At 69.3% G+C, this 330,859-nt stretch carries 326 protein-coding genes, 6 tRNA genes and 2 pseudogenes (1 of these 334 cut by a window edge); 206 read left to right on the forward strand and 128 right to left on the reverse strand.

The features are described from left to right. Positions 1–341: the 3' end of an MFS transporter gene (locus ACO2Q0_RS13090; RefSeq protein WP_423351947.1), read on the forward strand. The gene continues 1,084 nt to the left of window position 1, outside the view; only the last 341 of its 1,425 coding nucleotides appear in the window; the start codon falls outside the window, past its left edge; the stop codon is at positions 339–341. Here ACO2Q0_RS13090 and ACO2Q0_RS13095 read toward each other — a convergent pair. Further along, positions 338–1,897, reverse strand: a complete 1,560-nt coding sequence (locus tag ACO2Q0_RS13095) for a long-chain-fatty-acid--CoA ligase (RefSeq protein WP_423351948.1) — start codon at positions 1,895–1,897, stop codon at positions 338–340. The genes ACO2Q0_RS13090 and ACO2Q0_RS13095 overlap by 4 nt on opposite strands. A gap of 175 nt (positions 1,898–2,072) precedes the next feature. Between ACO2Q0_RS13095 and ACO2Q0_RS13100 the strand changes: the two genes are divergently transcribed. After that, entirely contained in the window at positions 2,073–3,800 is a 1,728-nt protein-coding gene (locus tag ACO2Q0_RS13100; protein WP_423351949.1) for a CocE/NonD family hydrolase, read from the forward strand. 19 nt (positions 3,801–3,819) lie between these two features. Here the strand turns inward: ACO2Q0_RS13100 and ACO2Q0_RS13105 are convergent, their stop codons facing one another. Beyond that, the gene (locus ACO2Q0_RS13105; RefSeq protein ID WP_423351950.1) at positions 3,820–4,278 is read right to left on the reverse strand and encodes a hypothetical protein; all 459 of its coding nucleotides are present in this window, start codon (positions 4,276–4,278) and stop codon (positions 3,820–3,822) included. A gap of 132 nt (positions 4,279–4,410) precedes the next feature. Between ACO2Q0_RS13105 and ACO2Q0_RS13110 the strand changes: the two genes are divergently transcribed. Continuing rightward, positions 4,411–4,563 (forward strand): hypothetical protein, encoded by a 153-nt coding sequence (locus tag ACO2Q0_RS13110; protein WP_423351951.1) that lies wholly within the window; start codon positions 4,411–4,413, stop codon positions 4,561–4,563. On the opposite strand, the gene ACO2Q0_RS13115 is transcribed toward ACO2Q0_RS13110, so the two are convergent. After that, positions 4,560–5,099 (reverse strand): sigma-70 family RNA polymerase sigma factor, encoded by a 540-nt coding sequence (locus ACO2Q0_RS13115; RefSeq protein ID WP_423351952.1) that lies wholly within the window; start codon positions 5,097–5,099, stop codon positions 4,560–4,562. The two genes, ACO2Q0_RS13110 and ACO2Q0_RS13115, sit on opposite strands and share 4 nt — an antisense overlap. 247 nt (positions 5,100–5,346) lie before the next feature. On the opposite strand from ACO2Q0_RS13115, the gene egtB reads away from it, so the two are divergent. Next, positions 5,347–7,554, forward strand: a complete 2,208-nt coding sequence (gene egtB / locus ACO2Q0_RS13120) for an ergothioneine biosynthesis protein EgtB (protein ID WP_423351953.1) — start codon at positions 5,347–5,349, stop codon at positions 7,552–7,554. Here the strand turns inward: egtB and ACO2Q0_RS13125 are convergent. From ACO2Q0_RS13125 to ACO2Q0_RS13145, 5 genes are all read right to left on the reverse strand, one after another. Then, the gene (locus ACO2Q0_RS13125) at positions 7,551–7,763 is read right to left on the reverse strand and encodes a general stress protein (RefSeq protein WP_257838094.1); all 213 of its coding nucleotides are present in this window, start codon (positions 7,761–7,763) and stop codon (positions 7,551–7,553) included. The two genes, egtB and ACO2Q0_RS13125, sit on opposite strands and share 4 nt — an antisense overlap. Positions 7,764–8,047: 284 nt before the next feature. Further along, positions 8,048–9,382 (reverse strand): ATP-binding protein, encoded by a 1,335-nt coding sequence (locus ACO2Q0_RS13130; protein ID WP_423351954.1) that lies wholly within the window; start codon positions 9,380–9,382, stop codon positions 8,048–8,050. Further along, positions 9,382–10,131: a response regulator gene (locus ACO2Q0_RS13135; RefSeq protein ID WP_423351955.1), complete on the reverse strand. Its 750-nt coding sequence runs from the start codon at positions 10,129–10,131 to the stop codon at positions 9,382–9,384. The genes ACO2Q0_RS13130 and ACO2Q0_RS13135 overlap by 1 nt, the downstream gene beginning before the upstream one ends. Before the next feature lie 68 nt (positions 10,132–10,199). Next, positions 10,200–10,877: an MBL fold metallo-hydrolase gene (locus tag ACO2Q0_RS13140; protein WP_423351956.1), complete on the reverse strand. Its 678-nt coding sequence runs from the start codon at positions 10,875–10,877 to the stop codon at positions 10,200–10,202. A gap of 69 nt (positions 10,878–10,946) precedes the next feature. Then, the gene (locus ACO2Q0_RS13145; protein WP_423351957.1) at positions 10,947–12,473 is read right to left on the reverse strand and encodes an amino acid permease; all 1,527 of its coding nucleotides are present in this window, start codon (positions 12,471–12,473) and stop codon (positions 10,947–10,949) included. Positions 12,474–12,600: 127 nt separating this feature from the next. On the opposite strand from ACO2Q0_RS13145, the gene hrpB reads away from it, so the two are divergent. Further along, entirely contained in the window at positions 12,601–15,045 is a 2,445-nt protein-coding gene (gene hrpB, locus ACO2Q0_RS13150; RefSeq protein ID WP_423351958.1) for an ATP-dependent helicase HrpB, read from the forward strand. 93 nt (positions 15,046–15,138) lie between these two features. Then, entirely contained in the window at positions 15,139–15,411 is a 273-nt protein-coding gene (locus ACO2Q0_RS13155) for a hypothetical protein (protein ID WP_423351959.1), read from the forward strand. 158 nt (positions 15,412–15,569) lie between these two features. On the opposite strand, the gene ACO2Q0_RS13160 is transcribed toward ACO2Q0_RS13155, so the two are convergent. After that, on the reverse strand, positions 15,570–16,358 hold the full coding sequence (locus tag ACO2Q0_RS13160; protein ID WP_423351960.1) for a TrmH family RNA methyltransferase: 789 nt from the start codon (positions 16,356–16,358) through the stop codon (positions 15,570–15,572). After that, a complete protein-coding gene (locus tag ACO2Q0_RS13165; protein WP_423351961.1) occupies positions 16,355–17,248 on the reverse strand; it encodes a class I SAM-dependent methyltransferase in 894 nt (297 codons plus the stop codon). Before ACO2Q0_RS13165 ends, ACO2Q0_RS13160 begins: the two co-directional genes overlap by 4 nt. 143 nt (positions 17,249–17,391) lie before the next feature. On the opposite strand from ACO2Q0_RS13165, the gene ACO2Q0_RS13170 reads away from it, so the two are divergent. From ACO2Q0_RS13170 to ACO2Q0_RS13185, 4 genes are read left to right on the forward strand one after another with little or no spacing between them, the layout of a single operon-like run. Then, complete coding sequence (locus ACO2Q0_RS13170; protein ID WP_423351962.1) at positions 17,392–18,027, forward strand: TetR/AcrR family transcriptional regulator; 636 nt, start codon at positions 17,392–17,394, stop codon at positions 18,025–18,027. An 11-nt stretch (positions 18,028–18,038) separates the two neighbouring features. Beyond that, complete coding sequence (locus tag ACO2Q0_RS13175) at positions 18,039–18,827, forward strand: ABC transporter substrate-binding protein (protein WP_423351963.1); 789 nt, start codon at positions 18,039–18,041, stop codon at positions 18,825–18,827. Positions 18,828–18,835: 8 nt separating this feature from the next. Continuing rightward, positions 18,836–19,810 (forward strand): FecCD family ABC transporter permease, encoded by a 975-nt coding sequence (locus ACO2Q0_RS13180; protein ID WP_423352270.1) that lies wholly within the window; start codon positions 18,836–18,838, stop codon positions 19,808–19,810. Then, complete coding sequence (locus tag ACO2Q0_RS13185; protein WP_423351964.1) at positions 19,807–20,586, forward strand: ABC transporter ATP-binding protein; 780 nt, start codon at positions 19,807–19,809, stop codon at positions 20,584–20,586. Before ACO2Q0_RS13180 ends, ACO2Q0_RS13185 begins: the two co-directional genes overlap by 4 nt. Before the next feature lie 21 nt (positions 20,587–20,607). On the opposite strand, the gene ACO2Q0_RS13190 is transcribed toward ACO2Q0_RS13185, so the two are convergent. Continuing rightward, positions 20,608–22,713 carry a lytic transglycosylase domain-containing protein gene (locus ACO2Q0_RS13190; RefSeq protein ID WP_423351965.1) on the reverse strand — a complete coding sequence of 702 codons (2,106 nt, stop codon included), beginning with the start codon at positions 22,711–22,713 and terminating at the stop codon, positions 20,608–20,610. A 136-nt stretch (positions 22,714–22,849) separates the two neighbouring features. Between ACO2Q0_RS13190 and dapA the strand changes: the two genes are divergently transcribed. The 4 genes from dapA to ACO2Q0_RS13210 all read left to right on the forward strand — a co-directional run bounded on the left by dapA (position 22,850) and on the right by ACO2Q0_RS13210 (position 26,822). After that, a complete protein-coding gene (dapA, locus tag ACO2Q0_RS13195; protein ID WP_423351966.1) occupies positions 22,850–23,737 on the forward strand; it encodes a 4-hydroxy-tetrahydrodipicolinate synthase in 888 nt (295 codons plus the stop codon). Between the two features lies 1 nt (position 23,738). Further along, on the forward strand, positions 23,739–24,197 hold the full coding sequence (gene smpB, locus ACO2Q0_RS13200) for an SsrA-binding protein SmpB (RefSeq protein WP_423351967.1): 459 nt from the start codon (positions 23,739–23,741) through the stop codon (positions 24,195–24,197). Next, entirely contained in the window at positions 24,194–24,922 is a 729-nt protein-coding gene (locus ACO2Q0_RS13205; protein ID WP_423351968.1) for a GNAT family N-acetyltransferase, read from the forward strand. The genes smpB and ACO2Q0_RS13205 overlap by 4 nt, the downstream gene beginning before the upstream one ends. A 73-nt stretch (positions 24,923–24,995) precedes the next feature. After that, positions 24,996–26,822, forward strand: a complete 1,827-nt coding sequence (locus tag ACO2Q0_RS13210; protein WP_423351969.1) for a DUF885 domain-containing protein — start codon at positions 24,996–24,998, stop codon at positions 26,820–26,822. A 137-nt stretch (positions 26,823–26,959) separates the two neighbouring features. Here the strand turns inward: ACO2Q0_RS13210 and ACO2Q0_RS13215 are convergent, their stop codons facing one another. From ACO2Q0_RS13215 to ACO2Q0_RS13225, 3 genes are read right to left on the reverse strand one after another with little or no spacing between them, the layout of a single operon-like run. After that, positions 26,960–28,342 carry a M20/M25/M40 family metallo-hydrolase gene (locus tag ACO2Q0_RS13215; protein WP_423351970.1) on the reverse strand — a complete coding sequence of 461 codons (1,383 nt, stop codon included), beginning with the start codon at positions 28,340–28,342 and terminating at the stop codon, positions 26,960–26,962. A gap of 55 nt (positions 28,343–28,397) precedes the next feature. Beyond that, positions 28,398–29,066: a uracil-DNA glycosylase gene (locus ACO2Q0_RS13220; RefSeq protein WP_423351971.1), complete on the reverse strand. Its 669-nt coding sequence runs from the start codon at positions 29,064–29,066 to the stop codon at positions 28,398–28,400. Continuing rightward, positions 29,053–29,652 (reverse strand): NYN domain-containing protein, encoded by a 600-nt coding sequence (locus ACO2Q0_RS13225; protein WP_423351972.1) that lies wholly within the window; start codon positions 29,650–29,652, stop codon positions 29,053–29,055. The genes ACO2Q0_RS13220 and ACO2Q0_RS13225 overlap by 14 nt, the downstream gene beginning before the upstream one ends. A gap of 34 nt (positions 29,653–29,686) precedes the next feature. On the opposite strand from ACO2Q0_RS13225, the gene folK reads away from it, so the two are divergent. The 7 genes from folK to ACO2Q0_RS13260 all read left to right on the forward strand — a co-directional run bounded on the left by folK (position 29,687) and on the right by ACO2Q0_RS13260 (position 35,874). Continuing rightward, positions 29,687–30,181 carry a 2-amino-4-hydroxy-6-hydroxymethyldihydropteridine diphosphokinase gene (folK, locus tag ACO2Q0_RS13230; RefSeq protein WP_423351973.1) on the forward strand — a complete coding sequence of 165 codons (495 nt, stop codon included), beginning with the start codon at positions 29,687–29,689 and terminating at the stop codon, positions 30,179–30,181. A gap of 60 nt (positions 30,182–30,241) precedes the next feature. Continuing rightward, positions 30,242–30,658 (forward strand): YciI family protein, encoded by a 417-nt coding sequence (locus ACO2Q0_RS13235; RefSeq protein ID WP_423351974.1) that lies wholly within the window; start codon positions 30,242–30,244, stop codon positions 30,656–30,658. Beyond that, the gene (locus tag ACO2Q0_RS13240) at positions 30,655–30,984 is read left to right on the forward strand and encodes a hypothetical protein (protein WP_423351975.1); all 330 of its coding nucleotides are present in this window, start codon (positions 30,655–30,657) and stop codon (positions 30,982–30,984) included. Before ACO2Q0_RS13235 ends, ACO2Q0_RS13240 begins: the two co-directional genes overlap by 4 nt. A gap of 91 nt (positions 30,985–31,075) precedes the next feature. Then, entirely contained in the window at positions 31,076–31,435 is a 360-nt protein-coding gene (rpoZ, locus tag ACO2Q0_RS13245; RefSeq protein ID WP_068876771.1) for a DNA-directed RNA polymerase subunit omega, read from the forward strand. 143 nt (positions 31,436–31,578) lie between these two features. Further along, the gene (locus ACO2Q0_RS13250) at positions 31,579–33,747 is read left to right on the forward strand and encodes a RelA/SpoT family protein (RefSeq protein ID WP_423351976.1); all 2,169 of its coding nucleotides are present in this window, start codon (positions 31,579–31,581) and stop codon (positions 33,745–33,747) included. A gap of 19 nt (positions 33,748–33,766) precedes the next feature. Further along, positions 33,767–35,470 (forward strand): tetratricopeptide repeat protein, encoded by a 1,704-nt coding sequence (locus ACO2Q0_RS13255; protein WP_423351977.1) that lies wholly within the window; start codon positions 33,767–33,769, stop codon positions 35,468–35,470. Continuing rightward, positions 35,470–35,874 carry a DUF6165 family protein gene (locus ACO2Q0_RS13260; protein WP_423351978.1) on the forward strand — a complete coding sequence of 135 codons (405 nt, stop codon included), beginning with the start codon at positions 35,470–35,472 and terminating at the stop codon, positions 35,872–35,874. The genes ACO2Q0_RS13255 and ACO2Q0_RS13260 overlap by 1 nt, the downstream gene beginning before the upstream one ends. Here ACO2Q0_RS13260 and ACO2Q0_RS13265 read toward each other — a convergent pair. Then, a complete protein-coding gene (locus tag ACO2Q0_RS13265) occupies positions 35,844–36,788 on the reverse strand; it encodes an alpha/beta fold hydrolase (protein WP_423351979.1) in 945 nt (314 codons plus the stop codon). The genes ACO2Q0_RS13260 and ACO2Q0_RS13265 overlap by 31 nt on opposite strands. An 84-nt stretch (positions 36,789–36,872) precedes the next feature. Between ACO2Q0_RS13265 and pyrE the strand changes: the two genes are divergently transcribed. The 4 genes from pyrE (at position 36,873) to ACO2Q0_RS13285 (ending at position 38,939) form a co-directional block, all read left to right on the forward strand. Further along, entirely contained in the window at positions 36,873–37,457 is a 585-nt protein-coding gene (gene pyrE, locus ACO2Q0_RS13270) for an orotate phosphoribosyltransferase (RefSeq protein WP_423351980.1), read from the forward strand. Further along, entirely contained in the window at positions 37,454–38,215 is a 762-nt protein-coding gene (locus ACO2Q0_RS13275; protein ID WP_423351981.1) for a pyridoxine 5'-phosphate synthase, read from the forward strand. The genes pyrE and ACO2Q0_RS13275 overlap by 4 nt, the downstream gene beginning before the upstream one ends. Continuing rightward, the gene (gene acpS, locus ACO2Q0_RS13280) at positions 38,212–38,610 is read left to right on the forward strand and encodes a holo-ACP synthase (RefSeq protein WP_423351982.1); all 399 of its coding nucleotides are present in this window, start codon (positions 38,212–38,214) and stop codon (positions 38,608–38,610) included. The genes ACO2Q0_RS13275 and acpS overlap by 4 nt, the downstream gene beginning before the upstream one ends. 98 nt (positions 38,611–38,708) lie before the next feature. Then, complete coding sequence (locus ACO2Q0_RS13285; RefSeq protein WP_423351983.1) at positions 38,709–38,939, forward strand: hypothetical protein; 231 nt, start codon at positions 38,709–38,711, stop codon at positions 38,937–38,939. Here ACO2Q0_RS13285 and ACO2Q0_RS13290 read toward each other — a convergent pair. After that, a complete protein-coding gene (locus ACO2Q0_RS13290) occupies positions 38,936–39,835 on the reverse strand; it encodes an EamA family transporter (RefSeq protein ID WP_423351984.1) in 900 nt (299 codons plus the stop codon). The two genes, ACO2Q0_RS13285 and ACO2Q0_RS13290, sit on opposite strands and share 4 nt — an antisense overlap. 77 nt (positions 39,836–39,912) lie before the next feature. Between ACO2Q0_RS13290 and ACO2Q0_RS13295 the strand changes: the two genes are divergently transcribed. From ACO2Q0_RS13295 to era, 4 genes are all read left to right on the forward strand, one after another. After that, the gene (locus ACO2Q0_RS13295) at positions 39,913–41,676 is read left to right on the forward strand and encodes a DUF4153 domain-containing protein (RefSeq protein ID WP_423351985.1); all 1,764 of its coding nucleotides are present in this window, start codon (positions 39,913–39,915) and stop codon (positions 41,674–41,676) included. Positions 41,677–41,771: 95 nt separating this feature from the next. Beyond that, entirely contained in the window at positions 41,772–42,551 is a 780-nt protein-coding gene (gene lepB, locus ACO2Q0_RS13300; RefSeq protein WP_423351986.1) for a signal peptidase I, read from the forward strand. Next, positions 42,548–43,264 carry a ribonuclease III gene (gene rnc / locus ACO2Q0_RS13305; RefSeq protein ID WP_423351987.1) on the forward strand — a complete coding sequence of 239 codons (717 nt, stop codon included), beginning with the start codon at positions 42,548–42,550 and terminating at the stop codon, positions 43,262–43,264. The genes lepB and rnc overlap by 4 nt, the downstream gene beginning before the upstream one ends. After that, positions 43,261–44,178, forward strand: a complete 918-nt coding sequence (gene era / locus ACO2Q0_RS13310) for a GTPase Era (protein ID WP_423351988.1) — start codon at positions 43,261–43,263, stop codon at positions 44,176–44,178. Before rnc ends, era begins: the two co-directional genes overlap by 4 nt. Here the strand turns inward: era and ACO2Q0_RS13315 are convergent. Genes ACO2Q0_RS13315 through ACO2Q0_RS13325 form a run of 3 tightly spaced genes read right to left on the reverse strand, consistent with a single transcriptional unit; the run spans position 44,166 to position 47,950 of the window. Then, positions 44,166–46,421 carry a molybdopterin cofactor-binding domain-containing protein gene (locus ACO2Q0_RS13315; protein WP_423351989.1) on the reverse strand — a complete coding sequence of 752 codons (2,256 nt, stop codon included), beginning with the start codon at positions 46,419–46,421 and terminating at the stop codon, positions 44,166–44,168. The two genes, era and ACO2Q0_RS13315, sit on opposite strands and share 13 nt — an antisense overlap. 3 nt (positions 46,422–46,424) lie before the next feature. Next, positions 46,425–47,399: an FAD binding domain-containing protein gene (locus tag ACO2Q0_RS13320; protein WP_423351990.1), complete on the reverse strand. Its 975-nt coding sequence runs from the start codon at positions 47,397–47,399 to the stop codon at positions 46,425–46,427. Then, positions 47,396–47,950, reverse strand: coding sequence for a 2Fe-2S iron-sulfur cluster-binding protein (locus ACO2Q0_RS13325; protein WP_423351991.1), 555 nt, complete (start codon positions 47,948–47,950; stop codon positions 47,396–47,398). The genes ACO2Q0_RS13320 and ACO2Q0_RS13325 overlap by 4 nt, the downstream gene beginning before the upstream one ends. 101 nt (positions 47,951–48,051) lie before the next feature. On the opposite strand from ACO2Q0_RS13325, the gene ACO2Q0_RS13330 reads away from it, so the two are divergent. The 8 genes and pseudogenes from ACO2Q0_RS13330 to ACO2Q0_RS13365 all read left to right on the forward strand — a co-directional run bounded on the left by ACO2Q0_RS13330 (position 48,052) and on the right by ACO2Q0_RS13365 (position 54,670). Then, complete coding sequence (locus ACO2Q0_RS13330; RefSeq protein ID WP_423351992.1) at positions 48,052–48,861, forward strand: arylamine N-acetyltransferase family protein; 810 nt, start codon at positions 48,052–48,054, stop codon at positions 48,859–48,861. Continuing rightward, positions 48,858–49,592, forward strand: coding sequence for a DNA repair protein RecO (gene recO / locus ACO2Q0_RS13335; RefSeq protein WP_423351993.1), 735 nt, complete (start codon positions 48,858–48,860; stop codon positions 49,590–49,592). Before ACO2Q0_RS13330 ends, recO begins: the two co-directional genes overlap by 4 nt. A 98-nt stretch (positions 49,593–49,690) precedes the next feature. Beyond that, the gene (locus tag ACO2Q0_RS13340; protein ID WP_423351994.1) at positions 49,691–50,131 is read left to right on the forward strand and encodes a hypothetical protein; all 441 of its coding nucleotides are present in this window, start codon (positions 49,691–49,693) and stop codon (positions 50,129–50,131) included. 218 nt (positions 50,132–50,349) lie between these two features. Then, a complete protein-coding gene (locus ACO2Q0_RS13345; RefSeq protein WP_423351995.1) occupies positions 50,350–50,772 on the forward strand; it encodes a hypothetical protein in 423 nt (140 codons plus the stop codon). Positions 50,773–50,931: 159 nt separating this feature from the next. Beyond that, the gene (parC, locus tag ACO2Q0_RS13350) at positions 50,932–53,187 is read left to right on the forward strand and encodes a DNA topoisomerase IV subunit A (protein ID WP_423351996.1); all 2,256 of its coding nucleotides are present in this window, start codon (positions 50,932–50,934) and stop codon (positions 53,185–53,187) included. A 264-nt stretch (positions 53,188–53,451) separates the two neighbouring features. After that, a complete protein-coding gene (locus ACO2Q0_RS13355; RefSeq protein ID WP_423351997.1) occupies positions 53,452–53,649 on the forward strand; it encodes a hypothetical protein in 198 nt (65 codons plus the stop codon). Between the two features lie 115 nt (positions 53,650–53,764). Continuing rightward, positions 53,765–53,980, forward strand: a pseudogene (infA, locus tag ACO2Q0_RS13360) (translation initiation factor IF-1); the annotation flags it as partial. A 120-nt stretch (positions 53,981–54,100) separates the two neighbouring features. Next, the gene (locus ACO2Q0_RS13365) at positions 54,101–54,670 is read left to right on the forward strand and encodes an NADPH-dependent FMN reductase (protein WP_423351998.1); all 570 of its coding nucleotides are present in this window, start codon (positions 54,101–54,103) and stop codon (positions 54,668–54,670) included. Between the two features lie 12 nt (positions 54,671–54,682). Here ACO2Q0_RS13365 and ACO2Q0_RS13370 read toward each other — a convergent pair whose 3' ends face one another. The 4 genes from ACO2Q0_RS13370 to ACO2Q0_RS13385 all read right to left on the reverse strand — a co-directional run bounded on the left by ACO2Q0_RS13370 (position 54,683) and on the right by ACO2Q0_RS13385 (position 57,756). Then, the gene (locus ACO2Q0_RS13370) at positions 54,683–55,309 is read right to left on the reverse strand and encodes a glutathione S-transferase family protein (protein ID WP_423351999.1); all 627 of its coding nucleotides are present in this window, start codon (positions 55,307–55,309) and stop codon (positions 54,683–54,685) included. A gap of 110 nt (positions 55,310–55,419) precedes the next feature. Beyond that, the gene (locus ACO2Q0_RS13375; protein WP_423352000.1) at positions 55,420–56,292 is read right to left on the reverse strand and encodes a universal stress protein; all 873 of its coding nucleotides are present in this window, start codon (positions 56,290–56,292) and stop codon (positions 55,420–55,422) included. Between the two features lie 81 nt (positions 56,293–56,373). Beyond that, on the reverse strand, positions 56,374–56,976 hold the full coding sequence (locus tag ACO2Q0_RS13380) for an NAD(P)H-dependent oxidoreductase (protein WP_423352001.1): 603 nt from the start codon (positions 56,974–56,976) through the stop codon (positions 56,374–56,376). A 12-nt stretch (positions 56,977–56,988) separates the two neighbouring features. After that, positions 56,989–57,756: an SDR family NAD(P)-dependent oxidoreductase gene (locus ACO2Q0_RS13385; protein WP_423352002.1), complete on the reverse strand. Its 768-nt coding sequence runs from the start codon at positions 57,754–57,756 to the stop codon at positions 56,989–56,991. 98 nt (positions 57,757–57,854) lie between these two features. On the opposite strand from ACO2Q0_RS13385, the gene ACO2Q0_RS13390 reads away from it, so the two are divergent. The 7 genes from ACO2Q0_RS13390 to ACO2Q0_RS13420 all read left to right on the forward strand — a co-directional run bounded on the left by ACO2Q0_RS13390 (position 57,855) and on the right by ACO2Q0_RS13420 (position 65,536). After that, a complete protein-coding gene (locus tag ACO2Q0_RS13390) occupies positions 57,855–59,438 on the forward strand; it encodes an MBL fold metallo-hydrolase (RefSeq protein WP_423352003.1) in 1,584 nt (527 codons plus the stop codon). Between the two features lie 2 nt (positions 59,439–59,440). Continuing rightward, on the forward strand, positions 59,441–60,061 hold the full coding sequence (locus ACO2Q0_RS13395) for a LysE family translocator (protein ID WP_423352004.1): 621 nt from the start codon (positions 59,441–59,443) through the stop codon (positions 60,059–60,061). Positions 60,062–60,213: 152 nt separating this feature from the next. Continuing rightward, positions 60,214–63,183, forward strand: a complete 2,970-nt coding sequence (locus ACO2Q0_RS13400) for a PAS domain S-box protein (protein WP_423352005.1) — start codon at positions 60,214–60,216, stop codon at positions 63,181–63,183. A 149-nt stretch (positions 63,184–63,332) separates the two neighbouring features. Continuing rightward, entirely contained in the window at positions 63,333–63,533 is a 201-nt protein-coding gene (locus ACO2Q0_RS13405) for a hypothetical protein (protein ID WP_423352006.1), read from the forward strand. A gap of 45 nt (positions 63,534–63,578) precedes the next feature. Continuing rightward, positions 63,579–64,070, forward strand: a complete 492-nt coding sequence (gene greA / locus ACO2Q0_RS13410) for a transcription elongation factor GreA (RefSeq protein ID WP_423352007.1) — start codon at positions 63,579–63,581, stop codon at positions 64,068–64,070. Positions 64,071–64,154: 84 nt separating this feature from the next. Next, the gene (locus ACO2Q0_RS13415; protein WP_423352008.1) at positions 64,155–64,871 is read left to right on the forward strand and encodes a glycine zipper 2TM domain-containing protein; all 717 of its coding nucleotides are present in this window, start codon (positions 64,155–64,157) and stop codon (positions 64,869–64,871) included. A 152-nt stretch (positions 64,872–65,023) separates the two neighbouring features. Next, entirely contained in the window at positions 65,024–65,536 is a 513-nt protein-coding gene (locus ACO2Q0_RS13420) for a hypothetical protein (RefSeq protein ID WP_423352009.1), read from the forward strand. Positions 65,537–65,761: 225 nt separating this feature from the next. On the opposite strand, the gene ACO2Q0_RS13425 is transcribed toward ACO2Q0_RS13420, so the two are convergent. Next, positions 65,762–67,111 (reverse strand): ATP-dependent nuclease, encoded by a 1,350-nt coding sequence (locus ACO2Q0_RS13425; protein WP_423352010.1) that lies wholly within the window; start codon positions 67,109–67,111, stop codon positions 65,762–65,764. Between the two features lie 2 nt (positions 67,112–67,113). Between ACO2Q0_RS13425 and ACO2Q0_RS13430 the strand changes: the two genes are divergently transcribed. Together ACO2Q0_RS13430 and ACO2Q0_RS13435 are read left to right on the forward strand one after the other, a co-directional pair. Further along, on the forward strand, positions 67,114–67,455 hold the full coding sequence (locus ACO2Q0_RS13430; RefSeq protein WP_423352011.1) for a hypothetical protein: 342 nt from the start codon (positions 67,114–67,116) through the stop codon (positions 67,453–67,455). Between the two features lie 140 nt (positions 67,456–67,595). Further along, a complete protein-coding gene (locus ACO2Q0_RS13435) occupies positions 67,596–68,261 on the forward strand; it encodes a hypothetical protein (RefSeq protein ID WP_423352012.1) in 666 nt (221 codons plus the stop codon). Positions 68,262–68,282: 21 nt separating this feature from the next. On the opposite strand, the gene ACO2Q0_RS13440 is transcribed toward ACO2Q0_RS13435, so the two are convergent. After that, positions 68,283–69,161, reverse strand: coding sequence for an alpha/beta fold hydrolase (locus ACO2Q0_RS13440; protein ID WP_423352013.1), 879 nt, complete (start codon positions 69,159–69,161; stop codon positions 68,283–68,285). Positions 69,162–69,279: 118 nt separating this feature from the next. Further along, on the reverse strand, positions 69,280–69,765 hold the full coding sequence (locus ACO2Q0_RS13445) for a flavodoxin family protein (RefSeq protein WP_423352014.1): 486 nt from the start codon (positions 69,763–69,765) through the stop codon (positions 69,280–69,282). 86 nt (positions 69,766–69,851) lie between these two features. Between ACO2Q0_RS13445 and ACO2Q0_RS13450 the strand changes: the two genes are divergently transcribed. Next, positions 69,852–71,189, forward strand: coding sequence for a serine hydrolase domain-containing protein (locus ACO2Q0_RS13450; RefSeq protein WP_423352015.1), 1,338 nt, complete (start codon positions 69,852–69,854; stop codon positions 71,187–71,189). A 61-nt stretch (positions 71,190–71,250) separates the two neighbouring features. Here the strand turns inward: ACO2Q0_RS13450 and ACO2Q0_RS13455 are convergent, their stop codons facing one another. Together ACO2Q0_RS13455 and ACO2Q0_RS13460 are read right to left on the reverse strand one after the other, a co-directional pair. Continuing rightward, positions 71,251–72,612 carry an amidohydrolase family protein gene (locus tag ACO2Q0_RS13455; protein WP_423352016.1) on the reverse strand — a complete coding sequence of 454 codons (1,362 nt, stop codon included), beginning with the start codon at positions 72,610–72,612 and terminating at the stop codon, positions 71,251–71,253. Continuing rightward, entirely contained in the window at positions 72,609–74,036 is a 1,428-nt protein-coding gene (locus tag ACO2Q0_RS13460) for an amidohydrolase (RefSeq protein WP_423352017.1), read from the reverse strand. The genes ACO2Q0_RS13455 and ACO2Q0_RS13460 overlap by 4 nt, the downstream gene beginning before the upstream one ends. Positions 74,037–74,182: 146 nt before the next feature. Here ACO2Q0_RS13460 and aspS point away from each other — a divergent pair, with 146 nt between their 5' ends. Further along, complete coding sequence (gene aspS, locus ACO2Q0_RS13465; RefSeq protein WP_423352018.1) at positions 74,183–75,961, forward strand: aspartate--tRNA ligase; 1,779 nt, start codon at positions 74,183–74,185, stop codon at positions 75,959–75,961. Between the two features lie 18 nt (positions 75,962–75,979). On the opposite strand, the gene ACO2Q0_RS13470 is transcribed toward aspS, so the two are convergent. Next, the gene (locus ACO2Q0_RS13470; RefSeq protein WP_423352019.1) at positions 75,980–76,975 is read right to left on the reverse strand and encodes a pentapeptide repeat-containing protein; all 996 of its coding nucleotides are present in this window, start codon (positions 76,973–76,975) and stop codon (positions 75,980–75,982) included. Positions 76,976–77,061: 86 nt separating this feature from the next. Next, positions 77,062–79,548 carry a hypothetical protein gene (locus ACO2Q0_RS13475; protein ID WP_423352020.1) on the reverse strand — a complete coding sequence of 829 codons (2,487 nt, stop codon included), beginning with the start codon at positions 79,546–79,548 and terminating at the stop codon, positions 77,062–77,064. 190 nt (positions 79,549–79,738) lie between these two features. Between ACO2Q0_RS13475 and ACO2Q0_RS13480 the strand changes: the two genes are divergently transcribed. Together ACO2Q0_RS13480 and ACO2Q0_RS13485 are read left to right on the forward strand one after the other, a co-directional pair. Then, positions 79,739–80,143, forward strand: coding sequence for an NADH:ubiquinone oxidoreductase subunit NDUFA12 (locus ACO2Q0_RS13480; RefSeq protein WP_423352021.1), 405 nt, complete (start codon positions 79,739–79,741; stop codon positions 80,141–80,143). 356 nt (positions 80,144–80,499) lie between these two features. Then, entirely contained in the window at positions 80,500–80,910 is a 411-nt protein-coding gene (locus ACO2Q0_RS13485; RefSeq protein ID WP_423352271.1) for a DUF2155 domain-containing protein, read from the forward strand. On the opposite strand, the pseudogene aat reads toward ACO2Q0_RS13485, so the two are convergent. The 4 genes and pseudogenes from aat to aroQ all read right to left on the reverse strand — a co-directional run. After that, a pseudogene (aat, locus tag ACO2Q0_RS13490) lies at positions 80,889–81,497 on the reverse strand (leucyl/phenylalanyl-tRNA--protein transferase); the annotation flags it as partial. The gene ACO2Q0_RS13485 and the pseudogene aat overlap by 22 nt on opposite strands. Before the next feature lie 7 nt (positions 81,498–81,504). Then, positions 81,505–82,860: an acetyl-CoA carboxylase biotin carboxylase subunit gene (gene accC, locus ACO2Q0_RS13495; protein WP_423352022.1), complete on the reverse strand. Its 1,356-nt coding sequence runs from the start codon at positions 82,858–82,860 to the stop codon at positions 81,505–81,507. Between the two features lie 4 nt (positions 82,861–82,864). Then, entirely contained in the window at positions 82,865–83,356 is a 492-nt protein-coding gene (gene accB, locus ACO2Q0_RS13500; RefSeq protein WP_423352023.1) for an acetyl-CoA carboxylase biotin carboxyl carrier protein, read from the reverse strand. Between the two features lie 36 nt (positions 83,357–83,392). Beyond that, on the reverse strand, positions 83,393–83,830 hold the full coding sequence (gene aroQ, locus ACO2Q0_RS13505; protein WP_423352024.1) for a type II 3-dehydroquinate dehydratase: 438 nt from the start codon (positions 83,828–83,830) through the stop codon (positions 83,393–83,395). Positions 83,831–83,922: 92 nt separating this feature from the next. Between aroQ and thiS the strand changes: the two genes are divergently transcribed. The 3 genes from thiS to ACO2Q0_RS13520 are packed head-to-tail and all read left to right on the forward strand — an operon-like array spanning position 83,923 to position 85,725. After that, a complete protein-coding gene (gene thiS, locus ACO2Q0_RS13510) occupies positions 83,923–84,123 on the forward strand; it encodes a sulfur carrier protein ThiS (RefSeq protein ID WP_423352025.1) in 201 nt (66 codons plus the stop codon). Beyond that, positions 84,104–84,913: a thiazole synthase gene (locus ACO2Q0_RS13515; RefSeq protein WP_423352272.1), complete on the forward strand. Its 810-nt coding sequence runs from the start codon at positions 84,104–84,106 to the stop codon at positions 84,911–84,913. The genes thiS and ACO2Q0_RS13515 overlap by 20 nt, the downstream gene beginning before the upstream one ends. Further along, positions 84,913–85,725: an SDR family oxidoreductase gene (locus tag ACO2Q0_RS13520; protein ID WP_423352026.1), complete on the forward strand. Its 813-nt coding sequence runs from the start codon at positions 84,913–84,915 to the stop codon at positions 85,723–85,725. Before ACO2Q0_RS13515 ends, ACO2Q0_RS13520 begins: the two co-directional genes overlap by 1 nt. Before the next feature lie 35 nt (positions 85,726–85,760). Here the strand turns inward: ACO2Q0_RS13520 and ACO2Q0_RS13525 are convergent, their stop codons facing one another. The 4 genes from ACO2Q0_RS13525 to ACO2Q0_RS13540 all read right to left on the reverse strand — a co-directional run bounded on the left by ACO2Q0_RS13525 (position 85,761) and on the right by ACO2Q0_RS13540 (position 93,457). Continuing rightward, the gene (locus tag ACO2Q0_RS13525; protein WP_423352027.1) at positions 85,761–88,451 is read right to left on the reverse strand and encodes a PAS domain S-box protein; all 2,691 of its coding nucleotides are present in this window, start codon (positions 88,449–88,451) and stop codon (positions 85,761–85,763) included. Between the two features lie 114 nt (positions 88,452–88,565). Further along, positions 88,566–89,306 (reverse strand): DsbA family protein, encoded by a 741-nt coding sequence (locus ACO2Q0_RS13530; RefSeq protein ID WP_423352028.1) that lies wholly within the window; start codon positions 89,304–89,306, stop codon positions 88,566–88,568. A gap of 19 nt (positions 89,307–89,325) precedes the next feature. Beyond that, a complete protein-coding gene (locus tag ACO2Q0_RS13535; RefSeq protein ID WP_423352029.1) occupies positions 89,326–90,741 on the reverse strand; it encodes a M48 family metalloprotease in 1,416 nt (471 codons plus the stop codon). A 55-nt stretch (positions 90,742–90,796) separates the two neighbouring features. After that, complete coding sequence (locus ACO2Q0_RS13540) at positions 90,797–93,457, reverse strand: Rne/Rng family ribonuclease (protein WP_423352030.1); 2,661 nt, start codon at positions 93,455–93,457, stop codon at positions 90,797–90,799. 457 nt (positions 93,458–93,914) lie between these two features. On the opposite strand from ACO2Q0_RS13540, the gene ACO2Q0_RS13545 reads away from it, so the two are divergent. Beyond that, on the forward strand, positions 93,915–95,099 hold the full coding sequence (locus ACO2Q0_RS13545) for an N-acetylmuramoyl-L-alanine amidase family protein (protein ID WP_423352031.1): 1,185 nt from the start codon (positions 93,915–93,917) through the stop codon (positions 95,097–95,099). 2 nt (positions 95,100–95,101) lie between these two features. On the opposite strand, the gene ACO2Q0_RS13550 is transcribed toward ACO2Q0_RS13545, so the two are convergent. Further along, positions 95,102–95,773, reverse strand: a complete 672-nt coding sequence (locus ACO2Q0_RS13550) for a response regulator transcription factor (RefSeq protein ID WP_423352032.1) — start codon at positions 95,771–95,773, stop codon at positions 95,102–95,104. Next, entirely contained in the window at positions 95,770–97,227 is a 1,458-nt protein-coding gene (locus ACO2Q0_RS13555; protein WP_423352033.1) for a sensor histidine kinase, read from the reverse strand. The genes ACO2Q0_RS13550 and ACO2Q0_RS13555 overlap by 4 nt, the downstream gene beginning before the upstream one ends. Before the next feature lie 124 nt (positions 97,228–97,351). Here ACO2Q0_RS13555 and ACO2Q0_RS13560 point away from each other — a divergent pair, with 124 nt between their 5' ends. The 4 genes from ACO2Q0_RS13560 (at position 97,352) to prfB (ending at position 103,633) form a co-directional block, all read left to right on the forward strand. Then, a complete protein-coding gene (locus ACO2Q0_RS13560) occupies positions 97,352–99,259 on the forward strand; it encodes a potassium transporter Kup (RefSeq protein ID WP_423352034.1) in 1,908 nt (635 codons plus the stop codon). Positions 99,260–99,317: 58 nt separating this feature from the next. Continuing rightward, positions 99,318–99,866, forward strand: coding sequence for a hypothetical protein (locus ACO2Q0_RS13565; protein WP_423352035.1), 549 nt, complete (start codon positions 99,318–99,320; stop codon positions 99,864–99,866). Between the two features lie 149 nt (positions 99,867–100,015). Then, positions 100,016–102,454: a penicillin-binding protein 1A gene (locus ACO2Q0_RS13570; protein ID WP_423352036.1), complete on the forward strand. Its 2,439-nt coding sequence runs from the start codon at positions 100,016–100,018 to the stop codon at positions 102,452–102,454. Between the two features lie 59 nt (positions 102,455–102,513). Then, a protein-coding gene (gene prfB, locus ACO2Q0_RS13575; protein WP_423352037.1) for a peptide chain release factor 2 occupies positions 102,514–103,633 on the forward strand; the annotation gives its coding sequence in 2 pieces (ribosomal slippage) (positions 102,514–102,582 and positions 102,584–103,633; 1,119 coding nt in all). Between the two features lie 2 nt (positions 103,634–103,635). Here the strand turns inward: prfB and ACO2Q0_RS13580 are convergent. From ACO2Q0_RS13580 to tyrS, 3 genes are all read right to left on the reverse strand, one after another. Then, a complete protein-coding gene (locus tag ACO2Q0_RS13580; RefSeq protein WP_423352038.1) occupies positions 103,636–104,790 on the reverse strand; it encodes a M23 family metallopeptidase in 1,155 nt (384 codons plus the stop codon). A 176-nt stretch (positions 104,791–104,966) separates the two neighbouring features. Further along, complete coding sequence (locus ACO2Q0_RS13585; protein ID WP_423352039.1) at positions 104,967–105,428, reverse strand: peroxiredoxin; 462 nt, start codon at positions 105,426–105,428, stop codon at positions 104,967–104,969. 11 nt (positions 105,429–105,439) lie between these two features. Beyond that, entirely contained in the window at positions 105,440–106,696 is a 1,257-nt protein-coding gene (gene tyrS, locus ACO2Q0_RS13590; RefSeq protein WP_423352273.1) for a tyrosine--tRNA ligase, read from the reverse strand. Between the two features lie 251 nt (positions 106,697–106,947). Here tyrS and ACO2Q0_RS13595 point away from each other — a divergent pair, with 251 nt between their 5' ends. The 8 genes from ACO2Q0_RS13595 (at position 106,948) to ACO2Q0_RS13630 (ending at position 116,586) form a co-directional block, all read left to right on the forward strand. Continuing rightward, positions 106,948–108,054, forward strand: a complete 1,107-nt coding sequence (locus ACO2Q0_RS13595; RefSeq protein ID WP_423352040.1) for an anhydro-N-acetylmuramic acid kinase — start codon at positions 106,948–106,950, stop codon at positions 108,052–108,054. 17 nt (positions 108,055–108,071) lie between these two features. Continuing rightward, on the forward strand, positions 108,072–109,382 hold the full coding sequence (locus tag ACO2Q0_RS13600) for an amidohydrolase (protein WP_423352041.1): 1,311 nt from the start codon (positions 108,072–108,074) through the stop codon (positions 109,380–109,382). 86 nt (positions 109,383–109,468) lie between these two features. Then, positions 109,469–111,277, forward strand: a complete 1,809-nt coding sequence (locus ACO2Q0_RS13605; RefSeq protein ID WP_423352042.1) for a flavin-containing monooxygenase — start codon at positions 109,469–109,471, stop codon at positions 111,275–111,277. Between the two features lie 109 nt (positions 111,278–111,386). Beyond that, entirely contained in the window at positions 111,387–112,889 is a 1,503-nt protein-coding gene (locus ACO2Q0_RS13610; RefSeq protein WP_423352043.1) for a DUF4173 domain-containing protein, read from the forward strand. Next, positions 112,886–113,599: a response regulator transcription factor gene (locus ACO2Q0_RS13615; protein WP_423352044.1), complete on the forward strand. Its 714-nt coding sequence runs from the start codon at positions 112,886–112,888 to the stop codon at positions 113,597–113,599. The genes ACO2Q0_RS13610 and ACO2Q0_RS13615 overlap by 4 nt, the downstream gene beginning before the upstream one ends. Continuing rightward, positions 113,596–115,179: a HAMP domain-containing sensor histidine kinase gene (locus ACO2Q0_RS13620; RefSeq protein ID WP_423352045.1), complete on the forward strand. Its 1,584-nt coding sequence runs from the start codon at positions 113,596–113,598 to the stop codon at positions 115,177–115,179. Before ACO2Q0_RS13615 ends, ACO2Q0_RS13620 begins: the two co-directional genes overlap by 4 nt. A 65-nt stretch (positions 115,180–115,244) precedes the next feature. Beyond that, positions 115,245–115,448: a hypothetical protein gene (locus ACO2Q0_RS13625; RefSeq protein ID WP_423352046.1), complete on the forward strand. Its 204-nt coding sequence runs from the start codon at positions 115,245–115,247 to the stop codon at positions 115,446–115,448. 82 nt (positions 115,449–115,530) lie between these two features. After that, a complete protein-coding gene (locus ACO2Q0_RS13630) occupies positions 115,531–116,586 on the forward strand; it encodes a M23 family metallopeptidase (protein ID WP_423352047.1) in 1,056 nt (351 codons plus the stop codon). On the opposite strand, the gene ACO2Q0_RS13635 is transcribed toward ACO2Q0_RS13630, so the two are convergent. Both ACO2Q0_RS13635 and ACO2Q0_RS13640 read right to left on the reverse strand, forming a co-directional pair. Continuing rightward, complete coding sequence (locus tag ACO2Q0_RS13635) at positions 116,583–116,966, reverse strand: YybH family protein (protein WP_423352048.1); 384 nt, start codon at positions 116,964–116,966, stop codon at positions 116,583–116,585. The genes ACO2Q0_RS13630 and ACO2Q0_RS13635 overlap by 4 nt on opposite strands. Beyond that, on the reverse strand, positions 116,966–117,616 hold the full coding sequence (locus ACO2Q0_RS13640; protein ID WP_423352049.1) for an alpha/beta hydrolase: 651 nt from the start codon (positions 117,614–117,616) through the stop codon (positions 116,966–116,968). Before ACO2Q0_RS13640 ends, ACO2Q0_RS13635 begins: the two co-directional genes overlap by 1 nt. 157 nt (positions 117,617–117,773) lie before the next feature. Between ACO2Q0_RS13640 and ACO2Q0_RS13645 the strand changes: the two genes are divergently transcribed. Genes ACO2Q0_RS13645 through ACO2Q0_RS13685 form a run of 9 tightly spaced genes read left to right on the forward strand, consistent with a single transcriptional unit; the run spans position 117,774 to position 124,980 of the window. After that, entirely contained in the window at positions 117,774–118,211 is a 438-nt protein-coding gene (locus ACO2Q0_RS13645) for an Rrf2 family transcriptional regulator (RefSeq protein ID WP_423352050.1), read from the forward strand. Further along, positions 118,208–119,350 carry a cysteine desulfurase family protein gene (locus ACO2Q0_RS13650; protein WP_423352051.1) on the forward strand — a complete coding sequence of 381 codons (1,143 nt, stop codon included), beginning with the start codon at positions 118,208–118,210 and terminating at the stop codon, positions 119,348–119,350. The genes ACO2Q0_RS13645 and ACO2Q0_RS13650 overlap by 4 nt, the downstream gene beginning before the upstream one ends. Next, positions 119,350–120,819, forward strand: a complete 1,470-nt coding sequence (gene sufB / locus ACO2Q0_RS13655; RefSeq protein WP_423352052.1) for a Fe-S cluster assembly protein SufB — start codon at positions 119,350–119,352, stop codon at positions 120,817–120,819. The genes ACO2Q0_RS13650 and sufB overlap by 1 nt, the downstream gene beginning before the upstream one ends. Beyond that, entirely contained in the window at positions 120,819–121,226 is a 408-nt protein-coding gene (locus ACO2Q0_RS13660) for a hypothetical protein (RefSeq protein ID WP_423352053.1), read from the forward strand. The genes sufB and ACO2Q0_RS13660 overlap by 1 nt, the downstream gene beginning before the upstream one ends. A 3-nt stretch (positions 121,227–121,229) precedes the next feature. Continuing rightward, complete coding sequence (sufC, locus tag ACO2Q0_RS13665; protein WP_423352054.1) at positions 121,230–121,976, forward strand: Fe-S cluster assembly ATPase SufC; 747 nt, start codon at positions 121,230–121,232, stop codon at positions 121,974–121,976. Continuing rightward, positions 121,973–122,998, forward strand: a complete 1,026-nt coding sequence (gene sufD / locus ACO2Q0_RS13670; protein ID WP_423352055.1) for a Fe-S cluster assembly protein SufD — start codon at positions 121,973–121,975, stop codon at positions 122,996–122,998. The genes sufC and sufD overlap by 4 nt, the downstream gene beginning before the upstream one ends. Continuing rightward, positions 122,998–124,212 (forward strand): cysteine desulfurase, encoded by a 1,215-nt coding sequence (locus ACO2Q0_RS13675; protein WP_423352056.1) that lies wholly within the window; start codon positions 122,998–123,000, stop codon positions 124,210–124,212. Before sufD ends, ACO2Q0_RS13675 begins: the two co-directional genes overlap by 1 nt. A 10-nt stretch (positions 124,213–124,222) precedes the next feature. Continuing rightward, positions 124,223–124,585 (forward strand): SUF system Fe-S cluster assembly protein, encoded by a 363-nt coding sequence (locus ACO2Q0_RS13680; RefSeq protein ID WP_423352057.1) that lies wholly within the window; start codon positions 124,223–124,225, stop codon positions 124,583–124,585. After that, positions 124,585–124,980, forward strand: coding sequence for a HesB/IscA family protein (locus ACO2Q0_RS13685; RefSeq protein WP_423352058.1), 396 nt, complete (start codon positions 124,585–124,587; stop codon positions 124,978–124,980). The genes ACO2Q0_RS13680 and ACO2Q0_RS13685 overlap by 1 nt, the downstream gene beginning before the upstream one ends. A gap of 21 nt (positions 124,981–125,001) precedes the next feature. On the opposite strand, the gene ACO2Q0_RS13690 is transcribed toward ACO2Q0_RS13685, so the two are convergent. The 7 genes from ACO2Q0_RS13690 to ACO2Q0_RS13720 all read right to left on the reverse strand — a co-directional run bounded on the left by ACO2Q0_RS13690 (position 125,002) and on the right by ACO2Q0_RS13720 (position 133,566). Next, positions 125,002–125,802: an enoyl-CoA hydratase/isomerase gene (locus tag ACO2Q0_RS13690; protein WP_423352059.1), complete on the reverse strand. Its 801-nt coding sequence runs from the start codon at positions 125,800–125,802 to the stop codon at positions 125,002–125,004. Between the two features lie 75 nt (positions 125,803–125,877). Continuing rightward, complete coding sequence (locus tag ACO2Q0_RS13695; protein ID WP_423352060.1) at positions 125,878–126,918, reverse strand: diguanylate cyclase; 1,041 nt, start codon at positions 126,916–126,918, stop codon at positions 125,878–125,880. 95 nt (positions 126,919–127,013) lie between these two features. Beyond that, entirely contained in the window at positions 127,014–128,582 is a 1,569-nt protein-coding gene (locus ACO2Q0_RS13700; protein ID WP_423352061.1) for a DEAD/DEAH box helicase, read from the reverse strand. A gap of 146 nt (positions 128,583–128,728) precedes the next feature. Then, complete coding sequence (locus ACO2Q0_RS13705) at positions 128,729–128,902, reverse strand: hypothetical protein (RefSeq protein WP_423352062.1); 174 nt, start codon at positions 128,900–128,902, stop codon at positions 128,729–128,731. Positions 128,903–128,940: 38 nt separating this feature from the next. Beyond that, positions 128,941–129,426: a hypothetical protein gene (locus ACO2Q0_RS13710; protein WP_423352063.1), complete on the reverse strand. Its 486-nt coding sequence runs from the start codon at positions 129,424–129,426 to the stop codon at positions 128,941–128,943. 50 nt (positions 129,427–129,476) lie between these two features. Next, positions 129,477–131,531: a DNA topoisomerase IV subunit B gene (gene parE / locus ACO2Q0_RS13715; RefSeq protein WP_423352064.1), complete on the reverse strand. Its 2,055-nt coding sequence runs from the start codon at positions 131,529–131,531 to the stop codon at positions 129,477–129,479. A 103-nt stretch (positions 131,532–131,634) separates the two neighbouring features. After that, positions 131,635–133,566 carry a M61 family metallopeptidase gene (locus ACO2Q0_RS13720; protein ID WP_423352065.1) on the reverse strand — a complete coding sequence of 644 codons (1,932 nt, stop codon included), beginning with the start codon at positions 133,564–133,566 and terminating at the stop codon, positions 131,635–131,637. Positions 133,567–133,654: 88 nt separating this feature from the next. On the opposite strand from ACO2Q0_RS13720, the gene ACO2Q0_RS13725 reads away from it, so the two are divergent. Beyond that, positions 133,655–134,020, forward strand: coding sequence for a Kazal-type serine protease inhibitor family protein (locus ACO2Q0_RS13725; protein ID WP_423352066.1), 366 nt, complete (start codon positions 133,655–133,657; stop codon positions 134,018–134,020). A 66-nt stretch (positions 134,021–134,086) separates the two neighbouring features. Here ACO2Q0_RS13725 and glnA read toward each other — a convergent pair whose 3' ends face one another. Both glnA and ACO2Q0_RS13735 read right to left on the reverse strand, forming a co-directional pair. Then, positions 134,087–135,496 (reverse strand): type I glutamate--ammonia ligase, encoded by a 1,410-nt coding sequence (gene glnA / locus ACO2Q0_RS13730; protein WP_423352067.1) that lies wholly within the window; start codon positions 135,494–135,496, stop codon positions 134,087–134,089. Positions 135,497–135,543: 47 nt separating this feature from the next. Beyond that, the gene (locus ACO2Q0_RS13735) at positions 135,544–135,882 is read right to left on the reverse strand and encodes a P-II family nitrogen regulator (RefSeq protein ID WP_423352068.1); all 339 of its coding nucleotides are present in this window, start codon (positions 135,880–135,882) and stop codon (positions 135,544–135,546) included. Positions 135,883–136,120: 238 nt separating this feature from the next. On the opposite strand from ACO2Q0_RS13735, the gene ACO2Q0_RS13740 reads away from it, so the two are divergent. The 3 genes from ACO2Q0_RS13740 to ACO2Q0_RS13750 are packed head-to-tail and all read left to right on the forward strand — an operon-like array spanning position 136,121 to position 139,677. After that, on the forward strand, positions 136,121–137,662 hold the full coding sequence (locus ACO2Q0_RS13740; protein ID WP_423352069.1) for an acetyl-CoA acetyltransferase: 1,542 nt from the start codon (positions 136,121–136,123) through the stop codon (positions 137,660–137,662). A gap of 6 nt (positions 137,663–137,668) precedes the next feature. Beyond that, complete coding sequence (locus ACO2Q0_RS13745) at positions 137,669–138,238, forward strand: histidine phosphatase family protein (RefSeq protein ID WP_423352070.1); 570 nt, start codon at positions 137,669–137,671, stop codon at positions 138,236–138,238. 29 nt (positions 138,239–138,267) lie between these two features. Continuing rightward, positions 138,268–139,677 (forward strand): NAD(P)H-hydrate dehydratase, encoded by a 1,410-nt coding sequence (locus tag ACO2Q0_RS13750; protein WP_423352274.1) that lies wholly within the window; start codon positions 138,268–138,270, stop codon positions 139,675–139,677. Here the strand turns inward: ACO2Q0_RS13750 and ACO2Q0_RS13755 are convergent. Beyond that, positions 139,674–140,513 carry an HAD family hydrolase gene (locus ACO2Q0_RS13755; RefSeq protein ID WP_423352071.1) on the reverse strand — a complete coding sequence of 280 codons (840 nt, stop codon included), beginning with the start codon at positions 140,511–140,513 and terminating at the stop codon, positions 139,674–139,676. The genes ACO2Q0_RS13750 and ACO2Q0_RS13755 overlap by 4 nt on opposite strands. Before the next feature lie 107 nt (positions 140,514–140,620). Here ACO2Q0_RS13755 and ACO2Q0_RS13760 point away from each other — a divergent pair, with 107 nt between their 5' ends. Then, positions 140,621–140,764 carry a hypothetical protein gene (locus ACO2Q0_RS13760; protein ID WP_423352072.1) on the forward strand — a complete coding sequence of 48 codons (144 nt, stop codon included), beginning with the start codon at positions 140,621–140,623 and terminating at the stop codon, positions 140,762–140,764. Here ACO2Q0_RS13760 and ACO2Q0_RS13765 read toward each other — a convergent pair. Further along, positions 140,739–141,761, reverse strand: coding sequence for a lysylphosphatidylglycerol synthase domain-containing protein (locus ACO2Q0_RS13765; RefSeq protein WP_423352073.1), 1,023 nt, complete (start codon positions 141,759–141,761; stop codon positions 140,739–140,741). The two genes, ACO2Q0_RS13760 and ACO2Q0_RS13765, sit on opposite strands and share 26 nt — an antisense overlap. An 85-nt stretch (positions 141,762–141,846) precedes the next feature. On the opposite strand from ACO2Q0_RS13765, the gene ACO2Q0_RS13770 reads away from it, so the two are divergent. Further along, complete coding sequence (locus ACO2Q0_RS13770) at positions 141,847–142,500, forward strand: BON domain-containing protein (protein ID WP_423352074.1); 654 nt, start codon at positions 141,847–141,849, stop codon at positions 142,498–142,500. A gap of 7 nt (positions 142,501–142,507) precedes the next feature. Here ACO2Q0_RS13770 and ACO2Q0_RS13775 read toward each other — a convergent pair whose 3' ends face one another. Continuing rightward, on the reverse strand, positions 142,508–142,921 hold the full coding sequence (locus ACO2Q0_RS13775) for a hypothetical protein (RefSeq protein WP_423352075.1): 414 nt from the start codon (positions 142,919–142,921) through the stop codon (positions 142,508–142,510). A gap of 93 nt (positions 142,922–143,014) precedes the next feature. Here ACO2Q0_RS13775 and ACO2Q0_RS13780 point away from each other — a divergent pair, with 93 nt between their 5' ends. Next, a complete protein-coding gene (locus ACO2Q0_RS13780) occupies positions 143,015–143,332 on the forward strand; it encodes a polyhydroxyalkanoic acid system family protein (protein WP_423352076.1) in 318 nt (105 codons plus the stop codon). Between the two features lie 65 nt (positions 143,333–143,397). Further along, a complete protein-coding gene (locus ACO2Q0_RS13785) occupies positions 143,398–143,682 on the forward strand; it encodes a hypothetical protein (RefSeq protein ID WP_423352077.1) in 285 nt (94 codons plus the stop codon). 54 nt (positions 143,683–143,736) lie between these two features. On the opposite strand, the gene ACO2Q0_RS13790 is transcribed toward ACO2Q0_RS13785, so the two are convergent. Both ACO2Q0_RS13790 and ACO2Q0_RS13795 read right to left on the reverse strand, forming a co-directional pair. Further along, complete coding sequence (locus tag ACO2Q0_RS13790; RefSeq protein WP_423352078.1) at positions 143,737–144,858, reverse strand: YihY/virulence factor BrkB family protein; 1,122 nt, start codon at positions 144,856–144,858, stop codon at positions 143,737–143,739. Positions 144,859–144,919: 61 nt separating this feature from the next. Next, positions 144,920–146,797, reverse strand: coding sequence for an ABC-F family ATP-binding cassette domain-containing protein (locus ACO2Q0_RS13795; RefSeq protein WP_423352079.1), 1,878 nt, complete (start codon positions 146,795–146,797; stop codon positions 144,920–144,922). A 241-nt stretch (positions 146,798–147,038) separates the two neighbouring features. Between ACO2Q0_RS13795 and ndk the strand changes: the two genes are divergently transcribed. Continuing rightward, positions 147,039–147,458, forward strand: a complete 420-nt coding sequence (gene ndk, locus ACO2Q0_RS13800) for a nucleoside-diphosphate kinase (RefSeq protein WP_423352080.1) — start codon at positions 147,039–147,041, stop codon at positions 147,456–147,458. Between the two features lie 74 nt (positions 147,459–147,532). After that, positions 147,533–147,895 (forward strand): DUF6481 family protein, encoded by a 363-nt coding sequence (locus ACO2Q0_RS13805; RefSeq protein WP_423352081.1) that lies wholly within the window; start codon positions 147,533–147,535, stop codon positions 147,893–147,895. Between the two features lie 7 nt (positions 147,896–147,902). Here the strand turns inward: ACO2Q0_RS13805 and ACO2Q0_RS13810 are convergent, their stop codons facing one another. Continuing rightward, positions 147,903–148,112, reverse strand: coding sequence for a hypothetical protein (locus ACO2Q0_RS13810; protein WP_423352082.1), 210 nt, complete (start codon positions 148,110–148,112; stop codon positions 147,903–147,905). 218 nt (positions 148,113–148,330) lie between these two features. Here ACO2Q0_RS13810 and ACO2Q0_RS13815 point away from each other — a divergent pair, with 218 nt between their 5' ends. Further along, positions 148,331–148,969, forward strand: a complete 639-nt coding sequence (locus ACO2Q0_RS13815) for a DsbA family protein (protein WP_423352083.1) — start codon at positions 148,331–148,333, stop codon at positions 148,967–148,969. A 96-nt stretch (positions 148,970–149,065) separates the two neighbouring features. Further along, positions 149,066–149,683, forward strand: a complete 618-nt coding sequence (locus ACO2Q0_RS13820; protein ID WP_423352084.1) for an ATP-dependent Clp protease proteolytic subunit — start codon at positions 149,066–149,068, stop codon at positions 149,681–149,683. A 98-nt stretch (positions 149,684–149,781) separates the two neighbouring features. Here the strand turns inward: ACO2Q0_RS13820 and ACO2Q0_RS13825 are convergent, their stop codons facing one another. Continuing rightward, the gene (locus ACO2Q0_RS13825) at positions 149,782–150,408 is read right to left on the reverse strand and encodes an HAD family hydrolase (RefSeq protein WP_423352085.1); all 627 of its coding nucleotides are present in this window, start codon (positions 150,406–150,408) and stop codon (positions 149,782–149,784) included. Between the two features lie 237 nt (positions 150,409–150,645). Here ACO2Q0_RS13825 and clpX point away from each other — a divergent pair, with 237 nt between their 5' ends. The 9 genes from clpX to ACO2Q0_RS13870 all read left to right on the forward strand — a co-directional run bounded on the left by clpX (position 150,646) and on the right by ACO2Q0_RS13870 (position 161,250). After that, positions 150,646–151,908, forward strand: coding sequence for an ATP-dependent Clp protease ATP-binding subunit ClpX (gene clpX, locus ACO2Q0_RS13830; RefSeq protein ID WP_423352086.1), 1,263 nt, complete (start codon positions 150,646–150,648; stop codon positions 151,906–151,908). Positions 151,909–152,265: 357 nt separating this feature from the next. Then, complete coding sequence (gene lon / locus ACO2Q0_RS13835) at positions 152,266–154,668, forward strand: endopeptidase La (RefSeq protein ID WP_423352087.1); 2,403 nt, start codon at positions 152,266–152,268, stop codon at positions 154,666–154,668. A 176-nt stretch (positions 154,669–154,844) separates the two neighbouring features. After that, positions 154,845–155,120: an HU family DNA-binding protein gene (locus tag ACO2Q0_RS13840; RefSeq protein ID WP_423352088.1), complete on the forward strand. Its 276-nt coding sequence runs from the start codon at positions 154,845–154,847 to the stop codon at positions 155,118–155,120. A 287-nt stretch (positions 155,121–155,407) separates the two neighbouring features. Further along, entirely contained in the window at positions 155,408–155,980 is a 573-nt protein-coding gene (locus tag ACO2Q0_RS13845; protein WP_423352089.1) for a TMEM165/GDT1 family protein, read from the forward strand. Between the two features lie 28 nt (positions 155,981–156,008). Beyond that, the gene (locus ACO2Q0_RS13850; RefSeq protein ID WP_423352090.1) at positions 156,009–157,412 is read left to right on the forward strand and encodes a peptide MFS transporter; all 1,404 of its coding nucleotides are present in this window, start codon (positions 156,009–156,011) and stop codon (positions 157,410–157,412) included. A 14-nt stretch (positions 157,413–157,426) separates the two neighbouring features. Beyond that, a tRNA-Val gene (locus ACO2Q0_RS13855) sits at positions 157,427–157,503 on the forward strand. 24 nt (positions 157,504–157,527) lie between these two features. After that, on the forward strand, positions 157,528–158,445 hold the full coding sequence (locus ACO2Q0_RS13860) for an aldo/keto reductase (protein ID WP_423352091.1): 918 nt from the start codon (positions 157,528–157,530) through the stop codon (positions 158,443–158,445). A gap of 80 nt (positions 158,446–158,525) precedes the next feature. After that, a complete protein-coding gene (locus ACO2Q0_RS13865) occupies positions 158,526–160,448 on the forward strand; it encodes an NAD(P)-binding domain-containing protein (protein WP_423352092.1) in 1,923 nt (640 codons plus the stop codon). Between the two features lie 19 nt (positions 160,449–160,467). Beyond that, positions 160,468–161,250: an MliC family protein gene (locus ACO2Q0_RS13870; RefSeq protein WP_423352093.1), complete on the forward strand. Its 783-nt coding sequence runs from the start codon at positions 160,468–160,470 to the stop codon at positions 161,248–161,250. 35 nt (positions 161,251–161,285) lie between these two features. Here the strand turns inward: ACO2Q0_RS13870 and ACO2Q0_RS13875 are convergent. Beyond that, positions 161,286–161,362 (reverse strand) — tRNA-Asp (locus tag ACO2Q0_RS13875). Between the two features lie 191 nt (positions 161,363–161,553). Here ACO2Q0_RS13875 and ACO2Q0_RS13880 point away from each other — a divergent pair. The 24 genes from ACO2Q0_RS13880 (at position 161,554) to ACO2Q0_RS13995 (ending at position 184,021) form a co-directional block, all read left to right on the forward strand. Then, positions 161,554–161,931 carry an NADH-quinone oxidoreductase subunit A gene (locus ACO2Q0_RS13880; RefSeq protein WP_423352094.1) on the forward strand — a complete coding sequence of 126 codons (378 nt, stop codon included), beginning with the start codon at positions 161,554–161,556 and terminating at the stop codon, positions 161,929–161,931. Continuing rightward, positions 161,901–162,482, forward strand: a complete 582-nt coding sequence (locus ACO2Q0_RS13885; protein WP_409637205.1) for a NuoB/complex I 20 kDa subunit family protein — start codon at positions 161,901–161,903, stop codon at positions 162,480–162,482. The genes ACO2Q0_RS13880 and ACO2Q0_RS13885 overlap by 31 nt, the downstream gene beginning before the upstream one ends. Further along, complete coding sequence (locus ACO2Q0_RS13890) at positions 162,479–163,111, forward strand: NADH-quinone oxidoreductase subunit C (RefSeq protein WP_423352095.1); 633 nt, start codon at positions 162,479–162,481, stop codon at positions 163,109–163,111. The genes ACO2Q0_RS13885 and ACO2Q0_RS13890 overlap by 4 nt, the downstream gene beginning before the upstream one ends. After that, on the forward strand, positions 163,108–164,343 hold the full coding sequence (locus tag ACO2Q0_RS13895) for an NADH-quinone oxidoreductase subunit D (RefSeq protein ID WP_423352096.1): 1,236 nt from the start codon (positions 163,108–163,110) through the stop codon (positions 164,341–164,343). Before ACO2Q0_RS13890 ends, ACO2Q0_RS13895 begins: the two co-directional genes overlap by 4 nt. Next, positions 164,340–164,687 carry a nuclear transport factor 2 family protein gene (locus ACO2Q0_RS13900; protein ID WP_423352097.1) on the forward strand — a complete coding sequence of 116 codons (348 nt, stop codon included), beginning with the start codon at positions 164,340–164,342 and terminating at the stop codon, positions 164,685–164,687. The genes ACO2Q0_RS13895 and ACO2Q0_RS13900 overlap by 4 nt, the downstream gene beginning before the upstream one ends. Before the next feature lie 10 nt (positions 164,688–164,697). Further along, the gene (gene nuoE / locus ACO2Q0_RS13905; protein WP_423352098.1) at positions 164,698–165,360 is read left to right on the forward strand and encodes an NADH-quinone oxidoreductase subunit NuoE; all 663 of its coding nucleotides are present in this window, start codon (positions 164,698–164,700) and stop codon (positions 165,358–165,360) included. After that, positions 165,360–166,673, forward strand: a complete 1,314-nt coding sequence (gene nuoF / locus ACO2Q0_RS13910) for an NADH-quinone oxidoreductase subunit NuoF (RefSeq protein WP_423352099.1) — start codon at positions 165,360–165,362, stop codon at positions 166,671–166,673. Before nuoE ends, nuoF begins: the two co-directional genes overlap by 1 nt. A gap of 6 nt (positions 166,674–166,679) precedes the next feature. Beyond that, on the forward strand, positions 166,680–168,719 hold the full coding sequence (gene nuoG, locus ACO2Q0_RS13915; protein WP_423352100.1) for an NADH-quinone oxidoreductase subunit NuoG: 2,040 nt from the start codon (positions 166,680–166,682) through the stop codon (positions 168,717–168,719). Between the two features lie 3 nt (positions 168,720–168,722). Beyond that, positions 168,723–169,811, forward strand: a complete 1,089-nt coding sequence (gene nuoH, locus ACO2Q0_RS13920; protein ID WP_423352101.1) for an NADH-quinone oxidoreductase subunit NuoH — start codon at positions 168,723–168,725, stop codon at positions 169,809–169,811. Continuing rightward, positions 169,808–170,008, forward strand: a complete 201-nt coding sequence (locus tag ACO2Q0_RS13925) for a hypothetical protein (protein ID WP_423352102.1) — start codon at positions 169,808–169,810, stop codon at positions 170,006–170,008. The genes nuoH and ACO2Q0_RS13925 overlap by 4 nt, the downstream gene beginning before the upstream one ends. An 8-nt stretch (positions 170,009–170,016) precedes the next feature. After that, on the forward strand, positions 170,017–170,508 hold the full coding sequence (gene nuoI / locus ACO2Q0_RS13930) for an NADH-quinone oxidoreductase subunit NuoI (protein WP_309093106.1): 492 nt from the start codon (positions 170,017–170,019) through the stop codon (positions 170,506–170,508). Positions 170,509–170,572: 64 nt separating this feature from the next. Further along, positions 170,573–171,199 (forward strand): NADH-quinone oxidoreductase subunit J, encoded by a 627-nt coding sequence (locus tag ACO2Q0_RS13935; protein ID WP_423352103.1) that lies wholly within the window; start codon positions 170,573–170,575, stop codon positions 171,197–171,199. Beyond that, positions 171,196–171,501, forward strand: coding sequence for an NADH-quinone oxidoreductase subunit NuoK (nuoK, locus tag ACO2Q0_RS13940; protein WP_423352104.1), 306 nt, complete (start codon positions 171,196–171,198; stop codon positions 171,499–171,501). Before ACO2Q0_RS13935 ends, nuoK begins: the two co-directional genes overlap by 4 nt. Positions 171,502–171,512: 11 nt before the next feature. Beyond that, positions 171,513–173,729 carry an NADH-quinone oxidoreductase subunit L gene (gene nuoL, locus ACO2Q0_RS13945; protein ID WP_423352105.1) on the forward strand — a complete coding sequence of 739 codons (2,217 nt, stop codon included), beginning with the start codon at positions 171,513–171,515 and terminating at the stop codon, positions 173,727–173,729. 15 nt (positions 173,730–173,744) lie between these two features. Then, entirely contained in the window at positions 173,745–175,229 is a 1,485-nt protein-coding gene (locus ACO2Q0_RS13950; protein WP_423352106.1) for an NADH-quinone oxidoreductase subunit M, read from the forward strand. A gap of 11 nt (positions 175,230–175,240) precedes the next feature. Continuing rightward, positions 175,241–176,671: an NADH-quinone oxidoreductase subunit NuoN gene (gene nuoN / locus ACO2Q0_RS13955; RefSeq protein WP_423352107.1), complete on the forward strand. Its 1,431-nt coding sequence runs from the start codon at positions 175,241–175,243 to the stop codon at positions 176,669–176,671. Between the two features lie 4 nt (positions 176,672–176,675). After that, positions 176,676–177,416, forward strand: coding sequence for a biotin--[acetyl-CoA-carboxylase] ligase (locus ACO2Q0_RS13960; RefSeq protein WP_423352108.1), 741 nt, complete (start codon positions 176,676–176,678; stop codon positions 177,414–177,416). Between the two features lie 8 nt (positions 177,417–177,424). Beyond that, a complete protein-coding gene (locus ACO2Q0_RS13965) occupies positions 177,425–178,198 on the forward strand; it encodes a type III pantothenate kinase (RefSeq protein WP_423352109.1) in 774 nt (257 codons plus the stop codon). Further along, on the forward strand, positions 178,198–179,877 hold the full coding sequence (locus tag ACO2Q0_RS13970) for a ribonuclease J (RefSeq protein ID WP_423352110.1): 1,680 nt from the start codon (positions 178,198–178,200) through the stop codon (positions 179,875–179,877). Before ACO2Q0_RS13965 ends, ACO2Q0_RS13970 begins: the two co-directional genes overlap by 1 nt. Positions 179,878–179,928: 51 nt before the next feature. After that, complete coding sequence (gene mce, locus ACO2Q0_RS13975; protein WP_423352111.1) at positions 179,929–180,351, forward strand: methylmalonyl-CoA epimerase; 423 nt, start codon at positions 179,929–179,931, stop codon at positions 180,349–180,351. Then, positions 180,351–180,611, forward strand: coding sequence for a DUF1467 family protein (locus ACO2Q0_RS13980; protein ID WP_423352112.1), 261 nt, complete (start codon positions 180,351–180,353; stop codon positions 180,609–180,611). The genes mce and ACO2Q0_RS13980 overlap by 1 nt, the downstream gene beginning before the upstream one ends. 116 nt (positions 180,612–180,727) lie before the next feature. Continuing rightward, positions 180,728–182,047 carry a proline--tRNA ligase gene (gene proS / locus ACO2Q0_RS13985; RefSeq protein WP_423352113.1) on the forward strand — a complete coding sequence of 440 codons (1,320 nt, stop codon included), beginning with the start codon at positions 180,728–180,730 and terminating at the stop codon, positions 182,045–182,047. Between the two features lie 56 nt (positions 182,048–182,103). Continuing rightward, the gene (locus tag ACO2Q0_RS13990) at positions 182,104–183,339 is read left to right on the forward strand and encodes a lipoprotein-releasing ABC transporter permease subunit (protein ID WP_423352275.1); all 1,236 of its coding nucleotides are present in this window, start codon (positions 182,104–182,106) and stop codon (positions 183,337–183,339) included. Continuing rightward, positions 183,332–184,021: an ABC transporter ATP-binding protein gene (locus ACO2Q0_RS13995; RefSeq protein ID WP_423352114.1), complete on the forward strand. Its 690-nt coding sequence runs from the start codon at positions 183,332–183,334 to the stop codon at positions 184,019–184,021. The genes ACO2Q0_RS13990 and ACO2Q0_RS13995 overlap by 8 nt, the downstream gene beginning before the upstream one ends. Before the next feature lie 10 nt (positions 184,022–184,031). Here ACO2Q0_RS13995 and ACO2Q0_RS14000 read toward each other — a convergent pair whose 3' ends face one another. Continuing rightward, a complete protein-coding gene (locus ACO2Q0_RS14000) occupies positions 184,032–185,072 on the reverse strand; it encodes a hypothetical protein (RefSeq protein ID WP_423352115.1) in 1,041 nt (346 codons plus the stop codon). 308 nt (positions 185,073–185,380) lie between these two features. On the opposite strand from ACO2Q0_RS14000, the gene sidA reads away from it, so the two are divergent. From sidA to lpxB, 19 genes are all read left to right on the forward strand, one after another. After that, positions 185,381–185,470, forward strand: a complete 90-nt coding sequence (sidA, locus tag ACO2Q0_RS14005) for a cell division inhibitor SidA (RefSeq protein WP_423352116.1) — start codon at positions 185,381–185,383, stop codon at positions 185,468–185,470. A 31-nt stretch (positions 185,471–185,501) separates the two neighbouring features. After that, positions 185,502–188,939, forward strand: coding sequence for a DNA polymerase III subunit alpha (dnaE, locus tag ACO2Q0_RS14010; RefSeq protein ID WP_423352117.1), 3,438 nt, complete (start codon positions 185,502–185,504; stop codon positions 188,937–188,939). Positions 188,940–188,944: 5 nt separating this feature from the next. Continuing rightward, on the forward strand, positions 188,945–189,226 hold the full coding sequence (locus ACO2Q0_RS14015; protein WP_423352118.1) for a hypothetical protein: 282 nt from the start codon (positions 188,945–188,947) through the stop codon (positions 189,224–189,226). Between the two features lie 74 nt (positions 189,227–189,300). Continuing rightward, positions 189,301–189,984: a GNAT family N-acetyltransferase gene (locus ACO2Q0_RS14020; RefSeq protein WP_423352119.1), complete on the forward strand. Its 684-nt coding sequence runs from the start codon at positions 189,301–189,303 to the stop codon at positions 189,982–189,984. A gap of 177 nt (positions 189,985–190,161) precedes the next feature. Beyond that, positions 190,162–191,040 (forward strand): 30S ribosomal protein S2, encoded by an 879-nt coding sequence (gene rpsB / locus ACO2Q0_RS14025; protein WP_423352120.1) that lies wholly within the window; start codon positions 190,162–190,164, stop codon positions 191,038–191,040. A gap of 87 nt (positions 191,041–191,127) precedes the next feature. Further along, positions 191,128–192,063 (forward strand): translation elongation factor Ts, encoded by a 936-nt coding sequence (tsf, locus tag ACO2Q0_RS14030; protein WP_423352121.1) that lies wholly within the window; start codon positions 191,128–191,130, stop codon positions 192,061–192,063. 108 nt (positions 192,064–192,171) lie between these two features. Further along, the gene (gene pyrH / locus ACO2Q0_RS14035; RefSeq protein WP_423352122.1) at positions 192,172–192,891 is read left to right on the forward strand and encodes a UMP kinase; all 720 of its coding nucleotides are present in this window, start codon (positions 192,172–192,174) and stop codon (positions 192,889–192,891) included. A gap of 49 nt (positions 192,892–192,940) precedes the next feature. Then, a complete protein-coding gene (gene frr, locus ACO2Q0_RS14040; RefSeq protein ID WP_423352123.1) occupies positions 192,941–193,507 on the forward strand; it encodes a ribosome recycling factor in 567 nt (188 codons plus the stop codon). A 44-nt stretch (positions 193,508–193,551) separates the two neighbouring features. Further along, positions 193,552–194,328, forward strand: a complete 777-nt coding sequence (gene uppS / locus ACO2Q0_RS14045) for a polyprenyl diphosphate synthase (protein WP_423352124.1) — start codon at positions 193,552–193,554, stop codon at positions 194,326–194,328. Continuing rightward, positions 194,288–195,145, forward strand: a complete 858-nt coding sequence (locus ACO2Q0_RS14050; RefSeq protein ID WP_423352125.1) for a phosphatidate cytidylyltransferase — start codon at positions 194,288–194,290, stop codon at positions 195,143–195,145. Before uppS ends, ACO2Q0_RS14050 begins: the two co-directional genes overlap by 41 nt. Next, positions 195,136–196,326: a 1-deoxy-D-xylulose-5-phosphate reductoisomerase gene (gene dxr, locus ACO2Q0_RS14055; protein WP_423352126.1), complete on the forward strand. Its 1,191-nt coding sequence runs from the start codon at positions 195,136–195,138 to the stop codon at positions 196,324–196,326. The genes ACO2Q0_RS14050 and dxr overlap by 10 nt, the downstream gene beginning before the upstream one ends. A gap of 17 nt (positions 196,327–196,343) precedes the next feature. After that, complete coding sequence (locus ACO2Q0_RS14060) at positions 196,344–197,558, forward strand: M50 family metallopeptidase (RefSeq protein ID WP_423352127.1); 1,215 nt, start codon at positions 196,344–196,346, stop codon at positions 197,556–197,558. A gap of 28 nt (positions 197,559–197,586) precedes the next feature. Beyond that, on the forward strand, positions 197,587–199,965 hold the full coding sequence (gene bamA, locus ACO2Q0_RS14065) for an outer membrane protein assembly factor BamA (RefSeq protein WP_423352128.1): 2,379 nt from the start codon (positions 197,587–197,589) through the stop codon (positions 199,963–199,965). Positions 199,966–199,972: 7 nt separating this feature from the next. Beyond that, on the forward strand, positions 199,973–200,632 hold the full coding sequence (locus ACO2Q0_RS14070; protein WP_423352129.1) for an OmpH family outer membrane protein: 660 nt from the start codon (positions 199,973–199,975) through the stop codon (positions 200,630–200,632). A gap of 40 nt (positions 200,633–200,672) precedes the next feature. Next, a complete protein-coding gene (gene lpxD, locus ACO2Q0_RS14075; RefSeq protein ID WP_423352130.1) occupies positions 200,673–201,698 on the forward strand; it encodes a UDP-3-O-(3-hydroxymyristoyl)glucosamine N-acyltransferase in 1,026 nt (341 codons plus the stop codon). After that, positions 201,695–202,165 carry a 3-hydroxyacyl-ACP dehydratase FabZ gene (gene fabZ / locus ACO2Q0_RS14080; RefSeq protein WP_423352131.1) on the forward strand — a complete coding sequence of 157 codons (471 nt, stop codon included), beginning with the start codon at positions 201,695–201,697 and terminating at the stop codon, positions 202,163–202,165. Before lpxD ends, fabZ begins: the two co-directional genes overlap by 4 nt. Positions 202,166–202,169: 4 nt before the next feature. Further along, positions 202,170–202,967: an acyl-ACP--UDP-N-acetylglucosamine O-acyltransferase gene (gene lpxA, locus ACO2Q0_RS14085; protein ID WP_423352132.1), complete on the forward strand. Its 798-nt coding sequence runs from the start codon at positions 202,170–202,172 to the stop codon at positions 202,965–202,967. Next, positions 202,967–203,797, forward strand: coding sequence for a UDP-2,3-diacylglucosamine diphosphatase (lpxI, locus tag ACO2Q0_RS14090; RefSeq protein WP_423352133.1), 831 nt, complete (start codon positions 202,967–202,969; stop codon positions 203,795–203,797). Before lpxA ends, lpxI begins: the two co-directional genes overlap by 1 nt. A gap of 5 nt (positions 203,798–203,802) precedes the next feature. Next, positions 203,803–204,972 carry a lipid-A-disaccharide synthase gene (gene lpxB, locus ACO2Q0_RS14095; protein WP_423352134.1) on the forward strand — a complete coding sequence of 390 codons (1,170 nt, stop codon included), beginning with the start codon at positions 203,803–203,805 and terminating at the stop codon, positions 204,970–204,972. Here lpxB and gltA read toward each other — a convergent pair. Both gltA and gltX read right to left on the reverse strand, forming a co-directional pair. Next, the gene (gene gltA, locus ACO2Q0_RS14100) at positions 204,969–206,249 is read right to left on the reverse strand and encodes a citrate synthase (protein WP_423352135.1); all 1,281 of its coding nucleotides are present in this window, start codon (positions 206,247–206,249) and stop codon (positions 204,969–204,971) included. The two genes, lpxB and gltA, sit on opposite strands and share 4 nt — an antisense overlap. 57 nt (positions 206,250–206,306) lie before the next feature. After that, positions 206,307–207,713 carry a glutamate--tRNA ligase gene (gene gltX / locus ACO2Q0_RS14105; RefSeq protein WP_423352136.1) on the reverse strand — a complete coding sequence of 469 codons (1,407 nt, stop codon included), beginning with the start codon at positions 207,711–207,713 and terminating at the stop codon, positions 206,307–206,309. Between gltX and ACO2Q0_RS14110 the strand changes: the two genes are divergently transcribed. Then, the gene (locus tag ACO2Q0_RS14110; RefSeq protein ID WP_423352137.1) at positions 207,664–209,904 is read left to right on the forward strand and encodes a ComEC/Rec2 family competence protein; all 2,241 of its coding nucleotides are present in this window, start codon (positions 207,664–207,666) and stop codon (positions 209,902–209,904) included. The genes gltX and ACO2Q0_RS14110 overlap by 50 nt on opposite strands. Next, positions 209,904–210,182 carry a hypothetical protein gene (locus ACO2Q0_RS14115; protein ID WP_423352138.1) on the forward strand — a complete coding sequence of 93 codons (279 nt, stop codon included), beginning with the start codon at positions 209,904–209,906 and terminating at the stop codon, positions 210,180–210,182. The genes ACO2Q0_RS14110 and ACO2Q0_RS14115 overlap by 1 nt, the downstream gene beginning before the upstream one ends. Here the strand turns inward: ACO2Q0_RS14115 and lexA are convergent. The 4 genes from lexA to ACO2Q0_RS14135 form a co-directional block, all read right to left on the reverse strand. After that, positions 210,179–210,868: a transcriptional repressor LexA gene (lexA, locus tag ACO2Q0_RS14120; protein ID WP_423352139.1), complete on the reverse strand. Its 690-nt coding sequence runs from the start codon at positions 210,866–210,868 to the stop codon at positions 210,179–210,181. The genes ACO2Q0_RS14115 and lexA overlap by 4 nt on opposite strands. 131 nt (positions 210,869–210,999) lie before the next feature. Continuing rightward, positions 211,000–211,773: an indole-3-glycerol phosphate synthase TrpC gene (gene trpC, locus ACO2Q0_RS14125; protein ID WP_423352140.1), complete on the reverse strand. Its 774-nt coding sequence runs from the start codon at positions 211,771–211,773 to the stop codon at positions 211,000–211,002. Beyond that, complete coding sequence (gene trpD / locus ACO2Q0_RS14130; protein ID WP_423352141.1) at positions 211,770–212,783, reverse strand: anthranilate phosphoribosyltransferase; 1,014 nt, start codon at positions 212,781–212,783, stop codon at positions 211,770–211,772. The genes trpC and trpD overlap by 4 nt, the downstream gene beginning before the upstream one ends. Positions 212,784–212,794: 11 nt before the next feature. Further along, positions 212,795–213,385 (reverse strand): anthranilate synthase component II, encoded by a 591-nt coding sequence (locus tag ACO2Q0_RS14135; protein WP_423352142.1) that lies wholly within the window; start codon positions 213,383–213,385, stop codon positions 212,795–212,797. A gap of 51 nt (positions 213,386–213,436) precedes the next feature. Here ACO2Q0_RS14135 and ACO2Q0_RS14140 point away from each other — a divergent pair, with 51 nt between their 5' ends. Continuing rightward, the gene (locus ACO2Q0_RS14140; RefSeq protein ID WP_423352143.1) at positions 213,437–213,640 is read left to right on the forward strand and encodes a hypothetical protein; all 204 of its coding nucleotides are present in this window, start codon (positions 213,437–213,439) and stop codon (positions 213,638–213,640) included. Here ACO2Q0_RS14140 and ACO2Q0_RS14145 read toward each other — a convergent pair. From ACO2Q0_RS14145 to ACO2Q0_RS14155, 3 genes are all read right to left on the reverse strand, one after another. Next, positions 213,606–214,556: a winged helix-turn-helix transcriptional regulator gene (locus ACO2Q0_RS14145; protein ID WP_423352144.1), complete on the reverse strand. Its 951-nt coding sequence runs from the start codon at positions 214,554–214,556 to the stop codon at positions 213,606–213,608. The genes ACO2Q0_RS14140 and ACO2Q0_RS14145 overlap by 35 nt on opposite strands. Positions 214,557–214,658: 102 nt before the next feature. After that, on the reverse strand, positions 214,659–216,191 hold the full coding sequence (gene trpE / locus ACO2Q0_RS14150) for an anthranilate synthase component I (RefSeq protein WP_423352145.1): 1,533 nt from the start codon (positions 216,189–216,191) through the stop codon (positions 214,659–214,661). After that, positions 216,188–218,104, reverse strand: coding sequence for a SurA N-terminal domain-containing protein (locus ACO2Q0_RS14155; RefSeq protein ID WP_423352146.1), 1,917 nt, complete (start codon positions 218,102–218,104; stop codon positions 216,188–216,190). The genes trpE and ACO2Q0_RS14155 overlap by 4 nt, the downstream gene beginning before the upstream one ends. Before the next feature lie 132 nt (positions 218,105–218,236). Here ACO2Q0_RS14155 and tpiA point away from each other — a divergent pair, with 132 nt between their 5' ends. After that, positions 218,237–218,980 (forward strand): triose-phosphate isomerase, encoded by a 744-nt coding sequence (gene tpiA, locus ACO2Q0_RS14160; RefSeq protein ID WP_423352147.1) that lies wholly within the window; start codon positions 218,237–218,239, stop codon positions 218,978–218,980. Here the strand turns inward: tpiA and ACO2Q0_RS14165 are convergent. Together ACO2Q0_RS14165 and ACO2Q0_RS14170 are read right to left on the reverse strand one after the other, a co-directional pair. Next, positions 218,977–219,390, reverse strand: a complete 414-nt coding sequence (locus tag ACO2Q0_RS14165) for a VOC family protein (RefSeq protein ID WP_423352148.1) — start codon at positions 219,388–219,390, stop codon at positions 218,977–218,979. The genes tpiA and ACO2Q0_RS14165 overlap by 4 nt on opposite strands. A 9-nt stretch (positions 219,391–219,399) precedes the next feature. Beyond that, positions 219,400–219,939, reverse strand: coding sequence for a GNAT family N-acetyltransferase (locus ACO2Q0_RS14170; protein ID WP_423352149.1), 540 nt, complete (start codon positions 219,937–219,939; stop codon positions 219,400–219,402). Positions 219,940–220,050: 111 nt separating this feature from the next. Between ACO2Q0_RS14170 and secG the strand changes: the two genes are divergently transcribed. The 4 genes from secG to rpmF all read left to right on the forward strand — a co-directional run bounded on the left by secG (position 220,051) and on the right by rpmF (position 222,817). Beyond that, positions 220,051–220,488, forward strand: a complete 438-nt coding sequence (gene secG / locus ACO2Q0_RS14175; protein WP_423352150.1) for a preprotein translocase subunit SecG — start codon at positions 220,051–220,053, stop codon at positions 220,486–220,488. A gap of 63 nt (positions 220,489–220,551) precedes the next feature. Further along, positions 220,552–222,192: a CTP synthase gene (locus ACO2Q0_RS14180; RefSeq protein WP_423352151.1), complete on the forward strand. Its 1,641-nt coding sequence runs from the start codon at positions 220,552–220,554 to the stop codon at positions 222,190–222,192. 28 nt (positions 222,193–222,220) lie between these two features. Further along, positions 222,221–222,553 (forward strand): MmcQ/YjbR family DNA-binding protein, encoded by a 333-nt coding sequence (locus ACO2Q0_RS14185; RefSeq protein ID WP_423352152.1) that lies wholly within the window; start codon positions 222,221–222,223, stop codon positions 222,551–222,553. Between the two features lie 81 nt (positions 222,554–222,634). Next, positions 222,635–222,817, forward strand: a complete 183-nt coding sequence (gene rpmF / locus ACO2Q0_RS14190; RefSeq protein WP_257838264.1) for a 50S ribosomal protein L32 — start codon at positions 222,635–222,637, stop codon at positions 222,815–222,817. 63 nt (positions 222,818–222,880) lie between these two features. On the opposite strand, the gene ACO2Q0_RS14195 is transcribed toward rpmF, so the two are convergent. Then, complete coding sequence (locus ACO2Q0_RS14195) at positions 222,881–223,654, reverse strand: enoyl-CoA hydratase (protein WP_423352153.1); 774 nt, start codon at positions 223,652–223,654, stop codon at positions 222,881–222,883. A 111-nt stretch (positions 223,655–223,765) separates the two neighbouring features. Between ACO2Q0_RS14195 and eno the strand changes: the two genes are divergently transcribed. From eno to lpdA, 8 genes are all read left to right on the forward strand, one after another. Beyond that, positions 223,766–225,046, forward strand: coding sequence for a phosphopyruvate hydratase (gene eno / locus ACO2Q0_RS14200; RefSeq protein ID WP_423352154.1), 1,281 nt, complete (start codon positions 223,766–223,768; stop codon positions 225,044–225,046). A gap of 69 nt (positions 225,047–225,115) precedes the next feature. Continuing rightward, positions 225,116–225,412, forward strand: a complete 297-nt coding sequence (locus tag ACO2Q0_RS14205) for an FtsB family cell division protein (protein ID WP_423352155.1) — start codon at positions 225,116–225,118, stop codon at positions 225,410–225,412. A gap of 51 nt (positions 225,413–225,463) precedes the next feature. Next, positions 225,464–226,498 (forward strand): pyruvate dehydrogenase (acetyl-transferring) E1 component subunit alpha, encoded by a 1,035-nt coding sequence (gene pdhA / locus ACO2Q0_RS14210; protein WP_423352156.1) that lies wholly within the window; start codon positions 225,464–225,466, stop codon positions 226,496–226,498. Continuing rightward, positions 226,495–227,901: a pyruvate dehydrogenase complex E1 component subunit beta gene (locus ACO2Q0_RS14215; protein WP_423352157.1), complete on the forward strand. Its 1,407-nt coding sequence runs from the start codon at positions 226,495–226,497 to the stop codon at positions 227,899–227,901. The genes pdhA and ACO2Q0_RS14215 overlap by 4 nt, the downstream gene beginning before the upstream one ends. Beyond that, on the forward strand, positions 227,898–228,302 hold the full coding sequence (locus ACO2Q0_RS14220) for a GFA family protein (RefSeq protein WP_423352158.1): 405 nt from the start codon (positions 227,898–227,900) through the stop codon (positions 228,300–228,302). Before ACO2Q0_RS14215 ends, ACO2Q0_RS14220 begins: the two co-directional genes overlap by 4 nt. Further along, positions 228,299–229,627 (forward strand): pyruvate dehydrogenase complex dihydrolipoamide acetyltransferase, encoded by a 1,329-nt coding sequence (locus ACO2Q0_RS14225; protein WP_423352159.1) that lies wholly within the window; start codon positions 228,299–228,301, stop codon positions 229,625–229,627. Before ACO2Q0_RS14220 ends, ACO2Q0_RS14225 begins: the two co-directional genes overlap by 4 nt. A gap of 7 nt (positions 229,628–229,634) precedes the next feature. Then, positions 229,635–230,114: a glutathione peroxidase gene (locus ACO2Q0_RS14230; protein WP_423352160.1), complete on the forward strand. Its 480-nt coding sequence runs from the start codon at positions 229,635–229,637 to the stop codon at positions 230,112–230,114. Then, complete coding sequence (gene lpdA, locus ACO2Q0_RS14235; protein ID WP_423352161.1) at positions 230,114–231,505, forward strand: dihydrolipoyl dehydrogenase; 1,392 nt, start codon at positions 230,114–230,116, stop codon at positions 231,503–231,505. Before ACO2Q0_RS14230 ends, lpdA begins: the two co-directional genes overlap by 1 nt. 27 nt (positions 231,506–231,532) lie before the next feature. On the opposite strand, the gene ACO2Q0_RS14240 is transcribed toward lpdA, so the two are convergent. Next, complete coding sequence (locus tag ACO2Q0_RS14240) at positions 231,533–233,086, reverse strand: AMP-binding protein (protein WP_423352162.1); 1,554 nt, start codon at positions 233,084–233,086, stop codon at positions 231,533–231,535. An 88-nt stretch (positions 233,087–233,174) separates the two neighbouring features. After that, positions 233,175–234,047, reverse strand: a complete 873-nt coding sequence (locus ACO2Q0_RS14245) for an SIMPL domain-containing protein (RefSeq protein ID WP_423352163.1) — start codon at positions 234,045–234,047, stop codon at positions 233,175–233,177. Positions 234,048–234,173: 126 nt separating this feature from the next. Between ACO2Q0_RS14245 and lipA the strand changes: the two genes are divergently transcribed. Together lipA and ACO2Q0_RS14255 are read left to right on the forward strand one after the other, a co-directional pair. Then, positions 234,174–235,133: a lipoyl synthase gene (lipA, locus tag ACO2Q0_RS14250; RefSeq protein ID WP_423352164.1), complete on the forward strand. Its 960-nt coding sequence runs from the start codon at positions 234,174–234,176 to the stop codon at positions 235,131–235,133. Between the two features lie 4 nt (positions 235,134–235,137). Continuing rightward, on the forward strand, positions 235,138–235,611 hold the full coding sequence (locus ACO2Q0_RS14255) for a type II toxin-antitoxin system RatA family toxin (protein ID WP_423352165.1): 474 nt from the start codon (positions 235,138–235,140) through the stop codon (positions 235,609–235,611). Here the strand turns inward: ACO2Q0_RS14255 and ACO2Q0_RS14260 are convergent. Then, positions 235,608–236,099, reverse strand: coding sequence for a CinA family protein (locus ACO2Q0_RS14260; protein ID WP_423352166.1), 492 nt, complete (start codon positions 236,097–236,099; stop codon positions 235,608–235,610). The genes ACO2Q0_RS14255 and ACO2Q0_RS14260 overlap by 4 nt on opposite strands. 95 nt (positions 236,100–236,194) lie before the next feature. Here ACO2Q0_RS14260 and ACO2Q0_RS14265 point away from each other — a divergent pair, with 95 nt between their 5' ends. Then, a complete protein-coding gene (locus tag ACO2Q0_RS14265) occupies positions 236,195–238,480 on the forward strand; it encodes a spermidine synthase (protein WP_423352167.1) in 2,286 nt (761 codons plus the stop codon). Position 238,481: 1 nt separating this feature from the next. Here the strand turns inward: ACO2Q0_RS14265 and ACO2Q0_RS14270 are convergent, their stop codons facing one another. After that, on the reverse strand, positions 238,482–239,627 hold the full coding sequence (locus ACO2Q0_RS14270; protein ID WP_423352168.1) for a bifunctional 2-C-methyl-D-erythritol 4-phosphate cytidylyltransferase/2-C-methyl-D-erythritol 2,4-cyclodiphosphate synthase: 1,146 nt from the start codon (positions 239,625–239,627) through the stop codon (positions 238,482–238,484). A gap of 90 nt (positions 239,628–239,717) precedes the next feature. On the opposite strand from ACO2Q0_RS14270, the gene dusB reads away from it, so the two are divergent. The 8 genes from dusB (at position 239,718) to hflX (ending at position 249,483) form a co-directional block, all read left to right on the forward strand. Continuing rightward, the gene (gene dusB, locus ACO2Q0_RS14275) at positions 239,718–240,725 is read left to right on the forward strand and encodes a tRNA dihydrouridine synthase DusB (RefSeq protein WP_423352169.1); all 1,008 of its coding nucleotides are present in this window, start codon (positions 239,718–239,720) and stop codon (positions 240,723–240,725) included. Continuing rightward, positions 240,722–241,840: a two-component system sensor histidine kinase NtrB gene (locus tag ACO2Q0_RS14280; RefSeq protein WP_423352170.1), complete on the forward strand. Its 1,119-nt coding sequence runs from the start codon at positions 240,722–240,724 to the stop codon at positions 241,838–241,840. The genes dusB and ACO2Q0_RS14280 overlap by 4 nt, the downstream gene beginning before the upstream one ends. Beyond that, positions 241,837–243,258, forward strand: a complete 1,422-nt coding sequence (gene ntrC, locus ACO2Q0_RS14285; protein WP_423352171.1) for a nitrogen regulation protein NR(I) — start codon at positions 241,837–241,839, stop codon at positions 243,256–243,258. Before ACO2Q0_RS14280 ends, ntrC begins: the two co-directional genes overlap by 4 nt. Before the next feature lie 70 nt (positions 243,259–243,328). Next, positions 243,329–245,551: an ATP-binding protein gene (locus tag ACO2Q0_RS14290; RefSeq protein ID WP_423352172.1), complete on the forward strand. Its 2,223-nt coding sequence runs from the start codon at positions 243,329–243,331 to the stop codon at positions 245,549–245,551. A 13-nt stretch (positions 245,552–245,564) separates the two neighbouring features. After that, entirely contained in the window at positions 245,565–246,956 is a 1,392-nt protein-coding gene (locus ACO2Q0_RS14295; protein ID WP_423352173.1) for a sigma-54-dependent transcriptional regulator, read from the forward strand. Further along, entirely contained in the window at positions 246,957–247,820 is an 864-nt protein-coding gene (locus ACO2Q0_RS14300; RefSeq protein ID WP_423352174.1) for a D-amino-acid transaminase, read from the forward strand. 101 nt (positions 247,821–247,921) lie between these two features. After that, positions 247,922–248,167: an RNA chaperone Hfq gene (hfq, locus tag ACO2Q0_RS14305; RefSeq protein ID WP_111274395.1), complete on the forward strand. Its 246-nt coding sequence runs from the start codon at positions 247,922–247,924 to the stop codon at positions 248,165–248,167. Next, positions 248,164–249,483, forward strand: coding sequence for a GTPase HflX (gene hflX, locus ACO2Q0_RS14310; protein WP_423352175.1), 1,320 nt, complete (start codon positions 248,164–248,166; stop codon positions 249,481–249,483). Before hfq ends, hflX begins: the two co-directional genes overlap by 4 nt. Here hflX and mazG read toward each other — a convergent pair. Both mazG and ACO2Q0_RS14320 read right to left on the reverse strand, forming a co-directional pair. After that, positions 249,480–250,292, reverse strand: coding sequence for a nucleoside triphosphate pyrophosphohydrolase (gene mazG, locus ACO2Q0_RS14315; protein ID WP_423352176.1), 813 nt, complete (start codon positions 250,290–250,292; stop codon positions 249,480–249,482). The genes hflX and mazG overlap by 4 nt on opposite strands. Positions 250,293–250,371: 79 nt before the next feature. Beyond that, a complete protein-coding gene (locus ACO2Q0_RS14320) occupies positions 250,372–250,863 on the reverse strand; it encodes a hypothetical protein (protein ID WP_423352177.1) in 492 nt (163 codons plus the stop codon). 205 nt (positions 250,864–251,068) lie between these two features. On the opposite strand from ACO2Q0_RS14320, the gene ACO2Q0_RS14325 reads away from it, so the two are divergent. Genes ACO2Q0_RS14325 through ACO2Q0_RS14360 form a run of 8 tightly spaced genes read left to right on the forward strand, consistent with a single transcriptional unit; the run spans position 251,069 to position 258,628 of the window. Next, complete coding sequence (locus ACO2Q0_RS14325; protein WP_423352178.1) at positions 251,069–252,913, forward strand: PQQ-dependent dehydrogenase, methanol/ethanol family; 1,845 nt, start codon at positions 251,069–251,071, stop codon at positions 252,911–252,913. Then, entirely contained in the window at positions 252,888–253,463 is a 576-nt protein-coding gene (locus ACO2Q0_RS14330) for a c-type cytochrome (protein WP_423352179.1), read from the forward strand. The genes ACO2Q0_RS14325 and ACO2Q0_RS14330 overlap by 26 nt, the downstream gene beginning before the upstream one ends. Positions 253,464–253,516: 53 nt before the next feature. Then, positions 253,517–254,473: a cytochrome c oxidase subunit II gene (coxB, locus tag ACO2Q0_RS14335; protein ID WP_423352180.1), complete on the forward strand. Its 957-nt coding sequence runs from the start codon at positions 253,517–253,519 to the stop codon at positions 254,471–254,473. Beyond that, the gene (ctaD, locus tag ACO2Q0_RS14340) at positions 254,470–256,383 is read left to right on the forward strand and encodes a cytochrome c oxidase subunit I (RefSeq protein WP_423352181.1); all 1,914 of its coding nucleotides are present in this window, start codon (positions 254,470–254,472) and stop codon (positions 256,381–256,383) included. The genes coxB and ctaD overlap by 4 nt, the downstream gene beginning before the upstream one ends. After that, positions 256,380–256,988 (forward strand): cytochrome c oxidase subunit 3, encoded by a 609-nt coding sequence (locus tag ACO2Q0_RS14345; RefSeq protein ID WP_423352182.1) that lies wholly within the window; start codon positions 256,380–256,382, stop codon positions 256,986–256,988. The genes ctaD and ACO2Q0_RS14345 overlap by 4 nt, the downstream gene beginning before the upstream one ends. Further along, positions 256,985–257,335 (forward strand): hypothetical protein, encoded by a 351-nt coding sequence (locus tag ACO2Q0_RS14350; RefSeq protein WP_423352183.1) that lies wholly within the window; start codon positions 256,985–256,987, stop codon positions 257,333–257,335. The genes ACO2Q0_RS14345 and ACO2Q0_RS14350 overlap by 4 nt, the downstream gene beginning before the upstream one ends. Continuing rightward, a complete protein-coding gene (locus tag ACO2Q0_RS14355; RefSeq protein ID WP_423352184.1) occupies positions 257,332–258,234 on the forward strand; it encodes a cytochrome c oxidase assembly protein in 903 nt (300 codons plus the stop codon). The genes ACO2Q0_RS14350 and ACO2Q0_RS14355 overlap by 4 nt, the downstream gene beginning before the upstream one ends. Then, on the forward strand, positions 258,218–258,628 hold the full coding sequence (locus ACO2Q0_RS14360) for a c-type cytochrome (protein ID WP_423352185.1): 411 nt from the start codon (positions 258,218–258,220) through the stop codon (positions 258,626–258,628). Before ACO2Q0_RS14355 ends, ACO2Q0_RS14360 begins: the two co-directional genes overlap by 17 nt. Before the next feature lie 46 nt (positions 258,629–258,674). Here the strand turns inward: ACO2Q0_RS14360 and ACO2Q0_RS14365 are convergent, their stop codons facing one another. Further along, positions 258,675–259,151, reverse strand: coding sequence for a DUF411 domain-containing protein (locus ACO2Q0_RS14365; RefSeq protein WP_423352186.1), 477 nt, complete (start codon positions 259,149–259,151; stop codon positions 258,675–258,677). 114 nt (positions 259,152–259,265) lie between these two features. Here ACO2Q0_RS14365 and ACO2Q0_RS14370 point away from each other — a divergent pair, with 114 nt between their 5' ends. The 9 genes from ACO2Q0_RS14370 to ACO2Q0_RS14410 all read left to right on the forward strand — a co-directional run bounded on the left by ACO2Q0_RS14370 (position 259,266) and on the right by ACO2Q0_RS14410 (position 268,575). Beyond that, entirely contained in the window at positions 259,266–259,553 is a 288-nt protein-coding gene (locus ACO2Q0_RS14370) for a hypothetical protein (RefSeq protein WP_423352187.1), read from the forward strand. Further along, positions 259,550–259,990 carry a periplasmic heavy metal sensor gene (locus tag ACO2Q0_RS14375; protein ID WP_423352188.1) on the forward strand — a complete coding sequence of 147 codons (441 nt, stop codon included), beginning with the start codon at positions 259,550–259,552 and terminating at the stop codon, positions 259,988–259,990. The genes ACO2Q0_RS14370 and ACO2Q0_RS14375 overlap by 4 nt, the downstream gene beginning before the upstream one ends. After that, on the forward strand, positions 259,987–260,559 hold the full coding sequence (locus ACO2Q0_RS14380; RefSeq protein WP_423352189.1) for an RNA polymerase sigma factor: 573 nt from the start codon (positions 259,987–259,989) through the stop codon (positions 260,557–260,559). Before ACO2Q0_RS14375 ends, ACO2Q0_RS14380 begins: the two co-directional genes overlap by 4 nt. Positions 260,560–260,658: 99 nt before the next feature. Then, complete coding sequence (locus ACO2Q0_RS14385; protein WP_423352190.1) at positions 260,659–262,428, forward strand: copper resistance system multicopper oxidase; 1,770 nt, start codon at positions 260,659–260,661, stop codon at positions 262,426–262,428. After that, positions 262,425–263,501: a copper resistance protein B gene (locus tag ACO2Q0_RS14390; RefSeq protein WP_423352191.1), complete on the forward strand. Its 1,077-nt coding sequence runs from the start codon at positions 262,425–262,427 to the stop codon at positions 263,499–263,501. The genes ACO2Q0_RS14385 and ACO2Q0_RS14390 overlap by 4 nt, the downstream gene beginning before the upstream one ends. A gap of 23 nt (positions 263,502–263,524) precedes the next feature. Further along, complete coding sequence (locus ACO2Q0_RS14395) at positions 263,525–263,830, forward strand: copper-binding protein (RefSeq protein WP_423352192.1); 306 nt, start codon at positions 263,525–263,527, stop codon at positions 263,828–263,830. Between the two features lie 599 nt (positions 263,831–264,429). Beyond that, positions 264,430–267,096 carry a TonB-dependent receptor plug domain-containing protein gene (locus tag ACO2Q0_RS14400; protein WP_423352193.1) on the forward strand — a complete coding sequence of 889 codons (2,667 nt, stop codon included), beginning with the start codon at positions 264,430–264,432 and terminating at the stop codon, positions 267,094–267,096. A 19-nt stretch (positions 267,097–267,115) separates the two neighbouring features. Next, positions 267,116–267,847: a PepSY domain-containing protein gene (locus ACO2Q0_RS14405; protein WP_423352194.1), complete on the forward strand. Its 732-nt coding sequence runs from the start codon at positions 267,116–267,118 to the stop codon at positions 267,845–267,847. Between the two features lie 5 nt (positions 267,848–267,852). Continuing rightward, positions 267,853–268,575, forward strand: coding sequence for a PepSY domain-containing protein (locus tag ACO2Q0_RS14410; RefSeq protein WP_423352195.1), 723 nt, complete (start codon positions 267,853–267,855; stop codon positions 268,573–268,575). Positions 268,576–268,676: 101 nt separating this feature from the next. On the opposite strand, the gene ACO2Q0_RS14415 is transcribed toward ACO2Q0_RS14410, so the two are convergent. The 7 genes from ACO2Q0_RS14415 to ACO2Q0_RS14445 form a co-directional block, all read right to left on the reverse strand. Then, positions 268,677–268,973 (reverse strand): putative quinol monooxygenase, encoded by a 297-nt coding sequence (locus tag ACO2Q0_RS14415; protein ID WP_423352196.1) that lies wholly within the window; start codon positions 268,971–268,973, stop codon positions 268,677–268,679. A 67-nt stretch (positions 268,974–269,040) separates the two neighbouring features. Then, the gene (locus tag ACO2Q0_RS14420; RefSeq protein WP_423352197.1) at positions 269,041–269,658 is read right to left on the reverse strand and encodes a phosphoribosylglycinamide formyltransferase; all 618 of its coding nucleotides are present in this window, start codon (positions 269,656–269,658) and stop codon (positions 269,041–269,043) included. Continuing rightward, positions 269,655–270,473: an MBL fold metallo-hydrolase gene (locus tag ACO2Q0_RS14425; protein WP_423352198.1), complete on the reverse strand. Its 819-nt coding sequence runs from the start codon at positions 270,471–270,473 to the stop codon at positions 269,655–269,657. Before ACO2Q0_RS14425 ends, ACO2Q0_RS14420 begins: the two co-directional genes overlap by 4 nt. Then, on the reverse strand, positions 270,470–271,246 hold the full coding sequence (locus ACO2Q0_RS14430; protein WP_423352199.1) for a TatD family hydrolase: 777 nt from the start codon (positions 271,244–271,246) through the stop codon (positions 270,470–270,472). The genes ACO2Q0_RS14425 and ACO2Q0_RS14430 overlap by 4 nt, the downstream gene beginning before the upstream one ends. A gap of 6 nt (positions 271,247–271,252) precedes the next feature. Next, a complete protein-coding gene (locus ACO2Q0_RS14435; protein ID WP_423352200.1) occupies positions 271,253–272,254 on the reverse strand; it encodes a DNA polymerase III subunit delta' in 1,002 nt (333 codons plus the stop codon). Continuing rightward, entirely contained in the window at positions 272,247–272,882 is a 636-nt protein-coding gene (tmk, locus tag ACO2Q0_RS14440) for a dTMP kinase (RefSeq protein WP_423352201.1), read from the reverse strand. The genes ACO2Q0_RS14435 and tmk overlap by 8 nt, the downstream gene beginning before the upstream one ends. A gap of 37 nt (positions 272,883–272,919) precedes the next feature. Then, entirely contained in the window at positions 272,920–273,816 is an 897-nt protein-coding gene (locus ACO2Q0_RS14445) for a septal ring lytic transglycosylase RlpA family protein (protein ID WP_423352202.1), read from the reverse strand. A 127-nt stretch (positions 273,817–273,943) separates the two neighbouring features. Between ACO2Q0_RS14445 and ACO2Q0_RS14450 the strand changes: the two genes are divergently transcribed. The 3 genes from ACO2Q0_RS14450 (at position 273,944) to ACO2Q0_RS14460 (ending at position 276,161) form a co-directional block, all read left to right on the forward strand. Next, positions 273,944–274,033: transfer RNA gene (locus ACO2Q0_RS14450), tRNA-Ser, on the forward strand. A 49-nt stretch (positions 274,034–274,082) separates the two neighbouring features. After that, positions 274,083–275,615, forward strand: coding sequence for a cation:proton antiporter (locus tag ACO2Q0_RS14455; RefSeq protein WP_423352203.1), 1,533 nt, complete (start codon positions 274,083–274,085; stop codon positions 275,613–275,615). Between the two features lie 108 nt (positions 275,616–275,723). Continuing rightward, complete coding sequence (locus tag ACO2Q0_RS14460; RefSeq protein ID WP_423352204.1) at positions 275,724–276,161, forward strand: DUF2147 domain-containing protein; 438 nt, start codon at positions 275,724–275,726, stop codon at positions 276,159–276,161. Here ACO2Q0_RS14460 and ACO2Q0_RS14465 read toward each other — a convergent pair. Then, a complete protein-coding gene (locus ACO2Q0_RS14465) occupies positions 276,158–276,673 on the reverse strand; it encodes a TadE/TadG family type IV pilus assembly protein (RefSeq protein WP_423352205.1) in 516 nt (171 codons plus the stop codon). The two genes, ACO2Q0_RS14460 and ACO2Q0_RS14465, sit on opposite strands and share 4 nt — an antisense overlap. Then, on the reverse strand, positions 276,670–277,164 hold the full coding sequence (locus ACO2Q0_RS14470) for a TadE/TadG family type IV pilus assembly protein (RefSeq protein ID WP_423352206.1): 495 nt from the start codon (positions 277,162–277,164) through the stop codon (positions 276,670–276,672). Before ACO2Q0_RS14470 ends, ACO2Q0_RS14465 begins: the two co-directional genes overlap by 4 nt. A gap of 140 nt (positions 277,165–277,304) precedes the next feature. Here ACO2Q0_RS14470 and ACO2Q0_RS14475 point away from each other — a divergent pair, with 140 nt between their 5' ends. Further along, complete coding sequence (locus tag ACO2Q0_RS14475; RefSeq protein ID WP_423352207.1) at positions 277,305–278,879, forward strand: pilus assembly protein TadG-related protein; 1,575 nt, start codon at positions 277,305–277,307, stop codon at positions 278,877–278,879. Here the strand turns inward: ACO2Q0_RS14475 and ACO2Q0_RS14480 are convergent. Beyond that, entirely contained in the window at positions 278,876–279,430 is a 555-nt protein-coding gene (locus tag ACO2Q0_RS14480) for an MOSC domain-containing protein (RefSeq protein WP_423352208.1), read from the reverse strand. The two genes, ACO2Q0_RS14475 and ACO2Q0_RS14480, sit on opposite strands and share 4 nt — an antisense overlap. A gap of 72 nt (positions 279,431–279,502) precedes the next feature. Between ACO2Q0_RS14480 and ACO2Q0_RS14485 the strand changes: the two genes are divergently transcribed. After that, positions 279,503–279,760, forward strand: a complete 258-nt coding sequence (locus ACO2Q0_RS14485; protein ID WP_423352209.1) for a hypothetical protein — start codon at positions 279,503–279,505, stop codon at positions 279,758–279,760. On the opposite strand, the gene ACO2Q0_RS14490 is transcribed toward ACO2Q0_RS14485, so the two are convergent. Continuing rightward, positions 279,757–281,208, reverse strand: a complete 1,452-nt coding sequence (locus ACO2Q0_RS14490) for an MFS transporter (RefSeq protein WP_423352210.1) — start codon at positions 281,206–281,208, stop codon at positions 279,757–279,759. The genes ACO2Q0_RS14485 and ACO2Q0_RS14490 overlap by 4 nt on opposite strands. A gap of 89 nt (positions 281,209–281,297) precedes the next feature. Here ACO2Q0_RS14490 and ACO2Q0_RS14495 point away from each other — a divergent pair, with 89 nt between their 5' ends. Continuing rightward, on the forward strand, positions 281,298–281,528 hold the full coding sequence (locus ACO2Q0_RS14495; RefSeq protein ID WP_423352211.1) for a sulfurtransferase TusA family protein: 231 nt from the start codon (positions 281,298–281,300) through the stop codon (positions 281,526–281,528). Here ACO2Q0_RS14495 and ACO2Q0_RS14500 read toward each other — a convergent pair. The 3 genes from ACO2Q0_RS14500 to ACO2Q0_RS14510 all read right to left on the reverse strand — a co-directional run bounded on the left by ACO2Q0_RS14500 (position 281,518) and on the right by ACO2Q0_RS14510 (position 284,557). Further along, complete coding sequence (locus ACO2Q0_RS14500) at positions 281,518–282,411, reverse strand: YihY/virulence factor BrkB family protein (protein WP_423352212.1); 894 nt, start codon at positions 282,409–282,411, stop codon at positions 281,518–281,520. The two genes, ACO2Q0_RS14495 and ACO2Q0_RS14500, sit on opposite strands and share 11 nt — an antisense overlap. Before the next feature lie 211 nt (positions 282,412–282,622). After that, positions 282,623–283,732 (reverse strand): CaiB/BaiF CoA transferase family protein, encoded by a 1,110-nt coding sequence (locus ACO2Q0_RS14505; RefSeq protein ID WP_423352213.1) that lies wholly within the window; start codon positions 283,730–283,732, stop codon positions 282,623–282,625. 60 nt (positions 283,733–283,792) lie between these two features. Next, the gene (locus ACO2Q0_RS14510) at positions 283,793–284,557 is read right to left on the reverse strand and encodes an SDR family NAD(P)-dependent oxidoreductase (RefSeq protein WP_423352214.1); all 765 of its coding nucleotides are present in this window, start codon (positions 284,555–284,557) and stop codon (positions 283,793–283,795) included. A gap of 109 nt (positions 284,558–284,666) precedes the next feature. Between ACO2Q0_RS14510 and ACO2Q0_RS14515 the strand changes: the two genes are divergently transcribed. Together ACO2Q0_RS14515 and ACO2Q0_RS14520 are read left to right on the forward strand one after the other, a co-directional pair. After that, positions 284,667–285,998 (forward strand): diguanylate cyclase domain-containing protein, encoded by a 1,332-nt coding sequence (locus ACO2Q0_RS14515; RefSeq protein WP_423352215.1) that lies wholly within the window; start codon positions 284,667–284,669, stop codon positions 285,996–285,998. Next, on the forward strand, positions 285,998–286,498 hold the full coding sequence (locus ACO2Q0_RS14520; RefSeq protein WP_423352216.1) for a hypothetical protein: 501 nt from the start codon (positions 285,998–286,000) through the stop codon (positions 286,496–286,498). The genes ACO2Q0_RS14515 and ACO2Q0_RS14520 overlap by 1 nt, the downstream gene beginning before the upstream one ends. Here the strand turns inward: ACO2Q0_RS14520 and mfd are convergent. After that, on the reverse strand, positions 286,495–289,938 hold the full coding sequence (mfd, locus tag ACO2Q0_RS14525; RefSeq protein WP_423352276.1) for a transcription-repair coupling factor: 3,444 nt from the start codon (positions 289,936–289,938) through the stop codon (positions 286,495–286,497). The two genes, ACO2Q0_RS14520 and mfd, sit on opposite strands and share 4 nt — an antisense overlap. A gap of 37 nt (positions 289,939–289,975) precedes the next feature. Next, positions 289,976–290,263: a succinate dehydrogenase assembly factor 2 gene (locus ACO2Q0_RS14530; RefSeq protein ID WP_423352217.1), complete on the reverse strand. Its 288-nt coding sequence runs from the start codon at positions 290,261–290,263 to the stop codon at positions 289,976–289,978. A gap of 59 nt (positions 290,264–290,322) precedes the next feature. Between ACO2Q0_RS14530 and recG the strand changes: the two genes are divergently transcribed. Further along, complete coding sequence (gene recG, locus ACO2Q0_RS14535; protein ID WP_423352218.1) at positions 290,323–292,395, forward strand: ATP-dependent DNA helicase RecG; 2,073 nt, start codon at positions 290,323–290,325, stop codon at positions 292,393–292,395. Position 292,396: 1 nt separating this feature from the next. Here the strand turns inward: recG and ACO2Q0_RS14540 are convergent, their stop codons facing one another. Genes ACO2Q0_RS14540 through kdsA form a run of 5 tightly spaced genes read right to left on the reverse strand, consistent with a single transcriptional unit; the run spans position 292,397 to position 297,889 of the window. After that, positions 292,397–293,395 carry an NADP-dependent oxidoreductase gene (locus ACO2Q0_RS14540; protein WP_423352219.1) on the reverse strand — a complete coding sequence of 333 codons (999 nt, stop codon included), beginning with the start codon at positions 293,393–293,395 and terminating at the stop codon, positions 292,397–292,399. Between the two features lie 10 nt (positions 293,396–293,405). After that, positions 293,406–294,515 carry a DUF3089 domain-containing protein gene (locus ACO2Q0_RS14545; RefSeq protein ID WP_423352220.1) on the reverse strand — a complete coding sequence of 370 codons (1,110 nt, stop codon included), beginning with the start codon at positions 294,513–294,515 and terminating at the stop codon, positions 293,406–293,408. A 2-nt stretch (positions 294,516–294,517) separates the two neighbouring features. Continuing rightward, entirely contained in the window at positions 294,518–295,519 is a 1,002-nt protein-coding gene (gene rfaD / locus ACO2Q0_RS14550; RefSeq protein ID WP_423352221.1) for an ADP-glyceromanno-heptose 6-epimerase, read from the reverse strand. Then, a complete protein-coding gene (rfaE2, locus tag ACO2Q0_RS14555; RefSeq protein WP_423352222.1) occupies positions 295,516–296,985 on the reverse strand; it encodes a D-glycero-beta-D-manno-heptose 1-phosphate adenylyltransferase in 1,470 nt (489 codons plus the stop codon). Before rfaE2 ends, rfaD begins: the two co-directional genes overlap by 4 nt. 46 nt (positions 296,986–297,031) lie before the next feature. After that, on the reverse strand, positions 297,032–297,889 hold the full coding sequence (kdsA, locus tag ACO2Q0_RS14560; protein WP_423352223.1) for a 3-deoxy-8-phosphooctulonate synthase: 858 nt from the start codon (positions 297,887–297,889) through the stop codon (positions 297,032–297,034). Positions 297,890–298,036: 147 nt separating this feature from the next. Between kdsA and ACO2Q0_RS14565 the strand changes: the two genes are divergently transcribed. From ACO2Q0_RS14565 to ACO2Q0_RS14580, 4 genes are read left to right on the forward strand one after another with little or no spacing between them, the layout of a single operon-like run. Next, positions 298,037–299,260, forward strand: a complete 1,224-nt coding sequence (locus ACO2Q0_RS14565; protein WP_423352224.1) for a class I SAM-dependent methyltransferase — start codon at positions 298,037–298,039, stop codon at positions 299,258–299,260. Between the two features lie 47 nt (positions 299,261–299,307). Beyond that, positions 299,308–300,309 carry a cysteine synthase A gene (locus ACO2Q0_RS14570; RefSeq protein ID WP_423352225.1) on the forward strand — a complete coding sequence of 334 codons (1,002 nt, stop codon included), beginning with the start codon at positions 299,308–299,310 and terminating at the stop codon, positions 300,307–300,309. Positions 300,310–300,314: 5 nt separating this feature from the next. Further along, entirely contained in the window at positions 300,315–301,157 is an 843-nt protein-coding gene (sseA, locus tag ACO2Q0_RS14575; RefSeq protein WP_423352226.1) for a 3-mercaptopyruvate sulfurtransferase, read from the forward strand. Positions 301,158–301,172: 15 nt separating this feature from the next. Then, the gene (locus tag ACO2Q0_RS14580) at positions 301,173–301,649 is read left to right on the forward strand and encodes a GNAT family N-acetyltransferase (protein ID WP_423352227.1); all 477 of its coding nucleotides are present in this window, start codon (positions 301,173–301,175) and stop codon (positions 301,647–301,649) included. Here ACO2Q0_RS14580 and ACO2Q0_RS14585 read toward each other — a convergent pair. Beyond that, positions 301,646–302,743, reverse strand: a complete 1,098-nt coding sequence (locus tag ACO2Q0_RS14585) for an amino acid ABC transporter substrate-binding protein (RefSeq protein WP_423352228.1) — start codon at positions 302,741–302,743, stop codon at positions 301,646–301,648. The two genes, ACO2Q0_RS14580 and ACO2Q0_RS14585, sit on opposite strands and share 4 nt — an antisense overlap. 83 nt (positions 302,744–302,826) lie before the next feature. Between ACO2Q0_RS14585 and metC the strand changes: the two genes are divergently transcribed. The 4 genes from metC to ACO2Q0_RS14605 all read left to right on the forward strand — a co-directional run bounded on the left by metC (position 302,827) and on the right by ACO2Q0_RS14605 (position 307,358). Further along, the gene (gene metC / locus ACO2Q0_RS14590; protein WP_423352229.1) at positions 302,827–304,014 is read left to right on the forward strand and encodes a cystathionine beta-lyase; all 1,188 of its coding nucleotides are present in this window, start codon (positions 302,827–302,829) and stop codon (positions 304,012–304,014) included. Between the two features lie 65 nt (positions 304,015–304,079). Further along, on the forward strand, positions 304,080–305,069 hold the full coding sequence (locus ACO2Q0_RS14595; RefSeq protein WP_423352230.1) for an SDR family oxidoreductase: 990 nt from the start codon (positions 304,080–304,082) through the stop codon (positions 305,067–305,069). A 76-nt stretch (positions 305,070–305,145) separates the two neighbouring features. Further along, positions 305,146–305,952 (forward strand): kinase, encoded by an 807-nt coding sequence (locus ACO2Q0_RS14600; RefSeq protein ID WP_423352231.1) that lies wholly within the window; start codon positions 305,146–305,148, stop codon positions 305,950–305,952. Then, a complete protein-coding gene (locus tag ACO2Q0_RS14605) occupies positions 305,949–307,358 on the forward strand; it encodes an NAD-dependent succinate-semialdehyde dehydrogenase (RefSeq protein ID WP_423352232.1) in 1,410 nt (469 codons plus the stop codon). The genes ACO2Q0_RS14600 and ACO2Q0_RS14605 overlap by 4 nt, the downstream gene beginning before the upstream one ends. On the opposite strand, the gene ACO2Q0_RS14610 is transcribed toward ACO2Q0_RS14605, so the two are convergent. The 15 genes from ACO2Q0_RS14610 to ACO2Q0_RS14680 all read right to left on the reverse strand — a co-directional run bounded on the left by ACO2Q0_RS14610 (position 307,309) and on the right by ACO2Q0_RS14680 (position 317,534). Continuing rightward, positions 307,309–308,112 (reverse strand): pseudouridine synthase, encoded by an 804-nt coding sequence (locus tag ACO2Q0_RS14610; RefSeq protein WP_423352233.1) that lies wholly within the window; start codon positions 308,110–308,112, stop codon positions 307,309–307,311. The two genes, ACO2Q0_RS14605 and ACO2Q0_RS14610, sit on opposite strands and share 50 nt — an antisense overlap. Before the next feature lie 49 nt (positions 308,113–308,161). Beyond that, positions 308,162–308,362: a hypothetical protein gene (locus tag ACO2Q0_RS14615; protein ID WP_257838335.1), complete on the reverse strand. Its 201-nt coding sequence runs from the start codon at positions 308,360–308,362 to the stop codon at positions 308,162–308,164. A 99-nt stretch (positions 308,363–308,461) separates the two neighbouring features. Then, positions 308,462–308,950 (reverse strand): OsmC family protein, encoded by a 489-nt coding sequence (locus tag ACO2Q0_RS14620; RefSeq protein WP_423352234.1) that lies wholly within the window; start codon positions 308,948–308,950, stop codon positions 308,462–308,464. 236 nt (positions 308,951–309,186) lie between these two features. Next, a tRNA-Arg gene (locus ACO2Q0_RS14625) sits at positions 309,187–309,263 on the reverse strand. A 16-nt stretch (positions 309,264–309,279) separates the two neighbouring features. Further along, positions 309,280–309,588, reverse strand: a complete 309-nt coding sequence (locus ACO2Q0_RS14630) for an ETC complex I subunit (protein WP_423352235.1) — start codon at positions 309,586–309,588, stop codon at positions 309,280–309,282. A 37-nt stretch (positions 309,589–309,625) separates the two neighbouring features. Further along, positions 309,626–309,702: transfer RNA gene (locus ACO2Q0_RS14635), tRNA-Pro, on the reverse strand. A 60-nt stretch (positions 309,703–309,762) separates the two neighbouring features. Next, entirely contained in the window at positions 309,763–310,188 is a 426-nt protein-coding gene (locus tag ACO2Q0_RS14640) for a PaaI family thioesterase (protein WP_423352236.1), read from the reverse strand. Then, complete coding sequence (locus ACO2Q0_RS14645) at positions 310,181–310,690, reverse strand: DUF192 domain-containing protein (RefSeq protein WP_423352237.1); 510 nt, start codon at positions 310,688–310,690, stop codon at positions 310,181–310,183. The genes ACO2Q0_RS14640 and ACO2Q0_RS14645 overlap by 8 nt, the downstream gene beginning before the upstream one ends. 22 nt (positions 310,691–310,712) lie before the next feature. Further along, entirely contained in the window at positions 310,713–311,300 is a 588-nt protein-coding gene (locus ACO2Q0_RS14650) for a cold-shock protein (protein ID WP_423352238.1), read from the reverse strand. 141 nt (positions 311,301–311,441) lie between these two features. Continuing rightward, positions 311,442–311,516: transfer RNA gene (locus tag ACO2Q0_RS14655), tRNA-Glu, on the reverse strand. Positions 311,517–311,578: 62 nt separating this feature from the next. Next, positions 311,579–313,369, reverse strand: coding sequence for a single-stranded-DNA-specific exonuclease RecJ (gene recJ / locus ACO2Q0_RS14660; protein WP_423352239.1), 1,791 nt, complete (start codon positions 313,367–313,369; stop codon positions 311,579–311,581). Between the two features lie 77 nt (positions 313,370–313,446). After that, positions 313,447–314,400, reverse strand: coding sequence for a class II fructose-bisphosphatase (glpX, locus tag ACO2Q0_RS14665; RefSeq protein ID WP_423352240.1), 954 nt, complete (start codon positions 314,398–314,400; stop codon positions 313,447–313,449). Between the two features lie 61 nt (positions 314,401–314,461). Continuing rightward, positions 314,462–315,748 (reverse strand): homoserine dehydrogenase, encoded by a 1,287-nt coding sequence (locus ACO2Q0_RS14670; RefSeq protein ID WP_423352241.1) that lies wholly within the window; start codon positions 315,746–315,748, stop codon positions 314,462–314,464. Continuing rightward, positions 315,749–316,969, reverse strand: coding sequence for an LL-diaminopimelate aminotransferase (locus tag ACO2Q0_RS14675; protein WP_423352242.1), 1,221 nt, complete (start codon positions 316,967–316,969; stop codon positions 315,749–315,751). A gap of 121 nt (positions 316,970–317,090) precedes the next feature. Next, the gene (locus ACO2Q0_RS14680) at positions 317,091–317,534 is read right to left on the reverse strand and encodes a hypothetical protein (RefSeq protein WP_423352243.1); all 444 of its coding nucleotides are present in this window, start codon (positions 317,532–317,534) and stop codon (positions 317,091–317,093) included. Between the two features lie 78 nt (positions 317,535–317,612). On the opposite strand from ACO2Q0_RS14680, the gene phaC reads away from it, so the two are divergent. Beyond that, positions 317,613–319,523 carry a class I poly(R)-hydroxyalkanoic acid synthase gene (gene phaC / locus ACO2Q0_RS14685; protein ID WP_423352244.1) on the forward strand — a complete coding sequence of 637 codons (1,911 nt, stop codon included), beginning with the start codon at positions 317,613–317,615 and terminating at the stop codon, positions 319,521–319,523. Here phaC and ACO2Q0_RS14690 read toward each other — a convergent pair. Further along, positions 319,520–320,716 carry a tetratricopeptide repeat protein gene (locus ACO2Q0_RS14690; protein ID WP_423352245.1) on the reverse strand — a complete coding sequence of 399 codons (1,197 nt, stop codon included), beginning with the start codon at positions 320,714–320,716 and terminating at the stop codon, positions 319,520–319,522. The genes phaC and ACO2Q0_RS14690 overlap by 4 nt on opposite strands. Positions 320,717–320,875: 159 nt before the next feature. On the opposite strand from ACO2Q0_RS14690, the gene ACO2Q0_RS14695 reads away from it, so the two are divergent. Genes ACO2Q0_RS14695 through ACO2Q0_RS14705 form a run of 3 tightly spaced genes read left to right on the forward strand, consistent with a single transcriptional unit; the run spans position 320,876 to position 322,577 of the window. Continuing rightward, the gene (locus ACO2Q0_RS14695) at positions 320,876–321,205 is read left to right on the forward strand and encodes a PadR family transcriptional regulator (RefSeq protein ID WP_423352246.1); all 330 of its coding nucleotides are present in this window, start codon (positions 320,876–320,878) and stop codon (positions 321,203–321,205) included. Continuing rightward, a complete protein-coding gene (locus tag ACO2Q0_RS14700; RefSeq protein ID WP_423352247.1) occupies positions 321,202–321,768 on the forward strand; it encodes a DUF1700 domain-containing protein in 567 nt (188 codons plus the stop codon). The genes ACO2Q0_RS14695 and ACO2Q0_RS14700 overlap by 4 nt, the downstream gene beginning before the upstream one ends. A gap of 14 nt (positions 321,769–321,782) precedes the next feature. Then, positions 321,783–322,577 carry a GIN domain-containing protein gene (locus ACO2Q0_RS14705; protein ID WP_423352248.1) on the forward strand — a complete coding sequence of 265 codons (795 nt, stop codon included), beginning with the start codon at positions 321,783–321,785 and terminating at the stop codon, positions 322,575–322,577. 98 nt (positions 322,578–322,675) lie between these two features. Here the strand turns inward: ACO2Q0_RS14705 and msrB are convergent, their stop codons facing one another. The 7 genes from msrB to traA form a co-directional block, all read right to left on the reverse strand. Further along, positions 322,676–323,167 (reverse strand): peptide-methionine (R)-S-oxide reductase MsrB, encoded by a 492-nt coding sequence (gene msrB, locus ACO2Q0_RS14710; protein WP_423352249.1) that lies wholly within the window; start codon positions 323,165–323,167, stop codon positions 322,676–322,678. Between the two features lie 44 nt (positions 323,168–323,211). Next, entirely contained in the window at positions 323,212–323,607 is a 396-nt protein-coding gene (locus ACO2Q0_RS14715) for a hypothetical protein (RefSeq protein WP_423352250.1), read from the reverse strand. A 75-nt stretch (positions 323,608–323,682) separates the two neighbouring features. Next, a complete protein-coding gene (gene argC / locus ACO2Q0_RS14720) occupies positions 323,683–324,651 on the reverse strand; it encodes an N-acetyl-gamma-glutamyl-phosphate reductase (RefSeq protein WP_423352251.1) in 969 nt (322 codons plus the stop codon). 188 nt (positions 324,652–324,839) lie between these two features. Beyond that, a complete protein-coding gene (locus ACO2Q0_RS14725; protein ID WP_423352252.1) occupies positions 324,840–325,184 on the reverse strand; it encodes a transcriptional regulator in 345 nt (114 codons plus the stop codon). Beyond that, positions 325,181–325,468 (reverse strand): toxin-antitoxin system TumE family protein, encoded by a 288-nt coding sequence (locus tag ACO2Q0_RS14730; protein ID WP_423352253.1) that lies wholly within the window; start codon positions 325,466–325,468, stop codon positions 325,181–325,183. The genes ACO2Q0_RS14725 and ACO2Q0_RS14730 overlap by 4 nt, the downstream gene beginning before the upstream one ends. 144 nt (positions 325,469–325,612) lie before the next feature. Then, positions 325,613–326,302, reverse strand: a complete 690-nt coding sequence (locus tag ACO2Q0_RS14735) for a DUF6118 family protein (RefSeq protein ID WP_423352254.1) — start codon at positions 326,300–326,302, stop codon at positions 325,613–325,615. Between the two features lie 18 nt (positions 326,303–326,320). Then, the gene (gene traA / locus ACO2Q0_RS14740; protein ID WP_423352255.1) at positions 326,321–329,350 is read right to left on the reverse strand and encodes a Ti-type conjugative transfer relaxase TraA; all 3,030 of its coding nucleotides are present in this window, start codon (positions 329,348–329,350) and stop codon (positions 326,321–326,323) included. A gap of 395 nt (positions 329,351–329,745) precedes the next feature. Here traA and ACO2Q0_RS14745 point away from each other — a divergent pair, with 395 nt between their 5' ends. Together ACO2Q0_RS14745 and ACO2Q0_RS14750 are read left to right on the forward strand one after the other, a co-directional pair. Continuing rightward, complete coding sequence (locus ACO2Q0_RS14745) at positions 329,746–330,069, forward strand: mobilization protein (RefSeq protein WP_423352256.1); 324 nt, start codon at positions 329,746–329,748, stop codon at positions 330,067–330,069. 235 nt (positions 330,070–330,304) lie between these two features. After that, positions 330,305–330,667, forward strand: coding sequence for a hypothetical protein (locus tag ACO2Q0_RS14750; protein WP_423352277.1), 363 nt, complete (start codon positions 330,305–330,307; stop codon positions 330,665–330,667). Here the strand turns inward: ACO2Q0_RS14750 and ACO2Q0_RS14755 are convergent. Continuing rightward, on the reverse strand, positions 330,597–330,806 hold the full coding sequence (locus ACO2Q0_RS14755; RefSeq protein WP_423352278.1) for an Rrf2 family transcriptional regulator: 210 nt from the start codon (positions 330,804–330,806) through the stop codon (positions 330,597–330,599). The two genes, ACO2Q0_RS14750 and ACO2Q0_RS14755, sit on opposite strands and share 71 nt — an antisense overlap. Positions 330,807–330,859: the final 53 nt, after the last annotated feature.

The following is a 330,859-nucleotide window of genomic DNA, read 5'->3' on the forward strand; positions in this document are numbered from 1 at the left end:
AGCCGGACGCCTCGAACCTGGACATCGCGTGGCGAATGGCGGTCTGCGGCCTGGGCTTCGGCTGCTTCCAGTCGCCCAACAACCGGACCCTCGTCAGCGCCGCGCCGGTGCACCGCAGCGGAGCAGCGGGCGGCATGCTGGCCACGGCGCGCCTCCTCGGCCAGACGACGGGGGCGGTCACGACCGCGGTGTTCTTCCACGCGGCCGGCGCCCAATCGGCCACGGCGGCGCTCGGGGCGGCCTCGGCCGTGGCGCTGGCGGCGGCGGCGGTCAGCCTGACGCGGCGGCGGATCGAACGCCGGCCGCCGGAGGAAGGTGTCGCGGAGACGACGGGCTTCTAGCCGACGTTGCGATCCAGGCCTTCCCAGTAGGGCTTGCGCAGTTCGCGCCGGAGGACCTTGCCCGAGGGATTGCGGGGCAGGGCGTCGATGAAATCCACGCTCTTCGGCGCCTTGTAGCCGGCGATCCGCTGGCGCGCCCAGGCGATGATGTCGGCGGGGTCCGGCTCCTCGCCGGGCTTCTTCACGCAGACCGCCTTCACGGCCTCGCCCCATTTGTCGTCGGGGACGCCGATGACCGCGGCGTCCGCCACGCCCGGACATCCCAGGATCGCGTTCTCCACCTCGGCCGGATAGACGTTCTCGCCGCCCGACACGATCATGTCCTTCAACCGGTCGTGGACGAAGAAGAAGCCGTCGTCGTTCATGAAGCCGGCGTCGCCGGTGCGCAGCCAGCCGTCTGGCCGGATGGTCTCGGCTGTGGCCTCGGGCCGGTTCCAGTAGCCGGCCATGATGATGGGCCCGCGGATCTCGATCTCGCCGATCTCGCCGGCCGGCAGTTCCTCGCCGGCCTCGTTGGCGACGCGCACGCCCAGTTGCGGCCAGGAGTGGCCACAGCTTCGGAAGAGTTCGCCCCGGTGATCGGCCGGGGAAAGCGTCGTACCCGCGCCGCAGGTCTCGGTCATGCCGTAGAACTGGATGAAGCCGCAGCCGAAGCGGTCGGTGGCGGCCTTCAGCACCGCCTCGGATATCGGCGAAGCGCCATAGGAAACGGTCTTCATCGCGCTGAAGTCGGTGGCTTCGATCCCTGGCGTCTGCAGCAGGACGTTGATCATCACCGGGGCCAGGAAGGTGTGGTTCACCCGTGCGCGCTCGATCGTCTCCAGGACCCGCGGCGGATCGAAGTCGGCCATCAGGACGATGCGGCCGCCGGACGCGAGACCTGAGAAGCTGATGTTGGTCCCGGCCACATGGAACAGGGGCATCAGGATCAGCACCGTGTCGTCCGCGTCGTAGGCAAAGCCCGGAACCTCGTAGCGGAGCTGCAGGAACGCGGCGTAGTTGCCGTGCGTCAGCCGCACGCCCTTGGGCAGGCCGGTGGTGCCCGAGGTGTAGAGCTGAAGGATATCGTCTTCGTGCGTGGGGCGGACGAGATCGGGAGCGGGCGCGGCGTCGCGCAAGGTTTCGAAGCTGTCGAAGCCCGGGTGGACGCCGCCAACCGCGATGACGCGGATCGGCCGGTCGATCTGGGCGACGACCGCTTCGGCGCAGGCGAAGAATTCGGGGCTCACGAAGAAGACGTCTGCGCCGGAGTCGTCCAGGATGAACGCGATTTCGGGCGGCGCGAGACGGGAGTTGATGGGGGCCAGGCACGCGCGCGCCTTGGCTGCGCCGAAGAAGATCTCGTACCACGCCTCGGAGGCGCGCCCCAGCCAGCCGACGCGATCGCCGGGCTTCACGCGGGCGGCCTGCAGCAGGCCCGCGACCTGATCCGATCGCCGGTCCAACTCGGCGTAGGTGAGCGTGCGGCCTTCGAACTCCACGGCGACGTGGTCGCCGCGGTTGGCGGCATGGACCGGCGGGATGTCGGTCAGAAGCTTGATGGATTCCTGGCTCATGCCGCTCGCGTCTCTCCCCGAAGGCGTGCCGGCGCACGGCCGCCTGTTCTTGGTTCGAAGGCTAATAGACGCTGCCGGTCTCGCCAACGTGTCGCTGCGGAAACGACGTGCGGGAACAGCCATGCTTAGATGCGCGGCAGCGGGCGCGAAGACTCGCCGGAGGGACGAGACGATCATGAAGCGGATGAACAGACTGGCCGTGGCCTCGGCGGCCCTGCTCCTCGCGGCGGGCGGCTTCGGCCCGGCCGCTTCCCAGGTTCGTGCGCCGGCGCAGGCTCAAGCCGAGACCGCCTGGCCCGGACTGCCGCCCGGCGCGGTCGAGGAGATGATGACGTTGCGCGACGGCGTCCGGCTGGCCGCCAATGTTTACAAGCCGCAAGGCAAGGGGCCCTGGCCGGTGGTTCTCAGCCGCACGCCCTATCTGAAGGACGGCCGCGTCACCGAGCAGACGCCGAACCCCGGCGCGGCGCTCGCCAAGGCCGCCAAGCGCTACACGGACGCGGGCTACGTCTATGTGCTGCAGGACGTGCGTGGGAAGGGGCGGTCGGAGGGCTTCTATTCCGCCTTCGAGAACGACATCGAGGACGGCTACGACGCGGTGGAATGGGCGGCCGCCCAACCGTGGAGCAACGGCAAGGTCGGGATGACCGGCGGCTCGGCGCTCGGCATCACCGCCAACTCCGCCGCCATGGCCGCGCCGCCGCACCTGAAGGCGGCCTACGTGGTGGTCGCCCCAGCCGACCGCCTCTCGTACAGCTATCCGGGCGGCGTGCTGAAGGAGAAGGACACCCTCGGCTGGATGAAGCAACAGGGCGTCTCGGACGAGGTGCTGGACAAGATGCGCGCCCGCTCCGTGGACGACGTGAGCTGGAACCGCGTCGCGATGACGACAAACCGCAAGTACATCCAGATCCCAATCTACAACGTCGGGGGCTGGTACGACATCTTCAACGGCGGCAGCGTCGACAACTTCCAATGGCTGCAGAACCACGGCGCCCAGGGCGCACGCGGCAACCAGAAGCTGACCATGGGGCCCTTCGGCCACGGCCAGCTTTCCGGCGATCTGGAATACCCCGGCAGTGACCGGCTGGCCCTGGGCGGCGACCAGGAGATCCGCTGGTTCGACTATTGGCTGAAGGGGATCGACAACGGCGTCATGGACGAGCCGCCGGTCCAGTACTTCATGATGGCGAGCGCGAAGAAGGGCGCCTATTCCCCCAAGAACCGGATGCTCGCCTCGGCCAACTGGCCGCCGGCCAATCGCGAGGTCCGCTACTACCTGACGCCGGACAAGGGCCTGACGACCCGGGCGCCTGCGGTCGAGGAGGCGAAGGCGGCCTACAAGTTCGACCCGAACAGGCCCGTCCCCACCTTCGGCGGCGCCAACCTGACCTTCGAGCGCGGGCCCATGGACCAGCGCGCCGTGGGCCAGCGGCAGGACTACCTGCGCTTCCAGACGCCGCCGCTCGACAAGGACGTGGCCATCGCCGGCCCGGTCTCGATGGAGCTGTGGGCCGCCACCGACGGCCCCGACACCGATTTCATGGTCAAGCTGGTGGACGTCTACCCCGACGGCTACGAGGCCCTGGTGCTGGATGCGCCGATCCGCGCCCGCTACCGCAACGGGCGCATGCCGGACGACATCCGCATGATGACGCCCGGCGCGCCCGAGAAGCTGGTGGTGGACCTTTGGCCGACGGCCCTGACCTTCGAGAAAGGGCATCGCATCGCGGTCCACGTGACCTCGTCGAATTCGCCCCGCTTCGAGGTCAATCCCAACAACGGCGAACTGCCGGGCCTGGGCAGGAAGAAGCCCCGGGTGGCGACCAACACCATCTACATGGACGCCACGCGGCCCTCGGCCGTCGTGCTGCCGGTGATCTATCCCGCCGACCTGAAGTAGCTGTGGCGCGGCCGGCGCATCACCGTCGGCCGCGTGACCGCCGATAGTCCTCGTCGTACTGCCGGCTGCGCCCGCGGCGCCATTCCTCGTACTCCCGGTCGTGCCGGCGCAGCTGTTCGTCGCGCCAGCTCAGGTACTCGGCGTCGACGTGGGGATGGTAGGCGTAGTCGTGCGGCGCGCCGAAGTCCTCGTAGCCGGAGATGTCGCGGTTCAGCTCGAGATCGCCATAGGGGCCGCCCTCTGCGCGCCAGCGCTCCCGGCCTTCGTCGCGAGGCCCTCGGCGGTCGTCTTCTCCCCGACCGTACTCGCCGCGATCGGCGTCGTAGCCGGACCCGTAGTTCGTCCGGTCCTGGTCGTAGAGCGAACCGTAGCGGTCGCGCCGCCAGGGCTCGTGCTCGCCTTCACCGTGACCACCCCGAAACGCGCGCGGTTCGCCGCCGCCGCTCCAGGCGTTGCGATGGTCATTGCGGTCCGCCATTTCGGGTCTCCTTCGGCTTGGGCTCGTGGCGCTAACCGGCGGCGCCGCGGCGCTGTTCCGCATTGTCGCACCCGGCTTGCGCGCACCTCGCCGTTCCGCCACTTCGCGCCGGACGACTGGCGGAAAGACATCATGCGCAAGCCCGAGAAGGCCGCAGCCCTCGACAAGGACCTGAAGGCGATGTTCCGCGCGCTGCACGGTCGCGCTCTGCCGGACCGCATCCGCTGCGTGGTGGATCAGGTGTTCTCCGAGGAACAGGCGGAGCCGGCGAAGAAGAGCGCCTAGGCGCTGCCCGCCGCGGTCATGGTCTCGAGCGCCATGACGTCGGTCGCGTCCTCGGCATCCATGATCTTCAGCAGCCGGGCCCTGGCGCGGTTCACGCGGCTCTTGATGGTGCCGAGCGCACAGCCGCAGATCTCGGCGGCCTCCTCGTAGGAGAGGCCCGCCGCGCCGACCAGGATCAGCGCCTCGCGGTGTTCGTCGGGAAGCTGTTGCAGCGCCGCCTGCAGCGTGCGCATCGCCACGCTCCAATCCTGGGTCGGCGGCGACTTCAGCGTGCTCGCGTACTCGCCCTGCTCGTCGCGGACCTCGCGCCGGCGGCGCAGCACGTTCGTGTAGTAGGTGTTGCGCAGGATCGTGAACAGCCAGGCCCGCAGGTTCGTCCCGGGCTCGAACTTGTCGCGGTTCGTCCAGGCCTTGATGAGGGTGTCCTGCACGAGGTCATCGGCGTCGGAGCCGTTGTGGCTCAGCGACCACGCGAACGCCCGCAGCGCAGGGATCAGGCCCACGACCTCGTCGCGCCAACTGGACGTCGAATCCATTGCTGTCCTCTTGGGGCCGGCGGCCGAGGCCGGTCTGTGCGCTAGCTTCGGGTTGGCCGGTTCAACGCGTCCCCTATGCATCTGTTCCGGGAACCCGAAGCCCGGAAAAGCCGACAGATTCCCGGAACTTCGCACCAATGCCGACGTTGCTGGCGGACGCCCAAGCTTCACAAAAGCTAGCGGCCTGCGTTGCCGCGGCGCGGCGTCGCACCCACATCACCGCCGTAGCGGCGTCTTGGGAGGGACAATGCAACCCATCGACCGGACGACGGACGCCTCCACGCCCGCCGCGACCTCCGAAGCGCTGGCGCGATACCGGACCGTGCGTCGGGCGACAGAGGCGCTGATCCGGGCCCTGACGCCCGAGGACATGCAGGCGCAGTCCATGCCTGACGCCAGCCCCACCAAGTGGCACCTGGCGCACACCAGCTGGTTCTTCGAGACCTTCCTGCTGCAGCCGGGCCTTGCCGGTTACAAGCCCTTCGACCCGCGCTTCGCCTACCTGTTCAATTCGTACTACGAGGCCGTGGGCCCCCGTCACCCGCGCCCCGAACGGGGCCTGATCACGCGCCCATCGCTCGACGACGTGCTGGCCTATCGCAGCCATGTCGACGCGGGAATGGAGCGGCTGCTGAGCGGCGATCTCGGTGAACGCGCCGCCCTTCTGGATCTAGGCCTGGCGCACGAGCAGCAGCATCAGGAGCTGATCCTGATGGACATACTGCATCTCTTCTCCGCCTCGCCCTTGAAGCCGGCCTACGCGCCGCCGCGCTCGGCGGCGTCGGGCGCCTCGGCGAGCCTGGCCTGGTCCGCCTTCGAGGGCGGGCTGGTGGAGATCGGCCACGATCCCGCCGCAGGCTTCGCGTTCGACAATGAGACCCCGCGCCACAAGGTCTGGCTGGAGCCGTTCCGCCTGGCCGACCGCCTGGTCACGAACGGTGAGTGGCTGGCCTTCATGGCCGACGGGGGCTACGCGCGGCCGGAGCTCTGGCTGTCGGAGGGCTGGGCGACCGTCCAGGCTGAAGGATGGCGGGCGCCGCTCTACTGGCAGGAAGGCGCGTCCGGCTGGGAAGCCATGACCCTTCGCGGCCTGCGGCCCCTCGATGCGGCCGCCCCGGTGAGCCACGTGAGCTACTACGAGGCCGACGCCTACGCCACCTGGGCGGGCGCGCGCCTTCCTACCGAGGCGGAGTGGGAGCATGCCTCGCACGAGGCCTGGCACGACGGCAACATGCTCACCTCGGGCCATCTGCTCGCGCAGGCTGCGCCGGCAGGCCAGGGGCTGCGCCAGATGTTCGGCGACCTGTGGGAGTGGACGCGCAGCGCCTACAGTCCCTATCCGGGCTTCAAGCCCGCCGCCGGCGCCGTCGGCGAGTACAACGGCAAGTTCATGGCCGGGCAGTTCGTGCTGCGGGGCGGCGCGTGCGTGACGCCCGGCGGGCACATCCGTGCGACCTACCGCAATTTCTTCCAGCCTCAGCAGCGATGGATGTTCTCAGGCCTGCGCCTGGCGATGGACGGGGCCGGCGAGGGCGCGTCCGACTTCGAGGTGGACGTGCTGGCCGGGCTGCGGAAGCCGCAGAAGAGCCTCGCGCCGAAGTACTTCTACGACGCCGAGGGCTCGCACCTCTTCGAGGCGATCACCGAACTCGCCGAGTACTATCCCACCCGCACCGAGGTCGCGCTGCTGCGCGGCGCTGCCGCCGAGATCGCCCGGGAGATCCCTGAAGACGCGGCGCTGGTGGAGTTCGGAAGCGGCGCCAGCGTGAAGACCCGCGTCCTGCTGGACGCCGCTCCGCAGCTCGCCGTCTATGCGCCGATCGACATCAGCGGGACGGCGCTCTCAGAGGCCGCCGCGGCGATCCGCGCGGACTATCCCGCCATAACTGTCGCCCCCCTGCAGGAAGACTTCACCCGCGCGCTCGAGCTCCCACGGGAGACGAAGGGCCGTCCGGTCGTGGGCTTCTTCCCGGGTTCGACGATCGGCAACTTCACGCCGGCCGAAGCTCAGGCGTTCCTGAAAAGCGCGCGCCGGCTGCTGGGCGAGGGCTCCGCCTTCCTGGTGGGCATCGACCTGAAGAAGGACCGCGCGACCCTAGAGGCCGCCTACGACGATGCGCTGGGCGTCACCGCGGCGTTCAACAAGAACCTGCTGGTCCGGATCAATCGTGAGCTTGGGGGTGATTTCGATCTCGACGCCTTCGCGCACCGCGCCGTCTGGAACGAGGCCGAAGGGCGGATCGAGATGCATCTGATGAGCCTGAAGGATCAGGCGGTCGTCGTGGCGGGGGAGCGTTTCCACTTCCGCGCCGGGGAAACCCTTCACACGGAGAACTCCTACAAGTTCACCGTGGAGGGCTTCGGCGAGCTGGCGGCGGGCGCCGGCTGGCGGCTCGAGCGGTGGTGGGCCAGCGCCCACCCCGCCTTCGCCATGACGCTGCTCAGAGCGTCCTAGCTTTCGCGACCGCGGGAACGGCCGCCGCCGCGCGAGGCTTCGCCGCCCTTACGGCCGGCGGAGGCGGCCAGGTCGCGGTCCTTGGCGAAGCTGCGCTTCTCGCCGGGCACGCTGGCGCCGCCCTTGCGGGCGATCTCGCGCCGCCGCTCGGGGTTCATGGCCGCGAAGCCTCGGCGGGCTCGCGGCTTTCCGGTGTCAACGCTGGGCATGTCTCAACTCTCCTAATCGGGCGACGAGAGGGGGAGGTCTGGCGAGGCGCCTCCGACCGGCCGCTCGCCTTCACGCGGCCGTTCGGATCGTTGAGCAGGGGCGGGGTCGTCGCCGCTGCTCACCGGGGCTTGCTTGTCTTGTGGGTCTGCCGGCTCGGACATGACGTCTCGCAGAGGGTTTGCGGTCTGGCTAACCAACAAGCCCCGGCAGAGGTTGCGTGAACGGACGCTTCTTATTCCCGCCTCAATTGAGTCGGGGCGCGCGCAGGTAGGTGAAACCGCCTCTACAGCGGCAGCAGCACACGGGCGGTCAGCCCGCCTTCGGCCCGGTTCACAAGGTCGACATCGCCGCCGTGTCCGCGGGCGATGGATCGCACGACAGCCAGGCCCAGGCCGATGCCGCCGGTCTTGCGGTTGCGGGACGGTTCGCGGCGGTAGAACGGTTCGAACACCTTCTCCGCGTCCTGCAGCGGGATGCCCGGGCCGTCGTCCTCGATCTCGACGATGGCGTTGCGCTCGTCGCGGAACACCCGCGCCCGCGCGCGTCCGCCGAACTTGACGGCGTTCTCAAGCAGATTGGCGAACAGGCGCCGCAGCGCCATCGGATCGCCTTCCAGCACCACCTTCTCGCCGGGCTCCATCTCGGCCGGCGCGCCCGTCTCCGCCATCTCGTCGCAGAGGCTCTCCAGCAGCGACGACAGCTCGAGCGGCGTGCGTTCGCCCGCCCGGCTCGTGTCGCGCACAAAAGCCAGGGTGGCGGCGATCATCTCCTCCATCTGGTCGAGGTCGGAGGCGAACTTCGCCCGCTGTTCTTCAGGCAGGCCCTCGATCCGGAAGCGCAGACGGGTGAGCGGCGTACGCAGGTCGTGGGCGATGGCCCCGACCATGGCCGTGCGGTCTTCGACGTAGCGGCGCAGGCGGGTCTGCATCTCGTTGAAGGCGCCGGTGGCGACTGCGATCTCGGTGGGTCCCTTCAGCGCCAGAGGCGGTGCGGTCGGGTCTCGGCCCAGGCGCTCGGCGGCGCTGGCGAAGCCCTTGATCGGAGCCGACAGGCGGCGGGCGAAGATCCAGGCCACCGGCGCCATCGCCAGCGCCGAGAGCACGAACCACAGCGCCAGCCGCTGCTGCCAGTCGGACAGGCCGAGCGCATCGCGGGGCCTGACCACCAGCCAGCGGCCGTCCGGCTGGCGGATGCCCACCTCGAACGGCGCGACCAGGAAGTGCTCCTCGCGGACGCCTTCCCGCGCCGCGCGGTCGCGCAGGACCCGTCCGACGCGGCGGTCGGCCAGCGGTCCGCGCTCGCCCGCGATCACCACGTGATCGGTGGGCACGCCCAGGTCGGCCGCGATCCGCGCCCGGATGTTGGGGATGAAGCGTCCCTCCAGCTCCGGGCCCGGCATGTGGTCAACGTAGCGGCGGCCGAGCGGCGGTCGCTCGGTGAAGGGCGGCGGATTGCCGAGCGCCGTCCGCTCGATCTCGCCGACCTGATAGACGTCCGGCGCCGGCGGCGGCAGGCTGAAGAGCAGCAGGATGCTGATGGCCCAGGCCGCCACCAGGGTCAGGCCCGTCAGCGTCAGAAGCTGGACGAAGAACGAGGGCGCGGGGCGCCCCGCCGACATCATGTCCGCTTCACCTTGGCGCTGAACATATAGCCTTCGTTGCGGATGGTGCGGATCAGATCATGGCTGTCGCCGCCGTCGTCCAGCTTGCGCCGCAGCCGGCTGATCTGCACGTCGATCGCGCGGTCGAACGCCTCGCTGTCGGGGCCGCGGGCGTATTCCAGGAGCTGGTCGCGGGTCAGTACCCGCTGCGGCCGCTCGACGAAGGCGCGCAACAGGCTGAACTCGCCCGACGACAGGTTCACCACCACGCCGGCCGGGGAACGCAGTTCGCGGCGTACCAGATCGAGCCGCCAGCCGGCGAACTCGCAGCCGGCCCCCAGCGCGCCCGGGGCGCCGCGCTGCTCCGCCCGCCGCAGCACCGCGCGAACCCGCGCCAGCAGCTCGCGCGGATTGCAGGGCTTGGCCAGGTAGTCGTCGGCGCCGAGCTCCAGGCCGACGATGCGGTCGGTATCCTCGCCCATGGCCGAAAGCATGATGATCGGCGGCCCGTTCTCATTGCCGGTCAGCCGACGGCAGATGGCCAGGCCGTCCTCGCCAGGCAGCATGACGTCCAGGACGATGAGGTCCACGGGACCGCGTTCCAGCACGCGCTCCATTTCGGGCGCGTCTGCGGCGGTCTCAACCTTGTATCCGTGACGGCCGAGGAAATCGGAAACGACGTCGCGGATGCCCGGATCGTCGTCCACCATCAGGATGCGCGCGCCGGCGCCGGCCATGTCAGCAGCAAGCTCCATGCGCGCCACCATGTCGGGGCGCGGTAACCTTCGAATGTCTGGCATGAAACGCGCGTGTCACGGCGGCTTTGTTTCCGGACCTATTCGCCGGCCAGCACGGCGTCGGCGACGAAGGGATTTGTCCGCCGCTCCTGGCCGAAGGTGGACATCGGGCCGTGGCCGGGGACGAAGCGGACGTCGTCGCCGAGCGGCCACAGCTTCTGAGTGATCGAGTGGATCAGGTCGGCGTGGTTGCCGCGCGGGAAGTCGGTCCGGCCGATGGAGCCCTGGAACAGCACGTCGCCGACCTGGGCGAAGCGCGCCTCCCGCTGAAAGAACACCACGTGGCCGGGCGTGTGGCCGGGGCAGTGGATCACCTCAAACTCGGTCTCGCCCAGGGTCACCTTGTCGCCATCGCCCAGCCATCGGTCGGGCGTGAAGCTGCGGGCGTCCGGCATGCCCCACTTGGCGCCGGACGCGCCGATGTCGTCGATCCAGAACTGGTCGTCCGGGTGCGGGCCCTCGACGGGGACGCCGGTGGCCTCCTTCAGCGCGGCCGTGCCGCCCGCGTGGTCCAGGTGGCCGTGGGTGATCCAGATCTTCTCCAGCGTCAGGCCCTGATCCTTCAGCGCCTGAAGCAGGCGCGGGACCTCGCCGCCGGGGTCGATGACCGCGGCCTTCATCGTCTTCACGCACCAGACGATGGTGCAGTTCTGCTGGAGGGGGGTGACCGGCGCGACGACGGCGCGGATCGGCAGGGGATTCTGGGGGGCGTTCATGTCGCCCTATGATCGGGTGTCGGACGCCTAAAGAAAAGGCCCGGGGATACCCCGGGCCTTGCCTTGTCCTTAGTGCTCGTCGGCGGGCCGCACCACATTGGGCGGCGGCGCGTCGCCTTCGAGTTCCGGCACGTCCACGATCCCGCGGCCGACGTGGCTGCGCGAGCGGCTGTAGCCGAAGTAGACCAGCAGGCCGATCACCGCCCAGATGACGAACAGGTACTTGCTCTTCTCGTCGAGGCTGAAGAACAGGTAGATGCAGCCGATCGTCGACAGCGTGCCGGTCAGATAGATCAGCGGCGTCTTGAACGGCCGGCGGCGGCTCGGATCCGTGCGACGCAGCACCATCACCGCGATCGAGACCGCGGCGAAGGCGAACAGCGTGCCCGAGTTCGAGATGTTCGCCAGCTGGCCCACCGGGAAGAACGCGGCGAACAGGGCCACAGCGATGCCGGTGATGATCGTGATCACGTGCGGCGTCTTGAACTTCGGGTGAATCTTCGAGAACGCGGCGGGCAGCAGGCCGTCGCGGCTCATGACGAAGAAGATGCGCGTCTGGCCGAACATCATCATCAGGATGACCGAAGGCAGCGCCAGGCCGGCGGCGAGGCCGAGCAGGTTGCCGATCTGCGGCCAGCCGATGTTGCGCAGCGTCCAGGCCAGGGCTTCCTTCGAGCAGACCACGGCGCCGTCGTTGATGGCGCTGCAGGCTGCGGCGAGTTCACGGCTGCCCGGATCGAGGTGTGCGCCGCCCGGGCCCATCACCGGTTGGGCGCCCACGGTGCCGATCACGCCCGCCGCGACCAGCAGGTAGAAGACGGTGCAGATCCCCAGCGAGCCGATCAGGCCGATGGGCATGTTGCGCTGCGGATTCTTGGTTTCCTCGGCCGCGGTCGAGACGGCGTCGAAGCCGACGTAGGCGAAGAAGATCGACGCCGCGGCGGCGGACACACCGGCAAAGCCCAGAGGCATGAACGGCGTGAACTGCTCCATCCTGATCACGGGCAGGGCCAGCACGACGAACAGCGCCAGGGCCGTGACCTTGATGGCCACCAGGATCGCGTTGACCGTGGCGCTCTCCTTGGTGCCGATGACCAGCAGCCAGGTGACAAGGCCCGCGACGAACATCGCCGGCAGGTTGATCAGGCCGCCGTCGAACGGGCCGAGGGTGAGCTGGGCGGGGATGTCGATCCCGAACGCGGCCTCGATGAGGCCCACGACGTAGCCGGACCAGCCGACCGACACCGCGCCGGCGGCGACGGCGTACTCGAGGATCAGCGCCCAGCCGACCATCCACGCGACGAGCTCGCCCATCACGGCGTAGCTGTAGGTGTAGGCCGATCCCGAGACCGGGACCATCGAGGCCATCTCGGCGTAGCAGAGCGCGGCGATCGCGCAGACGACGCCGGCGATCACGAAGGAGAGCATCATGCCAGGGCCCGCCTTCTGGGCGGCCTCGGCGGTCAGGACGAAGATGCCGGTGCCGATGACGGCGCCGATGCCCAGCATGGTGAGCTGGAAGGCGCCTAGCGACCGGTGCAGTGATTTCTTTTCCGCGGTCGCCAGGATCGCGTCGAGCGGCTTAACGCGCCACATATTCCCTCCGAGCAGCGGCCCCCCTGGCCGCCGTTGAAAAAGTTTGGCCGGACCGTGGCTTGCTTGGCGCCCCCGGGTCAAGCGGCAACGCTGGCGGCAAGGCTGCGCTTTCGCTAGAGCCCGCCGGATGCTTCCCGTCCATGAGGCCCTGCCTGCGTTGAAGGCGGCGCTCGCCGCCGGCAACGGCGCCGTGCTGGTCGCCCCGCCCGGCGCCGGCAAGACCACCGTCGTGCCGCTGGAACTGCTCGGCGAATCCTGGATGGGCGGCGGCAAGATCGTGGTGCTGGAGCCCCGCCGGCTCGCCGCCCGCGCCGCGGCCCACCGCATGGCCCAGACGCTGGGCGAACCGGTCGGCGAGACGGTGGGCTTCCGGGTGCGCATGCAGAGCAGGGTGTCGGCCCACACGCGCATCGAGGTGGTGACCGAAGGGGTCTTCACGCGCATGATCCTGGCTGATCCCGAATTGGCGGGCGTCTCGTGCGTGGTCTTCGACGAGTTCCACGAGCGCAGCCTCGACGCCGACCTCGGCTTGGCGCTCGCCCGCGACGCGCAGAAGGTCCTGCGCGAGGATCTGCGGCTGCTGGTCATGTCGGCGACCCTCGACGGCGCCGCCGTGGCCCGGCTCCTGGACGACGCGCCTGTGGTGGAGAGCCAGGGGCGCATGTTCCCCGTCGAGACCCGCTACCTCGGCCGCGACGAGACCCAGCGCCTGGAGGATCGGATCGTCCGGGCCGTCGAACGCGCCTTGGCGGAGGAGACCGGCTCCATCCTCGTCTTCCTGCCGGGGCAGGGCGAGATCCTGCGCACGGCCGAGCGCCTCGCCGAGCGCCTGCGACGGCCCGCCCGGGACCTTGGGGTGGACCTGGCTCCGCTTTATGGGGCGCTCGATCCCCGCGAGCAGGACCGCGCCATCGAACCTGCGCCACCCGGCCGCCGCAAGGTGGTGCTGGCCACCTCCATCGCCGAGACCAGCCTTACCATCCAGGGCGTGCGCGTGGTGATCGACTGCGGCCTGGCGCGCGTGCCCAGGTACGACCCGGCGAGCGGTCTCACGCGGCTGGCCACCGTCCGGGTCTCCCGCGCCGCGGCCGACCAGCGCCGGGGGCGGGCGGGCCGCACCGAGCCCGGCGTCTGCTATCGCCTGTGGGACGAAGCCGAGACCCGCGCCCTGCTGGCCTTCGGCGACCCGGAGATCCTCGACGCCGATCTTTCGGGCCTGGCGCTGGACCTCGCCCGCTGGGGCGCGAAGGACGCCGCCGAGCTGGCTTTCCTCGATCCGCCGCCGGCTGCCGCCTTCGCCGAGGCCCGGGCGCTGCTCCGCCGTCTGGAGGCCTTGGACGACGAGGGCGTGCTCACCGCCCACGGCCGCGCCCTGGCGGACTTCCCGCTGGCGCCGCGGCTGGCGCACATGGTGCTCAAGGCCGCCGAGACCGGGCAGGCGGGCCGGGCCGCACGCATTGCGGCCCTGACCACGGAACGCAACCTCGGCGGGCGCGACGCCGACCTGCGCCATCGGCTCGAACAGCTGGAGCGGGATCGCGGCCCGCGCGCCCGCGACGCCAAGACCCTGGCCGACCGCTGGGCCTCGCTTGCGCCGAAGGCCGGAAAAGGCGAGCCGCTGTCCGACGGCCTGCTGCTGGCCTTCGCCTATCCCGAGCGCATCGCCAAGGCGCGGGGCGGACAGGGCGAGTTCCAGCTCGTCACCGGTCGCGGGGCATTCCTGGAGCCGACCGATGCGCTCGCCCGCGAGAAGTGGCTGGCGGTCGCCGAACTCGGCGGCGGCGACCGCCGCGACCGCATCCTGCTGGCCGCGCCTCTGGAGGAGGCCGAACTCGCCGCCTTCGCGGACCAGTTCGAAACCGACGAGCGGCTGGAAGAGAGCGGCGGCGGCCGCCTGCGCGCAAAGCGGCTCACGCGCCTCGGTCGGCTGACGATCCGGGAGGAGGTCGACGAGAGCCCGGATCCGGCGCTGATCGCCCGCGCCCTGGCCGATCGGGTCCGCCGCGACGGCCTGGGCGTGCTGCCTTGGGGCGAGGCGGCCAGGTCGCTCCGCGAACGCGCCGCCTTCCTGCACGCTCGCGACCCGTCCTGGCCCGACCTGTCGGACGAGGCGTTGCTGGTCCGGCTCGACGAGTGGCTGACCCCGGTGCTGCAAGGGCTGCGCGGCCTCAACGCGCTCAAGCCCGACGTGCTGGACGGCGCCCTGCGCGCGCTCGTCCCGTGGGATCAGCAGCGCCGCCTCGACGCCGAGGCGCCGGCCCGCTGGACCGCGCCCACCGGCAACAGCTTCGCCATCCACTACGCCGCCGAGGCGGGGCCGCGGGTGGACGTCCGTGTGCAGGAAGTGTTCGGCCTCGGACAGCATCCGACGGTCGGAGGCGTGCCGCTGACGCTTTCGCTGCTCTCGCCGGCGCATCGGCCAATTCAGACGACCAAGGACCTGCCGGGTTTCTGGAAGGGGTCCTGGAAGGACGTCCGCGCCGATATGCGCGGCCGCTATCCCAAGCATGTCTGGCCCGAAGACCCGGCCGCCGCCCAGCCGACCACACGCGCAAAGCCTCGCGGTTCCTGACCGCAACCGAGGCGTGAAACCTTTTTGATTTGAATCGTTTACTGCTCAGGTGGGTCTTCAGAACCCGCCGGGAGGAAGGTGGCTGCCGTGGACATGAGTTCGGCGCCGAAGATGACGCGCCCGCTGGACCGGGAGGACGTGACCGACCGGTTGTCCGAGATGATCGCTCTACTGGAAGCGCTGGAGCAATCCGAGTTCCTAAGCGATGTGCCGCAGCATGACGGAGCCCGAGCCCGTCATCAGCTCGGCTCCAGTCTTCTCACCCTGCTCAATCGACAGCTCAGGGAGCTGCGCGCCGTGGTGGCGGATCCGGCCCTCGGCGTCCCGGCCGACGAATTGCCGCCCGGTCCGGCCGACACCATCTAGGCCGCCGCCTTCCAGGCCCGCGGGTGCTGGCTGCGGAAGCCCACCGTCGGCCGGTTCCAGCCGTTGATCGTCACGATCGTCATCGTCGCCAGACGATCTCCTGCTCGCTGAAGTGCGCCTTGAGCGGCGCATCGTCGGCGTCCAGGACGTGACACGCCTCAGCTGGTGGCGGCGTAGATCATGATGCCCGTGGCCACCGACAGGTTCAGGCTGTCGGCCCGGCCCCGCATGGGGATCTTCACGTTGAGATCGGGCAGGGCGGCCATCTCGGGCGTCAGGCCCTGCTGCTCGTTGCCCATCAGGATCAGGGCCGGCTTGCGGTAGTCGGCGGTCGCGTGGCTGTGGGTGGCGGTCAGCAGGGTGCCCACCACGGAGCCGGGCCAACTCGGCCGCCAGGCGGCGAACTCCGCCTCGGTGGCGCGCGACAGCGGGACGGCGAAGATCGAGCCCATGGTCGCCCGCACGGCCTCTACCGAATAGGGATCGCAGCACTCGCCGACTAGGATCACGCCGCCGCAGCCGGCGGCGTCGGCGGTGCGCACGATGGTCCCAAGGTTGCCCGGATCGCGAACCCGGTGCAGCGCGACGAAGCAGTCCGACGCCTTTGGGTCGATCTCGGCGAGCGGCCGATAGACCTGCGGGAAGACGCCGACGACCGCCTGCGGATTGTCGCGCTTAGAGACCTTGGCGAGGATGTCGTGGTTGACCTCGATGACCTCGCCGCCGGCGGCGCGGGTCGCCTGAGCGGCCTTCTTCAGCAGCGGATGGTCCGCCGCCTCCGGCCCATGCATCAGGATCTTCGGCGCATGGCCCAGCTCGACCCCCTCGGTGACGTGCTTCAGCCCCTCGGCCAGGAACAGGCCGGTCTCGTCCCGGTCCTTGCGCAGATGCAGAGCACGGACGGCCTTCACCGTCGGATTGGAGAGCGAGGTGACGGTCCGGCTCATCTGGACCACCGGCCATAGAAGCTCATGCCGATGGCGCGCTCGGCGCCGTCCTCAACGAGGGCCAGTTCGCCCCAATCGATGCGCCCGCCACGCCCGTCCAACACCTCGGCCAGCAAGCCGGAGAGCGCCGCGCCGGAGATCCGCTCGGCATAGGCGTTGAGGATCAGGAACGAGGCGTTTTCAGAAAGAAGTTCGCTACATAGCTGCGCAAGCTCAGGCAGGTCCTCGAACAACCGCCAGACCTGGCCGTCCGGCCCCCGGCCATACTTCGGCGGATCCAGGATGATGCCGTCGTACTTCGAACCCCGGCGCACCTCGCGCTGCACGTAGCGGCGCGCGTCCTCGACGATCCAGCGGATGGGCCGGTCGGCCAGCTTCGACAGCTCGGCGTTCTCCCGGGCCATGGCGACGGCCTTCTTGGACGCGTCGACATGGGTCACCTGTGCGCCGGCCGCCGCCATGGCGAGCGACGCCACGCCGGTATAGCCGAACAGGTTCAGCACCTTGGGTTGGCCCGCCTTGCGCACGGCCTCGTCCAGGAAGGCCCAGTTCGCCGCCTGCTCGGGGAAGAAGGCGAGGTGGCGGAAGGCCGTGAACCGCCCCAGGAACCTCACGTCGCGCCAAGCCAGCGGCCAGGCGTCCTTCGGCCTGTCCCGGAAACGCCAGCGCCCTGCGTCCTCGTCGTCCGCCGTCGGATCGAACACCGCGTCCGCCTGGGCCCACAGGTGCGGCTTCCTCGGCGCCCACAGGCACTGCGGCTCGGGCCGCACGACCGTGTAGGGGCCGTAGCGCTCCAGCTTCTTGCCGTCGCCGGAGTCGAGCAGGGCGTAGTCCGCCCAGCCTTCGGTGCGCATCACGCCGGGCGCGTCGGCGACGGTGGGGCGGCTCATGGCGGCCTTGAAGCGCAAGCCGGCCGCGCCGTCCAGTCCGCCGGGCTCCCGCGCCACCGTCTGCACCCTGCCGTTGCGTGGGGTTGCCACCGGTTGCGATTTGGGGTCCGCTGACCGCAAGAGACCTGGGGATTGCGAGCACAGTGACTGCTGCGGGGACGACGGCGCGGAAATCCGCGCGCAAGGCCAAGGGCGACGGACACCTCCGCCGCGCCGAAATCCTGGAGGCCGCCGAACGCATCTTCGTCGCCGAGGGCTACGAGGGCGCCACGATCCGCAAGATCGCCGACGAGGTGGGCGTCTCGTCGACGGCGCTCTACATGCACTTCCAGGACAAGGGCTGCATCCTCCTCGAGATCTGCGAGCGGACGCTGCGCAACCTGTACGAAACCAACCGTGAGCTGGCCGCCAAGCCGGTCGACCCGGTCGTGCGGGTGCGCATGATGCTCGAGGCCTACATGCGCTGGGGGCTCGCCCATCCGAACGCCTACCAGCTTGTCTATTCCACGCCGCGTCCGGTATCCGCCGAGCCCTGGCCTGAAGGTACGGCGGACCTGAGCCGACAATGTTACGAGATCTTCTCCGGCGTGGTGCGCGAGATCGCGGCGCTCGGCCGTCTGCGGACGGGCGGGGCGGATGCGGCCGCCCAGGCGCTCTGGATGGGCGCCCATGGCGTCGTGGCGCTGCTGACCACGCGCCCGGCGTTTGGCTGGGCCGATCCGGAGGAGCTGATGACGGTCAGTCTCGAAGGCATGCTGCACGGGTTGGTCATCGACTGAGCCTCGCGCTCGTGCTGGCGCTCGCCGCCGGCGCCGCCCAGGCCGCGTCTCCGCGAGTGCTCTCGCTGGACTCCTGCGCCGACCAGTACGTCATGGGCCTCGCACCGCGCGAGAGCATCGTCGGCGTCTCCACCCGGGCCGACGACGCCGACTCCCGCCTGCGCCATGTCGCCAGAGGCCTGCCGAAACGTCGCCTCGACCTCGAATCGGTCCTCGCCGCGCGACCGGATGTGGCCGTCCGCTACTGGGGCGGCGAGCCGAGGTTGCTGGCCGCGCTGGAGCGGCGCGGGGTGCGTATCGTCACCGTCAGGGATGCCGCGAGCTTCGGGGACGTGCGGGCCAATGTCCGCGCCGTCGCCGCCGCGCTGGGCCGTGGCCCCCAAGGTGACGCCGTGATCGCCGGCATGGACGCCCGGCTGAGCCGCGCCGCCGGCGCCTGGGGGGGCGCAAGCGCACTCTACATGACGCCCGGCGGAGTGACGGCCGGGCAGGGCACCCTGATCGACGCAATGCTGCGCGCCGCCGGTATGACCAACGCCGAGGCCCGTCCGGGCTTCCAGACCATCTCCCTGGAGCAGATGGCGCTGTCGCCCCCCAAGACGGTGGTGCTGGGCTTCTTCGACACCTTCCAGCTGTCGGGCGACAGTTGGGGGATCGGCCGTCACCGGGTGCTGCAGCGGGTGGCCTCCGACCGCGCGGTAGCCAGCCTGCCCGGGGCGCTGCTGGGCTGTCCCGACTGGGGCGCGGCCGAGGCCGTCTCGCTGCTGGCGGCCAAGGCCCCCGGAAGGGCGAAGCCGTGAGGCCCTGGATGCTGAACCTGTTGCTGGCCCTCGGCGCCGTGGCCTTCGCCGCCGCAGGCCTGTTGCTGGGCGAAACCCAGCTCAGCGGGGGCCAGTTCGCCCAGGCCTTCGCCGACCCCGCCTCGGGACCCGGCGTGGTGCTGTGGGAGATCCGCCTGCCGCGCACGGCCGCCGCCCTGGTCGTCGGGGCCGCCCTCGGCCTCGCCGGCGCGGTGATGCAGGGCCTCCTGCGCAATCCACTCGCAGATCCGGGCGTGCTCGGCGTCTCGGGTGGCGCGGGCCTGGGCGCCGCGCTCGCCATCTCGCTGGGGCTCGCCGCCACGCCCGGCGCCATCGAGGGCGCGGCGCTGGCCGCCGCCCTGCTGGTCGGCCTGCTGCTGACGGGCCTCGCGGCCCGTTTCCGAGAGCCCGAGACCCTGATCCTCTTCGGCGTCGCGCTCTCGGCCTTCCTCGGCGCCATGACCTCGCTGGTCTTCAACTTCTCGCCGTCGCCGGTGACCCTGGCCGAGGTGTTCGCCTGGCTGCTGGGCTCGGTCGCCAATCGCGACTGGATGGACATCGCCCGCCAGCTCCCGGCGCTCGCCGTCGGTGTGGGCCTCTCGATCTACGCCGCCCGGGGCCTTGTCATGCTGACGCTCGGCGAGGAGGCCGCGGCGCTCTCCGGCCTGCCGATGACCCGCCTGCGGGCCGCCGCCGTGGCCGGCGCCTCCTTGCTGACCGGCGCTTCGGTGGCCATGGCCGGCATCGTCGGCTTCGTGGGCCTGGCCGCGCCCCACCTCGTCCGCGCCGGTTCCGGTGGCGATCCTGGACGGGTGCTGCTGCCCTCGGCCCTGGCCGGCGCCCTGCTGCTCGCCGCCGCCGACCTCGCGGCCCGCCTGATCCCCACCGACCTGGAGCTGAAGCTCGGCGTCGTCACGGCCCTGTTCGGCGCGCCGCTGTTCGCCCTGATCGCCTGGCGCGCCGCGCGGAGCTGGCGCGGATGAGCCCGGCGCTCGCCCTCCACGACGCCGCCGTCCGTCGCGGTCCGGCCACGGTGCTGGACGGCGTCAGCCTCGAGGCTCGCCCGGGCGAGATCGTGGGCGTGGTGGGCGCCAACGGCTCGGGCAAGACGACCTTGCTGCGCGCCGCCCTCGGTCTCGTGCGGTTGTCCGCCGGACGCGCGGAGCTCGCTGGGCGCGACGTGCGCGCGCTCTCTGAACCGGACCGCGCCCGTCTCGCCGGCTACTTGCCGCAGGACCGCCACGTCGGCTGGAACATGACCGCCGCCCGCGTCGCCAGCCTCGGCGCCTTCCACGCCCGCCCGGCCGAGGCGCGCGCCCGCGCCGAGGCTGCGCTCGGCCGCGTGGGGCTCGGCCGTCTCGCGGACCGCGGCGTCCTGGAGATGTCCGGCGGCGAACGCGCCCGGGTACTGCTTGCCCGGCTGCTGGTCACCCAGGCGCCGCTGCTCGTCGCGGACGAGCCCATCGCCGGCCTCGACCCAGACGCCCAGCTCCTGGCGCTCGATCTGCTGCGGGAGGAGGCGGCCGGCGGCGCCGCCGTGGTGCTCACCCTGCACGACCTCGCGCTCGCCGCCCGCTACTGCGACCGACTGGCCGTCCTCGCCGACGGCCGCCTCATTGCCGAAGGTGCGCCCGCCGCCGCGCTGACGCCGCAGGTCCTGGCGCAGGCCTTCGCCCTCGACGGCCATCTGGCGTTCACGCCGGACGGGACGATCCTGGCGGCGCGGCGGAAGAGGCCAGGCGACGGCTCGTCGGCCTGACCCGCACGTCGTCGCCCGGGGCTAGGGGCTGGCGGTCTGCACGGCGATGTTGGACGGGTACCCGTAGCCGCCGCGCTTCAGGTCGCTGGAGAGCGTGATCGGCGCCGAGCCGCCGTTCAGCTTGGCCCGGTACACCTGCATGTTCTCCATCACGCGCATGATGTAGTTGCGGGTCTCGGAGAACGGCACGCACTCGATGAAGTCGAGGGGATCGGTCGAGGCTGTGCGCGGGTCGCCGCACAGGCCGATCCACTGCGCCGGCCGCCCGGGTCCCGCGTTGTAGCCCGCGGCGGCCATGATGTACGAGCCCGAGAACCGGTCGATGATCTGGCCCAGATAGGCCGAACCCAGCTGCATGTTGTGGTCCGGGTCGTTCAGCTTGTCGGCCGTGTGCGACACCCCGATCCGCCGCGCCACCAGGCTGGCCGTCGACGGCAGCAGCTGCATCATGCCGCGGGCGTCGGCCGACGAGCGGGCGTAGGGATCGAAGCCGCTCTCCTGCCGCGTGATGCCCAGCACCAGCGCCGGCTCGGGCGCGCCGATCACGGTCGGCGGCGTGCGGTAAGGATAGCCCCGGTCGCCCAGGATCAGCCCGCGCTGCGCGGCGGCGCGCACCGCCTTCATCGAGGTGTCCTGGTCGCCGTAGCCGCGGGCCAGGTCGACCAGCAGGGCGGCTTCCTGGGTGGTCGGCACCACGTCGTCGATGAACAGGGCGAACACGCGAAAGAGGTCGCGCTGGCCCTGCTCGGCCAGCAGGCGGGCAGCCTGCACCGGCTCGCGCGCTTCGAAGCGGGCGCGGTCCGTCGCGGTGATCTCGGGATCGCGCGGCACGTTCAGGCGCAGGCCCAGCTTCTCGGCCGAGAGCTGGCCGTAGAAGGTGGTCACGTGCTGCGCGCCCTGGGCGTAGAAGCCCTCGGCCGCCGTGTTCTCGCGGCGCGCCTCGGCGGCGCGACCCTGCCAGTAGAAGGCCCGGCCCTTGGTGATCGGCGAGGATCCGATCTTCTCCAGGTTGGCGAAGTGCCGCGCGGCGGCGGCCGGATCGTTCAGCTTCGACAGCGCGATCCAGCCCGCGTAGAACTCGGCGTCCGCGGCGTCCGAGCCCTGTGTGAGACCCGAATTGGCGGCGGCCTGATAGGCGCCGCGCCAGTCCCCGTTCTTGATCGCCGCGAGCGTCAGCCGGTGACGCTCGTACCAGATGCGGTCGGCCTGTTCGTCGGTGACGACGCTCTTCGGGAAGTTCGCGACTTGGCCCAGCGCCAGGGTGTCCAGGCCCTTGCGGCGCAGGTAGCCCGCACGTTCGAAGGCCACGCCCGGCGAGGCCTGCTGGTCCGGCGTCAGAGCGCCGTAAAGCTCGTTGGCGTTGCCGGCGTCGGCGCGCAGCGCGATGCGCGCCAGGGCCGCCGGCTGCCGGTCGATCGGCAGCAGCGCGACCATCTCGCGAGCCGCGGGTCCCTGGGCGCCGTACAGCAGGATGTCCGCGCGCCGCGCATGATCTTCGGCCGTCAGGGCGTCGGAGAAGCGGGCGAGGATGGAACGCTGGGCGTCGGCCTCGAAGCTCTTGGTGGTCCACCAGCGGCGGATCAGCTCGTTCGCCTGCGCCGCCTGCCCCTGCATCCGGTAGGCCGAGGCCAGCGCCAGCGCCCCATAGGCGGTCTGCGGTTCCTGGCCGGCGAACCAGGCGACGACCTCAGCGGGCGGCTTGCCCGAGGTTTCCAGGAACTTCTCGGCGGCGGTCTGCCGCCGCGCGGCGCGCGGCCAGCCGGCGAGCTCGCGCCGGGCGCTGTCCACTTCGAAGAACCCGAGCGATTCGGAGTTGACGTCGACGAGCGCCCAAAGCGCCGTCTTCCGGGCGATAGGGTCGCTGATCCCGGCGATCGCGTTTCGCGCGCCGGAGATGTCGGCCCGACGGGCCGCGCTGAGCGCGCTGGCGAACAGCGCCTGGTCCGAGACGCTGAGCATCCGGCTGCCCGCCGCGCGCGGCGCGGCAGGCGCAGTTGGTGACGCCGCGGGCGGTGTGCGGTTGATCAGGTCGCCGATGGGATCGGCGGCGGGCTGCGCCCTGGCGACGGCGGCGGCCAGCGCCACGAGGCTCGCGGCGAGGAACGCTTTGCGGGTCTTGGAGTCCAACCTCTCCCCCCGACGGAAACTGGAGACGATGACGAAGCTAGGAATCGACGTTGCGGGCTTGGCCTACGCCAACATATTGTCGCGCGAAATCTGAACGTCGCCCCAACAAGCGGCCCTTCACGGCAATTTGCACACCATGTCCGAACCCATGTTCCGGGGCGTCCTTCCGGCGCTCGTCACCCCGTTCCGCAACGGTGAAGTCGACGAAGACGCCTTCGTGGCCCTCGTCGAGCGCCAGATCGCCGGCGGCGTCCACGGCCTCGTGCCCGTCGGCACGACCGGCGAGACCGCGACCCTCAGCCACGAGGAGCACCGCCGCGTCGTGGAGCTCTGCGTCCAGACCGCCCGAGGCCGCGTGCCGGTGGTGGCCGGCGCCGGCTCGAATTCGACGGCCGAGGCCATCGAGCTGGTCCGCCACGCCAAGACGGTCGGCGCCGACGCCGCCCTCGTCGTGACGCCCTACTACAATCGTCCGAACCAGGAGGGCCTCTACGCCCACTACAAGACGATCAACGACGCGGTGCAGCTGCCGATCCTGGTCTACAACGTGCCGGGCCGGACCAGCGTCGACATCTCCAACGCCACCCTTGAGCGGCTCGCCAGGCTGCCGAACATCGTCGGCATCAAGGACGCCACCGGAGACCTGCCGCGCGCCAGCTTCCAGCGCCTGGAGTGCGGCGAGGATTGGGTGATGCTGTCGGGCAACGACGACGGCGGCCTGGGCTACATGGCCCACGGCGGCCATGGCTGCATCTCGGTCACCTGCAACGTCGCGCCGGAGCAGTGCGCCGACTTCTACAACGCCTGCATGGCCGGCGATTTCGCCGCCGCCCTGACCGCCCAGGACCGCCTGATCCGCCTGCACAAGGCGCTGTTCGCCGACGCCTCGCCGTCGCCCACCAAGTTCGCGCTCGCCCACCTCGGTCTCTGCACCGAGGAGACGCGCCTGCCGATCACGCCGTGCTCGGAAGCCGCCCGCGTGGAGGTCCTGGCCGGCCTGCGCGAGGCCGGTCTCGTGAACTGAGATGACAGGCAAGCTGATCGCGGAGAACCGGCGCGCCCGGTTCGACTACTTCCTCGAACAGACCTTCGAGGCGGGCATCGCCCTGACCGGGTCCGAGGTGAAGAGCCTGCGCAACGGCCGCGCCAACATCGCCGAGAGCTATGCGGCGGTGGAGGGCGACGAGATCGTGCTCGTCAACGCCGATATCCCGCCCTACGCCCAGGCCGGGCCGCACTTTAACCACGAGCCGCGGCGGCACCGGAAGCTGCTCATGAAGCGGCGCGAGATCGACCGCCTGATCGGCGCCGTCCAGCGGGAAGGCCGCACGATCATCCCGACCCGGCTCTACTGGAACGACAAGGGCCTGGCGAAGCTGGAGATCGCGCTCGCCAAGGGCAAGCAGAACCACGACAAGCGCCAGGCCACCGCCGAGCGCGACTGGCAGCGGGACAAGGCGCGCCTCATGCGCGACAAGGGGTGAGCGACCCCTCGCTCGTCGAGGGGATCGAGCGCGCCACGGTCGAGGCGGTCGCGCCGACCGAGGTCCTGGAGATCGGCGGCTGGCTGGTCCCGCTGGATACGGGCGCCGTCGGCCGGGCCAAGTCCGCCGCGCCGCTGTCCCATGCCGTCGGTCCGGACGCGCTGGACGACATCATCGCCGCCTATCGCGACCGTGGCCTGCCGCCCGCCTTCCGCATCGCCGACGTCGACGGACTGGCCGAGGTCCGCGCGGCCCTGGAGGCGAGGGACCTTGCGCCCGCCAGGCCGACCTGGGTCAAAACCGCCAGCGCGCTGACGCTGTCCGGCTTCTGCGCGCCGGACGCAGACCTGATGGAGCGACCCGACGAGGCCTGGGGCCAGGTGTTCCTCGGCGAGGGCTTCGATCCGACGGACGGCGCGAGCCGGGTGGCGACCCTCAGCCGCTCGCCGGACGCGCTGTACGGCGCCGTTCGTGAGGGTGACCGCACCCTGGCCGTTGGGGCCGTCAGCTTCGGTCACGGCTGGGCCGGCGTCCATGGCATGCGTACGGCCCGGCATGCCCGCGGCCGCGGCTATGCGGGGCGCATCCTGGCGGCCTTCGGCGGCGCCGCGCTGGCCCGCGACATCCGCCGCGTGGTGCTGCAGGTGGAGGAGCCCAACCCCGCCCGCAGCCTCTACCGCAAGGCGGGGTTCGAGGCCGCCTGGCGCTACCGTTACTGGGGCTGACCCTGTCCAAGAATTCACTTCCGGCGCGAAGCGCCGGCGCCTAGACGTCCAGGCGCAACCCCTGGGGGATTCCATGATCCGCACCGCCTGTTCGGCCCTGGCGCTGAGCGCCGCCCTGATCGCCGCGCCCGCCTACGCGCAAGCGCCCACGAAAGCTCCGCCCGTGGCGGCCGCCCAATCCGAGGATGCGCGCCTCGCCGCCTTCTTTCAGGAGTCCTTCCTGGAGAGCGCCCGGCTCAGCCCCGAGACCTTGAGCCAACTCGGCATGAAGGAGCGCTACGGCGAACTCGGCGACTACACCAAGGCCGGCCAGGACAAGGCGCTCGCCGTCGCCGAGGCCCAGCTCGCGCGGATGAAGCGCGACTTCGACCGCGCGAAGCTCTCCGACAGCTCCAAGGTCAGCTACGACCTCTTCGAGAAGAGCGTCGCCACCCAGCGCCTGTTCGACAGGTGGTATTGGCAGAGCTACGCCGTCACCTCCACCGGCAGCGCCCTGGACGGTCTCCCGGTCATGTTGATCAACGTCCACCGCGTCGACAGCGTCGCCGACGCCGACGCTTACGTCTCGCGCCTGAAGGCCGTCGAGCGGGTGGCGAGCGAGGTGTGCGCCGATATCGATCAACGCACCGCCAAGGGCTTCCTGCCGCCGGCCTTCGTCTTCGGCCGGGTGATCCCCGACGCCCAGAACCAGCTCAAGGGCGCACCCTTCGACACCGGCCCGGATCATGCCGTCTGGGCCGATTTCAAGAAGAAGGTTGCGGCCCTCAAGACCGACGACGCGACGAAGGCCCGCCTGCTGAAGGATGGCGAGGCGGCGCTGAAGGCGGGCTGGGCGAACGGCTACAAGGGCTACATCGCGGCTCTGCAGCGCATGCAGGCCAAGGCGACGACAGTGAACGGCGTCTGGGCTCTGCCGCAGGGCGAGGCCTTCTACGCCGACCTGCTGTCGTTCTTCACCACCACCCCGCTCACCGCCGACCAGATCCACCAGACGGGCCTCTCGGAGGTCGCCCGCATCCGTGGCGAGATGGAGGCCATCCAGCAGAAGGTCGGCTTCAAGGGGACGCTCAACGAGTTCTTCGCCTATCTGAAGACCGACGCGAAGTTCCGCTACCCGAACACCGACGCCGGCAAGCAGCAGTATCTCGCCGACGCCAAGGCGATCATCGGGACCTACATGGCGACGGCCGCCAACAAGCAGTTCTCGGTGCTGCCAAAGGGCGCGCTCGAGGTTCGCGCCGTCGAGCCCTTCCGCGAGAAGACCGCCTCGGTGGCCTTCTACAACACCGGCACGCCCGACGGCTCTCGGCCCGGCATCTTCTACGTGAACCTCTCGGACATGACCCAGGTGTTCAAGCCGCAGCTGGAGGCCATCGCCTACCACGAGGGCGCGCCGGGCCATCACTTCCAGATCGCGCGGTCGCTTGAGCAGACCGACCTGCCGATGTTCCGCCGCTATGCCTACCAGGGCGCCTATCAGGAAGGCTGGGGGCTCTACGCCGAGAAGCTCGGCAAGGAGGCCGGCTTCTACCAGGACCCGTACAACGACTTCGGCCGGCTCAGCCTTGAGATCTGGCGGGCCGCCCGCCTGGTGTTGGACACCGGCATCCATTCCAAGCGCTGGAGCCGGGACCAGGCTGTCCAGTACATGCGGGACAACACGCTGAACTCCGAGCGCGACATCCAGAGCGAGATCGACCGCTACTTCACGACGCCCGGCCAGGCGACGAGCTACAAGATCGGCCAGCTCCGCATCAGCGAACTGCGCGCGAAGGCCGAGACGGCGCTGGGGCCGAAGTTCGACATCCGCGCCTTCCACGAGGCGGTGCTGGCGGCCGGCGCGATCCCCCTGGACGTGCTGGAGCAGCGGGTCGAGGCCTATATCGCTGGCGCGAGGTAGCACTCACCTAAGCTCGTCATCCCGGCCGAAGGGAAGCGGAGAGCCGGGACCCAGGAGGTTCTGCCCTGCGGTGGCCCTGGGTCCCGGATAGCCGCTGCGCGGCTTCCGGGATGACGTGCAGGGGGAACGGGCAGCGCTTACTTCGCCAGGTCCTTCAGGATCGAGCGCCAGTGGTCCAGCGCGCCGTCGATCGAGGCGACCGGCGCCCGCTCATTCAGGCCGTGGGCGAAGCTGTCCTCGTTGCGGCTGAAGAGGCCGGCGACGCCGTAGCTCGGCACGCCCACGGCGCGGAAGTGCATGCTGTCCGTGGCCCCGCTCGACATCGACGGGGTGACGGCCAGACCCGGGTAGCGGGCGTTCACCGCCTTCTTCACCGCCGCCATCACATCGGGCCGCAGCGGCGAGGCGGGGCTGTCCACCGAGCCGTCGTCGGCCACGCGCACGACCGAGAGGCCGGGCTCGGCCATCACCTGCTCAAGGGTCTTGCGGACCTCTTCGGCCGGCGTGCCGGGGAAGATGCGGCAATTCACGTTGGCCTCGGCGCGCTGGGGCAGGGCGTTGGTCGCATGCCCGCCCGAGATCATGGTCGCCACGCAGGTGGTGCGCAGCTGAGGCGCGATGTCCTTGTCGGCCGACAGGGTCGTGATCGCCTGAGCGTCCTCGGGATTGGCCGCGAACCGCTTCAGCGCATCGCCGATCGGGCCGGGCCGCTTCGGCGCCATGGCCGCGGCGGTGGCGCGGGTGATCTCGTTGGACATGACCGGGAAGCGGTAGTCAGACAGCTTCTCCAGAGCCTTGCTCATCCGGTAGATCGGGTTGCCGGGCGTCGGCGCGCTGGAGTGACCGCCTGGATCGGTGATTGTCAGCGTGAAGTCGGCGTAGGTCTTTTCCGCCGCCTGCAGCCCGTAAGCCACCGGCTTGCCGGCGGTATCGAGCGTGCCCCCGCCGCCGTCGGCGTTCAGCACCAGCTCGGCGCCCTTCAGCTCCTGCGCCAGCCACTGGGTAGTGGCCATCTTGGTCTCCTCGTCGCCCGAGAGCGCCAGGATCACGTCGCGGCCGGGCTTCCAGCCTTCGCGGCGGAGCTGAGCCAGGGTGGCCACCGCCATCGACACGTCGAACTTGTTGTCCTCCGAGCCGCGGCCGAAGACGTAGCCGTTCTCCACGACCGCCTTGAACGGGTCGCGCTCCCAGTCCTCGCGCTTGGCCTCCACCACGTCCATGTGGCCCAGCACGACGATGGGCTTCTTGGTGCGGTCGGTCCCCGGATAGCGGGCGATCAGCGCCGCGGTGCCGGCCATCGGATGGATGGTGATCTCTTCCGGCTTGTAGCCGGCCTTCACCAGCACGCCCTTCAGGTACTCGGCATAGGGGACCATCTGGTCGCCCGGGTTCACCGTCCGGTAGCCCACGCTGGTGGTCAGGATCTCCAGCGCCTGGTCGTGCAGGCCCGGCGGCGGCGCGGCGAAGGCGGGGAGGGCGACGGCGGCGGCGCAGGCCGATACGAGCAGGGTGCGGATCACGCGAACAGACTCCAGGACAAGCTTGGCCGCGACGCTATAGGCGGCGGGGCGTCCGTCAACCGGCGGCGTCGATCAGGGACCGCGCCCGCCGGAAGACGGCCTCGAACATCTCGGGCGTCAGGCGCCCCGTGTTCGTATTGAGGCGCGAGCAGTGATAGCTGTTCAGCACCGTGTAGGGGCCGGCCTGGAACTCGGTCCCGTGGCCGGCGATGCCCGCCGAGGCCTTCAGTCCCAGCGCCCGCAGGACGTTCCGACGCGACACGTCGCCCAGGGTGACGATCACCTTCAGGTTCGGCAGGTGCTCCAACCGCGACGTCAGGAACGGCCGGCAGGTGGCCTCCTCGATCGTCTCCGGCTTGTTGCCGGGCGGGGCGCAGCGGACCGCATTGGTGATCATGCAGTCGACCAGCTCCACGGAATCGTCCGGCCGCGCCTCGTAGCGGCCGCGCGCGAAGCCCGTCTTGATCAGGGTCTCGTAGAGGATGGTCCCGGCGCCGTCCCCGGTGAACGGCCGCCCCGTGCGGTTCGCGCCCATTCGCCCCGGCGCCAGCCCCACCACCGCCAGCCGAGCCGCCGGGTCGCCGAACGAGGCCACCGCCCCGTTGAACCCGCCGGGCACGGAAATCTTGTTGGCCTCGCGATAGGCGACGAGCCTGGGGCACAGCGGGCAGTCGGCCGGCGCCTCCGGCCCCACGATCACGGCGTCGGCCTCAAGCGTCGGCATCGGCGCCGTCACGCTCCACGCGGGGGCTGTTGGTCTCCTGGATGAACTTCGGCAGCCGGGCGGGGCGGCCGATCAGGTCCGCGAGGTCGGCCAGGTCCACGAACGTGTCCGCCTGCCGGCGAAGTTCGTCCGAAACCATCGGCGGCTGCGATTTCACGGTCGACACCACTGTCACCCGGCACCCCTTGCGCTGCACCGCCTCGACAAGCGCCCGGAAGTCGCCGTCGCCCGAGAACAGCACCACGTGGTCGGCGTGGCCGGCCATCTCCAGCATGTCGACGGCGATCTCGACGTCCATGTCGCCGCGCCAGCGCCTGCGCCCCTGGCTGTCGGTGTATTCGCGGGCCGCCTTCGTCACCAGCCGGTAGCCGTTGTAGTCCAGCCAGTCGACCAGCGGCCGGATCGGCGAGTACTCCTCGTTTTCAACGAGGGCGGTGTAGTAGTAGGCCCGCACCAGCACGCTGCGCTTGCGGAACTCCTCCAGCAGCTTGCGGTAGTCGATGTCGAAGCCCAGGCTCTTGGCCGCCGAGTAGAGGTTGGCGCCGTCGATGAACAGCGCCAGGCGGTCCGTGGGGTAGAAGGTCATAGCGACGAAAATCCCGAGCTCACTGGCGTCCGACTTGGATGGGGCGGTCGTCATCGCGCTGGGCAGCAACCTGGCGGGCGGCTTCGGCTCGTCCGAGGCGTTGCTGGAGGCGGTTCTGGCGCGGTTCCCGGCGGTCGGCTTGAAGGTCCTTCAGCGGTCGTCCTGGTGGCGCTCCGCCGCCTGGCCCGACCCGACCGGTCCTGAGTACCGCAACGGCGTCGCGCTTGTCGAGGCGGACCGCCCCCCGGCCGAGGTCCTGCAGGCCCTGCTGTCGCTGGAGGCGCAGTTCGGCCGCGAACGGGGCGAACGCAACGCCGCCCGCACGCTCGATCTCGACCTCATCGCCCACGGCCGCACGGTCCTGGAAACCCCCGACCTGACCCTGCCGCACCCGCGCGCCCACGAGCGCCTGTTCGTCATGGGCCCTTTGGCCGAGATCGCGCCGGCGTGGCGTCATCCGAGCCTCGGCCGCACCGCCGCCGAGCTTGCGGAAAGCGCCGCCGTCGGCCTGGATGCGCAACCGGCCTGACGATTTTGTCGGCTCCGGTCGGCCCGGCCCGTCCTGGGGGCGCATCAGAGGAGATACCGAATGCGCTTCATGCTGATCCGCCACGCCGACGAGGCCACCGAGGCCGGCGTCATGCCCAGCCGCGAACTGGCCCAGGCGATGATCGACTATCACGAGGAGATGGGCCGCCACCTGAAGATCCTGGGCGGCGACGGCCTGCACCCCAGCCGCCGCGGCAAGCGGATTTCGTTCCCCGACGGCAAGCCGCTGATCGTCGACGGTCCCTTTGCCGAAACCAAGGAGCTGATCGCCGGGTACACCCTCGTCGAGGCCGGGGACTGGGACGAGGTCATGGCCTGGGCGGTCCGTTGGCCCTGCATCCTGGAGGAGGCGAACGTCACTCTGGAGGTCCGCCAGGTCTATGAGCTGGAGGACTTCGGCGAGGTCTTCACGGGCGAGCTGAAGGAACAGGCCGAGCGCGTGATGAAGAGCGAATGAGCCTGCTGACGGCTCCGCTGTGGGTCCAGATCGCCCTCGTCGCCGAGGCTCTGGCGCTGGCCTGGCTCGCCTGGCGGTTCGGCTGGCGCGGGGTCCTCTGGGGCGTCGCTGCCAGCGTCGGCTTCTGGTTCCTGCTGGGACTTGTGGCGTCTTACCTCGTGGGGCGGCTGGAGGGCGGCCGGGCGGCCCTGCTGCCCGACATCCTCTCCGGCGCGGTGCTGGGCGCCGTCCGGCTGGCGCTGGTCGCCGCGCCGCTGGTGCTGGCCGGCGCGGCCCTCGGCGGCGTCGCGCGCCGCTTCATCAAGCCGAAGCGGGGCGTAATCTAGCCTGCTGCGACGCCGGACCTCGGGATGCGGCGTTGCACAATGAGGGCTGAACCTCTATTTTCGCCGGTTCTATCTCCGCTCCGAGGACTCCATGGCCCGCGTCACCGTCGAAGACTGCATCGAAAAGGTCCCGAACCGCTTCTCGCTGGTTCTCCTGAGCGCGCACCGCGCCCGGGCGATCTCGGCCGGTTCGCAGATCATGGTCGACCGTGACAACGACAAGAACCCCGTCGTCGCCCTCCGCGAGATCGCCGACGACGTCGTGGACGCCGAAGAGCTGAAGGAAACCCTGATCGGCACGCTGCAGCGCGTCGACGAGCGGTCGGAAGCCGAGGAAGAGGCCGAAACCCTCGCCCTGCTGGCCGACCCGACCCACATGCAGATGAGCGAACTGGAACTGGTCCGCGCCCTGCAGAGCGACCGCGATGGCGGTCAGGAGGAGCGGTACTGAGCCCGGAAGGCGCAGAACCACTCACTAGAGAGGCGGCGACCGAAACCGCCGCCCTCCCGGAAGCTCGCGCCTCGAAGGCTTCCAGCGACGCTTCCACATCCAGCGCGATCTCAGCTCCGACGGCCGTGCCCAAACGGCCGCGGATGCTTCGCCAGTTCGAACTGATCGAGAAGGTCCGGTCCTACGACCCCAGCGCCGACGAGGCGCTGCTCAACCGCGCCTACGTCTATGCGATGCGTCAGCACGGCTCGCAGAAGCGTGCGTCCGGCGATCCCTACTTCGCCCACCCGATCGAGGTGGCCGGCATCCTCACCGACTACCGGCTGGACACCGAGACGATCGTCACGGCCCTGCTGCACGACGTCATCGAGGACACCGACGCCACCCGCGAGGACATCACCAAGCTGTTCGGCGCCGAAGTCGCCGAGCTCGTGGAGGGCGTGACCAAGCTCTCGAAGCTTGAGCTCTCGTCCGAACACCTGCGCCAGGCCGAGAACCTCCGGAAGTTCATCCTGGCGATCTCCAAGGACGTGCGCGTCCTGCTCGTGAAGCTGGCCGACCGGCTCCACAACATGCGCACGCTGCACTTCATCAAGCAGGCGGCCAAGCGCGAGCGGATCGCCCGCGAAACCCTCGACATCTACGCGCCGCTCGCCCGCTCGATCGGCGTGCACCGCATCTGCGCCGAGCTCGAGGAACTGGCCTTCGCCCACCTCAATCCGGTGGCGCGCGACGCGATCATCCGCCGGCTCGAGGTGCTCCGCCACGAACAGGGCGGGGCGGTCGCCCTGGTCAGCCAGGAGATCACCAGCCGCCTCGACACCGCCGGCATCCCCAGCCGCGTGTTCGGCCGCGAGAAGCATCCGTTCTCGATCTGGCGGAAGCTGCAGCGCAAATCCATCGGCTTCTCCCAGCTCTCCGACATCTACGCCTTCCGGGTGATCGTCGACAGCGAGGACGACTGCTATCGGGCTCTGGGCGTCATCCACCGCTCGTGGCCTTCGGTGCCCGAGCGGTTCAAGGACTTCATCTCCACGCCCAAGCGGAACAACTACCGCTCCCTGCACACCACGGTGGTCGGCCCTCGCGGCATGCGCATCGAGATGCAGATCCGCACCGAGGCCATGGACCTCGTCGCCGAGGAAGGCGTGGCCGCCCATTGGCGCTACAAGAACGAGAGCTACGGCTTCGACCCCGAGGCCCAGAAGGCCGCCGGCGGTCGCGATCCGCTGGTCAACCTGCGCCACCTCGTCCAGGTGCTGGAGCACGGCGGCGACGCGGAAGAACTGGTCGAGCACGCCAAGCTGGAGATGTACCTCGACCAGGTGTTCGTCTTCACGCCGAAGGGCCGCCTGGTAAGCCTGCCGCGCGGGGCCATGCCGCTGGACTTCGCCTACGCCCTGCACACCGACATTGGCGACACGACCATCGGGGTGAAGATCAACGGCGAGCTGAAGCCGCTGCGCACCACGCTGTCGAACGGCGACGTGGTCGAGGTGATCCGGGGCGGCAAGCCGGTGGTGCCGCCGGACTGGCGCTCGCTCACCGTCACCGGCCGGGCGCGGTCGGCTATCCGCCGCCATATCCGCCAGACCGAGCGCGAGGAATTCGTCCGCCTCGGCCGCGCCACCATCGACCAGGCGTTCGAATCCGCCGGCAAGAACCGCAAGGAAGTCTCGCTCCGGCCGGCCATGGACCGCTTCGCCGTCGCCACCGAGGACGACCTCTTCGACGCGGTCGGCCGCGGCCGCGCGCCGCCGGCCCAGGTGCTGGAGGCGGTGTTCCCCGGCCTCAAGGCCGCCGAACGCGAGGCGGCCGCCGCGCGCCGCCACATCGAGGACGGCAAGACTGCGCGCCTCTACGTCCGCGGCGGAGGCCTGACGCCGGGCGTCTCCATCCACTTCGGCGAGTGCTGCTCGCCGGTGCCGGGCGACCGCATCGTCGGCATCCTGGAAAGCGACGGCCGGGGGCTCACCGTCCACACGATCGACTGCGAGCGTCTGGAAGCCTTCGAAGACCGCGAGGAGCTCTGGCGCGACCTGCAGTGGACGCCCGAGGCCGAGCGCAACGCCATCGCCCGGGCGCGGATCACCGCGACCATCCGCAACGCGCCGGGCGTGCTGGGCCAGGTGTGCGGCATCATCGGCGAGGCGGGCGGCAACATCGTCAACCTGCGCATGCACCACCGCCAGCAGGACTTCTTCGACGTCGACGTCGATGTCGACGTGAACGACGCCAAGCACCTCACCCACATCACCGCCGCGCTGCGCGCCAGTCCCAGCGTCGAAACGGTCGAGCGGACCAAGAGCTAGCCCGTCCGTGCGAGGTCCGTTGTTTCCGCCGCAGCCGCCGGCCGCGCCCGGGCTTGATCTGTTCGGCATGGCCGTGGGGCTGATGCAGCAGGGGCGCCTTGGCGAGGCCGAGCGCCTGTTCCGGACGGTCATCGCCCAGGAGCCGCAGCATGCCGAAGCCCTGCACGCCCTGGGCCTCATCGCCTACCGCGCCGGCCGCCCGCCCGAGGCGCTGGAACTGCTCACCCGGGCGCTGAAGGCCGCGCCAAAGTCGCCGCAGGTTCTCGGCAACCGCGGCCTCGTCCATGCCGCCCTGGAGCGGTTCAAGGAAGCGCTGGCCGACTACGACCGGGCGCTCGCGCTCAACCCCCTGTTCGCCGAGGCCGCCTTCAACCGGGCCAACGCGCTCACGCGCATGGGTCGCTTGCCGATCGCCCTCCAGGGCTACGACAAGGCCATCGCCCTCGCGCCCCAGAACGCCGCCTGGCGCGCCGCCCGCGCCGAGCTGCTGCGTCGGATGGAGCGTGAGGATGAGGCTGTCGAGGGCTATCGCGAGGCCGTCAGCCTCGACCCGACGCTGGGCTCGGCCCAGGCCGCGCTTGGCGACCTGCTGCTGCGCAGGGGCGAGCTTGACGCCGCCGCCGAGGCCCTGGCCCGGGCCGCCGAGCTTGACCCGACAGACGCCGTGACCGCCTTCAACCTCGGCAACGTCAAGCGCCGCCAGGGCCGTGTCGCCGAGGCGGTGGAGAGCTACGGCCGCGCCGTCGACATCGATCCGGACTTCGCGATGGCCCACCAGAACCGCGCCGTCTGCCGAATGCTTCTGGGCGACTGGGCCAATGACGCGGGGATGGGGGGCTTCGACGAATACGCCTGGCGTCACCGCTGTCCCGGGCCTGAGTTGCGCGACTACCCCGAGCCAGCCTTCGACGGCTCGCAGGACCTGGCCGGCAAGACCCTGCTGATCTATCCCGAGCTGTTCCTTGGCGACCTCGTCCACTTCGGCCGCTATGCGAAGCTCGCGGAGGACCGCGGCGCGAGCGTGATCCTCGCCGCCCCGCGGATCCTGCACGCGCTGCTCTCGACCCTCAGCCCCACGATCCGCCTGATCGGCAAGGACGACGCCCCGCCGGCCTTCGACCTCCATTGCGCCCTGATGGACCTGCCGCGCGCCTTCGGCGTCACGCCTGACGACGTCAAGGCCGCCGCGCCCTATCTGCAGGCCGAGGCTGAACGGGTCGACCGCTGGCGGTCGCGGATGGGCGAGGGCGGCTTCCGCATCGGCGTCTGTTGGCAGGGCAGCACCCGCGCCGGCGCCGACCTGATGGGGCGCTCGTTCCGCCTCGCCGAACTCGCGTCGGTCGCCGCGCTGCCCGGCGTGCGGCTGATCAGCCTCCAGAAGCACGACGGGCTGGACCAGCTCGCGGCGCTGCCGTCCGGCATGCACGTGGAAACGCTGGGCGATGACTTCGACGAGGGCCCCGACGCCTTCCTGGACACCGCCGCCGCGGTCCAGGCCTGCGATCTCGTCATCACCGCCGACACCGCGGTAGCCCACGTGGCGGGCGCGGTCGGCGCGCGCACCTGGATCCCGCTTCCCGCCGTCCCGGACTGGCGCTGGCTGCTGGGCCGGGAGGACACGCCCTGGTATCCCGACACGCGCCTCTTCAGGCAGTCGGCCGCGCGCGACTGGACGCCGGTCTTCGCGCGCATGACGCAAGAACTTTCGAAGGAACTCGCCTGATGCCTGACGCGCCGGTCTCCTGGGGCGAACTGATCGACAAGATCACCATCCTGGAAATCAAGACCGAACGCCTGACGGCGCCGGCCGCGCTCGCCAACGTCCAGCGCGAGTTGGCCGCTCTGCGCGCCGTCGAGGCGCAACTTGCCCCTGATCCCGAGCTCGCGCGACTGAAGGCTGAACTCGTGCGGGTGAACGGCGCGCTTTGGGACATCGAGGATCACATCCGGGAACGCGAGGCGGCCCAGGACTTCGGCGGCGAGTTCGTGAAGCTCGCCCGTTCGGTCTACATCACCAATGACAGGCGCGCCGCGCTCAAGCGCGAGATCAACCGCGTCACCGAATCCGAACTGGTCGAGGAGAAGGGCTACGCCGACTACGGCGCGCCGGCGTCCGATCCTGGCTGAACCGCCTTGAGCACGTGCTCGACGCCGCGCACCACGGCGTCGCCATAGGCGAGCCCAAGCACGCTCGTGTGCGTCGCCTGAGGCACGTTCTCGAAATACCCGCGCTCCGAGGCCTTCGCCGGGCCGGCGCGCGGGCTGTCATCGCCGCGGCCGCCGGCGGTGATCACCGCCACCGGCATGGCCTTCGGCAGCGGTCCCGCCGCCATCGCCTGACGCGCCGCGCGCTCCCACTGGACGCCCTCGGCCGCCGCCCCGCGCGCATGGCGGCCGGAGACCCAGATCCGCCGCTTCTCGGCGATGCGGTCCTCGGGCAGGCCGATCCGCTCGGCCCAGTAGTAGAACGGCTTCGTCAGGCCGAGGCTGCCCGCCACCGCGCCGGTGCGCACCACCGTCTTGAACACGCCGATGAATTTCCGCATCCGCGGGTTCTCGATGGCCTCCGGCGTCGTGGCGTCCACCAGCACGATGCCCAACGTCTTATCCGGGTGGGCCGTGGCGAACCGGCGGATGTGCAGGCCGGCCATGGAATGCCCCACCAGCACGTAGGGTCCGGCGTCGCCCTTGGCCTTCATGAGCGCTTCCAGGTCGGCGAGGGCGGCGTCGCCGTCGCGCGGCGCCGGGCCCGGGTCCGAATAGCCCAGGCCCGCCCGGTCGTAGGCGCAGCTTCGCAGCCCCTTGGCGGAGAGCTTTTGCTGGACGGCGGCGAAGTCGGTGGCCGCGCCGAACGCGCCATGTTCGAGCCAGACGGCCGGTTGCGCCCCCGCGGGCCCCTCACACACGAGGCGCAGCTTGCGCCCTCCGACGTCCACCAACTCGCCGTGCGGCCTGGCGTGCGCCGCCGTCGCCACCATCACCAGACCCGCCGCGATCCACGCGCCCACGACGAGGACGACGCCCACCAGGAACTTCAACATTCGCTCAAGGTAGGGTGTCCAGCGGCCACGCTGCAACGGCTGGCATCTTCCGCAGGCTCCGAAACGCGACTATCTCGGGACCTCATGAACACCGAAGACGTCCTCGAAGAGTTCCGCGGCGCCGGCGCCCTGCGCGAAGGCCACTTCATCCTCGCCTCGGGCCGGCACAGCCCGATGTTCCTGCAGAAGAACCTGGTCTTCCAGTACGCCGACCGCACCGAGCGGCTGTGCAAGGCGCTGGCCGAGAAGATCGTGGAGCAGTTCGGCAGGCCCGACGTGATCGTGGCGCCCGCCGTCGGCGCCATCATTCCCGGCTACGAGGTCGCCCGGGCGCTGGGCGTGCCGTCCATCTACGTCGAGCGCGAGGACGGCAAGTTCCGCCTGCGCCGCGCCTTCAAGATCGCCCCGGGCGCCAAGGTGGTCGTCGTCGAGGACGTGATCACCACCGGCGGCTCTTTCCGCGAGGCCGTCGAGCCCGTGCAGGAAGCCGGCGGCGAGGTCGTCTGCTGTGCCTGCATCGTCGATCGCTCGGGCGGCAAGGCTCAGGTCGGCTGGCCGCTCGTGGCGCTCGCCACCGTCGACGTCCCGTCCTACGCCTCGGACGAGATCCCGCCGGAACTCGCCGCCATTCCGGCCGAGGAGCCGGGCTCGAAGAGGCTGCGGGGATGAGCAAGCTCAGGCTGGGCGTGAACATCGACCATGTGGCGACGGTCCGGAACGCGCGTGGCGAGAGCTATCCCGACCCGGTCCGGGCCGCCGAGGTGGCGCTAGCGGCTGGCGCCGACGGCATCACCGCCCACCTGCGCGAAGACCGCCGCCACATCTCGGACGGCGACATCGACCAGCTCGCCGTCATCTGCCGCCGCCGCGGCCGGCCGCTGAACTTCGAATGCGCCGTGACGCCCGAGATGGAGGCCATCGCGCTCGCCCACCGGCCGCACGCCGCCTGCCTGGTGCCCGAGCGGCGCGAGGAGGTGACCACCGAAGGCGGGCTGGACGTCGTCCGCGGCCACAACGCCATCGCCCCCGTCGTCCAGCGCATGGTCGACGCCGGAATCCGCGTCTCCTGCTTCATCGACGCCGATGCCGCCCAGGTCGCCGCCGCCAGGTCGGTCGGGGCCCAGGTGGTGGAGCTGCACACCGGCGCCTACTGCGAGGCTGTCCGGCAGGGCCGCCGCGAGGATGCCGCCCGCCTGTTGGAAGGCCTCGCCGCCGCCGCCGCCGAGGCCGGCCGCTTGGGTCTGGAGGTGCACGCCGGCCACGGCATCGACTACGAAACGGTGAAGGCGGTTGCGGCCATCCCGCAGGTGATGGAGCTCAACATCGGCCACTTCCTGATCGGCGAAGCCATCTTCATCGGCCTGGGTCCCGCCATCCAGCGCATGCGCGCGCTGATGGACGAAGCGCGCGCGCAGGCCGCCGCATGATCATCGGCATCGGGTCGGACCTCTCCGACATCCGCCGCATCCAGGCGAGCCTCGACCGCTTCGGCGACCGCTTCCGGCATCGGGTCTTCACCGAGATCGAGCGCACCCGCTCCGACCGCAAGGCCGACGCCGCCGCCAGCTACGCCAAGCGCTTCGCCGCCAAGGAGGCCTGCGCCAAGGCGCTGGGCACCGGCATGCGCCGCGGGGTCTTCTGGCGCGACATGGGCGTCGTCAACATGCGCTCGGGGCAGCCGACCATGGCGCTGACCGGCGGGGCGCTGAAGCGGCTGGAGGAGATGACGCCGCCAGGAATGAAGGCGGTGATCCATCTGTCGCTCACCGACGATCATCCCTACGCCCAAGCCTTTGTGATCATTGAAGCTCTGCCGGCCTGACGAGCCAAGATGCCGCAGGTCGACGCACGCCGGTATGTCGATGCTCGACATATCTTTGTCTCCGGCGGTGGTAACTTGGTCTCGGACGGGAGAGGGACATGTCCGAACCTGTGAAGTGCGCGACGAGCGAGCCTCGCGCCGGCGAGGCCGAACTGCCGTATCGCCTGGATCTCTGGGATGAGGCCGGCCAGGAGGTCGTGCAAGTGCTGGCGTTCAGCAGCACGTCCGGCATCGGCTACGCCGCCTACTACGCCGCGATGCGCGAACATCTGGGCCGCCACATCACCCTCAGCCGGGACGACAGGGTGATCGCCACGTCCGGGCGCTAGGAGGCCGCCGCCGCGCGGCGGCGCTCCCAGGCGGGGTAGAGGGTGTTGAGGGCCAGGCCGCCCAGCACCAGCACCGCCGCCGTCAGCTTCCACGACGTCAGCGGCTCGTTCAGCAGCACGGCCGAGGCGCCCATACCGAAGACCGGCACCAGCAGCGACAGCGGCGCGATCGTGGCGGCGGGATGCCTGGCCAGGAGCCAGGCCCAGCTCGCATAGCCGAAGATCGTGTTGCCCACCGATTGCCACAGCACGCAGGCCCAGGTCCCCGCGTCGGCGGCCGCGAAGCCGCCCTGGATCGCCGGCCACCCCTCGAACACGAAGGCGAGGACGAAGAGCGGCGGCGCCGCGAAGAGGCTCGACCAGACCACATAGGCCAGCATGTTCACCGGCCCGGCCGTGCGCGCCACTGTGTTGCCGCCGGCCCAGCTCAGCGCCGCGCCCACCACTAGGGCCAGGCCCAGCATGGTCACCTCGGCGCTGGTGTGGGCCATCAGCCAGATGAGGCCCGAGGCGGCGAGGCCCAGGGCGACGAGCTGGAACGGCCGGATCTTCTCGCCCGCCAGCACCATGGCGAAGCCGACCGTGAAGAACGCCTGGATCTGCACGACCAGCGAGGCCAGCCCCGGCGAGATCCACTGCGTCATGGCGATGTAGAGCAGGCCGAACTGGCCCACCCCGATCAGCACGCCATAGGCCGCCAGGTTGCGCCACGGCACGTTCGGCTTCTTCAGGAAGAACACCGCCGGCAGGAGCGCGAAGGTGAAGCGCAGCGCCGCGAACAGCAGCGGCGGCAGGTCGTCCAGCGCCCAGCGGATCACCACGAAGTTCGTGCCCCAGACGGCCACCACGGCCAGCGCCAGGAGGGCGTGCAGCGGGGGCAGGGAGGGGCGACTCATGCCAGCTAGATAGCCAGCCTGTCGTCTTCACGCACAGTCCAGTTCGGATCGCGTGGCCCACCCGTAGGAGACGCCCGATGACCGACACCTCGCCTGTCAAAGGGTTTGACCGCCTTCTGGCGATCCGCGTGGGCATCGGCCTCGCTCAGGGCGTGGCGCTCTATCTGCTCGACAAGCTCGGCGAGCACCTGCCGGCGACGCTGTTGGGTGCGCTGGTGCTGTTCGTGACGCTTGCGCCGATCGCCGCTCTCGGCGCCATCGGCGCCTGTCGCGCGCGCACGGCGGCGATCTGGCTGGGTGTGGCGAGCGCCGCGCTGCTTGCGCTCGGAGGCTATGAGGGCTGGGTTTTCGCGCTGGAGAAGGCGGGCGAATGGCCGCGCTTCCGGGTCGTCGCGTTCCTCGGTGCGGCGCTTTTCGTCGCCCACCACCTGATCCTGCCCGCCGACGCCGAGCGACGTCGGACCGCCAGCTACAGCCGCTACTTCGACGAGGGCTGGAAGGACGGGGTGCGGCTTGTGCTCGGGCTCGCCTTCGTCGGCGCGCTGTGGATCCTGCTCTTCCTCGGGGCGGCCCTGTTCGACCTGATCGGGCTCAAGTTTCTGTCGGACCTGATCCGCGAGGAATGGTTCGCCTTCCCGGCTACGACCACCTTCTTCGCCCTGGCCATACACGTCACCGCCACACGCGGCAGCCTCGTGCTCGGCGCGCGCACGCTCGCCCTGAACCTGATGAGCTGGCTGCTGCCGCTGATGACCCTGATCGTCGGCGGCTTCCTGGCGGGCCTGGCGTTCACGGGCTTCTCGCCGCTCTGGGAGACGGGCCACGCCGGCGGCATCCTGTTGGCGGCGACCGGGGCGCTCATTGTCCTGATCAACGCCGCGTACCAGGACGGCGAGCGTGGCGACCATCCGCCGCGACCACTCCGGTGGGCGGTGCGCGTTGCGGCCGTGCTCCTGGCGCCCCTGGCGCTCGTTACAGCCTATGGCCTGTGGCTACGGATCGCCCAGCATGGCCTGACGCCCGGCCGCATCTACGCCCTGGCCTGCCTGCTGATGGCGGGGATCTATGCCAGCGGGTACCTGTGGGCGGCGGTGGACCGCAGGGGCTGGATGCGGCGGCTGGAGGTCGTCAACATCGCCGCCGCGCACGTGGTCGTCCTGGTGCTTCTCGCCGTCTTTTCGCCGCTCGCCGATCCGGCGCGCCTTTCGGTGTCGGACCAGGTCTCGCGTCTGAGGACGGGCGAGGCCGAGGCCGCTGCCTTCGACTACCGTTTCCTGCGGTTCGGCGGCGGCCGCTGGGGCCGTGAGGCGCTGGCGCGCCTTTCGTCCTCGGCCAATCCAATGATCCGCGAACGCGCCCGCGAAGCCGCGCGGCTGAAGAGCCGTCACGAACCGATCGGCTCGCGGACGCCTGAGGTCCGCCGGCAGGCGTTCGAAGTGCTGGGCGACGCGATCCCGCAGGACTTCCTGACCCAGAGCTGGGGCGAGTACGACGAACCGACGATCGGGTGCGTCGGGAGCTGTCCCGTGCTGGTTCGCGACATGGACGGCGATGGCGCTCAGGAGGTGGTCGTCCTTCGGCCTTACAACAGCGTCGTCTACCAGCGAACCGAGGGCCGCGGATGGCAGCGGGCGGGCGAGCTGCGGGGCGCCTGGTGTTCCGGCGACCTGGACGCCGTGCGCGCGCGTCGCTTCACGGTTCGGCCGCCCCGAAGCCTGGCCCTGGAGATCGAGGGGCGGGAATTCGTCTTCACGCCGGACCAGAAGTGCGACTCACGGCGGCGCGCCGCGGCGCTCGAGGACGAACAGGTCGATGTCGCCATTGTGAAGCCCGGGCAGTGACGCCAGTTCGCGCAGGCGCGCCCTTGCCCGCAGGCTAAGCAGCGTCTAACCCACACTCCGCTTCGGTGCGCCGGGGCGTCCTCCAGGGACGGTTTATGAGCGAGAACGTGCAGACGGCCGATAGCCCCGAAAAGTCCGGCGCCGCGAACGAGTTCTTCGAGATCATCAAGACGGTGGTCTACGCGCTGCTGATCGCGCTGTTCCTTCGCGTGATCTTCTTCCAGCCGTTCACGATCCCCTCGGCCTCGATGGAGCCGAACCTCTACGAGGGCGACTACATCATCGTGTCGAAGTTCAGCTACGGCTACTCGAAGCACTCGATCCCGTTCAGCCCGCCGCTGTTCGACGGCCGGGTCATGGGGTCTTCCCCCAAGCGCGGCGACATCGTCGTCTTCAAGCTGCCGAGCGACAACCGCACCGACTACATCAAGCGCGTGATCGGCCTGCCGGGCGATCGCATACAGATGAAGAACGGGCTGCTGTACCTCAACGACCAGCCGGTGCCGCGCGAGCAGCTTCCCACCGGCAAGACCGACCTCGGGGGCTTCGTCCGCGAGGTGGCCGAGTACCGCGAGACGATCGGCGGCAAGAGCTTCGCCACCCAGGACTTCGGAACCGACGGCGATCTCGACAACATTCCCGAGACCTATGTCGTGCCCGAGGGCTACTACTTCATGATGGGCGACAACCGCGACAACTCGCTGGACAGCCGCGTCCCGCCCGGCGCCGGCGGCGTGGGCTACGTCCCGGCCGAAAACCTGGTCGGCAAGGCCCAGATCATTCTGCTCTCGTGGGACCCGGAGGCCTCGATCTTCAAGCCCTGGACGTGGGTGCTCGACGCCCGGCCCAGCCGCTTCTTCAAGGTCCTGCATTGAGCCAGCGGGCTGCGGCCGTCGCCGACCTCGAGCGGCGCATCGGCTACGTCTTCGCGGACCGCGACCTCCTGGAGCGGGCGCTGACCCACGCCAGCGTCGGCGACGGCGCGCGCGAGGTCCGCCACAACGAGCGTCTGGAGTTCCTGGGCGACCGCGTGTTGAACCTGTGCGCCGCCGAGCGGCTGATGGCGCTGGACCCTGACGCCCGCGAGGGCGAGATGAGCCGCCTGCTGGCCGCCCTCGTGAACTACCACGCCTGCGCCAGGGCCGCGAAGCGGGCCGGCCTGCCCGAGGCGCTGCGCATGTCGGCCTCCGCCACCAAGGTGGGCGCGCGCAAGTCCGACGCCGTACTCGGCGACGCCTGCGAGGCGCTGATCGCCGCCATCTACATCGACGGGGGCCTTGAGACCGCTCGCGCGTTCTTCCTGAAGTTCTGGGCCGAGGAGTTCGCCAGGCTCGACGAGCCGCGCGCGAAGGATCCCAAGACCCAGCTCCAGGAGTGGGTGCAGGGCATGGGCTTGCCGTTGCCGAGCTATGAGATCGTCTCCCAGGAAGGTCCCAGCCACGCGCCGTGCTTCACGGTCGAGGTCAGGGTCGAGGGCTTCAGCGCCGAGCGCGGCGAGGGCCGCTCCCGCCAGGCGGCCGAGAAGGCCGCCGCGCAATCCATGCTGCTGAAACGCGAAGGGCCTGAGCCCGGAAAGGGCGCCGAATGAGCCGCGCCGGCTTCTGCGCCATCATCGGCGCGCCCAATGCGGGCAAGTCCACCCTGACGAACCGCCTCGTCGGCGCGAAGGTCACCATCGTGACCCAGAAGGTCCAGACCACGCGCTTCCCGGTGCGCGGCGTGGCCATCGCGGGCGATGTCCAGATCGTGCTGGTCGACACCCCCGGCATCTTCCAGCCGCGCCGCCGGCTGGACCGCGCCATGGTCCGCTCCGCCTGGGGCGGGGCCGAGGACGCCGACGCCGTGGTGCATCTGGTCGACGCCGCCGCCGAGCTCGGCGATAAGCCGGCCGACAAGAAGGCCAAGGCTGACGTCGAGACCATCGTCGAAGGCCTGAAGACCGCCGGCCGCAAGGCGATCCTGGCGCTCAACAAGATCGACGCCGTGAAACGCGACGAGCTGCTGGCGATCTCGCAAAGACTCTTTGAAACAGGTGTCTACGACGAAGTCTTCATGATCTCGGCGACGTCGGGCTCTGGCGTCGAGGACCTCAAGGCGCGGATCGCCGCCCTGATGCCCGAGAACCCCTGGTTCTATCCCGAGGACCAGACCGCCGATCTGCCGGCCCGCCTTCTGGCCGCCGAGATCACCCGCGAGAAGCTCTACCTGCGGCTCCACGAGGAGCTGCCCTATGCGGCGACCGTCGAGACCACCAAGTTCGAGGAGAAGGACGACGGCTCGGCCCGCATCGAACAGACCATCTACGTCGAGCGCGAGAGCCAGCGGCCAATCGTGCTGGGCAAGGGCGGCCAGACGGTGAAGTGGATCGGGCAGAAGGCCCGCGAGGAGCTGACCGCCATCCTCGACCGGCCCGTCCACCTGTTCCTTCACGTCCAGGTCGACGAGAAGTGGGCGGACAAGCGGGAGTTCTACGGCCCGCTCGGCCTCGACTACGACGCCTGAAGCCTCGCCAGGCCCGCCAGGACCTTGTCCAGGGTGAGCGGATAGTCCCGGATCCGGACGCCGCAGGCGTTGTAGACGGCGTTGGCCACCGCGGCGCCAACGCCGCAGATGCCCAGTTCGCCCAGGCCCTTCGCCTTCAGCGGGCTCGCCTTGTCGTCCAGCTCGGGCAGGAACACCACCTCCATCTCCGGAATGTCGGCGTGCGCCGGCACATGGTACTCGGCCAGGTCGTGGTTCACGTAGGAGCCGAAGCGAGGGTCCAGCACGACCTCCTCGGTCAGGGCCGCGCCGATCCCCATCGTCACACCGCCCAGGCACTGTGACCGGGCCGTCTTCTCGTTGAGGATGCGGCCCGCGGCATGCACGCTCAGGAACCGCCGCACCCGCACTTCGCCCGTGTCCATGTCCACCGCCACTTCGCAGAAATGAGCGCCGTAGGACTGCTGGGAGTAGCGATCGGTCAGGTCACCGGGCTTGAAGTCGCCAATCACCTCGATCGGCCCGCCTGAGGCCAGCTCTTCGAAGCTCCGCGAGACGTTGCCGGCCACCAGCGCGCCGCCCTCCAGCCTGGCCTGTTCGGGATCGACGCCGGCCCGCTTGGCCAGCTCCAGTCGCAGCGCCTCGGTCGCCGCATAGAGGGCCGATCCCGAGCTGTTGGCTCCGAACGAGCCTCCCGAGCCGGCGGCCTCCGGGTAGTCCGTGTCGCCCAGGCGCACCGTCACCTTCTCGGGCGGCAGGCCGAGCAGGTCGGCTCCGACCTGGGTCAGGATCGTGTAGGTCCCGGTGCCGATGTCGGTCATCGCGAGGTCCGCCGCCGCGTGCCCGTCGGGATGCAGCGTCAGGCGGCACTTCGAAGGTTGCAGGACCACGCTGCGGCTCGCGGCCGCCATGCCGATGCCGATCAGCTGGCGGCCCTCGCGCACCTGGCCGGGCTTCGGGTTGCGGCGCGCCCAGCCGAACCGCCGGGCGCCTTCCTCCAGGCAGGGGATCAGGCTGCGGGTGGAGAAGGGGACGTGCTTCTCCGGATCCTCCGCGGGCTCGTTCCGCTTGCGCAGCTCGACGGGGTCCAGGCCCAGCCGTTCGGCCAGCTCGTCCATGGCGCACTCCAGCGCCATCATGCCCACCGCTTCGCCCGGCGCGCGCATGGAGCAGCCGATCGGCACGTCCAGGGTGACCAGCTGGTGCGTCGTCCGCCGGTCCGTAGCGTCGTAGAGGTTTCGCGTCTGCTGGGCCGCCGGCTCGTTGAACGTCTCGTCGGGATTGTTCTCGGACCAGACGTCGTGGGCGATCGCCTGCAGCCGCCCGGTCTCGTCTGCGCCCAGCCGGATCCGCTGGATGGTCGAGGGCCGGTGGCCGGTCATCTCGAACATGTGGGTGCGCGGCAGCACCACCTTCACCGGCCGCCCCTTCAGCTTGTGCGAAGCCAGCGCGGCCAGGATCGCGTCGGCCCAGACGTCCAGCTTTCCGCCGAAGCCGCCGCCGATGTAGGGGCTGATCATCCGCACCTTGTCCTTCGGCAGGCGGAAGGTGGCCGCGACGCTGCCCGCCCCGGGGGCCACCATCTGGTGCGAGGTCTTCAGCGTCAGCCGCGCGTCCGTCCATTCGGCGATGGTGGCGTGCGGCTCCATCATCGCGTGGCTCTGGATGGGCGTGGCGTACTCCAGGTCGAGCTGCACCGGGGCCTTGGCGAACGCGCCTTCGAAGTCGCCCACGAGGCTGTCGGCTTCCGGATCGTCGGGCGGCGCCACGCCCTTCGACATGTTCGGCCGCAACTCGGTCTCGTGCAGCTCGCGGTCGTAGGTCACCCGCACCAGCCGCGCCGCGGAGCGCGCCTGCTCGAAGCTCTCGGCCACCACTAGCGCCACGGCTTGGCCATAGTGATCGACCCGGGCGTCGTTCAGCTCCGGCACGGCCTTCTTGCCGGAGGTGGGCCCGTCCGGCGTCCGCGGCGCCTGGCCGTTGGGCGGGTCGACGTTGCGCCACGTCAGCACCGTCAGGACCCCCGGCTGCCGCTCGGCGTCGTTCGTGTCGATGTCGGCGACGCGGCCCTTGGCGATGGTCGCGGGCACAGGATAGCCGTAGGCAACCTCGCCGAAGCCGGCATGCTCGGCGGCGTAGGGCGCCCGTCCGGTGACCTTCAGCGCCCCTTCCACCCGGTCCAGGGGCTTGCCCACGGATCCGTCGGGCCGGCGGTCGATCGCCGTGTCGCCGATGGGCTCCTTGAACTCCATCTTGAATTCCATGGCCTAGCCCTCGCCGCCGGCGATCACGGCGGCCAGCGTCTGCCGGGCCAGCGGGATCTTGAAGTCGTTGGAACCGTGGCCGCGCGCGCCCTGGAGCAGGGCGTCGGCCGCGGCGTCGGCCGCGGCGCGAGGCTCCATGTCCGCCATGGCCTTTTCCGCCTCGTCCGCGCGCCACGGCTTGTGCGCCACCCCGCCCAGGGCGATCCGCGCCGCCCGCACCCGTCCGTCCGCCTCCTCCAGCACCGCCGCCACCGACACCAGGGCGAAGGCGTACGAGGCCCGGTCGCGCACCTTGCGATAGACCTGCCGGCCCGGCGGGGGCGGAGGCAGGGTGACGTGGGTGATCAGTTCGCCGGGCTCCAGCACCGTGTCCACGTCGGGCCGCTCGCCCGGCAGGCGGTGGAACTCGGCGATCGGGATCGAGCGTCCGCCCTCGGCGGAGACGACCTCCACCGTGGCGTCCAGCGCCCGCATGGCGACGGCCATGTCCGAGGGGTGGGTGGCGATGCAGTGCTCGCTCTGGCCGACGATGGCATGGATGCGGTTGAAGCCCTCCAGCGCCGAGCAGCCCGAGCCGGGCTCGCGCTTGTTGCAGGGCTTGGCGGGGTCGTAGAAGTAGTAGCACCGCGTCCGCTGCAGCAGGTTGCCGGCGGTGGTCGCGCGGTTCCGGAGCTGTCCCGATGCGCCGGCCAGCAGGGCCCGGGCCAGCACCGCGTATCGGCTGCGCACCCGCCGGTCCGCCGCCAGGTCGCTGTTGCGCACCAGCGCCCCGATCCGCAGCCCGCCCTCGGCGGTGTCCTCGACCTCGTCCAGGCCCAGCCGGTTCACGTCGACGAGGTGCGTCGGCGCCTCGATCTCGTGCTTCATCAGGTCGAGCAGGTTGGTGCCGCCGGCGACGAACCGGGCCTGCGGATGGCCCCGGACGGCGCTGACGGCGTCCTCGACGGTCTCGGCGCGCTCGTAGGTGAAGCTCTTCACGCCGCGCCTCCCACCTCTTTGATCGCCGCGAGGATGTTGGGATAGGCCGCGCAGCGGCAGAGGTTTCCGCTCATCCGCTCGCGGATCTCCGCGTCGCTCAGTTCCGGCGCCGCCTCCAGGTCCTTGGTCACATGGCTGGGCATGCCGCCGGCGACCTCGTCCAGCATCGCCACCGCCGAACAGATCTGCCCTGGCGTGCAGTAGCCGCACTGGAAGCCGTCGTGGTGCAGGAAGGCCGCCTGCATCGGGTGCAGCCGGTCCGGCTCGCCCAGGCCCTCGATGGTCGTCACCTCAGAGCCCTCGGCCATCACCGCCAGCGTCAGGCAACTGTTCACGCGCCGGCCGTCCAGCAGAACCGTACACGCGCCGCACTGACCGTGATCGCAGCCCTTCTTCGACCCGGTGAGGCTGAGATGCTCCCGCAGCGCGTCCAGCAGGCTGGTCCGCAGGTCCAGCGTCAGCGTCCGGTCCTGGCCGTTGATACTCAGGCGCACGGTCGCGACCTGCGGCGGCCGCGCCTCGGGCGCGCCCCGGACTTCGGCGTGCAGCATGGCTTTGCTCTCCCTGGATCTCGCAGTCCCGCAACGCGGGAAGGCCCGCTGCCGATCCGGCGACGCTCGCCGCTCTTCGCTTCCGTCAGCGAAGGCCCTAGATGAGAGCCATGGTCGACCTCGACGCCTATTTCGCCCGCATCGGATACAGCGGCCCCCGCGAGGCCACCCTGGACGTGCTCAAGGCGCTGCACGCCCGGCATCCGGCTGCGATCCCCTTCGAGGCCATCGATTGTCTGCTGGACCGCGGCGTCGACATCAGTCCGGGCGCCGTCGACGCCAAGCTGATCCACGCCCGCCGCGGCGGCTACTGCTTCGAGCACAACAGCCTGTTCCGGCGCGTGCTGGAGGCCCTCGGCTTCGAGGTGAAGGGTCTGGCCGCCCGCGTCCGCTGGAACATGGCGCCGGACGTCCCGGCCCAGCCGCGCACCCACATGGTCCTGAGGGTGGTCGCGGAGGGCCAGACCTACATCGTCGACGTGGGCTTCGGCGGCTGCGTGCTGACCGCGCCGCTGCGCCTGGAGGCGGAAGTCGAGCAGGCCACGGCCCACGACCGCTACCGCCTCACGCCCGTGGGCGAGGACCTGCGGCTGGAGGTGCTGCGCGAACCGGGCTGGGTCCCGGCCTACGACATCTCGCTCAGCCCCTGCGTGCCGCGCGACTATGAGATGGCCAACTGGTTCACCTCGACCCACCCGACCAGCCACTTCCGCCACAACCTGCTGGCCGCCCGCACCACGCCCGAGGCCCGCTACGGCCTGCTGTTCAACCAGCTCACCGTCCGGCCGCTGAACGGTCCGGTGGAGAAGACCACCCTCGACGCCGACGGCGTGGAGGCGGCGCTGCGGGACGTCTTCGGCCTTCCCGTCGAGCCTGACTGGCGTCCGATGATCGAGGCCGCGGTCCGTTGACCGAGTTCGAGGACGACGCCTATGTCCTCGCCGCCCGCGCCCACGGCGAGAGCGGGGCCATCGTCGAGCTGCTGACCGAGCGGCACGGCAAGTACGCCGCCCACGTGGCGGGCGGCAATTCGCGCAAGGTGCGGCCGTTCCTGCAGCCCGGCGCGCGGGTCATCGCCCGCTATCGCGCTCGGGTCTCCGACCAGCTGGGCTCGGCGACGCTGGAGCCGGTGGGCGAGGGGCCCGCGGCCCTGTTCGACGACCCCCTGGCGCTGTCGGGCCTGTCGGCCGCCGCCGCCGTCGCCGCCGGCGCGCTGCCCGAGCGCGAGCCGCATCCGGGCGCCTTCCTGGCCTTCGAGGCCCTGGTCGGCGCTCTGACCCACCCGGACATCTGGCCCGCCGTCTTCGTGCGCTTCGAGGCAGGCCTGCTGCAGGAGCTGGGCTTCGGCCTCGACCTGTCGAAGTGCGCCGCTACGGGCTCGGTCGACGACCTCGTCTACGTCAGTCCCCGCACGGGCCGGGCCGTCAGCCGCGCCGCCGGCGAGCCCTACAAGGACCGCCTGCTGACCCTGCCGCCGTTCCTACTGGCCGCGCAGTACGGCCTTGGCGCCGGCGACGTCTCGGCCGGCCTGGCGCTCACCGGCCATTTCCTGGAAGCCTTCATCTTCGGCCCGCTCAACCGCCCCCTGCCGCCTGCGCGGCTGTGGCTGCTGGATCGGCTCAGCGAGGCGGGGCGACTTTAGATCTCGAAGACGGCGCGGCCACGGCTCGGGCCATTGTCACGCCCGCTTCGTTCGTGGCACGAAACGTGAAACAACGTTCGCCGAACCGGGGACAAACTATGCGCAAGGGTATTCTGCTGGCCGCGGTCGTCGCCGCCATGACTTCAATGGCAGGCCCGGCTGCAGCCTTGGACGTCAACGTGCAGAACGCCTCACCAGACGTGATTCATGTCACCGTCGTCGGCAGCCAGTGTGTCTGGCCGACCTCGGTTGAACCCCAAACGTTGCCGCCCGGCGCTGGCGCGCAGCTCGTATTCTACGCGGAGTCGGGCGACGGCTGCGCCCAGGTCAAACCCAACGCGGTCGCGCTACGGCTCGATCTGGCCGCCTCCGGCGCGTTGGTCGATACGGTGAAGGTGGGGATCCATAGGCTCTTCACGAGCGACGTTTACGAAGTCCCCGCCCGGACCGTCGGCGCTCACGGCCTGAGCGTGGAGGCTGTACCCAACCGCGACGGTGTGACGCTGACCGTCAGCTGCCCGACTTGCAAGTCGAACTGACGGGGCGGCGCCTGTACGCATCGCGTTGCGAATGGAACTGAGCTATACGCCCGCCATGCTCCGGACGCTCAATCAGCGCATGACCCAACAACGCCGCCCCGCGGCGGAGTTTGCGCGCGCCTGATCCGGATCACCTGAGCCGACCGCCCCGCAAACCCCGCTCCGGCGGGGCTTTTGCTGCCAGCAACCCGGCCGGGGCTCACCACAGGAGCCTCACAATGTTCACCGACACCGATATCGCCCGCATCGGCGAGGGCGTGATCGCCCGTACCTTGCCCAAGCCGGAGTGGACCCACGCGGCCCACTTCGCCGCCGCGGTCTGGTTGCTGACGCGCCCGCACCTCGACGCGTTCCGCGACATGCCGGGCCTGATCCGCGCCTACAACGAGGCCACCGGCGTCCCGAACACCGACACCGGCGGCTATCACGAGACCATCACGCTCGCCTCGCTGCGGGCCGCGGACGCCCAACTGGCCGCCCGCCCGAACGCGACGCTGTCCTCCGCGCTCGCCGAACTCCTGGCGGGTCCCTTCGGCCGCTCGGACTGGCTGCTGGCCCACTGGTCGAAGGATCGCCTGTTCAGCGTCGAAGCCCGCCGTCGCTGGGTCGACCCCGACCTCATGCCGCTGCCGTTCAACTAGCCATGTCATCCCGGACGCCGCAGGCGATCCGGGCTCCAGGGGCGGTGCGCACGGCCCCTGGGTCCCGGCTCTCCGCTGCGCTTCGGCCGGGATGACGAACCTGGGGAGTGCGGCGCTCCGGCGGATGCGGCGAATCCTCCGCCTTGCTAAGAGACGCCCATGACCGTGATGACTGCCCCGCCCGGATCGGGCGAACCCGACCGGATCATCGACGAGCCGCTCTCCGAAGCGCTCAGCCGCCGCTATCTCGCCTACGCCCTTTCGGTGATCACCGACCGGGCGCTGCCCGACGTGCGCGACGGCCTGAAGCCCGTGCAGCGGCGCGTGCTGTATGCGATGCGCGAGATGCGGCTGAACCCCGATGCGGCCGCCCGCAAGTGCGCCAAGGTCGTCGGCGAGGTGATGGGCGGCTATCACCCGCACGGCGACCAGTCGATCTACGACACCCTGGTCCGCATGGCCCAGTCGTTCGCCCAGCGCTATCCGCTGGTCGACGGGCAGGGCAACTTCGGCAACATCGACGGCGATAACGCCGCGGCCATGCGTTACACCGAAGCCAAGCTGACGGTGGCCGCGACCCTCCTGCTGGACGGCATCGAAGAGGACGCCGTCGACTTCAAGCCCACCTACGACGGCTCGGACGACGAGCCCGTGGTGCTGCCGGCCGGCTTCCCGAACCTTCTGGCCAACGGCTCGACCGGCATCGCCGTCGGCATGGCCACCTCGATCCCGCCGCACAACGCCGGCGAGCTGATCGACGCCTGCCTGCTGCTGCTGGACCAGCCCGAGGCCTCCACCGAGGCCCTGATGCAGCACGTCCAGGGCCCCGACTTCCCGACCGGCGGCGTCATCGTCGAGCCGCGCGGCAATCTGGCCGAGGTCTATGCCACCGGCCGGGGCGGCGTCCGCGTCCGCGCCCGCTGGGAGCGTGAGGACCTGGGCAAGGGCACGTACCAGATCGTCGTCACCGAGATTCCGTATCAGGTGAAGAAGGCCGACCTGGTCGAGCAGCTCGCCGAGCTGATCGAGAACAAGAAGGCCCCGCTGCTGGGCGACGTGCGTGACGAGTCCGCCGAGGACGTGCGCCTGGTGCTGGAGCCCAAGAGCCGCAACGTCGAGGCCGAGGTGCTGATGGAGAGCCTGTTCAAGCTCTCCGACCTCGAGACCCGCTTCAGCGTCAATCTCAACGTGCTCGACGCCCGCGGCACGCCGGGCGTGATGAACCTGCGCCAGGCCCTGCAGGCCTTCCTGGACCACCGCCGCGAGGTGCTGGTCCGGCGCGCGCGTCACCGGCTGGAGAAGATCGAGGCCCGTCTCCACATCCTCGACGGCCTGATGATCGCCTACCTCAACCTGGACGAGGTGATCCGCATCGTCCGGTTCGAGGACAAGCCCAAGGAGAAGCTGATCGAGACCTTCGGGCTCTCGGACATCCAGGCCGACGCCATCCTCAACACCCGCCTGCGCCAGCTGGCCCGGCTGGAGGAGATGGAGATCCGCCGCGAGCACGCCGAGCTGTCGGAAGAGCGCGACGGCATCGTCAAGATGCTCGCCTCCGACAAGGCCCAGTGGAAGCTGGTGGGCGAGGGGCTGCGCCACGTGAAGGCCCGGCTCGGCGACCTGAACGTCCGGCGCTCCGCCTTCGCCGAGGCGCCGCAGATCGACACCGAGGCGGCGCTGGAGGCCATGATCGTGCGCGAGCCGATCACCATCATCCTGTCCGAGCGCGGCTGGATCCGCGCCGCCAAGGGCCGGGTGGAGGACCCTTCCGAGCTGAAGTTCAAGGAAGGCGACAAGCTGCAGTTCCTGGTCCCGGCCGAGACCACGGACAAGCTGCTGATCTTCGCCTCGGACGGCCGCTTCTTCACCCTGGGCTGTGACAAGCTCCCGGGCGCCCGGGGCCACGGCGAGCCGCTGCGCCTGATGATCGACCTGGACGACAAGGTCGGCATCATCGACGTCTTCCCGCACAAGCCGGGCACGAAGCGCCTTCTGGCCTCGAAACAGGGCTACGGCTTCATCCTGCCCGAGGAGGAGGCCATCGCCTTCCGCAGGGCCGGCAAGCAGGTGCTGAACGCGGGCGATCCGGCGAAGAAGGGCGAGGGCGCCGCCTTCTGCCTGCCCGTCTCCGGCGACCAGGTCGCGGTGATCGGCGACAACGGCAAGCTGCTGATCTTCCCGACCGCCGAGCTGCCCGAGATGCCGCGCGGCAAGGGCGTGAAGCTGCAGGCCTATCGCGAGGGCGGCCTGCGGGACGCCATGGTCTTCAAGGCGGAGGAGGGCGCGACCTGGATCGACGCCGCCGGCCGCACGCGGACCTGGGAGGAGTGGCGCGAGTGGATCGGCCGCCGGGCCGGCGCCGGCAAGCTCGCGCCCAAGGGCTTCCCGGCCACGAAGCGGTTCCGCCCGCGTTGATGGCCGACGTCGCTCTCAGCCGTCCGGGGCGCGCCTCGGCCGCGTCCCTGTCAATTTGCGCCAGGATCGCCTATATGTATGCGGCGCGCCGTCGGGTCTGTGCCGCTACCGAAGCGGTCGATCATTGTCCGATGCGGCGTCCTTTTGGCGCATCCTGATGTCCATGCTTTTCTTCGTTTCCGTGCTCGGCGCGGCGACGGCCTTCGCGGTTCGGCCGCTTGTGCGGCTGGTCGCGCCCGGGTTCGCCCGGCGCCGGACACCGTCATGAGCGCGTCCGTCGAGCGCGGCGCCGCGGAGCTCGCGCGGGAAAACGCCTACCTCAAACTGCGCGTCGCCCAGCTCGAAGGCGACGTCCAGGATCTGAACGCCGAGAACCTGCGCTTGCGGGAAGAACGCGAGCGCCTGCATGGGCGGCGCGCCGCCCAGGCCTCCGCACCGAACCCGCTCGGATCCGGCCAATGATGCAGATCGTTGGCATGGTGCTATTGGTGATGCCGATGACCATCGCGGTCGCCGCTCTCCTGTTCCTGCGCCGCCGCGCCTGAACCTTACGTCCACCACCTGAAAGGAACGCCGCTTGGCGAAAGAAGAACTTGTCGAATTCGAAGGCCTGATCACCGAACTGCTGCCGGAAGGCCGCTTCCGCGTGAAGCTTGAGAACGAGCACGAAATCCTGGCCTACACGGCCGGCAAGATGAAGAAGCACCGCATCCGCGCCATGGTCGGCGATCGCGTCACCGTCGAGATGACGCCGTACGACATGGATCGCGGCCGGATCACCTATCGCCACCGGGACAACGCGCCCCGCGTCGGCGCCAGCAATCCGCGCCCGCAGTACCGCGGCGGTCGCTAGGCATTCCCATCCGGCGCCTCGGGCGGCAGTCTGCGCTGTCGCCTGAGGCCGGAGATCTTCATGTCTGCCGATCCTGTCACGCCGCTTCGCATCCTCGCCTTCGCGGGAAGCCTGCGCGCGGCGTCCTACAACCGCGCCCTGCTGCGCGCGGCCGTCGAGGTCGCGCCCCAGACCCTGGCGATCGAGGTCTTCGATCTCCTCGAGACGCCGCTCTACAACGGCGACGTGGAAGCCCAGGGCGATCCGCCGGCGGTCGCCGCCCTGAAGGCCGCCGTCGCTGCGGCGGACGGGGTGCTGATCGCCACGCCCGAATACAATCACGGCGTGCCGGCCGTGACCAAGAACGCCGTCGACTGGTGCTCGCGTCCGCCGCGCGGCGCCGTGCTGGACCGCAAGCCGGTGGGGATCATCGGCGCCTCGCCCGGCATGACCGGCTCCGCCCGTGGCCAGAGCCAGCTCCGCCAGGCCTTCGAGTTCACCAATTCCTACTGCATGCCCCAGCCCGAGCTGCTGGTCTTCCGCGCGCACGAGAAGTTTGACGAGGCCGGCCGGCTCATCGACGAGCCCACGCGGACCTACCTCGGCAAATATCTCGCGGCCTTCGAGGCTTGGGTGAGACGCTTCGCCTAAGTCTCTGCCCGATCAGGGGATGTCAGGGTCTATGACCGCTTGCGTCGACGGCCTGTCCTGCAGCCGCGCCCGGTAGTCCAGCAGCGCCGGAGTGGTCGGCCGCTCGATCGGCGTCAGCAGCCAGCGCTGCAGCGAAAGCCCCAGGACGATGTCGGCGAGGGTGAAGACGCTCCCCGCCGCATAGGCTCCCGTCTCGGCGATCCGCGCCTCCAGCAGCAGCATCCGCGCGTTCCAGGCCTCCGTGCTGCGCGCGATTGCGGCTGCGTCGGCCATGGCCTCGGGCCGTTTGCGCACCAGCGCCAGGAAGGCGCCGCCCCAGGCGCCGTTCACCTCGGTCGCCTGCCAGTCCATCCACATCTCCACCTGCGCACGGGCATACGGATCGGCCTGAAGCAGGTCCTCGCGACCGGCCTTGGCGGCCATGTAGCGGCAGATGGTGTTGCTCTCCCACAGCACGCGGTCGCCGTCGATCAGCACGGGAACCAGGCCGTTGGGGTTCAGCGCCAGGAACTCGGGGCTCCTGACGCTGCGCTCCGCCGCCCACTCCGGCTCTTGCGCGTAGGGCAGGCCGCACTCGGCCGCCGTCCAGAGGACCTTGCGGACATTGATCGAGGTCGTGCGGCCAAGAATGCGCAGCACAGGATTCTCCCGCGGTGGGAGCCGCAATCTGGTCCAGTTGCGCGGCGGCGGGAAGACCCCGCCGCCCAGCCTGCCATTCCCAGGAACGGCGAACCGGGCGGCGACGCGGGCTAGTGGCTCGCCAGGACGAACCGGCGCGGATGGCGCAGCAGGGTCTGGGTGACGCCGCCGAACACCCATTCGGTCAGCCGGTTGTGGCCGTAGGCGCCCATGACGATCAGGTCCGCCTCGTTCACGTCGGCGATCCGCTCGAGTTCGGACACCACGCCCTCGTCGGGAGCGGTGACCACCTCCGTCCGCACCGTGGCGCCCTGACGCCTCAGCATGCCGGCCACGTCCTCGGCCTGGAATGCACGGGCCTCGACGTCGGCCTCATGGCTGACGGCCGCGACGATCACCTCGTCCGCGGCGATCAGGAACGGCATGGCGTCGGCGATCGCGCGTCGGGCCTCGCGGGTATCCTTCCAGGCGACGACCACCTGCCGCGCGCGCAGGCGACGCGCGTCGGTCGGCACGATCAGCACGGGACGGCCGCTGCGCATCACCACCTCGGCGGGGCTGGCGCCGCGATAGGGCGAGGTTTCCTCCCGCACCGGGCTCATCACGATCAGGTCGGCTGCCCGCGAGGTGTCCACCAGCGCCCGGTCGGGGAAGGTGGCCATCGAACGCCATTCGACCCGAACGCCGGCGGCGTCGCGACGGAAGGCCGCCTCGGCGGTCATCAGGTTCTGGTCGATCTGGTGCTGCGCGGCGGTCAGCCATTCGGTCAGCACCGTGCCGCCGAACGGATCCATGGCGAACGCGGCGTCGAGCGCCTCGGCGCCGACCCCGATCAGCAGGGCGTCGCCTTCCCGCGCGAGGTGGGCGGCGGCCTCGACGCGGTTGGATGCCGAAAGTTCGGGTTCGGCGTGCACGAGCAGGGTGGCGAAACTCCGGGCCGCCGCCTGCTTGGTCGAGGCGGGGCGTTCCTTGGTGATGGGCATGGCGACCTCCTTCCGGTTGCCAGGACAGTCTGCGCTCTTGGTTGCGGCGAACATTGATCTGCCGCAACCGGCGGCTGAGCGTCAGGCGGGTTCTGCCGCCGGGATCTGGTCGCGGACGGTCTGAGCCACCCGCATCAGCACTTCGTCGATCACGTCCGGACGCACGTCCGAGACCATGCCGCCGAAGTGGACGTGATCCACCACCGTCAGTCCGCACGTGCCGGCCAGGTGATGATCGAACAGCCGCTCCAGGTCGTGCAGCACGTGCGTGTCGCGCAGCCACCGTTCCGGAGCGCCCGAGGTGGTGAAGCTGAGCAGCCGACGCCCGTTCAGCTGCGGCTCGGTCCCGCCGAACCCCGGCTCGAAGCCGAACCCCATGCCGAACACCCGGTCGACATAGCCCTTCAGGATGGCCGGCGGCCCGTTGAACCACATCGGATAGATGAAGACGAAGAGGTCCACGTCCGACAGCCGCTCGCGCTCGGCCATGACGTCGGCGCCGAAGGTCGGAGCCTTCGGTCCGGGGATCTCCTCGGCGCGCAGGCAGGGATCAAAGCCCATGGCGTAGAGGTCGCGCACCAGCACCTCATGGCCCTCCGCCTGGAGGGCCCGGGCGCAGGCTTCGGCGATGGCGGCGTTCAGGCTGTTGCGGGCAGGGTGGGCGCGGACGATAGCGGTTTTCATGGCGGTCATCCTTCAGCGGGCGGTGTAGCCGCCGTCGATCACGAGTTCGGTTCCGGTGACGAACTTGGCCTCGTCCGAGGCCAGGTAGACGCAGCCCCACGCGATGTCGTCGGGCTCCCCCAGGTGGCCCAGGGGGTGCAGCGCCGCCACGGCCTCGCGGCCCGCGGCGATCTCGCCCTGGTCCTTCAGGAAGCCTTCGACCATCGGCGTCCAGATGAAGCCGGGGTGCACCGAGTTCACCCGGATCCTGTCCGGCGCGTAGAGCAGGGCGTCGGTCTTCGACATCAGCCGCACCGCGCCCTTCGAAGCGTGATAGGGCGGCACGTCCGGCGCCGAGACCAGGCCGTAGATCGACGACAGGTTGATGATCGAGCCGCCGCCGGCCCGGCGCAGGTGCGGGACAGCGTGCTTGGTGCAGAAGAACACGCCCTTGACGTTGATCGCCTGCACGAAGTCCCACTCGGCCTCGGTGATCTGGTCGGTCGCCTTGTTGGCGCCCGCGACCCCGGCGTTGTTCACCAGGATGTCCAGCCGTCCGAAGCGTTCGGCCACCTCGCCGAGGACGCGTTTGACTTCACCCTCGCGGGCGACGTCCAGGGGCCAGAAGTCGGCCTGCAGTCCGCGGGCCGACAGCTCGTTGGTCAGGGTCTCGCCCTCCAGCGTCTGCAGATCGAGGATCGCCACGGCGGCGCCTTCCTCGGCCATGCGCCGCGCGATCGCCGCGCCGATGCCGACGCTGGCGCCGGTTATCGCGGCCACCTTGCCCTTTAGCCGGTCCATGCGTGCTCCCAGGTTTCAACCTAAGGTGAAGGACGGGGCCTGCGGGCGCCTTGCGTTAGATCAAAGGGACGGCGGCCTAGGCGGCTTAGGTAGGGACCATGAGCGTTCATCTCAGCTTCCACGGCGCCGCCGGGTGCGTCACCGGTTCATGCGCGAGGCTGGAGACGCCCCGCGCCCGGGTGCTGGTGGACTGCGGCATGTTCCAGGGATCCAAGTCCCTGAAGGCGCTCAACTATGAGCGCTTCCCCTTCGACGTGCGCGAGCTCGACGCCGTCCTCCTCACGCACGCGCACATCGACCATTCCGGCCTGCTGCCCAAGCTCAAGCGCGAAGGCTTCCGCGGCCGCATCCTCGCCACCGCCGGCACGCGCGAGCTCTGCGAGGTAATGCTGGCCGACGCGGCGCATATCCAGGAAAGCGAGGTGCGCCAGCTCAACCGCCGCAACGAGCGCCGGGGGCGCCCGGCGGTGGAACCGATCTACCGCCTGCGCGACGCGGCCGAGACGCTGGAGCTGTTCGACCCGGTCTCCCTGAACGAGACGGTGGACGTCGCACCGGGCGTGAAGGCGCGGTTCTGGGAAGCCGGCCACATCCTCGGCTCGGCCTCGGTCGCCGTGGAGGCGCAGGGGGAAGACGGCCGGGTCGAAATCTTGTTCTCGGGCGATCTGGGACCCGGCGGCCGCGACTTCATGCCCGATCCCGAGGGGCCGGCCGGCGTCGGCCATCTCGTCCTGGAGTCCACCTATGGCGCGCGCGAGCGGGCGATCCTCGACCCGGCCGGCCGCCGCCGCGAACTGGCTCAGGCCCTGCGCGACGCGCACCGCCTTGGCGGGCCGGCCCTGATACCGGCCTTCGCCGTCGAGCGCTCTCAGGAGCTGCTCGCCGACATCCAGATCCTGGCAGCGTCGGGCGAAATCCCGCCCACCGACATCTTCCTGGACTCGCCGCTGGCCATCGAGGCGACCGAGGTCTTCGTCCGCCACGGATGGAACGCGCAGCTCGGCCGCAATCCGTTCGAGGACCTCCGCGCCAGCGGTCGGCTCCAGTTCCTGCGCGAGCCGTGGGAGTCCGACCGTCTCGAGAAGCTGGCGGGCTGGCACATCATCATGGCCGCCAGCGGCATGTGCGAAGCCGGCCGGGTGCGCAAGCACCTCAAGCGCCTGCTCTGGCGGCGCGACGCCACGGTCCTGCTCGCCGGCTTCCAGGCGGGCGGCACGCTGGGCCGCATCCTCGCCGAAGGCGCCAAGCGGGTGACGATCCAGGGCGAGGAGGTGCTTGTCCGCGCGCAGGTGCGCTCGCTCGACATCTATTCGGGCCATGCCGACGCCAAGGGGCTCGTCGGCTGGGCCAGCGCCCGTCGGCCCGTGGCCGGCGAGGTCTTCCTCAACCACGGCGAGCCCGACGGGCTGGCGGCCTTGCGCGAGCGGCTGGTCGCCGCCGGCTTCGATCCCGGCCGCATCGTCATCCCCACCGTGGACGCCCGCTACCGTTTGACGCCCGTCGCCGCCGAGCAGGTGGGCGAGGGGACGCGCATCTTGCCCGGCGCGCCGGCCCGGCCCGACTGGCACAACCGGCGGGTCGAGATGCTCATGCGCCTGGACGAGCGGCTCGCGGCGCTCGGCTCCGACGCCGAGCGTGAGGCGCTGCTGGCCAGGCTGTCGGACGCCCTGAACGGCCGCTGAGCATGCTCGCGTGGGCTCAGCTCCTGCCGTTCATCGCGGCCGCGCTCATCGTCGAGCTCACGCCGGGTCCGAACATGGGCTACCTGGCCGTTGTCGCCGCAAGGCAGGGCCGTCGTGCCGGGCTGGTCACCGTCGCGGGCGTCACCGCCGGCTTGGCGCTCTGCCTGCTCGCCTCAATCGGCGGCCTGGTGGAACTGCTCGCGGCCCGGCCGTCGCTGCTGGCGGGCCTGCGCTGGGTCGGCGTCGCCTATTTCCTGTGGCTCGCCGTCGACGCCTGGCGGGCCTCGACGGCGGCGGCGGCCGGCGAACCCGTGACGGACGGACGGCTCTTCACCCGCGGCCTCATCGTCAACCTGCTGAACCCCAAGGCGCTGCTGCTCTACGTGGCGCTGTTGCCCGGCTTCCTGGAGGCGGGACGAGGACGGGTCGAGGTCCAGGCCCTGCTGCTCGGCCTCATCCACATCGCCATCGCCGTGGCGGTCCATCTCGGGATCGTATTGGGCGCCGTCCGGGTCCGGGACGGGCTGACGGGCGCCGGTGCGGGCGCGCCGGCCTGGCTGCAGCCCGCGGCGGCGGTGCTGCTCGTCGGCGTGGCCGCCTGGCTGGCGCTCTCGGCGCTCTAAGGGGGCGGCTCGGCGCTGCCGGATCAGACCCTCGTCCCGTCCTCCGCCATGCCGCGGTACGCCTCCACGAGGACCTTCGGTGACGGGAACCTTCACCGCAGCCAAGCTTTAAAGCTCCGCGCCGCGGTTCCCGCTGCGGCGCGGGGGAAAGCATGTCCGGGGCTCCGATCCAGTCCGTCGCCGAAATCATTCCGACGCTCGACACGGCGAACTCGCCGCTGGGCGCCGTCAAGTCCTGGCCGGCGGAGCTGCGCACCGTCGTGGACCTGCTGCTGCCGGCCAAGGCCGAGATCGTGCTCTTCTGGGGTCCGGAGTACGTGGCCCTCTACAACGACGCCTACGCGCCCACGATCGGCGACAAGCATCCCGGCGCCTTCGGCCGGCCGGCAATCGAGAACTGGCGCGAGCTCTGGGACGATCTCGAGCCGCTGCTGGCGGGCGTGCGCCGCACGGGCGAGACCTTCCATGCCAGGGACCGCCCGTTCTACATCGAGCGCCACGGCGGCCAGGGCGAGACCGTCTACTTCGACGTCTCCTATTCGCCGGTCCGGCAGGCAGACGGCCACGTGGGCGGCGTGCTGTGCATCGTCAGCGAGACGACCGCCCGGGTCCGTGCGCTTGAGCGCGCCGCCCATTCGGAGGCCCAGTTCCAGGCCATCGCCGACAGCGTCGACCAGATGATCTGGGCCACCACGCCGGACGGCTATCACGACTACTACAACAAGCGCTGGTACGAGTTCACCGGCGTGCCGGAGGGCTCCACCGACGGGGAAGCGTGGAACGGCATGTTCCACCCGGACGACCGGGGACGCGCCTGGGCGACGTGGCAGCTGTGCCTGGAGACGGGTGCGCCCTATCACATCGAGTACCGCCTGCGGCATCGCTCCGGCCAGTACCGCTGGGTGCTCGGCCGTGCCCAGCCGGTGCGGGACGACGCCGGCCGCATAGCCCGCTGGTACGGCACCTGCACCGACATCCATGACCTCAAGCTCGCCCGCGACGCCCTGCAGGACGAGCGCGAGGCGCTCGAGATCCTGAACGCCGTCGCCACCCGGGTCGCCGCCGAGTACGACCTCGACAAGCTCGTGCAGACCGTCGTCGACGCCGGCGTCGAACTCTCGGGCGCCGAGTTCGGCGCGTTCTTCTACAACGTCCTCGACGCCGAGGGCGAAAGCTACATGCTCTACGCGCTCTCGGGCGCTGACCGGGCCCACTTCGACAAGTTCCCGATGCCCCGCAACACGGCCGTGTTCGCCCCGACATTCGAAGGCCAGGGCATGGTCCGCTCGGCCGATATCACCAAGGATCCCCGCTACGGCCGGAACGCGCCGCGCAGCGGCATGCCCGAGGGCCATCTTCCGGTGCGCAGCTACCTGGCCGCGCCGGTCACCCTCCGCTCGGGCGAGGTGGTGGGCGGGCTGTTCTTCGGCCACGCGACGACCGGCGTGTTCGACGAGCGCGCCGAACGCCTGCTGGAGGGTCTGGCCGCCCAGGCGGCCATCGGCATCGAGACCTCGCGCCTCGTCCAGCGCCTGCAGAGCCTCAACGAGGGCCTGGAGAGCGAGGTCGCCGCGCGCACCGCCGAGCGCGACCAGATCTGGCAGACCAGCCAGGACCTGCTGCTCGTCGCCGACCTGGAGGGCGTCTTCCGCTCCGTCAGCCCGGCCTGGGAGCGGCTGCTCGGCTGGAGGGCCGACGAGCTCGTCAACCGCACGGGCGACTGGCTCGTGCACCCGGAGGACCTGGCGCCGACGCGCGACGAGATCGCCCGGCTGGGCGGCGGCGAGACCAGCGACGGCTTCGAGAACCGCTTCCGCCACCGCGACGGCAGCTACCGCACCCTGTCGTGGACGGCCACGCGCTCGGGCGATCTGCTCTACGCCGCCGCGCGCGACGTCACCGCCGAGCGCCAGCGGCAGCAGGAGCTGGCCGACACCCAGGAACGCCTGCGGCAGGCGCAGAAGATGGAGACGGTCGGCCAGCTCACCGGCGGGGTGGCGCACGACTTCAACAACCTGCTCCAGGTCGTCACCGGCAACCTCGAGACCCTCCAGCGCAACCTGGACCCGGAACAGACGCGTCTGCGCCGCGCCGCCGACAACGCCATGACCGGCGCCCGGCGCGCCGCCACCCTGACCCAGCGCCTGCTGGCCTTCGCCCGCCGCCAGCCGCTCAACCCGCGCCCGCTCGATCCCGACAAGGTGGTCCAGGGCATGTCCGAGCTGCTGCACCGCACCTTGGGCGAGACCATCGCGGTCGAGACCGTGCTGTCGCCGGGTGTCTGGCGCATCGAGGCCGACGCCAACGGGCTGGAGAACGCCATCCTCAATCTCGCGGTCAACGCCCGCGACGCCATGCTAGGCGGTGGCAAGCTCACCATCGAGACCGCCAACGCTCACATCGACGTGGGCTACGCGCGCCGCAACGTCGAGGTGACGCCCGGCCAGTACGTGATGTTCTCGGTGTCCGACACCGGTCAGGGCATGCCGCCGGAGGTGGCCGAGAAGGCGTTCGAGCCGTTCTTCACCACCAAGGAGGTCGGGCGAGGCACCGGCCTGGGCCTGTCCATGGTCTATGGCTTCGTCAAGCAGTCCGGCGGCCACGTGAAGATCTATTCCGAGGTGGGGCAGGGGACGACGGTGCGCCTCTACTTCCCGCGCCTGGTCAGGGAGGCCGAGGTTCCCGAGGAAGAGCCGGCGCCCTTCGCGCCCGAGGCCGAGAACTGCGAGACCATCCTGGTCTGCGAGGACGACGACGATGTCCGCGCCTATTCGGTCGAGACGCTGCGCGAGCTGGGCTATCGCGTGCTGGAGGCCCACGACGGCCCCTCGGCCCTGCGCCTGCTGGAGCGGCAGGAGGGCCGCGTCGACCTGCTGTTCACCGACGTCGTCCTGCCCAGCGGCATGACCGGCGCCGAGGTCGCCCGCGCGGCTCGCGAGATCCAGCCGAACCTGCCGATCCTGTTCACCACCGGCTACGCCCGCAACGCCATCGTCCACCAGGGCCGCCTGGATCCGGGCGTCGAGCTGATCACCAAGCCGTTCAGCTACGCCGAGCTGGCCGCCCGCATTCGCGACAGCCTCGACGCCGCCAGGGCGGGCCAGACGCAAGAAAAGATTTAGTTCCACGCGCTACGTCGATTTCCGACAGACGGTGGTCCTCAACCATGGGATGATCGGCACATCGTCGGCCGACTTCCTGGGCGCCGGCGGCTGAGAGAGGGACTTGGCCAGAGGTCCCGTGCTCCCGCCTGACGTGCCGGAGCGTCGCTATGCCTCTTTACACCTTTCATCCCTGTCGCGCGGACGGCACGTCGGACACCTTCGTCACCGTCGACCTGCGCGGCGATCACGAGATCGAAGCCTACGCCCGCGGTCTGCTGGCGCAGCATTCGAGCTGCGCCTGCGTCGAAGTCTGGCAGGAAGAACGCGAGATCGCCGAGTTCCGCCGCAGCGAGTTCGCGGTCGGATAGATCCGACCGCTTCCCCAAACCGCCGCCAGCGCCTACCTCTTCCCGATGGCCGTCGCATTCACCCGGGAAGAAGATTACGAGGCGCAGGCCGCCGATCTCCCTGACCGTCCGATATCGCCGCACCCCAACCTGGTGACGGCCCGTGGCCTGGCCGCCATCGAGGCCGAGCTCGCCGCGGCGCGGGCCGCCTACAGCGCCGCCCAGGCGGCCGGAAAGGACGGGGCCGGCGTCTCGGCCGACCGCACCGCGATGGCCAGGGCGACCCGCGACCTTCGCTACTGGTCCGCCCGCCGCGCCAACGCCCAGCTCACCGAGCTGGATGGCGACCCCGACAAGGTCCTGTTCGGCCGCGCCGTCGAGATCGAGCGCGAGGACGGCCGGCGCCAAACCTTCCGCATCGTCGGCGAGGATGAGGCCGACCCCGCGGCCGGCAGCGTCTCCTACGTCAGCCCGCTGGCCAAGGCGCTGCTGGGCAAACGTGTCGAGGACGTCGTGATGGTCAACGGCGCCGAGGTCGAGATCGTGGCTGTACGGTAGCGATGAACCCTCCGCGGCCGCCGGGCCAAGGAGGGAACCTTCGCCATAGGCAGGTGTTTGGCCCGCAAGCAAAAGGGAACCCTCATGCGCAAGACCATGATCGCCAGCGGCATCGCCGCCCTGGCCCTGATCCCCAGCCTCGCCCACGCCCAGCAGACCTGCGAGGAGCGGCGCAACAACCGCATCGCCGGCACGGTGGTCGGGGGCGCGCTGGGCGCCATCGCGGGCAGCGCGGTGGCCGGCCGCGGCGACCGTAACGAAGGCGCGGTGATCGGCGGCCTCGCCGGCGCCGTCATCGGCAACCAGGTGTCCAAGGGCAACGGCGACTGCCGCCGCGCCTACGGCTGGTACGACAACAACGGCGTCTGGCACTCCAACGCCGTGGAGCGCAGCTACGCCCAGGGCTACTACGATCGCAACGGCAACTGGATCGAGGGCAGCCCGCCCTCCGGCTCCTGGGACCGCAACGGCCGCTGGGCCATGTCGGCCGGCAGCTACGGCTCCCCCGCCAACAGCTACGGCGCGCCCAGCTACACCTACCGCTACCGCTCGGAATGGCGCGACGCCCCGGAAGACATCCGCCAGCGCACCGACTGGCTGGAGCGCCGCATCGTCCGCAGCCGCAACAACGGCGCCATTTCGCGCCGCGAGGCCCAGCGGGCCATGGGCACGCTGCAGGACATCCGCCGCCAGGAGAGCGCCTACTATCGTGACGGCCGTCTCGACGGCCGCGAGGCCGACACCCTCATGGCCCGCCTCGACGACCTGAACGCCCAGATCCGCTACGACCGCCGCGACTAGGCGGCCTGAGTTCTACCTCCCCCGCGCGAGCGGGGGAGGGGGACCGTCGGTCGAGGCGCCGCGCAGAACGCCTCTGCGGAAATACAGCTTGGCCGTGGCGCTCCGGGGCGGCATATCGCCGGTCCCCATAGCCAAGCCACGAGACCTCCGCCTTGCGCCTGCTGCCGCTCGCCCTTGCCCTCAGCCTGTTCGCCGCGCCCGCGCTGGCCCAGGACACCTCCAGACAGATGCTCGACATGGCGCGGCAGATCCGCGCCCAGGCCGCGCAGATGAAGGACATGCTGTCGCCGCAGGACTACGCCGACATGCTGGCCCAGGCGGCGCAGATCGAACAGGACGTCCGCGAAGGCGGCTTCGCGGTCCCTGTCGCCCAGGAGCCCGTCACCGCGGCCAAGCGGATCGCCGACGCCCATAACGGCCGTCTCGATTGGCTCGACGGCGAAGCTGCTTGCGTCGGCTACGGCTGGGAGAACCATCGGACGTTCGTGTCGAACTACGGCGATCCCGAGCGCGACCGCCTCTGCCGCACCGCCTTCGCCCACTACGAGAAGTACTTCCTCGCGATCCGCAGCGGCGCCGGCTCGGCCGCCGCCGAGCCCGACCTGATCGCCTATGACCGCGCCGCCCAGGCGGCGGTGGAGTACTACGCAAGCACCCACCGCTAGCGCGCGAGCAACCTACCGCCCCCGCAACGCGGGGGCGGGCAGCCTCTTGGACTTTGGTGCCTCAACCTTTCGCGATGGCGCCTGTAACGCCGGGATCGGCCGCAACTGAGCTGACCGATAGATGCTGGCCGGCATCGCGCCTCCGGTACTTACCTTCGGTATCTTCGTGTTGCAAAGCGGTTGCGCGGTTCGAGCAACACTAAAGCCGCCGTCGGCGCAACCGATCTAGCTTAGAGTTCCGGGGCGCCCTCGTCGATCGGACAGCGCCCGGAAGCGGCCTTCGATTCTCTCAGCAATCGCTGTCATCGTCGCTCCACGCTTCGGATCCAGGAGTGGGCGAGAAGGGTCGTCAGTAAGAGCGTCCAATACTTCATAAGCAAACGGCACCTTGGGAATTTCTTGGCCTGTGATGCTTATATATCTCTTCTCCAGCGCGTCCATTTTTCGGCTGGTCTTGAAATCTACCTTGGTCAATCTTGCTCCGTTGGGGAAATACTTGTCCAGTAATGAATTGGCTGCGTGCAGCAGGAGTTCGGTATGGAGGAAATCTTCAAACTCCAGACCTCCTGTGGTGGACGTGCCGAGTGAGAAGACGTTCTCCTTGGGAATTCCTTTTTCAATCAGTCTTTTACGTATGCTTTCGCCGCCGCCGTCCCCATCCACGAGATATAAGACGCCAGTAGCCTTGCCTATCGCCGGGGCATGGAGGGGGCCGTCCGCATACGATAGGCCGGGAACAAATTGAAAGCCGAGGATGTCCTTCTGCAAGGCAGCGCGCATGATGCTCGGCAACAGCAACATGTCTGATGGCCCTTCGACCATCACGGCATTCCGCGTGGGGAAGAACGCAAGTGTACCGGCCCCCATACCGTAGAGTAGGGGGGTGAACCCTGGATCGCTCTCAGCCCAGAACTCGTTCCGGACTTCGCTGCGCGTCTCGTCTCGGGCGGAAGGCCGCGCAAATCTCACCCCGTTGCCCAAGTCTTCCGGCAGGCATCCGGCAGAGTGGGTAGTGTAGATTACCTTGGATGCGAACTGCTGTCGCGCTAGCATTTGCACAAGATCCGCCTGAGCATCGTAGTGCAGTCGTTGTTCAGCTTCGTCAATTAGAAGTATTGTTCCTTCTTTCCAGCTACCTCCAGCAAATGCTAGCAAAGCGACGAATTGTCGAAGGCCGTCACTTCGTTCAGCAAGCGATGTGAATTCCTCTTGTTCATTGACAACTTGAATAACTATGCTCTCGTCCCTAACGCGTAGGGTCACATGGACTCCCGATTGTCTCCATTCCGTCGTGAACCGCCGCTCCAAGCTCTTGTTCGCCCTGCGTTCAATGGTGCTTACAAGGGCAGTGTCATCAGCCTTATGGGCGGCGATCAGCTCATGGATGTCTAGTTCGGCTATGTCGCACAGGTTCTCAAGTGCGGCCGGTATGCCGTTATCGAGCTCTGCTATCGTGTACTCAGGCTCTAGATTGCGCGAGTCCTCACCTGAACGGCCGCCCCCGGCGCCGTTCAGGCTCGCCGGCCTAGCGTCACCCTCAACGGCCTTTCCCTTCAAGGCCCCGAGGAGATGCACGCATGAAGACGCTCATCCTGGCCGGCGCGGTCGCGGTTGCGACGCTCACCGCCGGCGCCGCCATGGCCCAGCCTTACGGCTACTACGGCTACGACAACGGTTATCGATACGGCGGCTACGACCGCGACTATCGCTACGCCCGCCAGCGCGACAGCGACCGCGACGGCATCCCGGACCGCCGCGAGTGGAACCGCGACCGCGACCGTGACGGCCGTCCCGACCAGTACGACCGCTATGACAACCGCCGCGGCCATCGCTACGGCCACGCCTATGGCCATCGCTACAACCGCTACGATCGGTATGACCGCTACGACGACCGCGGCTATTACGGCCACCGCTGGTAGTCCGCGCCGCAGTCGAGGATAGGAAGCCCCGGCCCGCGACGCCGGGGCTTCTCCGTTGTGTTCCCGGCTGGCGCCGGAAGTCATGCGGGCGGCGCCAGCGGTCATGGCCGTGCGAGCCCGGCGGCGTCTAGCCTTGCGCCATGACGCTCTATCCGCTCCCAGTGCTCATCCACGTGGCCGCCGGCGCGGCGGCGATCGTCGCGGGCTTCGTGGCCCTGGCCGCCGGGAAGGGCGGCGGCCTGCACCGACGCGCCGGGCAAACCTTCTTCGCCGCCATGCTGGTGATGGCCGCCACCGCCGGCGTGCTCTCGCTCATTGCGTTTCAACGCACCAATATCAGCGCCTCGGCATTCGCCCTCTGCCTGACGCTCAGCGCCTGGTCGGCGGCGCGCCAGCCCGCCGGCGCCCTGGGGCCCATCGAGCGGTTCGGACCGGCGGCGGCGTTCGGCGTGGCGGGACTTTCCCTCCTGATGGGCGCGCTGCCCGGCGACCCGGGCGATGCGCCGGGCGTTCCCTTCGTCATCATGGCGCTGGCGGGACTGGCCGCAGTCCTGGACCTGCACGTGGTGCGCAAGGGCGGGCTTGCCGGCTATCCGCGGCTGCGCCGCCACGTCTGGCGCGTCTGCCTGGCGCTGTTCATCGCCGCGGGCTCGTTCTTCCTGGGCCAGCAGGACGAGATGCCGGCCGCCGCGCGGGGCTCACCGCTGCTGACGGTCCCGCCGCTGACCGCGCTGGGCGCCTTGGCCTATTGGATGGCGAAGTCGCGGCCCCGCCGCAGGGTTCGTCCGGCCGCAATCGGACGCTGAGGGGGCCGCTCCTTCGTCAGCTCACTCGGCGGGTTCCAGCCGTTCGCCTGGGACGGCGTCGCCCACCAGCGTGCCGTCCAGCCAGGCCAGGATGTCGTTGTTGATGATCTCGGCGTGCGTCGAGGCCATGCCGTGCGGCAGGCCGGGATAGACCTTCAGCGTCCCGTCCTTCACCAGCTTGATCGCCTTCAGCGCGGAGTCGTGGATCGGCACGATCTGGTCGTCGTCGCCGTGCATGATGAAGACGGGCACGTCGATCGTCTTGAGGTCCTCGGTGAAGTCGGTTTCCGAGAACGCCTTGATGCAGTCGTAGTGGGCCTTCACGCCGCCCATCATCCCCTGTAGCCACCACTTGTCGATCAGCCCCTGGCTGACCTTCGCGCCAGGCCGGTTGAAGCCGTAGAACGGCCCCGCCGGGACGTCCTTGAAGAACTGCGCCCGGTCGGCCAGCGTGGCGGCCCGGAAACCGTCGAAGACCTCCAGCGGCAGGCCCTCGGGGTTGCTGTCCTTCTTCACCATCACAGGCGGCACGGCGCCGATCAGGACGGCGCGGGCGGCCCGGTCCGTTCCGTGGCGGCCGAGGTAGTGGGCGACTTCGCCGCCGCCGGTCGAGTGGCCGACGTGGATGGCGTCCTTCAGGTCCAGCGCCTCGACCAGCGCGCGCAGGTCGTCGGCGTAGGTGTCCATCTCGTTGCCGTCCCAGGTCTGGGTCGAGCGGCCGTGGCCCCGGCGGTCGTGCGCGATGGCGCGATAGCCGTGGTCGGCGAAGAACATCATCTGCGCATCCCAGTCGTCGGCGGTGAGCGGCCAGCCGTGGCTGAACACGATCGGCTGTCCGTCCTTGGGACCCCAGTCCTTGTAGAAGATCTGGGCGCCGTCCTTGGCGGTGACGTAGGGCATCGCATGCCTCCTTGGGATTGGAGAGGGCAGGGCGGTTCCTGCCGCACCCACCATAGCGCCGCCATAAGTCGGTTGGACGACCAAACGCCGGCGCTGACGAAAGCGTGAGCGCGACGCCTCAGAACACGCCCATCGCAAGCCCAGCCGCCAGGGCGGCGCCCAGATCGCGGGCGACGGCCAGGTCGGCCTCGCCGATCACCTTCTCCGCCGCGATGGCCTCCGGCGTCTGGGCGTGGGTGCAGACGATCAGCGGCTCGGCGACGGGCTTCAGCCGCCAGCCGACAGCGATCCGGGCGAGCTGGCGGGCGGCGTTCTCGCCGTCGGAGCCCGCGGCGATCACGCAGGCGTATGGCCGGCCGTTCAGCCGATCGAGCACGGCGTAGTAGGTCCGGTCGAAGAACTCCTTCATCTCCCCGGACAGCGCCGCCAGGTTCTCAGGGCAGGCGAAGAGGAAGCCGTCGGCGGCCAGCAGGTCCTCCGCGGTCGCCTCGGCGGCCCGGCGGACGACGACCTCGGCCTCGCCGGCGGCGCCGGCCGCCGCCGCCTCGGCCAGGGCGCGGCTCGCGCCGGTCCGCGAATGCCAGACGATGAGGAGTCGCTTCATGGGCCGAACCTACCGTCGCCCTTGCCAGCGGCAAACGGACGCCTAAGCTCGGCGGAAACAAACCGAAAGTTCGAGGGGGGCTTACAATGATCATCAACCGCCGCTACGCCGCGGCCCTGACCGCTGTCGCGCTGGTGCTGGCGCCGCAGACGGGCTTCGCCCAGGCGGCCAAGAAGGCGCCGGCGCTGGAGCTTTCCCAGACGGTCGCGCCCGAGGCCGTGGGCTTCGACAGCCAGCGCCTGGCCCGGCTGGACGCCTACATGGCCAAGGTGGTCGCCGACGGCCGCGTGCCCGGCATGACGACCCTGCTGGCTCGTCACGGCAAGGTGGTGTCGTTCAAGACCTACGGCGCCAAGTCCTACGGCGGCGCGCCGATGACGCCGGACACCATCTTCCGCATCTACTCGATGACCAAGCCGGTCACGGGCGTGGCGATGATGATCCTGTTCGAGGAGGGCAAGTGGCGCCTCGACGACCCGGTCACCCGCTACGTGCCCGAGTTCAAGAACCTCCGGGTGATGAAGGGCGTGGACGGCAACGGCAAGCCGATCCTCGAGGACATCAAGCGCCCGCCGACCATGCGCGAGATCATGAGCCACACGGCGGGCTTCGGCTACGGCCTCCAGGACGAGCACCCGGTCGACAAGCTCTATCGCGAGAAGGGCGTCCTCTCGGCGCCCTCGACCCAGGCGATGATCGAACGCACCGCCGAGATCCCGCTGGTGTTCCAGCCGGGCACGGACTGGCGCTACTCCAGCTCGGTCGATATCCAGGGCTACATCGTCGAGAAGCTCACCGGCATGACGCTCGGCCAGTTCATGGATCAGCGCATCTTCAAGCCGCTGCGTATGAACGACACGGCCTTCTACGTGCCTGCCGCCAAGGCCGGGCGGCTGGCGCCGGTCTATTACTACAACCGCGACAGCAAGAAGGTGGAGGAGGCCAAGGTCCTCTTCGGCGGCGAGATGCCGACCTACCTGACTCCGCCCGCGTGGGAGAGCGGCGGCGGCGGCCTGGTGTCGACGACCATGGATTACGCCCGCTTCGCCCAGATGGTCGCCAACAAGGGCGAGCTGGACGGCGTCCGCATCCTCTCGCCGGCGTCCGTGGAGATGATGGGCACGAACGTGATCCCGAAGGACGTGCTGGTGTCGTCGAACGGCACCACCGGCTCGCGCTTCAACGAGGCCGTGGGCTTCGGCCTCGACTTCATGGTGGTGAACGACCCGCGCGCCGCCGGCACGCTGGAAGGCAAGGGCAGCATGAGCTGGGGCGGCGCGGCCGGCACCTGGTTCTGGGTCGATCCCACCAACGACGTGATCTTCGTGGGCATGATCCAGCGCCTGGGCGGCACGGGCGGCGACGACCTCGGCTCCGCCGCCCGCACGCTCACCTACCAGGCGCTGACGCACCCGGAGAAGTGACCGCGAAGCGAGTCATCCCGGAAGCCGCGCAGCGGCTATCCGGGATCCAGCTCGCGACAACCTACTTCGAATAGGCGGCCGGATAGGCGGTGTTCAGGTCCTTGTACCGGTCGCGCAGCTCGATCTGGCGCGAGGTGAGGGGCTGGGACTCGCCACGGACCAGGATGAGCTGGGGGCGCGACAGAGGCTCGAAGGGGTCGCCGGACCAGACCACCAGGTCGGCGTCCTTGCCGGGCTCCAGCGAGCCGACGCGGTTCGCCACGCCGAAGGCCCTGGCCGGGTTGATGGTCACCGCCTTCAGCGCCGCCTCGTAGGGCAATCCATAGGCCACCGCGTTACCGGCGTTGTAGCGGGTCTCGTGGGCCCGGTGGGCCCCGCCCTGGCCCTCGATGATCACCGCCACGCCGGCGGCGTTCAGCCGGGCGGCGTTCTCCAGGGTCGCGCCCAGGCTATCGAAGCCGGCGGGCCGGTCCTGGATCGGGTTGATGATCACGGGCACGCCCGCCGCGGCGATCTCGTCGGCCACCCGCCAGCCCTCGGTCGCCCCGGAGAGGATGATCTTGAGCTTCTCCTCCTTGGCCAGCTTGAGGATAGCCCGGATGTCGGACGCGCGGTTCGCCACCGCGATCAGCGGCATCCGCCCTTCGACCACCGGGATCAGCGCCTCGAGGTCGGCCTTGGAGAGCGCCAGGTCCCGGAATCCCGCACGCTCGTAGGCGGCGCGGTTGCGGGCATAGGCGCGGACGTCCTGCAGGATGGTCTTCAGCAGCACGATCTGCGCGCCGCGGGCTCCGCCCGAGAGCGCCGCCCCCCGCTCGCCGAACGGCGCCACCATGGCCACCTTGGCGCGCACCAGCGGATCGCCGGCCTCGGCCAGCTGGATCACCGCCGCCTGGCCCGAGAACAGGCCGTGCGTGTGCTCCGAGGCCCCGCCGCCGGCGGTGAGATCCTCGGCGCCGTCGTGGCTGTGGCCGTCGTCGCCGTCGCCGCCACGACTGGCCGGCCTCGGCGTCACGACGGCGCTGGTGATGCCGCCCAGCCGCGCCACCGGGATGACGAAGCTGTCCGGGTTCAGGGCGTACTGGACGTCGAAGGCGGCGCTGAGCTCGGGGTTGTCGACAGTGGCGTCCGTGCCAAGGGCGCCGATCTCCACCGCGCCCAGCAGGCTGTTGGCGGCCACGAAGCCCGGCGCGACCACGCCGCCCTTGGCGTCGACGATCTGGGCGCCCGCCGGAACAGACACGTTCGCCCCAACGGCGACGATCTTGCCGTCGCGGACCAGCACCGTGCCCTGGGCGATCTCGCCCGCCGGGCCGGCGGTCAGCACGCGACCGTTGGTGATGGCGAAAGTGGCCGCTTGGGTCTGGGCGGCGAAGGCGAGCGCCGCGACGGCCGCGCCCACCGAGAGGAAGGAACGTCTCATCGCAGGCCTCCCAGGCCGATCTCGAAGTCCGACTTGGCCTGGAACGCCGGATCGCGGCGGTCGTAGGCCACGGCGCCGTCGATCCAGACCCGCTCGGCGCGGGCGTAGACCGAGAAGGGGTTCTTGTCCCACAGGACGACGTCGGCCCGCTTGCCGGGCTCCAGGGTGCCGGTCTCCTTCAGGATGCCGATCGCCTTGGCCGGATTGGCGGTGATCCACTTGATGGCTTCGGCTTCCGAGATCTGCAGGCCCGCCGCCCGGCCGGCGGACAGCGCCTCGGCGGCCTCCTGGTTCAGCCGCTGGATCAGGTCGGGGTCGTCCGAGTGGATGATGGCGCAGGCGCCGGCGGCGTGGATCAGGGCGGCGTTCGCCTCGATGCCGTCGAACTGCTCCAGCTTTCCGCCCCACCAGTTGGCCCAGGTGGCGGCGCAGATGTCGTTCTGCGCCAGCAGGTCGGCGATCTTGTAGCCTTCGGTGGTGTGGTGGAACGACGTGATCTTGTAGCCGAACTCCCGGGCCACATCGATCATCTGGGCCATCTCGTCGGCGCGGTAGCAGTGGTTCTGGACCAGGATCTCGCCGCGCAGCACGCCGGCCAGGGTGTCGAGCTGCAGGTCACGCTTGGGCGGATCGACCTTCTCGCCGTCCTGCGACTTGCTGCGGTAGGCGTCCCACTTGCGGGCGTACTCGGCGGCGTTGATCCACGCGGCGCGGTAGCCGGCGACATTGCCCATCCGTGTCGAGGGCGAGCGGTTCCGGCCGCCGTAGACGCGCTTGGGGTTCTCGCCGCAGGCCATCTTCAGGCTGTGCGGCGCGCCGGGGAATTTCATGCCCTGGGTGGTCCGCGACGGCACGTTGCGCAGGGTGACGCCGCGCCCGCCGAACAGGTTGGCCGAACCGGGCAGGACGTGGACGGTCGTCACGCCGCCGGCGCGCGCCAGGTTGAAGCCAGGGTCCTGCGGCCACACCGAGTGCTCGGCCCAGACCTGGGCGGTATTGGGGTCGGTGATCTCGTTGCCGTCGGAGTGGGCGGGAACGGAGGGCGACGGATAAACGCCCAGATGCGAGTGGGCGTCGATCACGCCCGGCGTCACCCAGCGCCCGCGTGCGTCGACGACGTCATAGCCGGCGGGCGCGGCGGCGGCCTGTCCGACCGACTCGATCTTCCCGTCCCGCAGCAAGACGACGCCGCCTTCGATCTGCGCGCCCGTGCCCGTCAGGATGGTCGCGCCGACCAGCGCCGTCGGCCGGCCGGGCAGGGGGCGATAGGTGCTGGCGAACGCGTCCGCGGAGGCTTCCAGCCCCGGCGGCAGCGGTTTGCCCGCCGCCGCAGCAGGCTTCGTCGGCTCTTCCGACGTCGTCGCGCAGGCGGCGAGGCCCGCCGCCAGACTGGCGGCCAACGCCGCCCTCAGGATCTTTGACACTCGGTCCCCCGAACTTTCCGGGCGCGAGTTGAGGGCGCGCCGCGGGCTCAAGTCAAGGTGGCGACGCTCCGCTGCTGCGCTTGACAAGCCCCGGCGCGCATGCGCCCTTCCGCGCCTCTCAAAACAGCCGATTTTTGCCTCTTTTCATGCACGCCTACCGCACCCACACCTGCGGCCAACTCCGCGCTTCCGACACCGGCTCCCAGGTCCGCCTTTCCGGCTGGGTGCACCGCAAGCGGGACCACGGCGGCCTGATCTTCATCGACCTGCGCGACCACTATGGCCTGACGCAGCTTGTGGTGAGCCCGTCGACGCCGGGCTTCGACGTCGTCGAGCACCTGCGCGCCGAAAGCGTGATCCGCGTGGACGGCGAGGTGGTGGCGCGCTCCGGCGACACGGTGAACGCCAACCTGCCCACCGGCGAGATCGAGGTGGTCGTCCGCAAGGTGGATGTGCTGTCGGAAGCCGCCGAGCTGCCGTTGCCGGTGTTCGGCGAGCCGGACTATCCGGAAGAGATCCGGCTCAAGAACCGCTTCCTCGACCTGCGCCGCGAGACCCTGCACAGGAACATCGTCCTGCGCTCGAAGGTCATCCAGTCGATCCGCAACCGGATGATCGCGCAGGGCTTCCTCGAGTACCAGACGCCCATCCTGACCGCGTCGTCGCCCGAAGGCGCGCGCGACTTCCTGGTGCCGTCGCGCCTGCACCCCTCGAAGTGCTACGCCCTGCCGCAGGCGCCGCAGCAGTTCAAGCAGCTGCTGATGGTCGCCGGCTTCGACCGCTATTTCCAGATCGCGCCGTGCTTCCGCGACGAGGATCTGCGGGCCGACCGCAGCCTCGAGTTCTACCAGCTCGACGTCGAGATGAGCTTCGTCACCCAGGAAGACGTCTTCGCGGCCATCGAGCCCGTCATGCACGGGGTTTTCGAGGAGTTCGCCGAGGGCAAGCCGGTGACGCCTTACCCGTTCCCGCGCATCCCCTACCGCGAGGCCATCGCCAAGTACGGCAGCGACAAGCCGGACATGCGCAACCCGCTGGTCATGCAGGACGTCTCGGATCACTTCCGCGGCGGCGGCTTCGGCCTCTTCGCCCGCATCCTGGAAGACGCCAAGAACGCGGTCTGGGCGATCCCCGGCCCGAAGGGCGGCAGCCGCGCGTTCTGCGACCGCATGAACTCGTGGGCCCAGGGCGAAGGCCAGCCCGGCCTCGGCTACATCTTCTGGTCCGAGGACCAGGGCGGCTGGGGCGGACCGATCGCCAAGAACCTCGGCGCGGAGAAGACCGACGCCGTCATGAGCCAGCTCGGCCTCGGCAAGGGCGACGCGGCGTTCTTCGTCGCGGGCGACCCGAAGGTCTTCTACAAGTTCGCCGGCTCGGCTCGAACCAAGGTCGGTACGGACCTGAACCTCATCGACGAGAACCGCTTCGAGTTCGTCTGGATCGTCGACTTCCCGATGTTCGAGTGGAACGAGGAAGAGAAGCGCGTCGACTTCTCGCACAACCCGTTCTCGATGCCGCAGGGCGAGCTGGAAGCGCTGAACACCAAGGATCCGCTGGATATCCTGGCGTACCAGTACGACATCGTCTGCAACGGCTACGAGCTGTGCTCGGGCGCGATCCGGAACCATCTGCCCGAGATCATGATCAAGGCCTTCGCGACCGCGGGCTATGGCCCCGAAGTCGTCGAGGAGCAGTTCGGCGGCATGCTCAACGCGTTCCGCCACGGCGCGCCGCCGCACGGGGGCCTGGCGCCCGGCATCGACCGGATCGTGATGCTGCTGGCGGGTCAGACCGCCATCCGCGAAGTCATCGCCTTCCCGCTGAACCAGCAGGGCGAAGACCTGTTGATGAAGGCCCCGTCGGAAGTCAGCGAGAAGCAGCTCAAGGAGCTGCACATCCGGCTCGCGCCGCCGATCAAGGCCTGAGGCGCCGTCCGGCGGCGGTCAGTCCGCCGGACCGATCGCGATCAGGTAACGCGGGGTCTCGGGCGGAGCCGGCGGCGCAGGCGGCTTCGGCGGCCGCACGATCACGCGCACGCCGTGGCAGCCACGGGCGGAGAGGCCCGGCGGCAGCTTGGTGCGCGAGTCGCCGCAGGCGTCGTCCAGCTGATCCTGCGTAAGCCCTCGGGCGCTGGACAGATCGGCGCCGGCCAGCATGGCGCGGTTCAGATCGGCGTCGCGGAAGTCGGCGCCCTCGAAGCTGCCGCCGCTCAGCATGGCCGAGCGCAGGTCGGCCGATCGGAACGAAGCCTTGTCGAAACGCCCGTGGGAGAGGTTCGCGGCCATCAGGTCGGCGTCCTGAAAGCCGGCGCCTGCGGCGTCCGCCTTGGAGAAATTAGCCGCCTTCAGCGAGGCCGATCGTAAGCTCGCCCCGCGCAGGTTGGCGCGGCTGAAGTTCGCGCCCGCGCCTTGGATATCGTTGAGGACCGCCCGGGTCAGGTCCGCGCTGGCGAACATCCCGCCCTTCACCTCGGCGGAACGCAGGACCACGCCCACCATCACCGCGTTCTGGAAGAGGGCGCCGGTCGCGTCGGCGTCCGAGAAGTCGGCCTTGGTCAGGTTCGCGGAGCTGAACTGCACGCCGTGGGCTTCGGCGGCTCGCAGCCGGGCGTTCGACAGGTTGGCGTTCGAGAAGTTCGCACCGCTCATGCCGGAGTCCGACAGGTCGGCCCGCGACAGGTCCGCGCCGACAAAGCTGGAAGCCTGGAACCGGGCCTCGCGCAGGTTGGCGCCGACCAGGGCCGCGCCCGAGAAGTTCGCGCCGATGATGTGCGCTCCGGCGAGGTTGCGGCCGGACAGCTCGCACTTGACGCAGGAGCCGCCGAACGAGGTGCGGCGCGCCACTTCCTTGTCGCCGAATGCAAGGGCCTGACCCGCCAGGGCGGCGGTCGCCACGAACACGGCGGCGGCGGTCGCGAGGCGGGCGATACGCTGGGTCACTTCGGAGCAATCCTCATGGACTTGAGCCACACCTGTGCTCTGAGCGGCCTGCGAACACCACTTAAATCGCGGTAACTTTGAGGAACTTAGCCGGCCTGGTCCTCGCCGAGACGACCGGCGCGGGCGCCGCAGGTCTCGCAGATCATGGCCTGGCCCTTGCGCACCACGGCGATGTCCCCGCAGGCCGCGCAGACCTCGGCGGCCTCGAGCACGGCGGGCCCCGGGTTGCGATTTGCCGTGGGCAGGAAGACCAGGTTGTCGGGCGTCGAGCCGCGCGAGAACCCGCGGGAGATGAAGCGCGAGGCGGGCTGCGGCGCAGGCTCGGCGTCGCCGGCGGCGTCGGCCTTGCCGTTCCCCAGGCCGTCGGCGTTCAGCGCGCCGGGGTCTTCGCTCGCGAGGTCCGAGCGGCCCAGGTAGCTGATGCCGAGTTCGCGGAAGATGTAGTCGAGGATCGACGTGGCCGACTTGACGGTGTCGTTCCCGGTCACCGGGCCCGCCGGCTCGAAGCGGGTGAAGACGAAGGCGTCGACGAACTCGTCCAGCGGCACGCCGTATTGCAGCCCGATCGAGATCGCGATGGCGAAGTTGTTCATCAGGCTGCGGAAGGCGGCGCCCTCCTTGTGCATGTCGATGAAGATCTCGCCCAGCTCGCCGTCGTCGTACTCGCCGGTGTGGATATAGACCTTGTGGCCGCCCACCGAGGCCTTCTGGATGTAGCCCTTGCGGCGGTCCGGCAGCTTCCGGCGCGTGCGGTCGCGCTCCACGATCCGCTCGACGATCCGCTCTTCCGGCTCGATCTCGGGCGCGGCTTCGCGCCGCTCGGGCAGATCGGCGACGGCGGGCAGGGTCAGGATGGCGTCTGCCGGCGGATCCTCCCGGCGGATGCGGATCGGCAGCGGGGCCTGGGCGAGGGTGTCCGCCACGTCGGCGGGCGTGGCGGCCCAGGGGAGGGTGACGGTCAGAACGGGCGGAGCGTCGAGCGCCGGGCGCAGGGCGATCAGCATCGCCTCGACGGCGGTTCGCGCGATCTCGCAGGCGGGGCGCAGCCTGCGCTGCTGGTCCGCGTCGCCCGCGTCACGTCCCGTCAGGCTGTCGCCGCCCAGCACGTGCAGCGTGGCGGCGGCCACGTCGCTGCTGGCGAAGCCCGCCAGGGCAAGGACGTCCAGGCCGGGATCCTGAAGCTGCTCGGCGCTGGCGCCCAGCACGTCGCGGAGGAAGCCGTGGCCCAGGACGGCGGGCGAGAAGGCTTCGGCGAGCCCGGAGACGAAGGGCAGCTCCGCCTCGACGGCCGCGATCTCGTGCTCGGAGAAGCCGCGTTGGGCCAGCGCCTGCGCGCTGACGCCCGGCGCATCGGCGAGGCTTCGACGGCCCAGCAGCACTGCCTCGGCGGCCGCCCGATCGACGCCGAGGGCGTGGAGTCCTCGGATGGCGGCGTCGGACAGGACGCGGAGAACCTCGCCCTCGGCGGTCTCCGCGACCGTGACCGGGCCGGCCCACGGCCCCGCATCCAGGCGGCCGCCCAGGCGGAGGGCGAGTTCGGGATCGTCGAACGCCCCGAGCCGGCATTCCACGCCGGTTTCGCCGATCACGCGCCGCGCCGTGGCGTAGAGGTCCCGCGCCGCGCGCCGTCCCTCGTCGCTGTCGTAGTCGTGGCCGTGGGCGACCAGCCAGTCGCCCAGGTTGGCGAGGCCGAGCTGGGCCGGCTCCTCCGTCGCGGCGAGCGCGATCGCGGCCAGCTGGACCGCGCCTTCGAAGGCGTCCCAGTCGAAACCCTCGTCCCCGAAGAGCGCCATCAGGTCGACGCCGCCGCGCGGCCAGGCGGCCAGGCCGGCCAGCGCCTCCGCATCGGCCAGATCGCGCGCGGCGATCACGGCGCCAGTCGTCCAGGCGGCGCGCGCGGTCGCGCGGCCCTGAGCGCTCTCCAGTTGGTCGACCCGAGCGACCAGCTCCGGGCCGCCGCCCTCCGACAGCGGCGGCATGGCCGGCCACACGGTCTCGCCGGCGCGCGCCAGCGCGATGGCGTCCAGGATCGCGGCGTCGGGAGCCCCGGCCCCGCGAGCGGCTTCGGCGGCGCGGGCGAGGCTGCTGTTGCGGCCCGGATCGGCGCAGGCCTCGGCGTCGCCCTCGCACCGCAGGATCGCGTCCATCACGCCCTGCAGCCGCGACGCCAGGCGCTCGGCCGCCGCCTGCGCCGCCTGGCGTCCGCGGTGTGCCGATTCCAGGGCCTGGAGACGCGCTTCGAAGTCTGGGGCGCCGGCGTCCGCCACCGGCAGGGGCGCGCCGCCGCCGGCCGAGAACGCCACCGCGCCGAGCAGCAGGGCTTCGGTCAGGTCCTCCCGGAAACGCCGGCGGGCGCGCAGGTCCTTCAGCAGGCCTTTGGCCTGGGCCCGACCCGTCAGGTCTTCCACATACGCGACGATGGCGGGGGCGAGGTCCTCGCGGCCGCCGGCCCAGTCCAGCCAGGCTTCGACGCGCGCGTCGCTCCAGTGGGCGGGCGCTTCCACCTCCACCAGGCCGCCGGGCCGCTCCAGGATGCGGCCCTCGATTCCCACGCGCGACGCGTCACTGCCCATGAGCGACTCCCCTCCGGGGAGCCTAGGATGTCGGATGGCGCGTCGCCAATAGATGTTGGGGCCATGCGACCACTCATCCCCAACATATTGCTTCGGAGATGAGGCGGCGCGAGCGCTGGACGCTCTTGGGGCGCCCGCCTATAGTCCGCGCGCGTTTCGAGCCCCATGAGCCCCGTCAGAGCCCCGTAAAGTGTCCGTCCTCAAGACCATCTTCACCTGGTGGAACGGCGCCACCGCCGGCGTCCGCTTCACCGTCGCCCGCCGCGGCGTGTTCGTCGGTCAGGACGAGTACGGCAACAAGTACTACGAGGCGCGCGACACCAGCGACAGCTACGACGCCAAGCGCAAGCGCCGCTGGGTGATCTTCAACGGCTATGCCGAGGCCTCCAAGGTGCCGCCGGACTGGCACGGCTGGCTGCACCACACCTTCGAGGAGCCGCCGACCACGGCGCCGCTGCCCCGCAAGGGATGGGAGAAGGAGCACCGCCCGAACCTGTCCGGCACCATCTACGCCTATCGTCCGAAGGGTTCGCTGGCCCGAGGCGGCGAGCGCCAGCGGGCGACGGGCGATTACGAGGCGTGGAAGCCGGAATAGCCGTGGACCGCCGTCCCGCCGCGTCCCTGCCTATCAAGCGCGTGGTCTGCGCGGCCGCCCTGGCCGGGGGCCTCGTCTCGACGCTGGTCGCCGCGCAGCCCATTCCCCCGCCGGCCTCGCTGCCGCAGGAAGCGGCGCCGGCCACGGGGGAAGAGGCGCCTCCGATCGCCGTCCCGACCCCCGAGCCGCTGGTCGCGCCGCCCGTCGACGCCCAGGAGGTGAAGCCCGCGCCGGCCCCTAAGGCGCAGGTGGTCGAGAAGCCTGTGGAGGCGCCGATCCGCCGCGCTCGATACGACGTGGCCGTCCTCCAGGCCCTCGACAAGGTCACCGCCGAAACCCTGAAGTTCGAGGCCCCCGTGGGCCGCCCGGTGCGCTGGAAGGGCCTGATCTTCACGGTCCGCGCCTGCGAGCGTTCCGCCCCGGACGAGCCTGTCGAGGACTCGATCGTCTACCTGACCATCGATTCCCAGCCGCGGCCTCAGCCGGGCCGGCCCACGCCGCCGCCGCGCCAGGCGTTCAAGGGATGGATGTACGCGTCCTCGCCGGCGCTCCACCCGCTCGAGCACGCCACCTACGACGCCTGGGTGATCAGCTGCAGGGCGACCCGGCCCGTGACCGCCGCCGCCCCGGCGCGTCCGGCGCCCAAGGCCGCGGCCCCGGCGCCCAAGGCTGCGCCCGAGCCCAAAGCCGAGGCGCCGCCGGTGATCACGCCGCCGGCCGCGGCGCCTGACGCGGAGCCGGTGCCCGCCGCCTTGCCCAAGGCGTAGAAGTCGCCCGAGGCCGCGAGCGCGCGGCCCAGACGGCGGTGGTACTCCAGCCGCCCGATCTCCTCCGCGCCGAACTGCGCGAGATGCTCGGTCATGAACTGGGCGTCCAGCAGCGTGTAGCCGCCCGCGATCAGCCGCGCGACGAGGTGGACCAGCGCCACCTTCGAGGCGTCGCGGGCCCGCGAGAACATGCTCTCGCCGAAGAACGCGCCCTGCAGCGAGACGCCGTAGAGCCCGCCCACGAGCTGGCCCTCCCGCCAGCATTCTACGCTGTGGGCGAAGCCGTGGCGGTGCAGCTCGACGTAAAGCTGCTCGATCGGCCGGTTGATCCAGGTCTCCGTGCGGCCGGGGCCGGCGGCGGCGCAGGCCAGCACCACGTCGTGGAAGGCGCTGTCGACCCGGATCTCGAACGGATCGCCGCGCACCGTGCGGGCGAGGCGGCCGGGCACGTGGAAACGATCCAGCGGGATGACGCCGCGCCGCTCCGGATCGATCAGGAAGACACGGCTGTCCTCCCGCGCGTCCGCCATGGGGAAGACGCCGCGGGCGTAGCAGTCGAGCAGGTCTCGGGCGTCGAACTCGGCCATCGGCCCTTTAGGCTTGGGCCTCCGCCTGCGCCTTCATCCAGCGCTCCAGCCAGTGGATGTTGTAGTCGCCGCGGATGATGTCCGGCTGGACCAGCAGCTCCTGGAAGAGCGGGATGTTGGTGTCGATCCCGCCGACCACCACCTCGCCCAGGCAGCGGCACAGGCGGGCGATGCACTCCTCGCGGTCGCGGCCATGCACGATCAGCTTGCCGACCAGGCTGTCGTAGTACGGCGGGATCGAATAGCCGGCGTAGAGCGCGCTATCCATCCGCACGCCCAGGCCGCCCGGCGCATGGTAGTCGGTGACCAGGCCTGGAGACGGGGCGAAGGTCTTCGGGTTCTCGGCGTTCACGCGGCACTCGATGGCGTGGCCCTCGAAGACGACGTCCTCCTGGCGGAACGACAGCGGCAGCCCGGCGGCGATGCGGATCTGCTCGCGCACCAGATCGATGCCGGTGATCGCCTCGGTGACCGGGTGTTCCACCTGCAGGCGGGTGTTCATCTCGATGAAGAAGAAATCGCCGTTCTCGTACAGGAACTCGATGGTGCCCACGCCCAGGTAGCCGATGGCCCGCACGGCGTCGACGACCACCTTGCCGATCTTGGCGCGCGCCGCGGCGTCGATGACGGGCGAGGGGGCTTCTTCCAGCACCTTCTGGTGGCGGCGCTGCAGCGAACAGTCGCGCTCGCCCAGGTGCACCACGTTGCCGTGGCTGTCGGCGACCACCTGCAGTTCGATGTGGCGGGGCGTCTGGAGGTAGCGCTCCATGTAGACCGCGTCGTCGCCGAACGCGGCCTTGGCCTCGGCGCGGGCGGTCTGCACCGCCTCGACCAGGTCGTCCTCGGTCTGGGCCACCTTCATGCCGCGCCCGCCGCCGCCGGCCGCCGCCTTGATCAGCACCGGGAAGCCGATGGCCTTCGCCGCGGCGATGGCCTCTTCCTCGGTGGTGACCGCGCCGTCCGAGCCCGGCACCACGGGGATGCCGGCTTCCTTCACCGCCTGCTTGGCGGTGATCTTATCGCCCATCAGCTTGATGTGCTCGGGCTTCGGCCCGATGAAGGTGAAGCCGTGGGCCTCGACGATCTCGGCGAAGCGGGCGTTCTCGGACAGGAAGCCGTACCCCGGATGGATCGCCTGGGCGCCGGTGATCTCGGCCGCCGCGATGATCGAGGGGATGTTCAGGTAGCTCTTGGCGGCCGGCGGCGGGCCGATGCACACGCTCTCATCGGCCAGCCGCACCCACATGGCGCCGGCGTCGGCTTCGGAGTGCACCGCAACCGTGGCGATGCCCATCTCCTTGCACGCCCGATGGACGCGGAGCGCGATCTCGCCGCGATTGGCGATGAGGATCTTGTCGAACATCGCGCTACTCGATGATCGCGAGCGGTTCGCCGAACTCCACCGGCTGCGCATCCTCGACCAGGATCTGCACCACCTTGCCGCCCTTCGGCGCCGGGATCGGATTCATCGTCTTCATCGCCTCGACGATGAACAGGGTCTGGCCGGCCTGGACGGTGTCGCCGACCTTCACGAACGGATCCGAGCCCGGATTGGGCTGCAGATAAACGGTGCCCACCATCGGCGACTTCACCTCGTCGCCCGTGGCGCGGGCAGGGGCGGCCGGCGCGGCCTCGGCCGCCGGAGCGGCTGCGGGCGCGACCGCCGGGGCGGCGTGGGCCACGGGGGGCGGGGCCGCCACGTGGACGGTCGCCGCCGTCAGCGTCTTGGCGACGCGGATCTTCAGCTCGCCCTGCTCGACCTCGATCTCCGAGAGACCGGTCTCCGTCAGGATGTCGGCCAGTTTGCGCACCAGGCGCGCGTCGAACGGATCGGCGGGCGCCTTCGGACTGCTAGCCATGGAACGACCCTTTTTCTTCTCTGAACTTGTCGGAAATCAGCGGGCCAGGCCCGCGGCGGCCTCGACGGCCAACTCATAGCTCGCCGCTCCGAAGCCGGAGACGACCCCGGTGGCGGCGAGCGAAACATAGGTCTCACGGCGGAACGCCTCGCGGGCGGCCGGGTTCGACAGATGGCATTCCACCACGGGGATGCTCAGCATCTTCAGCGCATCGAGGATGGCGATGGAGGTGTGGCCGTAGGCGGCGGGGTTCAGCACCAGGGCGCAGGCGGCTTCGCGCGCTTCCTGGATCCAGTCGACCAGCTCGCCCTCGTGATTGGACTGACGGAACACGACTTCACGCCCCAGGGACTTCGCGCGCGCCTCGCAGAGGCGGCGGACGTCTTCCAGGGTGTGGTGACCGTAAATCTCCGGCTCGCGGGTGCCCAGGAGGTTGAGGTTGGGGCCGCTCAGCACATAGATCGGTTTCGACATTCGGCTCCGCCGTCGATTCCGCGCCCTTGTAACGGTCAGCGGCGGAGGCCACAAGCAAGCCGACCTCAGGCCCCGGAGTTCCAGAGCGTTTCATGCAGCTGACCGTGAACGGAGAGATGCGGAGCTTCCCGGGCGTGCCGGACGTGGCGGCGCTCGTGGCGGCGCTCGGCCTCGACGCGCGGAAGGTGGCCGTGGAGCGGAACCTGGAGATCGTGCCGAAGTCCGCCTATGCGGCGACGGCGCTCTCCGACGGCGACCGGATCGAGATCGTGCATTTTATCGGAGGCGGCTGACGTGGACGGCTCGACCCATTCGGAAGACACCTGGACCGTCGCGGGGCGTACGTTCCGCTCGCGCCTGATCGTCGGCACCGGCAAGTACAAGGACTACGCCCAGAACGCCGCCGCCGCCGAGGCGGCCGGCGCCGAGATCGTCACCGTGGCCGTGCGCCGGGTGAACCTGACCGACCCGAACCAGCCGATGCTGGTCGACTATGTGAAGCCCGACCGCTTCACCTTCCTGCCGAACACCGCGGGCTGCTTCACCGGCGAGGACGCCATCCGCACCCTGCGGCTCGCACGCGAGGCGGGCGGCTGGGATCTCGTGAAGCTCGAGGTGCTGTCCCAGACCAAGCACCTCCTGCCCGACATGGAAGAGACCCTGCGGGCCCTGAAGCTGCTCGTCGCCGACGGTTTCCAGGTGATGGTCTACTGCTCGGACGACCCGGTGTACGCCAGGAAGCTGGAGGACGCCGGCGCCGCCGCCATCATGCCCGCCGCCGCTCCGATCGGCTCGGGCCGGGGCATCCAGAATTTCCTGAACCTCGGCCTTATCATTGAGCAAGCCACCGTGCCGGTCCTTGTGGACGCGGGCGTCGGAACGGCGTCGGATGCGGTGCTGGCCATGGAGATCGGCTGCGACGCCGTGCTGATGAACACCGCCATCGCCGAGGCCAAGGACCCGATCCGAATGGCGCGGGCGATGAAGCACGCCGTCCTGGCCGGCCGCGACGCCTTCCTGGCCGGCCGCATGGCCAGGCGCAGCTATGCCGATCCGTCCTCGCCGCTCTCAGGGCTGATCTGATGCCCAAACCGGCAGGCGAGCCGCGCAAGTCGATCTTCATCACCGGCGCCACCTCGGGCATGGGCCGCGAGACCGCTCGCCTTTTCGCCGGAAAAGGATGGTTCGTCGGCGCCTACGACGTCAACGAACTGGGCCTGCGCGACCTTCAGGAGGAGCTCGGCGCCGAGAACTGCCTGATCCGGCGGCTGGACGTGACCGACCGGGCCGACTTCCGCGACGCTCTCGACGACTTCGTTCCGGCTGCGGGCGGGCGGCTCGACATCCTGTTCAACAACGCCGGCATCGGCCGCGGCGGTCCCTTCGACCAGCAGCCGTTCGAGGACATCCTGGCGGTCGTTCAGGTGAACCTGATCGGCGTGCTGAACGGCATCTACGAGGCCGTGCCGTTGCTGAAGGCGACGCCGAACTCGCTGTGCTTCACCACGTCGTCCTCGTCGGCGACCTTCGGCATTCCAGGGATCGCGGTCTATTCCGCCACCAAGCACGCGGTGAAGGGCCTCACCGAGGCGTTGTCGATCGAGTTCAGGGCCTACGGCATCCGCGTCGCCGACGTGCTGCCGGGCCTGATCGACACCCCGATCCTCCCGCCCGGCGCCGTGGAGGCCGCGCCGAAGGAAGGCATGTTCCGCGCCATCCCTCCGATCGAGGTCGCGAAGGTGGTCTGGGAAGCCTACCACTCGGACAAGCTCCACTGGTTTGTGCCCGAAGAGATCGCCGAACTCGACAAGGCGTCGGCGCTGACGCCGGAGGTCGTGCGGGACCAGATCGCGGCCGACGGGCTGTTCTTCAAGCCGGACGCAGGCGAGGCGTAACCGAACGGCTACGCGGCGCGGGGGGAGGGCGGCCGTCAGCGAGGCTCGGCGGCGCGGTCGCCTGCGCTGGCGAGCGTGATCCGAACCCCGTCCGGGTTCCAGTCGACGGCGACCGTCGCACCCAGCTGCTCGGCGAGGCGGCTGATCAGGCGTGAGCCGAAGCCGACCCGGCTCGGCGGGACGACAGGCGCTCCGCCGTGCTCCGTCCAGGCGAGCGTCCAGCCGGCGCCCGTCCGGCTCCACGACACGTCGACCTGGCCCGCGGCCACGGAGAGCGCCCCGTACTTGGTGGCGTTGGTGGCGAGCTCGTGGACGATCATGCTGAGCGGCTGGACCTGGTCCGCGGCGAGCATGACCAGGGGGCCCCGCAGGCGCACCCGTTCCAGCGGGGCGACGGAGGCCAGCTCGGCCTCAACGATCGTCCGAAGCGCGCCGCCCTGCCACTGGCTCTGCGACAGGGCGCTCTGGGCGCGCGCCATGGCGTCGACGCGGCCGATCACCGCTCGCCGAAAGACCTCGGGGTCGTCCGATCGGGTCAGCCGAACGACCGACTGGATGATGGCCAGCGCGTTCCGCGATCGGTGGTCGACCTCGCGCATCAGCAGGTCGCGGGCCTCCTCGATCCGCTTGCGGGCCGTGATGTCCACGGCCGTGCCGATCACCCGTATGCAGTAGCCCTCGGGCGCGAAGACGCCGCGGCCTTTGGCCGCCACCCATCGGACGACGCCGTCTTCCTTGCCGACCGTCCGGTACTCGACGTCGTAGAGTGCGCGCCGCGCCGGGTCGGCGGCGGCGGCGTAGGCGGCGGCCACCCGATCCCGGTCCTCCGGATGCACGCCGTCGTAGAAGTCCTGCATCGAGACCTCCACCTCGGGGGAGATGCCGAACATCGCCTTCACCCGCGGGGGCCAGAACAGGGTCTGATGGAGCTCGTCGACGTCCCAAAGGCCGACGTCCGCGAACTCCGTCGCGAGGCGGAGCCGGGTCTCGCTCTCCAGCACCGCAGCCTCGGCCTGAAGCAGGAACGTGAGGTCCTGGGCCAGGCCGATGCGGACCGGGCGGCCCTCCCACATGCCGTTCAGCCCGACGCACTCCGCTTCGAAGGTGGAGCCGTCCTTGCGCAGGAGGGTCATGCGATAGGGCTGGGCGTCGCCCGTCTCGTACCGGCGAGCCAGCGCGGCCGCCTCGGTGGCCGGCACGAAATCTGCGGGCGTCCGGCCGATCACCTCGGCGGGATCGCTGTACCCGAGGAGGCGGGCGAAGGCGTCGTTGCAGTCGAGGATGGTGTCGGTGTCGTGGATCACGACCCCTTCGCGGGTGGCCTCCGAGAACCTCCGGAACCGCTCCTCGCTCTGGCGGAGCGCGCGCTCGGCGGCCGCTCGGGCGGTGAGGTCCAGCACCACGGCGTAAAGCCCCAGCACCTCGCCGTCGGCGCCGACGCGCGGAACGTAGTCGACCAGGACGTCTCGCGGGCCGATCCGCAGGTAGTCCATCTGGCTCTCGAACGTCACCCGCTCACCGGCGAGCGCGCGTTGCAGGCGAGGCGCGGCGACGGCGAAGGCGGCGGCTCCGAGGACGTCTGCGACGTGCTGTCCGGCCAGCGCGTGGCGATCCTCCCCGAACCATTCCTCGTAGGCGCGATTGACGAACCGATAGCGGAGATCCCGGTCGATGTAGGAGATCAGCACCGGCACGGCGTCGGTGATCGCCCCGAGTTCGGCGGCGGTGGCGACGAGTTCGGCCTGAACGCCGACCCGCTCCACATGGGCCCAAGAGCGGTCCGTCACCTCGCGGATCACCGCCAGCTCGTCGGCGGTCCAGACGTGCGGGGTCTTGTGATGCACGGCCATCAGGGCCAGCAGCCGTCCGTCTCGAACCAGGGGCATGCAGACCGTCGCCGTGATGCCGATCGCCTGGAAGGTGGCGGCCTCTTCCGGATCGATCTGCTCGAGGTTGTTGTCGATGACCAGGGGCTCGCCTGCGGTGAGCTGGGCGACGGCCATCTTGCCGAAGGAGGCGAGACTGTAGCGGCCGACGATCGTCGGCGATCCCGGCGCGCTCCAGTCGCCGCGGATGGTGAAGCCGTCCTCGTCGTCGTCCATGTCGGCATAGGCGCAGATGGAGGCGCCCAGGTGCTCTCCGGTCAGCCGCGCTGTGACCGCCAGAATGTCGTCGGCGCCGGAGAGCTGCGAGGTCTCACGGCCGAGCTGGTCAAGGAAGCGCAGCCGCGCGTCGCTCTGCGCTCGGGCGATCCTCTCGAGATGCGCGGCGGTGGTTTCCATGCAGACGCAGAGCACGCCGGGCGTGTCGCCTTCCGCGGTCGTCACGGGGCTGTAGGAGAAGGTGAACCAGGCCGGCTCCGGTCGTCCTCCCCGGTGCAGGCTGACCTCGAGGTCCTCGAAAAAGCTGGGACGCCCCGCGAAGGCGGCTTCGATGACCGGCTCGATCGTTTCGCGCACCTCCGGCCAGACCGACCAGAACGGGCGGCCGAGCGCCTCGCGGCGCCGCTCCCCGAGGATCGGCGCATAGGCGTCGTTGTAGATCAGGATGCGCGCCGGTCCCCAGATGAGGAACATCGGGAAGCCGGATTGCAGGATCAGGCCCAAGGCGTTCCGCAGCACGGGCGGCCACCGTTCGGGCGGCCCCAATTCCGGCAATGCTCCGAACTCGGCGAACCGGGCGCCAAGCGGCCTGGGCTCGGGGGCAGATGGATCGACGAGGCTCATCGCGCAGACCCCCTCAGCCCATTGTCCGTATCGCGCCGCATGGGCCTTGTCATCCACGCGCCTCGCGTCTTGTGGAGTCGGCAGGCCTCCGGCCCGCCGCCTTTGCCGTCGGGCTTACGCCGGGTTGCCCGTCGGACGCTTCAGGCCCGTGGCCTTGGCGTCGGTGATCGCCGCCTTCAGCGCGTCGATGTCGGCGCCCGGGATCACCTTGTCGCCCACCACGAAGGCCGGCGTGCCGTCGATATGCAACGCCTGCGCCAGGGCGCGGATATCCAGCAGCTGCCGCTGGATGGCCGGGTCGCCGGCTTGCTGGCGGGCGACCTGCGGATCGACGCCGTGCTGCGTGAAGATCCGGTCGATGGCGGCCCGGTTCAGCGGCTTGGCCGCCATCAGGTCGGCGTACAGTTCCAGCGACTTCGGCTTGGCGACCGGCGTCAGCACCATGTGCCCGGCAAGGATCGAGTCCTCGGTCTGGAACGCGAATTCCTTGAACACGAACCGGACGTCCGGGTTGTCGCGGATTAGCTTCACCACGTCGGGGGCGGCGATTTTGCAGTAGGCGCAGTTGTAGTCGAAGAACTCGACGACCGTCACCGACCCGTTCGGATTGGCCACGAAGTCGCGCGGATCGCGTTCGAGCTGCGCGCGATGCTTGCCGATGGCGGTCGAGGCGGCCTTGGCGAGTTCCGCCTGCTGCTTCTGCTGATAGGCCACCGAGACTTCCTGCAGCACCTCGGGATGCGACAGCAGATAGGCGCGCACGCGTTCGCCGAAGGCTTCGTCGTCCTGCTTCTGGCACCCGGCAAGGGCGAGGGCGGCGCTCAGGGCCGCGGCGATCTTTACGGTCAGGGTCATGGAACTCGGGTGATGGGGTTCAGTTCGAGCGGCGGGTGGTGGAGCCTTCGCGGGCCAGCTCACGCATGTCCTCGCGGGTCGGCTCCGAGGCCAGGACGATGTCGGTGGCGCGCCGCCACTCCGGGCGACCCTTGTCCAGCATCTCGCGGGCGCGCATCGCGAAGACCCGGGCCTGGCGGCGGTCGCCGATCCAGAAGTTGTATTCGGCGGTCGCCAGCCTCGCCATGCCGTCCTGGCCCAGCTTGTCGTAGGCCTCGGCAAGCAGACGCCAGGCGACGGCGTTGTCCTCTTCCTGGGTCAGCGCCTTGCGGATTTCGCCGACCCCCTCCTGGACCTTCGCCTTGTCGTCGAGCGCGATCAGGGTCTGTCCGAGGTTCACCCGCAGCAGCGGCGCGTCAGGCTTCAGCGCGACGGACCTGCGCTGCGGGGCCTCCGCCTCCTCGGTGCGGGCGTATTCGAACAGGATCTGGCCCTTCAGCTCCCAAAGGTAGGGATTGTCGGGCTGCTCCTGGAGCAGGGCGTCGATCAGCTTCAGCGCCCGGTCGGGCTCCTTCAGCTGGTAGTAGGCGATCGCGCGGGCGTAGCGGGCGGGATACGAGGTGTCCGTCTCGCCGTACTTGGTGATCGCCACCTGCGGATTGATGAAGCCGTCCAGCTTGGCCTTCATGATGGCGTGCTCGGCCATGGCCTCGGGGCTGTCGGTCTTGTTGTAGTTGGGCTGCGACTCGACGCGGCGGCGAAGCGCCTCGATCCGGTCGGAGGAGATCGGGTGGCTGCGGAAGTAGGCGAAGCGCCGCGCCTCGTCGAAGACCTCCTGATAGCGGAAGTTGTCGAAGAACTCGGCCAGCCCCTTTCCAGAGAGGCCGGCCTTGTCGAGGAGGGTCGCGCCCGCTTGGTCGGCGCGGGCTTCCTGTTCGCGGCTGAACCCCATCGCGCCCAGCGTGCCGAAGTAGCTGGCGCTGCCGGCCAGGCCGGCGGCGGCCTCGGGCGACCCAGCAAGGGCGGCGAGCACGCCCAGACCCATCGTGAGGAGGAAGGGCCGCATGCCGGCCTTGTTCATCTCGTCGCGACGGGCGCTGTGGCCTCCGGTCAGGTGGCCCACCTCGTGGGCGATGACGCCCTGCAGCTCGTTCGGCGTATCCGACTCGAGGATGAGGCCTGTGTTGAAGCCCATCACCCGCGGCGCGGCGAAGGCGTTCAGTTCCTTGCTCCCGACGAGCAGGATCTCGACGTTGCTGGCGTCGATCCCCGCGGCCTGGAGGATCGGCTCGGAGTCCTTCAGCAGGATCTCTTCGATCTCGGTGTCGCGGATCAGCGACATGCCTTCCTCGGCCGCCGCCGCGCCAGGCCTGGCGACCACGGAGGCCGCCAGGATCAGGCTCAGGGCAAGACGGGAGACCGAGCGGGCCGAAATCGAGGGGAAGAGGGAGGTCATTCTCTACGCTTCTCCAGACCGCCCCTCGATCGCTCTCGCTTTGGAATGTAGTTCGTCAGCCTCGACGCCACCAGCCTTTGCGCGGAGCCGGCGGAGGACCCGAGATCTCGTTCGGATCGGGCTCGCGCGACACCGGCTCGGGAGCCGGTTCGGGTTCGGGCGCGGCCGGAACGGGGGCCGCCTCTGCGGCGACCGGTTGGACCTCGGCCTCGACCGGCGCTGCGGCCTTGCGGCTGCGGCTGCGGGTCTTCTTCGGCGCGGGCGCCTCGGCGGGCTCAGGCTCGGGCGCGGCTTCGGGAGCCGGAGCCTCGATCGCAACCTCGGCCGGCGGCGTCTCGGCCGTGGCGTCGACCGGGGCGGTCTCGACCTCGGCTTCGGCCTTGCCGCGGCCGCGACCGCGGGTGCGGCGCGCCCGCTTCGGCTTCTCGTCCTCGGCCGGCAGTTCGACCCAGATGTCCTCCTCGACGCCCGAAGCGGCGGGCGCCGGGGCGGCGAGGGCCGGAGCGGGCGCGGCAGCTTCGGCGGCGACCGGCGTCGGGCGCGGGGCGCCGGCGTCGTTGGCCGGGGCGGCGGGCTTCAGGTCCTCGGCCGGATCGTACCAGACGAAGGGATCGTCGCCGTACGGCACCCAGGGGCGGACCCAGCTGAACGGATCGTGCGGGCGGAAGTCGTCGCGCATGCGGCGCCCGCCGCGCCGGCCCCGGCGGCGACGGCGGCCTTCACGGCTGTCGTCGTCTTCGCCGTGAGCCGGGGCGGGGGCCTCGGCGCGGCCTTCGCGCTGACCTTCCGGCCGGGGTTCACGCCCTTCGCCGCGCGGCTCGTCGCCGCGACGGCCCCGGCGGCGGCGGCGGCGGCCACGGCGGCCGCCGTCGTCCTCGCGGTCGCCGCGGGGTTCGCGGTCCTCGCGGGCGCGGGCCTGGGGCCGTTCCTCATCGTCCTCGTCCTCGAAGACGTCCTCGTCGTCCTCTTCCTCGTCCTCGTCCTCGAGGTCCTCGTCCTCGAAGGTGTCCTCGAGATCGGCGGCCTCGGCCGGGGTGTAGGCGACCTGCGCCGGCGCCAGGACGGCCGCGTGCTCGGCGCGGGTTTCGCTGGCGGTGCGCTCGATGCCGTGCTCGGCGTGCGCCATCTCGTCGTCGATCACCACCGTGACGAACAGGCCGAACGCGTGGTGCAGGCGGGCCAGGTGGCCGCGCTTTTCGTTCAGGATGTAGAGGCCGACGGCGCGCGGCACGGTGAGCGTCGCCTCGCCGCCGCCCTTCAGCGCCTCGATCTCCAGCGCGCGCAGGGCGGCGAGGGCGCTCGATTCGACCGAACGGACGCGGCCGGTCCCGGCGCAGTGCTCGCAGACGTGGGTCGTGCCCTCCAGCACGCCGGTGCGCCGGCGCTGGCGGCTGATCTCCATCAGGCCGAAGGGGCTGATCTTGCCCATCTGGACCCGCGCGCGGTCGTCCTTCAGGCAATCCTTCAGCTTCTTCTCGACCGCCCGGTTGTTCTTCGCCTCATCCATGTCGATGAAGTCGATGACGATCAGGCCGGCGAGGTCGCGCAGGCGCAGCTGGCGGGCGGCTTCCTCGGCCGCTTCCATGTTGGTCTTGAGCGCCGTGGCCTCGATGTTGCGCTCACGCGTGGCGCGGCCCGAGTTCACGTCGACGGCGACCAGCGCCTCGGTCTGGTTGATCACCAGGTACCCGCCCGATCGCAGCGGCACGACCGGCGAATAGATCTGCGACAGGTGGTCTTCCACCTTGTGCTTCACGAAGAGCGGCGTCGGTTCGCGGTAGAACTGCACCTTCTTCGCCTGGCTGGGCATCAGCATGCGCATGAAGTCGCGCGCTTCCTTGAAGCTGGCCTCGCCCTCGACGAACACGTCGTCGATGTCCTTGTCGTAGAGGTCGCGGATCGCCCGCTTCACGAGGTCTTCTTCCTCGTAGATCAGCGCCGGCGCGATCGAGTGCAGCGTCTTCTCGCGGATGTTCTCCCACAGGCGCAGCAGGTAGTCGTAGTCGCGCTTGATCTCGGCCTTGGTGCGCTTGGCGCCGGCGGTGCGGACGATCAGGCCCATGCCGTTCGGCACTTCCAGGCTCTGGACGACGCTCTTCAGGCGCTTGCGGTCGGTGGCCGTCGTGATCTTGCGGCTGATGCCGCCGCCGCGCGCCGTGTTCGGCATCAGCACGCCGTAGCGGCCGGCGAGCGACAGGTAGGTGGTGAGCGCCGCGCCCTTGTTGCCGCGCTCTTCCTTGACGACCTGGACCAGCATGATCTGCCGGCGGCGGATCACTTCCTGGATCTTGTAGCGGCGCATCAGCCGGCGGCGGCGACGGGCCAGCTCCTCCTCGACGACGTCGTCCTCGTCGTCCGAGGCGGCGAGGTCGACCTCGTCCTCGTCTTCGGCGTTGCGGGCGCGAGGCTCGTGGCGATCCTCGTCCTCTTCCTCGGCCTCCTCGCGCAGCAGGGCTTCGCGGTCGGCGACCGGGATCTGGTAGTAGTCGGGGTGGATTTCGTTGAAGGCCAGGAAGCCGTGGCGGTTGCCGCCGTACTCGACGAAGGCCGCCTGCAGGGACGGCTCAACGCGCGTCACCTTGGCGAGATAGATGTTCCCTCGAAGCTGCTTTCGGTTCTGGCTTTCGAAATCGAACTCTTCAACGCGATTCCCGTCGACGACCACCACACGCGTCTCTTCCGCGTGGGCTGCGTCGATCAACATGGTCTTGGACATTCAGATCGTCTCCACGGCGCGCGGCGTGGGCTGGGCCCTGGCGCTGCCGGTGATGGGGATAGGCGCGCGCGCCGACCCGGAGGGCGCCGGAAGCGGCGTCTCGGGGGGCAAGGCCAGGATTGGCTTGAGCTGCGCAGCCCATCAGGTGTGTTCCTAGGCGCGCCTGAAGCGGCGCGATCGGAGGAGGCGTGGTCGCCGAAGGTCTCGAGCGAGGCCGACGCCGGTTTGCGTGACGCGCGGTCCGACGGGCCCGGAACGGGCTCGACGTCGTCGCGCGGGGCGGACTTTGCAACACGGCGTCCGAAAAGGAAAGCGCGCGCTGCGTCGGTCCTGCGGCATGAAAGACCTCGTTAACCGATTGTCTACGGCCGCGGCGTGTATATGGCTGTTGAAGTCGCGATGCGCGACTCCGCATGGGCGGACAGGTGGCGTGATGCTGGGGCGAGTGGGACAGGCGATGGCCAGGAACCGGGGGCGGGCGCTGCTCGCCGCGGTGGTCGGCGGCCTGGGCCTCGTCGCCGTGGCCGCCTCCCACGCCGCGCCCGACACCGTCTCGCTGCTGAAGGTCCGCCTGGGCGGCGACGGCGCCGAGACCCGCGTCGTGATCGATCTCGACAAGTCGGCCAGCGTGAAGGTGGTCTCCGACGGCGCCGCCGACCGCCGGGTCGTCGTCATGATGCCGGGCGTCGACGCCCCCGACGGCCTGCAGGGCGCCGGGCGCGGAGTCGTCAAGGCCTGGGTGGTCGACGAGGTCCAGGGCCAGGCCCGCCTGCAGATGGACCTGACGGCCGACGCCAAGGTGAAGCGCCGCTTCCTGCTGCCGCCCGCCGACGGGGTCGAGCACTACCGCTATGTCATCGACGTCGCCGCCGCTCCCGGCGCCAGCCTGACGAAGGCCCAGGCGACCGCGGCCGCGCCCGCGCTGCGCACCAAGTTCCTCCCCGCCAAGACCGCGCCGCTGCCGCTGAAGAAGGTGGTGGTGATCGACGCCGGCCACGGCGGCAAGGACGTCGGCGCTTCGGGCGCCCACGGCTACGAGAAGGACATCAATCTGGGCGCGGCCCTGGCGCTGAAGGCGCGGCTCGAGAAGACGGGCCGCTACAAGGTTGTGATGACCCGCAACTCCGACGTCTACGTCCCGCTGGAGACCCGCGTGCGCATCGCCCAGCGCGCCGACGCCGACCTGTTCATCTCGCTGCACTCGGATTCCGGCCCCACCACGAACTTGAAGGGCGCCAGCGTCTACACGCTCTCCGACAAGGCCTCGCGGCGCTCGACCCAGTTCGTCAGCAAGGACGACTGGTTCATGAAGGCCAGCCTCGCCGGCGACCAGGGCGTCCGCGACATCCTCTTCGACCTGACCCAGCGGGCCACGCGCAACCGCTCGGCCGTGTTCGCCCAGACCCTGCTGTCCAACATCGAGGGCGAGGCGCCGCTGCTGCGCCGCAGCCACCGCGACGCGGGCCTCGTGGTGCTGCTCGCGCCCGACGTGCCGGCGGTGCTGCTGGAGATGGGCTTCGTCAACAATCCCGAGGACGAGGCCCGCCTGCGCGACCCCGCCAGCCGCGCCCGGTTCATGGACGCCGTCGGCGACGCCATCGACGACCACTTCGGCAACGCCCTCAAGGTCGCCGCCCGCTGATCCTATCCGGGCTTCAGCCGATAGCCGACGCCCGGGACCGCTTCGATCCGCTCGCTTCCGAGCTTCTGTCTTAGCTGGCCGATATAGACCCGCAGGTACTGGACGTCGGCCGTCTCGCTGCCCCACACCGCACGCAGCAGATCCGCGTGGCGAACCGGCCGATCGAGTTGCAGGGCGAGTTCGCTGAGCAGGTCGTATTCCTTGGGCGACAGCGCGATCTCCGCGCCGCCCCGCGTCACCATGCGCCGGGCCATGTCGACGACCACATCGCCGGCCGTCACCACGGGCTGCGATCCCCGCGTCTGGACGCCGTGCCGCAGCGCCGCCCGCAGGCGGGCCAGCAACTCGTCGACGCCGAACGGCTTGGCCACATAATCGTCCGCGCCGAGGTCCAGCGCCTCGACCTTCACCGCTTCGCCGTCGCGCGCCGACAGCACCACGATGGGCGTCGCCCCCTTGGTCCGCAGCTCGCGGATCACGGCCAGCCCGTCGCGGTCCGGCAATCCCAGGTCCAGCAGCACGAGGTCGGGCGAATAGTGGTTGAACCAGCGCAGCCCCTCCGCGCCGGTCCGCGCCGACACGGGTCGATATCCGGCCGCCTTCAGGGTCGCCGCCAGGGCGCCGTTCAGGTGGGCGTCGTCCTCAATCACCAGGATGGTCGCGGGATCGCTCATGCGAGCCGCGCCGTCAGCCGGACGACCGCGCCGCCGCCCTCGCGGTCGTGGGCCGTCACATCGCCGTCCATGGCGCGCAGGAAGGCGCGTGCGAGGGCGAGGCCCAGCCCCGTTCCCGGGGGCCTGCCGTCGCCGGTCCGCCCCCGCGCGAACTTCTCGAAGAACGGTTCGGCGTCGCCGCCGAAGCCCGGTCCGCGGTCAGCCACCTCGACCCAGCCCACGCCCTCCTCGGCGCCGACCGCCACCCCGATCTCGCCGCCGCCCCCGTACTTCGCGGCATTGCCCAGCACGTTGGATAGCGCGGTCTCGAACAGCGTCGGGTCGACGCGCAGCACCACGCCCGGCGCGGCGTCGTTCGCGGCCGCCACACCGCTCCGCAGCAGCGCGGCCTGGACCAGGTCGGCGGCGTCGCACGCCTCGGGGCGCACGCTCACCGCGCCGGCCTCGATCCGGTTCATGTCCAGCAGGTTGTCGACCATGCCGGACAGGCGCGACGCCTCCGCCGCGGCGCCGGCGAGCAGGTCGGCCCGGGCCTGCCTGTCATGTTCGAACCGGCCGAGGCTTTGCAGCGTGAAGAGGATGGTCGACAGCGGCGTCTTCAGATCGTGGCTGACCGCCGCCAGAAGGTCGGTCTTCAGCTTCTCGCCCGCCACCGCCAGCTCGCCTGCCACCGCCTGCGCGGCATAGGCCTCGCGGTCCAGGGCGACGGCGAGGTAGCCCAGCACCGTCTCCACCAGCTTCTCGGGCTCCGAGGGCCTGCCGTCCTCGCTGCCCGAGATTGCAACGCCCACCACCGCATGTCGCCGCAGCGCGGTTCTCAGCGGCCAGAAATCGAAGCTCGCCTCGCCGACCGGGTAGGCGCCCCCGCGCGTCGCAAGGCCCGAAGCCACGGCCAGCCGGGCCGCCTCCAGGTCGGCCTCGCCCAGCGGCGACCCGTCCGAGGCGCACCCCTGCAACGCGTCGCCTTCGGCCAGCAGGACGCACGCTCGCGCCCTGAACATCTTCGCCAGCGCCTCGGCGGCGCGGCGGGCGAGGGCCTGGGGATCGCGCTCGGCCATCAGGTCGCGAGCCAGCTCCCGCACCGCGGCGGCCCGCTGGGCGGCCTCAAGCGCCTCGATCGTCCGGCGCCGGGCCTGCGTCGCGACCGCGCTCACCGTCAGGGCCACGATCAGCAGGAGCGCCAGGCCCAGCACGTTCGCCGCATCCGCCACCCGCAGCGTGTACCGAGGCTCGATCAGGAAGAAGTTGCAGGTCAGCACCCCCAGCACCGCCGCGCTCAAGGCCGGCGCCGCGCCGTAGCGGATCGCGCACACCACCACGGGCAGCACGAACAGCAGCGAGAGGTTCGGCGCCGGGGCGGCCTGCTCGATCGCCAGAGCCGTCAGGGTCGCGAGCGCCACCAGGGCGACGGCGACGGCATGGCTGAGCAACGGGGCGGGCCGGGGGGACAGCATGCCGCCTAAGATCGTCCGCCAAGGCTGCGCCGCAAGCGCCAAGCGGCGCCGCACCCTCTCAACCACATGGGATCTTTATGTCGCCCGGCGCGACAAGGCGGCCCTGTTCAGACTGAGGGCTTGCATGTCCGCCATCACCCACGACGAGGCGCCGGCCCAGGCGCCCAGCTTCAAGACCTTCCTCGCGCTCGCCCTGGGCTCCGCCGGCGTCGTCTACGGCGACATCGGCACCAGCCCGCTCTACGCGTTCAAGGAATCCGTCTCGCATCTTCGCGGGCCGGCCGGGGCTCTCGCCGTGGCTGATGTGATCGGCGTCATTTCGCTGATGTTCTGGGCGCTGATGATCATCGTCACGCTGAAGTACGTCTTCATCCTCATGCGCTTCGACAACCGGGGCGAGGGCGGCACGCTTTCGCTCATGGCCCTCGTTCAGCGCGCCGGCGGCCGTGGCGCGGGCCTGGTTCTGCTCACCGGCATGCTCGGCGCCGGCCTCTTCCTGGGCGACGCGATGCTGACGCCGGCCATCTCGGTGTTGTCGGCGGTGGAGGGCTTGCGGGTGATCGACGGCCTCGAAGGGCGCATCGACCCGTTCATCGTCCCGATCTCGCTCGCCGTCATCGTCGGGCTCTTCGCCGTCCAGCGTCGCGGCACGGGGGGCGTCGGGCGCTGGTTCGGGCCCATCTGCGTCGTCTGGTTCGTGGTTCTGGCCGTTCTCGGCGTGCGCGCCATCGCGCTTGCGCCCCAGGTGCTTGCGGCCCTCGACCCCCTCTACGGGTTGGGCGTCCTCCAGCGGCATCCTGGGCTCGCCGCCGTCATCCTGGGCTCGGTGTTCCTGACCGTCACCGGCGCCGAGGCGCTTTACGCCGACATGGGCCACTTCGGTCGCAAGCCGATCAGCGCCGTCTGGCTGGGCCTCGTCTTCCCGTGCCTCACCCTCAACTACCTCGGCCAGGGGGCCCTGGTGCTCGAGAACCCCCAGGCCGCAGAGAGCCCGTTCTTCCTGCTGGCCCCCGAGTGGTTCCAGCTTCCCCTGGTCGCTCTCGCCACCGCCGCCACCGTCATCGCCAGCCAGGCCGTGATATCGGGCGCGTTCTCCCTGACTCAGCAGGCCGTCCAGCTGGGCCTCCTGCCGCGCCTGACGCTCAAGCCCACGTCCGAGCACCACGCCGGCCAGATCTATGCGCCCCAGGTCAACTGGATCCTCCTGTTCGGCGTCACGGCCCTGGTGCTCGGCTTCGGCTCGTCCAGCGCCCTGGCCAGCGCCTACGGCGTCTCGGTGGTCGGCGCGATGATCACCTCGTCGATCCTGGCGGTCGTGGCCATCCACCGGCTGAAGAAGCGCTCGATCCTCGTCTCGCTGCTCGTCTTCTCGCCGTTCCTCCTGGTCGAAGCCGGCTTCCTTGCGGCCAACCTGATGAAGGTCGCCCACGGCGGCTACGTGCCCCTGCTGCTGGCCGCCGCCCTGATCTTCGTGATGTGGACCTGGACCCGGGGCCGCGCCCGGCTTGCGAAGGCCGAACAGAGCGACCTCGACCTGGCCGACGTCGCGCGCATGTTGAAGGATCGGCCGCCGATGCGCGCCAGGGGCACGGCCATCTTCCTCGCCGCCGAGCCCGGCAAGGTTCCGAGCTCCCTGCTGCACAACCTCAAACACAACCAGGTCCTGCACGAACGCGTCGTACTGCTGACCGTGAAGACCCTGCGTCGGCCCCGCGTCGCCGACGCCGAGCGGGTGGAGGTCGCCGAACTGGCGCCGGGTTTCACGGGCCTGACGCTCACCTTCGGCTATATGGAGACGCCCGACATCATGGAGGGGCTGGCGCTCGCCCGCGCCAAGGGCCTGACGTTCGACATCATGAAGACGTCGTTCTTCGTCAGTCGGCGCAGCCTGGTCCTGCGGCCTCGGTCCGGCCTCGCCCAGGTCCAGGACCGCCTCTTCGCCTATCTGCTGCGCAATGCCGAACGCGCCGCGGACTACTTCCGCGTGCCGCCGTCCAGGGTCGTGGAACTCGGCGCCCAGGTCTCCATCTAGGGGTCATCCCGGGCATTTTCGCTTGCGTTTCGCCAGCTTTCATGTTCTCGTTATGTTCATGTTCAGCCCGGCTGAGATGATGGAGCGCCATGCGGCCGTCCTTGCGGAGCTTTCCGAGCTCGGCATGGCGTTCGCCCGAGACGCCCGACGCGACGCCGAGGCGGCCGAGACGCCCGAGGAGCGGGCGCGGCAGGCGCTGGTGTTCCAGCGCGTCTCACGATCGATCCGCCAGAGCCTGGCGCTGGAAGCCCGTCTGGTGCGCGAGCTGAAGCGTGACGTCCGCGACGACGCCGATCGAGCGGCCAAGCTGGAACGTCAGAAGGTCGACGCCCGGCGCAACCGCATCCGCACCGGCGTCGAGGCGCTGATCTGGCGCGAAACCGAGGATATGGACGAGGACGAGGAGGCGGTGTTCGACGAGCAGATCGACGACGCCGTCCATGTCGAGGTCATGTCCGACACCTTCTTCTCCGACGACCTGGGCGACCAGGTCGGCCGGGTCCTGGAGCGCCTCGGCTTCCAGGTGGGGACCGACGGCGTCGTGCGGCGCGTCCCGCCCCCCGAGCCGGAAGTCGATCGGGAGGGCGCCTGGCGAGGCTCGGGCTAGGTTCGCCCTTCGAAGGCCAAGGTTCGCGTCCAGGTCCTTCGCCCGCGTCGCGCTGACGCGGGCCGCCGCCGATCCCGTTGGCGCCCGGCCCGACACAGGCTAGACCCGAGCCACTTGGCGGCGCACCGGCGCCTCGGAGCGAGTCTGACTTGAATCCCCCCGCAGGACAGCCAGGACCCGAGACGGCGCCGCCGCCGCGCGCGCTGGCGCTCGCGGGCGTCGTGGTCCTGAGCTTCATCGCAGTGACGGCGTTCGCCGCTGCGATCTATGCGGCGTGGCTGTTCCACGACATGCCCGACGCCGGCGACTTGGTGGACTACCATCCGCCGACCGCGACGCGGGCCTACGCCTGGGACGGCACGCTGATCGGCGAGTTCTCGCGCGAGCGGCGGATCTTCGTGCCCTACGAGGCGATACCCAAGCAGACGGCGCAGGCCTTCCTCGCCGCCGAGGACCACAGCTTCTTCCACCACCGCGGCGTGGACGTGGGCGGCCTGGGCCGCGCCATGGCCAAGAACGTGCTCAACCTGGCGCAGGGGAGGCGGCTGGAAGGCGGCTCCACCATCACCCAGCAGGTGGCCAAGAACATCCTGCTGACCAGCGACGCCACCATCGGCCGCAAGCTGAAGGAGGCGATCCTCGCCTCGCAGCTCGAGGGCACGCTTACCAAAGAGCGGATCCTGGAGCTGTACCTCAACGAAATCTGGCTGGGTTACCGCTCCTATGGGGTCGGCGCGGCGGCCTACAACTACTTCGGCAAGTCGGTCAGCGAACTCACCCTGGCCGAGAGCGCCTACCTGGCCTCTCTGCCCAAGGGCCCCGACAACTACCATCCGATCCGCCGCAAGCGGCAGGCCATGGCCCGGCGCAACTGGGTGCTGGACCAGATGGCCGATCTCGGGATGGTCACCCGCGCCCAGGCCCGCGCGGCCCAGGCCGAGGACCTTAAGGTCCAGCCCGCTCCCAGCCGCGCCCAGTATCGCGACGCGGACTATTTCGTGGAGGAGGTGCGCCGGCGCGCCCTCGGCATGGAGCAGCTCGGCGACGAGCGCCTGAACGCCGGCGGCTACTATGTGCGCACGACCCTGGACCCCCGGCTGCAGAGCGCGGCGCGCCTGGCGCTGATGAACGGGCTGGAAGAATACGACCGCCGCCACGGCTGGCGCGGCGCCTGGGGGCAGGTGACCACGCTCGCCGGCTGGGAAGCCGAGGCCAAGAAGAAGGCCAGGCCCGCCGAGCGGCGCAGCTGGCGCCAGGCCGTCGTCACGAGCGTGGCGGGCGGCTCGGTCCAGGTCCGCACCATCGACGGCGAAAGCGGCGCGCTGGCCGGCGAGGACGTCGCCTGGGCGCGCCGCGGCAAGGGTATCGGGACCGGCGACCTCGTCTTCGTCGCGCCGAACGAGAAGGGCGCGGGCTTCCGCCTGAAGCAGGTCCCGGCGGTCAATGGCGCGATGGTCGTCATGGAGCCGAACTCGGGCCGGGTCCTGGCGATGGTCGGCGGCTATTCGTTCTCGCTGTCCAGCTTCAACCGGGCGACCCAGGCCTATCGCCAGCCGGGTTCGGCCTTCAAGCCGATCGTCTACGCGGCGGCGCTGGAGAGCGGCTACACGCCCGCCAGCACCGTGCTGGACGCCCCGATCACCCTGCGCGGCGCCAACGGCCAGGCCTGGACGCCCGAGAACTACAACCGCGACTACTTCGGCGCGCTGACCCTGCGCCGGGGCCTGGAGCTCTCGCGCAACACCATGACCGTGCGCCTCGCCCAGGGGGTCGGCATGACCAAGATCAGCGATCTCGCGGTGCGCATGGGCGTGACCGACAAGATGGACAAGGTCCTCGCCATGGCCCTGGGCTCGGGCGAGACCACGGTCTTCCGGATGGCCGGCGCCTATTCCTCGTTCCTGAACGGCGGCCGCAAGGTCGAGCCGCACCTGATCGAGCTGGTCGAGGACCGCAACGGCAAGGTGATCTGGCGCGCCGACCGCCGCGAATGCCCGCGCTGCGACGCCGGCTTCTCCGGCGCCGAGAGCCCACGCATCCCCCGCACTGGCGCCCAGGTCATGGACCCGATCACCGCCTATCAGATCACGTCCATGCTGGAGGGGGTCGTCCAGCGGGGCACCGCCACCTACGCCTCCCGCATCGGCAAGCCGCTGGGCGGCAAGACGGGCACGACGAACGACTACCGCTCGGCCTGGTTCATGGGCTTCTCGCCCCAGATGGTGGTCGGCGTCTTCATCGGCTTCGACGACAACCGCAGCCTCGGCGACGGCGAGACTGGGAGCCGCTCGGCGGTGCCGATCTTCACCGAGTTCATGGAAGAGGCGCTCAAGGACACGCCCGCCATCCCGTTCAAGGCGCCCAGCAACGCCAAGTACGTCACCGTCCGCGGCATCCGCGAGGCGTTCCGGCCGGGCACCGAGCCCCAGGTCGCCCAGGCGCCGGTCGGCGCGGCTGGCGGCCTCCCGCGCGGACCGCAGCCTTACAACAAGGTCTGGCAGGACGGGCTGACCGGCGCGCCCAACGCCGGCGCCGCCGTCGCCCCGCCGCCGCCCAAGAAGCAGGACGATCTCTCGGATCTCTTCTAGCCCGCTTGTTCTGAGGCCCGGCGCGGACTATCTCCGCCGGCCTGATATTGGAGTGTCCCATGAGATTGGATGTCGAGGCCGCCAAGGCCGACATCGAGCAGTCGATCGAACTGCTCAGGAGGCGTCTTTGACTGGGAGCCTGCGCTCCGGAAGCTCGATGAGCTGAACGCCCGGGTCGAGGACCCGACCCTGTGGAACAATCCTGACGAGGCCCAGGCCGTCTCCCGCGAACGCTCGCGGCTGTCCGCTCAGGTGGAAGCCGTCCAGGCGCTGGAGCGCGACCTGGCCGATGCGCTGGGCTACGCCGAAATGGCGGACGAGGAGGGCGACGAGGCCTCTCTCGAAGAAGCGCGCGCCCAGCTCCGCGAGATCAAGGAGCGCGCCAGCCGCGCCGAACTGGAGGCCCTGCTGTCGGGCGAGGCGGACGGCAACGACGCCTTCGTCGAGATCAACTCCGGCGCCGGCGGCACCGAGTCCAACGACTGGGCGGGCATGCTGCTGCGCATGTACACCCGCTGGGCCAACGCCCACGGCATGACCGTCGACTTCCTGGAAGAGACGCCCGGCGAACAGGCCGGCATCAAGTCGGTGACCCTGCAGGTGAAGGGGACGAACGCCTACGGCTGGCTGAAGACCGAGGCGGGCGTCCACCGCCTGGTGCGCATCTCGCCCTTCGACAGCGCCGCCAAGCGGCACACGAGCTTCGCCTCGGTCTGGGTCTATCCGGTTGTCGACGACACCATCGAGATCGAGATCAACCCGGCGGACGTCCGCACCGACACCTACCGGGCCTCGGGCGCCGGCGGTCAGCACGTCAACAAGACCGACTCGGCCGTGCGTCTGACCCACATCCCGACCGGGATCGTCGTGGCCTGCCAGAACCAGCGCTCGCAGCACCAGAACCGCGACCAGGCCTGGAAGATGCTGAAGGCCCGCCTCTATGAGGCCGAGCTGGAGAAGCGGGAAGCGGCCCAGCAGGCGCTGGAAGACCAGAAGACCGATATCGGCTGGGGCCACCAGATCCGCAGCTACGTCCTGCAGCCGTACCAGATGGTGAAGGACCTGCGCACCGAGGTGGAAACCTCCGACACCGGCGGCGTGCTGGATGGCGATCTCGACCAGTTCATGGGCGCGGCCCTGGCCCAGCGCGTGGGCGCGACCCGCGACGCGGCCGCCTAGCCTCAGTCGCCCTGCTGGACGTACTGGCCGGCTTTGAGGAAACGGTTCGGGTTCTGGGCGCGTCCGTTGACCCAGACCTCGTAGTGCAGGTGGGTGCCGGTCGAACGGCCCGTGGAGCCCATGGCGCCGATCCGCTGGCCGAGACCGACCCGCTCGCCCGGCCGGACCGCGATGCCGGACAGGTGGGCGTAGCGGGTCTTGAGACCGCGGCCGTGGTCGATCTCGATGGTCTTGCCGTAGCCCGGCCGGACCCCCGTGAACGACACGACGCCGGGGCCGGTGGACTGGATCGGGGTCGCGTAGCCGCCCGCGAAGTCCAGGCCCGAGTGGAAGGCCGGGCGGCGGGTGAACGGATCGAAGCGGACGCCGAAGCTGCTGGTCTGGGCCGCGCCGCCGGTCGGGCGCGCGAACGGCAGGTCCTGGGCCGCGTCGGTCAGCGCGCGGGCTTCCGACACATCGCGGGCGGTGCGCTGGATGCGGACGGCGAAGTCCTCGTCCACGTCGAGGACGGCGGCCAGCGCGCGGGGATCGCGGGATTCAATCAGCGGTCCGCCAAGGGCGCCGCCCTTGGGCACGAAGGCCGACGGCGTTAGGCCCGCCATGCGGAACGCCAGCCGCAACCGGTCGGCCCGGCTCTTGGCGAAGCTGTCGGCGGCGTCCAGCAGCTGTTCCTGGCCGGCGCGCACCATCTCAACGCGGCGGGCCGGATTGGCGCCGTCGCTGGCCAGCGCCTTGTTGATCGCCGGCGTCAGGGTCTCGGCGGCGCCAGGCGCGCCCTTGAGGTCCGTGAGCAGCAGGGCCAGCGCTGCGTGGCGCTTCTCGATGTTGGCCGCAAGGTCGGCGTTGGAGCCCGAGGCGGCGTTGAGCTGCGCGAGCGCGCTGTCCAGCCGCGCCTGGCGGTCGGCGACGTAGCGCTCGGACTGCGCCTTCAGCTGGGCGATCTCGCGGTCGGTCGCAGACGTGGACAGGAGGTTGACCAGCATGGCGGCGGTGCAGACGCCCATCCACAAGGCGCCGCCGGCGACGACGCCCGCGATCATCATCTGCTTGGAGGAGGTGAGGATGAAGGCCTTCATGGCCCCGCCGGAGCGCACGTAGAGGTGCCGCTCCGGGAAGAGTTCCTCGATGGAACGACGAAGTCGCGCCAGACGTGTCATGCAGCCCCCGCCCCAGAGACGTGGGGCATATGCAGCTAGAACTTCTAGGCAGGCAAGGCGAATTGACGCTTTCTTAACCAAAAGCGGCGCGTAGCCGCAGGCTGAGCCTGTCGGCGCCGGAAGTCCATCCTTTCGCGAACAGATGTCCGCACCGCGGCGCCCGCGCCACAGTCGCGCTAAAGCGCCTGCACGGCTTCCAGCACCTGCTGAGCATGGTTGGGCACGCGCACCTTGCGCCAGATGCGCGCGATGCGTCCGTCGCGGATCAGGAAGGTGGACCGGTCGATGCCCATGTAGTTGCGGCCGTAGAGCGTCTTCTCCACCCACGAGCCGTAGCGCTCAATGACCGCGCCTTCGGGATCGGAGCCCAGGATCACGCCCAGACCGTATTTCGCGGCGAACTTCGCGTGCGACTTCACGCTGTCCTTCGAGACGCCGACGATCGCCGCGCCGGCTTTAGCGAATTCAGTGGCCAACGCCGTGAAATCCTGCGCCTCGCGGGTGCAGCCGGTCGTGTCGTCTTTGGGGTAGAAGTAGAGCACCAGGGTCTTGCCGGCGAAGTCGGCGAGACGGACGGGACCGTCCGCGGTCTCCAGCTCGAAGTCGGGCGCGGGAGCGCCTTCGGTCACGTCCGTCATCGTCCTGCTCCTTAGACTGGCTTCACCAGCACGATCTTCTTCTTGCCTGCCGCCAGCTTCACGACGCCATCCAGCAGGTCGGCCGTGGTGACCACGCGATTGCCGTCGGTGACCTGTTGGTCATTCACGCGCAGGCCGCCGCCTTGCGCCAGGCGGCGAGCCTCGCCGCGCGACGAGGCGAGACCCGCGTCCGCCGTCAGGGCAGCGAGCGCGATGCCGGCGTCCAGTTCAGCCTTCGCGACTTCGTGGGTGGGCAGGTCGCTTGAGAGCCGACCTTCCTCGAAGGCGGCGCGGGCGGCGGCTTCGGAGCTCCGGGCGGCGTCTTCGCCGTGCAGCATCCGCGTGGCTTCGTTGGCCAGCACCTTCTTGGCCTCGTTGATCTCGGCGCCCTCGAGCGCCTCGAGGCGGGCGATCTCGTCGAGCGGCAGATCGGTGAACAGCCGCAGGAAACGGCCAACGTCGGCGTCTTCCGTGTTCCGCCAGAACTGCCAGTAGTCGTAGGGGCTAAGCAGGTCGGCGTTGAGCCACACGGCGCCCTGAGCGGTCTTGCCCATCTTCGCGCCGGACGACGTGGTCAGCAGGGGCGTGGTCAGGCCGAACGCCGCCTTCTGGTCCATACGCCGGACCAGTTCCACGCCGTTGATGATGTTCCCCCACTGGTCCGAGCCGCCCATCTGGAGCTGCACGCCCATGGCGCGGTTCAGGTGGCGGAAGTCCACGGCCTGCATCAGCATGTAGTTGAATTCCAGGAACGTCAGCGGCTGCTCGCGCTCCAGTCGCAAGCGGACGCTGTCGAAGGTCAGCATGCGGTTGACGGTGAAGTGCGGGCCGAACTCGCGCAGGAACTCGATGTAGCCGAGCTTCGACAGCCACTCGTCGTTGTTGACCATCACCGCGTCGGTGGGGCCGTCGCCGAAGGTGAGGAACTTCTCGAACACGGTCTTGATGCCGGCGATGTTCCGCTCGATGTCGGCGTCGGTGAGCATCTTGCGGCTCTCGTCCTTGCCGCTGGGATCGCCGACCTTGGTGGTGCCGCCGCCCATGAGCACGACGGGCTTGTGGCCGGCCTGCTGGAGCCGGCGCAGCATCATGATCTGGATCAGGCTGCCGACGTGCAGAGAGGTCGCCGTGGCGTCGAAGCCGATGTAGGCGGCGACCACGCCCTTCGACGCCGCGTCGTCGAGTTCCTCGGGGTGGCTGATCTGGTGGATGTAGCCGCGCGCCTGCAGCGTCTTCAGGAAGTCGGACTTGAAGGCGGGATCGGGCATCTGGGGACTCGCGGGACTTCGGTCGCCGCGCTCTAGCACGGGCGCATCCAGGATTTCGAGGGACATGGCAGGCTCCTTGGGGCTGAGGAGGCCGGCGTCCGTGATTTCGGTGGGGTGACGCCGGCCGTTGTGACGGCAGGCGCGAACGATCGGGCGCCTGCGCTAGGGCAGGCGGTAATAGCGGCCAGTGTTGGCGGCGGGTCCGATCATGGCGGCTAGCTAGCGGTCCTCGGACATGGCAGTCAAGCCGCATGCGCGTGCTGGGATTCATGACCGGGACCTCCCTCGACGCCGTCGACATGGCGGTGCTGGAGACCGACGGCGAGACCATCGAGGCCTTCGGGCCGGCCGGCGAGCGCAAGCTTACGGACGCCACGCGCGACGTCCTTCTGGAGTCCACCAGGCAGGCGCTGCAGTGGGCGCGGGGCGCGCCCGAGCCGGCAATCTTCGCGGAGGCTCGCGAGGCCGTCGCGCGCGAGCACTTCGCGGCGGCCGAGGCCTTCATCGCCGAGCACGGCCTCGCCTGGAGCGACCTCGACCTGATCGGCATGCACGGCCAGACTGTGCTCCACGAACGGCCCAAGGGCGGGGTCGTCGGGCGCACCGTGCAACTGGGGGACGCTGGACTGCTGGCGAAGCTCACCGGCCGGCCCGTCGCCTACGACTTCCGCACCGCAGACGTGGCGGCGGGCGGCGAGGGGGCGCCGCTTGCGCCGATCTACCACCTGGCCCGGGCGAGGGCGTCGGGGCTGGACGCGCCGCTGGCGGTGCTGAACGTCGGCGGGGTCGCCAACGTCACCTTCTGGACCGGCGGCGACGACATCGCGGCCTTCGACACCGGCCCCGGTAACGGGATGATCGACCTCCTGGTGCAGGCCCGCGGCGCGGGCCGCTACGACGCCGGCGGCCGGTACGCCAGCGTGGGTCGTGCGGACGAGAGCGTTGTCCGGGCGCTGCTGGCGCACCCCTACTTCGAAGCGCTCCCGCCGAAGTCGCTCGATCGCTACGACTTCTCAATGGAGCCGCTCGACCGGCTGGAGCTGGAGGATGCCGCGGCGACGCTGGTGGCTTTCACGGCCGAGGCGGTGAAGCGGGCATTCGACCTGATGGGCGCTGTCCCGTCGGAAGTGATCGTCACCGGCGGCGGGCGTCACAACCCCGAGATCATGAAGGCCCTGCAGGCGCGCCTGCCGACGGCGGTCACGGCCGCGGAGGATCGCGGGTGGCGAGGGGATTCCATCGAGGCCGAGGCCTTCGCCTATCTGGCCGCGCGAACGGCGCGAGGCCTGCCGATCTCGTTTCCAAAGACCACCGGCGTAGACCAACCTATGACCGGCGGCCGTATCGTCGAACCTTGAGTTTCAGGAGAGTGGGGATGAAGGGGCATTGGATCGCGGGCGCCGCCCTGGCGGTGGCGATGGGTATGGCCGCGCCGACTGCGGCGCAGGCGCAGGCGGCGGGCGCGTTCGACGCCCCGGTGTTCGCGGCGGCGAGCAAGGTCCAGCCGAAGGTGGTCGCCTGGCGGCGCGACATCCACCAGCACCCCGAGCTGGGCAACAGCGAGGTGCGCACGTCCAAGCTGGTGGCCGACCATCTGAAGAAGCTGGGCATCGAGGTGCGCAGCGTCGCCAAGACCGGCGTCGTCGGCGTCCTGAAGGGCGGCAAGCCGGGCCCCGTCGTCGCGCTGCGCGCAGACATGGACGCCCTGCCGGTGGTGGAGCAGACGGGCGTGCCGTTCGCGTCCAAGGTCACGACGACGTTCAACGGTCAGCAGGTGGGCGTGATGCACGCCTGCGGCCACGATGCGCACGTCGCCATCCTGATGGGCGCGGCCGAGATCCTGGCCGGCATGCGAGACCAGATCCCCGGCACGGTGGTGTTCCTGTTCCAGCCGGCCGAGGAGGGCCCGCCCGTGGGCGAGGAGGGCGGCGCGCCGCTGATGGTCAAGGAGGGCGCGCTCGACAATCCCAAGGTGGATGCGGTGTTCGGCCTGCACGTCGTGCCGGGCGATGCGGGGCAGCTGCTGTGGCGGCCGGGTCCGATGATGGCCGCCTCCGACCGCTACGAGATCAAGCTGAAGGGCAAGCAGACCCACGGGGCCAATCCCTGGAACGGCGTCGACATCGCCTCGATGCAGGCCGAGATCATCCTGGCCTTCAACCAGATCGCCGCCCGCCAGATCAACGTCACCCGGACGCCCACGATCCTGACGGTGGCGACGGTCCACGGCGGCGTCCGCTACAACATCATCCCCGACGACTTCACGCTGGCCGGCACGCTGCGCACGTTCGATCCAGAGCTGCGCAAGCAGATCATGGCCAAGGCCGAGACCGCGGTGGAGAGCATCGCGTCGCGTTACGGCGGCAAGGGCGCGATCGAGTGGGGCACGCCCAATCCGGTGACCAGCAACGATCCGGCGCTGACGGCCAAGATGAAGCCGACCCTGGCCCGCGCCGCACGCGGCAAGATCCGGGACGACATCGACTACATCACGGGCGCCGAGGACTTCTCGTACTACCAGCAGAAGGTCCCCGGGCTGTTCTACGACCTGACCATCGGCAATCCGCCGGGGGTGAACCATTCGCCGCACTTCAATGTCGTGGATGAGGGCGCGATGGAGGTCGGCGTGCGCGCCCAGGTGCTGACGGCGCTCGACTTCCTGTCTTCGGGCGGCGCGGCGAAGTAACCGGTTCCGCCACGTCACGCTTGCCGGTCAAACGATCGTTCGGCACGCTTCCTCCAACGAGTGAAATCTCGGCGGAGGAGCGCGTCATGGCGGATGATGTCGGCAAGATCGACGACCTGGGCTTCGATCCGGACGCGCTCGCCCGCAAGTATCGGGAAGAGCGCGACCGGCGCCTGAGGGCGGACGCCAACGAGCAGTACGTCGAGATCAAGGGGCAGTTCGCCCACTATCTCGAGGACCCGTACGTCGAACGCACCGAGCGCGCGCCCCTGACCGACGAGGTCGAGGTGGTGGTGATCGGCGGCGGCTTCGGAGGTCAGCTCGCGGCGGCCCGCCTGAAGGAGGCCGGTGTCGCCGATGTCCGCATCATCGAGAAGGGCGGGGACTTCGGCGGCACCTGGTACTGGAACCGCTATCCCGGCGCGGCCTGCGACATCGAGAGCTACATCTACCTCCCCCTGCTGGAGGAGGTCGGCTACATGCCCGTGGAGAAGTACTCCCGGGCGCCCGAGATCCTGCGCCACAGCCGGGCCATCGGCGAGAAATTCGACCTCTATGGCAACGTCTGTTTCCAGACCGAGGTGACCGACCTCTCGTGGGACGACGACGCCTCGCGCTGGATCATCCGCACCAACCGCGGGGACGCGATGAAGGCGCGGTTCGTGATCATGGCGAACGGCCCGCTGCATCGGCCGAAGCTGCCCGGCATCCCCGGCGTCGAGACCTTCAAGGGCCATTCGTTCCACACCAGCCGCTGGGACTACGACTACACCGGCGGCGACTCCAACGGCGGGCTGGTCGGCCTGAAGGACAAGCGCGTCGGCATCATCGGCACCGGGGCGACGGCCGTGCAGTGCGTGCCGCATCTCGGCGAGTGGGCGAAGGAGCTGTATGTCTTCCAGCGCACGCCCTCGTCGATCGACGTGCGCAACAACCGGCCGACCGACCCGAGCTGGGCGAGCTCGCTCACGCCCGGGTGGCAGCAAGAGCGGATGGACAACTTCAACGTCCTGGTCTCGGGCGGATTCGCCGAGAAGGATCTGGTCCAGGACGGCTGGACGGACATCATCGGCAACATCCTGCTGCTGGCGCGCCGCAAGGCCGAGGCCGGCGAGACGGTCGACAACCCGGCTGCCCTGATGCAGCTCGCCGACTTCAAGAAGATGGAGCAGGTCCGGGCCCGCGTGGACAGCGTGGTGCAGGACAAGGGCACAGCCGAGGCGCTCAAGCCCTGGTACAACCAGTTCTGCAAGCGGCCATGCTTCCACGACGAGTACCTGCAGACCTTCAACCGGCCGAGCGTCCATCTGGTGGACACGCAAGGCCGCGGTGTGGATCGCATCACCGAGAACGCGGTGGTGGCGACCGGCAAGACCTACGAGATCGACTGCCTGATCTACGCTACCGGTTTCGAGGTGGGCACCTCGTATGCCCGCCGCGCGGGCTATGAGGTGAAGGGCCGTGGCGGCCAGACCCTCACGGAGAAGTGGAAGGACGGCGCTGCGACGCTGCACGGGCTTCTGAGCCGTGGTTTCCCCAACTGCTTCATCGTCTCGAACGTGCAGTCCGGCTTCTCGGCGAACTTCCCGCACATGATCAACGAACAGGCGCGGCACATCGCCTACATCGTCAGGAACGCGGCCGACCGTCAGGCGCGGGTGGTCGAGCCGACCCAGGAGGCGGAGGAGGCCTGGGTGGACACGATCGTGAAGCTGTCGGTGATGCGCGAGGCGTTCCTGAAGGAGTGCACGCCCGGCTACTACAACAACGAGGGCAAGGTTGAGCTCATGAACAAGCGCAACACCTCGTATGGGGCGGGACCCGTCGCCTTCGCCAAGGTGCTGGAAGACTGGCGGGCCGCGGGCGAGCTGAAGGGTCTCGAGCTCAGCTCGTAGGCCTGCACGGCCTCTGCACACGAGGAGGCCCAGGGCTGCACCCGGCCTCCCGCACCTGGCGACACCACCGCGCTACCCCCTGGAAGGAACGTATCCAGGGGTTTTCCGCATGCCGCTCCGTGTCCACAGCTATTGGCTCAAGCTCGGCCTTGGAGCCGCCTTGGTCGGACTGGCCGAGCTCCTGCTGTTCGACGTCTACCCGGGGCTGAACCTCGGCGTCGTCGGCTCGTCGCTGCTGGCAGCCGTCGGACTGACCAACCGGGGCGTCTGGCGTTGGCGGGCATCGGTCTTCGCCTTCGTGGCCGCGCTGGCGTTCGGACTGCTGCAGATCGAGCGGGCCAGCCTGCTGGGCTGCATTCTGTTCGCGCTCGCGCTGGGTGTCTGCGTCCTCGCCCCGCGAGCGCCGGCGGCGGACGACGCCGGCGCCTGGGGGCTGCGGCTGGGCCTCTCGGCCATCAAGGCTCTCCTGCGCCCCTGGCAGGATCTCGCCCGGCTCCTGAAGGCGAGGGAACGCTCCAGGCCGATGCGCCTGACGGCCATCGCGCTCGCGGCGGTCGCCCCGGTGGTCGGCGGCGCCGGCTTCCTATGGCTGTTCAGCGCCGCCAATCCGATGATCGCCCAGTCCATCGGTCGATTGCGCGTTCCTGAGCCCGATGTGGCCCGGATCGCCTTCGGGCTCATCGTGGGCTTCGTCGTCTACACGGCTCTGCGGCCTCGCGGGCCGAAGCCGAGGCTGAAGGGCGCCGGCGGTCCGGTCGTCAGCCTGCCGACGATCACCACCGCTTCGGTCGGGGTGTCGCTGGTGGTGTTCAACGCCATCTTCGCCCTGCAGAACGGCCTCGACATCGCCTTCCTCTGGAGCGGCGCGCGGCTGCCGCAGGGCGTGAGCCTGGCGGAGTACGCTCATCGCGGCGCCTATCCGCTGATCGCCACCGCGCTTCTGGCCGGGCTGTTCGTGCTGATCTTCCTGCGGCCGGGAACGCCGACCGCCACCTCGCGGCCGATCCGCGTCCTGGTGGCCGCCTGGCTGGCGCAGAACGTCTTCCTGGTCGCCTCCACGATCCTGCGGACGCTTGACTACATCGAGGCCTATTCGCTGACGCGCATGCGGCTGGCGGCGCTGATCTGGATGGTGCTGGTCGCCGCGGGCCTCATCCTCATCGGCTGGAGGCTGATGCGCGGCAAGAGCGGAAGCTGGCTGGTCAACGCCAACGCGATGGCCGCGGGCCTCGCGCTCATACTCTGCAGCGTCGTCGACCTTGGGGCCGTCTCGGCGGCGTGGAACGTCCGGCATGCCCGGGAGGTCGGGGGCGAGGGCGTGGAGCTCGACCTCTGCCACCTTCAGAGCCTCAACGGCGCAGCGCTCGTGTCGCTGGCCCAAGTCGAACAGCGGCCGCTGCCCGCCGAGACGCTCGACCGCGTCCGGGCGAAACGCGCCGAGCTGCGCGCCGCGCTCCTCAGGCGACAGGCCGACTGGCGAAGCTGGCGGTGGCGCGACGCCCGGCGGCTCGCCCGAAACGAAAGCCTTCCGGGCCGTCCACCCGCGCCCGCACCCTACGGACGCAGCTGCGATGGGGCGCCGTTGACGCGGCTCCCGAAGACCGGAACATGAGCGCCATGCCGCAGGTCCTGGTCGTCGACGACGATCCTCATATCCGCCAGCTCCTCGTCTTCGCGCTCGAGAAGGCCGGGCTCGCCGCGCGAGAGGCGGAGGATGGAGAAGCGGCCCTGGCCTCCGTGGCGCAGCAGGCGCCGGACCTCGTCATCCTGGACATCAACATGCCAAAGCTGGACGGGCTGGAAGTCTGCCGCCGGCTGAGGGCCCAGGGCGACCTGCCGATCCTGTTCCTGTCCTCGCGAGACGACGAGATCGACCGCGTGCTCGGCATCGAACTGGGCGGCGACGACTACGTCGTGAAGCCGTTCAGTCCGCGGGAGGTGACCGCGCGGGTCCAGGCCATCCTGCGGCGGACGCGAGCGAAACCCGCCTCGGTCGAGGCGACGGCGCCGCTGCGTCACGGGCGGCTCAGCCTCGATCCCGAGGGCTGGACGGCGGCGTGGGATGGCGCGGACGCAGGATTGACCGTCACCGAGCTGCAGATCCTGAAGGCGCTGATGGCGGCTCCGGCGCGGGTGTTCAGCCGCGACGCGATCATCGATCGGCTGCACGGCCCGGGCTTCGCCATCACCGACCGCACCGTGGACAGCCACGTGCGCAACCTGCGCGGCAAGTTCGCGCGCCTGGGGGGTCATGACGTCGTGGAGACGCGGGCCGGCGTCGGCTATCGCCTTGGCGCGTGTCAGGGCGGCGGCGCGGGGTGATCGCCGCCGCCAAGGCCTTCCTCAAGCGGCGCTGGCCGGCGATGCGCCTGCGCGACATCCTGCTGGCGGTGTTCGTCTTCACGGCGGCGATGCCGGGCATCGCGGCGATCTCGCTACGCGTCTACGAGAACACGCTGGTTCGCCAGACCGAAGCCGAACTGGTGGCGCAAGGGGCCGCGCTGGCGGCCCTGGCGGCGGCCGAGTGGCCGGGGGCGCCCGCGGCTCAGCCGCGGCCAAGCGAGCCGCCGGCGGACTACTTCCGCCCGGAGCCCACCACCATCGACCTGTCACGCTCGCCCGTGCTGCCCGAGCGGCCGGCGCCGGTGCGAGCGGGCGGCCCCGTCGATCCCAGCGCCTTGTCCGTGGGCGCGGCGATCGCGCCGGTGGTCGAGCGGACCACGCGCACGACGCTGGCCTCCGTGCTGCTGCTGGACGCGCGAGGCCGGGTCGCGATGGGGCTCGGGCGGGGCGGCGACCTGTCCAGCCTGCCGGAAGTGCGCGCGGCGCTCGGCGGCCATCCTCGCACCGTCTTCCGGCGCAACGGCGACTATCATCCGCAGTACCGGTTCGAATGGCTGAGCCGCGCCTCGGCGCTCAGGCTGCACCATGCGCGGCCGGTGGTGGTCGGCGACCGGGTCGTAGGCGTGCTCCTGCTGTCGCGCTCGCCCCGGGCCCTCTTCCGGGGGCTCTACGAGGATCGCGGCAAGATCCTGATCGGCATCGGGGTGATCTTCGGCGTCCTGGTGGTGATGGCGGGGCTGGTCTCGCGAGGCGTGACGCGGCCGATCGAGGAGCTCAGCGCCGCGTCCCGACAGGTGGCCGCAGGCGGGGGCGCGATCCCCGAGACGCCGCCCACCGCCGCCGTCGAGATCCGCGCGCTCTACGAGGACTTCCGCGCCATGGCCGAGCGGATCGAGCGCCGGAGCCGCTATCTGCGGGACTTCGCGGCGGCCGTAAGCCACGAGTTCAAGACGCCGCTCGCGGGGATCGGCGGGGCGGTCGAGCTGCTGCAGGACCATCTGGACACCATGTCGGCGGCCGAACGGCGCCGGTTCCTGGACAACATCGCCGCCGACGCAGACCGGCTTTCGCAGCTCGTCACCCGCTTGCTGGACCTCGCCAGGGCCGACATGGCCGAGCCGGAAGCCGGCGTCGCCGCCGACCTCGCGGCGCCGATCGCACGCGCCGCGGACGGCGAAGCCGGCCCCGGCTTCGCCGTGGAGGTGCGGACGCCCGCCGACCTGCCCCCGGTCTCCGCTCCGGCCGAGACCATCGAGAAGGTGGTGGCCATCCTGCTGCAGAACGCCCGCCAGGCGGGGGCAGGCCGCGGAAGCGTGACGGCGGAGACGACGGACGACGCCGTGATCCTGGTCGTGAGCGACGACGGGCCTGGCGTGGCCGGCGCCGACCGCGAGCGGCTGTTCGAGCCCTTCTTCACCGGCCGGAGAGCGCAGGGTGGCACGGGCCTGGGCCTGCCCATCGCCCGCTCGCTGCTGGCGGCCAGCCACGGACGGTTGGAGTTGCTGGAGACCGAGCGGGGCGCGGCCTTCCGCATCACCGTTCCCCGGGCGGGCGCCTGAGGGCTGCACCGAAACTCCACACGGCGCGCGGGATCGCCTGCACGCCGGCCGGCCAGGGTGCGGCCATGGACGAGACCTCCTTCCCCAAGCCCGACGGTTGCCAGTTCCGGCTCAGCGCCGCCGGAGAGGTCTGGTCCTGGCGGCTGACCACACCGGACGGCGAATGCCTGCGCGGCTTCGCACCCGACCCCAAGACGGCCCGGCGGTCAGCCGCCTTCGCGGCCTTCGCGGTGAGCGCGCTCCGCCGGACGCAGCAGCGGCGGTTCTGAAGCAGAGGCTCGCCAAGGATCGGCCCATTTCCTGTGGCTCTCCGACAGGCCAAAGTCGGAGCCGCCCAGGAGACCCATCCCCATGCGCGCCGTCTCGCTCGTCGCCCTGCTCACGCTCGCCGCCTGCGGAGGCGCTAGTCCCCAGGCGGAGGCCCAGGGCTCAGCCTCGCTGCCGGCCGCGGCCGCGGGGCCAACCCCGCCGCCCTCGACCGACCCCGCCGCGCCGCACTTCGCCTTCCCCGTGGCGTGCCGCATCGGGCACGACTGCGTCATCCAGCACTACGTCGACCGCGACCCGGGCCCGGGCAGCCTCGACTACCACTGCGGCCCGCACACCTATGACACCCACACCGGGGTCGATTTCCGGGTGGCCGACATCCCGGCGCAGCAGCGGGGCGTCGACGTGCTGGCCGCGGCCCCCGGCAGGGTCCTGCGGGTGCGGGATGGGGTGGAAGACGTCTTCAAGACCCCGGATCAGATCAATCCGAAGGATCCCATCGGCCTCGGCAATGCGGTGGTCATCGACCATGGGAACGGCTGGCTCAGCGCCTATGGCCACATGGCCAAGGGCAGCGTGCGCGTGAAGCCGGGCGACGCCGTCACGACGGGACAGCCGGTGGGGCGGATCGGGCTCTCGGGCCTGACGGAGTTTCCGCACCTCCACTTCGAGGTCCGTCACAACGGGGCGATCGCCGACCCGTTCGGGCCGGAGGCGGTGGCGGCCGGGGCCTGTCCGAACCAGGCGTCGCTGTGGACGGCCGATGCGGCCGCGCAGATGCCGTACGCCGACGCGTTCATCCTGAACGCCGGCTTCACGAGCGAGCAGGTGGGGATGCGTCAGGTGGAGGAGGGCGCGATCCCGCCGGCCAGCGCCGAAGGTCCCGCGCTGATCGCCTATGCCCGGACGGTGATGATGCGGGCCGGCGACACGGTGGAATCGACCCTGCTCGGACCGAAGGGCGAGGTGATCGCCCGGTCGGTGACCGAACCTCTGACGCGCACGCGCGCCCAGGACCTGAGGATCATCGGCAAACGCCGGCCGGCCGAGGGTTTCGCGCCGGGCGCGTACCGGGCCCAGTTCCGGGTGCTGCGGAACGGACGGGTGGTGGCGGAGCGGACCGTCGAGACGCGGGTCTAGGCGGTGAGGGTGACGTAGAGCTCGCTCTCGATCACCCACTGGCCGGTCATCTTGCGCCAGACGGCGAGGTAGCGGCCCCGCATCGGCGGACTGCCCTTCCAGTCGGCGGTCCAGCGGCCGGTCTCGGCGGCGCGCTCGCCGGCGGCGTCGGGCTCCACCGTCTCGGTCTCGCGGAGATAGGTGACGAAGGCCGGGTCGGCGAACTGGCCGGCGAAGGCCTCGACGACCTGGTCGGCGCCCAGGATCAGTCCGCCGTCGCCGACGATCAGCTTCACGTCCGGCGCGAAGAACGGCTTCAGCCGCGCAGCCTCATGGGCGGCGATCAGCTTGTTGGTCAGGCGCCGGCGCGCGCGGACGGCGTCTTCCGGCGCCGTCGCCATCAGGCAGGGTTCGCCTCGAGCCGCTTGTCGAGGTAGTTGCCCACGCGGGTTTCCACCTCCGGCAGGTTCTCCATCCAGAAGTGGCTGGCGCCGTCGACGACGTCGTAGTCGATGACGATTCCCTTCTGGGTGCGCAGCTTGGAGACCACGCGCTCCACCTCGATGGGCGGCACCACGGTGTCGTTCCCGCCATGCAGGATCAGGCCCGAGGCGGGGCAGGGCGCCAGGAAGGAGAAGTCGTAGGCGTTGGTCGGCGGCGAGACCGAGATGAAGCCGTCGGTCTCGGGGCGGCGCATCAGGAGCTGCATGCCGATCCAGGCGCCGAACGAGTAGCCGGCGACCCAGCACTGGGACGCGGCCGGGTTGGTCGCCTGGAGCCAATCGAGCGCCGTCGCCGCATCGGCCAGTTCGCCGATGCCGCCGTCGAACTCGCCCTGGCTGCGGCCCACGCCCCGGAAGTTGAAGCGCAGCACCGAGAAGCCGCGCTTCATGAAGATGTGGAAGAGCTGGACGGCGACCGGGTTGTTCATCTGACCGCCGGCCTTGGGGTGAGGGTGGAGGATCAGCGCCACGGGCGCAGTCTCGCTCTTGCCCTGCGAATAACGGCCTTCGATCCGCCCGGCTGCGCCGGTCAGAACAACCTCTGGCATCTAGACCCCTCTTCGTCGGCCTGAATACTTGACTGCTGCGCTAGGTCTTCCTAAGTCGCCACCATCCGGATGCGACCTGGTTCCTAGCCCTGCGCGAGGCGCGGCTTGTAGCACAGGCCGTCCCGGATGCGCGCGAAAACTGCATCGGTGCCGCCTCATGCGTCTCTCCACGAAAGGCCGCTACGCCGTCATGGCCATGGCCGACCTCGCCCGGCGCGAGGGTGAAGCCGCCCGCGCGGTGGCGCTCGCCGACATCGCCGCGCGGCAGGAGATCTCGCTGTCCTATCTGGAGCAGCTGTTCGCCCGACTGCGCCGCAAGGGCCTGGTGAAGTCGGCACGCGGCCCGGGCGGCGGCTACCGGCTGGCGCGCGACGCCGAGTCGACCACCATCGCCGAGATCGTGCATGCGGTGGACGAGCCGCTGCGCGCCACGCGCTGCGAGAAGGCCGGGCATGGCTGCATGATCCGCGGCGAGCGTTGCCTGACGCACGACCTCTGGGCCGACCTCGGCCGTCAGATCGAGGACTATCTCGCGTCCGTCAGCCTGGCCGACGTGATCGGGGGCCGCCTGCGCGGCGGACAGGTCGCGGCATGAGCGAGCCCGTCTATCTCGACAACAACGCGACCGCGCCCGTCCGGCCCGAGGCGATCGAGGCCGTCGTTCACGCTCTGAACGTCACCGGCAACGCCTCGTCGATCCACGCCTACGGCCGCGCGGCGCGCGCCATCATGGAGGCGGCGCGCGAAGAGATCGCCGCGCTGATCGGCGGCTCGCCCGCCAACGTCGTCTTCACCAGCGGCGGCGCCGAGGCCAACAACCTGGCGCTCGACAGCGCCGTGGCCGCCGGCTCGAAGCGCCTGATCGTTTCGGCCATCGAGCACGCGACGGTGATCGAGGCCGCCAAGGCCTCGGGGGTCGCCGTGGAGCTGCTGCCGGTCACCCGCGACGGCGTGGCGGACCTGGAGTGGCTGCGCGAGCGGCTTGCGCGCTGGGACGCCGCCGACGGACGCCCGTTCGTGGCGTTGATGCTGGCCAACAACGAGACCGGCGTCGTCCAGCCCGTCGCCGAAGCCGCCGACCTGGTCCGGGCCGCCGACGGCTGGATGCACGTCGACGCCATCCAGGCGCTGGGCAAGACGCCCGTCGACATGGCCGCGCTGGGCGCCGACACCCTGGTGTTCTCGGGCCACAAGATCGGCGCGCCGCAAGGCGTGGGCGGCCTGGCGTTCGGGCCGCGGGCGATCCTCACGCGGCGCCAGCACGGCGGAGGCCATGAGCGGGGCCGCCGCGCGGGGACGGAGAACATCCCGGGCATCGCGGGCCTGGGGGCCGCCGCCAAGGTGCTGCGCGCCTCGCTGTCGGACAACACGCGCCAGGGCGCCTGGCGCGACGCCGCGGCCGAGCGGCTGAAGGCCGCCGGGGCCGTGGTCATGGGCGAGGCCGCGCCACGCCTGCCGACGACGCTGAACGTCGCCGCGCCGGGGTGGGCGTCCGACCTGCAGGTGATGGCGCTGGACCTCGCCGGCATCATGGTCAGCGCGGGCTCGGCGTGTTCGTCGGGCAAGGTGAAGGCCAGTCACGTACTGCTCGCGATGGACCAAGGCGACCTGGCCGGCTGCGCGATCCGCGTCAGCGGCGGGTGGAAGACCACCGAGGCCGAATGGAACAGGTTCGCGGACGTCTGGTTGGAGGCCCACGCCCGCCACACGGCGCGGCGGAAGGAAGTCGCGTAATGGCCGCCGTCAAACAGACCGTCGAGCACGTCCAGAGCCTTGAGAAGTACAAGCACGGCTTCGTCACGGACATCGACCAGGAGTTCGCGCCTAAGGGGCTGAACGAGGACATCGTCCGGTTCATCTCGGCGAAGAAGGACGAGCCGGAGTGGATGCTGGAGTGGCGGCTGGAAGCCTTCCGGCGCTGGCTGGCGCTCGAGGAGCCCAACTGGGCCAAGGTCAGCTTCCCGCGCATCGACTACCAGGATGCCCACTACTACGCCGCGCCGAGGCAGAAGGCCGGGCCGAAGAGCCTCGACGAGGTCGATCCGGACCTGCTGGAGACCTACAAGAAGCTGGGTATCCCGCTGCGCGAGCAGGAGGTGCTGGCGGGCGTCGAGGGTGCGCCGCGCTATGCGGTGGACGCCGTGTTCGACAGCGTCAGCGTCGTCACCACGTTCAAGAAGGAGCTGGCGGCGGCGGGCGTGATCTTCTGCTCGATGAGCGAGGCGATCCGAGAGCACGGCGACCTGGTGCGCCAGTACCTCGGCTCGGTGGTGCCGGTCAGCGACAACTACTTCGCCTGCCTGAACTCGGCCGTCTTCTCGGACGGCAGCTTCGTCTATGTGCCGCCCAGCGTGCGCTGCCCGATGGAGCTTTCCACCTATTTCCGGATCAATGCCGAGAACTCCGGGCAGTTCGAACGCACGCTGATCATCGCCGACAGGGGCGCCTACGTCTCGTACCTGGAGGGCTGCACGGCCCCGATGCGAGACGAGAACCAGCTCCATGCCGCCGTGGTCGAGCTGGTCGCGCTGGACGACGCCGAGATCAAGTACTCGACCGTCCAGAACTGGTACCCGGGCGATCCCGAGACTGGGAAGGGCGGCATCTACAACTTCGTCACCAAGCGCGCCGACTGTCGCGGCGACCGCTCGAAGGTGTCTTGGACCCAGGTCGAGACGGGCTCGTCGATCACCTGGAAGTATCCCTCGTGCGTGCTGCGCGGGAACGGGAGCAGCGGCGAGTTCTACTCGATCGCCATCACCAACGGCCGCCAGCAGGCCGACACCGGCACCAAGATGATCCACCTCGGCGCCAACACCCGTTCACGGATCATCTCCAAGGGCATCAGCGCCGGGAAGAGCACCAACACCTACCGCGGCCTGGTCTCGGCCCACCCGAAGGCCAAGGGCGCGCGGAACTTCACCCAGTGCGACAGCCTGCTGATCGGCAAGCACTGCGCCGCGCACACGGTGCCGTACATCGAGGCCCGCAACGGCCAGGCGGTGTTCGAACACGAGGCGACCACCACGCGGCTGTCGGAAGACCAGCTCTTCTACGCGCGGCAGCGCGGCCTCTCCCAGGAGGAGGCGGTTCAGCTGCTCGTCAACGGCTTCGTGAAGGACGTGCTGCAGGAACTCCCGATGGAGTTCGCCGTCGAAGCGCAAAAGCTGGTGGCGATCAGCCTGGAAGGGAGCGTCGGCTGATGCCAGCGCGGGCGAAGAAGCCGAAGCCGGCGGTGACCCTGAAGGACGCGTTCGAGACCGAGTACGCGCGCCGGGAGATGGAGCGGCGCGCCCGCGAGGAGGCGGAGCGCAAGCAGCAGGAGGAGGACCTCGCCAAGGCCGAGGCCCTGTTCGACGCCATCAACGCCGACGCCAAGTTCCTCAAGAGCCACGGGCTCACGGTGGACCGGCGCCGCTACACGGTTTCCGTGGACCACGCCAACTTCCGCATCGCCGCCTATTTCGAGGGCGGCGAGGCCACCATCACATTGGCCGACAAGCGCTTCGCCAACGCCGGGGCCGCAACCCCGCGGAAGCAGGAATCCGCCGCCACCATCGAGGACGGCGTGCGGATCATGGCCCAATTCCTCGCCGACGAGATCCGTTAGAACATGCTGTCGATTTCCAACCTGCACGCCGCCGTCGAGGACAAGGAGATCCTGAAGGGACTCTCGCTTGAGGTTCCGGGCGGCGAGGTGCACGCCATCATGGGGCCGAACGGCGCCGGCAAGTCGACGCTGTCGTACGTGCTTACCGGCCGTGACGGCTACGAAGTGACCGAAGGGTCGGCCACCTTGGACGGCGACGACCTGCTGGCCCTGGAGCCCGACGAGCGGGCCGCCAAGGGCGTCTTCCTGTCGTTCCAGTACCCGCTCGAGATCCCGGGTGTGCCGGCGCTGACCTTCATCCGCACGGCGCTGAACGCACAGCGCAAGGCGCGCGGAGAGGGCGAGATCTCGGCGCCCGAGTTCCTGAAGCTGGCGCGCGCCAAGGCCGGCGAACTCAAGATCGACTTCGAGATGCTGAAGCGCGCCCTCAACGTCGGCTTCTCCGGCGGTGAGAAGAAGCGGATGGAAATCCTTCAAATGGCGATGCTTTCGCCGCGCTTCCTCATCCTGGACGAGACGGATTCCGGCCTCGATATCGACGCGCTCCGCATCGTCGCCGACGGGGTGAACGCCCTGCGCTCGCCCGAGCGGTCGATGCTGGTGATCACCCACTACCAGCGGCTGCTGGACTACATCAAACCCGACAAGGTCCACGTGCTGGCCGGAGGCCGGATCGTGGCCTCTGGCGGGCCGGAGCTTGCGCTCGAGCTGGAGCGCGAAGGCTACGACAAGTACGCGAGGGCCGCTTGAGCATCGCCGCCGCCATCCGCGCCGGCGACGTCGCCGAGCTGCCCGGCAAGCGCGACGAGGACTGGCGCTGGACCGATCTGCGCGGCCTGATCCGACAGGCGCCGCCGGCCTCGCAGCCGGTTGACCCCGACGCGTTCGGGCACGGGCCGTTCGACGCCCTGGCCGACGAGGTGCGCGTCCTCGCCAATGGCGGCGAGGACGTCCGGATCGAGGTGGGCCCGGGCAGCGCCCGGGTCGTCGCATTGCGCGTGCTGTCCCGTGGCGACGGCGGCCATGCGGGACGGGTCGCGGTGATAGTGGCCTTGGGCGGCAGGCTGACCCTGCTGGAAAGCTATGAAGGCGAGGGGAGCTACCTGGGCCATGCGGCCCTGACGATCGGCGTCGCCGAAGGCGCCGCGGTGGAGCGCATCGTGCTCGCCGCCGACAGCGCCGACGCGGTGTCGGTCAGCCAGGCTCAGGTGCAACTCGAAGGCGGGGCCACCTTTGCCCAGACGGTGCTGACGTCCGGCGCACGCCGGCAGCGCCTGGAGACCCAGGTCGGCCACCCCGGCGGGCACGCCGAGCTGCGGATGGACGGAGTCTACCTGCTTTCGGATAAGCGCCATGCCGACCTGACCACCGTCGTCACCCACGCCGCCGTCGACGGGACCACCGACCAGCTCACCAAGGGCGTGGTGCGGGATCAGGCCCGCGGCGTGTTCCAGGGGCGGATCGTGGTGGCCGAAGGCGCCGACCGCACGGACGCCCGGATGGGTCACCACGCCCTGATCCTCTCGGACCGCGCCGAGGTGGACGCCAAGCCCGAGCTGGAGATCTACGCCGACGACGTGTCGTGCGCGCATGGCAACACCGTCGGCGCGCTGGACGAAGACGCGCTGTTCTATGCCCGACAGCGGGGCGTCCCCGAAGCGGACGCGCGGGCGATGCTGACCGAGGCGTTCGTAGGCGAGGTGGTGGATCGTATCGGGCACGAGGCGGCGCGCGAGATCGCCCGCGCCTGGGTTGCGGAGAGGCTGCGCTGATGCCGTTCGACGTCGAGACGGTGCGCGCCGAGTTCCCGATCCTGCAGCGGGAGGTACACGGCAAACCTTTGATCTATCTGGATTCCGCGGCCTCGGCGCAGAAACCCCGGGCCGTGATCGACGCCATCAGCGGCGCGATGGAGCACTCCTACGCCAATGTGCATCGTGGGCTGCACACGCTGGCCAACGAGACGACCGACGCCTACGAGGGCGCGCGGCGCGCCGTCGCCCGGTTCATCAACGCCGGTGAGAACGAGGTGGTCTTCACCAAGGGTGGGACCGAGGCGGTGAACCTTGTGGCGGCGGGGCTCGGGGCCAAGCTGCAGGCCGGCGACGAGGTCGTGATCTCCGAGATGGAGCACCACGCCAATATCGTGCCCTGGCACTTCCTGCGGGAACGGCAAGGCGTGGTGCTGAAGTGGGTCCGGGTCACCGATGAGGGCGCGCTGGACCTCGAGCACTACCAAAGCCTGCTCGGCCCGAAGACGAAGGTCGTCGCGCTGAGCCACATGTCGAACGTGCTGGGCACGATCAATGACGCCAAGGCGCTGGCGCGGATGGCCCATGAGGCTGGCGCCCTGGTGCTGTTCGACGGCTGCCAGGCCATCGTCCACAAGCCGGTGGACGTGAAGGACATCGACGCGGACTTCTACGTCTTCTCAGGCCACAAGCTGTATGGGCCGACAGGGATCGGCATCCTGTACGGCAAGGCCGAGCTGCTGAGGGCGCTGCCGCCTTACCAGGGCGGCGGGGAGATGATCGGGACGGTCAGTTTCGACGAGATCACCTACGCCGACCCGCCGCATCGCTTCGAGGCCGGCACGCCGCCGATCCTGGAAGCGATCGGTCTCGGCGCGGCGATCGACTGGCTGGACCGCCAGGACCGCGTGGCCATCGCCGAACACGAACACCGGCTCTACGAGCGGGTCCGCGAGCGGCTCGCCGGGGCGAACTGGCTGAAGACGATAGGTGAGGCGCCGGGGAAGGGCGCGATCCTGTCCTTCACCGTCGAAGGCGCCCATGCCCACGACGTGGCTCAGATCCTGGACCGCTACGGCGTGGCGGTGCGGGCGGGGACGCACTGCGCGGAGCCGCTGATGCGCCGTTTCGGCGTGACGTCGAGTGCCCGGGCTTCCTTCGCCCTATATAACACCGAGGCAGAGGCGGACGCCTTCGTGGACGCGCTCACCAAGACCCAAGCTTTCTTCGCTTAGAAGTACGGACATGGACGACGGCGCCAGCATCGAGACCCAGCCTTCGGCCCCGCTTTCACAGGCGGAGCTGGACCAGCTCACTGACCAGCTCGTCGAGAAGCTGAAGACGGTTTACGACCCGGAGATCCCGGTCGACATCTACGAGCTGGGCCTCATCTACAAGGTCGACGTCTCGGACGATAAGGACGTGCTGATCGACATGACGCTGACGGCGCCCGGCTGCCCGGTGGCCGGCGAGATGCCGGGCTGGGTCGAGGATGCGGTGAAGGAGATCCCGGAGATCCGCTCCTGCAAGGTCGAGCTGGTCTTCGATCCGCCGTGGGATCCGTCGCGCATGAGCGACGAGGCCAAGCTGCAACTCAACATGTTCTGATGGATAACCTCGAGTTCACCCCCCAGCCGCGCCAGCGGCGTCCGCGTCCCAAGGTCGTCACGCTCACCGAGCGGGCCGCCGAGCGCGTGCGCGAGATCATGGCCAAGGCCGAGAAGCCTTACGCCGGCCTTCGCGTCGGGGTGAAGAACGGCGGCTGCGCCGGCCAGGAGTACGTGCTGGAGTACGCCGAACAGGCCGATCCGATGGACGAAGTGGTCGAGGACAAGGGCGTCACCATCCTGGTCGAGCCCAAGGCCGTGCTGTTCCTGATCGGCTCGGAGATCGACTACGAGGTCACCAAGCTGTCGGCCAAGTTCGTGTTCCACAACCCGAACGAGACCGACGCCTGCGGCTGCGGCGAGAGCGTCACCATCCAGCCGGCGAAGCTGGATTAGCGTAACGACCGGGCCGGGGCGTCAGCGCCCCTTGAAGGCGGCGGGCCGCTTCTGAACGAAGGCCAGCACGCCTTCTCGGGCGTCTTCCGTACGGCCCGCGTCGCCCTGCGCATAGGCCTCGGCCTCCAGCTGAAGGTGCCAGGGCGCGTCGAGAGCGTCCCAGACGAGGTTGCGCGTCATCCCGAGCGAGGCGGGGCCGTCCGCCAAGGCCTTGGCGTAGGTCATGGCGGCGTCCATCACCTCGACGTCCGGCACGCACCTGTTGATCAGGCCCCACTCCGCAGCGGTCTTCGCAGGCAGCTTCTCGCCCAGCAGCATCAGCTCCATGGCGCGCGCCTTGCCCACGAGCCGCGGCAGCAGCCAGGTGGCGCCGCCGTCGGGCACCAGGCCGATGCGACGGAAAGCCAGCAGGAAATAGGCGCTCTCGCCCGCGACGGCGAGATCGCACGCCAGGGCGAGGGAGACGCCGACCCCGGCCGCCACGCCGTTCACCGCGGCCACCACCGGCTTGGGCGAGCGGCGGACCTGGGTGACGAAGGGATTGTAGGTCTTCAGCAGGGCCTGGTTCGGACCCTTGCCCGAGTCGGCGACGCGGTTCGGGCCGCCCGAGAGGTTGGCGCCCGAGCAGAAGCCACGGCCCTCGCCGGTGATGACAATGGCGCGCACGGCCTCATCGTCGACCATGGCCTGGAAAGCGTTCACGAGGTCGGCCATCAGCTCCATGCCCGCGGCATTGAGCGTGGACGGGTCGGAAAGGGTGATCACGCCGACGCCGGCCTCGACCTGCGTCTTCACCTTGCTCGTCGCTTGTGCGCCGTCCATGGCGTCCTCCCTTTCGGCTCGTTTGACCGATTGGAGGGAAGATACCCCGGCGTCAGCCAAGGGAAAACGTATCCGTCAGGCTGCCGCGGCGATCGGGTCGGCGCAGGAGGTGCGGTTGCGGCCGCCGCGCTTGGACGCATAGAGCGCCGCGTCGGCGCGTTCGATCAGGCTGGCAGGACCTTCGCCCGCCTTCCGTTCCGCGATGCCGGCGGAGATGGTGATCGCGCCCAGGTCCTCGTTCGTGGAGCGCCGCTTGAGGATGCGTGAGGAGACCTCCTCGCGCACGGCTTCCAGGACGGAGAGGGCGGACCGGGCGGTCTCACCGGGGAAGATGACCGCAAATTCCTCGCCGCCGTAGCGGGCGGAGACGCGCGGGGAGGGGCTGTTGCGGCCGATGACGCTGGCCACGTAGCGGATCACCTGATCTCCGGTCTGGTGACCCCAGGTGTCGTTGAAGCTCTTGAAGTGGTCGATATCGATCACGGCGAGGGTGACGCCGCCGTCGGCGTGGCAGGCGCGCTCCAGCGCCTCGTCGAACGCCTTGCGGTTCGCCAGCCCCGACAGCGCGTCGGTCATGGCGTCCAGGCGCACCTGCTCCAGGTGTTCGCGCAGACGGCCGAGCTCGGCCGTGGTGTCGTGGAGCTGGGTTTCGAGGGCGTAGTTCTCCTCGCGCACCTTGCGGGTGGCGACGGTCAGGTTCTCGACCATCGACTTGATGGCCTGGGCGTCCTGCCCATCGAGCGACTCGCTGGCGTTGGCCAGTTGCTGGCCATAGGCCTCGGAACTCTCGCGGGCCGACTCAATGGCGCGGGAGACGCTGTCCAGTTCCTTGGACAGGGTCTGCCCGGCTTCCAGGATCTCGCCGTTCAGCTTGGCTTTGGGCAGGAACTGGGCGGCGAGCTGTTCGCCGACCGCTTCCGTGAACGGCTCCTTGCTGTCGATACGGCTGTCGATCTCCGCCGTCAGCGCCTGGTCGGCGGCGGCGACGTAGTGGACCCAGAGTTCGAAGTTCAGCGCGGTCGGCCAGACCTGGTTCGCTTCCATGGCCTGGATCGCCTTGCGGGCGATCTCGTAGGCCTTCGGGCCTCTCAGTGACGTCTCGACATCGGTGGACATGGCCGCGCCTTCAGTTCCCGCAGCGCCAGGCGCCACGGCTGCGGCGATCGTAGGTCCGGAGCCGGAAACGTCGGGTTAAAACGCCGGGATGCGGCTCAGCCGTCGGTGGAGCGCGGAGTCGTCGGCCGCATCAGGAAGGCAGGCACGTCGTCGCCGAAGCCAACCACGCGGTCGCCGTCCTCACGTTCGCCCCGACGGCCCCGCTCGCCCCGCTCGGAGCGGCCCGGCCGGTCGTTGCGGTCGCGGCGATCCGCCCGCTCGGGCCGTTCCTCCGGCGCCGGGCGTGCGCTGCGTTCAGGGCGCTCCGCGCGCTCGGCCCGGGTGGTGTGGGCCTCGCGCTCGGGCCGCTCGCTGCGGGCGCGCTTAGGACGGGGGGCCTCGTCCTGAACGGGAGCGGGGACGGGCGCTTCGACCTGGACCTCTTCGCGGGGCGCGCGGTCCTCACGGGGCCGGCGTTCGCGACTGCGCTCGCGGCCGCCGCGCTCACGCTTTTCGCCGCGGCCGGCGCGGGGCTCGTCCTTGATGTTCGCCCAATCGAGGTCGAGCGTGACGGTGTCGGGCGTCTTGCCGATCAGCTTCAGGACCTTGTCGAGGTTCTTGGCGTCGGCCGGCGTGGTGATCATGAACGCCTCGCCGGTCCGACCGGCGCGGCCGGTACGGCCGATGCGGTGCACGTAGTCGTCGGCGTGGTGCGGGACGTCGAAGTTGAAGACGTGGCTGACGGCCGGGATGTCCAGGCCGCGCGCGGCGACGTCGGAGGCGACCAGCAGCTTCAGGCCGCCGTTGCGGAAGCTCTCCAGCGTGCGCATCCGCGTCGCCTGATCGAGGTCGCCGTGGATGGCGGCGGCGTCGAGGCCGTGCTTCTTCAGCGACTTGGCGACGATGTCGACTTCCGACTTGCGGTTGCAGAAGACGATGCCGTTGTTGATCTCCGACCGGGCGATCAGCTCGCGCAGCGCGGTGCGCTTGGCCTTGGGGTCGGTCGTCGGAATCGGCACGAGGTGCTGGGCGATCGTCTCGGCGGTGGTGGCGGGGCGGGCCACCTCGATGCGCACCGGGTCCTTCAGGAACTGCTTGGTGAGGCGCGTGATCTCGGGCGGCATGGTCGCCGAGAAGAACAGCGTCTGCTTGCCCGGCGGCGTCATCTTGAAGATGCGCTCCAGGTCCGGGATGAAGCCCATGTCCAGCATGCGGTCGGCTTCGTCGACCACCATGATCTGGACGCCGGTCATGAGCAGCTTGCCGCGTTCGAAGTGGTCGAGCAGGCGGCCAGGCGTGGCGATCAGCACGTCGACGCCGCGGTCCAGCTTCTGCTCCTGGTCCTTAAAGGACACGCCGCCGATCAGCAGCGCCCACGAGAGCTTCTGGCCCTTGGCGTACTTCTCGAACGAGGCCGAGACCTGGTCGGCGAGTTCGCGGGTGGGGGCGATGACCAGCGCGCGGGGCATGCGCGCCTTGGCGCGGCCGGCCGCGAGGCGGTCGATCATCGGCAGGGTGAAGGCGGCTGTCTTGCCGGTTCCGGTCTGGGCGATGCCCAGCACGTCTCGGCCCTGCAGGGCGACCGGAATGGCCTGGGCCTGGATGGGAGTCGCGGTGGTGTAGCCCGTCTCGGCGACGGCGGTCAGGGTCGCGGGCGAGAGGCCAAGATCGGAAAATTCGGTCATCAGTTACCGGTGGTGCGGCGCTCGCCCGGACAACAGGCAGGCGCACGCGGCGGCGCGGGCGGACATCGCTGCGCGCGCGGAACATACGGAGAGGTCCGCCTAAGTCAACGCGTAGGCGGGCCTGCAGGTCCATCAGCCGCAAGGGCTCAGCGCCCGCGGATCAGATTCACCTGGATGAAGGCGCGGTAACTCTGGGCCCGCGGACGGCGCAGTTCGGCCTGGATTTCCCGCCGTGCGCGCCACTCCGCGAAGGCCAGCGCGCGGCGCGCGCCGAAGGCCCCGAGCCGGTCGAGCAGGCCCGGCCGGTCAGTCGTCGGCATCCAGTGCGTCGCCCCGTGGGAGCTCGGCCCAGCGAACGTCAGAGCGGTTGCGCGTTCGGGGCCGTGGGCTGTTTTTTCCGCGGTTTCCCTTCGGCGGCATGCTCGGGCGCGCCGTAGTCCGGCGTCCAGGCTTCGGCCTCGGCGTCGTCGGGCCTGAAGCTGCGCGGCTCGGACGGGCCGCCGCTGCGCAGCGCCTCGGCGAAGGCGCGGGCGGCTTCGGCCAGGGCGAAAGCCAGCGTCGTGCTGGCCCCGCCGAGCGCGCCGGCCGTGTCGCCGCCGGCCTGTACCACGCTGTCCTTGGCATTTCCGGCCATGCGGCGGACCTTGGGATCGTCCTTGGCCTTCATGCCCGCGGCGAGCGCGCCCGCGCCTAGGATCGCCTCGGCGATCAGGTGCTGACCCTGCCTGGAGGCCAGCAGTTCGGCGAAGCGCCCTTTTCGGACGGCCTTGGGCACCTTCACGCCGGCGATCCGCTTGGGCAGGGCGCCGCCGCCCTTGGCCGACTTCTTCTTCGACTTCGACATGTCCGGCTCCTCGTATCGCCGGACTAACGGGCGCAGGCTCTGCCGTGTTCCTAGATGTCGAGGTCGGCGGCGGCGAACTCTGCGTTCTCCTGGATGAAACGGAAGCGCAGCTCGGGCTTGCGGCCCATCAGCGCCTCCACCAGGTCCTCCACGGTCTCCTCGGCGCGCGGGAGCACGACGCGGGCGAGCGTCCGCGTCTTGGGGTCCATGGTGGTTTCCTTGAGCTGGCTGGGCATCATCTCGCCCAGGCCCTTGAACCGGCTGATCTCGGGCTTCTTGCCCTTGAACTCGGTGGCCAGCAGCTCGTCGCGGTGGGCGTCGTCCTTGGCGTAGACCGCCTTGCCGCCGTGGCTGAGGCGGTACAGCGGCGGCAGCGCCAGGTAGAGTCGGCCCGAGCGGATCAGGTCCGGCATGGTCCGGAAGAAGAAGGTGATCAGCAGGCTCGCGATGTGGGCGCCGTCGACGTCGGCGTCCGTCATGATGATGATGCGCTCGTAGCGCAGCTCTTCTTCCTTGAACTTCGATCCTGGCTGGACGCCCAGGGCCAGCAGCAGGTCCGACAACTCCTTGTTGCCGCCGAACTTGTCGGTGGAGGCCGAGGCGACGTTCAGGATCTTGCCGCGCAGGGGCAGGATGGCCTGGTTCTTCCGGTCCCGGGCCTGCTTGGCCGAGCCGCCCGCCGAGTCGCCTTCGACCAGGAACAGCTCGGCGCCGTCGATGGCGTTGCCGGCGCAATCGGCGAGCTTGCCGGGCAGCCGCAGCTTGCGGGTCGCGGAGGCGCGGGCGACTTCCTTGTCCCTGCGGCGCTTCAGGCGCTCCTCGGCGCGCTCGACGACGAACTGGAGGAGCGCGCTCGCGGCTTTGGGCTGTGCGGTCAGCCAGTGGTCGAAGGGATCGGCGAGGGCCTTTTCCACCAGGCGCTGGGCCTCGGTGGACGACAGCTTCTCCTTAGTCTGGCCCTGGAACTCGGGGTCGCGGATGAAGACGCTGACCAGGCTGCCCGCCTGGGCGACGACGTCATCGGCGGTGATGATGCCGCCGCGCTTCTCGCCCACCAGCTCGGCGTACTGCTTGAGGCCGCGGGTGAGGGCGGCGCGGAAGCCGCTCTCGTGCGTGCCGCCCTCGGGCGTGGGCACGGTGTTGCAGTACGACTGGATGAAGCTGTCGGCCTCGCCGAAGCCCGCGGGGGTCCAGGCCACCGCCCATTCGACCTTGCCGGCCTCGCCGGGGCGCTCGTAGCGGCCGGTGAAGGGCTCGGGCGTGACGGTCTCCAGGCCCTTGATCCGCTCGGCCAGGAAGTCGGCCAGGCCGTTCGGGAAACGGAACACCGCCTCGGCCGGGGTCTGGTCGTGGATGCGGGCTGGATCGCACTTCCAGCGGATCTCCACGCCGCCGAACAGGTAGGCCTTGGAGCGGGCCATCCGGTAGAGCCGGGCCGGCTTGAACGCCGCGCCGTCGCCGAAGATGACCGGGTCGGGCAGGAACGTGATCGCCGTGCCCTTCTTCCGCGTGGGGCCGATCTGCTCGATCGGGCCCAGCGGCTTCCCGCGTGTGAAGGCCTGACGCCACTCGAACCCGTCCTTGTAGGCGGTGACCTCGACCCGCTCCGACAGGGCGTTCACCACCGAGACGCCCACGCCGTGCAGGCCGCCGGAGGTCTCGTAGGCCTTGCCCGAGAACTTCCCGCCCGAGTGCAGGACGGTCATGATCACTTCGAGCGCCGACTTGCCCGGATGCTTCGGATGCGGGTCCACGGGAATGCCGCGGCCGTCGTCGCGGACGGTGAGGGCGCCCTCGGCGTCCAAGGTCACCTCGATAATCTTGGCGTGGCCGGCGACGGCCTCGTCCATGGCGTTGTCGAGGACTTCGGCGAACAGGTGGTGCAGCGCCCGCTCGTCGGTGCCGCCGATGTACATGCCCGGCCGCTTGCGGACCGGCTCCAGGCCCTCGAGGACCTCGATGTCCTTGGCCGAGTAGCCGGTCGTGGGCTTGGCTCCGACGACGGCGGGATCGGGCCGCGGCTCGTGCGTCTCCGCCAACGGCGAAGCCGGCGCCGGATTGAGGGCGTCATCGAACAGGGAGGCTTGGGCGGTCTTTGGGGACATGGGGCCGAGTTTGGGGCGATTCTGGATCGCTCCCGTATGGCCGCCCGGGGAGGTCAGATCAATGCAGGCCGCTTGCGACCTATGCGTCCTGGGGCGTGAGCCGCTACCTCCTGGCTGCGTAGATGGCGCTCAGGCGGTCTGGCGCGCCTGCTATCCGCTCCAGACGCGGATAGCGCAGGCCACCGGTCCATTCGAGGGCGACGGTCCGGAAGTGGTCGCCGTCCTTCACGATAAGGCTGATCGGGGCCTTGCCGTCCTTGGCGGCCTTGATGGCTTCCTTGAAGCGGCCCGAGTCATAGGCGATGCCGTTCACGGCCAGGATCTGGTCGCCCACGGTCAGACCGGCCTTGAAGGCCGCGCTGTCCCACAGCACGCCCGTGATCTTGGCCTCGCGATTCAGCACCAGCCCGCCCGAATAGGTCAGGTCGACGATCTTCCGGCTGGCCTCGTTGTCGTTCCAGTAGTCGGTCGGCGTGTCGGTGTAGATGAGCCGGTAGCCCCCGCGCTCGACGCCCGCGAGCGGGGCCTCGGGCGAGACCTGCCGCAGCTTTGAGTCCAGGAACCCCGCCCAGTCATGCGGCTGGACCTTGTTCAGCGCGTCGACGACGTCCTCGAAGGTATAGGTGAGGGGCTGTTTCCACTCGCCGTCGTTCATGCCGAAGAACGCGCGGGCGAAGTCGTCGAGACTGCGCTTTCCGCCCGATTTCTCGCGGATCATCGTGTCGACATCGAGCCAGACGAGTTGGCCTTCGGAGTAGTAGTCCTCGCTCCGCTGCCAGCTGGTCCACGGGATCGGACGCCGCCCGGACAGGATCGGGTCGTTGGTGGTGTCCTCGACCGAGCGCCACTGGCGGCCGGGCCGGCCCTCGGAATAGGTGGCCGCGGTCATGGCGAGCGCGTCCAGCGTCTGCTGCTTGGTGACGAGGCCGGAGCGGGCGCCCAGGACGAAGCCCCAGTACTGGTCCTGGCCTTCGTAGACCCAGAGCAGGCTGTCGCGCATCGGCTCGTTCAGCGTCGGCCGCCAAAGGTCGGCGCCGCGGCGGTACTTGCCGTCCCAGGAGTGATTGTACTCGTGAGGCAGGAGGTTACGGGCCGGCGCGTTCTTCGACCACTCGGTGAAGTATTCCGGGTCGGTGCCGTTTTCGCTGGAGCGGTGGTGCTCGAGCCCGATGCCGCCCATCCGCTCGGTCAGGGCCAGCAGGAAGTCGTAGTGGTCGTAGTGGCGCGCCCCGTAGAGCTCGTCGGCCTGACGAACGAGCTCGCGATGCTTCTCGATCTGCTCAGGCGTCGCGGCCAGGAGTTCGGGGCGGTCGGCCACGATGTTGAGGCGGACCGGCGACTTGCCGCTGGTGTCGAGGTCATAGCGCTGGAAGTAGCGGCCGGCGAACAGCGGCGAGTCGGTGAAGGTGTCGAAGTCCGTCCGCTTGAAGCGGACCAGCCCGCCATCCTGCGACGCCGTCTCCAGCGCGGTGCCATAGCCCCAGCCCGCCGGCAGCCGGATCGAGGCGTCCACGGGGATGCGGCGCATGTAGTAGCCGGCAGGGTACATCGCGAGCGAGATCCACTGCGCATTCAGCATCTCGGGTGTGATCAGGACCCGGCCCTGGTCGCCCGCGGTGGGCGTCACGTGCTGAAACTCGATCTCGATCGTCTTTGCGCCTGCGGGCGGGGTCACGTGGAACGAGAAGACCTCGATCGGGTCACGCTTCCATTCCAGGGGCCTGCCGTCGGCCCGGAAGGTCAGGCCTGCGATGTTGTAGATCGGATTGCGGGGCGAGTGGCCGCCTGGCACCCACTTCGGAAAGTGGATGGTCATCGGACCGGGGGCGACCACCGGGATCGTCTGGCGAACGCGGAAGATGCGCCGCTCCAGGTCGGTGGCGTCGACGTCGACCGTGATCACGCCCGGATAGGCCACGTCCTGAGGCGCCGGGACCGGCGGCGGGAGCGGAGAGGGCTGGGGACCTTCGGAAGGCTGGGCGAGGGCGGGGCCGGCCGCGATCAGCGCGGCGAGGACGAAAACGGAAGAACGCATACAGGGGTTCTAGCAGCCCCCAGCCGCACCGCAATTGGCGCCGCCTGGCCGATGGGGCGTTAGAAGGTCAGGAGCAGAGAGGAACAGCATGCGCCCACGATCTGCGCTCTTTGTGCTCATCGCCGCCGGGACGATGATGTTGAGCGCCTGCCAGCAATCGACCGCCAGGGCCGAGCCGCCGACGCCCGCGCCGCCCAGCCGCGCAGTCGATACCGGCGGGGCCTGCGGCGGCATCGCGGGTTTCGCCTGCCGCGGCGCCGACGACTTCTGCAAGATGGCGACCGGGACGTGCCGGGTGGCCGACAACATGGGCGTCTGCACGACCAAGCGACCCGTCTGCACGCGAGAGTACCGGCCGGTCTGCGGGTGTGACGGCAAGACCTACGGCAACGCGTGCGAGGCCAACGCCGCCGGCGTCAGCCTGGCGGCCGAGGGCGAGTGCAAGGCCGGCTAGGCAGCGGATGCAAAAAAGGGCCGCGGATTGCTCCGCGGCCCTCGAATTCGCCTCAGGAAATCCTGACTAGCACTTGTAGTACATGTCGAATTCCACCGGATGCGGGTGGAGCTGGAGGCGCATGACCTCTTCCATCTTCAGCTCGATGTAGGCGTCGATGAAGTCGTCGTCCATGACGCCGCCCTTCTTGAGGAAGGCGCGGTCCTTATCGAGGCTTTCCAGGGCTTCGCGCAGCGAGCCGCAGACTTCCGGAACCTTCTTCTGCTCGCGGGGCGGCAGGTCGTAGAGGTTCTTGTCCATCGCCGGACCCGGATCGATCTTGTTCTCGATGCCGTCGAGACCAGCCATCAGCAGGGCCACGAAGGTGAGGTACGGGTTGCCCATCGGGTCGGGGAAACGCGCCTCGATGCGCTTGGCCTTGGGGCTGTCGACGTGCGGGATACGGATCGACGCCGAGCGGTTGCGCGACGAGTAGGCCAGCTTCACCGGGGCTTCGTAGCCCGGCACCAGGCGCTTGTACGAGTTCGTCGTCGAGTTCGAGAACGCGTTGATCGCCTTCGCGTGCTTGATGATGCCGCCGATGTACCAGAGGCACATGTCTGACAGGCCCGCGTACTTGTCGCCGGCGAACAGCGGCTTGCCGTCCTTCCAGATCGACTGGTGCACGTGCATGCCCGAGCCGTTGTCGCCGAACATCGGCTTGGCCATGAAGGTGGCCGTCTTGCCGTAGGCGTGGGCCACGTTGTGGATCACGTACTTATAGAGCTGCATCCGGTCGGCCATGGTGATCAGCTCGTCGAACTTGAGGCCAAGTTCGTGCTGGGCCGGGGCGACCTCGTGGTGGTGCTTCTCGGGTTTCATGCCGAGCTCGCCCATGACCGCCAGCATCTCGCCGCGCAGGTCCTGGCCGCTGTCCACCGGATTCACCGGGAAGTAGCCGCCCTTGGGGCCCGGGCGGTGGCCCATGTTGCCTTCCGGATAGGCCTTGGCCGACGAGACCGGCAGCTCGGTGGAGTCGTAGGAGTAGCGGGTGTCGTTCGGGGAGGTGTTCCACTGCACGTCGTCGAACACGAAGAACTCGGCTTCGGGGCCGAAATAGACCGTGTCGCCGACGCCGGCCGACTTCACATAGGCCAGGGCGGCCTTCGCGATCGAGCGCGGGTCGCGGTTGTAGGGCGTGTTCGTGTCAGGGTTCACGACGTCGCAAAACAGGACGAGCGTGGTCTGCTGATAGAACGGGTCGATGTGGGCCGAGGCGAGGTCCGGCCTCAGCTTCATGTCCGACTCGTTGATAGCCTTCCACCCGGCGATCGAAGAGCCATCGAACATCGTGCCGTCGTTGAGGAAGTCCTCGTCGACGAGGTCAATGTCGAAGGTGACGTGCTGCATCTTGCCCTTCACGTCGGTGAAGCGAACGTCGACGTATTTGACGTCCTTCTCCTTGATCTGGTTCAGGATGTCCTTCGCGGAAGCCATGGTTCTATCCCCTTGCTTGTCTCGATCGGTGCGAACGTGTGTTGAGGTCAGACGGCGACGGAGCCGGTCTCGCCGGTGCGGATGCGCATGACGTCGAGGACCTCGGAGACGAAGATCTTGCCGTCGCCGATGCGGCCCGTGCGGGCGGCGGTGGAGATCGCCTCCAGCGCGCGCGACAGCTGGTCGTCGGCCACGACGACCTCGATCTTTATCTTCGGCAGGAAGTCCACGACGTACTCGGCGCCGCGGTAGAGTTCCGTCTGACCCTTCTGGCGGCCGTACCCCTTGGCCTCGATCACCGTCATGCCCTGGACGCCCAGCTCCTGCAGGGCCTCCTTCACCTCGTCGAGCTTGAAGGGCTTGATGATGGCTTCGATCTTTTTCATGGCTCAGCTCATGGCGGAACGGCGTGCGCCGCCCCCGCGGTTGGCGGCGACGGAGCACGCGGCAGGCGGCCCCCACAAGGAAACTCGGTTGCTTGCCGCGACGGCCGCCTGGGAAAATGGATCGTCGCCCGAAAAATGGGCGCCATCGGATCAAAAAACGGTCACCTCCGAAAACGGCTCGCAAGATGGCGTTCCGGGCCCGGGATGACCGCTCAGCACGTCGGGAGGCGGGTCAGGCATGGGTGATCGCACCCCTGTTCTCATCGGAGCGGGCCAATTCACGTATCGGGGCGATCCGGCGAGTTCGCCGTCGCCGACGGCTCTGCTGAAGATTGCAGCGGAACGGGCCGCGCTGGATGCGGGGATCGGCGCCGCCGGCCTAGCGGCGATCGATGCGCTGGCCGTCGTGGGCTTCACCATCGACGCTCCGGGATCGAAGCGGGGCATGATCCCCCACTCGAACAACCCGCCGGCGAACCTGTCCGGGCGGATCGGCGCCCGGCCCCGCTGGAGCGTCTATTCGGAGATGGGCGGCAACACGCCCCAGTACCTGATCAACACGCTGGCCCAGAAGATCGCCCGGGGGGAAGCGGAACTGGCGCTGACCGTCGGCTGCGAGTTCCTGGGCTCGGCGATGAAGCGGGCCGCCCGCGGCCTGTCGTTCGACGACTGGACGGCGGACGAGCCCGAGGACCTGCCGCCGCCGGAGCGCATCGGCGACCCGCGCGCCGGCGTCTCGCCTTACGAGGCGCGGCACGGACTGGACCGGCCGATCAATATCTATCCGCTGTTCGAGAACGCGCTCCGCGCCCGCGACGGCCGCTCGATCCCCGACCATCAGCGGCGCATGGCCGAGCTGTTCTCGCGCTTCAGCGAGGTGGCCAAGGACAATCCCGAGGCCTGGTTCCAGGTCGCGCGCAGCGCCGAGGAGATCGCCACGGTCTCCGAGAAGAACCGCATGATCGGCTTCCCGTATCCGAAGCTGATGAACGCCATCATGGAGGTGGACCAGTCGGCGGCCGTCATCGTGGCCAGCGAGGCCAAGGCGCGGGAGCTCGGGGTGTCCGTGGACAAGTGGGTCTATCTGCACGGCTGCGCCGACGCCGCCGACCTGTGGCGCCCGCTGGACCGCCAGAACTTCCATTCCAGCCCGGCCATGCGCCGCACGGGGGAGAAGGCCCTGGAGATGGCCGGCATCGGCCTCGACCGGATCGACCTGATCGATCTCTACTCCTGCTTCCCGGTGGCGGTGGAGATCGGGGCCGAGGAGCTGGGCCTGTCGCTGGACGATCCGCGCGGCCTGACGGTCACGGGCGGCCTGCCGTACGCGGGCGGGCCTGGCAACAACTACGTCATGCATTCCGTGGCGACGATGCTGCAGAAGCTGCGCCTGCGGCCGGGGGCGTACGGCCTGATCACCGGCAATGGGTGGTACCTGACGAAGCAGTCAACAGGGATCTATTCCACCAAGCGCCCGGACGCCCCCTTCGAGCGCGAAGACCCCGCGATCCTGCAGCGCGAGATCGACGCCCTGCCGCATCCCGAGATCGTTGAGCAGCCGGAGGGCCGCGGCGCGATCGAGACCTACACCGTCGTCCACAGGCGGGAGGGCCCGTTCATGGCCATCGTCGTGGGCCGGGACGAGGCCGGGCGCCGTTTCGCCGCCAATACGCCCTCGGATGCGGCGCTGCTGTCAGGTATGGAGACGACCGAGCAGGTCGGACGCCCGGGAACGGTGCGGCCCGGCCCCGACGGGATCAACATCTTCACACCGGACTAGTCCTGCATGGCGCGCCTCTATCTGATCCGTCACGGACGACCGGCGTCCACCTGGGGCGGTCACGACGACGATCCGGGGCTGGATGCGCAGGGGCGGGCTCAGGCCGAGGCCGCGCGGGACTGGCTGCTGGCGCTGCCCGAGGCCGAACGGCCGAGGCGGGTCGTCAGTTCGCCCCTCCGCCGCTGCCGCGAGACCGCCGCGCCGATGGCCGAGGCGCTGGGCGTCGAGATCGAGATCGACCCGGTCGTGGGCGAGATCCCGACGCCGTCGAACCTGGCGCCCGAGGCCCGCCCGGCCTGGTTGCGCAAGGCGTTCGAGGGGACCTGGGCCGAGATCGAGGGGGACCTCGACTACGACGGCTGGCGCGAGGCGATCGTGGCGAAGCTCTGCGCGCGCGGCGACACGGCGGTCTTCTCGCACTACGTGGCCATCAATGCGGCTGTGTCTCGCCTGACCGGCGATGCGCGCGTGCTGGCGTTCCGCCCCGACCACGCTTCGATCACCGTGCTGGAGACCGACGGCGAGCGCCTGACGCTTGTCGCCAAGGGCGCGGAAGCCCAGACGAGCGTCCTGTGAGCGGACGGCCGATCCTCACGGTCGCCGAAATGGCGGCCGCCGACCGGGCGGCGATCGAGGGCGGCACGCCGGGCGAGGCGCTGATGGAGCGCGCGGGGGCGGCGGTGGCCGACGCGGTCTGCGCGCGGTTCCGGCCTCAGCCGGCGGCGGTCCTCTGCGGGCCGGGCAACAATGGGGGCGACGGGTATGTGGTCGCTCGCCTGCTGAAGCAGCGCGGCTGGCCGGTGGAGGTGAGGGCGCTGGCCGAGCCGGCGACGGCCGACGCCCGGGCCGCGGCCGCCAGGTGGGACGGCGATGTCCGGCCGCTCGACGGCGAGGCGCCGGCGGGACTGATCATCGACGCCCTGTTCGGCGCAGGCCTGGCCCGGCCGCTGGACGGCGTCGCCGCGGCGGTCGCGCAGCGCGTGGCGCGGCCGGAGAAGGTGGTGGCGGTGGACACCCCCAGCGGCCTGCCCGGCGACACGGGCGATCCGAAGGGCCCGGTGTTCCACGCCGCGCTGACCGTCACCTTCCATGCGCGCAAGCCGGCCCACGTGCTGGAGCCGGGCAGGAGCCTCTGCGGAGAGGTGGTGGTCGCCGACATCGGCCTTGGCGAGACGGCGAGCCGGCTGGTGGAGAACGGCCCGGATCTCTGGCTGGAGCGGTTTCCCTGGCCGACGGCGGCGTCCCACAAGCACGAGCGCGGACGGCTGATCGTGGTCAGCGGCGGCGCCTGGAGCACCGGGGCGGCGAGGCTCGCCGCGCGCGCGGGCCTGAGGATCGGGGCCGGCCTGGTCACGGTGCTGTCGCCGACCGAGGCGCTGGCGTCGAACGCCGCCCACCTGGAGGCCGTGATGCTGCGGCCGTTCGAGACCGACCTGGAGCTGGAACAGGCCGCCGCCGACGTCGACGCGGCCGTCATCGGCCCGGCCGCGGGCGTGGACGAGAGCACCCTGCTGAACGTACTGGCCCTGGCGCGCACCGGGGCCGCCCTCGTGCTGGACGCCGACGCGATCACCGTCTTCCGCGACGATCCGGAGGAGCTGTTCTCGGTGCTGGACCGGGACGACGTCCTGACTCCGCACCCGGGCGAGTTCGAGCGGCTGTTTCCCGGTCTTCTGAAGGGCGCGCCGGAACGGATCACGGCGGCGCGCGCGGCTGCCCAGAAGGCCGGCGCCGTCGTGCTGCTGAAGGGGGCCGACACCGTGATCGCGGCGCCGGATGGCCGCGCGGCCGTGAACGTCAACGGCTCGCCCTGGCTGGCGACCGCCGGATCGGGAGACGTGCTCGCCGGCTTCATCGGCGGCCTGGTCTCCCAGGGCATGGAGAGCTTCGAGGCGGCGTGCGCCGGGGCCTGGATCCATGCCGAGGCCGCCGAGCTGTTCGGGCCGGGACTGATCTCGGAAGACCTGCCGGGGCTGGCGCCCGGCGTGCTTCGGCGGCTGTACGACGAGCGCTAGTCGAACAGCTCGGCGCGGACCCCGCGGGCCATCTCGGCCAGGATGTCGGCCGCGAGCGTGTCGAGCTCCGAACCCTCGCGATAGTCGCCGCCGGCCGCCAGCCGCGCCCGCCCGTCCTTGATCAGCTTGTCGGCGGCGGCCTCGGTGATCGGCTTCTCGGGATCATAGACCGCGACGGGATGGCCGCCGTGATCGGTCATCACTCGCATGACGGGGATGTCCGTCAGACCGTCTCCGAAGAAGGCGATGCGATTGAACGGGACGGCGCGGTCCCGATCGGCCTGGACCGCATTGATCGCGTCATTGTCCCACTCGTTCAGCGTCCACTTGTTGATGCGGAACAGGTACTGGGTCTTGCCGGTGTAGTTGATGGCGAGCGCAGGGCCGACGGCCTCGTCGTCTGCGTTGAACATGAAGGCGGATGCATAGATCCGCTCGAAACATGCCGCGATCGGCGAGCCCTCGATCAGCTCGCGGTTGCCGGACGAGATGATGAAGTGGCGGAGATCGAGACCCAGCGCTTCGGCGCGGGCGTTCTGGCGAGCGAACCAGTCCTCCACCCCCGGAAAGAGCCTTAGACTGGCGCCTCGCTTACGCCAGCTGTCCCGCGACAGCTCGAGACCCTTCTCGCGCGCCTTCTCAAGCATGAGGTGCATGTAGGCGAGGATCCCGTCGCCGCGCTGGGCCTCGGCGATCCGCCGCGTTTCGTCCCAGAACTCGGCGTGGCCTAAGCCGAGTTCGTCGGGGATGAAGGCGTGCTCCTGCATGTTGCCGGGCGCCAGCGTGCCGTCGAAATCATAGGCGAAGACGGCCAGCGGCCGGGGCGGGGAGCTCATGCGCGCTTCCTAGCCGATCGCTTCCGGCGAGGCGATGCAAGGGTGCAACAGCGCCGGCCAGATGATCCGCTCAGGGATCGTCGAACGAGGTTTGGCGTTTCGCGGCCATGCAAGGCAACGACACCATCTCGGAGCTGGTGGACGCCCTGCGCAGGGCGGTGATCGAAGCGGAACGCGATCGCCCCCAGCGTGAGATCGACCCGCCGCAGGCTCCCCCGACGCCCGTCAGCCCCGGCCGCGCCGCCGCATAGCATCGCCCGTCAGCGCGACGGCGGCGATCAGCAGCGGCAGCAGGAAGAAGGCGAGGCGGTAGCCGAGAAACGCCGCCGCGAGCGGCGCCGGCCGCACGCTGGCCAGGAGGGCGGACAACGAGCCCTCGAACACGCCGACGCCGCCCGGCACGTGCGAGATCAGCCCCACGACCACGGAAGGGGCGTACGCGCCCACGAAGCTGAAGTAGCCGACCGAGCCTTCGGGCAGCAGGGTCCAGATGATGCCCGCGGCCACGGCGTTGTCGAAGGCGCCGAGCCCGATCTGCGCCAGGGCCACGCGCCAGGAGGGCAGCTTGAGGCTATGGCCGAACCCGCGAAGGGGGCGCTTCAGGTTCCCGCAGAGCGCGACGTAGATGGTGACGCCCACCAGCAGCAGGACGCCGAGGCCATCGGCCACCGGACCTGCGATCCGCGTGGCGTCCGTGTCATGCCCCTTGGCGACCAGCAGGCTGACGCCTGAAAGAGCGGACAGGCCCACGGCGAAAGAGACGCCGTGGAAGACGGTCGTGGCGGCCACCTGCTTCAGCGAGACCCCGAACCGATCGTAGAAGCGCGCCCTGACGGCGCCGGAGACCAGGAGGTTGGCGCCCAGCGTGTGGCCGATGGCGTTCGCCAGGAACGAGCCCCAGAGCGCCGGAACGATCGGCAGGCGTGCGCCCGCCCACCGCAGGCCGAACCACTCCACGAAGCCCATCAAGGTGAAGCTGGCGGCCGAGAGGAGGAGCGCGAGGACCACGTCCGCGTACCCCCAGGCGCGCATGGACGAGCCGATCTCGGCGGGGCTGACGTCGCGAAACTCGCGCCACAGCACGAAGATGGCCGCGGCCAGGAGCAGGAACGGCACGACGTGAAGCGCCCAGCGCCGGATCAGCGGATAGAAGCGCGAGCCCTGCGTCTCGGGCAGGGCTGCGGCGAGATCCTCTTCCAGGTCTTCCAGACCCTGGGTGCGGGGTTCGGTGGGATCCTGGATCTGCACGGGAACACGTCTCCCTTGAGTCGGAACCGATGACCACGGCGCAGGTTCTTGCCTGCGACTTCGGCCAAACCAGACGGAGGCGATCATGGCCCGGGAACACTGGCGCGACGAGCACCCTGAGCGGGACCGCCGCTGGCGCACGGAGGCGCGCGAGCGCGACGACTTCGGACAGGCGGATTATTCGACGGACTATGCGTACGACCCGCGCTCGCGGAGCGGCTACCGCGCGGACGAGGCCATGCGGGCCCGCGGCGATGACTACGGCCAGGCCGACTACACCACCGACTGGGCCTACGATCCCGACCGCGGCCGGCCCTATCGTCGGTTCTCGGGCGAGGACCGCAGCTACGACCAGCGCGAACCGTCCCGGTCGTGGATGGATCGCGCGGGGGACTTCTTCGCCGGCCGCAGTCGATACGAAGATGACGGCCGGCGCGACGCCGATGGCCATCGCGACAGCGACCGCCGCTACGAAGACGAACGCCGGGCCCGCCGTCGGCGGGGCTCCTCGGACCGCGTGCTCTGGGCCGTGATCATGGAGCGGCTCGAGGACGATCGGCGGATCGACCTGCGCGACGTGGACGTCATCGTGGACGACGGCGAGGTGATCCTGAACGGCACCGTCCGCCGCAAGGAGGACAAGCGTCGCATCGAGGACGTCGCGGACATCGACGGGGTGCGCAACGTGCAGAACAACCTTCGTGTGCGCGATCGCGATCGCGGCTGGACCTTCCTCTAGCCGTTGCTTACTCGGCCGTCGGGCGGCGGAAACGCCGCCTGAAGCGCTCGACCACGACCGGCGCGTAGGCCGCGGCCAGGCCGCCGAGGTCCGCCACCCAGTTGTCCACGAGCGGCCCCAGAGGCGCGCCGGCGGGCAGGTGCGAGGCCTCGAGCGCCGTGGCGAACAGGAAGTAGCCCAAAGCGATGTGGCGCAGCCGCGCGCGGGGCATGGCGGCCAGGCCGGCCAGGGCCGCCACGTAGAAGGCCGCGAAATGCTGCAGGTAGTGGGACCGGACGAAGTCCGGAACCATCCACGGCGGCAGGAAGACCGCCACGACGATCGCCAGGATCGCGGCGAGGAAGGCCAGTCGCGCCAGTATCGCCAGAGGTCCTGCGTCGGGATAGCGGCCGTCGCCGAAGAGGGTGGGGTCCTGATCCATGGCCGCGGACCCTAGGGCCCAAGGCGTGACATCGAAACCCCCATCGAATTGCGCTTCGGAACCTGAGCCGCGGGGCCAACCGTTGAAGGCGGCATGAGCAAGCCCGTCGTCGTCAACATCCCCCACCAGCTCGGCCGAGCCGAGGCGCGCCGGCGTATCGACGACGGCATCGGCCGGCTGACGCACCAGTTCGCCGCGATGGGCGAGACGCGGCACGCCTGGGACGGCGACATCCTTCGCTTCGCGGTTGCGGCCATGGGCCAGGAGGTGACCGGCTCCGTCGACGTGCGCGAGCAGGAGGTCGTCCTGCAGGTAGTGCTGCCCGGGTTCCTGGCGATGATCGCCAGCAAGGTGAAGGGGCGAATCCAGAAGGAGGGGCAGATCCTCCTGGAGGACAAGCGTCGATCCTGAGACACGCGGAAACTCCAGAGCGCGCCAGGGGTTTAGGAGCTGAGCTTTAAGCAGGAGAGTTCCGCATGCCCAATCGGCAGACCGAAGACGAAGCCAAGCGCGCCTTCACACACGGCTCCAGCGGCGCGACCGCAGACATGGCCAGCGACAAGGGCGGCGCTATCGAGGAGCACCGCCATGTGGAAGCGCCGGCGTCCAGGCAGGCCGAGCCGCTGAAGGAAGGCGAGAAGCCCGACCACATGGCGCAGCGGGAAGCCGAAGCCGAAGACCGCCAGGAAGCGCTGCTGGACGAAGCCATCGAAGAGACGTTTCCAGGCTCCGATCCGATCAGCCCCAAGCACATCACCTGAGGCTCCGAACCTGGGATCCAGGGGCGTCCCGGCAATGCCCGGGACGCCCTTTTGCTATTGGGGCTCGCCGACTGTGTCGGCCATGACCGCGCCGCGCTCGCCGAGCGGCCGTTCCGGACCGATCGTGGTGTCCTTGACGGTCTGGTGCTCGATCTCGGAATTCAGCTCCGCGCCCAGCAGCACCACCTGGGCCGAGACGTAGAGCCACATCAGGAAGCCGATCACCGCGCCCAGCGAGCCGTAGGTCTTCTCGTAGTGGGCGAAGTTGGCGACGTAGATCGAGAAGGCCGCCGAGGCGACGACCCAGAGCACGATCGCCGCGGCGCTGCCCGGCGTGATCCAGCGCCAGCGCACGCGATCCCGGCTGGGACCGAAACGGTAGAGCAGCGCGAGGCCCACCGCCATGGCGACAAGCAGGAGCGGATAGCTGATCCAGCGGAAGAGGGCGGCCGTTCCCGCGCCGGCGAACGGCTCGATGGCCGCCGGCGCCGCAAGCACCGCGATGGCGGCCAGGGCGAACAGCAGGAAGCCGACGGTGAACGCCAGGGAGGTCAGGGTCTTGCGGACGAAGCCGCGCTTCTCCTTCTCGTCGTAGGCGATGTTCATGGCCGTGATCATCGCCTTCATCGCGCCGTTCGCGCTCCAGATCGACAGCAGCAGGCCGCCCGCGAAGGCGAGCGACAAGCCGCCTTCCGAGCCGGCCGACAGGCGGACGAGCTGCTCGCCCACCATCCGCAACACCTCGGGCGGCAGGATCACCGAGAGCACCGCCAGGTGCCGCTGCGCCTGTGCCACGTCGGCGAAGAGACCGTATAGGGCGGCGAATGCGCCAAGCGCCGGAAAGATGGCGAGCACGGTGTAGAAGGTGACGCCGGCGGCCACGAGCGGCGCCTGATCGTCGCCGAACTCCTTGAAGGACCGGACCAGAATGTCCCTCCAGCCCTTCGCGGGGATTTCGGCCGGACTGTCCGCATGCCGCCCCCGGGTCCTGTCGTGGAGTTGGCCAGGATCGGCCGTGCTGCGGTTGGGGTTCGGCTGATCGCTCGGACCTTCCTCCGCTGGCGGAGGCGGCGGAACCGGTGGTTGCGGCCGGCGGGCGGCGGCCCCGCTTCGCGGCATCAGCGCGATGCCGGCGAGCACGAGGAAGGGGGCGGCCTTCCGAAGAGCCTGAGCCATGTACGCGACCTCCTGAACAGCGGGGCTGCAACAGGCGGACGCGGGGGGCGGTTCCCGCCCGTCAGGCCCTCAGCGCCTCATAGGCCTCCTGCGCCTCCAGCCATTCGATCTCCGCATCGGCGACAGCCTGCTGGGCGGCCTCTCGGCGGCGCCCGAGCTCGGCCGCCTTGGCCGGGTCCCGGGCGAAGATGTCCGGGTCCGTCAGCCCCCGGTCGATCTCGGCGAGCTGCTGCGTGGCCCGGGCCAGCGCGGCCTCCGCCGCTTCCGCGCGGCGTCGGGCCGGGCCTGTGGGGACCTTGGCCTTGTTCTGAGGCGGCGCGGCCGGCGGCTTGGCCTCGGGTTCGGCCTTAACCTGGGTGGGCGCTCGGGCGGCGACCCGGGCGCGGTCCAGCACGAACTGGGCGTATTCATCCATGTCGCCGTCGAAGGGCTGGATCGTCCCATCGGCGGCCAGCCACAGCCGATCGGCGACCATCTCCATCAGCGATCGGTCGTGGGTGATGAGGACCACCGCGCCCTCGTAGTCGTTCAGCGCCTCCAGCAGCGCGCGGCGGCTGTCGATGTCCAGATGGTTGGTCGGCTCGTCGAGGATCAGTAGGTGCGGCGCCTCCATGGCCACGAGGTTCAGCAGCAACCGGGCGCGCTCGCCGCCGGAGAGGCTCGCAACCTTGGTCTCCACCTTCTCGTAGCTGAAGCCGAACTGGGCGATCACCGAACGCCGCTTGGCCTCGGTGGCCTCGGGCATCGCCCGCCGGATGATCTCCAGCGGCGTGTCGTTGGGATCCATCGCCTCGATCTGGTGCTGGTGGAACCAGCCGACCTTCATGCGCTGCGAGCGGTGGAACAGGCCGGACTCCACAGAGAGTGCGCCGGCGACCAGCTTGGCGAAGGTCGACTTGCCGGCCCCGTTCACGCCCAGCAGGCCGATCCGGTCGTCGATGTCGAGCCGCAGGTCCAGCTTCTTCAGGATCGGCGGGCCGCCATAGCCCACCGCGGCGCCTTCCAGTCTCAGGAGCGGCGGCGCCAGCGGGCGTTCGGGCGAGGGCAGCAGGAAGGGGGCGACGTGGTCCTCGATCACGGCCGCGATCGGCGGCAGCTTCGCGATCGCCTTCAGGCGGGACTGCGCCTGACGAGCCTTGGTCGCCTTGGCGCGGAAGCGGTCGACGAACGACTGCATATGGGCGCGCTTGGCTTCGATCTTGGCTCGAGCCGCCTCCTGCAGGCGCAGCTTTTCGGCGAGCTGACGCTCGAAGCTGTCGTAGCCGCCCGTATAGAGCTCCAGCTTGCCGTCCTTGAGGTGGAGGATGTGGTCGACCGAGTTGTTGAGCAGTTCGCGGTCGTGGCTGATGACGATCGCCGTGTGGGGGTACTTCCGCAGGCGGGCTTCCAGCCAGAGTGCGCCTTCGAGGTCGAGATAGTTGGTGGGCTCGTCCAGCAGCAGAAGGTCCGGTTGTGCGAAGAGGCTGGCCGCTAGGGCGACCCGCATCCGCCAGCCCCCCGAGAACTCGGCCATCGGCCGCGAGAGATCCTCGTTGGAGAAGCCGAGACCCGACAGGATCTCGGCCGCACGCGACGGTGCGCGGTCGGCGTCGATCTCGTTCAGGCGATTGTAGATCTCGCCCATCTCTTCGGGGGGAGCGGTATCGAGCCGCGCGAGCAGGGTGGCGCGCTCCACGTCGGCGGCGAGCACGGTCTCGAGCAGCGGGACCGGCGTGGCCGGGTGCTCCTGGTCGACCGAGCCGATGCGGGCGGCCTTGGGCAGGCTGATCTCGCCCGAGCCGAGGGTGAGCTGCCCCAGGATGAGCTTGAAGAGCGTGGACTTGCCGACGCCGTTGCGGCCGACCAGACCCACCTTGGCGTCCTTGGGCAGGGTGACGCTGGCCTGGTCGAAGAAGCGGCGCCCCCAGGCGTCGAAGACGAGGTCGTTGATCTGAAGCATGACTGGACGGGTGCGTGTGTACGGGCGCGGACCCGCGCTCGCCGGTCTCGCGATGTTGGGAGGTCAGGTAGAATTTTGCCGCGCCGCCGCCTGACCGGCAGGGCCCATAGCAGACGGCGAGCGGTTCGTCAGCGCCGGATGCGTCGCAGCGCCTTGGCGAGCGGGGGTCTTACGGCTATAGACGCGCCACCTCGCGGGCCGCCCGCGACTCCTCCCCATCCTGCCAAGAACAAGAAGACCCATGACCGAACGCACTTTCTCGATCATCAAGCCGGACGCCACCCGCCGGAACCTGACCGGCAAGGTCAATGCGGTGATCGAGGACGCCGGCCTGCGCATCGTCGCCCAGAAGCGCATCAAGATGAGCCAGGCCCAGGCCGAAAAGTTCTACGAGATCCACAAGGAGCGCCCGTTCTTCGGCGAGCTGGTCGAATTCATGACCTCGGCTCCGGTGGTCGTGCAGGTCCTCGAGGGCGACAACGCCGTGGCCCGCTACCGGGAAGTCATGGGCGCCACGAACCCGGCCCAGGCGGCCGACGGCACCATCCGCAAGCTGTACGCCGAGAGCGTCGGCGAGAACTCGGTGCATGGCTCGGACAGCCTCGACAACGCCAAGCTCGAAATCGCCCAGTTCTTCTCGGACGACGAGATCGTCGGCTGATCCGACGCAACGACTTTGGCTCGGCGGCATTACCCCGCCGAGCCATTCCTTCCTGACATCAGTTCAAAGTGAGCATGCGAGAATCCAAGGTTATGCCTGGCTTCTCCGAGCGCCTTTCCGCACAGGCGGAAGCTCGGAAGGCCCTTCTGGAGAAGTTCAAGCCGAAGCCGACCGTGCGTGCGGAAGGCGAGGTGTTCGAGACCCGCGAGCAGCGCAAGGCGCGTGAGCTCGAGGAAGTCCGCGCAAAGCGCGCCGCCGAGAAGGAAGCCGCCCGGCTCGCCAAGGAGAAGGCGGAAGAGGAAGCCCGTCTGGCTCGCGAGAACGACGAGGAACTGCAGCTCGCGCTGAAGCGCGACGAGCGCAAGGCGCGCAAGGCCGCGGCCAAGGCCGAAGCCCGGGCCAAGCGTGAGCTGAAGTCGCAGATGCGGCGGGGCTGACCCGCCGCTACTCGTCGGCGACGCCCGTCACCTTGCGGGACATCTCGCCGTAGTAGCCCTGGATGAGAAGTTCGACGGTCTCGCCCCGTTCCTCGGACTCGAATGCGAGGTCCTTGGCCAGTTGAATTGCGGCCGATCGCGACAGATCGTTAGCCACGGGGGCCCCGTCGCAGAAGACGGTCCAATCGCCGTCTTTCAGGGTTACTGCGTATTGCACCATTCGTCGGACCCCTATGCGAACCTTCAGCGTACGAGATGCGCCGAGGTTCCCGAGACGTTGGGTCGATCCCAGGAAGTTCAGCCGCAAGGCTGGAAACGTGCAATCCAGAGTCGAGTGCGTCCGCCTCTCCTCCGGTGATGCACAAGGTTAATGGTCACGCGATCTTCCTCGTGACCTGACCCTGGTTCGCTGCGACACTGGCGGCGGAGGTCGTCATGGTGTCTCCGCACCTCATCTACTTCGCCGATCCCATGTGCTCCTGGTGTTACGGGTTCTCGCCCGTGATCGAGGACATCCGCCGCGCCTTCGGGCGGGCGCTGCCGATCCGTGTGGTCATGGGCGGCCTGCGTCCCGGCACGGACCAGCCGATGACCGCGGAGCGCAAGGCGGAGCTCGTCGGGCACTGGGCGCACGTCACGGAGGCGACGGGTCTTCCGTTCGACCCCGCCGCGCTGGACCACGAGGGGTTCCTGTACGACACCGACCCGGCCGCACGCGCGGTGGTGGTCGTCCGCCGCGATGGCGAGGAGGCGGGGGCAAGCTATCTCGGCCGGCTGCAGCGGGCGTTCTACGCCGAGGCCCGGGACATCACCTCGGGAGAGGTTCTGGCCGACCTGGCGCAGGAGGCGGGCGCCGACCGGCAGCGGTTCCTCGATCAGTGGGGTTCGGAGGAGGCGAAGGCGGAGACCTGGCGCGACTATGCCATCTCCCAGCGCGCCGGCGTGACGGGCTTCCCGACGCTGGTCGCGGGGCCGAGCGAGGAGGGCGCATTCGGCGTCGTCACCCGCGGCTATGCACCGTCCGAGCCCGTCGTCGAGACCCTTCGGGAATGGATTTCGCGCGTCGCGTCCTGACGGGCGCCTTGCGCCGCCCCCGGGGGCGGGCGATATCGGAGGGGACGGCGCAATCCGAGCCTTGCGCCAAACGTCTCTTAAGGAAGCTTCCTCTCCATGCGTGATCCCGTCACCACCGCCCTGGGCCTCGTGCCGATGGTCGTCGAGCAGACGAGCCGGGGCGAGCGCGCCTACGATATCTTCTCCCGCCTGCTGAAGGACCGGATCGTCTTCCTGGCGGGTCCCGTCGAAGACGGCATGGCCAGCCTGATCTGCGCCCAGCTTCTCCATCTCGAGGCCGAGAACCCGAAGAAGGAGATCCAGATGTACATCAACTCGCCGGGCGGGGTGGTGACGTCGGGCCTCGCGATCTACGACACCATGCAATACATCCGCTCGCCGGTGATCACGCTGTGCCTCGGCATGGCGGCCTCGATGGGCTCGTTCCTACTCATGGCCGGCGAGAAGGGCAGCCGCATCGCCCTGCCGAACGCGCGGATCATGGTGCACCAGCCGTCGGGCGGCTACTCGGGCAAGGCGACGGACATCCAGCGCCACGCCGAGGACATCATCAAGACCAAGCGCCGGCTGAACGAAATCTATTCGAAGCACACCGGCCAGCCGATCGAGGTGGTCGAGGAGACGCTGGACCGCGACTACTTCATGACGGCCCAGGAGGCCAAGGACTGGGGTCTCGTCGATCACGTGTGGGAAAAGCGCGACAACGAAGCCTGATCCCGGCCCGAACGAACGTTCCGCAAGGCCCGGGCGACCTTCGTCGCCCGGGCCTTTTCCGTGGCGGCTCCAGCCTTTGAGCGGCCCACGCCTCCGCGCTACGGCTTGGCCGTGAAGACCTTGAATCCGGGCTCGTCGGCGATCGCCAGCATCTCGGTGTCGCCCGAGGTGTCGCCGTAGGCGGCGGCCAGGCGCAGGTCGGGGCCGAAGACCTCGTGAAGACGCACGACCTTCTCCGGTCCGCGGCAGTTGGGACCCGAAAACGCGCCCAGCACGCGGTTCTCGGCGTCGTAGGAGAGTTGGGTCCCCAGGACGAGATCGGCGCCCAGGCCGTGTCCGAACGGGGAGACCACGATGTCGGGGGACGCGGTCACGATCACCATTCGGGCCCCGCGCTCCTGCCACCGCCTCCAGGTCGCCAGCGCGTCGGGACGGAACAGCTTGGCTGCGAACAGCTCGGCGAAGCGGTCTGCGTCGGCCTGCAGCCGGTCGTGCGGGACGCCCCTGAGGTAGACGCTGACCGCCGCCGCCTTGATCCGGCCACGGTCGCGGTGGACCAGATAGGCGAGGGCGGCGGGGACGAGCTGCAGGCAGCCGAGCCACCAGCGGACAGGACCCGCCCGCCACTTCAGGAAGGTGGTGAAGCTGTCCTTGGTCGTGATCGTCCCGTCAAAATCGAACGCTACGATCGGCGCTTGCGCCGCAGGCGCCGGCTCTTGTGCCATTTCCGGGCGAATCCCATCTAAGAGCATGAGGCGCCCATCCACAGGTCGTCGCGCCGCGTTTTGTCGCTCCGGCGAGCGAGCCCTTGTGATCCGGGGCCGGATCGGGGAATGTCAAGACTTGGACAACCCGCGGCGCGTATTCTGCATTGATACGGCGGACATGCCCCCCGCCAACGCCAAGGGGTGCGAGGCAGGCCAATCGACCGGCCGGCGTCGTCGAGAGAGTGAGACCAGACCATGACCAAGGCCGCGAGCGGAGATTCGAAGAGCACGCTCTACTGCTCTTTCTGCGGCAAGAGCCAGCATGAAGTCCGCAAGCTTATCGCGGGCCCTACCGTGTTCATCTGCGATGAATGCGTCGAGCTGTGCATGGATATCATCCGGGAAGAGCACAAAATTTCCTTCGTGAAGTCGAAGGACGGCGTGCCGACGCCCAAGGAGATCCGCGAAGTCCTCGACGACTACGTGATCGGCCAGGACCACGCCAAGAAGGTCCTCTCGGTCGCTGTGCACAACCACTACAAGCGCCTCAGCCACGCGACGAAGAACAACGACGTCGAGCTGGGCAAGGCCAACATCCTGCTGATCGGTCCCACCGGCACCGGCAAGACGCTGCTGGCCCAGACGCTGGCTCGAATCATTGACGTGCCGTTCACCGTGGCCGACGCCACGACGCTGACCGAGGCCGGCTACGTCGGCGAGGACGTCGAAAACATCATCCTGAAGCTGCTGCAGGCCGCCGACTACAACGTCGAGCGGGCCCAGCGCGGCATCGTCTACATCGACGAAGTCGACAAGATCAGCCGCAAGTCGGACAACCCCTCGATCACCCGCGACGTATCGGGCGAGGGCGTCCAGCAGGCGCTGCTGAAGATCATGGAAGGCACCGTCGCCTCGGTGCCCCCGCAGGGCGGCCGCAAGCACCCGCAGCAGGAGTTCCTGCAGGTCGACACGACCAACATCCTCTTCATCTGCGGCGGCGCCTTCGCCGGCCTCGAGAAGATCATCTCGGCGCGTGGCCAGGGCACCTCGATCGGCTTCGGCGCCAAGGTGTCGGACCCCGACGACCGCCGCACCGGCGAGATCTTCCGCCAGGTGGAACCGGACGACCTGCTGCGCTTCGGCCTGATCCCGGAGTTCATCGGCCGTCTGCCGGTGATCGCCACCCTGGACGACCTGGACGAAAAGGCCCTGGTGAAGATCCTCACCGAGCCGAAGAACGCCTTCGTGAAGCAGTACGTCCGCCTCTTCGAGATGGAGAACGTGGGCCTCACCTTCACCGACGACGCCCTGATGGCCGTGGCCCGCAAGGCGATCCAGCGCAAGACCGGCGCGCGGGGCCTCCGCTCGATCCTGGAAGGCGTGCTGCTCGACACGATGTATGAGCTGCCGACGTACGACGGCGTCGAGGAAGTGGTGGTCAACGCCGAGGTGATCGAAGGCCGGGCCCAGCCGCTGATCATCTACGCCGAGCGCCGCGACAAGGGCGGCGCAGCCTAGGCGCGCGCGTAAACCGAACCTCGGGGCCCCGCAGGCGACTGCGGGGCCTTTCGCTATCGGGGTCCACCCATTGCGGAAATGCGGACCAGGGACCATCTAGAATGTGTGTCCGAGGCAAATCCTTGCGCAGCTCGCCTCTTCTCCACCGGTAAAGCTAACCTGTGGACAGCGATGAGGCCGAGTGTCGCGCACGGTTGTTGCGGCGCTTGAACACCCCGCGAAACCGTCCACATAAATCAATCGAACAACCGCCGCAGCCCGGCGGACGGGTCGTCCGACTCAGGCGCATCGTCTGAAGTGACCGCGATCCGGCAGGCCAGGTCCGATCCAAACGGGCCGGCCAGGAGTTAGAGCATCATGTCCGAGATTAAGATCCTCCCCATCCTGCCGCTGCGGGACATCGTGGTCTTCCCGCACCAGCCGGTTCCCCTGTTCGTCGGCCGCGAAAAGTCCGTGCGTGCGCTGGAGGAAGCGATGCGCGGGGAGGGCAAGCAGATCCTGCTGGCCACCCAGAAGGACAAGGACGACGACGATCCGGCGCCCGACGCCATCTATGACGTCGGCGTCGTCGCCACGATCCTGCAACTGCTGAAGCTGCCCGACGGCACCGTGAAGGTGCTGGTCGAAGGCCGTGCGCGCGCCGGCATCACCCGGTTCACCGGCCAGGGCGACTACTATGAGGCGGAAATCGCCTACGTGCAGGAAGACGGCGCGAATTCGCCCGAGGCCGAGGCGCTGAGCCGCGCGGTCATCGAGCAGTTCGAAAACTACGTCAAACTGAACAAGAAGGTGCCGCCGGAGGCCCTGGCGGCCATTCCGCAGATCGACAATCCGTCGGAACTGGCGGACCGCATCGCCGGCCACCTGTCGGTGAAGATCGCCGAGAAGCAGCAGCTGCTCGAGGTCTTCAACGTCGTGAAGCGGCTGGAGAAGGTCTACGCCCTTATGGAGGGCGAGATCTCGGTCATGCAGACCGAGAAGAAGATCCGCAACCGCGTGAAGCGTCAGATGGAGAAGACGCAGCGCGAGTACTATCTGAACGAGCAGATGAAGGCGATCCAGCGCGAGCTGGGCGAGCAGGACGACCATCGCGACGAACTGCTCGAGCTCGAAAAGCGGATCAAGAAGACCAAGCTCTCGAAGGAAGCCCGCCAGAAGGCCGAGGCCGAGCTGAAGAAGCTCCGCAACATGAGCCCGATGTCGGCCGAAAGCACCGTCGTCCGGAACTACCTGGACTGGCTGCTGTCGATCCCGTGGGGCAAGGCCAAGCAGAAGCCCATCGACCTTCAACGCGCCGAGGACATCCTCAACGAGGACCACTACGGTCTGGAGAAGGTGAAGGAAAGGATCCTCGAGTACCTGGCGGTGCAGAGCCGCGTGGGCTCGCTGAAGGGCCCGATCCTGTGCCTCGTCGGCCCGCCCGGCGTCGGCAAGACCTCGCTCGGCAAGTCGATCGCCAAGGCGACATCGCGCGAGTTCGTGCGGGTGTCCCTGGGCGGCGTGCGTGACGAGGCCGAGATCCGCGGCCACCGGCGCACCTACATCGGCTCCATGCCCGGCAAGATCATCCAGTCGATGAAGAAGGCGAAGACCACCAACGCGTTCTTCCTGCTGGACGAGATCGACAAGATGGGCGCGGACTGGCGGGGCGACCCCTCGTCGGCGCTGCTCGAGGTGCTGGACCCGTCGCAGAACACCACCTTCGGCGACCACTACCTCGAGGTGGACTACGACCTCTCGCCGGTGATGTTCGTCACCACGGCGAACTCGCTCAACATGCCCCAGCCGCTGCTGGACCGCATGGAGATCATCCGCATCCCCGGCTACACCGAAGATGAGAAGGTCGAGATCGCCAAGCGCCACATCCTGGCCAAGCTGACCAAGGACCACGGCCTGAAGCCGGAAGAGTTCGTGGTGCCGGAGGAGACGATCCGCGACCTCATCCGCTACTACACGCGGGAGGCCGGCGTCCGGAGCCTGGAGCGCGAGCTGGGCAATCTTGCCCGCAAGACGGTCCGGGACCTGGCGCGCGAGAACGTCGCCTCGATCACGATCGACGCCGAACGGCTCGAGAAGTATGCGGGCGTCAAGAAGTACCGCTACGGCGAGACGGACAAGGAGGATCAGGTCGGCATCATCACCGGCCTGGCGTACACCGAGTTCGGCGGCGACATCCTGACGATCGAAGCGGTCAAGATGCCGGGCAAGGGCCGCATGACGGTCACCGGCAACCTGAAGGACGTGATGAAGGAGTCGATCTCGGCGGCGAACAGCTATGTCCGCAGCCGGGCGACGAAGTTCGGGATCGAACCCCCGGTCTTCGAGCGGACCGATGTCCACATCCACGTGCCGGACGGGGCGACGCCGAAGGACGGGCCGTCCGCGGGCGCCGCCATGGCCACGGCCATCGTGTCGGTGCTCACGGGCATCCCGATCCGCGCCGATCTCGCCATGACCGGCGAGGTCACGCTTCGGGGGCGGGTCACCGCCATCGGCGGGCTGAAGGAGAAGCTGCTTTCGGCCCTCCGCTCCGGCGTGAAGACGGTGCTGATCCCGGAAGAGAACGAGAAGGACCTCGCCGACATCCCGGATAACGTGAAGTCGGGCCTGGAGATCATCCCGGTCTCGACGATGGACCAGGTGCTGGCCAAGGCGCTGATCCGTCAGCCGACGCCCATCGACTGGGACGACACGGCTCCGGTGGAAGTCGCAGCCGAGGAGTCCGACACGGCTGATGTCGAGGCGGTGATCACGCACTAGCCGCTCGGCTGATCAAAACTTGTGACAAGCGGGCGGCGCGGGAGAGATCCCGCGCCGCTTCGTTTGACGGTTAAGCTCGGACGCGCCTTAAATGACGCGCTTAGGGGGCGGCGTGGCGCGGTTGGGGCGTCTGCAGCCCGCCAAAACACAAAAAAAGCGGGTGGGAGACTCTGCACATGACGAAGGCCGAACTCGTCTCGGCGATCGCCGACAGGGCCGGGCTGAACAAGGCTCAGGCCAAGGAAGCGCTGGACGCCTTCATCGCCTCGGTCTCGACATCTCTCAAGGCTGGCCGCGAGGTGCGGCTGGTGGGTTTCGGCAGTTTCGTACCGGTGAAGCGCGCGGCGGGTATGGCGCGCAACCCGCGAACCGGAGAGCAGGTCCGGCGGCCGGCAAGCGCCACGTGCCGCTTCCGCGTGGGCGAGGCGCTGAAGAGCACGCTCAACAGCTGAGGCGTCCAAAGGCTTGGAAGAGGGCGGCTGTCGGTGGCGGCCGCCCTTTTCCATTTGCGGGCGCAGCGGCATCGCGCTAGGAGCGCGGCCATCCACGGGGAGTAGCCGTCCGCGCGACAGCGGAGCCCGCGTCAACAGACTTGCCCCTTGCCTGGATCGGGCGGGAGCATGGCGCAGGCGGCGGACCGTTCGACGGTCCGGATTGGCGAGACCGGCGATGCGGTTCCGGCGCGGGCGCGCGGGGCCAGGCATCGTCGTGTCGAGCGCCGCGCCCTGGAGTCAAAGCGTTGGAAGCCCTGCTCATTTCGACCGGCGTGGTCGCCATCGCCGAGATCGGCGACAAGACGCAACTGCTGGCTATCGTCCTGGCCGCGCGGTTCCGCAAGCCGCTGCCGATCATCCTCGGTATCCTCGTCGCGACCCTGCTGAATCACGCCGCGGCGGCCGCAATTGGCGTGGTCGTCGCGAAGTACCTCAGCGGGCCGCTGTTCCAGGGGCTGGTGGGCGCGGGCTTCGTGGCGATGGCGCTATGGGCGCTGATCCCCGACAAGGAGGACGACGACGCCGGGGCCCGGACCATGGGCGGGGTCTTCCTCACCACGCTCGTGGCCTTTTTCCTGGTCGAGATCGGCGACAAGACCCAGATCGCCACGACCCTGCTGGGCGCCCGGTTCCAGAACGTCGCCCTCGTCACGGCGGGGACGACCCTGGGCATGATGGCCGCCAACGTCCCGGCGGTGCTGCTGGGGGAGGCGGTCACCAAGGTCGTGCCGCTCAAATACGTGCGGATCGGCGCGGCGATCCTCTTCGGGATCATCGGCCTGTGGGTCCTGCTGGCGGTCTTCGCCGGCTCGCGGTAGGGCTTGCTCCGCAAGGGGAGGAACCTGGATGACCGCTGACGCGATCGCCCGAGATGGCGACAAGGCCTTCCTCGGCCATCCGAAGGCGCTGGCATATCTCGCCTTCTCCGAGGCCTGGGAACGGTTCTCCTACTACGGCATGCAGTCGCTGCTGGTCCTCTACATGACCAAGCAACTGCTGCTCTCGCCGCATGTGGACCAGATCGCGGGCTTCGAAGGCTTCCGCGGCGTGATCGGCGCAATCTACCGGCTGCCGGGCGACGCCTCGACCCAGGCGGTCGCCTCGACCATCTTCGGCCTCTACACCAGCCTCGTCTACCTGACGCCGATCTTCGGCGGCTTCATCGCCGACCGCCTGCTGGGGCGGACCCGCACGATCATCGTCGGCGCGCTGCTGATGTCGCTGGGCCACTTCCTCATGGCCTTCGACGTCTCGTTCCTGCTGGCGCTGCTCTGCCTTGTGCTGGGCACAGGCTGCTTCAAGGGCAACATCGCCGGCCAGGTGGGCGGCCTCTATGCGGAAGGCGATCTGCGGCGAGCGGACGCCTTCCAGATCTTCTACCTGGGCATCAACGCTGGCGTGATCGCAGCTCCGCTGATCGCAGGCACGCTGGGCGAGGGCGTGGGCTGGCACTACGGCTTCGGCGCTGCTGGCGTCGGCATGCTGATCGCCCTCGCCATCTACCTGTGGGGCCGGCGGCATCTGCCGCCAGATCCGCCGCTCAGGAAGGCCAAGGACGTCGAGAAGCCCAAGCTCTCGGCCCACGACTGGCGGACGATCGCCGTGCTCGTGGCGCTTATTCCCGTGCTTGCGTCGTCGGTGCTGGTGAACCAGCAGATCTTCAACGCCTACCTGGTCTGGGCGGACACCAGCGTCGACATGACCTTCTTCGGCCAGAAGCTGCCGACCACCTGGCTGATCACGCTCGACAGCATCGTGTCGGTCTCGTTCCTGGCCGGGATGGTGGTGTTCTGGCGCCTCTGGGCCAAGCGCTTCAAGGAGCCGGACGAGATCGGCAAGCTGACGATCGGCACGTTCATCTCGGTGCTCGGCGCGCTCTCGCTGGCCGCCGGTGCGGCCGTAGCCGCCGCGGCGGGGACCAAGGTGAGCCTCTGGTGGCTGATCGCCTTCGAGATCTTCAACAGCGCCGCCTTCGCCAACATGCTGCCGGTGTCGCTGGCGCTTTACGCCCGGGCCGCGCCGCCCGCGGTGCTGGGCACGATGATCGGCGTCTATTACCTCCACCTCGTCGCCGGCAATCAGACGGTCGGCGTGCTCGGCACCCTGCTGGAGAAGATGCCGGCCAGCCACTTCTGGCTGATGCACGCGGGCATCGCCGCGGCGGCTGGGGTGGTCTTCCTGATCGTCGGCCGGTTCTTCGCCAAGCTTCTCAGTCACGAGGCGGTTGGAGCCGGGCGGGCGGCGCCCTAGAAGCGCGGAGGTGAGGGCGGCTAGCTCAGCTGGTTAGAGCATCTCGTTTACACCGAGAGGGTCGGGGGTTCGAATCCCTCGCCGCCCACCAGCCTTCGCGCCAGAGAAGCGATCGATGCACTACCGCCCGCTCGGCCGCACGCGCCTGACCGTCTCGGAGCTGGGCTTCGGCTGCGCGAGCTGGTGGGGCAAGCCGCGCTTTCCGGAGGCCCAGGCGCTGGGCCTGGTCCACGCCGCCATCGACCTCGGCTTCACGTTCTTCGACACGGGGGCGAGCTATTCCGCCGGCGAGGCGGAGCCCCGGCTGGGACGCGCGCTGAAGGGGCGGGACCTGTCCAAGCTGGTGATCGCCAGCAAGGCGGGCACCTATCACGCCGGCGGCGGGAGGATCGCCCGGGACTTCTCACCGGCCGCGGTCGTCGCCAGCGCCGAACGCAGCCTGAGGAACCTCGGGTTGGAGAGCCTGGGGCTGCTACAGCTCCACGGGCCGGCGGTGTCCGAGCTGACCGACGAGCTGCTGGGCGCGGTGACGAGCCTGAAGGCGAGGGGGCTCGTGCAGGCGCTGGGCGTCAACAGCTTCGACGCCGCCGTGATCGAACACGTGGTGGGCCTGCCCCAGTTCGACGTGGTGATGGTCGACTACAATGTGCTGCGACCCGAGCGCGAGCCGCTGATCGCCCGCGCGGCCGCGGCCGGGAAGGGCGTGCTGGCCGGCATGGCCCTGGCGATGGGACACACGCGGCCGCTGCTCGCCCGCCTCAAGGGGCCGCAGGACCTCTGGTACGCCGCGCGCGCCCTGGCCCGGCATCGCGACGAGCTGGCGCGCGGCGCCCGCTTCCGCTTCCTTCATCAACAGTCGGGGGTCACCGGCTCGCAGGCCGCCCTGGGCTATGTCCTGGCGAACCCTGACGTGAGCTGCGCGGTCTTCGGCGCGACACGGATGGCCCACCTGGTGGAGAACGCCGAGGCGTCGGAATTGCGGGTTCCGGACGCGCTGATGGCGCGGATCCGCGACGCCCAAGCAGCATCCTGACGTGGGGTGAGGGCTTCCGCCGCCCGAGCGCGGGAGTCATGCTCCGCCCAGAAGAACAACGATAACTGCTGGGTAGGAACATGGTCGCAGGTCCGGACCTCGATGAGATCCTCAAGGACGCCCACCTGCCGGCGCTGATGGCGGCGCTGGTGCATCTGACTGGCGACACCAGCTGGGTCAGGCCTGAATGGGCGCCGACCTACAACCCGATGGCGCGCGACGACATCGGCGTCTCCGAAGAGGAGCAGAGCCGGATGCGCGAGGCCGCCAAGGCGGCGATCCAGGCGCACTTGGACGGCAAGTCCGTGCAGCTCCGCGAGCCGGATGGGGCCACCCTGCGGCGGATGATCGACTATGTCGCGGGCGCGCAGATCCCCGAGGGCTACGCCGACTTCCTCACCGACGAACTGGCGCTGGCCGGCAAGTCGTCCAAGGACCCGCAGTTCGAGCAGCCGAAGCTCAAGGAAGCCGCGCGAAGGCTGCACGTGCTGGTGATCGGGGCGGGCATGTCGGGCCTGCTGGCCGGCATCCGGCTCAGCCAGGCCGGCGTCCCCTTCGAGATCGTCGACAAGAACGCCGACGTGGGCGGCACCTGGTTCGAGAACACCTACCCGGGCTGCCGGGTGGACAACTCGAACCACATGTACAGCTACTCCTTCGAGCCCAACCACCACTGGCCCCAGCACTTCTCCACCCAGCCGGTGCTGCTGAGCTACTTCCGCGGCATCGCCGAGAAGTACGACCTTCGGAAGCACATCCGCTTCGAGACCTTCGTCGAGGAGATCGCCTGGGACGAGGGACGCGCCGTGTGGCGCGCTCGCCTGCGCGGCAAGGACGGCCGGATCGAGACGGTGGAGGCCAACGCCGTCATCAGCGCCGTGGGCCAGCTCAACAGGCCGAAGTTCCCGGACATCGAAGGCCTCGGCAGCTTCGAGGGCCCGGCCTTCCACTCGGCGGAGTGGCGTCACGACGTCGACCTGACCGGCAAGCGCGTCGCGGTGATCGGCACCGGCGCCTCCGCCTACCAGTTTGTGCCGGAAATCGCGCCAAAGGTGGGACAGCTGAAGGTCTTCCAGCGCACGCCGCCGTGGGGCCTGCCGGTGCCGCACTATCACGAGGACGTGCCCGGGGGCATGAAGTGGCTGCTGGAGCACGTGCCCTATTACGACAAGTGGTACCGCTTCTGGCTGTTCTGGATGGTCACCGACGGCTTCCTGCCGATGGTGAAATCCGACCCCGCGTGGAGCGGCGGGCCGCGCGCCGTGGGGCCCGAGAACGCCATGCTGCGCGAGATGTGCGAGCAGTCGCTGGCGGCGCAGGTCGCCGATCGGCCGGACCTGCTGCCCAAGGTGATCCCCGAGTATCCCATCGGCGGCAAGCGCGCGGTTCTGGACAACGGCGTGTGGCTCGCGGCGCTGAAGCGGCCCAACGTGGAGCTGATCACCGAGAAGCTCGCCCGGATCGACCCGAAGGGCGTCGTCACCGCCGACGGGACGCTGCACGAGGTGGACGTCCTGATCTACGGCACGGGCTTCCAGGCCTCGAACTTCCTCTCGTTCCTGAAGGTGAAGGGGAAGGGCGGCCGCGAGCTGCACGACGTGTGGGGCGGCGACGCCCGCGCCTATCTCGGCGTGACGATCCCGGGCTTCCCGAACCTCTTCCTGACCTATGGGCCCAACACGAACATCGTCGTGAACGGCTCGATCATCTTCTTCTCGGAGTGCGCGGTTCGCTACATCGTGGGCTGCCTGCGGCTGCTGGCCGAGACGGGCGCTGCGGCCATGGAGCCGAAGAAGAGCGTTCATGACGCCTTCAACGCCAAGGTCGACGAGGCGAACCAGGGCTGGGCCTGGGGCTCGCCGCACGTGTCGAGCTGGTACAAGAACGCCCTTGGCCGGGTGAGCCAGAACTGGCCCTTCGGCCTTATCGACTACTGGCGGGCCACACTCGCGCCAAACCCGGAGGACTATGTCCTCGAGAAGGCCCCAGAGGCGGTGGCCTGATCCTCAGCCGGGAGGCCGCATGCGCGTTCTTGTCCTGACCTGCGCCGCAGCGCTCGCCGCCTGCCAGCGCCCGGCCGAGCCGGCGGCAGCGCCAGCCGCGGCGCCCCCGGCGTCGACGGCGGTGAACGCCGACCCGAAGGTGACGCTCTACACCTGTGAGGACGGCCGGCGGATCGAGGCCGGCTATCCCGACGCCCAGACGGCGATGGTGAAGGTCGACGGCCGCCCTTATCCGCTGAAGATCGCCGTCTCCGGCAGCGGCGCGCGCTATGTCGGCTACGGTCTCCAGTGGTGGACCAAGGGGCCCGACGCGATGCTCGCCAGTCTGAAGCCAGGCGAGGAGGTGGCCAGCGCCAAGCCGGTGCGCTGCTGGTCCGGCGAGGCGCCGGCCGTCGAGCCGCCCGAGCCGGGAACGCCGGGCGGCCTGCCGGATGACCGCACCCCGGTCTCGGAAGCGCCGTTCACGCCGGAGAGCGCCCAGGGCGCCGCCAACGTCGTGCAGACGTTCTACGCCTATCTCGAGGCGGGGAAGGTGGACGAGGCGGCGAAGCTGATGCGCAATGCAGCGCCGCCGGACGTGAGTCGGTATTCCAGCTACCACGCCCAGGTCGGCGCGCCGGGCCAGATCGAGGGCGCCGCGGGATCGCTGTTCGTCGAGACGCCGGTGGTGATCTACGGCCGACTCAAGACCGGCCAGGAAGTGCACCAGTCGGGCAGGGTGGTGCTGCGCCGCGTGAACGACGTTCCGGGCTCCACGACCGAACAGCGCCAATGGCGCATCGAGCGTATCGAGCTGAAGTAGCGATCTTGGGAATCTCGCCGGCTTCCGAGGGGAAGTGGCGCGAGTGACGGGGCTCGAACCCGCGACCTCCGGCGTGACAGGCCGGCGCTCTAACCAACTGAGCTACACCCGCGTAAGGCCCGTGGGCCGTGCGAGGCGGCTCTCATATGGGCGTGCCGGAATCGTGTCAACGAGAGTCTGTGGGCGCGGCGAATTTGCCCTGGCGAACGCCGGTTGATTGCGACCGTTTCGCAACTGCGTCGGGCCGTTTGAAACCCCGGGACGGGTGGTCTAGAAGGGCGCCCGACTCCTCCCGAGGACTCCATGAACGCGTTCCTATCCGAGTACCTGCCCATCGTGATCTTCATCGGGATCGCGGCGGCGCTGGGTATCGCCTTCATTCTCGCCGCGGCCATCTTCGCCCCCAAGGCGCCGGACCCGGAAAAGCTGTCGTCCTACGAGTGCGGATTCAACGCATTCGATGACGCGCGGATGAAGTTCGACGTCCGGTTCTACCTCGTCTCGATCCTGTTCATCATCTTCGACCTGGAAGTGGCCTTCCTGTTTCCGTGGGCCGTCTCCCTGATGAAGCTGCCGCCTGACGTGGCGCAGTTCGCCTTCTGGTCGATGATGACCTTCCTGGGCGTCCTCACGGTGGGCTTCATCTACGAATGGAAGAAAGGCGCCCTGGAATGGGAGTGATCGTTCCCGCGGGCTCCGCCGGTCGCACGACCGTCGAAGGCTATGATCCCAAGCTGCACGACCCGTACTTCGACGGCGTGTCGCAGCGCCTGGCGGACAAGGGCTTCGTCACCGCCGCCGCCGACGACCTGATCACCTGGGCCCGCACCGGCTCGCTGATGTGGATGACCTTCGGTCTCGCCTGCTGCGCGGTCGAGATGATGCAGGCGTCCATGCCGCGCTACGACCTCGAGCGCTACGGTTTCGCGCCGCGGGCCAGCCCGCGCCAGTCGGACGTGATGATCGTGGCCGGCACCCTGGTGAACAAGATGGCTCCCGCCCTGCGCAAGGTCTACGACCAGATGCCGGAGCCGCGGTACGTCATCTCCATGGGCTCGTGCGCCAACGGCGGCGGCTACTACTACTTCAGCTATTCGACCGTCCGCGGCTGCGACCGCGTGGTGCCGGTGGACGTCTATGTCCCAGGCTGCCCGCCGACCGCCGAGGCGCTCGTCTATGGCGTGCTGCAGCTCCAGAAGAAGATCCGCCGCACCGGGACGATCGTGCGATGAGCTGGCCCGCGACGAACTCCGACCTGGAGGCCCTGGGCCAGACGCTGGTCGCCAACGGCGCCGGCGTCTTCGGCAGCTACGACGTGGCGTTCGGCGAGCTCACGCTGACGGCGCCCGCGGGCCGCATCGTCGAGGCCCTGACGCTGCTGCGCGACAGCCACGCCTTCCAGCAACTGATCGACCTCTGCGGCGTGGACTATCCGGAGCGCGAGCGGCGCTTCGACGTGGTGTACCACCTGCTGTCGTTCACCAAGAACCGCCGCATCCGGGTGAAGGTCCAGACGGACGAGGACACCGCCGTCCCGTCGGTCGTGAGCGTGTTCCCCAACGCCGACTGGTACGAGCGCGAGGCGTTCGACATGTACGGCATGTTCTTCGAGAACCACCCGGACCTGCGCCGGATCCTCACCGACTACGGCTTCCACGGCCATCCGCTGCGGAAGGACTTCCCGATGACCGGCTACGTCGAGGTCCGCTACGACGACGAGCTGAAGCGGGTGGTCTATGAGCCCGTGAAGTCGGTGGAATGGCGCAACTGGGACTTCCTCTCGCCGTGGGAAGGCATGGAGCGCGGCTTCTCGCCCGTCCTGCCCGGCGACGAGAAGTCTGAAGAGAAGACCAAGCCATGACCGGCCAGAACATCCAGGCGGCGCCCAACGACGCCAACGTGCAGGGCCTGCCGGAAACCAAGGTCCGCAAGTTCAACATCAACTTCGGTCCGCAGCACCCGGCGGCCCACGGTGTGCTGCGCCTCGTGCTGGAGCTCGACGGCGAGGTCGTGGAGCGGGTCGACCCGCACATCGGCCTGCTGCACCGCGGCACCGAAAAGCTGATGGAAGCCCGGCCTTACGCCCAGACGATCCCCTACATGGATCGCCTGGACTACGTGGCCCCGATGAACCAGGAGCATGCGTACTGCCTGGCCATCGAGAAGATGCTGGACGTGACGCCGCCGGTCCGGGCGCTGCTGATCCGCACGCTGTATGACGAGATCGGCCGCATCCTGAACCACCTGCTGAACGTCACGACGCAGGCGATGGACGTCGGCGCGCTCACGCCCCCGCTGTGGGGCTTCGAAGAGCGCGAGAAGCTGATGGTGTTCTACGAGCGCGCCTCGGGCGCCCGCCTGCACGCCAACTACTACCGCGTCGGCGGCGTCCGCCAGGACCTGCCCGAAGAGCTGGTCCGGGACATCTCGGACTGGTGCGACGCCTTCCCGAAGGTGCTCGACGACATCGAGGGCCTGATCACGGACAACCGCATCTTCAAGCAGCGGAACGTCGACATCGGCGTGGTCACCAAGGACGAGGCGATCGCCTGGGGCTTCTCGGGCGTGATGGTGCGGGGTTCGGGCATTCCCTGGGACCTGCGCCGCAGCCAGCCCTACGCGATGTACTCCGAGATGGAGTTCGACATCCCGCTCGGCGTGAACGGCGACTGCTACGACCGCTATCTCTGCCGCATGCAGGAGATGCGGGAGTCGACCAAGATCATGAAGCAGTGCTGCGACCGGCTCCTGAAGACGACGGGCCCGGTGCTGGTCGACGACAACAAGGTGGCTCCGCCGCGGCGGGGCGAGATGAAGCGCTCGATGGAGGCGCTCATCCACCACTTCAAGCTCTACACCGAAGGCTATCGCACGCCGCCGGGCGACGTTTACGCCTGCGTCGAGGCGCCGAAGGGCGAGTTCGGCATCTATCTGGTCAGCAACGGCACCAACAAGCCGTACCGCGCCAAGATCCGCGCCCCGGGCTATCCGCACCTGCAGGCGATGGACTGGATGAACCGCGGCCACATGCTGGCAGACGTGTCGGCCATCCTGGGCTCGCTCGACATCGTGTTCGGGGAGATCGACCGGTGACGGCCGCCGCCCTGAACCCGGCCGACATCGTGCAAGGCCAACTGGACGCCTACAACGCCCAGGATCTCGACGCCTTCTGCGCCTTCTATGCGGACGACGCGGTGCTCGCCGGGTATGGCGGCGCGGTCACCGCCCAGGGGCTGGCGGCCATCCGCGAGCGCCACGCCAAGCTCTTCGCCGAGTTCCCGCAGAACAAGGCCGAGCTGAAGAACCGGATCGTGGTGGGCTCGAACGTGATCGACCACGAGTTCGTCACGCGCTCGCCGGGCGGCGAGACCTTCGACGTCGCCCCGATCTACACCCTCGCCGGCGGCAAGATCGCCCGCGTCGACTTCGTGAAGTGAGGCCGCGACCTTGAGCGTCCGTCGTCTATCGCCGATCCAGCCCGAAAGCTTCGCCTTCAGCCCTGAGACGCTGAAGAAGGCTCAGGCGTGGATGGCCAACTTCCCCGCGGGCAAGCAGCAGTCGGCCGTGGTGCCGGTGCTGTGGCTGGTGCAGAAGCAGGAAGGCTGGGTCTCCGAGCCCGCGATCCGCGCGGTGGCCGAACTGCTCGGCATGCCGGTGATCCGCGTGCTGGAGGTGGCGACCTTCTACACCATGTTCATGCTCGAGCCGGTGGGCACGCATGCGCTGGTGCAGGTCTGCGGCACGACGCCGTGCCAGACCCGTGGCTCCGAAGCGCTGATGGAGGTCTGCAAACGCCGCATCGGCGCGCAGAACCACCGCTCGGCCGACGGCAAGTTCTACTGGCAGGAAGTCGAATGCCTGGGCGCCTGCGCCAACGCGCCGATGGCCGCCATCAACGACTACTACTACGAGGACCTCACGCCTGAGAGCCTCGAGAAGCTGTTGGACGACTTCGCGGCCGGCAAGGCGCCGCCGCCCGGGTCGGCCATCGGCCGCCAGGGCTCGGCGCCGGAGGGCGGTCCGATGACCCTGACCGACGCCAGCCTGTACGACGGCTCGCGGGCCAAGAAGATCAAGATCCCGAACCTGCCGGCGAAGGAGAAGGCGTGATGGCGGGCATCCTTGCCGACAAGGACCGCATCTTCACCAACCTCTACGGCCTGCACGACTGGGGCCTGGACGGTGCGAAGAAGCGCGGCTGCTGGAACGGGACGGCGGACATCATCGCCCAGACGCCCGAGTGGATCTGCGACCAGATCAAGGCTTCCGGCCTGCGCGGGCGGGGCGGGGCAGGGTTCCCGACCGGGCTGAAGTGGACCTTCATGCCCAAGCAGGAGAGCGATCGGCCCCACTACCTCGTGGTCAATGCCGACGAGTCCGAGCCGGGCGCGTGCAAGGACCGCGACATCCTGCGCAACGATCCGCACCTGCTGATCGAAGGCTGCCTCATCGCCTGCCGGGCGATCCGGGCGCACACCGCCTACATCTACATCCGCGGCGAGTACGTGCATGAGCGCGAGCGCCTGACGGCGGCGATCCAGCAGGCCTATGACGCCAAGCTGATCGGCCCGGGCAACGTCCACGGCTGGGACTGCGACGTCCGCATCCAACACGGCGGCGGCGCCTACATCTGCGGCGACGAGACCGCCCTGATGGAGAGCCTGGAAGGCAAGAAGGGCCAGCCACGCCTGAAGCCGCCGTTCCCGGCCGGCGCCGGCATCTGGGGCGCGCCCACCACCATCAACAACGTCGAGTCCATCTCGGTCGTCGGCACGATCCTGCGCCGCGGCGCCGACTGGTTCGCGGGCTTCGGCACCGAGAAGTCGACGGGCACCAAGCTGTTCGCGGGCTCGGGCCACCTGAACAAGCCCTGCGTCGTGGAAGACGCCGTGGGCATTTCGGTGAAGCAGCTGATCGAGGAGCACTTCGGCGGCGTCCGCGGCGGCTGGGGCAACCTGAAGGCGGTCATCCCGGGCGGCATCTCGGTTCGCATGATCCCGGCCCACGAGGCCGAGGAAGCCGTGATGACCTACGAGGACCTGCAGGCCCGCGGGTCGGGCCTCGGCACCGGCACCATGATCGTGTTCGACAAGGACGCGGACCTGGTGAAGGCGATCGCCCGCGCCAGCTACTTCTACAAGCACGAGAGCTGCGGCCAGTGCACGCCGTGCCGCGAAGGCACCGGCTGGATGTGGCGGGTCATGGAACGGATGGTCACCGGCGAAGCCGAGATGTCCGAGATCGACCTGCTGCTGGACGTCGCCAGCCAAGTCGAAGGCCACACGATCTGCGGCCTGGGTGATGCGGCCGCGTGGCCGATCCAGGGCCTCTTCCGTCACTTCCGCCACGAGGTGGAGGAGCGGATCAACAACTACCGCGCGCGCAAAGGCTCGTACGCCGGCGCGTCCATCGCGGCGGAGTAGTCCGGAATGCCTATCGCCAAGGTCGACGGGGTCGAGGTCGAGTTCGAGCCGGGGATGAACGTCCTCCAGGTGTGCGAGCTCGCCGGCAAGGAGATCCCGCGTTTTTGCTACCACGAGCGGCTGTCGATCGCCGGCAACTGCCGCATGTGCCTGGTCGAGGTGAAGCCCGGCCCGCCGAAGCCGCAGGCGTCCTGCGCCCTGCCGGCGGCGGAAGGCCAGGAGATCTTCACCGACACGCCGATGGTGAAGAAGGCCCGCCACGGGGTGATGGAGTTCCTGCTCATCAACCACCCGCTGGACTGCCCGATCTGCGACCAGGGCGGCGAGTGCGACCTGCAGGACCAGGCCATGGGCTATGGCCGCGACGACAGCCGCTACCAGGAGAACAAGCGGGCCGTCGAAGAGAAGTACATGGGTCCGCTGATCAAGACGGTCATGACCCGGTGCATCCAGTGCACCCGCTGCGTGCGCTTCATCACCGAAGTGGCCGGCGTTCCTGACATCGGTCTCATCTCCCGCGGCGAAGACGTTGAAATCACGACGTATCTCGACAAGGCCGTAGGCTCGGAACTGTCGGCCAACGTCATCGACCTCTGCCCGGTCGGCGCGCTGACCCACAAGCCGTGGGCCTTCAACTACCGCCCGTGGGAGCTGAAGAAGACCGAGAGCGTCGACATCATGGACGCGCTGGGCTCGGCGATCCGCGTCGACAGCCGCGGCCCCGCGGTGCTGCGCGTGCTGCCGCGCATCAACGACGCGGTGAACGAGGAGTGGATCTCGGACAAGACGCGCTACGCCATCGACGGCCTGTCGCGCCAACGCCTCGACCGTCCGTACATCCGTGAGAACGGCAAGCTGCGCGTCGCCGGCTGGGGCGAGGCCCTGGACCTGGTCGCGGCCAGGCTGAAAGCCGCTTCGGCCGACCGCATCGGCGTCATCGCCGGCGACCTGCAGGACGTCGAGTCCATGAAGGCCGCCAAGGACCTGTTCGGGGGCCTGGGCGTCGCCAGCCTGGACTGCCGTCAGGACGGCTCGGTGCTGGGCGCCGGTCCGCGCGAGAGCTGGCTGTTCAACTCCACCCTGATGGGGATCGAGGAGGCCGACGTCATCCTGATCGTCGGCGCCAATCCGCGGATCGAGGCTCCGGTGCTGAATGCGCGCCTCCGCAAGCGCTGGCTGGCCGGCGCGCTCCGAGTGGGCGTGATCGGCGAGGCCGCCGACCTGACCTACAACTACGACTACCTGGGCGCCGGCCCCGCCAGCCTGACGGGCCTGTCGAAGTCGAAGAACGACTTCGTGAAGGCGCTGAAGGAAGCCAAGGCTCCGGCGATCATCGTCGGCGGCGGCGCGCTCTCGCGCGCCGACAGCGCCGCGGTGCTGCAGGCGGCGGCCGGCTTGGCCAAGACCTTCGGCATGACCTGGAACGTGCTGCACACGGCGGCGAGCCGCGTGGGCGGCCTGGACCTCGGCTTCACGCCGCAGGCCGGCGGCAAGACGGCGCGCGAGCTGGTCCAGAAGGGCGGCGCCGACGTGCTGTTCCTGCTGGGCGCCGACGAGATCGACGCCAGTCAGTCCGACGCCTTCGTTGTCTATCTGGGCACGCACGGCGACGCCGGCGCGCACCGCGCCGACGTGATCCTGCCCGGCGCCGCCTACACCGAGAAGAACGGCATCTATGTGAACACCGAGGGCCGCGTGCAGCTCGGCTTCCGCGCCGTCTTCCCGAAGGGCGAGGCGCGCGAGGACTGGGCGATCCTGCGGGCGCTGTCCGAGCGCGTCGGCACGACGCTGCCGTACGACAGCCTGGACCAGCTGCGGGCCAAGCTGTTCGCCGATCACCCGACCTTCGGCCGCATCGACTACGTGCCGGAGACGCCGGCGGCGTTCGATCTGGGCGGGCTCGGCGCCAAGGGCGAGGTCTCGGAAGACCCGTTCTGGAGCGGTGTGAAGAACTTCTACCTGACCAACCCCATCGCCCGCGCCAGCGTGACGATGGCCGAATGCGCCGCGCTCGCGGCCGGCGCCACGAAGATCGCGGCGGAGTAGGGCATGCAGACTTCCTTCTGGGAAACCCCGGGCGGCTGGACCCTGCTCACCATCGGCCAGATCCTGGCCGTTATGGTCTGGATCCTGCTGTCGCTGGCCTTCCTGCTCCTGGCCGACCGCAAGATCTGGGCGGGCGTGCAGATGCGGAAGGGTCCGAACGTCGTGGGCCCGTTCGGCCTGCTGCAGTCGTTCGCCGACTTCCTGAAGTTCGTGCTGAAGGAGATCGTCGTCCCGTCCGGCGCGGACAAGACGGTCTTCCTGCTGGCGCCGCTGATCGCCTTCACCCTGGGCTTCGCCGCCTGGGCGGTGATCCCGCTGGCCCCCGGCTGGGTGGTCTCCGACATCAACGTCGGGATCCTCTACCTCTTCGCCATCAGCTCGCTGGGCGTCTACGGCATCATCATGGGCGGTTGGGCTTCGAACTCGAAGTACCCGTTCCTGGGGTCGCTGCGGTCGGCGGCGCAGATGGTCTCCTACGAGGTCTCGATCGGCTTCATCATCGTGGCCGTGATCGTGCTCGCCGGCACCATGAACCTTCAGGGGATCGTGGCCAGCCAGCAGGGCGGCTTCTGGAACTGGTACGCCTTCGGCGGCCCGGGCGGCCTCGAGAAGCTGCCGCTGCTGATCTTCATGATCCCGCTGGCGGTGATCTTCTTCATCTCGGGCCTCGCCGAGACGAACCGTCCGCCGTTCGACCTGCCGGAAGCCGAGTCCGAACTCGTGGCCGGCTACGCCGTGGAATACTCGTCGACGCCCTACCTGCTGTTCCAGATCGGCGAGTACGCGAACATCGTGCTGATCTGCGCGATGACGACGATCCTGTTCTTCGGGGGCTGGACCGCGCCGTTCCCGACGCCGTTCACGGACGCATGGCATCCGACGGCGGCCAGCTTCTTCTACTTCATGTGGTTCTTCCTGAAGGTCATCTTCTTCTTCTTCCTCGTCTCGATGGCGAAGGCGATCGTGCCCCGCTACCGCTACGACCAGCTGATGCGGCTGGGGTGGAAGGTGTTCCTGCCGTTCTCGCTGATCGCGATCTTCTTCATCTCGGGCTGGGCGCTGTTCGTGCTGCGGCCAGCGATGGGCGCGTGAGGACGGCGACCATCATCCTGGCGCTCGTGGCGCTCTCCGGCTGCGCGAGCGCGCCGGCGTACCGCGACGAGGGTCTTGCGACCTACGACGCCCTCCGCGACGCGCAGCAGGCCTGCGCCGCCAAGGGCGAGAAACTGAAGCTGAGGGACGGTGGGAACGCCAGGCGGCTGGACCACTGGACCTGCCAGAAGGACTGAGACGTAAGATGCTGAACCGGATCGGTCAGGCGGTGAAGGGCGCGGCCCTGCTGGATTTCGCCGGCGCCTTCGGCCTCGCCATGAAGCACATGGTGCGGCCCAAGAAGACCGTGCAGTACCCGCACGAGCGCAACCCCCAGAGCCCCAGGTTCCGCGGCGAGCACGCCCTGCGTCGCTATCCCAACGGGGAAGAGCGCTGCATCGCCTGCAAGCTGTGCGAAGCCGTGTGCCCGGCCCAGGCCATCACCATCGAGGCCGAACCGCGCGCCGACGGCAGCCGGCGGACGACCCGCTACGACATCGACATGGTGAAGTGCATCTACTGCGGCCTGTGCCAGGAGGCCTGCCCGGTGGACGCCATCGTCGAGGGGCCGAACCTGGAGTTCGCCGTCGAGACCCGCGAGGAGCTCTACTACGACAAGGAGCGCCTGCTGGATAACGGCGACCGCTGGGAACGCGAGATCGCGAAGAATCTGGAACTGGACGCGCCGTACCGCTAAACCCGCGGCGCGATTCCGCCGGCCGCTTCGAGGCGGCTGATCTGAGGGACGAAAGACGAGCCGAATGGCCCTGCAGGCGATCGCATTCTATCTGATGGCGGCAGTCACCGTCGCAGCCGGTTTCGGCGTGGTCTCCGCGCGCAACCCGGTGCACTCGGTGCTGTGGCTGATCCTGGCCTTCTTCTCGGCCGCGGGCCTCTTCGTCCTGATGGGCGCGGAGTTCCTCGCCATGCTGCTGGTCGTCGTCTACGTGGGCGCCGTCGCGGTGCTGTTCCTCTTCGTGGTCATGATGCTGGACGTCGACTTCGCCGCCCTGCGGCAGGGCTTCGCCCGCTACATGCCGCTGGGCCTGTTGATCGCGGGCGTCCTGGCCGTCGAGATGATCGTCGTCTCCTCGACCGTGGCGACGCGCGGCGCGGCGGGCGGCAATGACCACCCGATGGCGGCGGGCGGCGCTGGCGCCAACGTCACCAACGCCGAGGCGATCGGCCGGGTGCTCTATACGGACTACGTCTACTTCTTCCAGGCCTCGGGCCTGGTGCTGCTGGTCGCCATGATCGGCGCGATCGTGCTCACCCTGCGCCATAAGCCGGGCGTGAAGCGCCAGCTGGTCGCCGACCAGGTCCTGCGCACGCCGAAGAGCGGCATGCGCGTCATCGACATCAAGCCGGGCGAGGGGATCGGGGAATGATCGGCCTAGCGCACTATCTGGCCGTCGCCGCGATCCTGTTCACGATCGGCGTCTTCGGCATCTTCGTGAACCGCAAGAACATCATCGTCATCCTGATGTCGGTCGAGCTGATCCTGCTCGCGGTGAACATCAACCTGGTGGCGTTCTCGGTCTATCTGGGCGACGTGGTGGGGCAGATCTTCGCCATGTTCGTGCTCACCGTCGCGGCCGCCGAGGCCGCCGTGGGCCTGGCCATCCTGGTCACCTTCTTCCGCAACCGCGGCGACATCGCCGTGGACGACGCCTCGATGATGAAGGGCTGAGCGCGAGCGCTATGGATCCGAAAGTCCTCGTCACCGTCATCCTGTTCGGCCCGCTGCTGGGCGCGATCACCGCTGGCCTGTTCGGCCGCGTGATCCCCAGCAAGGTCTCGCAGAGCGTCACCACCGGCTTCCTGTTCCTGTCCGCCATCCTGTCTTGGGTGGTGTTCAGCCGCTGGACGTGGGGCGGCCTCGAGCCGTTCACCGTCACCTACGCGCCCTTCATCCACGTGGGCGACTTCATCTCGAACTGGTCGTTCCGCCTGGACGGCCTGTCGGCGGTGATGCTGGTGGTGGTGACGACCGTCTCGTCGCTCGTGCACCTCTACTCGTGGGGCTACATGGCCGAGGACCCGCACAAGCCGCGGTTCTTCGCCTATCTCTCGCTCTTCACCTTCGCCATGCTGGCGCTGATCAGCGCCGCCGACTTCATGCAGCTCTTCTTCGGCTGGGAAGGCGTGGGCCTGGCGAGCTACCTGCTGATCGGCTTCTGGTTCAAGAAGCCCACCGCCAACGCCGCCTCGATCAAGGCCTTCGTGGTCAACCGCGTGGGCGACTTCGGCTTCGCACTGGGCATCATGACGGTGTTCTGGGCCTTCGGGACGATCCAGTTCGCCGAGATCTTCCCGCAGATCGCCGCCAACGCCGACCGCACCTGGGAATTCATCGGCCGCGACTGGCGTCTGATGGACCTCGCCTGCGGCCTGCTGTTCATCGGCGCGATGGGCAAGTCGGCCCAGTTCTTCCTGCACACCTGGTTGCCCGACGCGATGGAGGGCCCGACGCCGGTGTCGGCCCTGATCCACGCCGCCACCATGGTCACCGCCGGCGTCTACATGGTCTGCCTGCTGTCGCCGATGTTCGAGTACGCCCCGGTGGCGAAGAACATCGTCACCGTGATCGGCGCCGTCACCGCGCTGTTCGCCGCGACCGTCGGCCTGACCCAGAACGACATCAAGCGGGTCATCGCCTATTCGACCTGCTCGCAGCTCGGCTACATGTTCTTCGCCGCGGGCGTCGGCGCCTATCAGGCGGCCATGTTCCACCTCTTCACCCACGCCTTCTTCAAGGCGCTGCTGTTCCTGGGCGCCGGCTCGGTGATCCACGGCATGGCCCACGAGCAGGACATGCGCCGCTACGGCGCGCTGGCCAAGTTCCTGCCGATCACCTTCGCGGTGATGACCATCGGCACGATCGCCATCACCGGCCTTGGCATTCCGTTCGTCGACTGGGGCTTCGCCGGCTTCTACTCGAAGGACGCGATCATCCACGCGGCCTACGAGGCGGCGCAGGCCGGCCACGCCATCGGCTGGTTCGCCTTCATCATCGGCGTGCTGGTGGCGGGCCTGACGGCCTTCTACTCCTGGCGCCTCGCGTTCTTCACGTTCCACGGTCACGCCCGATGGACGCCGGAGGACCTCGAGCACCACTGGCACAACCGCGACCACGATCACGGCCACGACGATCACGCCAGCCACGCGCAGGCGGAGAGCCATGACGAACCGCTGGCCGACGAACATGCCCACGGTGCGCATGACCACGGTCATGGCCATGGCGACCACCAGCCGCACGAGAGCCCGTGGAGCATGCGCATCCCGCTGATCGTGCTGTCGATCGGCGCCATCGCCGCGGGCTTCGCCTTCCATCACCAGTTCATCGGCGACGAGAAGGCCGAGTTCTGGCGCGGCGCCATCTACAACGCGCCCGTGGAGCACCACGGCCCGGCGCCGGCGGCGCATGCTGCGGCTCCGGCCGAGCATGCCGCCACCGACGCCGCCCAGCACGCCGCGGGCCCGATCCCGGCTCCGGCCGCGGAGCAGCCGGCGGAAGAGCATCACGCACCGGTCTGGGTAATCCTGGCGCCGCTGGTGGCGTCGGTCCTCGGCCTGCTGGTGGCGGCCTACGTCTATCTGCTGAAGGAAGGTCTGGGCGCACGCCTCGCCGCGCGCGGCGGGCCGCTCTACACCTTCTTCTACAACAAGTGGTTCTTCGATGAGCTCTACCAGGCGACCTTCGTCCGCGGGGCGAAGTTCCTGGGCGACCTGTTCTGGAAGGGCGGGGACCAGAAGATCATCGACGGCCTGGGTCCCGACGGCGTCTCGGCGCTGTCGGTCCGCGTGGGCCGGGGCGCCGGGCGCCTGCAGTCCGGCTACGTCTACCACTACGCCTTCGTGATGCTGCTGGGCGTCGCGGGCCTGCTGACCTACGCCCTGTGGGCCTGGAACGCCTGAGGGGGATAACGATAAATGCCGCTTCTCTCCCTCATCACCTACGCCCCGCTGGTCGGCGTCGCCGGGATCCTGGCGCTGCGCCTCATGGGCCGGCCTGACGACGCCAAGGTCGCGAACGCCTCCAAGTGGATCGCGCTCGTCACCACGCTCGCCACCTTCGCGCTGTCGGTCCTGCTGGTCGTCCAGTTCGACCCGGCCAATCCCGGCTTCCAGTTCCTGGAAGAGGCGCCCTGGTTCGCGGGCCTCAGCTACCGGATGGGCGTCGACGGGATTTCGGTCCTGTTCGTGCTGCTGACCGCGTTCCTGATGCCGCTCTGCATCGCCGCCTCGTGGAGCTCCATCGAGAAGCGCGTGCCGGAGTACATGATCGCGTTCCTGATCCTGGAGACGCTGGTCATCGGCGTCTTCTGCGCGCTCGACCTCGTGCTGTTCTACATCTTCTTCGAGTTCGGCCTGGTCCCGATGTTCCTGATCATCGGCATCTGGGGCGGCGCGCGGCGGGTGTACGCGGCGTTCAAGTTCTTCCTCTACACGCTGCTGGGCTCGGTGCTCATGCTGGCGGCGATCCTCTACATGATCGGCGCGACCGGCACGGCCTCGATCCCCGAGCTGATGGCCTATGACTTCCCGGCCGGGGTGCAGACCTGGCTGTGGCTGGCGTTCTTCGCCTCCTTCGCCGTGAAGATGCCGATGTGGCCGGTCCACACCTGGCTTCCGGACGCCCACGTGGAAGCGCCGACGGCGGGCTCGGTCATCCTGGCCGGCATCCTGCTGAAGATGGGCGGCTACGGCTTCATGCGCTTCAGCCTGCCGATGTTCCCGAACGCCTCGGAACTGTTCGCGCCGCTGGTGTTCGCCATGTCGGTGATCGCGGTGATCTACACCTCGCTGGTCGCCTTCCGGCAGACCGACATCAAGAAGCTGATCGCCTACTCGTCCGTGGCCCACATGGGCTTCGTGACCATGGGCATCTTCTCGGGCAATGCGGCCGGCGAGCAGGGCGCCCTGTTCCAGATGATCAGCCACGGCGTCATCTCGGGCGCGCTCTTCCTCTGCGTCGGCGTCGTGTACGACCGCATGCACACCCGCGAGATCGCCTTCTACGGCGGCCTCGTGAACCGCATGCCGTGGTACGCGGCCGTGTTCATGCTGTTCACCATGGGCAACGTCGGCCTGCCGGGCACCTCGGGCTTCGTGGGCGAGATTCTGACCATGACGGGCGCCTACCAGGCCTCGACGTGGACGGCGTTCCTGGCCGCCACCGGCGTGATCCTGTCGGCGGTCTATGCGCTGACGCTGTACCGCCGGGTGGTCTTCGGCGAACTCACCAATCCGAAGCTCGCCGCCATCACCGATCTCGACTGGCGTGAGGTGGCGATCTTCGCGCCGCTGATCGTCTCCACCCTGTACCTGGGCGTCCAGCCCAACTCCGTCTTCAACCTGACCGCGGCCTCGGTGGACCAGCTCGTCGCTGCCTACCGGGCGGCCATCGGCGGGTGAGGGGCCACTAGATGAACTTCGCTGCCGACCTCTCGCTCGCCTTCCCGGAGCTGATCCTCGCCGCCGGCGCGCTCGTGCTGCTGGTCGTGGGCGCCTTCGCTCCGCGCGCCACCGCCGCCGTCAGCGCGGCCGCCGTCGTCGCCCTGCTGGGCGCCGCCGTCGCCGCCGCCACGCAGCCGTTCGGCGTCGCCTTCGGCGGCGGCCTGATCTCGGACGCGGCCTCGGCCTTTTCGAAGGTGGCGATCTACGTGGCTTCGGCCATCGCCATCCCGCTGGCCCAGCCGTGGTTCGAGCGCCGCGGCGTGAAGAACTTCGAGTTCCCGGTGCTGATCCTGCTGGCGGCGCTGGGCATGGGCATGATGGCTTCGGCCGGCGACCTGATCTCGCTGTACGTCGGCGTCGAGCTGCATTCGCTGGCGCTCTACGTCATGGCCGCCATGCACCGCGACGACGCCAAGGCGTCGGAGGCCGGCCTGAAGTACTTCGTGCTGGGCGCGCTCTCGTCGGGCCTGCTGCTCTATGGCGCGAGCCTCATCTACGGCTTCGCCGGGTCGACGGTGTTCGGCGACATCGCCGTCGCCGTGCAGGGCGGCGCCAACACGGGCGTGCTGTTCGGGCTGGTGTTCCTGATCTGCGGCCTGGCGTTCAAGGTCTCGGCCGCGCCGTTCCACATGTGGACGCCGGACGTCTATGAAGGCGCGCCCACGCCGGTCGTGGCCTTCTTCGCCGCCGCGCCGAAGCTGGCCGCCATGGTGCTGTTCGCCCGCGCGCTGACCGAAGGCTTCCCCGGCGCCACGGGCCAGTGGCAGCAGGTGATGGTCGCCATCGCCCTGATTTCGGTCGCCGTCGGCGCTTTCGCCGGCCTCGTTCAGAAGAACCTGAAGCGGCTGTGGGCCTACTCGTCGATCGCTAACATCGGCTACGCGGCGCTCGGTCTCGCTGCCGGCACCCAGGAAGGCGTGCAGGCGATGCTCGTCTTCATGGTGCTCTACATGATCGACGTGACGGGCTTCTTCGCCTGCCTCGCGGCGCTGTCGCGCCAGGGCCGGTCGATGGAGTCCATCGACGACATGGCGGGGCTCATCAAGGAACAGCCGGGCATCGCGCTGGCCATGACGGCCTTCTCGCTGTCGGCCTTGGGCCTGCCGCCGTTCTCCGGCTTCTGGGCCAAGTTCTACGTGTTCAAGGCGGCGCTGGACGCCGGCCTCTGGGTCCCGGCCGTGCTGGGCCTCGTGGGCTCGGTCGTGGCCGCGTTCTACTACCTGCGCCTGCTCAAGGTGATGTGGTTCGATGCGTCCACCTCGGCGACCGACAAGCCGCCGATGGAAGCCAAGGGCGTCGCCGTCGTGTTGGCGCTGTTCTCGTTCCCGGTCGTGCTGATCGCCCTGACCTGGCTGGACCCGCTCGCCGCGAACGCCGCCCGCGCCTTCGGCCTGGCCTAACCGGTTGGCCGATCATCCGCCGATCGAGGCCTACGACAGCCTCGACTCCACCAATGCCGAGGCCCGCCGACGGGCCGAGGTGGGCGAGGCGGGACCGGTCTGGATAACCGCGGCGCTGCAGACCGCGGGCCGCGGCCGTCGCGGTCGCGCCTGGTCTACGCAGAAGGGCAATCTTGCCGCCACCCTGCTGACCGTCACGGACCGGCCGGCCGCGGAGGCGGCGCAGCTCTCCTTCGTGGCGGCGCTGGCCGCCTGCGACCTGGCAGACGCCTGCCTGGGAGTCGGCACGGCCCGGTTGAAATGGCCGAACGACGTGCTGATCCATGGCCGCAAGGCGGTCGGGATCCTGGTCGAATCGGGCGCCAGGGCGGACGGCCGGCTCTGGCTGGCGGTGGGCATAGGAGTGAACCTCGCTCACGCGCCGCAGGATGTGGAGCGGCCTGCGACCGCGTTCGCCGACTACATGCAAGGCCGCCCGCCCGAGCCGCTGGCCGCGCTGGAGGTGCTGGCGACCGCTTTCGAGCGCTGGCGCGGCGCCTGGGCCACCCGCGGCTTCGCCGCGATCGCCGAGGCCTGGACCGAACGCGCCATCGGCCTGGGAGACCGCTGCGAGGCCAGGTTGCCGAACCGCACGCTCTCGGGCGTGGCCGAGGGCATGGACGCCGACGGCGCCCTGCGGCTGAGGCTGGACGACGGCGGGCTTGAGCGCATAACGGCAGGCGACGTGTTCTTCGGGGGCGTGTGAGGGAAGCGATGCTGCTGGCCATCGAACAGGGGAACACCAACACGCTTTTCGCCGTGCACGACGGCGAGCGCTGGATCGCCCAGTGGCGGGCGGCGACGGATTCCAGCCGGACCGCCGACGAATACGCCGTGTGGCTGTCGCAGCTCCTGGCGATGGCGGGCCTGGCGCTGGGGGCGTTCGACGGCTGCATCGTCTCGAGCGTCGTGCCGCAGTCGATCTTCAACCTGCGCAACCTCGCCCGGCGCTATCTTAAGGTGGAGCCGCTGGTGATCGGCGAAAATGCCGAGCTCGGCATTCCCGTGCGCATCGACAAGCCCTCCGAGGCCGGAGCCGACCGGCTGGTGAACGCCATCGGCGCGCACGTGGTCTATTCCGGGCCGCTCATCGTCATCGACAGCGGCACCGCCACGACCTTCGACGTCATCGCCGCGGACGGCGGGTTCGAAGGCGGGGTGATCGCGCCGGGGATCAACCTGTCCATGGAGGCGTTGCACAACGCAGCGGCGAAACTTCCGAGGGTCGCGATCCAGAAGCCGCAGAAGGTCGTGGGGACAGATACCGTGGGCGCGATGCAGTCGGGTGTGTTCTGGGGCTACATCGCCCTCATCGAGGGGCTGATCGCCCGCATCAAGGCCGAGCGGAACGAGCAGCTGACGGTCGTGGCGACCGGTGGCGTCGCCTCGCTGTTCCACGGCGCGACGCACGCCATCGACCACTTCGATTCCGATCTCACCATTCGCGGCATGCTGGAAATCTGGCGCCGCAACACGGGTCGCGCCTGATGGCCAATATCGACACCGACGAACTCGTCTTCCTGCCGCTGGGCGGGTCGAACGAGATCGGCATGAACTTCAACCTCTATGGCTTCGGCCCGGCGCACGACCGCAAATGGATCGTCGTCGACTTGGGCGTCACCTTCGGCGACCAGACCACGCCCGGCGTCGAGGTGATCCTGCCGGATCCCGAGTTCATCGAGGAATACGCCGACCGCATCCTGGGCATCGTGCTGACCCACGCGCACGAGGACCATATCGGGGCCGTCGCCTGGCTGTGGCCGCGCCTGAAGGCGCCGATCTACGCCACGCCCTTCACCGCCTTCGTCCTGCGGGAAAAACTGCGCGAGGCCGACCTGCTGGAAGAGGCGGCGATCACCGAGGTGCCGCTGGGCGGCAAGATCGAGCTTGGGCCGTTCAGCCTGGAGCTCATCACGCTCACCCATTCGATCCCCGAGCCCAACGGCCTGGCGATCCGCACGCCGCTGGGCGTCGTTCTGCACACCGGCGACTGGAAGATCGACCCCGACCCGCTGCTGGGCGGCCCGACCGACCAGGACCGCATCCGCGAACTCGGCGACGAGGGCGTGCTGGCGATGGTCTGCGACTCGACCAACGTCTTCCAGCCAGGCCACGCCGGCTCAGAGGCCGAGGTCCGCGAGGCCCTGACGCCGCTGATCGGCGGCCTGAAGAGCAAGGTGGCGGTGGCCTGCTTCGCCTCCAATGTCGCCCGGATGGACAGCGTGATCCGCGCCGCCGAGGCCGCCGGCCGCCGGGTTTGCCTCGTCGGCCGCTCGATGCACCGCATGGCCTCGGCCGCGAAGTCGGTCGGCCTGATGCAGGACGTGCAGCCGTTCCTCGACGACACCGAGGCCAAGCATCTGCCGGACAACCAGGTGCTCTACCTGTGCACCGGCAGCCAGGGCGAGCCGCGCGCGGCGCTGGCGCGCATCGCGGACGGCACGCACCCGCATGTCAGCCTGGGCGCCGGCGACGCCGTGGTGTTCTCCAGCCGCGTGATCCCCGGCAACGAGATCCCGATCCGCAACCTGCAGAACAAGCTCACCGAGCGCGGCGTGCGCCTCTACACCGAGCGCGACCACCCGGGCATCCACGTTTCCGGACATCCGTGCCGCGACGAGCTGGCCGAGATGTACCGCTGGGCGCGGCCGCAGATCGCGGTGCCCACCCACGGCGAACGCCGCCACCTGATGGAGCACGCCGCCTTCGCGCGTGACCTGCAGATCCCGCAGCAGGTGACGCCCCGCAATGGCGACATGGTGCGCCTGGCGCCGGGACGCGCCGAGGTGATCGACGAGGTGCCGTCGGGCCGGCTGTTCGTCGACGCCGGCGTGCTGACGCCCGAGAACGGCGATGCGCTCCGCGAGCGGCGCCATGCGTCGTACAACGGCATGATCGCGGTCTCCGTCGTGCTGGACGGGCGCAACAAGATCGCCGCGGGGCCGCAGGTGAGGGCGCTGGGCCTGCCGACCGACGAGGACTATCCGCTGGAGGAGGCCCTCGACGATCTGGCCGACGAGGCCGAGGAGGCCCTGAAGCGCATGAAGGGCGAGGAGCGGGAGGTGGACGACGCCATCGAGACCGCCATCTCCCGCGCCGTGAAAAAGGCCAGCCAGCGCATCTGGGGCCGCCGTCCGGTCGTCGAGACGACGGTGCTCCGGGTCTGAGTTCCGCAACGTGATCTCGCCGCCGGGCGCGAGGCGGCGTATACGCACGGCATGATCGGGAAACTCAATCACGTGGGCGTCGCCACGCCGTCGATCGACGAAGCGGTGAAGCTGTATCGCGACGTGCTCGGCGCGACGAAGATCGGCGAGAAGTTCGTCATGCCCGAGCAGGGCGTCTGGGTCTGCTTCGTCGACCTGCCGAACAGCCAGATCGAGCTGATCGAGCCGGCCGGCGACAACTCGCCGCTGAAGGGCTTCCTCGAAAAGAACCCGGCCGGCGGCCAGCACCATGTCTGCTTCGAGGTGGAGGACATCATCGCCGCGCGCGACGACATGGCCGCCAAGGGCGCGACGGTGCTGAACAACGGCCAGCCGCGCATCGGGGCGCACGGGACGCCGGTGATCTTCGTCCATCCGAAGAACATGGGCGGCGTGCTCGTCGAGCTGATGGAAACGCCGAAAGGGGCGCACTGATGGGCCCGATCACCGCCGTCGCGATCTACCTGACGATCTGGTGGACGGTGCTGTTCGCGGTGCTGCCGTGGGGCGTGCAGAGCCACCACGAGGCCGGCATCAACAAGGGCGACGGCGGAGATCCGGCCGCCCCGGTGGACCCGAAGCTGAAGCAGAAATTCCTGACGACCACCTGGATTTCGGCGGTCGTCTTCGCCGTGATCTTCGCCGTGGTCCAGTTCGGTCTTGTGAAGCTGCCCGCATTGCCGTCGGGCTACTAGCGCCGCCCCGATGGGGCTGCGGGATCGGAACCGCGACAGCCGCGTTGCCAAGCTTCGGCGGGGGAGGCTATCAACGCGCCTCTTTGCCGCCTTGAATCCTTAGGACACCCGAGACGATGCGCCTTTCGCGTTACTTCATGCCGACGTTGCGCGAGGCGCCCTCGGACGCCCAGATCGTCTCGCACCAGCTCATGCTGCGCGCCGGCATGATCCGGCAGGAGGCCGCCGGCATCTACGCCTGGCTGCCGCTGGGGCTGAAGGTGCTCAAGAAGATCGAGCAGGTGGTCCGCGAGGAGATGGACCGCGCCGGCGCCGTCGAGGTGCTGATGCCCACGCTGCAGCTCGCCGACCTGTGGCGCGAGAGCGGCCGCTACGACGACTACGGCGAGGAGATGCTGCGCATCAAGGATCGCCACGAGCGGGACCTGCTGTACGGCCCCACGGCCGAAGAGGTCATCACCGACATCTTCCGGGCTTATGTGAAATCCTACAAGGACTTGCCCAAGAATCTTTACAACATCCAGTGGAAGTTCCGCGACGAGCGCCGACCCCGCTTCGGGGTGATGCGCGGCCGCGAGTTCCTGATGAAGGACGCCTATTCCTTCGACGTCGACGAGGCGTCGGCCCGGCGCGCCTACAACCGGATGTTCCTGGCCTATCTGAACATCTATTCGCGGCTGGGCCTGCAGGCGATCCCGGTGCGGGCCGACACCGGCCCCATCGGTGGCGACCTGAGCCACGAGTTCATCATCCTGGCCGAGACCGGCGAGAGCGAGGTCTTCGCCCATCGGGATCTGGTGGAGATGGGCGCGCCCGGTCCCGACATCGACTGGGACGGCGATCTCGAGCCGCTGGTCCAGCAGCGCACCCGCCTCTACGCCGCCAGCGACGAGATGCACGACGCCGCACGTTTCGAGGCCGAGGCGCCCGAGGACAAGCGGATGACCGCCCGCGGCATCGAGGTCGGTCACATCTTCTACTTCGGCGAGAAGTACTCGAAGCCGATGAATGCCAAAGTCACGGGGCCGGACGGTAAGGACGCGCCGGTCCACATGGGGTCGTACGGCGTCGGCGTCTCCCGCCTCGTGGGCGCGATCATCGAGGCCAGCCACGACGATGGCGGCATCATCTGGCCGGACAGCGTCGCGCCGTTCGGCGCGGCCGTTGTCAACCTGCGGCCGGGCGAGGCGGCGGTCGACGCGGTCGCCGAGCAGGCCTACCGGGCCCTGCAGGCGGCCGGCAAGGAGCCGGTGCTGGACGACCGCGACGAGCGGCCGGGCGCCAAGTTCGCCTCGCTGGATCTCGTGGGCATCCCGTGGCAACTGATCGTGGGTCCGAAGGGCGTCGCCGAAGGCGTCGTGGAACTCAAGCGGCGGGCCACGGGCGAGCGTCAGACGCTGCCGCTCGAGGACGCCTTGAAGGTCATCACCGGGTGAAGAACGGCGGCGCTGTCGCAGGCGGGACGGCTCCGCCCTTCGGCTACTGGGAGCGGATGCTTGCGGGGCGCTATCTGCGCGCCAAGCGGAGCCAGGGCGGCGTCGCGCTGATCTCGGTCATCTCGTTCATCGGCATCATGCTGGCCGTGGCGGTGCTGATCATCGTCATGAGCGTCATGAACGGCTTCCGGGCTGAGATGCTGACGCGCATCCTGGGCTTCCAGGGCCACGTCTACGTCACCGGCGGCGTGCTGGATGGTGTCGAGCGCGACGCGGCGGTGCAACGGCTGCTGCAGGTGCCGAACGTCGTGCAGGCGGCCCCGATCGTGGAGGCGCAGGCCATCGCCCTGGGCCCGACGCAGATCTCCGGCGCGATCGTCCGCGGCGTGACGCCGAAGGACCTACAGGCCACCGAGCTGATCTCGGGCAACATCACCAAGGGCTCCCTCAAGGACTTCGGCGTCGGCGAGTACGGCGGCGAGACCATTGTCATCGGCGAACGGCTGGCTCAGTCGCTGGGGGTGGCGCCCGGCGACGTCCTGGGCCTGATCTCGCCCTCGGGCGGAGCCACGGCGTTCGGCGGCACGCCCATGCAGAAGGAGTACGTGGTCGGCGCCACCTTCAGCGTCGGCATGAGCCAGTACGACCAGGCCTACATCTTCATGCCGTTCGAGCAGGCCCAGCTCTTCTTCGGGCGCGAGGGGACAGCCGATGCGATCGAGGTGCGGGTCACCGATCCCGACCATGCAGAGCGTATGAAGGCCGCCATCGGCATGGCCGCAGGCCCGGCCGGCATCGTCACCGACTGGACCCAGCGCGACAGCTCGTTCTGGGGCGCGCTCAAGATCGAACGCAACGTCATGCGGCTGATCCTGATGCTGCTCGTGGCCATCGCGGCGATGAACATCATCTCGGGCCTGGTGATGCTGGTGAAGAACAAGGGCCGGGATATCGCGATCCTGCGCACCATGGGCGCGGGGCAGGGCTCGATCATGCGGATCTTCTTCATGTCGGGCGCGGCCGTGGGCGTGCTGGGCACAATCGCCGGGCTGCTGCTGGGCGTGCTCTTCTGCGTCTACATCGAGCAGATCCAGGATCTGGTGGAGTGGGCGACGGGGGCCACGGTCTTCTCGTCCGACGTCTATTTCCTCTCGCACATCCCGGCGAAGGTGGATGCGGCCGAGGTGCTGATCATCACGGCCTGGGCGCTCGGGATGAGCTTTGTCGCCACCCTGGCCCCCGCCTGGCGCGCCTCGCGGATCGATCCGGTGGAGGCGCTCCGCTATGAGTGAGCCCGTCCTCTCCATCCGCGGCCTGGAGCGCACCTACCGCACGGCGGCCGGAGCGCTGACAGTGCTGCGCGGGGCCGACCTCGACCTCAACCCCGGCGAGATCGTCGGGCTGATCGGCCCCTCGGGGTCGGGCAAGTCGTCGCTGCTGCACGCGGCCGGACTGCTGGAGCATCCCGATGCCGGCCGGATCACGGTGCTGGGGCGCGACTGCTCGAACCTCGGCGAGAACGAGCGGACGCGGGTGCGGCTGGCGACGGTCGGCTTCGTCTACCAGTTCCACCACCTGCTGCCGGAGTTCTCGGCCCTCGACAACGTGGCGTTGCCCCAGATGATCGCCGGCAAGAGCCGCAAGGCGGCGCAGGAACGCGCGGCCGTGCTCCTCGCCGAACTGGGACTGAGAGACCGGACGCACCATCAGCCGGCGCAGCTCTCGGGGGGCGAGCAGCAGCGGGTGGCCATCGCACGGGCGCTGGCCAACTCGCCGCGCATCCTCCTGGCCGACGAGCCCACGGGCAATCTCGACCCGAAGACCTCGGAGGGCGTGTTCGAGAACCTCTATGGCCTCGCCCGCAGCCAGGGCGTGGCCGCCCTGGTGGCCACCCACAACCTCGAGCTCGCGAGCCATATGGATCGCGTGCTGACGCTGAAGGACGGGCGGCTGGAGCCCTGGACAAAGCCTTAGGATCGAGGCCCTAGCGGCGGGCCCGCCAGCCCTCCGCCGACTTGGCGTCGGGGAGGTCGACCTGTTCCAAGAGCGCCATCAGCGCCTGGTTGGCGCCTTCAAGGCTCTCGCGATCATGCATCTGGCGGATCTCGATGACGTACTCGCCCCGGCGCATGAAGAAGATCAGGTAGACGTTGCCTTCTGCGCCGAGCCAGTTGCGGCCGCCTTGGAACGACTCCCGCGGCCCCATCTTCGGGGCCGAGAGCCTCCGAAGGACGCCGGTCTCCTTCTCGAACTCCGCGATGGCGGCCTCCCAGGTCGCCTTGTCCTGCGCCGGCGAAGGCCTGTGGGTCACCAGGATGTCCATGTACCCATTGTCGCTGGTCAGCTCACAGCCGAGTTCGAGACCGGCGTCGCTGGGGCTGTGGATGCCGACGCGCCGCCGTTTGAAAGACCCCATCGCTTCGGTGCAGGCGAACCCCGAACCGCGCATGACGTACGAATCGTCGTCTTCGGCCGCCGGGTAAGTGAAGAAATGACCGTCGGGATAGTAGATCGCGGCATACCCGCCCGCGCCGATGTCCTGCGGGCGGAAGATCTCCACCTGGTCGCCCGCTTCTGTCGGCATGTAGAGGCTGATCGCGTCGCCGACAGGATCATGAACCGCGAGCGGCGGCGCCTTTCTCTGGAGCAGCGCCGTCGCGTCGTCCGCCAGGGTCCGGGCTGACGGAGGACCGTCATAGGCCTTGATCAGGAAGTTCATGCCCTGCCTGCGGCTGACAAGATAATAGCCGGGCTTGGCGCTGGCGGACGGCAGGCCGCGGCGGCCGGCCTTGTCCCAGGCTTCGGCGTCGGCGAGCGCGGGGCCCGTCATCAGGAAGAAGATGTCCGGCCGGTCCGGCGCCCGGATCCATCGGACCGGCAGGTTTCCGGAGCCCCCGCTGATCGTCCAGACGCGGTCGTCCGCAGTGAACCGCGCCACCGGGCAGGGCGGCGCCTTCCCGACCTCTTCCTCGGGCCATAGGTCGGCGCCGGCGGGGTTGTGCAGCGTCAGGAATATGGCGCTCATCAGGCCGCCACGCTGTCCGCTGGACAACGTGTCGGGGAACTTCACGGCCTTGCCGGCTTCGCCCAGAGCTGGTGCGCAACTGGCGGCAGGCGCCATCTGGAACATCTGGTCAGACGCTGGCGTCTGGGCGTGCGCCGTCGCGGTCGCGAATAGGGCCACAAAACCCGCGAGAACACGCATGCCGTCACCCCCCCTGATTCCAGCCAAGCATATAGCAGGCTTGACGATGAGAACAAAAGAGGAATAGGAACGAAAACGGAACTACCCAACGCTCGTCCACAGGACGGCCCACAGGAAGGATGCGACACATGGTTCGCTTGGCGCGGGAATCGCTGGCCTTTGGCTCGGTCGCCAGCTTTGTCTGGATGGTGTGCCAACTGGCGTCCGTCGTGAGCTGACGCCATGTCGCGAATGGGGGAGTGGGCCAGTTTGAGCGGGGATACGAGCGAAGGCTTCGTCCACCTGCGGGTCCGGTCCGCCTATTCGCTGCTGGAAGGCGCGATCAAGGCCGACAAGATCGGCGATCTCGCCAAGGCCTGGCACATGCCGGCCGTGGCCCTGACGGATCGGGCCAATCTCTTCGGGGCGCTGGAGTTCTCCGTCGCGACCAAGGGCTCCGGCGTGCAGCCGATCATCGGTTGCGCGCTGCCCGTCTCCGGCATCGGCGACAAGCCGCCTGAGCGCTGGGCGAAGAACCCCACCGTGGTGCTGCTGGCCCAGTCGGAGGAGGGATACCTCAATCTCTGCGAACTCTCGTCCAAGGCCTATGTGGACGCCGAGGCGACTGAGGAGCCGCATGTTCCCTGGGCGACGGTTTGCGAGAAGGCGGCGGGCCTGATCCTGCTGTCCGGCGGCCCGGACGGCCCCGTCGACCACCTGTTTGCGGCCGGCAAGGACAAGGAGGGCCGGGCGGCTCTCGCCGAGATGAAGCGGGCGTTCGGCGACCGGTTCTATGTCGAGCTGCAGCGGCACGGCATGGCTGGGGAAGCTGCGGCCGAGGGCGGCCTGGTGGCGTTCGCCTACGAGGAAGACGTCCCGCTGGTCGCCACCAACGACGTCTATTTCAAGAACCCGCAGATGCACGAGGCGCATGACGCCCTGCTGTGCATCGCCGACGGCAGCTTCGTGGGCCAGGACGAGCGGCGGCGTATCACTGCCGAGCACTGGTTCAAGTCGCCTTCCGACATGCGGGCGCTGTTCCAGGACTTGCCGGAGGCCTGCGACAACACCCTCGATATCGCCCGGCGCTGCGCCTTCATGGTGCACAAGCGCGATCCGCTGCTGCCCCGCTTCACGACAGACGCCGGCCGGTCCGAAGCTGACGAACTGGCCCACCAGGCGCGTGAAGGGCTGAAAGCCCGTATGGCCGCCGGCCAGGCGAACGCCTTCCCGGCCGAGGACTACGAGGCCCGCCTGGAACGTGAGATCCAGGTGATCACTCAGATGGGGTTCCCGGGCTACTTCCTGATCGTCTCGGACTTCATCAAGTGGGCCAAGGCGCGGGGTATCCCGGTTGGGCCGGGGCGGGGGTCGGGCGCGGGCTCGCTGGTGGCCTATTCGCTGACCATCACCAACCTGGACCCGCTGCGCTACGGGCTGCTGTTCGAGCGCTTCCTGAATCCCGAGCGGGTCTCGATGCCCGACTTCGACATCGACTTCTGCCAGGAGCGGCGGGAGGAGGTGATCAGCTACGTCCAGCAGCGCTACGGGCGTGACAAGGTCGCGCAGATCATCACCTTCGGCACCCTGCAGGCGCGAGCGGTGCTGCGCGACGTCGGCCGGGTGCTTCAGCTTCCCCTCGGCCAGGTCGACCGGCTGGCGAAGATGGTGCCGGCCAATCCGGCCAATCCGGTGACGCTCGCCCAGGCGCTCGAGATCGAGCCGCGGCTGAAGGAAGAGCGCCAGCGCGACGAGGCGGTCGACCGCCTGCTCACCGTGGCCATGCAGCTTGAGGGTCTCTACCGCAACGCCTCGACCCACGCGGCCGGCGTGGTCATCGGCGATCGACCGCTCACCCAGCTGACGCCGCTCTATCGCGATCCCCGCTCGGAGCTCCCAGCCACCCAGTTCAACATGAAGTGGGTCGAGAGCGCGGGTCTGGTGAAGTTCGACTTCCTGGGGCTGAAGACCCTGACCGTGATCGACCGGGCTGTGAAGCATCTCGAGAAGCGCGGTGCGGCGGTGGATATGGACACCCTGCCGCTGGACGACCCGCCGACCTACGAACTGATGAGCAACGCCCAGACTATCGGCGTCTTCCAGTTCGAAGGTCAGGGCATGCGCGACGCCCTGCGCCAGCTCCGGCCCAACTCCATCGAAGACGTCACCGCCATCGGCGCGCTGTACCGGCCGGGCCCGATGGACAACATCCCGACCTTCGTGGACTGCAAGTTCGGCCGCAAGCCGATCGACTATCTGCACCCGTCGCTGGAAGGCGTCCTCAAGGAGACCTACGGCATCATCGTCTACCAGGAACAGGTGATGCAGATCGCCCAGATCCTGGCGGGCTACAGCCTTGGCGAAGCCGACCTGTTGCGGCGGGCCATGGGCAAGAAGAAGAAGGAGGAGATGGACCTCCAGCGGGCGCGGTTCATCTCGGGCGCCGAGGCCAAGGGCGTGCCTGGCGCCCAGGCGGGCGCGATCTTCGACCTCGTGGACAAGTTCGCCGGCTACGGCTTCAACAAGTCCCACGCCGCGGCCTACGCCTTCGTGAGCTACCAGACCGGCTGGCTGAAGGCGAACGCGCCCGTCGAGTTCTTCGCGGCCTCGATGAGCCTCGATATCGCCAACACCGACAAGCTCTCGGTCTTCTACCAGGACGCCAAGCGCTTCGGCGTGAAGATCCGGCCGCCCTGTGTGAACCGCTCGGCCGCCGACTTCGAGGTGGAGAATGGCGAGGTGCTTTACGCCTTGGGCGCCATCCGCAACGTGGGCCTGCAGGCCATGGAGCACCTGGTGCAGGTGCGACGGGACGGCGGCCCCTTCCGGGACATCTTCGACTTCGTCGAGCGGGTCGACCCCAAGCAGGTCAACAAGCGGACCTTCGAAACGTTGGCGCGGGCCGGCGCCTTCGACGCGATCCACCCGAACCGCGCCGAACTCATCGCCTCGGCGGACGCGCTGATCGGCCATGGCCAGGCGCTGGCGTCGGATCGCGCAGAGGGCAAGGTCAGCCTGTTCGGCGACGACCTCTCCGGCGGCCATCGCCCGCGGCTGACCAGGGCCGAGCCCTGGACGCCGACGGAGCGCCTGGACGAGGAACTGGCGGCGGTGGGCTTCTACCTCTCGGGCCACCCGCTGGACGACATGATCGAGGCCCTGCGCCGCCGGCGCACCGATCTGCTGACCGACGCGGTCGCCAAAGCCGCCGCCGGGGCCGAGGCCCTGCGGATGGCTGGCGTCGTTCGGCGCAAGCAGGAACGGCCCTCGCGCTCGGGCGAGAAGTTCGCCTTCGTGACGTTCTCCGACCCGACGGGCGAATACGAGGTGCTGTTCCCTCCGGAGTCGCTCAAGCGCTGCCGCGACCTGCTGGAGCCGGGCAAGGCCGTCTCCATCACCGTCCGGGCCAAGGCGAACGAAGGCGAAGTCCGCTTCTTCGGCGACAACGTCGAGCCCGTCGAGAAGGCGGTGGCCAACGTGGTCGCGGGCCTGCGCGTGCACCTGGCTCCACGCAGCGCCGAGATCGAAGCCTTGAAGAAGCGCCTGGAGGGCGTCACCAATGAGCGGGGCGGGGAGATCATCCTGGTCGCTCCCCTGGAACTGGGTCGGGAGGTCGAGCTGAAGCTGCCCGGCCGCTTCACCCTGGACGGCTCCGTGCGGGGCGCGATCAAGACTGCGCCGGGCGTGGTGTTCGTGGAGGACGTCTGATGAGAATGGCAGTGCTTTTCGCGGCCCTGGTCGCGGTTTCCACGGGCGGCGCGGCGGCGGCGCAGGGGTACGGGACGTTCTCTCCCAATTCGCCCCCGAAGATGCCCAAGCAGCCGTCGCTGGCGGACGCCTACAAGCCCAAGCCGCTCCCCAGTCCGACGGCGCCAGCGCCCACGCCCTCGACGCGGTCCTACGCCTCGCCGGCGACCCCGAAGGCGCCCGAGCCCTTCAAGCCCTACAAGCCGTTCAAGCCGGGCTCTGTGTACGGCGGCAAGCCGACCTTCTAGGCCGACCCGTCACCGCCCCGTCCGATCTCCGCCAGACAGGCGCCCGGCGGCGGGGTAGAGCGTCGATAATCCGCATGACGAGCGAACATCCTCTCGACCGCGCCGTCTGGGCGGCGCTGACGACCCGGCAGGAGGACCTTGCCCTCGGCGACCATCGCGCACGGCGCCTCGCGCCGGAGTACGGGCTCTTCGCTGCGGCCGCCGATCGGTCGCCGGAGAACGTCGCCGTCCTGGCCGCACTGGTGCGCGAGACGGGCCCGGCGGCCCTGTTCGAGGCCGAACCGCCCCGCGGGCTGGAAGGCGTCACGGTGACGCTTGGCGATCCGATCAGCCAGATGGTCGCCGCGGAGCCGGTGTTCGCACCCGTGTCGTTCGACGTTGTCCGGCTGGGGGACGATGACGCGGCCGAGATGGTGGAACTGGCGACGCTGACCAAGCCTGGCCCGTTCTTCAGCCGCACCCATCGGCTTGGCGACTTCATCGGCGTGCGCGTCGGCGGACGGCTGGCGGCGATGGCCGGCGAGCGGCTGAGGCTGCCCGGCTACACCGAGGTCAGCGCGGTCTGCACCCACCCCGATTTCCTCGGCCGAGGTTACGCCGCCGGCCTGATGAGCCTGGTTACGCGCGCCATCCTGGACCGCGGAGAGACCGCCTTCCTGCACGCCTACGACCACAATACCCGGGCCATCGCGCTCTATGAGCGGCTGGGCTGGCGACGGCGTCGGGCGGTCCAGGTGAGTTTCCTCGAGCCGGCCTGAGCCGCCGCCGAGGGCGGAAGGCTTGCAATTCGGGCGCTTAGCCCCTACATGCGCGCCTCAATCCACACGCAGGCGTTCGGCGTGGTCGGGGAGACATCCCGCCCATCACCGTTCCGGTCCTCCCTCGGGAGGGTTGCCTGCGGAGGTTCAACCGGAAGAAAGACGAGATAACAGACGATGGCTCTGCCTGATTTCTCCATGCGCCAGCTGCTGGAAGCCGGCGCCCACTTCGGCCACCAGACGCACCGCTGGAACCCGAAGATGGACAAGTACATCTTCGGCGCCCGTTCCAACATCCACATCATCGACCTGTCGCAGACGATCCCGCTGCTGCACCAGGCGCTGGTGAAGGTCCGTGAGGTCGCCGCGGGCGGCGGCCGGATCCTGTTCGTCGGCACGAAGCGCCAGGCCTCCGATCCGCTGGCCGCCGCGGCCAAGCGTTGCGCCCAGTACTACGTGAACCACCGCTGGCTGGGCGGCACGCTCACCAACTGGCGCACCGTGTCGGGTTCGATCCAGCGCCTGCGCGAACTGGAAGGCGTCGTCGCCGGCGAAGGCCAGGGCCGTTCCAAGAAGGAACTGCTCACCCTGACCCGCGAGAAGGACAAGCTGGAGCTGTCGCTGGGCGGCATCAAGGACATGGGCGGCATCCCCGACCTGATGTTCGTGATCGACACCAACAAGGAAGCGATCGCGATCCAGGAAGCCCGGAAGCTGAACATCCCGGTCATCGCGATCCTGGACACGAACTGCAATCCGGACGGCATCACCTATCCGATCCCGGGCAACGACGACGCGGCCCGCGCCATCCAGCTCTACTGCGACCTGATGGCCGACGCGATCCTCGACGGCCTCGCCGCCGGCCAGTCGGCCGCCGGCGTGGACCTGGGCGCTTCGGAAGCCCCGATCGAGCCCAGCCTGGCGCGTGAGCTGACGCCGGAAGCCCCGGCGGCCGAACCCGAGGTCACCGCGCCGGAAGCCGCGGCCCTCGAAGCCGAGATGACCGGCGCCGAAGCTCCCGCGGCCGATGCGGCGAGCGAAGAACAGGCAGGCTAAGCGCCAACCGGCGCTTCGCTGACACGAAACTCTGATGACGGGCCCCCATAAGGGCTCGTCACGATCCTAGCTTTGAAGGAGCCCACCATGGCGGAGATCACCGCTGCGCTGGTCAAGGAACTGCGCGAAAAAACTGACGCGGGCATGATGGACTGCAAGAAGGCCCTGCAGGAGAACGGCGGCGACATCGAAGCCGCGGCCGACTGGCTGCGCACGAAGGGCCTGTCGAAGGCGGCCAAGAAGTCGGACCGCGCCGCGGCCGAAGGCCTGGTCGCCGGCCTCACGAGCGCCGACGGCAAGTCCGGCGTGCTCATCGAGCTGAACGCCGAAACCGACTTCGTCGCCAAGAACGACAAGTTCCAGGACGCCGCCCGCCGCATCGCCGCCACCGCCCTCATCCATGAGGCGCTGGACACGCTGCACACCGCCACGACCGCGGAAGGTGAAGTGATCAACGACATGATCACGGGCCTGATCGCGACGATCGGCGAGAACATGCGTCTGCGCCGCACCGAGCGTCTGACCGTCGAGCAAGGCGCCGTGTCGCTCTACCTGCACAACGTGCAGGGCGAGGGCGTGGCCCGTCTCGGCGTGCTGGTGGCCCTTGAAGGCGCCGGCGACCAGGCGGTGCTGAAGGACGTGGGCCGCAAGATCGCCATGCACGTGGCCGGCACGCCGACCCCGCCGCTGGCGCTCAACTCGAGCGACCTGGATCCGGAAGTCGTCGCCAAGGAGCGCGAGATCCAGACCCAGACGGCGATGGAATCGGGCAAGCCCCGCGAGATCGCCGAGAAGATGGTCGAGGGCCGCATCCGGAAGTGGCAGGAAGAAGTGGTGCTCCTGAAGCAGCCCTTCGTCATGAACCCGGATCAGACGATCGAGGAACTGCTGGCCGACGTCAGCAAGCAGACTGGCGCGCCCGTCGCGGTGAAGGGCTTCGTGCGCTTCATGCTGGGCGAGGGCGTCGAGAAGAAGACGGACGACTTCGCGGCTGAAGTCGCCTCGATGACCTCGGCGGGCTAAGGCCCGACCCGAAAGTGACCCGTTGAGGGCGCGGCGCGTTCGACGCGCGCCGCGCCCTTGATGTATCTACACTCCGTCCGCCGCCGTCGCCCGAACTCCGGAGTCTCCATGCCCGCCGCCAAACCCCGCTACACCCGCGTGCTGCTGAAGGTTTCTGGCGAGGTCCTGATGGGGGACCAGCCGTTCGGCATCGACACCGCCACGCTGGAGCGGACGGCCGAGGACATCGCCGAGGTGGTGCGCACGGGCGTGCAGCTCTGCCTCGTCATCGGCGGCGGCAACATCTTTCGCGGCGTCTCGCTCGCCGGCCGTGGGATGGAGCGCGCCCAGGCCGACTACATGGGCATGCTGGCCACGGTGATGAACGCCCTGGCCGTGCAGGCCGCGCTCGAGAAGATCGGCGTCTATACCCGCGTGCAGTCCGCCATCCCGATGGAGGCGGTCTGCGAGCCCTACATCCGCCGCCGCGCTCAGCGGCACCTGGAGAAGGGCCGCGTGGTGATCTTCGCCGCCGGCGTCGGGGCGCCGTTCTTCACAACGGATTCCGGCGCCGCGCTGCGCGCCGCCGAAATGGGCTGCGAGGCCCTCTTCAAGGGCACCAGCGTGGATGGCGTCTATACGGCCGACCCGAAGAAGGACGCCTCGGCCGAGCGCTACGAGACCCTGAGCTACACCGACGTGCTGGCCAAGGACCTGAAGGTGATGGACGCCTCGGCGGTCAGCCTGATGCGCGACAACCAGATCCCGATCGTGGTGTTCTCCATCCGCGAGCGGGGCAACTTCCTGAAGGTGCTGCAAGGCGAGGGGACCTTCACCACCATCGCCTAGCGGCCTAGTTTCAGCCGCAGATCGAATTCGAACGGGAGACCGAACCGTCATGGCCACCACCGAGAAGCCGGTGCTTTCCAGGTACAAGGATCGCATGGAGAAGGCCGTCGCGGCGCTGAAGGAGGAGTTCGGGTCGCTGCGCACCGGCCGCGCCTCGGCCAGCCTTCTCGACCAGATCCACGTCGAGGCCTACGGCTCCAGCATGCCGTTGAACCAGGTGGCCGCCGTCAGCGTGCCCGAGCCGCGGATGATCAGCGTCAACGTCTGGGACCGCGGCATGGTCGTCTCTGTAGAGAAGGCGATCCGCCAGTCAGACCTGGGCCTCAATCCGGTCGTCGACGGCCAGAACCTGCGCATCCCGATCCCGCCGCTGACCGAAGAGCGCCGTAAGGACCTCGCCAAGATCGCCGGCAAGTACGCCGAGCAGCAGCGCGTGGCCGTCCGCAACATCCGCCGCGACGCGAACGAGGACCTGCGCAAGGCCCAGAAGGACAACGTCATCAGCCAGGACGAAGAGAAGCGGATGGAGACCGACGTCCAGAAGATGACCGATGAGGCCATCAAGCGGATCGACGAAGCCTTGAAAACCAAGGAACAAGAGATCATGCAGGTCTGACCCGGCGCGTTTCGCCGGATCGCCTTCCAGGATCGTCCCCAATGATGGCCCCCCAAGACAAGACGCCGTTTCCAGGCGCGCCGGACGCGGCGGGCCAGGTCCGGCCGTTGCACGTCGCCATCGTCATGGATGGCAACGGCCGTTGGGCCAAGCAGCGCGGGCTTCCGCGCACCCTCGGCCATCGCGAAGGCGTCGAGGCCCTGAAGCGCACGGTTTCGGCGGCGGGTGAGATGAACATCCGCTGGCTGACGGTCTTCGGCTTCTCCACCGAGAACTGGAGCCGCCCGGCGTCGGAAGTCTCGGAGCTGATGGCGTTGCCGAAGCGCTACTTCCAAAGCGACATCGCCCGGCTGGAACGGGAGGGCGTGCGGGTCCGTGTGATCGGCCGCCGCGAGGGGCTTTCGAGCGACCTCGTGCAGATCATCGAGGACGCCCAGGCGCGGACCGCGAAGAACGACCGCTTCCATCTCAATATCGCCTTCAACTATGGCGGCCAGGCCGACATCGTCGATGCAGCCCAGCGTTTCGCCGTCGAGGTCGCGGCCGGCCGCGCCAAGCCTGAAGACCTCGACGAGGGCCGTTTCGGCGGCCTGTTGGCCACGGCCGAGTCGCCGCCGCCGGACGTGATCGTCCGGCCCTCCGGCGAGCAGCGGCTGTCGAACTTCCTCCTGTGGGAGGCGGCTTACTCCGAACTGGTCTTCCAGGACGTGCTCTGGCCCGACTACGGCGCCGAGCACCTGGAGGCGGCTCTGGCCGCCTTCGCCGCGCGGGACCGACGCTATGGCGCGATCGTGGCCGATGACGTCCTCGCCGCCGGCTAAGCGGTTCGACTGGTCCAATCTCGGCCTGCGGATCGCCTCGGCTGTGGTGATCGCGCCGGCCGCGGTGGGAGCGGCATGGCTGGGCGGCTGGCCGTACCTTGTGCTGATCGCCATCGGCGTGGCGCTGCTCGCCCTGGAGTGGGGCGGCATGACCGCGCCGGTCGCGCCGACCCGCGTCTCCGCGGCCGTGACCGTCGCGGTGTTGGGCGCCGTCTTCCTGACCTACCTCGAACAGCCGCAATTGGCCTGGCTGGCCGTGGGCTTGGGCGCGGCCGCGGCGGCGCTCATCGCCCGAGGCGTGGCAGAGCGGCCCGCTGACGCAGCCTTCGGGGTCATCTATATCGCGCCGGCGGCCATATGCCTGATCTGGCTACGCGACAGCCACGAGATCCGCTCCCACCAGGGCCATTGGTGGATGATGACCCTGTTCGCGGCGACGTGGGCCGCCGACATCGGCGCCTTCGCCGTGGGTAGTCTCCTCAAGGGGCCCAAGCTGTGGCCGCGGTTCTCGCCGAACAAGACCTGGTCGGGGTTCGTGGGCGGCCTGGCGGCGTCGGCGCTGGCGGGCTTCGCCATGGCGGCACTCAGCGTCTTCCAGCTCAATCTCGCGGCCGCAGCCTTTGTCGGCCTTTGCGTAGGCCTGGCCACGATGGCGGGCGACCTCTGGGAATCGGCGCTCAAGCGGCGCTTCGGCGTGAAGGACTCCGGCGACCTCATTCCGGGGCACGGCGGGCTGCTGGACAGGGTGGACGGCCTCATGTTCGCCGTCGTCGTCATGGCCCTTGTGCGGCTCGCCAACATCTGGGGATGGCATTGAATCTGCCGCGCAAGGTCAGCGTCTTGGGCTCCACGGGCTCGATCGGAGTGTCCACCCTCGACTTGTTCGAGCAGGCCGAGGTTGAGGTTGAGGTCGTGGCGCTCACGGCGGGGCGCAACGTCGAGCGGCTCGCCGACCAGGCCCTGCGTTGGCGGCCAAAGCTGGCGGTGATCGAGGACGAGGGCGCGCTCCCACGCCTGCGCGAGCGCCTGAAGGGCTCCGGCATCGAAACGGCGGCGGGCGCCGCCGCGGTGACGGACGCCGCCTCGGCCGACGCCCAGTGGGTGATGTCGGCGATCGTAGGGTTCGCGGGCTTGGCGCCGACGCTTGCGGCGGCCAAGGCCGGGGCGGTGATCGCCCTGGCGAACAAGGAAAGCCTGGTCTGCGCCGGCCCCTCGCTGCTGCGCACGGCGAAGCTCGCCGGCGGCGCCGTGGTGCCCGTCGATTCCGAACACTCGGCCATCTTCCAGGTCCTGGATCCAGCCGTCGCCGCGCAGGTTTCGAAGCTGATCCTGACCTCGTCGGGCGGGCCCTTCCGCGGCGCCACGCGCGCCCAGATGGCGGAGGCGACGCCGGAACGCGCGCTGGCGCACCCCAACTTTTCGATGGGCGCCAAGATTTCGATCGATTCCGCGACGATGATGAACAAGGGCCTGGAGGTCATCGAGGCCGCCTACCTGTTCTCCATGCCTCCCGAGCGGATCGAAGTCCTGGTCCATCCCCAGCAGATCATCCACAGCCTGGTCGAGTACGCGGACGGCTCCACGCTGGCCCAGTTGGGGCCGCCGGATATGCGGCCGCCGATCGCCTGCGCCTTCGCCTGGCCCGACCGGCTGCCGTGGCCGGCTCCGAAGCTGGATCTGGTCACCGCCGGGCCGCTCACGTTTGAACACCCCGACCTGGACCGCTTCCCGGCCTTGCGGATCGCCAAGGAGGCCTTGCGGGCCGGCGGCCAGGCTCCCGCGGCGATGAATGCGGCCAACGAGCGCGCCGTCGCCGCCTTCCTTGACCGCCGGATCGGGTTCCTCGACATCAGTTCCGTCGTCGCGGAGACGCTGGAACGGCTGGACGGCATGGATTTCGCAGCCGACAACAGCGACGCCCTGGAGTGCGCCAGAACGACCGACGCGGAAGCGCGGCGCATGGCGGACGACGTGGTGGGCGAGCTGGCCCGGACCTGAGGGAGTAGATCGGCGCGATGCAGGTCATCCAGAACATCGTGATGTACGTGCTGCCGTTCGTGCTCGTCCTGGGTGTCGTGGTGACGGTGCACGAGCTGGGCCACTTCCTGGCCGCCAAGTGGCTGGGCACCAAGATCGACCGCTTCTCCATCGGTTTCGGCCGGGCTCTGGCGAGCTGGCGTGACGGGCAGGGCGTGGAATGGCGCGTGGGCTGGCTGCCGCTCGGCGGCTATGTCCGCTTCGCCGGCGACGACAACGCCTCGTCCATCCCGGATGTGGACGACCTCGACCAGATGCGTCGTGACGTGGTGCGGCGCGAAGGCCAGGCGGCGCTGTCCCGCTACTTCCATTTTAAGCCGCTCTGGCAGCGCGCCATCATCGTGGCGGCGGGACCGCTCGCAAATTTCGCGCTCGCCGTCTTGATCTTCGCCGCTCTCCTGATGACGGTGGGCGAGCGGGTTGCCACCACACGGGTCGATCGCGTGGTGCCGGGCAGCGCGGCTGAGCAGGCTGGCTTCAAGCCGGGCGATGTCATCCTGAAGATGGACGGGCGCAAGGTCACCGAGTTCGAACAGGTGAGCAACCGCGTCGTGCTGAGTTCCGGGACGCCCATCGCGTTCCTCGTGCAGCGCGGCGGCGCAGAAGTGACGATCGTCGCGACTCCGCGTCGCGGCGTCGTGCAGGACGCCCTCGGAAAGTCGCATCGGCTTGGACAACTTGGTCTCTTCCACGAGACCAAGGCCGGCGAGGCGACCTATCGGCGCTACGGTCCAGTCGATGCGCTCATCGGCGGAGTCGAACGCGTCGGCTCCACGATCGAAACGACGGTGCGATACGTATCCCGGATGTTCCTGGGCCGAGAGTCCGCCGACCAACTGGCGGGGCCGCTTGGCATGGCCCAGATGTCGGGCGACCTGGCCTCGCACGCCGCCAAGGTCTCTCCCGACGCCGGCACGCTCGCGCTCAACGCCCTGCTGATAATGTTGCAGCTGATTGCGGCGATCTCGGTCGGCATCGGCTTCATGAACCTGCTGCCCGTGCCCGTTCTCGACGGGGGCCATCTGCTCTTCTACGCCTATGAAGCGGTGGCCCGCCGCCCTCTTGCCGCCAAGGTTCAAGCTGCAGGGTACAGGGTAGGCCTTGCGCTTGTCCTTGGTTTGATGTTGTTCGCGACCTGGAACGATTTGCAGCGCCTGCGTGTGTTCAATCTGTTCGGCGGCCTATTCTCCTAGGCCTCGGTCTCACAAAACGGCTGATTCGATGCTCAAGACCCGCGCCCGCGGCGCCGCGCTAGCCTCCGGCCTTGCCCTTCTTCTGGGCTCGACCGCTCTCGTCGCGCCGACGCTTGCCTATGCCCAGCAACAGAGCGGGGTGGTCCAGCGGATCCTCGTGCAAGGCAACGAGCGGATCGAGCAGGCGACCGTCGTCTCGTACCTTCCGGTCGGCGTCGGCGAGGAAGTGACGCCCGAGAAGATCGACCTGGCGCTGAAGGCGCTGTTCCGCACCGATCTCTTCGCCGACGTGAAGATCGACTACCAGAACGGCGATCTGATCATCACCGTCGTGGAGAACCCGATCATCAACCGGGTGATCTTCGAGGGGAACTCGGGGCTCAAGGAAGACAAGCTCCGCGACGAGGTCTCCATCCGGCCACGCGGCATCTTCACCCGCGCGAAGGTCCAGAGCGACGTCCAGCGTATCGTCGAGCTCTATCGCCGTTCCGGCCGCATCTCCGCGACGGTGACGCCGCAGATCATCGAGCTGCCGCAGAAGCGCGTGGACCTGATCTTCAAGATCGACGAGGGCCCGAAGAGCGGCATCCTCTCGGTCAATTTCCTAGGCAACAAGGCCTTCTCGGACAACGACCTGCGCGACGTCGTCGTGACCGAGGAGAGCCGCTGGTACAAGTTCTTCTCGAACAACGCGAACTACGATCCGGATCGCCTGGAGTACGACAAGGAGCAGCTGCGGAAGCACTACCGCAACCGCGGCTACTACGACTTCCGGGTGTCGTCGGCCGTCGCGGAGCTCGCGCCAGACAAGAACGGCTTCGTCGTGACGTACACCGTCGACGAGGGCCCGAAGTACGACTTCGGCAAGATCGAGGTGCAGACCGAGCTGCAGAAGCTCGACAAGAACGTCCTGGCGGCGCTGCTGCCGATCCGGGAAGGGCAGACTTACCAGGACGAGGCGATCGAACAGGCGACCGATGCGCTGACGTTCGCCGCCGGCGCGGCGGGCTTCGCCTTCGTGGACGTGCGTCCGAACTACACGCCCAACCGCGAGACGCGGAAGGTCGACGTGACCTTCCAGGTCCGCGAAGGGCCGCGGGTCTACGTCGACCGTATCGACATCGTCGGCAACACCCAGACCCTGGATTACGTGATCCGCCGCGAGATGAGCGTGGTGGAGGGCGACGCCTATAACCGCGCTCTCGTCGACCGCTCGCGCCGCCAGATCCGCGCCCTGGGCTTCTTCAAGGACGTCGAGATCACCGAGACGCCGGGTTCGGCTCCGGACCGCACGGCCCTGCAGGTGAAGGTCGAGGAGCAGCCCACGGGCGAGCTGTCGTTCAGCGCCGGCTATTCGTCGGTCGACCAGCTCGTGCTGGACCTCGGCATCACCCAGCGCAACTTCCGCGGCCGCGGGCAGGACGTCCGGGCCCGGGTGTCGGTCGGCTCGCTCCGTCAGCAGCTGGACTTCTCGTTCACCGAGCCGCGGTTCCTGGGACGTGATGTGGCGGCCGGTATCGACCTCTACGGCTACCGCTACGACCTCTCGGACTACTCGGCCTACAAGACGACGACCTATGGGACGACGCTGCGGGCCAACTTCCCGCTCAGCCTGAACGCCCGCGGTTCGCTGCGCTATTCGCTGCGCCAGGACGAGATCGAGATCGCCGACTTCTACTGCGATCCGGCCGCGCCGGTGCTGTCCCTGGCCCTTTGCGGCCAGCGCGGCTCCAACATCACCTCGCTGGTCGGCTACGGCGTCCGGTTCGACCGCCGGAACGACTACCTGAACCCGACGCGCGGCTTCTACGTCGACTTTGTGCAGGACTTCGCGGGCCTGGGCGGCGACGTGAACTACGTGCGCACCGAGGCCGAGGGCGGCTGGTACCACGGCTTCTCGAAGGACTTCATCCTCAGCCTGACCGGCTCGGCCGGCTATGTCGAAGGGTGGGGCGGCGACGCCGTCCGGATCAACGACCGCTTCTACAAGGGCGGCAATACGTTCCGGGGCTTCGAGACGGCCGGCATCGGTCCGCGCGACCTGTCCTTCACCCGGGCCGATGCCCTGGGCGGCAAGGCCTACGCCATCGGCACCGTCGAGCTGACCGTGCCGACGTTCCTGCCCGAGCAGTACGGCATCAAGGCGGCGCTGTTCTCGGACGTCGGTACGCTGGGCCTCCTCGACAAGGAGGACAAGCAGTGTCCGCCGCCCGGTTCGGCCACGTGCCCGCTCGGCGCGCGCGACCCGAGCATCCAGGACGACTTGTCGCTGCGCGCTTCGGCCGGCTTGAGCGTCTTCTGGCGTTCGCCCATGGGTCCCATCAGGTTCGACTTCAGCCGCGTTTTGGCCAAAGAGAACTACGACAAGACCGAGACCTTCCGGTTCTCCACCTCAACCAGGTTCTAGGAAACTCATGAACTTCAAGACCTTCGCTGCGGCTGGCTGCGCCGCGACCGCGATCCTGGCGATCGCGGGTCAGGCCAGCGCCCAGACCCCGCCGGTGGCCCAGACCAATGCTCCGCCGCCGGTCACCCACGGCGCGGCCATCCCCGGCGTCTGCATCATGTCGATCCCTGGCGCGATCGCCGGGTCGACGGTCGGCAAGTACGTCGACACCCGGATGCAGCAGATCATCCAGCAGGTGAACGGCGAGCTGAACGGCGAGCGCACCGCGATCGAGAACGAGAACAAGACGCTTCAGACGCAGGCGGCCACGCTGGACCGCACGACCGCCGAACAGCGCGGCGCGGCCCTGCAGGTCCGCGTCAACGCGCTGCAGCGCAAGGCGCAGCAGCGCGAGCGCGAGGTGCAGGCCACCGAGCAGAAGGCCGTCGGCCGCGTGGGCCAGGAGATGGAGCCGCTGATCCGCCAAGTCTATCAGCAGCGCCAATGCTCGGTCCTGCTGAACCGTGACGCCATCGTGCTGGGCAACCCCGCCATGGACATCACGCCGGCCGTCGTGACCGCGCTGAACGCCAAGATCACGCAGTTCACGTTCGACCGCGAGCGCCTCGACCAGCAGCAGCCGGCCGCCGCCGCGCCGGCGCAGACGACGACGCCGCAGCGCCGCTAGCCGCTTCGCGCGGATCGGATTGACTGGCATAGGGGCCGCGATGCCCGATCCGCGCTTCTTCGAGGACCTGGGACCTGTTCCCCTCGCCGAGCTGGCAAAGCTCGGCGGGGCGGAGCTGTCCGACACGATCGCCGCCGAGCGGCTGGTCCGCGCCGTCTCCATCCTGGCCCACGCCGGTCCCGACACCGTCACCTTCCTGGCCGACCGCAGGCATCTTGCAGGGCCCGTCGGCGCCCCTGGCGCATGCTTCGTCCAGGCCCGCGACGCGGGCGTGCTTCCTGAAGGCTGCGTTGCGCTGGTCACGGCCAGCCCGCAGGGCGCCTACGCCATGGCGGCGCAGCGCCTGCACCGTCCCCGCGCCGGCGGGTCTGAGGCGCGGGCGACTGATGTGGAGGTGGAGGAGGGCGCTGTTCTGGCGGCCGGGGTGGTCCTGGGCGCGGGCGTGAAGGTGGGCCGCGGCACACGGATCGGCGCCAACACCGTCATCGGGCCTGGCGTCGCCATCGGCCGGGACTGTGAGATCGCCGCGAACGTCACCATCGGCTTCAGCCTCATCGGCGACCGCGTCCGCATCCTTGCGGGCGCACGGATCGGCGAGCCTGGATTTGGGGCCACCGCGGGGCCGAAAGGGCTGATCGATGTGCCGCAACTAGGTCGGGTCATCATCCAGGACGGCGTGACCATCGGCGCCAACACCACCATCGACCGCGGGGCGTTCGACGACACCGTGATCGGCGAGAACACCAAGATCGACAACCTGGTGCAGATCGCACACAACGTCCGCGTGGGGCGGAACTGCGTGATGGCGGCCCATACCGGCATCTCCGGCAGCGTCGTGATCGGCGAGGGCGCTCAGTTCGGCGGGCGCGCGGGCGTGGCCGACCACGTGACGATCGGCCCTGGCGCCCGGGTCGGCGCGGCGGCAGGCGTGATGAAGGACATTCCAGCCGGCGAGACCTGGGGCGGCATGCCGGCCCGTCCGATCCGGCACTGGCTGAAGGAAACGGCGTGGCTTGCGCGGATGGCGAGCCGCAAGGGGGCCGAAGGTAAGGGGACGGGCGAATGACGCGGAAGGCGCCGGCGGGGCAGGACCCCACGCAGATCGACATCACCGAGATCCTGGAGCGGATTCCGCACCGGTACCCGTTCCTGCTGGTCGACCGCTGCGAGGAGTACAAGCCGAACGAGTCCATCGTCGGCATCAAGTGCGTGACGGTGAACGAGCCGTTCTTCCAGGGCCACTTCCCGGACTATCCGGTGATGCCCGGCGTCCTCCTGATCGAGGCCATGGCCCAGACGGGCGCGGTGCTGATGTCGAAGTCGCTCGAGGTCGACACCACGGGCAAGGCGATCTTCTTCATGTCGGCCGACAACTGCCGCTTCCGCTCGCCGGTTCGGCCTGGCGACGTCGTGCGGATGGCCGTGCGCGTCGTCAAGCACCGCGGCGACATCTTCAAGTTCGCGGGCGAGGCGCTGGTGAACGGGAAGGTCGCCGCCGAGGCCGAGTTCGCCGCGATGGTCGTGGAGACCTGAAGCCGTGGCGCCGCAGGTCCACCCCACCGCGATCGTCGCGGACACCGCCGAACTCGCCGACGGCGTCGCCGTCGGTCCCTTCTGCATCGTCGGCGAGGCGGTGAAGATCGGGCGGGGCACGAAGCTGCATGCCCACGTCGTCGTCGAGGGGCGCACGACGCTCGGCGCGAACAATCAGGTGCATCCGTTCGCCGTCCTGGGCGGGCCGCCGCAGCACACCGCCTACAAGGGCGAGGACACCGAGCTCGTCATCGGCGACAACAACGTCATTCGTGAACACGCGACGATGAACATCGGGACGCCGCACGGCGGCGGCGTCACGCGCGTGGGTTCGAACGGCCTCTACATGATCGAGAGCCACGTCGGGCACGACTGCGTCGTCGGCGACAACGTGATCCTGACCAAGCAGGCGACGCTTGGCGGGCACTGCCACCTGGGCGATTTCGTCATCGTGGGCGGCCTAGCCGCCGTGCACCAGTTCACCCGGGTGGGCCGCCACGCCATGATCGGCGGCCTGGCCGCCGTGGTGAAGGATGTCATCCCGTACGGTTCGGTGTGGGGCAACCACGCCCACCTCGAAGGCCTGAACCTGGTCGGCCTGAAGCGGCGGGGCTTCGACCGCGAGACGATCAACACGTTGCGGGCCGCGTACCGCCTGCTGTTCGCGGACGAGGGCACGTTCCAGGAGCGCCTGGAGGACACGGCGGAGACCTATGCCGACAGTCCGCAGGTGATGGAGATCATCGACTTCATCCGCGCCGACGCCAGCCGGCCCCTCTGCCTGCCCGAACGCGAGGTCTGATGAGGAAGCTGGGGCTGATCGCCGGCGGCGGGGGCCTGCCGGTGGAGATCGCCGAGCACTGCGAACGCTCGGGCCGGCCGCTCTTCGTCATCCGCCTGAAGGGCTTCGCCGGGACCGCGCTCGAGCCCTACGCCGGCGCCGAGGTGGGGATCGCCGAGGTCGGCAAGTGCATCAAGGCGCTGAAGCGCGCCGGCTGTGAGGCCGTGTGCCTGGCCGGCATCGTGGCGCGCCCGGATTTCAGCAGCCTCGCGCCGGACCTTCGCGGATTGAAGTTGCTGCCGAAGGCCATCGCCGCCGCGCGCAAGGGCGACGACGCCTTGCTGCGCCTGCTCGTCGACGAGTTCGAGGCGGAGGGGTTCGCGGTCGAAGGCGCGCACGAGGTGATGGACGATCTCTCGCTGCCGCTCGGCTACCTGGGACGCCTGCAAGCCCGCGACGAGGACCTGCACGACGCGCAGCGGGCGCTGGAGGTGGCTCGCGCCGTGGGCCGCCTGGATGTCGGGCAGGCGGCCGTGGTCGCCAGCGGTCTCGTGCTTGCCGTGGAGGCCCAGGAAGGCACCGACGCCATGCTTTCGCGGGTCGCGGGATTGCCGGGGCACCTGAAGGGCATGGCGGGCGCCGGTCGCGGCGTCCTCGCCAAGGCGCCGAAGCCGATCCAGGAGACGCGCGTGGACCTGCCCACCATCGGACCGGCCACGGTCGAAGGCGTCGCGCGCGCGGGTCTGGCGGGCATCGTCGGCGAGGCCGGCCGCCTGCTGGTGCTCGACCGCGACGCGGTCATGGCCAGGGCCGACGAACTCGGCGTCTTCATCCTGGGCGTGGAGGCTTGAGGGCCATGACCGGCGGCGTCACGGTCATGCTCGTCGCGGCCGAGGCGTCGGGCGACGATCGGGGCGCCGGCCTGATGCGCGCGCTGAAGCGACGCCTCGGCGGCGACGTGCGGTTCGTGGGCGTGGGCGGCGAGCGGATGCGGGCGGAAGGCCTCGACAGTCCCTTCGATATCGCGGAGCTGTCGGTCCTGGGTCTGGTCGAGGGCCTGAAGGCCTATCCGAAGGTCCTGCGCCGGGTGCGCGAGACCGCGGCGCTCGCCGCGCGGGAACGGCCGGACATCGCCATCCTGATCGATTCCTGGGGTTTCACCCTGCGGGTCGCCAAGGCGCTACGGAAGCTCGACGGCGGCCTGCCGCTCGTGAAGTACGTCGGACCTCAGGTCTGGGCCTCGCGACCGGGGCGCGCGAAGACCACGGCCCAGACCTTCGATCACCTGCTGTCGATCCACGCCTTCGACGCGCCGTACTTCGAGGGCGAGGGCCTGCCGGTCACCTTCGTGGGCAACTCCGCCTTGGCGGTCGACTTCTCTAGGGCCGATCCGGAGCGCCTGCGTCGGCGGATCGGCGCGGCGGACGACTATCCGATCCTTCTGGTGCTGCCGGGCAGCCGTCCGGGCGAGATCGAGCGCGTGCTGCCGGCGTTCGCAGACGCGGTCGCTCGCCTGAAGGCGGAGCGGCCGGAGTTGCGTGTCGTCGTCCCGGCCGCGGAGACGGTGGCCGAACTCGTGAAGGCCAAGGTGGCGGCCTGGACGCATCCGGCCGATGTGCTGGAGGGCGAGGGACCCAAACGCGACGCGATGAAGGCCGCCACAGTGGCGCTCGCCTGTTCGGGCACCGTTACGACCGAACTCGCGCTTGCCGGCTGTCCCATGGTGATCGGCTACCGCCTGGCGCCGCTGACCTACGCCATCCTCAAACGACTGATCCGCACGAAATATGTGACGCTGTTCAACATCGCGGCGCAGGATTTCGTCGCGCCGGAGCTGATCCAGGACGACTGCAACGGCGAGTCGCTGGCCAGGGAGGTCGCGCTGCGGCTGGACGATCCGACGTTAAGGACCCAGCAGGCGGCCCGGCAGTTCGAGGCGCTCGGCAAAATGGGACGCGGCGGCCCCGATCCGAACGAGGCCGCCGCGCTGGCAGTTCTGAAAATCCTGGAAGGTCGGGCGCGCTAGCGCTTTTCGACCGCCACGTAGTCCCGCTGCGGGGCGCCCGTGTAGAGCTGACGCGGACGACCGATCTTCTGCGACGGGTCCTCGATCATCTCCTTCCACTGGGCGATCCAGCCCACGGTGCGGGCCAGCGCGAACAGCACCGTGAACATCTCGGGCGGGAAGCCCAGGGCGCGCAGGGTGATGCCCGAGTAGAAGTCGACGTTCGGGTAGAGCTTGCGCTCGATGAAGAACTCGTCGTTCAGCGCGATCTTCTCGAGCTCCATCGCGACCTTCAGCAGCGGGTCGTTCTGGTGACCGACCGCGGCGAGCACTTCGTGGCAGGTCTGCTGCATGACCTTCGCCCGGGGATCGTAGTTCTTGTAGACCCGGTGACCGAAGCCCATCAGCAGGCGCTCGCGGTTCTTCACGCCCTTCACGAAGTCCGGGATGTTCTCGACCGTCCCGATCTCCTTCAGCATGTTGAGCGCCTCTTCGTTCGCGCCGCCGTGCTTGGGACCCCACAGCGAGGCGATGCCCGCCGCGATGCAGGCGAACGGGTTGGCGCCCGACGAGCCGGCCAGGCGCACGGTCGAGGTCGACGCGTTCTGCTCGTGGTCGGCGTGCAGGATGAAGATGCGGTCCATGGCGCGGGTGAGGACCGGATTCGGCTTCCAGTCCTCGGCCGGGACCGAGAAGCACATGCGCAGGAAGTTCTCGGCGTACGAGCAGTCGTTGCGGGGGTACACGAAGGGCTGGCCCAGCGAGTACTTGAACGCGCGCGCCGCGATGGTCGGGATCTTGGCGATCATCCGGTGGGCGGAGATCATCCGCTGTTCCGGATCATCGATGTTGGTGCTGTCGTGATAGAAGGCCGACAGGGCGCCGACCGCGCCGACCATGATCGCCATCGGGTGAGCGTCCCGGCGGAAGCCCTGGAAGAACCGGTCGAACTGCTCGTGCACCATCGTGTGGTACGTGATGTTGTGCTCGAACTCGGCGTATTCGGACGCCGTCGGCAACTCGCCGTGCAGCAGCAGGTAGCAGACCTCGAGGAAGCTCGACTTCTCGGCCAGCTGGTCGATCGGGTACCCGCGATGCAGCAGGATGCCCTTATCGCCGTCGATGAACGTGATCTTGCTTTCGCAAGAGGCCGTCGAGGTGAAGCCCGGATCGTAGGTGAAGACGTCGGATTCCGCGTAGAGCTTTCGGATGTCGACCACGTCCGGGCCGGCCGTTCCCTTTAGGACAGGAAGCTCAACGGTGTTGCCGCCGATGCCGATCTTCGCCGTGTCGCCCATGCGGACCCCTTTCGCGGATGCGAGATGAAACGCTCGTTCGAGCGGCCTTATAGCGCTTTACGCGGGGCGCGAAAGCGCATCGTCAAGGCGCCCCAGACTTTCCTCTCGGGTTAGCGCCACCATGGCTCCGGCCAGATCGGGCGCCGGTGCGCCGCCCGAGAGCACCGCACGCAGTTGGGGGCCGAACTTGCCGATGCCCACGCCCTCCCGTTCGGCGAACGCGCGGATCGCCGCCTCCAGGTCGCGGACGTCCCAATGGGGCAGGGCGCCCAGCGCCTCCCGCAGGCGCGAAAGACGGGCCAGCATCTCCTCGGTCATCGCCGCCTGCGCCTTTTCGGGCAGCTCCAGAGGGCGACGCTTCAGCGCGAAGACCACGGCGTCGGCCAACTCGGGGATCGTCTTGGCGCCGTCGCGCACGAAGGGAATCGTCCGCTCGATGACCGCAATGTCGCCGGCCTCCAGCGGCCAGTCGCGGCTCGCCAGGACCTTTTCGACCAGGCCGGCCAGCCGGACAGGCTCGGCCTGACGAATGTAGTGGTTGTTGAGGTGGTTGAGCTTGGCCCAGTCCAGGCGCGCCGGCGCGCTGACCACGTCCACGATGTCGAACCAGGCGATGGCCTGCTCGTCCGAGAAGATCTCGTCGTCGCCGTGACCCCAGCCCAACTTGGCGAGGTAGTTGCGCATGGTCTCGGGCAGGTAGCCCATGGCCTCGAAGTCGGTGACCGACTGGGCGCCGTGGCGCTTCGAAAGCTTGGCCCCGTCCGGACCGTGGATCAACGGCAGGTGCGCCCACACCGGAACGTCCCACCCGAGGCCCTGATAGATCAGTGTCTGGCGGGCTGCGTTGTTCAGGTGGTCGTCGCCGCGGATGACGTGGGTGATGCCCATGTCGTGGTCGTCCACGACGACGGCAAGGTTGTAGGTCGGCGTGCCGTCGGTGCGCAGCAGGATCAGGTCATCGAGGTGGCTGTTCTGGAACCGGACCTCGCCCTTCACGGCGTCCTGGACCAGCGTCTCGCCGTCCTGCGGCGCTTTCAGGCGCACCACGAAAGGACGATCAGGCGCGTCGTTCGGCGAGGCGTCGCGCCACGGCGACCGGACGACTCGGCCTTCAGCACGGGCCAGTTCGCGCTCGGCCTCCAGCTCCTCGGGCGTCATGTAGTCTCGATAGGCCGCGCCGCGGGCGAGGAGGTCATCGACGGCTTCCCGGTGTCGGTCCGCCCGGACGAACTGAAAGACGGGCTCTTCGTCGGCCTCCAGGCCAAGCCACTTCAGGCCGTCGAAGATGACCTGCACGGCCTCTTCGGTTGAGCGCTCGCGATCGGTGTCCTCGATGCGCATCAGGAACTTGCCGCCGGTGTGGCGGGCATAAAGCCAGTTGAAAAGCGCGGTCCTCGCCGTGCCAATGTGCATCATGCCGGTGGGCGAGGGGGCGATCCGGGTGCGGACGGGACGGTCGGGCATCGAGCTCGAGGGGGCTGGGGAAGCGGGCGCAGAGGCCGCGGCGGCGCCTCTTAGCACGCCGATTCCACGCGCCGCCAGCCTGGGGGCGGTGTTGGCGTGGCTGCGGGATCAGGCCGAGGCGCAGGCGGATCGCTGGACGCTGTGGACGCCGGTCGCCTTCGGGAGCGGCTGCGCTATCTACTTCGGGCTCCTGCGCGAGCCGCAGGCCTGGGTCGCGTGGCTCGTGCTCGTCCTGGGCGTCGGCCTGGTGGCCGCCTCGGGGCGATGGACCGGCCGACGCGCCGCGGTCGTGGCCATGGCGCTCGCCGGCTTTGCGCTCGCAGGCTTCGGAATCGCCAAGCTCCGCACCGAGAGCGTCGCGGCGCCCGTGGCCATGCCAGGTGGGCGGCCGCAGATGGTGGAGGGCTGGGTGCTCGACGTGGCGCCGCCGGGCGAGGGCGGGCAGCGCCTGCTGATCGCTCCCGTGCGCGTCGGCGCGTGGAGCCCTGAGGCGACGCCGATCCGCCTACGCGTGACTCTGCGGCCCGATACGCCGTTGCCGCCGCCGGGGGAGCCGGTCCGGGTCTTCGCCATTCTCAACCCGCCGCCACCGCCGGCCGCGCCGGGATCCTACGATTTCGCACGGGACGCCTTTTTCGAAAGCGTGGGCGCCGTCGGCCTTGCGCTTCGGCCGCCCGAGTCCTTGACGCCAGATCGGCCAGCGCCCTGGCGGCTGCGACTCACCATGCGCATCAACGGTCTGCGGTGGGCGCTCACCCATCGGATCGTTCAGACCCTCGGGCCTGAGAGCGGCGGTCTGGCGGCAGCCATGACGACGGGCCACGAGGCCTATATCCCGGCCGAGCAGGTGGAGAACCTGCGCGCCGCCGGCCTTGCCCACATCATCTCGATCAGCGGCCTGCACATGGCCATCGTCGGCGGCTTCGCCTTCGCGGCGGCGCGGCTGGGCGTCGCCGCCTGGCCATGGCTGGCCCTGCGCGTCTCCGGCAAGAAGCTGGCCGCGCTCGTCGGGCTGGGCGCCGTGGGCGGATACCTCGTGCTGTCAGGTGCGCCGCCGCCAGCCGAACGCGCGGCCATCACGGCGGCTGTCGCGTTCGCCGCCATCCTCGTGGACCGGCAGGCGATCAGTCTGCATGCCCTGGCGCTCGCGGCCATGGGCGTGCTGCTGCTGCAGCCGGAGGCGGTGACGGAACCGGGCTTCCAGATGTCGTTTGCGGCGACGGCGGCTCTCGTCGCCCTGGCGGAAGCGTGGCCGCAGCCGGTGACGGAGATCTCCACGCCCTGGTGGATTCGCTGGCCCCAGGCCGCGGCGACCTGGATCGCCGCCAGTATCGCGGTGAGCTTCGTGGCGGGGCTGGCGACCGGGCCGTTCGCCATCCAGCATTTCAACCGTGTCTCGACCTGGGGGCTGCTGGCGAACCTGGCTGTGGCGCCGATTTCGTCCTTCCTGCTGATGCCGGCGCTGGCCATCGGCGCGGCGTTGGCGCCGCTGGGCCTTGGCCAGGCGCCGCTGGAAGTGGCTGGCTTCGCGATCGCTTTGATGAACCATGTGGCCGCCTGGGCCGCTTCCGCCCCCATGGCCCAGGCGCTGGTCCCCAGCGCGCCGACGTGGACGCTGCCGGCCGCGTTCCTGGGCTTGCTCCTTGCCTGCCTTTGGCGGGGCCCGCTGCGCTGGATCGGCGTGCCGCTCGCGCTCTCCGTGCTGTGGGTTCCCAGGCCGCCCGCCCCGGATGTCTGGATCAGCGCCGACGGCGCCGCGGTGGCGGTCCGCGAGCGTAAGGCGGCCATCCTGCTAAGGCCGGACGTGAAACTGTTCGGAGCCGAGCTGTGGTCCAGGCGCCGGGGACTGGAGCCGCTTGCCAGCGAAGCCGAGCGGGATAGGCGCTTCGCGTGCGACCGATGGAGCTGCGCGCCTGGGCCCGCGGCTCCCGTGCGCGTCGCCGCCGCCTGGAACCTGAAACGTCCGCTCAAGGAGGGGCGTCTGGAGCAGCTCTGCGCCTCGGCCGACATCGTGGTCCTGCGCAACGATTTCCGGCCGGAGCGCTGTCCCGCGCCTTTGGTCCTGACTGGCGCGGACTTCAGGGCCGGCGGCTCGGCCGAGCTCTTTCGCCAGAGGGGCGGCTGGCGGATCGTCTGGGCCCAAACCCTCCGAGGGCGTCGCCCGTGGACCTGGGGTCACGACCCGCGATGATGTTCGCCAAGCCCCTGCGCCCACGCGTCCGCTCGGGCGAGATCAACCGCAGCGTCCGCATCTGGCTGACGCCCAGGGTGCGCGTCGGGGGGCGTTATCCGCTGCTGGACGGCTTCATCGAGGTCACGCGTCTGCAGGAGATCGACCTCGCAGACGTGACCGATGCCCTGGCGCAGGAGACGAGCTTCGCGAGCCGCGAGGCCCTCATGGAAACCGCCCGCCACGGGCGTGGCGAGCGGGTGTTCCTGGTCGACTTCGTGTTCGTGCCCGGAGGCTAGTGGTAGCGGCGGATCAGGCCCACGAGGCGGCCCTGGACCGACACCTGGTCGGGCCCGAAGATACGCGTTTCATAGGCCGGGTTGGCGGCCTCCAGGGCGATGGACGCGCCCTTCTTGCGCAGACGCTTGAGCGTGGCTTCCTCTCCGTTCACCAGCGCCACGACGATGTCGCCCGAATTGGCGCTGTCGGTCCGGCGGATGACGACGAAGTCGCCGTCCAGGATGCCCGCGTTGATCATCGAGTCGCCCTGGATCTCGAGGACGAAGTGCTCGCCCGCGCCCAGCATGGCTTCCGGCACAGGCAGCCGGTCGCGCTCCTGCTGGATGGCCTCGATCGGCGTGCCCGCCGCGATCTTGCCGAGGATCGGCAGCTCACGGGTGTCGTTGGCCGCGACGGGCATCTCCTTTCCCGCGTCGACCAACTGTGGCTTGAAGGGCGCGCGACCCTTCGGCGGGGCTGCGGCGGTGGCCTGTTGCGGCAGGCGGACGACTTCCAGGGCCCGCGCCCGGTGGGGCAGGCGGCGCAGGAACCCGCGCTCCTCAAGCGCCGTAATCAGCCGGTGGATGCCCGACTTCGAGGCCAGATCCAGCGCCTCCTTCATCTCGTCGAACGAGGGCGAGACGCCGGTTTCCTTGATGCGCTCATGGATGAACATGAGCAGCTCATGCTGCTTGCGGGTGAGCATTGGGCGACCTCTGGAACAAAGCGCAAACGTTGTCTGATGTTCTGTAGATGTTCCAGATTAATGTCAAGTTACCAAGAGACCGCTTGAAAAATCAGAGGAAAATCTTGGTGGGGAGACGCGGCGAGTGCGACTCAGCCCAGCAAGTCGCGCGTGGCGGCGGTCACGTCGTCCTGGCGCATGAGGCTTTCGCCCACCAGCATCGCCTTCGCCCCAGCTCGTTCCAGGCGAGCAGCGTCGGCCGGCGTGAAGATGCCGCTCTCGGTAACCAGCAAGGCGTCGGACGGCGCGAGCGCGGCAAGGCGCTCGGTATTGGCGAGGTCCACCGTGAAGCTGCGGAGGTCGCGGTTGTTCACGCCGACCAGATCCGCGCCCAGCGCGCCGGCGCGCTTCATTTCCGTCTCGTCGTGCACCTCGACCAGCGCGTCCATCCCGAACCGGCGCGCCTCGGCCATCAGCTCGGCGGCGAGGCCGTCGTCGATCATGGCCAGGATCACCAGGACGGCGTCGGCGCCGAGGTCGCGGGACTCCGCCACCTGCCAGGGATCGACCAGGAAGTCCTTGCGGATGCAGGGCAAGGCCACGGCGTCGCGGGCGGCGATCAGGTATTCATCGCGGCCCTGGAAGCTGGGCTCGTCGGTCAGCACCGAGAGGCACGCCGCGCCGCCGGCCTCGTAGGCGCGGGCGAGGACCGGTGGATCGAAGTCGGCGCGGATCAGACCCTTGGACGGCGAGGCCTTCTTGATTTCGGCGATCAACGCCAGTCGGCCCGGAGCGTGCGCACGCTCCAGGGCGGCGCGGAACCCGCGGGAGGGCGAGCCGGCGGGCGTGATCGTCGGACGCTGCGCCTTACGCGCGGCGACCTCCTCGCGCTTGTAGGCGGCGATCTTCTGCAGAATGTCGCTCATGCGGCGGTCACCTCGATGAGCTTGTCCAGCGCGGCATGGGCACGGCCGTCATCGAGGACGGCATAGGCCAGTTCGACGCCCTGGCGCAGGGTTTCGACCTTCTCGCCAACCAGGAAGGCGGCCGCGGCGTTCAGGGCCACGATATCGCGGTAGGCGCCGGGCTCGCCCGCCAGCAGACGGCGCAGCGCGTCCGCATTCTCGCCCGGCGTGCCGCCGGTGAGGTCAGCCAGGGCGGCGCGCCGCAGGCCCACCGCCTCGGGCGTGACGGTGAAGAGCCGCACCTTGCCGTCGCGCAGCTCGGCGACGGCGGTCTCGCCCGTGGTCGTCATCTCGTCCAGTCCGGAGCCATGCACGACCCATGCGCGCTCCGAGCCCAGCATGCCCAGGGCCTCCGCCAGGGGCTTCACCCAGCGCTCGGCGTAGACGCCCACCACCTGGCGTTCCGCGCCAGCGGGGTTGGTCAGGGGGCCGAGCAGGTTGAAGATGGTCCTGAAGCCCAGTTCCGCGCGGATCGGCGAGACGTGGCGCATTGCGCTGTGGTGCGCCGGAGCGAAGAGGAAGCAGATGCCGGCCGTCTCGAGCGCCTTGAGCTGCGCTTCGGGCGGAGCGGAGATGTTGACGCCCAGCTCCGTCAGCACGTCCGCCGTGCCGGACTTGGACGACATGGCCCGGTTGCCGTGCTTCGCCACCTTCAGTCCGCCCCCGGCGACCACGAAGCCCACCGCCGTCGAGATGTTCAGCGTGTGCAGGCCATCGCCGCCGGTGCCGCAGACGTCGAGGGTCGGGAAGCCCGGCTCCAGACGCACGGCGGCTCGGCGCATGGCGCGAGCACAGGCGGCGATCTCGCCCAAGGTCTCGCCGCGCATCCGCATGGCCGTCAGCGCCGCGCCGACCTGCGACGGCGTGGGCTCGCCCCGAAGGCAGGCGGAGAAGAACGCATCTGCGTCGTCATCCGACAGCGTCGCGCCGTCGGCAAGGCGCGAAAGGAGCGGCTTGAAGGAGTCGGACATGGCGGGCGGCGTCAGGCCTCGGCCAGCCGCTTCACACCGGCGATGTCGAGGAAGTTGCCGAGGAGCTCGTGGCCACACTCGGTTGCGATGGACTCGGGGTGGAATTGCACCCCGAAGATCGGACGCGACTTGTGCTGCACGCCCATGATCTCGCCGTCGTCGGTCCAGGCGGTGACCTCGAGGTCCGCGGGCAGGGCCGACTTCTCGACCGACAGGCTATGGTAGCGCGTGGCTGTGAAGGGGTTCTTCAGCCCGGCGAACACGCCCTTGCCGTTGTGGTGGATCAGGCTCGTCTTGCCGTGCATCAGAGCCTTGGCGCGGACGACTTCGCCGCCAAAGGCCTGGCCGATCGACTGATGTCCGAGACAGACGCCGAAGATCGGCAGGTCAGCCGGCGCTCCGGCCAGCAGAGACAGGCAGATGCCGGCCTCGTTGGGCGTGCAGGGCCCCGGCGACAGGAGCACCGCGTCCGGCTTCAGCCCGAGAGCCTCCTCGACGCTCACCGCGTCATTGCGAACGACGTGCGTCTCCGCCCCCAGCTCGTTCAGGTAGTGGACGAGGTTGTAGGTGAAGCTGTCGTAGTTATCGACGACGAGGATCATCGGCTTCCATTAGGCTTTGCGGGCGCTCGCGCCAAGCGGGATGCTCGCGGGATGACGGCTCACGATTCGCTGCTGGATGCCGAGGCCCTCGCTCGCGTGCGCCGGCTGCTCGCTCGACCGGCGCGCCACGAACGGATGTGGCCGGTGCTGGCGGCGGCGGCGGCGCTGGCGGTATCGGCCCTGGCGTTCGCGACCGCCATGATCCTCGCGCCGCCCCTCGTCACACACTCGGTGGCGCAGAGCGCGCCGCGCTGACGGCCTCGTCGCGCGCGGTGGGCGTGAGCCGCGCCCAGGCCTCGATCACGCCGCGCTCCGCGAGCCCGGAGAAGAGGCGCTGAACGTTGATCGCGTTCTCGCGGAGGAACGCCTGCCAGACCGGCCGCTCCATGACTTCGTAGGGCACGACCAGGCCGCTGCTGATGCGCAGCACCAGGCCTTCGTCGATCAGGCTCTTCACGTGCCGGCGCACGGTTTCTTCGGCCATGCCGAGGCGGTGGGCGACGCCGGAGACGCTGGTGCGGCCAGCCTCGGCGCTGATCACCGCGAGCAGCACCACCACTGAAGCCAGGTCACCGACTGCGGCGAGGAGCGCGTCCGTCGTGCGCAGCATGTAGTCGGCCAGGAGCCGCGCCGCGGCCCGGACCGGAATCGAGGGTTCCGGCGGATAGGTGGAGCGCGGCAGGGGCTCGATCAGGCCCGCGGCGTTCGCCTGATGGAAAAAGAGGATCAGGCGGCGATGGCTTTGCATCACGCCCTCCACGTACTCAGGCGAGGCGAGATAGGATTCCGGCACGATCACGCCACCGTCGACGGAAGCGCAGGCGCCCAAGCCCTCCAGCCGACGAACGTGCCGACGTACGGTCTCGAACGGCATCCGCAGCGAGTTGGCGATCGCGTTGATGCTGACCGGCCGCCGGCGTGCGTCGGGCGCGGGGGTTTCCAGCCTGCCGTGCCGGATACGTGTCAGCGGCTCATGGGTGAGCGGGGCGATGTTGGCCTGGTTGATAGCCATGACGAGGATGGCGTCGAGGCTGGAGAGACCGCCGAGGCCGAGGGCTGCCTGGTCCAACATGAACGCCAAGGCCAGCCGGCCGAGCTCCTGCTCCCGACGCGATGGCGTCGCAGGCGCTTCATCTTGTTGTGTGACCTCGTCCACCTGGCCGTCGTCCACCCGTAGCGCGCGATCCCCGACGGCGCGCCGACACCGCTAAGTTGGTGCGCTTCCAGCAATAGGCAAGGTAGGGATTACCCGTAGTGGGCGACCCCGCCGCCGTCACACGAAACGCCAGCTCTCCTCGGCCGCCCGGCGCAGGGCCCGAGCCTTGTGCAGCGTCTCGTCGTATTCCGCGTCCGGATCGCTGTCGGCCACCACGCCGCCGCCCGCCTGGACGTACATCGTCCCGTCCTTGAAGAGCGCGGTGCGCAGCACGATGCAGGTGTCGACCGAGCCGTCGCAACCGAAGTAGCCGACGCCGCCGGCGTACCCCAGGCCGCGCTTCTCGATTTCCAGCTCGTCGATGATCTCCATCGCCCGGACCTTCGGCGCCCCCGACAGCGTTCCGGCGGGCAGGGCGGCCAGCACGACATCGACGGGGTCCAGGCCCTCGGGCGCATCGCCTTCCACGTTCGACACAAGGTGCATCACGTGGCTGTAGCGTTCGACGAAGAAGCTGTCCGTGACGCGCACCCGCGGCGCGTGTGAGGGCGCCTGGGGCTCGTTCGCGCCCGGAGCCTTCAGCATCGCCACCCGCCCCACGTCGTTGCGGCCGAGATCCAGCAACATGAGGTGCTCAGCCCGTTCCTTGGGGTCCGCGCGAAGCTCGGCTTCCAGAGCCTGGTCCTCCTCGGGCGTCGCGCCGCGGGGGCGGGTGCCGGCGATCGGGCGGATGGTGATCTTGCCGTCGCGCAACCGGACCAGGATCTCGGGGCTGGAACCGGCGAGGTGGAAATCGCCGAAGTCGAGGAAGAACAGGAACGGCGAGGGGTTCGTGCGGCGCAGAGACCGGTAGAGCGCGAACGGGTCGCGCTTGAACGGCGCGCGGAAGCGGTGGCTGGGCACCACCTGGAAGATGTCGCCGGCGCGGATGTACTCCTTCGCCTTCTCGACGATGCCCCTGTAGGTCTCGCGATCGACCGGGGTGGTGAACTGGTCGGGCTCGGGCACGCCGTCCCCGGCGAGCGGCGGGGCGGGCTTGCGCAGATCGTCGACGACCGCCTGCAGCCGGGCTCGCGCCGCGCCGTAGGCTTCGGCCGCGGAGGCGCGGCCGGGCCTGACCGGCGTCACCAGGATGATCTCCTGGGCGATGGCGTCGAAGATGGCCACGATCGAGGGGCGGGCCAGCACAGAATCCGGCAGGCCCAGCGGATCGGGATTGACGTGCGGCAGGCGCTCGACCAGCCGGATCATGTCGTAGCCGACGGCGCCGAACACGCCGGCCGCCATTGGCGGCAGGCCAGGCGGCAGTTCGATGCGAGAGGCGGCGATCAGGTCGCGCAGCGAGTCCAGCGCTCCGCCGGGCTGGCGCGTGAAGCGGCCGGCGGCGATGTCCTCGCCCTCCGCGGCCTCGGCCTGGTCGCCGCGGCAGCGCCAGACGAGGTCGGGGGCCAGGGTGATGATCGAATACCGGCCGCGCCAGGCGCCGCCCTCGACGGACTCGAACAGGAAGGCGTAAGGGCGGCCATGACCGATCTTGAGGAACGCCGAGACCGGTGTCTCCAGATCGTCGATCAGGCGCGTCCAGACGACCTGGGGCGCGCCGCCATCGTAGGTGGATTTGAACGCCTCGAACGAAGGCTCGGGCGTCACTTCTTCTTCTCCGCCTTGCCGTCAGCCGCTAGCGACTCCATCCCAACGGCCGTGCGGGCGCGGTTCACGTCCGTGCGGACCTTGAGCTTCGTGCGCGCGGCGGTCTGGGCCGCCTCGGCGATCTCGCGGAACATGGTGCTGGCGAGCTCGGGCCGGCTCTGTTCGGCCAGCATGGCCGCGACCGGGCCCGGCTGCATGCGCACGCCGCCCACCTGACCGACCGAGAACGCGAAGTCGCGGGCGCGGGTGACGAACACCTCGCCCGGCTTGGTGGCGAAGGCGCGCGCCATCAGCTCGCGCGAGAGGTCCTGGCGCTGGCCGGCGTTCTGACGCGACAGGTCGGTCGCCTGCGAGACCGACACGCCGGCCGAGGCGGCCACGGCGGCGAGCGGCTCGCCCTTGCGGACGCGGGCAGCCAGTTCGTTGGCGCGGGCCTCCATGCGCGAGGCCGTCTCACGGGCCGTCCAGACGCGGGCGAGTTCGGTGCGGATCTCGGCGAGCGGCGGCATCGCGGGCGGGACGACGCGATCGACCTTCACGGCGAAGAACTCGCCCTCGCCGGCGTCCACCAGATCGCTCTCACCGCCTGCCGGAAGGGAGAAAGCCTGTTCGAGGATCTGCGGCGTCAGGCCGGGGACAGGACGGCCCTGCTGGTCGACGCCCTGCTTGATCACCGGGCCCACGGTCAGAGACGGAACGCCGGCCTTCTGCGCCGCGGCCGCCACGTCCGAGCCGGCCTGGTGCGCCTGGTCGTAGGCCTGGGCCTGATCGTAGGCCTTCTGGACCGCGGCCGTCTTGCGGAGCTCCGCTTCCAGCATCGGCCGGGCCTCGTCCAGGCTGATCGCCCGGCCGGGCGTAATGGAAACCACCTTGATGACCGCGAGGCCGAGTTCGCCCTGCGCCTGGGCGACCTGGCCTGCCGGGAGGCGGAACGCGGCCTCGGCCACGCGCCGGTCGGCGATGGCGGTGCGGGGCTTGTTCTCGTAGGTGATCGCGTCGACGCCCACCGCCTTGGCGACCGCGGCCGGCGCCTCGCCGCGCGTCAGGCGCGCCTGGATCTGCTGGGCGGCGGCGGCGTCCTTGGCCGGGATCTGCACGACGGTGCGCGTTTCCGGCTGAGAGAGCGTGTCCTTCCGAAAGTCATAGAGCTTCTGGAGCTCGGCCTGATCGATGGGCGTGTTCGCGGCCGTCGCCTGCGGACTGAAGCGCACCACCGTGAGGACCCGCATCTCGGGTCGGGTGAGCTGGCTGGCGTTCTGCTGCATGAACTGGGTGAGCTGGGCGTCCGTCGGCGGCGCCACGGGCGGCACATTGGCGGGCGTCACGTTGAAGTAGGCGACGTCGCGGCTCTCCAGGCCGTAGATGGCGGCCAGCGCGCCGTAGGCCCGCGGCGCGCGCAGGCCCTCGCCGACGCCGGAGCCCCAATGCTGGGCGGCCATCTGGTCGCTGAGGATTCGGTCGAAGTCTTCCGGGCGCAGGCCGTTTTCGCCCAGGCGCTGCTCGAAGGTCTTGCGGTCGAAACGGCCGCTGATCGGATCGAAGAAGGCCGGGATCTTCTGGATCTCGGCGACCAGCAGCTTGTCGGACGGCCGGATGCCCATGCGGTTCAGCATCTCGGCGAAGGCCTCGCGGGTGGCGAGGCCGGTCAGCACCTGCCGGTCGATTCCGTTGGCCGCCGCCATCTCCGGCGTGATCGCCTGGCCCGACTGCTGTTCCAGCTCCTTGCGGTACTGATCGTACTCGCGACGGAACTGGGCCGAGGTGATCACCCGGGAGCCGGCCTTGATGACCTGATCGCCGACCGCGCCCCTGAACACGTCGTTGATGCCGAAGATCGCGAAGCTGACGATCAGGAGGCCGATCAGGACGGCGGCGACCCAGGACTTCGCGAACGAGCGAATGGCGGCGAGCATGTAACGAAAACCCTTTCCGGGGCGCGAGGCGTGCCGGCCGGTATAGTGGAGGCCGCTTCCGTCCGGCAAGCACGTGACAGGCGGCGCGGCTTGCCTTAACCGCGCCGGGCAGTTCGTCAGAAGTGAGACAAGATGACCGCGCCGCAGCCGCTGATCGCCGGAAACTGGAAGATGAACGGGACCTCCGCCTCGCTTGATGAGGCGCGGGCTATCGCCGCGGGCGTCGGCGAATGTCCGGCCCGGGTGGCGATCTGCCCGCCTGCGATCCTCACCCACCGGATGAGCCAGGCGTTGGCCGGCTCGAGGGTGCTGGTGGGCGGCCAGGACGCACACTGGGACGACGCCGGGGCCTTCACCGGCGATATCTCGGCCGAGATGCTGGCGGACGCGGGCGCCAAGCTGGTCATTCTCGGCCACTCGGAGCGGCGCACCGGGTATCGCGAGACCGACGACATCGTGGCCTCCAAGGTGAAGGCGGCCCTCAGAGCCCGCCTCGAGCCGATCGTCTGCGTCGGCGAGACGCTTGAAGAACGCAAGGCCGGCCGCGCCCTGGACGTCGTGACCGGCCAGGTTCGCGGCTCGCTGCCGGCGGAGCTGTCGGGCCAGACGTTCTCGGTGGCCTACGAGCCCGTCTGGGCGATCGGGACGGGGCTCACGCCCACGACGCCTGAGATCGAGGAAGTCCACCGGGCGATCCGGGGCGCCCTCGTCGAACAGTTCGGCGAGGCGGGCAGGGCGGTTCCGATCCTCTACGGCGGCTCGGTGAAGCCCGGCAACGCCGCGGAAATCCTGCACGCCGACGAGGTGGGCGGCGCGCTGGTTGGCGGCGCCTCGCTGAAGGCGGACGACTTCCTGGGAATCGTCCGGGCGCTCTAGGCGCCCGGCCCCTTCAGTTCGACCGTGTTGCCTTCGGGATCGCGGATGTAGAGCGAGGGGCCTTCGCCGTCGGCCCCGTAGCGCCGGCCTTCTTCGACGATCTCGACCGCGTTCGCCGCCAGGTGCGCTCGGATCGCCGCCTCGTCGTAGGGGCGGACCTGCAGGGCGAAGTGGTCGAGGTTGCGGCCCTGCGCGCCCGGACCGTGCCCACCCATACGTCCCAGAGGCCCGTCCAGTGTGACGAGATCGATCATCTGAGGCCCGGCGCGAACGTGGGTGAGGCCGATCTCCGGCCGGTCCCGATCGACTGCAAGGCCCAGGACGCCGCAGTAGAAGGCAAGCATCCGGTCCTTGTCTCGGACGCGGAGCACGATGTGGTCGAAGCCCTGGATTGCGATCGGGTGACCCATGCCGTCAGGTTACAGCAGAAGACCCCAGAGCCGACAGTCCCGCCGTTCGCCGTCCTCGACGATGTGGCCGCGCAGCAGGCCTTCTTCCTCGAAACCGAGCTTCTCCAGCACCGCCTCCGAGCGGCGGTTGCCCAGATGGGTGCGCGCCGCCAGCTTGCGGAGGCCGCCGCTCGCGGCGTAGGCGATCACGGTCTGCATCGCCTCGAGCCCATAGCCCTGGCCCCAGGCGTCGCGGCTTAGCATGAAGCCCACCTCGGCCCGGCGATGACGCCGGTCGACCTCGGTCAGGTCGAAACAACCGACGAAGGTTCGCTGGGCGAGGGTTCGCATGGTCCAGTGCATGGCCCGGCCGTCCTGCATGGCCTCCACCTGCCCGTCGACCACCTGTGCGACCCGATCCGGATCGTCGGGCTCGGGCGCGTCCCAGTAGGACAGCACCTCCGGATCCCCCAGGATGGGGAAGATCGCCGCGGCGTCCTCGACCGTCAGAGGGTCCAGCCGGAGCCTTTCGGTTTCCAGAATAGGCAGGCGCCTGAGGTCGAGAATCATCTCTTGTCCGAACGATGCGACCCACTAGCTATGGCTTTGGGCGCGGGCTGGTGGTAGAGCGCGCGCTTCATTTCGGGCGGGTGTGTCCGCCGAAACGCACCGGATAGGTTCATGCTGCTCACGCTGCTCCTCGTCATCGAGGTCATCGTCGCCTTCTTCCTGATCGTCGTGGTCCTGCTGCAGCGGTCCGAGGGCGGCGCGCTCGGCATGGGCGGCGGCCCTTCGGGGTTCATGACGGCGCGCGGCGCCGGCGACCTGCTCACCCGCACGACCTGGATCCTGGGGACGGTGTTCTTCATCCTCGGGCTGCTGCTGACCGTGATGGCCGGGCGCGAGCGCGGCGACTCCTCGGTGGTCGACCGCCTGAAGGTGGATGCGATCGACCCCAACAGCCTGAACCAGCCGTCCCGGCAGCCGCCCGCGGGTCAACCTGCGCCGCAGCAGGCTCCGGCGCCGTTCCAGGCTCCGGCCCCGGTGGTCGGCAACCCGTTCGGCGGCGCCCCGGTGCAGCCGGCGCCCGCGCCCCAGGCTCCGGCCCAGCCGCAATAAGCCGTGGATCATTTCAATTGCCGGGCGGGCCGCCCGGCCGAATCACGGCTAATCTGAACGCCCATGGCCCGGTACATTTTCATCACCGGCGGCGTGGTCTCCTCTCTAGGTAAAGGTCTCGCGTCCGCCGCTCTCGGCGCGCTCCTGCAGGCGCGCGGCTACAAGGTTCGGCTGCGGAAGCTGGACCCGTATCTCAACGTCGATCCGGGGACGATGAGCCCCTACCAGCACGGCGAAGTCTTCGTGACCGACGACGGGGCGGAGACGGACCTCGACCTCGGCCATTACGAGCGCTTCACCGGCGTCTCGGCGACGCGCAACGACAACATCACCACCGGCCAGATCTACAAGACGATCATCGAGAAGGAGCGGCGCGGGGATTACCTTGGCGCCACGGTCCAGGTGATCCCGCACGTGACCGGGGAGATCAAAGACTTCGTCCTGTCCGATCCCGGCCCTGACGTCGATTTCGTGCTGATCGAGGTCGGCGGCACCGTCGGCGACATCGAGGGCCTTCCGTTCTTCGAGGCGATCCGCCAGCTCGGCCAGGAGCTGCCGCGCGGCCATGCCTGCTACATCCACCTGACGCTGCTGCCGTTCATCAAGACGGCGGGCGAGATGAAGACCAAGCCCACGCAGCACTCCGTGAAGGAGCTGCGCTCGATCGGCATCCAGCCCGACATCCTGCTCTGCCGCTGCGAGCAGGAGATCCCGGAGGGCGAACGCAAGAAGATCGCCCAGTTCTGCAACGTGCGGCCGAGCGCGGTCATCCAGGCGATGGACAGCGCCAACATCTACGCCGTGCCGCTGGATTACCACCGCCAGGGCCTGGACACCGAAGTGCTGGACGTCTTCGGCCTTGCCGAGAAGGCGCCGAAGCCGGACCTCTCGCGCTGGGAAGGCATCTCCCACACGCTCAGCCATCCGGACGGCGAGGTGAACATCGCCGTCGTCGGCAAGTACACGGCGCTGACCGACGCCTACAAATCGCTGGTCGAGGCCCTGATCCACGGCGGCGTGGCCAACAACGTCCGCGTGAAGCTGGACTGGATCGAGGGCCAGGCCTTCGAGAAGGAAGAGGCTCTCATCGCCGAGCGGCTGACCAACGTCCACGGCGTCCTGGTGCCGGGCGCGTTCGGCGAGCGCGGCTCGGAAGGCATGATCCGGGCGGTGCAGTTCGCCCGCGAACACGGCATCCCGTACTTCGGCATCTGCTTCGGTATGCAGATGGCCATGATCGAAGCCGCCCGGAACCTGGCCGGCATCAAGCAGGCCTCCTCTACCGAGTTCGGCCCCACCTCGGAGCCCATCGTCGGCCTGATGACCGAGTGGGTGCGCGGGAACGAGAAGGAGACCCGCGCCGAGGGCGGCGAGCTGGGCGGCACCATGCGCTGCGGGGCCTATGAGGCCGTGCTGGTTCCAGGCTCGCGGGTGGCGGACATCTACGGCGCGCCGGTGATCCAGGAGCGCCACCGGCACCGCTACGAGGTCAACATCGGCTACCGGGAGCGGATCGAAGCCACCGGGCTGAAGTTCACGGGCCTCTCCCCGGACGGTCAGCTGCCGGAGATCTGCGAGCGCCAGGACCACCCGTGGTTCGTCGGGGTGCAGTACCATCCCGAGCTGAAGAGCCGGCCTTTCGACCCCCACCCGCTGTTCGCCAGCTTCATCGGCGCGGCGAAGGAGCGGAGCCGGCTGGTCTAGGTCACGAGTCTGGCGGATGCTCTCCGCCATGCTGACCCGAGACGACGTCCGTGCGGCCGCCCTGGCGCTGCCCGAAGCCTACGAAGAAGGCCATTTCGACAAGGCGTCCTTCCGGGTGGCGAACAAGATCTTCTGCACCGTCCACCTCGACGAGCCGCGAATCGTCCTGAAGCTCGATCCCGAGGACCAGCACAACCTGCTGGATGGAGACGCCGTGCGGCCGGTGGAAGGCGCCTGGGGCCGGAAGGGCTGGACCTACGCCTATTTCGAGCGGCTGCAGGACGGCGAGCGTCTGAAGCGCCTGCTGCGCCTGGCCTGGTCTACGGTGGCCCCCAAACGGCTCCTGAAGTCAGGCGCTTGATCCGGCGCAGGGTTTCATGCATACACCCGCGCTCACGTCGGCGGCCCGGTTCGGCCGCCGCAATCATTTCGAGATACTCCGATGGCCGTTCCTAAGAGAAAAACCTCGCCCTCGCGGCGGAACATGCGTCGCTCGCACCACGCGCTGGGCCCGAACGCCTATCACGAAGACAAGGAAACGGGCGAGCTGAAGCGCCCGCACCACGTCGACCTGAAGACCGGCATGTACAAGGGCCGCCAGGTCCTGGCGCCGAAGGAAGACTAAGCGTCTTTCGAGGAGAGTTTGCGCGGCCCCGCCTGACGACAGGCGGGGCCGTTTGCATGCGCGCTACTGGCTACGCCCTCGGGCCTGCACGGCGGCGCGACGGGCTGCGACCATCTCAGGCGTGACGGCGGCGTTGTAGGCCACCGAGCGCTCGTGCTCGAGCGCCAGGCCGTCGCCGAGGCTCTGCTCGTAGCCGTCGTCGATCATCGCCTTGTAGGTCACCAGCATCTCGGCCTCGATGTCGGCCATCTGGCGGGCCAGCGTCAGCGCCGTCTCCATCAGCTCGCCCGGCTCGACCACACGGTTCACCAGGCCCCAATCGTAGGCGGTCTGTGCGTCCAGGAAGTTGCCCGTCAGCGACAGCTCCTTGGCGCGGTAGGGGCCAATGGCCCGCGACAGCTTCTGGGACAGGCCCCAGCCGGGCGTGATGCCGACGCGGGCGTGGGTGTCGGCGAAGCGCGCGTTGGTCGAGCAGATCAGCACGTCGCAGGCCAGCGCCACCTCGAACCCGCCCGTGATCGCCACCCCGTTGATCGCCCCGATGATCGGCTTGTCCGTGGCCAGCAGCGCACGCGCCGGGTTCTCGGCAGGGTCGGTGGCGTTCGCCGCCCCCATCCCAAGCGGATCGGAGGAGAGCTCCTTCAGGTCGAGGCCCGCGGTGAAGGCGCGCTCTCCGGCGCCGGTCAGCACGATCACCTTCACGGCGGGATCGCCGTCCAGCTCGACCATCGCCTGGCGCAACGCCTGCCTAAGCGCGCGCGACAGCGCGTTCATCGCCTCGGGCCTGTTCAGGGTGACGACGGCGACGCCCTCGTAAGGCTTCTCGACCAGCAGCATGATGTTCCTCCGTTGGCAGCGGCATGGCGGCCGAACGTAGGGGGAAGTCAAGTTGCCCGCGGCGCGGAAGCTGGCTAAGGCTCCCGCGCCGCCCAAAAGCTGAGGAATTCCATGACCGAGATCGTCGACATCACCGCCCGTGAGATCCTGGACAGCCGGGGCAACCCGACCGTCGAAGTCGACGTGATCCTGGAGGACGGCTCGATGGGGCGCGCGGCGGTGCCGTCCGGCGCCTCGACCGGGGCCCACGAGGCGGTGGAGAAGCGCGACGGCGAGAAGGGCCGCTACCTCGGCAAGGGCGTGCGCCAGGCCGTCGATGCGGTGAACGGCGAGATCTATGACGCGCTGTCGGGCTCGGACGCCGAGGACCAGCGCCGCATCGACCGCATCCTGATCGAGCTGGACGGCACGCCGAACAAGGCCCGCCTGGGCGCCAACGCCATCCTGGGCGTCAGCCTGGCGACCGCGAAGGCGGCCGCGAGCTCGGCGGCCCTACCGCTCTACAAGTACGTCGGCGGCGTCTCGGCCCGCATCCTGCCGGTGCCCATGATGAACATCATCAACGGCGGCGCGCATGCGGACAATCCGATCGACATCCAGGAATTCATGATCCTGCCGACGGGCGCGGAGACGTTCGCCGAGGGCCTGCGGATGGGCGCGGAGATCTTCCACGCCCTGAAGGCGCAGCTCAAGGCCGCGGGCCACAACACGAACGTCGGCGACGAAGGCGGCTTCGCGCCCAACATCGGCTCGGCGGAAGCGGCCCTGGAGTTCATCGTCAAGGCCGGCGAGTCGGCGGGCTACAAGGCGGCCCAGGACTTCCACCTCGGCCTCGACGTCGCCTCCACCGAGTTCTTCAAGGGCGGTCAGTACGTCATGGAAGGCGAGGGCAAGACGGTCGATCCCGCCGGCATGGTCGACTACCTGGCGGGCCTCGTGGCCAAGTTCCCGATCGTCACCATAGAGGACGGGTGCGCCGAGGACGACTTCGAGGGCTGGAAGCTGCTGACCGACCGGCTGGGCGGCAAGGTCCAGCTCGTCGGCGACGACCTGTTCGTGACCAACCCCGAGCGGCTGGCCATGGGCATCGGGAAGGGCCTGGCCAACTCGATCCTCGTGAAGGTCAACCAGATCGGCACGCTGTCCGAGACCCTGGACGCCGTCGATATGGCCCACCGCAACAGCTACACCGCCGTGATGAGCCACCGCTCGGGCGAGACCGAGGACTCGACGATCGCCGACCTGGCCGTCGCCACCAACTGCGGGCAGATCAAAACCGGCTCGCTGGCGCGTTCCGACCGGACGGCGAAGTACAACCAGCTGCTGCGCATCGAGGAGGAGCTGGGCGACCAGGCGATCTACGCGGGTCGCCGGGCGCTGCGGGCGCTCTAGCGGCGGGTTAGCGGCGCATTAAGCATGCGCGGGCGACAAGTCGCGGGTTCCGCTTGGGGATTCGCGTCCTTGCTCGCCCGCCTTCGTCCCTACCTGTCCACAGCCGCCCTGGCGCTGCTGATCTTCTACTTCGCCGTGCATGCGTTCACGGGCGAGGGCGGCCTGCTGCGCTCCAACCAGCGGGACGCCACCCTGCTGGCCAAGCAGCGCGAGCTGGCGCAGGTGACGGCCCAACGGCGCGATCTCGAAGTCCGCGCCCAGCTCCTGCGCGACCAGAGCCTTTCCGCCGATCTCCTGGAGGAAAGGGCGCGCTCTCTGCTAGGCTTTGCTGACCCAAGGGACTATGTGATCCGAATGAAGCCGTAGGGCCCCGTCGAGGGTTCTAGCGGACACCTACATAGGATCACGGAGACACGCATGGCGCGCGGGCAGACCGGTGAAGCCGGTCGGCGAAAAGCCAATGGCGCAGGCGGCAACGCCCACGCCGGCAAGGACGAGCTCCTCAAGTACTACCGGGACATGCTGCTCATCCGGCGTTTCGAGGAGCGGGCGGGTCAGCTCTACGGCATGGGCCTGATCGGCGGCTTCTGCCACCTGTACATCGGCCAGGAGGCGATCGCCGTCGGCGTGCAGGCGATCAAGCAGCCCGGCGACCAGGTGATCACGGGCTACCGCGACCACGGCCACATGCTGGCCTGCGGCATGGACCCGCGCGAGGTCATGGCCGAGCTGACCGGCCGGGCCGGCGGCTCGTCCAAGGGCAAGGGCGGCTCGATGCACATGTTCTCGACCGAGGCCGACTTCTACGGCGGCCACGGCATCGTCGGCGGACAGGTCAGCCTGGGCACCGGGTTGGCGCTGGCCAACAAGTACCGGAACAACGGAAAGGTCAGCTTCACCTACTTCGGTGACGGCGCGGCCAACCAGGGCCAGGTCTACGAGAGCTTCAACATGGCCGAGCTCTGGGCGCTTCCCGTCGTCTACGTCATCGAGAACAACCAGTACGCCATGGGCACCTCGATCGAGCGCTCTTCGTCGGAAACGCGCCTGCACAAGCGCGGCGTCTCCTTCGGCATTCCAGGCGAAGAGGTCGACGGCATGGACGTGCTGGCGGTGAAGGCCGCCGCGGAGAAGGCCGCCGAGCACGCCCGCTCCGGCAAGGGCCCCTACATCCTCGAGATGAAGACCTACCGCTACCGCGGTCATTCCATGAGCGACCCGGCCAAGTACCGGACGCGCGAGGAGGTCGACGAGGTCCGCAAGACTCGCGATCCGATCGACCACGTCGAGGAAATGCTCGAGCAGCACGGCTGGGCCGACGAGGCGGCGCTGAAGGCCATCGACGCCGAGGTGAAGAAGATCGTGGCCGACGCGGCGGAGTTCGCCCGCACCAGCCCCGAACCGGAACCCTCCGAGCTCTACACCGACGTCTACACCGAGGCCGCGCAATGACCGACATCCTGATGCCGGCCCTTTCGCCCACCATGGAAGAGGGCACGCTGGCCAAGTGGCACGTGAAGCCGGGCGATGCGGTGCGTGCCGGCGACGTGATCGCCGAGATCGAGACCGACAAGGCGACCATGGAGGTCGAGGCCGTCGACGAAGGCGTGGTGGCCCAGATCCTCGTGCCCGAGGGGGCCGAGGCGGTGAAGGTCAACACCCCGATCGCCCGCCTTCGGGGCGAGGGCGGCGCCCAGGCCGCATCCGCGCCCGCGCCTGTCGAGAAGCCGGTCCAGGCGACAGAGGCCTCGGCCGGCGATCCGGAGAAGCAGCCGCCGGAGACGGCCAAGGCCCAGCCGGAAGGCGAGGGGCCGGCCGCCGTGCGTCCCGCCGCCGAGCCGCTCAAGGATCCCGAGTTGCCCGCCGGCGTGAACCTCGTGAAGGTCTCGGTCCGCGACGCGCTCCGTGACGCCATGGCCGAGGAGATGCGGCGCGACGAGACGGTGTTCCTGATGGGCGAGGAAGTCGCCCAGTACCAGGGCGCCTATAAGGTCAGCCGTGACCTGCTGCAGGAGTTCGGCGATCGGCGGGTGATCGACACCCCGATCACCGAATACGGCTTCACTGGCCTGGGCGTGGGCGCGGCGATGGCGGGCCTGAAGCCGATCGTCGAGTTCATGACCTTCAACTTCGCCATGCAGGCCATTGATCACATTATCAATTCGGCTGCGAAGACCCTCTACATGTCGGGTGGCCAGCTGAAGACGTCCGTGGTCTTCCGCGGGCCCAACGGCGCAGCCGCCCGCGTGGCGGCCCAGCACAGCCAGGACTATGCGGCCTGGTACGCCCACGTGCCGGGCCTGAAGGTGATCGCGCCCTATGACGCGGCTGACGCCAAGGGCCTCCTGAAGGCCGCGATCCGCGACCCGAACCCCGTCGTCTTCCTGGAGCACGAGATGCTCTACGGCCAGGAGTTCGAGGTCCCGGAGGGCGTCGACTGGGTCCTGCCGATCGGCAAGGCCAAGGTCCGGCGCGAGGGCAAGGACGTCACCATCGTCGCCTATTCCCGCATGGTCGGCCTGTCGCTCAAGGCGGCCGAGGAATTGGCCGCGGAGGGGATCGAGGCCGAGGTCATCGACCTGCGCACCCTGCGCCCGCTGGACCACGAGACCGTCGTCGAGAGCGTGAAGAAGACCAACCGCCTGGTCACCGTCGAGGAAGGCTGGGGCCCCATGGGCGTCGGCGCCGAGGTGGCGGCCCGGGTCGTGGAACACGCCTTCGACTACCTCGACGCCCCGCCGGCGCGCGTGTGCCAGGAGGACGTGCCGCTGCCCTACGCGGCCAACCTCGAGGCGATGTCTCTCCCGTCCGTCGACAAGATCGTGGCGGCGGCCAAGGCGGTCTCCTACCGATGAGCGACGGGTTCGCCTGGCGTGCGGGCGGATGCCACTGCGGTGGCGTTCGCTTCGAGGCGGCGCTGCCGGCGCAGGTGGAGGCCCAGGCCTGCAACTGCTCCATGTGCGCCAAGACGGGCTTCGTGCACATCATCGTGCCGGAGAGCCGGTTCCGCCTCACGGCCGGCGCCGATCGGCTGGCCGAGTACACCTTCAACACCCGGGTGGCGAAGCACCTGTTCTGCGCCGAATGCGGCGTGAAGAGCTTCTACCGCCCCAGGTCCAACCCCGACGGCTGGAGCGTGAACGCCCGCTGCCTCGACACTGTCGAGGGGCTGGAGATCCGCATCGAGGCCTTCGACGGCCAGAACTGGGAGGCGAACGCCGCCGGCCTGGCCCATCTTTCCAAGGAACCCGCATGACGGACATCCTCATGCCCGCCCTGTCTCCGACAATGGAGGAGGGCACGCTGGCCAAATGGCACGTGAAGAAGGGCGACCAGGTGCGCTCCGGCGACGTGATCGCCGAGATCGAGACCGACAAGGCGACCATGGAGGTCGAGGCCGTCGACGAAGGCGTGGTGTCCGAGATCCTCGTCGCCGAGGGTTCGGAAGGCGTGAAGGTCAACACGCCGATCGCGCGCCTTCAGGGCGAGGGCGGGGCCGCCGCCGCGCCGCCGCCTGCTCCGAAGGCCGAACCGGCTCCTGCGCCGACGCCCCAGACCGACTCCGCCCGCGCCAGCCGGGAGCAGGCGACGGATCCTGTTGCGAAGGCGGCTCCGGCTGCGCCGCCTGCAGCCGCGCCGGCCAAGGCCGAGGGCGGCGAGCGCATCTTCGCTTCACCGCTCGCGCGCCGGCTCGCCGAGCAGAAGGGCCTCGACCTTTCGGCGGTGAAGGGCTCAGGGCCCCACGGCCGGATCGTGAAGGCGGACATCGATGCCGCACAGCCGGGCCAGGCCAAGCCCCCGGCCGCGGCCGCAGCCCCGGCGGCGGCGCCCCAGGCCGCGCCGTCTGCGCCGCGCCAGGTCCAGAGCCTGGAGCAGCAGGGCATTCCGGCGGGCAGCTACGACCTCATTCCGCTGGACGGCATGCGCAAGACCGTTGCGCGGCGGATGACCGACAGCTTCCGCGACGTGCCGCACTTCCCGCTGACCATCGATCTGGAGATCGACGGCCTGCTCGCGGCGCGCACGCGGATCAATGCGCTGCTCGAGAAGGAGGGCGTGAAGGTCAGCGTCAACGACATGGTGATGAAGGCGGCCGCGGTCGCCCTGAAGCGCGTGCCCGAGGCCAACGCCTCGTACACGCCCGAAGGCATCGCCATGCACCATCACGCCGACATCTCGATGGCCGTGGCGGTGCCCGGCGGCCTGATCACGCCGATCATCCGCGCCGCCGAGGCCAAGGGCCTCGCGCAGATCGCCACCGAGGCCAAGGATCTGGCCGAGCGGGCCCGGAACAAGAGGCTGAAGCCCGAGGAGTTCCAGGGCGGCACCTTCAGCGTCTCGAACCTTGGCATGTTCGGCATCAAGACCTTCGCCTCGATCATCAACGAGCCGCAGGGCTGCATCATGAGCGTCGGCGCGGGCGAGAAGCGCCCCGTCGTGCGCGGCGACAAGCTGGAGATCGCCACGGTGATGTCGGTGACGCTGACCTGCGACCACCGGGTGGTCGATGGCGCGACCGGCGCACGGTTCCTGCAGGCCTTCAAGGCGCTGATCGAGGAACCGCTGACGATGATCGTCTGAGGCCGGGATGGGCAGCATCTACGATTTCGCCGCCGAGACGATCGACGGCCGGCCCGCGCCGCTCTCCGACTATCGCGGCAAGGTCGTGCTGATCGTCAACACGGCCAGCAAGTGCGGCTTCACCAAGCAGTACGCCGGGCTCGAGGCGCTCTATCGCAAGTACGGCGACCGCGGCCTGGTGGTGCTGGGCTTCCCCTGCAACCAGTTCGGGGCGCAGGAGCCGGGCGACGAGGAGGAGATCAGGTCCTTCTGCTCGCTGACCTACGACGTCGACTTTCCGATGATGCGCAAGATCGACGTCAACGGCCCCAAGGCCCACCCGCTCTACGCCTTCCTGAAGACGCAGAAGAAGGGCGTGCTGGGGACCGAGGGGATCAAGTGGAACTTCACCAAGTTCCTCGTCGACCGTGAGGGCCGCGTGGTCGACCGCTTCGCGCCCACCGTTGAACCCAAGGCGCTGGAAGGCGCGATCGAGGCTTTGCTCTGATGGCTGATGCGTTCGACGTCGTGGTGATCGGCTCGGGGCCGGGCGGCTATGTGACCGCCATCCGCGCCTCGCAGCTCGGCTTCAAGACCGCCATCGTGGAGCGGTCCGAACTGGGCGGCATCTGCCTGAACTGGGGCTGCATCCCCACCAAGGCGCTACTGAAGTCCGGCGAGGTGTACGAGCAGCTGGACCACCTGAAGGACTACGGCCTGTCGGTCGAGAAGCGCGGCTTCGATTTCGACGGCATCGTGCAGCGCTCGCGCAAGGTCGCCGCCCAGATGAATTCGGGCGTCACCTTCCTGATGAAGAAGCACAAGATCGAGGTGGTGCAGGGGACCGCCACGCTGGAGAAAGGCGGCGGCGCGCCGACGGTGGTCGTCGGGCAGCGGAAGCTCACCGCCAAGCACGTCATTCTCGCGACCGGAGCCCGGGCGCGCACCGTGCCCGCCGTCGGCCTGGAGCCGGACGGGGACCGCGTCTGGACCTATCGCGAGGCCCTGGTCCCGAAGGCAGCTCCGAAGTCGCTTGTGGTGGTGGGGTCCGGCGCCATCGGCATGGAATTCGCGAGCTTCTACAGGGCGTTAGGCTCGGATGTTACGGTGATCGAGATGATGCCGCGCATCCTTCCCGTCGAAGACGAGGAGATCTCGAAGACGGCGCATAAGGCCTTCGAGAAGCGGGGCATCAAGTTCCGCGTGCCGGCCAATGTGAAGAAGCTGACCAAGTCCAAGGCCGGCGTCAGCCTGGAGATCGAGGCCGGCGGCAAGGCCGAGACGCTGAGCGCGGACGTCTGCATCGTCGCCATCGGCATCGTGGGCAACGTCGAGGACATGGGCCTCGAGGCGCTGGGCGTGAAGATCGAGAAGACCCACGTCGTCACCGACAAGCACGGCGCCACCGGCGTGCCGGGCCTCTACGCGATCGGCGACGTCGCCGGCCCGCCCTGGCTGGCGCACAAGGCGAGCCACGAGGGCGTGCACTGCATCGAGCACATCGCCGGCCTGAAGCCCACGAACCTGACCTCGCCGATCCCGGGCTGCACCTACACGAACCCGCAGGTCGCCTCGGTGGGCCTCACCGAGGCTCAGGCCAAGGAGCAGGGACTGGAGCCCAAGGTCGGCCGCTTCCCGTTCCGCGTGAATGGCAAGGCGGTTGCGGCGGGCGAGACCGAGGGCCTCGTGAAGACCATCTTCGATGGCAGAACCGGCGCCCTGATCGGCGCCCACATGGTCGGTCATGAGGTGACCGAGATGATCCAGGGCTTCGCGCTGGCGATGACCCTGGAGGCGACCGAGGCCGAGATCCAGGCCTCCGTCTTCCCGCATCCCACCATGAGCGAGGCCATGCACGAAGCCGCGCTCGACGCTTACGGCCGCGTGCTGCATCTCTGATCGACCGGCGGCGGTCCTCGCCGCTCGCTAGGCCGCCCGACGCAGCTCCGCCTCGACGATGCGCTGCAGGGCGACGTAGTCCGTCTTGCCGGTGCCGAGAACGGGGATCTCGGGCACGCGGATGATCTTGCGCGGCACCGTCAGTTCAGGCGCGCCGATCCTCTGCGCGTGGCTGAGCAACGGGCCGGTGTCGGCGTCGCGGCGGTCGGTCACCAGGATCAGGCGCTCCCCCTTCTTCGGGTCGGGCATGGCCACCACGGCGTGGCGGCAGTCGGGCCATACGGCCGACGCCAGGTCTTCCGCGGCCGTCAGCGACACCATCTCACCGCCGACCTTCGCGAAACGCTTCACCCGGCCCAGGATCTTCACCCAGCCGTCCTCGGTGACCGAAACCACGTCGCCGGTGTCGTGCCAGCCGCCTGCGGGCGGCTCCACCGATCCGTCGGCCTGCAGGTAGCCCGACATGATGTTCGGCCCCCGGACCAGCAGCTTTCCACCGCCTGGGATGCCTTCGACGGGCTCCAGCTTGACTTCAACGCCCGGGAGCAGGCCGCCCACCGTGCCGCGGCGGTTGTCGGTCGGCTTGTTCACGGCGATCACCGGCGAGGCCTCGGTGGCGCCGTAACCCTCCAGCAGCGGGATCGGCCCGAACTTCTCGGTGATCAGGTTGTGCGTCTCCTCGCGAACCTTCTCAGCGCCGCACACGACGAAGGTGAGGCCCGAGAGTTCGTCCTTCTCCGCCGCGCGGGCGTACTGGTTCACGAAGGTGTCGGTCGCCAGCAGGACCGCAGCCTTGCTGTCCTTGATCAGCGGCGGGATTTGTTTGGTGTGCAACGGCGAGGGGTACTGGAACGCCTTCATGCCGGTGAGCACCGGCAGCAGGACCCCGCCCGTCAGACCGAAGACGTGGAAGATTGGCAGTGGATTGAAGAACACCCAGTCCGGATCGAGCGCGATGTGCTGGGCGATCTGGCGGCAGTTGGCGATGAGGTTGGCGTTGCTCAGCACCACGCCGCGCGGCGCGCCGAAGCTGCCCGAGGTGAAGAGGATGACGCCTGGGTCCGACGGCGCCACGGGAGTGCGGAACTGGCGGGGCAGGGCGCCGGCGGCGGCGGCGTACAGCTTGTCGGGCAGGCCGATGGTGGCGCGCACGTCCTCCAGGTAGGTGATCTCGGTCCTGCTCTCGAGCGCGTCGATCAGGTCGTGCAGCTTGCCTTGCTCGACGAAGCGATGGGACGTCAGCACGCGCTGGATGTCGGCGAGCTCGCAGGCCGCCCGCAGATTGCGGATGCCGGCCGTGAAGTTCAGCATCGTGGGCACGCGGCCGAAGGCGTGCAGGGCGAAGAACGTCACCACCCCGCCCGAGCTCGACGGCAGCATGACGCCGACCCGCTCGCCCTTTCGCGTCATCGCGGCGAGCTTGCGGCCCAGCGCGAAGGCCGCGCGGATCAGGTCGGTATAGCTGAGCGGATTGCGCTCCTGGTCCTCCAGGATCGGCTTCTTCGCCCCATGGATCTTCGCCGCGTCGATGAGGGCGTCGAAAATGGAAGACTGCGCCTTGGCGCTGTCGAACGGACGCAAGGGCGCACGCTCCCGGACTGTTCTCGTTGTTCCGGAGCCTAGCTGTCAGTCACGGGGAAGAAAAGATCGGTAACAGACCGTGAGGCGCCTAACCGAGGCTGAACACGACGCAGGCCGTCGCCTCCAGGCGCTGCATCGGCGGCTGGAGCGGCAGGCGGATGGCGTCGGGATCCAGGCCGACCTCGCGGGCGCGCCGCGACGCCGTCACGACCAGTTCGTTCAGGCCGGCGGGAGCCGGCGGCGGCGGCGGGGGAGCCACCTGGTAGGCCGGCGTCTCGGCGTAGGGGCGTCCGGCGCCCGCCACCAGCACGTCCGTCTGGCAGGCGCGACCCGTCGGATCGATCAGGCGCACGGCGCCGACGCGGGCGCCGGCGGCTTCGGCCGCGAGCAGCGCCCGGCGACGGGCGTCCTCGACGGCCAGCCTGAACATCTGGGTGCGGGTTTCATTCTCGGGCTCGAGCCGGAAGCTCACCTGCTCGGTGCTGGACGGCTTTGCGGCCATCAGGGTTGCGTACACGCGTTCCGCCAGCCGCACGTCCCGCACTTCCACGGCCACATGGGCGTCCACCTGGTACCGCTCGATCTTATCCGCCCGCTGGTTGTCGTTGAGCTCGCCCTGGCGGTCCCGGTACTGGTCGTAGAGCGGCGTGATGTTGAAGGTCGTCTCCACGCGGACCTTGTCGGCGCCGAAGGCCTCCAGCGCCTGACCGAGGGCGCGCACCTTCGCAGCGGCGGCGTTGGTGGCTGCGGCCGCGTCGCGCTCGACAGCCTGGTAGGTGGCCGACGTCCTGGCCCGATTGGCTGCGACTTCCGTCCAGACGTAGCCCGTCGAGGCGATGATCGGCTTGTCCATCCACCAGGGCGCCACGTCGTAAACCCGAGCCGTCGAGGTCGCGGTCTGGGCGAGCGCGGGGCTCGCGAGGGTCGTCAGGGCGAGGGCGAGGGCGGCGGGCTTGCGCATGCGGTCTCCGATTTCGGCTCGTCCCCAGCATAAGCGTCGCTGAAAAGGCGCCAATCGGCCCTGCGGTTTGGCGTCGCGACGCAACGCGCGCTTGATCCGCAGCCTCCGAGGGACGATTTATGCCCCATGGCCGTGGTCATCGACACCGTGGGCGCGCGACCGCGTCACCCAGAGAAGCAGGCGAACCCCGACACGCCGATCCTGAAGAAGCCGGAGTGGCTGCGCGTACGCGCGCCGGGCTCCCCGGGGTACATGGCGACGCGGGAGATCGTGAAGACCAATCGCCTCGTCACGGTCTGTGAGGAGGCGGGCTGTCCCAATATGGGCGAGTGCTGGGACAAGAGCCACGCCACCTTCATGATCATGGGCGAGACCTGCACGCGGGCCTGCGCCTTCTGCAACGTGGCGACGGGCAAGCCCCTGCCGCTGGACCTGGACGAGCCCGCCCGGGTGGGTGAGGCGACCGCCAAGATGGGCCTGAAGCACGTGGTGGTGACCTCGGTCGACCGCGACGACCTGGCCGACGGCGGGGCTCAGCACTTCGTCGAGACGATCCGGGCGATCCGCGCAGCGTCGCCCACGACCACCATCGAGATCCTGACGCCGGACTTCGCCCGCAAGCCGATTGCGGCGCTCGAAGCGGTCATCGACGCCCGGCCCGACGTCTTCAACCACAACCTGGAGACCGTGCCGCGGCTGTACCTGTCGATCCGGCCGGGCGCCCGCTACTACCACTCGCTGCGCCTGCTGGAATGCGTGAAGGAGCGCGACCCCGTCCAGTTCACCAAGTCCGGCATCATGGTCGGGCTCGGCGAGACGAAGGAGGAGGTCATGCAGGTCATGGACGACATGCGCTCGGCCGGCGTCGACTTCATCACCATCGGCCAGTACCTGCAGCCGACGCGCAAGCATGCGGCCATCGACCGCTTCGTGCACCCCGACGAGTTCCGCGCGTTGGAGGAGATCGCCCGCGCGAAGGGATTCCTCATGGTCTCGGCCAGCCCGCTCACCCGCTCCTCGCACCATGCCGGCGAGGATTTCGCCCGGCTGCAGGCCGCCCGCCGGGCCAAGGAAGCGGCCGCGTAGCGCGGTGCGGCACCACGTCTCCAAGCAGCTTCCGTACACGCCGGACCAGCTGTTCGAACTCGTCGGCGACGTCGGCCGCTACCCTGAGTTCGTGCCGTGGATCACGGCGTTGCGCACCTGGAACGCGCGCAAGCTGAGCGAAGGCGTCGACAGCCTGGACGCCGAAGCGGCGGTCGGCTTTGCCTTCCTGAAGGAGCGGTTCGCCACACGGGTGCGGCGCGACGCCCCGAACCGGCAGATCGACGTCAGCCTGATCTCGGGTCCCTTTCGCAAGCTCGTCAACCGCTGGCGCTTCATCGACGCGGGCCACGGCTGCACGCGCATCGAGTTCGACATCGAATTTCAGTTCAAGTCGCGCCTGCTGGAAGGGCTGCTGAAGGCCAACTTCCATCATGCGGTGGAGCGGCTGATGGGCTGCTTCGAAGCGCGCGCGGCCTCGCTCTACGGCCAGCCGCAGGCGGAGATCTCGCCGGGCTAGCTGAGCCGATCCAGCATCGCCTGCAGCGCCGACTGCACGGCGGCGAGCTGGATCTCTTCGCGGGTCGCCAGGTCGAACAGCTCGGCCTTGTGCAGGATCCGCTCGTTCGAGCGAGCCGTCGCGATGTGCACCGTTCCCACCGGCTTCATCGGGGTGCCGCCGCCTGGACCGGCGATTCCGGTGATCGCCACGGCGAGATGGGCGTTCGAGGCCTCCAGCGCGCCCTCGGCCATCATCCGCGCCACAGGCTCGGACACCGCGCCAAGATCGGCGATCAGGTCGCCGGGAACGCCCAGCAACTCCTGCTTGGCGCGGTTGGAATAGGTGACGAAGCCCCGCTCCAGCACGTCGGAGGCGCCGGGGATCGAGCCGATCGCGCCGGCCACGAGGCCGGCCGTGCAGCTTTCCGCGGTGACGATTCGCAGCGAGCGCTGGCGCGCCTCAGCGATCAGCAGCCGCGCGAGGGTGACGATCTCGAGGGGGAACATCGGCGCACGCTCTCTTAAAGGTTGTCGTCGCTAATCGCTTGTCGCGGAACCACAAGCACCGGAAGTTCCGCTTCGATCAAGGGTCGGGAGACCGGATGACCTCGCTCGCCGCCGCCACGCGCCCGGCCTACGCGCCGCCCGCGCTGTTCGCCGTCACCACCTTCTCCAGCGCCGCGCTGGTCTTCCTGGTGCAGCCGATGGTGGCCAAGCTGGTGCTGCCGCTGCTGGGCGGAAGCCCGTCAGTGTGGAACACCAGCATGGCGTTCTTCCAGATCGCGCTGCTGGTCGGCTACTTCTACGCGCACGCCTTGCAGAGGATCGCCTCGGTGCGACGCCAGGCGCTCGTGCATTGCGGCGCGCTCGTCTTCGCGGCGCTGGCGCTGCCGCTCCGGGTCAACACCCTGGCGGGGCCGCCGTCGTCCGACCACCCGAACCTCTGGCTGCTGGCGGTCCTGGCGCTGTCGATCGGCGCGCCCTTCGCCATCCTTTCGGCGACGGCGCCCCTCGTGCAGGCCTGGTACGCCCGCACGGTCGGTCAGGCCGAGGGGCGCGAGCCATACGTCCTCTACGCCGCCAGCAACCTGGGAAGCCTGCTCGCGCTGCTGGCCTATCCGCTGGTGGTCGAACCCGCCTTCACGCTGGCGGGGCAGCGCTACGGCTGGAGCGCCGCGTACGTCGGGTTCGTGCTGCTGATGGCGACCCTCGGCCTGATGGCCACGCGCGGCGCCATCGCTTCAGCGCAGGAGGCCCCCACAGCTGTCGCGCCGCCGCGCTGGACCGATCGGCTGAGCTGGATCGCCCTGGCCGCCATCCCGGCCAGTCTGATGCTGGGGGTCACCGCGCACCTGACCACCGACGTCGCCTCGGCGCCGTTCATCTGGGTGCTGCCGTTGGCGCTGTACCTGGTGACCTTCATCATCGCCTTCCAGGCGAAGCCCTTGATCCCGCTGGGCCTGACACTGGTCTTCCAGGCGGCGGCGCTGGCGGCCTGCGCGGCCCTCCTGCCGTTCCGGTCCAGCAATTTCCTGTTGCAGTTCTTCGTTCATCTCGCGGCGTTCTTCCTCACCGCGCTGATGTGCCACCAGCGGCTGGTCAACCGGCGGCCGGATCCGGCCCACCTGACCGAGTTCTACCTCTGCCTCTCGATCGGCGGCGTCGTGGGCGGCGCCTTCAACGCCTTCGTCGCGCCGGTCATCTTCGACAACGTCTGGGAATATCCTCTCGTGCTCGCGCTCGCCTGTCTGGCGCGGCCGTGGGGCCGCCTCGAGAAGGTGGAGCCGGGCGCCTGGGTGCTGCTGGTCGTCGGCGTGCTGGCGGCTGCGGCGATGCCGATCCTGCTGACGGCCGTCGGCGGGCGGATGACTGCCCAGTCCGTCGTCGGCGCCTTCGACCAGTCCGAGCTCTTCGACATGGCCATGAAGGGACTTCTCGTCCTTTCGGTGATCTGCGCCTTCCTGATCCGGCGCCGCGCCTTGTTCTTCTTCCTCGTGATCGCCGTTCTGTCGTTCGCGGCCCAGGCGGCGGCCGACCGCACGGACGTGCGTCAGAGCTGGCGCAGCTTCTTTGGCGTGATGCGGCTGTCGCAGACCTACGTCACCAGCCTGGGCGGCGAGGTGAAGATGCTGGCGCACGGCACGACGCTGCACGGGGCCCAGGCGCTGAACCCGGCCTATCGCTGCAATCCGCTGGTCTACTACACGCCGCGCACGCCGATCGGGCAGGTCTTCGGCGCGAAGCAGGGCCAGCGGTCCGACCTGCGCATCGGCGCGGTGGGCCTGGGCACCGGCTCGGTCGCGGCCTATGTGCGTCCCGGCGACCATCTCACGTTCTTCGAGATCGACCCGCTGGTCAGGCGCATCTCGACCGATCCCGCCAATTTCAGCTACGTGCGGGAGTGCGCCAAGGGCGAGGTGGACTTCGTCATCGGCGACGCCCGCCTGACGCTGCAGAAGCAGCCGCCGGGGACCTTCGACATCCTGCTGATCGACGCGTTCTCGTCCGACGCCGTGCCGGCCCATCTGCTGACCGTCGAGGCGGTCCGGGGATACCTTCAGCAGCTCAAGCCCGATGGCGTGATCATCCTGCACCTTTCGAACCGCAACCTCGACCTGCTGGGCCCGGCCCAGGCCGTGGCGCGGGCGGCGGGCGGTCGCGCCCTGAAGCAGACCTACCGGCCGGCCAAGGACCCGCAAGGCAGCTGGGAGTCGGCGGAGGACGCGGTGATCGTCGCCCGCAACGACGCCGCGCTCGCGCCCTTCAAGGCCGACGCCCGCTGGGAGTCGGCCAATCCGTTCCTGGCGAGGCCCTGGCGCGACGACTACACGAACCTCGCCGGCGCGCTGTATGGCAACCTGAAGCAGCGCTGGACCTGGCTGCCCTAGCTCAGGGCGGCGTCTCGACGGAAACGACCGCCTGGGCCATCAGCCCTTCCTCGCGGCCGGTGAAGCCCATGCCCTCGGTCGTGGTGGCCTTCACGCTGACGCGGCCAACGGGCAGGCCCAGCAGCTCGGCGATACGCTCGCGCATGGCGTCCCGGTGCGGGCGGATCTTCGGCCGTTCGCACACCAGCGTGACGTCGGCGTTCAGGATGCGGCCGCCCTGGGCGCCCACCAGGTTGACGGCGTGGGTCAGGAACTGGTCCGAGGAGGCGCCCTTCCAGCGGGGATCGGTCGGCGGGAAGTGCTCCCCGATATCGCCCTGGGCGATCGCGCCGAGGACTGCGTCGGTCAGCGCATGTAGCCCACAGTCGGCGTCCGAGTGACCGACCAGCCCGACGTCGTGCTGGATGCGCACCCCGCAGAGCCACACGACCTCGCCGGGGCCGAAGCGATGGGCGTCGATCCCCTGGCCCATGCGCACGATCCGGCGGCCGGCGGCCAGTTGCTCGGCCAGCATGAAGTCCTGCGGGTAGGTGAGCTTCATCAGCAGGGGGTCGCCGGGAACCATCGCCACCGACCCGCCGGCGCGCTCGACGACCGAGGCGTCGTCGGTGGGCTCCTCCGTCGCGGGCCAGCGGCGATAGGCGGCCTTGAGACGACCGGTCCGGAACGCCTGCGGGGTCTGGGCGCGCCAGAGGCCGTCGCGAGAGACGGTCTCGTCGACCAGGCCTTCGCCGCGCTTGAGGGTGTCGGGCACCGGCAAGGTCGGGATCGCGCCGTCCGAGACCTCCAGGGCGTTCAGCAGCCGGTCGACATGCTCCTGGCTCACGAATGGCCGGGCCGCGTCGTGGATCAGGACCGGCTGGTTGCGGGTGGCCGTAACGGCGGCGAGGCCGGCCTGGACCGACTCGGCCCGCGTCTTGCCGCCGGTGACGGCGCGCCAGTTCGTCAGGCCGGAAAGGGCTTCATCCACCTGGCCGAGGCGATCGTGGGCGACCACCACCACCACCTCCCGCGCGCCCGCCGAGAGCAGGCCTTCCACCGACCAGCGCACCAGCGGACGGCCGCCCAGGCTGCGCCACGCCTTGGGTTCCCCTGGACCGGCCCTCAGGCCCGATCCCGCCGCGACGACCACCGCTGAGAAGCTCATGGGGTCGTCTTAGAAAACTGCGCCGCTTTGTTCCAGCTTTACGGCGTCGCACAAATTGCCTAAAAACGCGGCGGTTGGGATGATTACAAAATGAGCAATAAGCTCAAGGTTGGTGGAGTGGAGATCGGCGGGCGCGCTTGGATCGCGCCGATGACCGGGGTCTCCGATCTGCCCTTTCGAAAGGCCGCCAGCGGCCAGGGCGCGGCCTACGTCGCCACCGAGATGGTCGCCTGCGCAGAGTTCTCCCGCGGAAGGCCCGACGTGGTGCGGCGCGCCGCGGTCGGCGAGGGCCTGCCGCTGATGGTCGTCCAGCTTGTCGGCCGCGAGCCGGAGCACGTCCGGAACGGCGCCAGATTGGCGGTCGAGGCCGGCGCCCAGATCGTGGACCTGAATTTCGGCTGCCCCGCCAAGGAAGTGACCGGCGTCCTGTCCGGCTCGGCGCTGATGCGCGACCCGGCATTGGCGTCCGAGCTGATGGCCGCCGCCGTCGATGCGGTCGACGTGCCGGTGACGGTGAAGATGCGCCTCGGCTGGGATGACGCCTCGAGGAACGCCCCGGAGATCGCCGCCCGCGCTCAGTCGCTGGGGGTTCGGGCGGTCACGATCCATGGCCGCACCCGCTGTCAGTTCTACAAGGGCGCGGCCGACTGGAGCGCGGTCAGGGCCGTGAAGGACGAGGTCTCCATTCCCGTCATCGTCAATGGCGACATCGTCGACGGACCGACGGCGCGGGCGGCGCTCGAGGCCTCGGGCGCGGACGCCGTGATGGTCGGCCGGGGCGTGTATGGAAAGCCCTGGGTGACGGCGCAGATCGAAGCCGAGCTCGCCGGCGAGGCGTTCGCGGAGCCCGACCGGGACGCCCGCCTCGGCATCGTGCTGGACCACCTGCACGACAGCCTGCAGTTCTACGGCGACCGTCTGGGGCTGCGGATCTTCCGCAAGCACCTGGCGAGCTACATTGAAAACGCCCCCTGGCCCGCCGATGCGCAGGCCAGGCGAGAAGCGCGCGCGGCCCTGTGCCGCCTGGAGGACGCCTCTGAAGTCGAGCGGGGCCTGGCGGCCCTGTGGGGCGCTTCGGATCACAGGTTGGCGGCATGAACGGAAGCACACGAACCAAGGCGATCGGGCGCGACCCCGACGCCCTGAAGGCGGCAGCCTTTGACCTCAGTCCCGACCCCTCTCTGGTGGTGGACGCCGAGGGCGCCCTGGTCGCGGTCAACGAGGCGGCTGAGGCGCTGTTCGGTCAGGGGCTCGGCCTGCTGGCTCGTGGCCGGTTCCGCGCTGCACTCCCGCCGGGCTCGGCGCTGGTGTCATTGCTGAACCGCGCCCTGGACGAGGGCGCCCGGGTCCGCGAGCGCGGCGTGCATATCAGCCTGTTCGGCCTGCCGCCTTTCGAGGCCGACGGCGCGGCCGCGCCGCTTGGCGACGGCTCGGTGCTGCTGACGCTGACGGTGAAATCCGGCCTGGGTGTTGAACGCGGCCCGACCGAGGCGGCCGGGCTGCGGTCCCTCGTGGGGCTGGGCCGGATGCTGGCCCACGAGATCAAGAACCCGCTGGCGGGCATCCGCGGGGCGGCCCAGCTCCTGAAGGCCGGCGCCAAGAGCGAAGACGCGCCGCTCGCCCAGCTCATCGTCGACGAGACGGACCGCGTGAAGCGCCTCGTCGAGCGCATGGAGGCGTTCTCGGACGACCATCTGCCGTCGCTCACGCCGATCAACATCCACCAGATCCTCGACCGGGTCCGCGCGCTCGCCGCCAACGGCGTGGCCGACGGCCTCATGCTTCGCGAGGCCTACGATCCGTCGCTGCCGCCGGTGCTGGGGGACGAGGACCAGCTGATCCAGGTGTTCCTGAACCTCGTGAAGAACGCTTCCGAAGCGGCGCATGCCCGCGGCGACGGGCGCGGCGAGATCGCTATCCACACGGCCTACCGTCATGGGGTGCGCGTGCGCGCCGCCAGGGGCCAGACTCTCAGGGGCGCGCCCCTGGAGGTCCGCATCCAGGACAACGGTCCCGGCGTCCCGGAGCACCTGCGCGAGAGCCTGTTCCAGCCGTTCGTCAGCTCCAAGCCGAGCGGGGCGGGCCTGGGTCTCGCCCTGGTCGCCAAGCTTGTCGCCGGGCACGGCGGTCTCATCGATTTCGAATCCGAACCCGGCCGGACGGTCTTCCGCGTCCTGCTCCCGATCGCTTCCGCCGAGGATGTCCCGCAATGAACGCGGCTTCGAAGAAGATCCTGATCGCCGACGACGACTCCTCGATCCGGCTGGTGCTGAGTCAGGCCTTCACGCGGCTGGGCTATCAGGTCCGCGCCACCGGCAACGCCACGACCCTGCTGAAGTGGGTGTCGGACGGGGAGGGCGACCTCGTCGTCACCGACGTCGTGATGCCCGACGAGAACGTCTTCGACGTGCTGCCGCGCATCAAGAAGCAGCGGCCGAGACTGCCGGTCATCGTGATGAGCGCCCAGAACAACCTCATCACTGCGGTCAACGCGGCCGAGGTCGGCGCCTTCGAGTACGTGCCGAAGCCGTTCGATCTCGACGACATGACCTCGGCGGCGCGTCGCGCGCTGTCGCGGCCGGCGGACAGCGAGGCCTCCAAGGCCCAGGCGAGGGCCGTGCGGGACGACCGGCTGCCGCTCATCGGACGCTCCGGGCCGATGCAGGATGTCTATCGCACCATCGCACGCCTCGTGGGCGCCGATCTGACGGTGCTCATCACCGGCGAGAGCGGAACCGGCAAGGAGCTGGTCGCGCGCGCCATGCACGACATGGGCCGTCGTCGCGACGGCAAGTTCGTCGTCATCAACCTCGCCGCGACGCCCCGCGAGCGCGTCGAGACCGAGCTGTTCGGCAAGGAGGACGGCGACTACGGCAAGCTGGTCGACGCCGACGGCGGCACGCTGTTCCTCGACGAGATCGGCGACATGCCGCTGGACGCCCAGACGCGCCTCCTGCGGGTGATCGACGGCTCCGAGCCCGCGCTGAACCCCAAGACCGGCCGGCGGCCGAACGTTCGGATCATCGCCGCCACCAACCGCGACCTGCGCGCGCTGATCCAGCAGGGCCTGTTCCGCGAAGACCTGTTCTTCCGCCTGAACGTCGCGCCGCTGCGGCTGCCGCCGCTGCGCGACCGCGCCGAGGACATCCCGGACCTGGCGCGCGCCTTCCTGTTGCGGGCCAACCGTGAGGGACTGCCGGCGAAGACCATCGATTCGGGGGCCCTGGAGCGTCTGAAGCGCCACCCCTGGCCTGGCAACGTCCGCGAACTGGAGAATCTGATCCGTCGGATCTGCGCTCTCTACGGCGAGGACGTGATCACGGCGCGCATCGTCGAGAAGGAGCTGGCCGACCAGCAGCCGGTCGTCCAGGGGCAGGAAGGTCCCGCGACCCTGGCCCAGCTCGTCGAGCAGAAGCTGGCCGGCTACTTCGCCGACCAGCCCGACGGCATCCCGCCGCCCGGCCTCTACGACCGCGTGCTGGAGGAGGTGGAGCGGCCGCTGATCCAGCTCACCCTGTCGGCCACGCGCGGCAATCAGGTGCGGGCCGCCGAAATCCTCGGCCTCAACCGCAACACCCTGCGGAAGAAGATCCAGGACCTCGGGGTCGAGATGAGTCGCGGCCGGCGCTGACTTACGAGCTGAAGCGTCGCTGCAACATAGCTGTTGAGTTTGGAGCACAGCGCCCTAGTCTCCGGACACAATGGCGTTGCTGAACAGTCCCGCTTTCCTCTCGCCCGCCGTCGGTTGGGCGCGGCGGTCGCTGGAATCCAAGCTGGTGCTGGGCGTGGGCTACGGCGTGGCCGTGGGCCTGACGGTGCTCGCCATCATCCTGGCCGCCTCGCCGCCGCAGACGGGGCCGCTCGGACCGGCCAGCCGGCTGATCCTCACCCTCCTTGGGCTGAACCTCGTCATCATCCTGCTGCTGATGGCGGCGGTGGGGCTGCGCATTCGCGAGCTGGTCCGGGCTCGCGCCCAGGACGCCGGCGCCCGCCTGCACGTCCGCTTCGTGCGCCTCTTCGCCCTGGCCGCGGTCGCTCCGGCGGCCGTGGTGTTCATCTTCTACGGCGTTCTCGTCAGCCGAGGCGTCGAGAACTGGTTCTCCGAGCGCGTGCAGACCGTGGTCGAGAACGCCGCCACCGTCTTCCGCTCCTATGTCGACGAACAGAACCGCTACATCGTCGAGCACGTCACGCCGATGGCCGCCGACCTCAATCGCGAGGCCGGCGCCCTCCAGGCCCGGCCGGACCAGGCCACCGGCTATCTCGGGGCGCTTGCGTCCTACCACGCCTTCCCGGCGGCCTATCTCGTGGACCGGCAGGGGCGGGTGCTGGTGCGCGCCGAGAGCGCGGATGCGCCGCCCTTCGTGCCGCCGCCGAAGGCTGGCTTCGACGCCGCCGACCAGAACGAGATCTACGTCCCAGACTTCGCCGGCTCGGACGTCATGCGGGCGCTCTACCGGCTGAACGCCTACGACGACGTCTATCTCTACATCGCGCGGCCGCTCCGGACCGGCATCGTGGCCTACCTGCGGCAGGCCGAGGGGTCCCTGGTCTCGTACCGCGACGTCGCCCAGAACCGCGAGCGTATCCAGACCATCTTCGCCCTGAGCTACGCCGAGACCGCGCTGCTGGTGCTGGTGGGCGCCGTGTGGCTGGGTCTTGGAGCGGCGAACGCGATCTCCGCCCCGGTGGCGCGCCTGGTGCAGGCGGCCGGCCGCGTGGCCGGTGGCGACCTCGATGCGCGTGTGGATGCGGACGGAGATCCTGAAGAGATCGCCGTATTATCACGCGCTTTCAACAGTATGACGCATGATCTTCAGGCCCAGCAGGAGGCCCTGAAGAGTGCTCGCGAAGAGGCCGAGAGCCGGCGGCAGTTCATCGAGACCGTGCTGGCCGAGGTGAGCGCCGGCGTCATCGGCCTGGATCCCCGCGGCCGCATCTCGGTCGCCAACCGTCAGGCGGCCCTGCTTCTGGACCTCCCGGGCGACCACGGGCGGGGCCGCAAGCTGGCCGACGTGGCTCCCGAACTCGCGCAGGTGGCCGCCGGCGCCGGCCGCGGCGGCGAGGCCGAGGAGGAGGTGGACGTGGTCCGCGGCCGCGAGAGCCGCCGCCTGCGGGTGCGGGCCAGCCACAGCGAGGGCGGCCTGGTGCTGACCTTCGACGACATCACCCGGCTGGTGACCGCCCAGAGGAACGCCGCGTGGCGCGACGTCGCCCGCCGTATCGCCCACGAGATCAAGAACCCGCTGACGCCGATCCAGCTCTCGGCCGAGCGGCTGCGGAAGAAGTACCGCAAGGACATCGCCGAAGCCGAGCTTGAGACCTTCGACCGCTGCACCGACACCATCGTGCGTCAGGTCGGCGACATCGGCCGGATGGTGGACGAGTTCTCGGCCTTCGCGCGGATGCCGGCCCCGAAGTTCGCCCAGGTGGACGCCGACGAGCTGCTGCGGGCGGCGGTCTTCGCCCAGCGGGTGGCGAGCCCCGACCTGACGGTGGAGCTGGAAGAGCCGACGCCTCAGGTGGTGCTGCTGGCCGATGGCCGGATGCTGGCCCAGGCGCTGACCAACGTGCTGAAGAACGCCGCCGAGGCGGTGGAGGCGCGCCGGACGCGCGCCCCGAAGGTGAAGGGCCGGATCGCGGCGCGCCTCGTCGTCGACGAAGGTCGCGTCGCCTTCGAGGTCGAGGACAACGGCGTGGGCCTGCCCGACAAGGACCGCGACCGGCTCACCGAACCCTATGTGACGACGCGCGAGAAGGGCACCGGCCTCGGCCTCGCGATCGTGAAGCGAATCCTGGAAGACCATGGCGGCGAGCTGGAGCTCGCCGACGCGCGGAGCGGGCAGGGGGCCTTGGCGGTCCTGCGCCTGCCGGCGGCTTCGGCCGCGCGTGTCGGCGCGCCCGCCGACGCCGTGACGGCGTAGAGGACTGGAAGGCATGGCGTCTGACGTTCTGGTGGTCGACGACGAGGCGGATATCCGCGACCTGGTCGCAGGCATCTTGTCTGACGAGGGCTATGCGGTGCGCACCGCGACCGACTCGGAAAGCGCCCTGGCCGCGATCCGGGCTCGCAAGCCCGCGCTCCTCATCCTGGACATCTGGATGCAGGGCGGCGGCATGGACGGCCTGGAGCTGCTGGACATGGTCAAGCAGCTCGACGTCGATCTGCCGGTGATCATGATCTCGGGCCACGGCAACATCGAGACCGCGGTGAGCGCCATCAAGCGCGGCGCCTACGAGTTCCTCGAAAAGCCCTTCAAGTCCGACCGTCTCCTGCTGGTGGTGGAACGTGCGCTGGAGGCGGCGAACCTGCGGCGCGAGAACCGCCGGCTGCGCACCCAGGCGATCACGCCGGAAGGCCTGCTCGGCAAGTCGATGGCCGCTCAGCAGCTGCGCCAGATGATCGCCAAGCTGGCGGGCGCCAACAGCCGGGTGCTGATCTCGGGCCCGGCGGGCGCGGGCAAGGAGACGGTCGCGCGGCTGATCCATTCGGCCAGCCACCGCACCCGCAGCGAGTTCGTGCCCATCAGCGCCGCCGGCATGACGCCCGAACGCATGGACATCGAGCTGTTCGGCCAGGAAGGCGAGGGCGGCCGCCCGGCCAAGATCGGGGTCTTCGAGCGCGCCCACGGCGGCACCCTGTATCTGGACGAAGTCGCCGACATGCCACGCGAGACCCAGGGTCGGATCCTGCGCGTGCTGGTGGAGCAGCGCTTCCGCCGGGTCGACGGCGACAACGACGTCCAGGTCGACGTGCGGGTGATCTCGTCCACCTCGAAGGACCTGCGCGAGGAGATCGCCAATGGCCGGTTCCGCGAGGACCTGTTCCACCGGCTGAACGTGGTTCCGGTCAACGTGCCGGGTCTGGCCGAGCGGCGCGAGGACATCCCTGAGCTGATCGAGGACTTCATCACGCGCATCTGCGAGGCGACGGGGCTTCCCAGGCGCAGGCTGTCGGACGACGCCCTGGCCATGCTCCAGGTCCGGGCCTGGCCGGGCAACCTGCGGCAGCTCCGCAACAACGTGGAACGCATGCTGATCCTGGCGTCAGGCTCCCCGGCCGAGCCGATCACCGCCGACATGCTGCCGCCCGAGGCCTCCGTCACCGATCAGGGCGGCTCGTTCGGCGCCGAACGGATCATCGCGCTTCCGCTGCGCGAGGCCCGCGAGGTGTTCGAGCGCGAGTACCTGAACGCCCAGATGCTCCGCTTTTCGGGCAACATCAGCCGCACCGCCGCCTTCATCGGCATGGAACGCTCGGCGCTGCACCGGAAGCTGAAGTCGCTGGGCCTCTCCGGCGGCCGGCCGCTCGAGACCGAGGACGCGTAAGTGGGTCGGATCGCCTATGTGAACGGCCGGTTCGTGCCGCACGCCGAGGCCTTCGTGCATATCGAGGACCGCGGCTACCAGCTCGCCGACGCCGTCTATGAGGTCTGGGCGCTGTTCGGCGGCAAGCTGGCCGACGCGGAGGGGCATTTCGCGCGCCTGGAGCGCAGTCTGGCCGAACTGCAGATCGACATGCCGATGAGCCGGGCGGCGCTGACCACGGTGCTGCGCGAAGCCGTTCGCCGAAATCGCGTGCAGGAGGGCCTCGTCTACCTGCAGATCAGCCGCGGCGTCGCACCCCGCGACCACGCCTTCCCGCACCCGCCCGTGCGGCCGGCGGTCGTGATCACCGTCAGCCGCGTCGACCGCGTCGCGACCGAGGCGCGCGCGGCCAAGGGCGTGGGCGTGGTCACGACGCCGGAGAACCGTTGGGGGCGTTGCGACATCAAGACGGTCGGCCTGCTGCCCAACGCGCTCGCCAAGCAGAAGGCCCGCGTCGCCGGCGCGGCAGAGGCCTGGTTCGTCGACGAGCTGGGGTTCGTGACGGAGGGCGCGTCGTCGAACGCCTGGATCGTCGATCGCGACGGCGTGCTCCGCACCCGCGACACCAACGCCAACATCCTGCGTGGCGTCACCCGCCTCAGCCTGCTGGACGTGATCCGTGACGCGGGGCTGAAGGTCGAGGAGCGGCCCTTCACGCCCGAAGAGGCTCTCGAGGCGAAGGAGGCGTTCATCACCGGAGCCGGGACAATCGTCCTGCCGGTCGTGAGCGTGGACGGAAAGCCCGTGGGCGGCGGCGTGGTGGGACCGGTGGCGAGCCGGCTGCGTCGCCTCTATATCGAGCGAGCCAAAGAGCGGGCGATCTGATCATCCGGGCGTGATTGCGCCTGCCGTCAAACCCTGCTTAGCGTGCCCTTGCGTGTGTGGGCGGATTTGGCCGCCCGATCAAAACTAGAAGGCGAAAAGCCATGAGCGATAAGAAGCAGAACCTCCAGGACACGTTCCTGAACAGCGTCCGGAAGTCGAAGACCCCTCTCACCATCTTCCTGGTGAACGGCGTGAAATTGCAGGGGGTCGTGAGCTGGTTCGACAACTTCTGCGTTCTGCTCCGTCGGGACGGGCAATCCCAGCTCGTCTACAAGCACGCGATTTCCACCATCATGCCGGCTCAGCCCGTGCAGCTCTATGAGCCGGCTGACGACGAGGCCGATTGAGTTCTTCAAAGCTCGTTGACCGCGAGGCGCCCGTCCAGGGCGCCCTCGTGATCCACCCCGACCGGGAGGGCCGCGATGGCGCGCGCCATCCCGAGGCGCGGTTGGAGGAGGCCGTCGGCCTCGCGCTCGCCCTCGACCTCGAGGTTCGCGAGGCGATGGTCGTGGGCCTGCGGAAGCTCACGCCCGCCACCCTGTTCGGCCGCGGCAAGGTGGACGAGATCGCCACCCTCGTGGAGGTCGAGGAGCTGGACGTGGTCGTCGTGGACGACGCGCTGACTCCGGTCCAGCAACGCAACCTCGAGAAGGCTTGGAAGGCCAAGGTGATCGACCGCACCGGCCTGATCCTCGAGATCTTCGCCCGGCGCGCACGGACCCGCGAAGGCCGTCTGCAGGTGGAGCTCGCGAGGCTTACCTACGAGCGCTCGCGCCTCGTCCGCACCTGGACCCACCTGGAGCGTCAGCGCGGCGGCTTCGGGGTCATGGGCGGCCCCGGCGAAACCCAGATCGAGACCGACCGCCGGCTGATCGCCGAGAAGATCGGCAAGCTGAAGCGCGAGCTCACGGAAGTGCGACGCACGCGCACCCTGCAACGCTCCGCCCGCCGGCGCGTGCCGTTCCCGAGCGTGGCCCTGGTCGGCTACACGAACGCCGGCAAGTCGACCCTGTTCAACCGGATCACCAAGGCCGACGTGCTGGCGCAGGACATGCTGTTCGCCACGCTGGACCCGACCTTGCGCAGCCTGAAGCTGCCGGACGGCCGCGCCGCCATCCTCTCGGACACCGTGGGCTTCATCTCCGACCTGCCGCACGAGCTGGTGGAAGCCTTCCGGGCCACCCTGGAAGAGGTGCGCGAGGCCGACGTGGTCCTGCACGTCCGCGACATCGCCAGCGAGGAGAGCAACGCCCAGGCCGCCGACGTGCGCGCCGTGCTGGAGCGCCTTGGCCTAGACATGGACGAGCGCCGGATCCTCGAGGTCTGGAACAAGGTCGACCTGCTGCCCGAGGAGGAGCGCGCGACCATCGAAGGGGACGCCCGCCGGGCCCAGCCGCCTGCCGTGCCGGTCTCGGCGGTGACCGGAGAGGGAACGGACCTCCTGCTGGCGACGATCGCCGGCCTCGTGGATGAAGCGCCGCCCGTGGAGATCCACGCGCCGGCCGGCGAAGGCGCCGCGATCGCGTGGCTCTACCGCCATGGCCGGGTGATCGAGCGCGAGACGGCCGAGGACGGCAGCGTGACGATGGCGGTCAGCCTGACCGCCCAAGCCCTGGGTCAGTTCGAGCAGCTCTTCCCGCAGGCGGAGATCCGCGCGGACTAAGCCCGTTCGGCCGCCTTCGCCTCGTCCCAGAGGGCGTCCATCTCGGCCAGGTCGGACTGCTCCGGCGACTTGCCGCGTTCCGCGAGCTTCTGCTCGATATAGCGGAAGCGGCGGCCGAACTTGGCGTTGGTGTAGCGAAGCGCGTCCTCGGGATCGACGTCGAGCGTTCGCGCCAGATTGGCGACGACGAACAGCACGTCGCCCATCTCCTCGCGCGCCTTCTCCAGGTCTCCGGCGTCCACCTCGTGGACCAGTTCCTCGACCTCTTCGTGCAGCTTGGCCATCACGTCCTGGACGGTCGGCCAGACAAAGCCCACGTTCGCGGCGCGCCTCGACAGCTTCACGGCCCGGGTCAGGGCCGGCAGGCCCACGGGCACGTCGTCCAGCAGGCTTTCCCTCCGGCCCTTCTTCTGACGCTCCTGCGCCTTGAGCTCCTCCCAGCCGGCCTTCTGCGCGGCGATGGAGCCGTAGTCCTCGTCGCCGAACACATGCGGATGCCGGCGCACCATCTTGTCGTTGATCGCACGGGCGACGTCCTCGAAGTCGAAAGCGCCTTGCTCCTCGGCCATACGGGCGTGGAAGACCACCTGCAGCAGCAGGTCGCCCAGTTCCTCCTTCAAGTCGGCGAGGTCGTTGCGCTCGATGGCGTCGGCGACCTCATAGGCTTCCTCGACGGTGTAGGGCGCGATGGTGGCGAAGGTCTGCTGCTGGTCCCAGGGACAGCCGTCCTCACGGTCGCGCAGCCGGGCCATGATGGCCAGCAGGCGGTCGATAGGCCGGAGATCGGCCGGCGGGGCAGGTCGCGTCATGGGGGGGACTCGAAAAGGAAAACGGCGCGCGGCGATGAGACCGCGCGCCGTCCAGAGGCGCAAGCTTGCGTCGGCGCGTCTAGCGCTGCGCGAGCCGAGTGTCGTTACGGGCCAGTCGCGAGGCGAAGCGGTCGAACGACAGCTCGGCGTCCGACCACACCCAGTCGCCGTAGGCCTGGCGAATGTCGCTCTCGTACCAACGGTACTTCAGCGGCGTGACCTTGCCGTCGGCGGCGACGAGCCGGCCTTCGATCGCCGCGCCGCCGACGCCGAAGCTCTCCATGGAGAGGCCGGGCGTGTCGCCGAGCTGCTTGAAGGTCGGACGGTTCGGCTTGGCGTCGGTGAGCACCAGCTCGATCCGGGCGTCCTGATGGGCTCCGGACTTGGCCAGCGAGCGTTCGACCTCGCCGCGGAGGCTGTCGGCCAGGCGCTGCACGTCGCGCACGCCATAGGTCTTTTCGGCCTTCTCCTGGAGCTCGGGGCCGATGGTGACGGACACCGCCGCGGGGGCGGCGAGGGCGGTCGAGGCGCTCGCCAGGAGCGCGGCGGCCGCAAGGGCGGGAAGGCGCATGCGGATCTCCGATGATGTACAGTAAGAACTAAATATATGGGCGTGAACCGGGCCGCCCACAAGCCCGAAACCGCAAACTACGCGCCTAAACCTGACGGCATGCTGAACGGCCGTCCACGCTCAACTCGCCATCGGTCCTGCGACGCCAGCAACCGGCGTGTCGCCCGAGCGTTACCGTAGCCTCCAGGGGAGGAGAGTGTACGGGGTGTCTAGAGCCGGATTGCTTGCGTCGGGCCTGAGCCTTGCCGCGCTGCTGTCGGCGTGCGGTCCAAAAGCCCCGGAGCGCGCCGACGCTCCACAGCCGCCCGCCAGGTCCGGCATCGCTGTCGCGCCCGCCGCCGCCTCTCCCCAAGACGACGGGCAGTGGACCATGCCCGCGAAGGACTACGCCAACACCCGGTTCAGTGGTCTCAGCGAGATCAACAAGGGCAATGTGAAGGACCTGCAGGTCGCGCTCACGTTCTCCGCGGGCACCATGCTGGGCCAGGAGTCGGCCCCGTTGGTGGTGGGCGACACGCTCTACTTCGTGACCCCGTATCCGAACATCCTCTACGCCATCGACCTGACACAGCCGGGCGGCAAGCTGAAGTGGAAGTTCGATCCGAAGCCCGACGCCTCCGCTCAGGGCATGGCCTGCTGCCAGCCGGTGAACCGCGGTCCGACCTATGCCGACGGGACGATCTTCTACAATACGATCGACACCCACACGGTCGCGGTGGACGCGGCCACCGGCAAGCTGAAGTGGAAGACCCGCGTCGGCGACTTCAACGCCGGGGAGACCTTCACCATGGCTCCGCTGGTGGTGAAGGGGAAGGTGCTGGTCGGCAACTCCGGGGCCGAGTTCGGCGCCCGCGGCTGGCTTGCCGCGCTCGACGCTGGCGACGGCGCAATCCGCTGGCGCGCGTACATGACCGGCCCCGACAAGGACGTCCTGATCGATCCGGCCGAGTTCAAGCCGTTCTACCCGCAGTATCGGGGCAAGGACCTGGGCGTCAGCCAATGGCCGAAGGATCACTGGAAGATCGGCGGCGGCACCGTCTGGGGCTGGCTTTCGTACGATCCCGAGCTGAACCTCGTCTATCACGGCACCTCGAACCCGGCGCCCTGGAACCACCTCGAGCGGCCCGGCGACAACCACTGGACCAATGGCATCTTCGCCCGCGACCCCGACACCGGGAAGGCGAAGTGGTTCTACCAGTTCAGCCCGCACGACCTGTGGGACCACTCGGCGATCAACGAGAACATCGTCCTCGACATTCCCTGGCAGGGACGCACGCGGAAGGTCGTGCTGCGGCCCGAGCGCAACGGCTACATGTACCTCCTCGACCGCACGAGCGGCGAGGTGCTGGCGGCCGATCCGTTCGTCCACATCACGGCGTCGAAGGGCGTCGACCTGAAGACCGGCCGGCTGATCCACAATCCCGAGAAGGTGCCGCAACTCGGCAAGACGGTCCGGGACGTCTGCCCCAATTCACCCGGGGCGAAGGACTGGTCGCCGTCGGCGTTCAGCAAGGTCACGGGGCTGGTTTACGTGCCCCACAACAACCTCTGCATGGACTGGGAAACCAAGCCGGTGAACTACATCAAGGGCACGCCCTACATCGGCGTGAACCCGAAGTTCAAAGCCGGCCCCGGCGGCAACGCGGGCGAGTTCATGGCCTGGGACCCGGTGGGGCGGCGCAAGGTCTGGACGATCCCCGAGAAGTGGCCGGTGTGGAGCGGCGCGGTGGCGACCGCCGGCGGCCTCGTCTTCTACGGCAACCTGGAAGGCTGGTTCAAAGCCGTGGACGCCAACACTGGCCAGGTGCTCTGGCAGTTCAAGACCGGGTCCGGGATCATCGGACAGCCGACCACCTGGCGCGGACCGGACGGGCGCCAGTACGTCGCCATTCTCTCGGGCATCGGCGGCTGGGCGGGGGCGATCGTCTCCAGCGACCTCGATCCCCGGGACCCTACGGCGGCCAAGGGCTTCGGCAACATGAGCCGGGACATCAAGGCCGACTCCAACAGCGGCGGAATGCTCTATGTCTTCGCGCTTCCGAAACGCTGAGGCGGCGGGCCTGCTCCTCGCCGCGGCGCTGGCGCTCACCGCCTGTAACCGCGAGGCGCGCGATGTCCGCGGCGCGCCGCTGCCCGACAGCGGCCAGACCGGGATTTCGCCCACCAAGCTGCACGTCGGCGGCCCCCAGACCCCGCCCAAGGATCCACGGGCCGCGTTCTACGAGGGCAACGCCTATCACATCGGCGAGGGCAAGCGGCTCTACGACTGGTTCAACTGCTACGGCTGTCATGCCGCGGGCGGCGGCGACATCGGTCCGCCCTTCATGGACGAGGAATGGCGCTACGGCGGCGAGATCGAGCAGATCCGCGCCAGCATCCTCGAAGGCCGCCCGAACGGCATGCCCTCCTTCGCGGGCCGCATCCCCGACCAGCAGGTCTGGCAGATCGCCGCCTACATTCGCTCGATGAGCGGCAATGTCGCCAAGGATGCGGCGCCTGCGCGGGGCGACGACCTGGGGACCGGGCCGGCCAAGACCCAGATCGACCCGACGCCGCCGTTGCCGGTGGCATCCCGCGCGGAACAGGGCTCCCCCCAGTGATCCGGCCGGCCGCCCTGGTCGGACTTTGCCTGCTGCTCGCAGGATGCGCGGGCATGCAATCCTCCATGGACGTGGCCGGCCGCCAGGCGGGGGACATCAAGAGCATCTGGACGCTGATGCTGTGGATCTGCGGGGTGATGTACGCCCTGGTGCTGGCCTTCCTCGGGTGGGCCTTGTGGCGTGCGCGCCGTCGCCTTGCCGGTCCGCCAACCGTCGAGGGGGTCGAGAGCGCCGCCGATCGGCCTATGCAGCGGGTTCTGGGCGGATGGATCGGGCTCATCGTCCTGGGCCTGCTGGTGCTGACCTTCGGCAGCTTCCTCGTGGATCGTCAGCTCGCGACCGCGGCCAACCGCGCCGACATCAACATCCGGGTCACGGCGAACCAGTGGTGGTGGGAGGTCGAGTACCAGGACCCTGATCCCAGCCGCAGCTTCGTCACCGCCAACGAGATCCACCTGCCGGTCGGCAAGACGGCGAAGATCGAGCTCGTCGCGACCGACGTGATCCACAGCTTCTGGATCCCCAATCTCGGCGGCAAGCAGGACCTGATCCCCGGCCGGAAGAATGACATCACGCTCACGCCCATGCGGGAAGGCCGGTACCGGGGCCAATGCGCGGAGTTCTGCGGCCTGCAGCATTCCAACATGGCGCTTGACGTCATGGTCGACAGCGAGGCGGGATACGAAGCCTGGCGGGCGCGGCAGATGCGCTCCGCGCCCGCGCCGGCCACCCCGGCCCAGGCGCACGGCCTGGATGTCTTCCAGACCCAGGCCTGTGCGAACTGCCACCAGATCGACGGAACCGAGGCGAAGGGACAAACCGGTCCGAACCTGACCCATGTCGCCAGCCGCCGATACATCGCCGCCGGCGTCGCGCCCTACAGTCGCGGGACGCTGGCCGCCTGGATCGCGGACCCTCAAGGGCTCAAGCCCGGCGCCCACATGCCCATCGTGCAGCTCTCGCCGGCCGATCTGAACGGCCTGCTCGACTACCTGGACAGCCTCAAGTGAGCGCGACCCGCCCCCGCACAGCCAAGGCCGCCGAGATGGAGGCGCTGCACCAGCGGTTGGAGCATGCCTGGGGCACGCCGCCGGGCCTCTGGGGCGTGCTGACCAGTGTCGACCACAAGGTCATCGGCCGGCGGTACATCGTAACGGGCTTCGTCTTCTTCGTGCTGGGCGGGATCCTGGCGTTGCTGATGCGGGCCCAGCTCGCCCGGCCGGAGAGCGGCCTGATCGACGCCGACCGCTACAACCAGATCTTCTCGATGCACGGCACGACGATGATGTTCCTGTTCGCCGTGCCGATCATGGAGGCGATGGCCGTCTATCTCGTGCCGCTGATGTGCGGGACGCGGAACATCTCGTTCCCGCGCCTGAACGCCTTCGGCTACTGGGTCTACGTGGCCGGCGGGGCGATGATCTGGATCGCCTTCCTGATGAACGTGGGGCCGGAAACCGGCTGGTTCTCGTACGTGCCGCTTGCGGGGCCCGAGTTCTCGCCCGGCAAACGGACCGACTTCTGGGCCCAGATGATCACCTTCACCGAGGTGTCGGCCTTGGCCGTCGCCGTGGAGCTCGTCGCGACGATCATGAAGCAGCGGGCGCCGGGCATGACGCTCGCCCGGATGCCTCTCTTCCTGTGGGCGATGCTGGTGACCTCCTTCATGGTCATCTTCGCCATGCCGGCGGTGATGCTGGCGTCGAGCTTCCTGATCTCGGACCGCCTGATCGGCACCCAGTTCTACAATCCGGCCGAAGGCGGGGATCCGTTGCTGTGGCAGCACCTGTTCTGGTTCTTCGGCCACCCCGAGGTCTACATCATCTTCCTGCCGGCCTTGGGCATGGTCTCCCAGATCGTGGCGACGTTCTCCCGCCGGACGATCTTCGCCTATCCGATCATGGTCCTGGCGCTGCTGGCGAACGGCTTCCTCGCCTTCGGGCTCTGGGTGCACCACATGTTCGCCACCGGCCTGCCCAGGCTGGGGAACAGCTTCTACACCTCGGCCAGCATGATGATCGCCATCCCGTCGGGCGTGCAGATCTTCTGCTGGATCGCCACCATGTGGGACGGCAAGCCGCAGTTCCGAACGCCGCTGCTGTTCGTGATCGGCTTCATCGTGACCTTCGTGCTGGGCGGCCTCACGGGCGTGATGCTGGCGTCCGTGCCACTCGACCTGCAGCTTCACGACACCTACTTCGTCGTGGCGCACTTCCACTACGTGCTGATCGGCGGGGCGGTGTTCCCGCTCTTCGGCGCCTTCTACTACTGGTTCCCGAAGTTCACCGGTCGGCTGCTGAACGAGACGGCGGGCAAGTGGAACTTCTGGCTGTTCTTCGCCGGCTTCCACATCGCCTTCTTCCCCATGCACATCCTGGGGCTAATCGGGATGCCGCGCCGCATCTACACCTATCGGGCCGAGATGGAGTGGGGCGGCTGGAACCTCCTGGCCTCGGCGGGCGCGCTGATGATCGCGGTCAGCGCCCTGGTCTTCGTGGCCAACGTCGTGGTCGCCTGGCGCGGACCGAAGCGGGCAGGGGCGAACCCATGGGACGCCTCCAGCCTGGAATGGGCGGCCGCCTCGCCGCCGGCCGCCTACAACTTCCTCTACGTGCCCGTCGTGGCGAGCCGCGAGCCGCTTTGGGAGCCGCAGGAGAAGCGACCGGTGATGGAGGGGCTGAGCGCGTCGGAGCGTGAGGTGCTCCTCACCACCATCGTCGAAGCCGAGCCCGACATGCGCCACCCGCTGCCAGGCCCCACCCTGTGGCCGCTGCTGGCGGCGATCGCCACCACCGGCCTCTTCATCGGCTCGATCTTCCACGAATGGGCTCTGGTCTGGGGCGCGATCCCGCTGACGATTGCTCTGATCGGCTGGTTCTGGCCGGCGACGCCGCCGCGTCGCAAGGAGGCCGAAGCATGAGCGACTATCGCGTCGTCGGCGACGTCTCGGGCCTGCCGGACTACGGCTTCGGCTCCCGCAGCCTGATGTGGTGGGGCGTCCTGGGTTTCATGCTCATCGAGGGCGCGGCCTTCCTGCTCGCCTGCGCCGCCTACGTCTTCCTCATCGGTCACAACCAGCCTTGGGGCGCCGGCCACCTGCCGCCGGTCCTCCTGTGGGGCACGGCTTTCACGGTGCTGCTGCTGCTGAGCGACCTCCCCAACGTCTGGACCGACAAGCAGGCGCACGCGCTGGACGAGAAGAAGACGCGGATCGGCCTGATCATCATGTCGGTCGCCGGCGTGGTCCTGCTGGTGGTGCGCGGCTTCGAACTCGCGCACCTGAACGCCAGATGGGATCAGGACGCCTATGGATCTGTCGTCTGGGCCCTGATGCTGCTGCACACGCTGCACCTCATCACCGACCTGGCGGACACGGTGCTTCTCGCCATCTTCACCCATACCCACGAGATGGACGGCGGGACGTTCAGCGACGTCAGCGACAACTGCATGTACTGGCACTTCGTCGTCCTGACGTGGCTGCCGATCTATGCGCTGGTGTATTGGGCGCCGAGGATCCTGGGATGACGACGCCCGCGCCGCAAAGCCCGCGTTGGCCAGCCTGGATGGGCCTGGTCCTGGGCGCCGTCGCCTGGGCGCTGCACCACCAGATCGGATCGAACGTCACCTACGCCGACTGCAAGATCGGCCTGATCGCCGCGGTTGGCGCCGGCGTGCCGGCCCTGGGGCTCGCGACCTTGGGGACCCTGATCTCGCTGCGCGCATGGCGTCGGGCGGGCGGCGCGCCGCATGAAAGCCAGGAGGCGCCGGCGCGCTTCATCGCTGCGCTCAGCGTCGGGGCAGGGGCCCTGTTCGTCCTGACCATCCTCGTCCAGCTGGGAGCCGGCCTCGTGGTGCCGGCCTGCGCGCGGTGAGGGGACTCCGCCTCGCGTTCGCGCTCGCCGGAGTGGCGGGCCCGGCGGCGGCGCACGTCACCGGGACGGCGCACGCCGAACCCGGCTGGACCTTCGACCCGCTGCTGACGGTTCCGCTGGTGCTCAGCGCCGCATTGTTCGGGATCGGGGCAGGGCGGATCGCGCGCCGTTCGACGACGGGGCGGGCGGCTCATGATCGACGCGCGTGGCTGTTCGTCGTGGGGTGGCTCAGTCTGGCCGCCTCGGTCGTGTCGCCGCTGCACGAGGCGGGCGAACGCTCGTTCACCGCCCACATGGTCGAGCACGAGATCCTGATGCTGGTCGCGGCGCCGCTTCTGGTCCTCTCGCGGCCGCTGGCGGTGATGCTTTGGGCCCTTCCGGCGGCAGGGCGGCAGGCGTTGGGTGCGGCGGGCCGGTGGCCGCCGCTGCGGCAGGTCTGGCGGGTCCTGAACGAACCGGTGACGGCGACCTTGCTGCAGGCGGCCGCGCTCTGGATCTGGCACGTGCCGGCCCTGTTCGATCTCGCGCTTCGCGACGACGGCTGGCACATCGCCCAGCACCTCTCGTTCTTCGTCAGCGCGCTCTTCTTCTGGTCGGCGATGCTGGAGGCGAAGCGGCGAGGCTATCCGATCGGCCTGCCGGCGGTCTGCCTCTTCGTGACCTCGCTGGTGGCCGGCGCGCTCGGCGCTTTGATGGCCCTGTCGGAAAGTCCCTGGTACGCGCGCTACGCCGAGCTCGGCCTCGCGCCGTTCGGGCTGACGCCTGTGGAGGATCAGCAGCTCGCCGGCCTGCTGATGTGGGTCCCCGGCGGGCTCGTCCACGCGGGCGCCGCCCTGGCGCTGGTGGGACAGGCTCTGCGGCTGGACCGAAAGGACGAGGGCCATGCGGCGGCGCGCTAGCGTGGGCCTCGCTGTCGCGACGACCGTCGTGGTCGCCGTGGCCGCCGGCATGATCGTCGCCGAGCGGCGCGAGCAGTCCGAGCAGGTGGAGGCCCGCGCCATGGCGATCACCGGGGGCGACCCGCACGCGGGGCAGGGCAAGATTTCGTTCTACGGCTGCGGCGGCTGCCACGAGATCCCCGGCGTCGAGCGGGCGACGGGCAAGGTCGGTCCGCCGCTGAGCGGCATCTCCGGCCGGGTCTATATCGCCGGCGTACGTGAGAACACGCCTCAGAACCTCGCCCAGTGGATCCAGGATCCGCACAGCGTCGACCCGCAGACCGCCATGCCGACGCTGGGCGTCACCCCGGCGGACGCGCGAGACATCGCCGCCTACCTCTACACCCTGGATTGAGGGTCAGGCGCGGCGCGACCACCCGGCGAGGGTTAGGGTGCCAAGTTCAGCTCTTCTGCCCGTGCCTGGCGAACACGCGGGTCGCGCCCTTGCGGTCGAGAACCAGCAAGGTCGCGTAGGCTTCGACGGCGCCGTCTCGGCTCTCCATCCCGGGCGACCCGATCGGCATGCCGGGCACCGTGACGCCCAGCGCCTTCGGGCGTTCGCGCAGCAGTCGCTGGATGTCGGCGACGGGGACATGACCTTCGACGAAGTAGCCGCCGATCTCTCCGGTATGGCACGAGGAAAGCTTGAAAGGGATGCCGTGCTTCTCCCGGATGGGCGCCAGGTCTTGCACCTCCACGGTCTTCACCCGGAAGCCGGCGCGGGTGAGATGGGTCGTCCAGCCCTTGCAGCAGCCGCACCAAGGGGTCTTGTGGACGGTGATCTCCCGTGGCGCAGCGGCGTGGGCGGGGCCGGCTGCGAACAGGGCGGCTCCGGCGAGGGCGAACCGGCGGCGGTTCATCGCGGCGGCTTCTGGCATGGCGGACCTCCTGTGGAACGCCTGAGGAATACGCGTCGGGTTGTCATCACCCCTGAAATGAGGGACGGCGGGAATGTCGCGCGTATACTAAGCGAACCACTCCAGGAGCCCTCGTTGGCCGATCGTCTAGACAATCTGCTGGCCGCGCTGAAGCATCAGCCGTCGGACCGCAGCCTCGACCAGCTCGAGCCTGCCGTCTGGGCGCGGCTCGATGGAGACGGCGAGACCCGGACAGGCGCCGTGTTCGCCTTCCGCACGGCGGCGGTCGTGGGGGCGCTCTTCCTCGGCGTCGCGACGGGCGGACTCGCCGCGGCCTCTGCGCAGCCTTCGTCCGATGAGATCTCGGTGTTTTCCCTCGGGCCGCAGCTCGCGCCGTCGACCCTGCTCGAGGGCCGCGGATGAAGGGCGTCAGCCGCGGTCTGCTGCTGACGCTGCTGCTGACGACCCTGGCGGGCGCGCTGGGCGCCCTGTGCACCGTCCATTACCTGCAGTCCAAACGCACCCCGCCTTCATTGCACGAGTTCGTGCACAAGGAGATGCGCCTGACCGACGCTCAGGAAGCGCAGCTCGACAGGCTGGAGCAGGACTTCGCGGTCCGGCGCAAGGTGCGTGAGGCCGAGTTGCGTGCGGCCAACGCCGAGCTCGCGGCGGCCATCCAGGCGCGGCACGAGTACTCGCCCGAGGTGAAGGCCTCGGTCGAACGATTCCACCATGCGATGGGCGAGCTCCAGAAGGAGACCATCGTCCATGTGCTGGCCATGCGGCGCGTGCTGACGCCCCAACAGGCCGAGAAGTTCGACGCCCGCGTCGCGGAGGCGCTCACCGAACCCGCGCCGTGACGGAGGCCGACGACGATCTGGCGCTGGCCCGCCGCGCCCTTGGCGGTGAGGACCGCGCCTTCACCGCCTTGATGCGTCGCCACAAGGACGGCCTCTTCCGGTTCGTGCGGCGCTACGTCGGCGACGCCGACGCCGCCTACGAAGTGACGCAGGAGGCCTTCGTCGCCGCCTGGCGAGCGCTTGACCGGTTCGACGGACGCCGACCTTTCGCGACCTGGTTGCGGGCCATCGCCTTGAACAAGTGTCGAGACCGCGGCCGCCGGCTGGCGGTCCGCCGGATCGTCTTCGGCGAGCGGCCTGCCGACGCGCCCGAAGCCCTGCGGGCGCCCGACCGGGGTCCGACACCCGAGGCGGCGCTCGCCGACGCCGAGCTTCGCGCCACGCTGGACAAGGCCATCGCAAGGCTTCCGGCCAAGCTGAAGGAGCCGCTCCTGCTCACCTATTTCGCCGACATGACCCAGCAGGAAGCCGCCGACGTCCTTGGCGTGAGCGTGAAGGCGGTGGAGACCCGCGCCTACCGCGCTCGCCAGCGGCTGGCGGGGATGCTGGCCCACCTGGCGGATCGTTGAGGGGAAACCGCGCCGGCCGCGTATATTGATGCGACAGGCCCGCCGGCCTCCCCAACGACGGCGCGCCGGATGGAACAGACGACAGGGCTTCCCACCTCGATGCGTTCGTCAAGGAACGACCTTTCCCGGCGCGATCTCCTGCGCCGGAGCGCCGCCGTCGGCGGCATGGCGGGCGCAGGCCTCCTGCTGCCCGGATGGGCGCGGAGCCAGTCTCCCGGGCTGGCGTCCAGGCCCACCGCCCTCGAAGGCGGGGAAATCCGGCTGGAGATCGGCCACGCGCCGTTCCAGGTGGACGGCCGCGCCGGGCACGCCGTCGCCATCAACGGAACGGTGCCCGGCCCGCTGATCCGCCTGAAGGAGGGCCAGGACGTCCGGATCGCCGTGACGAACCGCCTGAGCGACGAGGACACCTCGATCCACTGGCACGGCCTGCTGGTCCCGTTCCAGATGGACGGCGTGCCCGGCGTGAGCTTCCCCGGCATCCGTCCGGGCGAGACGTTCAACTACGAGTTCAAGGTCCGGCACGCGGGCACCTACTGGTACCACTCGCACTCGGGTCTTCAGGAGCTGATCGGCCACTACGCGCCGATGGTGATCGATCCCGCCGGGGCCGAGCCTGCCCCGTACGACCGCGAGCACGTGATCGTGCTCTCCGACTACAGCTTCATGCACCCGCACACCCTGCTGGCGCGGCTGAAGCAGCAACCGGGATTCTTCAACGAACAGAAGCAGACGGTGGCGGGGTTGCTGGCCGGTCGGGATCAGCCGCTGAAGGACCGTATCGCCTGGGCGAAGATGCGGATGGACCCGACCGACGTCGCCGACGTCACCGGGTCGACCTATCGCTATCTGGTGAACGGCCACGGCCCCAGGTCCAACTGGACGGGCCTCTTCAAGCCGGGCGAGCGGGTGCGGCTGCGCTTCGTGAACGCCGCGGCGATGACGATCTTCAACGTGCGGATTCCAGGACTGCAGATGACCGTGGTCCAGGCCGACGGGCAGGACGTGCGACCGGTCACGGTCGACGAGTTCCAGATCGCCAATGCCGAGACCTACGACGTCATCGTCACGCCCCAGGAGGATCGCGCCTTCACCCTCGTCGCCGAGGCCTCCGACCGCTCCGGGATGGCCCGCGCCACGCTGGCGCCGCGTCCCGGCATGTCCGCCGAGGTCCCGCCGTTGAGGGAGCGCCCGATCCTGACCATGAAGGACATGGGCATGGGCGACATGGGCGCCATGGACCACGCGGCCCACGGTGGCGGTCATGCCGCCCACGGCGCGGCGCAGGCGCCGCCGGCGATGGATCATTCCTCGATGGCCATGCGCGATCCCAAGAACGCCCCGCAGGTGAAGCTCACGCCCGGCGTCCAGATGATCTCGCCCAAGCCCGTCGATCGGGTCGGGGACCGCGGGACCGGTCTGGAGAGCGTGCCGCACAAGGTGTTGACCTACACCGACCTGATGACCCTGACCCCGAACACCGACACGCGGGCGCCCTCGCGGGAGGTGGAGCTGCACCTGACCGGCAACATGGAGCGCTTCATCTGGGGCTTCGATGGCGAGAAGTTCTCGGAGAATACGCGGCCGATCCCGTTCCGGCTGAACGAGCGGGTGCGGGTGACCCTGGTGAACGACACCATGATGGCCCACCCGATCCACCTGCACGGCCACTTCTTCGAGATCGTCAACGGGCACGGGGCGCACCAGCCGCGCAAGCACACGGTCAACGTCCTGCCGGGGGGCAAGGTCTCGTTCGACCTGACGGCCAACGAACCCGGCGACTGGGCTTTCCACTGCCACATGCTGCTGCACATGCACGCCGGGATGTTCCGGGTTGTGACGGTCCGGCCAGAGGAGGGCGCACGATGAAGCTCTGGCTGATCGCCGCCGCCGCGCCGCTCTCCCTGGCCGCGCCCGCCTGGGCCCAGGATCCGCACGCCCATCATGCTCCGGCTCAACCGGCGCCGCCGGGGGCGCAGGCCCCTGCCGATCCGCACGCCGGCCACGTCATGCCGGCGAAACCCTTGTCGGCGGACCCTCACGCCGGTCACGCCATGCCTGCGCAACCGGCTCCGGCAGACCCGCACGCGGGTCACACCATACCTGCGCAACCTGCTTCGGCAGACCCGCACGCGGGCCATGCGACGCCGGCGCAGGCCGCGCCGGCCGACCCTCATGCCGGCCACGCGATGGGGCGCCAGCCCGTCGGCTCCGCCCCGCCGCCGCCGACGCCCACAGACCACGCGGCCGAGCGGTTCTACGGCCCTGAGGTCATGGCGGCCGCACGCGCCCAGCTGCGCCGCGAGCATGGGGCCGTCCGCTGGTCCAAGGCGATGCTGGAGACCGCTGAGATCCGGCCATCGGACGATGGCGACGCCTACGCCTGGGAAGGCGAGGCCTCGTACGGCGGCGACATCAACCGCTTCGTCCTCAAGACGGAAGGCGAGGGGGGCTCAGGCGAGCTCGAAGCCGCCGAGGTTCAGGCCCTCTACGGCCGCGCGATCGGGCCCTACTTCAACCTCCAGGCCGGCGTGCGGCATGACTTCGAGCCAGGGCCGCAGCGGACCTATGCGACGCTCGGCGTCGAGGGGGTCGCGCCGTACTGGTTCGAGGTGGAAGGCGCGCTGTTCCTGTCCGACAAGGGCGATCTCTCGGCGCGCCTGGAAGGCTCGTACGACCTGCGTCTGACCCAGAAGCTCATCCTCGAGCCGCGCGCGGAGGCCAATCTCGCGGCCAGCGCCGACGCCCCGCGGAACTTGGGCGGCGGGCTGCAAGACATCGAGGTGGGTCTCCGGCTGCGGTACGCCTTGCGCCAGGAGTTCGCGCCTTACATCGGCGTCCACCACGAGCGGAAGTTCGGCGAAACCGCCGACTACGCCCGCGCCCATGGCGAGAACGTCAGGGATACGCGTCTGGTCATCGGCGTGCGCGCCTGGTTCTGACCATCGACCTCAGGAGTACGCCTATGAAGTTCGCCGCCGGCCTTGCCGCGAGCCTGGCGCTCGCGGGCGCCGCCCACGCGCAATCCCACGATCATGGCGTCCACGCCGCCTCGGCGGCCAAGCCGGCGCAGGGGCAGGGCGTGGTGAAGGCGATCGACCTTCGCGCCGGCTCGGTGACCATCGCCCATGGTCCGATCAAGGCGTTGAACTGGGGCGCCATGACCATGGCGTTCAAGGCCGATCCCGCCGTCCTGAAGGGCGTGGCCGCGGGTGACAAGGTGACCTTCACCTTGAGCGGGCAGCAGATCACGACGATCCGGAAGCGGTAGGCGGGGCCCGCGCGAGGCGCCGGACAGGGCCTCCACATTTTCTTGAGGGGCGTCGGCAGATTCGCGCGTATCCCCCATAAGCCGCGCGTGGTGCGACGTCACCGAATGCGCCATATCCAAGCTGAGCAGAGGTTCTGTTCGGCAAACGTCGCGTATTCGGCGACGTCGCGGAAAGTCAGCTGGAAGCATCCGCCGCAACGACTCGCCACACCGATGTGCGAAAACTCAAACGTGGTCATGTCGACGCGTCCATAAGCGGAGACTATCGCTGCTGCCTGGCGGCGCCTATCGGGCCATCATGCGCTGCACATTGCGCCGCCATGCCGTGACGGCCCGCGAATATTACCCGACGACGAAAAATAGCCAGGACGCACCCCGAGTGAGGGCGTGGTGGGGCACAAACTCTCCGCACACAAGCTGTCATAAAGGCGAAAGCTGACCCAAAGCCGGGCGGCGCAGCAGGAAATGCCCCGATCTCGCGACCATATTTGTGTAGACATTATTGACAGCGCGGCGGCGCCGACCCGAGTTTCCCCGCCGACCAGTCGGGCGCGTCTCTAGGCGACGCCCGGAGGATCAGGGACGACAAGGGGGTAGTCATGAACGGGTTCTCCAAGGGCCTTCTGTTCGCGAGCGCATGCGCCGCGGTGGGTCTCGCCGGAGCGGCGCACGCGCAGGACGCGTCGGGCGCGGTCGATGAAGTCATCGTCACCGGCAGCCGCATCAAGCGCGCCGACATCGAGGGTGTCGGACCGGTGACCGTCGTCGGTCAAAAGGAGATCGCCGCCACGGGCATCGCCAACGTGGAGAACCTGTTGCAGCGCCTGCCGGCCGCCGCCGGCTTCGGGGGCAACCAGACGAACGCATACTGGAGCTCGCGCGGTTGGGGCACCGCCACGATCAACCTGCGCGGTCTCGGCATCAACCGCACCCTGGTCCTGCTGAACGGAAGGCGGCTGGTGAACGGGGGCACCGGGGCCAACAGCGCGCCTGACCTGAACACCATCCCCACCGCGATCATCGGGCGGATCGAGGTGCTGAAGGACGGGGCTTCGGCGGTTTACGGCACGGACGCCGTGGCCGGCGTCGTGAACATCATCACCCGCGACGACTACGACGGCTTCGACATCAGCGCCCGCTATGCGCTCACGGACGAGGGCGACGGCGACGACCGGACCATGGATGTCTCGTACGGGTGGCAAGGGGACCGCGGCAGCCTTGCGGTGGCCGCCACCTGGCAGAAGACGGACGCGGTCAACATGGCGACCCGCGCCCCGTGCCCGCTGAGCGGCGCCAGCGGCCAGCTGATCTGCCTGGGCAGCGGCTCCACGGCCGGCGGCCGCGCCTCGCTGCCGACCGGGCAGGTGATCAACTTCACCGGCGGAAACAGCTATGCGCCCTATTCGGCGGCGCTGCACGGCTACAACGGCAATCCGTTCATCAACGCCGTGAATCCGATCCACCGGGTCACCACTGGCGCCTTCGGCAAGTACGAGCTGACCGACACGGTCGAGCTGTTCGCCGAGGCGCTCTACACCTGGCGCGAGACCGAGCAGCTCTCGTCGCCGGGCACGCTGACCAATCTGGCGATCGCTGCGTCGAACCCGACGAACCCGACCGGCCAGAACATCAACGTAATCCAGCGCCGCCTGGTGGAAGGCGGGCCGCGGATGGCCTTCCAGGAAACCGACACCTACCAGCTCACCGGCGGCGCGCGCGGGAAGTTCGGCGGCGACTGGACCTGGGAATTGGCAGCGAACTGGGGCCGCAACGAGGGCATCGACGGCTTCACCAACATCGCCAACCGCCAACGGGTGGCCAACACGATCAACACCGGCGTCTGCAGCTTCGCGGCCGGCGCGGCCATCCCGTGCGCCGACTACCTCGGTCCGGGCGACGTCAGCCAGCAGGTGGTGAACTACATCCTGACCACGACGGTCGACCACGGCGGCAACGAGACTCTGAACCTGACCGGCGACGTGACCGGCAGCCTGTTCGAACTGCCCGCCGGGCCGCTTCAGGTGGCCGCGGGCGTCATGTACCGCGAGGACAAGGGCTGGCGCGATCCCGACCCGCTGATCGTGGCCGGCATCGCCAACTCGAACCAGCAGAGCCCGATCGACGGCTCGATCAAGGCGAAGGAAGCCTACGCCGAAGTCAGCGTCCCGGTCGTCCGCGACCTGCCGCTGATGAAGATGGTCCGCATCGATGGCGCGATCCGCTACTCGGACTACAAGAAGTTCGGCAGCGACACGAACTACAAGCTGGGCCTCGACTGGACCCTTGGCTGGGGCCTGCGCGCCCGCGCCACCTGGGGCACCGCCTTCCGGGCGCCCAACGTCGCCGAGCTGTTCAGCGGCCTGACGCAGGGCAACCTGACCACGACCGACCCCTGCAGCCGCTACAGCACCAGCACCAATGCGACCCTGCGCGCGAACTGCCAGGCCTCGGGTGTGCCGGCGAACTACATCCAGCCGAACAACACCATCCTGACCACGACCGGCGGCAACGAGAACCTGAAGCCGGAGACGGCCGAGACGCTCACCATCGGGGCCGTCTGGGAACCGGAGTTCGTGCCGGGCCTGTCCCTGACGCTGGACTACTGGACGATCGACATCGACGACGCGATCCGCTCGATCCCCGGCTCGACCAAGCTTGCGGTCTGCTACAACACCCCGAACCTGGCCCATCCGTTCTGCAGCCCGGAGAACTTCACCCGCAACAGCCTGACCGGGGAGGTGAGCTTCCTGTCTTCGCAGCAGGTCAACGTCGGCGCCGAGACGGTGAAGGGCGTCGACGCCGCGGTCCGTTATGGCTGGGACGTGCGTGGGGTAAGGGCCTCGATCGACGCGGGCGTCACCTACCTGAAGGACTACACCATCATCCCGTATCCGGGCGGCGCGCCGATCATCTACCGCGGCTTCATCGGCGGCGGGAACGGCGGCTATCCGAAGTGGCGGGGCCTGGCGACCTTCTCGCTGGATGATCCGAAGTGGAGCGCCACTTGGTCGGTCCAATGGATCGGGAAGGCGAGGGACTTCAACGCCGCGCCGACGGCGGTCGGGGGCAAAACCAGCGACGTGTTCTACAACAACGCCCAGTTCCAGTACCGCGTCACGGACCAGGCGACGGTGGCTGTCGGCGTCGACAACATCTTCGAGCCCGATGTGCCGTACATCGCCAGCTACACCGACGGGAACACCGACACCATGACCTACGACCTGCTGGGCCGTCGAGGCTATGTGCGGCTGACGTACTCGTTCTAGCCGGCCGCCGGTGCCCTCTATGCGTCTCCCGTTCCTGGCCCGCACCACCCACAAGTGGCTAGGGCTCGTCGTGGCGATCCAGGCCGTGTTCTGGACCCTGAGCGGCGTCTACATGACCGCCATCCACATCGACGTCATCCACGGCGATCGGCTGGTGAAGGCCGCCGCGCCGCGGGCGCTGGACCTCGGTGGACTCGTCGAGCCGGCGCACCTGGCGCACACCGTGCCCGGCTTCCGAGGCGCCAAGCTGGAGGTTCAGCTCGGCCAACCCGTCTATGTGGTGCAGACGGACGACGGTCCTGAGCTGTTCGACGCCCGCTCGGGCGCCAAGCTTTCACCGCTGGGCGAGAGCGCGGCGCGGGCGCGGGCGAGGGCGCTCTTCGCCGAGAACGGCGCCATCGTGAAGTCGGAACTGCTGACCAAGGCGCCGCTCGAGATTCAGACGCGGCCGACGCCGATCTGGCGCGTCGAATTCGAAGGGGCTTGGCATCCGACGCTCTACATCTCGCCCAGAACGGGCGAACTGGTCTCGAAGCGCAGCGACCTGTGGCGCACCTTCGACTTCGTGTGGATGTTCCACATCATGGACTACGACGACCGCCAGGACGTGAACAACATCCTGATCCGGATCTTCACCTGGATGGGCGTCGCCACGGCCGCCACGGGGGGGTGGCTGCTGCTCTACAGCTTCCGTCGCAAGCGGCGCGTCGGGAAGCCGGCCGCCAAGGCCGCGGCCAAGGTCGGAGCCTGACGCCGATGTTCCTCATCCGCACACTCCACAAGTGGTTCGGCCTGGTGCTCGGGGTGCAGTTCCTGCTCTGGGCTCTCAGCGGCGCGGTCATGGCGCTGCTGGACCACCACAAGGTCTCTGGGGAGCATGCCCTGCTGCCCGTCGCCGGCCTGCAGGCGCCCGCCGAGCTGCTGCCGCTCGCGCGCGTCGCGCAGGCCATCGGTCAGCCGATCCAGAAGCTGCAGCTCAAGCCGCTCCACGACACCTATGTTTACGAGGCGACGACGCCGCAGGGCGTCAAGATCCTCGACGCTGTCACCGGCGCGCCAATGGCGATCGATGCGGCCAAGGCGCGTGAACTGGCGGTGGGCCGCTGGAGCGGGTCCGAGCCGCCGGCCTCGGTGAGTTACATCTCGAGGCACACGCTGGAGACCCGGGACCTGCCGCTGCCGATCTGGCGCGTCGAATTCGCCGACAAGGAACGTCACGCGCTGCTGGTCTCGGCCACGACGGGCGAGGTGATGGCGGCGAAGAACGACACCTGGCGGCTGTGGGACATCGCCTGGATGCTCCACATCATGGACTACGACGACCGGCAGAGCTTCAACCATCCGCTGATCATCACGCTTGGAACAGGCGCCGCCTGGCTGGCGCTGAGCGGCCTGATTCTTCTCTTCCGCAGCTTCCGTCGGTCGGACGTGGCCTGGGTGCTGGACGGCGCCGAAGCTCTGAGGCGGCGGGGACGGTAGCGGGGCTCAGGGGAGCCGCGAGTCAGGAGGGGCATCAGCCGCCGTCCCGTCGGAGCAAGTTATCGCCTAAGGAATATTATCGGAAATTAGAAAGGCGCGTCTCAGCGCCCGAGGCCGACGCCGCCCACAGGACCGGTTTCGAACCGCTCGCCGAAGCCGGCAATCAACGGCCGCGCGGCCGCGATCGTCGCCTGCACGGCCGGCAGCTTCAGCGACGCCTGGTGGTGTTCCACATCGCTCCAGACTTCGGTGATCCAGATCGCGTCGGGATTGGCGGGATCGGTGGCGACGACGTAGCTGAGGCAGCCCGGCATCGCTTGGGTGCCCGAGATCATGGCCTGGATCAGCGCGTCCCGCTGGCCAGGTTTCGCCAGCATCTTGCCGATCAGTCCGTACATCTTCGGCGCTCCTTGAGCCGCATGGGCGCTGACCGTCGCCAGTGCGACGGCTCCCAGTGCGAACGCCCTACGATCCAGCCACATCCGGCAGCTCCAGCTCGCCAGTCGCGATCCTGCGGAGCGTATCGACGAAAAACGCCGGCTCCAGGCCTTTCACGCGCTCTTCCAGCGTCTCCGGCGTGTCGCCGGCTGAAATCGGCACGTCCAGGCCGCCCAGCGCCGGCCCGTGGTCGTACTCTTCGTCCACGACGTGGATTACGATACGGCTGGCGGCGCGGCCGGACGCCAGCACTGCCTCGTGGACGCGCCGGCCGTACATGCCCTGGCCGCCGAAGTCCGGCAGCGGGCCCGGATGGATGTTCAGGATGCGGCCGGCGTAACGGCCCAGTGTGGCCGGGCCGAGCCGCCGCAGGTAGCCGGACATGACGATCAGCTCGACGCCGTGCGCTGTCATCGCCTCGGCGAGTTGCACGTCGGCGGCCTCGGGGTCCCCGATGGTGGGGATGCAGAGCGCCGGCAAGCCCTCGCTTCCGGCCCACTCCAGCGCTCCGGCCTTTCGTGTGTTGGCCACGAGAAGACGCGCTTCAGCCGCCAACGAGCCCGCCCGGATCGCCTCCACAACGGCGCGCGCGCTGGACCCGTTTCCGGACGCGAGGAAACCGATCCTAAGTGGCCGTGAGATCACCAGTTTTCGGCCCTGAGCTGATGTTGGAACGTGAGCCCGTCGTAGGCCGGTTCGACGCCGGCCGGCAGTTCGGCGGTCAGGGTGTCGAAATCGAGGTCAATGTGCATGTTGGTCAGGATCGTCCGCCGCGGCTTCACTCGCTCAACCCATTCCAGGACCCGCTCGAGGTGCGCATGCGTCGGGTGCGGCCGATAGCGCAAGGCGTCGACGATCCAGACGTCCAGGTCCGCCAGCGCCTCGAAGGCCGCTTCGTCGAGGCCTACGACATCGCTGGAATAGGCCACGCCTCCGAACCGGTAGCCGACGGAGCGGACGCCGCCGTGGTCCTGGTCGAAGGTGCGGACCGGAATGGCGCCCGACGGCCCCTCCACGCGCCACGTCCGGCCATGCGGCGGCAGGAGCCGTTCGTCGCAGATGGCGGGGTAGCCGCCCTCGCCTTCGAAGATATAGCCGAACCGCCGCTTCATCGTGGCCTGAGTGGCGGCGTCCATGAAGCATGGGATCCGCGCCTGCTGACGCAGGAAGAACGCGCGCACGTCGTCCAGGCCGTGCACCTGATCGGCGTGGTCGTGGGTCAGGAGGACGGCGTCGAGCCGCTTTACGCCGGCCCTCGCGGTCTGGATCCGCAGTTCGGGCGATGCGTCGACCAGCAACGTCGTCTGCGGCCCCTCGCCTATCCGGCGGACCAGCATCGAACAGCGGGTGCGGAAGTTCCGCGGGTTCGCCGGATCGCACGCGCCCCACTCGCCGTCCGCCCGAGGCACGCCGCCTGACGAGCCGCACCCGAGGATCACGACCTCGACGGCGTCGCTCACGGGCGCGGGATCCGGTCGAACAGAGCGAAGAAAGCGTTCTCGGTCCGCGCCTCGGCCTCATCCAGGCTCCAGCCGCGGATCTCGGCCAGCTTTGCGAGGACGTGCGGCAGGAAAGCCGGCTCGTTGCGGCGGCCGCGGTACGGGACGGGCGCGAGATAGGGACAGTCGGTCTCGACGATGATCCTGTCGGCCGGCATCTCGGCCACCACGGCGCGGACGTCGTCGGCCGCCTTGAAGGTGGCGATCCCGGCGACGGAGAACCAGGCGCCCATTCCCGCGGCCTTGCGCGCGAGCTCGGCGCCGGAGGTGTAGCAGTGCATCAGGATGCGGAACGGGCCACGGGCGTATTCCTCCTCGAGGATCTGGCCCATGACCTCGTCGGCCTCGCGGGTGTGGACCACGAGCGGCAGACCCGTCTCGCGCGCCGCCTCGCAGTGCACGCGGAACACCTGGGCCTGGATGTCGCGCGGGCTCAAGTCGTAGTGGAAGTCGAGGCCGCACTCGCCGATGCCGACCACCCGCGGGTCCTGCGCGAGTTCCACCAGCGTCGCGGCGGTGAGCTCCGGGTTCTCCTTGGCCTCGTGCGGGTGCGTGCCGACGGTGCACCAGATGTCCGGATGCATGGCCACGCCACGCACCGCCTCGAAGTTCGATACGCGGTCGCAGATGTTGACCATCAGGCGGACGCCGGCGGCGAGCGCGCGGCTGATCACGGCCTCGCGGTCCTCGTCGAATTGCGGCGCGTGCAGGTTGACGTGGCTGTCGATCAGCATGGGTGGTTAGGCCTGGGCGGCCTGCTTCAATTCCGTCAGCGCCGCGAACAGCGCATCGGTCCGGTCGAGGTTGAGGGCCTCCACCTCGCGGGGCAGGCGCTGCAGCGTCTCCCACGCCTGGGCCCAGCGATCAAGCGAGCCGATGCCTTGCGCGGCGCGGTCAGCGACCATGGTGTGCACCCGGTCCGCCAGCCGATCGAACAGCAGCGCAAACGCCTGCTGGCCCTCCCCGCCCCGGAAGCTCTCGGCCAGCGCGAGCGCCCGGGTCTCGTCCACCCGCGGCAGGTCGGCGAGCAGTTCGCGGGCTGCGTCGTCGACGGCGATGGCCTTGGACGCGGCCAGTTGCAGCGCCCGGCCCGGCGCGTTGCCGGCCATCCGGGAGAGCCTGAGCGCTTCCTCGGGATTCACGTCGGCGTGCCGGCTAACGAAGTCGGCGGCCTCCTCCAGTTCCAGCGCGTGGAACGCCAGCCGGCGACACCGCGAGCGGATGGTGGCCAGCAAGCGGCCCGGCGAGTGCGAGACCATGAACAGCACGCCCCGCGGCGGAGGCTCCTCCAGGGTCTTCAGGATGGCGTTGGCGGCGTTGACGTTCAGGTCGTCGGCGGCGTCGATGATCGCCACCCGGTGCGGCGCGCTGGCGGGAGATTTCGAGAAGAACTCGCCCAACCGGCGCGCGTCTTCCACGGGGATGACCTTGCGCGGCTTGCCGTCCGGTCCCTCGCGCTCCAGCACCATCAGGTCGGGATGGCTGCGGGCGGCGACCTGTCGGCTGATCGCCTGGTTTGGGTCCGAGCCCAGTTCGCCATAGGCCGGGGCGGGCGGCGCGCCCAGCAGGCGACGGGCGGCGCGATAGGCGAAGGTGGCCTTGCCGACGCCTTCCGGACCGGTCAGCAGCCAGGCGTGGTGAAGCCGGCCGCGCGCGCGGGCCTCCTCGAACGCGGCCTCGGCCGCACCCTGGCCCTGCAACTGAAAGACCTCGCGGGGGTGCGGGACCCCGGTCTCAGCCATGGACCGCCAGCCGCTCGGCCACCGCCTGCCAGACGGCCGCCTCCACCGCGTCCATAGAGGCCGTTGCGTCGATCACCGCACAGCGCTCTGGCTCGGCGGCGGCGATCGCGCGGAAGCCCTCGCGCAGGCGCGTGTGGAAGGCCAAGCCCTTGCTCTCGAAGCGCATCTCGGAGCCGGCCCGGGCGTGCGCGCGCTCCAGTCCTACCTCGGGCGGAAGATCGAAGACGAGCGTCAGGTCGGGCCGCACGTCTTCCAGTATATGGGTTTCCAGCGCCGCGATCAGGGCCGGCGCGGTTCCGCCCGCTGCGCCCTGATAGGCCCGGGTCGAGTCGGCGAAGCGGTCACAGACCACGAACGCGCCGCGCTCCAGCGCCGGCCGGATGACCCGCTCGATGTGATCCCGGCGGGCGGCGTACATCAGGAGGGTTTCGGTGACGGGGCTCCAGCGGTCGGCCGAGCCCTTCAGCACCAGGTCCCGGATGCTCTCGGCGCCGGGCGAGCCGCCGGGCTCGCGCGTGGTGACGACCTCATGGCCCTGGGCTTCCAGGCGCGCGGCGAGCCGCTTCACCTGGGTGGATTTTCCGGCCCCCTCGCCGCCTTCGAAAGTGATAAACCGCCCGCGCGCCACGCGGCCAAAATGGCCCGTTCGTGGCGGAAGTCCAGACTTAGAACGGCCGGACGACGCGGGCGTCGGCGAAGCCGATCTCAGCCACCCTGTCGCGGAGCGCGAACGCCTGCGCCTCGTCGCCGGGCGCAGGCAGCAGCACCCGGTAAAGCGTCAGGCCGTCCGCGCGCTGCAGGGGCTCGATGGTCGCCTGGCCGGCGATGGAAAGCTGGCTCACCGCCCGTTGTGCGTTCGTCTCGCTGGCGAACGCGCCGGCCTGGACCCGGTAGGCGGCGGCAGCGGCGGCGTCCGCCGAGGCCGCGGCGGGCGCCGGCAGGGTGACGGTCGTCACCGGCTCCGGCCGCGCCGGCAGGCCCCCGGCGATCTCGATCAGCGGCGCGTCGTCCAGCGTCGGCGGCGCCGGAGCCAGCGGCGCGGCGGCGTACCGGACGCCGGCGTCGCGGCCGAGCAGCGGAGCCGGGCCGACGTAGCGCACGCGCACCCGTGCGACGCCGCTGCGCTCATAGCCGAGCTGGCGTGCGGCCTCGCGCGACAGGTCGATGATGCGGTTGCCGACGAACGGCCCGCGGTCGTTGACCCGCACCTGGATCTTGCGGCCGTTCTCCAGGTTCGTGACCTCGACGATCGACGGCAGCGGCAGGGTCGTGTGCGCGGCGGTCATCGCGTTCATGTCGAAGAGCTCGCCGTTGGCGGTGGCCTTCATGTGAAAGGCGTCGCCGTACCAGGAGCCGATGCCCGTCTCGTCGTAGTCCGGCTGTTCGCGCGGGACATACCAGATCCCACCCACCTGATAGGGCTTGCCGACCTTGTAGCCGCCGGCCGACGGCGGAAGGTTTGCGGTTCGCCCGGGCTGGGTCGCGTACTTCGGCGTCACGCAGGCGGCGAGCGCGCCGCTCGCCAGCAGCACGCCGGCCAGGTTCCATATGGGCGCGCGCATGGCTCTCCTTCCCCCGAGGTCCATCGGAAAGCTTCGCCGCCAAGGCTTGCAACGCGGTTAACGGAGGGTTGCGGTGGAGCGACCCGCCCGCCCCTGCTATAGGCGGTGCCTTCGCCCGCGCGGCGATGGATGGGTGGCCGAGTGGTTTAAGGCAGCGGTCTTGAAAACCGCCGTAGGTGAGAGCCTACCGTGGGTTCGAATCCCACCCCATCCGCCAAGCTCTTCTCCTTTGTGAATCGATACCGCGCGGTGCAGGCTCTGCCGCGATGCACGTCTTCGAGACCCTGCTCGCGCTCCTGCTGGGCGCGACGGCGCTTTCGGCCGTCGCGCGGCGGCTGAACATCGCCTACCCCACCCTGCTCGCGGTGGGCGGCGCGTTGATCGCCTTCCTGCCCGGCGGACCGCGGCTGCAGCCGCCGCCGGATCTCATCCTGGCCCTCTTCGTCGCGCCGATCCTGATGGACGCGGCCTACGACACCTCGCTCCGCGACCTGAAGCGGAACTGGGCGCCGGTCTCGTCCCTGGTGTTCGCCGCGGTCGGCGTCACCACGGCGGCCGTGGCCATCACCGCCCGCTTGCTCGTGCCCGAAATGCCGTGGGGCGCAGCGATCGCGCTGGGCGCTCTGCTCGCCCCGCCGGATGCGGTGGCCGCCCTCGCCGTGCTTCGCCATGCCCACCCTCCGCATCGCATCCGCGTGGTGCTGGAGGGCGAGAGCCTGCTGAACGACGCCACGGCGCTGCTGATCTACCGCCTTGCCGTGGGCGCGGTGGCGGCGGGCAGCTTCAGCCTCGGCGAGGCGGCGCCCGCGTTCGCCCTGGTCTGCGTCGGCAGCGTGGTGGCAGGCGCCCTGCTGGCCTGGCCGGTCGGCTATGTGACGCGACGCATCGAGGATGCGCCGAGTTCGGTGATTTTCCAGTTCGTGACCACCTTCGGCGTCTGGCTGCTGGCCGAAGAGCTGGGCCTTTCGGGCGTCGTCACCATCGTCGTCTTCGGCCTCACGGTGGCCCGCAGGCGGGCCTCGGCCTTACCGGCGGACCTGCGGATCCCCTCGTTCGCGATCTGGGGAACGGTGACGGTCGTGCTGAACGTCCTGGCGTTCACGCTCGTGGGACTCCAGCTTCGTCCGATCCTGGACCCGCTTTCCGGGCAGGAGCGCGCCCAATACTTCGGCGCGGCCCTCCTGATCCTGGCGATCGTCATCGGCGTGCGCCTGCTGTGGGTCCTCACCCACCATGGCCTGGGCAAGCTCCTCCGCCGACGATCGATCGCCGGGGACCTTCCGCCTACCGCCAAGGATGCGGTGGTGATCGGCTGGTCGGGCATGCGCGGCGTCGTCACCCTGGCCGCCGCGCTCGCGCTGCCCTCCGGGTTTCCCTACCGCGACTTCATCCACCTGACGGCGTTCGTGGTCGTGCTGGGCACGTTGCTGATCCAGGGGCTGACACTCAGGTCCCTGCTGCGCTGGCTGAAGCTGCCGGCCGACAACCTCGTGGAAACGGAGTTGGGAGTCGCTCGCAAGGCGGCTTTGCACGCGGCTATGCTGGCGCTGGACGGAGACGACAGCCCGGCCGCGGAGCGGCTGCGTGATCAGTATGCCGAGGCCCTCGGCCGCGTGCGCGACGGGCAGGACCCGACCGAAACCCGCGATCACCTCCTGCAACGCCGGCTCGTCGGCGCCTCTCGCGAGGCGATCGAGCAACTTCGTCGTGCAGGCACGATCGGCGACGAGGCGTTCCGCCGTGTGGAGGAGGAACTCGACTGGCTGGAGTTGAGCACGCGCTCGAGCGTCGGCTCGTGAACACGGCTTGCCACCTCCTTTTCAAGTCCCATCTATGAACGCCGCGGCAAAAGCCGTGAGATCGCCGCGTTTGCACTTCCAGCGAACTGCGGTAGCTGAGCCTTCGGAATGCGCATCTCCAGGATCCTCCTTGCCCTGACGGCTGCAGCGGCCCTTCAGGGCCTCGCCGCGGCCCCCGTCGCCGCGCAGGCCGTGTCGGCCGGCGGGATCTACGGCGTGTGGCGAAACCCCAAGAACACCGTGCACGTGGACGTCCGCCCCTGCGGCGCCAGCGCCTGCGGCTATGTGGTGTGGGCGGACGCCGACGCGCAGGCGGACGCCCGAAAGGGAGGGACGCCGGATCTCATCGGGCTGCAGCTCTTCCGGAACTTCAATCAGCAGGCCAACGGCCGGTGGCGCGGCAGGGTGTTCGTTCCGGACCTCAACGCGACGTTCAGCGGCGCCGCCGAGCTGATCGACGAGGACCGCCTGCGCGCTCGCGGATGCCTGATCGCCAACATCGCCTGCAAGTCGCAGGTTTGGGTGCGGGTGGCCGCGCCCCGCTAGCGCTTCTCGATCTTCGCCCCAACCCGGGGCCGCACATACGCCGTGTGCCGCAGGGTGATCTGGCCCTTCAGGACGACTGCGATCGCCGGCTGATAGGCGTAGCGGGCTTCCGCGACGATGATGCTGTCGTTCGGCGCCAGGAACTTGGCCGGCAACACGGGCGCCGGCGCCGCCCCGAAGTTGCGGCTCGCGGTCCAATCAACACCGACCGCGCCCTGGGCGTTCGCCGTCATGCTCGTGATCCGCTCGCCGAGCGGAGCGACCGTATACGGACGCATCATGGCGTCGCCGGCCAGCAGGATGTCGTTCAGGTCCGCGTCGCTGACGCTGCGCGCCTGCGACGTCACATCGGCGAGCGAAGCCGCCACATGGCTCACACGGGTCCGCACCTGCCAGGCCTGGACGAACTCCACCACGGCCAGATGCATGACGACCAGGAACGGCAGGATCAGCGCGAACTCAACGGCCGCAGCACCGCTCTCGTCGCGGGCCATCCTCGACGGCAGGATCATTCGAACGGCTCGTTCTTGAAGGCCGTGCGGGCGTCGAGCAGCACCTCGCCCGCCGTGCTGGGCGTTCCGAAGAAGCCGAGCTGTGGCGTCAGCATCGGATAGCGGTAGCTGGCCCGCACCATGACGATGTCGCCCGCGCCGCCCTTGTTGAAAGATCCGTCGGGCAAACCGTTCGCCGCCGACGTAGCCTGCGAGAAATTGGCGTAGCGCTGCACGCTGACCTGCAGGCGCGAGCGGCACTGATCGTTGTCCTCTCCCAAGCCCTGGCACACGAAGGTCTCGAACTGCGAGGCGCTGGCGGGGCCGTCCGCCTGGCCGGTGCGGATCATGCGCCCGGTCCGGGCGACGGCATTGTCGAGGCCGGCGGTCATCATGCCCACCATGGCCACCTCGAGGGTGGCGAAGAGCAGGAAGATCAGCACGGGGGCCACGATCGCATACTCGATCGCGGTCCCACCCTGTTCGTCCCGCCAGAAAGGATGCGAGGCCACCACGGCGCTCCTTCAGAACCCGCGCCCATGGTCGCCCAGGCGGGCAAAAGCCGGGTTAAGCCCAGGAGCGTCTTGGTGGACGAGGCTTAACCAGTTCCGCTCACCGGCCGTTAGCGGCGTCGCGGCATTCTGCGGCCGTGATGGGCAAGATGCGCTTCTTCCGGCCGCGGCTGCTCGACCGCCTGATCGACGGGTTCCGCGAGGACCGGGGCAATGTGGCGATCACGGTGGCGCTCGCCATGCTGCCGATCTCGTTCGGCACCCTCGCGGCGGTGGATCTCGCCCGCGGAGCCAGCGCGCGCGTGCAGCTTCAGGACGCCCTCGACGCCGCCGCCCTCGCCGCGGCGCGGTCCACCGCCAACGATCCCGCGGTGCTCCAGGCGACGGGCGATCGCATCCTGCGCCAGAACCTGTCGCTCGGAGCCGACTTCGAATTGCTGTCCTCCTCCTTCACCTTCGTCGAGGGGAACAAGGTCGCCGCCCAAGCCCGGATCCAGGTCGAACCCTACGTGGCGGGCCTGATCGGCGCGGACGAGATGGAGATCGACGTCGACACCGAGGTGGTTCGCGCCGGCATGAAGCTCGAGATCGCGCTCGTGCTCGATAACACCCTGTCGATGAACGACAACAATAAGATCGGGAAGCTGAAGGAGGCCGCCAACGCCTTCGTCGACAAGATGGAGGAGGCCTCCAAGGGCGCTTCCGAGGCCAACACCATCAAGATCTCGCTCGTGCCGTTCTCCCAGACCGTCCGGCTGGATCCCGCGGTCTATCGGAACATGGCGTGGATCGACCAGAACGGCTCTTCGCCCATCAACAACGAGATTTTCACGACGGCGGAGAGCGTTCAGTGGGCCAATCGCTTCACGCTGCTCGACCAGCTCGAGGAAGGCTGGGCCGGCTGTGTCGAAAGCCGGCAGGCGCCTTACGACATCCAGGACACGCCGCCCACCACGGGGGCGACGCTCTTCACGCCGTACTTCGCGCCAGATGAACCCGACAAGAAGGCCGACTGGTACTTCAACGAGTTCCCGAACTCGTATCTGTCCGACGAGGTCAAGAGCGACGACTGGCGGGTCCGCCAGGGCAACCTCGAGAAGTACAAGAAGAAGTTCCGCACCAGCTGGAGCAAGGGCCCCAACCGCGGCTGTGACATGAGCCCGATCGTGCGGCTGACAACCAACTTCGCCGCCCTGCGCACGGCCATCACCGGCATGAAGACCACGGGCTACACCAACATCCCGATGGGGCTCGTGTGGGGCTGGCACACGCTCGCGCCCGTCCCGCCCTTCGCTGACGGCGTCCCTTACCGCACCGACAAGCACAAGAAGATCGTCGTCCTGATGACGGACGGCGAGAACACGATCGAGAGCGTCGATACGCCGAACGGCTCCAGCTATTCCGGCACCGCCCACATTCGTCAGGGTCGGGTGTTGCGGCCCAACGGCGCCCCGCTGGTCGAAACGCACGACGGCGCCGAGCGCAGAGAGGCGCTGGACGATCGCCTGGCCAAGCTGTGCACGAACATGAAAGCCGCCGCCAAGGACATCGAGATCTATACGATCCGGGTGGAGGTCGTTTCGGGCTCCAGCACCGTTCTGAAGACCTGCGCCTCCTCGTCGGACCATTACTACGACGTCAAGGACTCCTCGCAGATGACCATGGCGTTCCAGAGCATCGCCGGCCAGATCGCGGCGCTGCACCTGTCGCGCTAGACAGGCCTGAGCGCCTCGTGAGGGGGCTCGGGCAGCTCCACGCGGACGGGATCGCCCGCCTGCACCTCGCCGCCCGCCACCACGATCCCCATGACGCCGGCCTTGCGGACGGGCGCCCCATCGGAGCCGAGGCCCAGGCAGGCCTGCATCAGGCCGGGCGCCAGCGCCTCGAGCTGGACGCAGGGATTCCGCAGGCCCGTAAGCTCGACGATCGCGGTGTCTCCAAGGTGGATCAGCGCGCCCTTCGGCAGGCTGAGCAGGTCGACGCCGCGGGTCGTTATGTTCTCGCCCATCAGGCCCGGCCGGATGGCGAAACCCTGGGTGGCGAGCTCATCGAACAGTTCGGCGTGGAGGAGATGCGCCTGGCGCAGGTTCGGCAGTCCTGGATTGAACCGCCGGCGGCTGCGATGCCGCACCGTCTCGCCACAATGGGCGTCGCCCTCCACGCCCAGCCCCGCGATCAGGCGGATCATCAGCTGGTTGGGCTTGTCGACCCCGTGGGTTCGCTTGCGGCTGACCGCCACGACCACCCCTGTCCCGTCCGAATGCATGGCGGCGGCATAACCGAGTTCGCATCGAGCGTCAGCGGCGCAACAGACAGCCCCGCTCGGCGTTGAGCCAACATGACCCCGACGCCAGGCCTCTCCCTCGAAGAACGAAGCCTCCTCCGGGAGGCGCTGAACGGCCCGCTCACCGACCGCGATCCGGCGGCGGTCGGCCTCTGCATCAAGCTCTGCGGCTTGAAGCTGCTGCAGCGGGCCGGCGGAGTGGCGGCGGCGAACGGCTGGCGCGGCTCGCCCAACGCCTTCTTCCTGACCCGGGACGGCTGGGAGCTGATGAAGCTCGAACGCCGCGGCCCCGCGATCCGCCGCACCGCCTAGGGCGCGTCCTCCGGCGCGAGTGAAAGCGGCGGCGCCACCTCCTCCAGCGATTTTCGCTCGGCCCGCACGCCCAGCCAGAGCGTGACGGCGGCGGCCGCGAGCATCAGCACGCCGCCCAGCAGATAGCCCTGCAGGATCTGACTGCGCTCACCGCTGTCGATCAGGGCGCCGAACAGCGCCGGCCCAGCCACTCCGCCCAGCAGCGTGCCCACCGCATAGAAGAGCGAGATGGTGACCGCCCGGGTCTCGAGCGGGAAGAGCTCGCCCACTGTCAGATAGGCCGCGCTCGCACCTGCGGAAGCGAAGAAGAAGATCACCATCCACGCCGCGGTCTGGGTCTCGGCTGTGAGCCGGCCCTCCGCGAACAGCCAGCCGGTGAGGCAGAGCAGAGCGCCCGCGAGCGCGTAGGTCGCCGCGATCATGGTCTTGCGGCCGAGGCTGTCGAAGAGCCGGCCCAGCAGCAGCGGACCGCTCACGTTTCCCAGCGCGAACGGCAGCATGAACCATCCGACGTTCTCGGCCGCGACGCCGTAGAACCGGGTGAGGATCAACGCGTAGGTGAAGAAGATCGCATTGTAGCAGAAGGCCTGCGTCGCCATCAGCACCAGCCCCAAGGCGGTCCGCCGTGGATGGTGCGTGAAGAGCATGCGGACGATCTCGCTCCAGCGGGGGGCGTCGCGGCGGACGAACCGCAGCGTCTGCAGCGGCCGGATCATCGGCGGCAGGGCCACGTGGCGTTCGATGCGCGCCTCGATCTCGCGCACCACGGCTTCCGCCTCGTCGGGTCGCCCGTGCGTCAGCAGCCAGCGGGGACTCTCTGGCACGTAGCGGCGGATGAAGAGGACGACGAGCGCCAGGAGACCGCCGATGATGAAGGCCAGCCGCCAACCCAGGGCCGGATCCACCACCTCGGGGTCCAGCACGACAAGCGAGCCCACTGCGCCCAGCGCGGCGCCGATCCAGAAGCTGCCGTTGATCGCGAGCGCCACCTGTCCACGCCGGCGGGCTGGGACCAGTTCGTCGATCGCCGAATTGATGGCGCCATACTCGCCCCCGATGCCCGCGCCGGTCAGGAACCGGAACAGCAGGAACGACCAGAAGTCCCAGGCGAAGCCGCTGAGGACGGTGGCGATGAGATAGACGAGCACGGTCACGATGAAGAGCCGCCGCCGGCCGAATTTGTCGGTGAGCCGGCCGAACACCAGGGCCCCGATGACCGCGCCCAGGATGTAGGCGCTGGCCGTCCAGCCGACCTGCTGGGCGCTCAGGTTGAGACCGTCCACTCCCGCGATGGCTGGCGACAGCGATCCCACCAGGGTCACCTCGAGGCCGTCGAGGATCCAGGTGATCCCGAGCGCGATCACCACCAGCCAATGGAATCGGCTGAACGGCAGGCGATCCAGCCGCGCCGGAATGTCCGTCGTGAAGACCTCGCCCGTCCCGCTCATCCCCGTCCCGGCGTTTTCCACTCCCTGGCGCCCTCAACGCGCGAAGGCGAAGCTTGGGTCCAATCGCCCCCGGGTGTAGAGGCCCGGCCATGTCTTCCGACGAGATCCTGGTCGACGCGCGGGGCCATCGCTGCCCGGTGCCGACCCTGCGCCTGCGCCGGGCGCTCGAGGCCGCCCCGGCGGGGGGGCGGGTGCGTCTGCTGGCGGACGATCCCCTCGCCCGGATCGACGTGCCGCATTTCGCGGCCCAGGTCGGAGCCGCCGTGCTGGAACAGGCGGACGCCGACGGCGCCTTGAGCTTCCTGATCGCTAAGGCCTAGGCCTGCGGGTCTGCAGGGCGAGCTCGACCTCGGTCGCCAGCGCGCCGCCGAAGAACAGCGCGTTCACGTTCCACGACAGCCAGATCAGGAAGATGACGACGGTGGCGACCGAGCCGTAGGTCGCGCCGAGCTGGGCGATCTGCTCGACGTAGAAGCCAAGTGCCCACGAGGCGAAGATGCAGAGCGCCGCCGATGCCGCTCCGCCCAGGAAGGATGCGCGCCAGTCGACGGGGTCGCGCGACATCGCCCAGCGGTAGATCAGCGTCATGCCTGCCGTCATGCCGGCGCTGGCCCAGGTCCACTCGCTGTAGAGCCACAGCGCTCCGCGCAGCGGCCGAAGCTCAAAGGTCTCGCCCAGGATCCGGAAGCCGAAGAACACCACCGACAGAGCCCCGAGCCCGGCGAACACCGCGAGGAGCACAGCCAGAGCCAGGAGGTTGAAGCCCACGAAGCTGTGCGGCCTGTCCTCATCGTGGATGAACGAGAGGCCGGCCAGCAGAGCCTTGAACCCGCGGTGCGTCGCGTAGCCGCCCACCAGCAGCGCCACGCCGCTCTGGAAGGACACCGTTTCGAAGGGCGCATGGCTCAGGCGCAGCATCTCGCTCTGGAAGATCAGGCGGGCGGCGTTCGGCATCAGGCGCGCCAGGTATTCGCCTTGCAGCGCCGCCTGGGCGGGATCGGACACCAGGCTGTAGACGCCCATGAGGATCGCGAGCGCCGGAAAGATCGCGAGCATCGCGAAGAAGCTGACGCCGCCGGTGTAGAGCATGACGTCCCGCCCCCACAGCCGGGTCAACGCCTTGCCGAGCACGAGGAGGGTCGTTCGCGCCCAGTGGACCGGATCCCAGTCCATGGCCCGCAGCCGTTGGGGAAGGCTCTTCATCGCGCGCAGGGTGGTCAAGCTGTCCCTGACTCGCAAGCCGGCCGGGCCGAAACCATAACGGCCCGCCACCTGGGGAGGTAGCGGGCCGCCGATGGGCGTGTCGTTCCATCCGGGTCGGCCGCCGCTTCGAGGGACGGGAGAGCGCGACGACCGTCCGAGGGTGAAGATGCGGTTTGCTGGCTGAACCCAGTCTGAACGCGGCCTTCAGCTTCTAAAGGGCGGCGATTTCTGCTTCCGAGAAGCCCCAGTCCTTCAGCGCCTCGGCGTTATGGGCGCCGACCTGGGGCGGCGGTCCCTGGATCTTGCCTGGTGTCGCCGAGAACCGGGGCGCCGGCGCTGGCTGGGTGACCCCGGCGACCTCCACGAAGGTCTCCCGGGCCTTGTTGTGGGGATGCTTCGGCGCCTCGTCCAGGTCCAGCACCGGGGCGAAGCAGACGTCGGTGGCCTCCATCAGCTCGCACCACTCGGCCTGGGTCTTCTGAGCGATGACGTGGGCCAGCTTCTCGCGCAGCTGCGGCCAGGCGCTCTTGTCCATCTGACGCTGGAAGTCCGAATCGTCGATTCCGGTCTTCTGGAGCAGGAGGGCGTAGAACTGCGGCTCGATCGAGCCGATCGACACCCACTTGCCGTCCGAGCACTGGTAGGTGTCGTAGAAGTGCGCGCCGCCGTCGAGCAGGTTGGAGCGCCGGCTTTCCTGCCACATGCCCGAGGCCTTGAAGCCGTAGAACATGGCCATCAGCGAAGCCGCGCCGTCGCTCATGGCGCAGTCGATCACCTGCCCCTTGCCCGTTTCGCGAGCGTGGATCACCCCGGCCAGGATTCCGAACGCCAGATAGAGCGCACCGCCACCGAAATCCCCCACGAGGTTCAGCGGCGGCACGGGCTTGTCCTCGGTGCCGATAGCGTGCAGCGCGCCGGTGATGGCGATGTAGTTCATGTCGTGGCCGGCCGCCTGGGCGTAGGGGCCGGTCTGGCCCCAGCCGGTCATGCGGCCATAGACCAGCTTGGGATTGCGCTTCAGCGCGACCTCGGGCCCGAGGCCCAGCCGCTCCATCACGCCTGGCCGGAAGCCCTCGAAGACCACGTCGGCCTTCTCCATCAGCTTCAGGCAGGTTTCGACCGCCTCGGGGCTCTTGAGGTCGAGCGCCACCGATCGTCGGCCTCGGGCGGTGATGTCCGAAGGCGCGCCCCCGCGGCCGCCCTTCCGGTCGATCCGGACGACGTCGGCGCCCAGGTCCGACAGCAGCATGCCGCAGAACGGCCCGGGCCCGATGCCGGCGAACTCGACGATCTTCAGGCCGGTGAGCGGTCCCTGACGCATGTGTTTCCTCCCGATTTCCTGCGAATCTAGGAACGCTGACGCGCGGTCAGGCAAGGCCCCTCACCCGCCGCCCGGCAGCGACTGGCCGTCGTCCACCGTCACCAGCGTTCCCGTGATCGCCGAGGCCGCGGGTCCGGCGAGCATGAGGAAGGCCACGTCGAGATCTGAAGCGTTCATCAGCCGGCGCTTCGGGAACCCCTTGAGCTGCTTCTGTCCGCCCTCGGTGGGCCACCAGTCGGCGTTGATGTCGGTCTCGATGTAGCCCGGGCACAGGGCGTTGACGGCGATCCCCCGCCGCGCCCACTCGCGCGCCAGGCTCTTGGTCAGCATGCCTACCGCCGCTTTGGATCCGCAGTAGGCCGACAGTCCCGGCAGAACCGTGTGGCTGGCGATGGAGCCGATGTTGACGATCCGCCCCTCGATGCCCGCGGCGATCATGCGCTTCGCCGCCTCCACGGCCGCGAAGTAGGTCCCCCGGACGTTCACGGCGAAGGTGTTGTCGAAATCCTCGATCGAGATGTCGAGCGCGAGCCCCTCGCCGCCGACGCCAGCGTTGTTCACCAGGATGTCGATCGGGCCGAGCTGCGCCTGCACCGTATCGAACGCGGGGCCGATGGCATGGGCGTCGGCCACGTCCAGCGGCAGCGCCACCGCTCTGCCGCCGCTCGCCGAAAGCTCGGCCGCGAGGGCCTCGATCTTGTCCGCGCGGCGAGCCGTGATCGCCACGGAGGCCCCTTCGCGAACCAGAAGCCGGGCGAAATGCGCGCCCAGGCCGCCGCTCGCCCCGGTCACGACCGCGACCTTCCCCGACAATTGTCCCGACATCCGCTCGTCCCTCAGCGTTTCTGCAACCATTCCGCGCGCCTACTCACAGCGGCTTTGGGCGCGCCCGATTCCGTGCTTAGGACACGGACGGGCGTTTTGGGATGGGGAAATGGGGTCAGGCGTACAGGCGCGGGTGTTGATCGCGGCGCGTGATGATTCCGTCGCCGGTCCCCTCGCCGAAGGGCTGGACCGGCTCGGCTGGCGGACTGTGACGGCGCGGCGGCTCGCGAGCGCCGAGACTGCGCTCTCCGATCTGCAGATCGAAGCCGCCATCGTCGATCTTGCCGGCTTCGGGGACGAGGCCGAAGCGCTCGCCGGCCGGCTCAAGGCGGCCTGTGCGCCGCGCCGCATGCCCGTCATGGGCATCGGCCAGCCGGATCCGTTCCTCAAGGACCTCGGCTTCGACCTAGTCATCGCCCCGCCGCTGCACCCCGCCCAGGCCGCGATGCGGCTGGAAAGTCTCGTGCGGACAGCGGTTTCCGAGGAAGAGTTCGAGTTACGCCTCGAGAGCTTCGCCGAGCGCGGCCACGCGCTGGAACTCCCCGCGGACGACCCCACGCCATTCCGGGTGCTGGCGATCGGCGAGCCCGCGCCGCAGTTCCTGGCGCTGTCCAACGCGCTGGCCCGCAACGGCGCCGAGGTGACGGGCGCCTTCACCGCCTTCACCGCCTTCGACTTCCTGCATGAGCGGCCGTTCGACGCCGTCGTCCTGTGGGCCGGCGACAATCCGCAGGAGGCGCTCTCCATCGCCGCCGGCATGCGGCGCAACACCCGCCTCTATCACACGCCCGCCCTGCTCTACCTGAAGGGCGACGCCACCCTGACCAGCGCCGAGGCCTATCATCGCGGCATCAGCGACGTGGCGACGCCCCACACGCCTGAGAGCGAGACCGCACGGCGCGTGGTCGAGCTCGCCCGGGCCTTCCGTCGGCAGAAGGCGGTCCGCGACGCACTGGAGCAGGCTCGCCACTCGGGCCTTATGGACGCCGCCACCGGCCTCTTCACGCGGGATCTCTTCGCCGCCCACCTCGCCCGTCTTGCCCGCGCGTCTCGCGCCCGCAACCGGCCCCTGAGCGTCTGCGTGCTGAAGCTCGCGGACAAGCCGGACCTGCGCAGGCCCCGCGCCGGAGGCTGGGTGGCGCGCGCGGTGCCCCAAATCGGTTCGATGATCGGCCGGCTCGTGCGGGTCGAGGACACCGGCGCGCGCCTCGGTCCGGAAGTCTTCGCGCTCGCCCTGCCCGCGACGCCGCTGCACGCCGCCCAGGCCGCCGGCCAGCGCATCTCGGCCGTCATCGGGTGCACGGCCTTCGAGGCTGGCGAAGGCGCCAAGCCGTTCGTGGCGGAGTTCGACATGGGCGCGGCCGAGGTGACGTCGCCGGAGGCCGTGGCCCACGCGCTCGAACGCGCAGCCGCGGCGGCGGCTGGCCGAAAAGCCGGCTGATGCGGCTCGGGGGCGAGATCTGGGCCTATGTCGTCCCCCTCGCCTTCATCGGCATAGCCGTCCTGCGCAATGCGCGCGGGCGCCGGCTGCGGGTCGAAAGGATGTGGATCGCTCCGGCGCTGATCCTCTTCGCCACCGTCATGACCTTCGCCTACCAGCCCGCGCCGGGGCCTTGGTCGATCCTCGCCTACGCCGCCGCCCTCGGGCTCGGCGTGGCCCTGGGCTGGTGGCGCGGCAGGCTGACCCACATCGCCGTGGATCCCGAAACCCATGTGCTCACGGGCAAGGCCTCCCCGCTCGGCATGCTGCTGATCCTGGGCATATTCGCCGCTCGTCTGGCGCTGCGCGGCGTGGCCAGCGCGAACGCCTCGGCCCTGCACGTGACGACCACCCAGATCACGGATGCGCTGCTGCTGCTGGCAGTAGGCCTGGTCTGCACGAACCGCCTTGAGATGGCGCTGCGCGCCACGCGCCTCCTGAGGGAAGCCCGCGCCCGCTAAGCGGCGAGCTTCGCCAGTTCGCGCAGGACTTTCTCGGCCGCGTCGAGACGCTGCTTCGGCGTCTCCCACTCGCCCTTCACCACCACCTTGTTGTCTGGGCGCAGCTTCCAGGCCACCTGGTTCTTGGCCAGGAACGGGATCAGGTTCTCGGGCTTGGCGAACCGGTCGTCGCGGAAGGTGACGACGGCGCCCTTGGGACCCACGTCGATCTTGGCGACGTTGGCCTCCCGGCACAGGCCCTTGATGGCCACGACCTTAAGGAGCTGGTCAGCCTCGGGCGGCAGCGGGCCGAAGCGGTCGATCAGCTCGGCGGCCAGGGCTTCCCGGTCGTCCGCCTTCTCGGCGTCCGAAATCCGGCGGTAGATCGCCAGGCGGACGTTGAGGTCGGGGATGTATTCTTCGGGCAGCAGCACGGCCGCGCCGGTGTTGATCTGCGGCGACCAGCCCCGGTCGTGGGCCAGGCCCTCGGCCCCGGCCCGCGTCTTCAGCTCGTTGACGGCGTCCTCCAGCATCTGCTGGTACAGCTCGACGCCGATCTCGCGGATATGGCCCGACTGCTCCTCGCCCAGCAGGTTGCCGCCGCCCCGGATGTCGAGATCGTGGCTGGCGAGCTGGAAGCCGGCGCCCAGGTTGTCCAGCGACTGCAGCACCTTCAGCCGCTTCTCGGCCGACAGGGTGAGCTGCTTCTCCGCGGGCGTCGTCATGTAGGCGTAGGCCCGCGCCTTCGACCGGCCCACGCGCCCGCGGAGCTGGTAGAGCTGGGCCAGGCCGAACATGTCGGCGCGGTGGATGATCAGGGTGTTGGCCGTCGGGATGTCGAGGCCGCTCTCCACGATCGTGGTCGACAGCAGCACGTCGTACTGCCCGTCGTAGAAGGCGCTCATCACCTCCTCGAGCTGGGTCGGGCTCATCTGGCCGTGGCCGACGACGAACTTCACCTCGGGGACTTGTTCGCGCAGGAACCGTTCCAGATCGGGCAGGTCGTTGATCCGCGGCGCAACGAAATAGGCCTGGCCGCCGCGGTACTTCTCGCGCAGCAGCGCCTCGCGGATGACGACCGGATCCCACGGCGTGATGTAGGTGCGCACCGCCAGGCGATCGACCGGCGGCGTCGCGATGATCGACATCTCGCGGATGCCCGACAGCGACATCTGCAGCGTGCGCGGGATCGGCGTCGCGGTGAGCGTCAGCATGTGCACGTCGGCCCGAAGCTCCTTGAGCTTCTCCTTGTGCTTGACGCCGAAGTGCTGCTCCTCGTCGACGATCACCAGGCCCAGGTTCTTGAAGCTGACCTGCTTCGACAGCACCGCATGGGTGCCGACGACGATCTCCACCTCGCCCTTGGCCAGGCCGTCGCGGGTCTCGGCGGCCTCCTTGGCCGGAACGAGGCGCGACAGCCGCCGCACCTTTACCGGCCAGCCTTCGAACCGCTCGACAAAGGTCTTGTAGTGCTGGCGCGCCAGCAGCGTCGTGGGCGCCACGACCGCCACCTGCTGACCGCTCATCGCCACGACGAAGGCCGCCCGCAGCGCCACCTCGGTCTTGCCGAAGCCCACGTCGCCGCAGATCAGGCGGTCCATCGGCTTGCCGGCCGACAGATCTTCCAGCACGTCGCCGATGGCCATGAGCTGGTCGTCGGTCTCTTCGTACGGGAAGCGGGCGCAGAACTCGTCGAACACGCCGTGCGGCGGCTCGACGGCGTCGGTCTGCTTGGTGGCGCGCTCGGCGGCGATGCGGATCAGGCCGTCGGCCATCTCGCGCAGGCGCTCCTTGGCGCGCGCCTTGCGCGCCTGCCAGGCCGCGCCGCCCAGACGGTCGAGCTGGACGTTCTCGCCGTCCGCCCCATAGCGGGTCAGCAGGTCGATGTTCTCGACCGGCAGGTACAGCTTGGCCTCCCCGCCGTACTGCAGCTCCAGCGTGTCGTGAGGGGCGCCCTGGACGTCCAGGGTCTTCAGGCCCGCGTACCGTCCGATCCCGTGGTCGATGTGCACCACCAGGTCGCCGGTCGTCAGCGCAGAGGCCTCGGCCAGGAAGTTGGCCGCCCGACGCCGCTTCCGCGGCCTGGCCAGGCGGTCGCCCAGGATGTCGGTCTCGGAGATGACCGCCAGGCTCTCGGTCTCGAACCCGTGATCCAGCGGCAGCACGACGCGCTGCGGCGTCTTCGGATCGGCGGCCTTTGCCTGATCCCAGTAGGCCGCCAGCGGCAGGCTCTTCAGCCCGTGGTCGGCCAGCATGTGGCTCAGCCGATCGGACGAGCCGTCGGACCATGAGGCGAACAGCACGCGCTTGCCGGCCGACGACAGCGTCTTCGCGTGATCGACGGTGGCTTCGAAGAGGTTGACGCTGTCGAGCTTCCTCTCCGGCCCGAAGTCGCGGCCCTGGCGCGCGCCCATGTCGAACACCGCCTCGCCTTCCGCCTCCTGGAAGGCCGAGAACCGCCGCGTCGGCCGCGTGGCCAGCAGCGCCGACCACTCGTCCTTGTCGAGATATAGGCGCGTGGGTTCCAGCGGGTGGTAGTGGACCTTGCGCTCGGTGGCCGCCCGGCTGTCGTAGGCGTCCTCGATCATCTCCAGCCGCTCGTCGCGGGCGTCGCGCGACAGGTGGTCGAGGGCGACGAGGGCGTCCTTCGGCAGGTAGTCGAACAGCGTGGCCATGTCGCCGTAGAACAGCGGCAGGTAGTGTTCCATCCCCGCCCGGCGGCCGCCTTCCGAGATCGCGGCATACAGCGGGTCGTCCCCGGGCGCGCCGAAAGTCTCGAGGTAACCCGTGCGGAAGCGGCTGATCGCGTCGGCGTCCAGCAGCGCCTCGCTGACCGGAAGCAGCGAGACGTCCTTGAGCTGCCTCGTCGACCGCTGGGTTTCGGGGTCGAAGGCGCGGATGCTCTCCAGCGTGTCGCCGAACAGGTCCAGGCGCACCGGCTCTTCGGCGGTCGGCGGGAAGACGTCGATGACGCCGCCGCGGATGGCGAACTCGCCCTTGTCCGAGACGGTCGAGGCGCGGCTGTAGCCGTTGACGGCGAAATACCGCTCCAGGTCGGCGATCTCGACGCTGTTGCCGACCTTGGCCGAATAGCTGGCCCGCTTGACGAACTTCACCGGCGGCACGCGCTGCAGCAGCGCCGGCACGGTCGTCACCAGCAGAGCGGGCTTCTTCTCGTCCAACCCCTGTGCGAGGCGCGACAACGTCGCCATCCGCTGAGCGGCGACGCCCGGCGACGGTCCGATCCGGTCGTATGGCAGGCAGTCCCAGGCCGGGAAACTCAGCACCTCGACGCCTTCGGCGAAGAAGCGGAAGGCGTCGACGAAGGCCGACAGCCGTGCGCCATCCCGGGCGACGAAGACGGACAGCCCCTTCCGCGCCTTGACCACGTCGGCCATGACCAGGGCGTCGAAACCTTCCGGCGCGCCCACCAGGTCGAGCCGACCCGGGTCTTCCGCCACCCGGCGGAGCTGGGCGGCGCTCACCGGACGGGAGCCGTCAGCTGCCACCGGCCATCCCCTTCGCGTAAACCTCGTCTCGGAAGGTCTTGAGACGGCTCATCAATTCGCCGTCGAACTCGGCCGGCGTGGGCTGCGTCTCGAGGATCCAGCCGTAGAGGTCCTGGTCGGGCTGCTCCAGCAGCCGCTCGAACCAGTCGAGTTCCTCGGGGGAAAAGCTCGAGACGTGCTTGTCCGCGAACGGCCCCAGAATGAGGTCCGCCTCGCGGAAGCCGCGGCGCCAGGCTCGCAGCTTCAGCTTTTTCAGCCGTGCATCTTCAGTCGTCATCAGGAGGACGCGGATATAGAGGTCCCCTCGCCCGAACGCCAGTCGTGTAGGCTGCAAGCATGCGGCCGGAGATTCTGTTCCCGCTCTTCGCACCGGTGAACACGCTCAAGGGGGTTGGCCCGCGGGTGGCGCCCCTGCTTGAGCGCGTGGCGGGTCCGATCGTCCGCGACGTCGCCTTCCTGAAGCCGCACACGGTCGTGCGCCGTACGCCGGCGGTCCTCTCCGCCGCCCGGGACGGGGAGATCATGACGTTCGAGCTGCTGATCGAAGAGCACCAGCGTCCGCGGGCGAACAGCCAGCCCTGGCGCATCCGCGCGTCCGACCCGACCGGCTTCATCACCCTCGTCTTCTTCGGCCGGTTCTCGGACCAGCTCGAGAAGCGTCATCCCGTCGGCGCGCGCCGGATCGTCTCGGGCAAGGTCGCCGACGACAAGTTCGGCCGCCAGATGGTCCATCCCGACTACATGGCTGACCCGGACAAGGCGGAAGAGATCCCCGAGATCGAGCCCATCTACCCGGCCACCGAGGGCCTGCCGGCCCGACGCGTCCGCACCTTCGTCCTGGAGGCGCTGGAGCGCGCGCCGGAAATGCCGGAGTGGCAGGACCCCGCCTACCTGGCCCGCGAGCGCTTTCCGGCCTGGCGCGAGGCGCTCGGCCGCCTGCACGCGCCGGAAAGCGAAGGCGACCTCTCTCCGCTGGCGCCGCACCTGCGCCGCCTCGCCTACGACGAGCTCCTGGCCCACCAGCTCGCCATGGCCCAGCGCAAGGCGGCCCGTCGGCGTGAGCCCGCCGCGCGTATCGCCGCCAGTGCGGTGGCGGCGCAGGTCCAGGCCGACCTGCCCTTCGCCTTTACGGGCGCGCAAGGCCGGGCTCTCGCCGACATCCGCGCCGACTTCGGCTCGGGCGAGCGGATGAGCCGGCTCGTGCAGGGCGACGTGGGCTCGGGCAAGACGGTCGTCGCCATGTGCGCCATGGCCGACGTGGCCGCGGCCGGCGGGCAGTCGGCGCTGATGGCCCCAACCGAGATCCTGGCGCGCCAGCACTACGAGACCATCTCGGGCCCGCTCTCGGCGCACGGGATCGACGTCGTCCTGCTCACCGGCCGGGACAAGGGCAAGGCGCGGGCCGAGAAGCTGATGGCGCTGGGCTCGGACCAGGCGGCGGTGGCCGTCGGCACCCACGCCCTCTTCCAGGACGATGTCGCCTTCCGGAAGCTCCAGCTTGTCGTCATCGACGAGCAGCACCGCTTCGGCGTCGCCGAGCGCCAGCGCCTCCAGGCGAAGGGCCGGGCGACCCACCTCATGGCCATGTCGGCCACGCCGATCCCGCGCACCCTGGAGCTCACCGTCTATGGCGACCTCGACGTCAGCCGGATCGACGAGAAGCCGCCCGGCCGGACCCCGGTCGCGACCCGCGCCGTCCCGATGCCGCGCATGGGCGAGGTGGTTCAGCGCCTGCGCGAGGTGGTCGCCGCCGGCGCCCAGGCCTTCTGGATCTGCCCGCTCGTCTCCGAGTCCGAGGTCAGCGACCTGGCCGCCGCCGAGATGCGGGCGCTGGCCCTGAAGAAGGTGCTGCCCAGCGTTGGCCTCGTGCACGGCAAGATGAGCGGACCGGAGAAGGACGCCGTCATGGCCGACTTCGCCGACGGCAAGCTGTCTGTGCTGGTCGCGACCACGGTCGTCGAGGTCGGCGTCAACGTGCCCAACGCCACCATCATGGTCATCGAACAGGCCGAGCGCTTCGGCCTGGCGCAACTGCACCAGCTCCGGGGCCGCGTCGGGCGGGGCGCGCGGGAAAGCGCCTGCGTGCTGCTGTACGACCCGCCGCTCTCCGAGACCGCCCAGCAGCGCCTCGATATCCTGCGCCGTACGGACGACGGCTTCGTCATCGCCGAACGTGACCTGGAGCTTCGCGGCGGCGGCGACGCCCTGGGCCTGCGGCAATCCGGCTTCCCTGATTACGTCTTCGCCGATCCCTTCGCGCACCGCGAGCTGATCGCCGCCGCCGGTGATGACGCCCGGCTGATCATCGCCCGCGATCCCGAACTCGCATCCGAGCGCGGCAAGGCCCTCCAGGTGCTGCAAGAGCTGTTCGACTGGAAGGCCAATTTCGCGCTGCGCGACGCCGGCTAGGCTAGACCTTCACCATCCGCTTGCCGCGGTTCTCGCCATGCAGCAGGCCGACCAGCGCCTGGGGCAGGTTCTCGAACCCGTCGATCACGTCCTCCTGCACCTTGAGCTGTCCGGAAGCCACCCAGCTCTGCAGGTCGGCAAGCGCCTGGGTCCGATGATCGTCAAAGTCCGAAACGATGAAGCCGCGCACGCTCAGCCGCTTGGTGACGATCAGACCCGGCACGCCGCGCGGTCCATGTCGGGGCGCGTCACCGTCGTATTGCGAGACGGCTCCGCAGCACGCGATGCGGCCGAACGTCTTCATGCCGAACAGGCAGGCCTCGAGCACGTCGCCGCCGACATTGTCGAAATAGACGTCGATCCCCTCCGGGCAGGCCTCGCGGAGCTGCCTTTTGAAGTCGGCGGCCTTGTAGTCGACCGCGGCGTCGAACCCGAGTTCATCGGTGAGCCACCGGCCCTTCTCAGCGCCGCCGGCGATGCCAACGGCTCCGCACCCCTTGATCTTGGCGATCTGACCGACGATCGAGCCGACCGAGCCCGCGGCGGCCGACACCACGACCGTCTCGCCGGCCTTCGGCTGCCCGCACTCCAACAGGCCGAAATAGGCCGTCAGCCCCGCCACGCCATAGACGCTCAACAGGTGGGTCAGCGGCTCCAGGCGTGGCAGCTTGGCCAGCCGCTTGGCCGGTAGCGCGGCGTACTCCTGCCAGCCCGTGTCGGCGAAGACGAGGTCGCCGACCGCCAGGTTGGGAGCCCGGCTCTCCACGACCTCGGCCAGGGCGCCGCCCGCCATGACGTCGCCGGCGTTGATAGCCGACCGGTAGGTCGCCCCCTGCATCCAGGCGCGGTTGGCGGCGTCCAACGAGACGTAGAGGGTCTTCACCACCACCTCGCCGTCGGCGGCCCTCGGGCGTTCGCCCTCGGTCAGGCGGAAGTGATCCGGCGACAGCGGGCCCTGCGGCAGCTGTTCCAGCACGATCTGGCGGTTCACGTCGGACATTGCGACTCCCCTAGGACGCTGGCGTTTCGGACCTCGTCCCGTACGTCGCAAGGCGCGCCTTCGCGTCGGCTTCGAGGTCCGCGTAGAACAGGTTGAATCCCGGCGCCTTGCGCCGATCGGCCCACGAGCCGCTCTTCCGCAGCGAGGAGGACCGGGGTTTGCTCACGTGCAGCACGCCGGCTTCGCAGCGGGCGCTGACCTGGCGGGCCAGGAACGCGGGCCGCGCGCCCCATTCCAGCCCCGTGGCGTTGGCGGCGCCTTGGTGCAGCCGCGGCGGCGCGGCCTGATCGGTCACCGCGCCCAAGACCGGGTTGAAGCACAGCGCCGGCCTTGGCGTCAGGTTCACCAACTCGCCGCGATCGTTCCACACCAGGGCCCGATCCAGCCGTCGCTTGGCGGTGTCGAGCTTGCCTTCCTCCACGCGCGTCCAGGCGGCGAGGCAGCCCGTCTGCCCACGTTCGACGCAGGGCGGGATCGGCGGCCGGTCGGCGGGCGCGACGGTGTCGATCAGATAAGCCGCCACCAGCCGCGAACGCAGCGCGGGATCGCGCGCGATCTCCTCGTCCAGAAGCCGCAGCCCCAACGTGCCGCCCTGCTCCACCCCCACCAAGATGAAAGGCCGGCCGCCGTTGTCGCGCTGGACATAGGTGCGGAACGCCTCCTGGACGTCGCCATAGGCGAAGCGCCGCGCCTCGCGTGCGTCCTCGCGCAGGGTCAACAGGCTGTAGAGGCTGGCCTGGCGGTACTTCGGCGCGAAGACCCGGCCAACGCTAACGAACGGGCCGACGTAGTTAGGCGCCATCACTTCGCGGAATGTCTCGTCGGCCTCGCGATCGTCGATGGGGGCGTTCCAGTGCCTCCCGCCGTCGTAGGTGGTCGGCGCGATGAAGAAGACGTCGGAGGGCCTGTTCGGCGGCCCGCTCGGCGCTAGCCACCAGGCTTCGGGCCGGGCGTAGTCCGGCGCCGGCGGAGGCTTATAGGTCTGGAACGGCGCCTTGGGATCCAGCGCCGTCTGCTGCAGGTCGCCCCAGTAGACCCCGATGGTCGCGCCCACCAGAAGCACCACGCCCAGCAACAGGACGGTGAGCCACCGACGCCGGCGCGGCTGGGCCTCGCTCATGGTCAGCGGTAGGGGTCCGGCTGACTGAGATAGCCGCCGACGTAGTCGCCGATGCCCGCCTCCAGCGAGGTCATCTGGCCGGGATAGCCAGCCTCGAACAGCCGCTCCATCCGCGCTTCGGTGAAGTACTGGTACTTGTCGCGGATGGCCGGCGGCATCGGCGTGTACTCGATCTGCGCGTCCTTGCCGGCAGCCTCGAAGACGTTGCGGGCCATCTCCTCGAACGTCCGCGCCTGGCCGCTGCCCAGGTTGAAGATGCCGTTCACCCGCGGGTTGTCGAGCAGCCAGCGGGTGACGTCGGCGGCGTCGCGCACATAGACGAAGTCGCGCTTCTGGCCGCCGTCCGGCACGTCGGGCCGGTAGCTCTTGAAGAGCTGGACGCTCTGGCCCGCCCGCACGTGCGGCCAGATCTGCGCCGCAACGGACTTCATCGCGTGTTTGTGCTCTTCGTTGGGCCCATAGACGTTGAAGAACTTCAGGCCCACCCACTGTGGCGGCGCATAGTCCCGCCGGGCCTGCCGGACCGCGAAGAGGTCGAACAGCGCCTTCGACCAGCCATAGGTGTTCAGTGGCCGCAGCTTCGCCAGCGCCTCGTAGTCGTTGTCGTCCTCGAAGCCGTGCTCGCCCGCCCCATAGGTCGCCGCCGAGCTCGCATAGATCAGCCGCCGCTGGCGGTCGGCGCACCAGCGGAACAGGTCGCGGCTGAGCGTGAAGTTCGAATGGATGATCTTGTCCGCGTCGGGCTCGGTCGTGGACGAAACCGCGGCCATGTGGACCACCATCTCCACGTCGCGCCAGCGCTTCTCCAGCCAGTCGAACATGTCCTCCGGCGCCACGAAGTCGCCGATCGGGTGCTTGGCGATGTTGCGCCACTTGCCGAGCTCGGCCTCGCGCAGCCGATCGCAGACAACCACGTCCAGGTCGCGATCCTCAGCCAGCTTGGCCACCAGGTTCGAGCCGATGAAGCCCGCGCCGCCGGTGACGAAGACGATCCTGCGGCTCATGTCGGTTCTTTCTTCATCCGGGCGATGGCCGAGGTCGTGGAATAGCCGTCGACCAAGGCCGCCAGCTTCACCTCGCCGCCCCAGGCCCTCACCTGCTCGCCGCCCACCACCTGCTCTTCGGAATAGTCGGCGCCCTTGATCAGCACGTCCGGTCTCGCGGCCTCGATGAGAGCGAGCGGCGTCAGTTCCTCGAAGGGGGCCACGAGGTCGACGCTCTGCAGGCCGGCCAGAACGAGGGCGCGGCTCTCCAGGTCGTTCACCGGCCGCCCCTCGCCCTTCAGCGCCCTCACCGATGCGTCGGAGTTGAGCCCGACGATCAGCCGGTCGCACCAGGCCTTGGCCTGCGTCAGGTACGCGACGTGACCGCGGTGCAGGATGTCGAAGCAGCCGTTGGTGAAGCCCACTCGCAGGCCTTGGGCGCGCCAGCGTGCGACCTCCTCGACCATCCTCTGCGGCGTGGCGATCTTGGCTTCGGCCGGCGCCATGTGCGCGGTCAGCACCGCTTCCACCAGTTCGTCCGGGCTGACCGTCGCCGTGCCGGCCTTGCCCACCGCCACGCCCGAGGCGAGCTGGGCGAAGGCGATGGCGACCTCGAGGCCGGCTTCCGCCGCCAGCGCTAGCCCCAATGCGGCGAGCGCGGTGTCTCCCGCGCCCGAAGCGTCGAATACCTCCCGCGCTACGGTGACGAAGTGCCGGACGGGTTCGCCGCGCAACGCCAGCGACACGCCCTTTCCGCCCCGGGTCACCAGCACGCCCTTGGCGGGCCAGAGCTCCAGCGCCCGGCTCAGGGCCGCCTCCACCTGGACGTCGGTCTCGGCCGGCATATCGGTGGCGTGCGACAGCTCCAGCGCGTTCGGCTTGATCAGGTCGACCTCGCCGTAACGGGCGAAGGAGCGGGCCTTGGAATCCACGACCACCTTCGCGCCCGTCGCGGCGGCGGCTTCGCGGCAAGCGGCGATGACGGCGTCGGTCACCACGCCCTTGCCGTAGTCGGACAGCAGGATCACCCCCGCCCCGTCGGCCGCATCGCGGATGGTGCGCACCAGCCGCTGCTCGCAATCGCCGTCGACGGGGCGGCTTTCTTCCAGGTCCACCCGCAACAGCTGCTGGCCGCCGGAGACGAAGCGGGTCTTGAGCGTTGTCGGGCGCGAGGCGTCGGTGACGAGATAGCCCTCGATGGCGGCTTCCTCGCCCACCAGGCGGGAGGCCTCATGTCCGTCGGCGTCGCCGCCGACCAGTCCCACCAGCGCGACTGAGCCGCCCAGGGCCGCCACGTTGCGGGCCACGTTCCCGGCCGCGCCCAGCATGACGATCTCGTGGCTGCGGGCCATGACCGGGATCGGGGCCTCGGGCGAGATGCGGCTCACCGCTCCATAGACGAAACGGTCCACCATGAGGTCGCCCACGCAGGCGACCCGCTTGCCCGGGACGTCGCCCAGTAGATGCTGGAGTGCGGCCAGATCCATGGCTTCGAGGGTGTGCGGCGCGTTGGGCCCAGGGTCAAGACGGCCGTCAGGCCGCCCGGGCCACCTCATGCAGCGTCTTCAGCTTCGCCAGCAGCGCCTCGGCCCCGTCCAGCGGCAGGCAGCTCGGCGCATCGCACAGGGCCTTGTCGGGGTCGGGGTGGAACTCGAGGAACACGCCGTCCGCCCCTGAGACGACCGCAGCCTTGGCAATCGTCGCGACGCCCTCGCGACGCCCGCCGGTTGACGCGCCGCCGGTCCGTGGGTCCGCCCCAGGCAGCTGCACCGCATGGGTCGCGTCGATGGTCACGGGCACGCCGAGCTTCTTCATCTCCCCGATGCCCAGCATGTCGACCACCAGGTTGTTGTAGCCGAACGACGCCCCGCGTTCGCACAGGATGGTGATGTCGGCGCCGTCTACCGCCTCCTTCACCTTCGAGACGATGTTCTTCGCGTCCCAGGGGGCCAGGAACTGGCCCTTCTTGACGTGCAGCAGTCCGCCCGCAGCGTGGATGGCCCGCGCCGACGCCACCACCAGGTCGGTCTGGCGGCACAGGAAAGCCGGGATCTGAAGCAGGTCGATCACCTCGGCGAGCGGCCGCGCCTGGTCCGGCTCGTGGATGTCGGTCGCGAGCGGCACGCCCACCTGCTCCTTCACCGCCTTGAGCATCTTCAGGCCTGCGTCCAGGCCGGGCCCCCGATAGCTGGCGATCGACGAGCGGTTCGCCTTGTCGAAGCTCGCCTTGAACACATACGGCAGGTCCAGACCATCGCAGACCGCTTTCAGGTGGCGGGCCGTCTCCAGCGCCAGGGTCTCGTCTTCCAGCACGTTCAGCCCCGCGATGACGGTCAGCGGCTGGCCATCGCCGATGGCGAGGTTCCAGTGATCGAGCTTCAGGACGGCCATGGCGTCTCCTTCCGGCGGCGGGCGCGCCTAAGTGGCCCGGCCCTGCGCCCGCCGCAAGCCCGTCCGATCCGGAGGGCGACACCGCGATTCGCATCTTGTAGTTGATCGGTGTTATCTTGACCGTAACCTTCGAGAGGGAAGCGGACCATGAGCCTGGCGATGAGCCTGGATCGTGTGGTGCAGGAGCTCGACGGCGCGCCCGCCGCGTTTCAAGCGGCCGCCCGCATCATCGCCCGCAACTGGCGCGCGGGCGTGCTCATCTTCGTTCTGCCGGACGGCCGTGAGCTGAGGCTTCAGGCGGACCTGCCGGGTCCCGAAGGCCGCCTGGTCGTCCGCGACTTCCGATTCATGGCCCGAGTCCTGGCCTCGGGCGACATCGGCTTCGCCGAGGGTTACATGGCCGGCGAATGGGAGACCCCCGACCTCTCCAGCCTACTCGAGGTCCTCGCTCTCAATTTCACGAACATGGATCGGGTCGCCACGGGCAATCCGCTGGTCTCGGCCGTGCACTTCGTCCAGCACCTCCTGCGATCCAACACCCGCTCGGGCTCGAAGAAGAACATCCACGCCCACTATGATCTCGGGAACGCCTTCTATTCCCGCTGGCTCGATCCGACGATGACCTACTCCTCGGCGCGCTTCGCCAAGCCCGGCGAGCCGCTGTCCGAGGCCCAGAAGCGCAAATACCGCACCCTGGCCGAGAGCATGGACCTGAAGCCCGGCCACCACGTGCTGGAGATCGGCTGCGGCTGGGGCGGCTTCGCGGAATATGCTGCGCGCGAGGTGGGCGCCCGGGTGACGGGGATCACCATCTCCCAGGAGCAGTACGATTTCGCCCGCGAGCGCATGTTCAGGGCGGGCCTTGCCGAGCGCGCCGACATCCGGCTCGTGGACTATCGCGACGTTGACGGCCAGTTCGACCGCGTCGCATCCATCGAGATGTTCGAGGCCGTCGGCGAGCGCTATTGGCCCACCTACTTCGGCAAGATTCGCGAGAGCCTCGCGCTCGGAGGCCGCGCCGGCCTCCAGATCATCACCATCCGCGACGAGCTGTTCGACCGTTATCGCCGCCGCGCCGACTTCATCCAGAAGTACATCTTCCCGGGCGGGATGCTGCCGTCGGAAGCGCGTCTGAGGGCCGAGATCGAGCGGGCCGGCCTGGCCTGGGCCGGCGTCTCGCGCTTCGGCCAGCATTATGCCGACACCCTGGCCGAGTGGGCGCGCCGCTTCGAAGGGGCCTGGGACGATATCCGGCGTCTCGGTTTCGACGAGCGCTTCCGGAAGCTCTGGCGCTTCTACCTGTCGTACTGCGAGGCCGGGTTCCGCACCGCCCGCACCGACGTCGTTCAGCTCAGCTTGTCCCGGGCTTAAGGCTTTCTGGCCTGTCGAAACGCGCTTCGCTTGCCTAAGTAGCGCCCATGCAAGTCGCCAACAGCGTCCTCGACCTGATCGGGAACACGCCCCTCCTCCGCCTTCGCCGCGCCAGCGAAATGACGGGCTGCGAAATCCTCGCCAAGGCCGAGTTCATGAATCCCGGCCAGTCGGTGAAGGATCGCGCCGCCCTGTTCATCATCCGCGACGCCGAGCGGAAGGGCCTGCTGCGGCCGGGCGGCCGCATCGTCGAGGGCACGGCCGGCAACACCGGCATCGGCCTGGCCATGGTCGGCAAGGCGCTGGGCTACAAGTGCACGATCGTCATCCCGCGGACCCAGAGCCAGGAGAAGAAGGACGCCATCCGCCTCTACGGCGCCGAACTGGTCGAGGTCGACGCCGTCCCCTATGCCAACGAGAACAACTATGTGAAGTATTCCGGACGCTTGGCGGCGGAACTTGACGCGAAGGAGCCGGCCGGCGCGGTCTGGGCCAACCAGTTCGACAACGTCGCCAACCGGCAGGCCCACGTCCACGGCACCGGCCCGGAGATCTGGCGGCAGACCGACGGCAAGGTGGACGGCTTCATCTGCGCGGTGGGCTCGGGCGGCACCCTGGCCGGCGTCGCCGAGGCGCTGCGCGCCCAAAAGCCCGACGTCGCGATCGGCCTGGCCGATCCCCACGGCGCGGCGCTCTACAGCTACTATACCGACGGGGAGCTGAAGGCCGAAGGCGGCTCCATCAGCGAAGGCATCGGCCAGGGCCGCATCACCGCCAACCTCGAAGGCCTTAAGATCGACCGCGCCTACCGCATCTCGGACGAGGAGATGCTGCTCGCCATCTACGACCTCATGGAGTTCGAGGGCTTGGTGATGGGCGGCTCCACCGGCATCAACGTCGCCGGCGCGATCCGCATGGCGAAGGACCTCGGGCCGGGCCACACCATCGTCACCGTGCTCTGCGACCACGGCCAGCGCTATCAGTCCAAGATCTTCAATCCCGCGTTCCTGCGCGAGCGGGGCCTGCCCGCGCCGTCCTGGCTGGAGTAGCGCACATGCCCGACCCAATGGTCTCCACCGCGTGGCTGGAACCGCGCCTCTACGATCCGGACGTGCGCATCGTGGACGCCAGCTGGTTCATGCCGGACGATCCGCGCACGGGCCGCAGCTCCTACGACGAGGCGCACATTCCCGGTGCGGTCTTCTTCGACATCGATGCGGTCGCCGACATCGCCACCGACCTGCCCCACATGCTGCCCTCCCCCGACGCCTTCGCGGCGGAAGCCGGCGCCCTGGGGCTGAGCCGGGATGCGACCATCGTGGTCTATGACGCCCTGGGCTTGTTCTCGGCGCCTCGCGTCTGGTGGTCGCTGCGCGCGATGGGCTTTCCGAAGGTCTTCGTCCTCGATGGCGGCCTGAAGGTGTGGCAGGCCGAGGGCCGACCGGTCGTCAGCGAGGCGTCGGCGCCCTCGCCTGTCGCCGTAGACGCCGCCTTTCGCCCTGAACTGGTCCGCGATCTTGCGGCCGTGCAGGCCCACCTCGCCGCCGGCGACGCCCAGCTCCTCGACGCCCGCGCCGGCCCGCGCTTCCGCGGCGAGGCGCCCGAACCGCGGCCTGGGCTGCGCTCGGGGCACATGCCCGGCGCCTGCAACCTGCCCTGGGGCGAGATCGTCAACGCCGACGGCACGCTGAAGTCCGAAGGCGAGCTCAAGCTGGCGTTCGAGGGCGCGGGCGTCGACCTCGCCCGTCCCATCGTCACCACTTGCGGCTCGGGCGTCAGTGCAGCCCTGCTGGCCCTTGGTCTCGCCCGGCTCGGCCGCGAGGATGTCGCGGTCTACGACGGCTCGTGGACCGAGTGGGGCGGCCGTCCCGACACGGCCGTGGTCACGGGAGCCTGATCCATCGAAATCCGCTTGGCCGTCGAGGCCGACCTCCAGCATCTGCCGCGCATCGAGCGCTCGGCGGCCCAGGCTTTCCAGGGACGCGATGTGCCGGCGTTCCTGCTCACCCACGCCTCGCCCGCTGAGGCGTGGCGCCCGCAGCTCGAGGCCGGAACGCTCTGGGTCTCCGAGGCTGACGGCGCCCTGCTCGCCTTCCTTGCCGCGACGGCTGACGGCGACCGTCTCCACATTGACGAGGTGGACGTCGACCAACCGGCTCAGGGCCGCGGTCTGGGACGTCGTCTCATGGCCCACGCCATCGGCTGGGCCATGAAGCGCGGCCTCGCCCAGGTGACGCTCACGACCTTTCGGAACGTGCCCTGGAACGGGCCTTTTTACGCATCGCTCGGGTTCATGGAGGACGACCGTCTGCCTGCGCTGCAGGAGATCCTCCGGGCCGAGGCCGAGAAGGGCCTTTCCGATCGGTGCGCGATGGTGAAGCCGCTCTAGCGGACCGGCGGGGCGTACATCAGCCCAGGCTTGGGCGCGTTCCACAGCGCGTTGAGGCCGCGGTCCAGCTTCAGGGCCGAGTCCGCGCCGAGATCCCTTCGGAACAGTTCGTGATAGGCCCCCACCTGCCGGATCGCTTCATAGGCCCACTCCGGCTTCAGGCCGAGCAACGCCCCCAGATCGCCCTCGACGCCCAGCAGCCGGCGCGTCTCCGGGTCGGTCGCCGTCTCGCGCGCCTGCTCCACCGTGCGCGAGTTCAGGCCCAGCTCTTCGGCGAGCACCAGAGCCCGCACCGTCCAGGCGACGATGTCGGCCCAGGCGGGATCGTCCTGCCGCACGACGGGCCCCAGCGGCTCCTTGGAGATCACGTTCGGCAGGATCTCGTGGGCGCCCGGGTTGCTGAGCAGCGAGCGGGATGCGGCCAGCGCCGAGATATCCGCGCTGAAGGCGTCGCAGCCGTCGCTTTCGTAGCGTTCACGGGCTTCCGCCTCCGTCGCCACCACCACGGGCGTGTAGCGGATGCCCCTGGTCCGGAAAAAGTCGGCCAGGTTGGCTTCGCTGGCCGTCCCCGCCTGCACGCAGATGCGTGCGCCGCCGAGCTCCTCCGCGCTGGCGATTCCGAGGGCCCGTGAGGCGAGAAAACCCTGCCCGTCGTAATAGGTCGTCGCCGGGAAGCTGAGCCCGAGGCCTGCGTCCCGCGAGAGCGTGAGAGAGGTGTTCCGCGACAGCACGTCGATCCGCCCGGCCTTCAGGGCCGCGAAACGGTCGCCGCCGTCGATCGTCGTGAACCGCACCTTGGACGCATCGCCCAGCACGGCCGCGGCGATGGCCCGGCAGACGTCGACGTCGAAGCCTCGCCATTCGCCGCGCGCATCCTTGAGCGCGAAGCCCGGCAACGCAGGATGGACGCCGCATTCCAGTTGGCCGCGCGCCTGGACGGCTTTCAGGGTCGGGCTGGGCGTCGCCGCATAGGCCGTGGCCGCGCTCCGGGCGGCCTTCGGCTGCGGCGCGGCGGGCGCGGGTTCCGGCGTCGGCCGGACGTCGCAGCTCGCCAGCAACAGGGTCATGACGGCGATCGGCGCCAGCCGGATCATCCCTGCTCCTTGAATCGGGGGAACGCGGAGGGTCTAAGTGCGACAGGCACTTTCGCCAGCGTCGCCCAAGGCCGCAACCCCGCATGTCCTCCGGCCTCCCGCCCGGCCAGTCCGACCAGACCCGCCTGATCCATGCCGGCGCCGAAGCGCGGCCGCTCAGCCGCACGGTGGGGCCGCCGGTGCAGAGAGGCTCGACGGTGCTGCTGCCGGACGCCGCCTCCCTCTATGACGAGGACCACTGCGTCACCTACGGCCGCGCCGGCCTTGCCGCCCAGGACGCGCTGAAGGACGCCCTCGCCGCAATGGAAGGCGCCGTCGGCGTCAGCCTCTATCCTTCCGGCCTGTCCGCGATTTCCGGGGCGCTCCTTGCGGTGCTGAAAGCCGGCGACGAGCTGCTGGTCGTGGACAGCATCTACAAGCCCGTCCGCCGGTTCTGCGATGAGGTGCTCGGGCGCTTCGGGGTGACCGTCAGCTACTACGACCCCCTCGTCGAGCCTGAACGCCTGGTTGGCGAAGCGTCAGGGGCGGCGCGGCTGATCCTGATGGAGAGCCCGGGCTCGCTCACCTTCGAGATGCAGGACGTTCCGCACATCGCCGCCCTGGCTCGCGAGCGCGGGATCCTCACCGCCATCGACAACACCTGGGCCGCGGGCCTCCTGTTCCGCCCGCTGGAGCACGGCGTCGACCTCTCGCTCCAGGCGCTCACCAAGTATGTCGGCGGCCATTCGGACGTGTTCATGGGGTCTGCGGCCTCGCGCGACCCTGCTCTGGTGCGCAAGGTCGACGACGGCGTCCACCACCTGGGCTGGTCGGTTTCCGGTGACGACGCCTATCTGATGTTGCGCGGCCTGCGCACCCTGCCGACCCGCCTCGCCGCCCAGGGCCAAGCCGGCGTTCAGCTGGCGGCTTGGCTGAAGGACCAGCCCGAGGTGGGCGAAGTGCTCCATCCCGCCTTGTCCAGCGCGCCCGGTCATGAGCTGTGGGCGCGCGACTACAAGGGCGCCTGCGGGCTCTTCGGCTTTACGCTCCGGCCGGCGCCGCAGGCGGCGGTGGAAGCCTTCCTCGACGCTCTGGAGGTCTTCGGCCTGGGCTTCTCTTGGGGCGGCTTCGAGAGCCTGGCGATCTGGTGCGATCCGCAACTCAAGAGTCGCCGCTTCCGGCGCGATCTGGGCGGTCCGCTGATCCGCCTCCACATCGGCCTCGAGGCGTCCGACGACCTGGTCGCCGATCTCCGCCGCGGACTCGACGCCTACGCGAAACTCGCCGGCTGACCGGAACCTCGGCCGCCCTCCCGGATTGCTCGCACCGAGCCATCCAGCCAGAGGAGACGGACCTCATGAGCGAGCCCAACAACGAGCACGCGCGCGACGCCGAACAGGTCGCCGACCACGAACGCGAGATCCAGGACCGGATTGAGGCCAAGGAGGCCCGGTCATTCCAGCCCAAGGGCGAGGATGATGCGCCGCCCCAGACCGGCGCCCGCGAATACCCCGTGCCGCCCCTGCCCCGCGAGAGCCTCGAAAAGCCGGGCCACGAGACCGACCTGTCGCTGAAGCCGATGTGGGACGCGCCCTACTACAAGGGCTCGGGCAAGCTGGAGGGCATGGCCGCCATCGTCACGGGCGGCGACAGCGGCATCGGCCGCGCCGTCGCCGTGCTGTTTGCGCGCGAGGGCGCCGACGTGGCCATCGCCTATCTCGAGGAGCATGAGGACGCGAAGATCACTCAGCAAGCCATTGAAAAGGAAGGACGACGCGCCATCCTGATCCCCGGCGACGTGGCCGATCCGGCCTACTGCGAAGCCGCCGTGCAGAAGACCCTGGAGGCGTTCGGCAAGCTCGACATCCTGGTGAACAACGCCGCCTTCCAGATGCACGCGAAGTCCATCGAGGACATCGAGTACGACCACTTCGACCGCACCCTGAAGACCAACCTCTACGGCTACTTCAACATGGCCAAGGCGGCAGTCCCGCACCTGAAGGCCGGCGGCTCCATCGTGAACTGCGGCTCGGTCACCGGCCTCGAAGGCTCGAAGGAACTGCTCGACTATTCGATGACCAAGGGCGGCATCCACGCCTTCACCCGCTCGCTGGCGGGCAATCTGATCAAGAAGGGCGTCCGCGTGAACGCCGTCGCGCCGGGGCCGGTCTGGACGCCGCTCAATCCTGCCGACAAGCCGGACAAGACGCCGGAATTCGGCAAGGACACGCCGATGGGCCGCCCGGCCCAGCCGGAGGAGCTGGCGCCGGCTTTCGTCTTCCTGGCGTCGCCCCAGACGGCCAGCTACATCACGGGCGAGATCCTGCCGGTGATCGGCGGCTACTAGAGGCGGACGAACGATCCCGGACTGGCTCGAACCGTTCCTGGCGGCGGAGCGCCTGCCGCAGGCCTTCGCCGAAACGGTGGAGCGGGTCTGCCGGCCCCTCGCCGACGGCGCGTCGCGCCTGGCCGATGTGCGGGGCGCAGCGCTCGTCGGGCTCTGCGGCGCTCAAGGCTCGGGCAAGTCGACCATCGCCGCCGCGACCGTGAAGCTGCTGCGGGACCAGGGCCGCTCGGCCGTCGCCCTTTCGCTCGACGACCTCTACCTCGGCCGCGAGGCGCGCGCCTGGCTGGCGAGCCAGGTCCATCCCCTTCTCGCCACCCGCGGCCCGCCGGGCACTCACGACGTGGCCGTCGCCTGCGGGGTGCTCGACGCTCTCACCCGGCCCGGCTCAGTCGCCCTGCCCGCGTTCGACAAGGCGACCGACGAGCGGCGGCCGAAGTCCGATTGGCGAAGCGTCGAGGGGCCGGTCGAGATCATCATCTTCGAAGGCTGGTGCGTCGGCGCGCTGCCTCAATCCGACGGCGACCTCGCGCGGCCGGTCAATACGCTGGAGGCCGAGGAGGACCCCGACGGCGTCTGGCGCGGCTACGTGAACCGGCAGCTCGGCGGCCCATACCAGGCGCTGTTCGGCCGCCTCGACCTCCTCGCCTTCCTCCAGGCTCCCGGCTTCGAAGTGGTCGCCGGCTGGCGCGCCGAGCAGGAGGCCAAGCTTCGCGAGCGCACCGGGCGCGGCATGAGCGACGCGGATGTCGAGCGCTTCGTCCAGTTGTATGAGCGTCTTACCCGCTGGCTCCTGGCGGAGCTGCCGTCGCGCGCCGATATCGTCTTCGAGCTCGACGCCGCCCGCCGCGTCCAGTGCGTCCGCGTTTCCGGAGATTTCGCATGACCGAGCGCCCCAGCTTCCAGACCGTCGATCCCGCCACGGGACAGCCCGGCAAACGCTACGACGGGCACACTCCGGCCGAAGCGCTCGAAATCGCCCGCGCCGCCGGCCGCGCCTTCGACGGCTGGCGGACCACGCCCTTCGCCGAGCGCGCCCGCCTGATGCGCGCCGCCGGCCAGGTGCTCCGCGATCGCAAGGACGAGCTGGCCGAGCTGATGTGCGCCGAGATGGGCAAGACCCTCGCCGACGGCCGCGCCGAGGTCGAGAAATGCGCCACGGCCTGCGACTGGTTCGCCGAGCACGGCGCCGCCTATCTTGCCGACGAGGACGTGGAATTCCCCGGCGCGCACCGCGCCAAGGTCGTCTATCGCCCCATCGGAACGGTGCTGGCGGTGATGCCCTGGAATTTTCCGTTGTGGCAGGTCTTCCGCTTCGCCTGCCCGGCCCTGATGGCCGGCAACACCGGCGTCCTGAAGCACGCCTCCAACGTTCCCGGCTCGGCGCTCGCCATCGAGGATGTGTTCAAGGTCTCGGGCTTCCCCGCCAACGTCTTCCGCACGGTGCTGGTCCCCGCGTCCGGCGTCCAGGCGCTGATCGAGGACCCCTCTATCGCCGCCGTCAGCCTGACCGGCAGCGTCGAGGCCGGCCGCAAGGTCGCCGCCCAGACCGGCGCGGTGCTGAAGAAGTGCGTCCTCGAGCTGGGCGGCAGCGATGCCTACCTGGTCCTGGATGACGCCGACATCGACGCCGCCGCCAGGACCGCGGCCGCCGCCCGCATGGTCAATGCTGGCCAGAGCTGCATCGCCGGCAAGCGGTTCATCGTCCTGGCCTCTGTACGCGAGGCGTTCGAACAGGCCCTGGTGCGCGAGATGGAAGGCTACGCGATGGGCGATCCGCGCGCCGACGACACAAAGCTCGGTCCGCTCGTCCGCGTCGCCGACCGCGATGGCGTCCACGATCAGGTCCGGCGCAGCGTTGAGGCGGGCGCCCGCCTGCTGACCGGCGGCGAGGTCCCCGATAGGCCGGGCGCCTGGTACCCGGCCACCGTGCTCGCCGGCGTGAAGCCCGGCATGGCGGCCTACGACGAAGAGGTCTTCGGCCCGGTCGCCGCCGTGATCGAGGCCCAGGACGAGGCCGACGCCATCCGGATCGCCAACGACAGCGAGTTCGGCCTGGGCTCCGGCGTGCTGACCGGCGACCTCGCCCGCGGCGAACGCCTGGCATCCGACGCCCTGGAGGCCGGCATGAGCTTCGTAAACCAGAACGTCCGCTCGGACGTCCGCCTGCCGTTCGGCGGCGTGAAACACTCGGGCTACGGCCGCGAACTCACCCGGTTCGGGATCCGCGAATTCGTGAACATCAAGTCCGTCGTGGTGGCGAAGGAGCCGTCTTCGGACCGGATGGAATAGACGCCCGGATCATCGCCTCGCGCTCGTCCGCCGTCAGCAGCCGCCAGCGCCCCTCCGGCAAGTCTCCCAGCTTCAGCGGCCCGATTCGCACGCGCAGCAGGTCGACCACGCGCAGGCCGACCAGGTCGCACATCCGCCGGATCTGCCGCTTGCGGCCCTCCTTCAGCACGAAGCGCAGGGTGGCGCCTTCGACGACCGTCACCTTGGCTGGCTTGAGCTTGCGGCCGTCCAGCTCCAGGCCGTGCCGCAGGCGGGCGAGCTTGCGCTCATCCACCTGCCCGGCCACCCGGACGACGTACTCCTTGTCGAGATCGCTCTCGGGGCCGATGATCGCCTTCGCCAGCACCCCGTCGTCGGACAGGATCAGCAGGCCCCGGCTGTCTTCGTCGAGCCGACCCAAGGGCGGCAGGCTGGCGTTGGACGCGGGCGCCTCGCCCGTCCCGACCAGGTTCGACCTGGTCAGCAGCCGCACCGCCGGCGTGTGGCCGGGCTCCGGCTGGCCCGAGACATAGCCCACCGGCTTGTTCAGCACCGCGGTAAAGCCCGCGAGCGCCTGGGCCGCGCGATCGGCCAGGGTGAGCGTCTGTCCGGGAAGGATCTTGCGGCCGGCGTCGGTCACCGTCTCGCCGTCGATGCTGACCAGCCCGTCGGCGATCAGCGCCTCGGCCTCACGCCGGGAACACACGCCGCTCTGGGCGAGCCACTTGTTCACCCGCTGCGGTTCGGGCGCGTCGTATCGGCGGGTCCAGGCCATGCCCGTCTGTAGGAGGCTGGCCCGCCTCGGGGCAAGCGTCAGCCGTCAGCTAGCCCTGCGCCAGCCAGGCGGTGATGTAGGCGTGCGTCTTGCGCGCCAGCTCGGATGGCCCGGAGAAATAGAACTCGCTGCCGAACCAGCCCCGCTTTTCGCTCCAGCGGATCGGGCCGGTGTCCTCGCCCTCCAATACCTGGCGCAGCTTCTGCCGCTTGGCGCGCGGCACGAAGGACACATAGGTCGCATCGCTCATGGCAGGCTTCCTCGTCTCACCCGACCTTAGCGAAGCGCAGGTGAGTCTGCGGCGCTCACATGGCGAATGGTGAAGGTTCCTCGCCGATTTTCCTGGGGATCAATCGGCGCAGGCCTCTTCCATGGCCTGCATATGACCGAGACCCGAGCGCTCCAGCGCGGCGAGATCCGGCGGTGCGGCCATGACGGTGATGATCTCGGAGCCGCCTTCGAGCGTCTTGTGCACCGGGCAGCGGTCGGCAATCTCCATCAGCCGGCGGCGCTGCTCGTCGTCCAGCGCCCCTTCCAGCGTGACCTCCCGGGCGAAACAGTCCTTGGCCGCCGGCGTGCGCGAATGGAGCACGCGCACCGTGGCGCGCCTCAGCGGCCAGCCCTTGCGCTCCGCATAGAGACGCAAGGTCATCGCCGTGCAGGCGCCCAGGGCCGAGGCCAGCAGGTCGTACGGGTTCGGGCCCGAGCCCAGGCCGCCCACCTCCGGCGGTTCGTCCGCCAGGAACACCGCCCCGCCGGCCAAGACCTCCACCTGGAACTTGCCGACCCCTGTCTCGGTCACGGTCACGGCGTCGGGATCGGCGTCAGGCTGGGTCATGGCGGGTCCTTTGACAAAGCTCCGGATCCCGCCTCGTTACGCCATCGCGACGTTGAACCCAATTCGCCTGGGACGGTTCTTCCCCGGCTGGCGTCCATGCCGCCCGCGGGGAAGCTATGACCTGTCGAGCCCAAAAGCCCCCCGCGAGACCAAAGGCGGCGGCCGGGACGGCGGGACGGCGCTCGCGACCTTCGTCCCCGCCTCGTTCCTGGTGGTGAGCTGGCTTCGCTAGAGGGTGGCGCGCCCGGCAGGATTCGAACCTGCGACCACATGCTTAGAAGGCACGTGCTCTATCCAGCTGAGCTACGGGCGCTCACTCGACCCAGCGATCAGTGGGTCCAGGGGATTTTCCGCCCGAAGGCGAAGTTGTCGGCGTAGGCCTTGATGATCCGCTTGGCGGGCTTGGGGTCGACGAGCTGGAAGGCGATCCCGTGCTGCTCGGCATAGCGCACGGCGTCGTCCTTGGTGTCGAAGGTCAGCCGGACCTGGCTGCTCTCGGTATCCGAGGTCTGGGTCCAGCCCATCAGCGGGTCGGGCCGGCGCGCGGCCTTGGGCTCGAACTCGAGCACCCAATCCGTGGTCTTGGCGCGCCCCGACTGCATGGCGGTCTTGGACGGGCGGAAGATGCGCGCGAGCATGCGTCTGATCCCAGATCCTCTAACTTCGTCCCGACGCTGGTCGGGGCGGCAGGATTTGAACCTGCGACCCTCTGCTCCCAAAGCAGATGCGCTACCAGGCTGCGCTACGCCCCGGAGGCGTCGGAGGCCCTGCAATATGGGCGTTTCGGAATTTCCGCAAACGCCAAGGCGATCTCAGCCGCGTCTGGCCATCAGCTTGAACACGCCCGACGCCCGGACCACGTCGACGCCGCGCGAGCGCGCCACGCCTTCGGCGAAGCCGATGTCCTTGGTGGCGCGTGTCATCCGCGCCTCGCCCACCACCCATTCGCCCAGCCTTGCCATGTGCAGGAAGTCGGTCGAGAGGTGGATCGTCATCGCCACCTGCCGGGTGCCCCGCCCCACCGCCATCGCCAGCAGGCCGTCCATGAAGGCGCTCAGCATGCCGCCGTGGACGAGGCCCAGACCGTTGGCGTGCCTCGGCAGGGCGTAGAACGCCTGGCCGACCGTGTCAGGGTCGCCGCCGACCCGATGGAAATAGGGGCCGTTATGCGTCGAGAAGGGGCCGCGCAGCTCGGAGGCGACGAAGCCCTCGGGCGGCTCCGGAATCTGGTCATCCACCGGCGATGACCCGATGCTGCACCCGGTCTCCAGGCAGCAGGCCGATCTGCGCCGCCCGGCCTGCGGCCAGCTCCAGCACGAACTGCGCGGGCGCAGCCGACGGCAACGGCGCCTCGTTCAGCGGCTGGGCGTTCCGCACCACCGAGACGACCCGCCCGTCGGAGCCGATGTAGATGATGTCCAGCGGGATCAGGGTGTTCCGCATCCAGAACGCCTGGTAATCGGCCCGTGCGAAGGCGAACAGCATGCCGCGGTCGGCCGCGAGCGCCTTGCGGCACATCAGGCCGTACTCGCGCTCCCTCGGGCTGTCGGCGAGCTCCACCGAAAACTTGAACGCGCCCTTGGGCGTCGTCACCGTCAGCGGCTGCAGCGGCTTGAGTTCGGGCTGCCCCTTGCAGTTCGCGGGGTTCTGGCGCGGCAGCTGGGCATGCGCCGCGCCGCTGGCCGATAATGCGATTGCAGCGGCCAGCAGAAAGCGCCGGCCGATCGTTCCTCGACTCAAAGGAAAAGCTCCGAAGCGGTCGTCAGGCCAGACTAGACGCTTCGATCTCGGCCACAACAAGACCCTTGGGGCCCTCGGCGAACCGCACCATCACGTTTTCGCCCGGCTGGAGGTCCTCCATGCCCGAGCGACGCAGCGTCTCGATGTGCACGAAGATGTCGCCGGGCTGGCTGTCACGCACGACGAAGCCATACCCTTTGGCGCGGTTGAACCACTTCACCTTGGCATGCTCGAGCGGGCCGGTCGCCTCCAGCGCCCGGCGCACGGATCGCGTCCCAGCGAGGCCGACACCGTCGCCTCGCCGGCTCGAGCCTTCGGTGCGCGGCCGCTCAGGCGTTGCGGTGCTCTCGTCCAGCGACAGCACCTCCGCCACCTGCCAGCCCTTCGGCCGGCGGACGACGTCGCAGGTGATCATGGAGCCTTCCAGGCAGTGCTCACGGCCCGAGCTGCGCAGGCTGGTCACGTGCAGCAAGACGTCCTTCAGGTCTGTCTGACCCGGATCGTCGGGAACGATGAAGCCGTAGCCCTTCCCTGCGTCGAACCATTTGACGCGGCCGGTGATCCGCACTGGCGCGAGCGCGTCCACCTGCTCGAATTCCAAACCAGTCATCCGCCCCTCGGCCCCATCTCCCCGATATATTTGGACGGGCCGACTATAACACTGTTCTCGTAACAGCGTGGGCGTCAATGGTGAATCGCGCGACCGCGAAGGGCTTAGCCCTTGTCTCTGCTCGTTTTGGAGGAGATCGCGTGGCAGTCCCTAGGGGAGTCGAACCCCTCTCTCCAGGTTGAAAACCTGGCGTCCTAACCGATAGACGAAGGGACCGCGGTCGCGAGAGGCGGCTCTATAGCGGCCTTCGTTTTGGGGCGCAAGCGGCCGAAACACACTTATGTGCGGCGCGGATCGGCGACGTCCTCGATCTCGAGTTCGACGCTCTCGCGGCCCTGCCAGTCGTCGGGCTTTAGCCGCCCGGCGACATGGACCGCCCCGCCCTCTTGCAGCAGGCGCTTGCCGGCCTCGGTGTCGGCCATCCGCCAGGCCACGGCCTTCAGCTTGCCGCCCGATCCGTCGGTCAGGGTGCAGCGGACATGCCCGCCTTTCAGCGCCATCGGCCGCTCGATACGCACGTCGGCGGCGGCGAACGTCGGCTCCGGGTTGCCCGGCCCGAACGGCGCGAGCCGCTGGAACTCGGTCCATAGCGCGCGGTCGCAGCCGCGAGCCGTCACCAGGGCGTCGATCTCCAGCCCGTCCTCCGCGGCGGCCACCGCTTGTTCGTCCGCCAGCCGTTCGCAGAGGAAGGCGCGCAGTTCGGGAATCGCCTCGGGCCGCACCGACAGCCCGGCCGCCATGGCGTGTCCACCCCCGGCCAGCAGCAGGCCCTCTTCATAAGCCGCCTGCACCGCCTGGCCGAGGTTCACCCCCGGCTGTGAACGTCCAGAACCCTTGCCGACATTGGCCGCCCGGTCGACGCCGATCACGATGCAGGGCTTGCGATAGCGCTCGCGTAGACGACCGGCGACGATGCCGATGACGCCGGGGTGCCAGTCGTCCTGCGCCACCACTAGGCACGGCGCGTCGGCCTCGTTGCTCTGGCTCTCGATCCAGCTCACGGCGGCCTCGAGGACCTCGGCCTCCACCTGCTTGCGCGACGCGTTCAGACCGTCCAACTCGGCGGCCAGCGCCGCGGCCTCGTCGATATTGTCCGTCGACAGAAGGCGGGCGCCGAGGTCGGAGCGCCCGATGCGCCCGCCGGCGTTGATCCTGGGCCCCAGCAGGAAGCCCACGTGGAAGGCCGACGCCGCGCCCGTGGCCTTGGAGACGTCCCGCAGCGCCTGCAGGCCGGGGTTCTTCCAGCCGGACATCACCCTCAGCCCCTGGGCCGTCAGCGCGCGGTTGAAGCCGGTCAGCCGCGTCACGTCGCAGATCGCGCCCATGGCGGCGAGGTCGAGCCACGCCCGCAGGTCCGGCTCCTGCCCCAGTCCACGCCGGCGCGTTTCCCGGTTGAGCGCAGCCAGCAGCACGAAGGTGACACCCGCCGCCGCCAAGTGCCCCTGCCCCGAGCCGCAGTCGGGCCGGTTCGGATTGACGAGGGCTTCGACCTTCGGCGCCTCGCCGGGGCGCATCAGGTGGTGGTCGATCACCACGACGGGCAGGCCGATCTCCGTGGCGCAGGCCAGCGCGTCGTGCGCTGCGGCTCCGCAGTCGACGGTGACGACCAGCTCGGCCCCCTCGGCCTTCAGCCGCCGGAACGCCGCCGGAGACGGGCCATAGCCCTCGGTGATGCGGTCGGGGACATAGATGGCGATCTCGTGGCCCATGGCCCGGTACCAGCGCACCAGCAGCGCCGCCGAGGAGGCGCCGTCCACGTCATAGTCGGCGAACACCACGATCCGGCGCTTCGCCTCGAGCGCGCTCACCAGGATCTCGGCGGCGCGGTCCATGTCGGCGAAGGCCGACGGGTCGGGAAAGAGCGCCTTGAGGGTCGGGTTGAGGTAATCGCCGCCCTGGCCGTCCGCGATGCCGCGCGACGCGAGAGCCCGCGCCAGCGGCTCCGAAAGGCCCAGGGAGAGCTGATGGCGACGGGTCAGGTCGGCACAGGCCGGCCGCTCGCGCCAGGCGCGGCCGGACAGCGAGCGGGAAACCCCGAGATAGCCCAACTGTCCGCCGCCGTCCGCCATGCTAGCACTATCCGCCGCCGGCGGCTGAGTCGCCAGCCGCGGCAGGGTCGCAGGCGCTTACGTCAGGATCAGACGCCTCAGACCGGGCGCTTCATCCGCACGTCGCGCACCGTCTGCGAAGCACTGTCCATCACCAGGGTGTGGGTGTGGACATGGCCGCCCGCGAAACGCACGCCGTCCAGCAGCGCGCCCTTGGTCACGCCCGTGGCCGCGAAGATCGCGTCGGCGCGCACCATCTCGTGCAGGTCGTACTTTTTGTCGAGGTCGGTGATCCCCACGCGCGCCGCGCGCGCCCGCTCATCGGCGTTGCGGAAGACGAGCCGGCCCTGGAACTGGCCGCCGACGCACTTCAGCGCCGCGCAGGCCAGCACGCCTTCAGGCGCCCCGCCCTGCCCCACATAGAGGTCGATGCCGGTCTCGGGGTCCGTGGTGTTGATCACGCCGGCCACGTCGCCGTCGGTGATCAGGTGCACCCGCGCGCCGACCGAGCGCACCGAGGCGATGATGTCGGCGTGACGCGGACGGTCCAGGACGCAGACGGTGATCTCTTCGGGGCTGACGCCCTTCGCCTTGGCGAGCGCCTGCACGTTCTCGGCCGGGGTCCTGTCGAGGTCGATGACGCCGGCCGGATAGCCGGGGCCGCAGGCGATCTTGTCCATATAGGTGTCGGGCGCGTTCAGCAGCGTGCCCTTCGGCGCCCAGGCCATCACCGCGCAGGCGTTGGCCATGGCCTTCGCCGTCAGCGTCGTGCCTTCCAGCGGGTCGAGCGCGATGTCGATCTTCGCGCCTTTGCCCTTGCCGACCTTCTCGCCGATGTAGAGCATCGGCGCCTCGTCGCGCTCCCCCTCGCCGATCACGATCTCGCCGTCGATGTCGAGGTCGTTCAGCGCCGTGCGCATGGCGTCCACGGCGGCCTGGTCGGCGGCCTTCTCGTCGCCGCGGCCCACCAGCTTCCACGCCGCGATGGCCGCGATCTCGGTCACCCGCGCGGCGTCCAGCACCAGCCCGCGGTCCAGCCCTTCAGAACTCATTCCGTAGCGTCTCCAGCCTCTTGGCGAAGCGGCTTAGCGGAAGGCGGCCGCGCCGTCAGCCTCAGATGCGGGCGATACGCAACATTCTCGGCGTCTCGATCACCGCCGGAAGCTCGGCGATGCGTCCGATGGCGGCGGTGAGCACGGATTCGGCGACGGCGTGGGTCGTCAGCACGATCGGAACGCCGCTGGCGTTCTCCACCGGCTTCTGCAGGAAGCTCTCGATCGAAACCCCCGCCTCCGCCAGGGTTTCGGACACAGCCGCGATCACCCCCGGTTCGTCCTTCACCAGGAAGCGCAGATAGGCGCGGCTGAGGCTCTTCGACGGATCCACCGGCTCGAACGGCCTGAGGGTGCCAGCCGGCGCCTGGAAGACCGGCCGGACCGCGCCGGCCATCACGTCGGCGATGTCGGCGGCCACCGCCGCGGCGGTCGGACCGGCCCCGGCGCCCGCGCCCTGGACGAAGATCCGCCCCACGCGCGCGCCCTCGATGAACAGCGCGTTGAGCGCTCCGCCCGCCTGGGCGAGCGGATGGTTGAGCGGCGCGAGCGACGGATGCACCCGCACGAGCACGCCATCCGCAGAACGGTCGGCCGAGGCCACCAGCTTAATCCGGTAGCCCAGGTCGCGGGCCATGTGGATGTCCAGCAGGTCGACCTGGTCGATGCCCTCGATCTCGGCGGCCGCGTAGTTGGGCGCGCAGCCGAAGGCCAGGGCGGCGAGGATGCTGATCTTGTGGGCGGCGTCGAACCCGCCGACGTCCATGGTCGGATCGACCTCGGCGTAGCCCAGCCGCTGGGCCTCCGCCAGGACCTCGGCGAACGAGCGGCCGGTCGCCTCCATCTCGGTCAGGATGTAGTTGCAGGTGCCGTTGAGGATGCCGGCCACCGACTTGATGTCGTCGCCGACCAGGGCCTCGCGGATCATCTTCACGGCCGGCGTGCCGCCCATGACCGCGGCCTCGAACAGGAGCGGCGCACCCTTGGCCTCGGCCAGCGCGGCGAGTTCCGCCCCGTGCTCGGCGATCAGCGCCTTGTTGGCCGTCACGACCGGCTTGCCGGCATTCAGCGCCGCTTCGACGGCCGCCTTGGCTGGGCCATCCGAGCCGCCGATCAGTTCGACGAAGACGTCGGTCTCGTCCGACTGGGCCAGGGCCACCGGATCGTCGAACCACGCCAGGCTGGAGATGTCGAACGGCCTGGGCCGCGAGCGCGAGCGCGCGGACACGCCGCTGACCACGGCCCGCCCGCCGGCGGGGGCGAAGCCCGGCCGCTCGTCCAGGAACTTCAGCAGGCCGGCGCCGACCGTACCCAGGCCCGCGACGCCGATACGCCAGGTTTTCGTCATCTATTGCGCTGCGAGCGCGTTGTGCGCCCGTCCCAGGATCTCGTCGGCGTTCGACAGGAACTTCTTCACGTTGCGAGCGGCCTGACGGATGCGCTGCTCGTTCTCCACGAGGCCGATCCGCACATAACCCTCGCCGTACTCGCCGAAGGCGATGCCCGGCGCCACGGCGACGCCCGCCTCCTCCACCAGCAGCTTGGAGAACAGCATGGAGCCGGCCTCCTTGTACTGTTCGGGCAGCGGCGCCCACGCGAACATCGAGGCCGGCGGGGCGGGAATGTCCCAGCCGGCGCGCTTCATGGCGTCGATCAGGGTGTCGCGGCGGCTTTTGTAGATCGCCCGAATCTCGTCGGCGCAGTCCTGCGGTCCGTTCAGGGCTGCGGCGGCCGCGACCTGGATCGGCGTATAGGCGCCGTAGTCGAGGTACGACTTCACCCGCGCCAGCGCCGCGCACATCCGCTCGTTGCCGACCACCATGCCGACCCGCCAGCCGGCCATGGCGTAGGTCTTCGACAACGAATTGACCTCGACGGCGATGTCCTTCGCCCCGTCCACCTGCAGGATCGACGGCGGCGGGTTGTTGTCGAAGTAGATCTCGGAATAGGCGATGTCCGACAGCACGAGCAGCTCGTGCTTCTTCGCCAGCGCGATGACCTCCCTATAGAAGTCGAGGTCCACCCACTGCGCCGTCGGGTTCGACGGATAGCTGACGATCAGCACGCTGGGCGGCGGCGCCGAGTGCTTCATCGCCCGGCTGATGCCCGAGAGGTATTCTTCCGGCGACGGAGCCGGCACGTGGCGGATGACGCCGCCGGCCATGATGAAGCCGTAGGCGTGGATCGGATAGGCCGGGTTCGGGCAGATGATCACGTCCCCCGGGGCCGTCAGGGCCTGGGCGAGGTTGGCGAAGCCTTCCTTCGACCCCAGCGTGGCGATCACCTCGGTGTCGGGGTTCAGCTTCACGCCGAACCGCTTGCCGTAGTAGCCGGCCATGGCCTTGCGCAGGCCGGAAATCCCCTTGGAGGCGGAATAGCGGCCGGCCTTCGGGTCGCGGGCGGTTTCGATCAGCTTGTCGACGATGTGCTTGGGCGTCGGCATGTCGGGATTGCCCATGCCGAAGTCGATGATGTCGACGCCCTGGCCGCGCAGGCGGCCCTTGATCTTGTTGACCTCCTCGAAGACGTAGGGAGGCAGGCGTCGGATGCGATGGAATTCAGGCGTCATGTTCGGAGGCTCTTGGCCGCACTAGCCCGTGCGGCTCGGGAGGAGCTGGGTACGGCATCGATAGACTCCGGGCCGGAGTCCGCCAAGCCGGGTTGCGGGAATTTTATGCCTCCGCGACGCCCTAGCGCGGCGGAGGCGGGGTAGCTCGTTCCCGAAGCTCGCGAGCAAACGCGTCCGAATCTTGCGCATTCGCCGGCGGCAGTTCCGGCCCGGCGTCGCGCCGCGCCTTGTCGGCGAAGGACTCGCTGTTCTGCAGCGTCCAGGTGCCGGGCTCGGTCGCACGGATCAGCTCGGCGCCAGCCAGCTTCACGGCTTCCGCCTCGCGGCCATAGAGGCCGACCGGGCGCAGGTCGTTGGGCGTGGCGGGAATGTCCCGGAAGCTGGGGTATCCCTGCCGGGCGTTCGCCACCTTGGCCACCTCGCCCGCCACCGGCGAGTTCGGATCCACCTTGGCGTCGACGAAGGGATTGGCCATGCACGCGGAGAGCATCGCCCCGGCCGCGCACAGGCTCAGGAGCCCGGCGGCTTGGCGGACGTTCACGAAAAGCGGGCGCGGCGCATTCATCTAAGTCACGCTCTTATGCGATGATCGTCCGGGGCGGAAGTCCATGAGAGACTTTCCTCCGCCAGGGAGATGCGGCCCATGAGTGAAGAGACCACGGTCAAAGGCAAGGGCAAGATCAAGAAGCCTCCGCTGCCCGAGGAGCCGCTGGCCCCGCCGCCGACGGCCGATGCCGGCCCGGCCGCCGATTCCCTCCCCTTCGATCCGGCTCACTTCACCGAGGAACAGCGGGCGCAGATCGAAAAGCTCTCCGGGAACCTGGCGCGAGCGGCGCTGGCCGCCCAGGGCGCCATCGCCGAGATGGCGCTGCGCCAGGCCGACCGCCCGGCGGCCCTGTCGCCCGACCCCTTCCACGTCACGCCGGCGCTGACCCAGGTGATGGGGCGCCTCGCGGCCCAGCCGGATCGGCTGATGCGGGCCCAGGCCGATCTCTTCAGCCGCTATCTGGAGCTCTGGCAGTCCGCTGCGCGCCGCGTCGCCGGCGAGCCGGTCGAGCCCGTCGTTCAGCCCGGCCGCGGCGACAAGCGCTTCACCGACCCGGACTGGACCGAGAACCCCGTGTTCGACGTCATCAAGCAGTCCTACCTGCTGACCTCCAACTGGCTGAACGGGCTGGTCGCCGAGGTCGATGGCGTGGATCCGATGGAGAAGCGCCGGGTCGAGTTCTTCATGAAGATGCTGACGGACGCCTTTTCGCCGTCGAACTTCCTGGCCTCCAATCCGGCGGCGCTGAAGGAGGTGATGACGACCGGCGGCGAAAGCCTGGTCAAGGGCATGGAGAACTTCGCGGCCGACCTCGCGCGCGGCGGCGGCCAGCTCTCGATCGCCCAGACCGACTACGAGCTCTTCAAGATCGGCGAGAACGTCGCCACCGCGCCGGGCAAGGTCGTCTTCCGCAACGAGATCATCGAGCTCATCCAGTACGCGCCCAGCACCGAGCAGGTGTTCGAGATCCCGCTCGTCATCTTCCCGCCCTGGATCAACAAGTTCTACATCCTCGACCTGCGGCCGGAGAACTCGATGATCCGCTGGCTCGCGGACCAGGGGATCACCGTCTTCGTCGCCTCGTGGGTGAACCCCACGCCCGAGCTCTCGACCAAGACGTTCGAGGACTACATGCGGCAGGGCATCTACGAAGGGACCGCCGCCGCCATGGAGCAGTGCGGCGTCTCCCACGTGAACGCCGTCGGCTACTGCATCGGCGGCACCCTGCTGTCGGCCGCCCTCGCCCACATGGCGGCCAAGGGCGTCCAGCCGATCGGCGCGGCCACCTTCTTCGCCGCCCAGCAGGACTTCTCCGAGGCCGGCGACCTCCTGCTCTTCACCAACGAGGAGTGGCTGAAGACGCTCGAGCAGAAGATGGACGAAGGCGGCGGGGTCCTGTCGGGCCAAGCCATGGCCGACACCTTCAACGCGCTCCGGGCCAACGACCTGATCTGGTCGTTCTTCGTCAACAACTACCTGCTCGGCCGCGAGCCCAAGCCGTTCGACCTGCTCTTCTGGAACTCCGACCAGACGCGGATGCCGAAGACTCTGCACCTCTTCTATCTCCGCCGCTTCTACGGCGACAACGCGCTGGCCAAGGGCGAGCTCGTCCTCGACGGGGTCAAGCTCGACCTCGGCGACGTGAAGATCCCGATCTATGTCCAGTCCTCGAAGGAGGACCACATCGCCCCCGCGCGGTCCGTCTACAAGGGCGCGAAGCTGTTCGGCGGACCGGTGACCTTCACCATGGCCGGCTCGGGCCATATCGCCGGCGTGATCAATGCGCCGGCCGCCAACAAGTACCAGCACTGGACCTGCGACGACCTCCCCGACACCCTGGAACAGTGGCAGGCCGGCGCCCGCGAGGCCGCCGGCTCCTGGTGGCCGCATTGGGTCGCTTGGCTGAAGGCGAAGTCCGGGGCGATGGTCCCTGCCCGCGATCCGGCCAATGGCCCGCTGAAGCCGCTCGGCGATGCGCCCGGCGACTATGTGAAGGTCAGGAGCTAGCGGTCTCGCCACGCGGCCACGAGGCCGGCCACCACGCTAGCCCAGTCGCCGTGCGCCCGCTGCCGGAACAGACGCGCGGTCGGATACCAGGGCGAATCAGCCCGGCCCTGCATCCAGCGCCAGTCGGTGTTGAACCACGGCAGCAGGATCCACACCGACTTGCCGAGCGCGCCGGCCAGATGTGCGGCGGCGGTGTCGACGCTGACGATCAGGTCCAGGCGCTGCATCTGGGCGGCCACGTCGGCGAAGTCGCCGCCCGCCGGGGGCGCAAGCTCGATCAGCTCAGCGCCGGCCTCGGCCAGCGGTCGCAGGATATCGAAGGACGGCAGCGACCGGTGCGGATTGGGCGTCGCGCGGCCCTGCCACATGACGCCCACGCCGCCGCGAGGGGCGAAGTCTCGCCACGCCGTGCGCCGGTCAGGCGGGGGCGCCAGATAAGGCGGTCGCGGCAGGGTCTCCAGCGTGACGCCCAGCCGGCCTGGGATCGACTGCAGCCACGTCCAGTAGTCGGGCTCGGTCAGCGCCATGGCGTGGGACCTCTCCACCACCCTGACGCCCATGCCCAGGTATAGGGCCACCAACTCCGGCGGCGCCACTAAGGTCACCTCCGCCCCACCCCGGACCAGCTCGGGCACGAACCGCGCGAACTGGATCTGATCGCCGAACCCCTGCTCGGGCCAGACCAGGATCGACCGTCCCTCCAGCGGCTCGCCCCGCCACTCGCGCGGGAACGGCGGCGCGTCGATGTGGGCTGCGCCCAGCTCGCGCCGGGCCTCGAACAGCGGCCAGCCCTCTGTGAGGTGCCCGCGGCCCAGGTGGATGTGGGCTAGGTCAAGCTTCGCGCGCCAGAGCTGCGGGTCCTGCCGCAGGGCCTCGACGTAGAGCCGCTCGGCCTCCTCCCAGCGCCCCGTCGCCTGGCTAAGGTTCCCCAGCCGATGCACGGCGGCGGTCATGCCCGGCTTCAGCCGGACCGCCTCACGCAGCGCCCGCTCGGCCTCCTCGTAGCGCTCCAGGCCCAGGAGCGCGGCGCCCAGGTTGAACCGCACCTCGGCGCTCCCCGGCGCGACCGCCGCGATCCGGCCCCAGAGCTCGGCCGCCTCCGCCAGACGTCCCGCGCTCTGTCGCGCCGTGGCCTCCTGCACGGCGGCCATGATGTTGGCCTGGGTGAGGCTGGCGAACGGATCGGTTGTCAAAGCGCGGCCCGCCCCTCCCCCACGAGGGCCCTAGGGTCTCCCCGGCCCAGTCGCAGGTGTCAAGCAACCCCCGTATCGGACGTTACTAACGTTTAATGCACACTACCTTGCGTCACACACTACCTGTCGGTACATCAGAGCTCAGGAAGGAGCTCCGCCGTGCCGGAAGCCATAGAGATCCAGTTGAAGAAAGGGGCGCTCGAGCTCTGCGTGCTCGCCCTGCTCCACCACCACGACAGCTACGCCTACGAGATCGCCAGCCGCCTCTCCGACCTGATCGGCATGGGCGAAGGCACGATCTACCCGCTGATGCGCCGGCTCCAGGCGGACGGCCTCGTTGAGACCTATCTCGTCGAGAGCCCCTCGGGCCCGCCGCGCAAGTACTACCGGCTCACCGAAGCCGGGAAACGCAGCTTCACCACCCAGAAGGACGCCTGGAGCTCGTTCTCCGGCGCTGTCGACGAGATCGTCTTTGGAGGGGCCAAATGACACGCCAGGCTTTCATGGCGCGGTTGCGGGAAGGTCTGCGCGGCCTGCCTCCGCAGACCGTCGCCGACATCGTCGCCGACTACGAGGCGCACTTCACCGAGGGCGAAGCCGCCGGCCGCGGCGAGGCCGACGTGGCCGCCGCCCTGGGCAATCCGGACCGGCTCGCGCGAGAACTCCGCGCCGAGGCCCAGCTCAACCGCTGGCGCGAGGAGCGAAGCCCCTCGTCGGCCGCGGGCGCGATCTTCGCGGTTCTCGGCCTGGGCGCCATCGACATCCTCATTCTGCTGCCGATCCTGATGGCGGTGGCCGGCACGCTGTTCGGGCTCTTCATCGCGGTGATCGCCTGCTTCTTCGCCGGCGGGTTCCTGTTCGCGGCGGCGCCCTTCGTAGATCCGCCCGGCGGCACGGTGGCGGGCGTCCTGGCCGGCATCGGCCTGATGGCCGGCGCGGCCTCCGGCGGCGCGATCCTGACGCTCATCAGCATCGGTCTGATCAACGCCTGCGTCTGGTACGGCCGCCTGCACTACCGGCTGCTCAAGCCGGCCCTGGAACCCCAAGGCTAAGGGAGACGAACGCCATGATCCGCAATCTCGTCGTGATCGCCGTCGCGGGCTTCGTGCTCTGCCTCGCGGCCCTCGCCGCCGCCTTCGCCATCGGCGGGCCGGACGCCATCGCCCGCGGCGGCTGGCACTGGGCCGGCGGCTGGGACAATGACCATTGGGACAAGGAGAACTGGGACCGCGACTGGGACGGCGAAGGCGCCGGCCCTGTGGCCACCCGAACCTTCGCGTGGGACGGCAGCGACCGCCTGAGTCTCAGCATTCCGGCCGACGTCACCTACACCCAGGCCGACGGTCCGGCGAAGGTGGTGGTGACGGGCCCGCAGCGCATTCTCGATCGGATGGACATCGACGACGGCCGCATCGTCGTGCGCCGCACTCACTGGGGTGTCCGCAAGGTCCGCATCGCCGTCACCGCGCCCAACATCAGCCGCTTCCACCTGTCGGGCGCGAACCGTCTGACGATCGAGAACTATAACCAGCCCAGTCTCTCCGTGGACGTCTCGGGCGCTTCGGAAGTCAGCGCCCGCGGCCGGACCGACGAGCTCGACATCGACATCTCCGGGGCGGGCGAAGCCGAGATGGGCCAGCTCGCCACCCGCGACGCCGACGTCGACATCTCGGGCGCGGGCGAAGCGACGGTCGCGCCGATCGGCAAGGCCCGCCTCCAGATCTCCGGCATGGGCGAGATCAACCTCACGACCGAACCTTCGGACCTGGAGACCGACATCTCCGGCGCCGGCCGCATCCATCGCGGCGGCGGAGAGCCGGCCGCCCCTGCGCCTCCGGCCGCGCCGAAGACCAAGGCCTGACGACCCCTTCCGCAGACTGTCCCCCAAGCCAGCCTGCGACAAACTCGGGCCCGCGCTCCCCCGCGGGCCCGTTCTTTGTCAGCGACGCTGCAGCGGCGTCAGGCCGCGACGAACTTCAGCGCCACCCCGTTGTTGCAGTAGCGCAGGCCGGTGGGCTTAGGCCCGTCCTCGAAGACGTGGCCCTGGTGGCCGAGACACTGGGCGCAGTGGTACTCGGTGCGCGGCACGCCGATCTTGTAGTCGGTCTTCGTGGCCACGGCGCCGGGGATGGCCCGGTAGAAGCTCGGCCAGCCGGTGCCGCTCTCGAACTTCCACTCGCTCTTGAACAGCGGCAGGTCGCAGCCGGCGCAGACGAAGGTCCCCTTCCGCTTCTCGCGGTTCAGCGGGCTCGAGCCCGGCCGTTCGGTGTCCTCGTGGCGCAGCACGCGATAGGCGGCCGGCGACAGCCGCTGCTTCCACTGCGCGTCGGCGACCTTCCTGTAAGCCGAGCCCGCATAGCGGTCGGCGGCGAGGGCCGAGCCCGTCATGCCCGACAGCGCGATCAGAGAGGCGCCCAGCAGGAAGGCGCGGCGTTCGACCTGGGTGTCCATGCCGCAATTACGTGGCGCGGAACGCGCCGGATGCAAGCGCCGGCCTACTCCACGTCGAAGATGAAGGTCTTCTCGACCTGTTCGTCCACCAGCACGCGCACCACGTATCGGCCCGCCGGATCGTCCCTCTCCGCCGACCACACGTTCAGGATCACGCCTTCGTCAGGGCTGACGGTCCGCTCGCGGATCGTCGGCGCGCCGCCCGCCGGCCCGGTCAGCTCCTCGCGGTAGCGCACCGCGGTCTTCGGCGTGTCCAGCAGCATCATCCATCCGTACTCGGGCTTGGCGGCCCGGCTCACCGTCCGGGTGGGCGTAAAGGTGCCCTTGGCGTCATCGAAGACGCCGAAGTCCGAGGCGACGATGCTGGTCCTCGCCTCTGCAAGAGCCGCCGCCGGCGCAAACACCGCGGCGATCACCGCCAGTTTCAGGATGGTCTTCATTCGGGGCCCCCGCCGCTGCAACGGCAGGAGACGCCCGAACGCCGGCGTCCGCCAGACGCCATGCGGTCGCAGAGCCTAGAGGCCTGCGGCCTCGTCCAGGCCGAGCATCAGGTTCAGGTTCTGCACCGCCGCGCCGGAAGCGCCCTTACCCAGATTGTCCAGCAGCGCGACGAGGCGCGCCTGCCCCGCCTGCGCATTGCCAAAAACGAAAAGCCGCATGCGGTTCGTGTTGTTCAGGGCCTCGGGGTCCAGCGCCTCCACATAGCCGGCGGCGCCGGCGCGGGTCTTCTGCAGCTCGGCGCATTCCGCCCCACTCGCCACCTCCACGAAGGTCTCGCCGGCGTAGTAGGCCTCCAGCGCCACGTGCAGGTCGGATGGATCGGGCTTGCCCGGCATCGCCCAGAGCTGGAGCGGCACCTCGACCAGCATGCCCTGGGCGTAGCGGCCGACCGATGGCGCGAACACCGGCGGATGGCCGATGCCGCTATAGGCCTGCATCTCCGGAAGATGCTTGTGGGCCAGCGGCAGGCCATAGGCCCGGAACACGTCGCGGGCGCCGCGTTCCTCGAATTCGGCGATCAGCCCCTTGCCGCCGCCCGAGTAGCCCGAGATCGCGTTGACCGTCAGCGGGAAGTCCGCCGGGATCAGGCCGGCGTCCACCAGCGGCCGCACGAGGGCGATGAAGCCGGTCGGATAGCAGCCCGGATTGGCCACGCGGGTCGAGGCGCGGATCGCCGGCCGCTGGTCCTTCGACAGCTCCGCGAAGCCATAGGTCCAGCCCGGCGCCACGCGGTGGGCCGTCGAGGCGTCCACGACCTTGACCCGATCGTTCTCGATCAGGGCCACGGCCTCCTTGGCCGCGTCGTCCGGCAGGCACAGCACCACGGCGTCGGCCGCGTTCAGCAGTTCGGCGCGCGCGTCGGCGTCCTTCCGCCGAGCGGGATCGATCGACAGGATCTCGATGTCGCGGCGGCTCTCCAGCCGTTCGCGGATCTGCAGTCCCGTGGTGCCGGCTTCGCCGTCGATGAAGACCGTGTGGGCCATGATGGACTCCGGACAAAGAGAAAGGGCGCTCCGGTTTCCCGAAGCGCCCTTCCCGAATACGCGAGTTGTCGCGCGCGGTTAGCGCTTCGAGAACTGGAAGCTCTCTAATATATTGATTTTATTCGGATATTTTGGCCAAAAAAAATCTGTGAATGATCTGTGAAGCGCCTTCGTCGGTTTGATGCTCATCAGGCCGCCTTGTATAGGGTGAAGTCCACATGCACCGCATCATAGGGAAAGATCACGCGTCCGCTGTCGGCGCGATCAAGCACGCCCGCAACCAGCAGCGCTTGCACGTCCCCATGCACGGCCTTCACGTCGCGGTCAACGCGCCGCGCGATCTCGCGGATGGTCATTTCGCCCTGCCCCGTCATAGCCTTCAGAATGTCCCACCGCTTTGCGGTGAGCACCTTCCATAGCAGCTCGACCGTGGCGAAGCTGATGAACTCGCCAACCTTCTCGCCGCCAAAGGCGGCGGCCATCTGACGTTGGGTTTCCTCGATCGAGGAGACGCCGAGCGTTACGGTTCTCATTGTCCTGTCCTCCATTCCGCCACGTCCTTCCAAAAGTCCGCTTGCAGGGTCGCCAGGTCGGTAAAGTGGTAGGCCACCTCGCGTTCCCCGACATGCTTGTGATCGCCCTTGCCGGCCTCGTTGTCGTAGCGCAGCACGCAAACGCCATCCGCCACCAACGCCAAGCGATACTTGAAGCCATGCGCGCTGCCGCGCACGGGGTCAGGAACCCGCCAGATCACCAGTTCCACGAACGCCGTCTCCGACAAACCTTCGCGTTTGCGGAACAGCAATTCGGCTTCCATGTTGGAGTTTATGCCAACTAGACCCTCCGTTGTCAATGACTCCAACGGCTATGTGGTGCGCGTCTCGATCCTGTTTCGGCGCCACGCCAGCGGCCGCCGGGGGTCGTGGTCGAGTAGCTCGGCCACGACCCCCGCCCGACCCGATCACGGCTGGCGTTCCGTCAAAACGGGCGGTGGCGGCAGCATAATTGTGCAACGCTGCGCCTTACCGGTTTTCGCGGCCGTCTCGCGGCAGGCGTCCACGGCCTCACGGTTGTCGGCGATGAGGTCGATGTCGGCGTCGAGGCGCGCCCATGCCGCCGGGTTGCCCGCGTTCATCAGATCCATGCCGGCCGTCCAGCGATCCGCGCGCATCACCAGGGCGGCGACGCGGGTGTTGAGCCCCAGCGGCAGGACGCTGGCCACGAGCGGCGAGAACACCAGCCCGACCGCGAAGGCCGCGCCGCCCGTCCAGCACAGCAGCTTGAACTGCCGGTCCTGCGCCCACGCCTGTCCGATGATGCCCGAAAGCCGTGACCGCTCGCGCTCGGCCTCCTGGGCGGCCCGGTCAAGCCTCTGCGCCGCCTCACGCACCAGCGCCGTTCCGGCGTTCGCGATGGCTTGACCCTGCTGCTCAGGCGTCAGGCGCAGCGCAGGCGACTCCAGGATGGAGTCCAACTGCTCGCCGAGCTCGTCCAGACCCTTGCCGATGACGCCGAGGTCCGCGCTGTAGTCCGGCGGCCGGTTTTCACGCATGGCCGCCGGCAGGGCCTCAATCGCCCGCCGCAGCACCGACACCTCGGCCCGCAAGTCCTCGAACGCCTGGGCGGGATCGCCCGCCTGTTCAACCGCCATCCTCGCCCTCCGCGCCCGCTACAACGACATGCCGGGGTCCCGGCTTCGCCCGATCTCCATCACGGCTTGCCGGGCGCCCGGCGCCGCGATCACCCGGGCCAGCGCCGAGCCCCGCTCCACACCCAAGGCGGGCGCGCGTGACCGCACCAGAGACTCCAACTGCGGATCGCGCTTGAGCGCTCCGGCCATCGCTTTCATGCGGCCTTCGAGGCGGCGGCGCGCCTCACCATGTCGCCAGCCGTGCAGTCGGTCGCGCTGCGCCTCCAGCCGCTTCCATTCGTTCACGAGGCGGTCGGCCTTCAGCACCGGATCGCGCCGCACTTGCTCCTCACGGCGGACGGCGCCGGCCAATTCGGCGCCGCGTTCCGGGCCGCGAAGATCCCGCATCGCCCGCCATGTCGCTGGCTCGTGCCGCAGCGCATTGTGGAAGTCGCGCGTCGCGCCTGGCCGCGCCGCGTCCAGCGCGCGGGCCGCCTCGCGCAATTCCCGCTTCTGATGCTCCAGAACTGGCAGCGCCTGGGCGCGCATCCGCTCTGCGCCGTCCAAGGCCTGCGCGTAACGCTCCGCCGCCTGCGCAAGCGGCTGCCGTGGCGCTGGCGCGACGCGATCCGATTTGGACAGCGGCAGGGCCTCAACGCACCCCATCGCCGGCGCCGGCCGGCGTGGGTTCAGCGTCAGGCCATCGAACATGCCGCGCTTGCGCGCCGGCTCGACGTCAGGGCCGGCAGTACGGTCCCGCGCCCCCCGCGGCATCGCCTCGGGCACGACGATGGGCTGTTCGAGCCCGCGCCGCGTTGCGTAGTCCAGGGTGGTTTCCTTCAGCCCGGCGCGCGAGAGCCGCGACGATAGAGCCGCCACGTCCGTGAATTCCTCCCGGCCGGCGTAGAGCGTCACGTCGTCCCGATGGCGGGTCATGGCGACATAGGTCAGGTGGCGGTCCATCGTGCCGGACGCCAGCACATGGGCGCGGTCCACCGTGGCGCCCTGGGCCTTGTGGATCGTGGTGGCGTAGCCGTGATCCACCGCCGCATAGTCGGCCATCGAAACGGACACCACACGTCCCGTACCGGGGCCTTTGGCGCCGTCCAGGCGGACCTCCAACCGACCGCGCTCCGCTCGCTCCACTGTGCCGAGCATCCCGTTCTTCACCCCGAGGTCGCGATTGTTCTCGCGGAACAGCAGCCGGTCGCCAGACGCGAAGGCGCGTTCGCCCTCCGTCGTCTGGTAGAGGTGCTCGTTCTGAAGTTCGCCGCGGCCCTGGCGCACGGCGCGGATCGCGTGGTTCAAATCCGCCGCGTCGGCCCGGCGATGCGCCAGCACCAAACGCGAGCCGTTCGGCCGCGCATCCATGTCGGCGATCACGTCGCCCACGATGGCGTGACGGGCCGCGCCGATGTCGAGCTCGAAGCGGATGGCGCCGCGCTCAGCGTAGGCGCCCAGCCCCTCGGCTGTGCGATGGCGCGCGAAGTCGACGGACGCCGCCCTCTGCCAGCCTTCGCGCTGTCGGCGGATTTCGCCCAATTCCACGAAGCCGGCGCGCTCGGCCACGGCTCGAAACGCCGCGCCCGGCCCGATCGGCTGGAGCTGTTCGGGATCGCCCACCAGCACCACCTTGGCGCCGGCGCGATCTGTCTCGGCCAGCACGCGAGAAAGCTGACGGCTTCCGACCATCCCGGCCTCGTCGATCACCAGCACGCTTCGCGGGCCGAGCATGTCGCGCCCGCGTTCCCAACTGCGCTCAAAGCTCGCCAGCGTGCGGCTGCGGATGCCGGAGGATTCTTCCAATCCTTCGGCCGCCTTGCCGGCCAGCGCTGCGCCCATCACCTCGTAGCCCTCGGCCGCCCACGCCTGTCGCGCGGCGCCCAGCATGGTGCTCTTGCCGGCGCCGGCGACGCCGACCACGGCCTCGACGCGTTCGGGACCGGTGATGTGGCGAACCGCTTGGCGCTGCTCTTCGGCTAGGAATGGCCGATCGGCAATGGCCTGCTCGACGTTGCGCCGGCTCACACCGAACGTCCGGCTTTGCGCCATCCTATCTGCGCTGTCGGCCATCTGCCGCTCCACCGCTATCATCTCCTTGGTGGAGTAGCGGGCCGGCTCCAGTGTGCGGCCGAATTCGTCCCTTTGCTCGGGCCGCAGCTCGACCAGCGCGGGCGACACCATCGCCTTGGCGAAGGCCGCTTGGAAGGCGTCAGGATCATCAATGTAGCGGTGCAGCGTTCGCGCCACGTCGGTGCGGTCGAACACGCTCTTTTCGTTGGTGACGAGGCTCAGCGCCTGCTCGGGCTTTTCGCGGATCAGTTTGGCGTTTCGGCGGGCTTGCTCCTCGTCCTGACGAGCGCGCACCACGGACTTTCCGCGCCGGTCCATCTGGGTGGCGTGAACGCCCATGTGCTGGGTGGGCTCGATCTCCAGGCCACAGTCGCGATGGGAACGGTGGTCGATGCGGATGTCGTGGCCGGCGAGCGCCAGATGCCGGTTGGCGCGATCCTCCCAATCCAAGCGGATGTCGCGGAGCTGGTCGTGCGAAGTCGGCAGGCCCAGCGCGGCGAGCTTCTTGTTCTCCAGCTCCAGGTCGGACTTCTCGCCGAGCCCATCCTGTTCCACCTTCCGGGTGGTGAGCATGATGTGGGCGTGGTGGTTGCGCACGTCGGTGTCGCCGTGCGGGCTGTGGATCGCGAAATCCACCGCAACGCCGTAGCGATCGGACAGTTCGTGCGCGAACTCCCGTGTCAGCTCAAGACGCTGGTCGGCGGTCAGTTCATGGGGCAGCGCGACCTCGATCTCACGGGCGACCCGCGCGTCCTTGCGCTTCTCCGCCGCTTCGGCCGCATTCCATAGCCGCGAACGGTCCTGCGCCCACTCGGCCTCAACGCCCTCCGGCAGCACGATCTCCGCATGTTCGACGCCGCGCCGGTGCGTGAAGTCATGGGTCAGGCCGTCGCGCTCGTTGGTCAGCTTTTGCGATGCGCGATAGGCGGCGGCGGCCACGGCGCTGCGCCCGCCGCTGCGGCTGATCGGCTTCATCGCCAGATGATAGATCGCCATGACGATCCCCAGAGAGCCGCCCTTCCGGGGGGGCGATCCTAGCGGGCCAAGGGTGCGTAAGCCCCGATAGCGTCCTCAAGTCCGTCGATCTGAAGCTAACAAGCGCTGAGTTGCACAGCAACTCGTAAGTGCGCCCTTCGCTAGTCTTCGCCTTGCTCAGCCAGCTCGGGGTGGACTGCATGTGAACAAGCTTGGCAGTGTATCGGAGAAACGCAGAGCAAGCAGCCGAGGTGACGCCCTTGGAATCGCAGACATCACGCAGTCGGAAGGTATGGATAGCGCCTAGTCGTGGCAACACGGCTGCGACGACTTGCCGAAAGCTTTGGAACTGGTGACGGCTCAAGCGGGACCGGCTATGGTGGAGGCCGCGAGGGGGCGCGCATCGGGAGAGGACGATGGCAAAGCGGTCGATCGCCGAGCGCCTGGCGCAACTGGAAGCCCAGCGCAAAACCCTCCAGACCAAACTCAGCAAGCAGGAACGCGCCAAGGACACGCGCCGCAAGGTGCTGCTGGGCGCGTTCCTCCTCTACCGGCTGGAGAAGGGTCAGGACGCCTTTTCGAAGGAAGAGTTGCCGGACTGGCTACGGCGCGAACTGCCCGGCTTCATCACCCGCGAGGATGACGCCGCACTGTTCGTCGATCTACTGGGCGAACCTGCCGCCACGACGCGGAGGTCGGAGAAAGGCTCGGGGGCGGCGCAAGCTCGTCCGCAGGCCTGAACCGCTCCCGCCGACGCCATCTCACTCAACGCCGCCATCGCCGAGCTGACGCCGCAGCTCAACGGGCGGGTGCGGCGCGCCTACGGCGTGAGCCGCGCGGAGCTCTTCGCCCAGGTGGACGCAGCGGCGCTGAAGCCGCTGCCGGCGACGCCCTACGCCTTCACCGAGTGGAAGGTCTGCCGGGTGGGGCGACGTCTTCGGCGATCCCGTCGTCGCCACGGCGCTGCTGGACCGGCTGCTGCACCATGCCGTCGTCATCCAAATCGAGGGCTCAAGCTATCGCCTGCGCGAGCACGCCGAACTGATGCCCGAGCACGCCCGCTCAAAGGCGAGCATCGCGCTACCGGCCGTGGCGCCTGCTCGGCGTCGCCGCTGGGCTCGGCCGTCCTGGCCCTCACCCGTGGCGTTCCACAGCCCTGGCGCTGTCGGCTTAGGCGTCGCCGACGGCCGCGCTAGGGGCCCCAGCAAGCGCGCCAAGAAATCGAAAGTCGCCGCACGCCCCACGCCGAGCGCCTTCTGGGTCACAGTCAGAGACCGCCTTGGAGCACGCTCTGGTAGCCCGAGAGGCCCACGGCGCGGAGAACATCCAGCAGCGTGATGCGATCCGCCGGACGAGCGAGCAGCGCTCCTCCGCCAGCGCCCATCTGAGATCGCGTCAGCCCGTGGTCTGACCCCCTTGAAGTGATCCATCCCTTATGTTGGTCCGAGGACCATTTGGATGGATGGAACGATGGCAAGGAAGCGCCACAAGCCGGAAGAGATTGTCGCCAAGCTGCGTCAGGTTGATGTG

Source organism: Phenylobacterium sp. VNQ135 (assembly GCF_049445735.1).
In the GTDB taxonomy this organism is placed as follows: domain Bacteria; phylum Pseudomonadota; class Alphaproteobacteria; order Caulobacterales; family Caulobacteraceae; genus Phenylobacterium.

Coding starts and splice junctions, on each gene's coding strand:
- ACO2Q0_RS13095 (WP_423351948.1), bottom strand. CDS start 1,897: ATGAGCCAGGAATCCATCAAGCTTCTGACCGACATCCCGCCGGTCCAT.
- ACO2Q0_RS13100 (WP_423351949.1), top strand. CDS start 2,073: ATGAAGCGGATGAACAGACTGGCCGTGGCCTCGGCGGCCCTGCTCCTC.
- ACO2Q0_RS13105 (WP_423351950.1), bottom strand. CDS start 4,278: ATGGCGGACCGCAATGACCATCGCAACGCCTGGAGCGGCGGCGGCGAA.
- ACO2Q0_RS13110 (WP_423351951.1), top strand. CDS start 4,411: ATGCGCAAGCCCGAGAAGGCCGCAGCCCTCGACAAGGACCTGAAGGCG.
- ACO2Q0_RS13115 (WP_423351952.1), bottom strand. CDS start 5,099: ATGGATTCGACGTCCAGTTGGCGCGACGAGGTCGTGGGCCTGATCCCT.
- egtB (WP_423351953.1), top strand. CDS start 5,347: ATGCAACCCATCGACCGGACGACGGACGCCTCCACGCCCGCCGCGACC.
- ACO2Q0_RS13125 (WP_257838094.1), bottom strand. CDS start 7,763: ATGCCCAGCGTTGACACCGGAAAGCCGCGAGCCCGCCGAGGCTTCGCG.
- ACO2Q0_RS13130 (WP_423351954.1), bottom strand. CDS start 9,382: ATGTCGGCGGGGCGCCCCGCGCCCTCGTTCTTCGTCCAGCTTCTGACG.
- ACO2Q0_RS13135 (WP_423351955.1), bottom strand. CDS start 10,131: ATGGTGGCGCGCATGGAGCTTGCTGCTGACATGGCCGGCGCCGGCGCG.
- ACO2Q0_RS13140 (WP_423351956.1), bottom strand. CDS start 10,877: ATGAACGCCCCCCAGAATCCCCTGCCGATCCGCGCCGTCGTCGCGCCG.
- ACO2Q0_RS13145 (WP_423351957.1), bottom strand. CDS start 12,473: ATGTGGCGCGTTAAGCCGCTCGACGCGATCCTGGCGACCGCGGAAAAG.
- hrpB (WP_423351958.1), top strand. CDS start 12,601: ATGCTTCCCGTCCATGAGGCCCTGCCTGCGTTGAAGGCGGCGCTCGCC.
- ACO2Q0_RS13155 (WP_423351959.1), top strand. CDS start 15,139: ATGAGTTCGGCGCCGAAGATGACGCGCCCGCTGGACCGGGAGGACGTG.
- ACO2Q0_RS13160 (WP_423351960.1), bottom strand. CDS start 16,358: ATGAGCCGGACCGTCACCTCGCTCTCCAATCCGACGGTGAAGGCCGTC.
- ACO2Q0_RS13165 (WP_423351961.1), bottom strand. CDS start 17,248: ATGAGCCGCCCCACCGTCGCCGACGCGCCCGGCGTGATGCGCACCGAA.
- ACO2Q0_RS13180 (WP_423352270.1), top strand. CDS start 18,836: ATGCTGAACCTGTTGCTGGCCCTCGGCGCCGTGGCCTTCGCCGCCGCA.
- ACO2Q0_RS13185 (WP_423351964.1), top strand. CDS start 19,807: ATGAGCCCGGCGCTCGCCCTCCACGACGCCGCCGTCCGTCGCGGTCCG.
- dapA (WP_423351966.1), top strand. CDS start 22,850: ATGTCCGAACCCATGTTCCGGGGCGTCCTTCCGGCGCTCGTCACCCCG.
- smpB (WP_423351967.1), top strand. CDS start 23,739: ATGACAGGCAAGCTGATCGCGGAGAACCGGCGCGCCCGGTTCGACTAC.
- ACO2Q0_RS13210 (WP_423351969.1), top strand. CDS start 24,996: ATGATCCGCACCGCCTGTTCGGCCCTGGCGCTGAGCGCCGCCCTGATC.
- ACO2Q0_RS13220 (WP_423351971.1), bottom strand. CDS start 29,066: ATGCCGACGCTTGAGGCCGACGCCGTGATCGTGGGGCCGGAGGCGCCG.
- ACO2Q0_RS13225 (WP_423351972.1), bottom strand. CDS start 29,652: ATGACCTTCTACCCCACGGACCGCCTGGCGCTGTTCATCGACGGCGCC.
- ACO2Q0_RS13235 (WP_423351974.1), top strand. CDS start 30,242: ATGCGCTTCATGCTGATCCGCCACGCCGACGAGGCCACCGAGGCCGGC.
- ACO2Q0_RS13240 (WP_423351975.1), top strand. CDS start 30,655: ATGAGCCTGCTGACGGCTCCGCTGTGGGTCCAGATCGCCCTCGTCGCC.
- rpoZ (WP_068876771.1), top strand. CDS start 31,076: ATGGCCCGCGTCACCGTCGAAGACTGCATCGAAAAGGTCCCGAACCGC.
- ACO2Q0_RS13250 (WP_423351976.1), top strand. CDS start 31,579: ATGCTTCGCCAGTTCGAACTGATCGAGAAGGTCCGGTCCTACGACCCC.
- ACO2Q0_RS13260 (WP_423351978.1), top strand. CDS start 35,470: ATGCCTGACGCGCCGGTCTCCTGGGGCGAACTGATCGACAAGATCACC.
- ACO2Q0_RS13265 (WP_423351979.1), bottom strand. CDS start 36,788: ATGTTGAAGTTCCTGGTGGGCGTCGTCCTCGTCGTGGGCGCGTGGATC.
- pyrE (WP_423351980.1), top strand. CDS start 36,873: ATGAACACCGAAGACGTCCTCGAAGAGTTCCGCGGCGCCGGCGCCCTG.
- ACO2Q0_RS13275 (WP_423351981.1), top strand. CDS start 37,454: ATGAGCAAGCTCAGGCTGGGCGTGAACATCGACCATGTGGCGACGGTC.
- acpS (WP_423351982.1), top strand. CDS start 38,212: ATGATCATCGGCATCGGGTCGGACCTCTCCGACATCCGCCGCATCCAG.
- ACO2Q0_RS13285 (WP_423351983.1), top strand. CDS start 38,709: ATGTCCGAACCTGTGAAGTGCGCGACGAGCGAGCCTCGCGCCGGCGAG.
- ACO2Q0_RS13290 (WP_423351984.1), bottom strand. CDS start 39,835: ATGAGTCGCCCCTCCCTGCCCCCGCTGCACGCCCTCCTGGCGCTGGCC.
- ACO2Q0_RS13295 (WP_423351985.1), top strand. CDS start 39,913: ATGACCGACACCTCGCCTGTCAAAGGGTTTGACCGCCTTCTGGCGATC.
- lepB (WP_423351986.1), top strand. CDS start 41,772: ATGAGCGAGAACGTGCAGACGGCCGATAGCCCCGAAAAGTCCGGCGCC.
- era (WP_423351988.1), top strand. CDS start 43,261: ATGAGCCGCGCCGGCTTCTGCGCCATCATCGGCGCGCCCAATGCGGGC.
- ACO2Q0_RS13315 (WP_423351989.1), bottom strand. CDS start 46,421: ATGGAATTCAAGATGGAGTTCAAGGAGCCCATCGGCGACACGGCGATC.
- ACO2Q0_RS13325 (WP_423351991.1), bottom strand. CDS start 47,950: ATGCTGCACGCCGAAGTCCGGGGCGCGCCCGAGGCGCGGCCGCCGCAG.
- ACO2Q0_RS13330 (WP_423351992.1), top strand. CDS start 48,052: ATGAGAGCCATGGTCGACCTCGACGCCTATTTCGCCCGCATCGGATAC.
- ACO2Q0_RS13340 (WP_423351994.1), top strand. CDS start 49,691: ATGCGCAAGGGTATTCTGCTGGCCGCGGTCGTCGCCGCCATGACTTCA.
- ACO2Q0_RS13345 (WP_423351995.1), top strand. CDS start 50,350: ATGTTCACCGACACCGATATCGCCCGCATCGGCGAGGGCGTGATCGCC.
- parC (WP_423351996.1), top strand. CDS start 50,932: ATGACCGTGATGACTGCCCCGCCCGGATCGGGCGAACCCGACCGGATC.
- ACO2Q0_RS13355 (WP_423351997.1), top strand. CDS start 53,452: ATGAGCGCGTCCGTCGAGCGCGGCGCCGCGGAGCTCGCGCGGGAAAAC.
- ACO2Q0_RS13365 (WP_423351998.1), top strand. CDS start 54,101: ATGTCTGCCGATCCTGTCACGCCGCTTCGCATCCTCGCCTTCGCGGGA.
- ACO2Q0_RS13375 (WP_423352000.1), bottom strand. CDS start 56,292: ATGCCCATCACCAAGGAACGCCCCGCCTCGACCAAGCAGGCGGCGGCC.
- ACO2Q0_RS13380 (WP_423352001.1), bottom strand. CDS start 56,976: ATGAAAACCGCTATCGTCCGCGCCCACCCTGCCCGCAACAGCCTGAAC.
- ACO2Q0_RS13385 (WP_423352002.1), bottom strand. CDS start 57,756: ATGGACCGGCTAAAGGGCAAGGTGGCCGCGATAACCGGCGCCAGCGTC.
- ACO2Q0_RS13390 (WP_423352003.1), top strand. CDS start 57,855: ATGAGCGTTCATCTCAGCTTCCACGGCGCCGCCGGGTGCGTCACCGGT.
- ACO2Q0_RS13395 (WP_423352004.1), top strand. CDS start 59,441: ATGCTCGCGTGGGCTCAGCTCCTGCCGTTCATCGCGGCCGCGCTCATC.
- ACO2Q0_RS13400 (WP_423352005.1), top strand. CDS start 60,214: ATGTCCGGGGCTCCGATCCAGTCCGTCGCCGAAATCATTCCGACGCTC.
- ACO2Q0_RS13405 (WP_423352006.1), top strand. CDS start 63,333: ATGCCTCTTTACACCTTTCATCCCTGTCGCGCGGACGGCACGTCGGAC.
- greA (WP_423352007.1), top strand. CDS start 63,579: ATGGCCGTCGCATTCACCCGGGAAGAAGATTACGAGGCGCAGGCCGCC.
- ACO2Q0_RS13415 (WP_423352008.1), top strand. CDS start 64,155: ATGCGCAAGACCATGATCGCCAGCGGCATCGCCGCCCTGGCCCTGATC.
- ACO2Q0_RS13430 (WP_423352011.1), top strand. CDS start 67,114: ATGAAGACGCTCATCCTGGCCGGCGCGGTCGCGGTTGCGACGCTCACC.
- ACO2Q0_RS13435 (WP_423352012.1), top strand. CDS start 67,596: ATGACGCTCTATCCGCTCCCAGTGCTCATCCACGTGGCCGCCGGCGCG.
- ACO2Q0_RS13440 (WP_423352013.1), bottom strand. CDS start 69,161: ATGCCCTACGTCACCGCCAAGGACGGCGCCCAGATCTTCTACAAGGAC.
- ACO2Q0_RS13445 (WP_423352014.1), bottom strand. CDS start 69,765: ATGAAGCGACTCCTCATCGTCTGGCATTCGCGGACCGGCGCGAGCCGC.
- ACO2Q0_RS13450 (WP_423352015.1), top strand. CDS start 69,852: ATGATCATCAACCGCCGCTACGCCGCGGCCCTGACCGCTGTCGCGCTG.
- ACO2Q0_RS13455 (WP_423352016.1), bottom strand. CDS start 72,612: ATGAGACGTTCCTTCCTCTCGGTGGGCGCGGCCGTCGCGGCGCTCGCC.
- aspS (WP_423352018.1), top strand. CDS start 74,183: ATGCACGCCTACCGCACCCACACCTGCGGCCAACTCCGCGCTTCCGAC.
- ACO2Q0_RS13475 (WP_423352020.1), bottom strand. CDS start 79,548: ATGGGCAGTGACGCGTCGCGCGTGGGAATCGAGGGCCGCATCCTGGAG.
- accC (WP_423352022.1), bottom strand. CDS start 82,860: ATGTTCGACAAGATCCTCATCGCCAATCGCGGCGAGATCGCGCTCCGC.
- accB (WP_423352023.1), bottom strand. CDS start 83,356: ATGGCTAGCAGTCCGAAGGCGCCCGCCGATCCGTTCGACGCGCGCCTG.
- aroQ (WP_423352024.1), bottom strand. CDS start 83,830: ATGTCGAAACCGATCTATGTGCTGAGCGGCCCCAACCTCAACCTCCTG.
- thiS (WP_423352025.1), top strand. CDS start 83,923: ATGCAGCTGACCGTGAACGGAGAGATGCGGAGCTTCCCGGGCGTGCCG.
- ACO2Q0_RS13520 (WP_423352026.1), top strand. CDS start 84,913: ATGCCCAAACCGGCAGGCGAGCCGCGCAAGTCGATCTTCATCACCGGC.
- ACO2Q0_RS13525 (WP_423352027.1), bottom strand. CDS start 88,451: ATGAGCCTCGTCGATCCATCTGCCCCCGAGCCCAGGCCGCTTGGCGCC.
- ACO2Q0_RS13530 (WP_423352028.1), bottom strand. CDS start 89,306: ATGACCCTGACCGTAAAGATCGCCGCGGCCCTGAGCGCCGCCCTCGCC.
- ACO2Q0_RS13535 (WP_423352029.1), bottom strand. CDS start 90,741: ATGACCTCCCTCTTCCCCTCGATTTCGGCCCGCTCGGTCTCCCGTCTT.
- ACO2Q0_RS13540 (WP_423352030.1), bottom strand. CDS start 93,457: ATGTCCAAGACCATGTTGATCGACGCAGCCCACGCGGAAGAGACGCGT.
- ACO2Q0_RS13545 (WP_423352031.1), top strand. CDS start 93,915: ATGGCCAGGAACCGGGGGCGGGCGCTGCTCGCCGCGGTGGTCGGCGGC.
- ACO2Q0_RS13550 (WP_423352032.1), bottom strand. CDS start 95,773: ATGAGCGATCCCGCGACCATCCTGGTGATTGAGGACGACGCCCACCTG.
- ACO2Q0_RS13555 (WP_423352033.1), bottom strand. CDS start 97,227: ATGCTGTCCCCCCGGCCCGCCCCGTTGCTCAGCCATGCCGTCGCCGTC.
- ACO2Q0_RS13560 (WP_423352034.1), top strand. CDS start 97,352: ATGTCCGCCATCACCCACGACGAGGCGCCGGCCCAGGCGCCCAGCTTC.
- ACO2Q0_RS13565 (WP_423352035.1), top strand. CDS start 99,318: ATGTTCAGCCCGGCTGAGATGATGGAGCGCCATGCGGCCGTCCTTGCG.
- ACO2Q0_RS13580 (WP_423352038.1), bottom strand. CDS start 104,790: ATGACACGTCTGGCGCGACTTCGTCGTTCCATCGAGGAACTCTTCCCG.
- ACO2Q0_RS13585 (WP_423352039.1), bottom strand. CDS start 105,428: ATGACGGACGTGACCGAAGGCGCTCCCGCGCCCGACTTCGAGCTGGAG.
- tyrS (WP_423352273.1), bottom strand. CDS start 106,696: ATGCCCGATCCCGCCTTCAAGTCCGACTTCCTGAAGACGCTGCAGGCG.
- ACO2Q0_RS13595 (WP_423352040.1), top strand. CDS start 106,948: ATGCGCGTGCTGGGATTCATGACCGGGACCTCCCTCGACGCCGTCGAC.
- ACO2Q0_RS13600 (WP_423352041.1), top strand. CDS start 108,072: ATGAAGGGGCATTGGATCGCGGGCGCCGCCCTGGCGGTGGCGATGGGT.
- ACO2Q0_RS13605 (WP_423352042.1), top strand. CDS start 109,469: ATGGCGGATGATGTCGGCAAGATCGACGACCTGGGCTTCGATCCGGAC.
- ACO2Q0_RS13610 (WP_423352043.1), top strand. CDS start 111,387: ATGCCGCTCCGTGTCCACAGCTATTGGCTCAAGCTCGGCCTTGGAGCC.
- ACO2Q0_RS13615 (WP_423352044.1), top strand. CDS start 112,886: ATGAGCGCCATGCCGCAGGTCCTGGTCGTCGACGACGATCCTCATATC.
- ACO2Q0_RS13625 (WP_423352046.1), top strand. CDS start 115,245: ATGGACGAGACCTCCTTCCCCAAGCCCGACGGTTGCCAGTTCCGGCTC.
- ACO2Q0_RS13630 (WP_423352047.1), top strand. CDS start 115,531: ATGCGCGCCGTCTCGCTCGTCGCCCTGCTCACGCTCGCCGCCTGCGGA.
- ACO2Q0_RS13635 (WP_423352048.1), bottom strand. CDS start 116,966: ATGGCGACGGCGCCGGAAGACGCCGTCCGCGCGCGCCGGCGCCTGACC.
- ACO2Q0_RS13640 (WP_423352049.1), bottom strand. CDS start 117,616: ATGCCAGAGGTTGTTCTGACCGGCGCAGCCGGGCGGATCGAAGGCCGT.
- ACO2Q0_RS13645 (WP_423352050.1), top strand. CDS start 117,774: ATGCGTCTCTCCACGAAAGGCCGCTACGCCGTCATGGCCATGGCCGAC.
- ACO2Q0_RS13650 (WP_423352051.1), top strand. CDS start 118,208: ATGAGCGAGCCCGTCTATCTCGACAACAACGCGACCGCGCCCGTCCGG.
- sufB (WP_423352052.1), top strand. CDS start 119,350: ATGGCCGCCGTCAAACAGACCGTCGAGCACGTCCAGAGCCTTGAGAAG.
- ACO2Q0_RS13660 (WP_423352053.1), top strand. CDS start 120,819: ATGCCAGCGCGGGCGAAGAAGCCGAAGCCGGCGGTGACCCTGAAGGAC.
- sufC (WP_423352054.1), top strand. CDS start 121,230: ATGCTGTCGATTTCCAACCTGCACGCCGCCGTCGAGGACAAGGAGATC.
- ACO2Q0_RS13675 (WP_423352056.1), top strand. CDS start 122,998: ATGCCGTTCGACGTCGAGACGGTGCGCGCCGAGTTCCCGATCCTGCAG.
- ACO2Q0_RS13680 (WP_423352057.1), top strand. CDS start 124,223: ATGGACGACGGCGCCAGCATCGAGACCCAGCCTTCGGCCCCGCTTTCA.
- ACO2Q0_RS13685 (WP_423352058.1), top strand. CDS start 124,585: ATGGATAACCTCGAGTTCACCCCCCAGCCGCGCCAGCGGCGTCCGCGT.
- ACO2Q0_RS13690 (WP_423352059.1), bottom strand. CDS start 125,802: ATGGACGGCGCACAAGCGACGAGCAAGGTGAAGACGCAGGTCGAGGCC.
- ACO2Q0_RS13695 (WP_423352060.1), bottom strand. CDS start 126,918: ATGTCCACCGATGTCGAGACGTCACTGAGAGGCCCGAAGGCCTACGAG.
- ACO2Q0_RS13700 (WP_423352061.1), bottom strand. CDS start 128,582: ATGACCGAATTTTCCGATCTTGGCCTCTCGCCCGCGACCCTGACCGCC.
- ACO2Q0_RS13705 (WP_423352062.1), bottom strand. CDS start 128,902: ATGCCGACGACTGACCGGCCGGGCCTGCTCGACCGGCTCGGGGCCTTC.
- ACO2Q0_RS13710 (WP_423352063.1), bottom strand. CDS start 129,426: ATGTCGAAGTCGAAGAAGAAGTCGGCCAAGGGCGGCGGCGCCCTGCCC.
- parE (WP_423352064.1), bottom strand. CDS start 131,531: ATGTCCCCAAAGACCGCCCAAGCCTCCCTGTTCGATGACGCCCTCAAT.
- ACO2Q0_RS13720 (WP_423352065.1), bottom strand. CDS start 133,566: ATGCGTTCTTCCGTTTTCGTCCTCGCCGCGCTGATCGCGGCCGGCCCC.
- ACO2Q0_RS13725 (WP_423352066.1), top strand. CDS start 133,655: ATGCGCCCACGATCTGCGCTCTTTGTGCTCATCGCCGCCGGGACGATG.
- glnA (WP_423352067.1), bottom strand. CDS start 135,496: ATGGCTTCCGCGAAGGACATCCTGAACCAGATCAAGGAGAAGGACGTC.
- ACO2Q0_RS13735 (WP_423352068.1), bottom strand. CDS start 135,882: ATGAAAAAGATCGAAGCCATCATCAAGCCCTTCAAGCTCGACGAGGTG.
- ACO2Q0_RS13740 (WP_423352069.1), top strand. CDS start 136,121: ATGGGTGATCGCACCCCTGTTCTCATCGGAGCGGGCCAATTCACGTAT.
- ACO2Q0_RS13745 (WP_423352070.1), top strand. CDS start 137,669: ATGGCGCGCCTCTATCTGATCCGTCACGGACGACCGGCGTCCACCTGG.
- ACO2Q0_RS13750 (WP_423352274.1), top strand. CDS start 138,268: ATGGCGGCCGCCGACCGGGCGGCGATCGAGGGCGGCACGCCGGGCGAG.
- ACO2Q0_RS13755 (WP_423352071.1), bottom strand. CDS start 140,513: ATGAGCTCCCCGCCCCGGCCGCTGGCCGTCTTCGCCTATGATTTCGAC.
- ACO2Q0_RS13760 (WP_423352072.1), top strand. CDS start 140,621: ATGCAAGGCAACGACACCATCTCGGAGCTGGTGGACGCCCTGCGCAGG.
- ACO2Q0_RS13770 (WP_423352074.1), top strand. CDS start 141,847: ATGGCCCGGGAACACTGGCGCGACGAGCACCCTGAGCGGGACCGCCGC.
- ACO2Q0_RS13775 (WP_423352075.1), bottom strand. CDS start 142,921: ATGGATCAGGACCCCACCCTCTTCGGCGACGGCCGCTATCCCGACGCA.
- ACO2Q0_RS13780 (WP_423352076.1), top strand. CDS start 143,015: ATGAGCAAGCCCGTCGTCGTCAACATCCCCCACCAGCTCGGCCGAGCC.
- ACO2Q0_RS13785 (WP_423352077.1), top strand. CDS start 143,398: ATGCCCAATCGGCAGACCGAAGACGAAGCCAAGCGCGCCTTCACACAC.
- ACO2Q0_RS13790 (WP_423352078.1), bottom strand. CDS start 144,858: ATGGCTCAGGCTCTTCGGAAGGCCGCCCCCTTCCTCGTGCTCGCCGGC.
- ACO2Q0_RS13795 (WP_423352079.1), bottom strand. CDS start 146,797: ATGCTTCAGATCAACGACCTCGTCTTCGACGCCTGGGGGCGCCGCTTC.
- ndk (WP_423352080.1), top strand. CDS start 147,039: ATGACCGAACGCACTTTCTCGATCATCAAGCCGGACGCCACCCGCCGG.
- ACO2Q0_RS13805 (WP_423352081.1), top strand. CDS start 147,533: ATGCGAGAATCCAAGGTTATGCCTGGCTTCTCCGAGCGCCTTTCCGCA.
- ACO2Q0_RS13815 (WP_423352083.1), top strand. CDS start 148,331: ATGGTGTCTCCGCACCTCATCTACTTCGCCGATCCCATGTGCTCCTGG.
- ACO2Q0_RS13820 (WP_423352084.1), top strand. CDS start 149,066: ATGCGTGATCCCGTCACCACCGCCCTGGGCCTCGTGCCGATGGTCGTC.
- ACO2Q0_RS13825 (WP_423352085.1), bottom strand. CDS start 150,408: ATGGCACAAGAGCCGGCGCCTGCGGCGCAAGCGCCGATCGTAGCGTTC.
- clpX (WP_423352086.1), top strand. CDS start 150,646: ATGACCAAGGCCGCGAGCGGAGATTCGAAGAGCACGCTCTACTGCTCT.
- lon (WP_423352087.1), top strand. CDS start 152,266: ATGTCCGAGATTAAGATCCTCCCCATCCTGCCGCTGCGGGACATCGTG.
- ACO2Q0_RS13840 (WP_423352088.1), top strand. CDS start 154,845: ATGACGAAGGCCGAACTCGTCTCGGCGATCGCCGACAGGGCCGGGCTG.
- ACO2Q0_RS13850 (WP_423352090.1), top strand. CDS start 156,009: ATGACCGCTGACGCGATCGCCCGAGATGGCGACAAGGCCTTCCTCGGC.
- ACO2Q0_RS13860 (WP_423352091.1), top strand. CDS start 157,528: ATGCACTACCGCCCGCTCGGCCGCACGCGCCTGACCGTCTCGGAGCTG.
- ACO2Q0_RS13865 (WP_423352092.1), top strand. CDS start 158,526: ATGGTCGCAGGTCCGGACCTCGATGAGATCCTCAAGGACGCCCACCTG.
- ACO2Q0_RS13870 (WP_423352093.1), top strand. CDS start 160,468: ATGCGCGTTCTTGTCCTGACCTGCGCCGCAGCGCTCGCCGCCTGCCAG.
- ACO2Q0_RS13880 (WP_423352094.1), top strand. CDS start 161,554: ATGAACGCGTTCCTATCCGAGTACCTGCCCATCGTGATCTTCATCGGG.
- ACO2Q0_RS13885 (WP_409637205.1), top strand. CDS start 161,901: ATGGAAGAAAGGCGCCCTGGAATGGGAGTGATCGTTCCCGCGGGCTCC.
- ACO2Q0_RS13890 (WP_423352095.1), top strand. CDS start 162,479: ATGAGCTGGCCCGCGACGAACTCCGACCTGGAGGCCCTGGGCCAGACG.
- ACO2Q0_RS13895 (WP_423352096.1), top strand. CDS start 163,108: ATGACCGGCCAGAACATCCAGGCGGCGCCCAACGACGCCAACGTGCAG.
- nuoF (WP_423352099.1), top strand. CDS start 165,360: ATGGCGGGCATCCTTGCCGACAAGGACCGCATCTTCACCAACCTCTAC.
- nuoG (WP_423352100.1), top strand. CDS start 166,680: ATGCCTATCGCCAAGGTCGACGGGGTCGAGGTCGAGTTCGAGCCGGGG.
- nuoH (WP_423352101.1), top strand. CDS start 168,723: ATGCAGACTTCCTTCTGGGAAACCCCGGGCGGCTGGACCCTGCTCACC.
- nuoI (WP_309093106.1), top strand. CDS start 170,017: ATGCTGAACCGGATCGGTCAGGCGGTGAAGGGCGCGGCCCTGCTGGAT.
- ACO2Q0_RS13935 (WP_423352103.1), top strand. CDS start 170,573: ATGGCCCTGCAGGCGATCGCATTCTATCTGATGGCGGCAGTCACCGTC.
- nuoK (WP_423352104.1), top strand. CDS start 171,196: ATGATCGGCCTAGCGCACTATCTGGCCGTCGCCGCGATCCTGTTCACG.
- nuoL (WP_423352105.1), top strand. CDS start 171,513: ATGGATCCGAAAGTCCTCGTCACCGTCATCCTGTTCGGCCCGCTGCTG.
- ACO2Q0_RS13950 (WP_423352106.1), top strand. CDS start 173,745: ATGCCGCTTCTCTCCCTCATCACCTACGCCCCGCTGGTCGGCGTCGCC.
- nuoN (WP_423352107.1), top strand. CDS start 175,241: ATGAACTTCGCTGCCGACCTCTCGCTCGCCTTCCCGGAGCTGATCCTC.
- ACO2Q0_RS13965 (WP_423352109.1), top strand. CDS start 177,425: ATGCTGCTGGCCATCGAACAGGGGAACACCAACACGCTTTTCGCCGTG.
- ACO2Q0_RS13970 (WP_423352110.1), top strand. CDS start 178,198: ATGGCCAATATCGACACCGACGAACTCGTCTTCCTGCCGCTGGGCGGG.
- mce (WP_423352111.1), top strand. CDS start 179,929: ATGATCGGGAAACTCAATCACGTGGGCGTCGCCACGCCGTCGATCGAC.
- ACO2Q0_RS13980 (WP_423352112.1), top strand. CDS start 180,351: ATGGGCCCGATCACCGCCGTCGCGATCTACCTGACGATCTGGTGGACG.
- proS (WP_423352113.1), top strand. CDS start 180,728: ATGCGCCTTTCGCGTTACTTCATGCCGACGTTGCGCGAGGCGCCCTCG.
- ACO2Q0_RS13990 (WP_423352275.1), top strand. CDS start 182,104: ATGCTTGCGGGGCGCTATCTGCGCGCCAAGCGGAGCCAGGGCGGCGTC.
- ACO2Q0_RS13995 (WP_423352114.1), top strand. CDS start 183,332: ATGAGTGAGCCCGTCCTCTCCATCCGCGGCCTGGAGCGCACCTACCGC.
- ACO2Q0_RS14000 (WP_423352115.1), bottom strand. CDS start 185,072: ATGAGCGCCATATTCCTGACGCTGCACAACCCCGCCGGCGCCGACCTA.
- sidA (WP_423352116.1), top strand. CDS start 185,381: ATGGTTCGCTTGGCGCGGGAATCGCTGGCCTTTGGCTCGGTCGCCAGC.
- ACO2Q0_RS14015 (WP_423352118.1), top strand. CDS start 188,945: ATGGCAGTGCTTTTCGCGGCCCTGGTCGCGGTTTCCACGGGCGGCGCG.
- ACO2Q0_RS14020 (WP_423352119.1), top strand. CDS start 189,301: ATGACGAGCGAACATCCTCTCGACCGCGCCGTCTGGGCGGCGCTGACG.
- rpsB (WP_423352120.1), top strand. CDS start 190,162: ATGGCTCTGCCTGATTTCTCCATGCGCCAGCTGCTGGAAGCCGGCGCC.
- tsf (WP_423352121.1), top strand. CDS start 191,128: ATGGCGGAGATCACCGCTGCGCTGGTCAAGGAACTGCGCGAAAAAACT.
- pyrH (WP_423352122.1), top strand. CDS start 192,172: ATGCCCGCCGCCAAACCCCGCTACACCCGCGTGCTGCTGAAGGTTTCT.
- frr (WP_423352123.1), top strand. CDS start 192,941: ATGGCCACCACCGAGAAGCCGGTGCTTTCCAGGTACAAGGATCGCATG.
- uppS (WP_423352124.1), top strand. CDS start 193,552: ATGGCCCCCCAAGACAAGACGCCGTTTCCAGGCGCGCCGGACGCGGCG.
- ACO2Q0_RS14050 (WP_423352125.1), top strand. CDS start 194,288: ATGGCGCGATCGTGGCCGATGACGTCCTCGCCGCCGGCTAAGCGGTTC.
- dxr (WP_423352126.1), top strand. CDS start 195,136: ATGGCATTGAATCTGCCGCGCAAGGTCAGCGTCTTGGGCTCCACGGGC.
- ACO2Q0_RS14060 (WP_423352127.1), top strand. CDS start 196,344: ATGCAGGTCATCCAGAACATCGTGATGTACGTGCTGCCGTTCGTGCTC.
- bamA (WP_423352128.1), top strand. CDS start 197,587: ATGCTCAAGACCCGCGCCCGCGGCGCCGCGCTAGCCTCCGGCCTTGCC.
- ACO2Q0_RS14070 (WP_423352129.1), top strand. CDS start 199,973: ATGAACTTCAAGACCTTCGCTGCGGCTGGCTGCGCCGCGACCGCGATC.
- lpxD (WP_423352130.1), top strand. CDS start 200,673: ATGCCCGATCCGCGCTTCTTCGAGGACCTGGGACCTGTTCCCCTCGCC.
- fabZ (WP_423352131.1), top strand. CDS start 201,695: ATGACGCGGAAGGCGCCGGCGGGGCAGGACCCCACGCAGATCGACATC.
- lpxI (WP_423352133.1), top strand. CDS start 202,967: ATGAGGAAGCTGGGGCTGATCGCCGGCGGCGGGGGCCTGCCGGTGGAG.
- lpxB (WP_423352134.1), top strand. CDS start 203,803: ATGACCGGCGGCGTCACGGTCATGCTCGTCGCGGCCGAGGCGTCGGGC.
- gltA (WP_423352135.1), bottom strand. CDS start 206,249: ATGGGCGACACGGCGAAGATCGGCATCGGCGGCAACACCGTTGAGCTT.
- ACO2Q0_RS14110 (WP_423352137.1), top strand. CDS start 207,664: ATGCCGGTGGGCGAGGGGGCGATCCGGGTGCGGACGGGACGGTCGGGC.
- gltX (WP_423352136.1), bottom strand. CDS start 207,713: ATGCCCGACCGTCCCGTCCGCACCCGGATCGCCCCCTCGCCCACCGGC.
- ACO2Q0_RS14115 (WP_423352138.1), top strand. CDS start 209,904: ATGTTCGCCAAGCCCCTGCGCCCACGCGTCCGCTCGGGCGAGATCAAC.
- lexA (WP_423352139.1), bottom strand. CDS start 210,868: ATGCTCACCCGCAAGCAGCATGAGCTGCTCATGTTCATCCATGAGCGC.
- trpC (WP_423352140.1), bottom strand. CDS start 211,773: ATGAGCGACATTCTGCAGAAGATCGCCGCCTACAAGCGCGAGGAGGTC.
- trpD (WP_423352141.1), bottom strand. CDS start 212,783: ATGTCCGACTCCTTCAAGCCGCTCCTTTCGCGCCTTGCCGACGGCGCG.
- ACO2Q0_RS14135 (WP_423352142.1), bottom strand. CDS start 213,385: ATGATCCTCGTCGTCGATAACTACGACAGCTTCACCTACAACCTCGTC.
- ACO2Q0_RS14140 (WP_423352143.1), top strand. CDS start 213,437: ATGACGGCTCACGATTCGCTGCTGGATGCCGAGGCCCTCGCTCGCGTG.
- ACO2Q0_RS14155 (WP_423352146.1), bottom strand. CDS start 218,104: ATGCTCGCCGCCATTCGCTCGTTCGCGAAGTCCTGGGTCGCCGCCGTC.
- tpiA (WP_423352147.1), top strand. CDS start 218,237: ATGACCGCGCCGCAGCCGCTGATCGCCGGAAACTGGAAGATGAACGGG.
- ACO2Q0_RS14165 (WP_423352148.1), bottom strand. CDS start 219,390: ATGGGTCACCCGATCGCAATCCAGGGCTTCGACCACATCGTGCTCCGC.
- ACO2Q0_RS14170 (WP_423352149.1), bottom strand. CDS start 219,939: ATGATTCTCGACCTCAGGCGCCTGCCTATTCTGGAAACCGAAAGGCTC.
- secG (WP_423352150.1), top strand. CDS start 220,051: ATGCTGCTCACGCTGCTCCTCGTCATCGAGGTCATCGTCGCCTTCTTC.
- ACO2Q0_RS14180 (WP_423352151.1), top strand. CDS start 220,552: ATGGCCCGGTACATTTTCATCACCGGCGGCGTGGTCTCCTCTCTAGGT.
- ACO2Q0_RS14185 (WP_423352152.1), top strand. CDS start 222,221: ATGCTGACCCGAGACGACGTCCGTGCGGCCGCCCTGGCGCTGCCCGAA.
- rpmF (WP_257838264.1), top strand. CDS start 222,635: ATGGCCGTTCCTAAGAGAAAAACCTCGCCCTCGCGGCGGAACATGCGT.
- ACO2Q0_RS14195 (WP_423352153.1), bottom strand. CDS start 223,654: ATGCTGCTGGTCGAGAAGCCTTACGAGGGCGTCGCCGTCGTCACCCTG.
- eno (WP_423352154.1), top strand. CDS start 223,766: ATGACCGAGATCGTCGACATCACCGCCCGTGAGATCCTGGACAGCCGG.
- pdhA (WP_423352156.1), top strand. CDS start 225,464: ATGGCGCGCGGGCAGACCGGTGAAGCCGGTCGGCGAAAAGCCAATGGC.
- ACO2Q0_RS14215 (WP_423352157.1), top strand. CDS start 226,495: ATGACCGACATCCTGATGCCGGCCCTTTCGCCCACCATGGAAGAGGGC.
- ACO2Q0_RS14220 (WP_423352158.1), top strand. CDS start 227,898: ATGAGCGACGGGTTCGCCTGGCGTGCGGGCGGATGCCACTGCGGTGGC.
- ACO2Q0_RS14225 (WP_423352159.1), top strand. CDS start 228,299: ATGACGGACATCCTCATGCCCGCCCTGTCTCCGACAATGGAGGAGGGC.
- ACO2Q0_RS14230 (WP_423352160.1), top strand. CDS start 229,635: ATGGGCAGCATCTACGATTTCGCCGCCGAGACGATCGACGGCCGGCCC.
- lpdA (WP_423352161.1), top strand. CDS start 230,114: ATGGCTGATGCGTTCGACGTCGTGGTGATCGGCTCGGGGCCGGGCGGC.
- ACO2Q0_RS14245 (WP_423352163.1), bottom strand. CDS start 234,047: ATGCGCAAGCCCGCCGCCCTCGCCCTCGCCCTGACGACCCTCGCGAGC.
- lipA (WP_423352164.1), top strand. CDS start 234,174: ATGGCCGTGGTCATCGACACCGTGGGCGCGCGACCGCGTCACCCAGAG.
- ACO2Q0_RS14260 (WP_423352166.1), bottom strand. CDS start 236,099: ATGTTCCCCCTCGAGATCGTCACCCTCGCGCGGCTGCTGATCGCTGAG.
- ACO2Q0_RS14265 (WP_423352167.1), top strand. CDS start 236,195: ATGACCTCGCTCGCCGCCGCCACGCGCCCGGCCTACGCGCCGCCCGCG.
- ACO2Q0_RS14270 (WP_423352168.1), bottom strand. CDS start 239,627: ATGAGCTTCTCAGCGGTGGTCGTCGCGGCGGGATCGGGCCTGAGGGCC.
- dusB (WP_423352169.1), top strand. CDS start 239,718: ATGAGCAATAAGCTCAAGGTTGGTGGAGTGGAGATCGGCGGGCGCGCT.
- ACO2Q0_RS14280 (WP_423352170.1), top strand. CDS start 240,722: ATGAACGGAAGCACACGAACCAAGGCGATCGGGCGCGACCCCGACGCC.
- ntrC (WP_423352171.1), top strand. CDS start 241,837: ATGAACGCGGCTTCGAAGAAGATCCTGATCGCCGACGACGACTCCTCG.
- ACO2Q0_RS14290 (WP_423352172.1), top strand. CDS start 243,329: ATGGCGTTGCTGAACAGTCCCGCTTTCCTCTCGCCCGCCGTCGGTTGG.
- ACO2Q0_RS14295 (WP_423352173.1), top strand. CDS start 245,565: ATGGCGTCTGACGTTCTGGTGGTCGACGACGAGGCGGATATCCGCGAC.
- hfq (WP_111274395.1), top strand. CDS start 247,922: ATGAGCGATAAGAAGCAGAACCTCCAGGACACGTTCCTGAACAGCGTC.
- mazG (WP_423352176.1), bottom strand. CDS start 250,292: ATGACGCGACCTGCCCCGCCGGCCGATCTCCGGCCTATCGACCGCCTG.
- ACO2Q0_RS14320 (WP_423352177.1), bottom strand. CDS start 250,863: ATGCGCCTTCCCGCCCTTGCGGCCGCCGCGCTCCTGGCGAGCGCCTCG.
- ACO2Q0_RS14330 (WP_423352179.1), top strand. CDS start 252,888: ATGTCTTCGCGCTTCCGAAACGCTGAGGCGGCGGGCCTGCTCCTCGCC.
- coxB (WP_423352180.1), top strand. CDS start 253,517: ATGCAATCCTCCATGGACGTGGCCGGCCGCCAGGCGGGGGACATCAAG.
- ACO2Q0_RS14345 (WP_423352182.1), top strand. CDS start 256,380: ATGAGCGACTATCGCGTCGTCGGCGACGTCTCGGGCCTGCCGGACTAC.
- ACO2Q0_RS14350 (WP_423352183.1), top strand. CDS start 256,985: ATGACGACGCCCGCGCCGCAAAGCCCGCGTTGGCCAGCCTGGATGGGC.
- ACO2Q0_RS14360 (WP_423352185.1), top strand. CDS start 258,218: ATGCGGCGGCGCGCTAGCGTGGGCCTCGCTGTCGCGACGACCGTCGTG.
- ACO2Q0_RS14365 (WP_423352186.1), bottom strand. CDS start 259,151: ATGCCAGAAGCCGCCGCGATGAACCGCCGCCGGTTCGCCCTCGCCGGA.
- ACO2Q0_RS14375 (WP_423352188.1), top strand. CDS start 259,550: ATGAAGGGCGTCAGCCGCGGTCTGCTGCTGACGCTGCTGCTGACGACC.
- ACO2Q0_RS14385 (WP_423352190.1), top strand. CDS start 260,659: ATGCGTTCGTCAAGGAACGACCTTTCCCGGCGCGATCTCCTGCGCCGG.
- ACO2Q0_RS14390 (WP_423352191.1), top strand. CDS start 262,425: ATGAAGCTCTGGCTGATCGCCGCCGCCGCGCCGCTCTCCCTGGCCGCG.
- ACO2Q0_RS14395 (WP_423352192.1), top strand. CDS start 263,525: ATGAAGTTCGCCGCCGGCCTTGCCGCGAGCCTGGCGCTCGCGGGCGCC.
- ACO2Q0_RS14400 (WP_423352193.1), top strand. CDS start 264,430: ATGAACGGGTTCTCCAAGGGCCTTCTGTTCGCGAGCGCATGCGCCGCG.
- ACO2Q0_RS14405 (WP_423352194.1), top strand. CDS start 267,116: ATGCGTCTCCCGTTCCTGGCCCGCACCACCCACAAGTGGCTAGGGCTC.
- ACO2Q0_RS14410 (WP_423352195.1), top strand. CDS start 267,853: ATGTTCCTCATCCGCACACTCCACAAGTGGTTCGGCCTGGTGCTCGGG.
- ACO2Q0_RS14415 (WP_423352196.1), bottom strand. CDS start 268,973: ATGTACGGACTGATCGGCAAGATGCTGGCGAAACCTGGCCAGCGGGAC.
- ACO2Q0_RS14430 (WP_423352199.1), bottom strand. CDS start 271,246: ATGCTGATCGACAGCCACGTCAACCTGCACGCGCCGCAATTCGACGAG.
- ACO2Q0_RS14435 (WP_423352200.1), bottom strand. CDS start 272,254: ATGGCTGAGACCGGGGTCCCGCACCCCCGCGAGGTCTTTCAGTTGCAG.
- ACO2Q0_RS14445 (WP_423352202.1), bottom strand. CDS start 273,816: ATGCGCGCGCCCATATGGAACCTGGCCGGCGTGCTGCTGGCGAGCGGC.
- ACO2Q0_RS14455 (WP_423352203.1), top strand. CDS start 274,083: ATGCACGTCTTCGAGACCCTGCTCGCGCTCCTGCTGGGCGCGACGGCG.
- ACO2Q0_RS14460 (WP_423352204.1), top strand. CDS start 275,724: ATGCGCATCTCCAGGATCCTCCTTGCCCTGACGGCTGCAGCGGCCCTT.
- ACO2Q0_RS14465 (WP_423352205.1), bottom strand. CDS start 276,673: ATGATCCTGCCGTCGAGGATGGCCCGCGACGAGAGCGGTGCTGCGGCC.
- ACO2Q0_RS14475 (WP_423352207.1), top strand. CDS start 277,305: ATGGGCAAGATGCGCTTCTTCCGGCCGCGGCTGCTCGACCGCCTGATC.
- ACO2Q0_RS14480 (WP_423352208.1), bottom strand. CDS start 279,430: ATGCATTCGGACGGGACAGGGGTGGTCGTGGCGGTCAGCCGCAAGCGA.
- ACO2Q0_RS14485 (WP_423352209.1), top strand. CDS start 279,503: ATGACCCCGACGCCAGGCCTCTCCCTCGAAGAACGAAGCCTCCTCCGG.
- ACO2Q0_RS14490 (WP_423352210.1), bottom strand. CDS start 281,208: ATGAGCGGGACGGGCGAGGTCTTCACGACGGACATTCCGGCGCGGCTG.
- ACO2Q0_RS14495 (WP_423352211.1), top strand. CDS start 281,298: ATGTCTTCCGACGAGATCCTGGTCGACGCGCGGGGCCATCGCTGCCCG.
- ACO2Q0_RS14500 (WP_423352212.1), bottom strand. CDS start 282,411: ATGAAGAGCCTTCCCCAACGGCTGCGGGCCATGGACTGGGATCCGGTC.
- ACO2Q0_RS14505 (WP_423352213.1), bottom strand. CDS start 283,732: ATGCGTCAGGGACCGCTCACCGGCCTGAAGATCGTCGAGTTCGCCGGC.
- ACO2Q0_RS14510 (WP_423352214.1), bottom strand. CDS start 284,557: ATGTCGGGACAATTGTCGGGGAAGGTCGCGGTCGTGACCGGGGCGAGC.
- ACO2Q0_RS14515 (WP_423352215.1), top strand. CDS start 284,667: ATGGGGTCAGGCGTACAGGCGCGGGTGTTGATCGCGGCGCGTGATGAT.
- ACO2Q0_RS14520 (WP_423352216.1), top strand. CDS start 285,998: ATGCGGCTCGGGGGCGAGATCTGGGCCTATGTCGTCCCCCTCGCCTTC.
- ACO2Q0_RS14530 (WP_423352217.1), bottom strand. CDS start 290,263: ATGACGACTGAAGATGCACGGCTGAAAAAGCTGAAGCTGCGAGCCTGG.
- recG (WP_423352218.1), top strand. CDS start 290,323: ATGCGGCCGGAGATTCTGTTCCCGCTCTTCGCACCGGTGAACACGCTC.
- ACO2Q0_RS14540 (WP_423352219.1), bottom strand. CDS start 293,395: ATGTCCGACGTGAACCGCCAGATCGTGCTGGAACAGCTGCCGCAGGGC.
- ACO2Q0_RS14545 (WP_423352220.1), bottom strand. CDS start 294,515: ATGAGCGAGGCCCAGCCGCGCCGGCGTCGGTGGCTCACCGTCCTGTTG.
- rfaD (WP_423352221.1), bottom strand. CDS start 295,519: ATGAGCCGCAGGATCGTCTTCGTCACCGGCGGCGCGGGCTTCATCGGC.
- rfaE2 (WP_423352222.1), bottom strand. CDS start 296,985: ATGGATCTGGCCGCACTCCAGCATCTACTGGGCGACGTCCCGGGCAAG.
- kdsA (WP_423352223.1), bottom strand. CDS start 297,889: ATGGCCGTCCTGAAGCTCGATCACTGGAACCTCGCCATCGGCGATGGC.
- ACO2Q0_RS14565 (WP_423352224.1), top strand. CDS start 298,037: ATGAGCCTGGCGATGAGCCTGGATCGTGTGGTGCAGGAGCTCGACGGC.
- ACO2Q0_RS14570 (WP_423352225.1), top strand. CDS start 299,308: ATGCAAGTCGCCAACAGCGTCCTCGACCTGATCGGGAACACGCCCCTC.
- sseA (WP_423352226.1), top strand. CDS start 300,315: ATGCCCGACCCAATGGTCTCCACCGCGTGGCTGGAACCGCGCCTCTAC.
- ACO2Q0_RS14585 (WP_423352228.1), bottom strand. CDS start 302,743: ATGATCCGGCTGGCGCCGATCGCCGTCATGACCCTGTTGCTGGCGAGC.
- metC (WP_423352229.1), top strand. CDS start 302,827: ATGTCCTCCGGCCTCCCGCCCGGCCAGTCCGACCAGACCCGCCTGATC.
- ACO2Q0_RS14595 (WP_423352230.1), top strand. CDS start 304,080: ATGAGCGAGCCCAACAACGAGCACGCGCGCGACGCCGAACAGGTCGCC.
- ACO2Q0_RS14605 (WP_423352232.1), top strand. CDS start 305,949: ATGACCGAGCGCCCCAGCTTCCAGACCGTCGATCCCGCCACGGGACAG.
- ACO2Q0_RS14610 (WP_423352233.1), bottom strand. CDS start 308,112: ATGGCCTGGACCCGCCGATACGACGCGCCCGAACCGCAGCGGGTGAAC.
- ACO2Q0_RS14615 (WP_257838335.1), bottom strand. CDS start 308,362: ATGAGCGATGCGACCTATGTGTCCTTCGTGCCGCGCGCCAAGCGGCAG.
- ACO2Q0_RS14620 (WP_423352234.1), bottom strand. CDS start 308,950: ATGACCCAGCCTGACGCCGATCCCGACGCCGTGACCGTGACCGAGACA.
- ACO2Q0_RS14630 (WP_423352235.1), bottom strand. CDS start 309,588: ATGCTCGCGCGCATCTTCCGCCCGTCCAAGACCGCCATGCAGTCGGGG.
- ACO2Q0_RS14650 (WP_423352238.1), bottom strand. CDS start 311,300: ATGACTGGTTTGGAATTCGAGCAGGTGGACGCGCTCGCGCCAGTGCGG.
- recJ (WP_423352239.1), bottom strand. CDS start 313,369: ATGGCGGACGGCGGCGGACAGTTGGGCTATCTCGGGGTTTCCCGCTCG.
- glpX (WP_423352240.1), bottom strand. CDS start 314,400: ATGAGTTCTGAAGGGCTGGACCGCGGGCTGGTGCTGGACGCCGCGCGG.
- ACO2Q0_RS14670 (WP_423352241.1), bottom strand. CDS start 315,748: ATGACGAAAACCTGGCGTATCGGCGTCGCGGGCCTGGGTACGGTCGGC.
- ACO2Q0_RS14675 (WP_423352242.1), bottom strand. CDS start 316,969: ATGACGCCTGAATTCCATCGCATCCGACGCCTGCCTCCCTACGTCTTC.
- ACO2Q0_RS14680 (WP_423352243.1), bottom strand. CDS start 317,534: ATGAATGCGCCGCGCCCGCTTTTCGTGAACGTCCGCCAAGCCGCCGGG.
- phaC (WP_423352244.1), top strand. CDS start 317,613: ATGAGTGAAGAGACCACGGTCAAAGGCAAGGGCAAGATCAAGAAGCCT.
- ACO2Q0_RS14700 (WP_423352247.1), top strand. CDS start 321,202: ATGACACGCCAGGCTTTCATGGCGCGGTTGCGGGAAGGTCTGCGCGGC.
- ACO2Q0_RS14705 (WP_423352248.1), top strand. CDS start 321,783: ATGATCCGCAATCTCGTCGTGATCGCCGTCGCGGGCTTCGTGCTCTGC.
- msrB (WP_423352249.1), bottom strand. CDS start 323,167: ATGGACACCCAGGTCGAACGCCGCGCCTTCCTGCTGGGCGCCTCTCTG.
- ACO2Q0_RS14715 (WP_423352250.1), bottom strand. CDS start 323,607: ATGAAGACCATCCTGAAACTGGCGGTGATCGCCGCGGTGTTTGCGCCG.
- argC (WP_423352251.1), bottom strand. CDS start 324,651: ATGGCCCACACGGTCTTCATCGACGGCGAAGCCGGCACCACGGGACTG.
- ACO2Q0_RS14725 (WP_423352252.1), bottom strand. CDS start 325,184: ATGAGAACCGTAACGCTCGGCGTCTCCTCGATCGAGGAAACCCAACGT.
- ACO2Q0_RS14730 (WP_423352253.1), bottom strand. CDS start 325,468: ATGGAAGCCGAATTGCTGTTCCGCAAACGCGAAGGTTTGTCGGAGACG.
- ACO2Q0_RS14735 (WP_423352254.1), bottom strand. CDS start 326,302: ATGGCGGTTGAACAGGCGGGCGATCCCGCCCAGGCGTTCGAGGACTTG.
- traA (WP_423352255.1), bottom strand. CDS start 329,350: ATGGCGATCTATCATCTGGCGATGAAGCCGATCAGCCGCAGCGGCGGG.
- ACO2Q0_RS14745 (WP_423352256.1), top strand. CDS start 329,746: ATGGCAAAGCGGTCGATCGCCGAGCGCCTGGCGCAACTGGAAGCCCAG.